Consider the following 459,389-nt stretch of genomic DNA (forward strand, 5'->3'; position numbering starts at 1 on the left):
AAAATAGTCCTAAAAACACGCTCAAAGCCGTCAAGCTCCCAAAGACAAACACAAAAATATCCACTTTGAAATTTCTAAAACGCTTCAAACTAGAAACGCTATAAAAAGCTATCATGGGCATCACAAACAGAATGAGCGCGATAATGGGGCCGCCTAAATTTTCAATAAAATCCAAGATATTGGGGTTAATATAAGCCACCAGCGTGATAGTCAGCCATAAAAAAATCGTTACGCTAACGCTCAAGGTTTTAGAAGCTTTTTTCAATTTTAAACTTTGAATGATAATGCCTTCTAAACCTTCCTTAGCCCCATAATAATGCCCAAAAAAAGATGAAAAAATCGCTAAAAAGGCCACCACAGGCCCCGCATAATTGATTAAGGGGTTGTTTAGAGTGTTAGCCAAATAGCTTAAAATGGGGATATTTTGTTCCCTTGCTTTCACAAAATCATCAGCATTCAAGCACATGACGCACGAAAACACAAAAAACATCACAAACCCTAAAAGCATCAGCGATGTCCCTAATTCAATTTGATTGAGTTTATACTCTTTGAAAGCGCCGTATTCTTTTTCCACGTTTTGAGTGAAGGTTGAAATAATGGGGCTATGGTCGAATGAAAACACAAGCACCGGTAAGGTTAGCCAAATCGCTAACACAAATTCTTTGAAACTCGGCACCACAAAAAGATTACCACCTTGCCAATAAGGGATAAGATACAAAGAAAAAAGCAATAAAATCAAGCATAAAGGATACACTAAAGCGTTACAAATGCGCGTAACAATCGTAGCGTTAAAAACCATCACCAACATCATTAAAGAAACTAACGCTACAGCCAGTAAGCCCCGATGAAAAGGCGCTAAATGCAACTGGTTGGTGAAAAAATGATCAAACACATTAGTGATACCCACCCCATAAACCAAGCAAATAGGATAAATCGCCAAGAAATAAAGCAAAGTGATAAGAAAACCCCATTGAGCGCCAAAATGAGAGCGAACGACCATGGTAATGTCTTCTTGATCTTTAGATCCTATGAAATAAGCTAAGGCTCTATGCCCTAGATAAGTTAAAGGGAAGATGATCGCGCTCATTACCACAATAGCCCATACCCCATGCCCACCGGCTCTAATAGGCAAAAATAAAATCCCAGCCCCCACCGCCGTGCCAAATAAGGACACCATCCAACGCAAATCAAACAAATTGAGTTTTTTAGGATCTCTTGGAACTGCTTTTTCTTGTGCCATGCTATTAAACCGCCCTTTTATCGTGTTAAAGAGTTCTCATTGTAGCATAAAGCTTTTTATGATTGGGGTTTTTTGAGATTAATGGGGTTGTTTTTAGCGCGCATTTATTCCCTAAAATCCACGATTTAACCCACACAAGCTATAATAACGCTTAAAAAAAGATTAATAAAGGATTATAGAAATGTCAAACACAACCTGGTCGCCCACTTCATGGCATTCTTTTAAGATAGAGCAACACCCCACTTATAAAGACAAGCAAGAATTAGAAAGGGTCAAAAAAGAATTGCGCTCTTACCCTCCCTTAGTGTTTGCTGGCGAAGCGAGGAACTTGCAAGAGCGCTTAGCCCAAGTCATTGACAATAAGGCGTTTTTGTTGCAAGGGGGCGATTGCGCGGAGTCGTTTTCTCAATTTAGCGCTAACAGGATTAAAGACATGTTTAAAGTGATGATGCAAATGGCGATTGTCTTAACTTTTGCTGGCTCTATACCGATCGTGAAAGTGGGGCGCATTGCCGGGCAATTTGCCAAGCCTCGCTCTAATGCGACTGAAATATTAGATAATGAAGAAGTGCTAAGCTATAGGGGGGATATTATCAATGGGATTTCCAAAAAAGAAAGAGAGCCAAAGCCTGAAAGAATGCTTAAAGCTTACCATCAAAGCGTAGCGACTTTAAACCTTATCAGAGCCTTTGCTCAAGGCGGGTTAGCGAATTTAGAGCAAGTGCATCGTTTCAATTTGGATTTTGTCAAAAACAACGATTTTGGGCAAAAATACCAGCAAATCGCTGACCGGATCACGCAGGCTTTAGGGTTTATGCGAGCATGCGGGGTGGAGATAGAAAAAACGCCTATTCTTAGGGAAGTGGAATTTTACACCAGCCACGAAGCGTTACTGCTCCATTATGAAGAGCCTTTGGTGCGTAAGGATAGTTTGACTAACCAGTTTTATGATTGCTCCGCGCACATGTTGTGGATTGGCGAAAGGACAAGAGATCCTAAGGGCGCGCATGTGGAGTTTTTAAGGGGGGTTTGTAACCCTATTGGTGTGAAAATCGGGCCTAATGCGAGCGTGAGCGAAGTGTTAGAATTGTGCGATGTTTTAAACCCGCACAACATTAAGGGGCGTTTGAATTTGATCGTGCGCATGGGTTCTAAGATGATTAAAGAGCGTTTGCCTAAACTTTTACAAGGGGTGTTGGAAGAAAAACGCCATATTTTATGGAGCATTGATCCTATGCATGGCAACACGGTTAAAACCAGTTTGGGGGTTAAAACAAGGGCTTTTGATAGCGTGTTGGATGAAGTGAAAAGCTTTTTTGAAATCCATAGGGCTGAAGGGAGTTTGGCTTCAGGGGTTCATTTGGAAATGACAGGTGAAAATGTTACAGAATGTATCGGTGGCTCGCAAGCGATCACCGAAGAGGGTTTGAGCTGCCATTACTATACGCAATGCGATCCAAGACTAAACGCCACTCAAGCCCTAGAGCTCGCTTTTTTAATCGCTGACATGCTCAAAAAACAGCGCGCTTAGTTAAAAAGAGATTAATCTTTTTTTAACTCTTTTACTTTATAATTATCGTTAGCATTTTAATATTATTCAAAGGATCTTGAAATGAGAATTTCTTTTTTAGCTGTAATTTTAGCGTTATTGTTTGTGGCTTGCCATGAAACTAAAAAACAAATTTTACAAAATGAGGCCGATAGCACCCCTTCAGAAAAAACCATTTGGCAACCTGAACAAAAATAAAAAATTGTAAAAATACTCAAAGGCATTTTTTAAAATAAACGCAATAAAAAAGCTAGCGGGTGATAGTTTTTTGTAAAGCGATCTTAGGCTATTAAAGGGGAATGATTCCAAAAACACTCCCTATCCCTTATGAAGTTTATTATTAAACGAAGTTTAAAAACAAGTTTTTAAAAGTGAGAGAATGGCTAAAAAGCTTAAAATGAAAACGGGCGTTGAGAGTTAAACTACAAACTCTCTAAAACCTTTTGAGCATGGCCTTTCGCTTTGACATTGTAGAAGCATTTTTCTAAAACGCCTTGCGTATTGATGATGAAAGTGGAGCGGATAATCCCCAAATGCTCCTTCCCATAAAGCATGCGTTTGCCATAAGCTTTGTAAAGATTGGCGGCTTTTTTATCTTCATCGCAAAGCAAAATCACATTCAAAGAGCATTGGCTGATAAATTTTTGATGCGATTGAGCGTTATCAGGGCTTACGCCTACGACAACAGCGTTTTTCTTTTCAAATTCATTAAACAGAGCACTAAAGTCTTTGGCTTCTAGAGTGCATCCGGGGGTGTTGTCTTTAGGGTAGAAATACAGAACCACTTTTTTATGGAGCAAATCTTTTAAAGAAATCTCTACGCCATCGCTGTTTTTCAACCTGAAATCAGGGGCTAATTGCCCTACTTCTAATTTTTCCATTCTTATCCTTTAGTAGAGAATGATAGCGACTTTTTGAGGCCCATGCACTCCAAAAACGGTTTTTAATTCAATATCGGCTGTCCGGCTAGGCCCGCCAATAAGGAGCATGTTTGTGGGTAATGTGCCGTTTTTACTCTGGTTTTTTAAAGCTTGCACGCCTTCACTCAAATTGCGCACAATGGATTCTTTTTTCAATAAGATGATGCAATTAAGGGTGATGAGCGAAAGCAACCTTGGGCTTGCATGCGAAGAAACCGCCCCAATCATGCCCAAGCTTGAAATCCCACAAACCCCATGCAATAAAGCCGTATCAATCTCAAACAACTCTTCACGCATCGCTTCAATTTCTTTATCATAAGGCTGCAAAGTAAAATCCTTAAACGCTCCAAAATTCAAATTCAAATCTGTGGAGTGTAAGACTTTTTTGCTTTTAAAATTTTCTAAAGCCTTTAAGATTGCTTGCTCTAAATTTTCCTTAGCGCTTTCAATGACTTCAGCTTTATTCAACACTTGGAAATGCTTGTATTCTTCCACCAAGTCTTCAAACTCCACTTTAATGATATTCCTATAAATAGGGTTTGCTCCCTGAATGGCATGCTTGGCTCTGGCTTCTTTAATGCGCTTTAAAATAAGCTCTTTACTCATAAATCACCCCTTCTAAGTGCTGGACTTTTGCATGCAAGCTCGGTCCATATTGGGTAAGGTCCTAACGCTTGCCCACTCTTTGACTAAAGGCAGTATGGGGGCTAAAAGCTTGCCTAAAGGCGAGAAAAATTGAGCCATTTTCAATTGGAAACGCCACTTAGCCCCATCGCTTGCCATTTTGGCAAACATTTTCATAGAGAATTTTTCCATCCCGCTGTGTTGGGTGCTTTTAACCCCCTTGACCACGCCTCTGCCCTCGCCCACTTTATCCGATCGTAAATCTCTAATGAGTTCGGCTAAAGGGATTTCTACGGGGCAAACTTCAGTGCAACGCCCGCAAAGACTGCACAAATTAGGGATATGCCCGTAATTATTCAGGCCAAAGAGTTGGGGGGATACCACCACGCCTATAGGGCCAGGATAAGTAGAAAGATAGGCATGCCCACCGATTTTATCATACACAGGGCAGTGGTTCAAACAAGTCCCGCAACGGATGCATGAAAGAGCGCGATAATACTTTTCATCAGCCAAAATATTAGAGCGGTTGTTGTCTAATAAAATGATGTGGGCTTCTTTAGGGCCGTCTAAATCGCCCTCTTTTCTGGGGCCTGTGATAATGTTTTGATAACATGTGATAGGCACGCCCACAGCGCTCGGGGCGAGCAAATTGTTTAAAATCGCCGCATCATCAAAGCTTTCTACTAATTTTTCAATCCCACAAATTGCGACATGCACATCGCATGCGGTGGTGCTCATTCTGCCATTACCTTCATTTTCCACTAACCAGATCGCTCCTTCGTTAGCGATAGCGAAATTAACCCCACTGATCCCCATTTTAAAGCTTTCAAATTCTTTGCGCATGTGTTTTCTAGCGATCGCATTGAGCTTTTCAGGTTCTTCTTCATAAGCGGCGTTGAGTTTTTCTTCAAAAATCTTACCGATTTGCTTGCGGTTTTTATGGATAGCCGGCACGACAATATGCACAGGGTGTTCATTGATGAGCTGGATAATCAATTCGCCCAAATCCGTTTCTTGCGCTTGAATGCCCTTTTCTTTGAGATAATGGTTCAAGCCAATTTCTTCGCTCGCCATGGATTTTTGCTTTAAAATGCGCTTGATATTCTTTTCTTTAGCGAGGTTGTAAATGATTTCATTAGCTTCATCGCCGTCTTTAGCGTAATGGATTTTAAAGCCGTTTTGAGTGGCGTTTTTTTCAAACAATTCCAAATATTCATCAAGCCTGGATAAGATTTTAAGCTTGACTTCTTTGCCTAATTCCCTTAAATTTTCCCACTCGCTGTAACGATTTTTAATCAGATTCTTACGATTAGCCCTTAAGGTATCCATTGCAGAACGCAAATTTTCCCTTAATTGCATATCGCCTAATTGGTCGGTGATGATTTCTTCGTATTCCTGGTCGCTATGGTATTTTTCCATGATCATTCCTTAAAATATTCTTTAATGTTAAAGCCCAAGCCTTGAGGCTAAAAAGTCATAAAAATGCATGGGTTTTGTGGAAGAGCCCATTTTTTGCATAGCGGTGCTGATATTCATCAAACACCCAGCATCCGCTGAAACAATCACATCCACCTGACGGCTTTCTATGTCTTTAATCTTTTCTTTGACCATAACCGCTGAAATTTCAGGCTCTTTGACCGAAAATGTCCCCCCAAACCCGCAACATTCTTCTTCTTTTTCCAATTCAATGAGTTCTACATTTTTAAGCTGTCTGATGAGGTTTTTCGCCGAGTCAATCACTTTAGCCACCCTTAAGGCATGGCAATTAGAATGCCATGTGATTTTAAGGGGTTCGCCCTTATCTTCATACTTGACTTGCAATTTTTTATCCAAAAATTCGCTCAATTCATACACCCTAGAGCAAAAATCTTTAACCATGTTAAATTCCGCATGCCCTTCAAACAATTCCAAATAATCATGCCGCATCATCCCTGTGCATGAACCGCTGGGCAAAATAATAGGGTAGTCGTTATTGGAATAAAGTTTGATATTGTATAAAACGACTTTTTTTGTCTCTTCATAGTATCCTGAGTTGTAGCTTGGCTGGCCGCAACATGTCTGGTCTTTTTTAAAAACCACTTCCAAATTTTCCTTACGGAGTAATTTGATAGCGTTAAGCGATGCGTTGCTGTATATGGCTGCTCCTAGACAAGTAGCAAAGAAATTGACTTTCAAAGAAGGCTCCTTAAATTCCAAAAATTAAGAGTTTCAAACACAATATAATACTCAAAATTGGTAAGAAATTGGTAAGATTGTAATCACAAGTTGATAAACCACTCGCTTAAACATTGTTACTAAAATAAACCATAAACCCATTAAATTTGACTTAATATTAAATGCTACTTAAAATTAGTTTTTTCTTTTAAGTAAGATAAAAAAATACTTTTAATTATTCAAGGAAAATTTATGGAATTTTATCAAGTCTATGACCCATTAGGCCATATTTGGCTGAGCGCTTTAGTCGCACTTTCGCCTATTGCGCTCTTTTTTATTTCTCTTATTGTCTTTAAACTTAAAGGGTATAGCGCTGGGTTTTTAAGCTTATTGCTTTCAATCCTTATTGCGTTATTTGTGTATAAAATGCCCGCTCAAATGGTGAGCGCGAGTTTTTTCTATGGCTTTCTTTATGGCTTGTGGCCGATCGCTTGGATTGTGATCGCTGCGATTTTTCTTTACAACCTTTCAGTGAAATCCGGGTATTTTGAGATTTTAAAAGAAAGCATTTTAACTCTAACGCCAGATCACCGCATTTTAGTGATTCTGATTGGCTTTTGTTTTGGCTCGTTTTTAGAAGGAGCGATCGGCTTTGGAGGCCCGGTAGCGATCACAGCAGCGATTTTAGTCGGCCTTGGGCTAAACCCCTTATACGCTGCCGGATTATGCCTGATCGCTAACACCGCTCCTGTAGCTTTTGGCGCAGTGGGCATTCCTATTACGGCAATGGCTAGCGTGGTGGGTATCCCTGAGTTAGAGATTTCTCAAATGGTGGGCAGGGTGTTACCCATTTTTTCCATTGGTATCCCTTTTTTCATCGTGTTTTTAATGGATGGTTTTAGAGGGATTAGAGAGACTTTTCCTGCAGTGGCCGTTACCGGGTTTAGTTTCGCTATCGCGCAATTTTTAAGCTCTAATTATCTAGGGCCACAGCTTCCGGATATTATTTCAGCTTTAGTGTCATTGATTTCTACCACTTTATTTTTAAAATTCTGGCAGCCCAAACGCATTTTCACCAGCAATGGCAAAGAGCCCACGATAAACACAGAAAAACACCATATTTGTAAGGTGGTTGTGGCGTGGATGCCTTTTGTGTTGCTCACGATTACGATTATCATATGGACGCAACCCTGGTTTAAAGCGCTCTTTAAAGAAGGCGGGGCTTTGGCGTTTTCTAGCTTTGCGTTTGAATTTGATTCTATCAGTCAAAAGATTTTTAAAACCGTTCCCATTGTTACTGAAGCGACCAATTTTCCTGTGGTGTTCAAACTCCCTTTGATTTTAACGACAGGCACTTCCATTTTTTTAGCCGCTCTTTTAAGCGTGTTTTTGTTGCGCGTGAAAATCAGCGATGCGATAGGGGTGTTTGGGGCCACTTTAAAAGAAATGCGTTTGCCGATTTTAACCATTGGCGTGGTTTTAGCGTTTGCGTATGTGGCTAATTATAGCGGCATGAGTGCTACGCTCGCTTTAGCGTTAGCGGATACTGGGCATGTTTTCACTTTCTTTTCGCCTGTTGTAGGCTGGCTTGGGGTGTTTTTAACCGGAAGCGATACGAGTTCTAATCTTTTATTTGGCTCTTTGCAAATGCTCATCGCTACACAGCTTGGCTTGCCTGAAGTGCTTTTCTTAGCGGCAAACACTTCAGGGGGTGTTGTGGGTAAAATGATAAGCCCTCAAAGTATCGCTATCGCTTGCGCGGCAGTGGGGTTAGTGGGGAAAGAGAGCGAATTGTTCAGATTTACTGTAAAATACTCCATCGCTTTGGCAATCATTATGGGGATTGTCTTCACTCTTATTGCTTATGTCTTCCCCTTTATTATCCCCATCATTCCTAAATAAGGGGGTTTTTAAAGAGATCTAGCGCTAAGAGAATATTTTTAAAAAGGGATTTTTTAGTGCTAGAATTTCATCAAATTTATGACCCTTTGGGTAATATTTGGCTGAGCGCTCTTGTAGCCTTATTGCCGATTTTATTATTTTTCTTATCTTTAATGGTTTTCAAACTCAAAGGTTATACAGCGGCCTTTTTGAGCGTGGCTTTGTCAGCCATTATTGCGGTTTTAGTGTATAAAATGCCTGTTAGCATGGTGGGTTCAAGCTTTCTTTATGGCTTCCTCTATGGCTTATGGCCGATCGCTTGGATCATCATTGCGGCGATTTTTTTATACAAACTCAGCGTTAAATCCGGCTATTTTGAAATTTTAAAAGAAAGCGTTCAGTCCATCACTTTGGATCACCGCATTTTAGTGATTTTGATTGGCTTTTGTTTTGGCTCGTTTTTAGAAGGAGCGATCGGGTTTGGAGGGCCTATTGCCATTACCGCAGCGATTTTAGTGGGCTTAGGGTTAAGCCCTTTATACGCTGCCGGGTTGTGCCTAATCGCTAACACCGCTCCTGTGGCTTTTGGCGCAGTGGGTATCCCTATAAGCGCGATGGCGAGCGCGGTAGGGGTGCCAGCGATTTTAATTTCAGCCATGACGGGTAAAATCCTCTTTTTTGTGAGCTTGTTAGTGCCGTTTTTCATTGTGTTTTTAATGGATGGCTTTAAAGGGATTAAAGAAACTTTTCCGGCCGTTTTTATCGCGGCTTTTTCTTTCGCTGGCGCGCAATTTTTAAGCTCTAATTATTTAGGGCCAGAATTGCCGGGTATTATTTCAGCCCTTGTTTCACTCGTTGCAACGGCGCTCTTTTTGAAATTTTGGCAGCCTAAAGTCATTTTTAGAAGCGACGGCAAAGCGGCCTCATTCACTAAGAGTAACCATCATATTTGTAAGGTTTATGTCGCTTGGTCTCCTTTTGTGATTTTGGTTTTAGTGATTGTGTTATGGATACAGCCTTTTTTTAAAGCTCTGTTTGAAAAAGACGGCTTGTTAGCTTTTTCTAATTTTTATTTTGAATTCAATAACATCAGTAACCACATCTTTAAAAGCCCGCCTTTTGTAGAAGCCAATCAAAGCGTGAGTTTTCCTGTGGTGTTTAAATTTTTCTTAATCAACACGGTTGGCACTTCCATTTTTTTAGCCGCTCTTATTAGCATGCTCGTTTTAAGGGTGCGAGTGAGCGATGCGCTGAGCGTTTTTGGCGAAACTCTAAAAGAAATGCGCTACCCCATTCTCACCATTGGTTTAGTCTTAAGCTTTGCTTATGTGTCTAATTACAGCGGGATTTCTTCCACTCTAGCCTTAGCGCTCACGCATACGGGTTTGGCTTTTACTTTTTTCTCGCCCTTGATCGGGTGGGTAGGCGTGTTTTTAACCGGGAGCGATACGAGTTCTAATCTTTTGTTTGGCTCTTTACAGCAACTCACCGCCCAACGATTACACCTCCCTGAGGTTTTAACCCTAACGGCTAATACCGTGGGTGGCACTTTAGGCAAGATGATAAGCCCTCAAAGCATCGCTATCGCTTGCGCAGCAGTGGGATTGGCTGGGAAAGAGAGCGATTTATTCAAATTCACGGTTAAATACTCCCTTATTTTTGTAGCGATCATGGGAGTCGTGATTAGCGCGATTGCGTATTTGATCCCTGAAGTGGTGCCTGCGATAAAGTAGAGCCATTTTGGATCTGGCAGGGTTTAACCCCCAAATAAATTTTTTTGTTTTAAAAAATGCAAGATTTTAAGCGTCATAGAGCTTATGGGTAAGGTTTCTAAGTCTTTAAGGCTATAAAAACGAATAGGGTTTTTTAAATCTTTTATCGTAGCGAGATAGAGGTTTAAATTGAGTTTGAATTTAGTGTGGCTGTGTTTGATTGCGCCTAAAAAGGGGAGTTTGCATTCTAAATTTTCTTTTAAATTAGGGAAATGGTGCATGCCAAAATAGAGTTTTTGCTCTATTTTTTCTAAAGCGATTTGGTCATTTTGGATCACAATGCCCAAGTAACGCTCTTCTTGAATGATCTCTTGTTTTTTCTTAAGCGTGTGTTTTTTTGGGTTATTTTTACCTAAACAATAAGGGTTTAAGGGGCAAATCGCGCATTTGGGTTTAGGGGAGCAGATTAAAGCCCCTAGATCAATTAGGGCTTGGTTATGATTAAAGCTTTCATTAAGATTGAGAAAGCCATTCGCTTTAATTTGTAAGTCTTTAGCCGTGATATTAGGATCCAAACCAAAAAGCCTTAAAAGCACTCGTTTGATATTAGCATCCACGCATGCGCTCTTTTCTCTAAAGCCAAAACATAAAATGGCATTAGCCGTGTATGCGCCAATTCCTGGGAGTTTCAATAGGCTTTGATAGTCATTAGGTAATTGTGAGTTATGTTCTTTAACGCAAATTTCAGCGCTTTTTTTTAAATTTTTAGCCCTTGAATAATAACCAAGCCCTCTCCAGAGCAATAAAACCTCCTCTAATGGAGCGTTCGCTAAGTCTTTTAAAGTGGGGAAAGCTTCTAAAAAGGGGGAATAAAAACGCTCAACCACCGTGCTGATTTGGGTTTGTTGGCTCATCACTTCGCTGATATAGACTTCATAGGGAGCGTTAATGCCCTTTAAATTCCTAAAAGGTAAATCCTTTCGCCCACATTCTTCATACCATTTTAAAAGGGCGTTGTGTAAAGTTTCCAACTACAACCACCTAAAAGCGATGAGTTTGACCCAAGGCACACACACGCTTAAAAACACGATTAAATACAAAAAGCCAAAAATAAACCCCCATTTCCAAAAATCCTTGCTTGGAATATACCCGCTCCCGTAATAAATGGTGGATGGGCCTGTGCCATAGGGGGTTAAAATCCCCATAATCCCTAAAGAAAACATTAAAAACAAGCTCAATTCTTGCAAATTAACCCCTTGAATGTGTGAACCAATCCCTACAAAAAGCGCGAATAACGCGCTCACATGAGCGGTGATGCTTGCGAAAAAATAATGCGACAGATAAAAGAGGGCTACAATAAACAATACCGCTATTAACGGATCCAAGTTGGCATGCTCTAAAAAAATTTTGAGCCGCATTGCCGATAAAATTTAAAAACCCTACATTTTTAAGCCCGCTAGCCATCGTGAGCAGCGATCCAAGCAATAAAAAAATATTGAACGCGCTCTTGTTTTTAATGATGTCTTCATAGCTTACAATCTTGCAAAACGCCATTAAAACCATGACAATCAAAGCCGTTGCGCTCGCATGCAAGCCTAAAGGTTTGCCAAAAATCCAACCTAGTAAAGCCAATAAAGTGAGGCTGAGCATTAAAATTTCTTTTAAAGAAAACCTCCCCATGCCCTCTAATTCCTTTTTAGCCCACAAACTCACTTCTTTTGAGCCTTTTAAGGTGGGTTTGCAGGTTTTATACGCCAATAAAGGCGCAAGCAGGATCAAAACCACCCCACAAGGCAAGAACGCTAAAAACCACGAAAACCATGAGATTTCATTCACCCCCATTTTGGCAGCGATTTCCATTGCTAGGGGGTTAGGAGCGAGTGCGGTTAAAAACATGGACGAAGTGATGCAAGTTGAAGCCAAAGCGACCCACATCAAATACGCGCCGATTTTGTCAGGGTGATTATTTGGAGCAGATCCCATTAAAGGCGGGATAGATGAAACGATTGGATAGAGTATGCCCCCGCTTCTAGCGGAGTTGCTAGGGATAAAGGGGGCTAGACACAATTCGCTCAAACCAATCGCATACCCTAAACCTAAAGGGGTTTGCCCTAAAAATCTAATGAGTAAAAGAGCGATCCGTTTCCCTAACAAGCTTTTTTCATACCCTAAACCCAAAATAAAAGCGACAAACACAAGCCACACCGTTTTATTCGCATACCCGCTCAAACCCCACGAAATGGCCTTATTAGCACTCTCTACTTTATCACTCGCTCCAATTTTTAACGCCACGCACAACACTAACGCGCTCAATGCCACTAAACCTGGCGGCACCGGCTCTAAAATTAGCCCTATAATCATGCCTATGAAAATACAAAAATAAAGCCATGCGTTAGGGTTTAACCCATCCGGTGCGCCTAAAAAATACAATAGCGTTGCGATAAAAAAAGGGGCAAGGATTGAGAGAGTTTGTTTAATCATGCTTAGCCTTTAGCCAAAGATAGTAATAATTTGACTTAAAAATATCATTCAAATGGGATTGAGTTATTACAATGTTACAGAAAAAGATTAAAAATTAAGCTTTTTGAAAAAGATAAAACTTTATAATTATGTTTATCTTTGTTGAATTTACTACAAATAGGAGTATTGCATGCAAGAAAATGTGCCTTTGAGTTATGATTATTCCATTAGCAAATTGTTTCTTTATGCGATGGTTGGCTTTGGGATAATAGGCATGTTAATAGGGATTGTGCTAGCCTTTGAATTGTCTTTCCCTAACTTGAATTACATTGCAGGGGAGTATGGCGTTTTTGGCCGCTTACGCCCTTTACACACGAATGCGGTGATTTATGGTTTCACTCTTGGGGGGATTTGGGCGAGTTGGTATTATATCGGTCAAAGGGTGCTTAAAATCACTTATTACCAACACCCCTTTTTGAAAATTGTAGGGTTATTGCATTTTTGGCTCTGGATTCTTCTTTTAATTCTAGGGGTCATTAGCCTGTTTGCTGGTCTTACTCAATCTAAAGAATACGCCGAATTGATGTGGCCTTTAGATATTATTGTGGTTGTGGCATGGGTGCTATGGGGGGTTAATATGTTTGGGAGCATGAGCGTTAGGAGAGAAAATACCATTTATGTGTCTTTATGGTATTACATCGCTACTTATGTGGGTATAGCGGTGATGTATATCTTCAATAACCTTTCTGTCCCCACCTATTTTGTCGCTGATATGGGGAGTGTTTGGCATTCTATTTCCATGTATTCAGGCAGTAATGATGCGCTCATTCAATGGTGGTGGGGGCATAATGCGGTCGCTTTTGTCTTTACGAGTGGGGTGATTGGCACGATTTATTATTTCTTGCCTAAAGAGAGCGGCCAGCCTATCTTTTCTTACAAACTCACTTTGTTTTCTTTCTGGAGCTTGATGTTTGTTTATATTTGGGCAGGCGGGCACCATTTGATTTATTCCACCGTGCCTGATTGGGTGCAAACCCTTTCTAGCGTGTTTTCAGTGGTGTTGATCTTGCCTTCGTGGGGGACAGCCATTAACATGCTTTTAACGATGAGGGGCCAATGGCACCAGCTCAAAGAAAGCCCTTTGATCAAATTCTTAGTTTTAGCTTCAACTTTCTACATGCTTTCCACTTTAGAAGGCTCTATTCAAGCCATTAAGAGCGTGAACGCTTTAGCGCACTTCACCGATTGGATTATAGGGCATGTGCATGACGGCGTGCTTGGGTGGGTAGGCTTCACTTTGATTGCGAGCATGTATCACATGACGCCTAGGCTTTTCAAAAGAGAGATTTATTCAGGAAGGCTTGTGGATTTCCAATTTTGGATTATGACTTTAGGGATTGTGCTTTACTTTTCGTCCATGTGGATTGCAGGGATCACGCAAGGGATGATGTGGAGGGATGTGGATCAGTATGGGAATCTCACTTACCAGTTCATTGACACGGTTAAGGTGCTAATCCCTTATTACAATATTAGAGGTGTTGGGGGTCTTATGTATTTTATTGGATTTATTATTTTTGCTTACAATATTTTTATGACCATCACAGCAGGCAAAAAATTAGAGCGTGAGCCCAATTACGCCACGCCTATGTCTCGATAGGGGAGGTTGGAAATGTTTAGTTTTTTAGAAAAAAACCCGTTCTTTTTCACTCTTGCGTTTATTTTTGTGTTTGCGATCGCGGGCTTGGTGGAGATTTTGCCCAACTTTTTTAAATCCGCTCGCCCGATTGAAGGCTTACGGCCTTATACGGTTTTAGAGACAGCGGGGAGGCAAATTTATATCCAAGAAGGTTGCTATCATTGCCATTCCCAGCTTATTCGCCCTTTCCAAGCTGAGGTGGATCGATATGGCGCGTATAGTTTGAGCGGGGAATACGCGTATGACAGGCCATTTTTGTGGGGTTCTAAAAGGATTGGCCCTGATTTGCACAGGGTTGGGGATTATCGCACAACCGATTGGCATGAAAAGCACATGCTGGATCCTAAAAGCGTTGTGCCGCACAGCATCATGCCAGCTTACAAGCATTTATTCATCAAAAAGAGCGATTTTGACACCGCCTATGCAGAAGCTTTGACGCAAAAAAAGGTTTTTGGCGTGCCTTATGACACCGAAAACGGCGTGAAATTAGGGAATGTAGAAGAAGCGAAAAAAGCCTATTTAGAAGAAGCGAAAAAAATCACAGCCGATATGAAAGACAAACGAGTGCTAGACGCCATTCAAAGAGGCGAAGTGTTAGAAATTGTGGCTTTGATCGCTTATTTGAATAGCTTGGGTAATTCCAGGATCAACGCTAATCAAAACGCTAAATAAGGGGTGAATGATGGATTTAGAAAGTTTGAGAGGTTTTGCGTATGCGTTTTTCACCATTCTTTTTACGCTCTTTTTGTACGCTTATATTTTTAGCATGTATAGAAAGCAAAAAAAGGGTGTCGTGGATTATGAGCGATACGGGTATTTAGCGTTAAATGATGCTTTAGAAGATGAGTTGATTGAACCACGCCATAAAGAAGTTCATGATAAGGGCATAAAGGAAAGTTGAAATGGATTTTTTAAACGACCATATAAATGTTTTTGGCTTGATTGCAGCGCTTGTGATTTTAGTTTTAACCATCTATGAATCCAGTTCGCTCATTAAAGAAATGCGCGACAGCAAATCTCAAGGTGAGCTTGTAGAAAATGGGCATTTGTTTGATGGGATAGGGGAGTTTGCCAATAATGTGCCAGTAGGCTGGATCGCAAGCTTTATGTGCACGATTGTGTGGGCTTTTTGGTATTTTTTCTTTGGGTATCCGCTGAATAGCTTTTCTCAAATCGGGCAATACAATGAAGAAGTTAAAGCGCACAACCAAAAATTTGAAGCCAAATGGAAGCATTTGGGTCAAAAGGAATTAGTGGATATGGGTCAAGGCATCTTTTTAGTCCATTGTTCGCAATGCCATGGCATCACCGCTGAGGGCTTGCATGGGAGCGCTCAAAATCTGGTGCGCTGGGGTAAAGAAGAGGGCATTATGGACACCATTAAGCATGGCTCTAAAGGCATGGATTATCTCGCTGGGGAAATGCCCGCTATGGACTTGGATGAAAAAGACGCTAAAGCGATTGCGAGCTATGTGATGGCAGAAATTTCTAGCGTTAAAAAAACCAAAAACCCTCAACTCATTGATAAGGGCAAGGAGCTGTTTGAAAGCATGGGCTGCACAGGCTGTCATGGCAATGATGGTAAGGGCTTGCAAGAAAATCAAGTGTTTGCAGCCGATTTGACCGCTTACGGCACAGAGAATTTTTTAAGAAATATCTTAACGCATGGCAAAAAGGGCAATATAGGGCATATGCCATCATTTAAATATAAAAACTTTAGCGATTTGCAAGTTAAAGCGTTAGCTGAATTTATCCGATCGCTAAAACCCTTAGAAGATTAAAGGAAAAGAGATGAAATTTTTAAACGGATTAGCAGGGAATTTACTGATTGTGGTTATTTTATTGTGTGTGGCCGTTTTTTTTACGCTCAAAGCGATCCATATCCAAAAAGAGCAAGCCACCAATTATTACCGCTATAAGGATATTAACGCCTTAGAGACAAAAAACACCCAAAACCGGGCCAATTATGAATTAGTCAATCAAGGGAGTAAAAAATGAAATTCACCACTTTAGAAAAAATCTTAGCCTTAATGGTAGTAGCGACCATTTTAATGACGATTGTTATTTCTTTTGTACCTAACTTTTTTTTGTTTAGCACATGAGGATCTTATGGCTTGTAATAGCCTTTGTTTGTTGTTTGGGGGCTGATGATTATGTTTTGAATAATTCTAAAGGGCGTTTGGTAGAAAAAAGCGTTGCGTTTGTAGAGAGCGTTTCTAAAGAGCTTTACCTTAAAACAGGCGTGCGTTTTGCGATTGATATGACGGATTTTGAAAAAAATCCTATCGCTTTGGCGGATAAAAATGAACGCCAAAAGTATCAAGAGGGCTTTTTAAAACAGCTCAAACCCCCTTTTGTGGTATTCTTTTTTTACCATGACGCTCAAAAAATAGAATTAGTGGCTAACCCTAAAGATTTGTTAGACACTGATAAAATCTTTTTTGAAAAAATCGCTCCCTTACTCCCTACAAACCCTAAAGAATACACGCCCCAAAGGATTTCAGCCATGCTCATTAACGGCTATTCGGTCGCAGTAGATGCTTTAGCCGAAAAATATCGTGTGAATATCACGCAAAATTTTAACGCTCCTAAGGGAGTAACTTTTGTAAAGGTGGTTATTTATATTTTGTTATTGACGCTTTTGGGCGCGTTTTTAGGGCTTTATTTTTTTAAAAAATCTTAAGAGAGAAACCAATGAAAGAAAAAAACTTTTGGCCTTTAGGGATCATGAGCGTGCTTATTCTTGGGCTTGGGATTGTGGTGTTTTTGGTGGTGTTTGCCCTAAAAAATTCGCCTAAAAACGATTTAGTGTATTTTAAGGGCCATAACGAAGTGGATTTAAATTTTAACGCTATGCTTAAAACCTATGAAAACTTTAAATCCAATTATCGTTTTTTGGTGGGTTTAAAATCTCTCACAGAAGGCTCTAAAACCCCCATTTTGCCCTATTTTTCTAAAGGCACGCATGGGGATAAAAAACTCCAAGAAAACCTTTTAAACAACGCTTTGATTTTGGAAAAATCCAACACGCTTTATGCGCAATTGCAACCGCTCAAACCCGCTTTAGATCCGCCAAACATTCAAGTGTATTTAGCGTTTTATCCCAGTAAATCACAGCCCAGATGGTTAGGAACGCTTGATTGTAGAAGCGCATGCGAGCCTTTAAAATTTGATTTGTTAGAGAGCGACAAAATGGGGCGTTATAAGATCCTTTTTAAATTTGTTTTTAAAAATAAAGAAGAATTGATTTTGGAGCAACTGGCTTTTTTAAAGTAGCGCATTTAAAAAATGCCTTTAGCGTTTTTATTAACACTCAATCATTAAAAAGCCTGAATTTTCTATCCAAACGGGTATAATAAGGCTATGGGTTTTTTAAAAATTTTTAAGCATGACGCCTTGGGGCAAGTAGGGAATGTTGTTGTGGGGAATTTTTTAATAACGCTCACTATTTTAGCGGTTTGTTTTTCCTCTCAAAGCGCTGAAGAAACGACCATGCTCACCCTAAGCTACACGCTCTTTTTTGTCTTGGGGGCGTTTTTACTAATTGCAATCAGTGTGGGAGCGATCAAAAATCTCAATGCGCTTTTTTCTAAAAGGGGGGTTTTAAGCTTTTCTTTACCCGTTAGTTTAGAGTCTTTATTGCTCCCTAAAATCTTGCTCCCTATGGTGTTTTTTATTTTCAGTTTGTTCTGGTTTGTGGTGAGCGTGCGTTTGGGCTATTATCTTTTTAACGCACAATCCAGCGTGCTGTTTATCTTACACACCGCTTTAAAAACCTTTGTGTTAAAACCCACTAAAACCCTAGGTATCGCGCTGTTTTTAGGGCTTGTTTTAATGAAATTTTTATTTGTTTTGAGCGTTTTAAACGCTGCTAGGATCAAAAAAGCGCGTTTTTTACTAGGAGGGCTGTTGTTCATTCTTGTGGGGGTTGTTTTGGAATTAGCGTTTAATGCGTTACTGCCCTTAATGAGCTCTGGTTTAAGCATCAATGAGGGGTTTTATTATTTCTTGCAACAACAAGAATTGCAAGAAAATAAATACTATCTTTTATGGGGAGTGGATCTTTTAAAAATCCTTTTATTGTATGGGGTGATCCGTTACTTGCTTATGCATAAATTGGAATTGGATTAAGAAAAGCGGTATTTTAAATATTCATCAGTGAGCAAGCAATCTTTAGTCTTTAACAAGTTAGCGTAAAACCCATGCTGATAGCCTAATTCAAAAAGCTTGTCTATGGCGAGAATTTGAATCTCGCTTAAGCGCGTTGAAGTTTCGTTCGCATACAAGCTTAAATAGGTTTGTAAGCGCTCTTTATTGACACGAATGAGCGAGCGCTCTAACAGCATGTCAGAGAGCAAATTTTGGTGTTTTAGCGCGACTTCAACTGCTTTAATCAAAGCCTTTTTAATCAAAATCGCGCGATACAAGGGGATAGAGCGCCTAATCGCCATGCCTCCTAAAGGCAAGGGTAAATCATCAGCTTTAATGAGTTCTTTCCAAACATCCCACAATTCTTTTTCCACTTCTAGCTCGTTATGGAAATCCAAGATGCTCTCATGGATTAGCACACCCGCATGCACTTTTTCTTCCAAAACTGCTTTTTCAATGTCTAAAAAATTCATGTAAGCGATGCGCGCATGTTTGTAATAGATCTTAAACAAGAGGGCGTTGGTGGTGTGCTCCCCACTTAATGCGACTCTAAAATCTTTTTTCAATTTCACACCCTTTTTTTTCACTAATTTAGGCCCATAGCCATTCCCAAAGCTCGTCGCTGTGGGGAGCAAAGCGTAATCGTTCGCAATTTTAGGGTATAGCCCAAAGCTGATTGCACTCACATCATAAGTGTTTTTTAGGGTTTCTTGGTTTAGGGTTTCAATATCAAGGGCAATGTTGTGGAATGCTTTATTCTTAATGGGGCAATCTATCCAGCCAAACTTAATCGCATAATACATGAAAATATCATCAGCATCAGGGCTATGAGCGACACTAATCAAAGTAAAATCCTTTTGTGATGGGGTAAGTCCTTTTATTATAATAGATTTTAGGCTAGGATTTGATAGAATAAACAAATCAAATTCAATAAGGTAATTTAATGGCAATAGATGAAGACAAACAAAAAGCGATTTCTTTAGCGATCAAACAAATTGATAAGGTTTTTGGTAAGGGGGCGTTGGTGCGCCTTGGGGATAAGCAAGTAGAAAAGATTGACGCTATTTCTACAGGCTCGTTAGGGTTGGATCTGGCTTTAGGGATTGGGGGCGTTCCAAAGGGCAGGATCATTGAAATTTATGGGCCAGAGTCAAGCGGGAAGACCACTTTAAGCTTGCATATTATTGCAGAATGCCAAAAAAATGGCGGCGTGTGCGCGTTCATTGACGCTGAGCATGCCCTAGATGTGCATTACGCTAAGAGACTAGGCGTGGATACGGAAAACTTACTCGTTTCCCAACCTGATACAGGCGAGCAAGCTTTAGAGATTTTAGAAACGATCACAAGAAGCGGAGGGATTGATTTAGTGGTGGTGGATTCGGTGGCGGCTCTTACGCCTAAAGCGGAGATTGATGGGGATATGGGCGATCAGCATGTGGGCTTGCAAGCAAGGCTTATGAGCCATGCGTTAAGAAAAATCACCGGTGTCTTGCACAAGATGAACACTACTCTTATTTTTATCAATCAAATCAGAATGAAGATTGGCATGATGGGTTATGGGAGTCCAGAGACCACAACCGGAGGTAACGCTTTAAAATTCTATGCGAGCGTTAGGATTGATATTAGAAGAATCGCGGCTTTAAAGCAAAACGAACAGCATATTGGCAACAGGGCTAAAGCCAAAGTGGTTAAAAATAAAGTCGCTCCACCCTTTAGAGAAGCGGAATTTGACATCATGTTTGGGGAGGGGATTTCTAAAGAGGGCGAAATCATTGATTATGGCGTGAAATTAGACATTGTGGATAAGAGTGGGGCATGGCTTAGCTACCAGGATAAAAAGCTAGGGCAAGGCCGAGAAAACGCTAAAGCCTTACTGAAAGAAGACAAAGCCCTAGCGGATGAAATCACTCTTAAGATTAAAGAGAGTATTGGCTCTAATGAAGAGATCATGCCCTTACCCGATGAGCCTTTAGAAGAAATGGAATAAAAAGGATTTTGATGCTAACCATTAAAGATATTCATGCTTTAGAAGTGATGGATAGTAGGGGCAATCCTACCATTCAAGCCAGCGTGATTTTGAGCGATAACACTAAGGCGAGCGCGATTGTGCCTAGTGGGGCGAGCACCGGTAAAAGAGAAGCGTTAGAATTAAGGGATAATGACAAAACCCGTTTTTTGGGTAAAGGGGTCTTAAGGGCATGCGAGAATGTCAATAGCGTGATCAAACACCATTTAATAGGGCTTGAAGCGATCAATCAGGCTTTTGTAGATGAGAGGTTAAGGGCTTTAGACGGCACGCCTAATTACGCTAATTTAGGGGCAAACGCTGTTTTGGGCGTTTCTATGGCGTTAGCAAGGGCTAGTGCGAAGGCTTTAAATCTGCCATTATACCGCTATTTAGGGGGGGCTAACGCTCTGACTTTGCCTGTGCCGATGCTCAATATCATCAACGGCGGAACGCATGCGAATAATTCCATAGACTTTCAAGAATACATGATCATGCCTTTAGGGTTTGAAAGTTTCAAAGAAGCCTTAAGAGCGAGCGCGGAAGTCTATCACACGCTTAAAAAACTTTTAGATGGAAAGAATCAGCTCACAAGCGTGGGCGATGAGGGGGGCTTTGCACCTAATTTTAACAACAATGTAGAACCCCTTGAAGTTATTTCTCAAGCCATTGAAAAAGCCGGCTATAAATTAGGCGAAGAAATAGCGCTCGCTTTAGATGTAGCGAGCAGCGAATTGGTAGATGAACATTTCAATTACCATTTAAAGGGTGAAAATAAGATTCTAGATTCGCATGAATTAGTGGCTTATTATAAAGAGTTGGTGGCAAAATACCCGATCGTGTCCATTGAAGATGGTTTGAGCGAAGACGATTGGGAGGGTTGGGCGTTTTTAAGCAAGGAATTAGGGCATCAAATCCAGTTAGTGGGCGATGATTTATTTGTAACGAACGCGAGCCTCTTGCAAAAAGGCATTGAAAAAAACATTGCGAACGCCATTTTGATCAAACCCAATCAAATCGGCACCATTAGTGAGACTTTAGAGACCATAAGATTAGCCAAACACCATGCCTATCAATGCGTGATGAGTCATAGAAGCGGGGAGAGTGAGGACAGCTTTATCGCTGATTTTGCAGTCGCATTGAATACGGGAGAGATTAAAACCGGATCCACCGCAAGGAGTGAAAGGATCGCCAAATACAACCGCCTTTTAGAGATTGAGCATGAATTAAAAGGGGGGATTTATATCGGTAAAGAGTTGTTTAAGCATGGCTAGTGGCCTTTTTGAAAACGATGGAATCAAAGACAACAAAGCGCGAGATTTTTTCTATAGCCATAGCTTCCTTATTGTCTTTTTCCTTTTACTGCTTGGGTTTGGGTATTATTTAGGGAAGTTGCTTTTTGGGGGCTCTTCTTTAGAAGTTTATTTGGATTTAAGGGACAAGCATGAACGCTTGCAACAAGAAATCACCGAATTGCAAAGCAAGAATGTGCGTTTGCAAAAGCGTTTGTTTGAGTTGAAGGAATTACGGCCTAGAGATTAGATTTAAGGAAAATGGTAGTGTTAAAAAAGATGATAGGTTTGGTGGTGGTTTTAAGCGTTTTATTGGCTAGAGACAACCCTTTTGAGCCTGAAATCAATTCCAAGAATTTGCAAGGGGGCTTTAATGGGATCTATGATAGTTATTTTAAAGAAATCCATGTGGATTTGCCCACGAGCGCTAGGATTTTAAAACAAATCACGCTCACTTACCAGGATATTGATGGCTCTATCCATTCTAAAGTCGTGGGCATTGATAAAAGCATTGATTGGCATTACCCCTTAAAGCTCTCCCAACACACCCTTGATCCAGCCGCTTTTGAAAAACGCTACCAGATCCAAGATTTTGATTTTTTAATGGCAAACAACACGATGATTTTGCGTTCCCCCTATAAAATTTTGCGTTCTTTTGTGCTAGTCAATCCTTATAGAATCGTGTTAGACACGCAAAAAGGCTCTTTGGATATTTATCAAAATAGGGATTTAAACCAGAAGTTTTTTTCTCAAATTAAAGTCGGCACGCACAAAGATTATTACCGCATCACGCTCATTTTAGACGGGAAATACCGCTATCTTTTGGAAGAAAAAAACGGGGCGTATGAATTGAAATTGAAATAAAAGCATGCAGCATTTAGTCTTAATCGGTTTTATGGGGAGCGGTAAAAGCTCTTTAGCGCAAGAATTGGGGCTGGCTTTGAAATTAGAAGTGTTGGATACGGATATGATCATTAGCGAGAGGGTGGGCTTGAGCGTGAGAGGGATTTTTGAAGAGCTTGGCGAAGACAATTTCAGGATGTTTGAAAAAAATTTGATTGATGAATTAAAAACGCTCAAAACCCCCCATGTTATTTCTACCGGTGGGGGCATTGTGATGCATGATAACTTTAAGGGTTTAGGCACAACTTTTTATCTCAAGATTGATTTTGAGACCTTGATTAAGCGCTTGAATCAAAAAGAAAGGGAAAAACGCCCCCTTTTGAATGATCTCATTCAAGCCAAAGAGCTTTTTGAAAAACGCCAAGCTCTCTATGAAAAAAACGCCTCCTTTATCATTGATGCAAGAGGTGGTTTAAATAATTCTTTAAAACAAGTGCTACAATTCATCGCATAAAATCTTTTTAAAGGCCTTTTGATGTTAAGTAGAGACATTGTCCAATATTCCAAGATCCGCACCGAGCTATACGCTTATCTTACCTATTTGTTTTCGCACAATATCCGCAACCACCTCCCTGAAATCACTTTGGATTATTTAAACAAACAGATCAGAAAAATGCATGCTGAAATCAAAATGGCAAAAAATTTTTTTGTGTTAGACGCTAAAGGCATGCTAATTCTTAAGCCAAGCCAGCTTAAAGAACAGGGGCATAAGGAGGGGATATTAGAGCATGATTTAACAGAAGGGATTGAATTAGAATCGCATGCCAGTTTTAGCGATAAATATTATTTTTATCAAGCCGTGAGTGAAAAGCGTTGTATTTTAACCGATCCTTACCCTTCTAAAAAAGGAAACCATTTGGTAGTGAGCGCGTCTTACCCGGTGTATGATCAAAATAACGATCTGGCGTTTGTGGTGTGCTTGCAAATCCCTTTGAGGGTGGCGATTGAAATCAGCTCACCTTCAAAGTATTTCAGAACCTTTAGCGAAGGGAGCATGGTCATGTATTTTATGATTTCTATCATGCTCACTTTAGTGTCGTTGCTTTTATTTGTGAAATGCATTTCTAGCTTTTGGACAGCGATTGTCAATTTTAGCAGTTTTGACATTAAAGAAGTGTTCCACCCCATTGTGCTTTTAACCCTAGCCTTAGCCACCTTTGATCTGGTCAAGGCGATTTTTGAAGAGGAAGTTTTGGGTAAAAATAGCGGGGACAACCACCATGCGATCCACCGCACGATGATTAGGTTTTTAGGCTCTATCATTATCGCATTAGCCATTGAAGCGTTAATGTTAGTGTTTAAATTCAGCGTGAGCGAACCGGATAAAATCACTTATGCGGTGTATTTGGCTGTCGGTGTGGCGGTGCTTTTGATCAGTTTAGCGATTTATGTCAAATTCGCCTATAGCGTGTTGCCCAAACGAGAACGCTAAGAGTTAAAAAATTTTTCTTTTAAGCGTTTGAAAATCCTATTCAATCTAAAAAAGATGTATTCTAAAAGGGTTTTTGGGTTGAGTAGGGGGGCAAGAAATTCAAAGGTTTTTTGTTTGTCTTTAAGGCTTAAAAATTCTGTCATTTGTTTAAGGAATTTCACGGAATATTCAGCATAAAAAAGGGTTTTTAAAAGAGTCTCATGCCATTCTTTAGAATATAAAGCAGTGGGTGAAATCCAAGGTTTTCCTACAAAATAAAAATGCAGCATGACGATTTCTTGTTGGCTAGGAATGAAGCGTTTTTTATTGACCATGAAAGGGTGGGCGTTGTAAATATAAGGTAAGATTAAAACTTTTTGATAGCATGCGAGCGTTAAAATATCCTGTTCAGGGCAAAACACGCACTGGCCTTTTTGATGGGTTAAATTGAGTAAGCGTTCTTCTAAATGATCAGCACGCCATAGCTTTAAATTCACGATTAAAAACCCAACATTATAGTGGTTTTCACAAATGATTTTCATGTCTTTTTCTTTAAGGTAATGCTCATAAAGGGAAAAGGCTTGACGAGGGTCTTTTTCTCGCGCTATTTGAAAATGTTTAGGGCTTTTATCGGAAGCAAAATCTTTAGCCGCTCCAAAATAATAGCCATCTAGCGGGATAAAAAAACTTCCGCTCACATCGTTTAAAAACAAAGTGTCTGCATCAAACATGATGATTTTGTCGTATTGTGGGAATAAAGAAGCCAAAAACAAGCGGCACATGACCATTTTAGAAAAGCGAGTCTTGGCGTAAATATTGAGTTGCAAAAAAGCTTCATGGATTTTATCAATTACAGAGGGTTCTATTGAAGTGGCGTGAAGATTGGGGTTTGAAATGTCTAAAAAATCCACGCTCATAAAAGCGTTAAAGGGGGCTAGAGTCTCTTTGAGTTTGTGCTGGTTTTCAAGGCTTAAGTTATCCACCAGGCAGTGGATTTTATAAAAAAGTTTTTCACTATCATTTTGTGATTGGGGGTGTTCTGTTTTAGCGCAAGCTAGCATGGAATACAAGCTCACGCCAGCTGGGATGGCATAATGATTGTCAAAAGCGATAACAATAGGAATAGTAATACTCATTTTAAGTGGTTTTCCTAAAATAGGTTTTTTAATTGAATTTAATCCAAAGTTGAATTTATTTTTTGACAATATTATACTATAATAACCAATTAGATTGGGGTTTTACTGATTTTTCTTTGTGTGAGCTTTGGCTTAGTTTTGTAAGGAATGAGATGATAAAGAGTTGGACTAAAAAGTGGTTTTTGATTTTATTTTTAATGGCAAGTTGTTCCAGTTATTTGGTGGCTACAACCGGTGAGAAATATTTTAAAATGGCTGCTCAAGCCTTTAAGAGAGGGGATTACCATAAGGCGGTGGCTTTTTATAAGAGGAGCTGTAATTTAAGGGTGGGGGCTGGTTGCACGAGTCTAGGCTCTATGTATGAAGATGGCGATGGCGTTCAAAAAAACCTTCCAAAGGCTCTCTATTATTATAGGAGAGGGTGCAATTTAAGGAATCATCTCGCTTGCGCGAGTTTAGGCTCTATGTATGAAGATGGCGATGGCGTTCAAAAAAACCTTCCAAAGGCTCTCTATTATTATAGGAGAGGGTGCCACTTAAAGGGTGGGGTGAGTTGCGGGAGTTTAGGTTTTATGTATTTTAATGGCACGGGCGTTAAGCAAAATTATGCCAAAGCCCTTTCTCTTTCTAAATACGCTTGCAGTTTGAATTACGGCATTAGTTGTAACTTTGTAGGGTATATGTATAGGAACGCCAAAGGCGTACAGAAGGATTTGAAAAAAGCCCTTGCGAATTTTAAAAGAGGGTGCCATTTGAAAGACGGAGCGAGCTGTGTGAGCTTGGGATACATGTATGAAGTCGGTATGGATGTCAAACAAAATGGAGAGCAAGCCTTGAATCTTTATAAAAAGGGTTGTTATTTAAAAAGGGGGAGCGGTTGTCATAATGTGGCGGTGATGTATTACACGGGTAAGGGCGCTCCAAAGGATTTAGATAAAGCCATTTCGTATTATAAGAAAGGTTGCACTCTAGGCTTTAGTGGTAGCTGTAAAGTGTTAGAAGAAGTGATTGGCAAGAAGTCTGATGATTTGCAAGATGATGTGCAAAACGACATGCAAGATGATACGCAATAAGCCAGAGTTTAGGGGCTAATGATTAAAACTCATCTTATAGAATCTTTCTGTATTCTCTCTTGCTATCAAATAGGGATTGAAGTGTCTCCATTGATGGGTATTGAGACTAAAAATCTGCAAATTTAGGGTTTGGATTTATTCTCATATTGGTAATAAAAATACTCAAAGGCATTTTAAAACCACCCAAGCAGAAATCCCAAATATCTTTGTAGTATAATACCCCCATACATTTGCATCTAGCGTAGGAAGCGTGCAAAGTTACGCCTTTATAAGATATGATGTGTGAGACCTGTAGGGAATGCGTTGAGGCTCAAACTCTGTAAAATCCCTATGATTAGGGACACAGAGTGAGAACCAAACTTTCCCCCAACATCAGCCTAGGAAGCCCAATCGCTTTAGCGTTTGGGCGCTTCACAATAAATATAAAAGAGCTTGCACAAGACACAAGCGATAATTTTTTAAAGCGCTTCTTTAGGGGATTATGGGGTTAAAGGGGGCGTTATTTTAAAATCCCCCTATGCGCTTTGAAAAATAACTTCACCACAAAACAAAAATTAACTATAAGAAAGCTTAAAAACAAGTTTTTTAAAAAAAAGAATATTAAATAAAGCTTTCATGTTTGAACAAAACAAAAACCTTTTATTTAATCAAAATAAAATTAAAAATCCAATAAAAAGGAGTTTTATAACTCTTTATAGGATTTTACAAATTTATAGCGACAAAACCTTTTGTTGGTTTTGTTAAAAATCCTTTGAGCCTTTTTGCATTTCACTCAATATTCGTATAAAGCGCGACCACATCATCATCGTCTTCAATCCTATCCAGTAATTTTTCGGTAAGCTCCATTTGTTCGTCATTCAATTCAATGGGCGTTGTGGCGATGCGTTGCAAACTCGCTTTTAAAATAGGCAATCTCAAGCTTTCAAACCCCTCATTTAAGAGCTTGAAGCTGTTATAATCCCCTCTAATAATAATCTTGTCTTCCACTTCTTCTAATTCTTCCAAACCATAATCAATGAGAGCGAATTCTAAATCTTCTAGGCTGAGTTTTAAATTTTCCACTTCATTTTTCAAGCATTCAAACACGCTTTTTCTATTAAACATAAACTCTAAAGAGCCATTAGGCACGATGCTTGCCCCTTGCGTTTTATTGAAATAGCTTTTAAGGTTGGCAATGGTTCTGGTGGGGTTATCAGTCATGCATTCCATAATGATTAGCACGCCAAAATTCGCCTTACCTTCATAAGTGATTTCACTCAAATTCCCTTCTTTACTGCTCGCTCTTTTAATCGCTGCGTCAATATTGTCTTTAGGCATGTTTTGCGCTTTAGCGTTTAAAATCGCTGTTCGTAGTTTGGCGTTCGTGTCCGGTTCGCTCCCGCCATCTTTTGCCGCTAGAGTGATCGCTTTGGCGAGCTTGGGGAAAACCTTACTCATCTTATCCCATCGTTTTTCTTTAGCCGCTCTTCTGTATTCAAACGCTCGTCCCATTCAATTCCTTTGTAATAAGTTAGCCACTTCTTTAGCATGATAGCTAATAATCATATCCGCTCCCGCTCTTTTAAAACAAGTCATCGTTTCTAATAAAACGCTTTCATAGTTGATCAGGTTGTACTTTTGAGCGAGTTTGAGCATGGCGTATTCCCCGCTCACGTTATAGAGCGCTAAAGGGAGCAAAGTGTGATCTCTGATTTCTTTAACAATATCCAAATACGCCAAAGCCGGTTTCACCATTAAAATATCCGCGCCCTGTTTTTCATCTTCTAAACTTTCTAAAAGCGCTTCTTTTTGATTAGCGTAATCCATTTGATAGCTTTTGCGATCGCCAAAACTCGGGGCAGAGTTTGCTACATCTCTAAAAGGCCCATAGTAACTGCTCGCAAATTTAGTGGAATAGCTCATGATGGGCGTGTGGGTATAGCCGGCGTTATCTAGCGTTTTTCTCAAGCTCAAAACATTCCCATCCATCATGTTGCTTGGGGCTAGAATATCCACACCGCTTTCAGCTAAAATAAGCCCTTGAAGATTTAAAATCTCTAGCGTTTTATCGTTAGACACAGAATCGTTTTCTAAAATCCCGCAATGCCCATGGTCGGTGTATTCACAAAAACACAAATCCGCTATAACGATTAAATCCTTGAATCGTTTTTTAACCTCTTTGGCGGCTTTTGCGACAATATGATCCTTATTTAACGCATGGCTTCCTGTAGCGTCCTTATGTTTAGGAATGCCAAACAATAAAACGGCTTTGACGCCTAAACCCACTAGTTCTTCGCATTCTTTTAAAAGAGGCTCCATGCTCATTTGATAAACGCCAGGCATGGAACTGATTTCATTTTTAATACAACTATCGCTTTCTATGACAAATAAGGGAGCGATGAAATCATCAATATTTAGGCGCGTTTCTCTTAGCATCGCCCTTAAGTTTTCGCTGCTTCGTAATCTTCTCAATCGTTTGAACATGTTCTCTCTTTATTGTTTTTCTTTAACCCCACAATTGGCTTTTTCTATCCCTTTCATTCCGCTCACCTCTTTCAAATTTTCGGGGGGGGGGGGGTAGCTCTTCGTTATCCTCTTCTAAATCGTAAAAACTATTAAAAACGCAATCATGGATAGTGAAACAAATTCTCCCATTGCTGTAATGATAGCTCAAATTCAACCCCATAGCCTCTAAAGCGTTTTTAATGATATACATGCCCAACCCAAAACCATGGGCTTGTCTGGGGTTAGAAGATTTAAAGTAGGGTTGCAAATACTTTTCAAAATCTTCTTTTAAAGGTTTGCTTTTATTAGACACCACCAAATCATTGCCGATGAAATCCAAAAACACCTGTTTGTCATCGCTGTATTTGATCGCATTATCCACCATGTTTTTTAACGCTATAGAAAACAATTCAAAATCCGCTTCAATGATGTAATTGGAAGAGGATACATGGATGGGGCTTTTTTTATCCTCATCAATTAAAAGCATTTTTTCAATCTTATCGATCAAATCGCTCATTAAAAATTTTTCTTTATTGCTCCCATAATTTTTGGAAGCGAGCTGCTCAATGCGGGCAAATTGCTCAATCAACATGTTCAAGTGATCAAATATAGATGAAAAGCGCTTGTAAGACAGCTCTTCTTTGAGCATAGAGCTTAGTATCTTACCCTTAGTGATAGGGGTGCGTAGTTCATGCATGATAGAGCGCAAAAATAAAACCCGAGATTCATTCATCGCATTGATTTTTTGGATGCAATTGTCAAATTCGTTAGCCAGATCCCCTATTTCATCTTTTTGTTTGCTTTTACAACTCACGCTTTTATCCCCTTGAGCGAAGCGCTTCACTTGGGATCTCAGCTCTCTTAAGGGCAATAAACTCTGTAAAACAAATAAAAAGAGGAATAAAATCAATAATAAACCCACCGTAATGGCTAAGAAATAATTCCTGTAAGAAACCGAATGCAAATCTTTATAAAGCACAAAATGCTCATCCTTTTTTAAAAGGATAAAAACCATATCGCTGAATTTAAACACTTCCGCATACCCAATATTTCTGTGGTGCAACTGGTGGCGTCTTTTGGCTAAAACCTTTTCCAAATTTTCTATTGTGGTTTCTCTAAAACCAATTTTATAGAGATAATCTTCTATGGCTCTATAATCAGAGTAGTTATTTAAAATTTCATTGATGGTGGTAACAAACTGATAATGGCGCATTTCGTTTTGATAGTTTTCGTGACTGATTTGAGAAGACACGAAATAGTAAGCGAACGCTCCAAAACTAAAGAGCGTTATCATAAACAAAGCGCCAACCTTAAAAAAGATAGAGAAACGCAAAATCCCTTAACTCCTTATTAGAATCAGTATTCTAATTTATAACCAATCCCTCTAACAGAGATGATGTATTGCGGTTGCTTGGGATTTTTTTCAATCTTAGATCGCAAACGGCCAATGATCACATCAATGCTTTTATTAGAGCTTTCAGGGTTGATGCTCTCGCTCTCAATCGCAATGCTTTCACGGCTAAACACATAACCTTTTTTGCTAATGAGAAGCGAAAGGATTTCATATTCAGCCCTAGTTAAGTCTAGCTTTTTTTCATGCATATACACTTCTCGGCTGTCCTTATCTACCCTAAAGATATTCGCATCGCCTGGCTCACTCACTTCTTCTTTTTTATGAGAACGCCTGAGTAAGGATTGGATGCGAGCCAGTAATTCCTTAGGATCATAGGGTTTAGGGAGGTAATCATCAGCCCCATAATCTAGCGCTTTAATCTTATCTTCCACATCGCTTCTTGCTGAAGAAATAATAATAGGGATATGTTTTTGTTTGGAGATGCGCCTACACACTTCAAGCCCGTCTAAATTAGGCAAAGTTAAATCCAACAACAACAAATCGTAATTTTGTGTGTTAGCCGCACTAATGCCGGTATATGGCTCATCGTAATTGGTTACATGAATGCCATGTTGGAGCAAAAACTCGCTCAAAAACTCGGCTAATTCTATATCATCTTCTATCATTAAAACTTCTATCATACTTCAATTAACTCCTTCAATGATTTCTGCAACTTTAAAAACGATTAACTTTGTTAATGTTTTAGGGAACTAATTCTAGCATTTTATTATTAAAGATACCTTGAAAATATCTTAAAAATAAAAATTCAAAACATTATCATAGTTATTAATGGAAATTAAGGCTTTGTTTTCATGGAATATTGAAAATTAAAGCCTTATTTTTTAATATTTTAATATTTTTAAAAAATTCCTTTGATCGTTTTTCACTCTGTGTTTTCTCGCTCCAAAGACTCCAATCGTTTTTCAAGCACGCTCAATTGGTATTGCAAGAAACGCGCCACTAAATCCAAACGCTTCAGCGCGTCTTTTTCTTCTAAAGCTTGCATGCCTTTCAATAACACTAATGTCCTCTCTAGTAAATTTTTTAAAAAAACCCGCTCGTTTGAAATTAACACTTGCGTGGGGTTTTCTTGCGCGATTTCTTCTATAATGATTTCTGGCACCTCTTCTTCTTTTTCTTCTGTATTTTCTTCTGTGATTTTTTCTTGGGTTTCTATTTTAGCAGCGTTTTTTGGCTCTAAAGGGGTGTTAGCATTTTTAGGGTTTGGGGTGTTTTGCAGATGAGGGGGCGTTTTGAAAAAAGAGGGCGTTTTTTGCGCCGTATTAAAACCATCATCAATGGTTTTAGCCATTTTTTCAATTTCATTAAGGGTTTCTGAAATAATGTTTTTCAATTCCATTCTACCAGCCATTGTTCTAAATTCTCAACGCTCAAACAATCCCCTTTGATAAAATTTAAATAGTGCCGCTCTAGTATTGCATCATGTTTGAAAGGAGCGAGATTTTTTTGGATTTTTTCCAAACGCTTCATTTGTTTTAACGCCTCTGCATGGTCAGGGGTTTTGTTTAAAATATTAGTATAAATTCGCAACGCTTCTTCAAAAAACCCTTGTTCTTCATAAATATGAGCGAGCGTGATAGTTTCTAATGGCATGCGTTTCTCTTAATCGTTTGTAATACCATATTTTAGCACTAATCAAACGCCATTTTTAGACTCTGACTTGGGTGCGTAAAAAACTAAAAGCCGGTAAGGGTGCGGGCAGTCGCACTAAATTCACATTCCCGCTATGGATAGTTTCTAACTCGGTGTTATTTTCTAAAAGGATTTTATACAGCACTAAATAAGAGCGTTTTTCAAAGGTGTAAATCTTGCCAATTTCATTGACTATGGGCGTGATAGCCGCATTTTTGGGAGCGATGATTTCATAAGCGGTGTTAGTGGTCGTGGTGAATTTGCATGCAAAAAAACGCCCGTCTTCTGTGATTTCGCCATTGACTTGAAAATCCCCTTCGCTAATGGCTGTTTGGTGGTTTTGAGTATCCAACCTTTCAAAAGGCCTTCGCATCAAATAGCCGTCCGTAAAACCCCTGTTTTTAAGCGTGTTCAATTCGCTAGCATAAAAACTCGGCTTTAAGGTGTTATGGTAAAAATCATCAACCGCTAAACGATAGATGCGCGTGGTTTGCGCGGCGTAATAACTGGACTTGGTGCGCCCTTCAATCTTAAGCGCGCTAATGGCGTTGGAGCTTAAAATTTCAGCGATATGGCCAGAGAGATTCAAATCTTTAGCGTTAAAAATGTGCGTGCCTACACCCTCTTCTTCAACCAATCTCATCATCACGCCGTTATCAGGGTTTTTCACGTAATATTCATAATCAAACCGGCAATCATTCGCGCAACTCCCCCTATTAGGCACGCGCCCCTTTTGTAAAGCCGAAATCAAGCAACGCCCTGAAAAGGCAAAGCACATGCTCCCATGCACAAAGATTTCTAATTCTAAATCGGGTAAGGCTTTTTTAATCTCAATCGCATCATTCAGGCTCAATTCCCTCGCGCACACAATGCGTTTAACCCCTAAATCATAAAACACTTGCGCATCTAGCAAATTTAAGACATTCGCTTGCGTGGATAAATGGATGGGAATATGCGGGGCGATTTTTGAAGCGAGTTTCACCACACCAGGCGCAGCGATAATGAAAGCGTCTGGTTTTAGCTCTGCCATTTTATCAATATGTTCTTCTAAAAGTTTGAGCTGTGAATTGAAGGGGAAACCATTGATCGTGGCATAGACTTTTCTATCCAGCGCATGGGCGTAGTCAATCCCTTCTTTAAAGGTCTCTAGAGTGAATTCCTTGCTCGCACGATTGCGTAAAGAAAAATGGCTCACTCCCCCATAAACCGCATCAGCCCCATAGTTGAGAGCGATTTTAAGTTTTTTTAAATTACCAGCTGGAGAGAGTAATTCAACTTGGTTCAAAACTACTTGGCTCCAAAAGAAGCGATCAAGGCTTCAATATCATCAGCGCTGGCTAAATCTTTATCGTCATCGCCGGTGATAAAAGTCGCTGAACTCACGCGCTTGGAATCATCAATTTTGCCTTCAAAAAGCGAATTCATGTATTGGCTGAGCGCTCGCATGACATTGACCACTCGTTCAATTTTTTGGCGGTGGATGTCTTGAAACTGCATAATATCCATCGCTTGCATGGAGCTATCAGAGCAATTAGCGGCTTCTTCTTCAATGCTTTTAAGGGCGTTTAGGATTTCTTGTTGCTCGTTGAGCGCGGTTTTAAAAGATTCCACATGGGGGAAATGCGCATGCAAATTGTCAAAAATTTCCTGGTGTTTTTGCAAAGGTTCTTGGATTTTTTTAACCATTTTAGCGATTTTTTCAGCGCTAGCTCCGATCAAATCCAATTGATCAAAAATTTGCGTGGCTTTCACTTCAGAATCTCTTGTAACATCATCTAATTGATGCACGACTTTATGCTCTTCAGTGGGGGGAGGGGGAGGCCATTCATTAGGGCTAATCTTGCCGTATTTTTCAGCGTCTTCTTTTTTGACGGTCATTTTTTGGCTAGAGCTTTCTTCTTTAGCCTCTTCTTTCTCTTTAGCTCCCTCTTTAGTTTCTAGGGCTTCCAAGTTTTCTAAATCGCCACCATTCATCAAAGCGTCTAATTCTTCTTGTGTCATTGTTGTTCCTTGCCAATTGGTTTTAAAAAGCGTTTTATAGTAACCATAATTGATTAGCTGTCATTTTAGCGCACTTAAGCTTTAGCAATCAAAACGCCCTCTAAAATCGCATCAATATCGCCGTCTAGTATCGCTTCCACATTGCTATAAGCGGTGTTGGAGCGCGCGTCTTTGACTTGCTGGTAGGGGGCTAGGACATAACTTCTGATTTGATGCCCCCAGCCAATCTCGCTTTTTTCTTCATTTTTGGCGTTGCTTTGCTGCTTTTCTAATTCCAATTCATAAAGCTTGGATTTAAGCATTTTTAACGCGCTCGCTTTGTTTTTATGCTGGCTCCTGTCGTTTTGGCATTGCACCACAATACCGGTAGGGAAATGCGTGATCCTAACCGCGCTTTCTGTTTTATTGACATGCTGACCGCCTGCCCCACTGGCTCTATAATAATCGTAACGGACATCTTTTTCATCAATTTCTATATCAATGTCATCGTCTAATTCAGGGCTAATTTGCACGCTCGCAAAACTCGTGTGCCGTTTAGCGTTCGTATCAAAGGGTGAAATCCTTACAAGCCTATGCACCCCGCTTTCGTTTTTCAAATAGCCATAAGCGTTTTCGCCCTTAATGATAAAGGCGACCCCTTTAATGCCCGCTTCTTCGCCATCTTGATAATCTAAAATCTCGCTTTTAAAGCCCCTTCTTTCCGCCCATCTCAAATACATGCGATACAAAATACTCGCCCAATCCTGGCTTTCCGTCCCCCCCGCTCCAGGCTGAATGGTGATAATAGCGTTTGAGGCATCGTTTTCACCGCTTAACATGATTTCAATTTCCACTTTTTGGACGCTGTGTTCTAAAGTAGGAGCCTCTTCATAGAGCAAGGATAAAGTAACCTCATCGTTATCGTTTTGAGCGAGTTCAAACAATTCTGTGCTTTCATCTAAAGAGTTTTTGGTTTTTTGATAGGTTTCTAGCAAGCGGTTTAAGCGCACTTTTTCTTTATTGGTGTCCCTGGCTTTTAAGACATCTTGCCAAAAATTAGGGTCTTCTTGTTCTTTTTCAATGCGTTCTAATTCTTGTTTGATCTTTTCAGGCTTGATGATTAAAGCGATATTATCGCATTTGTTTTGCAAGCTTTTTAACAATTCGCTATAGGTGTAGTTATCCACAAACAGAACCTTTATGAGTGGGGTTTTAAACTTGTCATTATAGCATTGTTGAAAGCCATTTTAATTTTCAAACCTTAAAATTTCAATTTCGCCCTGAACCAATCCCACTCCTTCATCAATTAAAGCGATAGAATCCACTTGTGCAAGGGCTTGAATCGCTCCTGATTCATAGCGGTTGTTGTTGTAAGGAATGAATTGGTGGTTTGAATAATTGCCTAAAATCAAATGCGTCCGTTTATTTTTAAGCTTTAAAGGGGCATTGATTTGAGCCTTAAAGGGTTTTAGTTTAAAATCTTTATTTAAGGATAGGCGCTCCAATAAGGGTAGAATCAAAACTCGTAAAACGACTAAGCAACTTAAAGGATTGCCCGGCAAGCCTATAATAATACTTTGATTGAGTTGGGCTAAAGTTACCGGTTTTCCAGGTTTGAGATTGACTTTTTCATAATAAAAAAGGGCGTTTTTTTCTTTCAAAGCGTCTTTAAAAAAGTCTTTATCCCCTACGCTCACCCCCGCGCTTGAAAGGATGACATCATAGTCTTGCAATTCAAGTATTTTAAGCTGTAAATTTTTGTCATCTTTTAAAACCCCTAGAAAATGCGTGTTGTAGTTTTTAAGCATGTTAAAAATACCCACTGAATTAACATCATAAACTTGGCATTCTAGGGCGTTCTGCCCTAAAGGCACTAATTCATCGCCGCTGCTAAATAAAGCGATTTTTAATTTTCTAAACGCTTTGATTTCTTTTAACCCTTGAGAGGCAATGAGCGCGATATGCCCGTAATTCAAACGGGTATTTTTAGGGACTAACACGCTGTTTAAAGAAGCGTTTTCGCCCTTTTGACGGATATTGGCGTTTATTTTAAAATCTTTGGGAGCTAGGGCAAAATTTTCATGGCTTTCTAGCATGCATTCTATAGGGACAATCGTTTCTATTCCTTTTGGCACCATCGCTCCAGTCATGATTTTAACGCATTCATTTTCTTTAACTTCTAAAGCGCTCACATCATCTCCGGCAAAAATGTGTTGGATGACTTGAGTTTTTTGGCCCAAGTCTCGCATTTTAAACCCATAGCCATCCATTGCGCTTTGATTGAATTTGGGCAAGGCGTGAATGCAAACAATATCCTCTGCTAAAATGCGCCCTGTGCTTTCAAACAAAGAGACAATCTCTATTTCTAAGGGTTTTAAGGGAATGCTAGAATGGATTTTTAGAGCTTCTTTAAAACTAATCATGTTTATCCTTTAAAAGATTTTACTAATGGCGCTAAAGGCTAGGCTGATTTCTTCTTTAAAACGCCCCATGATAGCCGAAGCGATTAAAATAATGCCCACAAACCCGATAGCAATTTTAACCGGAAACCCAATAGCGAGCAGGTTGAACTGAGGGTGGGTTTTCATGATCATGCCAAAAATAATATCGCTCAATAACACCAAGCATAAAATAGGGAACGCCATAGAAAACCCTATGACAAAGAGGTGCGAAAAGGCTTTGACAATGTTTTTAGCCAACGCTGGCTCAAAGACAAATTGCCCTAAAGGGACGGCTTTTAGGCTGTGATCCACAAACAAAATGATTTGATGGTGGAACGATAAATCCAATAAAATTAAAATCGCTAACAACAAAAGGGCTTGCCCTACAATGGGTTTTTGCGATCCTGAAATAGGATCATATGCGCTCGCCATCGTAAGCCCCATAGAAAAGCTGATGCTATCGGTTGCAAACACTAAGCTTGCAAAGACGATCTGTAAAAAGACAGACGCGCACACCCCCAAAAACAATTCGCACAAGCAAGCAATGATAAAACCCTCTGGCGTGTAAGCGGCGTTTGAAAATTCTAAAGTGGGGTAAAAAATCGCGCTCACATACAAGCTCAAAGCCCCACGCACCGACAAAGGCACTAAATGGTTTTCAAAAAAAGGGAAAAAAGACAGCACGCCGCTAACCCTTAAAAACAACAAGAAAAAATCCCTAACATGGGGGGTGCTAAGCTCTTGGAGAAAATCTAACATTCTTTTTCTTTAAGGATAAAAAAGTAGTGCGTTAGCATTAGGGTTTGCAACAAGGTGGCAAAAAAATTAAAAAAAGGGATTAAGGAAAAAAGATAGCAAAAAAACGAGAAACGATAATGCTTCAATCGGTGCTGTTTGAGTAGGTTTTGATAACTTTGATAATTAAAAATCATGCTGGCTATATCCAAACTCATGGTGTTTTTGAAAAAAAGGAAATGCGCGATTATGGAAAAAAAGACCCCAAAGACCCCTATAAAGGGAATGAAATAAAAGGGCGTTAAAAGCACTAACAATACAAGCATAAGAATGAGTGCTTTTAAAAAATATTTAATAGAAAAAAGAATAGAGCCAAATTCTTCTAAAACGACATGGGGATAATATTTTTGGTGCAAATAAGAGACCACTAAAGGGGTGTAAAAAATGGACGCAAAAATATTGATGACTAAACTCAAAAGAATCACGATCCAAAAAATAAGAAAATACACTAACGCTTTAAAAACCCATGCGAACACACCAGCAAAAAAGCCTTGAGAATGGGAATAGTCATTCAAAGATTGCGGTAATAAAGTTTGGCAATAACCCACAATACTCCCGCCATTATAGTAAAAAACAGCTCCAAAAAACGCCAAACTCAAAAGGATAGGACCAAGATTGATTAAAAGCATTCTAGCGCTTAAAAAATCATTAAAGCTTTTTTTAAGGATAAATAAAGACAAAACCATAACTTGAAATCCTTCTCGCTTTGATAGGGTAATTTAAGCGCAAAGTCCCTTAATCTTACATAGTAGGCTTATCAATATGAGATTGATTAATAGAGTATAGAAGTTATTTAAGATGGAATAACATGCAACAATAAATACATTATGGGGTAAAACAATACCATCAGTATCCAAGGACACAAAACGATTACAGCAACAATGGTAAATATAACATTCATCATTGTCTTATAAAATTTTGATTATTGTTTTATGAAATTTTGATTATTGTTTTATGAAATTTTGAATCTTCTTTAACATTCTTTTCCTTTCCAAAAAGAATAAAACTAACACCAAAAAAGATAATCAATATTATTACAACATCTGAGGCGAACATTTTTACCCACTTACCCACTTTGAACGGAATGAATAACTTTAAGCATTTCTTACCTCTCAATGTGAGTTTTCTGCAATCATGATAGCTGATTTTGTTTTAAATTTGCTATAATGTAAATTTAATGATGAAAATTAGTTTAGAGTGGAGAACACACAATGAAAAAAAATATCTTAAATTTAGCGTTAGTGGGCGCGTTGAGTGCGTCGTTTTTGATGGCTAAGCCGGCTCATAACGCAAATAACGCTACGCATAACACAAAAAAAACGACTGATTCTTCAGCAGGCGTGTTAGCGACAGTGGATGGCAGACCTATCACTAAAAGCGATTTTGATATGATTAAGCAACGAAATCCTAATTTTGATTTTGACAAGCTTAAAGAGAAAGAAAAAGAAGCCTTGATTGAGCAAGCTATCCGCACCGCACTTGTAGAAAATGAGGCTAAGGCAGAAAAGCTCGATCAGACTCCAGAATTTAAAGCGATGATGGAAGCGGTTAAAAAACAGGCTTTAGTGGAATTTTGGGCTAAAAAACAGGCTGAAGAAGTGAAAAAAGTCCAAATCCCAGAAAAAGAAATGCAAGATTTTTACAACGCTAATAAAGATCAGCTTTTTGTCAAGCAAGAAGCCCATGCTAGGCATATTTTAGTGAAAACCGAAGATGAGGCTAAACGGATTATTTCTGAGATTGACAAACAGCCAAAGGCTAAAAAAGAAGCCAAATTCATTGAGTTAGCCAATCGGGATACGATTGATCCTAACAGCAAGAACGCGCAAAATGGCGGTGATTTGGGGAAATTCCAAAAGAACCAAATGGCTCCGGATTTTTCTAAAGCCGCTTTCGCTTTAACTCCTGGGGATTACACTAAAACCCCTGTTAAAACAGAGTTTGGTTATCATATTATCTATTTGATTTCTAAAGATAGCCCTGTAACTTATACTTATGAGCAAGCTAAACCTACCATTAAGGGGATGTTACAAGAAAAGCTTTTCCAAGAACGCATGAATCAACGCATTGAGGAATTAAGGAAGCACGCTAAAATTGTTATCAACAAGTAGATGAGGTGTTATCATGTTAGTTAAAGGCAATGAAATCTTATTGAAAGCCCATAAAGAAGGTTATGGGGTAGGGGCGTTTAATTTCGTGAATTTTGAAATGCTAAACGCTATTTTTGAAGCAGGAAACGAAGAAAATTCCCCGCTTTTCATTCAAGCGAGCGAAGGAGCGATCAAATACATGGGGATTGATATGGCGGTGGGCATGGTGAAAATCATGTGCGAACGCTACCCGCACATTCCTGTAGCCTTACACCTAGATCATGGCACGACTTTTGAAAGCTGCGAAAAAGCCGTGAAAGCGGGTTTCACTTCTGTGATGATTGATGCGTCTCATCATGCTTTTGAAGAAAATTTGGAATTGACTTCTAAAGTGGTCAAAATGGCGCATAACGCTGGGGTGAGCGTGGAAGCGGAGCTGGGGCGTTTGATGGGGATTGAAGACAATATTTCAGTAGATGAAAAAGACGCGGTGTTAGTGAATCCTAAAGAAGCGGAGCAGTTTGTCAAAGAATCTCAAGTGGATTACTTAGCCCCAGCTATTGGGACAAGCCACGGAGCGTTTAAATTTAAGGGCGAGCCAAAATTGGATTTTGAACGCTTGCAAGAAGTCAAAAGGCTCACTAATATCCCTTTAGTTTTGCATGGAGCGAGCGCGATACCAGATAATGTGAGGAAATCTTATTTGGACGCTGGAGGCGATTTGAAAGGCTCTAAGGGCGTGCCTTTTGAATTTTTACAAGAATCCGTGAAAGGGGGGATCAATAAGGTCAATACTGACACGGATTTAAGGATCGCTTTCATCGCAGAAGTGCGCAAGGTGGCCAATGAAGATAAGAGCCAATTTGATTTGAGGAAGTTTTTTTCTCCGGCCCAATTAGCGCTTAAAAATGTGGTCAAAGAGCGCATGAAACTTTTGGGTAGCGCTAATAAAATTTAATCAACAAGGAAAGAGTGTAACATGGCAATTGGGATGAGCGAGCTCAAAAAGGGCTTGAAAATTGAATTGGGCGGTGTGCCTTATAGGATTGTAGAATACCAGCATGTCAAGCCCGGCAAGGGTGCGGCTTTTGTGCGTGCGAAAATCAAGTCGTTTTTAGATGGCAAGGTGATTGAGAAGACTTTCCATGCGGGGGATAAGTGCGAAGAGCCTAATCTGGTTGAAAAAACGATGCAATACCTTTATCACGATGGCGACACATACCAATTCATGGATATAGAGAGCTATGAGCAAATCGCTTTGAACGACTCTCAAGTGGGTGAGGCTTCTAAATGGATGCTAGACGGCATGCAAGTGCAGGTTTTATTGCATAATGACAAGGCGATTTCAGTGGATGTGCCGCAAGTTGTGGCTCTAAAGATTGTAGAAACAGCCCCTAATTTTAAGGGCGATACTTCAAGTGCAAGCAAAAAACCAGCGACTTTAGAAACCGGTGCGGTCGTGCAAGTGCCTTTCCATGTTTTAGAAGGTGAGGTAATTAAAGTCAATACGGAAACAGAAGAGTATCTTGAAAAGGTGAAGTGAGATTATCTTTTTATTGAGTTAGCGTTTTTAGACACAGCTTTTTTATCATAAGGGATGTTATCAGCCCCTTTTTTGGGCTTTGTTTAATGAGCTTTATTTAAAGCGTGTGTGGAATCTGTGATTAAAAATTATTTAGAATGGATTGACTTTTTTATTGAGCGTCAATAAAAATATTCAAAGGCATTTTTTAAGATTAAATAAGAGCTTGATTGAATCAGACGGATAGTCTCTCAAAAAGCAGTCTTTGGGGGTTAGGGGGATAAAAGAGAGAGAGAATTTTACCCCATTTGAAAGAGTGTGAGTTTGGGTATAAGAAGGACTTGCACCAAGTTTTATTGAAATGGATACGAAAAAATACGCTTGATTTATCTCGAGCTTTTTTATTTGGTTACAACCGCTTTTAAAGTAAAAGATGGTTGGTGGGCAAAATGAAACAAAAAATAAATTATCAAACAGGCTTTATAACACCATAATAGCGTTGAGAGCTTAAATGAGCAAATATAATTGTATAGATTTATTTAGTGGGGCTGGTGGTTTATCATTGGGTTTTGCGAATACAAATAGATTTAATATTTTAGCCCACATTGAGTGGGAAAAACCTATGGTTGCTACACTGAGAAATGCTTTAATCAAACGCTTTAAAATCAGTGAGTATGAGGCAAAAAAGAGAGTTATTAAATTTGATATTCAAAAAACGGATGAATTGATAAATGGCTCTTGGAGTGGTGAAACTCTTAAAATTTATGGATCTGATAATGATGAAAGCGTTAGCCAACTTGGGTTAAATGGCGTAATTAGTGGTAAAAAAATAGATGTTATCTTTGGCGGTCCTCCTTGTCAAGCTTATTCTCTTGTGGGTAGAGCGCAAGATAAACACTCTATGAAATATGATTATAGGAATTATCTTTTTGAAAGTTTTGTTAAGATAGTTGATTATTACCAACCACAATGCTTTGTGTTTGAAAATGTTCCTGGCATGCTTAGTGCAAAACCGGGCAATCAATTTGTAAAAGATAGGATTTATGAATCTTTTTCAAAAATAGGGTATGAAATTAAAAAACCAAATGAAATGAAAGAGATAATCTATTCTAGCGATGATTATGAAGTCCCACAAACTAGAAAACGAGTAATTATATTTGGCGTTCGTAAAGATAATAAAGAATGGTTATTCAAATTTTATCAAAATTTAGACAATCTCAAATCAAAAAAACCACCACTTACCGTTAGAGACGCTATTGGCCATTTACCCAAGTTTAGACCGCTCAAAACACCCCTAAAAACTAGCAATAAAAACATTTCTCACGAACTTATTGGTGCAAATAATTTGACACAAAATTTTCCACGATATAATAATTTACGAGATTTAAAAGCGATGGAATTTTGGATTGAAAACAACATGAATAACGCTTCTGCAAAAGAAAAGCTTGACTTTTACACTAAAATTACGGGAAAAGTCTCAAACCATAACAAATACAGAAATTTAGAATGGGATAAACCATCGCCAACCTTAGTGGCGCATTTGCAAAAAGATGGTTTTATGTTTATACACCCAGAAGCTAATCAAAGCCGCTCTATCACCATAAGAGAAGCAGCAATCTTGCAGACTTTCCCTAATGATTTTGAATTTATCGGATCGCAAGCGGCTTGTTTTAAAATGATAGGCAATGCAGTGCCAGTTAATTTTGCTAAAAATATAGCCCTAGCAGTGGCAAAGGTTTTAGATGAAAAAAACTAATATAAATATTTTAGTAGCTTGTGAAGAAAGCCAAAGGGTGTGCAATGAATTTAGAAAGCTTGGTTTCAACGCTTATAGTTGTGATCTATTAGAGTGTAGTGGCGGGCATCCTGAGTGGCATTTTAATTGCGATGTTTTTGAAGTGATTGGAAATAAAGGCGGTGTTTTGCAAAATGGCAAACATGTAAAAGTTTCGCAATGGGATATGATGATAGCGCACCCGCCTTGCACTTTTTTAGCTGTTAGTGGAGCGAAGTGGTATTACCACCCTAGAGATAAAGATTTGCCCATAGAACAAAAAAGACCCCATCCCAAATTCCCCAACCGCACAAAAGACAGAGAGGAAGCTTCAAAATTCTTTATGGATTTAGTGGAAGCAAAAATCCCTTATATTGCAATAGAAAACCCCATTGGCATAATGAATACAAGATACAAAAAGCCCGATCAAATAGTCCAACCTTACCACTTTGGCGATAGTGCATCAAAAAAGACTTGTTTGTGGCTTAAAAACTTACCACCCTTAAAATACACAAACATCGTTGATCCTGGCGAGTTTATAGAATTTAAAAGCGGTAAAAAAATAGCAAAATGGTATAGCGATGGACTGACTAAAACAAAATCAGCCAAAGAGCGTCAAATTTGGAGGAGTAAAACATTTCCAGGATTTGCAAAGGCGATGGCAGAGCAGTGGGGGGAGTTTGTAAAAAATGAGATGTTTAAAAAGGTGAAAAATGAAAGTTTATTTGAGGAAAATTGATAATCAATGCATTAACAAACAAATCAGTATTACAAGAGATATTTTAGAGCATTTTTTTGATAACGCCAACAACCAAGACGAAGTAGATATGAGGGGTATCTTATCTAACTATAACGATAAAGTTAGCATCCTCTTAGCAACAGATCCTAGACTTGGTGGAGGAATTAAGAGAATCATTAATGCAGAAACTGATAAAATAAAAGAAACCCGATTGGATTATGAGTTAAAAATTGATGATATTCTGCTTTTTACTTATATATCTTATAAAAAATACACATTAGAAATCATTTTACCCACTGATACAAGATACAATGTTTTAAATGGCTTAATCAGTAATAGCAAGCATTTATTGGTTTTTGGTGAGAATGAAACGAGTCTTTTAGATGATGGTAAAATAGATGAAAGCGTTAGAATAGATGGGGGAAAAAATATCATCCTTTATGGTGTTCCTGGTAGTGGCAAAAGTTATACTTTACAAAGAGATTATTGCAATGATAATAGTGTGGTAGAAAAGATAGTGTTCCATCCTGATTATTCTTATAGTGATTTTGTGGGACAGATTATGCCAAGCGTGAATGATGGCGGTATCGTTAGTTATAAATTTAATCCTGGACCTTTTACAAACATCCTAAAAAAAGCGTATCATAACCCACAAACTAAGCATGTCCTAGTGATTGATGAAATCAATCGTGGTAATGCGCCTGCCATATTTGGAGAAATTTTTCAACTTCTTGATAGGCTTAAACATGACAAAGGTGGCTTTAAAAAAGGCTCTAGTGAGTATGCTATCAATAATATGGATATTGCAAATATTGTCCATAACGATAAAAATGCAAGTATAAGAATCCCATCAAATTTATGGATAATCGCTACAATGAATACGAGCGATCAAAATGTATTCACACTAGATACTGCTTTTCAGCGTAGATTTGCTATGCAACTCATTGAGAATTCCTTTGAAAATGTTGATAATGGTTTTAAAAATATGAAAATTTTAGACACTGATATTACTTGGCAAAAATTTTGCACCACCATCAATGAAAAAATAGCTCAAAACAACGAGGGGCTGAGTTCTATGGAGGATAAGCGGTTTGGCGTTTATTTTGTGAATATTGATGATCTAAAGAGCAAAGAAAATTTTGCACATAAAGTCATCAAATACCTTTGGGACGATGTCTTTAAATTTGATAGAAATATCATATTTGATACTACAAAATTTAATACGCTTGAAGCTGTTGTGAAGAATTTTACCAAAGAAAAAGGCAGAACCCAATTTGATATTTTTAGCGATGGTGTGAAAGAACTTTTATTTGATGTTTGATTTAAAAAAGTGCTGTTTTACAGACAATAAATTGAACGACAATTTTGTAGGCATTAGAAGTATCAATAATGATTTACAAATTTGTTTCCCATTAGGATTTGATATAAGCGATGATAAAAACATTAGAGCAGATATAAAAAATCTTATTTCTATTCTTTTAGAATATAATAAAACAATTGTATGTGAAAATTTGTTAAATAATAAAAATGGGATTATAAGATCAAATTTTCCACTCACAGCGTATAAAAATGTCATAGAATATTTTTTATCGCATGGTTATTATACAGAAAATAAAAGTTATTATGAAAATAGTGCAAAAGGTAAAATAAATTTTTCCAAAACGATTAAGAAAAACAGACCTATTATTCAAACTTTTAACAATAAAAACTCTTGTGTCTATACTCGTTTTCAAGTTAAAAGGAAAATGGTAAATGAAAATGAATTGATAACAGCGATAAACAAATATTGTGTGCATGAAGCGTTTTCTAAATTTGGTTTTGTGTTTAGCTCGTTTATGCCACCAATATTCAAACTACCTGCTGATAAAAATTATTGCATTTATCTGCTTGAAAACAGGTTAAACAGCACATTTAATGATGACAGGAAAATCCTTTTTCAATCTATGAAAAATATTCTTTTACAAGATGATAATACTTTGGATAAGACTGATTTTAAATTTGGAACATATAATTTTTATGTTATTTGGGAAAGAATGATAGACAAGGCATTTGGTATAAAAAATAAAGAAGTTTATTTTCCTAAAACAAAATGGAATTTGCGGTGCTCCGATCAAAAACCTGATTATTTATTGCAACCAGATAGCATCATGCTGTTTGACGATAGAATTTACATATTAGATGCAAAATATTATAAATATGGTATAAGTGGGGTTGCAAGCGATTTACCCAGTAGTGCATCCATCATAAAACAGATTGTTTATGGTGAATATGTGGCAAAACTAGAAACAAAAAAAGAGATTCACAATATCTTTTTAATGCCATTCAACAGATTTAACAATCCGCTAAAATTGAGTAATATTTTTGAGAATATAGGTTTTGCAAATGGAGAGTGGAGAGGTAATCTGAAACAATATGAAAATATACAAGGAATTTTAATGGACACTAAATTTTTAATGCAAAATTATAACAAGAAATCCAATGATCTTTTAAAATTACTAGCAAAAAATGTGGAAGAAACTAAAATATAATTTTTAAAAATTTTAGTCTAAAATCAAATCTAAAACCATAAAACAAAATTTAAAACCCCCATTTTTTAATCAAAACAAACCTACAGTGAGCGTTCTATATCATCAACGCTTAAAGGGGTGTTGGCTTTTAAAAATTTTGATGCCTTTTGGCCTAAAATTTCTTTATAGAATTTAGGGTGTAAGCCAAGGTTGGGGCGTAAGGCTTTGATATTGTTTTCAGTCAATGCTTCGCCTTTTTGAATATCCTTAATAACAAATAAAGAGCGCATAAAGAATCTTCGCTCCTCTAAAGTCTTTGGATTGATTTTAGGCTCTTTTTCGCCTAAGGCTAAAACGCTTTGTTTGATCGCTTCAACCATGCTTTTAAATCCGTTAAAATCCATGCTAAAAGCGCTGTCTGGGGTTTGTAAGGATTTGTTTAAAATGAAATGCTTTTCTATCATGCTCGCTCCTAAAGTGGTGGCTAGAATGGGGCAAAGAGAGCCAATCGTGTGATCGCTCAAGCCAAATTTAACGCCAAAGGTTTCGCCTAATTTAACCATGCTTAATAGGTTAGCGTCTTCTATTTGGCTGGGATAAGCGCTCACGCATTTTAAAAGGGTGATGTCAAAATTATTCACTCCTCTGCACAAAGAAATAGCGTCTTGTAATTCGGTGTGTGTAGCGATACCGCTAGAAAGGATAATGGGCTTTTGTGTGCGAGCGGCCTTTTCAATCAAGTCTAAATCAACGATTTCAAAACTAGCGATTTTATACATGGGGCAATTTAGGCTCTCTAAAAGCTCTAAGGCTTTTGAACTAAAAGGCGAGCTAAAAATGCCCAAATCAAGCTTTCTAGCCAACTCAAACAATTCCGCATGCCACTCTAGGGGGGTAGAAGCCTTTTGATACAATTCATACAGATTTTCTTTATCCCATAAAGTGCCTTGAATGATGAAAGGATCTTCTTTGGAGTTTAAAGTCATGCAACTTGGCGTGTAGGTTTGGAGCTTGACAAAATCCGCGCCGCTTTCCTTAATGGCATGAAGGCTTTCTTTGGCTAGGTTTAAATCCTGGTTATGATTAGCACTCAATTCAGCGACAATTTTAGGGCGTTGTAACATTTTTTTATTTTTCCTTAATCAAAACTTCTTTTTCTAAGCGATAGACTTGAGAGCAAGTGAAGGCTAAATGCTCATCATGCGTGGCTAAAACTAACGCCCCTTCTTTTTCTGTAATGTAATTTTGCAGCATGCTGATGACTTGATTAGCGCTAGTGGTGTCTAAATTTCCGGTGGGTTCATCAGCGATAATGATTTTAGGTTTTTTAGAAAGCACTCTGGCGATGCTTAAACGTTGTTGTTGGCCACCGCTCAATTCACCCACGCCTTGTTTTAGGGTGTGGGCTATGCCTAATTGTTCTAAAAGGGAATGATTTATTTCTTGCTTGGCTAGGATGGAAGCGACTTGCAAGTTTTCTAAAGCGCTAAAACCCTTAAAAAGGTAATGCGATTGGAAGATTATGCCCACTTTTAAGCGCCGTAATTCCAAAAGTTTTTTGGAATTTAAGGCATAAATATCCTGGTGTTCTAACAAGCTAATCGTCCCACTATCCGGTTTTAGCATGGTGGCTAAATGGTTTAGAAGCGTGCTTTTACCGCTCCCGCTCACGCCTAAAATCGCCAAGCTTTCTTTGGGCTTGATGCGTAAATTCACGCCGTTATAAAGAGGCTTTTCAAAAGCATGAGAAATATTAATCGCTTTAATCATTATCGTTTCCTAAAAAGAATATCACCCAATAAACTAGGGTTTAGAATGTAAGAAGTTGAAAAGTTCGCGCTGTGCAAGATGATTTTATCATAACGCCTTGCATAGTATTTTAAAAGCGTTTTTTGTAAGGTGGGTTCAATGCTTGGGCTAAACCATGCGTTATTGCTCATCACTATAAAAATTTTTGAAGGGCTGTTTGAATAAGCGGGTTTGGAAGTGCCTTCATAGCAAATCAGGGGGCGAAAAGTAAAATCGTCTAATGTGAAATCGCTGAAATTGGAAGCGTTGCGGTATAAATAAGCGCTCTCGCCAAAAAAGAGCTTTTCAAGGGGTTTTTGAAGAAACTTGGGTAAAGGCATGGTTTCGCCAAAGGGGGCTAAAACCACTTTATCAGCGATCTGAACGCTTTCTTTAGAAAATAAAAACGAGCTGTTATAAAGGTTATAGCCTTGAGTGCGCAATGTCCCTATTAAAATAGCAATATTACCGCTTAAATCTTCTAGTTTAGCTTTAAAGGGGGAGTTTTCTAAAGCGATGGGGTAGGCGGTCTCTGGAAAAACAATCAAGGTTTTTTGCTTGCTTTGAGCGAGCTTGATTTCTTTAAGAATGTTGTTTTCAATATCGTTAAGGTAGTTTGAGTCAAATTTCACATCTTGGGGCGTTTTTGTAGAGACTAGTTCAATATTTCCAACCTTTTTTAAATCGCTTGTTTTAAAACCATTAAAATCCAACGCGCCAAGCAACAATAAAACCCCTATGATCCTATATTTTTTAAGATTTTGAGCACTCAAAAAAATGCAAGCTAAAAAAACAAGCCCTAGCGATAATTTATCCACTCTAAACACGCTATAAGAAAAAAAGCTATCCGGGACTAACCAATCAAATCCAAAAGGGTGGATAAAACTAGAGCCTAAAAAACTCAAAAGCCTGAAATAGGGGTTTTCAAAATAGAGCAACAAATAAAATAAAACCCCATAAACTAACGCTATTAAGATAATGATTAAGGGCAATAAATAAGTGAAATCCGAGTAGCGAAAGCTTAAAGCGCACCAATAAAACAATAACGCTCCCACAAAAAACCCCAAAGCAAAAGCGCTATTTCTAGGGGTTTTTAAAAACGCCAGCATGCTTAAAGGGGCTAATAGGCTTGTGAGTGTGATAGAAATATAGGGGTTTTCAATTGCATAAGCGTCCAAAACAGCGTTCACATACACGCTTGAAACAAACATGCACGCCAATAACAAAGCGTTTTGATTGAACAAAATAAGACGCATGGCTAAATTTTGAAACCTTGAGATTGTTTTAGTGTATTATAGCTATATTTTAATTTAAGAATTTTAGATTGATTTTTTTAAGGGTAGTTTTTTTTAAGTTGTGTTATTATTTTCAAATTTCAAGTGAGCGTGGATTGATAGCGTTAAAAATTATAGGCGTTTTTGGGGCGTTTTTGAGCGCTCACTATCTTTATGCGAGATATATGAGAGAAAGGTTTGGGTTTAGGGTGAATTATATTGATTTGGCGTTACTTGTGGTGGTGGTAGCCTTTGGGATTAGGGGATTTTATCATGGCTTTGTGAGTGAAGTGGCGGGGATTTTAGGGATTGTGCTTGGCGTGTATTTAGCGTCTCGCTACTCTGTGGCTGTTGGGCATTTATTTTCACAACATTTGTATGATCTAAAGAATGAGACCATGATGAATCTTGTTGGTTTCTTGCTAGTGTTAGCGTCTATTTGGGTGTTTTTTTTAGCTTTTGGAGTGTTGCTAGGCAAGGTGTTAGTCTTTAGTGGGTTAGGCATTATAGACAAAGCGTTGGGGTTTATTTTTTCATGTTTAAAGACTTTTTTAGTGCTTTCTTTTATCCTTTATGCGCTCTCTAAAATGGAAGTGATGAAAGACGCTAACGCCTATTTGCAAGAAAAAAGCGCTTTTTTTTCTACCATGAAAAGCGTTGCCAGTAAGATCATGCGCCTTGATGGCGTCAAACATGTGGAGCAAAACCTTAAAGACAACCTTGAAGAAATGAGCGATGAAGTCAAAAATAAAGAATCTTTTAATAAAAATAAAGAGTCTTTTAATAAAGCGATGGATAAGGGCGTGGAATCTTTAAAAGAAAAGGCTAAAGATTTGCCTAAAAACATGCTAGATCCAAAAGCTAACCAAACCCCACCAAACCCCACCCCATCTAATAAAGAACCCCTATAAAGGCATCACATGTTTTCTAACCAATACATCCAACAACGCATCCATAAAGCCAATAGCTTGAGAGAAGAAGGGAAAAACCCTTATCAAAATGGCTTGAAACGAAGCCTCACCAACGCCGCTTTTTTAGAAAAATACGCTTATGTTAAGGATTTAGAAGAGCCTAAAGACAAAGAAAAATGCGAGAGTATTGTAGGGAGGGTCAAGCTTTTGCGTTTAATGGGTAAGGCTTGTTTTATTAAAATTGAAGATGAAAGCGCGATTTTGCAAGCCTATGTTTCGCAAAATGAATTGAATGATGAATTTAAAAGCCTGAAAAAGCATTTAGAAGTGGGCGATATTGTGTTGGTGAAAGGTTTCCCTTTTGCTACCAAAACCGGTGAATTAAGCGTTCATGCCCTAGAATTTCATATTTTAAGCAAAACCATTGTGCCTTTGCCTGAAAAGTTTCATGGATTAAGCGATATAGAATTGCGTTACCGCCAGCGCTACTTGGATTTGATCGTCAATCCTAGCGTTAAAGATGTGTTTAAAAAGCGCAGTTTGATTGTTTCTAGCGTGCGGAAATTCTTTGAAATGGAAGGGTTTTTAGAAGTGGAAACCCCCATGATGCACCCCATTCCTGGCGGGGCGAACGCAAGGCCTTTTATCACTTACCATAACGCTTTGGAGGTGGAGAGGTATTTAAGAATCGCCCCAGAATTATACCTCAAACGCTTGATTGTGGGGGGGTTTGAAGCGGTGTTTGAAATCAATCGTAATTTCAGAAATGAGGGCATGGATCACAGCCATAACCCTGAATTCACGATGATTGAGTTTTATTGGGCGTATCACACTTATGAAGATTTGATTGAACTCAGTAAGAGGCTGTTTGACTACTTGCTAAAGACTTTAAATTTAGATTCAAAAATCATTTATAACGATATGGAAGTGGATTTCAATCAAACGAGCGTGATTTCCTATTTGGACGCATTAGAAACGATAGGGGGCATTAGTAGGGGTATTTTAGAAAAAGAAGACAGGCTTTTGGCTTATTTGCTAGAGCAAGGCGTCAAAGTAGAGCCAAATCTCACTTATGGTAAATTGCTCGCTGAAGCGTTTGATCATTTTGTAGAGCACCAACTCATTAACCCCACTTTTGTAACCCAATACCCTATTGAGATTAGCCCCTTAGCCAGACGCAACGATAGTAACCCTAATATTGCTGACAGGTTTGAATTGTTTATCGCAGGGAAAGAAATCGCTAACGGCTTTAGCGAGTTGAACGATCCTTTAGATCAATTAGAACGCTTTAAAAATCAAGTGGCTGAAAAAGAGAAAGGCGATGAAGAAGCCCAATACATGGATGAAGATTATGTGTGGGCCCTAGCCCATGGAATGCCCCCAACCGCAGGGCAAGGCATAGGCATTGATAGATTAGTGATGCTATTCACTGGATCTAAAAGCATTAAAGATGTGATTTTATTCCCAGCGATGCGTCCTGTTAAAAACGATTTTAATGTGGAGAGTGAAGAATAATGGCGTATTTTTTAGAACAAACGGATAGTGAAATTTTTGAACTTATCTTTGAAGAATACAAGCGGCAAAATGAGCATTTAGAAATGATAGCGAGCGAGAATTACACTTTTCCTAGTGTCATGGAGGCTATGGGGAGTGTTTTAACGAATAAATACGCTGAAGGCTATCCTAACAAGCGCTATTATGGAGGCTGTGAAGTGGTGGATAAAATAGAAAGCTTAGCCATAGAAAGGGCTAAAAAGCTTTTTAATTGCCAGTTCGCTAACGTGCAAGCGCATTCAGGCTCACAAGCCAATAACGCTGTCTATCACGCTCTTTTAAAGCCTTATGACAAGATTTTAGGCATGGATTTAAGCTGTGGAGGGCATTTAACGCATGGCGCTAAAGTGAGCTTAACCGGTAAGCATTATCAGAGCTTTTCTTATGGCGTGAATTTGGATGGTTATATTGATTATGAAGAAGCGCTAAAGATTGCTCAAAGCGTTAAGCCAGAAATCATTGTGTGCGGGTTTTCAGCCTATCCAAGGGAAATTGATTTTAAGAAATTTAGAGAAATCGCTGATGAAGTGGGGGCGTTACTATTGGGCGATATAGCCCATGTGGCGGGGCTTGTGGTAACTGGTGAGCATGCCCATCCTTTCCCGCATTGCCATGTGGTTTCAAGCACCACTCATAAGACCTTAAGAGGGCCTAGAGGAGGGCTTATTTTAACCAATGATGAAGAGATAGCGGCTAAGATTGATAAAGCGATTTTTCCAGGAACTCAAGGCGGGCCTTTGATGCATGTGATTGCTGCTAAAGCGGTGGGGTTTAAAGAGAATTTAAAACCAGAATTTAAAACTTACGCAAAATTAGTGAAATCTAACATGCAAGTTTTGGCTAAAGCGTTACAAGAAAAAAACCATAAGTTAGTGAGCGGTGGCACTTCTAACCATTTGCTTTTAATGGATTTTTTAGATAAGCCTTATAGCGGGAAAGATGCTGATATTGCATTAGGGAATGCTGGAATCACCGTGAATAAAAACACCATTCCTGGCGAAACGCGCAACCCTTTTGTAACGAGCGGGATAAGGATTGGCTCAGCGGCGTTGAGTGCAAGGGGCATGGGAGCTAAAGAATTTGAAATCATAGGGAATAAAATATCAGATATTTTGAATGATATTAATAATGTTAGTTTGCAATTGCATGTGAAAGAAGAATTGAAGGCCATGGCTAATCAATTCCCTGTGTACCAACAACCTATTTTTTAAGGGAGTCAAGATGACAGAAATGGAATTAAAGCTCATTAAGATAGACACAAGCCATTATTTTGAAAAAAAACCAGGCTTGGGGGAGAGGGTGGATTATGCGGGGCGTTGCTACTATAATAAATTCCAAAGAGTGAATGCCATGCTCACAAGCTCGCTCATTCAAAAGCATTTGAAAAGGGAAATAGAAATCGCGCACAATCTCATCTTGCGTAACGATAAGGTGGAAAACATTGTGTTTGATTATAACGGGAGGAACCCGGAGCGTTTTTATCATAAGGCGCAGTTATTGCTTCGTGAGGAAGGTTTTATGAATTTTACCGCTTATAACACGAAGACGCCAGGGCATTTGCATTTGTATGTGCATAAGGGGCATACGGAATTAGGCGAGGGTGAAAGGCTGGTTAAAACTTTGTCTATGAAATTAGCGCAAGGGTTGCCGAAAGAATGGAAGGTCTTCCCTAGCAATGAATGGCCTAAGGAATTTAATATTTTAGCTTTACCTTATGAAGTGTTTGCAAAAGAGCGAGGGAGCTCTTGGGCGAAGCATTTATAACCATTTTTGAAAGGATTTTTGATGTCAGAAAAAGAAAGACTGAATGAAGTGATTTTAGAAGAAGAAAATAATGGGGGCGGCACTAAAAAGGTGTTTTTGATCGTGGCTATAGCCATTATCATTTTAGCGGTGCTTTTAATGGTGTTTTGGAAAAGCACGAGAGTCGCTCCTAAAGAGACTTTTTTACAAACCGATAGTGGCATGCAAAAAATAGGCAACACTAAAGACGAGAAAAAAGACGATGAGTTTGAAAGCTTGAATTTGGATCCTTCCAAGCAAGAAGACAAGCTAGACAAAGTGGCGGATAATGTTAAAAAACAAGAAAATGATGCGTTTAACATGCCCACTCAAACCGATCAAACTCAAACGGAGATGAAAACAACAGAAGAAACCAAAGAAGCTAAAAAAGAATTAAAAGCTGTTGAGCACACTAGCACTCAACAAGAATCTCAAGCTGCGGCTAAAAAAGAAACCCCCCATAAAAAGCCTAAAGCAACCCCTAAAGATAAGCAAGCTCATAAAGATAAAGATAAGCATGCGGTTAAAGAGCTAAAAGTCAAAAAAGAAGCTCATAAAGAAGTTCCTAAAAAAGCCAATTCTAAAACCACTCTCACTAAAGGGCATTATTTGCAAGTGGGGGTTTTTGCACACACGCCCAATAAAGCCTTTTTGCAAGCGTTTAACCAATTCCCCCATAAGATTGAAGATAGGGGGGCTACTAAACGCTATCTCATAGGCCCTTATAAGAGCAAGCAAGAAGCCTTAATGCATGCTGATGAAGTCAGCAAAAAAATGACTAAACCGGTTGTCATAGAAGCGCGGTAGGGGTTTTGAGCTAAAAATTCTTATTTCTTTCTTGGGTGTTTTTAGTGGATCGCCCAAGCTCTAAAACGATGGGGTAGCTTACTCCATCGGCTCGGATAATTTTAACTAAAGAATCAAGATAAGCAGATTTTTTTGATCAATATACCTATTTGGTCTTTGAGGAATTCAGATAATTCTTGCGTTTGAATTCAGCCTTAAAGAGCATTCATTCGTTAAAGGCATTTGTTTGTTGTTTGAAAACTACGGAGCGTTTAAATTTTATAAAGTTATTGTTTGCTGTTTAATCCCCCTCTAACCCTCCAAAGAATAGAGCGGTTTGAAACTAGCTTTATGGGTGCGATGGTGGGGCTAGAAGCAAGAGAGCAAGCGCGCTCACGCTCTTTTAAGCTTCACTCTCTTTAGTGGGCGGCGAAATCCTTAAAAAAGGTGTTGATCAGCCATTCTCGCATTGCATCATTCCTTGTTATCAAGGCCTTTTTGTTGAAACCTTTTACATTAAAGCGCCTGTTGAAAGGGATCTCACTACTTTTGTAGATTTCATCTTTTCCATACAGATCCTTATCGCTTGCTTTAGAATTGAGCGGTTTTTCTAAGGAGATGAGGTTGCCGTATGTGTCAATGTAGTTTTCAAGATCTTTTTTGTCTTCAAAACCAAGTTTTTGGATCTCAATTTCATTATCCAATTCTAATAAATTGATGGGGATGATGTGCTCTTTTTCTTGGGAGAATTGCTTCCCAGGGATTAATTTTTTGAGATCGGCAAAACCCATCTCCTGGCAGTTCTTTTCAAAGAAGACATAGTGGAAGCCTGATGGGTTGGGTGTGTTGTTTACAAACTCCCGAGAAGCCCGCTCTATATCATTTCTGCATTGAGCGATCATCTCGCTCTTCAATCCCTCTTTGCCCTTTTTAAGATACGCATTAATCAGGTTGTAGGCCGCTGATTTCATACGTCTACCAGCTTTGAAAAGCACAATATCGGTTTTGGCAAAGAGTCTCAGCGTTTCATCGTCTAGTTGGTTGTTGATTTTCAGGCGGATGAGCGAATTGAAAAAAACGCGGGTTGATTCCGTTGATGAGCATGACTTTAAAGGTGGTTGGGTTGGCGTCAATCTCGCTCAATAGATCAAGGAAAGCCTGATAGAAGTTTTTCAAATCGCTGACATAGGATTGGATGAAATTTTCCAATTCGCTTTTTTTGATTTCTTTTAGTTCATCTTTGAGTTTCTCGTAGGTGTTGTCCGTGCTTGCTTTGTAGTGTCCTAAAAACTCGATCCCATCAAATCTTTGACTCCCTGCGTGGTAGCGGAAGATATCGCCTTCATCAGAGCCTCCAACGCTGGAGATGTGGTCGCTCTTTTTGATCTTGGCAAAGATCTTAAAGATCTCCCCAAAATGATCGTTGATGAACTGGTCTAGCCCCCTTTTCCCATCGCAAAAAGTGTTGGAGTAATAGATGAGAAGGGATTTTAGTTTGTCTAGCAAGAGGAGAGGCACGCCTCTGTCATTCACGCTTTGAAAGGTTCTGATGGCCCTTCCAGGATCGGGCTCTTCAAGCCGCATCAAAACCATTTCCAAAAGTGCTTCCAAACGCTCATTCGCTTCTTCTTCACTCAACTTGCTGACCTTATCCAAGATGGCCTTCAAAACTTCAAAAAGATTCTGCTTGCCCTCGGTGTCTGCATCTTTTTCACAATGGCTGATATTCCCCTTTTCTGCGGCTTCCAAGAGCGTTTTGAAGAAGCTTTGGTTTTGAGGGGCGACTTCTAATTTTAATTCCCCCTTTTGGTATAGATATTTTCTTGTCTCTCGCTTGTCTTCCTCATTTTGTTTGTTCGCCAAGACATGCAAGAGTATGAAGATAGTGGTCGTTCGTTGCTGGCCGTCAATGATGTCATACAATTTTTTATTGTCTTCATTCTTTAGAGAATGCAATTATTTTCTAATCTCTAAGAAATCAATATCTAGGAATTAGGACCATGCAAGAAAGAGTTTTTAAAAGAAAAGTTTTAGATGCGAATATCTTAAAAGAAATGCATGCGAACAATGTCTGTTATTCCAAGCATTCAAAAGATAGGTTTATTCCTTTCAAATTTGATAAATTTGGTTATGTTGGATGTAAACTCTTTAAAAAGATTTTAAACTTTCCTAGCAATACAACTTTCTTTGGTGGCACAGGTTGTAAGAAACTCATGGAACTTTTAAGTGAAATCGTTATAGATTCTAGAAGTTCTAAAATCGCATTAAACCGCCATTATGCCTTAACTCGCTTGCAATGGTGCGATAGAACCTTAAGACATAATCTCCAAATTTTAGAGAGAATAGGATTTCTAACTGCTTTTAAGAACAAAAAAGGTTATGTTTTTTTGTCTATGCATGACTTTACTAAAATAGAAAACTACGAACATTTAGGTTTGAATGGGGAGAGCAATTTACCTAATAGCTTCTTTTTAGGAATTTGTGGGTATTTGAAAAAACTCTTCAAGAAATTAAAAGATAGAGCATTCAAGCTTCCAAACAAGCACGGTGTATTCTTTTTAAATATCCCTAAGCATTTTCAAATGCAAAACTTTAACAATATTTTTTTGGAGTTTGTGTCGGTTAATAATCCTTGTCTTTCTTATAGATTGACTTATGATCAACTTGTTGGCAAAAAAATTCCAAATATCAAGTGCTCTTACCAACAAGCAATTGTAAAAAAGAATATCCATAGAGCATTAGATGAACTATCTATAGATAAGGAAATTTTAGCATCATAAAGAAAACAAAGGATAAAAAATGCAATTCCCACTCAAAAAAGATTTAAAAATTTCACAAAAATATGTGATCCCTAAAGGGTTTGATCCTACAAACAAAGAATACAAAAATTTTTTGGTGAAAGATCTACCTAAATTAGTGCATAGGGAAGTTCAAATCGCTATGAAATTATTATTTGAAATCAACGAAGTAGAGACTGCGGTTGAAGTCATGAAATTTCTCACTCAAGCAATGGATCGTGTTTTGTATGATGCGAGAGCCAAACATTATGAAATGAGATTAGCCAAAGAGATTAAAAAGAATAGATTTGGGTGAAAGACTATGGCTTATATCGCTAATTTACAATTCTTACCATTAGATGAGATTTTAATCTCTAATGGTTATAAACACAAAGTAGAGAAATCAAGCAAAAATAACCCAGCTCTTTACAATGAGGACGATACCATTAAAGGCACACTTATTGTTTCAAGAAAGCCTGATGGGAGTTATCATTATTTTAACGCTCATAATGATGAAGATAAAGGCACGATTATCGCCTTTTGTAAAAATCGTGGGCTAGATTTTAATGATTTGATCAAAAACAGAGATGATTTAGAAATTAGCGATAAGCCAAACCACAAATATAACAATTCCAAGCCTTATACAATCATTACCAAAGAACAGGAAGCAGAGCGTCAAAAAGTAGTGAAACAATTTGAAAAGCTCCCTACCTACGATATAGAAAGCTCAGATTTGTTTCACACCTTGCTGGATAGTCGCTCTTTGGATAAAACTTTACTAAAACCTTACAATCATTTACTCAAAGAAGATGAACATGCAAATTTATGCGTGCCTTGCTATTTGATCAATGATAATGGAAACTTAATACAGGGTGGGTATAACAAGCGATTATCCAAACCTTTCACTATGCAAGGCGCTACTAATCCCACTAAACACTTAATGCAGGCAGGTTCTATCAAGGGTTTTGAAGTTTTATCTCCACAAAACATTAAAAATATTCAAAATATCATTGTAGCTGAAAGCGTTTTTGATGGTTTAAGCGTGTTAGAAATGCAACGGTTTGATCCCAATCAAACAGCTATTATTTCTACTATTGGTAATTTCACAGAAGAAAGAATGCAAAAATTTGTAGATAAATTTCTTAATACCATCAACACTTATAAGTGTAAGGAATACAATGAATACCACAAAGAAATTGATCGCTACAACAAGCAATTAGAGGACTATGAAAATTACATAAATTTTCAAAAAAGATATGAAAAATGGCGTGCTAAAGAGTTAGCTAAACACGATAATGATCCTAAAAAAGTCCCTAATGATCCCATTTTCTCGCCCATAAGAGATAAAAACAATCTTATCCCTAGACCCGTTTTTAAGCCCACTCTAGCCTTACGCCTAAAAGAACCAAAAATTCCTAATTTAAGTCTTAATGTTATTTTAGCAATGGATAATGATGAACAGGGGCGAAAATTCAACGCTATTTTGGAAAAAATTTTTTACGCTCACACTAAAGAAATTCCAAACATCTATACGCCTATCAGCAAAGATGCGAACGATGATTTGAAGATCGCTAAAGCATTAGGATTGAAGCAAATTAGCAATAGGATTTTACAAGATTTTTTATTTGATGCCAAAGAAAAAATGCAAAACCCTACTACCACACCATCACAAAAAAGCATCTTGGCTAACCAATTACAAAAACTACAAGATCTAATGCCAAAACCTAAACTACTACAAGGAGTGTTTCATGGTTATCAACAAGATCATGGATTTGGATCTAAATATGTAGCTAATTCTGTCTATTACACCAACAATCAATCTCAAAACAAAGGACATGAAAGATGAAAACAAAACATAAAGGAATAAGAATGTTTAATCAAATTCGTAGAATGATGAGTTTGGCAATATTAATGCCTAGTTTTTTATTGGCGGCGCCAGATTACAAACAAAAATTCACTCAAATATTGGATTTCATAAGCAATGACTTTATCAAGGCTATTGGTGGTCTAATCATTGTTGGGACTTGCATTTACGCCTATAAAAATTGGGACAGGCTTGGAGAAATTGGTTGGAAATGCGTTGGGATTATCATTATAACCGCTGCTATTTCTAATGCTAAAACTTTAAGTCAATGGTTATTTTAGATGGCATTGCATATTGTTTGTGTTGAAAGTATCAACATTAGAGAAATCAGCAAAAGAGAAACTTTTTTGGGATTAAACTTGGATAGTTGGATTGTTAGTTTCTTAATGTCGGCATGGTTACTTTCATTCCAACCACTTTATGCTATGGGTTTAATGGCTAGTTGTGTGTTTATATTCTACATTTTAGAATTTTTTGATGAAGATATAACAGCCATTTTGCATGCGCTTTTCACATTAAGAACAGGAGCTAGAAATTATTATGCTTGAGAAAATTTTCACTTCTTTATGCTCGCTAGTTCCTAAGCGTTATAGCATGAAAGAAGAAACTAACATTGTTGGCATTTATAATGAGCATTATCTTTTAAGTGAAAAATCAAACCTTGTAGGCGCTCTTAAATTAGAGGGAATTTCTTATTTGTCTTTAGATGACAAAGAAATAGCGCAAAAATTTAATGAACGCATTTTAGCTCTTAATGAGATTGTAGATGGAGTGCATTTTAAAATTGTAGCTAGAAGGCGTAAGATTTTCATGCACCATGAATATACTCAAGAGGAGATAAGCAATCCTTTTGCATTAGAGGTTATCAATTTATGGGAGCAGGGGGTTGAGGATGTTTATCAAAATTTCTATTACTTAATTTTTGAAACTAAGAATGATAGCATTAAAGGTTATTTGGAACGATTTAAGAAAAAAATCACTACCAATGAATTAGAAAATATTCAAGAAAATAATAAACAAGATGAAGTTAAATATCAAGAAAACTATTTCATAGGCTTTGATAATTTTAATTTATTAGATAAATCTAAAATATTAGACAGCATTATCAATAATGTTAAAAACATGCTTTCTAGCTTATTTGTAGAAAAAATAGATGCTAATAGTTTGCTTAATTTTTATGCAGAATATATCAATGGTGTTCCTAGTGAATACACTTTCGCTAGAGGTCGTTTGCATGATGGCATGATCAATTCTGATGTGCATTTTAAAAAAGATTTTTTCACTCACATTCATAATGGTAAAGAGATTTTCAAGCGTTTCATCAGCATTAAGACTTATGATATAGACAAAATTGTCAGCACTGCTCTTTCTTCAGTGTTGCATTTATCTTTAGAATTTGATGTGATTTTAAACATTGACAACATTCCTAAAGCAAAGGCTGAAAAAAGGATTGAAACTAAAAGAAAAAGAGCGAATAAGATCATTAGAGTTGAAATTGATGAATTGAATGACCTTATTAAAACAGACAGAGTTTTGATGCAAGAGATTTCTTTAAACATTTTAGTTCATGCCAAAACTAAAACCGATTTAGATAGTGCTTGTATAGAAATTACCAACTTGCTTAAACAAAAAGGTATTGTAAGCACACAAGAGAGTATTGGCATGTTGCTTATGTTTTTTAGCTTTTTCCCCAATCGTAATCGCTTGAATTTTAGAAAGCGTTTGTTGTCTAGTCAAAACATTGCTTCTTTAATTATATTGGAAAAACAAAATTGTGGTTTTTCTAGAAATTCATGGGGTGATCGCCATTTAACTATTTTTAGAAACCAAGACAAATCGCCTTATTTATTCAATTTCCATGCTTATGAGGCAAAAAGAAAAAATGATATGGTATCAGGGCATACCATCATCTTTGGTGGCACAGGGGCGGGTAAAACCACTTTAATTGAATTTTTGATCACCAATTGTTTTAAGTATGAAGATTTAAGTATTTTGGCTTTAGACAGAAATAATGGCATGCGTGTGATGACTGAGTTTTTAGATGGTCAATACAACGATAGCAATGACTTCTACATTAATCCGTTTTCTTTAAAAGACACAAGCGCTAACTGCACCTTTTTAGTGAGTTGGTTGGCATTCATGCTCAATATTGATGAAGATACCAAAGATGAAAAAGAAAAAAAGACTTTAAGCGCTTTATCCAAAACAATCAGAGTTTGCTATAACAATATCACAAAACAAGGGGGTGCTATTTTTAAGTTAAGAGATTTTAAAGACACCCTAGAAATAGACTATTTAGATAGCAAGGACATTTTAGAAAAAGAGAGTTCAAAAGACTTATACAAGCATTCTAATGATTGTTTAGACTTTGCTAAAAAGCTTTCTGTTATTGATATGGATGCTCTTTCTAGTAGTAAAAAAGATTTCAACTTGGCAGTGCTATACCTATTCTACAAAGTCATGAATAGAGCTAAATTAGAAAACAAGCCTTTTTATATATTCATTGATGAAGCAAAATCTGTTATTGAAAATCCCATCATGTTAGCTAAAATCAAAGACACACTCGCTCAAGCTAGAAAACTCAATGGGGTTTTAACTTTAGCCTTTCAAGACATTAACCAACTTGATGGCGTAGAGGGAGCAAAGTCCATTATAGAAAACGCCGCTCAAGTCATACTCTATCCTACAAACAATTTTGAGAAATTAGAGAGCTATGGCATTTTATTAAGTCCTATTGAAAAATCCTTTTTAAACAAAACGCCGTTAAACGCTAGGCAAGTATTAGTGAAAAACCTTCTCACTCAATCTAGCGTATTTTTAGAAATCAATTTAGAAAAGCTAAACAGCACCAGTAAAAAATTTTTACGAGCGTATAACTCTAGCGCGTCTAGCGTTTTTGAACTAGAAACGCTTAAAAAGGATAATCCAAAGGATTATAAAGAAGTTTACTTGACAAAGGAGTAGGAATGAAAGATAGCGTGATTATCATTGAAAGCCCTAATAAGGTTGAAAAGATTAAACAACTAACAGGTGCGGAAGTTTATGCAACTATAGGGCATTTTACTAACCTTATAGGCGTAGATATTGAAAATAATTTTGCTTGTAAGTTTGAAATCAAAGAAGACAAGGCTAAGAAAATAAATTTTTTAATTAATGCTTGTAGGGACAAAAAAGTCTATATCGCTACTGACCCTGATAGAGAGGGCTATGGTATTGGCTATCAATTTTATGAAAAAATTAAAAATGTAGCTAGTGAAATTTATCGTGCAGAATTTCATGAGATCACACCAAGCGGTATTGAAAATGGATTAAAAAATGCGGTGTTATTTTCTCGTTCTAACACTAATTTATACCAATCATTCTTAGGTAGGATTGCAAGCGATCAGGTTGTTGGATTTGCTCTAACAAGTTATTTAAGAAAAAGTTTGAATCTTAGTGAATTGAGCGCTGGTAGAGTGCAAACTCCAGCTCTAGCTTTAATCTGCAAAAGAGATCAAGAAATAAGGGATTTTGATAAGTTGGATGCTGAAGAAAAAGTAGAATATCAAATCCAAGCTAATATTGTGTGCAATGAAAAAGAAGTGATTATTAAGCATGTAAGAGCGAATGAAAAAAACGAACTAGTGGATTTTAAATTTAAAGACAAAAACGAAGCATCTCAATTTTTAAAAGATCTAAAGGACGGATTAGGCTCTATGAGTGTTCTAGTTTCAGTAAAAGAAAGTCTATCCAATAAAGAACCCAAAAAACCTTTCACCACCTCTAAACTTTTATCCCAAGCGAGCAAATCCTTAAAAATACCCACTAAAGAAATCGCACAACTTGCTCAAAAACTCTTTGAAGCTGGTCTCATCACTTATCACAGAACTGATAGTGAGTTTTTGAGTCCTGAGTATCTCAAAGAACATGAAGTGTTTTTTAAACCTATTTATCCGAGTGTTTATCAATACAGGGAGTATAAGGCTGGCAAAAACTCACAAGCTGAAGCGCATGAAGCCATAAGAATTACACATCTGCATGCTTTAAAAGACTTAGAGAAAGTGTGCAGTGACGCTAAAATAAGCGAAGAATTAGCGCTGAAGTTGTATCAACTTATTTATGCCAATACAATTTGTTCTCAAAGTAGAAACGCCTTATACAATCAATACGATTGTATCTTTAAAATTAAAAGCGAGAGTTTTAAGCTCTCTTTCAAACTTTTACAAGAAAAGGGTTTTTTAGAGATTGAAGAACTCATTCAAGGCAAAGAAGAACTTAACAAGGAAGAACAAGAAAGTGAAATAGAAAACTTTTCATTAAAAGAAAATGATAGTGTCCCGTTAAAAGAAGTTTTTATTAAAAAAATAGAAAAACCCAGTCCTAAACCTTATAAAGAAAGCGCCTTTATTCCCTTATTAGAAAGCGAGGGGATTGGTCGTCCCAGCACTTATGCGAGCTTCTTAGATCTTCTTTTGAAGCGTAAATATATTAGCATTGATACAAAAACTAACGCCATCACCCCTACTAGTCAAGGATTAGAAGTGATTTCATTTTTCAAAAAAGATAAAGAAGTGGATTTCATCGCTCTTACAAGCAAGGATAAGAGCAAATTAGGAAACACTACCAAACAATTTGAAGAATGTTTGGATTTAATTATGAGAGGTGAAGCTAGTTATGAAAAGTTCATGCTTGAAGTCATAAGCAAATTAAAAAGTACCGCCAAGTTTTATCAAACACAATCTACTGACAACAACATGCCTACTGATAAGCAACTTGAACTCATAGACAAAATCTGTAAAGATAAAAAATTACAAAAACCCTGTCAAGAAATCCTGCAGAACAAGGAAAAATGTTCTGATTGGATTGCAGAGCATGTTAAAGAAAAACCTAGTCAAAAACAACTGAATCTGGTTAAAAAAATTTGTGAAGAGTGTAAATTAGCAATGCCCACCAATAAAATATTGAATGACAAATTCGCTATCTCTAAATGGATTGATAAACACAAAAAGCCAAAGAAATGAGAATATTTTTACTAGGAATAATTTTGTTAGCACTAAGTGGATGTTCTAACAAACAATATGAAATGCATAAAAGCCCTTGTGCCTTTTTTCACTTAAATCAATCCATAGGCTAGTTGATGTCAAAAAGAAGCGAAGTTTTAGGACAATTTTATGGCGGTTTAAAAAATTTAGAATTACAAACTAAAAGACGCATGGATTTGTGGGGCGATCTAAAAGAGAATGAAGAACAAACTTTGCTTTTAGGAGAAATTGAAAATGAATTAAAGCAATTAGAAAACAAAGAAAATCTTAAAGCAGACAACAACACAGAATTTAAAGAAGAAAATCAAGACACTAAAGAAAACCAGCCTAACGATTTGTTTTCTTTGCCATTGCCCACTCAAACCACCATCAATGGAAGTGAAGAATTTGTAGAAGAGCCTGTGATAGAAACAGAGGAAAAAGAAACACCCCAAAACGAGCCAATCCAAGAAAAAAAAGAAAGAATTTTTAAAAACTTTTTCTTCAGAATAGGCTTTGATAAAAGCATTGCCCCTACAATGCTCTTTGAAGAAGTGAGAGATGCAAGCGTTATCTATCATTTAGAGAAAAAATTAGGCGATTATATCTTTTATGTAGCGTGTTTCTTCTTTGGCACAACAGCGTTGCTTATTATCTTACTGATTGTTCTGTTGCCCTTAAAACAAAAAGAGCCGTATTTAGTGCAATTTTCCAACAATAAAGAAAATTTTGCTTTAGTTCAAAAGGCAGATAGCACCATTACAGCCAATAAAGCTCTTATTCGTTCATTAGTGGGAGCGTATGTGCTAAACAGGGAAAGCATTACTCATATTGAGCAACATGAAAAAATGCGTCAAAACACCATTAAAGAGCAAAGTTCCAATGAAGTATGGTATGAATTTGAAAAACTCATCGCTCATTATGACAGCATTTACACTAATCCTTTACTCACAAGAAAAGTAAAGATTGCAAATATTTACTTAGATAAAGATTTAGCCTATATTGACATTGAAGTGAGCTTGTATCATAGTGGAGAATTAGAGAGCCTAAAGCGTTATAAAGTGGTGATGAGTTTTGAATTCAAAAAACAAGAAATCAATTTTGACTCCATGTCTTTAAATCCTACAGGCTTTATGGTTACAGGTTATGATGTGACTGAAATTGCGATTTTAAAAGATTTAGATGAGAAAAATAAAGTCAAAGATGATGGTGTGAAATCTAGGATTATCCATACCGAGAAAAAAGACCCTCATATGAGCCAATATAAAGATGTTAAGGAACAATAATGAAAAAATTCACTCTATCGCTATTTTTGTATTGCGCTTTACTTAGCGCTGAAGAGGATATTTTTAGAAACAATACCAATGAAACTGATCCTACAAGTTCTTTTGAACATGGCAAAGAAAACAACAATCTTATCCCAGCAAAATCTGATAGTTTAGAAAGTTTCAAAGAACAAGAAAACAAAGAAAAAGCCAAACAACTTATGGATTTAAAAGCCTTACAGAGCGTGTATTTTTCTAAAAGTAGAAAATTGCAAGACAATAATTTCAATGTCTTGTATGTGGCAGGCAACACCAACAAAATCCGCTTACGCTATGCGATGACCACCACTTTTATTTTTGATAATGATCCCATTATCTATGTGAGTTTAGGCGATCCTAGCGGTTTTGAACTCACTTACCCTACTAATGATCATTACGATTTATCCAGCATGCTAGTGATCAAACCCTTGCTTATAGGGGTGGATACAAACCTAACCGTAGTCGGAGCGAGCGGAACAATTTATACTTTTTACTTGTTTAGCACCACTTACACTAGCAAATTTCAAAGCTATTTTTCAGTGTTTGTCTCTAATAAAAGGGCTATCGGTAAGCTCAATATTTTGTCTAAAAACGAGCTGGAAAAAAGAGAGCGAGAACAATGGGCTAAAACAGAAACAAATACAAATAGCTCTAATCAACAAGACAAACAAAAGCTTGACTATAGAAAAATCAATTATGAGAGCAAGGAAATTGATGATGGCAAGTTTATAAGAATTGGAGATGAAGTCAATCACATTTTCATTGAAAAAGCTAAAATCAATCGTGGTTATTTGCAAAAACCCAAACACAAACGCACCTGGTGGAGTTTGTGGCTCTATAAAAAACCCAGTGATGACGCGCTTGATATAAAGGCGCTAGATGTCTTTGATGATGGCAAATACACTTATTTTAGATATGACAGAGATCAAGCCTTTTCAAAATTTCCTTACACCTATAAGGTTGTAGATGGGTATGATAATCCTATCAATAGCCGTGTGGTAGGGAATTACATTATTGCTGAAGATGTTTCTAAAAAATGGACTTTAAGGAGCGGTAAGGAATATGTGTGCGTAAGAAGAGATAAACACAAATACCAAAAATCTAAGGACTTCATGCGTTTAAAAAGGCTTTTAGAGCAAGATGAAGCCATGAAAGCCAAACGAAACAACATTCACTTGGTTGAAGACACTACGCCTCAACCTAAAAATGCCATTAGCGTAACGGAGTTGTTAGCTCAAATCAAAAACCAAACTCCAAATGAAAAATGCCGAGCCTTAAATGAAGAAGAAGTTAAGACTTTAGAAGAAGTTAAAAACATCATAAAAGCTCCCAAGCCTTTGCAAAAAGATTTGAAAAACAAGCTCAAAAAACACACCATCAAAACCCATTATTGCGTGCCTATCCCCTATATAGAAAGACCAAAAACCACTGATAGTTTAGAGAAGAATAAAAAGGGTCTGAATAACACCCCAAAACAAAATCAAGCAAACCCTATTAAAGAGAGTGAAAAATAATGGGCTTTTTTAGAGTAATTAGAAACGCACCGATTGCAAGTATCTTTATTGTTTTGATGCTTATTTTTTGCGCATGGTTTTTCCTTTATGATGATAGCTCGCCTAAAGCAGTGAAAAAATATGTTAAAGGTAAGTTTCCAATCTCTGACTATCTCTACAAACAAGCGGGTGAAAAGAAAATCCTACCACAGAACAATGTCGTTAAACAAGAGACTAAAGAAGAAAGAATTAAAAAATCTTGTAAGGGTCAGATAACAGATAGTAAGGGTAATTTAATAGATGATGATTGCAATATTATAGCCACTCAAAAACAAGTTAATAATTTACCAACCTTACCAAAAGATATACGTGAATTACCCAACCGCTAAAGCGATTGGGCTTTTTCTTGCTTCATAGCTCCATAACTAGCTAGATCCAATATGTTTCCATATTTAGAACTAACCCCGTTAGAGGAAGCTCCACAAGCTTTGACACACTCATTAGTGTGATGAGTGTAATCGCTTCGGATAATCCCTACCCTAGCTTTATCTGTCTTTACTTTATGCCTATCATCTAGCATGCCTAAAGCGTAGTTTCTGATATTGACGCTCGCATTATAATCTCTGTGGTGTGTGGTTTTACAATGAGGACAAGTGAATTTAGTGATGCTTTCATGTTTTTTGCCTGTATTGACCCCACAATAAGAACATAATTGAGAGCTAGGGAAAAATCTGTCTATGCCTAATAGGGTTTTGCCTTTTCTTTGGGCTTTGTATTCCAACATAGTAAGGAATTTCCCCCAACTCGCATTAGCAAGGCTTTTAGAATGATAGGTTTTCATAAGAGCTTTAATATTCAAAGTTTCTACTCCTATCAAATCGTATTGATTGGTTATCTCATTACTGATTTTATGCAAGTAGTCATCTCTAGTGTTTGAACAAGCTAAATGCAATCTGGATACCTTTTTAGCTTGTTTTTTCCTGTTGTTGGAACCTTTTACTTTTTTACTCAACCTCCTTTGCGCTTTAGTGAGTTTCTTTTCTAATTTTTGATAAAAGCGAATGTGTGGGTATTCTATTTTATCGCTTGTAACAATGAGCGTTCTTAAGCCCATGTCTAAACCTACCGCTTTTTTGATAATGGTGGGGTTAGGGATAGGCTCTTTAGTTTCATAGGATAGAGAACAAAAATATTGATCCGCTATGCAAGAAATAAAAGCCTGTTTGATAACGCTATCTTTAGGCAAGTCTCTGTGTAATTTAGCCTTAATGCCCTCTTTGAATTTAGGGAGAGCGATGGTTTGAGTTTCTGTTTTGATTTCTATGTTTTGAGGGATTGCAAAAGATTGTTTAGCGTTTTTCTTGGATTTGAATTTAGGGTATCTCGCTCTTTTACTGAAGAAATTATCATAAGCGCTCACCAGCTGTCTTAACGCCATTTGCAAGCTTTGAGAATTGCATTCATTGAGGTAATGGTATTTTTCTTGCCGCTTGATTTGGGTTAAGACTTTTTGCATGGTGAAGTAAGTTTCTTTAATGCCTTTTGCGTATTGCTTTTGTCGGTAATCTAAAAAGTAGTTATACACCACCCTAGAACAGCCAAAATGTTTAGAAATAAGCTCTTTTTGTTGAGCGTTAGGATAAATTCTAAACTTGATAGCGTTAAGCAAAAATAACTCCTTATCTTTATCTTGTATTATTATACAATGTTTTTATAAATAATGAATAAGGATAGAGGAATGAGAAAAAACCATTATCCATTAAGAGGGTATATTCCAACCAACAGAAGTAAGCATAATCTAAAAGCCCATTTGATTTTAGTGTGTAAATACAGAAAAAAGTTATTGCAAGGGGATTTGAACAACTTTATTAAGTCTGTTATAGATGAGATAGCCACCCAAAGCAATCTCATTATCATTGCGATGGAAAGCGATATAGATCATTTGCACTTAATGGTTCAATATATCCCTAGAATGTCTATTAGTTCCATTATTGCTAAAATCAAACAAATCACTACTTATAGAGTTTGGCGCGATAAAAGATTTATCCCCTTATTGCAAAAACACTTTTGGAAAGAAAAAACTTTTTGGACTGATGGATTTTTTGCTTGCTCTATCGGTGAGGCTAACCCTGAAACGATCAAGGCGTATATAGAAAATCAAGGTTAGTTTTACTTAAGGTTTTTATAGTTCCTAGCGGAACTAAAGCATTCATCCCAAACACTAAAGATATTTGGGATTTCTGCTTGGGTGGTTTAAAATAATCCTTTTAGGTATTTCATAAATAGCGTTAGTTTTACACTTAAAAATCCCCTAAATATAAAGGTTAAGACACAAATCACTACCAAAAAAGATAAGATCGTAAAGAAAACCTTAGGTCTTTTCTTGGCAAATTGATAAACTTCATAAAATATACACCCTATAAAAACAGGCAATAGCGTAAAGCTAGAGACAACAAGCATTAGAGGTAAAAACAAAATTAAGAACAAGCCTTTAAAAATATTAAAAATCCTATATTCGTATTTAATAATATCTTTCATTTCAGCTCAAACTGCCTTGCCATGACTATCCATATTGCGCCCATTAAAAAATAAGTAGGCTGTCAAAAATAGCGGTAATAACGCGCAAAAGAATGAAAAATAAATCTCAAATTTAAAATGGGGAAAATTATGCAGATTAAGAATAATCTTTTTTAGATAGTTATAACTCGCTAAAAAACTAGGAAAATCTAAGAAATAATGCGATACGCCTAAAAAAATAAAAGGAATGGCTAAAATAGAAATGATATAGCAATAAGGCTTATAAATTTGCATTTATTCTACTTTGATTTTACTATCTAATAAACTCATAAAATGCATAAAATCATTCTCAAAACTCTCATCTTTCATAAACTCTTCAAACTCTTCTTCGCTTTTAACCCAAACTTCACTAACATATTCCATTAAAAGAGTGAAATTTTCTTTTAGATTTTCTTGCAATATTTTTGCTTGGTTTTCATCTTTTAGAAAATGGGGAGCATTGATAATGCTTTGAGAACTTTTAATAATAGATGCCATTTTTTCTAAATAATTTCTAATCAAATCAATATCAGTTTCTTTTGTCATAAATTCATCCCTTTTAAAATTTTCTTATCCCCTTTTAAACAATGCGCTACGATGAAAGCGCTTTTTTTGATAGCTAGGTTTAAAATTTTTGTTTTTTCGCTCCAAGCTTTCAGTTGTATTTCAATATCTTGCAATAAGCCAAAATGGATAACATCTTCTCCTAAAAGTGCCGCATTATTTAAATGGTAAGCAATCTGGTTAAAATTAGAACAAGTCGCATTCAATGAGCTATATAGCATCGCTAAACTGCCTAAAGCGCTTGTGATTTTTTGCTGTTTGTAGAAACTAATTTGGCTATTTAAAATAAGATTTTCTACAATTTTGGTGTAAGACTTGTTATGCCTAGTTTTTAAATCCTTTAAAATTTGGACACATCTAACATCCAATAAAAATTCCATCCTTTTAGCGCCCCCTTTTTGTTTGGATTTTCTGTAAAGTCTTGGATTTTTCATAACACCAACTCCTTTTTAAATTCGCTTTTAACATTTAAAACATCATCAATTATCCTATCGCTACCTTTTTTTTTGATTTGGATAACATAGTCCATACCAGTGCAAAAATAATCTAAAAGCGTTTCTTTGGGCGTAGGCTTACCGCCTTTATTCAAGTTTATATTCTGACAAATAGCTATAAAAGCATCTACTACACTATTAGCGTGCAAGGTGCTTATCATTCCGCTATGCCCAGTATTTGCTAAACGCAAAAATAACGCAGTGTTATGCGTGTCAATTTCGCCTAATAATAATCTATCAGGAGACATTCTCATAGCCGCATTTAAGCCATCTTCATAAGTAAAAAATCCGCTCCCACTTTTATCTACTAAAATATTGACTTGATCTTCGTTACTGATTTTTAACTCAGGACTATCTTCAATAGTAACCACCCTTTCGTTTTTAGGAATATTTTCAATCAAGGAATTAACAAAGCTAGTCTTACCACTAGCTGTGCCACCACTGATTAAAATATTTTTACCTGCACTTACTAAGTTAAGTAAAAAATCATAGGTAATGTTTTTAGCCAGACATTTCTCACTTAATTTAAAGGCGTTAATTTCAAACTTGAAATTGCTAGGCACTCTGATATTGATAGAAATATTAGAACTAGCAATAATGCTAGGGTGTAATGCGTTAATTCTAATTTGTGTGTAAGGCAAAGAAGTGTTTAACTTAGGCGTTTTTAGAGTGAATTTTTGGTTTCTAAAAATGGCTAATTGCTCACAAAAAACTAACAAATAATCATTAGTAAATTTTTCATTAAAACACCTCACTTTTTCCTTTGGGCGGTGCAAGAAATACTCTTTTTCTTTATTAAAAACCACTTCATTTAAATCAGGCTGGCTTAAAATAGGCATAAAGTCATCAAGGTAACTTTTTAAAAGATTAGAAATCATTATGGTTCTCCTTGATGGTTATCAAAATCCCTTAACATTTTTTTTTGAAGTTCAATGCGCTCTTTTTCTCTTTTATCTTCTATTCTTTTAGCTAAAGAATAGAGATGGTGTATTTTGGAAAGCCTTTTATTATTAGCTTTAATCTCCAAGTTTTTTTCACAAATTTCGTGTTTTTCTAGTAAGTATTCTTGATAAATTCTATGACTTGTGAGTTTTAGATTAGATAACTCTTTTTCTAAATCCAGTTTATCTAATTCGTTAAGCTCTAATTTTAATAATTTGTCTAGTTTCTCTTTCATAGTTGTTTCCTTAAGTTTTCTAGTTCTTTTAATAAGTTATTGAGTTCTTGCTGTTTTTGTTCACACAGCCTATAAGTCTCATCAAATTTTTTTTGGATTTCAACATTTTTGCTCACATAGGAGGCATAAAAATCTAAATCCTTAATTTTAGAATTTCTAGGCTTTTTAGGTTTTTTATCTTTTTTAGGCGCTTCTAAAATGGGCCGCTCTTCATTTAAATGAGCAAGCTTTTTATCGCAATTAAAATTTTCACCAATCATTGTTATAAATCCTTTCTATATCAAAAATAATTTCAAGCGGTTTCTCGTTTTGGATAATCTTTTTTGAAAAATGCTCTTCAGTATTTAAAATTTCTGAAACCAGCCTTTCAGTAATCCTTGCTTGCATTCTGGATCTTAACTCTTTGGTTTTATTTCCTAGGCGTTTATCCATAACTTTTCTTAATTCCATTTGCACCTCTACTACTTTTTTGCAAAGCTCCACATATTCTGCATCTTTGCTTTCTTCTAGAGTGTTCAATAATTCTTCTTCAGGGTTGAGTTTCATTGGTAATCCTTATGTTTAATATTGTATTTTAATTTTACACTATTTAGAATAAAATTATTATTAATAATGCTATTTTGTATCATTGTTTTGTTCCTTTTCTTCATTAAAAAATTTCGCTAAGACTTCATTGTTTTTAGGGATAGGAAACCAAATATCCGTATTAGGACTGATAAAAATATGGCTTCCCTCTCTAATAGTGATAATGGGCTTAATCCTGATTTGATCTCGCATGATTTGAGCGATAATATTATTTAGGCTGATACCAGTTTGCCTCGTCATTTGCATCATCATGTAATCTCCAAAATAGTTTTGGTTAAAACCACCCCTTTTGTTTTTCATCGCTTCGGTAAGACCGCTAGTAAGACCTATGAGTAGCCCGTTTGACAAGGTGCTTAAGGATAAAGGAATACCATAGCGTTCCCAATATTTGTTATGGAGTGTGCCTATCATGCCGTTATAGCCCTTGACATCAGCTCCCCTAGCATCGCTTAGTATGATATTGACTCCTTGTGGCGTGATTATCCTATTCCAAGCAATTTCTAAGCGGTATTCGCCTATTTTGTTATTAGAGTTGTAATAGCCTATGGCTCTACTCCCTTTAGGGATTAAAACCGCTCTACCCATCGTTGCGTATATATCACTCTCCACTTGAGCGACTATCTTACTCCCCCCTATTTCACTACTAATAGGAGTGATCAGAATGGCTGGGATCATTCTGTCAGCCGTAATCGTTCTCAAAAGTTTGTTTTCACTGCTCGCTATATTTTTTCTTTTAAAATTTTTAAAACCGCTAGAGCCGTATTCTTTTTCAAGTTCTTGTTTTTCTTTGGATCTTGTGTTAGAAACACTATTTTTTATAGAGGTTGGAGGCTGTGTTTCTTTTTGGCTGCTAATACGAGACGCTAAAATCACAAGACGGGTTTTTTCTTCTTCGTTAGCGGTATTGTAGTTGGAAGGATTGGAGGCAACAGTAGGTTTGGTTTTAAACCACCCAAGCAGAAATCCCAAATATCTTTAGTGTTTGGGATGAATGCTTTAGTTCCGCTAGGAACTATAAAAACCTTAAGTAAAACTAACCTTGATTTTCTATATACGCCTTGATCGTTTCAGGGTTAGCCTCACCGATAGAGCAAGCAAAAAATCCATCAGTCCAAAAAGTTTTTTCTTTCCAAAAGTGTTTTTGCAATAAGGGGATAAATCTTTTATCGCGCCAAACTCTATAAGTAGTGATTTGTTTGATTTTAGCAATAATGGAACTAATAGACATTCTAGGGATATATTGAACCATTAAGTGCAAATGATCTATATCGCTTTCCATCGCAATGATAATGAGATTGCTTTGGGTGGCTATCTCATCTATAACAGACTTAATAAAGTTATTCAAATCCCCTTGCAATAACTTTTTTCTGTATTTACACACTAAAATCAAATGGGCTTTTAGATTATGCTTACTTCTGTTGGTTGGAATATACCCCCTTAATGGATAATGGTTTTTCCTCATTCCTCTATCCTTATTCATTATTTATAAAAACATTGTATAATAATACAAGATAAAGATAAGGAGTTATTTTTGCTTAACGCTATCAAGTTTAGAATTTATCCTAACGCCCAACAAAAAGAATTGATTTCTAAACATTTTGGCTGTTCTAGAGTCGTGTATAACTACTTTTTAGATTACCGGCAAAAGCAATACGCAAAAGGCATTAAAGAAACTTACTTCACCATGCAAAAAGTCTTAACCCAAATCAAGCGGCAAGAAAAATACCATTATCTCAATGAATGCAATTCTCAAAGCTTGCAAATGGCGTTAAGACAGCTGGTGAGCGCTTATGATAATTTCTTCAGTAAAAGAGCGAGATACCCTAAATTCAAATCCAAGAAAAACGCTAAACAATCTTTTGCAATCCCTCAAAACATAGAAATCAAAACAGAAACTCAAACCATCGCTCTCCCTAAATTCAAAGAGGGCATTAAGGCTAAATTACACAGAGACTTGCCTAAAGATAGCGTTATCAAACAGGCTTTTATTTCTTGCATAGCGGATCAATATTTTTGTTCTCTATCCTATGAAACTAAAGAGCCTATCCCTAACCCCACCATTATCAAAAAAGCGGTAGGTTTAGACATGGGCTTAAGAACGCTCATTGTTACAAGCGATAAAATAGAATACCCACACATTCGCTTTTATCAAAAATTAGAAAAGAAACTCACTAAAGCGCAAAGGAGGTTGAGTAAAAAAGTAAAAGGTTCCAACAACAGGAAAAAACAAGCTAAAAAGGTATCCAGATTGCATTTAGCTTGTTCAAACACTAGAGATGACTACTTGCATAAAATCAGTAATGAGATAACCAATCAATACGATTTGATAGGAGTAGAAACTTTGAATATTAAAGCTCTTATGAAAACCTATCATTCTAAAAGCCTTGCTAATGCGAGTTGGGGGAAATTCCTTACTATGTTGGAATACAAAGCCCAAAGAAAAGGCAAAACCCTATTAGGCATAGACAGATTTTTCCCTAGCTCTCAATTATGTTCTTATTGTGGGGTCAATACAGGCAAAAAACATGAAAGAATCACTAAATTCACTTGTCCTCATTGTAAAACCACACACCACAGAGATTATAATGCGAGCGTCAATATCAGAAACTACGCTTTAGGCATGCTAGATGATAGGCATAAAGTAAAGACAGATAAAGCTAGGGTAGGGATTATCCGAAGCGATTACACTCATCACACTAATGAGTGTGTCAAAGCTTGTGGAGCTTCCTCTAACGGGGTTAGTTCTAAATATGGAAGCATATTGGATCTAGCTAGTTATGGAGCTATGAAGCAAGAAAAAGCCCAATCGCTTTAGCGGTTGGGTAATTCACTCCGTATTGAAATAAGGGTTATTGTGTTAAAATTAGTCAAATATTTTAAAAAGGATTTTGCATGTTTAAAAGCAGATTAAATTCATGGATTTTGTTAGGGATTTTAGGGGTTTTAGTGGTGGTTTTTTGGGATGTTATAAAATACAGAATAGAAGATTTGAAACATGCTCATTATCTATCACAAGTGAAAGAAAGGGAAGAATATTATAAAAACCATATAGAAGAAGCTTTGAAAAAGGATAGCGAATGCTTTGAAAAAGGAGGTGATAAAGTGGATTGCTCGGCTGCCATGAGAATAGCTGCTGGTGAAAGAAATAGAAGAATGTTGGAGATTAAATAACATGGCCGCTCCACTACTTGCCTTGCCGTTTCTTTCTAATCCTTTAGTGCTTGGTGCTTTAGCTGTCATAGGAACGGGTGCTTACTTACTTTACAATAAGCAAGATTCTTTAGTTGTGCAAGCAGATGGGCTTTACAGCGAGATTCTTGGGTTTTTTATTTCGTTTTCTAACAAGATCTTGAAGGGAATTGGCGAGCCTTTAGCCAATGTTGTCCAACCTTTTGGCATGGTCTTAGGAGTGCTTTTGATCCTTTTGTATTCCTTTAAACGCTATCAAAACAATGATTTATTTGAAATCAAAACCTTTTTAATGCTTTTTGTATTTGTGGGATACCTTTCTTTGTATCATTACGCTTTTAAATCTGATGGTTCTAGTAGCGGTAATGGTCGCTCCAGTTTTGCCTTTCAAAATCATGTAACAGAAATTTTTGACGCACCTGCCAATTTGCTAAATGCTGGGATTTCTAATGTGGTTAAGGAATATCAAACAAATAGTGCAGGAGAATATAAGAAGATAGACGCACGCCATAGCATCACTAACGCTAACATTTCATTCCATGTCAGACAAATTTTAAGTAGTTTGAATAAGCTATATGAAGACTTCACAATTAATAATGGGCTATCACCAAAAACTCTTATTGCAGCTGTTTTGTTATTGGTTATTTTAGGATTAGAATTGTTTTTGTTATTCAAAGTTTTCTGTTATGTTTTTATGACTTATTTAGAAAAAATTATTTACTTGTCTTTAGTTATTTTTATGTTACCGCTAGGTTTTTTTCAGCAGACTAGAGGTTTTTTAGTGTCTTATGTGAAAAAGATTATTTCATTGACTTTTTACATGCCTTTATTGTTGCTATTAGTGTTATTCAACTCTTTTGCATTACAATACGCAATCAAAGTGGGAGGGAGCAATGAAATAGTGGCTAAATTTGGCATTATTGTGGTAATAGGAATTTCACTGGCATTCATTCAAAAAGTCCCCGAAATGATTAACGCTATCTTTGGCACACAAGGTGGTCTAACGGATGCTAAAAGTTTTGTATATCAGGGCGTGCAAATAGCTAGTGCTGGAGCTGGAGCCATAGCTGGAAGTCTTAAGAGTGCGGGTCGTTCAGCGTTTGGCAGAACGCTAGAAGCTTATAAAGACGCAAAATCTACGATAAACAGCACCACGGCTAACATGAGAGACATGCCAGGACATCCTGGTGTTGGAGTGGGCGTGGAGACAATTGAACTTCCCAAGTCTCATAGAGCTAACAAATGATAAAGGTCATTTTAGGGCAATTTTTGAAAATTATTTTTAGTGATAGTTTTTCAAAAAAACATTAAGAAAAATCATGAAAGATTTACAATATTTTAAGAATAATATTACGCTCATTCTATCCAAAGACAGATTAGATACTTATAACAGCCTAGAGCAATACAAAGAAAATTTAAAACTCATTGCTTCTATCACGCCTAAAATCTCTAACTTAGAAATTTATTTACGCAACGCTTTAGATTATTGTTTAACCCAAATCAAAGGGAGTGATTGGGTATTTAGTGAAGATTCTTTAACAAATTTAATTAACGAGCAAAAAGAAAAGAAAAAAGAAATCACGCATTCTTTGATTTTATCTAAAATGTCTTTAGGGGCAGTGATTAAGCTTATTTTTTGTTATAAATTAGAGGGGGTAATATTAGATTTAAAGCGCATCAATTTCAAATCCTATTACCCCAATAATAAAAATACATTATTTATCAACAATAAAAAAAATCCATTATCTAGTGCCTCAAAGGTTCATATTGCTTTAAACTTGCTATGGACGATTAGAAATCGCGCGTATCATTGGGAAAACTTACTCAAAACCAAACCAAATAACCGCCCACGCATTACGACTTATTTCACTGGGTTAAAAGACAATGATAGGGCAAAAATGCCTATGAATATAAGTGTAGAACCAAGTAAAATCGTCTTGTTTTTAGATGATTTAATTAAAAGCATTGGGAATAAAGACTTGGAAAATTTAAGTAGTTTGTGAAAAGGTGGGCTTCGGTTAGCCCATTGAATGTAAGCACATTATAACTCAAAAATCAAAATAAATCAAATTTTTTAAAAACCTACTCGCTTTTTTCATTTCTTAATAACCCCCCTAACACAAGAGCCACTTTTTTATTGTGTTCTTGAGTGGTATGGATATAGATTTTAGTAGAAAGCAAAGAACTATGCCCTAACGCTCTTGAAGTTAAAACCAAATCCTGTGTTTCATCATAAATAAAAGTGGCAAAACTATGCCTAAAAAGATGCAAACCTAATCCATAAGATTTTACATCAATATTAGAGAGCTTAAAAATTTTAGCGATAAAGCCCTTTAAAGAGCAAGTTTTTTGTGTGGTGTTATTTTTTGCTTTCTTAAATACAAAACGCCCCTTAAAACTCTTTAATCGTTTAGTATCGCTTAGCCATGCATTCAAAGGAATTTGCAAAAACTCTTTTTCAATATAAGCGTATCTCTCTTTGTTGTTTTTTCCTTTGATTAAAAGGCGGTAGTGGTTATTTTCTAAAGCAATGTTTTTTAGCTCCAAATCTAAGGCTTCAAACTTCCTTAACCCCCCTAATGCAATAAGCAGTAAAATACACTGATTGCGTTTTTCAAAACTGGTTTTGGGATGGTATTTTAGAAGAGCTTGGACAAAAGCCTTAAAATCATTTTTATTCAAATGTTTAGGCAAATGCGTTTCTTTCTTGGCAAACGATAGATTTTTAAGTTCAAAATCAAAGCTATAGTTTCTTTTCTTGTCTAAATAATCAAAGAATTGTCTTAAATACATCACATATTTAGCCATAGAGCTTGGCTTCCTATTTTTGGCTAATTCAAATAAGAAGTCTATAACCTGTTCTTCTGCTAGATTGTGCAAGGATTTGAGCTTAATCCTATTATCAAAATATTCAAAGAACAAAAACAGGCCTTGCATCATAATCGTATGCCTAATACCCTGATTATAAAGCTTGCGATTGAGTTCTTTCAATGCGATAAGACTTTGGCACTCTAAAACTCTATCCTGCCATTTTAAGACCAATTGCAAATCATTCACGCTTTGAATGCGTATCATTGTTTTAAGCTTATGGTGTAAAAATGACTTAATATTATCAAACAATTCCCTACTAACCCTACTCATTTTGCAATCACTCATCTCTTTCTCCCTTAATTATTTTTAATCCATAAAAATCATCTTGTAGGGTTAAGAATGAGACTTTTTTCGCAACAATAACGAATTAAATAGCCTAAAAATTTAAGATTATTTTAAGCTTTTGAGCTCCCATGAATACGATAATTAAACAGAAAGCGGAAAAAATTTTCCGCATAATTATATTGTAATAAAGGGAAAGAAGTTTTTGTTTTTTAATAAGTAATATTAGATCATGTAGTTATTAGTGCTTTCAAAAAAAAAGAAAGGATAAAGGAAAAATAAAAAAAGAATGTGAGCTTTAATGGAAAATAAAGCATTCTTTAAGATTAGTTTTGTAGATTTTTGGTATAATAACACTACCAATTATCTTGTAGATTAGATTTGACTTAAAAATTACATTCTTAGCGACAACCATGGTGCCTATAAAATGCCCCTGACCCTTTTTGTTGCATTCTATCGCTTCTTCTAGATCTTCCCACAGATCCCTAAAATTCTTGTCCTTCCAAGCGTAATCCCTCTGATAGTTGGGGATGCTGTATCCTTCCTCTTGAAAGATCTCTTTTACAGTGGTTTTCATTCACTTCTCCTTATGTTGCATGCAGTAGTCAAATTTATACTATAAATATCATAAGAATGTCTTGAGGTTTCACTCCATCAAGGCGTTCTGTTAGCCACTCGGGGCGTTTTATTAGCTATAATCAAGGCTTCAAAAAGCCATAATTAAAAGAGTTGAGATGTTGGAAAAATTGATTGAAAGAGTGTTGTTTGCCACTCGTTGGTTGCTAGCCCCTTTATGCATTGCCATGTCGTTAGTGCTGGTGGTTTTAGGCTATGTGTTCATGAAAGAATTGTGGCACATGCTAAGCCATTTAAACACGATCAGCGAAACGGATTTGGTTTTATCAGCCTTAGGATTAGTGGATTTGTTGTTTATGGCCGGGCTTGTTTTAATGGTGTTGCTCGCCAGTTATGAAAGCTTTGTTTCTAAATTAGACAAGGTGGATGCTAGTGAAATCACTTGGCTAAAGCACACGGATTTTAACGCTTTAAAATTAAAGGTTTCGCTCTCCATTGTAGCCATTTCGGCGATTTTCTTGCTCAAACGCTACATGAGTTTAGAAGATGTTTTATCCAGCATTCCTAAGGACACACCCTTATCGCATAACCCCATTTTTTGGCAAGTGGTGATCCATTTGGTGTTTGTGTGTTCAGCGCTTTTAGCCGCCGTTACTAATAACATCGCTTTTTCGCAAAATAAAGGGCATTAAAAGTTTTAAAGCTCTCTTTCAGGAAGGACTTTAGACCATTCTTTAATCAAGCGTAAAAAGAAGGAAGTGTCAGGCGAAGTTTTTTCATGGATTAAAATCCCTTCTTCCACCGCTTCCCAAATGACCCTATGCCGATACACCACCAGATGCCATGATTGTTGGGCATGATCTTTAAGCGACAAACGCACCCTTTTAGCAAAAGACGGGTTGTCAAACAAAACCGCACTTTCAGTGTTGATGTATGCAGAGCGCGGATCAATATTAAAACTCCCTAGAAGCGTTAGGGCATCGTCAAAAACAATTGTCTTGCCGTGTAAGGAATGTTTGGTGCTAAAGCGCCCTTTAATCTGGCGGTTGAAAAAATCGTTTCGTATTTCATAAACATTCGCGCCCATTCGCACCAATTGGTTGCGATACCTTTCCCACGCCCCATAGACCACTATCGCATCGGTAGATGAAAGGGAATTGGTAAGAATATTCAATTCAATCCCCTTAGAAATTTGATTTTTAAAGATTTTCATCATCTTTTTGCCTGGAATAAAATATGATGAAGCGATAAAAACGGAGTCTTTAGCGTTTTTAAGGGCTTTCTCAAAAGCGATTTTGATAGGTGAATACAAGGGCGTGTCAATTTTTTTGGGTGAATCGGCTAAAAAAATGGCATTCCCATAATAAATGGGGTATTGGTATTTTTGGAAGCGTTCTATAAAATCATTGACTTTTTTTTCAAACTGGTTTTTGTCTTCAGCGCTGATAGGGATTTTTTCATGGAGCTTGGCGATTTCTTTAGCGTTGTTTTTGAGTCTTTTATGGGTTCTTAGTAATGAAACAGGGATAGAGCGGTGGAATCTCCAATAGTGTTCAAAGCTTTCTTTGGCTTTTGAAGCAACCCCCCCAAAAAACAAAGCGTCTAAATCTAAAAAATTCGTGTCTAAATCGTTATCAAAATAATTGTCCCCAATATTGCGCCCTCCTATAATGACAGCGAAATTATCCACGATGAAAAGCTTGTTGTGCATGCGTTTTTTAATGCGCTCATAATCCGCAAGCATTTCAAAATAGCGTAAGCCTTTATTGCGGATATAGTAGGGGTTAAAGATTTTCACTTCAATGTTTTTATGGAAATTTAAAAGCATAATATCTGAAAAATCTGAATCCAACCCGTTATCGTCTAAAAGAATGCGCACTTTCACCCCACGATTGGCCGCATTTAAAAGTTCTTTAGCGATCACTTGAGAGGAAAGATCGTTCTTATAGATATAAGTTTGCATGTCAATGCTTTTTTGGCTCATTCTAATAAGACCCACTCTGTGCAATAAAGCATCAAAGCCGTCTTCTAAAAGAATGGCCGCACTATGGTTAGGGTTTTCTTTCAAATTTTTAGCATACAAGCTCCCAATGGTGGTAGTGTAGGGATCATAAGAGATAGGTGGGCTTGAGATGGGAGTCTTATAGACTAACCCAAAGCACCCATTAAAAAAAAAGACGCTTAAAAGGACTAAAAAGATTTTCAAAAACGACCCACTAAAAAGAAATTAGCGGCTTTTACCCACTTTCAACATCCTATTACGCAAAGTAGCGATACTGCTTTGCAAGGGTAATTCTTTAGGGCAAGTATCATGGCAAGCAATCAAGCTCATGCACCCAAAAACGCCATCATCATCGCCCACTAACTCATAAAAATCGTCATCGCTTCTTTCATCGTGGCTGTCAATCATGAAACGCATGGCTCTGTTCATGCCAGCAGCTCCAATGAAATTAGGGCGCATGAGTTTAGTCCCGCAAGAAGCGATACAGCACCCGCATTCAATACACCTGTCTAGTTCAAAGACTTCTTGAGCTTCATCAGGCTCAACCCTTTTTTCCGGTCTAGTAATATCCACTTCTTCTTTAGAATGCGCCCAACTCTCCACCCTTTTAGTCATGTCCAAAAACCAATCGCCCGTATTCACGCTCAAATCTTTAATGAGCGTAAAACTGGGCATGGGCATCAGCGTAATCACCCCGCTTTCAAAGCTAGAAGTTAGGGTTTTACAAGCCAGTCTTGGTCTCCCATTAACCATCATCGCGCAAGAGCCGCAAATCCCAGCGCGGCACACAAAATCAAAGCTTAAATCCGGATCTTGATGCTCTCTAATGAGATTTAAAGCGATAAAGAGCGTCATGGATGGCGTTTCTTTCAGTTGATACTCTTTAAAATGCGGCTTACTCACCGCGCTTTGAGGGTCAAATTTTAGCACTCTGACTACAATCGTTCGTTCATTATCACTCATGGTGTTCTCCTTTTAGGTTAGCGTTGTGTTGGTCTAATAAATCATGGACATTGAAAGAATACAAATGTTCCCCCCTAGCCCTGACTTCCTCATCTTCTAAACGCATGTTCCTAGCCTTGTATTTTTCTTGCAATTCAAAAGGCATGAGCGCGTGTTGGACTTCTACCCTGTCTTTCCCGAGCTTTTCTAATTCTAAAATCGTTTTCAAAATCTCAGCGTCGCGTTCTTCTTTTTTAGGGTGGGGAATGAAATTGCCCTTTTTGCCATAGCCCCTAAAATCAGGGCTGATTTCCATTTTCATCACATCTAATTCTTCGTATTCAATCGTGGGCATGTCTTGCTCAACGCTAGGCCAGCTCGCTAGAGTCCGATTAAGCCATTTTTCATCGTCTCTTTTGGGGTAATCAATCCTTGTGTGAGCCCCTCTGCTTTCGGTGCGCAGTAACGCTCCTTGAGTGATACAAAGCGCGAGTTTGAGCATTTTTTTGGTGCGGTAAGCGTCTTCTAATTCAGGGTTATTGTGCAAAACCTTGTTTTTCACGCAAATGTTTTTGGAGCGCGCATAAAGCTCTTGCAATTCTTTAAGGGCCTCTTCTAATTTTTTGCCTTCTCTAAAAACGCCCACTTTTTCATCCATGACTTCTTTCATGCGTTCTCTAATCTCATACACGTCTTCTTTGCCTTCATTATGCAATAAAAAATGCATATAATCCTGGCTTTCTTTAATGAAGGCTTCAACTTTTTGCGTGTTGATTTCAATTTGCGCTTCCAAACAATGCGACGCGAAATAATCCCCTATGATCATGCCAGCGACCACCGCTTCACTCACAGAATTTCCCCCTAAGCGGTTAAACCCATGCAAATCCCAGCATGCCGCTTCGCCCGCGCAAAACAAGCCTTTTAAATGGGTTTCGCCTTTAGGGTTTGTCCTAACCCCCCCCATAGAATAGTGTTGCATGGGCTTTATGGGGATCCAACCTTTTTGCTTAGCCATCGCTTGCCCGTATTCAGGCTCATTTGCGGGCATTCCTTGCATGTTGTCTTTGGTTTGCTCTTCGCTATCGGCCGGATCAATGCCTGCAAAAGTCATGGCTATATCGCGCACATCTCTTAAATTTTTTTCCACATGGTTACGCCCTAAAATAGCAATATCCAGCCACACATGATCCCCATAGGGCGATTTGGCGCCATAGCCTTTTTGGATATGCTCTAAAATCCGCCTTGAGACCACATCCCTACTCGCAAGCTCTTTTTTCTCCGGCTCATAAGCGGGCATGAAGCGTCTGCCAAACTTGTCTCTTAAAACCCCGCCATCGCCCCTACAACCTTCGGTCATTAAAATCCCGCTTGGCACTAAAGCGGTAGGGTGGAATTGCACCGCTTCCATGTTGCCTAATTTAGCCACGCCGGTTTCTAAAGCGCTCGCCGCCCCGGCTCCATCGCAAATCACGGCGTTAGTGGTGTGTTTATACACGCGCCCGTAACCTCCAGTAGCTAAAAGCGTGCCTTTAGAAACATACGCTGAAATTTCGCCTGTGATCAAATCCCTTACCACCGCCCCGTAACATTTATTATTATGATGAATGAAAGCGAGCATGTCCTTTCTGTCTTGAATATCCACTTTGTGGTGTAAGGCTTCATTAGCGACCGCATAAAGCATGGTATGCCCTGTAGCATCAGCCGTAAAGCATGTGCGCCATTTTTTAGTGCCGCCAAAATCACGGCTTAAGATATAACCATGCCTGTCGTCTCTTTCAGTGATAGTTACATGCTCACCATTGACGACCGCAGGCCTATCGCCCTTTTTAATCCTAGTCCAAGGCACCCCCCAACTGGCCAATTCCCTAATGGCTTTAGGGGCAGTGGTTACAAACATCCTGGCTACTTGCTGATCGCACCCCCAATCGCTCCCCTTAACCGTGTCTAAAAAGTGCAAATCTTCATTATCGCCCTCGCTTTTTTTAGCGTTCGCAAGGCTCGCTTGCATGCCCCCTTGAGCGGCCGCAGAGTGCGAACGCCTGACAGGCACTAGGCTTAAAACGATGGTGTTTAAACCCTTTTGTTTGCATGCGATACTAGCCCTTAACCCGGCCAATCCGCCTCCAATAATTAGCGCATCACAATATGTTATTTTCATTTTCTACCCTTATTCTTTGTGGAATTTCCCATCAGCTTCTATGGCTTCTTGCATGGTTTTAATGCCATTGTCCTTATTTTCTAAACCTTTTTTAATGTAAGCCCCATAGGTGCAAAGCCCTAAAACAATAAAAAACACGCTCATCGCCCATTTGACTTTTCTCAAACCTTGAATGCTCACATTTTTAAACCACCCCCATTTGATCGCTAAGCGATACAACCCAATAGAGCCATGCAATTCTACGGCAAACAATAAGAAAATATACAAAAGCCAAAAGTTTTGCGTGACAAAACGATAGCTTGATCCATGAGGCCCGATACTTTCAGGTTCTGTGAGCATGACAAATAAGTGGATACTCGCTAAGAAAAACATCGCAAACCCGGTGAGGGCTTGAATAAACCACAAACTCGTATCGCCATGCTTCATCAAATGCTTATGGGTTTTAAAAACCTTGTATTGCCTGTAATTGATGGGGAATTTCCTTAACGCCAAAAAAGCATGCGCGACTACAATAAGAATAACCCCTGCTGCAACCACGCTCACAATAGCCGGCTCGCCTGCTTTTAAAAACAAGCTCCCTTCAAAAAATTTCGCCACTTTATACATGGCTTCATCGCTAATCAAGATACTTGAGACCAAAAACATGTGCGCTATCATAAAGAGTGCTAAAATCAAGCCCGTAGCGCTCTGTAAAAAATCCAGCTTGGCATAAATACCGCTCTTTTTAAGCCCTTTGCTAGCGCCATAATAACCCTCTATAATCTCTTCTTGCTGCATAAAAACTGCTCCTAAAAACTCTAAAATTAACCTAAAATCGCTTGACGCAAAAACACTGCCTTAATTTTACTACATTTGAAATAATTTTTCTTATAAACAAAACCTAAATTGAGAAAAAATTCAATTCAAGGGGGCTATTGTTTAAAATTTACATTTTTTAAACGCTATTAGATATAATAAGGGATAGTTACCACCTATAAAATAAGGATCGTTCAATGATAAAAATTGCCATGGCTAATTTTAAATCCGCTATGCCTATTTTTAAAAGCCATGCGTATTTAAAAGAATTAGAAAAGACTTTAAAACCGCAGCATTTTGACAGGGTGTTTGTATTCCCTGATTTTTTGGGGTTATTGCCTAATTCGTTTTTGCATTTCACTTTAGGGGTGCAAAACGCTTACCCTAGAGATTGTGGGGCTTTTACCGGTGAAATCACTTCAAAGCATTTAGAAGAACTCAAAATCCACACGCTTTTAATAGGGCATAGCGAGAGGCGAGCGCTTTTAAAGGAAAGCCCTAGCTTTTTGAAAGAAAAGTTTGATTTTTTTAAAGGTAAAAATTTTAAAATTATCTATTGCATTGGTGAAGAATTGATAACCAGAGAAAAGGGTTTTAAGGCTGTAAAGGAATTTTTAAGCGAGCAATTAGAAAATATTGATCTTAATTATCCTAATTTAGTGGTGGCGTATGAGCCTATTTGGGCGATTGGCACAAAAAAGAGCGCTTCTTTAGAAGACATTTACCTCACGCATGGTTTTTTAAAGCAAATTTTAAATCAAAAGACGCCCTTGTTGTATGGGGGGAGCGTGAACACACAAAACGCTAAAGAAATTTTAGGGATTGATAGCGTGGATGGCTTGTTGATCGGGAGCGCGTCTTTGGAATTAGAAAATTTTAAAACAATCATTTCATTTTTATAAAGGAAAATCATGGGATTTTTAAAAGGTAAAAAAGGGCTTATTGTAGGGGTGGCAAACAATAAATCCATCGCTTATGGGATCGCTCAATCTTGTTTCAATCAAGGGGCTACTTTAGCTTTCACTTATTTGAATGAGAGCTTAGAAAAGCGCGTGAGGCCTATCGCGCAGGAATTGAACAGCCCCTATGTGTATGAATTGGATGTGAGCAAAGAAGAGCATTTCAAGGTGCTATACAATAGCGTTAAAAAGGATTTAGGCTCATTGGATTTTATCGTTCATAGCGTGGCCTTTGCCCCTAAAGAGGCTTTAGAGGGAAGCTTGTTGGAAACTTCTAAAAGCGCGTTTAACACCGCTATGGAAATTTCTGTTTATTCTTTAATAGAGCTGACAAACACCCTAAAACCTTTATTGAATAACGGAGCGTCTGTTTTGACTTTAAGCTATTTGGGCAGCACCAAATACATGGCGCATTACAATGTGATGGGGTTAGCTAAAGCGGCCCTAGAGAGCGCGGTGCGTTATTTAGCGGTGGATTTAGGCAAACACCATATAAGGGTGAATGCCCTATCGGCTGGGCCTATAAGGACGCTCGCTTCTAGCGGGATCGCTGATTTTAGGATGATTTTAAAATGGAATGAAATCAACGCCCCTTTAAGAAAAAATGTGAGTTTAGAGGAAGTGGGCAATGCTGGGATGTATTTGCTCTCTAGCTTGTCTAGTGGGGTGAGTGGGGAAGTGCATTTTGTGGATTCTGGCTATCATGTTATGGGCATGGGGGCTGTGGAAGAAAAAGATAATAAAGCTACGCTATTGTGGGATTTGCATAAAGAACAATAAGGGGTATTGATGAAATTAAGCGAATTGTTAAGCGCCTATTCTATTGAAACGGAATTTTCAAACGATTTTGAAGTGCATGCTTTAGCGGAATTAAATAAGGCTACGCCTAATGATATTAGCTATATTGACCAAGCGCGTTACCTTAAACTTTTAAAAGATTCAAAAGCCGGGGCGGTGTTTATCCGTAAAAAAGAATCTTCTAAAGTGCCAAAACACATGCAAGCTTTAATCGTGGATAACCCGCATCTAGCCTTTGCTAAAGTTTCTCATGCCTTTAAGATCCCTTTTTTTAAAAACCCAGAAAGCGTGAATGAGCCTAAACATTTTGAAAAAGTAACGATCATGCCTAATGTTGTGATTGGAGAGGGCGTAGAAATTGGCGAAAACTCTTTGATTTATCCGGGCGTGGTGATCGCTGATGGGGTCAAAATCGGTAAAAATTGCGTTTTGTATCCTCGTGTCATTTTGTATCAAAACACGATTTTAGAAGACAATGTTACTATCCATGCAGGCAGTGTGATCGGAGGCGATGGCTTTGGTTATGCGCACACCGCTTTAGGAGAGCATGTCAAAATTGAGCATGTGGGGATTGTTAGGATTCAAAAAAATGTAGAAATTGGAGCTAACACGGCGATTGATCGGGCGGTGTTTGGTGAGACTTTGATTAAAGAGGGCGTTAAGATTGATAACCTGGTTCAAATCGGGCATAATTGCGTTTTGGGCGAACACAGCATCGTCGTCTCTCAAGTGGGTTTGAGCGGCTCTACAACCACTGGTCGTAATGTGGTTTTTGGCGGGCAAGTGGGCATTGGGGGGCATTTGCATGTGGGCGACTTCACTCAAATTGGGGGTAAAAGCGCGGTGGGTAAAGACTTGCCCCCTAACACTAATTTTGCTGGAGCGATCCCTGCTATGGAAATCCATGAATGGCACCATTTCCTGGCTCATTTACGAACGAATTTTAGAAAACAGCAAAAAACGAGTTTGTTGCAAAAAGCTAAAGGGTTTTTTAAGTCTTAAAGAATGAAATAAGCTATAATAAGCCCATTTTGAATACGAATGATTATTTTAATAAGGACAATCAATGAAAGATAGTTTTCTTTTCACTTCTGAATCAGTAACCGAGGGGCATCCTGACAAAATGGCCGATCAAATCAGCGATGCGGTTTTAGATTATATTATTGAGCGGGATCAAAAAGCCAAAGTCGCATGCGAGACTTTAGTTTCTAACGGGTTTTGCATGATCACTGGCGAGTTAAAAACTTCTGTTTATGCCCCTATGCAAGAGATTGCAAGAGAAGTGGTTAAAAAGATTGGTTATACGGACGCTCTTTATGGCTTTGATTATAGAAGCGCGGCGGTTTTAAATGGCATTGGCGAGCAAAGCCCTGATATTAATCAGGGCGTGGATAGAGAAGATGGCGAGATTGGAGCAGGGGATCAAGGGCTTATGTTTGGTTATGCGTGCAAGGAGACTGAAACGCTCATGCCCTTACCCATTCATTTAGCGCACCAGCTCACTTTCGCTCTGGCTCAAAAAAGAAAAGACAACACTCTGCCTTTTTTAAGGCCTGATGGCAAGTCTCAAGTGAGCGTGCGTTATGAAAACAACAAGCCTGTAAGCATTGATACGATTGTCATTTCCACCCAGCATTCCCCAGAAGTTTCGCAAAAACATTTAAAAGAAGCCGTGATTGAAGAGATCGTGTATAAGGTTTTACCCAAAGAATATTTGCATGACAATATCAAGTTTTTTGTCAATCCTACAGGAAAATTCGTTATTGGTGGGCCGCAAGGCGATGCGGGCTTAACGGGCAGAAAAATCATCGTGGATACTTATGGGGGGAGTTGCCCGCATGGTGGGGGAGCGTTTAGCGGGAAAGACCCCAGTAAAGTGGATAGGAGCGCAGCTTATGCGGCCCGCTATGTGGCTAAAAATTTGGTAGCGAGTGGGGTTTGCGATAAAGCGACCGTGCAGCTTGCTTATGCGATTGGGGTGATAGAGCCGGTGTCTGTTTATGTGAACACGCATAACACGAGCAAGTATTCAAGCGCAGAGTTAGAAAAATGCGTGAAATCGGTTTTCAAACTCACGCCAAAAGGCATTATTGAAAGCTTGGATTTGTTAAGACCCATTTATTCGCTCACTTCGGCTTATGGGCATTTTGGGCGCGAATTGGAGGAATTCACTTGGGAAAAAACCAACAAAGCTGAGGAGATTAAAGCGTTCTTTAAGCGTTGAAAAAATATTTTAAGGGTAATATTTTAAAAAATTTTTGTATAATCAACAATTCACAAGGAGTTTAAATTGAAACAAAGAACGCTGTCTATTATTAAGCCTGATGCACTTAAGAAAAAAGTGGTAGGCAAAATCATTGATCGCTTTGAGAGTAACGGCTTGGAAGTGGTTGCTATGAAACGCTTGCATTTGAGCGTTAAAGACGCTGAAAACTTTTATGCGATCCACAGAGAGAGACCCTTTTTTAAAGATCTAATAGAATTTATGGTCAGTGGTCCGGTAGTGGTTATGGTTTTAGAGGGCGAAGATGCGGTGGCTAAAAACAGAGATCTTATGGGAGCGACTGATCCCAAACTCGCCCAAAAAGGCACTATCAGAGCGGATTTTGCTGAAAGCATTGACGCTAATGCAGTGCATGGGAGCGATAGCTTGGAAAATGCGCACAATGAAATCGCTTTCTTTTTTGCCGCTAGGGATCTTTAAGATTTAAGGGCGTTTTAAGTAAGCATGCAATTTGAAATGCGTAAAATCGCTTTTAATGTGCCTAAAGCGTTTTCTTTAGAGCATGAGGGAGTGGTTTTAGAGGGCGAAGTTGTGCGGGTGGGGGCGAAATTGTTTCGTTTGGAAGCGTGCCTTAAGGGTGAATTGATGCTTATTTGCGATACAAGCGGTAAAGAGTTTAAAAAAAGCCTTGATGAGTCGTTGGTTTTGCATATTTCAGACGGGTTGTGGGATACGCAAAGCCAAAGTTTGGATTTTGATAATTTAGATGTTATTGAATCTTTCAATGGTTTTATTGATTTGAGCGAGATTTTACGCTCTGAAGTGGAGTCTATTAGATTAGACTACCATTATGCAGATTGAAATTAAGGAGAATTTATGGCAGTACCTGATAGAAGAGTGAGTAAGACAAGAGCGGCAAAAAGGCGCACACATTATAGCGTTAAGTTGGCTAAGCCCATAAAAGCTAAAGATGGCACTTGGAAGCTTCCCCACCATATTAATAAATTTACTAAAGAATACTAGTATAAAAGCTATCTTTAATGATAGAAAGTATTTTAAAGGATTGCAACAAGCCTTTTAAGGATGCATGATGAAAATTGTAATAGACCTAATGGGGGCTGACCATGGGGTTTTACCCGTTATTGAGGGAGTCTCAAGGGCTTTAGAAAATAAGAGTTTTAGTGCGGTTTTAGTGGGGGATAAAGACAAAGCGACCCCTTTTATTTCTAAAGAGTTAGCCAGCAAAGTGGAAATGATCCACACGCAAGATTACATTAAAATGGAAGAAGCCGCCACTGAGGCGATCAAGCGTAAAGAATCTTCTATTTACTTGGGTATAGATATTTTGAAAAATGGGGCTGACGCTTTGATTTCAGCGGGGCATAGTGGGGCGACTATGGGTTTAGCCACCTTGCGTTTAGGGCGTATCAAGGGGGTTGAAAGGCCTGCTATTTGCACTTTAATGCCTAGCGTTGGCAAACGCCCTAGCGTGCTGTTAGATGCGGGAGCGAACACGGATTGCAAGCCTGAATATTTGATTGATTTTGCTCTCATGGGGTATGAATACGCTAAAAGCGTGTTGCATTATGATAGCCCTAAGGTGGGTCTTTTGAGTAATGGCGAAGAAGATATTAAAGGGAACATGCTCGTTAAAGAAACGCATAAAATGCTGAAAGCTTATGACTTCTTTTATGGCAATGTGGAGGGGAGCGATATTTTCAAAGGGGTTGTGGATGTAGTGGTTTGCGATGGCTTTATGGGGAATGTGGTCTTAAAGACAACAGAAGGGGTCGCTAGCGCGATAGGCTCTATTTTTAAAGATGAAATTAAAAGCTCTTTTAAATCTAAAATGGGGGCTTTGATGCTTAAGAACGCGTTTGGCATTTTAAAACAAAAAACCGATTACGCTGAATATGGAGGAGCGCCGCTTTTGGGCGTGAATAAAAGCGTGATCATTAGCCATGGCAAGAGCAACGCTAGAGCGATTGAATGCGCGATTTATCAGGCTATTAGCGCTGTTGAAAGTCAGGTCTGTTTGAGGATTACCCAAGCGTTTGAGAGCTTAAAGCCTAGCGTTTCTGCGCATCAAAGTGATCAGCAAGACGCTTAAAGATGACTATGTTAAGGGGATTGAATGGAATTTTACGCCTCTCTTAAATCCATTGCGATGCATGTTCCAAGCGAGCGTGTGAAAAATGCAGAGTTCCAGCAATTTTTGGATACCAGCGATGAGTGGATAGAAAAAAGGACCGGTATCAAAGAACGCCGTTTCGCTAACGATGAAGAAAAAAGCAGCGATTTAGGGGTAATAGCGGCTAAACAAGCCATAGAGAGAGCGCATTTAACCCCAAAAGACATTGATTTGGTGGTTGTGGCGACTTTAAGCCCTGATTTTTTAGCCATGCCTTCAACCGCTTGCGTGTTGAGCGCGAAATTAGGCATTGAAAACAAGCCGGCGTTTGATATTTCAGCCGCTTGCACTGGTTTTATCTATTTATTATCGGTGGCTAAGGCTTATGTTGAGAGCGGGATGTGCGAAAATGTGCTGATTGTGGGGGCGGAAAAAACGAGCAGCGTGTTAGATTTTAAGGATAGGGGGACTTGTATTTTATTTGGCGATGGGGCTGGGGCGTGCGTGATAGGCAGAACCAAGCGTTTAAAAGAAAGCATTTTAGATGTGCAGATTTCAGCGAATGGGAATTTTTCTAATTATCTTTATACGCCAAGGACTTTAAAACCCACGCCTTTTAACGCTAAAGAAGAAGCTTCAGAGCCTTTCTTGTGCATGAAAGGCAATGAAGTGTTTAAGCTAGCGGTGAAAACGCTTTTAAAAGATGTGGAAATGATCTTAGAAAAAAACGCTCTCAAACCTGAAGATGTGCGTTTGTTTATCCCGCATCAAGCTAATTTTAGGATCATCCAAGCGGTGCGAGAGCATTTGGATTTTAAAGATGAGCAAGTGGTTTTAACCGTGCATAAATACGGCAACACTTCAGCAGCCAGTATCCCTATGGCTATGGGTGAAGCTTATGAAGAGGGGCGTTTGAAAAAGGGCGATTTAATGCTTTTAGACGCTTTTGGTGGGGGATTGACTTGGGGTTCAGCGTTGGTGTATTTTGGCGGATAAAAAGGATTGAAGGAGTATTGATGAAAAAGATGGTTTTTTTATTTTTAGTGGTGTTGGGGGGCTTAAAGTCGCAAAGCACTTATTGCAGCGATCATTGCGAAGGCACGCCAGATAGCCGTATCCCTCCTATGGGGTTTCATTTCAGTTTTGTGCATTCAGTGAAATATTACTTGCAAGATCCGCAAGAGCGCGATCACAAGCTTAAAAAATGCCACAAAGCCTTTGATTCGACGCTTAAAATCAATTACATCACGAAATCTTTTAAAAAGGATTGCAAGCATGCTCAAATGGCTTTAGAGCAGTCCCAACAAAAGACTCCATGAGAGGTTTTGGTCGCTTTGTGGCAAAACTCTTTTTTTAAATTTTATCCCACTAGTGCGAAAAACTCTGTCCTTTAGGGCACAAGATGTAAGCGCATAGCCGTTAGGCTAAAAGAGGTTAAAATACCACTAGTCTTTTTAGGGTAGGAAATATCCATGCAGACTTTAAAGAACAAAGCCTTTCGTGTTAGCATTCAATGGAATGCTTTAGTTAGGAAGCTCCTTTCTTTAGAAAGAGATGCTCTCACGAAGTGATCTAGCTAGAAAGCCTCTTGTTTGAGGAAGGGGCGGTTTTATTGAGAAAACTTGTGGTAATACTCGCCCTTGTCCGTGATGATTTTAACTTCTAACAATTGGTTAGGCTTGCAATTCAGGCGGTAAAATATCTGTTGCGAGTATTTTAACTCATGATCAAAGAGTTTTTCTTTTTTAAACTTATCGCCCAATTTGGGTTCCACTTTTTTAGTCGCTTCGCATGAATTTCCCCTATTGACAATAAGATTTTTAATCACCACCGGCTCATCGTTCATGGAAGTGATGCTTAAAAGACTAGAATCCGTCATCTTCCCCATGAGTTTCCCCCCAGTCGCGCGATAATCCAGCTTGAAATCCAAATCCTTTGCCCCCACACAAACACCGCTTATCATTAGCAAGCTCAAACACATCTTTTTAAACATCAAAATCCTTTCACTTTATAACATTTGTGGGGTATTATAATCAAATTTGATATATTCTTTTTTAATCGTTGGGTTATTGCACTCTTTTTTTATCCACTCAAACAATTTTAGAAAATTCTTTTTTGTTTCTTCGCTCACTACATCGTCTTTCCTGCTATACAAAAGCCTTGTTTTGAACGCCATGGCCAATTCCTTGCGCTTGTTTTTGGCGTATTTTTCTCTATCGTTTGCGCTGAAACAATCTTCAATTTGTTTGAAATGCCTATCGCAGTCTGAGAGTTGTAAGATGGTGATGGGATTACAAAAATCTTCATTAGCTTTTTTAAATCGTTCGCTCGTTGCGTTTTGGTCAAAATCGCATTTTCTGTCATCATCTGTCAAAACAATAGGGTGATTGTCTAACTCGCAGAGCTTTTGAATGGTTTCTTCCATCTCGTTTGGATTGTTTTTAAGCCCTGAAATGGGTAAGAAAGTGAAAGGAATGGGGTTTTCTTTGAATTCTCGCTCATTGAAATACAATTTAAAAGCGCTCAAATAGCAATAATCGGTGATGCCTTCTATAAAGATGATTCGGTGTTTTTGGGGGTTGTGAAAAACATGCTGACCCACCCCTAAAGAACGCTTGATTTGATACAGGGCGTCAGAGTCTTTGCTCGCATTATTTAGGGGGTAGTTAAAACTATTCTTAATCACAGAGCCTTCTGTTTCTTTTTCTACAATCCTTATTTCATCTAAATGATCCGTATCCACCAAAAAGGGGTCATGGGTGGCTACAACAAAAGTAACATGATTTTTATGAGCGTATTCTTTTAAAAATCTCCTGAATTCCTTTCTGGCTGGCACGCTCAAATGAGTGGCTGGCTCGTCCATGACATAGATAATATTCTTGTTAAGGCTAAAATGTGATCCCCAATTATAGAGAAAACCAAACATGAAATTAAACGCCCATTGGAAGCCAGTGCTTTGCTGGCTTAAGATGATTGGCTCATTGTGATCGTGGGATTTTCTGCAGTCATGAATTTCAAGTTTTATTTCATATGCCGTAGATTTCTTTGAATAATCATAAAATTTGTTGTTGTGTCGGACATGAATTTTTAATTGGTAACTATCTTTGGGGCTATCTTCAGCGATCGCTAAAAGCTTATTAAATTCTTTTGTAATTAAAGAATCTATTTTTAATTGCATGTTGTATTCTAAAATTTCTGCAAGATTTTCTAATATTTCTGTAAAATTTACCTTAAATAAAAGATGGCTTGTGCCTTTTTTAAAAAATTCAAATTGACATACATTATTATTGTATTTGCGTTTTACTTCAATTGGAAAAAGATGTTTTGATTGTCTGATCTCTTTTAGTAATTCTTGGTCTATTTCTTGCAAGTATTTTTCAGGGATATTGAACGATTTTTCAGAATCATAGATTACTAAATCATTATTTTTATCAAACATTATTATTTGTAACGCTTGACCATCTTTTAAAATGCTCCCAAAAAAATTCCAAATTGCATTAGGGTGAAAGCCCATTTTCCTAAACAATGAATTTCTAAAGAACCAATCTGATTGGTCAAATTCAGAAGGGGAAGAATAATCAATGCAAGTAAATAATACAGCCTTAAAGTCGTTATCTGTGATTTTTGGCTCTTTGTATTCTTTCATGGTTGGCACGAGTTTGTAAGACTTATAAGATAAACCACCGCTTAAAGGGAATTGAACTTTATTTCTTAAGTTTTGAAACGCTGTATAAGGGTTACACTCTCGGCAATGCTCTGCGAACTCAGAATAGTTTTTGCTTTGTTTGACTTTTTCCTTGTTTGCTTCAAATTTATCCTTGATTTCACCAATATTTTTAGGGAATAAAGGAGTGCCACTCTCATTGTCTAAAATTTTTATACTCTCCCACAGAGATTTTCTTGCTGATTCATAAAAAATACTGTATTTGTGTCGCACAATTTCTGAATTTGATAGTAAATCTATCTGTTTCAAATAAAACTGACATATCATGTATTTCATATCTTTAGACGCATCATTAACAACATGACTTACTATATATTTTTTGCATATTTGTTGGATATTATCCAGCAAGACATCATAATCAAACTCTAGCGTTTTTTGATTTTTGCAGTCATTTTCAATTTCTCGGATCAGCGACTCTTTTTTTCGCTCAAAATCCTCTCTTGTTTTTTCAAGGTATTTTAAAGAATTTTTAATTTTCTTTTTAAGGTTGCCTATATTTAACCGGAATGTTCTAAATTGCTGTTTAAATTTTTCATTGATAGGGTATTTTTCATCTATTTCTTTAATAGTATCCTTAATCAACTCTGATGGTATTTCTTGAGATTGTTTATTTTGTAAAACTTCAATTTTTGGTGTGAATTTTGTATTAGAGTCTTTAAAAATTTCATCTAAAGCTTCTATCCTTTTTGAGATATATTCCTCATCTTTTGGTTTGATTTCTTTTTCACTAAGTTTTTTAAAACAAGAATAAATTTTTTCTAATTGGTTTTGTTTGTGTTTCCCCATGATAAAAAATTCATCTGTGTTGTATTTTTTATCAGGCGTATTGCGCTTTATGATTTCTTTGATGCACTGACAAAAATTTTTAATCCCTTCGCTATTACCGCTTACATATTTGATTAATTCTTTGAAAAACAGATTGTTGGTTGCGTTGGCATATTCAGTTACAAACTCGCTCAATTCTAATTTTTCTTTATAAAAATCTAAAAATGATTCTAATGAATTGTAAGAAGTTATAAGATTTATAAAATTACTCACAAGAGTGCAAATCTTTGAATAGTCGTTATTGTTAGTGGGAATAGAAACGAAGTTACTGCATTGTTCCCCTAAAGCTTCTACATGTTTTTCAAAAGGATAGCTGATTAATATTTTTGATAATTCTTTTAATTCTTCGCTAACTCCTTTAGTTTGGATCTTCAAATCCACGCAAGAAAAACCTATGGTTTTATGATCAAGGATTGTTTCTTCTTCCAAGTTCAAAACGGCGTCTTCAGACTCATGGGCTTTGAAATAATCTTTCTCACTACAAAGTTTGACATCCGCATCATTAAAGATTTTCAAAGCTTCTAAAACATTGCTCTTGCCGACATTATTTTCCCCCACTAAAACCACCAATCCTCCATGTTTTTCAAAACTTGAATTTAAAAGCAACTCCATAGGCGAGTTTCTACCCAAATTCCTAAAATGGTGCAATTTCAAAACACGCTTATAAAATTTCATGCCATATCCTTTTTGAAAACTCAAATTTAATTTATAATGCAAAATTAAACAAAACATGCTATAAAGAAAATTCAAATACTATCATTTTAAGGATTAAAATGCTCACCCAAGAAGATGTCTTAAACGCGTTAAAAACGATCATTTACCCTAATTTTGAAAAGGATATTGTCAGCTTTGGTTTTGTTAAAAGCATCGCTTTGCATGACAATCAATTAGGGCTTTTAATAGAAATCCCCTCAAGCTCTGAAGAAACGAGCGCGATTTTAAGGGAAAATATCTCTGAAGCGGTGCAGAAAATAGGCGTGAAAGCTTTGAATTTGGATATTAAAACCCCGCCAAAGCCGCAAGCTCCAAAGCCCACTACTAAAAATTTGGCTAAAAACATCAAGCATGTAGTGATGATAAGCTCAGGTAAGGGCGGTGTGGGTAAAAGCACCACCAGCGTGAATTTAAGCATCGCTTTAGCGAATTTAAACCAAAAAGTGGGGTTACTAGACGCTGATGTGTATGGCCCTAATATCCCTAGAATGATGGGCTTACAAAACGCTGATGTGATCATGGATCCTAGCGGTAAAAAACTCATTCCTTTAAAAGCTTTTGGCGTTTCTGTGATGAGCATGGGGCTTTTGTATGATGAGGGGCAGAGTCTCATTTGGAGAGGGCCAATGCTTATGCGAGCGATTGAGCAGATGCTAAGCGATATTATTTGGGGGGATTTAGATGTGCTAGTGGTGGATATGCCCCCAGGGACAGGCGATGCGCAACTCACGCTAGCCCAAGCTGTGCCTTTGAGCGCAGGAATTACTGTTACGACGCCCCAAATAGTGAGTTTAGATGACGCTAAACGGAGTTTGGACATGTTTAAGAAATTACACATTCCTATTGCAGGCATTGTAGAAAATATGGGGAGTTTTGTGTGCGAGCATTGCAAGAAAGAGAGCGAGATTTTTGGCTCAAATTCCATGAGTGAGTTGCTAGAAGCTTACCACACGCAGATTTTAGCCAAGCTCCCTTTAGAGCCTAAAGTGCGTTTAGGGGGGGATAAGGGCGAACCGATTGTAATCTCTCACCCTAATAGCGTGAGCGCTAAGATTTTTGAAAAAATGGCGCAAGATTTGAGCGCCTTTTTAGAGAGAGTAAAAAAGGAAAAACTAGCCGATAACAAGGACATCCAGCCCACACAAACCCATGCCTGCTCGCATTAATTTTGAAAGGGTTTTTAAACCCTTTTAATCAATCGCTTCACTTTTTGTTTGGCTTTAAAAAGCAAAAATTCTATAAGGAGTTTAGAAGAAAGCCTAGGCAGAAGAGATTCAAAAGAATGTTGCTTGTCTGAAAAAGACAGGATTTTATTAAGAGCGTGGATTTCTTTGTCCCTTGCTTGAACCGCATCCTTGTTTTGAAGGGATTCAAAGAGGTGATCTAAAAAAGGAGCGTTGAAATAGGCGTCTTTAAACGGCGTTTGAATCAACGCTTCATGCCATTTTTTCGCGCCAATGACGCTTAAGAGCTTCCAGGGTTTATCGCCCCAAAAATGCAGCATGCGCGCTTCTTTGATGCTAGGGAATGATGGCGTATCAAGGAAACTAGGGTGGGCATTGTAGGAATAAGGCAATTCTAAAATCCTCCCACGGCACACAAAACACAAAGCGTCTTGATCATTAAATAAAAGTTTTTCATTTTTCAAAAGGAAAAATCCAATCAATTGGTTTTCCAGATTTTCTTTACGCCATGATTTTAAATTTAAGGCTAAAAACCCGGCGTTAAAGTAGTTGTCAAAAAGGATTTGAGCTTCTTCTAAATCAGGGAAAGCATCAGCGACGCCGATAGATTTTGCGCGCATTTGGCGCAATTCGTATAAATCCTTAGCCGAATTCTTATCCATAGCGATCAAATCTTTTTCCCTCACAGCCCCAAAATAATGCGTTTCAAGGGGGATAAAAAAGCTCTCGCTAATATCATTCACAAACAAAGTGTCCACATCAAACATGATAATTTTTTCGTATTGGGGGAAAAGGGAGGCAAAAAAGAAACGGCACATGATCATTTTAGAAAAGCGTTTTTGCGAAAAAGCATTGAGCTTTAAATACAATTTTTTAATTTCACCAGCTATTAAAGGATCAAGTTTGCGGTAATTATGGCGTGGTTCTAATTCTTTATCGGTAATATCCAAAAACTCTATACTGGAAAAAGCGCTAAAAGGAGCGATCGTTTCTTCTAATTTGGCTATATTTTCAGCGCTTAAATTCTCCACCAAACAATGGATTTGATAAAAGAGCTTTACTCTCTCTCTCTCTCTCGTTTGGCGTTTGCTAGCATGGAAAATAAGCTCACGCCAGCAGGGATGCAATAATGGTTATCAAAAGCCACCACAATAGGGATAATCTCTTGCATGCATAGTCCTTAAATCTTTAAATTGAACCGCTAAAAAAAGGGGTTTTTTATGATTTTATCGTTTTTTTTTTTTTCAAAACTATAATGAGCGAGCGGCTTTGAGAGTTTGTTTTATGGCATAATATCAGACTTCAATAAAAAGGTGTTTGATAAAAGGGTGCTTAATCAAAAAGTTTGGCTAGGGTTTTTAGCTTTGCATGGGGTTTTCCTCAACGCTTTTGAGTATCAAATCAGCGCGAGAGTGGGATCATTTTCGCGCATCGCTTTGAATCAATCAATCATCAATTCCAAAAAAGGGATTTACCCTACAGGGAGTTATGTAACCACTACCGGGGCCTTACAAGTTGATTTGAGTTTGCTCCCTAAAGGGATTGAAAACCACAAACTGGGTTTTGGGGTGGGGGGCGAAATAGGAGCGTTAGCGTATGATTCCACGAAGTTTTTGATGGATGAAGCCAACCCTAAGGCAGGGTTTCAGCCGGCGAACTGGTATTACATGGGGCGATGGGAGGGCTATTTGATGCAACACAGCCAAAATTGGACCAGAGAGCAAAAGGCTCAAAACGCCAGGCCTTATGTGTTATATAACCTGTATTTAGATTATCAATATAAGGATATTTTTGGGATTAAACTAGGGCGTTACCCCTCTAAGGCTTTGTTTTTGAGCGGGTTTAATCAAGGGTTTGAGCTTTTTTACCGGTGGAAAAAATTTAGGATAGAGTGGTTTAGCACCTTTGGAAGGGCTTTAGCTAATGAGCAATCCATTAGAGATTTTTACGCTCATGTCAATTACAAGCAAAAAACCAACTACGGCATGCACAATTTAAACCTCATTTACGAAAATAAATACATTAGGGTTGCGCCTTTTATTTGGTTTTACCCTAAGAATTTTAACGCTCCTGGATTTGAAATCACCCATGACACAAAGTCTTACTGGGAATCTCTTTGGCGCATCCAAACGACTTTTTACGCATGGTTTTCTCTTTATAGCGATTATTTGTCTAAAGATTATTACAGAGCTTCGTTAATAGGGAAAAAAAGCGCGAGTTTGTTTGTGTTTCAAAGAGTGAATTTCCGATCTTATCGTTTTGGCTGGAGCGTGTATAAGAATTTTGGGAACGGGAGCGCTCAATTAGGCTGGAACGGCTCACCAGTGGATCCTTTTTATGACACTAAAGACGACACCCCTTATGAAGACGCTTATTCCAATTTTTACAACGCTAATTCCATAACCATTAACGCTTTCATAGGAAAGAGCGTTAAGAATCTTTTGGTGCAATTGTATGGGAAATTGACCTATTCCCCAAGGGCTGATGCGCAAAGCTTAGGGGTTACTTTTAAATATGACCTTAAAAAACATATCTATTTCATGCTAATGGTTAATGGCTATCAAATCACGATGCATAAGGGTTATAAGGTAGGGTTTTTTACAAGCGGTTACAACCCTGATTTCGCTCAAACCATTCAAAACAGAAGCTATTTGATGAGCTCTATGAGTTATCGTTTTTAAGGAATTAAACATTCTTTCATGTTCTTTTTTTAAAATAAAGCTTCACGCCATAGCATACCCCTTTTAAGCGCGCTTTTATTGTATAATCTTAAAAATTTTATTAAAGGAAAAGTTCAATGTCTAATCAAGAATACACCTTTCAAACTGAAATCAACCAGCTTTTGGATTTGATGATCCACTCTTTGTATTCTAATAAAGAGATTTTTTTAAGGGAGTTGATTTCTAACGCGAGCGACGCTTTGGATAAGCTGAATTATTTGATGCTAACCGATGAGAAATTAAAAGGGCTCAATACCACGCCCAGCATTCATTTGAGTTTTGATAGCCAGAAAAAAACCTTAACGATTAAAGATAATGGTATAGGCATGGATAAAAACGATCTCATCGAGCATCTAGGCACGATCGCTAAATCAGGAACGAAGAGCTTTTTAAGCGCTTTGAGTGGGGATAAGAAAAAAGATAGCGCCTTGATTGGCCAGTTTGGCGTGGGCTTTTATTCAGCGTTTATGGTAGCGAGTAAAATTGTCGTTCAAACCAAAAAGGTAAATAGCAATCAAGCTTATGCATGGGTGAGCGATGGTAAGGGCAAGTTTGAAATCAGCGAGTGCGTCAAAGAGGAGCAAGGCACAGAAATTACCCTCTTTTTAAAAGATGAAGATTCTCATTTTGCGAGCCGTTGGGAGATTGATGGCGTTGTTAAAAAGTATTCTGAGCATATCCCTTTCCCTATTTTTTTAACTTACACCGATACAAAATTTGAGGGCGAAGGGGATAATCAAAAAGAAATTAAAGAAGAAAAGTGCGAGCAGATCAATCAAGCGAGCGCTCTATGGAAAATGAATAAGAGCGAGTTAAAAGACAAGGATTACAAAGACTTTTACCAATCGTTTGCGCATGATAACAGCGAGCCTTTGAGTTATATCCATAATAAAGTGGAAGGCTCTTTAGAATACACAACGCTTTTTTACATCCCTAGCAAAGTGCCCTTTGATTTGTTTAGGGTGGATTATAAAAGCGGGGTCAAACTTTATGTTAAAAGGGTGTTTATCACTGATGATGACAAAGAATTGTTGCCCTCTTATTTGAGGTTTGTTAAAGGCGTGATTGACAGCGAAGATTTACCCTTGAACGTGAGCCGTGAAATCTTACAGCAAAACAAGATTTTAGCCAATATCCGTTCGGCTTCAGTGAAAAAGATTTTAAGCGAGATTGAGCGCTTGAGCAAGGATAGCAAGAATTACCATAAATTCTATGAGCCTTTTGGGAAAGTGTTAAAAGAAGGCTTGTATGGGGATTTTGAAAACAAAGAAAAACTTTTAGAATTGTTAAGACTCTATTCTAAAGACAAAGAAAAATTGATTTCTTTAAAAGAATACAAAGAAAATTTAAAAGAAAATCAAAAAAGCATTTACTACCTTTTGGGCGAAAATTTAGACTTATTAAAAGCGTCCCCCATTTTGGAAAAATACGCTCAAAAAGGCTATGATGTTTTGTTATTGAGCGATGAAATTGATGCGTTTGTGATGCCAGGCGTGAATGAATACGATAAAACGCCCTTTAAAGACGCTAGCCATAGCGAGAGTTTGAAAGAGCTTGGTTTGGAAGAAATCCATGATGAGGTAAAAGATCAGTTTAAGGATTTAATGAAAGCGTTTGAAGAAAATCTTAAAGATGAGATTAAAGGCGTAGAGCTTTCTAGCCATCTCACTTCAGCGGTGGCTTTAATAGGCGATGAACAAAATGCGATGATGGCTAATTGGATGCGTCAAATGGGTCAAAGCGTGCCTGAAAGCAAGAAAACGCTAGAATTAAACCCTAACCATGCGATTTTGCAAAAACTCTTAAAATGCGAAGATAAAGAGCAGTTGAGCGCTTTTATCTGGTTGCTTTATGATGGGGCGAAGCTTTTAGAAAAAGGGGCTTTGAAAGACGCTAAAAGTTTTAACGAACGCCTAAATAGCGTGCTATTGAAAGCGTTGTAGGGGGTAAAACCCTTTTTAAGGGTTTGAACAAACTTGCTTTAAACCTTTCAAGCATTAATCTAAAAACGGCAATGAATGGGTGCGATATAAAAACCTTATTATGATTAAAAGATTAGTTCGTAGGGTCTATGCTTTCATTAAGATATTAAAAAACATAAAAGCCAGCTAAACATGGCGTTTAGCTTAACTTTATTGAAACTAAAGTTCTATTTTCAATTCCTTGAGAGCGTCGCATGCTTCTTTAACGCCTGATTTGCAACCTTTTTTAAAGTTTTCTACCGCTTGTTTTTCATCCTTTGTTGTGCCTTGAGCGTTGTATTGCATAACCCCTAAATTATAACACCCCCTACCATCGTTCAACTCGCATGCTTTAGAATAACGAACGATAGCCTCCTTAAAATTCTTTGTTACACTATATATGTATCCTGCATTAATACACCCTGGGCTGTCTTTTAAATCGCAAGCTTTTTCATACAAATCAAGAGCCTTTCTTAAATCCTTAGGCGTGCCTACGCCATAATGGTGTAAGCTTCCTAATACCATACACCCTTCAGCATGGTTTAAGTCGCAAGCTTTAGAGTAGTATTGTGAGGCTTTTTTGGCGTCTTTAGACACGCCTTGTCCGTTATAGTATAAATTTCCTAGCAGGTTGCACCCATAACCATCATTTAATTCACAACCTTTAGTGTAAAATTGGATGGCTTTTTTCAAGTCTTTTCCCACTCCTTTCCCTTCTTCATAGAACGCCCCTAAAAAAACACATCCAAAGCCATTTTTTAACTCACAAGCTTTTTCAAAATGCGTTTTAGCTTGAGCGAAATCTTGCTTCTTTGCGCTCTCTATGCCTAAATTCACAAGCTCTTTAGCGTCTGGCTCTGCCATTAACCATCTCAAACACAATGTGCCCAAACACAAGACCCCAAAAAGGGTTTTTTTAACGCTTCCTAGCATGGTATATCTCCTATTAAAAAAATGTAACCCTTTATAATTGTAATCAAATATTGATAAGCCTTACTTAATGTTTATTTATTTTATTTCTCACTCAAGTCCTCTAAAACCCCTAAAAACACTTTTTCTAAAAGCTCTAATTCTTTCAAGCTCACCCTTTCATCAATGGCATGAATCCTGTCATTAATAACGCCAAATTCCACCACTTCTATACCATGAGCGCTAAAAAATCGCGCATCGCTCGTGCCGCCTTTGGTGTTTAAAAGGGGGGTGGTGCGGCATGTCTTTAAAATATTTTCTTTTAAAACGCTGGTAAGCTTTGAATGAGAAGCCGTGATGAAAGGCGAACTGCTTGACTCTAATTCTAAAGTGTGAGGCAAATCTTTTAAAACTTTTTCTAAATATTCTTTCAAACTCTCTTTGGTGGTTTTTAAAGAATGGCGTGCATTAAAGATGATTTCTACGCTTGCTGGGGTAATATTATTCGCCCCTAACCCTGCATGCAAGTTGGTGATGACTAATTTTGAAGGGTCAAAATACTCATCGCCATTGTCTAAATTAACTCCTGAAATGAGAGGCAAAACCGAAGCGAGCGTATCAATAGGGTTTTGGCATTTTTGCGGGTAAGCCACATGCCCTTGAACGCCTTTTAAAATGAGTTTGCCATTAATGGAGCCTCTTCGGCCAATTTTGATGCTATCGCATAAGACTTTTTCGCAAGTGGGTTCAGCCACAATCGCCATATGAGGCAGCAAATCTTTTTCTTTGAGTTTTTCTAACATAAGCCTAGTGCCAAAAATCCCTGGCCCTTCCTCATCGCTTGTGAGTAAAATAGAAAGCAAAAAAGGGGTTTTAGGGTTAAAATTTAAACTCGCGCTCAAAAACGCCCCCACGCCTCCTTTCATGTCTTGCGCCCCACGGCCGTATAAAAACCCCTCTTTAATAACGGGTTTAAAAGGATCGCTTTGCCAATGATTTCCAGGAGGCACGACATCAATATGCCCTGCAAAGCAAAAATGCAAGGGCTTGGTATTCTCTTTTGCATGCTTTTCTTCTGCATGGTCTTTGGGGGGGTTAAAAATGCGGTATAAAAAAAGGTTTTTCACGCCATTTTCTCCACACTCTAGAGTTTTAAAATGAGGAAAAAGCGATTTAATGTATTCAAAAATACCGCATTCTTTGGGCGTAATGGTGGGGTAGCTGATGAGCTTTTGGGTGATTTCTAAAGCGTCCATGCCAATCCTTTAAGAGTTTTTCCGCAAATGAATATACAAATGCAAAACGTCTAAATTCGCTGGGGTGATCCCGCTGATTTCTGAGGCTTCAAAAAGGCTTTTGGGGCGGAATTTTTCTAATTTTTCTACCGCTTCTAAGCTAAGGCCTGGAATGCCTTTAAACACAAAATCTTTAGGGATAGACACTTTGAGCATGCTATCCATTTTAGCGATATTTTCGTGTTGCTTTTCAATATAAATATTATACTTGCATTCAATTTTAATCTGCTCTAAAACCCGCTCATTCAAGGGCGTTAAAAAGCTAAAAAAGGAGCGCATTTTTTCTGCATTAAAACTATCGCGCGCTAACAAACTAACGCCATCCATTTTGTCATTGATAGGGTTTTCATCTAATTCACTCAAGCGTTTTAACACTTCTTTACTAGGGGTAAGCACATATTCTTTAAGGCGTTTCAAGTTTTCTTGTATTGCTTGTTGGTCTTTTTTCAATTCCTTATAAAAATCCTGCTCCATAAGCCCTAAACGATAGGCATGTTCGCCCAACCTAAAAAGCGTGTTGTCTTCTCTTAAAAGCAAGCGGTATTCGGCTCGGCTGGTAAACATTCTGTAAGGCTCATTCGTGCCTTTAGTGACCAGATCATCAATCAAAACGCCGATATAGGCTTCATTGCGCTTTAAAATAAAGGGGGCTTGATTCTTTAGGGCTAATACCGCATTAATCCCAGCCATAAGCCCTTGAGCCGCCGCTTCTTCATAGCCGGTAGTCCCATTGATTTGCCCGGCCAAATAAAGCCCTTTGATTTTTTTGGTTTCTAAAGCGTGGGTCAATTCTGTGGGCTGGATGAAATCATACTCTATCGCATAGCCATAGCGCGTGATGAGCGCGTTTTCTAATCCTTTGATAGAATGGATGACCTTTTCTTGCACATCTAGGGGCAAAGAGGTGCTTAAGCCGTTGATATAATATTCGCTTTTGTGAATGGTTTGAGGCTCTAAAAACAGCTGGTGGCGTTCTTTTTCACTGAAGCGGTTGATTTTATCTTCAATGCTAGGGCAATACCTTGGGCCTATGCCTTCAATTTGACCGCTAAATAGGGGGGCTCGGTGGAAATTATCCCTAATGATTTGGTGGGTAATAAGGTTGGTGTAAGTGATAAAACATGAGAGTTGGGTGGGGTTAAAATCTTTGGTTTTATAGCTGAAATAGGGAGGGTTTGTGTCCCCAAAATGCTCTTCTAAGCCTTCAAAATCAATGCTATTGCCCGCCACTCTTGGGCAAGTGCCGGTTTTCAACCTTTCCACCTTAAAGCCAAGCTCCCTTAAATTTAAGGCTAAAGAGTTAGAGGCGTTTTCCCCAAAGCGCCCGTTTTGGTTTTGGTGCTCGCCAATATGCACCACCCCTTTTAAAAAAGTGCCTGTGGTGATGATCACTTTTTTAGCCTTATAAGTGTTATTGATGTTTGTGGTTACGCCCACTACCTCATTATTTTCAATGATTAAACTTTCGGTCATTTCTTGAGAGACGCTCAAATTAGGGGTGTTTAAAACAAGATTTCTTGCAAAAATGCGGTAAGTGTCCATATCAATTTGCGCTCTAGTCCCTCTAACTGCCGGCCCTTTAGAAGCGTTTAACACACGATATTGCAAACCGCTATTATCCGTAATAATCCCCATAGCCCCCCCTAAAACATCCACTTCTTTAGTCAAATGCCCTTTACCCAAGCCCCCAATGGCTGGGTTACAGCTCGCCAAACCGATTGTGTCTATGAGCATGGTGATTAAATGCGCTCTAGCCCCCATTTTAGCCGCAATCAAGCTCGCTTCAATGCCTGCATGCCCCCCACCAACCACTAAAATATCACTTTCTTTTACCACTCTTTTTCCTATTTTGATATGATTTTTCTAAAGTCTTAGTTTTGAAAAAGTTTTATTGTAGCATGGAGGTTAGTAATTTTAAAGGGTAAAATAAAATGGAAAATCATTCGCATGCCAATACGCATACCGATACGCGCGCCGATGACAAAAGCACTAAGATCGTGCGCTTGTTAGGATTGATAGGGGGAGCGTTAATCGCACTTATGATCTATTATGCGCTCAATTCTCAACTGCCTCATATTGTAGAAGAAATCCCCAAGCTTAATTCCTTAAATTATAAGGCGATGCCTGTTGTGGCTGGGGTGGCTGTTTTAATGGGGATATGGTGGATGACTGAAGCCATTGACCTGCCCGCAACCGCGCTTTTACCTTTGGTGCTTTTTAGCGTCTTTAGCGTGGATCAATTCGCTAGTGTTAGCTCTTCTTACGCATCGCCGATCATCTTTCTTTTTATGGGAGGTTTTATTTTAGCTTTAAGCATGCAAAAATGGAACTTGCACACACGCATCGCTTTAAGCATTATTTTATTAGTAGGCACAAGCCCTAGGAAGTTGATTTTAGGTTTTATGATAGCTACAGGCTTTCTGTCTATGTGGGTGAGTAATACCGCAACGGCGGTGATGATGCTCCCTGTTGGCATGAGCGTTTTGCAATTAGTCGCTAAACTGGTGGGCAAAGAAAACGCCTCTAATTCATGGTATCAAAAAGAAGAAATCACCAAAGCGCATGGGGGTATTATGAGTAATATCGTGCATAAGGGTAAAGATATTACTCAAGTCATTCAAGAAAAGACTACTATCTATCGCACGAATTTCAGTATTTGCTTGATGCTTGGCATCGCTTATGCGGCTTCTATTGGCTCTTTAGGCACTTTGATTGGCACGCCGCCTAACGCTTTATTAGCCGGCTATATGAAAACCGCTTTCAATACTGAAATTGGTTTCGCTCAGTGGATGGTGTTTGGGACGCCGTTAGCCTTTATCATGCTCATTTTAGCGTGGCTCTTGCTCACTTATGTCATTTTCCCTTTAAAGATTAAAGAAATCCCAGGGGGTAAGGAAGTCATTAGGGTGGAGTTAAACAAATTAGGCCGTTTGAGTCAGGCGGAAATCTCTGTGGGGATTATTTTTATTTTAGCGTCTTTAGGGTGGATTTTTTTAGGCGTAATGTTAAAATCTTGGGGCGTTAAGATAGATAAAATTGATTCAGTGATCGCTATGGGGGTTTCTGCGCTTTTATTCATTTTGCCCGCTAACAATCAAGGCGATAGGCTCATTGATTGGGGCGTTGCTAAAAAACTCCCTTGGGATGTGTTGCTTTTATTTGGTGGTGGGTTAGCCTTGAGCGCGCAATTTTCTAAAACCGGGTTGAGCTTGTGGATCGGGCATTTAGTCTCTGGCTTTTCGCATTTACCGATTTTATTCATTATTTTCATGGTAACTTTAATGGTCATTTTCTTAACCGAAATCACTTCTAACACCGCCACTGCTGCGGCGTTTTTACCGGTGATTGGGGGAGTGGCGATGGGCATGGGTTATGAAAACCATCAGAGCTTGTTATTGACCATTCCTGTAGCTTTGAGCGCGACTTGCGCGTTCATGCTCCCTGTGGCCACCCCACCCAATGCAATAGCTTATGGCTCTGGGTATGTTAAAATAACGGATATGATTAAAGCCGGTTTGTGGCTCAATCTGGTGGGAGTTGTTTTGATTAGCGCGTTCAGCTATTGTTTAGTTTCGCTGGTATTTAATTGATTAAGGAAAAAAGTGAAAGAAGAGTTATTTAAAGAAAAATCTCGTTACATTACAGGGTTTGTTTTAATCATTGCGGCAGGCTTGATTTTATATGCGGACAATTTGTTGTTGTTTTGGGCGGTTTTAGGGGGGATTTATGCGGTAGGGTTTTCTGAAGCGTTAAGATTATTCCAAGTTAAAGCGAGCTTTAGTCTGTACCTTATTTTAGTGTTGTCATGGGTAGCGGCGTATTTTAACGGGCGCCCTATAGAATGCGCTCTTATTAGTGCCATGGTCATGGCTAGTGTTATCGCTTATCAAAAAGCGCACCATAGCGAAGCCATTTTACCCTTTTTATACCCGGGCGTTGGGTTTTTTGCGCTTTTTGGGATTTATAAGGATTTTGGTGCGGTAGCGATCATTTGGCTTTTAGTCGTGGTGGTTGCAAGCGATGTGGGGGCGTTTTTTGGAGGCAAGCTTTTAGGCAAAACCCCTTTCACGCCCACTTCGCCGAATAAAACCTTAGAGGGCGCGTTCATTGGCGTTGTTTTAGCGAGCGTTTTAGGATCGTTTGTGGGCATGGGGAAATTGAGCGGGGGCTTTCTTATGGCGCTTTTATTCAGCTTTTTAATCGCTCTTATGGCGGTGTTTGGGGATTTGTATGAAAGCTATTTGAAAAGAAAGGCTGGGATCAAAGATAGCGGTAAGATTTTACCCGGGCATGGGGGCGTTTTAGACCGATTGGATTCCATGCTTTTTGGGGCTTTAGGCTTGCATGCGCTGTTGTATTTTTTAGAAGTTTGGAAAGAAACGGCGGTGTTTTTGGGGGATTGAATGGTTGTTTTAGGAAGCACTGGCTCTATTGGGAAAAACGCCCTAAAAATCGCAAAAAAATTCAAGGTAGAAATAGAAGCCTTGAGCTGTGGGAAAAATATCGCTTTAATCAATGAGCAAATCAAAGTTTTCAAACCCAAGAAAGTGGCGGTTTTAGATCCTAGCGATTTGAATAATTTAGAGCCTTTGGGCGCAGAAGTGTTTGTAGGGCTAGATGGCATTGATGCGATGATAGAAGAGTGCGTTTCCAATTTAGTCCTTAACGCTATTGTGGGTGTGGCAGGATTAAAGGCGAGCTTTAAAAGCTTGCAAACTAATAAAAAACTGGCCCTAGCGAATAAAGAAAGTTTGGTGAGTGCGGGGCATTTATTAGACATTTCACAAATCACGCCCGTTGATAGCGAGCATTTTGGTTTGTGGGCGTTGTTGCAAAACAAGGCTTTAAAACCTAAATCCTTAATCATTAGCGCGAGTGGGGGGGCTTTTAGGGACACGCCTTTAGAATTCATTCCTATTCAAAACGCGCAAAACGCGCTCAAGCACCCTAATTGGAGCATGGGATCTAAAATCACCATTGATTCAGCGAGCATGGTCAATAAGCTTTTTGAAATCCTAGAAACTTATTGGCTTTTTGGCGCGTCTTTAAAGATTGATGCGCTGATTGAAAGGAGTTCTATCGTGCATGCTTTGGTGGAGTTTGAAGATAACTCTGTCATCGCGCATTTAGCGAGCGCGGACATGCAATTACCCATAAGCTATGCGATCGATCCGAAGTTGGCCTCTTTGAACGCGTCTATCAAGCCACTAGATCTATACGCTTTAAGCGCGATTAAATTTGAACCCATTAGCATGGAGCGCTACACTTTGTGGCGTTATAAAGACTTGTTGTTGGAAAACCCAAAGCTTGGCGTGGTGCTGAACGCGAGCAATGAAGTGGCGATGAAAAAGTTTTTAAATCAAGAGATCGCTTTTGGTGGCCTTATCCAAACCATTTCTCAAGCCTTAGAATCATACGCTAAAATGCCTTTCAAGCTCTCTAATCTAGATGAAGTCCTGGAATTAGACAAAGAAGTTAGGGAGCGTTTTAAAAATGTAGCGGGAGTGTAGTATAATAAGATTTTGCTTTTAATAGCGTTTTATTCCAATTAGGAGTTTTTATGGGGTTAAAAAATAAAATCAAGGGTTTTATTAAAGAGAGAATGCCTTTTGTGGTTAGGTATGTTCGTAGTTTAAAAGGGGCCAAAAACATTGATGATGAAATCAATCATGAAATTAAGGAAATGTTAGAGGCTAAAAAACTTCATTCCCTTCAAGAAAAAGCTTTATTCAACCATGACCATCAAGAAAGCGTGTTTTTAGCTATCGCTTCTTTAAATAATGAAAGTTTCATTGAACGCAATAAGAGTATTTATAAAAATAGTTCTCTTAATTATAATTATGGGGGGGGGGGCATTTAGAAGATAGGGTTATCCATCCCACTTTAACTCTACCCAATCCCACGCATTCAGGTTATTTTGACTACGATAAAAAAAGTCAAAACCCTAAAAGCTCTCTAAACCCATGGGCTTTTATTAGAGTCAAAAATGAAATCGTTACTTTAGAAGAGAGTTTGTTTTCTATGCTTCCTGCCATTCAAAGGGGGGTCATTGGTTTTAATGATTGCGATGATGGCTCTAAAGAAGTGATTTTAGAGTTTTGCAAAAAGTTCCCCTCATTTATCCCTATCAGCTATCCTTATGAAGTCATGCTAAAGGATTGCCCGAGTTTGTGGCACCAACTTTATCATTACTCTAATTATACGCTTTCTTTTATCCCTAAAAATGAGTGGGTAGTAAAAATTGATTGCGATCATGTTTATGACGCTAAAAAACTTTATGAAAGTTTTTATATCCCTAAGAGCATTAAAGATGTTGTGATGTATTCGCGCATTAATTTTGTGGTGCAGGATTTTGAAGTGTTTGTGTGCAATAGTGGGGATTTTGGGTTTTTAGACGCATGGGGAGATCAATGGTTATTTTATAACGATTGTGAGCCTTTTGAAATTTGGCAACACAATGGTGAGGTTTTAGAAACTTGGCAACATAATGATGATATTTATGAAATTTTAAAGCTTAAAGATAAACACCATATTAAGGATAAAGAACTCATGCAATGGCACTTCCCTTTAGCTAAAAAGAGGCGAAACGCTATCATTCATAATGATTTAATCCCTTTAAAAGAATTTAAAAAACACCATGCCGATTTGATAGGCACAAAGATTGAAGAAAGCATGCTAGATGAAAAGAGGATTTTAGAGATGTATCAAAAATTCAATTTAGCGAAAGGATAGCTACAAACACGCAGTTTATTTCCTTATAAACTGCTTGTATAAAAATTCCTTTCTCCCTATGGCGATGATATGCCCACGCATTTTATCATGCAAATCGCCTAAGAAAAAAGGGGCTTTTAAGGCGAGTTTAGGAATGTCTAGGGCATACACTTGAATAAGATAATGGTGATCGCCATTAGGGGGCATGGGGCCGATATAGACGCTGTTATTGAGATTGGAGCGTTGTTTTTCGCTTTCGTTGAGCGGTGAACGGATAAAGCCTTGAGTGAGCGAATTGACCCCTTGAGTAATCCTTTTATCCATCATGGAGGCGTTTTCTTCTAAAACATTATAAGAAATATTGCCCACGACCCAATGGACAAACGGCATGCCGCACACTTTTTGAGCGTCATGATCGATGAGTTCTAACGCATAGCTTTGAGCGCCTTCTACTTTTTGCCATGAGATTTTAGGCGAATAAGTGGGTAAGCCGTTTGGATTGAGAAACCCTCTAGGAGCGTTACCGCCAAATTTAGCGTCCAAATACCCTTGCGAATCGGTTTGAATCATTACTTCAAAAGTTTTCATTTTAAGCCCTTTTTCTTTGGAATCGTTTTGCGTTTTTTTATTGTAGCATGATTATAAAAATACATCTTAATTTGGAGCATGGTATTAGAATAATCATTTTTAATGATTAAATAGCTATTTATTTTTGGTGGTTAGTATTGAACGCATGGAAAGTAAAATAAATCGTTTGAGTGATAAGATAGACGCACTATTGGAACAGCAAAAAAGAGTGATTTCTTTACTGGAAACTTATTTGAGCGTTTATCCTACTCAAGAGGCTTCAAATAAGTTTTTTAAAAGCGTTAGTCAAGGGATGGAGTTAGCCCCAGAAATCGCACAAGAAGATGAAGAAAAACGCCTTTACGTGTTGCAATATTTAAGCCATGTGGATATTACTAAAAACAAGCAAGACTCCCAACTCAAAAAAGATTGTTTGGAATTTATCCAAAGGTTTAATGTCCCAAAGCCCCTTATAATTACCGCTCTTTATAACCTTAAAGGCATTAAACCCACTAAAAAAGAAGTCGCGAAACAATTGCAAAAACTCTATGTGTGGGAGAAGCGTTACCAACAAGGGGGGATAGACGCTTTAAAAGACAGGCGTGGGAGACCCCTTAAAAAACCTTAAGCAGGTTTATGGGTGCTATTTTTAGTTTTTAATGGGGGTGTTCGCATTTCTCAAAATGTTTTCAAAAATTCATCTTATTTTAAGTTAAAATTAAGAAAATATCTTGTATTTAATCATAATTTAGACTCAGATAAGAAAATCTATGTAAAATTTTTGAGGAGAATATTAACCTTGTTACAACGAATTTATTTAGACAATAACGCTACAACTAGGATTGACCCTAAAGTCAAGGAGATCATGGATCCTTTTTTAAGGGATCATTACGGGAACCCTAGCTCGTTGCACCAGTTTGGCACAGAAACCCACCCAGCCATTGCAGAAGCGCTAGATAAGCTCTATAAAGGCATTAACGCTAGGGATATAGACGATGTGATCATCACTTCTTGCGCGACAGAAAGCAATAACTGGGTGTTAAAGGGCGTGTATTTTGATGAATGCTTGAAAAAAGGCAAAAACCATATTATAACCACGGTTGCAGAGCACCCGGCGGTGCGATCCACTTGCAATTTTTTAGAAAGCTTGGGGGTGGAGGTTACTTACTTGCCCATTAATGAGCATGGGAGTATCACCGCAGAGCAAGTCAAAGAAGCGATCACAGAAAAAACCGCTCTAGTGAGCGTGATGTGGGCGAATAATGAAACCGGTCTCATTTTCCCTATTGAAGAAATTGGGGCTATTTGTAAAGAAAAGGGCGTGTTGTTCCATACCGATGCCGTGCAAGCGATTGGTAAAATCCCTGTAGATGTGTTAAAGGCGAATGCGGATTTCCTTTCTTTTAGCGCGCACAAATTCCATGGGCCTAAAGGCATTGGGGGGTTGTATATTAGAAGTGGGGTGGGATTGACCCCTCTTTTTCATGGCGGGGAGCATATGAATGGCAGGCGCAGCGGGACTTTGAATGTGCCTTATATTGTGGGCATGGGCGAAGCGATGAAATTAGCCGTAGAGCATTTAGACTATGAAAAAGAAGTGGTAGGGAAATTGCGCGACAAATTAGAAGAAGCGCTTTTGAAAATCCCTGATGTGATGGTGGTGGGGGATCGAATCCATCGTGTGCCTAACACGACTTTAGTCAGCGTGAGAGGGATTGAAGGAGAAGCCATGCTGTGGGATTTGAATCGCTCCAATATCGCCGCTTCCACAGGGAGCGCGTGCGCGAGTGAGGATTTAGAGGCTAATCCTGTCATGGTAGCGATTGGAGCGAGCAAGGAATTAGCTCATACTGCTATCAGGCTTTCATTGAGTCGTTTTAACACGGAAGCTGAAATTGATAAAACGATTGAAGTTTTCTCTCAAGCGGCTATAAGATTGAGAAACATTTCAAGCTCTTATTAAAAAGAATATAAAGGAATCAAAATGGCAAAACATGATTTAGTGGGTTCGGTTCTCTGGGACGCGTATTCTAAAGAAGTTCAAAGGCGCATGGATAACCCCACGCATTTAGGGGTCATCACTGAAGAGCAGGCTAAGGCTAAAAACGCTAAGCTCATTGTGGCGGATTATGGTGCAGAGGCATGCGGTGATGCGGTGAGGTTGTATTGGCTTGTAGATGAAAGCACGGATAGAATTGTTGACGCGAAGTTTAAAAGCTTTGGTTGCGGAACAGCGATCGCAAGCTCAGACATGATGGTAGAGTTGTGTTTGAATAAAAGAGTCCAAGATGCGGTAAAAATCACAAATTTAGATGTGGAAAGAGGCTTGAGAGACGATCCGGACACGCCGGCTGTCCCTGGGCAAAAAATGCACTGCTCGGTGATGGCGTATGATGTGATTAAAAAAGCTGCCGGCATGTATTTGGGGAAAAACGCTGAAGATTTTGAAGAAGAAATCATCGTGTGCGAGTGCGCTAGGGTGAGTTTAGGCACGATTAAAGAAGTGATTAAGCTCAATGATTTAAAAAGCGTTGAAGAAATCACTAACTACACCAAAGCCGGTGCTTTTTGTAAAAGCTGTGTGAGGCCTGGAGGGCATGAAAAAAGGGATTATTACTTGGTGGATATTCTTAAAGAAGTGCGCGAAGAAATGGAAGCTGAAAAACTTAAAGCCGCTGCGAATAAATCCCAAAGCGGGGAATTGGCTTTCAGGGAAATGACTATGGTTCAAAAGATTAAAGCGGTGGATAAAGTCATTGATGAAAATATCCGCGCTATGCTTATGATGGATGGGGGGGATTTAGAGATTTTAGACATTAAAGAAAGCGATGATTACATTGATGTGTATATCCGCTACATGGGGGCATGCGATGGGTGCATGAGCGCGACTACCGGGACTTTATTTGCCATTGAAAACGCCTTACAGGAATTATTGGATCGCAGTATCAGGGTGTTACCGATTTGATTTGTTCTTTTTAAGGGGTGAAGCCTTTTTGAGCGAGTGCTAATAAACTTAAAATGAGGAATGATTAGCACTTGCGGCATTATTCATTATACGCTACTTTTATGCTAATATGCTATTTTGAAGCGATTTGCGATGATGATTGAAGGAACTTGATGGAAAAGACAGAAAACACAGATGAAACTCACTTAAGGGGAACTAAAAATAAACTAGGACGCAAACCAAAAGCAGACGCTAATAAAAAAACTCGCGCTGTAAGCTTGTATTTTTCTGATGAGCAATACCAAAAACTAGAGAAAATGGCTAACGAAGAAGAAGAAAGCGTGGGATCTTATATCAAACGCTATATTTTGAAAGCTTTAAGAAAAATAGAGCAAAATGGCGCTTGATAACTTTTTAACTTGGTTTGAGTTTAGCTTTATCAGTTTTGTTACAGAACAAAACCAAAACCTTGTTTTTATCCAGTTTTTAGCTGTGTGATTTTAAAAAAGAGTGGTATTTTGGCTAAAAAAACTTCTTTATTTGAGTGTCAGCATTGCGGTTTTACAAGCCCTAAGTGGCTAGGCAAGTGCGTTCAATGCAACGCATGGGAGAGTTTTATAGAATTGAACCAAACCCAAAAGGAAGTTTTAAACACGCTTAAAAATCCGATCCCAAAAGCGCAAAAAAGCGTTTCTATCGCCGCAATTGAACATGAAGAAGTGATTAAGTTTTCTTCCACTCAAAGCGAATTGGATATTGTTTTAGGTGGGGGGATCGCTAAAGGGGGGTTGTATTTAGTGGGGGGGAGTCCTGGGGTGGGGAAATCCACTCTGCTTTTAAAAGTGGCTTCTGGTCTAGCCAAAAACCAGCAAAAGGTTTTGTATGTGAGCGGGGAAGAGAGCTTGAGCCAGATTAAAATGCGCGCCATTAGATTGGATTGCATAGAAAAAGAATTGTATCTGCTCAATGAAATCAATTGGCCTGTGATTAAGGCGAATATTGAGAGCGAAAATTATTTTGCGTGCGTGATTGATTCCATTCAAACGCTTTATTCGCCAGAGATTTCTTCAGCGCCCGGCTCTATTTCGCAAGTGAGAGAGATCACTTTTGAGCTCATGCGTTTGGCCAAAACAAGAAATATTGCTATTTTTATCATCGGTCATATCACTAAAGAAGGGAGCATCGCAGGCCCTAGAGTGCTAGAGCATATGGTGGATAGCGTGCTGTATTTTGAGGGCGATCCCAGTAGGGAATTAAGGATTTTAAGGAGTTTTAAAAACCGCTTTGGCCCTACGAGTGAAATCGGCTTGTTTGAAATGAAAGAGCAGGGTTTGGTGAGCGCTAAAGAAGCTTCAAGCTTGTTTTTTTCTAAAGAAGAGCCTATGGAGGGGAGTGCCATTACCATCACTTTAGAAGGCTCAAGAGCGTTGATTTTAGAAATCCAGGCGTTGGTGAGCGAGTGCAGTTTCGGATCACCCAAACGATTAGCGAACGGGTTTGACACCAACCGCCTTAACATGCTCATCGCTTTATTAGAAAAAAAGCTAGAAATCCCCTTAAACCGCCATGATGTGTTTATTAATGTGAGCGGAGGTATTAAGATCAGCGAGCCGGCTTGCGATTTAGCGGTCATTGCCAGTATCCTTTCAAGCTTTAAAAACAGAAAAATTGACAATAAAACGGCGTTTTTGGGCGAAGTGAGTTTGAATGGCAGGATTTTAGAAGCCCCCAATTTGAACGCTAGATTGAAAGAAATGGAAAATTACGGCTTTTTAAAAGCCATTTTGCCCAAAAAACCCAGTCAAAAAACCTCTATCAAATGCTATGAAGCCAATGCGGTGGGTAAGATTGTTGAATGGATGTGATTTTAACTTTTGTTACCTAATAGAACAGAGCTTTATTAAAATTTAAACTCAATTTAAAGAACAACTACCATTTTTTTTAGTTATAATGGCAAACACCATTAAAATTAAAACAAAGGTTATTCAATGAAGGTATTATCTTATTTGAAAAATTTTTATCTTTTTTTAGCGATAGGAGCAATTATGCAAGCGAGTGAAAACATGGGGGCTAAACACCAAAAAACCGATGAAAGAGTGATTTACTTGGCTGGGGGGTGCTTTTGGGGGCTAGAGGCGTATATGGAGAGGATTTATGGCGTTATAGACGCAAGCTCTGGTTACGCTAACGGCAAGACTTCAAGCACGAATTATGAAAAATTGCATGAAAGCGATCATGCTGAAAGCGTGAAAGTGATCTATGATCCTAAAAAAATCAGTTTGGACAAGTTGCTGCGCTATTATTTTAAGGTGATTGATCCGGTGAGCGTGAACAAGCAGGGTAATGATGTGGGCAGGCAGTATCGCACAGGGATTTATTATACTAATAGTGCGGATAAAGAAGTGATAGACAACGCCTTAAAAGCGTTGCAAAAAGAAGTGAAAGGCAAAATCGCCATTGAAGTAGAGCCTTTAAAAAATTATGTGAGGGCTGAAGAGTATCATCAAGATTATTTGAAAAAACACCCTGGTGGTTATTGCCATATTGATTTGAAAAAGGCGGATGAAGTGATTGTAGATAGCGATAAATACACCAAACCCAGCGATGAAGTTTTAAAGAAAAAACTCACCAAACTCCAGTATGAAGTTACGCAAAACAAACACACTGAGAAACCCTTTGAAAACGAGTATTACAACAAAGAAGAAGAGGGCATTTATGTGGATATTACCACAGGCGAGCCGTTATTTTCTTCAGCGGATAAATACGACTCCGGTTGCGGATGGCCAAGCTTTTCTAAGCCCATCAATAAAGATGTGGTGAAATACGAAGACGATGAGAGCCTTAATAGGAAACGCATTGAAGTGTTGAGCCGTATTGGTAAGGCGCATTTAGGGCATGTGTTTAACGATGGGCCTAAGGAATTAGGAGGCTTAAGGTATTGTATTAATAGCGCGGCTTTAAGGTTTATCCCCTTAAAAGACATGGAAAAAGAGGGCTATGGCGAGTTTATCCCTTATATCAAAAAGGGTGAATTGAAAAAATACATCCAAGATAAAAAGTCGCATTAAGGGGTGATGACTAAGCCCCCTAATGGAGGTTAAAATGGGGGGGTTTAAGCGTTTGGGTTATTTTAAAAACATCTCAAACCGCCTTAAATAATTCATTTTTTTAATTACCCTTACTTTTTTTAAGTTTTGTGTTTGTGTTTTCATTAAATAGGGATAATTAAAACTTTTTTAAAAGCTATCCTTTGATTAAAATCAAGCTCCTTTGCTATTTCGTCTTTAAAAAAATGCTTTTGATTTATTTTTAAATTTTTACCCCATAATGAGCTTGTGTAAAGTCGCTAAAATGCTTAAGGCATAAATGAGGAGCAACAGGATTTTATGCACCTTTTCATTAGCCAAAGCGATAAGCTTGATGCCAATGCCCACGCCTAAAAACGCTCCAATACCGGTAATCACCCCCGCTTGAACGCTTATATTATCAAGAACCCTCCCATTATAAAGAGAGATGACCCCAGATAAAGAAGCGAACACCACAAAAAATAGCCCCAAAGGCACGATTTTTTTAGAATCGTATTTCAAAAAATAGCCCAAAAACGGCACCATTAAAATCCCCCCACCCATGCCTAGCGGGATAGAAAAGATGCCGGTAACAAAACCGGCGAGCATCAAAACCCCATGCGTTCTGTCCATAGACACAAAAGGGATTGCGCGCTTTTTTTCTGGCGTTTTGTTATTCGCATGCAAATCAAAATGCATTTCTTCAAAATGCTTTGGCTTCTTGTTGCTAGAAAAAGCGTATTTGATAAAGGTGTAGCACACCACCACCACAAACACGCCCATTAGAATTTTATCGTCAATGATTTTTAAGATAAAGCTCCCTAAAATCGCTCCCATTAGCCCTCCAAGCGCGGCAAATGAGCCTTCTCTCAAATCCAATAAGCCCTTTTTGTAATTGATGATAGAGCCGACCACTGAAGAAAAAAGCATTTGCATGAGCGAAATACCCACCGCATGGCTATAGCTAAAATGGGCAAAAATCGCGCTAGGGACGACAATTTCCCCCCCACCAATACCAAAAAATCCGGCGGTAATGCCGGTGAATAGCCCCACAAGAGCCAAAATGAACGCTGTTGATTCTTCCATAAAAAAACTCCCTAAATTTTAAATAATTACTTTATCAAAAAAGAGTGATAATCTTTAAAAAATCTTTCTTTAATAATTGCAAAAATAGGGTTTTGATCACTTTAATTTTACAGCTTGAGAGCGATTGTAAGAGACAAGCCCTCTTTTAAGCGCTTGATTTTAAAAAGGCTTTCAAGCGTTTTTAAACAATCCCCCTTTTTTTAAAGAGGGTTTTAATAAGCAAACACATAATTGAGGAAAAGGCTATACATCCTTCTGTATTCTAGTTTAGCACCCATGAAAGAATAATAGCTTGTGTTGATCGTGGGGATTTTAAAACCCAATTCAATGCCATGCTGAGCGACATGATCGCTGTTTTTTTTCTTAGGCCTAGCGAGGTTCATTCTCAAGCCTAAATCAAACAAAAATTGGAAATTAGAAGTGCTGACCTTAGCGTTATAAATGCCATTCATCATGGTCAAATTCACTTGTTGGGAATTAAGCCACGAAGTCCCGGCTAACGCAAAGCCACCAAAAAGCCCCACAGAGAGCTTGTTGTTCTTGCCTAAGAAATTGGTGTTTTTATCGTTGATGAAGTTATAAAGCGCATCCATTCCCACCCCATAAGTCCACACATCAGAAGCGGAGTTAAAAAAATTGGATTTGATGAACGCATGGTTGTAATCAAAAAAGCCGTAATACCTTAACCCCCAATTCCTTTTTTTGCCAAAGAATTGCTTATAGCCCACTTGCACGCCAATGCCGTTCATCGCGCCGTTATTGTTTTGATAGTCAATCACGCCGATGCGCCTAAAGGGGTTTTTGCCTAATTCTTTCGTGATATTTTGGAGCTGGTTGTATTTGTTGGTATCCAAAGAATAAGTGAGCAGACCTTCTGGGGAATTAGGGTTTTGAGTGGAATGCGTCATGTTTTGAAGAGACTTAGCGTTAGGCAAGTTAGAGATACCGCTATTGATCGCTGTTGAGTCTTTATTCAGGGTGTTAAGGGCTTCTTTAAAATTCAAAATGGTTTGAGACAAAGCCCTATCCTGATTGACCTGGTTGCCGTAATAAGCGGTGTGTTGCTCTAAAGAATTGAGAGTTTCTTTCACAAACGCACAACCTGAACCCCAAGTGTTATTGGTGATCACGCCAGCCGATCCTGCTTTACATTCTTCTAAATCCCCTTGAATAGGCCCTTGAATGCTGTGGAAATTGTCCGCAACTTGCTTAGCTAAATTTAAAATCTCTGCTTGAGCGTTAGCTCTGTTGAGCATTTCTTGAGCGAACCCTTTGTCTTTAGAAGTGTAGGGGTTGAAATTGTTTGGTTGCGTGATTTGAGTGTTTTCATTAGCGTTAAGCTGTTTGGTTTTTTCTAAAACGGCTTGAGCGTTTTTGATCATCTCATTAATTGCGTTAAAAGAAGGGCCAAAAATATCCACTACATTCCCAGGCGTAGAACTCAACCCCCACGCTTTACCGCCATTGCTCGTTTGCACATGCGGTTTTTGAGTAATAAGGACTTGCATGATAGTGGCGGCTTGTTGCAAAAGGTATTCAGCGTCATTGTGGTATGTCAATTTTATTGAGAGTGGGAGTGATGATCCGCCTGAATAAGAGGTTGGGATCTCTTTCCCATTCTCTGTATAATAATGCTCTATGATATTGTTTTGTGTGGTGGTCCTATAATTGGTTTGTTGTATGTTGACTACCCCTGTTTTGGTGGTGTCATTCAAGGCAGGCATCCCGCCTCCTTGATTTTGGTTTAAAGCGGTTTGGATAGTTTGATAAGCGGTATTGAGAACTTGGTATTCACTACTAGATAGGATACCATTTGGCCCTACATTACTGGCTCCATTGCAAGTGGTGGTGGTCGTTCCGCTATTGGTGCCATAGCTGTAGTTGGGCGTGTTGTCAAACGATCGAACGCCCCCATTTTCTAAATGTTCTGGACCAAGATTGGGGCCAGGGCCACAGCTGATGCCAAAGGCTATGACTTGCCACATGCCCACAGCCGCATTGAGCGCTAAAGCCACAGCTTGATAGGCTGGGGAAGTGGTGGTGGCGCTAGTGAGGTTGATCGCACTTGAGCTTAGATTGCCAATCGCACCGGTGATAGCACTTGGCGTGCTGGCTAAATTGACTAAGGAATTTAAGTAATTGTATTGGTTTAAAAGGTTGCTCAAGTTATCGTATCTGTCTGCAAGATTTTGCAATGCTCCTGTGTTTTTCACTTGTTGAACCGCTTCACCGATCTGATAGCCCACGCTCATGTAAAATCCGTCGTCTTCAGCCCTTGATAATGAAGCGATGAGAGAGAGAGAGAGAGTAAGAGGGATTTTTTCATGTTTTCTCCTTTTAATAGATTTTTCTTTGATACAAAGAAACTTCATATTATAAGCAATAAATGGAATTTTATGGCTAATTTTAGCTCTGAATTTTAGAGATTTTGCTATTTTGTAAATTGGAAAAATGGGGGTTTGATTCAACTTTTAAGGCTTAAAACCGCCCTTAAAAGAAAGACTAGTTAGTCTTCTTTCAAGCTATAAGCGATAGGGATTTTTAGATGCACGGTTTCTTCTGGTTTAGGGAACAAATGCGCCGCGCTCTTAATGGCTTCTAAAGCCGCATGGTTTAAAATATCTGTGGTGTTGCTTTTGACGACTTTAATGTCCGTAACGCTCCCATCAGCATTGATCGTAAAGCTCACCAACACTTCGCCCTCAATGCCCCTAATCTGCGCCATTTTAGGGTAGCGGTTTTTAGAAGAAATAGCGGTTTGGATCTTCATTAAAAATTCGTTACTCACCCCTGGGTTATAAGCTTGAGCTTCAGAAGTCGCACCCTCAGAGGTTTTGTTGGATTCTTCTTGCTTGTCTTTTTCTTTGACTATATCCTTAGTCGTTACTTGTTTAGGAGCGCTTTTTTCTTTAGCTTCCTCTTTAGCTTCTTCTTTTTTGGGTTCTTCTTTAGGCTCTTCTTTCTTAGGTTCTTCAACTTTTGGCTCTGGTTTTGGTTCAGGTTTGGGTTTTGGCTTAGGCTTGGGTTTGGGTTTGGGTTTGGGTTTAGGCTTTGTTACTTCTTTTTTTGGCTCTTCTTTCTTGGGTTTTTCTTTAGGCTCTTCTTTGGGTTTAGCCGACTCGGCATTGGTTTTTGTATTGGAATTAGTGTTAATGCTGGCTAAACTCATGGTAACCTTAGTGGTGCCAGCTTGGGCTAAAGGCTCTGGGGCCTCTTCGCGCAGTAAAAAATAACCAAACCCTATAGCGTATAGGGCAAAAGAGATTAAAAAGCTGACACTCGTTGAAACTTTACTGAGCTTCTGTGGAGATGGAGAAATTTTCATGATTATGCTCTTTTAAAATATCCATAATGCTGATAAAAGTTTCAAAACGAGAGCTTTTGTCGCTTTTTAAGTCTATAAGGGTTTTAGGGTCTGTTTGTTTGACTACAGCGCTCAAAGCTTCTAAATTCGTCGGTTTGTCATCTACGAAAATATTGTCATGCTCATCTACGGAGATGACCACCACTTTTTGATCGTTTGGCTGGGATTTTTCCGCGTTTTTAGCGTTAGGGAGACTGACTTTAATCTTACCTTGCGCGATAAAAGTAGAAACGCTTAACACAATCGCTAGCAAAACGAGCATAATATCAATGAAAGGGACAACATTCAGCCCATCGCCTCTTCTGATGCTTTTCATTTTTTCATGATCCTGAATTTTTCACTCAAAACATCGGATTTTCTCAACAAGCTATTATAAGCGATCAAAGTGGGAATCGCCACAGCAAGCCCTAGAGCGGTCGCTTTTAAAGCCAAAGACAAACCTACCATGATCGTTTTAGCGTCCATCCCGCCACTCACGCCCATGTCATAGAAAATCACCATGATCCCTAAAACCGTTCCCAATAAGCCCACATAAGGCGCGTTAGAAAAAATCACATAGAGAATGGTTAGATTCTTGGTTAAATCCAAATTCAGGGCGTCTATATCGTCATAAGCTTTCAAATCGACTTTAGAATAAAAAATAACCCTCTCAATCACAAACCACAAAGCTAAAAAACTGGCCACGCCAAGCACCGCAAAAACAAATATGTCCACATAATCTTTCAACATTCCCACTGAAAAACCGCCCATAAAAACTCCTTATCTATGATAAAACAATTCCCTTAAGATTAAAGCAACATGCAACACAGCCATACTAAGAGCATGCGCTCTCATAAGAAGCATTCGTTCGCATAAACGCTCCAAAATGATAAAAGAATGTTAGTTTGTTGATTATATTGTTTTAATAATAACAAGTCAATAATGATTAAGCTAATAATTACAATCAAATTCAAACGCTCTTATGGCCAACCATTTAAATCCAATCTGTATTATAATGGTTCATTTTAAATTAATTCAATCATACTAGCATGAGCGGCTTTTAACAAACTCATGCAAAAAAAAGGATTTTTCTCAATGGACACACACAACAAAGACGATTCAATCATCCGCTTTTCGGTTTCTTTACAACAAAATTTATTGGACGAATTAGACAACCGCATCATTAAAAACGGCTATTCTTCTCGCTCAGAATTAGTGCGCGACATGATCAGAGAAAAATTAGTAGAAGACAATTGGGCAGAAGACAACCCTAATGACGAGAGCAAAATCGCCGTGCTTGTGGTGATTTATGATCACCACCAAAGGGAATTAAACCAGTGCATAATAGACATTCAGCATGCCAGCGGGACGCATGTTTTATGCACCACGCACATTCATATGGATGAGCATAATTGTTTAGAAACGATTATTTTACAAGGCAATTCGTTTGAAATCCAACGCTTGCAATTAAAAATCGGGGGGCTTAGGGGGGTTAAATTCGCTAAATTGACTAAGGCTTCTAGCTTTGAATACAATGAATAGCGTCTTAAAATACAAAGAATTAGCGATCTATGGAGGGAGTTTTGATCCCTTGCACAAGGCTCATTTAGCCATTATTGATCAAACTTTAGAATTATTACCATTTGTTAAGCTCATTGTCTTACCCGCTTATCAAAACCCTTTCAAAAAGCCATGTTTTTTGGACGCAAAAACCCGTTTTAAAGAATTAGAAAGAGCTTTAAAGGGAATGCCTAGGGTGCTGTTGAGCGATTTTGAAATCAAGCAAGAAAGGGCCGTGCCTACGATAGAAAGTGCGCTTCATTTCCAAAAACTCTACCGCCCTAAAACGCTGTATTTAGTCATAGGGGCGGATTGCTTAAGGCACCTTTCTTCTTGGACTAACGCTAAAGAGCTTTTAAAAAGGGTGGAATTAGTGGTTTTTAAAAGGATTGGCTATGAAGAGATCCAATTTAAGGGGCGTTATTTCCCTTTAAAAGGCATTGATGCACCGATTTCTTCTAGCGCGATTAGGGCTAGTTTGGGGGTTTAAGCGTGTTTTTTAATGTGGCGGTAGGCTTCTTGAATGATAGCGAAGCGTTTGGCATAAAGAGCCTTTTTTTCTTTAAGATCGCACAAATCAGGGTGGTAGGTTTTAGCCAACTCTAAATAGCGCTTTTTGACTTCGCTGAAATTTTCATGCTTGATAAACCCTAACGCTTTATAGCATTCTTTTAATTTGCGCTCAGCCATAGTGGTGTAGCTGTCCTTGCCAAAGCCATTAGGATAGATGAAATCTAAGCATGCGTTATGGACGATTCTATTTTCATTGAGCGTTACAATGAGTTCCCAAAAACGCTCTGAATCGCCTCTTATATGCAATTCATCTTGGGTTTCTAAAAACACACAGCCGCTGAATTTTTGGCGTAAAAACCGCTTGGCGATAGGGTGCTTGGTGATAAAAAGCACGTATTCTGCCCCAAAGGTTAAAACTTTCACTTCTATTTTTTCTAAAAGCGTGTTTTGAGCCATGATTTTGATGCGTATGGGCAGGTGGCTTTTTTGTAAAATCTCTTCTAATGAATATTGGCTAATATCTTTTTCATGCGTGCATTCAAGGGCATGATAGACCCAATTAAGCAAGTAGTTTTTTTTAAAGCATTCCGTGTCGTTTAAGATGAGTAATGATGAAGAGAGCATGTGACACTGGCTGAAATGTTTTTTAGCGTAGTTTAAAACTTTTTTCAATAAAGGGTGGCTGTTAGGGAGCGCGATTTGCGTGAATTTGGCTAACAATTCAACTTTGGCCATTACCCTTTGTTTCTCCTTTTGATGTAATTTTAAAAAATCTTTAGGTATTTTAGCATGCCAATGGTTAAAAAAAGGTGGTTATGAATGGTTTTTGCGCTAGACTACAAGCCATAATATTTAATGAAAGATTAAAAATGAAAATAGCGGTATTACTCAGTGGGGGGGTGGATAGCTCTTATAGCGCTTATAGCTTAAAAGAGCAAGGGCATGAATTAGTGGGGATTTATTTAAAACTCCATGCGAGTGAAAAAAAGCATGATTTATACATTAAAAACGCTCAAAAAGCATGCGAGTTTTTAGGCATTCCTTTAGAGGTGTTGGATTTTCAAAAGGATTTTAAAAGCGCGGTTTATGATGAATTTATCAGCGCTTATGAAGAGGGGCAAACCCCTAACCCATGCGCGTTGTGCAACCCTTTAATGAAGTTTGGGCTAGCTTTAGATCACGCTTTACAATTAGGGTGTGAAAAGATCGCTACCGGGCATTATGCGAGAGTCAAAGAAATTGACAAGGTAAGTTATATTCAAGAGGCTTTGGATAAAACTAAAGATCAGAGCTATTTTTTATACGCTTTAGAGCATGAAGTCATCGCTAAATTGGTGTTCCCTTTAGGGGATTTGCTAAAAAAGGATATTAAGCCTTTAGCCTTGAGTGCGATGCCTTTTTTAGGCACTTTAGAGACTTATAAAGAATCTCAAGAAATTTGCTTTGTGGAAAAAAGCTACATTGACACTTTAAAAAAGCATGTTGAAGTGGAAAAAGAGGGCGTGGTGAAGAATTTAAAGGGCGAAATCATTGGCACGCATAAGGGCTATATGCAATACACGATTGGCAAACGCAAAGGCTTTAGTATTAAAGGCGCGTTAGAGCCGCATTTTGTGGTGGGGATTGACGCCAAAAAGAACGAGCTAGTCGTGGGCAAAAAAGAAGATCTCGCCACGCATTCCCTTAAGGCTAAAAACAAATCTTTAATGAAAGATTTTAAAAGTGGCGAATATTTTATCAAGGCTCGTTACAGGAGCGTGCCTGCTAAAGCGTTTGTCAGCTTAAAAGATGGAATGATTGAAGTTGAGTTTAAAGAGCCTTTTTACGGCGTGGCTAAAGGGCAAGCCTTGGTCGTTTATCAAGATGACATCTTGCTGGGTGGGGGCGTGATCGTTTAGGGCTTTTTGTGTTTATGGTCTAATTGGTTGCTTTTTTAAACTCACTCTTGCTTAAAATTTTTAAAGCTAGGGAATCCATGCGGATCTAAGCGGATATTTTTAATAAGAGCTTTCCCACCGCTCAAACCATCGCTCAAATCACCGCTCAAATTGAAGGGCTTTTTAGTCTGTTGTCGGGCTAAAAGGGCTAAAACTCGGGCGTTTAACGCCATGGTTTCATTCAAAAACGCCATTTGCTTATTTAATTCGCTTAAAAATTCTATGTTCAAGGTTTTTAGCGTATGCTCGTAATTGGCTAAGATTAGAGCATGCTTTTCTTTATTATTTTTAGCGTTTTTTAATTCTTTGTCTCGCTCTATAAGGGCGTTTTGGTAGCGTTGGCGCAATTCTTTAGCGCATGATTTTAGATTTTCTTTATCGCATAAAAAATGCGTTTTTAAAGTTTCTAGGCGCTTTTCTAAGGGTAAAAAGGTTTTTAGGGCGTCTTCTTTGGCTTGGATTTGGCTTTGAAGCTTGTTTTTAAATTTTTTCAAACGCATGGCTTTATAGGCTTGAAAGTCATGGTTTTTAAGAGCGTTATATTCTAGGGTTTTGTTATGGGATTGTTGGTTATTAGCTTGGTTTTCTAAAACCTGATCGCACAAGGCGTTTAAAGCGCTCATCAAATCCAATTGGGAGAGCAAACGGGCGAGTTTAGGCTCTTTGAGCAAGAAAAGGGCGTTGTTTTGCTCTTGGACTTCTAAAGCGTTTGAAGCCTCTTCTAAATTCTTAACACCGCTCAAATAAGGGCAATGCTCTTGTAAAAAAAGCGTTTGGGATTCTTTGATTAAGCGTTCGTGCTCCATGCCCTTTTTTATGTGTTTTTCTAAAGCTTGTAATTTTTCTAATTCTAAAGCGCTTTGTTTCAATAGCGCATCAGTGTCCATAAGGCGGATCTGGCTGGCGTTAAAAAAACGCCTCTGGCTATTTAGGGTGCTGTTAGCTTTTTTGATTTCTTTAAGCTGATCTTGGTTATTGGAAAGCACGCTTTGATAGATTCTTAAACTTTCATTGAGTTTATAGAGCATGTCTGAAAGCTGTTCGTTAGAGCGCGAGAGTTTGGCGTTAGTTTGAGAATCAAAAGTCATCATTATCTGTGCGTTTGAAAAGGTTAGAAAAAATAAGAAAAAGTAAAAAAATCTCATGGGGTTATCTTTATTATTATTATAGTTTCATCGTGTTATTTTATCTAAGTTTTGGCATGCATAAAAACACGCAAAATTATCGCTTTTAAGGTAAAATAAGCGTTTTGATGCCATTTTTGGAGCGATCGTGGAATTGAGTTATTATGAAATTTTAGAAGTGGAAAAACACAGCAACCAGGAGACCATTAAAAAGTCTTACAGAAAGCTGGCTTTAAAATACCACCCAGACAGAAACGCCGGCGATAAAGAAGCCGAAGAAAAGTTCAAGCTCATCAATGAAGCCTATGGGGTGTTAAGCGATGAAAAGAAACGAGCCTTATACGACAGGTATGGTAAAAAAGGCTTAAACCAAGCCGGCGCAAGCCAGAGCGATTTTTCTGATTTTTTTGAAGATTTAGGCTCGTTTTTTGAAGACGCTTTTGGGTTTGGCGCTAGGGGGAGTAAAAGGCAAAAAAGCTCTATCGCACCGGATTATTTGCAAACCCTTGAATTGAGTTTCAAAGAAGCGGTTTTTGGCTGTAAAAAAACCATTAAGGTCCAATACCAGAGTGTTTGTGAAAGTTGCGATGGCACGGGCGCTCAAGACAAAGCCCTAGAGACTTGCAAGCAATGCAACGGACAGGGGCAGGTGTTCATGCGTCAAGGTTTTATGAGTTTTGCGCAAACTTGCGGGGCGTGTCAAGGCAAGGGTAAGATCGTTAAAACCCCATGCCAAGCGTGTAAGGGTAAAACCTACATTCTTAAAGATGAAGAAATTGATGCGATAATCCCTGAGGGCATTGATGATCAAAACCGCATGGTGCTTAAAAATAAGGGCAATGAATACGAGAAGGGGAAAAGAGGGGATTTGTATTTAGAGGCGCGAGTCAAAGAAGATGAACATTTCAAGCGCGAAGGCTGTGATCTATTCATTGAAGCGCCGGTGTTTTTCACCACTATCGCTTTAGGGCATACGATTAAAGTGCCGTCTTTAAGAGGAGGCGAACTGGAATTAAAAATCCCTAGAAACGCCAAAGACAGGCAAACTTTTGCGTTTAGAAACGAGGGCGTGAAGCACCCCGAAAGCTCTTATAGGGGGAGTTTGATCGTGGTGTTGCAAGTGATTTATCCAAAAAGTTTGAATAAAGAGCAGCAAGGGTTATTGGAAAAATTGCATGCGAGTTTTGGCTATGAGGGCGAACCGCATAAAGGCGTTTTAGAAACTTGCGTTTCTAAAATTAAAGACTGGTTTAAGTAAAAGGTTATTGGTGCGCGAGTTTCTAAAAGCCTTTAAAGACGCTTTCCCTTATACCATTTCTATCTTTTTAGGGTATTTGCTTATGGGAATGACTTTTGGAATGCTTTTAGTCCAGCATGGCTATGATTATAAAGTCGCTTTGTTCATGTCGTTATTCATCTACGCTGGGGCGGTGCAGTTTGTAGCGATCACGCTTTTAAGCACGCAAGCGAGCTTGATGAATGTCGTTATTGTGAGCTTGTTAGTGAATGCGAGACAGACTTGTTATGCGCTTTCTATGTTAGACAGATTCAAAAACACCCAATGGCGTTTGCCCTATTTAGTGCATGCGCTCACGGATGAAACCTTTGCTTTATTGAATTTATACGCTCCTAAAGAGGGGGTGAGTGAAAAAGACTTCATTTTTAGCATTTCCTTACTCAACCACTCTTATTGGGTTATTGGCTCGTTAGTGGGTTCGTTAGTGGGTTCGCATTTTTCCTTTGACACTCAAGGCATGGAATTTGTGATGACAGCGATTTTTATCGTGCTGTTTATGGAACAATACAAACGAAACACAAACCACAAAAACGCATGGCTTGGGATTTTTATTGCGGTTGTTTGTTTAGCGCTTTTTGGGACTGAATACTTTTTGCTCATCGCTTTAGTTTTAATGGTGCTCGCCCTCATTTTGTTTAGAAAGCAGTTAGAATGTTAATGCATTCTATACTCATTATTTTAGTTATCATATTAACGACTTATTTCACGCGCATTTGGCCTTTTATGGTGTTTAACGCTAAAAACCCGCCCAACGACTTTGTGCGTTATTTGGGTAGGGCTTTGTCATGTTCAGTGATAGGCATGCTCGTGATCTATTGTTTTAAAGACATTCACGTTTTAAAACCCCCATACGGGATCAATGAAATCACCGCTTTTTTATCCGTTATCCTTTTGCACCGCATTTTTAAGGTGTTTGTTTTAAGCATCACGCTCCCTACCATTCTTTATATGGTTTTAGTCCAAAGCCATGTATTAGAAAAGGCTTTTTTTAATATTCATGTTTCCTAACCCTAGCGTTTTTAATCACAAAATACGCCGTAGGGATAATAAAAAGCGTTAAAACAACGCTGCTTATCATGCCCCCTAGCATGGGTGCAGCGATGGATTTCATGATTTCAGAACCTGTGCCATGGCTATACATGATTGGAATGAGTGAAGCTAAAATGCTAAAAAAGGTCATGAGCTTGGGCCTTACCCTAAGCACCGCCCCATGCATGATAGCTTCTTTTAAGGCGGTAGTCGTCTGCTCTTTTAAGGGGGTTTTGATGAATTTTTGAAACGCATCCTCTAAATAAATAATCATCACGATAGCCGTTTCGCTCGCTACCCCTAAAAGGGCCAAAAAGCCCACTAACGCTGCCACGCTCATGTTAAAGCCCATGAGATTCATAAAAATCAACCCCCCCAAAAACGCAAAAGGCAGAGTGAAAAAGCATAGTAAGGAATTAATGAGATTCTTTAAAGCAAAGACAATTAAAATAAAAATGATAAACACGCTTACCGGCACGATGTATTGTAAGGTTTTAAACGCTTCTTCTAAATACTGGCTTTCGCCGCTGAATTCGTAATAATACCCGTTAGGCAATTGGATTTTTTCTAGCGCTTTTTGAGCTAGTTGTCTGTAAGTATCAGAGCTGATACCATTTTGCGGCACAATATAAATAAAATTCACGTTCAAGCCCTTTTCGCTCTTTAACACCGCCGGCGAGTTGTCGTAATAGATGCGGGCTAACTCCCTTAAAGGCATGTAATTGTAAGCGGTTTTGATGTAGAGGTTTTTTAATTTTTCAATGGTGTTTCTTTCTGTGTCTTCTAATCGTAAAGAAATAGGGTAGCTTTCTACGCCCTTAATCATGGTAGTGAGCGTGGCTCCGCCCAAAGCGAATTTAATCGCATCTAACACGGCGTTTTTATTGATGCCATAGCGAGCCAGATTTTCATCGTTCAAATCCAGCGTGATGTAGTAGCCGTTATTGGATCGTTCGGCAAAGACGGATAAGCTCTCTTTTAGGGTTTTGAGCTGTTGCTCCATAAGGATCGCCAATTCTTGCAATTTGTCCGTATCGTTACCATAGAGCTTGATGCCTAGGGGCGTTCTAATGCCGGTTAAGAGCATGTCCGTTCTGCCACGAATGGGGTAAGTCCATGAATTGGTCAAGCCTTTTAATTGCAAGGTTTTTTCTAATTTGTCCCTAACTTCCTTATAGCTGAGCTTTTCTTTCCATTCGTTTTGCGGCTTTAATTCAATGTAGGTTTCTATCATTCCTAAACCGGCGGCATCGGTGCTGGTGTTAGCACGCCCCACTTTACCAAAAACCTGTTTGACAAAATCCAGTTGCTTGATAGCGGCATTACTTTTTTTCAAATATTCTAAAGCGGTGTCAATGCCCACGCCATTAATGGTTACAGGCATATACATGATTACCCCTTCATTGATTTGAGGGATAAATTCCCAATTGAGTTTTTTATACGCTACAACTAAGCCCCCTAGACCCAGGACGCTTGCTATTAAAAAAGCGTATCTGAACTTAAGCACAACCTTCAAACTCACGCCATAAATTTTCATGAAAAAAGCGTTAATCGGGTTTTTAGACTCTTCTAAAATCCGCCCTTTAATGAGCCATACCATTAAAATAGGGACCATGGTGATAGAGAGCAGGGCTCCTACTAGCATGGCAAAGGTTTTGGTGTAAGCTAAAGGGGCAAAAAGCTTTTCTTCTTGGCCGGTGAGCGCAAAAATTGGCAAGAAAGAAACCACGATGATCATTAAAGCAAAAAATATCGCGCCCCCCACATGCTTAACCCCTTCTATGATGCCATTAACCCTTTGAGCGTTGTCTTTCGTGTCAATGTGTTGCAAGTGCTTGTGAGCGTTCTCTACCATCACAATAGCCGCATCCACCATCGCCCCTATAGCGATCGCAATGCCCCCTAAACTCATGATACTCGCTTCAATATTGAAATAACGCATGAGCAAGAAACTGATGCACACGCTTAAAGGCAAAGTGATAATCACCACTAAAGCGCTCCTAAAATGCAGTAAAAAAATCGCAATAATGACTAGCACAATGACGCTTTCTTCTATGAGCGTGTGGATTAAATTGTCAATGCCTTTTTCAATCAATTCGCTCCTGTCATACACGCTGGTGATTTTCACATCAGGGTTACTCGCTTGTAGGGTGGCGATTTTTTCTTTAATGGCTTTAAGCACCTTATAAGTGTCAGCGTGATAGCGCACCATCACAATCCCGCCTACCACTTCCTTATCGCCATTGAGATTGGCTGCCCCTCTGCGTGGTTTTGGGACTAGTCTCACGCTGGCTATATCTTTGATTTTTAAAGGGATAGCCCCTTCTTTTTTAACCACAATTTCTTCTAAATCCTTCAAAGATTGGATATAGCCATGCGATCTTATAATTTTTTCAAACCCGTTTTCTAAAATAACCCCCCCACCGGTATCGTTATTGGAATTTTTAATCGCGTTAGCGACTTGTTCTAAACTCAAGTTATAGCGGATCAAAGAATCGTTTTGAAGCGTTACTTCATAATCTTTTACAAAGCCCCCCACACTCGCAACCTCACTCACCCCATCAACCCCTAAAAGCGCGTAGCGGTAATAAAAATCTTGTAAGACTTTCAAATCGCTTAAATTCTTGCTATCGCTAGATAGAGCGTATTGATACGCCCAGCCAATAGAAGTGGAATCGCTCCCTATTTCCACTTTAGCGTCCTTGGGTAGATTGCTTACTCGGTTTAATTGCTCTAAAACCCTGTCTCTAGCCCAATACAAATTGACGCCGTCTTTAAAAATGATGTAAATCAAGCCGCTTTCATAGCTAGAAATCCCCCTAACCGTGTCAATGTTAGCGATACTCATGAAAGTAGAAACTAACGGGTAAGTAACCTGCTCTTGCACGATTTTAGGGCTTTGATTGGGGTAAGTGATTTGCACGACCACTTGAGCGGGGCTTAAATCCGGCAAAGCGTCTAAACGGACGCTTTTTATCGCCCACAAAGAGGCTAAAAAAATGAGTAGAGTGACTAAAGTGGTAAGGAGTTTGTTTTTAACGCTTAAATCAATGATCTTTTCTATCATTCAATAATCCCCATTGTTTTGAGCGTCAGCGTCTAGCACGAATAAAGCGTTATTAGCCACTTCTTCGCCCGCTTTTAAACCCTCTAAAATTTCATAATTCCCATCGCTCAAGCGGACGGCTTTAATTTCTAACGGGCTTAAGCCAAAATCGTCTTTTTTAAACACGATAGCTTTCCCCCCTTTAATCAAAACCGCTTCTTTAGGCAAAATCTTCATTTTTTGTGGTTTTTGAAAGATTTCTACTTGAGCGAACATGTTAGGGTAATAAAGCTGTTTGACATTAGGCACATTGAAGCGCGCTTCTAGCATTTTATCTTGCGCATTTATGATGGGGTTGATGTTTTCAAGCGTGATTTCTTGCTTGCCTTTAATCCCTTCTACGAACAAGATCGCTTTATGCGTGTTTTTTAAAAATTCTAAATCCTCTTGATTGACTTTAACAAGCGCCCACAATTGGCTTAAATCTATGATTTGAAACAACTCTTGCCCTTTTTTAATGAAGCTCCCCTCATTGAGATCCGGGCTTTTTTTAAAAATAACGCCGTTGAAGTGAGAGTAAATAGTCATTTCATTTTGAACCTTGTGGCTGCTGATGATTTTTTCAATGCTGGAGTTTTCTAGCCCTAATAGTTTTAATTTTTCTTTAATCGCTCCCACTTGTTGGTTGAATTTCAATGATGATAACAGCTCGCTTTGAGCGCTCACTAATTCAGGGGAATACACGCTCAATAACCTATCGCCCTTTTTAATGGGGGTATAGGTTTTATTCGCATAAAGCTTTTCCACATAGCCATCAAAACGCAGGGTTTGAGAAAAAATCAGCGCTTCATTAGGCTCTAAAAGCGCGTAATAGCGCCGGCTTTGAGAAAATTCTTTTTCTATAACTTTAGTGGTGGAAATATTAAAACGGGTTTGGCTTTTAGCTTCTTTAGTTTCTTTAGTGTTAGCGAATAAGGGGCTAAAAAATAAAATCAAGGCGAACAATAAAAGCCGTTTCATTCTAATCCTTTAAGGTTTTGTAAGGACAAATAAGCGCTATTGAGAGCGCTCAAGGTTTCAAGTTGGGTGATTTGAATGGTGATTTTGTCATTAAAAGCGTTGTAATAAGCGTTGTAATCGCCATTAGATTTCAAGTCAAGCGCATAAATTTGCGCGATTTTTTCATTCTGTTTGATGATTTTATTGATCGATTCCAGGTTTTTTTGCAAGGTTTCTAATTTTTTAAGGAGTTTTAGAGCCAGGTGGCGCGTTTTGTTTTTGGTGTTTTCCACTTCGCTTTTAAACACCAAGCTTTCTTTTTTCTTCTGCTCCACCAATTTAGCCTGCTTGCCATAAAGAGGCAAAGGGATAGACAAAGCGACGCTAAACATGTCGTAGTTATAGTATTGTTTGGAGCGGAAATAATACACCCCGGTAACATTCACATCTTCTAAAAAGCTTTTTTTAGCCAAAGTGATGTCTTTTTGCGATTTTTCTTCATCAAGCCTAGCGATCGCAATATCGTAATTAGTGGCGCTAATGTTGTATAACTCTTGCTCCTTATTGAATTCAAAATTTTTAGGGGCAATGCTTAAAAGCTCGTTTTCTTTAAAAGTCAATTCACCCATGGAATAGTGGCTACTGGACAAGGCTTCTTCTAAATTGTTTTTTTTGATTTCTAATTGCGATTTTAAAATTTCTAGCTTGGCGATCGCTATTAAATCGGGCGAACTGGAATGGTTGGCTTGATAGAGGGTGTTTTCTAAATTTTTAATCGCTGTGTTTAAAAGCTCTATTTCTTGTTGGTTTTTATAATTTTCAATGCCATTTATCATTAAATTAATCGCTAATTGCTGCTTGGTTTTTTTAAGCTCTAATATCTTTTTTTGCTTTTCTAAATTGATCATTTGAGATTGCGTGAGTTTTTTGCCATTTAAATCCACTTTTTGAGACAAACCCAAGCTCATGTTTTGCATTAAGGTGCTATCCAGCCTGAAAAAATCGCTCACATTAGCGTTGTTATAGCCTAAATACAAAATGGGGTTATCCCACTTGCTAACGACTTTTTCTTGAGAACTTAAAGCGTCAATTTGCTCTTGTAAGGCTTGTATTTTTTGATTTTTAGAAAGGTATTTAGCCACAAAAGATTGGATCTCTAAATCTTTAGCCAAACCCAAACTAAAAAGCAGTAAAAAAGCACTTAGGAGGCGTATTGAAACGCCCCTTTTATAAAACGCGCTTATAAAAGATCGCATGCGCTTATAAATCCAGGCTTGTTTTAGCGCGATAAACCTCGCCCTCTTTAGATTTAATATCCACCCTCACCTGCCATGTCCCGTTCATAGAAAGGTTGGTTTTAGCTTCATAAAGGCCGTTTTTTTCACTCACTTGCGCCATTTCTTTCATCGCTGGCATGCCAGGCATTTCAGGCATCATAAACTGCACCCTAACGATAGCTTTTTCTAAAGCCTTACCTTTTAAAGTGGGGCTAAGCACGAAAGTGTTGTCGCCTTTAATGGGGTTACCCACGGATTTGATTTTCACTTCCAAGTCGTTGGCTTTTAGGGTTTGCTCCCATGCGTTTAAGCTCATAACCCCCAACACGCTTACTAAAAATAAAGCGGCTAACTTCTTCATCGTTTTGACCTTTACATTAAGATAACAAGAAAATTCTTGTTGCGAATGGATAGTAACCCTCTTTTGTGTAAAAATTGTGGAAATAGTGTTTAAAAAATTAGGGTTTTTAAGTAGAAGGTATAAGAGTTTATGCTATTTTTTTAAGGTTTTAAAATCAAATTTCAAAGGATTAGTATGCAATTTAGAATTGAACATGACACGATGGGCGAGATTCAAGTAGATGATAGCCAATACTGGGGGGCTCAAACGCAACGCAGTCTTGAAAACTTTAAGATCGGCACTGAAAAAATGCCTAAAGAACTCATTGGTGCGTTTGCCAAACTCAAAAGGAGTCTGGCGGTAGTCAATCACAAGTTAGGGAAATTAAGCCCAGAAAAATCCCAAGCCATTATCAAGGCGTGCGATTGCATTTTAAAAGGCGAGCTGTGCGGCGAGTTTCCCCTAGCAATATGGCAAACAGGGAGCGGGACTCAAACGAACATGAACCTCAATGAAGTCATTGCCAATAAGGCTACCGAAATTTTAGGGGGTAATTTTAGGGAGAAAAAACTCATCCACCCTAACGATGATGTGAACATGTCTCAAAGCTCCAACGACACTTTCCCTACCGCAATGCACATTGTGAGCGTGCTAGAAATCACGCATAAACTGCTCCCTAGTTTGGAGAATCTGTTAAAGACCTTTAAAGACAAAAGCCAACAATTTAAAGAGATTGTCAAAATCGGGCGCACGCATTTACAAGACGCTACGCCTTTAACTTTGGGGCAAGAATTTAGCGGGTATGCGAGCATGCTAGAGCATTCTAAACAACAAATTTTAGAGAGTTTGGAGCATTTGAGAGAATTAGCCATAGGCGGGACGGCCGTAGGCACAGGGCTAAACGCTCATAAAGAATTGAGCCAAAAAGTGGCTGAAGAATTGAGCCAGTTTAGCGGTGTGAAATTCATTTCTGCGCCCAATAAATTCCACGCGCTCACTAGCCATGACGCTATCGCTTATGCGCATGGGGCTTTTAAGGCTTTAGCGGCGAATTTAATGAAAATCGCTAACGATATTAGATGGCTTGCGAGCGGGCCGCGCTGTGGTTTGGGCGAGCTTAATATCCCTGAAAACGAGCCGGGCAGTTCTATTATGCCCGGTAAAGTCAATCCCACGCAATGCGAAGCGATGACCATGGTGGCCGTGCAAGTGATGGGGAATGATACCGCTATTGGTATTGCGGCCAGTCAGGGTAATTTTGAATTGAATGTGTTTAAACCGGTGATCATTTATAATTTCTTGCAAAGTTTAAGGCTATTGAGCGACAGCATGGAAAGTTTTAATACCCATTGCGCGAGCGGCATTGAGCCTAATAGAGAAAAAATTGATTATTACTTGCACCATTCTTTAATGCTAGTAACCGCCCTAAACCCGCATGTAGGCTATGAAAACGCCGCTAAAATCGCTAAAAACGCCCACAAAAAAGGCATTTCTCTAAAAGAAAGCGCGCTGGAATTGAAACTCTTGAGCACTGAAGATTTTGACAAATTCGTGGTGCCTGAAAAGATGATCGGGCCTAAGGCTTAAAAACCTTGGGTGGGCGTGCGAGATGAATCCTGAAAAAGCCACTCATAGCAAAGAGATTCGCAAGATTTTAAAAGAGGCATTGCATGGCAATAAAGATTTGAATCTTTATTTGGAACCTGGAAGCAAGCATGCCAAGCTAACTGATGGGGGCGTATTCTTTGACTATCCTCTCATCGCCAAGCGACAGAAAAAGCGTGAAAAACTTTGAAAAAGAATTAACAGAATTTATTAAGAAATTAAGAGAAAACAGGATAACGCATGGAGCGTGTGAGTAGGAATTTTGATACCGGTTTGGTTGCGTAAAAATGATTTTAGGCATTGATGAAGCGGGTAGGGGGTGTTTGGCCGGTTCGCTTTTTGTGGCTGGGGTGGTGTGTAATGAAAAAACGGCCTTAGAATTTCTAAAAATGGGTTTAAAAGACAGCAAGAAGCTCAGCCCCAAAAAGCGCTTTTTCTTAGAAGATAAAATCAAATCGCATGGTGAGGTGGGATTTTTTGTGGTTAAAAAAAGCGCGAATGAAATTGATAGCTTGGGCTTAGGGGCGTGTTTGAAGCTCGCTATTCAAGAGATTTTAGAAAATAGTTGCTCTTTAGCTAATGAAATAAAAATAGATGGCAACACGGCGTTTGGCTTGAACAAACGCTACCCCAACATACAAACCATCATCAGGGGCGATGAAAAGATTGCTCAAATCGCTATGGCGTCTGTTTTAGCGAAAGCCTTTAAGGACAGAGAAATGTTAGGATTGCACGCTTTATTTAAGGAATACGGCTGGGATAAGAATTGCGGGTATGGGACTAAACAACATATAGAAGCGATCATTAAGCTAGGAGCTACGCCTTTTCATCGGCATAGCTTCACGCTTAAAAACCGCACCTTAAATCCCAAACTCTTTAGAGGTGGAACAACGCCTTATTTAAAACGGTGCTGAGATGGGTAGCGCTCGTTAAAGAAAGGTCGATGCGTTTGGTTTTAAAGTAAGCGATTAAGTCTTCAGGCTGAATGAAAGGGAATTGCACCATGACATACACACGATGATTGGTGGTATCCACGAACCTTTTAGCCAAAATGGATTTAGACGTTAAAAAATCAACAAGCCCGAATAAATAGCTGATAACATTATTTTTAACTTGAAGCGCTTTAACAATGCGATTGTGCATTTTTGTAATGATTACGCTTTCTAAAGTGCTGTAAGCGTTCATTTTGGCCCTTAAAAGAGCGATTTTTTTCAGCGTTTGTTTCAGTGGGCAATTGGTCATCATAGGGGATGTAATTGGCGTAAAAATCGTTCCTTTTACCAGAAATTGAAGCCGATCCGACATATTGATTGGGCGGGTTCTTTTTGTCAAAAAGATTGATTTCAAGCCAATCAGGATAGTTGATCGTGCCCTTTAAATGCTTAGCATGCGCTGTTTGAGCGAAGAGGCCTAGGGATAACAAGGCGCAGAAACTTAATTTTTTCAATGCGTTCATTATAGCTTCCTTTCTATAAAAAAATATCCTACGCTTTTAGGGTAGGTAGCATTTCTCAAAAAAGCGAAATACTAGGATAGCTTATAGCGAGTTAGCTTAAGAAAAAATAAAAAATATTAAATAATCAATTAAAAATTTTAGTAATAATATTAAATACATAAATACATAAATACATAAATACATAAATACATAAATACATAAATACATAAATACATAAATACATAAATACATAAATACATAAATACATAAATACATAATAACTATTATACCAAAATAGATTGAATATCCAAAGAAAAATCAATGAAATTAAGGTGTTTGTAGGGGGTATTGGTTGCCAAAATAGGGGCGTTGATAGAAACGACTGCAATTTTTAAAAACCCATGTTTATGGCACCATAGAAGCTGTTTTTCTAAAAAATGGGGCGTGGGGAAAGCGTGGGCGATGAGGGCGAGCTTGTTGGTAGAATTTTTATGCAAGATAAAAATCCCGTTGTCATGGGAGTAAAGCTCGTAGTTTGGGAATTGCTTGTAAAGCTCTAAAAAAACCATGTTTTCAAAAACGTTTAAAAGCGAGGGGCTAGGGGTCAGGCTATAAGGCAAGGCAAAATCGCACAGATACAATTTGGTTTTATGGTTTTCAAAACTAGGGGCTAAAAAAAGGATGCGTTGTTTTTCTAGCGCGTGTAACAATTTATAAAGGGTGTCTTTAGAGATCTTAAGCTCTTTTTTGAGTTGCGTATAAAGATAAAAAGCGCTCACAAACTTAGATTGATACGAGCAGATTTTAGCCATTAAGGGGGCGTAAGCTTGAAAGATTAATTGAATATTTTCTTGTTTTTTTAGGATTTTTTCTTGCTCGTTTTCTATAAAAAGCGAATCTAAAGCGTTGCCGTCTCTTAAAAAGCGGTTAAACAGGGTGTTTTTAGGGGTGTTGGGTTTGAAAAAGCTAGTGTATTCTTTAAAATTCAACCCTAACGCATAGCACAAGCTAAAATTGGGCGTTGTTATGGGGCTTAAATAATTAGGGATAAGAACGATTTTAGAAAGCTTTGGCAGGCTGAAATCCAAGCGCTCAATACGATCTAAAATGAGCAAATCCATTTTCTTTTCCAAATGCCATTTTAAAAGCCATGAGCTTAGAATGTTTTGGTTCAAACGCATGTCATTGTAATTGATATACACAGGGTTTTTAAAAACCTTTGCTAGTTTGAGGGCGAAAGTGGTTTTACCGGATTTCATCGGCCCTAAAAGACAGATTTTATCGCTTGAAGGCGCCTTTAAAAGCGGGTTGTTTAAAGCCGGCTCTTTAGGGGTTTCAAAAGGCCCAAAAGGGTGCAAGCAAGAAAGGGGCATGAACTTCCTTTCAAATGAGATTGAATAAGATAATCGTAGCGCATTTTTTCTATTTCCTTATAAAAAGGAAGTAAAAATCTCTAAAAAGCCCTAAAAATAGCAAAAGTTATTGACTAAATGGCGCATTTTGAGTAGTATTTCAGTTTTTATTTTATTGTTTTATTTTAGTTTTTAGTAACGGATAAAACGAGTTCTTTTAGGAGAGTTTATGGAAAAAATCAGGTTGAAGCTCAAAGCTTATGACCATAGAGTGTTGGATCGCTCTGTTGTGGCTATCGTGGAAGCCGTAAAGCGCTCAGGTTCTGAAATTAGAGGGCCTATCCCTTTACCGACTAAGAATAAGCGTTACACCGTTTTGCGCTCCCCGCACGTCAATAAGGATTCAAGAGAGCAGTTTGAGATTAGGGTTTATAGCCGATTGATTGATATTATTTCGGCCACCCCAGAAACCGTGGATAGCTTGATGAAGTTGGATTTAGCTCCTGAAGTGGATGTAGAAGTAACCTCTATGGAAACGAAGTAGTCCTAACGCATTGAGATAATAAAATAAGGGTTAGATATGGAATTTTTAGTTCAAAAGATAGGCATGAGCCGCACCATTGACGCTAACAGCACGCCTGTAACCTTGCTTAAAGTCTTGCAAGCGAAAGTGTGCCAGCTAGAAAACGGGAAAGCTTTAGTGGCCTATGCGATGCATAAAAAACACAATAAGGCGATTGAAGGCCAGCAAAAGAAATACCAACTCAGCAAAGAGTTTAACCATTTCGCTACCTTAAAAGCTTCCCAACAAAAAGAGTTGGGCGATTTGGATTTGAGTGCTTTAGAAACGCTTAAAAGGGTTAAAGCGAGCTTTAAAACGAAGGGAAGAGGCTTTGCGGGGGTGATGAAGCGTTGGAATTTCCAAGGCGGGCCTGCAGCGCATGGGAGCCGTTTCCATCGTCGCCCTGGTTCTATTGGTAACCGAGAATGGCCAGGAAGAGTGCAAAAGGGTAGGAAAATGGCAGGGCATTATGGCAATGAGCTAGTTACTTGCCAAAACGAGGTGCTCTCTTTTGATAAAGAAAGTATGGTGTTAGTGCTAAAGGGTTCAGTGGCCGGCTTTTCTGGGGCTTATGGACGCATTAGAGCGGTATAAAACCATACATTGAATATAATATAAAGGGTTTGATATGAGTAAGGCCATCGTTTTAGACAGCCATTTGAAAGAAAAGGGTAGCGTGGAGTTACCTAAAAGATATGAGGGCATTAACAGCCATAACCTCTATCTTTATGTGAAACATTATTTATCTTCTGCGCGCGCTAATACCGCTAAAAGTAAAAACCGCGCTGAAGTGAGCGGAGGCGGTAGGAAGCCTTGGGCGCAAAAAGGGGGCGGAAGAGCCAGAGCAGGGAGCATCACTTCGCCTGTGTTTGTGGGTGGGGGTGTCTCTCATGGGGCTACGAATAAGCGCAACTACAACCTTAAAATCAACAAAAAACAAAAACGCTTGGCTTTAGAATACGCTTTAGAAGAAAAAGCGCAAGCGAACAAGCTTTTTGTGGTGGAAAAAATCGCTATAAAAGGCGTGGTTGAAGACAATAAAAGAAAGCATTTGACTAAAGAAGCCAACCAAATGTTCCAGGCTTTAGAGCAACGAGACACTTTGTTTGTGTGCTTAAACATGGACGAATACACCGAGTTAGCCTTTAGTAACCTTAAAAAATGCCTTATTGTTGATGTGAGCGAGTTAAACGCTTATCTTTTGGCGGCGTTTAGCTCTGTGGTGATGGAAGAAGCAGCGTTTCAGCATGTGGTGCAAGATAAGACAGAGGAGTAAAAAATGGCAGACATCATGGATATAAAGTCAATTCTTTACACTGAAAAGTCATTAGGATTGCAAGAAAAAGGCGTTTTAGTGGTCCAAACGGCTCAAAATGTAACCAAAAATCAGCTCAAAGAAGTGTTTAAAACTTACTTTGGCTTTGAGCCTTTGAAAATCAATTCTTTGAAACAAGAGGGTAAGGTGAAACGCTTTAGAGGGAAGCTTGGACAAAGAAAGTCGTTTAAGAAATTTTATGTGAAAGTTCCAGAGGGCGCTAGCATTGCCGCCCTTGGCGCTTAAGAAAGGAGAAAGCGTTATGGCGATTAAAACTTATAAGCCTTACACCCCAAGCAGACGCTTCATGTCGGTGTTGGACTCTAAAGACATTACCGCAAAAAGCAGTGTCAAAGGCTTACTCACTAAGCTTAAAGCAACAGCAGGGAGAAACAATAATGGGCGCATCACCAGCCGCCACAAAGAGAGAGGGGCTAAAAAACTCTATCGCATTATTGATTTCAAGCGCAACAAATACAATGTTGAAGGGAAAGTGGCTGCGATTGAGTATGATCCTTACAGAAACGCGCGCATCGCTCTTGTAGTCTATCCTGATGGGGACAAACGCTATATCTTACAGCCAAGCGGTTTGAAAGTAGGCGATAGCGTTATCGCTGCTGAAGGCGGTTTGGATATTAAAGTGGGCTTTGCGATGAAGTTAAAAAATATCCCTATAGGAACGGTGGTGCATAATATTGAAATGCATCCAGGGGCTGGCGGGCAATTAGCCAGAAGCGCGGGGATGAGCGCTCAAATCATGGGTAGAGAAAATAAATACACCATTATTAGAATGCCAAGCTCTGAAATGCGCTACATTCTAAGCGAATGCATGGCGAGTGTTGGCGTGGTAGGGAATGAGGATTTTATCAATGTCTCTATCGGTAAGGCAGGGCGTAACCGCCACAGAGGCATTCGCCCACAAACTCGTGGTAGCGCTATGAACCCAGTGGATCACCCGCATGGTGGGGGTGAGGGTAAAACAGGGACAAGCGGTCATCCTGTATCGCCTTGGGGCACTCCAGCTAAGGGCTATAAAACGAGAAAGAAAAAAGCTAGCGACAAGCTCATCATTTCCAGAAAGAAACATAAATAAAGGTTAAAGAATGTCTAGGTCAATTAAAAAGGGTCCTTTTATAGACGACCACTTGATGAAAAAAACGCTCAAGGCAAAAGAGGGTAAGGATAACCGCCCGATTAAAACATGGTCTAGAAGAAGCACCATTTTGCCTGAAATGATTGGTTTTACTTATAATGTGCATAACGGAAGGGTTTTTGTCCCTGTGTATATCACAGAAAACCATGTGGGTTATAAGTTAGGGGAATTCGCTCCTACAAGAACTTTTAAAGGGCACAAAGGCAGTGTCCAAAAAAAGATTGGCAAGTAAGGGGGTAGAATGAGTAAAGCGTTATTAAGATTTGTGCGGTTATCTCCTACTAAAGCCAGATTGATTGCAAGACAGATTCAAGGCATGAACGCTGAATTAGCGATCGCTAGTTTGGAATTTACGCCCAATAAAGCGGCCAGAGTGCTTTCAAAAGTGGTGGCTTCTGCGGTCGCTAACGGCTCATTAGACGCCAAGAGCGCTCTGATTGTTTCTTGCAGAGTGGATGCTGGCCCTGTGCTTAGGCGCTCCATTCCAAGGGCTAAAGGCAGAGCCACAGCCATTAGAAAGCCAACATCTCATGTATTCGTAGAAGTAGCAGAAGGGAAAGAAATGAAATCTTCTAAAAGCCATAAAAAAAATCAAGCAGAAGGTAAGTAGGGCATGGGACAAAAAGTTAATCCGGTAGGTTTAAGATTAGGTATTAATAGGAATTGGACTTCCAGATGGTTCCCTAGCGCTCGCACCGCTCCAAGCAATATTGATGAAGACAATAAGATTAGGAAATTCCTTAAAAAAGAGCTTTATTACGCTGGCGTGAGCGAGATTGTGATTGAAAGAGCGGCTAAAAAACTGCGCGTTACGGTCGTAGCGGCTCGCCCAGGGCTTATCATTGGTAAAAAAGGCGTGGATATTGAAAAAGTCAAAGAAGGCCTAAAAGTGCTCATCAAAAAAGAAGTCTCCATTAATATTAAAGAAGTCAAACGCCCCCAAGCTGACGCCCAATTAGCCGCAGAAAATGTAGCCACCCAGCTAGAAAAAAGGATCGCTTTCCGTCGCGCGATGAAAAAGGTCATGCAAGCGGCGTTAAAATCCGGCGCTAAAGGGATCAAGGTGCGCGTTTCTGGCCGTTTGGCGGGGGCTGAAATCGCTCGCACCGAATGGTATATGGAAGGGCGCGTGCCTTTACACACCTTAAGGGCTAAAATTGATTATGGCTTTGCTGAAGCGATGACGGTATATGGTATTATTGGCGTGAAAGTGTGGATTTTCAAAGGGGAAGTTTTGCAAAAAGGCATCCAATTTGAGAAAAAAGAAGAGGCTAAAGAAGAAAGAGAGCCTAGAAGAAGCAGAAGAGGGAGGCAATAATCATGTTAATGCCAAAAAGAACAAAATACAGAAAGCAAATGAAAGGGCGCAATCGTGGGAAAGCCCATCGTGGTAACTCCATTGCGTTTGGGGATATTGCGATTAAAGCCATAGAGCATGGGAGGATTGATTCACGCCAGATTGAATCCGCAAGGGTGGCTATGACAAGGCACATTAAAAGAGCGGGTAAGGTGTGGATTAGAGTGTTTCCCGATAAGCCTTTGACCGCTAAGCCTTTAGAAACCAGGATGGGTAAAGGTAAAGGCTCTGTGGAAAAATGGGTGATGAATATCAAGCCGGGCAGAATCGTTTATGAAATGCTAGGCATTGAAGAAGGATTAGCGAGAGAAGCTTTAGCGTTAGCTCAGAGCAAACTTCCTTTTAAAACCAAAATTGTAACTTGTGAGAGCGAAAATGAAATATACTGAATTGAAAGATAAGAGTATCAAGGAATTAGAAGAGTTGTTGCATGCTAAGAAAGCGGAGCTTTTTGAGTTGCGCGTTAAGTTAAAGGCTATGCAATTGAGTAATCCTAACGAGATTAAGAAAGCCAGAAGAAATATCGCTCGCATTAACACGGCCATTAATGCGCATTATTCTTCTAGCGTTGAGTAAAAAAGGGTAAGCAATGAATACGAAAGAGCCGCATAAAAGGCTGGTGCAAGGCAAGGTTATCAGCAAGTTTGCTGAAAAAAGCGCTGTGATTCTTGTGGAAAGAAAAGTGGTGCATGAAAAATACCGCAAGATTGTTAAAAAGTTCAAAAAATACACCATTCATGATGAAAACAATCAGGTGAAAGTAGGGGATTTTGTGAGCGCGATTGAGTGCAGACCGCTTTCTAAAACCAAGTCTTTCACGCTTAAAGAAATTTTAGTAGTGGGAGTATAAGCATGATACAGAGTTTTACGAGATTGAATGTCGCTGACAATAGCGGTGCTAAAGAAATCATGTGTATTAAGGTGTTAGGAGGCAGCCACAAACGCTATGCGAGCGTGGGTAGCGTGATCGTGGCTTCCGTGAAAAAAGCTATCCCTAATGGTAAGGTGAAGCGCGGTCAAGTCGTCAAAGCCGTTGTGGTGAGAACGAAAAAAGAAATCCAAAGGAAAAATGGTTCTTTGGTGCGTTTTGATGACAATGCAGCAGTGATCTTGGACGCTAAAAAAGATCCGGTTGGCACAAGGATTTTTGGGCCAGTGAGCCGAGAAGTGCGTTACGCTAATTTCATGAAAATTATTTCTCTAGCGCCGGAGGTTGTATAATGAAAAGCGAAATCAAAAAAAATGACATGGTGAAAGTCATTGCAGGAGACGATAAGGGTAAGGTTGCTAAGGTTTTAGCGGTGTTGCCTAAGACTTCTCAAGTGGTTGTTGAAGGGTGTAAAGTGGTGAAAAAAGCGATTAAACCTACTGATGATAACCCTAAAGGGGGCTTTATCCATAAAGAAAAGCCCATGCACATTTCCAATGTGAAGAAAGCCTAAGGAGTTGGATACATGTTTGGTTTGAAACAATTTTATCAAAATGAAGTGAGAACAAAACTCGCTCAAGAATTAGACATCAAAAACCCCATGCTTTTACCCAAGCTAGAAAAAATCGTTATCAGCGTGGGCGCTGGGGCTTATGCAAAAGACATGAAAATCATGCAAAATATCGCGCAAACGATTTCTTTGATTGCAGGGCAAAAAGCGGTTATCACTAAAGCGAAAAAATCCGTTGCAGGCTTTAAGATCAGAGAAGGCATGGCGGTAGGGGCGAAAGTTACCTTAAGGAATAAACGCATGTATAATTTCTTAGAAAAGCTGATTGTGATTTCTTTACCCAGAGTGAAAGACTTTAGAGGGATTTCACGAAATGGTTTTGATGGGCGTGGGAATTACACCTTTGGGATCAATGAGCAGTTGATTTTCCCGGAAGTGGTTTATGATGATATTATGGTCAGTCATGGCATGAACATCACTATGGTAACTTCTACGGACAACGATAAAGAAGCGTTCAAGTTGTTAGAATTGCTTGGATTGCCTTTTGCAAAAGTGAGATAAGGGGTTAATATGGCTAAAAAATCAATGATAGCAAAGGCTCAAAGGAAACCAAAATTTCAAGTAAGGGCTTATACCAGATGCCGCATTTGTGGGAGACCTCATTCGGTTTATAGGGATTTTGGACTTTGTAGGGTGTGCCTAAGAAAAATGGGCAGTGAGGGACTCATCCCAGGCTTGAGAAAAGCCAGTTGGTAAGGATAAGATATGGTAAATGATATAATTGCAGATTCATTAACTCGTTTGAGAAACGCTTCTATGCGCCGCTTAGAATTCACACAGCTTTATTACGCAAAGATCGTGGTTTCTATTTTAGAGATTTTTAAAGAAAAGGGTTTCATTAAAGATTTCAATGTCAAAGATAAAGACAAGAAACAATCGGTTTATGTGCAATTGGCTTATGATGAAAAAGGGCATTCAAAAATCAGCGAAGTGAAGCGCTTAAGCAAGCCCGGTCGTCGTGTGTATAAGCAAAAAAACGAGTTGAAGCGCTTTAAAAATGGCTATGGCGTGATTGTGGTAAGCACTTCTAAGGGCGTGATTACCAACGAAGAAGCTTACAGACAAAATGTCGGTGGCGAAGTGCTTTGCAGCATTTGGTAAAGGATTAGAAATGTCAAGAATTGGGAAAAGAATCATTGAAATTCCAAGCTCTGTGCAAGCGAGCGTTGAAGGGAGCAAGCTTCTTTTTAAAAACAGCAAAGAAAAGCATGAGTTAGAAACTCACAACCGAGTGAAAATCACGCTTGAAAACAACCAATTGAGCTTCCAGCCTGTGGGCGAAGACGCGCAGTCTAGGGCTTATTGGGGGACTTATGGGGCGTTAGCCAACAACATTGTAACAGGCTTAAGCACCGGTTTCAGCAAGACTTTAGAAGTCAATGGCGTGGGCTATAAGGTGGCTTTGGGCAATAAAACTTTGGATTTGAGTTTGGGTTTTAGCCACCCGGTGAAATACCCCATTCCAGCAGGGATTGAAATGGTGGTGGAAAAAAACACTATCACGATCAAAGGGAGCGATAAGCAAAAAGTAGGGCAAGTCGCCGCTGAAATCAGGAGCTTCAGACCCCCAGAGCCATACAAGGGCAAGGGCGTGAAATACAGCAATGAAGTCATTATTAGAAAAGCTGGTAAAACAGCTAAAAAATAAATAAGGTGGAGTGATGAACGCGAAAGCATTGTATAAAAAGAAAGCCTTAAGGGATCGCCGAAAATTAAGGATTAAAAGCAAACTCTTGGGCGATGCGTTAAGACCTAGGGTGAGCGTTTTTCGTTCGAATCGCTATTTCTATGCGCAAGCGATTGATGATGTTAAACAAAGCACCATAACGCATATTGACGGCAGGAAAATGGGCTTTAAAAACACTCAAGAAGACGCTAAAAAATTAGGCGCTCTCTTTGCTGAAGAATTGAAAAAAGCAGGGATTGAGCGAGCGGTTTATGATAGGAATGGTTATCTCTATCATGGCGTGGTGGCAGCGTTTGCTGAAAGCTTGAGAGAGAACGGGATCGCTCTATGACAGAAAGGAAAGGTATGGAAGAGATTAACAGAGAAGAGTTTCAAGAAGTCGTTGTGAATATTGGCCGTGTAACCAAAGTGGTTAAGGGCGGTAGGCGGTTTCGTTTTAACGCTTTAGTGGTTGTGGGCAATAAAAATGGGCTTGTAGGCTTTGGTTTGGGCAAGGCTAAGGAAGTCCCTGATGCGATTAAAAAAGCGGTAGATGATGCGTTTAAAAACCTAATTCATGTAACCATTAAAGGCACGACTATCGCTCATGATATTGAGCATAAATACAACGCAAGCCGTATTTTACTCAAACCGGCAAGTGAGGGAACGGGAGTGATTGCTGGGGGTTCAACGCGCCCTATCGTGGAATTAGCAGGCATTAAGGATATTCTCACCAAATCTTTAGGCTCCAACAACCCCTATAATGTGGTGCGCGCGACTTTTGACGCTTTAGCGAAAATCAAGGCGTAGTTAAAAAGGAGATATGATAATGGGATTAGAAAATTTAAAGCCGGCTAAAGGTAGCGTTAAGAAAATCAAACGAGTGGGCCGTGGTCAAGGAAGTGGGATGGGAAAGACTGCCACAAGGGGTGGTAAAGGCCAAACCGCAAGGACAGGCTATAAGGCTAAAAGAGGCTTTGAAGGAGGGCAACAACCCTTACAACGCCGTTTGCCTAAAATAGGTTTTAGGACTAAAGACTCTCATATCTATTCTATCAATGTGGAAAAGAATGAAGCGATTAAAAATTTAGAAGAAATCACTTTTTCAAGCTTGCGCGCTTTGCACCATTTCCCCCTTTATATTGAAGGCGTGAAATTGATCGGTAAAGACGCTAAAAACTTGGCTTCTAAAATTAAAGATGAGAGAATCAAAACAAGCGGGCAGAAATAATGCCCCTATCAGCTTGATTTAAGAGGAATAGGTTATGAATAAAGCCATTGCTAGTAAGATACTCATCACTTTGGGTTTTTTATTTCTCTACAGAGTCTTAGCTTATATCCCCATTCCTGGCGTAGATTTAGCAGCGATCAAGGCTTTTTTTGACAGCAACTCCAACAACGCTTTGGGGTTGTTTAACATGTTTAGCGGGAATGCGGTTTCTCGCTTGAGCATCATCTCTTTGGGTATCATGCCCTATATCACTTCTTCCATTATCATGGAGCTTTTGAGCGCGACTTTCCCCAACCTGGCTAAAATGAAAAAAGAGCGAGACGGCATGCAAAAATACATGCAAATCGTGCGCTATTTAACCATTTTAATCACCCTAATCCAAGCGGTGAGCGTATCAGTGGGCTTAAGGAGCATTAGCGGAGGAGCCAATGGAGCGATCATGATTGATATGCAAGTCTTTATGATCGTTTCAGCGTTTTCTATGCTTACAGGGACGATGCTGCTCATGTGGATAGGGGAGCAAATCACGCAAAGGGGCGTGGGGAATGGGATTAGCCTTATTATTTTTGCCGGGATTGTTTCAGGGATCCCATCAGCTATTTCAGGCACATTCAATTTGGTCAATACGGGCGTGATCAATATTTTAATGCTCATTGGTATTGTGCTGATTGTTTTAGCGACGATTTTTGCGATTATCTATGTGGAATTAGCTGAGCGCAGGATCCCTATTTCTTATGCGCGTAAAGTGGTGATGCAAAACCAAAACAAGCGCATCATGAATTACATTCCTATTAAGTTGAACTTAAGCGGGGTGATCCCCCCTATTTTCGCTTCAGCTTTACTCGTGTTCCCTTCTACGATTTTGCAGCAAGCCACAAGCAACAAAACCTTGCAAGCGATTGCAGATTTTTTAAGCCCGCAAGGGTATGCGTATAATATTTTGATGTTCTTACTCATCATCTTTTTTGCTTACTTTTATTCTTCTATCGTGTTCAATTCTAAGGATATTGCGGATAATTTGAGGCGTAATGGCGGGTATATTCCAGGGCTTAGGCCTGGAGAGGGGACTTCATCGTTTTTAAATTCTGTAGCGAGTAAGCTCACTTTGTGGGGTTCGTTGTATTTAGCGCTCATTTCTACCGTGCCTTGGATTTTGGTTAAGGCTATGGGCGTGCCTTTTTACTTTGGAGGCACAGCGGTGCTGATTGTGGTTCAAGTCGCTATTGACACCATGAAAAAGATTGAAGCGCAAATTTATATGAGCAAGTATAAAACTTTAAGCGCGGTAGGCTTTTAATGGCAATCTCTATTAAAAGCCCAAAAGAAATCAAAGCGTTAAGAAAAGCTGGGGAATTAACCGCTCAAGCGTTAGCCCTTTTAGAGCGAGAAGTAAGGCCTGGGGTTTCACTTTTAGAGCTGGATAAAATGGCTGAAGATTTTATCAAATTCTCTCATGCCAGGCCTGCTTTTAAGGGGCTTTATGGTTTCCCTAACTCGGTGTGCATGTCCTTAAATGAGGTGGTTATTCATGGCATTCCTACGGATTATGTTTTACAAGAAGGGGATATTATAGGCTTGGATTTGGGGGTGGAGGTGGATGGCTATTATGGCGATTCGGCCCTCACGCTTCCCATAGGCGCGATAAGCCCGCAAGATGAAAAATTGCTCGCTTGCTCTAAAGAGAGCTTGATGCATGCCATTAATTCCATTAGAGTGGGCATGCATTTTAAAGAGTTGAGTCAGATTTTAGAGAGCGCTATTACAGAAAGGGGCTTTGTGCCTTTGAAAGGATTTTGTGGGCATGGCATTGGTAAAAAACCCCATGAAGAGCCAGAAATCCCCAACTACCTAGAAAAAGGCGTCAAGGCTAATAGCGGCCCTAAAATCAAAGAGGGCATGGTATTTTGCTTAGAGCCTATGGTGTGTCAAAAACAAGGCGAGCCTAAAATACTAGCGGATAAGTGGAGCGTGGTTTCAGTGGATGGGCTTAACACAAGCCACCATGAGCATACTATCGCCATAGTTGGCAATAAAGCAGTGATTCTTACGGAGCGTTAATGGCAAGAGATGATGTTATAGAAGTGGATGGGAAAGTGATTGAGGCGTTGCCTAACGCCACTTTTAAGGTGGAATTAGACAATAAGCATGTGGTGTTGTGCCGTATTTCTGGAAAGATGCGCATGCACTATATTAGGATTGCTTTAGGCGATAGGGTCAAGCTAGAGCTTACGCCCTATAGTTTAGACAAGGGTCGGATAACTTTTAGATATAAATGAATTTAAGGGTTATTTCAATGAAAATATGTTAGTATAAAAGTTTTTAGTAGTGCCTAATTTTTTCAAAGGAGAAAAATCATGAAAGTCAGGCCATCAGTGAAAAAGATGTGCGATAAGTGCAAAATCATTAAAAGAAGGGGCGTTATTAGAGTGATCTGCGCTACCCCTAAACACAAACAAAGACAAGGATAAAGCATGGCAAGGATTGCTGGTGTAGATTTACCAAAAAAGAAGAGAGTAGAGTATGCCCTTACCTATATCTATGGGATTGGGCTTAAGAGTTCTAGAGAGATTTTAGAAGCGGTAGGCATTTCTTTTGACAAGCGCGTGCATGAATTGAGCGAAGATGAAGTGTCTAGCATCGCTAAAAAAATCCAACAAAGCTACTTAGTAGAGGGCGATTTGCGTAAAAAAGTTCAAATGGATATTAAATCTTTAATGGACTTGGGGAATTATCGTGGGATCAGGCACCGTAAGGGTCTTCCTGTGAGAGGCCAAACCACTAAAAATAACGCTAGGACTCGTAAGGGTAAGAAAAAAACCGTGGGTAGCAAGTAGCAAATAAGGAGATGATGATTTAATGGCTAAGAGAAATGTAGTGGCTAAAAAGAAAGTAGTCAAAAAGAATATTGCTAGAGGGGTTGTTTATATTTCAGCGACCTTTAATAATACCAACATCACTATCACTGATGAAATGGGCAATGTGATTTGCTGGAGCACGGCGGGCGGTTTAGGGTTTAAAGGCTCTAAAAAATCCACCCCTTATGCGGCCCAACAAGCTGTAGAAAGCGCTCTAAGCAAGGCTAAAGAACATGGCGTTAAAGAAGTGGGCATTAAGGTTCAAGGGCCAGGTAGTGGGCGTGAGACCGCCATTAAGAGCGTGGGCGCGACAGAGGGCGTTAAAGTGCTTTGGATTAAAGACATCACCCCACTCCCTCATAATGGTTGCAGACCCCCTAAAAGAAGAAGAGTGTAAGGAGGCTTTATGGCAAGATATAGAGGCGCAGTAGAAAGACTAGAAAGGCGTTTTGGGGTTTCTTTAGCCTTAAAAGGTGAAAGGCGATTGAGTGGGAAGAGCGCGCTAGATAAAAGGGCTTATGGGCCAGGCCAGCATGGGCAAAGACGCGCTAAGACTTCTGATTACGGGTTGCAGCTGAAAGAAAAGCAAAAAGCTAAAATGATGTATGGCATTTCTGAAAAGCAATTCAGGAGTATTTTTGTGGAAGCCAATCGCTTGGACGGCAATACGGGTGAAAACCTTATCCGCTTGATTGAAAGAAGATTGGACAATGTTGTCTATCGCATGGGGTTTGCGACCACTAGAAGCTCTGCTAGGCAATTGGTAACGCATGGGCATGTGCTTGTGGATGGTAAGCGTTTGGATATTCCCTCTTATTTCGTGCGTTCAGGGCAAAAAATTGAGATCAAAGAAAAAACCAAGAGCAACTCTCAAGTGGTGCGCGCGATGGAATTGACAGCTCAAACAGGGATTGTGCCATGGATTGATGTGGAAAAAGATAAAAAATACGGCATCTTCACCCGCTACCCTGAAAGAGAAGAAGTGGTTGTCCCTATTGAAGAAAGACTCATTGTAGAATTGTATTCTAAGTAAGGGGTTAGAGCATGAAAGTTATCAAAACAGCACCTTTGATCCCATCAGAAATTAAGGTGCTAGAGAAAGAGGGCAATCGGGTTAAGATTTCTCTGGCTCCATTTGAGTTTGGTTACGCTGTTACGCTCGCTCATCCTATTAGAAGGCTTTTGCTTTTAAGCTCTGTGGGGTATGCTCCTATAGGTTTAAAGATTGAAGGCGTCCATCATGAGTTTGACTCACTAAGGGGGGTTACTGAAGATGTGTCGCTTTTTATCATGAATTTAAAGAATATCCGTTTTATAGCTAAGGCGTTAGTGGGGCAGGATAGCTCTTTAGAAAACCAATCGGTTGTGGTGGATTATTCTTTTAAAGGGCCTATGGAGCTTAGGGCTAGGGATTTGAATTCTGAGCATATAGAAATCGTCAATCCTGAAATGCCTCTAGCCACAATCAACGAAGACGCTCAATTGAATTTTTCGCTCATTATCTATAAAGGAATGGGGTATGTCCCAAGCGAAAACACAAGGGAATTAATGCCTGAGGGCTACATGCCACTAGACGGCTCTTTCACGCCGATTAAAAAGGTCGTTTATGAGATTGAAAACGTTTTGGTTGAGGGCGATCCCAACTATGAAAAAATCATTTTTGATATTGAAACAGACGGGCAGATTGACCCTTATAAAGCGTTTTTGTCAGCGGTGAAAGTGATGAGCAAGCAACTGGGCGTTTTTGGCGAAAGACCCATTGCTAACACGGAGTATTCAGGCGATTACGCTCAAAGAGATGACGCTAAAGATTTGAGCGCTAAGATTGAAAGCATGAATTTGAGCGCTAGGTGTTTTAATTGCTTGGATAAAATCGGCATCAAGTATGTGGGCGAACTCGTGTTGATGAGCGAAGAAGAGCTTAAGGGCGTGAAAAACATGGGTAAAAAATCCTATGATGAAATCGCTGAAAAATTGAATGATTTGGGCTATCCGGTAGGCACAGAATTAAGCCCTGAACAAAGAGAAAGCTTAAAGAAAAGATTAGAAAAATTAGAAGATAAAGGAGGTAACGACTGATGAGACACAAACACGGATACCGCAAGCTTGGGAGAACCAGCTCGCACAGAAAGGCGTTATTAAAGAATTTAGCGATCGCTTTGATTGAGCATAACAAAATTGAAACAGGGATTTATAAAGCTAAGGAATTGCGCAGTTACATTGAGAAATTAACGACAGCGGCTCGTGTGGGCGATTTTAACGCACACCGCCATGTTTTTGCGTATTTGCAAAACAAAGAAGCCACCCACAAGCTTGTAACTGAAATCGCGCCCAAATACGCGCAAAGGAATGGCGGATACACCAGGATCCAACGCACCACTTTTAGAAGAGGGGACGCTTCCACTCTAGCCACCATTGAATTTGTATGAAATTTGACGGGCTGCTAGCCAAGATTTAGTCTTGGTTGGTAATATCGCTTTGATTTTATCTTTTTAAAAGAAGCGCTTAAAAGCTTTGATTTTGTTTTATTGAGCGTTAATTATAAAATTTAAAAAATGCTAAAAGCGTTTTCTGTAATCAAAATATAAAAGAGCTTAGTTAAGCGATAACCTCAAAACGGCAAAAATAAAGTAACTAAAACCCCAATTTTAATTTTTAAATTTGGAGAAAAAAATGGAATTTGGTAAAGAATTGTTCACAGAACTTGCTTCAAAAGTGGAAGCTTTTTGTGTGAAAAAATATGGTCAGAATTTGTGTAATTGTTTAAAAAATCAAAATAAACTCAAAACTCGCACTGGCTTTTATCCCACCTTTTAATTGAGCGGTATTTCTTGCATTTTTATTGAGATTTCCAATTGGTTTGATGATTTTAAGAAATTCAACTGCTGGAGATTGAGTTAGATGGATTGTTTTTTAGACATGCCAGATATTGGTTATTTTTTATGCTAAACTGCTTTGGATTTTAGCCGATGTGGGTAGTGGGTTGATTTGTTCGCTTTGTAGTGGTTTTGTTAAAAAATTATGAACTCCTATCATTGTGTCCGCCACACAATGCATAATGAAAACGCAAACTACGACCACCTTTGCCACGCAAAGTGAGACTAAATCGATCTCTCTATACCTAACTCTCTCAAATGCTCCTTAACCTGGTGCAATATACAGACAAAAATTTGCCTAATAAAATCCGCTCATAAAAACTTTTGATACACCAACACCACCGATTTAGGTGTAGAGCTAAGGCTAAAAAACTATCTGTAGCTTCATTGAGCGAGCCAGAAAAAAGGGTTTTTAAACGCAAGTTTTTTAAGGGGTATTTGAGGTTTTTGGAAGTGAATTGGGCTTTAAAATCCAGGCTAAAAAGCGAGATTTGCTCCCCTTTAAAACTAGGTAAAGTAAAAGGGGTTTCTAACACCCTAAAAAGACCATAGTCGCTTATGGCCTAGTATATGAAAATCAGCCTTTTTTATTATCAAAATACCTGCGATTTTAAGCCGCTATCAACCACACTACAAGGTTACTTTTATATTATTGTTAGGCTTATGGCGGTATTTTCTGCACTAACGCCATAATAAGGTGCATGCAACAAAGCCTAAAAGCCTTAAAAAATCATTTCTCCTATAAACCCTTTAATTCTTTCTAGCATGGCGTTTTCATTGTTCAAATTTTCTTCTATGATTTTAACTAACGCTGAGCCGCAAATCACGCCATCAGCGCCCATGCCTTTAGCGTTTTTGATGTGTTCTTTTTGAGAAATGCCAAAGCCCAGTAAGGCTGGGGTAGGGCTAAAGGCTTTTAAGGTTTTGATGATCGCGCTTGCATTGTTCTCTAGAGCATGGCTTATCCCTGTAACCCCACTCCTGGCTAAAGTGTAGATATAGCCTTGCGAATGCATAGCGGCTTGTTCTAAATCTTTATCACTCGCATTAGGGCTGGCGATAAAGATTTGTTTGATTTGGTGTTTTTGAGCGGATTTGATGACTAATTCTTTTTCTATCAGGGGCATATCCGCTATTAAAACGCTATCCACGCCGCATTCTTTGATTTGGGCGTAAAAATTGTCCACGCCATAAGAAAAAATGAGATTCGCATACGCTAAAAGCCCTATGGGAATGTGGGGATTGTAATCTCTGAGCGCCCTTAAAAGCTGGAAATTTTTAGCCATGCTAGCGTGTTTTAACGCCCTTAAATGGCTCGCTTGTATAATAACGCCATCCGCTACCGGATCTGAGAAAGCAAAGCCCAATTCTAAAGCGTTCACCCCGCTATCAATTAGGGTTTTAATGATTTCAAAACTCCATTCATAATTGGGATCGCCCAAGGTTACAAACGGGATAAACGCCATTTTGTCTTGTTTTTTTAAGGTTTCAAACATGTTTTGATACCTCATTTTAAACCTCCTTTTAAAGCGTTATAAACGGTGCTTAAATCCTTATCCCCCCGACCGCTTAAATTCACTATGATGATGCTTTCTTCTTCGCATTTTTGAGCGAGTTTTAAAGCATACGCTAAAGCGTGAGAGCTTTCTAGCGCTGGGATAATGCCTTCTTTTTGGCACAACAAACTAAAGGCTTCTAGCGCTTCAGCATCGCTTGCGCTTTCATAAAACGCACGCCCACTCTCTTTTAAATAGCTGTGTTCTGGCCCCACTCCTGGATAATCAAGCCCAGCACTAATGCTATGGCTTTCTATAATCTGGCCTTCATCATCTTGTAAAAGATAGGTTTTATTCCCATGCAAAATCCCCACACGCCCCTTATTCAAAGTCGCCCCATGCTTATTGGTTTCTAGCCCTAAACCCGCCGGCTCTACGCCTATGAGTTTAACCTCTTTGTCGTTTAAAAACGCGCTGAATATCCCTATAGCGTTAGACCCCCCTCCAACGCATGCGATAACATAATCAGGCAAGCGGTTTTCTTTTTCTAAAATCTGGCTTTTAACCTCATCGCCTATCATTTTTTGAAAGGTTTTAACCATTGTGGGGTAAGGGTGTGGCCCGGCGGCTGTGCCTAGCAAATAATGCGTGTCCTTGTAACTGCTCGCCCAATCCCTTAAGGCTTCATTCACAGCGTCTTTAAGCGTCGCGCTCCCTGAATTAACCTCTCTCACTTCAGCGCCTAATAAACGCATTCTAAAAACATTCATTTCCTGGCGCTTGATGTCTTTAGATCCCATAAAAATCACGCATTTTAAACCCAACAACGCGCAAGCGATAGCCGTCGCCACGCCATGCTGCCCAGCGCCTGTTTCAGCAATAATTCTTGTTTTACCCATTTTTTTCGCTAAAAGAGCCTGCCCTAAAGCTTGATTGGTCTTGTGCGCCCCGCCATGGATTAAATCCTCTCGTTTTAGATAAAGCTTGACTTTAGGGTTAGAAACGATATTTTGACACAAGGTTAAAGGGCTAGGACGGCCCACAAAATCTTTTAAAAGACGAAAATATTCTTTTTGGAATTTTTCATCTTTCAAACACGCATCAAACGCCTGTTCTAACTCTCTTAATGCAGGCACTAACAATTCTGAAACAAAACTCCCTCCAAACTCCCCAAAATACGCTTTTTGATTCATTTAATACTCTCTTAAAATTCGGGCTAATCGCTTGATTTTATCCTTATTTTTAATCCCGGGGCTTATTTCCAAACCGGAATTGAAATCCAAACCCAACGCTTTAACTTTCAAGGCTTTTTGAATATTATCCAAATTAAGCCCACCAGCTAACATGAAAGGCGTTTTGACATTTTCTAAAATACCCCAATCAAAACTCACGCCATTGCCTCCCATTTTATCCCCCTTAGTGTCGTATAAGATTAGAGAAGCTTCTTTAATTTTAGGCACTAAATCGTTAGCGTCCATCGCATTCACTACTTGCCAAATCACGCAAGTTTTAGGGAGCGCTTTTTTCAATTGAGCGATTTCTTTTTGCGAATAGCCATAAAGCTGCACCGCTTTTAAATCAAGCTTTCTAGCGATTTTTTGAATTTTTTTAATGCTATCTTTCACAAACACGCCCACAAAATCCAATTTTTTAACCGCTTTTGTAATCTTTAGGGCTTCTTTAGGCTTGATGTATCGGGGCGAAGATTTTTCAAAAATCAAACCCCCATAAATGAAATGGTTTTTATAAACGGCTTTAGCGTCTTTAATCCTTGTAAGCCCGCACACTTTATTTTCGCCTAAAATCAATTTAATGCATGCTTTTTTCAAATCCTTTTCTTTCATTAAAGAGCTGCCCACTAAAAAGCCATTCACATAAGGGGCTAGGGCTTTGATTTGTACATGCGAATGAATGCCGGACTCGCTCACCACGAGCGCGTCTTTAGGCAAGAGAGAGTGCAATTTGAGCGTGTTGTTAATGTCGGTTGTCAGGGTGTGCAAATCCCTGTTATTGATGCCTATAATGTCGTATTGGAGTTTGAGCAAGCGCTCAATTTCTTGCTGGTTGGAAACTTCAGTTAACACGCTCATGTTTAAGGATTTGGCGAGGTTGAAAAGCTCTAAATAATTTTTATCATCTAACGCACTTAACATTAAAAGCACCGCATTAGCTCCCATCATTCTAGCGAGTTTGATCTGAAAAGCGTCAATGATAAAATCTTTACACAAAATAGGCTTGGTGGAATGCTGCGAAACGATCTTAATGTTTTCATAAGAGCCTAAAAAATATTTAGAATCAGCTAAAACTGAAATGCAAGAGGCAAATTTTTCATAAGTCTTGGTTATTTTTAACAGATCAAAATCTTTTCTGATTAAACCTCTAGAGGGCGATGCTTTTTTACATTCTAAAATAAAGCTTGTCCTTTTTTCCAATAACGCTTTTTTAAAATCCCTATCGCTTGGGGTTATGTTTGCGGGCAAGGTGTGATTTTTTTTGAGTGCAGAAACTTCTAGGAGCTTGTCTTTAAGGATGTTTTCTAACACGCTAGGCATGGCTTAGCCTTATGATTTTTTGCAAATGCGCATAAGGCGCTTTGGTTTTTAAATGCTCTAAAGTCATGCCCACGCCCTCTTTTAAATCTTTAGCTTTATGGCTTAAATACAACAAACTCGCCACATTCGCCACAACCACCATCGTGTGCGAATCCTTTCCTTTATTTTCTAAAATATCTAAACACGCTTGAGCGCTTTCTTTGGCGTTTCCAATCTGTAATTCTTTCAAATCATAGGGGGGTAAATCAAAATCTTTAGCGCTCAAGTCATACTCTAAAATTTCATTATTTTTCAATTCACACGCATGCGTAATGTCATGCAACACGATTTCATCCGTCCCCCCTCCATTAACCACCATCGCCCTTTTAACGCCCAAAGCCTTTAACGCTAGTGCCATAGTCTTGCACAAAGATTTGTCATACACGCCTAAAAGCTGGATTTTTGGCCTTAAGGGGTTGATTAAAGGCCCTAAGCAATTAAAAATCGTTTTAGTGAAAAGCTCTTTTCTTAAAGGGGCGGATTTTTTAAAACTTTGATGGTATAAGGGTGCGAATAAAAACCCAAAATGCGTTTGTTTGAAACAATTTTCTAATTGCGTGGGGTTCATTTCAATATTCACGCCCAAATTTTCCAACAAATCCGCGCTCCCGCTATGGCTGGACACGCTCCTTGATCCGTGTTTGGCCATAGATAACCCCATAGAGCTGGCAATGAGCGCAGCAATCGTGCTGATGTTAATCGTTTTTAACCCATCGCCTCCTGTGCCGCAATTGTCTATTAAATCCAAGCCGCTGTTAAAAGGCTTAGGGGCATGCTCTAAAAGCATGGTTGCAGCAACGCTAATCTCCTTAAAGCTCTCGCCCTTGATTTTTAAAGCGCATAAAATGGCCCCAAATTGCGCTGGGCTTACTTTTTCGTGGATAATGAGGGTGAATAACTTTTTAACTTCTTCATCGTTCAAGTCTTTTTGATGATAAAGGGTGTTTAAAATATCTTTCATGATAACCCTCTTAAAAACCCCACGCTTTGCTCTAACAACGCCCTCCCTTGTAAAGTCATGATGCTTTCAGGGTGGAATTGATAGGCTAGGATTCTATCTTCTTCATTGACAATAGCCATAGGGATATTGTCATGCTCAGCGATCACTTCTAAATTTTTAGGCAACCCGCTTGCCATTAAAGAATGGTAACGCCCCACCACCATGCTTTCCCCTAAACCTTTAAAAACGGCATGCTTTTTGAGCACAATAGTCGTCGCTTTGCCATGCACGATTTCTTTACTCCTTATGATTTTAGCCCCATAGCTTTGCGCTAAAGCCTGTAAGCCTAAGCAAACCCCTAAAATGGGGAATTTCTTTTTAGCCATTTCAATGATTTTTAAAAGATTGCCTGAACTGCTAGGATTACCAGGTCCTGGTGAAATGAACAATAAAGGGGTTTTTGATTCTTCATTCATTAAACCCATAAGATAACTCGGATCAATATCGTTTTGATAAACAGCCACTTCATAACCCAAACACTCTAATTCATACACCAAGTTATAAGAGAAAGAATCAAAATTATCTATAAAAAAGATTTTCATAAGCTTGTTTTCCTGATCGCATCAATAAGGGCTTGCGCTTTGGCTCTTGTTTCATTCGCTTCGTTTTGCGGCACGCTGTCTAACACGATACCGGCTCCTGCTTGGATCACCGCTCTATTGTTTTTAACAAAACATGAACGGATGGTGATGCAAGAATCCATAGAACCCTCGCTATTTAAATACCCCACACTCCCCCCATAAGAGCCTCTCCTTTGGTTTTCTAATTGGTAAATGAGCCTGATCGCAGAGATTTTAGGCGCCCCGCTAAGCGTGCCGGCGTTCATAAAGCTCCTGTAAGCATGCAAACTATCGCACCCTTTTTTCAATTCCCCAACAACTCTTGAGACTAAATGCATGACATTGGAATACTTATCCACTTTTAAAAGCTTATCGCAATAGCGTTTTTTTGAAACTCTGGCCATGTCGTTTCTGGCTAAATCCACTAGCATGATGTGTTCAGCCCTTTCTTTATAGTCGTGTTGCAAATCAAATTCCATTTTACTATCTAAATCGTAATCAATATTCCCCTGTTTGTCCTTACCCCTTAAACGGGTGCCAGCAATGGGATAAATTTCAGCCGTGTTGGTTAAAGCGTTGTATTTTAAGGCGCTCTCAGGGCTTGCCCCAAAAAGAATAAAATCGCTGTCTTTGATATAGAACATATAGGGGCTAGGATTAGAGAGCTTTAAATGGTAATACGCACTCAAACCCTCCAAGCACTCCATATAAAAGCTGCGCGACAACACCGCTTGAAAAATCTCGCCTTTTTTGATTTCTTCTTGTAAGGATAGCGCTCTTTTTTCAAACTCGCTATCGCTGCAACTAACGCTAACTTCTCTACTTTGCTTGGATTTTTTAGGGACAAAGTCGCTTTTGATGCTTTTAGCCAACTCTTTTAAGTCTTGTAATTCTTTAGCTATCTCTGTTTTAAAGCGTTCATCAAAACACGCCCCCAAGATTTCAGCGCTTTTTTCTTTATGATCTATGATGATCAAATTTTGCGCGACATAAAAAATAAAGTCATTTGCGGTATTATCGTTTGCTTTTAAGTGGGGCAAGTCTTCAAAAAAATTGAGCATTTCAAAAGAAAAAACGCCCGCGCTTAAAAGCGTAAAGGGGTGTTTGGGTTTTGTTTTAACGCTTTTAAAAAGCCCCCTTAAAGCGTCAAAAGGGCTAGGCTCAAAGAGTTTTAAAAACTCATCTTGCGTTTTTTTATTTTTGGTGTAGGTTAAGATTAGGGCATTGTCTTGTATAGGCGTTTTAAAAAACGCACTCAATTTGTGCAAAAACGCCACGCCATTAGGTGTTAGGCTAGTGATAGTTACGATATTGTGGTTGCAAATGAGCTTCAAACAAGTCTTAGCCATTAAAAGGGATTTGGTGTGCGCTTTGCTCTCAATCTCAGCGCTTTCAAAAAGCAAGGTGTGTGGTTGCTCTAACTTTTCATAAAGAGCTAGGGGATAGGGAATGTAAGGGGCTTTTTCTATGAGACTGATCATCAATTTCTTCACGCTAAAAATAAACTCGTACTTTACAAGAAATAGATAAATGGGCAATAAATTAATAGCCTTATAGAGCTTGCAAGGGCTAATCTAACTTAAACTCAAATTGGATTTTTCAAGGTTCAATTTATGAAGAAATTAGAAATTTTAATTAGGAATGCGAAAAACCGCTTCAATCCGATTAAATTTTTGAGCGTTTTAAGATCGTTTGCGTAATGTTTGTTGCGGTTATCTTTCTTGCGCGTGATGAGAAAAATTTTTTGTGATAAATCCCATAATCTTTTCGCTTTCTTTTTTAATGTCAATCAAACCCATGTCGTTTGATCCATTAGGCGGGGTGATGCCTAAAAATTGTTCGTTGAAAGGCCGCCATCTGGCAATAGAGGCGCTGAGTTCGTTAGGATAAAACCCGACAGATTGGTTGTCAAATAAAGCGTTCATATGCAAAGGGCCTGAAGCGTTCCCGATATAGACGCTTAAATTCGCGCACAATTTGGCTAAATCCACTAAACTATGGCTCGTATCATAAAGGTGGGCGAAAGGGACTTTTTTAAGGAGTTCTTCTGTGGCTTTCCTCTCGCCTGGCCCGCAAATAAGAATGATCTCACAACTTAAATTGTTGTGTAAAAAATCAATCAATTTAATAAAGTGTGAAGCGGGCAATACGGGCGAACTGCCTCCGCTATGCATATGCACGCCAATCCACAACAAACCAACATCAGCGTTGAGTTTTGAAGCGATAATCAATCGCTCTTTGGATTTGTCTTTAAGCTTCCATGCGATTTTTTTAATTGAAGCGTTAGGGAGATTATGATCTTTACAAAACACATGAATGAGATCCAAATTGTATTCGTATTCGGTTTTTAAACACAGCGATCGGCTTTGGCGCACGCTCTTTTGATAAAGCCAAGAATAGATTTTAGTCTTAGGGGCTAGGATATAAGGAATGGATTTTCTCAAACTAAAAGCGAGTCTAGCGTTTTTAAAATTAGAAAATAAAAAGATAAGAGCGTCAATGGGTTTATTTTTGAGAGTGGCGCTCAAATGGTTATCTTCTATAATGACTTCATCAATGAAAGGGAATTCTAAAGCGATTGGGGTGGTATAGCTAGGCACAACCACGCCCAAATACACTTCCTTGCCTTTTTCTAAAAAAGCTTGCTTTAGAGCGATTAAAGCGGGTATGGCTAAAATAAAATCGCCTAACTTATCGTTACGGATCACAAAAACTTTTTGAGAGTTTTCTTTATCTTTGCATTTTAAATCTTCAAACCCTACAAAATCCATAGCTCCGCCTAAGAGATCAAATTTTTTGTCATGTTAGCAAAAATCGTTCTTATGCGATGGATAAATTTTATTTTTTATTCTGCCATGCTTTTATAGGCTCATCTTCCCATGTGCCATAGAGAGAATTAGGTAAAATGATCCACTCTGTGCCGAATTTTTGAGCGTTTTGCAAGACTTTAGCTCGTTGTTCTTGGCTGTTTTTAGCGTCTTTAGCAAAAAGTGCATCAAAATCATGCAAAGTGTCGCCCACTTGTAAAACAATCGCATAATCCTTAGCGACTAATTCTCGCCTAACGGCTTTAGGCTTGCCTTTTTCTTTTAATAAAACGGATTCTTCACTCACTTGGGGGAGTTTAAAACTTTTGAGCGTTTTTAAGGTGAATGCCTTATTTTTTTGCGTGCGGTTAGAAATGTAAAAAATCTTAACGCCCTTAGAATTAGCGTATTCTAAAAAGTCTAGCACTCCAGGAACGAGCGTGAGAGAGCCTTCTTTTTCAAATTTATCCCAAGTTTCTGGGGTGTATTTGATGCAATTTTTGATCAAATAGCCCGCATAATCAAAAGTGTTCAAAACGGTTTCATCTAAATCCAAGATGACGGCTGGCTTTTTGTCTTTAACGAGCTTGAGATTATTGTCTAGCGCCATTTTCGCCATTTTGTAACTTTGCAATTGCAAGGCTCTGATCTCAGCGCTTTGCTGATGATACTTAACGCTTCTTGTTATGGGCGAGACGCATTCTTTGGCATTTAAAACACTCACCAAACTCAATCCTAATAAAACTGATGCAAAGGTCTTTTTTATCATAACAACACCTACCTAATGGGGATTTTTTGTATTATACCTTAAAACAGATGGTTAGGAGTATTTTTACCATTAACCAATTTGTTGTATAGTTGGCGTTTTTAATTCAAAATGAAGCGAGGAAACAATGAAAAAAGCGTTAATGTTCACCCTTTTGGGCGTTAGTCTGGCGTTTGCAAAACCTTATACGATTGATAAGGCAAACTCTAGCGTGTGGTTTGAGGTCAAACACTTCAAATTCAATGAAACAAGAGGCGTGTTTGATAGTTTTGATGGCAAAATTGATGCCGATCCTAATACCAAAGCTCTCAATGTTTTTGAAGGCAAAATTGATATTAAAAGCATTAACACTAGGAACAAAAAAAGAGACGACCACCTAAAAACAGCAGAGTTTTTTGATGCCATGAAATACCCCAAAGGGAGCTTTAAAATGACCAAATACGAAGATGGTAAAATCCATGGGGATTTGACTCTTCATGGCGTAACCAAGCCTGTCGTATTGGAAGCCAAAATCCAAGCCCCCTTACAAAACCCCATGAATAAAAAAGAATTCATGGTGCTACAAGCTGAAGGCAAAATCAACCGCAAGGATTTTGGTATCGGTAAAACATTTAACGATGCTGTCGTCGGGGATGAGGTAAAGATTGAGCTCAAACTAGAAGCTTACGCTCAATAATCGTTTTGCAAGAGGTAGATATTTTCTTCTCTTGCGTTTTTCTAACGGCACAAAAACTTTTATTTTAACTTTGATACGCCATATCCCAAAATTGGTATTCGTATTCGCTTGTAGCGATAAAAATCTCCTTTAGTTTTTCAATTTCTTGTTTTGAAGAAGCGAGGGTGAGGGAATCAAGCAAATTAATATTCCAATTTACGCACGCTTGAAATTCTTTGGAACTATAGCCCTTAATCCAATGCCCATAAAAGGCATGTTCTAAAGCGTTGGGGATTTGGCTTAAATTTTGCGCGATCACTAAATAGCTCCAACCACAGGATAGAACAGCCGCCGTAACTTCTTTAATAGAGCCCTTAAACCCTTCAGCGAGCATGTAGCTTGTATAGGATTTATTCGCTAGAGTGGGGCGTGCGTTTTGCAATTCTTTTGGAGGGATTTGAAGTTCTCTAATGTAATGGTTATGGATACTCATCTCGTTATTCAAAATATCCTGTATAGCGTTAGAAAACTCCCTCATCACCGCTTCATCACAAGCCTTAACTACGCCCAAAGCAAACACCTTAGCGTATTCTAAAAGAAACAAATAATCCTGAATGATATAAAAACGGAATTTATCTCTTTCTAAAGTCCCACGCCCTATGCCTTGAACGAACGGATGGGAAATACAATCCCCCCAAATAGATTGCGCGTTTTGATACAGATATTGTGAAACTTGCATTTTTACACTCCTAAATCCATTCAACGCATTCTAACACGAAAGTTTGTGATATGGTATAAAAATTTGTTTTTAAAAAGGCTTGTGAGTAGGCTCTTGTTTTCAAAAATTGAACGCTGTATTAAAATATCTGTGATTTTGAATAGCGATTAATGATATTATAGGGCTTGTATTGCCTTTATGTTGTTTAAGATTGGCTATCATTTGTAATCATAAAAAAGTTAATTCCATCTCGCTCTGTAGGTTTTGATTTTTAGAAGTTTTTATTATGGGAACTTGTAGTATGGCACTTACAAGATAGGAGTCAATCTTAGATGCATGGTTTCAAACCTGTTACAGAGCGAGATGGAATCAACCTTACTATTCATGATTGGTTTAATCTCTGTATGAAGTCATATCGGCCAAAACGTGAAGCACCCAAACGCTAAAGCGATTGGGCTTCCTCGGCTGATGTTGCCCATAGGGAAAGTTTGGTTCTCACTTTGTGTCCCTAATCATAGGGATTTTACAGAGTTTGATCTCCAACGCATTCCCTACAGGTCTCACACATCATATCTCCAAAGGCGTAACTTTGCGTACTTCCTACGCTAGATACAAATGTATGGAGATATTATACTACAAATTAGCAGCATTCATCCCAAACACTAAAGATGTTTGGGATTTCTGCTTGGGTGGTTTAAAATAGTTTAGCATAAAAATAAAAAAGCGTCTAATATATTCAAAATGGGCGTTCGATTTTTAAGCGGTTGGTGTAAAAATGCAATTAAAGGCTTTAATGCTTGAAACTTAACGCTCTAAAACGCTTAAAAAATGCTAAAACCATAAAACTAATGATTTACTTTAATCCTGTAATTTGTGAATAAACAAAACATTTACTTATCTTTTTTGTGATCTTTTGCCGATATGTAACAATTCTCTTAATGCGATTGTGGTATAAATATTCTTATCAAGGTGTGCAAAACATGCCTTGAATCTCAATTTATGAAAGGATTTGTTATGAGTGGATTAAGAACATTCAGTTGTGTAGTGGTTTTATGCGGTGCAATGGCTAATGTGGCTATAGCTAGTCCTAAAATAGAGGCAAGGGGTGAATTAGGCAGATTTGTAGGGGGAATTTTTGGGGGTGCAATGGGTGGTGTAATGGGCGGAGCAATTGGGGCTCCTGGAGGTCCAGTGGGTAGTGCCATAGGTAGAAGTTTTGGTCATGAAATAGGGAGAGAATTTGGTCGTGAAATAGGCGATAGGGTGGAAGATTATATCCGTGGCGTTGATAGAGAGCCACAAACCCCAAGAGAACCCACCTATGATCGTCATTTCGTGTATGATAGGTAGTTTTGGGGGAGAAAGGAGTAAGCATGAATGTCAAAAAGCGTTTGAGCAACTGGGAATATCAATGGGCAGTGGCTATAGTCTATGCGGGATGCATATCCGCATTGCGTTATAGCCAAGGTGCTAGCGATCCACTTTTTAACCCTAAAGACAGCTATTACGCGTGGCTAACAATCTTAATAGCGGCTCTATTATCTAACCTTTTATTTGACCCTCGAGGTAGGGATTGTTATAAATCTTTCCAAGTAAGATACCCTAGGTTTCTCAAAGCCATTTTTAAGGCTAGGTTTTTTGGCGCGTTTTATAACGCTGTGTTAGGATCAAGGCTAAGGGATTTTTATGTGATGCTTTTAACGATGCCCTTTATTGCCGCTATCCATGAGATCTCGGCGTATTGTGGGCATCCTAGCAATCTCCTTATAGAGGGTTTGGTTATGCTTGGCTTTCTTGTGTGTTTTGGGCTTTGTTCTAGGCTTTGCACTAAATTAGGGTGGTGATTTAACCCAAATGCCATTAAATGGAGGGGGAGTAAAAAAATTAGAGAAACTTTAAAGCGCGTTCTCACTGATTTGTGTTACAATAAGGAGCATTTAAGGGGTGCTTTTTAAAACGCTCAAGTTTTTAAAAGGCTGAGATCAAACCCATAGAACTTGTCAAGGTAATTCTTGCGTAAGGAATAACATGTTAATAACCACCCAACTATCTAAACGATTTTACGCCACGCTCATTCTTTCTTGCGTGTTTTTAACCATCACTAATATCCTTGTCAAAGGCTCGTTTATCAATCTTTTAGCGGGGCTTAGTGGGGTTTTGTATGCGTTTTTTGCCGGAGAAAGGCAAACAATTTGCTTTATATTTGGTCTTGTTTATAATTTGAGTTACGCTTATGTCGCTTATCAGTGGAAATTAAACGCTGATGTGATTTTATGCCTTTTTTTGTATATGCCAGTAACGATTTATGGGCTGTTCGCATGGAAAAAGACAGAGCAGCATGAAGGCGTTATCAAGGCTCAAAAACTTCCCAAAAATTGGCGTTTTATACTCATTTTAGGCATAGGGGTTTTAACTTATGTGAGCGCTTTGTTTTTTAAAGAGATTAAAACGAATTTTTTATGGGCAGAGAGTTTTAATTTCGTCATCTTTATTATTGCTTTTATTTTACAGGTTTTGCGCTATGTGGAGAATTATGCGCTAGTAACTTTAGGGAATATCGTGTCCATTATCGTGTGGTTTTGTATTTTCCAAATTTCTACAGAGAGTTTGGTGCAACTCTTCACAACGATCCTATACCTTTTTATTGGCTTGTATTATTTTAACCGCTGGAATAAGTCATGCGAGCAGTGATTTTAGCGAATGGGGAGTTTCCTAAATCTCAAAAATGCTTAGACATTTTAAAAAACGCTCCCTTTTTAATCGCATGCGATGGGGCTGTCCAGTCCTTGCATACGCTTCAATTCAAACCCAGCGTTGTTATAGGCGATCTAGATAGCATTGATTCGCATTTGAAAGCCTTGTATAACCCTATATATGTGAGCGAACAAAACAGCAACGATTTGTCCAAAGCCTTTTTTTATGCTTTGAATAAAGGCTGTGATGATTTTATTTTTTTAGGGTTGAATGGCAAGCGAGAAGACCACGCTTTAGCGAACACTTTTTTATTGTTGGAGTATTTTAAATTTTGCAAAAAAATCCAAGCCGTAAGCGATTATGGTCTTTTTAGGGTGCTAGAAACCCCTTTTACTTTGCCCAGTTTTAAAGGGGAACAAATCTCGCTTTTTAGCTTGGATCTTAACGCCCAATTCACTTCCAAAAACCTCAAATACCCCTTAAAAAACTTGCGTTTAAAAACGCTCTTTTCTGGCTCGCTCAATGAAGCCACAGATAGTTTTTTTAGCCTTAGCTCTGAATCTAAATCGGTGGTGCTAGTGTATCAAAAATTCCTATGAGCGGGTTTAATTCTTATAAGTCTTTACACCCACAACCACTGCCACTGCAATAAAAATTACGATAAGCAAAACAATGGAGACCTTATATTCTTTTGAGTCAGTTTTATTGGGATTTTGATTGCTGTTTGCAATATCTTTTACAAAACGATAGAGAGAGTGTAACAAAATGAGAGTGAAAAACGATGCGAACATGAATAAGCATAAGGCAATTAAACCATCTAGCCCTTTTTTATCAAAAATAGCCAAATTAATTTTAAGCCCGCTATCAAACGCCATAAAGATAACAGCAAAGATCCCAAGAATAGCAACAAAATCTCTTTTTGTATTGTCAATTTGCCCCTTTATGGCACTGGTTTGGTTTGTTATGCTATTAATTTCTTCTTTAAGGCTTTTTATGGCTTCATCTTGGCTTTTCATTCTGTCGATTTGAAGCTCCATTTTCTTTCCAACATCTATTGCTTCTTTATCAAGATACTGGATTCTTATACTACATATCTTCGATTCTAGAAAGTCTAATGACTCTTCTTAAAATTCGTTTTTCATTCTCACTGATATATTCTCCTTGGGATTCTAAAAAAGCCTTAGAGTTTTTAATTAAAGCCACAACAAAAGGGACTTTTTTCGCATAACCTAGTGCACTCATTTCTGTGTCTATTTTAACCACTATATCTTCAAAATCTAGCTCTAATTCTGTAGAATTTTTGTAGTGTTCTGCGATCTGCCCTAATATTTCTTTTATGCTAGCATCATCTTCTATTAGCCCCCCAATAGCACGAAGAAATTTTTCTAAGCTATCTTTCATGGTTTATTCTTAGGAAGTAATGCTTCTTGTAATAATTCTTTAACTGCTTTAATATCATCCCTTTTTATAACTTTTCTCATACCTTTCACGTGATGCTTAGACCATGCACTTTCTTTTTGATGGGTTGCTTTAACCATATTCCAAGCATCTGCATCCTTATACTGATTGTAGATTTTAGCAAGTTCTTTTTCTTTTTCTCTGTCTATATTATTCGGTATTTTCTCTCTTTTAGTGATTGGGGTTGATCCATTGATACAAAAATTACGATAAACATCAGGAATAACAAGCCCATAATCCCAAGCTTGAAAATCTTCTTTAATGAGTTTAGAATCGCTTTCTGCCTGAGCAATTATATAGCATTTTTTGCAATTTTAGGTTAGTTATAGGTTTTTGATTATCTAAACTTAAATTGATCAAAATTTTTGCTGCGTCTAATGCTTTCATGGCTCTGCTCCCTTTATGTGGTTATCATGCAACTGCTGATTCCACAAATATAACTAATTTTAGTTAATGACTCTAACATCATGAATTTTTGTTGTTTTGTGCAATGGCTATGCAAAAAGAGAATTCTACTACTTCTCTAGCAAATTGAGTAACGCCCTTTTATACTCTAATGCCGTTGTTTCATCCTTGCCTTCAAAGCGGCTGACTAAATAGGGGGTGGTGTTGCTTGCGCGAATAAGCCCAAAACCATGTTCAAAAACCACTCTCACGCCATCAATACTGATGATTTCTTTGATTTTAGGGAAATGGCTTGGCGGGTTTTTAAGCGCTTTTTGCAAGTTGTGAATGATTTCAAATTTTTCTTCTTCGCTCACGGCAATTTTTTCTTCAGGCGTGGTGTAGGAATAGGGGAGTTTTTTAATGGTGTTTTCCAAATCGCTTGGACTTTGTTCAAGCAATAACTCCAAAGCCCTTAAACATGCGTAAAGGGCGTCATCATAGCCAAAATAGCGTTCTTTAAAAAAGATATGCCCGCTCATTTCAGCCGCAAAATGCGCGTTGGTTTCTTTGAGCTTGATTTTTAGATTGCTGTGCCCGGTTTTATACATGAGCGTCTTACCAAAGGTATTAATCGTGTTATACATCACTTGAGAGCATTTGACTTCGCCTATCACAAAGGGGGTGATGCCTTGAGCATGCAAGCGTTTAGCGAATAAAATCGCCAATTCATCGCCCGCATAAATATGATGAGAGCTTAGCATCGCAATCCTATCTGCATCGCCATCAAAAGCAAAGCCTATCAAAATAGCGTTTTCTTGCATGTGTTTTTCTAAATCTTTTAAGTTTTTCGCTTCGCTAGGGTCTGGGTGGTGGTTAGGGAAATTCCCATCAGGATCGCTATAAAGACTATCAAAATCAATGTTTAAAGCCTTTAAAATCGGCTCTAATCCTAACGCTCCCACGCCATTACCAAAATCCAGGGCGATTTTGTATTTAAGGTTTTTTAAATGCTGAAAATCCTTGATCAAATAGCGCTGATACGCTTCTAGGGCATTGACTTTCTCTGGTGTTTCTTTTAGGGGTTTTATTTCATGCTTGGCGTTTAAAAGCGTGTCTTTTAAAGCTTGAATGTCCTTGCCATAAAACGGGTTTTGATTGAGCGTGATTTTAAAGCCGTTGTATTCTTTGGGGTTGTGAGAGCCAGTGATCATGATAGAATTAGGGCATTTAATACCATTGATTTCATTAAAGGTCGCAAAATACGCTACCGGTGTGGGGATTAGCCCTAAATCATACACTTTCAAGCCGCTTGATTGTAGCCCTGCGCTCAAAGCTTCAAACAAAAAGCGCCCATGCACCCTAGCGTCATGCCCTACAAACACGCTTTTATCGTATTCTCGCATGATTTTCCCTAACTCCACACCGATACTAAAAGCCCCCTTCTCATCTAGCGTGGTGGGGTAAATGCCTCTAATATCGTATTCTCTAAAAATGCTAATGTCCATGTTATGACTCCTTGTTTTTGAATAAATTTAAACCCTGTTCGCATAAATTTTGCCATGCGTTTGTTTGATCTTTTTGTTTTAACTGAACGCATTTTTCTAAACTGGATTTAGATTTTGCTTTTTGATGGGTTAGATCCAGTAGGCTTGATTGTAAATACAAGGCTTTTTGGTGATCTTCTAAAGAAAGCCTGCGGTTTAAGAGTTTGTCTAGCGTTTCTAACGCTTTTGAATAATCTTTGGTGGTCCTGTAAGCGTCAATGAGAGCAAATTCGCTAAAAGGCGTGTAAGAATAGTCCTTGTAAGCGTCTTGGAGTTTGAGTAAGCTTGTGGCATAAATTTTGACGCTTTTAGGATCTTTTTCATTCTCTAGCAATTTAAAATAAACCAACGCCATGCGTTTATCGCCTTTGAAATGTTTTTCTAAAAACGCATACAAATGGAGAGCCAATTCTTTTTCATTGTTTTGCATGTAATCTGAAAATAAAACAAAAGCAATATCATAAAATTCTTTTTTGTTTAAGCCTTGAGCGAGAGTTAAAGCGTCTTTAGAGGCCAGAGTGGAATTTTTAAAATCCCCTAAGCGGTAGTAATTGCGCCCCAAACGATAAAGCCATATTAATTTCTCGCTAGGGGTTTTAGCCGCTTTTAAAGCGTTTAGGGCAATGATTTGCGCTTTTTCTTTGAGCGATGCGAAATACAAGCAATCAAAGGCTTGGATTTCTTCTTTGGGGCTGAATGCAAAGGCTGTGATCTGGGATAAATATTTTAAGGCTTCTTCGCAACGATTGTCCTCTAATGGGGTTTTAGCAAGGATATTGAGCGTTTTCTGGATCAAAGGGGAATCTTTGGGCAAATTTTTTTGCATGCTTAACACTTCAGCATAACGCTTATCTTCAAACAATAGTTGGGCTTTTAATTCTAAAGCCTTTAGGGCTTCATTAGAATTAGGGAAATTGTGGATGATTTTGTCATAGTGGGCGATTTTTTCTTGCGTGTTCCCCTCCATGGAAAAAAGGGCTTTTTCATCGCGCGCCCTAACGACAGAAGCTTTATCCAATTCCGCATGGTCTTGCAAATATTGCAGATTGTAAAGGTGGGCGTTTTTAAAGTCCTTGATCCTTGCATATAACGCCCCTAAATCATAAAGCGCTTGCTCTTTAGCTTTCAAGTCATCGTCTTGATTGAGGAGCAAGTGAGCGATCTCAATCGCACTTGCATTCATCTGGTTTTTTTTCAATAACTTGAGCAAGTCCAGGGCTGATTCGCTATGCGTAGAAATATAATCAGGGTTGGATTGGACCACCTTATCAATGAGGTATTTAGCGTTATTAAAATTTTGATAGTTTATCTCTGCTTCGGCCCAATTAAGCGCGATTTCACTCGCGCTCTCTTTGTCTTTGGCGTTAGAAAAAGCTTCTTTAAAAAGCATGTTAGCGTTGCTCAAATCAGAGCCTTCAGCCGCTTCAATGGCTAAACGCATTTGGGCTAAAGGAGCGTAGCGGGAATTTTTGTATTCTAAAAGAATGCGTTTGTAATAGTGCATGGCCTGTTTGTAATTGTTGTTTTCGTCTAAAGCTTTGGCGACATAGTATAGCGCTTCAGGGATATTGGGATCAGTCGGGTAATTTTTAATCCACTTGGTGCCAATGTCTATGAGTAAGGATTTTTTAATGCCTAATTGGCCTAATGCGATAATTTCTAATAAATACAGATCTTTTTTAAACATCGTTTGAGGGTAGTTTTTAAACGCGCGGCTGATCGTGCGTAAAGCGTCAAAATAGGCTTGCGAATCCATTTGTTTTTTAGCCTCTAAATAAGCGTTTAAATCATAGCCCTTTGTGGTGAGTAGGGGTTTGTTATTCACATCCAGTTCTTGAATGATAGGGGTTTGAGCGTCTTTAATGACAATGGGGAAATTCAAGCCTTTTTGAGCGTTGTCTTTTTTGCTCAAAAAAGGGATGTTTTGATCATAGCCTATGATTTGCCACATTTTGGCTTTAGGATCGTTTTCCACAAAAAGGGGGATCGCTTTTTTATAATCCCTATCAAAAGAAAAAAGGGTGAGCCTTCGCATCACTTTGGGTTTGATGTGTAAAATGAATTGTTGTTGGCGCATAGAATAGGTGATATTGAAAAAAGCGTTTTCTAAAGGGGTAAAGCCCTCTTTAGGAATGGAGTCTATCACGCATTCTATGGGGCGTTTAGCACGTATAATGGATAAAGACGCTTCAATCCCGCTTGGCGGTTTTTCATTAGCATAAAAACAAGAAAACGCCTTGTTGTGCCGTAAGGTTAAAACAGAAAAATCTTCCCCCCCTTCCTTGCCTTGCGTGAGCGTGAGACTTAAGGCGTTGAGAGAATGGGAGAATAAGCCCATTAAAAGAAAGATTTTTGACTTAAGCCACAAACTCTAAAAGCCCTCGCATCATAAAAACAGAGAACAAGCACGCTAACGCCATGGCAATAATGACCGCATAAATGGGCATGGTAGCGTTTTGGGTGTAAATATCGTTTTGAGCGTAGCTTTGTAAGGGCTTATTGAAAAACATCGCTACGAGCCAACGGAAATAATAAAACGCAGCCACCGCGCTATTAATTAACATCACCACCGCTAAAAGAATGTGATTGCTCTCTAAAGCGCTTTCAACGGCTAAAAATTTCCCCCAGAACACGCTAAAAGGCGGGATTCCTGCAAGCCCAAAAACAAAAATAGCGCCCAAGATCGCCACTAAAGGGTGGGTTTTGATAAGGCCGTTGAATTTAGAATAGGGGTGATCGTAGCGTTCATCCCATGTTTTTTCCCGGCTTTTTAAGAGCCATAAAAGGCCAAAAGCCCCAATGTAAGTGAATGCGAACATGAACCAATAAACAAACATCGCTTGTTGGCTATCTTCAGTGTGGATAAACACGCATGCTAAAGCGAACCCAGAATGCGAAATGGAACTATAAGCGAGCATTCTTTTGACATCTTCTTGCCATAAAGCAATGAAATTAGGGATGGTGATAGTCATAAGAATCAAAACATAAAAAATGTCTTCTACCCAAGCGATGCGAGTGTCTATAAACGCCCCAAAAAGGCGAGTCGCTACCACAAAGCCGGCGATTTTAGGCACAATGGAAATATAGCTCGCAAAGACCGGGTTATTGCCCTCATACACATCAGGCATCCAAGTATGGAAAGGTACTAAAGAAACCTTAAAGCCAATCGCTCCAATCAAAAAGATAGCGCCCATCGCAAAGAGCATGGGGTTTGTGATGCCTTCAGTGTGTAAGTATAGGGTAATGACTTCAAGATTCAAGCTCCCTGTGAGCAAGTAAAAAGCCATCGCCCCCATAGCAAAAAACGCGCTCGCCATCGCCCCCATAGTGAAATATTTGATCCCTGCTTCTAAGCCGTAGCGTTTATCGCTCAACGCCATTAACACACAAAGGGGTAAGGACGCTGTTTCTAACCCGATAAGGATTAGCAATAAATGGTTGCTTGAAACCATGAATTGAAAGCCAGCGACAATAAACAAGTATAGGGAATAAAATTCAGCGGTCTGAAATTCGTTGAAGCGCTCTTTTGAAAGGGCTAAGAAAATGAGCAAAAAGGCTGAAATCAAGACAATGCTTTGAGAGATGAGCGAGAGGGTATCCAAGCTCAAAAACCCAAAAAAGGCGTTTTCTTGCTCTTCTAACCCTAAAACCACCAAAAAATCCAAAACCAAAAAAAGCATGCATAAAAACACATTCAAATTGCGTGAAAACCTGGAAGTGAAAGCGTTGATTAAGAGCGTGAAAATCCCCCCACACACCAACACCAGCATGGGTAAAATGCTCTCAAAATTAAAGCTATCAAAAGAGATGTGGAGACTATCTATTAACATAAGAAACCTCTTTTATCTTAGTATCCAATGAACCTAAAAAAGGGAGCGAGCGGATTTCTATCACCTCTAAAAGCTGCTTAGAGCCTTGCTCAATCGGTTTTAAAAGGATTTTAGGATAAATCCCTAAAATTAAAATCAAAGCTAAAATCACGCTCAAAACCCCTACCTCACGAGCGTTCAAATCTTCAAACACGCTGATTTGATTGCTCCCGGCTTTCAAATTACCAAAGAAGACATCTTTATATGAAGTGAGCATGTAAATCGCTGAGAGAATGATGCTTGTTCCGGCAATGATAGCTAAAAGAGGGTAAGTGGCAAAAAACCCCAATAAGCTTAAAAACTCTCCCACAAAGCCAATGCTTAAAGGCATGCCCACATTCGCCATTAAAACGATCATAAAAAAGGCGGCAAAAACAGGAGCGCTTTTAGCGATGGATCCAAAGCGAGCGATTTCTAAACTGCTGGCGCGCTCTTCTAAGATACCAGCGAGCAAAAATAATCCCATGACAATAACGCCATGCGCAAACATCATAAACACCGCCCCAGAAATCCCTTCAACATTGAAAGAAAAAACCCCAAGCACCACGACTCCCATGTGCGAGAACGAGCTATAAGCGATGAGGGTTTTTAAATCTTTTTGAGCGTAGGCTAGAAAACCTCCATAAATGATCATGCAAAGTGCTGCAATGGCTATGGGGGTTAAATAGATTTCTGAAAGCTCAGGAAAAAGCGGGAGCAAGAAGCGTAATAAGGCGTAAGTCCCCATTTTAGAAAGCAAGGCTGAAAGCATGACAGAGCCTAAAGTAGGAGCGTTAGAATACGCATAAGGTAGCCATGTGTGTAAGGGAAAGAGCGGGATTTTAACCGCAATCCCTATTAAGAAAGCCACAAAGAGCCAGATTTTAACCCCGCTAGAAAAATTCAATTGATACCAGTCTAAAATATCAAAACTCATCATGCCGTAATTATTCGCGTAATCATACCCAATGTATAAAATGCCTAAGAGCATGCATAATGACGCTAAAAAGGTGTAGAGAAAAAACTTCATGCCAGAATAGATCTTATTATTACGGCCAAAACGACCGATGAGGTATAACACCGGCAAGAGCGAGATTTCCCAAAAAGCGTAGAAAAAGATCGCATTAAGAGAAGAAAACACGCCCATCAAAATCCCCTCTAGCAATAAAAGACAGATCGCAAAGTCTTTACGACGCTCTTTGACATAAATCACGGACAATAACACCACGATAGCGTTTAAGAGCAATAAAAAGAGCGCGATGCCATCAATGCCCACATGGTAATTCACGCCAATTTGATAGACTAATTCCTTCATTTCTTCAAACTGCATGCCGGCTGTTTGAATATCAAACCCATGCCACAACAACAAGATTAATAACAATTCAATCAAAGCGATGACGATCGCATACGCCCTGCTCGCTTGATCGCTCATAAAGAACGCTAATAGCGCGCTCAGCATGGGGAAAAAGATCACCACGCTTAAAAGATGCGCATGTAAAAACTGCATTTCTTATCTCCCAAAAAAAGCTACAAACGCTAATAAAATTAAAACCCCAGCCACCATGAAGCGCAGCATGGAGGTTAAATTCCCATCTTGGCTAGCCCTAAACACACGCCCTATAACAAAAACGCTTCTTCCTATGGTATCCACTATCGCATCAATGATTTTCAATTCCACGACTTGGTGCAAGAATGAAGCGATGGCGCTAAAAACTTTTGCAATCCCTTGATAGAGTTGCGGGATATAGTATTGGTTGAGCAAGAGCTTGTATAAAAAGCCCCCCTCTTTTTTGGAAGTGATACCATTTTTATATTTAAATATGGCATAGGCGATACTCAATAACACCACTATGGTGGTGATACTGATTAAAAGAGCGAGCGGGACTAGATACTCTCCAACGCTGGGGATCACTTGAGAAATAAAATGAAAAAACGGCTCTTCAAAAAACCCGGCAATGACCGCTAAAATCCCTAAGGGTAGCATGCTTAAAAGCATGAAATTTTTGGCTTCATGGGGGTGGTTGATTTCGTGCTGTTTGGGTGCAAAAAACACCAACATGATGAGCCTGAAGCTATAAAAAGCGGTAAAGATCGCTCCAATTAGAAGAACAAACCATAAAATGTGGTGGTGCATCCCAAAAGCCACTTCTAAAATCTTGTCTTTAGAAAAGTATCCTGCGAAAGGGTAGATCCCGCACAAAGCCACTGAACCTATAATCATAAAGATCGCTGTGATTTTCATAGGCTTGTATAAAGCGCCCATTTTAGTAATATCCAGATTGTCTTCCATCGCATGCATGACATTCCCTGATCCTAAGAAAAGGAGGGATTTGAAAAACGCATGCGTGAAGAGATGGAAAAGCGCGATCGCATAAGCCCCAAGACCGGCCGCTACAAACATATAGCCTAATTGAGAAAGCGTGGAATAAGCCACAATGCGCTTTAAATCTTTATTGACTAAAGCCATGCTCGCTCCAAAAAGAGCCACAAACGCCCCTAAACATGCGATGAAATAACCCACTTCAAACACCGCACTATACAAGGGATTGGCTCTGATGATTAGATACACCCCAGCGGTTACCATCGTCGCTGCATGGATGAGAGCGGATACAGGGGTTGGCCCCTCCATAGCGTTGGCTAGCCATGTGTGCATAGGGAATTGCGCGCTCTTCCCCATAGCGCCAATGAAAAGAAACACGCTAATGCAAAAGAGCATGGAATAATCGGCGTTATTGAGCATGCTAAAGACTTCTTTATACTGGAGGGTGCCAAAATTCCAAAAGATCAAAATAATCCCCATGAGCATGCCTAAATCCGTGATCCGATTCATCACAAAGGCTTCAATGGAAGCGTCATTCGCGCTTTTTTTATGATACCAAAAGCCAATGAGCAAGTAAGAGCATAGCCCCACCCCTTCCCAGCCAATGAAAAGCCCTAAAAAATTATCGCTCAACACCAACACCAGCATGGAAAACACAAAGCCGCTGAGGTAGGAAAAATAGCGGTTAAACCCTGTATCATGCTCCATATAGCCTATAGAATACACATGCACTAAGAAAGAAACTAAAGTTACCACGACAATCATGACCGCATTGATATTATCCAGTATGAGAGAAAAGCCCACTTTAAAATTCCCTACCACGATCCAGTCAAACAAATATTTTTCATAGCTTTGATGATGCCATGCTTGAATGAAAAGAACCACAGCGCCAATGAAAGAAACCAGCACGCACAAAGAATTGAAAACGCCCACATGCAACGCTTTAGCTTTAGCCCCAAACAGCCCCGCATAAACTGCGCCGATTAAAGGCAAAAACAACACCACTGACAGCAAAGAAGAATACTGCATGCTCAACCTTTCATAGCGTTTAAAGAATCAATATCTAAGCTCTTGAATTTCTTAAACCACAAAATCACCAAGCCCAAACCAATAGCCACCTCACTAGCGGCAATAGCGATAATAAAGAGCGCAAACATCTGTCCGTCTAAATTGTGCGTGTATTTAGAGATCGCTACAAAACCGATATTGATCGCATTGAGCATGATTTCTGTAGAAAAAAAGAGCAACAGAATGTTTTTGCGTTTCAGCATGCCCGCTAAACCAATGCAAAAGAGCAACCCTGAAACAATCAAATAGTGGTTTAACCCTATCATAGAGATTCCTTTATAAATTGCGTGTGATTTTTCCCATGGATTTTTTGAATCCCTGTAGCGATGCCTCCAACCATAGCGACTAAAAGCATTAAAGCCGCCGCTTCAAAAGGGATGAGGTAATTGGTAAAAAGCACATAACCAATGGCTTTAATGTTAGGGATTTGCGCATCAATAGCGTTGGAATTGACTTGATTAGAAAGGTTTTCGCCAATGCTAGGAGCGCTTAAAATCAAGGTGAGTAATATTGCCACGCCAAATGAAAGAACGCACAAGATTTTAGGGCTTTGCTTGCGTTCAACCACTTCCGCAGCGGAGTTGAAAAACATCATGCCAAACGCATACATCACAATGACAGCCCCCACATACACCGTGATTTGCACCACGCCCAAAAACTCAGCGTCTAGTAAAAAGAAAAAAGCGGAAATAAAAACCATGCTGCTAGCAAGAGCGGTAATGGCATAGAGGATATTCGTGGTGGTGATCACCACTAACGCCATGCTTAAAGTAAGGATCGCAAAGAAATAAAAGGCAATGGTTTCAAACATTTTCATCTCCCTTATGGCTTTCTGGGTTTGCTGGAGTCTCTTCTTTTGATTCTTCTTTTGAGGGCTCTTGGACATAATCTAAAGGGGTGGCTTGCATGCGTTCGTTGTAATTAGGGCTTACCGCACCAAAGCCTAAAAACTCGGCATGCGAGCAGTTTTTAGCGTCTTGTTCGTTCGTTAGAAACTCGCTTTTAGAGCCGTATTGAGAGCGTTGGGTGCTGGCGTTTTCAAACCGATTCCCCATAACAATTGCTAATTCTGGGCAAACTTCCGCGCACAACCCGCAATAAATGCAACGCCCCAAATTGATCGTGTAAGAATCGATCTTTTTGCGGTTGTCTTCACCCTTATGCGTGATGATCCTTATGCAATTGCTCGTGCAAATCTTTTCGCACAGTCCGCAACCTATACACCTTTCAGAGCCTGAGTCTAAAAGCCGTTGCAGATTATGCACCGCGCGATAACGAGGGCTTAAAGGGAGTTGCTCCATAGGGTAATGGATGGTTACGCTTGGGCTAAAAAATTCCTTGATCGTAAGCCCTAGCCCTTTGAATAGATCCAAACCCAAGCTCGTTTTAACGGTGTCTTTAAACTGCTCGGTCGCACTATGGACTTCGGCTCGTTTAGGAAGTTGCTTGTATTCTTGTTTGGCCATAAAACCTCCTTTAAATTAAAATGATAATGCCTGTTAGCACGATATTCAATAACGCTAAAGGCAGCATGATTTTCCAGCACATATCCATCAGTTGGTCTGGGCGCACATGCGGATAAGTCGCTCTAACCCACATGGATAAAAAGACAAAAAAGCCCGCTTTAATTAAAATCGCTATGCCTCCAGGGATAAAGCCCCATGCGTTAAACCCACCAAAAAACACAATAGAAATCACAAAAGAAAAAGCGAATAAATGCGCGTATTCCGCTAAAAAGAACATGCCCCATTTCAAGCCGCTGTATTCGGTGCAATACCCTGCTACAATCTCGGCTTCATGCTCTAACAAGTCAAAGGGGGTTCGATTCAATTCGGCATAACTTGCGATCAAAAACAAAACAAACGCTAGAGGTTGCTTAAACACAAGCCAGTCTAAAAACCCACCGCTTTGGTAATGATTGATTTCCACTAAAGAGAGCGATCCTACCACCATTAAGGGGGCTAGAATGGTTAAAGTGCTGACCACTTCAAAGCTGAGCAGTTGGATTGTCGCTCTTGCGGAGCCAATTAAAGAGTATTTGTTATTAGAAGCAAGCCCGGCTAAAATAGGCGCATAAATCCCTGCTGAACCCACAGCTAAGAAAAACAAAAAGCCAATGTTGATGTCAGAAATAAGGGGCTTGATTTCATAGCCAAACAGAGTGAAATTAGGGAAAAAGGGGATGGGTGCCATGGACACAAACGCGCTCACCATCGCAATAATGGGCGCTAGCGTGAAAATGAACTTATTCGCGCCTTGAGGGATAATGTCTTCTTTAGTGAAAAGCTTAATGCCGTCTGCTGCGACTTGCAAAAGCCCAAAAGGCCCCACATAACAAGGCCCTAAACGGCGTTGGAAATAGGCTAACACCTTCCTTTCAATATAAGTGGCAAAGCCTCCTAAAGCCGAAAAAACAGCGACTAAAATCAAAATTTTAATCAAGGTTTCAATGATATAAGCGCTCATGCTTGCTCCTTTAAATCCACGCTATCAAACACGCCCTCTCTAAAAAAGTTAGAATGGTTTGTCAAAAGAGAAGGCGAAATGACAAACACATCTTGATCCAAGCTTTCATCAAGATACAAAACGCCTGTTAATTCCTCTTCTTCTTTAGATAAAGTGATGTTTTGCCCCACTTCTTTATTCAATTTTTTTAAGAAAGCTTTAGACACATAGACACCGGCTTTTAATTGCAAATTCTCGCTTTTATGGGTAGCGTTATTGAATTGCGTTTCTGGGTATTTTAAATACGCGTTGAAAGCGATTTTTTCTTTTAAAGGCTTGATAGGCTCGCATTCTATGGTTTCGCATTCTTTAGCGCTCTTTTCAAAATGGCTTGCTCCTAATAGATAGCCTCTGTGATTGGCTCTATCGTTAGTGAAATAGTTGGTTAGATGATCAAATTCTATGGCTTTAAAGCCCGCTTCTGTAGGGAGTTTGTGGGTGCATTCTGTGAGATTTTCTTCCACAAAGCCAAAGCCTTGCACAATATCGCTCAAGTCATAGCCCTCAAACCTCAAAGCCGGTTTTAAGGGCAACACACGCCCTTCAACATTAGTGATCGTGCCTTCTATCTGGTTGAGACTTGGCAAAATAAAATCCACTTTACTCACAGCGTCTTTTCCAAAAACCCTATCGTCGCTATTGATAGTGAAATCCCCTTGAGCGCGAATGCCTACAATTTTTTCATGTTCAAAAATTTCTTCGCTCAATTGACAAATAGAAGCGATGCCTAAAGCGTTCGCGCTTGGAGGGATAAGAATGAGTTTAATAGCGCTTTTTTGGGCTAGCAAACGCAACATTTTAGCGATATTGTGGGCTTGTTTGTGGCTATAAATTTCTTCGCCAACTACTAGCAAGGTGTTATTTGATTTTTGCAAAAGAGCGAGAATTTTTTCATAAGTTTCTAAATTGATGCCCGCTTCTTCAAGCAACAAATAAGTGGTTTTGGTAGGGACTTCAATTTTTTCTTCTTTAACCTCTGTCTTGTTTTCTTCTTGATTTTCTTTTGGGGCAGCTGCTTCTGTTATATCCTCTTCTTGATTTTCTGCCTTATTTTCTCCAATACTGCACCCTTGCTCGGCTTGTTCTAAAGCTTTTTTTCGCTCTTCTTCTAAGGCTTTAAGAGCCGCTTCATCCACAATGCTTTGCTTGGAATCTTCTAAGCTTTTTAGAGCCGCGCTTTCAATGTTAAGCATTTTTAAAAGCATGCCTAAAAGGATTTCTTCAGCCCCCACTTCATGGGTGATGCAAAAAGAGCTTCGGCACAAATTCGCTAGCGCGTTATCCTTAATAGGGTGCATAGCGATTAAAGAAGCTTTATTGAGTTTGAGAGCGTTATTAATAGCATAGCGCACTAAAGGGTTTTCTGTTTTGATAGAAGATCCTATCGTAACGACCAAATTGGAAGTTTTAATCTCTTCAATATTGGGGCGTTTAACTTCGCCCAATACTTTTAAGAATTGCTGGAAATGATACACTTCTTGATTGTAGATTTTAAAATCAAGCTCTTTTCTTAAACGCTCTATTAAAAACGCCTCTTCATTCGTAATATCCCCACCTATTCGCACCGCTTCGCATTCTTTGAGGGCGTTTTGCGCTTCTTTAAGATTAACGCTGCCTTTAGGGCTAGAACTCACATCAAAAGCAAACCGGCCTGCCCCACAAATAGGGTTATGGTAAAAATCATTAAGCACCCTAAAAATCTTAGATTCTTCGCCTAGAGTATCAAAATGGCGCACATCATAAGAAATCAAACACCCAGCCGAGCAATGCGAACAAGTAGAATGGATCTTTTTTAACTCCCATGCGTTAGCCGTGTAAGCGAAATCTTTATAGCTCAAAGCGCCCACAGGGCATACCGCAATGCATTCCCCGCAATCATAGCAAGGCACGCTGCCCACAAAAGAAATAATGCCTTTTTGCTTGCGACTCCACACGCTAAAAGCGTCTTTGGACATGCTGTCTTTAAATTTATCCGGAGCATGCAAGTCGGCTTTAGTGGCTTTGAGGTTGTTTTCGCCCACATTGTCCTTGCAAGTGGTTACGCACCTTTCGCACATGATGCACAAATTAGGGTCATACAAGGCTTTTGCCCAAAAATCCAGCGCTTTAAAATCATCAGCCACCGCATAAGGTTGGTGCTCCACGCCGGTTAAATGCGTCATGTCTTGCAATTCGCACTCCCCGCTCTTATCGCACACGCCACACTCTAAGGGGTGGTTGACATCATAAGTTTGCATGATGCTTTTTCTTTCATCCATGAGCGTGGGGGTGTTAGTGAGAATGGTGGCGTTATTTTTGGCTTTCGTGTTGCAGCTATAAATGCGTTTGCCATCCATTTCAACCATGCACATTTTGCATGCGACTGTGGGCGAGCAACCGCTTAAATAGCAAATAGTAGGGATGTAGATCCCAGCACTCCTAGCAGCCTCTAAAACGCTTTGTCCCTCTTGGCATTCAATCATTTTGCCATTGATATTCATTGTGATCATGAAATTCCTTGAGAGTGGGATAAAATAGGGATATAAGGGTAAGCGTCAAAAAACGCCCCTTCTAAAATCGCAATCAAGCCCTTTAAATGGGGGCTTTCTTCTAACTCGCATTCTAGCGTTTTATTTAAGATTTGAAACCCCGCTTTAGAATGCTGGATCTTGTTAGCGATCTTAAATTGTTTGGAAAAAGACAATTTGGGGGTTTCAAGGCTCTTGTAAGAAACATAGACAAACGAGCCGTTAGCCTCACCCATTCGCTCTAAAAGCTCTAAATCTTTTGATTTAAGTTGCGATTTAAAAGGCAAAATGCCCTCTTTTAAGGCTGTTTCTAGCAACCATTCTTGATCTTTAGAATCATAAAAAGCGGTCGTTGCGTTTGAATCCTTGCAAGGGATATGCAAAATTTCTAAGTAATTTTGCAACTCGCTTAAAAGGGTGTATAAAAAAGCGTTGTCAGCATGCTTAGTGATTTCTCTATTTAAAACAAGTGCCCTTTTTTTCGCTTTAATGATAAGAGCGATAAGCTCTTGCAATTCTTCTTCGCTCATGTTCGCTTCAGAGCTTAAATACCCCACATCAACCTTTTCTAAAACATGCCCTTTTAATCGGGAAGTTTTTTCTAAAATACCCCTTAAAATCAAAGCCAAAATCGCCGCTTCCGTGTGGATTTCATACGACGCAAAAAGGCAATTTTCTTGCAAATCTCTTGTATCTTGTAAGGGTCTTAATAGGGCGTAGGGGCGTTTTAATTGGTTGATGTTTTCTAAAATCAATCGTTCGTTTTCATTCAAACAAGCGTTTGAAAAACCCCCAAACAAAACGCACAAATCGCTTTTTTCTAAAAGGTTTAAGCTATCTTTTGTCATCTTGTAATTGATTTTAAACCCTTTTTTAAGAGATAATTTTTCTAAATAATAGGCTTCTTTCAAGCTAAGAGAAGAGCTTGCGATTAAGGGAGAATTTAAGGGGTTAAAGCCGCTCAAAATCAAGCCTTTTTTCTCACGACAATCGTCCAATCCGCTTGATTGAAACGCAAAGAATTGAGGAGCTCATGCCCTTTAGATTGGATAAATTCAGCGCTCTTAGGGATATTAGAAAAATCCCCCACTTCAAACATGAAAATAGCGACTTCATTAGGTTGCATTTCTTTTTCAATCAATTCTTCTAAGCGTTCAAAAATACCCGCTTTTAAGGGGCGTAAATCAAAGCGTTTCATCTATCCACCTCGCCAAACACCGCATTGGTTGAGCCAATCACGGTTACCGCATCCGCTAAATATTGCCCCACTAAAATATCGCTTAAAGCCCCGATGTGATAAAAGCTAGGGGCTCTGATTTTTAGTCTATGAGGATACGGCTCGCCCTCTGAATGGATAAAAAACCCTAATTCCCCTTTAGGGCTTTCTGTGGGGGCATACACTTCCCCAATTGGCGGGCGCATGCCTTGAGCCACTAAAACAAAATGCTGCATCAAGGCGTAGTTTTGCGTCATTATATCTTCTTTAGGGGCAGAAATATAATGCGGATTTTGAGCCATGATAGGCGTATCGGTTTTAGCATACATGGGAATGAGTTGCTCAATGATGCGAATGCTTTCATCAATTTCTAACATATACAAACAATACCTATCATAACTATCGCCATAATTGCCCACCGGCACATCAAAATCAAGCTCTTTATAAAGCTCATAAGGCTCTTCTTTTCTGATGTCATAAGCGATCCCAGTCCCTCTTAACATGATACCGCTCATGCCCCAGCTTTGCGCCATTTTTGGCGTTACAACGCCCACATTTTCCAAGCGCATCCGCCAAATGCGATTCTTATCCAATAAGCCTTGAATGAGTTTTTTGCATTCCCTCATTTCGCCTAAAAATTTTCTTAAGCCTTCTAACCAATTAGGGGGTAAATCTAAAGGCACGCCTCCAATCCTTATAGCGTTATGCGTGAGCCTGGCCCCGCAATAATCCTCCATCAAATCCAAGCCGTATTCCCTCGTTTTAAACGCATACAAAAACACGCTCATCGCCCCCACATCTAAAGCATGCACGCTGATAAAAAAGATGTGTGAAATCATGCGGTTAAGCTCTAGTAAAATCGTGCGGATCACTTGCGCTCGGCGTGGGATTTCTAAATTGAGCAAGGTCTCTACCGCATAAGCGTAAGCGTAATTATTGCTGGTAGAAGAAGTGTAATCCAACCTGTCGGTAGTGGGCATGTATTCGTTATAGGTCATGTTTTCGCCTAACTTTTCACAGCCTCTATGCAAGTAGCCAATTTCAGGGGTAGCCTTAATGATTTTTTCGCCCTCTAATTCCAAAATCAAGCGCAATTGCCCATGAGTACTGGGGTGTTGGGGGCCAAAGTTTAAAATCATTTGGTTGTCGTCATGTTCAAAAATGATGTTTTCAAACTGGGGGTTGAGTTTTGTGAAATTTTGAGCCATTTTATAGCCTCTTTTTTAAGATAGTGGGGGCGATTTTGTGCAAATCTTTGACAAAAGGGATTTTCTTAAACGCATGCTTTTCTTCTGTTTCTTTTAATTCTTCGCCCTTGCCCTGCTCATAGCCAATTTTAGCGAAATTGAAAGTGTCTTTTTCATCCACTCTCGCGCTGTCTCGTTGCTCTTTACCCACCACTCCTCGGTATTCTTTACCAAAAATTTTATCCACTTCATACCATTGGGCGAATTCATCGCCTTTGAGCGGGTAAGAACGCAACAAAGGGTGGCCTACCCAATCATGTGGCATGATAAGGCGCTTCAAATAGGGGTGTTTGTCAAACACAATACCAAGCAAATCATACGCTTCTCTCTCGCTCCAATTAGCCGATCGGTATAAAAAACTCAAAGAATCCACGCTTTCATTAGGCAATAGAACGCATTTCACGCGCACCCTACGGCGGTTCTTACAGCTATCGCTAAAACCCACGAATTGATAAAACAATTCAAAATGCCCTTTTTTAGCGCACAAATCTATCGCGCTCATTTCGCTCAAACACTCATAACCCAAATGCCTTAAAATCGTAGCAGCAGAAAAAATATCGTCTTTTTTGATCCAAAACACCGCCGTGTTAGTCTCTATGTATTTGTCTAAAATCTCATGCTTGTAAGAAAGGTGGTTATAAATGACCTCATAAGCGCTACCCTCTAAATATTTTTTAGGGGTGGGTTCTATGATTTTATAGGGGTCATGCTGGCGCGATTGTCTTTGTACATCTTCATAGGGGGATTGTTTTCTTACCATCACACTAACCTTTTAGGAGCGTCTTGTTTGATCGCTTTAGAGCGTCTGATTTTATCTTGCAAAACCATAAGAGCGTATTGTAAAGTTTCTGGGCGCGGCGCGCAACCGGGCAAGTAAATATCCACAGGAACAACTCTGTCCGCTCCTTGAACGGTCGCATAAGTGTTGAACATCCCGCCCGTGTTAGCGCAACTCCCCATAGAAATCACCCATTTAGGCTCAGGCATTTGATCATAGAGCCTGCGCATAAACTCGGCATGTTTTTTAGTGAGCGTGCCAGCGATGATCATCACATCAGATTGCCTAGGACTCGCTCTAAAAATCGTGCCAAATCTGTCAAAATCAAACCTTGAACCCCCTGTCGCCATCATCTCAATCGCGCAACACGCCAAGCCGTAAGTTAAAGGCCAAAGCGAATTAGAACGCCCCCAATTCAATAATTTATCCAAAGTGCTTAGAACAACTGGTGCTTGTTGCATTATTTCACCTCTAATTTCTGCCAACTCAAAGCGTTTCGCTTTAAAGCGTAAATAAAACCAATGGTTAAAAAGAAGACAAAGCCTAGCATTTCAACGAGCCCAAACAAGCCTAATTTTTTAAAATCAATCGCCCAAGGAAACATGAAAACGATTTCTACATCAAATAAAATAAAAAGCATGGCCATGATATAGAAATGGTGCGACACCCTATTAGGCTGTTTGAGAGCCACAGGCCCGCATTCATAGGGAGCGAGCTTGAGCTTTTCGCCCTTTTTTTGAGCCATTTTACGGCTTAAAAACCTTTGAATCCTTAAGGTTAAGTTAAACACCCAAAAGGTGAATACTAGCAAAACAAAAACGCCAAAATAGGGGTGATTCAATGCTTCTGTGGCTTGTTGCATCAGACTCTCAAACTCCTTTAATTACTAGCAAAATGACAAAGCCAATTAAACCATGTTTTTGCTAATCGTTAGCTGAAAAAATAAAAATTATTTTAACATTTCTTAAGAAGCCATTTCTATGAGTTTGGGCATTAAATCTTGCATAGCATGCACCGCGCTTTCATTAATGCATTGGACATTCTGGGGTAAATGGGCGTTTTTAGCCTTAGGGTCAATGTAATAAATGAGGGCGTCTTTATGCGCATGCGTGTAGAGGCTAGCGGCCGGATAGACTTGCAAAGAAGTGCCAATGATGATTAAAAGATGCGCTTGTTTGACTAAAGAAATCGCTTCTTTAAGCAAAGGCACCGCTTCGCCAAACCACACAATATCAGGGCGTAATTGCGAATCATCTTGGGCGAGATCGCCTAAATTCAAGTCCTTTTCCCACCTATAAACTAAATTAGGATCTTTTTCGCTGCGAACGCTTAATAATTCCCCATGCAAGTGCAAAATGCGAGAAGAACCCGCCCTTTCATGCAAATCATCTACATTTTGGGTGATGATATTAACTTGATAGTGTTTTTCCAATTCCGCTAAAGCCTTATGGGCCTTGTTAGGATAGACTTCAAAAAGCTGTCGGCGCCTTTGGTTGTAAAAATCCAACACCTTTTGCGGGTTCTTTTTCCAACCATAAGGCGAGGCAACTTCCATGATGTCATGCCCTTCCCACAAGCCATCAGCGTCCCTAAAGGTTTTAATCCCGCTTTCTGCTGAAATGCCAGCCCCGCTTAAGATCACTAAATTTTTCATGTTGCCTCCTTGATGGTTTCAATATGAGTGCCGCTGAATTTGTCATGCAAAAAAAACTTAAAAACAAAAGGCGCAACAAACCCTATGAGTAACCCCATGCTCAACACCCACAAAACAAAGCGCCACAAAGCTAAAAAAAAGCCCACTTTTTCGCCATTATTTTTGACTAATTTAAACTGAGCGTAACGCATGCCAGGGCTTTGGGATTTAAAAGCGATAAAAAAGCTGTGCGTTAGGGCGTAAAAAAGCAGGCATAAAAAAATCGCGCTCTGGTTTTCCCTAAAATCCTTCGCGCTCCCTAAAATCGCATAAGTCATTATGTAAAGCATGGGGGTATAGATCATAAAAATATCGGTGATAAAGGCCTTCAAACGCAAAGAGAGATACAGCCCTTTTAAAGGGCTTTCTAAAGTGCGTTTTTTTTCTGGGGTTTTATTTTTTTTGGTTTTTTTAGTTGCCACGACTTCCTGGCTTTATAGCAACGCTAGTAGCGCATAAAGGGCAAGAATTAGGCTTGTGCATGTCAAAAACAAAATCTTCTAAAGCAAAAAGGGGCAAATGGCTAGGCAAACATGCGCCCTCTTGGGCTTTTAAATGAGAATGAGCGCGCTTGCAAATGCCCCGATTGGCTAGAGCGCCAAAAGCCACGATTTGAGCGCCCTTTTCTTCTAAAACTTTAGCGCATTCCATGGCGGATTTTCCCGTAGTGATAATGTCCTCACACACTAAAATTTTTTCGTTTTCTTTGACTTCAAAACCACGCCTTAATGTCATGATATTATCCACCCTTTCAGTGAAGATAAAACGCACGCCCAAAGCCCTTGCAAGCTCATACCCAGCCAAGATCCCCCCAATAGCCGGCGAGCACACGCATTCAATATTCAAATGAGCTTCTTGGATTTGTTTGGCTAATTCTAGCGCTAATTGTTCGGCTAGTTTGGGATCTTCTAAAACTTTAGCGGATTGCAAATAATAATTGGAATGAAACCCGCTGCTGAGCAAGAAATGCCCCTCTAACAACGCTTTAGCGTTTTGATAACATGCCTTAATATCCATGGTTTAGACCTTTAAGATCGCGTCTTCTTTGTTTTTCACGCTTTCATCAATTTTTTTAATGGCTTCATCGGTGATTTTTTGGATCTGTTCTTGGGCTTTTTTGCTTTCATCTTCGCTGATTTCTTTGTCTTTTTCTAATTTTTTTACCTTGTTGTTAGCGTCTTGGCGGATATTTCTTACAGCCACTTTAGCCTTTTCGCCCATCGCTTTGGCGTCTTTTGCGATGAGTTTTCTTTGCTCGGTTGTCATGGGCGGGAAAAAAAGCTTGATCGTTTCGCCGTCGTTATTAGGATTGACGCCAATATTGGCTTCTTGAATGGATCTTTCAATTTCTTTGAGCAGGTTTTTTTCCCACGGGCTGATTTGAAGAGTGGTCGCATCCAAGCTCATCACGGATCCGACTTGATTTAATGCGGTGGGCGTGCCGTAATAATCCACTTTGATGTGATCTAAAATATTGACTGAAACTTTCGCACTCCTTAGAGTGGAAAAATCCCTATTTAAAGCTTGAATGCTTTTTTGCATCAAATCTTTGGTTTCGTTATAAATGGCTTGTAACATTATTTTTCATCCTTTTTTTGGTTGGTATGGGCGTTGGTTTGCGTTGCATGCGTTTTAGGCTTTTGGTGGGTGGTTGGGGGCGTTTTTGCACTCTCTTTGGTTTTTTCAACACCCTTTATATTATTCTCTTTATTCTCTTTTTTGGCATCATTTTTTTCGTTCTGTTTGGGGCTTTCAACAGAAGGCGCTTTGGCTGGCTCTTTAGGAAGTTCGTCAGGCGTTTGTTTTGGCGTTAAAGGATTAGTTGGGGCTTGCTCTAAAGGGTTGAGCGTTGGGTTTAGTGTGGGATTGAGTGTAGGGTTAAGCGTGCCGGTGGCAGGGACTAAGGGTGAAAGATCTTTGTTGGTTTTAGTTTCATCTAAAATGCTTTTGCCGTATTCTTTGTTGTAAAAATAGCCCAAAGCGATGGTGTTAATGACAAATAACAGCCCTAAAAACATGGTCAATTTCGCCATAAAGCTCGCGGGCCCTTTAGCGCCAAATAAAGACTCATTACTCCCGCTATAAGCCCCTAAGCCGATGCTAGAACTTTTTTGCAACAAAACCACCACCACAATCAATACCGCTAAAACAATTTGTAAGCCTAACAGAGCGCTCGTCATAAACACTGATTCCTTAAATGCCTAAAATTTAGAAAAAACTACGCTTGATCTTATCTAAAATTTGCTAAGAATACACTAAAATTTAGTTTTAATTTCAATCGTGGCGTATTAAAGGCGGTGGTGTTGGACTCTTTTCATTCATTTAATCAGCTTGCATTCAATCAGCATTCATTCAATAAGCATGCCAAAACTTATCACCTCTTCGCTCATATCCAGCAACAAATCGCTATCTGTCTTGTTCAATTTTTAAAACAAAAACATTACGCTAAAGTTTTGGATTTAGGATCAGGGAGTGGGGCTGTTTTTAACGCTTTAGAACGGCAAAATATTTTGATTGAAGATTTTATCGCTTTGGATAATTCCATGAACATGCTCAAATTACACCCCACGCAATCTACTAATATTCAAAAAATCTCTTTAGAGCATGCGGATTTTGAAGAACATGTTTTTTGCACTTATGATCTGGTTGTGTCTTCTTCTTCTTTACAATGGGCAAGGGATTTAAAAAGCGTTTTAGAAAAAATCGCTCTTTCTAGTCAGGAGGTGGCTTTAGCTATCCATACGGATTTTAGCTTGCATGAAGTGCATGAGTTTTTAGGCACGCTTTCGCCTTTAAGGGATCTCAAAGCGCTCAAATCCTTAATCAAAAACGCTTTTAAAAATTTTCAAATAGAATTGGAAAACAAGCGCTTCGCTCTTTATTTTAACCGCAAACAAGATGGCTTGGATTACCTTAAAAAATGCGGTCTTTTGGGGGGTTCAACGCTGAGTTTCAAGCAAAAAAAACATTTTTTTCAAAACATGGCGTTTGAAAAATTGAGCTATGAAGTGTTACTCTTTTCTGGGATCAAGCGTTCTTAAAAACTAAGACAAATTAAAATATTAAAATTAGGTGGTTACAATAACACTAACTAAACCAACGAGAAATAACATGCATAAAAAACGAGTCTTTTCAGGCATCCAACCTACCGGGCAAATCCATTTGGGCAACTATTTAGGAGCGATCAAGCATTGGGTAGAGGCGCAAGATGAATATGAAAACCTTTTTTGTATCGTCAATTCGCATGCGATCACCCTACCCATAGATCCTGCATTCTTAAAATCCCAAAGCTATGAACTGGTCAAATTGCTTTTAGCTTGCGGGATTGATCCTAAGCAATCGGGATTATTCATTCAAAGTGAAGTGGATGAGCACGCAGCTTTAGCATGGCTATTAAATTGTCAGGTGTCTATGGGGGAAATGCAAAGAATGACGCAATTCAAAGACAAGTCTTTAAAAAACCCTAAAAGCGTGAATGTGGGGCTTTTCAATTACCCTATTTTAATGGCGTCAGATATTTTATTATACCAAAGCGATTTAGTGCCAGTGGGCGAAGATCAAAAACAGCATTTAGAACTCACGAGAAACATTGCAGAAAAATTTAACAGGGATTTTGGGAACTGCTTTAAAGTGCCAGAGCCTTTGATCGCTAAAGTGGGGGCAAGGGTTATGGGGCTAGATGATCCAAAAGTGAAGATGAGTAAATCGCATCAAGGGGCTAACCATGCGATTTTTCTTTTAGATGAGCCAGACATTATTGTAAGAAAAATCAAAAAAGCGGCCACTGATTCTATGGGCGTTATTGCATTTGATGAAAAAAGAGAGGGCATTTTTAACCTTTTAAATATTTACATGCTTTTAAGCGATGAAAGCCCAGAAAACATAGAAGAGCGTTTCAAAAATAAAGGCTATGGGGATTTTAAAAAGGAATTAGCTGAAGTAATGATCCAGGCTTTAAAACCCATCCAAGAAAGATACAGAGAAATCAGCGACGATGAAGTGAAAGCTATTTTAAATGGCGGTGTGAAAAAAGCCAGGCCTTTAGCGCAAGCGACTTACCAAAAGGCTAAAGAATTGATGGGGTTAATTTGAGTGGTCTTTAAAATTTTAGGCTTATGGTTAGGGGTGTTTTGTTTCCTTAAGGCCACGCCTTATTTATATTTGGGCGAAGAGCCTAAATATAAAGACAATTTCACGCATTTTGAATACGCTAACCCTAACGCTAAAAAGGGCGGTGTTTTAAAAAATGACGCCATAGGGACTTTTGATAGCCTTAACCCTTTTGCGCTCAAAGGCACTAAAGCCGAAGGCTTGGATCTGATTTATGACACTTTAATGGTGCAAAGTTTGGACGAACCTTTTGCAGAATACCCCTTAATCGCTAAAGACGCAGAAGTGGCTAAGGATAACAGCTATGTGATTTTTACGATAGATAAAAGAGCGAGGTTTAGCAATAACGCTCCCATTTTAGCGAGCGATGTGAAGTTTAGCTTTGATACGATCATGAAATTAGGATCGCCCATTTATAGGCAGTATTACCAAGATGTTAAAAAGGCGGTTGTCTTAGACAAACACCATGTTAAATTCATTTTCAAAACCACTGAAAATAAAGAATTGCCTCTCATTTTAGGGCAGTTGCAAATTTTTTCCAAAAAAGCGTTTCAAAAGGATTATTTTGAAAAAAACCCCTTACTCATTCCCGTTTCTAGCGGCCCTTATGTGATCGCTTCTTTTGATGTGGGCAAGAAAATCACCTACCAAAGAAACCCCAATTATTGGGCGAGGAATTTGCCTAGCAGAAAGGGGCAATTCAATTTTGATGAGATCAAATTTGAGTATTATAAAGACGAAACCATTGCTTTACAAGCTTTTTTAAGCGGGGCGTATGATTGGCGCCTTGAAAGCACGGCTAAGGTTTGGGCTAGGGGCTATGTGGGGAAAGCTATAGACAATAAAAAAATCACTAAATACCTAATAGCCCACAAAATGCCAAGCGGCATGCAAGGGTTTTTTTTCAACACGCGCCGGGAAATTTTTAAGGATAAAAGGGTGCGTGAAGCCTTATTTTATGCGTTTGATTTTGAATGGGCGAATAAAAATTTGTTTTTTTCGCAATACAAGCGCACCACCAGTTTTTTCAGTAACTCTATCTATGCGTCCCCTCCCCTCCCAAGCCCTGAAGAAAAAGCCCTGCTAGCCCCTTATGAAAAGAGTTTGGATGAAAGGGTTTTTAAAGAGCCTTATGTCGTGCCTAGAACCGATGGGGTTGATGTTTTAGGCTATAATTTGAGGGAAAATTTAAAATACGCTCAAAAGCTTTTAGAAAGCGCGGGCTTTTCTTACAAAAACATGCGTTTAGTGGATAAAAATAACAAGCCGTTTAGTTTCACTTTGCTTTTAAACAGCCCAGCCTTTGAAAGATTGGCCCTAGCTTTTGCTAAAAACTTAAGGGTGTTGGGGATTGAAATGAAAATCCAAAGAGTGGATTTAAGCCAGTATGTCAATCGGGTCAAAAGCTATGATTTTGACATGATTGTAGGAGTGATTGGCCAATCGTCTTTCCCGGGTAATGAGCAGCGCTTTTATTTTGGCTCTTTGAGCGCGAAAGAAAAAGGCGCAAGGAATTATGCGGGAATCTCTAGCAAAGCGGTAGATGATTTGATTGAAAAAATCATTAACGCTAAAGATTACAAGGAACAACTAGCCGCCATTCAAGCGATGGATAGGGTGCTGTTGTGGGGGTTTTATGTGATACCGCATTTTTATTTGCCTAATTACAGAATCGCAGCGTATAATTACATTGGCATGCCTGAAGTTAGCCCTAGCTATGGATTTTCGCCGTATTTGTGGTGGGTAAAAAAAGAAAAGGATCTTCAATGATCGCTTACATCCTTAAACGCTTGCTTTTGATTATCCCCACTTTATTAGCCATCATGACGATTAATTTCTTTCTGATCCAATCGGCTCCTGGAGGCCCTATAGAGCAGATGATGGCTAAAATCAATAACACGCAGTCCAAAGAAACCCAAGGTCTTGTTAAAGAGCGTTCATATAGGGCGTCTCAAGGGTTGGAGAGCGATTTGATAGAGAACTTAAAAAAACTCTATGGTTTTGACAAGCCTATAGGGGAGCGCTACCTTCTCATGCTCAAAAAATACGCGCAATTTGATTTTGGGGAGAGCTTTTATCGCCAGATTAAAGTGGTAGATTTGATTAAGGAAAAATTGCCCGTATCCATTTCTTTAGGGCTTTTTAGCACGCTTTTGATTTATCTTATTTCTATCCCTTTAGGGATTTTCAAGGCCAAACGCAATAACGAGCCTTTAGACGTGCTAAGCAGCGTGGTGATCATTGTCGCTAACGCTATCCCGACTTTTTTGTTTGCGGTGGTGTTGATCGTGTTTTTTGCTGGAGGGAATTATTGGCACTGGTTCCCTTTAAAGGGGCTAGTGAGCGATAATTTTGAAAGTTTGAGCGCGTTAGGCAAAATCAAGGATTATTTATGGCATATCACTTTGCCCGTTCTTTGCATTTCTTTAGGGGGTTTTGCAAGCCTTACGCTTTTAGTGAAAAACTCTTTTTTAGATGAAATGGGCAAACTTTATGTACTGAGCGCTAAGGCTAAGGGCTGTTCAGTGGGGCGTATTTTTTATGCGCATGTGTTCCGCAATGCGATTTTATTAGTGGTGGCGGGTTTTCCGCAGGCTTTTTTAGGCATGTTTTTTAGCTCAAGCTTATTGATAGAGATTGTTTTTAGCCTAGATGGGTTAGGGCTTTTAGGGTATGAAAGCATCGTGAGTAGGGATTATCCTGTCGTGTTTGGTTCGCTTTATATTTTCACGCTTTTAGGTTTGGTAGCGAGTTTGATAAGCGATTTGCTCTGCGTGGTGATTGACCCTAGGATTGATTTTGAAAAGCGTTGAGGGCAAAAATGAAAACTGAGATGAAATCTTCTTTAAAACTTTTTATGCGGCCTTTGTTGGTGGTTTTGGCGTTCATGTTGTTGTATGCTTTAGTGCATGCTGCGCTTGGTTTTTATGCGAAAAAAGACAGCGCTCCAATAAGCCCAAATGCAGAAAAAACCGAGACAGAGCGTCAAAACCGCGCGCTTTCGCCCAAACAAGAAGAAGCCAACACGACCACAACCATCGCCGAAGAAAACCCCACTAAAGACTCTCCTTTACCTTTAGAAACAGCCACGCAAGAAAAGGAGATTAAACAAGAGATTAAACAAGAGATTAAACAAGAGCAAGAAAAAGAAAACGAGCCTAAACAAAACAGCGTCTCGCCCATTCAAAACAACCAAAAAACCCCTACAACCCCCTTAATGGGAAAAAAACCTTTAGAGTATAAAGTCGCAGTCAGTGGCGTGAATGTGCGCGCTTTTCCTAGCATAAAAGGTAAAATCATTGGCTCGCTTGCAAGAGATAAAAGCGTGAAGGTTTTAGAGATTCAAAACGATTGGGCTGAAATTGAATTTTCTAATAAAACAAAGGGCTATGTGTTTTTAAAACTTTTAAAAAAGGCTGAATGAAAGAATAATGAAATTAAAATCGTTTGGGGTTTTTGGAAATCCCATTAAGCATTCCAAATCGCCCTTAATCCATAACGCTTGTTTTTTGACTTTTCAAAAAGAATTAGGGTTTTTGGGGCATTACCACCCCATATTACTCCCTTTAGAAAGCCACATCAAAAGCGAGTTCTTGCATTTGGGATTGAGTGGGGCTAATGTAACCTTACCCTTTAAAGAAAGGGCGTTTCAAATTTGCGATAAGATCAAAGGTATTGTGCTTGAATGCGGAGCGGTCAATACGCTTGTTTTAGAAAATGATGAGCTTGTGGGTTACAATACCGACGCTTTAGGGTTTTATCTCTCTTTAAAGCAAAAAAACTATCAAAACGCTCTGATTTTAGGATCTGGGGGGAGCGCTAAAGCCATAGCGTGCGAATTACAAAAACAAGGCTTACAAGTGAGCGTGTTGAACCGCTCTGCTAGGGGATTGGATTTTTTCCAAAACTTGGGCTGTGATTGTTTTATGGATCCTCCTAAAAGCGCTTTTGATTTGATCATTAACGCCACTTCAGCGAGTTTGAATAACGAATTGCCTTTGAATAAAGAGGTTTTGAAAGGGTATTTTAAAGAGGGCAAGCTCGCTTATGATTTGGCGTATGGGTTTTTAACGCCCTTTTTGTCTCTAGCCAAAGAGTTAAAAACCCCCTTTCAAGACGGGAAAGGCATGCTCATCTATCAAGCTGCTTTAAGTTTTGAAAAATTCAGCGCTTCTCAAATCCCTTATTCAAAGGCGTTTGAAGTCATGCGAAGTGTTTTTTGATGCAAGGGTTTTTAAGAAGCCTGTTTTTTGGGGTTAAAAAGATCCCTAAACCATTCGCTCCTCTAATAGAAAAGGGCGTTTTAAAAGAAGCGCTTGGATACAACAAGGAGCGCTATTTTTTAAAAGAAGGCTTTGATATAGGCAGGATTGAATGGGCAGAAAATAAGGCGTTTTTCATTTCTTTAGCGAAAAATTACCCTAAAGACCCTTTAATCAAAAACTTACCCTCTTCTTTTAAAACAGACGCTTTGATTTTATGCCAAATAGAATGTTCTAAAAAACGCCCTAAAGCCTTTTTTAAAGCCGCTCTTTTAAGCACAGATCAAACGATGATAGCTTACCTGGCTAAAAAAAATCACCAGATTGTGGCTATCCCTTTTAAAGAGCCTTTTAAAAAACCCATTCTTTTAAAGCACAGCCAAAGATCCTTACTAGAATTGCCTAGGCATTGCGTGGTAAAGATCGATCTTAAAAAGCGTGAAATCAGCGAAATTTTAGGGGCTTTAGAAGACCCTTTGATAGATGAAAACCTTTCTTTAAGCCTTTTTGACAGGGTTAAGGATTTTTCAAAAGATTGTTTGAATTTAGCCCAACATTATGCGCAACTCAAAGCGAGCGATTTTAAAGACAGGATCAATTATTCTCACATCCCTTTTATCACCATTGACCCCAAAGACGCTAAAGATTTTGACGATGCGATTTTTTATGACCAAGAAAAAAGGGTTTTGTTTGTGGCGGTTGCTGATGTGAGCGAATTTGTGCCGAAACATTCCAGTTTGGATAAGGAAGCTAGGGTTAGGGGCTTTAGCGTGTATTTCCCTAACAGCGTCTATCCCATGCTGCCTTTGAGTTTGTCTCAAGGGGCATGCTCACTAAAAGCGTTTGAAAAACGCCTGGCTTTAGTGTATGAAATCCCTTTAGATAATTTGAAAAACGCCCGATTATCTCAAGGCGTTATTGAAGTTAGGGCTAATTGCACTTATGAAGAAATCAACCATTTTTTAAGCGCTAATCAAAGCTCTTTAGATAAAGATTTGCAACAAAGCCTTTTAGGGTTTTTAGAAATGGCTTTAAAGTTAAAAAAGGAGCGTTTAAAAAAAGGGTTTAATTTCAATTCGTTTGAAAACAAGCTGTATTTGAATAAAGAAGGGCGTATAGAAAAAATTGAAACAGAAAAAGAAAGCGATGCGCACACCCTCATAGAAGAAGCCATGCTCTTAGCCAACCAATCTAGCGCGAGGTTATTGGATAAGCATTTTCAAAATAAGGGGATATACCGCACCCATAAAGAGCCGAGTTTGGAGCAGCAAAAACGCCTCTACGCTAAGCTTTTTGATTATGAGATTGTGCGCCCTAAAAACATTGGCTTTTTTGCTTTTTTAGAGCATGCCTTAAAAATAGCCAGAGAAAAGAAGTTAGAAAGAGAAGTTTCGCGCTTGATCATTAAATCTCAAAATTTAGCCCTTTATAGCCCCATGCAAGAAAGCCATTTTGGTTTGGGGTTTATTAGCTATACGCATTTCACTTCGCCCATTAGACGATACAGCGATTTAGCCTTACACAGGCTTTTAAAAGAATTGTTGTTCCATCAAGCTAAAGGCTGCTCGTATTTGTTAGAAGAAACGCCTGAATTATGCGCTGAATTGAACGCTTTGCAAAAAAAGGCCGCTTTGATTGAAAGGGATTTTGTCAAACGCAAATTCGCTCGCTTAGCTTTAGAGTGTTTAGAAAAAGAGTTTTTGGGCGTGGTTTTAGAGGTTAAAGATTGGGTGGTGGTGGGGCTAAAAGAATTTATAGGGCTTAAAGTTTTAGTCAAAACGAACAAGGTTTTTAAGCCTTTAGAAAAGGTGCGCGTTACAATCACGCATGCGGATTTGATTTTAGGGCGAGTTAGAGGCGAAATCACAGAAAGGATTAAAGAGCATGTATCGTAAAGATTTGGGCCATTATTTAAAACAACGCCTCCCTAAAGCGGTGTTTTTGTATGGGGAGTTTGATTTTTTTATCCATTATTATATTCAAACGATTAGCGCGCTTTTTAAGCTCAGTAACCCTGACACAGAAACTTCGCTTTTTTATGCGAGCGATTATGAAAAAAGCCAGATTGCGACCCTTTTAGAGCAGGATTCTTTATTTGGAGGGAGCAGTTTAGTCATTTTAAAATTAGATTTTGCGCTGCATAAGAAATTTAAAGAAAATGATACCAATCTTTTTTTAAAAGCTTTAGAGCGGCCTAGCCATAACAGGCTTATCATAGGGCTTTATAATGCTAAAAGCGACACCACCAAATACAAATACACTAGCGATGCTATCGTTAAATTTTTCCAAAAAAGCCCCTTGAAAGATGAAGCGATCTGTGCGCGCTTTTTTACCCCTAAAACTTGGGAGAGTTTGAAATTCTTACAAGAAAGGGCTAATTTTTTGCATTTAGACATCAGCAGCCATCTTTTAAACGCTCTTTTTGAGATCAATAACGAAGATTTAGGCATTTCGTTTAACGATTTAGACAAGCTAGCGGTTTTAAACGCACCCATCGCTTTAGAAGACATTCAAGAATTAAGCTCCAATGCGGGGGATATGGATTTGCAAAAGCTCATTTTAGGGCTTTTTTTGAAAAAAAGCGTCCTTGATATTTATGATTATTTGTTAAAAGAGGGCAAAAAAGATGCGGATATTTTAAGGGGGTTAGAGCGGTATTTTTACCAACTTTTTTTATTTTTCGCCCACATTAAAACGACCGGTTTAATGGACGCTAAAGAGGTTTTAGGCTACGCTCCTCCTAAAGAAATTGCCGAAAATTACGCTAAAAACGCCATGCGTTTGAAAGAAGCCGGCTATAAGAGGGTTTTTGAAATTTTTAGGTTATGGCACATTCAAAGCATGCAAGGGCAAAAGGAATTGGGCTTTTTGTATTTGACCCCCATTCAAAAAATCATTAACCCCTAAAAATGCCTAAGGCGTTTTTCGTTTTGAGCTTTAATATTACTAATAAAACTCAATTTAATCCAAAAACAAGCGAAAGCAAGGTATAATCAAAAGTTTTTTAGACCTTGCTCTTTTTTAGTAAAAAAAGGGCTATACAACCACAAGGAGAATGGATGAGGCATTATGAAACGATGTTTATTCTCAAACCTACTTTAGTAGAAGAAGAGATTAAATCCAAAATTGAGTTTTATAAAGAAGTGATCACTAAGCATCACGGCGTGATTGAAACGAGCCTGGATATGGGCATGCGTAATTTGGCTTATGAAATCAAAAAGCACAAAAGAGGCTATTATTATGTGGCGTATTTCAAAGCGGAGCCGTCAATGATTTTAGAGCTTGAACGGTTGTATCGCATCAATGAAGACGTGTTGCGTTTCATTGTGATCAAATACGAAAGCAAGAAAGAAGTAGAAGCGTGGCATGCGTTAGTGGATAGGGCTAATAAAAAGCCATCGCATGCCAAAGAAAAACACGAAAAAACCGAACACACGCATTCTCACCATGTAGAGGAAGCAGAAAGCGTAGGATCTCATAGCGAATAAGGGCTTATCATGTTTAATAAAGTGATTATGGTAGGGCGTTTGACCAGGAATGTGGAGTTGAAATATTTGCCTAGCGGTTCGGCTGCGGCTACAATAGGTTTAGCCACAAGCAGGCGTTTTAAGAAACAAGACGGCACGCTGGGCGAAGAGGTGTGCTTTATAGATGCGCGTTTGTTTGGACGAACGGCTGAAATCGCTAACCAGTATTTGAGCAAGGGTTCAAGCGTTTTGATAGAAGGGCGTTTGACTTATGAGAGTTGGATGGATCAAACGGGCAAAAAAAATTCCCGCCACACTATCACAGTGGACTCGTTGCAATTTATGGATAAAAAGTCAGACAATCCCCAAGCAAACGCTATGCAAGATAGTATAATGCATGAGAATTTCAACAACGCTTATCCCGCTAATCATAACGCTCCCAGCCAAGATCCTTTTAACCAAGCCCCAAGTTATGTGCAAAACGCTTACGCTAAAGAGAATTTACAAGCACAGCCGTCCAAGTATCAAAACAGCGTGCCTGAAATCAATATTGATGAAGAAGAAATCCCCTTTTAAGGGTTAAAATTAAGGAGACATTATGGAAAGAAAACGCTATTCAAAACGCTATTGCAAATACACTGAAGCTAAAATCAGCTTTATTGACTATAAAGATTTAGACATGCTCAAGCACACGCTATCAGAGCGCTATAAAATCATGCCAAGGAGGTTGACAGGCAATAGCAAAAAGTGGCAAGAAAGGGTGGAAGTAGCGATCAAAAGAGCCCGCCACATGGCTTTAATCCCCTACATTGTGGACAGGAAAAAAGTCGTGGATAGCCCTTTTAAACAGCACTAAATGTTTGATTAGGGCTAATAGGGGGCATTGTCCCCTTTAATCTTATTTAATTTAATCTTATTTAATTTAATCTTATTTAATCTTATTTAATCTTATTTAATCTTATTTAATCTTATTTAATCTTGGCTCGGCTTTTATGGAGCGCTAGCGGTAAAAACGATAAAAATCCCCCTTAAAACCACCCAAGCAGAAATCCCAAATATCTCTAGTGTTTGAACACTTCATTGACAAAATGAAAAATCTTGATTTTAGCGGTGGTTTCTTGAGCGTTATTAGAAATCTAGTGGGAGTGCTATTTTAAAACACCCCCTTAAGAGTTTTACAACCAAATCCAAAACGATCCCACCAAGCAACTAAACCCCCATTTTTATCGCTATCCCTATTAAAACAAAATCTAAAAACTCTTTTCAATACCACCCAAACAAAATCAAAAAAATGACAAAATTTTTAAGAAAATGACAAAAAAAAAAAAACGATTTCATGCTACAATTAACGAAATCTTGTGATAAGATCTTATAATTTTACAAGACTTACCTAAACCATTTTAATTTCAAGGAGAAAACATGAAAAAACACATCCTTTCATTAACTTTAGGTTCGCTTTTAGTTTCCACTTTGAGCGCTGAAGACGACGGCTTTTACACAAGCGTAGGCTATCAAATCGGTGAAGCCGCTCAAATGGTGAAAAACACCAAAGGCATCCAATAGCTTTCAGACAATTATGAAAAGCTGAACAGTCTTTTGAATAATTACAGCACCCTAAACACCCTTATCAAATTGTCCGCTGACCCGAGCGCGATCAATGCGGTGCGTGAAAATCTGGGCGCGAGCGCGAAGAATTTGATCGGCGATAAAGCCAACTCCCCGGCTTATCAAGCCGTGCTTTTAGCGATCAACGCGGCGGTAGGGTTTTGGAATGTCTTAGGCTATGTTACGCAATGCGGGGGTAACGCTAATGGTCAAAAAAGCACCTCTTCAACCACCATCTTCAACAACGAGCCAGGGTATCGATCCACTTCCATCACTTGCTCTTTGAACGGGTATACGCCTGGATACTACAGCCCTATGAGCATTGAAAATTTTAAAAAGATTAACGAAGCCTATCAGATCCTCCAAACGGCTTTAAGAAAAGGCTTACCCGCGCTCAAAGAAAACAACGGAACGGTGAATGTAAGCTATACTTACACATGCTCAGGGGAAGGGAATGATAACTGCTCGGAAAAAGCCACAGGTGTAAAAAACCAACATGGCGGAACCACGACTAAAATCCAAACCATAGACGGCAAAAGCGTAACCACCACGATCAGTTCAAAAGTCGTTGATTCAACCGCACTAGGTAACACCCAACGTGTCTCCTACACCGAAATCACTAACCAATTAGACGGTGTGCCTAATAGCGCTCAAGCGCTCTTAGCGCAAGCGAGCACGCTCATTAACACCATCAACACGGCATGCCCGTATTTTAGTGTAACTAATAAAAGTGGTGGTCCACAGATGGAACCGACTAAAGGGATGTTGTGCGGTTTTTCAGAAGAAATCAGCGCGATCCAAAAGATGATCACGGACGCACAAGAGCTGGTCAATCAAACGAGCGTCATTAACGAGCATGAACAATCAACCCCAGTAGGCGGTAATAATGGCAAGCCTTTCAACCCTTTCACAGACGCTAGCTTCGCTCAAGGCATGCTCGCTAACGCTAGCGCGCAAGCCAAAATGCTCAATTTAGCCCATCAGGTGGGGCAAGCCATTAACCCTGACAATCTTACCGGGAGTTTTAAAAATTTTGTTACAGGCTTTTTAGCCACATGCAACAACCCTTCAACAGCTGGCACTAGTGGCACACAAGGTTCAGCTCTTGGCACGGTTACCACTCAAACTTTCGCTTCCGGTTGCGCCTATGTGAAACAAACCCTGGATAATTTAGACAACAGCATCGCTCATTTTGGCACTCAAGAGCAGCAGATACAGCAAGCCGAAAACATCGCTGACACTTTGGTGAATTTCAGATCTAGATACAGCGAATTGGGCAACACCTATAACAGCATCACTACTGCGCTCTCCAAAGTCCCTAACGGCTCAAGCTTGCAAAACGTGGTGGGAAAAAAGAATAACCCCTATAGCCCGCAAGGCATAGAAACCAATTACTACTTGAATCAAAATTCTTACAACCAAATCCAAACCATCAACCAAGAATTAGGGCGTAATCCCTTTAGGAAAGTGGGCATCGTCGGTTCTCAAACCAACAATGGTGCCATGAATGGGATCGGTATTCAAGTGGGTTACAAGCAATTCTTTGGGCAAAAAAGAAAATGGGGCGCTAGGTATTACGGCTTTTTTGATTACAACCATGCGTTCATCAAATCCAGCTTCTTCAACTCGGCTTCTGACGTGTGGACTTATGGTTTTGGAGCGGACGCTCTCTATAATTTCATCAACGATAAAGCCACCAATTTCTTAGGCAAGAACAACAAGCTTTCCGTGGGGCTTTTTGGCGGGATTGCGTTAGCGGGCACTTCATGGCTTAATTCTGAATACGTGAATTTAGCCACCGTGAATAATGTCTATAACGCTAAAATGAACGTGGCGAACTTCCAATTCTTATTCAACATGGGAGTGAGGATGAATTTAGCCAGATCCAAGAAAAAAGGCAGCGATCATGCGGCTCAGCATGGGATTGAGTTAGGCGTGAAAATCCCCACCATCAACACCAATTACTATTCCTTTATGGGAGCTGAACTCAAATACAGAAGGCTTTATAGCGTGTATTTGAATTATGTGTTCGCTTACTAGAAGCTAAAAACCCTTTGTGAAACTCCCTTTTTTAAGGGATTTCTTTTAAACTCTTTTTTTGGGGGGTTTCTTTTTTAAACCCTCTTTTTTTTAAAGTCTTTCTTTTTTTTAAACTTTCTTTTTTTCTTTTTTTTTTTTTTGAACTCTCTTTTTTTTAAAGCCTTTCTCTTAAATTCCCTTTGTTTTAGGGGGGTTTCATTTGAACCCTTTGTTTTGAACTCTCTTTCTTTTTGGGGGATTTTAATGAAAAATCTTTTTTCTTTTGAACCCTTTTCTTTTAAACTTTCTTTTTTTAAACCCTTTTCTTTTAAACTTTCTTTTTTTAAACCCTTTCTTTTTTAAAGCTTTTTTTTTAAACTTTCTTTTTAAGGGGTTTCTTTTTTAAACCCTTTTTTTAAAGAGATTTCTTTTTTAAAGGGATTTCTTTTTTAAAGGGATTTCTTTTTTAAAGGGATTTCTTTTTTAAAGGGATTTCTTTTTTTTGGGGGGTTTGATCTTTTTTCTTTTTTTTGAATTATCTTTTTTTTAAAACTTTTCTTTTTTAAAGCCTCTCTTTTGGGGGTTTGATGAAAATCCTTTTTAGCGTTTTTAAGCTAGTGGAAAGCTTCAGCGGTAATTTTTAGAAAGTGCTTCTTTAGGGGGATTTAGTTGTGGGTTGTAGGAGAGAGAATGATTTCAAATACTCCCTATCATCCCTTTAAGAAAATAAAATAAAACTTTAATAAAATAAGTTTTACAATAAAATGAGAGCTAAAACAATAAAACAAAGTTTCAAAACCCCATTTTTAAAATGATGTAAAGAACATTAAAATTAATAAAGCTTATGGTGGGAATAAAGTTAAAAACAACCTAACGCTTTAATCCAAAATCAAAGCGTTAAATCCAACCAAGCGGTAAAGCTAGAACGCTCTTTTAAAAGCGTTTTAGCGTGTTTTCACTAAGATGGCTTAAGCGCGTTCAGATTTTTGCTTTTCTCTATACTCTATGATCATGCTGTGGATTTCATCTTTTAATTTTAATTTTTGTTTTTTCATGTGGCTGATTTCAGCGTCGCTAGCGTTTTGTTGCTCAGCGGTTTTGATGTCGTCATCAAGCTGGTTGTGTTTCTCAAAAATCTTATCAAAATGCGGATTATTCGCTTTTAACACGCTGATTTCGTCTCTAAATTCATGGAACATGGTTTTCTCCTTTAATTTTGGATGTTTAAAGTATAATAAACTATCTTTTTAAAAAAACAACTTAAAAGAGCTATAAAATAGCCTTAAAATGCGCGATAAAACAACAAAAAGGAATACCCATGGACATTCGCAACGAATTTTTACAATTTTTTCAAAATAAGGGGCATGAGATTTATCCCAGCATGCCTTTAGTGCCTAATGACGCTACCTTGCTTTTTACCAATGCCGGCATGGTGCAATTTAAAGATATTTTTACCGGTATAGTGCCACGCCCTAGCATTCCCAGAGCGACAAGTTCGCAATTGTGCATGCGAGCGGGTGGCAAGCATAACGATTTAGAAAATGTCGGTTACACCGCAAGGCACCACACGCTTTTTGAAATGCTAGGGAATTTCTCTTTTGGGGATTATTTCAAAGAAGAAGCGATTTTGTTTGCGTGGGAATTTGTAACCAAGAATTTAGGGTTTAAACCTAAAGATTTATACATCAGCGTGCATGAAAAAGACGATGAAGCCGTTAAACTATGGGAAAAGTTTGTGCCTGTTGACAGGATTAAAAAAATGGGCGATAAAGATAATTTCTGGCAAATGGGCGATAGCGGGCCTTGCGGGCCTTGCAGTGAAATTTATATTGATCAGGGCGAAAAACACTTTAAGGGGAGCGAGGATTATTTTGGGGGCGAGGGCGATAGGTTTTTAGAAATTTGGAATTTGGTGTTCATGCAATACGAACGCTCTAATGATGGCGTTTTATCCCCCTTGCCAAAGCCTAGCATTGATACGGGCATGGGATTAGAAAGGGTGCAAGCGCTATTAGAACGTAAGCTCAATAATTTTGATTCTTCATTATTTGCGCCCCTAATGGGAGAAATCAGCGAGCTTACAAGCCTGGATTATGCGAGCGAGTTCCAGCCAAGTTTTAGGGTAGTGGCCGATCACGCAAGAGCGGTAGCGTTCTTGCTCGCTCAAGGGGTGCATTTCAATAAGGAAGGCCGTGGCTATGTTTTAAGGCGCATTTTAAGGCGAGCCTTAAGGCATGGGTATTTAATGGGCTTGAAAGAAGCGTTTCTATACAAAGTCGTGGGCGTGGTGTGCGAGCAATTTTCTAACACGCATGCGTATTTGAAAGAGTCTAAAGAAATGGTGATGAAAGAATGCTTTGAAGAAGAAGAGCGCTTTTTAGAGACTTTGGAATCGGGCATGGAATTGTTTAACTTGTCTTTAAAGCATTTGAATGAAAATAAAATCTTTGATGGCAAGATCGCTTTCAAGCTTTATGACACTTTTGGTTTCCCTTTGGATTTAACGAACGACATGCTAAGAAGTCATGGGGCGTGCGTGGATATGCAAGGCTTTGAATTGTGCATGCAAGAGCAGGTGAAACGCTCTAAAGCTTCATGGAAAGGCAAACAACATAACGCTGATTTTAGCGCTATTTTAAACGCTTATGCACCCAATGAATTTGTGGGGTATGAAACGACAGAATGTTCTGCTAAAGCCTTAGGGTTTTTTGATAGCGATTTTAAAGAAATAACCGATGCAAATCCTAACCAAGAAGTTTGGGTGTTGTTAGAAAAAACCCCTTTTTATGCAGAAGGTGGGGGGGCTATAGGCGATAGGGGCGCGCTTTTTAAAGACAATGAAGAAGCGGCTCTAGTGTCAGACACAAAAAACTTTTTTGGGCTTAATTTTTCACTCCTTGAAATCAAAAAAGCGCTAAAAAAAGGCGATCAAGTGATCGCGCAAGTGAGCGATGAGCGCTTAGAAATCGCCAAACACCATAGCGCGACGCATTTATTGCAGAGCGCTTTAAGAGAAGTTTTAGGCTCGCATGTGAGTCAAGCAGGGAGTTTAGTGGAATCCAAACGATTGCGCTTTGATTTCTCGCACCCTAAAGCGCTCAACGATGAAGAGTTAGAAAAAGTAGAAGATTTAGTTAATGCTCAAATTTTCAAGCATTTGACAAGCCAGGTGGAGCATATGCCTTTAAACCAAGCCAAAGATAAGGGAGCGTTAGCGTTATTTAGTGAAAAATACGCTGAAAATGTGCGGGTGGTGAGCTTTAAAGAAGCGTCCATTGAATTGTGTGGGGGCATTCATGTGGAAAATACCGGGCTGATTGGGGGGTTTAGGATTCTTAAAGAAAGCGGGGTGAGTAGTGGGGTCAGACGCATTGAAGCGGTGTGCGGGAAAGCCTTTTACCAACTGGCTAAAGAAGAAAATAAAGAGCTTAAAAACGCTAAGACTTTATTGAAAAATAACGATGTGATCGCCGGCATCAACAAGCTTAAAGAGAGCGTGAAAAACAGCCAAAAAGCCCCCGTTTCTATGGATTTACCGGTTGAAAAAATCCATGGCGTGGATTTGGTGGTGGGCGTCGTGGAACAGGGCGACATTAAAGAAATGATTGACCGATTGAAAAGTAAGCATGAAAGATTGCTCGCTATGGTGTTTAAAAAAGAAAACGAGCGAATCACTCTCGCATGCGGGGTGAAAAACGCACCCATAAAGGCGAACGCATGGGCTAATGAAGTGGCGCAAATTTTAGGGGGCAAAGGGGGCGGGAGAGGTGATTTTGCGAGCGCTGGGGGCAAGGATATTGAAAATTTGCAAGCCGCGCTCAATTTAGCGAAAAATACCGCTCTTAAAGCTTTAGAGGGATAGCATGGAGCTTATTTTAGGCTCTCAATCCAGCGCTAGGGCGAATCTTTTAAAAGAGCATGGGATTAAGTTTGAACAAAAAGCGCTCTATTTTGATGAAGAAAGCCTAAAAACCACAGACTCTAGGGAGTTTGTCTATTTGGCGTGCAAGGGGAAATTAGAAAAAGCTAAAGAGTTACTTGCGAATAATTGCGTTATCGTGGTGGCTGATAGCGTGGTGAGCGTGGGTAATCGCATGCAACGAAAAGCTAAAAACAAGCAAGAAGCCCTTGAATTTTTAAAACGCCAAAATGGTAATGAAATAGAGGTTTTAACTTGCTCTGCATTGATTTCTCCTGTGTTGGAATGGCTGGATCTATCGGTTTTTAGAGCGCGTTTAAAGGCGTTTGATCCTAGCGAGATAGAAAAATACTTAGAGAGCGGATTGTGGCAAGAAAGCGCGGGCTGCGTGCGTTTAGAGGACTTTCATAGGTCCTATATTAAAAGCTCAAGCGAGAATTTGAGCGTGGGGTTGGGGCTGAATGTGGAAGGCTTGTTAGGGGCGCTAAAATTAGGGGCTGAAATTGCATCGTTATAAACGCTATTATTTTATAAACATTAAAACACTATCCACTGACTGATAAACCCCCTTGACAAACAAAAAAAACGATACACTCCAGCATTTGATGTTTAAAGGGTTTCTCGCATGGCGTATTTTATTTTTTCTGTTGTGGTGGTGCTTTTATGGTTGGTTGCGTGGGGTATATATCTCGTGTTTGGGAAGAACTTAAAAAGAGAGATGGAAGAGATAGAAAATTCTGATCCCAATCAAAACAATCCTTTCATTACTGCTGCTATGGGTATTGGAGGTGCGGCTATCAGTATTTTTTTCCCAGATACCAAACCAATCGTTGATGGCGTCAAGCCGTTGGCTGAGAAAGGTTTGCAAGAGGCGTTTAGAAAAGACAAGCTCACAGAGGGGCAAAAAATTTTAATCTCTAGCTTAAGATTCTTGTCGTTATTTTGCATCGTTGTTGCAGCCATGACAGGCTTGTGTCTCATTTGGAGTTTCAATGGGTGGTCTTTTTGGAAAGTAATGGGTTATTTTCTTCTTTATGTGTTTTTTTGCTCCGCTTCAACATTTCCAAGTACACCTATTAATGGTATATTAGATGACCGATAATTGGTTCATGATAAAAAGCAATGTTTCTAGGCTTATCCCTAAAAGATAAACATTAAAAACACTCCACCTAACTGATAAACCCCCTTGACAAACAAAAAAAACGATATAATACAACATTTGAAGTTTAAGGAGTTGTCATGGGGTCTTGGTCTCGTATTCTTGTGTCAATCTTGGTGGTGGTTTTGGGATTAGCGCTTACTGCCATGCTCATAAATTGGCATGTTTAGCGGGAATGATCTATTATGGCTATGGCATTATTACAGATTTTAGCGCTCTATCATCTACAATGTGGTGGTGGTCTTTATCAAAAATAACATGGTTTTGTGTGGGCTATATCGCTTTATGGGGGCTTACGCTTTTTATGGGTCGTCTTACATGCTCTGTGATAGAAGACTATTCGTAAAAATTGATTGGAAAAATTAAAATAGGGGGGACGCTAGAACCTTTAAAAACAGGTTCTAGCAAAAATACAAGGTTAGGGATTATTTCCCAAAACGCCCACCGGTGGTAGGATAGCCATAAATAGAGCCATCTTTGATTTTCATGTGATCTTCCCAAGGCAATTTGTATTTACCAGCGGCTAAGTCTTTGATGTAGGTTAAGCCTGCGTCATGTTCTCCGCCCGGTTTAGCCACATACCCTCTATGGCCTAGGTTGTAAATGTTGTTTTCTAAGCCCCAGCTTAAGCGAGCGTTGTCTGCCATTTTAGGATAGATTTCCCCGGTTACAATCTCCCAAGGGTTGCGGTGTCCTTGAACAAGAGTCGTGCCATCAAAGTTACAGATTTGCCCCTCACCAAAGTAGTAAAAGACATTATCATAGCCGGCTAAATTCACGCTCACGGTATACATCAAATTGTGCCATGCGTTGGAGCGGTTGGTCAAAATCCATTGATCATTGACTTGAGTGCTATAGCCTGAAATGCGGATATACACATTGCACCCTTTATAGGCCGCTTCTCTAGCGAGCTCTGGAATCATGCCGTCATGGCAAATGCACACGGCTAATTTTGATCCGCCCGGACCCTCGCACACAGGCATTCCTAAATCCCCAGGATACCATGGTTCAATAGGATTCCATGGGAATAGCTTGCGGTATTTTAAAATGATTTTACCTTGCGGATCAATGATAATGGCGGTGTTGTAGGGGTTTTTGTTAGAATCAGGATTGCGTTCCATGATTGAAAAAACACCATAAACTTTCGCCTCTTTACACGCTTGAGCGTATAGCTCTGTCTCTTTACCCGGGACATCTAATAAAAACTCTTCGCTAAGCCACTTAGCGGTATTCAAACCTTGCGTGCTATACTCAGGGAAAATGATAAGTTCCACTCCCGGATACCCCGCTTTAGTCGCATGCAAGGTCCTAATAATGCTTTCAATGTTGTGATCAATATCCTTACGGCTATTGACAATTGGCACAGGAAACTGAATGGCTGCCACTAAAAACCCTTCAATAGGTTTGCCCATACTGCCGATACTTCCCATAATAACTCCTTCTAAAAGTTTTGTCGCAATAACAATAACAATTATTGCGAGAGAATACTATTGCAAGAGAACTAATTTAGAGTAAATGCGAGATTTTTTGATAAAAAGATTTAAATCTATTTTTAAAGCGCTTTTTAGCCTCTATAGGCGCTGTTTTAAAAACCCCTAAAAACCCTTTAACAATTCCACAAATTCTTTAAAAATATAATGGCTCTCTTTGGGACCAGGGCTGCTTTCTGGGTGGTGCTGGACAGAAATAATGGGAGCGTTTTTATAACGCACGCCCTCAATGGTGTTGTCAAAAAGATTGCGGTGCGTGATAATGGCGATTTCTTCAATGTCTTCAGGGACGCAATAGTTGTGGTTTTGTGCGGTGATTTCAACGGCGTTTGTTTTTAGGTTTTTAACGGGGTGGTTGCTCCCATGATGGCCAAATTTGAGCTTGTAAGTAGGGTAGCCTTGCGCGATAGAGAGCAATTGATGCCCTAAGCAAATGCCAAACATGGGGATTTTAGCGTTAATGAGTTGCTTGATTTCTCTGATTTCTTGTTGCAAGCTTAAAGGATCGCCAGGCCCGTTAGAGAGGAAAATCCCGCTAATTTCTTTTTTTTCATAGGCCTTAATCAGCTCGTTAGCTTTAGTGTGGTGCGGGTAAATAAGGGCTTTTAACCCCACATTTTGAAGCTCGTTTAAGATATTGTCTTTAGCCCCAAAGTCTAGCACGGCGATAATTTTATGAGAGGTTTTTTCATCAAAAGGCTTGTAATCTAGGGTTTTGAAATCAAAAGTCGTGCGTTGGTGCGTGGTGATTTTTGGCGTAGAAACGCTAGACACTAGGGGGGAGTGAGAAATTTTAGGGGCATTTTTTAAAATTTCTTCAAGCTTGTTTTTGTCATGCTCTATCGTGGAAGCGACCATCATCAAGCACCCATGATGGCGTAAGGTTTTAATCAAACTCCTGGTATCAACGCCACAAATCCCTAAAACGCCACGCTCTTTCAAATAAGCGCTCAAGCTAAAATCCGCCCTTGAATTAGAAAAAAATTCATTGTAATGGCGTGCTAAAACCCCTGCGCATGAAAAAAAGGATTCATCATCTTTAGAATTAGCGCCCACAACCCCAATTTCAGGCATGCTAAAAACCACAAATTGCCCCTTATAGCTAGGGTCGCTAATGACTTCTTGATAGCCGCTCATAGAAGTGTTAAAAACAAGCTCGCCCGCTTGCGTGCCGCTAGCCCCAAAACTTTGCGCTTTTAAAAAAAGCCCGTTTTCTAAATAGAGAGAGACCATTATAAAAAGCCCTTGCGTCTTAATTCTTCTTCATAGAGCCTTTCAAACACCAGCTCGTATTCATCGCTCCCTACGGGCAGTTTGCGTTTGTAATGCTTGATTTTTTCATGCACTTCATTTTCAATGCTTTCATACGCTTTAGAATAGGTGTCAATGGATTTGTAAATCAAATTCCTTATCAAATTCTCTGACACGCTAAACATGATCAAATCCTCATCTAAGATTTTATTCAAAATCTGGTGCGACAAATCGTTGCACCTTTCTTCCCAAAACAAATGGAAGCCCTCTTTTTGAGCGATCTGTCTTTTAATCATCCAAAAAAGCTGCCTTTCATCCATCCGCATGAATTCTATCTCATCGGTGTTTTCTTCTAAAAGCTCTCTGGCTTGCTCATCAATGGCGTTTTCTTTTTTAACGCTTTTTTCCAAAATCCCTTCTATCAATTCACACAATAATTCTCTAGGGGCTTTTAATTCTAATAGTTTTGAATGGATAAAGTCATTGGCAATCTTATGGCTTATATGGTTTATATGGGTTAGTTTGAGTCTCATGATTTTTCTCGCATATTTTATTTATTTTTAGAGTGTATTTTATCGTTTTTTAGATAAAACGCTTTTTAAAGAATTAATTTAATGGCGCACCAAACTATAGGATTGTAGAATTTTATCAGCGTAGATGATTGTAATATCCGGGCGTTTTTTAGAAATCTTAGTGTTGATCAGTCTTAACCTCCCCCCTTCTTTAATGCCATAGAATTGGAGCCTTAAGGCGAGTTGTTTATCGTTAGTGCGGATTTGATGAATGCCTCTTAATTGCAAGGCTGTAGCGACTTCTTTGGCTAAGAAATGCCGGTTTAATAATTTTTCATTAGCGCCAGAAATTTTACTCCCCCATAAAAAGAGCGTTTCAGTGAGCATCAAAAGATACAAACTAAAAACGCGCAAATAATACTGCCCCCTAAATTCCTTTAAACGCACCCTAAGGCTATTTAAAACGCTTTTAACAAACAAAGGCAAACCAATTAACGCTAAGGGGGCGAAAGTTTTTAAATCTATCTCTTGGCGCATGCTCAAAAGCAAAGGGAAAAGCCAACCGCTCGCGCTCATAAAGGCCAGTAACGATGGCTTTTTATCCAAAAGGGCTTTATAGAGCGTATAAGGGTAGTAGAGGAAGAATAGGGGCGAATATAAAAGCATGAGTTCTAAGCATGTGTCTATAAAATACCCACTAGGCAAGCCCTTATTGAAACTCCCGCTAAAAAGAGCAATATTCACGCCTAAACCCACCAAAATAAAGATCGCGCTCTTAAAATAGCGTTTCCTTAAAGCGTAGGTAAAAACCCCTAGTAAAAGCGGGATAAACGCGCCGTCTAAAAACGCGCAAGCACTAAGGGTTAAATAAGGGATTTTTTGGGTTTTGATATATAAATAGCTAATCAAAAGCCCAAGGCTTAACACCAGCACGCTTTTAGCCAGTAAAATCGCAAAGAGATTCACTCCAGGCAATAAAGCGTAAGTCAATACCACATAAAGGGCGTCTTTAGGCTTTTTTAGAATCTTTCGCCCTATGAGGTAGAATAAAAACATGTTGATGAGATGAGCGATCAAAAAAGGCAACCTCAAAGCCAAATCGTTTTGGCCTAAAATTTCAGCGCTTTTTTGAGCGATTTTGACAAACCATGCATTGCTATAAAAAAAGTCTTTCGCTTCATTGTAGCTGATAGAAATTTCTTTACTCATCAACAGCCCCAAAGCTAGGACTAAAAAAACCATGATGGTAAAGACTAAATCGCTTAAATCAAAGCTTCTTGTTTTTTTCTCTGGATAAATAAAGTAGCTAAAGTATAACAGAGCGCTTTGTAAGGGGCTTAGTTGCATCGCTTAAATTTTTTTTAATTCTTTTAAAAGAGCGGGCAAGGCAATGAGTAAGCCTGAACATAAAATCAAAGCCACCCCCAAAGAGCTTTTAAGATCCAAAAATGTATCGCCTAAATACAGCCCAAACAATAGCCCCCAAACAATGCGGGTGTATTCAATGGGGGCAATGATCCCAGCGGGCGCGTTCATGTAAGCATAAGTTAAGAAATACTGCCCTAAAGTCCCGCTAATCCCTATTAAAGAAATCCATAAAATATCCTCTTTTCTAGGGATATGAATGCCTGTGGATAAAAAAGGAATATCAATGAACATGCCTATTAATCCAAGAAGGCTCATGCCAAAGGCGAACGCTAAAATCACGGCTTGCTTGTCGTAATATTCCCTCAAATCCCTTAAAGTGATATACGCTAAAGACACAAAGATCCCGCTCAATATGCCCATAAGGATTTCAACCGGCCCCACATTTTCCACGCTAGGATCGGAGATCAACACCACCCCCACTAGCCCGATGCATGCAGAAATTAACGCGCTTCTTTTGAGTTTTTCTTTCAAAAGCAAAGGGGAAAGAAGCACCGTATAAATCGGCGCGCATTGCGAAAAGGCCGTCGCTGTAGCGAGCGAAATTTTTTCAATATTATAAAAAAACGCTAGCATGGCCAAGCCCCCCACAACGACCCTAAAAGCGAGCTTTTTAAAACCGCCTTGTTTGTAACTTTTCAAGCGGTAGGGTTTGAAAGGATAAATAAGCAAGAGCAAAAGCGTCATGGTAATGGAGCGGTAAAACACATTTTCCATAGGGGAAAAATAATCCGCTGTGATTTTAACAAACGCGCTCATGATCCCAAAGCATAAATTCGCCAAAAGTATCATTGAAACGCCAAATAAAATGGTGTTACGCATGCCTTTTACCCATTAGATTAAAGATTTTTAGGGTAGTTTAACCTAAAATCTCTAATTAAGACTTAAAGTTTTTAAGCTTTAAAAATATAAAAGTTGCATTGATTGGTAAAATCATGCTATAACAATGCTCTAGGAGTTTTACCTTTTGTTTTGTCTAGAATGATTCTAGAAGCTTCAGCATTTCAAGCTCCTTATAGAAATATGAAAACATAAAAACACGAATCCTTTTTGAAAATAAACTCCTAGACCCTTTTTAAAGGGTTTGAACGCCACTATTAGAAAACTCTTTTAAGCTTTTTAAATTTTATGAGTCTCATTAGGGAATGGATTTTGCTTAATATCAGCGTAAAATTCAATTTTAGGAAATTCACATGGCTGTTTCTTCTATCAATCAGTTTGATTCTAACCTCTATGGGCTTTTAAACGCTAAAAGCGCTCCTAAAGAAGACCTGGCTCCTGTTGGAAACACAGAAAAAATAGAGCGAGAAAAAAAAGACGCTCCAACAGAAAATCTCCCCTTTAACCCTGACAAGAGGGAAACTTACGGCTTTTTAGTTTTAGAATTGATGAGCGATAGAGAGTATGAGGCTTTTTTAAGGGCTACGGCTGGAATGGATGAGAGCCAGAAACGCTTGGCCGCTCAGTCGCTCTATAGTTTGACGGATTTTTATAACGGGAAATTCTCTAAAGAAGTGGAAAACGCCCCCAAACAACCGATAAATGGCTTGCACAAAAAAGCCCTACAAACCTTTAACGCTACCAACCATAACGCTTTTTTGCAACGCTACCAAAACGCTTACAACAACCCTTCTTCTATGGATGTTACCCTTTAAATGGGGTTAGGGTTGAGGTGCTTTTTTTAATCCGTTTCTTCCAAACTCTTAAACACCTTGATGAGATCGATATGCTCATCAATGTCATGCGCTCTTAAAACACTCGCTCCATTTTGCAACGCCATTAAATGCAAACTCAAAGTGCCGGCGAGCCGGTCTTGAACTTCACGCCCGGTGATAAGCCCGATCGTGTTTTTACGACTCGCTCCCACCAATAAAGGTTTTTTGAATTTGAGAAAATGGCTTAAATGCTTGATTAAGGCTAAATTATGCTCTTTTAATTTAGCGAATCCAAACCCAATATCTAAAATAATATCTTGAAGCGCGTATTTTTCTAAAACCTCTAGTTTTTCCTTAAAGAAGCGATCCATTTCATCAAATAAATTATGGTAAAAAACATTTTCTTGCATGTCTTTGGGGGTTTTTTGAGTATGCATTAAAATGCAAGTGGGCTTGTAATCTTTTGCGACTTCTAGCATTGCAGCGCTATTAAAACCGCTCACATCATTAAGGACGGAAAAATAATGCTCCAAAGCCATTTGGGCGGTTGTGGCATGGTAGGTGTCTATGCTGAATTTAGCGCATTGGTAGAGTTTTTGGGATTTGATCTCTAATAAAATTTCTTTTAAGCGATCTTGCTCTATTTTTGGATCAATGATTTCACTCTGTGGCCTTGAACTGGCCGCACCTATATCAATGAGCGTGATACCTTTTTCTAGCAATTGATAGATTTCTTCAAGCGCTTTTTTACTATCAAACCGGCTCTTTTCATAGAAGCTATCCGGAGTCAGGTTTAAAACCGCCATGATCTGCGGAGCGTTAAGTTTTTTAGCTTTGAGGTGACTTTTTAATTCTTGCGCTAAATGTTTAAGCCCAAAGGGTTGGGAATGGCACTTGACAATAAGGCGTTCTAATTGGCTAGCGCTCACAATTAGCACCCCATCATAAAAAGGCTCTTTAGCTAAAATACAATCTCTTGGCGTGGCGAAATCGCCCCCAACGCTTATGGCCTCTTGCTTTAAAATGAGCGTTGCGCTTAAGGGCAGATGTTGGATCTCAAAAACAAAGCTAACGCCTTTTTGATGCATATGGTTTTGTGCGATCTTTTCTGGGCCTATTTTTTGCAGAGCGTTTTTGAGCGCATCAGGGTTAAGGCGTTTTACAATCATGGCGTTTTCTTTTTAGATAAAAGGCTTAAAAGTAGGGGTAAAAGATTGTAGCTGAGCTTGTAATAAGAGCTGTTAGCCTTAATCGCTAAATCAAAGGCTTGCAATTCTTGCTCGTTTAAGGGGATCTTATGCCTGTTAACGCTCTCTAACAGGCTTTCAATTTTTTCCCTCTGATTTTCTCTGGAATCAAAATTTTCTTTGTCTAAATTTTTTAAAAACGCGTAAATATCTTTCAAATCCAGCCTTGATAAATCCAAATCTAAAGGTTTTAGGGGGATTTTTTGGCGTTTGTCTTCTTTGATTAGGCGGGATTTAATGGTGGCTAACACATGGTTTGGGCTTTTAGCGAACATGATAAAACAAATGTTATTCGGGGGTTCTTCTAAGATTTTTAAAAGCGCGTTTTGGGCTTCTGTGCCATAGCTAGGAGCGGCGATTAAAAAAGCGTTTAATTCGCTGTGTTTGAGGTTGGCTTTGGATAGGACTTCTTTGGCATGCTCTATTTTAAAATCCTTATTAAAAGTTTTGATCACTTTTTTATCTTTTTCAATGATCTCGGTGTAGAATTTAATGTGGTGTTCAAAAAGGCTTGCAGTCTCTTCTAGGCTCTCTTCAAGATTGTCCGTATAAATAAGGCGGTTGGAGTTTTTCACAAAGTAATCTTATTGTATAGCACGCTAAAAAGCGCGTTTTCAAAGAGTTTGAAGAGCTGCAATAATTTATAATCTAGCAAGCTGTCATGCTCTTTTAAAAGCAAGCAATCTTCTTTAAGCTCTTCAAAAAGCCATAAAAAACTAGGGATTTTACCCAGTAGTATCGTTTTCAAACCTTCATTTTCAACCCTCCCAACATGCCAAAACATGGGGTTTTGATAAGTCATCTCTATGGCGGCTAGAGAGAGATTCGCATCGTTTTTAGGGTAGAAAGAAGAAGCGTTAAAATCAATGACTGACAATAAGGGGCGCTCTTTTAAATCTTTAGGGTTTAGGTTAGAAAGGATGTAGTTTAAAAACCAGAGCCTAGAAGAATCAGTGCTCACCAACAGCGATCCGCCATTAAGCACATGCGAGATGGTTTGCGCGATGAGTTTGGCATAGCTTGATCGCTCTAATTCCAGCCACCCGCTTTGTTGGGCGATAAACTCCCCTTGATCGCGCACAAATTCCTTGATCCAGTCGTAGAAATTTTTCATTGATCTAATTGATACACCGCATGCAAAGTTCTAACAGCTAATTCAGCGTATTTAATGTCAATCAAAACCGAAATTTTAATCTCGCTTGTAGAAATCATCATGATATTGATATTGTCTTTGGCTAGGGCTTTAAAAGCGATACTCGCTACCCCAGAATGCGACTTCATGCCCACGCCCACTATGGAAACTTTAGCGATATTTTCATCATAATCAATGGAATCCATTTGCGCTAAAAAAGGCTTTAAGGCTTGCTTGGTTTCTTCTATTTGGGTTTTAACGATCGTAAAATCCAAATCGGTTTTGCCGTCTCTGCCGATCGTTTGGACGATCATATCCACATTAATGCGATACTCCGCTAAAGCGCCAAAGATTTCAGCGGCAATGCCTGGCCGATCTTCCACGCCCTCCATGCTCACACGAGCCTGATTTTTATCCAATGCGATCCCACTCACTATAGGGGTTTCCATGCGTTCTCCTTTAAAGTCTTTTTCAGCCACAATGAGCGTGCCTTCACTATGGTTAAACGAATTGCGAGTCACTAACTTCACGCTGAGTTTTTTGGCTAATTCCACCGAGCGGTTTAACAAAACTTTAGCCCCCATAGAAGCCAGTTCAAGCATTTCATCATAGCTGATTTGTGCGATTTTTTGAGCCTTTTCTTCAATGCGCGGATCGGTGGTATAAACGCCATCCACATCCGTATAGATTTCGCACAAATGCGCTTTTAAAGCCCCGGCCAAAGCAACCGCGCTCAAATCGCTCCCCCCACGCCCTAAAGTCGTTGTTTCGCCTTGAATGTCAGCGCCTTGAAACCCAGCGATCACCACGATGTAGTTTTTTTCTAAAAGCTCTGTGATGCGTTTGGTGTCAATGGATTGGATCACGGCGTTTTGAAAATGCGAGCTGGTTAAAATGCCCGCTTCTTTCCCGCTCAAGGAAATGGCTCTATGCCCATACCTTTCTAACGCCATGCTCAAAGCCGCGCTTGAAATCCATTCCCCCGTGCTCACAATCCTATCCATTTCTCGCTTGTTAGGGTTATGGCTAAAATTCTTGCCAAATTCTAAAAGCCTGTCGGTTTCGCCGCTCATCGCTGAAACCACCACCACGACTTGATGCCCTAATTCAACGCTTTCTAAAACCCTTTGAGCGACATTGTGGATCCTTTCTATGCTGCCCATGCTCGTGCCGCCGTATTTTTGAACGATTAACACCCTATAAATACCCCTCTTTTTTGAAATAAGCGATGACTTGGCGGTACACTTGGCGTTTGAAGGGAACGATTTTTTTAAGCAAATCCTTAAGATGGATGAATTGATAGGCTCTAAATTCTGGCGTGTGTTTGTTCAAATCAATGTTGTTCGCATGCTTTAGGCGCACTAAAAAATAGCGTTGTTTTTGCCCGTCAAACGCATAGAATTTATGCTCCATATTGCTTGGGAAATCATAGGCGATCCATCTGGGGTATTGCGCCAAAATCTCTATTTCATTCGTGCCAATTTCTTCTAGTAATTCCCTATAAAGCGCTTCTAAAGGGGTTTCGCCCTCATCAATGCCCCCTTGGGGGAACTGCCACGCCCCTTCAATATCTATGCGCTCGGCGATAAAAACTTCGCATGCGTTAGGGTAGTCTGGCGACATGATAATGGCCGCAACATTAGGACGATATTTTTTATGTAGCATAGGTCTTTATTTTAGCTCTTTCTTGTTTGATTAAGATGGTATTATAGTGTATACTGGCTTTAAGTAGGGTTAAGAACGCCATTAAAATCAAAAATTAAGAAAAAAGGGCTTGAAACTCGTTTTAATAGCACCCAAATAGCGCTATTAAAACGGAGAGAGTTTATTTGAGAGTGGGGATGTATTTGGCTAAAGCTTTGATGTCTTCATCGCTTAATTTTTTAGCTTGCGCACTCATGACAGGATTCTTGTTGGCACCGCTTTTAAAATCCATAAGATCTTTTTCAATTTCCGCTTCACTCATCATGTTGACGATTTTGCTTTTGCCTAAAGCTTTCTTCTCAAACTTGACCCCATGGCAAGCGGCACAACCTTTTGCAAGGGCTTTAACATCTGTTGCCATCAAAGCGTTTGCGAACGCTAAAACGCCTAAAGCCATGATAACCTTTTTCATCGTTTGTCTCCTCTACTTATCAAAATGATCTTAAAATGATACAATTACAAGTTTAAGTTTTGCTTAAAAATGAAGTGAAAATGAGAGAAATAAATATGATTTTATACATTCATATCCCCTTTTGTGAAAATAAATGCGGTTATTGCGCTTTCAATTCCTATGAAAACAAGCATGGGTTAAAAGAAGAATACACTCAAGCGTTATGCCTGGATCTAAAGCATGCGTTAAGCCAAACTGATGAACCAATTGAAAGTATTTTTATTGGCGGCGGCACGCCTAACACTTTGAGCGTGAAGGCTTTTGAAAGGATTTTTGAAAGCATTCACCACAATGCGCGCTTGAGCTCAGATTGTGAGATCACCACTGAAGCTAACCCCGAATTGATTTCTAAAGCTTGGTGTCAAGGCTTAAAAGATTTAGGGATCAACCGCTTGAGTTTAGGGGTGCAAAGTTTTAGGGAGGATAAATTGTTGTTTTTAGAGCGCCAACATTCTAAAAATATCGCTCCCGTGATAGAAACTATTTTAAAAAGCGGGATTGAAAATGTCAGCATTGATTTGATTTATAACACCCCATTAGACAATGAAAACTCTTTAAAAGAAGAATTAAAACTCGCTAAAGAACTCCCTATCAACCACTTGAGCGCTTATGCTTTGAGTATTGAAAAAAACACGAATTTAGAAAAAAACGCCAAAAAACCCTCATGCGTGGATTTTGACAATGTGGTGAGAGAGGCTTTAGAGGGCTTTTCTTTCAAGCAATACGAAGTGTCTAATTACGCTAGAAATTATCAAGTCAAACACAACTTGGCTTACTGGGGGGCTAAAGATTATTTAGGGTGTGGGGCTGGGGCTGTAGGCTGCGTGGCGAATGAGCGTTTTTTTGCAAAAAAACTCATAGAAAACTACATTAAAGACCCCCTAAAACGCCAAGTTGAGACGCTCAGCGAACAAGACAAGCGCTTAGAAAAGCTGTTTTTGGGCTTGAGGTGCGTGCTGGGGGTTGAGCTTAGTTTCTTAGATAAAAATAAAGTAAAGTTTTTGATTGAAGAAAATAAGGCTTTCATTAAAAATAACCGCTTGATAGCGAGCGATTTTTTCATGGCCGATGAAATGGCTTTGTGGCTGTTATGATTGTAGGCTTTGCTTCAATCAAGCGTTAATAAAACGCTAGAAAGCGTTTTTTAATGAATGCCTACAAAATTTTTAGCCAAAAACCAACCGATAGCCACCCCAATAAGCCCTAAAAGGTTAGTGCCTAAGACATAAGAAATGGCTTCAAGGTATTGGGATTTTTGCAAGAGTTTTAAAGCGTCTAACCCATAAGAAGAAAAGGTCGTAAAACCCCCTAAAACCCCGGTTACAAAGAAAATCCCAAAATCATCACCAAAAACTTTTTTAGCGGCCAAATGCCCCATAAAGCCGATGACAAAACACCCTATGAGGTTCACGCTAAAAGTCCCTAAAGGGAAACTTTCAAACATTAAAAATTTACTGGGCATCACTTTGCCCACAAAATACCTTAACGAACTCCCTATAGCCCCCCCTAAAGCGGCCCATAAAAAGACAAGATTCATGCATCATCCTTTAAAAATCAATAGAGAGCATTATAATAAGATGTTTTTAATATTCCTTAACTCTCAAACTCAAAGCCAGTTCTAAACACGCTTCTAAGGAAGGCTTTTTGGCAATATAGCTTGGAATGCCTTGTTCTTGCAAATAAAGAGCGGTCGTGTTGCCAATGCTGATAGCGGTGTAATTTTCTAAAAATTCAAAATAGTGCAAGAAGGCTTTTGCATGGCTTATAGCGGTAAAAATAAGAACGCTCTTTTCTTTGGGTTTTAGGGCGTTTTGCTCGCTTAAAGTCAAATGTTTGAGCTTGTTTTCATAAACAACGGCTTGCTTGAAATCAATGCCATGCTCTAAAAGAATGGTGTCTAAAGAAGAGGCAATCTCTTTCGCCCTGAGATACAAAACGCTTTTTCCTTTCAATAAAGGAAGGATTTCTTGAGCAAACTCTTTACCATGGGCTTTTTTCCCTATAAAGGCGACTTTAAAATGGTGATCTTGTAGAGTTTTTGCGGTGGGTTCGCTCAAAGCGTAAGCAGGAATGTTTTGTAACGTTTTGAGTTTGGGGCTGTTGTTTAGGGTTTCTAGCAAGGAAAACACCGCATTTTTAGAAGTGAAAACAAGAGCGTTAAAAGGGGTTGGATCTAATTCTAAGGGATAGTAGCGCAATTCGTTTAAAATGAGAGTCTTATAAGGGGCGATTCTTTGAGAATGCACCCATACAATCTCCCCCATGCCTAGTTTTTTTTATCGCAAGTGTCATCATAGACCATTCTAAAGCCGTATTTTTCAAAATCATAGACATTGCCCTCTAAATAATAGGGCGTATAGCCTAATTCATGCATGCTTTTAGCCGCATCTAAAGCCCTGCGGCCAGCCCTGCAATGGAGCAACACTTTTTTATCTTTGTGCTTAGATAAAAAATCAGCGAGCTTTTCTTGGTCATTGACGCTAATGAGCGTAGCGTTAGGCAAATGCAATTCTTCATATTCGTCCAATTCGCGCACATCTACGACGATAAAATCATTGAAATTGACTTCTTCCAAACTGATTGCATAATCTTCAAGCATGTTTATCCTTAATTGTTAAAGTAAGGTTATGTTACAATGATTTGATAAATAGGAATGTTCAAGGAGTGTGTGTGGAAGAAAATTATCATGCTTTTTTTACCGAAGCGAGCGGGTTTTTAAACGATAGGATTTTTAAGGATTATTTACGCCGTTTGGCTTATGGCATTGATGCGTCATGTTATCGTTATATCCCTAAAATAGTCGCTTGGGTGAAGGATGAAGAAGAAGTTCAAAAGCTTTGTGTTTTAGCCAAAAAGCATGGCGTTTCATTGACTTTTAGAGCGGCTGGGAGTTCTTTATCAGGGCAAGCGATCTGTGATGGGGTGCTGGTTATGGTTACGCATTTTTTCAAAGACGCTAAAATTTTAAATAACGCTACAAGCATTCAGCTCTCATGCGGAGTCATAGGGAGTAATGCGAACGCTTTATTAAAACCTTACCATAAAAAAAATAGGCCCAGACCCCTCTACGATAAACACCGCTATGATAGGGGGGATTGTCGCCAATAACGCTAGCGGGATGTGTTGCGGGGTGGAGCAAAACAGCTACAAAACCCTAAAATCCTTAAGAGTCATTTTAGCTGATGGCACTCTTTTAGACACGGCCAATCAAAAGAGCGTTGAGAATTTCAAAAACGTGCGTAAAGATTTGATTGAAGGGGTTTTGAATTTAAGAAAAGAGATTTTAGAAGACCAAGAATTGCATGCTTTAATCAAGAAAAAATACGAGATCAAAAACACCACCGGCTACAGCTTAAACGCTCTCATTGATTTTGAAGACCCTATTGAGATTATCAGCCATTTATTCATAGGCTCTGAGGGGACTTTAGGCTTTATTTCAAGCGTGGAATTAGAATGCGTGAAAGACTACGCTTATAAAACTTGTGCGTTATTGTTTTATGAAAATTTAGAGCGATGCGCCAAAGCCGCTCAAATTCTAGCCGCCTTAAAAGCCAAACAACCTGAAATGATTTCTTCAGCAGAGCTTATGGATTATGCGTGCTTAAAAAGCGTGAAAAATTTAGAGGGCATGCCTAGCGTGATTTTAGAAATCAAAGAGCCTAACGCATGCTTACTCATTCAAAGCGAAAGCGATGATCCTTTAATTTTAGAAAACAACATGCAAGCGATTTTAAACGCTTTGAATGCGATACCGGTCGTTTTAGATTCTCAAATCAGCAGTGATCCTAATGTTTATCAATCGTGGTGGAAGATCAGAAAAGGCATTTTCCCTATCGCAGCGTCAAAAAGGAAAAGCCAAAGCTCTGTGATTATTGAAGACGTGTGCTTCAGTCAAGAAAATTTTGTAGAGGGGGCAAAAGCGATTGAGGGGCTTTTAAAAAAACATGGCTTTAAGGATAACAGCATTATTTTTGGGCATGCGTTAAGCGGGAATTTGCACTTTGTCGTTACGCCGATTTTAGAAAATGAAGCTGAAAGAAAGGCGTTTGAAAATTTGGTTTCTGACATGTTTTTAATGGTGAGCAAAAGCTTTGGCTCTATTAAAGCCGAGCATGGCACAGGCAGGATGGTAGCCCCTTTTGTGGAAATGGAGTGGGGAGAAAAAGCCTATAAAATCCACAAACAAATCAAAGAATTGTTTGATCCTAATGGCCTTTTAAACCCTGATGTGATCATCACAAACGATAAAGAAATCCACACTAAAAATTTAAAGAGCATTCACCCTATTGAAGAATATTTGGACATGTGCATGGAATGCGGGTTTTGTGAAAGGGTTTGCCCTAGCAAAGATTTATCTTTAACGCCACGACAACGAATCGTTATCCACAGAGAGGTAGAGCGCTTAAAAGAAAGGGTGAGTCATGGGCATAATGAAGATCAGGTTTTATTAGATGAACTTTTAAAAGAGTCTGAATATTTAGCGCACGCCACTTGCGCAGTGTGCCATATGTGCTCTATGCTATGCCCTTTAGAAATTGATACCGGAAAGATCGCCCTAAATTATTATCAAAAAAACCCTAGAGGCGAAAAGATCGCTTCAAAGATCTTAAATCACATGCAAACAACCACAAGCATGGCTCGTTTTTCTTTAAAAAGTGCTCGCTTAGTTCAAAATCTCATAGGCTCTCACAACTTAGTGAGCCTGACTAAAGGGATTAAAAAATTCATCAAACCCTTCCCTAAAGCCTTTCATTACATGCCCAAAAACAACGCCTATCCTTTAGAAAATAAAACGCATGAAAGCGAAGAAAAAGTCATTTATTTCAGCACCTGCATCAACCGCTCGTTCGCTCCATCAACCAAAATGGCGGATAAAAGATGCATTCAAGAAGTGTTTGAATCTTTATGCCAAAAAGCCAAAGTTTCGGTAATGTATCCTAATGGATTGGATGCGCTTTGTTGCGGGAAAGCCTTTATTAATTACACCGACTTAACCAAACAAAACAATGAAAAAAACCATGCGATTTTTTTACAATTAAGCGATGAGGGCAAAATCCCCATTGTTTTAGACCATAGCGCATGTTCGACGCATTTTTTCAAGCAAATGAAAGCTTATAAGGATTTGAAAGTCTATGATTTGAGCGTCTATATTGAAGAAGTTCTAAGCCCTAAATTAAAATTCAACCCCATTAACGAAGATATAGGGTTATACACGATGTGCGCTTTAAAGTTAGAAAATAAAGAAGAGTTGTTGTTTAATTTGGCTAAAAAATGCACTTTGGGCGAGATTGTTATCCACAAAGAGACGGGTTGTTGCGGCTTTGCGGGGAATAAGGGCTTTTTTACTCCTGAATTGAACGAGAGCGCTTTAAACGGCTTTCAAGCGTTTTACCAATCCTATGACCTTAAAAGGGGCTTTTCCACTTCTAGCACTTGCGAGATCGGTTTGAGTGAAAAAACCCGATTTTCTTGGCAGCATATCGCTTATTTAGTGGATGCTTGCACGCTTTAAATGGTGTATAATTAAAGAATTTCTTTAAAGGGCAAAGGCATTGGATAACACTCTCAAACATCTTGCCATTATTATGGATGGTAATGGCAGGTGGGCTAAATTAAAGAATAAAGCTAGGGCTTATGGGCATAAAAAGGGCGTAAAAACCCTTAAAGACATCACGATCTGGTGCGCTAACCATAAGCTAGAATGCTTGACTTTATACGCTTTTTCTACAGAAAATTGGAAACGCCCTAAAAGTGAAGTGGATTTTTTAATGAAGATGCTTAAAAAATACCTTAAAGATGAGCGATCCACTTACTTGGATAATAACATACGCTTTAGGGCGATAGGGGATTTAGAGGGCTTTTCTAAAGAATTGAGAGATACGATCTTGCAGCTTGAAAACGATACCAGGCATTTTAAGGATTTTACGCAAGTTTTAGCCCTTAATTACGGATCTAAAAACGAGCTTTCAAGGGCTTTTAAGAGCTTATTAGAAAGCCCGCCTAGCAATATAAGCCTTTTAGAAAGCTTAGAAAATGAAATTTCTAATCGTTTAGACACGCGCAATTTGCCGGAAGTGGATTTATTGTTACGAACAGGGGGGGAAATGCGCTTGTCTAATTTTTTATTGTGGCAGTCCAGCTATGCGGAATTGTTTTTCACGCCGATTTTATGGCCTGATTTCACCCCTAAAGATTTAGAAAATATCATTAGCGATTTTTACAAAAGAGTGCGCAAATTCGGGGAATTAAAATGCTAGTAGAAATAGAGAATTTGACTAAAACCTATGGGAGTTTAAAAGCGTTAGACAATATCAATTTGAAACTACCCAAACAGCAATTTATAGGGCTTTTAGGCCCTAATGGGGCGGGTAAAACCACTCTGTTAAAGATTTTAGCCGGATTGAATTTGAACTATCAAGGGGAAGTGAAAATTTTAAATCAAAAGATCGGCATAGAGACGAAAAAAAGCGTGGCGTTTTTAAGCGATGGCGATTTTTTAGATCCTAAATTAACGCCTTTAAAAGCGATCGCTTTTTATAAGGATTTTTTCAGCGATTTTGATTCATCAAAAGCCCTAGATTTACTCAAACGCTTCAGCGTGCCTTTAAAAAGAGAGTTCAAAGCCCTTTCAAAAGGCATGAGGGAAAAATTACAGCTGATCTTAACCCTATCACGAAACGCTTCTTTGTATCTTTTTGATGAGCCGGTGGCCGGGATTGATCCTATCGCAAGAGAAGAGATTTTTGAACTCATCGCTAAGGAATTTAGCCAAAACGCAAGCTTGTTAGTCTCTACGCATTTGGTGGTGGATGTGGAAAAGTATTTAGACAGCGCGATTTTTTTAAAAGAAGCTAAAGTAGTGGCTTTTGGGGGTGTGGGAGAATTGAAAAAAGGGTATAGCAGTTTGGAAGCGGCGTATAAAGAAAGGTTGAAATAGATCAGTAAAGGATTTCCTATTGAGTGATAATATTTTAAGAAATACTAAAAGCGTTTTTTATAATAATATAAAAGATTTTGACGCTAGTTAAATGATAACTTCTTAAAAAGCGCTCTTTAGGGTTAGGGGGTTTAGTTTGGGGTTGTAGGGGGAGTGAGTTTTACTATTAAAAATAAAATCTAAAGTCATGTCTAATCATAACAGATGGCTTGATTGCTAAAGATTGTATTGTTGCAGATGAAGCCTAAGATTGAATTGCGAGTTATCGCTTTGTTGGTGGTGAGATCTTTAGAAAAAATCTTTTTAGTAATATTTATGTTGGATTTTGGTTTCGTTGAGTTTAGGTTTCATTAAGTTTAATGGGGTATTAAAATTAGAAATAGCTAGAATTTTTGTCTTATTCTATTTTGATAGAATAATAACTTTTTATAAGGAATTACGCATGGATAATATTTGGTTTCAGTATAAAATTGGCAAGCAACTAGATGAATTAGAAATTGAAGATTCTTTATGTCTTTCTTTATTCAAATCTCTTGAAAATTGTATTAAGTTTAAAAAACTTAGCAATATTGGATTAAAAGAAGCAGAAGTTAAAAGAGATACTGAAATCTCAAGATGGCATACAGAGCTTTTAAGAGAAAAAAATCTTAAAGAACAGCGTAGGCAAAAAGAAGAGCAAGAAAAAAAATCTCAAGAGAATTTTCAAAAGTTTTTAGAATTTTGCAAACAACAAAATCGTGTTCTTAAAAAATTTGATAACACCAATTTTTCGTTTGAATGCGATGAGCCGGCTACAAAAAAGCCCTTAGAAAACCCTACAAACAACATTCTTAACTCCAATCATCAAAATACACGGCCACAAAACAATACTAAAATGTTTGATTATTTTGATAATCCTATGTTTAGGTATTGAAGTGAAAAGAGCATTAATCATAGCTAGCAAAATAACTCTTTGGTTATTGGCACTTTTAGGTGTTTATGCTTTAGTGATCTTTGTTAGGCTTAAAGCCTATCATCAAGATAAAGGCTATATGATTTTAACATTTGGAGTAACTATAATGACAGAAGAAACCTATGAAGCCTATCTTGATACGAATATTAAACAATTGGAAGAGATAAGAAATCAAAAGCTTAACAAAGCATTGGAATTATGCAAACAATCAGGTCTTGTTCTCAGAAAGTTTGACGGAAAAAATTTTTCATTTGAATGCGATGAACCAAATCGCTCTAATAACCTAACGAAAAGATAGATCCTTAGAATTTGAATTTTTTCTAAAAGATTGAGAGCAAAAAATTAGAAATTCGAACGCAATTGAAACCTTACCGCCCATACCTACGACTATAATTTCTCTCGTTTTCTATTTTTTGATTGTGTTTTTTATGCTGTATAGTTTTACATGGAATTTCTTTAAAATTTAAGTATAATTGTAAGCATCGCCTAGATGATTCGTGTTTCTTATTTGATGGCAAGTTCGTTGAAAAAATAAGTTAGGCTAAGGTAGTGGTTTTTGTGTGATGGCATTTTTTAAATCTGCCCCTAAGAAAATCCTCCTAGCCTTATTAGTGTAGGTTTGTTGAACTTATGCGCATGTAAAAGTAGCGGTCATCTGGGTTTAAAAACAACCACATTGCAGGAAAGACATGAAAGATAACAATAGCTATAATGTTTTAATTGTGGGGAATAAGGGGCGAGAGTATGCTTTGGCTCAAAGGCTTCAGCAAGATGAGCGAGTGAATGCTTTGTATTTTTGTTTGGGTAATGGTGGCACTCAAGATTTAGGCGAAAATCTGGAATGCGAACATTACGAGCATATCGTGGAATTAGCCCTGAAAAAACAGATCCATTTAGCCATCATTTCAGAAGAAGAGCTTTTGATTTTGGGGCTTACAGAAATGCTAGAAAAAGCGGGGATTTTAGTGTTTGGGGCTTCTAAAGAAGCGGCTAAGTTAGAGGCTTCTAAAAGCTATATGAAAGCTTTTGTTAAAGAGTGCGGTATCAAAAGCGCGTCTTACTTTGAAACAAACGATTTAAAAGAAGCTCTCAATTACATTCAAAACGCTTCCTTCCCCTTAGTGATTAAAGCGTTGAATAAAAACACAAGCATTGTCCATCAAGAAGAAGAAGCGATAAAAATCCTTGAAGACGCTTTCAAACAAAGCAATGAGCCTGTGATCATAGAGCCTTTTTTAGAGGGGTTTGAGCTTTCAGTTACAGCGCTCATAGCCAATGATGATTTTATCTTGTTGCCCTTTTGCCAAAACTACAAACGCTTATTAGAGGGGGATAATGGGGTCAATACGGGGGGTATGGGGGCCATCGCTCCTGCAAACTTTTTCTCTAATGAATTGGAAGAGAAAATAAAAAATCATATCTTTAAACCCACTTTAGAGAAACTTCAGGCTGATAACACGCCTTTTAAAGGGGTTTTACTCGCTGAAATTGTAATCATAGAAGAAAAGGGCGTTTTAGAGCCGTATTTATTGGATTTTAGCGTGCGTTTTAAAGATATTGAATGCCAGACGATTTTACCCCTTTTAGAAAGCTCGCTTTTAGATTTGTGTTTGGCCACAGCCAAAGGGGAATTAAATTCTCTTGAATTGGTGTTTTCTAAAGAATTTGTGATGAGTGTGGCGCTTGTTTCTAGGAATTACCCCACTAGCTCTTCGCCCAAACAAACCCTTTATATTGATCCGGTTGATGAAAAAAAGGGCCATTTGATTTTAGGGGAGGTGGAGCAGGATAATGGCGTGTTTGAAAGCAGTGGGGGGAGGGTGATCTTTGCCATTGGCAGAGGAAAATCCTTATTAGAAGCCAGAAACCATGCTTATGAAATCGCTCAAAAGGTGCATTTTGAAGGCATGTTTTATCGCAAGGATATTGGTTTTAAGGTGTTAGATTTGAAAGAATATTCTTGAAGTTTAAGACAAACCAAAGAGTTTGTCTTGTTTGTTTTTGAATGCGCTCTCCAAATTTAGAAAAAGAAGAAACTGAAATCATAGAAACACTCCTTATGCGTGAAAAAATGCGTTTATGCCCCTTGTATTGGCGCATCTTAGCGTTTTTAACCGATGGTTTGTTGGTAGCGTTTTTATTGAGCGATCTTTTAGACGCATGCGATTTCTTGCATTCTTTATACTGGCTGGCTAACCCCATTTATCACAGCGCGTTTGTTGCGATGGGTTTTATCATCTTGTATGGCGTTTATGAAATCTTTTTTGTGTGTTTGTGCAAGATGAGTTTGGCTAAATTGGTTTTTAGGATTAAAATTATTGATATTTATTTAGCGGATTGCCCCAGTAGGGCTATTTTATTGAAGCGTTTAGGGTTAAAGATCGTGGTTTTTCTATGCCCCTTTTTATGGTTTGTGGTGTTTAAAAACCCCTATCATAGGGCGTGGCATGAAGAAAAAAGCAAAAGTCTTTTGGTGTTGTTTTAATCATGATTTATTGGTTGTATTTGGCGGTCTTTTTTTTGTTGAGTGCATTAGACGCTAAAGAAATCGCTATGCAACGATTTGACAAACAAAACCATAAGATTTTTGAAATCCTTGCGGATAAAGTGAGCGCTAAAGACAATGTGATAACCGCATCAGGGAATGCGATCTTATTGAATTATGATGTGTATATTTTAGCGGACAAGGTGCGTTATGATACCAAGACTAAAGAAGCGTTATTAGAGGGGAATATCAAGGTTTATAGGGGCGAGGGTTTACTCGTTAAAACCGATTACGTGAAATTGAGTTTGAATGAAAAATATGAAATCATTTTCCCCTTTTATGTCCAAGACAGCGTGAGCGGGATTTGGGTGAGCGCGGATATTGCTAGCGGGAAGGATCAAAAATATAAGATTAAAAACATGAGCGCTTCAGGGTGCAGCATTGATAACCCCATTTGGCATGTCAATGCGACTTCAGGCTCATTCAACATGCAAAAATCGCATTTGTCTATGTGGAATCCTAAGATCTATGTCGGTGATATTCCTGTATTGTATTTGCCCTATATTTTCATGTCCACGAGCAACAAACGCACTACCGGGTTTTTATACCCTGAGTTTGGCACTTCCAATTTAGACGGCTTTATTTATTTGCAACCCTTTTATTTAGCCCCCAAAAACTCATGGGATATGACCTTTACCCCACAAATCCGCTATAAAAGGGGTTTTGGCTTGAATTTTGAAGCGCGCTACATCAACTCTAAAAACGACAGATTTTTATTCAACGCACGCTATTTTAGGAATTACACTCAATACGTCAAACGCTATGATTTGAGGAATCAAAATATCTACGGGTTTGAATTTTTAAGCTCTAGCAGGGACACTTTACAAAAATATTTTCATCTTAAGTCTAATATTGACAACGGGCATTACATTGACTTTTTATACATGAACGATTTGGACTATGTGCGTTTTGAAAAGGTCAATAAGCGTATCACAGACGCCACGCACATGTCTAGGGCGAATTACTACTTGCAAACAGAAAATCATTATTACGGCTTGAATATCAAGTATTTTTTAAACCTGAATAAAATCAACAATAACCGCACTTTCCAATCTGTCCCTAATTTGCAATACCATAAATATTTAAATTCTTTGTATTTTAAAAATTTGTTGTATTCGGTGGATTATCAGTTTAGAAACACCGCAAGAGAGATCGGCTATGGCTATGTGCAAAACGCTTTGAATGTGCCGGTGGGCTTGCAATTTTCTTTGTTTAAAAAGTATTTGTCTATAGGGCTTTGGAACGATCTCCAACTATCTAATGTGGCTTTAATGCAATCTAAAAATTCCTTCGTGCCTACGATCCCTAATGAATCAAGGGAATTTGGGAATTTTGTGTCTTCAAATTTTTCCATGTATGTCAATACGGATTTAGCCAGAGAATACAACAAGCTTTTCCACACGATCCAATTGGAAGCGATTTTCAACATCCCTTATTACACCTTTAAAAACGGCTTGTTTTCTCAAAACATGTATGCTTTAAGCGCGCAAGCCTTAAACAGCTACACTTCGCCTTTATTGAGAGATTATGATTATCAAGGGCGTTTGTATGACTCGGTGTGGAATCCTAGCAGCATTTTACCTAGCGATGCGAGCAATAAGACGGTGGATTTAACCCTAACGCAATACCTTTATGGCTTAGGGGGACAAGAATTGTTGTATTTTAAAATATCGCAACTCATCAATCTTGACGATAAAGTTTCGCCCTTTAGAATGCCACTAGAGAGCAAGATCGGGTTTTCGCCCTTAACAGGATTGAATATCTTTGGGAATGTCTTTTATTCGTTTTATCAAAACCGCTTAGAAGAAATCTCTGTGAACGCCAATTACCAACGCAAATTTTTAAGCTTTAACCTCTCTTATTTTTTAAGGAACAATTTTAGCAGTGGGATTAATAGCATTGTAGAAAATCCTGCGGATTATTTAAAGGCGGGTTTTAGCAACGACTTTGGCTATTTTTCCATGAGCACGGATGTGGGTTATGATATTAGAAACAATGTGGTTTTAAATTGGAATGTGGGGATTTATAAAAAAATCCGTTGTTTTGGGATTGGCTTTCAATTCGTCAACCAACGACGCCCTATCCTTACTGGCGATCCCAACCAGCCTATAAGAGTGTTTGAAAATAACTATGTTAAGCTAGAATTAGACTTTTCACCGATCACTAAAACCAATGTAACTTACCGCTCTTTACAGCGTAAGTGAGAAAAGGAATAGATTTGAATACGGATTTTAGCCATATCACCGATATAGAGGGCATGCGTTTTATCAATGAAGAAGACGCTTTAAACAAATTGATTAATGAAATCCACACGCGCCATATTGATTTAAAAGATTCCATCATGCTCGCTTTGAGTTTTAACGCTCTGTATTTAGCTCACGCTTTAGCGCAAAAATTTGGAGCGACTTATGATATACTTTTTTTAGAACCTATCCTAGCCCCTTTAAACTCAAAATGCGAAATCGCTTTAGTGAGTGAAAGCATGGATATAGTGATGAATGAAAGTTTGATCAATTCCTTTGACATCACTTTAGACTATGTTTATGGGGAAGCCAAGCGAGCTTATGAAGAAGACATTTTGTCTCACATCTATCAGTATCGCAAAGGCAATGCGATCAAAAGCTTGAAAGATAAAAATATTTTTATCGTAGATAGGGGGATTGAAACCGGGTTTAGAGCAGGGTTAGGCGTGCAAACTTGCTTGAAAAAAGAATGCCAAGACATTTATATTTTAACCCCCATTCTCGCGCAAAATGTCGCTCAAGGCTTAGAAAGTTTGTGCGATGGGGTGATTAGCGTGTACCGCCCTGAATGTTTTGTCTCTGTGGAGCATCATTATAAAGAACTCAAGCGATTAAGCAATGAAGAAATTGAAAAATACTTGGGCGCTAACAACGCGCCTAATTTAAAAAAGGAACATTAAATATGGATTTTATCACCATCAATTCTAGTAACAAAACCGAAGAGTTCGCTCTCAAACAAGTGGCCAAACAAGCCACCAGCTCTCTAATGTATCGCTTAGGAAAAACCATCATTTTAGCGAGCGTGTGTATAGAAAGAGAGCCTGTGAGTGAAGATTTTCTGCCTTTAGTGGTGCAGTTTTTAGAAAAATCTTATGCAGCCGGTAAAATCCCAGGCGGTTTTGTTAAAAGAGAAGGCAGGGCGCAAGATTTTGAAATCTTAACCTCTAGGCTCATAGACAGGACTTTACGCCCTTTATTCCCTAAAGACTACCGCTACCCTACACAGATCACTTTAATGGTTTTAAGCCATGATATTGAAAATGACTTGCAGGTTTCTGCTTTAAACGTCGCTTCAGCCGCTCTCTTTTTGGCCCATATCGCTCCCATTAAAAGCGTGAGCGCTTGCAGGATCGCTAGGATTGATAACAAATTTATCATTAACCCTAACACAAGCCTTTTGAATCAATCCAGTTTGGATTTGTTCGTGTCTGGAACGAAAGAGAGTTTGAACATGATAGAAATGCGCTCTTTGGGGCAAAAATTGAACGCTTTAGAAGAGCCTTTAATGCTAAAAGCTTTAGAATTGGCTCAAAAAAGTTTGAAAGAAACTTGCACGCTTTATGAAGAGGTTTTCACGCCCCACCAAAACGAGCTGCTTTTTAAAGAGAGCCAAGGAATAATTTTTAATGAAAGGCTGTTAGATTTATTGAAAAATCAGTATTTTGATGAAATCATCAAAGGCATTGAAAGTTCTGCTTTGAGCGAGCGAGAAAATGTTTTCAATGAAATTGCCAGAAAAATCAGTGAAGCCCATTCAGAATTCAGTTTAGAAGAAATTGAATTGTCTTTAGAAAAAGTGAAAAAAACTGAGATAAGGCGCATGATCATTCAAGATAAAATCCGTCCGGATAAGCGCGCGTTAGAAGAAGTGCGGCCCATTTTGATAGAGAGCGATTTGCTCCCTATGGCGCATAGCTCCATTTTATTCACTAGGGGGCAAACGCAAAGCTTAGTGGTAGGGGTTTTAGGCACGGATAATGACGCTCAAACCCATGAGAGTTTGGAGCATAAAACCCCTATCAAAGAGCGCTTCATGTTTCATTACAATTTCCCTCCTTTTTGCGTGGGCGAAGCGAGTTCTATTGGTGCGGCTTCAAGGCGCGAATTAGGGCATGGGAATTTGGCTAAAAGAGCCTTAGAAACGAGCATTAAAAATAAAGAGCAGGTGATACGATTGGTTTCTGAGATTTTAGAAAGCAATGGTTCAAGCTCAATGGCGAGCGTGTGCGCAGGCTCTTTAGCCCTTTATGCAAGCGGTGTGGAAATTTATGATCTAGTCGCTGGGGTGGCTATGGGCATGGTGAGCGAAGGGCAAGATCACGCTATTTTAAGCGATATTAGCGGCTTAGAAGACGCAGAAGGCGATATGGATTTTAAGATTGCTGGGAATTTAGAAGGCATTACGGCCATGCAAATGGATACCAAAATGAGCGGTATCAAGCTAGAAATTTTATACCAAGCCTTACTCCAAGCCAAAAAAGCACGAGAGCACATTTTAAAAATCATGCATGAAGCGAAAGAAAAGATTGTGATCAATTTTTCTAACTTGCCTGCAACGGAGATTTTTAATGTCGCGCCCGATAAAATTGTGGAAATTATCGGTCAAGGGGGGCGTGTGATCAGAGAGATAGTAGAAAAGTTTGAAGTTAAAATTGATTTGAATAAACCGAGCGGTGAAGTGAAAATCATGGGGAATAAAGAACGGGTTTTGAAAACTAAGGAGTTTATTTTAAACTATTTGCAGTCTTTAGATCAAGAATTGGAGCAATACGCTATTGATGAGGTGTTAGAAGCTCAAGTGAAGAGAATCGTGGATTTTGGGGCGTTTTTAAGCTTGCCTAAGGGGGGCGAAGGCTTGTTAAGAAAGCAAAACATGGACAGGTGTCAAGTGGTTTTAAAAGAAGGCGATAGCATCAGGTGTAGGGTGATTAGTTTCAATAAGGGTAAAATCGCTTTGGATTTGGCTTAAAATTTTAAAAAGCGTTTTTTAAAAGCGTTTTTTAAGCTAGTTTGTATTAAAATAAATTCTTGCTTGTATTTTTGAAAGTAGAGGAACGATTCGAAATGAAAATCAAGCCTAATTTTTGAAACGGAGTGCGAAAATGAAATTTTTAGCGTTATTTTTTCTGGCTTTAGCGGGCGTTGCTTTCGCTCATGATGGCGGAATGGGTGGGATGGATATGATTAAATCTTATTCTATCTTAGGAGCGATGATCGGTCTAGGGATTGCCGCTTTTGGTGGGGCGATCGGCATGGGGAATGCGGCCGCAGCGACCATTACGGGCACAGCGAGAAACCCAGGAGTGGGCGGTAAATTGCTCACTACCATGTTTGTGGCCATGGCGATGATTGAAGCGCAAGTGATTTATACTCTAGTGTTTGCTATTATCGCTATTTATAGTAACCCATTCTTAAGTTAAGGGTTTTGATGGGCTAAATCATTGCTTAAAAAGCGTGATTTAGCTATAATATTTGTTTATTTTAAATTTTTAGCACTGGTGGTGGAATTGGTAGACACGCCATCTTGAGGGGGTGGTGGGAGCAATCTCGTGCGAGTTCGAGTCTCGCCCAGTGCACCATTAAGTTTCTTTAAGGAATAAGTGGGTATAATCTCACTCTTTGTTCTATAACGCCGAAGTGGTGGAATTGGTAGACACGCTAGACTCAAAATCTGGTGGGAGCAATCCCGTGTCGGTTCGAGTCCGACCTTCGGCACCACTACTAGTAATTTTTTTCAATCTGCTTTTTATCTTTTTCGTTTAAAATTTTTTCGTTTAAAATAGTTTTATTCCAAATAAATGCCAAATCAATGATGGATTAGTGGGTTTTTAAGTCTTTTTTAAAGGGTTGTTTAATCCATTATAAAAGGGGTGTGAGTTTAGGTATAATGACAAGAAAAATTTGCATCAAATTTTATTAGAATGGATGAGAAAAAATCTGCTTAAGTCATGTTGATTCAAATATATTCCAACCGGAGACTCTGTCATGCTAGATCTGTCTTATAGCTTGGAGCGTGTCTTACAAGAAGACCCGGCAGCTAGGAATAAGTGGGAGGTGCTCTTGCTTTATCCGGGCATTCATGCACTGCTTTGTTACCGCCTAGCGCATGCGTTGCACAAGCGGAGGTTTTACTTCATTGCGCGCGCGCTTTCTCAGTTAGCGCGCTTTATCACTGGGATAGAAATCCACCCGGGCGCTAAGATTGGGAGAGGGCTTTTTATTGATCATGGCATGGGTGTGGTGATTGGCGAGACCACAGAGATTGGAGATGATGTTACCATTTATCATGGCGTAACTCTAGGAGGTACGGGCAAGTTTAAGGGCAAGCGCCACCCTACTTTAGGCAACCGAGTGGTAGTGGGGGCAGGGGCTAAGGTCTTGGGTGCGATTTGCGTGGGCGATGATGTGAAGATTGGGGCTAATGCGGTGGTGCTTTCAGATTTACCCACGGGTTCTACGGCTGTAGGTGCTAAAGCCAAAACCATCACAAAGGATCGTTAATTTTAAATAAGCGGTTGGAGTTTGCGCCATGCGGGTTATTTTGAGGTAAATTGATTAATGAGACTGATTTTACGAGAGTTAAGCGAGTTTGTTTTTAAGTTATTCTTTAGGGATTTTGTGATCAAATACTCAAATACTCAAATACTCAAATACTCAAATACTCAAATACTCAAATACTCAAATACTCAAATACTCAAATACTCAAATACTCAAATACTCAAATACTCAAATACTCAAATAAGGTTTATCTGTTAGTTAGGCTATAGACTAGACTGGTAGTTTGATGTTGGGTATATCACAATTTATATTTTAGGAGGTTTATAATGGCGATTGTAGTTAAAGTCGTTAATGGCAAAATACAGGAATTTGAGAATGGTATCCATAAGAGAACTTATGGTAGTAATATTGTAGCTGCAGATACTGATGGGCATATTGTTGCTGCTGTTACTGCAAAGGGTAAGGTAGAAGAATTTGAGAATGGTATCCATAAGAGAACTTATGGTAGTAACGCTATTAATGTGCAAGTTTCAGGTGGTGTAGTGGCTGTAACCACATCAAAGGGTAAAGTGGAAGAATATAAGAATGGTATTCATAAAAGGACCTACTAGAAAATAGGGCAATAGCGGCAAAAGCTTTGGCGCATTCAGCTAGTGGGGGTGTCGCTGTTTTTCTAGCGGTGTTTTAATGAGCAGTTGCGATAGAAAAAGTCTTTGTTTATAATAGGGGGTTGTCTCGTTGTTTTAATGAAGCGATTGTAGAGCGTGCGGTATTAAAAAAACGATCATCGTTTCACATAGGATTGATTAGTTGGTTTTAAGATTATTTTAATCGTGGGGGTTAGGACTTATTCATAATCAAGTTATGTTACAATACATAAAATTTAACTTTAATATAGCTATACCATTTAAAGAAGCATATACAAACACAGATCAATGAACTACATCGGCTCTAAATACAAGCTCATTCCCTTTATTAAGGAAAATATCCATGCGGTTGCGGGCAATGATCTCTCTGGTGCGATTTTTTGTGATTTATTCGCTGGGACGGGCATTGTGGGGCGTGCGTTTAAAAAAGCCGTTAATAAGGTTATTTCTAATGATTTGGAATATTATAGCTTTGTTTTGAATCAAAATTATATCGGCAACATTCAAGAAATCCCTAACCAAGAAGAGCTTATTGATAGGCTCAATAGCGTTGCTTTAAAAAAGGGCTTTATCTATTCGTATTATTCTTTAGGGGGGAGTTCAAGGCAGTATTTTAGCGAAACAAACGCTCAAAAAATTGATGCGGTGCGTCTAAAAATTGAAGAGCTTAAGCTTTCTCAAAACATTGATAATTGCGCGTATTATTTTTTGCTCGCATCGCTATTAGAAAGTGCGGACAAGGTGGCTAACACCGCTTCAGTGTATGGGGCTTTTTTAAAACGCCTTAAAAAAAGCGCTCAAAAAGAACTCATCTTAAAAGGCGCTCATTTTGATTTGAGTTTAAACGCTAATGAAGTGTATCAGCAAGACGCTAGCGAGTTGATCGGAAAGATTTCAGGGGATATTTTGTATTTAGACCCTCCTTACAATGCGAGGCAATACGGGGCGAATTACCATTTATTAAACACGATTGCTATTTATACGCCCTTTGCTCCAAAAGGCAAAACCGGCTTGTCCAGTTACCAGAAATCATCGTTTTGCTCTCGTTCTCAAATCTTAAACGCTTTTGAAAACTTGATCAAAAAAGCGCGATTCAAATACATCTTTTTAAGCTATAACAATGAAGGGCTTATGAGCGAGACAGAGATTAAAAATATCTTAAAAAAATACGGCGCTTACTCCTTAATGACCAAAACCTACATGCGTTTTAAAGCCGATAACAAACGCACCCACAAAGCCGCACACACCAAAGAGTGTTTGCATATTCTTATCAAATAAGAATCAAAATAGCCTAACCTTTAAATGGCAAAAATAATCGCTTAAATACCGCTTGAATAAGGTAAAATGAATCCAAAATAAGCCTATAAAAAAGGGGAAATCATGGCGCTTGAAGTGGTTTTATGGGATTTTGATGGCGTGATTTTTGACAGCATGCATTTAAAATATGAAGGGTTTAAGGCGTTGTTTCAAAAGCATGGCAACAAGAATCAAGAGAGTTTGAAGCAATTTGAAGTTTATCATTATCAAAGCGGAGGGATTTCAAGGAATGAAAAAATCCAATATTTTTATAATGAGATTTTAAAAACCCCTATCGCTCAAGAAGAAGTGGGTGCATTAGCCCTAGAGTTTGGCGCTATTATAGAACAAAAGCTTTTTGATAGGGAGCATTTGAATAGCGAAGTGATGGCATTTATTGATAAGCATTATAAAAATCATGTTTTCCATATCGCTTCAGCGGCCTTGCATAGCGAATTGCAAGTGTTGTGCGAGTTTTTAGGGATCATTAAGTATTTTAAGAGCGTTGAAGGGAGTCCGCCTAATAAGCCCAAGATCATCGCCAATATCATTCAAAAATATGCCTATAACCCAAGCCGCATGCTAATGATAGGCGATAGCGTCAATGACTATGAAAGCGCTCAAGCTAATGAAGTGGCGTTTTTGGGTTACAACAGCAAGGTTTTGAAAAATTTAGTGGGTCAAAACGGCTATCAAGGGAAGTATTTAGAGAGCTTTAAAGGGTTTGATTTGCAAAACTTTATAAAAGAGTAAGGCCAACTTTAGCCAAGATTGTCTTTGTGTTGGCTCATATCAATGATGACTTCACAGCGTTCAATCGTGCTTAAGCGGTGGGCGATAACGATTAGGGTTTTATTTTTAGCGATTTGATAGATTTCATCCATGATTTTACTCTCGGTTTCATTGTCTAGGGCTGAAGTGGCTTCATCTAAAACCAAAATTTCAGGGTTATCGTATAAGGCTCTTGCAATGCCTATGCGCTGTTTTTGACCGCCACTAAGCTTAGCGCCCCCTTCGCCCACTTGGGTTTTAAGGCCCTCATGCTCGCATAAAAAATCATAAATATGAGCCATTTTGCACACCTTAATCAAGCGTTTTTCATCTATGGCGCTCCCAAAAGCGATATTATCCCCCACAGTGCCATCAAAAAGGTAAATATTTTGGGGGATATAGCCTATTTTTTTACGCCATGAGCGCCTGTTTTCGTTGGTTAAAAGGGTGTTATCAATAAAAATTTCCCCGCTTTTAGGGTAAGTAAGCCCCATAATAATATCCGCTAGCGTGGATTTCCCGCACCCGCTATGGCCTATGAGAGCGACTTTTTGACCTCTTTGAATAGTGAGGTTAAAATTTTTCAAAACCGGGTGTTTTGACTTATAAGCGAATGAGATGTTTTGGAGAGTGATTTTTTTATTAAAGTCTAAAGGGACTAAATCCTCTTCAACGATGGTTTTAGTAAGGCTTTTAAACACAATGTTAGTCGCAAGCTGGTTGTAAGCGATTTCATTGTAGTAGTTGATCATTCCAGTCACAGAAGGGAGTATGCGATAAAGCGCTAGAGCATACATAGAAATGGTAGGGAGCACCATTTTAGCTTCGCCGTATTTGAATAGAATGTAAGCGACCGCTAAAATCAACAAGCTAAAGCCCACCGTTTCTATTGAATACCTGGGGACTACTTGCAAAGTAGCGTAAATGATCTCAGTGTCATGGGCTTTACGGCTATTTTCTCCAAAGAGCTTGTGGGCTTCTTCGTGGTTGTCTTTGAGTTTAGTGATTTTGAAATTGCTGAAAAATTTTGAAAAAACCTTAAGCGTTTGCGCTTTGGATTTGGCAGCCATCTCACCCTTTTTCTTAATGAGAACGGTGACTTTTTTGACAATAAGAAAAATTTGTAAGGCGAGGATCATAGTAAAAACGAGCGTTATTTTCCAGTTAGTTAATATGAGCGTGGAGTAGAAAAAAACGATCACAGTTATTTCAGTGAGTAAGCTTAAGAATGCGTTAAAGCTCATAAACATGCCCTCTGCTTTATTGTTGATAATGTCTCTTAAAGAATCCAAGTTGTGGTTAAGGTGGGAAAGGTAGTTGCTTTTAATGTGCTGCAAGAAAAGTTGTTGTTTGATTTGATAAGCTTTCTTATTGGAAAAACGCCCTTTCAAATAAGTGAAAGACACCCCATAAAACATCCTGAACAAATAAATCCCCACCAAGCAAAAACTAAAGAAATACATAAGGCGAACGGGAGATGAAAAATGGAAAAAATCATAGACCATTTTCCAGTCTTTATCGTCTAAAGCCCTGCTAGGATCGGAAGCGAGAGTGATAAAAGGCATTAGGAGAGTTAGAGACATCACTTCCACAAAAGAAGAAAAAACCGCCATCAGCACAAGCAGGAAAAAAACCATTTTTTCCTTGAAAGTGATGAGCATATAGATTTGCTTTAAAGAACGCAAAAAGTATTTTAAAGTAGAGATTTTATGTTTTTTTTTCGCCATAATTTAAGTGTCCATAAATTCTTTTATATGTAATAAGCTTGAGCTGTGTTAAGCCAAATTGAGCTAGATTATAGCTAAATTTTAACCATGCTCTGTGCCATACGAATAATTTAGCTTTCTGCCATCATTTCTTGACAAGTCAAGTATAAAACTGCTATAATCCCAAGTCTTTAATTTGTTTAATTTGTTGCTGGCTTAGCTCAGTTGGTAGAGCAGCTGCCTTGTAAGCAGCAGGTCGGGGGTTCAAGTCCCTTAGCCAGCTCCAGTTGAAATGTTATTGTGCAAAGTTTTTGGTGAGATACTCAAGTGGCCAACGAGGGCAGACTGTAAATCTGCTGACTATGTCTTCCGTGGTTCGAATCCACGTCTCACCACCATTTTGTTTTATAGATGCGGGAATAGCTCAGTTGGCTAGAGCATCAGCCTTCCAAGCTGAGGGTCGCGGGTTCGAGTCCCGTTTCCCGCTCCATTTTTAGGATAACATTTTAGTTTTTGAGGCGCCTATATAGCTCAGAGGCAGAGCACTTCCTTGGTAAGGAAGAGGTCGGCGGTTCAATTCCGCTTATAGGCTCCAGTTTATAATCTCTTGAATGGCGATAAGACAAAAATGTCTTAAATTTTGTGGTAGCATTTAGGAATACTTAGGATTTTGTTTAGTATAATTCTAAAATCCATTTCAAAAAATTAAGGAGAAATACAAATGGCAAAAGAAAAGTTTAACAGAACTAAGCCGCATGTTAATATTGGAACCATTGGGCATGTAGACCATGGTAAAACGACTTTGAGTGCAGCGATTTCAGCGGTGCTTTCTTTGAAAGGTCTTGCAGAAATGAAAGACTATGATAATATTGATAACGCCCCTGAAGAAAAAGAAAGAGGGATCACTATCGCTACTTCCCACATTGAATATGAGACTGAAAACAGACACTATGCGCATGTGGATTGCCCAGGACACGCTGACTATGTAAAAAACATGATCACCGGTGCGGCACAAATGGACGGAGCGATTTTGGTTGTTTCTGCAGCTGATGGCCCTATGCCTCAAACCAGAGAGCATATCTTATTGTCTCGTCAAGTAGGCGTGCCTCACATCGTTGTTTTCTTAAACAAACAAGACATGGTAGATGACCAAGAATTGTTAGAGTTGGTAGAAATGGAAGTGCGCGAATTGTTGAGCGCGTATGAATTCCCTGGTGATGACACTCCTATCGTAGCGGGTTCAGCTTTAAGAGCTTTAGAGGAAGCAAAGGCTGGTAATGTGGGTGAATGGGGTGAAAAAGTGCTTAAGCTCATGGCTGAAGTGGATGCCTATATCCCTACTCCAGAAAGAGACACTGAAAAAACTTTCTTGATGCCGGTTGAAGATGTGTTCTCTATTGCGGGTAGAGGGACTGTGGTTACAGGTAGGATTGAAAGAGGTGTGGTGAAAGTAGGCGATGAAGTGGAAATCGTTGGTATCAGAGCTACACAAAAAACGACTGTAACCGGTGTGGAAATGTTTAGAAAAGAGCTAGAAAAAGGTGAGGCCGGCGATAATGTGGGCGTGCTTTTGAGAGGAACTAAAAAAGAAGAAGTAGAACGCGGTATGGTTCTATGCAAACCAGGTTCTATCACTCCGCACAAGAAATTTGAGGGAGAAATTTATGTCCTTTCTAAAGAAGAAGGCGGGAGACACACTCCATTCTTCACCAATTACCGCCCGCAATTCTATGTGCGCACGACTGATGTGACTGGCTCTATCACCCTTCCTGAAGGCGTAGAAATGGTTATGCCTGGCGATAATGTGAAAATCACTGTAGAGTTGATTAGCCCTGTTGCGTTAGAGTTGGGAACTAAATTTGCGATTCGTGAAGGCGGTAGGACCGTTGGTGCTGGTGTTGTGAGCAATATTATTGAATAATATTAGCAAAAAGAGTTACCATAAAGGGTCATTATGAAAGTTAAAATAGGGTTGAAGTGTTCTGATTGTGAAGATATCAATTACAGCACAACCAAGAACGCTAAAACTAACACTGAAAAACTGGAGCTTAAGAAGTTCTGCCCAAGGGAAAACAAACACACTCTTCATAAAGAAATCAAATTGAAGAGCTAGTTCTTTCTTTTGTGTTGTGATTGAAAAGGAGGGGAGGTTAGGTCAGTAGCTCCAATGGTAGAGCGTCGGTCTCCAAAACCGGTTGTTGGGGGTTCGAGTCCCTCCTGGCCTGCCATCTACTAATTTATTCTATCAAATTTTTGTTTCAATTGGATTGTTTTTGAATTTTTTAATTTTAGTTTAAGCTATTTTGGATAAAATTGAAAATTCTTTTAATGTATAAATATTAAGTTTAAGTGAGGGCGAAAAGAAACTATGGATAAATGGCTCATGCAATATAAATTAGCTAGAGAAGAGCTTTCTAAAGTGATATTTCCTATTAAGGAGCAGATACGCAACGCGCTTGTTTCTGTTTTGGTGGTGGTGAGTGCTATCACGCTGTTTTTAGCTTTGTTGGATTTTTCTCTGGGGGCTTTTATCTCTAGTGTTCTATAGGTTGGTGGCTTTAAATAAGGAGAATAATGATGGATTGGTATGCCATACAAACTTATTCAGGGAGCGAGCAGTCCGTTAAGAAAGCGATTGAGAATCTAGCGAACGATCATAATATAAGAGATAGGATACAAGAGATCATTGTGCCTACTGAAGATATTATAGAGGTTTCTAAAAAAAGCAAGACGAAAGTAACGGAACAAAGCCTTTATCCTGGGTATGTTTTTATTAAGGTGGATTTAGATACGGTTTTGTGGCATAAGATACAATCTTTGCCAAGAGTGAGCCGTTTTATTGGAGAAAATAAAAAGCCAACCCCATTGAGTGAAGCGGATATTGGGCATATTTTAGAAAAAATGAATAACCGAGCGGCCCCCAAGCCCAAAATCTTTTTTGAGCAAGGCGAAGTGGTGCGCGTGGTGGAAGGTCCTTTTGCGAACTTTACTGCTACGGTGGAAGAGTATGATGTGGAACACCGCAAGCTCAAGCTCAATGTTTCTATTTTTGGCAGGAACACTCCAATAGAGATTTTGCATTCGCAAGTGGAAAAAATTATATAACTTTTTAAGGAGAAAACATGGCTAAAAAAGTAGTCGGAGAAATCAAACTTCAAATCCCTGCCGGTAAGGCAAACCCTTCACCTCCCGTAGGGCCAGCGTTGGGTCAAAGAGGGGTTAATATCATGGAATTTTGTAAGGCTTTTAATGAAAGAACTAAAGACATGGGGAGTTTTAATATCCCAGTCATTATCACGGTTTATCAAGATAAGAGTTTCACCTTTATCACTAAAAAGCCTCCGGTAACGGATTTGATCAAAAAAGCTTCTGGGGTTGAAAAAGGTTCTGACAACCCGCTCAAAAATAAGATCGCAAAGCTCACCCACAAGCAAGTGGAAGAGATTGCGCAATTGAAAATGGAAGATTTAAACACAAGCACCATGGAAGCGGCCAAAAAAATCGTTATGGGCAGCGCTAGGAGCATGGGCGTAGAAGTTGTGGATTGATTGGGTTTTGTTGGAATTGAAAGAAATTTTTAAGGATTAGAATCGTGGCAAAAAAAGTATTTAAAAGATTGGAAAAACTTTTTTCTAAAATTCAAAACGATAAAGCGTATGGCGTAGAGCAGGGCGTAGAGGTGGTTAAATCCCTCGCTTCAGCCAAATTTGATGAAACCGTGGAAGTAGCGTTAAGGCTAGGGGTTGATCCAAGGCATGCGGATCAAATGGTGCGCGGTGCGGTGGTGCTTCCTCATGGAACAGGGAAAAAAGTAAGAGTGGCCGTTTTTGCAAAAGACATCAAGCAAGATGAAGCCAAGAACGCTGGGGCTGATGTCGTTGGCGGAGATGATTTGGCTGAAGAAATCAAAAATGGTCGCATTGATTTTGACATGGTGATTGCAACGCCTGATATGATGGCGGTTGTCGGTAAAGTGGGTAGGATTTTAGGCCCTAAGGGTTTGATGCCAAACCCTAAAACCGGAACCGTTACGATGGATATTGCTAAAGCGGTTACTAACGCTAAAAGCGGTCAAGTGAATTTCAGGGTGGATAAAAAGGGCAATGTTCATGCCCCTATTGGTAAGGCGAGTTTTCCTGAAGAAAAAATCAAAGAAAACATGCTTGAGTTGGTTAAAACGATCAACCGCCTAAAACCCAGTAGTGCGAAAGGCAAGTATATTAGAAACGCCGCTCTTTCGCTCACCATGTCGCCTTCAGTGAGTTTGGACGCGCAAGAATTGATGGATGTTAAATAGCGTTAGGAGTTTTTAATCTTAGGCTGAAGATCGTAAGAGCTAAAAAGCTTAAAATTTCTTTTTTAAAAAGATAATCTTGCAGAGGTCTAGTCTAGAAAGGAGGAAAAGATGCAAAAACAACATCAAAGGCAGCATAAAGTAGAGCTAGTCGCTAACTTAAAATCGCAATTTGCAGATGCCAAAGCCCTTTTAATTTGCGATTATAAGGGTCTTAGCGTGAAAAAGTTGGAAGCTTTAAGGAATAAGGCTCGCAATCAAGGCATTAAAGTGCAAGTGATTAAGAACACTCTCGCTCATATTGCCATGAAAGAGGCTGGCTACTCTGATTTGGATTTGAAAGAAACCAATGTGTTTTTGTGGGGCGATGATCAAATCGCTCTCTCTAAACTCGTGTTTGATTTCCAAAAAGAGCATAAAGATCACTTTGTGTTGAAAGCGGGCTTGTTTGATAAAGAAAGCGTTAGCGTAGCTCATGTGGAAGCGGTTTCAAAACTCCCAAGCAAAGAAGAGCTTATGGGAATGTTGCTTTCTGTTTGGACGGCTCCGGTGCGTTATTTTGTGACCGGTTTAGACAATTTGCGTAAAGCGAAAGAAGAAAACTAAGAGCCTATGATGGCTTTAATTAAAAAAATTTGAAGGATTGGATTATGGCAATTTCAAAAGAAGAAGTGTTAGAGTATATTGGTTCATTGAGCGTTTTAGAGCTTGCTGAATTGGTTAAAATGTTTGAGGAAAAATTTGGCGTGAGCGCGACTCCAACGGTCGTAGCGGGTGCGGCTGTAGCTGGCGGTGCAGCGGCTGAGAGCGAAGAAAAAACCGAATTTAATGTGATTTTAGCCGATAGCGGTGCTGAAAAAATTAAGGTGATTAAAGTGGTTCGTGAAATCACTGGACTTGGCCTGAAAGAAGCTAAAGACGCTACCGAAAAAACCCCTCATGTGCTTAAAGAGGGCGTGAATAAAGAAGAAGCTGAAACCATCAAGAAGAAACTTGAAGAAGTAGGTGCTAAGGTTGAAGTCAAGTAAGACTTAAAAACAGAAAGGCCTTTTGCGCCTTTCTCTGATCTAGTGCGGCAGATGATTTTGCTCCATGATTTTGTTTGTGAGCGTGTGGCCTAAAGTGGTTAGTATTGCAGGTGGGTTTTTGGTATTTTTATCATGGATAGTTCTAAAGTTTAAAGATCCTTTTGCAATGCTTACTTGAATTAATGCATTAAATAACTCAAAATTTTTGATCAAAGGCTTGAAATATGTCAAAAAAAATTCCCCTAAAAAACCGCTTGAGAGCTGATTTTACAAAAACCCCAACAGATTTAGAAGTCCCTAATTTATTATTATTACAACGAGACAGCTATGATTCTTTCTTGTATTCTAAAGAGGGCAAAGAGAGCGGGATTGAAAAGGTTTTTAAATCCATTTTCCCTATCCAAGATGAGCATAACCGCATCACTTTAGAATACGCGGGTTGCGAATTTGGCAAGTCTAAATACACCGTTAGAGAAGCGATGGAGAGGGGCATTACCTACTCTATCCCTCTCAAAATTAAAGTGCGCTTGATCTTGTGGGAAAAAGATACCAAAAGTGGCGAAAAGAACGGCATTAAGGATATTAAAGAACAAAGCATTTTCATTCGTGAGATCCCTTTGATGACAGAACGCACTTCATTTATTATCAATGGGGTGGAGCGCGTGGTCGTCAATCAGCTCCACAGAAGCCCCGGTGTGATTTTTAAAGAAGAGGAGTCTAGCACTTCTTTAAACAAGCTCATTTACACAGGGCAAATCATCCCTGATAGGGGTTCGTGGTTGTATTTTGAATACGATTCTAAAGATGTTTTATACGCTCGTATCAATAAACGCCGTAAAGTGCCTGTTACTATTTTATTCAGGGCAATGGATTATCAAAAACAAGACATTATCAAAATGTTCTACCCGCTTGTTAAAGTGCGTTATGAAAACGATAAATATTTGATCCCGTTTGCTTCATTAGACGCCAATCAAAGAATGGAATTTGACTTGAAAGATTCTCAAGGCAAGATTATTCTTTTAGCAGGAAAAAAGCTCACTTCAAGAAAGATTAAAGAGCTTAAAGAAAACCATTTAGAATGGGTGGAATACCCTATGGATATTTTACTCAATCGCCATTTAGCTGAGCCTGTTATGGTAGGGAAAGAAGTCTTATTGGACATGCTCACTCAACTAGATAAAAACAAATTAGAAAAAATCCACGATTTAGGCGTGCAAGAATTTGCGATCATCAACGATCTAGCGTTAGGGCATGACGCTTCCATTATCCAATCTTTTTTGGCCGATTCTGAGTCTTTGAAATTGCTCAAGCAAACCGAAAAAATTGATGATGAAAACGCTCTAGCAGCGATTCGTATCCATAAGGTTATGAAGCCAGGCGATCCTGTTACGACTGAAGTGGCTAAGCAGTTTGTCAAAAAACTTTTCTTTGATCCAGAACGCTATGATTTGACCATGGTGGGCCGCATGAAAATGAATCACAAGTTAGGCTTGCATGTGCCTGATTACATTACGACTTTAACGCATGAAGATATTATCACCACCGTTAAATACCTCATGAAAATCAAAAACAATCAGGGCAAGATTGATGACAGGGACCACTTGGGCAATCGTAGGATCAGGGCGGTAGGGGAATTGTTGGCCAATGAATTGCATTCAGGCTTAGTGAAAATGCAAAAGACCATTAAAGACAAGCTCACTACCATGAGCGGGGCTTTTGATTCGCTCATGCCCCATGACTTGGTTAATTCTAAAATGATCACCAGCACCATCATGGAATTTTTCATGGGCGGTCAGCTCTCGCAATTTATGGATCAAACTAACCCTTTGAGTGAGGTTACGCACAAACGACGCCTTTCAGCACTCGGTGAAGGGGGATTGGTGAAAGACAGGGTAGGGTTTGAAGCTAGGGATGTGCACCCCACGCATTATGGCCGAATTTGTCCCATTGAGACCCCAGAAGGTCAAAATATCGGTCTGATCAACACCCTTTCCACTTTCACAAGAGTGAATGATTTAGGCTTTATTGAAGCCCCTTATAAAAAGGTTGTGGATGGCAAGGTAGTGGGCGAGACGATTTATTTGACCGCTATTCAAGAAGACAGCCACATCATCGCTCCCGCAAGCACCCCCATTGATGAAGAGGGTAATATTTTGGGCGATTTGATTGAAACGCGCGTGGAAGGCGAGATCGTTTTAAACGAAAAAAGCAAAGTAACCTTAATGGATTTAAGCTCTAGCATGCTAGTAGGGGTCGCCGCATCGCTCATTCCTTTCTTAGAGCATGATGACGCTAACCGCGCTTTAATGGGGACTAACATGCAGCGTCAAGCGGTGCCGTTATTAAGAAGCGACGCTCCCATTGTAGGCACAGGGATTGAAAAAATTATCGCTAGGGATTCTTGGGGAGCGATCAAAGCCAATCGTGCAGGCGTTGTAGAAAAAATTGATTCTAAAAATATTTATATTTTAGGCGAAGGCAAAGAAGAAGCCTATATTGATGCGTATTCTTTGCAAAAAAACTTGCACACCAACCAAAACACCAGTTTCAATCAAGTCCCTATCGTTAAAGTGGGCGATAAAGTGGGAGCCGGGCAAATCATCGCTGATGGCCCTAGCATGGATAGAGGCGAGTTAGCGTTAGGGAAAAATGTGCGCGTGGCATTCATGCCTTGGAATGGCTATAACTTTGAAGACGCGATCGTGGTGAGTGAGCGCATCACTAAAGATGATATTTTCACTTCCACCCACATTTATGAAAAAGAAGTGGATGCTAGGGAGCTTAAGCATGGCGCGGAAGAATTTACCGCTGATATTCCTGATGTGAAAGAAGAAGCGCTCGCTCATCTTGATGAAAGCGGGATCGTTAAAGTGGGCACTTATGTGAGCGCTGGCATGATTTTAGTGGGTAAGACTTCTCCTAAAGGCGAGATTAAAAGCACGCCTGAAGAGAGGCTTTTAAGGGCTATTTTTGGGGATAAAGCTGGGCATGTGGTCAATAAGAGTTTGTATTGCCCTCCCAGTTTGGAAGGCACGGTGATTGATGTAAAGGTCTTCACTAAAAAAGGCTATGAGAAAGACGCGCGAGTTTTGAGCGCGTATGAAGAAGAAAAAGCCAAGCTTGATATGGAGCATTTTGATCGCTTGACCATGCTCAATAGAGAAGAATTGTTGCGCGTTAGTTCGCTCCTTTCTCAAGCGATTTTAGAAGAGCCTTTCAGCCATAACGGCAAGGATTATAAAGAAGGCGATCAAATCCCCAAAGAAGAAATCGCTTCAATCAACCGCTTCACTTTGGCTAGTTTAGTCAAAAAGTATTCTAAAGAAGTGCAAAACCACTATGAAATCACTAAAAACAATTTCTTAGAGCAAAAGAAAGTTTTGGGTGAAGAGCATGAAGAAAAGCTTTCTATTTTAGAAAAAGATGATATTTTGCCTAATGGCGTGATCAAAAAAGTCAAGCTCTATATCGCTACAAAACGAAAGCTTAAAGTGGGCGATAAAATGGCAGGAAGGCATGGGAATAAAGGGATTGTGTCTAATATCGTGCCGGTTGCGGATATGCCTTATACCGCTGATGGCGAGCCTGTAGATATTGTCTTAAACCCTTTAGGCGTGCCAAGCCGCATGAATATCGGGCAGATTTTAGAAATGCATTTAGGCTTAGTGGGGAAAGAGTTTGGGAAACAAATCGCTAGCATGCTAGAGGATAAAACCAGAGATTTTGCCAAAGAATTGCGCGCTAAAATGCTAGAAATCGCTAACGCCATTAATGAAAAAGACCCCTTGACAATCCATGCACTTGAGAATTGCTCTGATGAAGAGCTTTTGGAATACGCCAAAGATTGGAGCAAGGGCGTTAAGATGGCTATCCCTGTGTTTGAAGGCATCTCGCAAGAAAAATTTTACAAGCTGTTTGAATTAGCCAAGATCGCTATGGATGGCAAAATGGATCTGTATGACGGGCGCACAGGCGAAAAAATGAGGGAACGCGTGAATGTGGGCTACATGTATATGATCAAACTCCACCATTTAGTGGATGAAAAAGTCCATGCCAGAAGCACGGGCCCTTATAGCCTAGTAACGCACCAACCCGTTGGGGGTAAAGCGCTCTTTGGGGGTCAAAGGTTTGGGGAAATGGAAGTGTGGGCCTTGGAAGCTTATGGTGCAGCGCACACTCTCAAAGAAATGCTTACCATTAAATCCGATGATATTAGAGGCAGAGAGAACGCTTATAGGGCTATCGCTAAAGGTGAGCAAGTGGGCGAGAGTGAAATCCCTGAGACTTTCTATGTTTTGACTAAAGAATTGCAATCGCTCGCTTTGGATATTAATATTTTTGGGGACGATGTGGATGAGGATGGAGCGCCTAAACCCATTGTCATTAAAGAAGATGACAGGCCTAAAGACTTTAGCTCTTTCCAGCTCACTCTAGCTAGCCCTGAAAAAATCCATTCTTGGAGTTATGGGGAAGTTAAAAAGCCAGAAACGATCAATTATCGCACCCTAAAACCTGAACGAGACGGCTTGTTTTGCATGAAAATCTTTGGCCCCACTAAAGATTATGAATGCTTGTGCGGTAAATACAAAAAGCCTCGCTTCAAAGACATTGGCACATGCGAAAAATGCGGCGTGGCGATCACGCACTCCAAAGTCAGGCGTTTTAGAATGGGGCATATTGAATTGGCCACTCCTGTAGCGCATATCTGGTATGTCAATTCCTTGCCTAGCCGTATCGGCACGCTTTTAGGCGTTAAGATGAAAGACTTAGAGCGCGTGTTGTATTATGAAGCTTATATCGTTAAAGAGCCAGGCGAAGCCGCTTATGACAATGAAGGCACTAAGCTTGTGATGAAATACGATATTTTGAATGAAGAGCAGTATCAAAATATCTCACGAAGATACGAAGACAGGGGCTTTGTAGCGCAAATGGGCGGTGAAGCGATCAAGGATTTGTTAGAAGAAATTGATTTGATCACCTTATTGCAGAGTTTGAAAGAAGAAGTGAAAGACACCAATTCCGATGCGAAAAAGAAAAAACTCATTAAGCGTTTGAAAGTGGTAGAAAGCTTTTTAAATTCTGGTAACAGGCCTGAGTGGATGATGCTCACGGTTTTACCGGTATTGCCACCGGATTTAAGGCCTTTAGTCGCACTAGATGGCGGGAAGTTTGCGGTCAGCGATGTGAATGAATTGTATCGTCGTGTTATTAATCGTAACCAACGCTTGAAACGCTTAATGGAGCTTGGAGCGCCAGAAATCATTGTGCGCAATGAAAAAAGGATGTTGCAAGAAGCCGTGGATGTGCTTTTTGATAACGGCCGCAGCACCAATGCGGTTAAAGGGGCTAACAAACGCCCTTTAAAATCGCTCAGCGAAATCATTAAAGGCAAGCAAGGGCGTTTCAGGCAAAACCTTTTAGGTAAGCGCGTGGATTTTTCAGGCAGAAGCGTGATTGTGGTTGGGCCTAATCTTAAAATGGATGAATGCGGGTTGCCTAAAAACATGGCGTTGGAACTCTTCAAACCGCATTTGTTATCCAAGCTTGAAGAGAGAGGCTATGCCACCACGCTCAAACAAGCTAAACGCATGATTGAACAAAAAAGCAATGAAGTGTGGGAGTGCTTGCAAGAAATCACAGAGGGGTATCCGGTGCTACTCAACCGCGCTCCTACCTTGCACAAGCAATCCATTCAAGCGTTCCATCCAAAGCTGATTGACGGCAAAGCGATCCAATTGCACCCGTTAGTGTGTTCAGCGTTCAACGCCGATTTTGACGGGGACCAAATGGCGGTGCATGTGCCTTTAAGCCAGGAAGCGATCGCTGAATGCAAGGTGCTGATGCTAAGCTCTATGAATATCCTTCTGCCCGCTAGCGGTAAAGCCGTAGCCATTCCTAGCCAGGATATGGTTTTAGGGCTTTATTATCTTTCTTTAGAAAAGAGCGGGGTCAAGGGCGAGCATAAGCTTTTTTCTAGCGTGAATGAAATCATCACCGCTATTGACACGAAAGAATTAGACATCCACGCAAAGATTAGGGTTTTAGATCAAGGGAATATTATCGCTACGAGTGCGGGACGCATGATCATTAAGTCCATTTTGCCTGACTTTATCCCTACGGATTTGTGGAACAGACCCATGAAGAAAAAAGATATTGGCGTGCTTGTGGATTATGTGCATAAAGTCGGCGGTATCGGCATTACCGCAACCTTTTTGGATCATTTAAAAACGCTTGGCTTTAGGTATGCGACTAAGGCTGGTATTTCTATCTCTATGGAAGATATTATCACGCCAAAAGACAAGCAAAAAATGGTGGAGAAAGCCAAAGTAGAGGTTAAAAAAATCCAGCAACAATACGATCAAGGGCTGCTCACTGACCAAGAACGCTACAATAAGATCATTGACACTTGGACTGAAGTCAATGACAAAATGAGTAAAGAAATGATGACCGCTATCGCGCAAGATAAAGAGGGCTTTAACTCTATTTATATGATGGCTGATAGCGGCGCAAGGGGGAGCGCGGCGCAAATCCGTCAGCTTTCAGCGATGAGGGGTCTTATGACAAAGCCGGACGGCAGTATCATTGAAACGCCCATTATTTCTAACTTTAAAGAGGGGTTGAATGTCTTAGAATACTTTAACTCCACGCATGGCGCTAGAAAGGGCTTAGCGGATACAGCGCTAAAAACAGCCAATGCGGGGTATTTGACAAGAAAGCTCATTGATGTTTCGCAAAATGTCAAGGTGGTGTCTGATGATTGCGGCACGCATGAAGGGATTGAAATCACGGATATTGCGGTGGGGAGTGAGCTGATTGAACCTTTAGAAGAGCGTATTTTTGGGCGCGTTTTATTAGAAGATGTGATTGATCCCATTACGAATGAAATCTTGCTTTATGCGGACACTTTGATTGATGAAGAGGGCGCTAAAAAGGTGGTTGAAGCCGGGATTAAATCCATTACGATCCGCACCCCAGTAACTTGTAAAGCGCCAAAGGGCGTGTGCGCGAAATGCTATGGCTTGAATTTGGGCGAAGGCAAGATGAGTTATCCGGGTGAAGCGGTGGGCGTGGTGGCTGCGCAATCTATTGGGGAGCCTGGAACGCAGCTCACTTTAAGGACTTTCCATGTGGGCGGGACAGCGAGCAGGAGTCAGGATGAGCGCGAAATTGTAGCGAGCAAAGAAGGTTTTGTGCGTTTCTACAACCTTAGGACTTACACGAATAAAGAGGGTAAAAACATTATCGCTAACCGCCGTAACGCTTCTATTTTAGTGGTAGAGCCTAAGATTAAAGCGCCTTTTGATGGGGAATTACGCATTGAAACGGTCTATGAAGAAGTCGTTGTGAGCGTGAAAAATGGCGATCAAGAAGCTAAATTTGTTTTAAGGAGAAGCGATATTGTCAAGCCAAGCGAATTAGCCGGCGTTGGCGGTAAGATTGAGGGGAAAGTGTATTTGCCTTATGCTAGTGGGCATAAGGTGCATAAGGGGGGAAGTATCGCTGATATTATTCAAGAGGGCTGGAACGTGCCTAATCGCATCCCTTATGCGAGCGAATTGCTAGTCAAGGATAATGACCCTATTGCGCAAGATGTGTATGCCAAAGAAAAAGGCGTGATCAAATACTATGTTTTAGAGGCTAACCATTTGGAGCGCACCCATGGGATCAAAAAGGGCGATATGGTGAGCGAAAAAGGCTTGTTTGCGGTGATAGCTGATGATAATGGTAGGGAAGCCGCTCGCCATTATATCGCTAGGGGTTCTGAGATCTTGATTGATGATAATAGCGAAGTGAGCGCTAATAGCGTGATCTCTAAACCCACGACTAACACTTTCAAAACGATTGCCACATGGGATCCTTACAACACCCCTATCATTGCGGACTTTAAAGGTAAGGTGAGTTTTGTGGATGTTATCGCAGGGGTTACGGTCGCTGAAAAAGAAGACGAAAATACCGGTATCACCAGCTTAGTGGTGAATGATTACATTCCAAGCGGATACAAACCAAGCTTATTTTTAGAGGGGGCTAATGGCGAAGAAGCGCGTTATTTCCTAGAGCCAAAAACTTCTATCGCCATTAGCGATGGCTCTAGCGTGGAGCAGGCTGAAGTGTTAGCGAAAATCCCTAAAGCGACCGTTAAATCCAGAGATATTACCGGAGGTCTCCCGAGGGTTTCTGAACTCTTTGAAGCGAGAAAGCCTAAACCTAAAGATGTGGCGATCCTTTCTGAAGTGGATGGGATAGTGAGTTTTGGCAAACCCATTCGCAATAAAGAACACATCATTGTAACTTCTAAAGATGGCCGTTCCATGGATTATTTTGTGGATAAAGGCAAGCAAATTCTAGTGCATGCTGATGAATTTGTGCATGCGGGAGAGGCGATGACGGATGGAGTAATTTCAAGCCATGATATTTTAAGGATCAGCGGCGAAAAAGAGCTTTATAAATACATTGTGAGCGAAGTCCAGCAAGTGTATCGCAGGCAGGGGGTGAGCATTGCGGACAAACACATTGAAATCATTGTCTCTCAAATGCTAAGGCAAGTGCGCATTTTAGACAGCGGGGATAGCAAGTTTATTGAAGGGGATTTAGTCAGTAAAAAACTCTTCAAAGAAGAAAACGCTCGTGTGATCGCTTTAAAAGGCGAGCCAGCGATCGCTGAACCGGTGCTTTTAGGGATCACTAGAGCGGCTATTGGGAGCGATAGTATCATTTCAGCGGCCTCTTTCCAAGAAACGACTAAAGTTTTAACAGAAGCCAGTATTGCGATGAAAAAAGACTTTTTAGAGGATTTGAAAGAGAATGTGGTGTTGGGGAGGATGATCCCTGTGGGAACAGGCATGTATAAGAATAAAAAAATCGTGTTAAGAGCGCTTGAGGATAACTCTAAATTTTGATATGAAAAATCGGTTAAGATTTTTAAAAGAAAAATTAGGGTAAAATGGGGGAACTTTTAGTTTTAAATTTTTAGAATAAGGAAAAATAGTGCCTACTATCAATCAGCTGATTAGAAAAGAAAGGAAAAAGGTGGTTAAAAAAACCAAATCACCTGCATTAGTGGAATGCCCTCAAAGGAGAGGGGTTTGTACTAGGGTTTATACGACTACCCCTAAAAAGCCTAACTCGGCTTTAAGAAAGGTTGCCAAAGTTCGTTTGACCAGTAAATTTGAAGTGATCAGTTATATCCCTGGTGAAGGGCATAACTTGCAAGAACACTCTATTGTGTTAGTGCGTGGGGGTAGGGTTAAGGATTTACCCGGTGTGAAATACCACATCGTTCGTGGCGCTTTAGACACTGCAGGGGTCAATAAAAGAACGGTTTCACGCTCTAAGTATGGGACTAAAAAAGCTAAAGCGACCGACAAGAAAGCAACCGACAACAAGAAAAAATAAGAGGAAAACAAAAACATGAGAAGAAGAAAAGCACCCGTTAGGGAGGTTTTGGGCGATCCTGTTTATGGGAACAAAGTGGTTACTAAGTTTATCAATAAAATGATGTTCGACGGCAAGAAAAGCGTAGCGGAAAAAATCATCTACAAAGCTTTTAATAAGATTGAAGAAAAAAGCGGTGAAAAAGGGATTGAAGTGTTTGAAAAAGCCCTAGAAAGAGTGCGTCCTTTAGTAGAAGTGCGTAGCAGAAGAGTGGGTGGGGCTACCTATCAAGTGCCCGTAGAAGTGAGAGCGAGCCGCCAGCAGTCGCTATCTATCCGTTGGATTTTAGAAGCGACCAGAAAACGCAATGAAAGAATGATGGTGGATAGATTGGCTAATGAGCTTATGGATGCGGCTAGCGATAAGGGTGCGGCTTTTAAGAAAAAAGAAGATGTGCATAAAATGGCAGAAGCGAATAAAGCGTTCGCGCATTATCGCTGGTAATTGGAGTTAGAATGGCTAGAAAAACCCCATTAAATAGGATCAGGAATATCGGTATCGCCGCTCACATTGATGCTGGGAAAACCACCACTTCTGAAAGGATTTTATTCTATACAGGCGTGAGTCATAAAATTGGCGAAGTGCATGACGGCGCGGCGACAATGGATTGGATGGAGCAAGAAAAAGAAAGAGGGATCACTATCACTTCTGCGGCAACGACTTGCTTTTGGAAGGATCACCAAATCAATTTGATTGACACTCCAGGGCATGTGGATTTCACTATTGAAGTGGAACGATCCATGCGCGTGCTAGATGGTGCGGTTTCGGTGTTTTGCTCGGTTGGGGGCGTGCAGCCTCAAAGCGAGACCGTGTGGCGTCAAGCGAATAAATACGGCGTGCCTAGGATTGTTTTTGTCAATAAAATGGATAGGATTGGGGCGAATTTCTATAATGTAGAAAACCAGATTAAGCTTCGCTTGAAAGCTAATCCTGTGCCTATTAATATCCCTATTGGGGCTGAAGACACTTTCATTGGCGTGATTGATTTAGTCCAAATGAAAGCGATTGTTTGGAATAATGAAACCATGGGAGCCAAATACGATGTGGAAGAAATCCCTAGCGATTTGTTAGAAAAGGCTAAACAATACCGAGAAAAGCTTGTAGAATCCGTAGCCGAGCAAGATGAAGCCTTGATGGAAAAGTATTTAGGCGGTGAAGAATTGAGTATTGAAGAAATCAAAAAAGGCATTAAAACAGGTTGTTTGAACATGAGCCTTGTCCCTATGCTTTGTGGTTCTTCTTTTAAAAATAAAGGCGTGCAGACTTTATTAGACGCAGTCATTGATTACTTGCCAGCGCCCACAGAGGTTGTGGATATTAAGGGGATTGATCCAAAAACTGAAGAAGAGGTTTTTGTGAAATCCAGCGATGATGGCGAGTTTGCCGGTTTGGCGTTTAAAATCATGACGGATCCTTTTGTGGGCCAACTCACTTTTGTGCGCGTGTATCGTGGCAAGCTAGAGTCCGGTAGCTATGTGTATAACTCCACCAAAGACAAAAAAGAGCGCGTGGGAAGACTCCTTAAAATGCACTCCAATAAGAGAGAAGACATTAAAGAAGTTTATGCGGGTGAGATTTGCGCGTTTGTGGGCTTAAAAGACACGCTAACTGGGGACACGCTTTGCGATGAAAAAAATGCGGTTGTTTTAGAGAGGATGGAATTTCCTGAGCCGGTCATTCACATCGCTGTGGAGCCTAAAACGAAAGCAGACCAAGAAAAAATGGGCGTAGCGTTAGGCAAGCTCGCTGAAGAAGATCCAAGCTTTAGGGTGATGACTCAAGAAGAAACCGGTCAAACCCTTATTGGTGGTATGGGTGAATTGCACCTAGAAATCATCGTGGATAGATTGAAGAGAGAATTTAAGGTGGAAGCTGAAATCGGTCAGCCGCAAGTCGCCTTTAGAGAGACTATCCGCTCAAGCGTGAGCAAAGAGCATAAATACGCTAAGCAAAGCGGTGGTCGTGGGCAATACGGGCATGTGTTTATCAAGCTTGAGCCTAAAGAGCCTGGCAGCGGGTATGAATTTGTGAATGAAATTTCTGGGGGCGTGATCCCTAAAGAATATATCCCTGCGGTGGATAAGGGTATCCAAGAAGCGATGCAAAATGGCGTTTTGGCAGGCTATCCGGTGGTGGATTTTAAAGTTACCCTTTATGATGGGAGCTACCATGATGTGGATTCTTCAGAAATGGCGTTTAAAATCGCTGGCTCTATGGCGTTTAAAGAAGCGAGTCGTGCGGCTAACCCGGTTTTACTAGAGCCTATGATGAAAGTGGAAGTGGAAGTCCCTGAAGAATACATGGGCGATGTGATTGGCGATTTGAATAGAAGAAGAGGGCAAATCAATTCTATGGACGACCGATTAGGTTTGAAAATCGTGAACGCTTTTGTGCCGTTGGTAGAAATGTTTGGTTATTCTACGGATTTACGATCAGCCACTCAAGGGCGTGGGACTTACTCTATGGAGTTTGATCATTATGGCGAAGTGCCTAGCAATATCGCTAAGGAAATTGTAGAAAAACGCAAAGGCTGATTTTGTCATAACGCTCTCTTGTGAGAGGGTGTTGTAGGTGGTATTTAAACTTTTTCTCTTTTGGGTTTAAAAAGACTTCTTGAGTGTTTTTATCCCTTTTTAATCTCTTTTAATGACCTTTTTTAGTTTGCTATAAATTGTTTTGTGGCTCTCTTGTCAAATAGGAGTAATTAAAACTTTTTAATTTTTTTAAAAATGGGGTTTTGGTTGCTTTGTTTTATAGTAAAATTTATTTTCTTTATTTAAGACTCATTTTTTTAGGAAATAGGGAGTATTTTGAAATAACTTTTCCTCTTAACACCCACAAGATCGCATTACAAGAAATTCCGCTTGACTAACGAAAAGCTCTTTTGTATTCAATCTTAAAAAACGCTTTTTGGTATTTTTCAAATTTTTATAATCAATTTTTTATTAAAACAAAGCCTTGTTAAAATGCCTTAAAAAGTTTGTCAGGGGGATAAAAACACACTGACAAACAGAAAATAACGCTCAATCTCTTTTAAGAGAGCCAATGCAATTATAAATACCCAATACTTTTATTGATTCACCATTTCATTGATTCTTTCAGGGTAGCGGGCCCCTTCTATTTTGATTGCAGTCAATTCTTTTTGGAAAATCTCCAATTCTTTTTGACTCCAAGAAACCTGCAAAGCCCCTATATTTTCTATGAGCCTAGATTCTTTGGTGGTGCCAAAGAGAGGGACAATGATTTTTTGCGTGTGCAAAATCCACGAGAGAGCCAGTTGGGCTGGTGTAACGCCTTTAGCGTGTGCATGATCTTGGATTAATTCCACCAAGACATAATTTTTGGCTAGATTTTCTTGATTAAACCTAGGAGAAACGCTTCTAAAATCCTCACTAGCGAAAGTGGCATTTTTTTCAAATTTCGCGCCTAAAAACCCCTTACCCAAAGGCGAAAAAGCGACAAAGCCAATTTTTTCTTTTTCTAAAAAACCTAAAATCTCTTTTTCAGGTTCGCGCCACCACAAGGAATATTCGCTCTGCAACGCGCTTAAAGGGCAAATTTGATGGGCTTTTTGGATGCTAGATAACCCTGCCTCACTCATCCCCCAAGCTTTAATTTTTCCTTCTTTAATAAGAGCTTGCATAACTTCTGCCACTTCTTCTATGGGCGTGTTAGTATCCATGCGGTGTTGGTAGTATAAATCAATGCATTCTACTTTTAAGCGTTTCAAACTCCCTTCAATGGCGCTCTTAATGCGGTTAGGACTGGAGTCTAAAAACATGGTTGCGTATTTGTCATTAGGATCTGCGTAGTAAATCCCAAACTTGCTCGCTACCACAACCTTGTCTTTAAAAGGCTTGATCGCTTCGCCTAAAAGCTTTTCATTATCTTCCCCATAAGCCTCTGCAGTGTCAAAAAAGTTAATACCCAATTCCAAAGCCTTATGGATAAGTTTAACCATCTGCTTTTTATCATGGACTTCCCCATACCCATAAGTCATGCCCATGCACCCTAGAGCTAATGCACCCACTTTTAAAGGGCCTAAATGACGCTGTTGCATACAAGCTCCTTGATTTCATATTGTTTTTTTCAGTATAACCGCAATCTTAATTTTTGTCAAACTTTCTAAAACCAAAGATAATTTATCAAGTTTTTTGTATTGTAGTTTTTTTAAGGTAGCAAAACCACCAAACCAATCAAAAATTTGATTGGTTTCTATTCATTTACTTTTGAGAAATATAATTCTCTCGCTTTTAAGATCATCACAAGGAGTTTCGTATGAAAAAGCAAATCTTGACAGGTGTTTTATTATCAGTTTTGGCAGTGAGTTCTGCATACGCTCACAAAGATAAAAAAGACGCTAAAAAACCTGAGTTAAGCTCTCAATTAGTGGCTCACAAAGATAAAAAAGACGCTAAAAAACCTGAGTTAAGCTCTCAATTAGTGGCTCACAAAGATAAAAAAGACGCTAAAAAACCTGAGTTAAGCTCTCAATTAGTGGCTCACAAAGATAAAAAAGACGCTAAAAAACCTAAAAACTCAGTGGCTTAATAGCTTTGTCTCCAAAGAAAGCGTTTTCAAAACGCTTTCTTTAAACTACTTTGTCAATTCTACTTTTTAAATTTTTTATATACAGAGTGTTATCAATACGGCTATGTTTTTCAAAAGTGCATAAAAGGCGTTAAGGCTTTTCTAAAAGAGTGCGAGCGGCTTCTAGGACTTCAAGGGGCGTGATAGATTTCATGCACAAGTGGTTTTTTTCATTCTTTAAAGGGCAAACTCGTTTCTTGCAGGGCGAACAGCTTAAATGGTGGTTCAATACGATCGCTTTTTGAGCTTTATAGGGGCGAGTCTCTTTTTCATCAGTGGGGCCAAAAAGAGCGATTAAGGGGGTTTGTGTGCTAGCAGCCGCATGCATAGGACCGCTATCGTTAGTGATGAATAAATCTAAAATAGCGATGCGCTCTATCAATTCTTCAATGCTTGTTTTCCCGCACAGATTGTAAGCGTTATGGAACAATAAGGGGTTTTTTAATGAGCCTTTGATGAGTTTTAAAATTTCTTCAGAAACGATAGTATCTTCTTTAGCCCCAAAAAAATAAATTTCATGCCCTTCTTCTAACAAAGCAGCAGAAACTTCAGCGTAATAAGAAGCTGGCCATCTTTTAGCGCTCCCATAGCTTGCGCTAGGGTTAAAGCCGATTTTTTTAGGGGTGTTTGGGGTGTGAGTGGGGAGGTTAAAGGCCAGTTTTAAGGGTAAAACGCTTTTTTTATCCAATTCTTTTTTTAAAAATTGCGAAAACAAAAAGCAATACTTTTCCACTTGGTGATACTCTTTAGGGGCAGGAGCGATCGCATGGCTGAGAAACAAAGAACGAAAAAATTGAGCAAAACCGATGCGAATAGGCGTTTTTGTCGCATAGAGCAAAAAAGCGGAATAAAAATGGTTGTTTAAGGTGATCGCTATATCGCAACGCCCTATTTTTTGAGCGAGTTTGTAAGTGGCTAACAGCCTGAAAAAGGATTTTTTGGTGTCGTCTGTAAAAACGGCTTCTATTTTTTCATCTTTTTTGAAAAGTTCGCAAGTAATGGTTGGGCCTACTAAGATAAAATGCGCGTTAGGGTAGTGGTGTTTAAGGGTGTAAAAAAGCGAGCTTGCCATCACCCCATCGCCTAGCCAATTAGGCAAACGCAATAAAATACGCATGCGTTTGGGCGCATTTACGCTCATCAATAGCCCTTTTTTAAAGATTTTAAGCTAAAATTTTAGCATACAAATACAAGGAAATGGAATGATTACCCCTAAAGTGTTGAGCGGGTTTAAAGACCGCTTGCCTAAAGATGCGATACAAAAAGCCCAGTTGCTCGCTAAAGTTTCAGTTGTGTTTCAAAGTTTTGGTTTTGTGCCGATTGAAACCCCTCATTTAGAATACGCTCAAATGTTATTGCCTGATGCGAGCAGTGATATTCAAAAAGAGATTTATCGTTTTAAAGACCATGGGGATAGGGATGTGGCTTTAAGGTTTGATTTGACCGTGCCGTTAGCCCGCTTTGTCTCTTTGCACCACCAAATATTAGGCATGCCCTTTAAACGCTACGCCATAGGCAATGTCTTTAGGGGCGAAAGGGCACAAAAAGGGCGTTATAGGGAATTTACGCAATGCGATTTTGATTTTATAGGGAGCGAGAGCTTAGTATGCGATGCTGAGATCATTCAAGTGATCATTGCTTCTTTAAAAGCTTTGGATTTAGAAGATTTTTGCGTCTCTATCAACCACAGGAAAATTTTGAATGGCATATGCGAATATTTTGGCATTGCTCAAGTGAATGAAGTGCTGCGCATTGTGGATAAATTGGAAAAAATTGGCTTGGATGGGGTTGAAGAAGAATTAAAAAAAGAGTGCGATTTAAATTCAAACACCATTAAAGAGCTTTTAGAAATGGTTCAAATCAAACAGAACGATTTAAGCCATGCGGAATTTTTTGAAAAAATTGCTTATTTGAAAGACTATAATGAAAATCTGAAAAAGGGCATACAGGATTTAGAAAGGCTATACCAGTTGCTAGGGGATTTGCAAATTTCTCAAAACCTGTATAAAATTGATTTTTCTATCGCTAGGGGGTTAGGGTATTATACAGGGATTGTGTATGAAACCACGCTTAATGAAATGAAGTCTTTAGGGAGCGTGTGTTCAGGGGGGCGTTACGATCATTTGACTAAAAATTTTTCTAAAGAGAATTTACAAGGGGTAGGGGCTTCTATTGGGATTGATAGATTGATTGTGGCTTTGAGTGAAATGCAATTATTAGATGAGCGCTCCACCCAAGCCAAAGTCTTAATCGCTTGCATGCATGAAGAGTATTTTTCTTATGCAAACCGCTTGGCGGAGTCTTTAAGGCAAAGCGGGATTTTTAGCGAAGTCTATCCAGAAGCTCAAAAAATCAAAAAACCCTTTTCTTATGCCAACCATAAAGGGCATGAGTTCGTGGCTGTCATTGGCGAAGAAGAATTTAAAAGCGAAACCTTAAGCTTGAAAAACATGCATTCAGGCATGCAGTTGAATTGCTTGAGTTTTTTAAAAGCCCTTGAAATCATTGGAGAAAACGATGAAGACTTATAATGTCGCTATTGTTGGGGCTAGTGGGGCGGTAGGGCAAGAACTGATTAAAGGTTTAGAAAATTCTTCTTTCCCGATTAAAAAATTTGTCCCGCTCGCTAGCGTTAGGAGCGCTGGTAAAAAGATTAAAGCTTTCAATAAAGACTATGAAATTTTAGAAACCACGCATGAGGTTTTTGAAAAAGAAGAAATAGACATCGCCTTTTTTAGCGCTGGGGGGAGCGTGAGCGAAGAATTTGCTATAAGCGCTTCAAAAACGGCCCTAGTGATTGATAACACGAGCTTTTTTAGATTGCATAAAGATGTGCCTTTAGTCGTGCCTGAAATCAACGCTAAAGAAATTTTTAACGCTCCTTTAAATATCATCGCTAACCCTAATTGCTCTACCATTCAAATGACGCAAATCTTAAACCCCTTACACCTTCATTTTAAGATAAAAAGCGTGATTGTTAGCACCTATCAAGCCGTGAGTGGGGCAGGGAATAAGGGGATAGAGAGTTTGAAAAATGAGCTAAAAACCGCATTAGAGTGTTTGGAAAAAGACCCCGCTATTGATTTAAACCAGGTTTTGCAAGCCGGGGCTTTCCCTTATGCGATCGCTTTCAATGCGATCGCTCATATTGATACTTTTAAGGAGAATGGCTACACGAAAGAAGAGCTAAAAATGGTGCATGAAACCCATAAGATCATGGGCGTGGATTTCCCTATCAGCGCGACTTGCGTGCGCGTGCCGGTATTAAGGAGCCATAGCGAGAGTTTGAGTATCGCTTTTGAGAAAGAATTCGATCTCAAAGAAGTCTATGAAGTCTTAAAAAACGCCCCTAGCGTGGTTGTTTGCGATGATCCCAGTCATAATCTTTACCCCACGCCCCTAAAAGCGAGCCACACGGATAGCGTCTTTATAGGGCGCTTGAGGAAGGATTTGTTTGATAAGAAAACCTTGCACGGCTTTTGCGTGGCGGATCAATTGAGAGTGGGAGCAGCCACCAACGCGCTCAAAATCGCCATGCATTACATTAAGAACGCTTGAGTTTATTCAAAGATAACAAAGATGAATGCGCATGCACTTGAATTAAGGATAAGGATCAATCTAGCCCAATCTCTAAAAAAGAGCTTTAAGTTACTAGGCTTGCGATGTTAAACAAGGGTGTAATTGAATTTCTCAAGGCTTGATTGAGAGAAATGCTAGTATTTGGTAGGTCAAAAGGAATGAAAGGCTTACACTCAAGCAGAGAGTGAATGTTTAGCTAGCGAGTTATTGCCTATTATTCCCTTTAAAAGGGTGTGAGTTTAAGGTATAAGGAAAACTTGTATCAAGTTTTGTTGGAATGGATTAGAAAAATCTGATTGGATTGACCCTTACAATTTTTCAAACCAATCGTTTAATAGCGATTAAATATGGCTATATATACTACAATAATAAGATTTTGAAAGGTTGGTAATGGAATCAGTAAAAACAGGAAAAACAAATAAAGTTGGCAAAAACACAGAGACAGCTAACACAGAGGCAAGTAAAGAGACTCATTTTAAACAAGCGAGTGCCATTACAAATACGCTCCGATCAATTGGTAGTTTTTTTACAAAGATCGCAAAGAGAGTTAGAGAACTTGTAAAAAAACATCCCAAGAAAAGCAATGCGGCATTAGTAGTATTGACCCATGTTGCGTGCAAGAAGGCAAAAGAATTGGACGATAAAGTCCAAGATAAATCCAAACAAGCTGAAAAAGAGAGTCAAATCAATTGGTGGAAATATTCAGGATTAACAATAGCGACAAGTTTATTATTAGCCGCTTGTAGCGCTGGTGATATTGATAAACAAATAGAGTTAGAACAAGAAAAAAAGGAAGCAAATAAGAGTGGGATAGAGTTAGAACAAGAAAGACAGAAAACAGAACAAGAAAAACAGAAAACAAATAAGAGTGAGATAGAGTTAGAACAAGAAAGACAGAAAACAAATAAGAGTGGGATAGAACTCGCTAATAGTCAAATAAAAGCAGAACAAGAAAGACAAAAGACAGAACAAGAAAAACAAAAAGCAAATAAGAGTGAGATAGAGTTAGAACAGCAAAAACAAAAGACAATTAATACACAAAGAGATTTGATTAAAGAACAGAAAGATTTCATTAAAGAAACAGAACAAAATTGCCAAGAAAAACATGGTCAATTGTTTATTAAAAAAGCAAGAATTAAGACCGGTATTACTACTGGCATTGCTATAGAAATAGAAGCTGAATGCAAAACCCCTAAACCTGCAAAAACCAATCAAACCCCTATCCAGCCAAAACACCTCCCAAACTCTAAACAACCCCACTCTCAAAGAGGATCAAAAGTGCAAGAGCTTATCGCTTATTTGCAAAAAGAGCTAGAATCTCTGCCCTATTCTCAAAAAGCTATCGCTAAACAAGTGGATTTTTATAAACCAAGTTCTATCGCTTATTTAGAACTAGATCCTAGAGATTTTAAGGTTACAGAAGAATGGCAAAAAGAAAATCTAAAAATACGCTCTAAAGCTCAAGCTAAAATGCTTGAAATGAGAAACCCACAAGCCCACCTTCCAACCTCTCAAAGCCTTTTGTTCGTTCAAAAAATATTTGCTGATGTTAATAAAGAAATAGAAGCGGTTGCTAATACTGAAAAGAAAGCAGAAAAAGCGGGTTATGGTTATAGTAAAAGGATGTAGGCATAAGAAAACACCATAAAATCGTTTTTATATTCTAGGAGACATCATTCGGTTTCTTGCCATAGAAAAATCGCTTATTAGCTTGCTCCCTTTAAAAGGGTGTGAGTTTAAGGTATAAGGAAAACTTGTATCAAGTTTTGTTGGAATGGATTAGAAAAATCTGATTGGATTGACCCTTACAATTTTTCAAACCAATCGTTTAATAGCGATTAAATATGACTATATATACTACAAAAATAAGATTTTGAAAGGTGAGATTGTTTTTTGAAAGGATTTAAATGCCTGTTATAAGAGTTTTAGTAATGCTTGCAACAATGATGATGAAATTAGTAAAAACGGCAAAAGAAAAGAAAGTTTTTAAAAATGTGGGAATGTCTATAATGGGGATTGCTTTTTGGGAAGCGATAAAAGACTCAATAAAAAAACAAGTTAAAAAAAGCGATTGGATATGCGGGAATGTTAAGACTGCGGATGATTATTTAAAAACGCATCCTAACTCATGGTTTAATTCAGCAATAGGTGTAGCAACGATAACAACCATGCTTATGAATGTGTGTTTTGCTGATGACCAATCCAAAAAAGAAGTGGCTGAAACTCAAAAGGAAGCTGAAAACGCTAGGGATAGAGCGAACAAGAGTGGGATAGAACTGGAACAAAAACAACAAAAGACAGAACAAGAAAAACAAAAGACAGAACAAGAAAAACAAAAGACAGAACAAGAAAAACAAAAGACAGAACAAGAAAAACAAAAGACAGAACAAGAAAAACAAAAAGCAAATAAGAGTGAGATAGAGTTAGAACAGCAAAAACAAAAGACAATTAATACACAAAGAGATTTGATTAAAGAACAGAAAGATTTCATTAAAGAAACAGAACAAAATTGCCAAGAAAAACATGGTCAATTGTTTATTAAAAAAGCAAGAATTAAGACCGGTATTACTACTGGCATTGCTATAGAAATAGAAGCTGAATGCAAAACCCCTAAACCTGCAAAAACCAATCAAACCCCTATCCAGCCAAAACACCTCCCAAACTCTAAACAACCCCACTCTCAAAGAGGATCAAAAGTGCAAGAGCTTATCGCTTATTTGCAAAAAGAGCTAGAATCTCTGCCCTATTCTCAAAAAGCTATCGCTAAACAAGTGGATTTTTATAAACCAAGTTCTATCGCTTATTTAGAACTAGATCCTAGAGATTTTAAGGTTACAGAAGAATGGCAAAAAGAAAATCTAAAAATACGCTCTAAAGCTCAAGCTAAAATGCTTGAAATGAGAAACCCACAAGCCCACCTTCCAACCTCTCAAAGCCTTTTGTTCGTTCAAAAAATATTTGCTGATGTTAATAAAGAAATAGAAGCGGTTGCTAATACTGAAAAGAAAGCAGAAAAAGCGGGTTATGGTTATAGTAAAAGGATGTAGGCATAAGAAAATAAGAATACCATAAAATCGTTTTTAGCTTATTTGTGGTATTTTAAAGACTCTATATTACCCAATTAGAACAGAGCCTTTTTTAAACTCCTTAGTATGAATCCCAATCGTCTTTAGCGTTTGAGCGTTTCACAAAATACAAGCGGTTGCAATTTTTAGCGGTGTTTTATGAAGAATGATTTTTACCTCCCTCTTTTAAAAGAGGGGGTTTTAATTTTAGCGGATCTTTAGCGGGTCTCAGCTGAGCTTTTAATGATCACGGTGTTGTAGTCAGGCTGAACGGGGCGTTGGTTAGGCGAATTTTTCATGCGTTTTTTGATTTCAGCCAATTGTTTGGCAGAGACTTCCAAAGGCTCTTCTATCACAAACCATGCCACCCCTTCTGTGCAAGGAGGAGCGGTGAGAGAGCCGTTAAAATGGTAGTAATTGATGCTTTTAGGCAAGAAAGCGTCTAAAGCCAACTCTTTAAAATTTTGTTTCTTTTGAATGCCTTCTAAAATAGGATCAAGGTTGGGGTTTTCTTTCCCTTCTTCAAAACCTACCGCTAACACTAACAAACGCCCTTTAGCGTCTTTATGCACGAAATGCGCGCTCAAAGGCCTGGTTTTATTATTGATTAAAAACTCCATAGGGGCGTGGAAATGCACATTATCCAGCACATAGTCATGCCCTCTATAATTGATGTGGTTAGTCGGCTCAAATGAAGCTTTTAAAGTATGATGGGTGAAAAAGACCGCTTTAGGTTTAGAAGTGGCGTATTTGAATTGCAAATCGGCTTTATCTTGCGTGTGGTAGTAATGCTCAATGTTGATGGGCGATTGGCTTTTACCGCTTTTGCACACTTCAAAATCTTTGTGCAATTTGTCCCAGCGGTGCGGGCCATTTTCTTTATTTTTATAATCCCATTTGGTATTTTCAGCGCCTATAAGAGAAGCCGTAAGCGCTAAAGCGATCAAAAAAGTTTTTTTCATTTTAATTATCCTTTATTTTAAAATTCTAAAATATTAAAAAGCAATTAATTCTAGCGCTTAATCAACAATGACCGCAGTTACAAAAAACAGATTGGTTAAAAGTTGGAAATGGTTTTAAATTCTGTTTTATATGGTAACAACTCTATTAAATTTTAATGCGCCTATGGAGCGGAAATATTTGTTTTAACCAGTTCCCAATTTACAAGCGGTTAAAATTTTTGTCTTATACTCCAAGCTTTCAAATGGAATAAAATTTAACCCCTTAAGATTTAAATGATGATAACCAAACAATCGTATCAAAGATTCGCCTTAATGCGGGTTTTTGTGTTTTCGCTTTCGGCGTTTATTTTTAACACCACGGAGTTTGTCCCTGTCGCGCTTCTGTCAGATATTGCGAAAAGCTTTGAAATGGAGAGCGCAACAGTGGGGCTTATGATCACTGCTTATGCATGGGTGGTGTCTCTTGGCTCATTGCCTTTGATGCTGCTTAGCGCTAAAATTGAAAGGAAACGCTTATTGCTTTTTCTTTTCGCCCTTTTTATTCTCAGCCATATCCTTTCAGCGTTAGCGTGGGATTTTTGGGTGCTACTCCTTTCTCGTATGGGTATCGCTTTTGCCCACTCTATTTTTTGGTCCATCACGGCTTCTTTAGTCATTCGTGTCGCGCCAAGAAACAAAAAACAACAGGCCTTAGGGCTGTTAGCGTTAGGGAGTTCGTTAGCGATGATTTTAGGGTTGCCGCTTGGGAGGATCATTGGGCAAATTCTAGATTGGCGATCCACTTTTGGCGTGATCGGGGGCGTTGCGACTCTTATAATGCTACTTATGTGGAAATTGCTCCCGCATTTACCCAGTAGAAACGCAGGCACGCTCGCAAGTGTCCCTATATTAATGAAACGCCCGCTGTTAATGGGGATTTATTTGCTTGTGATCATGGTCATCTCTGGGCATTTCACCACTTATAGCTATATTGAGCCTTTTATCATTCAAATCAGCCAATTTTCTCCTGACATTACGACGCTAATGTTGTTTGTTTTTGGGTTAGCGGGCGTGGCGGGGAGTTTTTTATTCGGCCGTTTGTATGCGAAAAATTCAAGAAAATTTATCGCTTTTGCGATGATTTTAGTCATTTGCCCGCAACTCTTGCTTTTTGTGTTTAAAAACTTGGAGTGGGTGGTTTTCTTGCAAATTTTCTTGTGGGGGATTGGGATCACTTCGCTTGGGATTTCCTTGCAAATGAGGGTGTTGCAGCTTGCGCCGGATGCCACGGATGTCGCGAGTGCGATTTACTCAGGGAGCTATAATGTGGGGATTGGATCAGGTGCGTTGTTTGGCAGTATTGTGATCCACCAATTAGGGCTAGGGTATATTGGCTTTGTGGGTGGGGCTTTAGGTTTGTTGGCGCTGTTTTGGCTTAGATTCATTACGATCAAGTTTAAAAAAACATAAAGAGCGTTAAAAGGATTAACCCAATAAAGGAAATCCCTTTCGCGCTAAAAACCATTTTTTAATGATACCGCTTAATAACCGCGCTAACGGGTAGATTGCCTCTCTTTTTATGTTAAAATAGAAAAATTTGTCATAAATTTTAGGTGGTGTGTGGTTTAAATGCTAAAAAAAAAGATTGATTTGCATAAAGATTCTATCAGGAAGCTCTTTTTTTATTATTTTATCCCTTTAGCTTTTTCTATGATTTCACTTTCCACTTACTCTATGATAGATGGCATGTTTGTGGGCAAGAAACTGGGTAAAGAAGCTATCGCTGCGGTCAATATCGCATGGCCTATTTTTCCAGGGCTCATTGCGTATGAATTGCTTTTTGGTTTTGGGGCAGCGAGTATTGTGGGGTATTTTTTGGGTCAAAATAAAACCCATAGGGCTAGGCTTGTGTTTAGCAGCGTGTTTTATTTTGTCGCTATAAGCGCCTTTATTTTGAGCATGGCGTTATTGCCGTTTAGCGAAACTATCGCACGCCTTTTTGGGAGCAATGACGCTTTATTGAGCATGTCCAAACGCTACATTGAAATCATTTTAATGGGTGCGGTTTTTATGGTTTTGCACCCTTTGGCGGATGTTTTTGTGGTGAATGACAAACGCCCCATTTTAGCGATGGTAGCGATGCTGGTTGGCTCGTTAGCGAATATCTTTTTCAACTACTTGTTTATTTTTGTTTTGGAAGTGGGGGTTCAAGGCAGCGCAATAGCCACCGTGATAGGGCATGCGATAGGGGTTTTAGTCTTAATGCAGCATTTTTGGCGCAAAAAAGGGCAATTGTATTTCATCAAACGATTTTCCTTGTCTTCAGTCATTTCTTCAGCTAAAAGCGGCGTGCCTCAAAGCACGGCAGAATTTAGCGCTTCTATTATGATTTTGTTGTTTAATACCGCTATCATGCACACTGCAGGGGAAAGGTTTGTGAGCGTGTATGGGATCGTTATGTATAATGCGGTGATCTTTTTTACGACTTTGTTTGCGATTTCTCAAGGCATCCAACCGATTGCGAGCTTTAGCTATGGGGCTAGAAATTTAGAGCGCGTGAAAGAGGTGTTTATTTTTGGTTTGAAAGCAGCGTTTTGTATAGGGGTTGTTTTCTATGGTGCTTATTATTTCTTAGATGAATTTTTAATCAAGCTCTATTTACAGCCAAGCGAACAAGACCCCCTTTTTATGCAAGAGACTAAAAGAGCGATGAATATTTATTATGTTGGCTATGTTTTTTTAGGCATGACTTTGTTGTGCGCGGTGTTTTTCCAATCCATCCAACGCGCTAAAAGTTCGTTTATCATCACCCTTTCGCACACGCTGGGGTTTATCGTTATTCTATTGCCGATCTTAAGTCATTTCTATGGGATTAATGGCGTTTGGGTAACTTACCCTATCGCGCAATTTTTAGCGTTTTTAGTAGCGTTAGGGGTAACTTATTACGAAATCAAAAAAGGGGTTTTTACCACTTATAAAGAGAAAAACCCTATCGCTGTGAAAACTTAACCAATAAATAAGGTAAAATTAAGACATGCATGCAGAATTTTTCACTTTCGCGCTCATCATGCTTTTAATTGTGATGGCCCCTTATATGTCTAGAATCTCTCGTTTGCCTATCACGGTTGTGGAGATTTTATTTGGATCTGTTGGGGCGTATGTGGGTTTTATTGAGTCTACTAAGGGCTTTGAAATCATGTCTGAGATTGGCTTTTTATTTTTAATGTTTTTATGCGGTTTGGAAGTGGAGATTTATTTGTTTAAAAAATTAGGGGTTTCTCTTTTAAAACGCATTTTTGCTTATCTGTTGATTTTATACACGCTTTCGTTCATCCTTACTTTTAGCCTTAATTTAGAGCCTATTTTCATGGTGATTTTCCCCATTATTAGTTTGGGCATGATCATGACTTTAGTCAAAGATTATCGTAAAGAGATTTTGTGGCTTGATTTGGTTTTAAAAGTGGGCGTTATTGGGGAGTTGTTAAGCATTTTTGGTTTGGTGGTCGTGGATGGGGTGTATTCGCATGGCTTGGGCATGGATTTGATTAAAGATTTAGGCATTCTCATTGTTTTTTTAATCTTAATTATCGTGGCGTTTCAAATCTTTAAGACTTTGTTTTGGTGGTTCCCGCATTTAAAGCTTTTTGTGATGCCTAAAAGCAGTCAGTTCAACCAAGACGTGCGTTTTTCGCTCATGCTCTTTTTTTCACTGGTTGCGATCGTGGTGTGGCTCAAAATAGAAATGGTTTTAGGGGCGTTTTTGGCGGGGTTAGTCGTTTCTACTTTTTTCCCTCATAAATCAGAGCTGATCCACAAGCTCAATGATGTGGGTTTTGGGTTTTTTGTGCCTTTGTTTTTCATCCATGTAGGCTCTACTTTAGACTTAAAATTAGTGTTTTTAAACCCGCATTTGATCCTTCAAGGGATATTGATTGTCATAGCGATGTTGAGTTTGCACTTGATCACTTCAACCTTATTGTGGCGCAAATACTTTAAAGAAGCCAAGCATTTATTTTCATTCGCTTTAGGGGCTTCTATGCCTTTAACTTTTTTAGTAACCACCGCAGCGGTAGGCTTAAAAGCGCAAGCGATCTCACAAAACACCTACTACGCATTGCTCATGGCGGCTATTTTTGAAGGGGTATTATTCACGATTGCGATTAAAATGCTCAACAAAAAAGCTTGAATGAAAGCTTTAAGCGTCTAAATATTTAGAGTCGCTAAAGCTGTTTGCTTGAACATTATTAAACGCGTTTTCTAAGCTGTCAAAGAAATGAGGGTGCAAGTTTTGCATTTCTTTTAAGAAATTTTTAGTGGCTAATCGCGCGATAGGGGGCTTATCAGAGGCGGGCTGTTTGGCCGGACAATTGCAATCAGGGGCGACTGGGATATTTTGAGAAGTGACAAAATGAATGCTGCTGGCTTCTCGAACCTTAATCAAAGGGCGGATCACCAACAAGCCGTTTTCAGCCCTATAAATGGGGGGCATGCTCCTCAAACTCCCGTTATAAGTGAAATTCATAAAAAAGCTCTCTACGGCGTCATCTAAATGGTGTGCGATAGCGACTTTATTATAGCCTTCTTCTAAAGCTTTAGAATACAAAGTTCCTCTCCTCAAACGAGAACAAAACGAACAAAACGAGCTTTTTTCACGGCGTTTTTCGTTGATCGTGGCAGCGATTTGGGTGTAAATGATCTCATGCTCAATGCCTTGATCTTGGCACAAATCGCTCAACCATTTCAAATCTTCGCCCAAACCATAATGCACGGTAACCGCTTTAAAATCAAATTTGAAAGGGGCATGTTTTTGCATCCTGGCTAAGATGCAAGCGAGCATGATAGAATCCTTGCCCCCACTCAATCCTAATAAGATTTTATCGCCTTCTTCTATGAGTTTGTAAGTAGCGTTAGTCTTGCCCACAATGTGTAAGACTTTTTTGGAAATTTCATAGGCCATTTTTGATCCTTGATTGTTTTATTTTCTAAAGTTTTGCGCTAAGCGAATGATTTCTTCTTCGCTAATGTGATCGGAATTATATTTCACAATAATGATTTCTTCGCTAATATTAACATACCATTCAATGATTTTGTCCCTTAAAGTTTCAAATTGTTCCTCATTGTAAGCGTCTAAGGGGAAATAGACATTTTTTTGCTTGGAAGGGTTATTGAGCAAAAAGAGCGATAGTCCCCAAATAAGCCCTAAAGCTACAATGATTAAGCTTGTGTTAGAAACGCCTAAATGATGGTAGCTTAACCCCCCGCTCACGCCCCCAACAAAGCTCCCTAAATAGCCAAAAGTAGTGAATTGCCCTAAAACCTTGCCTTTTTCATTTGCTCTGGCGAATTTGGACGCTAAAGATTGCATGATAGGCTCTAAGGTGGCAAAGCCAATAAAGAAAAACGCCACCCCAAGAATAAAGAGCCATAAATGTTTTCCTAAAAAGCTAGAGTCGGCTAAAAACAAGCACAAATAACTCACAATAAACAACAATACGCCAGAAAGCATCACCCCTTTAGGCTTGTTGTATTTTTCAGCCATAACGCTCGCTATTCCCATGCTTAAAACCCCTAATAAGGCTCCAGGCACATACACCAAGATCAAAAAGCTTTCATCTTTATAAAATTCATTCACTAAGGCTAAAGGGATCAGCACAAAAATAAGCGTCATGAACGCTTTTTCAAAAAAAGAGCTTAGATACAAAAGATATAAGGCTTTAGAGTTGGGTTGATAAGCTTTTATGTTTTTGATCTGGTAAGAAATTTTAGGGGCGTCTTTGACTTTTAAAAGCATCAATAAACTCAATAAAGTTAAGATCGCCGTGAGTAAAAAGAGCCATTTTGCCCCCCCAAAAAACGCCACAACCCCAGGGCCTATCGCCATGCTTATAGTGAAGCTAATGAAAATAAACGCTCCCATGATGGCCATCGCTTTGGTGCGCTCTTCTTCTTTCACTTCATCAGCTACCATCGCACTAACAACCCCCCCTAAAGCCCCCATGCCTTGAATGAAGCGCCCTATAACGAGCCAAACAATATCATTCGCTATAAAGCATACTAACGAGCCAGCTAAAAACAACAGCAAGCACACCATAACCACCACTTTACGGCCTATCTTATCGCTAAGAATGCCCATGGGGGTTTGAAAAACAATTTGCGTAAGATACGCTCCGCCCACAGCCAACCCCACGAGTAAGGGACTGCTTGAATGGAAACTATCCGCATACAAACTAATGACCGGCAAAACAATAAAAAGCCCCAAAAACCGCAACGACGACACTAACGCTAATGGAAAAATTTTCTTAAACATGCGGGTTATTCTACAAGAAAATATCTAATTTTTATCATTAATTTAGGGAAGTAGGATTGATAATAAAAGTTTAATGTAATTTTAATGGAATTTTAAGAAAATTTTTTGTATAATCTCATTCTTTATTTTTTATAAAATCGCTTGTGTCAAGGTAGCTCAGCTGGTTTAGAGCGCTGGTCTCATAAGCCGGAGGTCGGGGGTTCAAGTCCCCCTCTTGACACCATGATTTGATTTAACCTCCATTTAATATCCGTTTAATCTTTTTTTTAGCAAACCTAAACTACAATAGCCTTGCATCTTTTAATTTCTTACATTAGGGATTTGACGATGATTTTTAGCTCTCTTTTTAGTGTTGTAGGGATGGCGGTGCTTTTTCTTATTGCTTGGGTGTTTTCTGGCAATAAAAGGGCTATTAATTATCGCACGATTGTCAGCGCCTTTGTGATTCAAGTGGCTTTAGGGGCGTTGGCTTTATATGTGCCTTTGGGTAGGGAAATGTTGCAAGGCTTAGCCAGCGGCATACAAAGCGTGATTTCTTACGGCTATGAGGGGGTGCGTTTTTTATTTGGCAATCTCGCTCCAAACGCTAAAGGCGATCAAGGGATAGGGGGGTTTATTTTTGCGATCAATGTTTTAGCGATCATTATCTTTTTTGCTAGCTTGATTTCACTTCTATATTATTTAAAAATCATGCCTTTATTTATCAATCTCATCGGTGGGGCGTTGCAAAAATGCTTAGGCACTTCTAAAGCAGAAAGCATGAGCGCAGCGGCTAATATTTTTGTAGCGCACACAGAAGCGCCCTTAGTCATTAAACCTTATTTGAAAAGCATGAGCGATTCAGAGATTTTTGCGGTCATGTGCGTGGGCATGGCTAGCGTTGCGGGGCCTGTGTTAGCCGGGTATGCGAGCATGGGCATTCCTTTGCCTTATTTAATCGCCGCTTCGTTTATGTCCGCTCCTGGGGGTTTGTTGTTCGCTAAAATCATTTACCCGCAAAACGAAGCCATTTCTAGCCATGCAGATGTTTCTGCAGAAAAACATGTCAATGCCATAGAAGCTATCGCTAATGGGGCAAGCACAGGGCTAAATTTAGCCTTGCATGTGGGAGCGATGCTTTTAGCCTTTGTGGGAATGCTCGCGCTCATTAACGGGCTTTTAGGGGTTGTAGGGGGGGTTTTAGGCATGGAACATTTGTCTTTAGGGTTGATTTTAGGCACGCTCTTAAAACCCTTAGCCTTTATGCTAGGCATTCCGTGGAGCCAGGCCGGGATTGCCGGAGAAATCATAGGCATTAAAATCGCGCTCAATGAATTTGTGGGCTATATGCAATTTTTGCCTTATTTGGGCGATAACCCTCCTTTAGTTTTGAGCGAGAAAACTAAAGCGATCATCACTTTTGCGTTGTGCGGGTTTGCTAACTTAAGCTCAGTCGCTATGCTCATTGGAGGGCTTGGCAGTTTAGTGCCTAAAAAGAAGGATCTCATTATAAGGCTTGCTTTAAAAGCGGTGCTTGTAGGCACGCTTTCTAATTTCATGAGCGCGACTATCGCCGGGTTATTCATAGGGTTAAGCACCAATTAAAAGGACAAGGCATGCAAAAAAGAGTGGTAATCTTATTATTGGATTCTTTTGGTATAGGGGCTAGTGAAGACGCTAAGGATTTTGGCGATTTGGGGGCGAACACTTTAGGCAATATCGCTAAGGCTTGTTTCAACAACCTAGCTGATTCTAACGATCGCAATGGGGCTTTGAAACTGCCTTATTTAGAGAGTTTGGGTTTAGGGTTGAGCGCTTTAAAAGCTACAAATGAATTGCCCTTAGGCTTTGAATTGAAACCTAATTTAATAGGGGCTTACGCTTATGCCAAAGAACTTTCTAGTGCTAAGGATACGATTTCTGGGCATTGGGAGATGATGGGCGTGCCCGTTCTTTTTGAGTGGGGGTATTTTAAAGACAAAATCCATTCGTTTCCTAAAGAAATTTTAGATGAAATTGTGCGTAAAACTAAGATTAAGGGCTATTTAGGGAATTGCCACGCATCAGGGACAGAAATCATTAAAGATTTAGGCGAAAAGCATTTAGAAACTTTATACCCCATTTTTTACACTTCAGCGGATTCGGTGTTTCAAATCGCTACGCATGAAGAAAAGTTTGGGCTGGATAACTTATACGCTCTTTGTGAAGAAGTGTTTCAAATTCTAGAGCCGTTAAAGATCGCCAGAGTGATCGCGCGCCCCTTTATTGGCACCAATAGAGAGGATTTCAAACGCACCGCTAATCGCAAAGACTATGCGATAAAGCCCCATAAAAAATTGCTTTTTGAAACATTCATTGAAGAAAAACAAGGCGAAGTCATTAGCATTGGAAAAATCGCTGATATTTACGCTCATGTGGGGATCACTCAAAAGTTCAAAGCCGGTAGTTTGATGGAATTATGCGATGTTACTTTAGATCAAGTCAAAAACGCTAAAAACAACAGCTTGATTTTCACGAATTTTGTGCATTTTGATAGCGATTATGGGCATAGGCGCGATATTAGCGGGTATGCTAACGCTTTAGAGTATTTTGATACGCGTTTAAAAGAGATTTTAGAAAATTTAAGGGAAAACGATTTGCTCATTCTTTGCGCCGATCATGGGTGCGATCCCAGCTTTAAAGGCACGGATCACACACGAGAATACATTCCTGTTTTGTTCTATCATAAAGACTTGCAACCAGCCTTTTTAGGCAAGAGCGAGTCGTTTGCGGATATTGGGCAAAGTATCGCTCACTTTTTGGGATTAAGCCCTTTAGATTATGGCAAAAACTTATTAAACTTTAAAGGACAACCATGACTCCTCACATCAACGCCAAAATCGGCGATTTTTATCCTCAATGCCTTTTATGCGGCGATCCTTTAAGGGTGAGCTACATTGCGAAAAAATTCTTACAAGACGCCAAAGAGATCACGAATGTGCGTAACATGCTAGGCTTTAGCGGGAAGTATAAGGGTAAGGGGATTTCTTTAATGGGGCATGGCATGGGCATTGCATCATGCACGATTTATGTAACCGAACTCATTAAAACCTATCAGGTTAAAGAGCTTTTAAGGATTGGCACTTGCGGGGCGATTAGCCCAAAAGTTGGCCTGAAAGACATTATCATGGCGACTGGAGCTTCAACGGATTCTAAAACCAATCGGGTGCGTTTTTTAAACCACGATTTGAGCGCAACGCCTGATTTTGAATTGAGTTTAAGAGCGTATCAAACAGCAAAGCGTTTGGGTATTGATTTGAAAGTGGGTAATATCTTTTCAAGCGATTTTTTCTATTCGTTTGAAACGCATGCTTTTGATTTGATGGCCCAATACAACCACTTGGCTATTGAAATGGAAGCGGCAGGGTTATACGCCACGGCGATGGAATTGAACGCTAAGGCTTTATGCTTATGCTCGGTTTCGGATCACTTGATCACTAAAGAAGCCTTAAGCCCTAAAGAAAGGGTAGAAAGCTTTGATAACATGATAATTCTGGCTTTAGAGATGATGAGTTAGCCTTTTTTGTTGCCCCCATAAGTTAAGGATAAAATTTAAAGGAAACCCTTAAAGCTAAAAAGCCTTAAGGGAACTTTGGAAAAACAAAAGCTATCGTTTTACAGAAACTTCGTTTTACAAAACTACCGCTTCAATAAAACAACAACTTTACACCCCAAAAACGAAATTTCAAGGTATAATGTTCTCCAAGAGTTTTTGCCATGTTTTGGTAGCCATGACAAACTCCTTTTATGGATTTATCCCCATAATCCGACTTATGGGGGTGTTTATTTTACAACAATCTTTCTAAAACCAAATCCCAATTAAATAAAAACACTCTTACAAGCTTGATTGAGTGCGTCAAAACACCCTAAAACTTTTTTTTGAAATCCAATAAATTTATGATAAAATTAAACGCATTGTAAATAAATTCTCATTTTGATACATTTTTTACAATAAAACATTACTTAAAGGGACATTTTATGAAAAAAACGAAAAAAACAATTTTGCTTTCTCTAACTCTTGCGTCATCATTGCTCCATGCTGAAGACAACGGCGTTTTTTTAAGCGTGGGTTATCAAATCGGTGAAGCGGTTCAAAAAGTGAAAAACGCCGACAAGGTGCAAAAACTTTCAGACGCTTATGAACAATTAAGCCGGCTTTTAACCAACGATAATGGCACAAACTCAAAGACAAGCGCGCAAGCGATCAACCAAGCGGTTAATAATTTGAACGAACGCGCAAAAACTTTAGCCGGTGGGACAACCAATTCCCCTGCCTATCAAGCCACGCTTTTAGCGTTGAGATCGGTGTTAGGGCTATGGAATAGCATGGGTTATGCGGTCATATGCGGAGGCTATACCAAAAGTCCAGGCGAAAACAATCAAAAAAATTTCCACTACACCGATGAGAATGGCAACGGCACTACAATCAATTGCGGTGGGAGCACAAATAGTAATGGCACTCATAGTTCTAGCGGCACAAATACATTAAAAGCAGACAAAAATGTTTCTCTATCTATTGACCAATACGAAGCCATCCATGAAGCCTATCAAATCCTTTCAAAAGCTTTAAAACAAGCCGGGCTTGCTCCTTTAAATAGCAAAGGGGAAAAATTAGAAGCGCATGTAACCACATCAAAGTATCAACAAGATAATCAAACTAAAACGACAACTTCTGTTATTGATACGACTAATGATGCGCAAAATCTTTTGACTCAAGCGCAAACGATTGTCAATACCCTTAAAGATTATTGCCCCATGTTGATAGCGAAATCTAGTAGTGGAAGTAGTGGCACAGCTACTACAAACACCCCTTTATGGCAAACAGCCGGTGGCGGCAAAAATTCATGCGCGACTTTTGGTGCGGAGTTTAGTGCCGCTTCAGACATGATTAATAATGCGCAAAAAATCGTTCAAGAAACCCAACAACTCAGCGCCAACCAACCAAAAAATATCACACAACCCCATAATCTCAACCTTAACACCCCTAGCAGTCTTACGGCTTTAGCTCAAAAAATGCTCAAAAACGCGCAATCTCAAGCAGAAATTTTAAAACTAGCCAATCAAGTGGAGAGCGATTTTAACAAACTTTCTTCAGGCTATCTTAAAGACTACATAGGGAAATGCGATGCGAGCGCTATAAGCAGCGCGAATATGACAATGCAAAATCAAAAGAACAATTGGGGGAACGGGTGCGCAGGCGTGGAAGAAACTCTAACTTCATTAAAAACAAGCGCCGCTGATTTTAACAACCAAACGCCTCAAATCAATCAAGCGCAAAACCTAGCCAACACCCTTATTCAAGAACTTGGCAACAACCCTTTTAGGAATATGGGCATGATCGCTTCTTCAACCACGAATAACGGCGCCTTGAATGGTCTTGGGGTGCAAGTGGGTTATAAGCAATTTTTTGGAGAAAAGAAAAGATGGGGGTTAAGGTATTATGGTTTCTTTGATTACAACCACGCCTATATCAAATCCAATTTCTTTAACTCGGCTTCTGATGTTTGGACTTATGGGGTGGGCAGCGATTTATTGTTTAATTTCATCAACGATAAAAACACCAACTTCTTAGGCAAGAATAACCAGATTTCTTTTGGGCTTTTTGGAGGCATCGCCTTAGCAGGGACTTCATGGCTTAATTCTCAATTTGTGAATTTAAAAACCGTCAGCAATGTCTATAGCGCTAAAGTGAATACGGCTAACTTCCAATTTTTATTCAATTTAGGCTTGAGAACCAATCTCGCTAGACCTAAGAAAAAAGATAGTCATCATGCGGCTCAACATGGCATGGAATTGGGCGTGAAAATCCCTACCATTAACACGAATTACTATTCTTTTCTAGACACCAAACTAGAATATAGAAGGCTTTATAGCGTGTATCTCAATTATGTGTTTGCCTATTAAAAACTCTCTTTTTAAAAAAAAAAGGGGGGGGGTTAAACTTCTAAAAAACCCCTAAAGCTAAAAATTTTCAAAAAACAATCATTAAACCCTAAAAAAGAAATTTTAAGGTATAATGTTTCCGCCATTTTTAGTTTTCCATGGCAAACTCCTTTTTAGAATTTATCCCCATAATCGCTCTTATGGGGCGTTTGTTTTACAACAATCTTTTCAAATTTAAAAAACGCTCTCAAAAACCATTAAAGAGTGAAATTATCTTACAAGATGAGCTTTTTGCAATTTTCGTTAAAACGATTATTTTTTAGCGGAGTTTTTCTAAAAAAAGGGTTTTTTACTCACTTTTCTTGATTGAAACAACACAATCAAGCGTCTTAAGGCAATTTAAAATAAAATAGCGCTAGCATGACCTAAAAGCCCCTTATTAAATTAATCTATACCAAATAGTAAGGAGTTATCTAACATGGGGTTTTTCAAGCTTAAAGAACACAACACTAACATTGCCACCGAGTTTAGAGCGGGTTTAACGACTTTTATCACCATGATTTACATCGTGCCCTTAAACGCTCTTATCCTTTCTCACGCCAACATGCCTTATGAAGCCCTTTTGAGCGCAACGGCCATTATCACTATCTTATCGAGTGTGTTTAACGGATTGTGGGCAAACACCCCCATAGCCATGAGCGTGGGCTTAGGGTTATCGGCTTATTTTAGCTTCGGGTTAGTTCAAGGGCTAAAACTCCCTTGGCAAAGTGCTTTAGGCATCGTAGCGCTCTCGGGAGCGATTTTTGTGATTTTGTCTTTCACTAAATTTAGAAGTTGGGTCATGCGAAGCATTCCTAGCGATTTAAGGCGTGCGGTGAGCGCGGGGATAGGGGCTTTTATCGCATTTATTGGCCTTAAAGAAATGCATATTGTCGTTACCCATAAGGCTACGCTTGTAACCTTAGGCGATTTTGGCGATCCGCATGTGTTATTGGGGGTTGTGGGGATCATTCTAACTTTCGCACTCTACACGCTCAAAATCAGGGGTTCTTTCATTATAGCAGTCTTAATCACTTCCATTCTCGCATGGGTTTTAAAGCTAGCCCCTTACCCTAGCGAATTTTTTTCCATGCCCGCTAGCATTAGCCCTATCGCCTTTCAATTAGATTTTAAGGGCATTTTTTTTGATGCGAGTGGGGCTTTCACTTTAGCGTTAGTGCCAGTCATCATCACTTTTTTTGTAACCGATTTGTTTGATTCTTTAGGCACGCTTGCAGGGATTGGCCACAAGACTGATTTTTTCAATGATGAAGAAAAAAACAAGGAATTGGAAAAGACTTTGGAAGCGGATGCGGTGGCTTCTTTAGGGAGCGCGGTGGTGGGCGTTTCTACCACGACGGCTTTTATAGAGAGTGCGAGTGGGGTTGAAGAGGGGGGCCGCACAGGGCTTACAGCGGTTTTTACCGGATTATTTTTTGTTTTAACGCTCTTTTGCTTGCCTCTTTTAAAAGCTATTCCTAGCAATGCGATTTATCCGGTGCTAGTGGTAGTAGGGGTTTTGATGTTTAGCGTGTTAGAGGGGGTGAATTTTAAAGACATGGCCATTAGCGTTTCCACTTTTTTAACCGTGGTGATGATGCCCTTAACCTTCTCCATTGCCGATGGCTTAGCCTTTGGCTTTTTGTCTTATAGTATCATCAAACTAGTCCAAAAAGACTTCAAAGCCATCAATTCGGGCATTATCATTCTCTGCATCATTTCTGTTTCTGTATTTATCTTTCGTTAAGCTCTTTTTAAGGGGCTTTGCATTTTTTACTCATTTCATGCCTCTTTTTCTTTATTTAGACAGATTATTATCTTAAAATAATTGTAATATCATTATTATTATATCAACTCAATAAAAAAGGAGAAGGTATGCAAAAAACTTCTAACACTTTGGCGCTGGGGAGTTTGACAGCGCTATTCTTTCTAATGGGTTTTATCACGGTTTTAAACGATATTTTAATCCCACATTTAAAACCCATTTTTGACTTGACCTATTTTGAAGCTTCGCTCATTCAATTTTGCTTTTTTGGGGCGTATTTCATCATGGGAGGCGTTTTTGGGAATGTGATCAGTAAAATCGGCTACCCTTTTGGCGTGGTGCTTGGTTTTGTGATCACAGCGACGGGGTGCGCGTTGTTTTATCCGGCGGCGCATTTTGGCTCTTATGGGTTTTTTTTAGGAGCGTTGTTTATTTTAGCGAGTGGGATTGTGTGCTTGCAAACCGCTGGTAATCCCTTTGTAACCTTGCTTTCTAAAGGTAAAGAAGCCAGAAACTTGGTTTTAGTCCAGGCGTTCAATTCGCTTGGCACAACTTTAGGGCCTATTTTTGGGAGCTTGTTGATTTTTAGCACGACTAAAATGGGCGATAATGCAAGTTTGATAGACAAACTAGCGGACGCTAAAAGCGTTCAAATGCCTTATTTGGGCTTGGCGGTGTTTTCGCTCATTTTAGCCCTTGTGATGTATCTTTTGAAATTGCCTGATGTGGAAAAAGAAATGCCTAAAGAAACGACGCAAAAAAGCCTGTTTTCGCACAAACACTTTGTTTTTGGGGCTTTGGGGATCTTTTTCTATGTGGGGGGAGAAGTGGCGATTGGCTCATTCTTGGTGCTAAGCTTTGAAAAGCTTTTGAATTTAGACCCTCAATCAAGCGCGCATTACTTGGTGTATTATTGGGGAGGCGCGATGGTGGGCCGTTTCTTAGGCAGTGTGTTGATGAATAAAATTGCCCCTAATAAATACTTGGCTTTCAATGCCTTAAGCTCTATTGTTCTCATCGCTTTAGCCATTATCATTGGAGGCAAGATCGCTTTATTCGCTCTGACTTTTGTGGGTTTTTTCAACTCTATCATGTTCCCTACCATCTTTTCTTTGGCTACGCTCAATTTAGGGCATCTCACTTCTAAGGCTTCTGGGGTGATTAGCATGGCGATTGTAGGAGGGGCGTTAATCCCCCCCATTCAAGGTGCGGTTACAGACATGCTCACAGCGACCGAATCAAATTTGCTCTACGCTTATGGTGTGCCGTTGTTATGCTATTTTTATATCCTCTTCTTTGCGCTTAAAGGGTATAAGCAAGAAGAAAACTCCTAAAAAAAAGGGGGGGTTTCTTTCTTCTTTCCTTTCTTTTATCTTGTTTTAAAAATCAGTAATAAAGAACTTGACTTTAATCAAGCAAGCACTCTATAAAAGGTTTTATTTGTCAGTATTTGATGAGGACAGAGCTTTTTTAACAACTTGAGACAAAAACACAAACAGGGTTTTTAAAATTTTTAAGATGCGATCAAAAACACTGCCAATGAATAAAAAAATCCCCTAACTATAAAAGATTAAGAGATTTTAAGAATGAAGCTAAAAGAAGACTAGTAAATGGGTTTAGCGCCTTTGAATTTATATTCCGTAAGAAACCCGGTCCCATCAAAATTACCCACTAAAGAGATTTTTGCAATATCACCCACTTGGCAATCCGTCTCTAAAATAAGATAAGGCACTTCATTTTGACCGATTAAAGTGATCACACGACCCTTTTTTTCACGACTTTGCTTGGGGAACTCTTTAGAATCAAGGCCTGTGGTATTATCGCCGGTTTGGAGCATTCTAAAAGCATAGCACATACCATCATTGATTTGAGCGCTATAAATCTTGCCTTTTTTAACTTCTTTTTTAACCCCCGGTTTAAGCGCGATGCGTATTTCTGAGTGGATCTCAGCTTCTTGCATTTTGCCCTTATAATCTCGCACCTGCACTTTATGCACACCATTAGGATCTCCCTTTTTAAGCAGAGAATCTTCATAGCTGAATTTTTGAATGTCTAAATCCCCATCAATAAAACTCCTAGCATGAAGCTGAACGCTCAAAAGCCCTAGCAATCCAATTAATGAAAATTTCAAACAACGCTTATAAAAACAACTCATCAACAAATCCTTTCAATGTAAAATCAAACAAATATATCCCAAAATGAAAAACAAAAAGATCACAAAATTGCTAATTTAGCAACAAAAACGCACCCTGTCAAGAAATCAGGCCTAAAGAAATCATTCAAAAATAATTTCTTCCGGTTTGATTTCATCGCCATAAACAGGCTCTAAAGTTTCCTTGTAAGCTTCTTTTAAGAAGTCGCTAGAAATGAGGGAATCAATTTCGTTGTTCAACCATTCTAAAAGCTTAGGGTTGCCCTTTTTAATCGCTGGAGCGATCACATCCTTATCGCCAAGGCTTGTAATGCCTAATTTAAATTCAGGGTGCTGTTTTGTCCAAGCGAGCAATAAAGTGTTGTCATGGGCTAGAGCGGTAGCCTTATTGTTTAAAAGGGCTAAAAAAGTTTCTGTGTTTTGCTCAAATTTCAAAAGTTTGATATTGGGGTAATTTTTAGTGAAATAAAAATCCGCTGTCGTGCCTTTATTCACAATCAACTCTTTATCTTTTAACTCTTCTATATTTTTAATGACCCCATCTTTAGAAACCACCCCTAAAGCGACTTTCATATACGGCTTAGCGAAAGTAACGACTTTTTCTCTTTCTTTAGTGCGCGTGAAATTAGCCATGATAATATCCACTTTATTGGCTTTTAAAAATTCCACCCTAGCTGAAGCTTCTACAGGAATAAACTCAATCTTATTTTCATCGCCCAATAAATCAAGGGCCATGCGTTTAGCAATGACTACATCATAGCCTTGATATTTCCCTTTAGAATCCACAGAGCCAAAAGGAGGCTTATCGCTAAAAACCCCCACTTTTAAAACCCCTCTTTGCTTAATGACTTCTAAAGCGTCCTTTTTTTCTTTATGGCTATCAGAGCATGCATTAAAGACTAAAGCGATTAAAACTAAAAACAGCCCCCATACTTTAAAAAGCCCGTTTGTTTTCATAAAAACGCCTTTTTTTGAAATTAAAACCATCTTTTTAGCAAACTTTATTTAACAGCTCCCTAAAAAATGAAAAGTTTCTAAAAATTTTTGCGCTCTTTGAGATTTTGGGTGGTTAAAAAATTCTTTAGCGCTGTTTTCTTCAGCGATTTTACCGCTATCAAAAAACACGATTTTATGAGCGATTTTTTGGGCGAATTTCATTTCATGCGTTACAATCACCATGCTCATGCCCGTTGTGGCTAGTTCTAAAATCACTTCTAAAACTTCTTTAACCATTTCAGGGTCTAAAGAGGCGGTTACTTCATCAAAAAGCATGATTTTTGGCCGCATGCATAAAGAACGCACGATGGCTACTCGCTGTTTTTGCCCGCCGCTCAATTCTTTAGGGTAAGCTTGTTGTTTATGCTCCAAACCCACTCGTTTTAAAAGCTCTATGGCTTGAGAAATGACCTCATCTTTGGATCGTTTTTGCACTTTCATAGGAGCGAGTAAGATATTATCCAGCACATTTAAATGCGGGAACAATTCATAATTTTGAAACACCATGCCTATTTTTTGGCGCATTTGATTCCAGTTAGTGGCGTTGGTGTTAAGGTTAGCGTTTTCAAAAAGGATTTCACCTTCATCAATCTTTTCAAGCCCGTTTAGGCATTTTAAAAAAGTGCTTTTCCCGCACCCGCTAGGCCCTAAAATCACTGCCACTTCACCCTTATTTAAAGTGAAATTGATGCCGTCTAAAACCAAATGGTTTTGATAGGTTTTTTTTAACCCTTTGGTTTCTAAAATCACTCTCATTTTACCCTCTAATGTGTTGGAATTTTTTTTCTAAATGGGAACTATACAGGCTCAAACTATAGCATAAACTAAAATAAAACATTAAGATAACGCCATAAACCACAAAGCTCGCATTGGGCATGCGTAAGAGGTTAAGCTCTATGATTTGCTGGCCCACTTTTAACAAATCAATCGCTCCAATGAGAGAGACTAAAGCCGTGGTTTTAATCATGCGCGTGAATAAATTAAGGCTTGAGGGCAGTAAAGACAAAAAGCTTTGAGGGAAAATAATATTAAAAATCACCCTTTTTGAATCCATGCCTAAAGCCAAAGCGCTTTCTACTTGGTGTTTGCTCACGGAAGTTAAAACCCCTCTAGTTAAATCCATCATTTCAGCGCCACCCCACAAGCTAAAAACAATAACGCTCGCTAAAACCGCGCTAATATGCAAATCAAACCAGCTCGCTAACCCAAAATACACAATAAAAAGCCATGCTAAAAGCGGGATAATGCGAATGCTTTCTAAATACACACGACACGCCAAAACCATTATTTTAGAGCCAAACGCCATCAAGCTCCCCAAAAGTATCCCGACAATGATTGAAATAACCGCAGAGCTAAGAGCGATCAAAAGAGTGATTTCAAACCCTTCTAACAAACGCTTAAGGTTGTCTAATTCTAGTAAAACTCCCATTTTTAAGCCACTTTCTTTTTAAAGAAACGCTCTAAGATCACAAACAAAACGCTTAAAGGGAGCAAAGCGATCAAATAAGCAACACTTAACATCAAAAGGCTTTCAGTCGTTTTATAATAAATGCCAATCAAATCTTTCGCCACAAACATAATATCGGTTAGGGCTATCGCGCCCACCACAGAAGTTTCTTTGAGTAAAAAAATCACATTCGCCCCTATAGAAGGCATAGAAACGCTTAAGCTTTGAGGCAGAATGATGTAATACATCATTTTCAAAGGGCCAAACCCCAAACTCAAAGCGCTTTCTCTTTGAATGGAAGCTAAGCTTTTAAACCCAAGCAAAAAACTTTGACTCATATACCCCCCACCCAAAAACCCTAACGCTAAAATCGCGCACTCTAAAGCGCTCAAACCGATTTCATTCAACCCGTAATACAAAAAGAAAAGCTGGATGAGTAGGGGCGTGTTCCTGGCGATTTCGCCATAGATATAGACCATAGGGGAGATAAAGCGCGTTTTAAAATACAAAACGATCGCGCACAAAAACCCCACCAAAAGAGAGAGCAAAATCCCAAAGAAAGAAATATAAAGCGTGAGTTCTAACCCCTTAAAAAACGCAGGGATGGAGTGAAACATAAAATCCCAATCTAATGCCATAACGCTATACCTTAAAATGAATGACGCTTTAAAGCATCATGTTTAAAAACAGCTCTTATTCACCCTAATTGTTAGAAGTTTGGAAAACCCAAGCCTTTATTATGGAAAATTTATGAGCCATTCAGTCCCTATTCAAAGAAAATTTGGATTATAATAAAAAAACTGGCTGAAATTAACAACAATGATTAAACAATCATTAAATGGAGAGGACATGCAAAAAAGTTTAGTTTCTTTGGCTTGGGTCTTTGTAGCTATTTTAGGGGCGATCTGTTTAGGGGTGTTAGCCTTACACAAGGGCGAGAGCATCAACACGCTATGGCTTGTAGTAGCGAGCGCTTGCATTTATAGCATAGGCTATCGTTTTTATAGCCATTTTATCGCTTATAGGGTGTTAAAGCTAGACGATAGCAGAGCCACGCCTGCATGCGTAAGGAATGACGGCAAGGATTTTGTGCCAACCGATAAAGCGATCACTTTTGGGCATCATTTCGCCGCTATTGCTGGGGCTGGCCCTTTAGTAGGCCCGATACTGGCCGCTCAAATGGGTTACTTGCCCTCTATCTTATGGATTTTGATAGGCTCGGTTTTAGGGGGTTGCGTGCATGATTTTGTGGTGCTTTTTGCTTCCATTAGGCGCGATGGCAAGTCTTTAGGCGAAATGATCAAGCTTGAAATGGGTCAATTTGTAGGCATGATCGCTAGTTTAGGGATTTTAGGGATCATGCTCATTATCATTGCGATTTTAGCGATGGTGGTGGTGAAGGCTTTAGCGCATTCGCCTTGGGGCTTTTTTACGATCGCAATGACTGTTCCCATTGCGATTCTTATGGGGCTTTACATGCGGTTTTTTAGGCCGCATAAGATTTTGGAAGTTTCTGTTATTGGCTTTATCCTATTGATTATAGCGATTTATGCGGGTAAATACGTTTCTTTAGATCCTAAATTAGCGTCAATATTCACCTTTGATGCCAGTTCTTTAGCGTGGATGATCATGGGCTATGGTTTTGTGGCTTCTATTTTACCGGTATGGTTTTTACTCGCTCCACGAGATTATTTAAGCACTTTTTTAAAAATTGGCGTTATAGGGGTGTTGGTTGTGGCTATTGTTTTTGTCGCTCCGCCCTTACAAATCCCTAAAATCACACCCTTTGTAGATGGCAGTGGGCCTGTGTTTGCAGGAAGCGTGTTCCCTTTTTTGTTTATCACGGTGGCTTGCGGGACGATTAGCGGCTTTCATGCTTTAATTTCTTCAGGCACGACCCCTAAAATGCTCGCTAAAGAAAGCGACGCAAGGCTAGTGGGCTATGGCTCTATGGTGATGGAGAGCGTTGTGGCTCTTATGGCGTTGGTGTGCGCAGGGATCTTGCACCCAGGGCTTTATTTCGCTATCAATTCCCCAGAAGTGAGCATCGGTAAAGATATAGCTGATGCGGCTTCGGTGATTAGCTCATGGGGGTTTAGCATCAGCACTGAAGAAATCCGTGAGATGACCAAAAACATCGGCGAAAGCTCCATTTTGAGCCGCACCGGTGGGGCGCCCACTTTTGCGATCGGTTTAGCGATGATTGTGTATCACATTTTAGGGGATCCAAGCGTGATGGCGTTTTGGTATCATTTTGCGATCTTGTTTGAAGCTTTGTTCATTTTAACCGCTGTGGATGCTGGCACACGAACCGCTCGTTTCATGATCCAAGATTTGCTCGGTAATGTTTATAAGCCTTTGGGCGATCTTAGCTCTTATAAGGCTGGGATTTTTGCCACTCTTTTGTGCGTGGCAGGGTGGGGGTATTTCTTGTATCAAGGCACGATCGATCCTAAAGGGGGGATTTATACGCTATGGCCTTTATTTGGCGTGAGCAATCAGATGTTAGCGGGTATGGCGTTGTTGTTGGTTACGGTGGTGTTGTTTAAAATGGGGCGTTTTAAGGGGGCGATAATAAGCGCCTTGCCGGCAGTTTTGATTTTATCCATCACTTTTTATAGCGGTATTTTAAAAGTGGTGCCAAAAAGTAATGATGGCGTGCTGAATAATGTTTCGCATGTGGCGCAAATGCAAATCATCAAAGAAAAAATGGCTATTACTACCGATGAAAAAGCGCTCAAAACGCTCCAAAAATCCTTTTTTAACCACGCTATTGATGCGATTTTGTGCGTGTTTTTCATGCTCGTGGCGCTATTGGTTTTAATCGTGAGCGTTAGGATTTGCTCAAACGCTTATTTTAAAAATAAAATTTACCCGCCGCTGGCTGAAACGCCCTATATTAAAGCCGCTTGAATAAAAAAGGGGTTTTAACCCCCCTTTAAATCCATAAAAAAAGTTTGACCCTGTTCGTGAAGTGTGCAAACACTAAAGATGCTTGGGGTTTCTGCTTAGGTTCTTAAAAGGCTATCGCTTGCTTTAAATTAAAAATGAACTTGTATTTTACTTAACGGGTATGATTTAAAAAGGGCTTTTTCTTGAAAAGAAATTTTACATATAGAGATTAGAGAGAAACAGCGTTAAAAAACGCCTATCATATCGTAGGAGATAGCATCAAAATGAAGCCTACCATAATCATAGGGTAGCATCAAAATGACGCCTACCATAATCATAGGGTAGCATCAAAATGATGCTACTAGAGCCGTGTATAACGCGCTCCTGTCAGAATAAAGGGCGGGGAAGTCTTTAGGCACAGGCCCGTTTTCACCCGGTTTAAAGCCTTTGTTAGTATACACGCCATAATACGCAAGATCCACGCTGCCGCTCAAGTATTCAGTGAATTTATAACCTAAAGAGATCATCGCTCTCGCTTCCCAAGAGACTACTGAATTGGAGTATTGTGTGGCGAATTTCCATGTGAATTTTTTGGCAAAATGAGTGCCACCACAAGACAAGAGAATGGTAGCGGCGTCTCTTTTAAGGGCTGTGCCTGTAAAACCCGCATACACGCTGTTACTCCCCATGATCACACCGCTTGGATTCCCCATGTTGCCTATCCAACCATTAGCGTTTTGAAAGACTTTATAAAAAGCGATGGAAACATTGTAATTGTTGATGTCAAAGCGTTGGCGGATAATGAGGTTTTGCCCGTTTTGAGTGGCAGGCGTGTCGTATCTATAGACCGGACTCCCATTGGATTTAACGATCATCCAAGGGTAGTAAATGGGAAAAAACCCTATGATAGCTGTATCAGAGCGAAAGCCTGTGCCGCTAAAATTAGGGTTAGAATCCCAACCAATCTTAACGCCCGGAGCGTTAAAGATTTGAGGCGAAAGGTAATAAAAGCCTTCTATGAGAAAACGATGAGGTTTATAGGTGAGTTGCACCGCATGCGTGCCATAAAGCACCTTTCGCCCATGGCTATCATAACCTCCCTTATCGTTTTTGGTAAAGCCTCCGCTATAAGTGGTCCTAGCAGCAAACCAATCCATTAAAAACGAACCGTAAGCGAACGCCCTCCCAAAAGAGCTAAACCAAGTCAAGCGTGCATGCTTGTATTGCCCAGAAACTTGAAAGCCTTGCGTTTGCCCGCTTTTATAAGGCATAGTGGATAAATAGCGTCCGGCTTTTATTTCAAAATAATTCTTATAAGCGTATTCTAAATACGCGTCGCTAAAGACATAGTTGCGGACATTTTTATTGTGTTTCATGTTTTGTGTTTCAAGGCTATCGGTCTGTAAGATATTCGTATAGCCCCCCATGAACCCATCATAATAACCAAAGAGGTCGTAAGCCACAGAGCCGTCTTCAAACTTCTTCGTGCCATCATAGAAAATAGATCCCACCATGCCCCCTATTTTGCCTTTTAGAACATGGTCTGAAACCTTTTTGGGTAACAGGCTAAAACCAAGCCCTAAATAGCCCGCAATCGTTGCGAATTGCTGCATAGGGTAGATGCCTCTTTCTTTATTGATTTTATGCTGGTTAAAACCGATCGTGCTGGATTGATCCACAAAGCCGTTGAGCTTAGCTTCAAAACCTTGTAAAGAAGAGCTTAAAAATGCCCCAAAGAATAAAACCTGACTTGCCTTTTTCATGCATGTCTCCTAAAATGAGATTGATAAATGCAAATACTTTTAAAGATAAATCTATTCTTTAGTTTTTATTATTCTTAGCTTTGAAATAATTATAATATGTAAAATAATGCGTATGATGAGAAAGTCAAGCTTTTAAAAGCTAAAAACGATTAATTTGTGGAAAATTTACTCTCTTTAAATTCAAATGGCTAATATATGGTGATAAAATCCGTTATGATTGACGGATTATTTTGAATGGAGTGCTTGAGAATGGGGTTAAGCTTTGCTTTTTTGTTTTTAGGTTTTATCTTGTTGTAAGATAAAGCCTATTGGTTGTAATTTTTATACAATTCTATTAAATGCTTAGTGGAGCTGTCAAAATAAGCGTTGCTTTTATGCCCTTCTAACTCTTGTAAAATCGGCACGGCTAACTCTTTCCCAAGCTCCACGCCCCATTGATCAAAGCTATTAATATCCCAAATAACCCCTTGCACAAAGACTTTATGCTCATAAAGAGCCACTAACGCCCCAATATTGCTTGGTGAAATCTTTTCTAATAAAAGGATATTAGAGGGGCGGTTGCCAAAAAACACCCTATGGTGGGCTAAATCTTTGGCTTCATCTTTGTCTAATCCTTTAGAAAGCAATTCCCCAAGCGCTTCTTCATAACTTTTGCCTTTCATGAAGGCTTGCGCTTGCGCTAAAACATTGCTGAATAGAATCTCATGGTGGCCTTTAGCGTTAGGCTTTTTATCTAAGGAAGCGATAAAATCAATGGGGATTAAATGCGTGCCTTGGTGCAAGAGCTGGAAAAAGGCGTGCTGAGCGTTAATGCCCATATCGCCCCAAACAACAGGGCATGTGTCATAAGGGATGGTTTCGCCTTTTTTGCTGATGCGTTTGCCATTACTTTCCATATCCAATTGCTGGATGAATTTAGGGAAATGCCTTAAATACTGATCGTAAGGAGCGATCAAATGGCTTTTGGATTGGAAAAAATTGATATACCACACGCCGATTAATCCCATTAAAACGGGCAAATTGCTTTCAAAAGGGGCGTTTCTAAAATGCTCATCCATCAAATACGCCCCTTTCAAAAGAGCGTTAAAATTTTTCTTCCCCAAATAGATCATAATGGATAAGCCAATGGCCGACCACAAGCTATAACGCCCCCCTACAAAATCCCAAAATTCAAACATGTTATGCTCATCAATACCAAATTGTTGCACGGCTTCTTTATTGGTGGATACCGCTACAAAGTGCTTAGCGATATGCTTTTCATCGCCGCTTCTTTCTACAAACCATTTTCTAGCGGTTAGGGCGTTGGTTAAGGTTTCTTGAGTGGAAAAAGTCTTAGAAGCCACGATAAAAAGCGTGTTGGCTGGATTGAGTTTTTCTAAAACGTCTAAAATCTGTGTGCCATCCACGTTAGACACAAAATGCATTTTTAATCTCGGGTGGGCGTAGCGTTTTAAAGCGGTGCAAACCATTAAAGCGCCTAAATCTGACCCCCCAATGCCGATATTGACAATATCAGTGATCACTTGATTGGTATAGCCTAATCTTTTACCGCTCCTCACGCTATCGCTAAAGGCTCGCATGCGTTTTAAAACGCTCCGAACACTTTTTAACACTTCCATGTTATCTAGTAAAATTTCAGTGTCATTCAAGCTTCTTAAAGCGGTGTGTAAAACGGCCCTTTTTTCGGTGGTGTTGATTTTTTCGCCCTTAAACATCGCTTCAATCTTTTCTTTTAAAGAGCAGTCATTCGCTAATTCAAAAAGAAGCTTTAAAGTGGTATCGTTCAAGCGGTTTTTGGAATAATCCAAGCTCAAGCTTTCAAATTGCACGAAATAGCGGCTCGCTCGCTCTTTGTCTTTAGAAAACCAATCGCGCATATGCGCTTCTTTGATTTCTTCATAATGTTTGAGTAATTTTGGATAAGTTTTTAATTGAGTCAGCATCAATACCCCTTAATTAAAAGATATAACGCTCTATTATAAGCTAGTTTTAGTTACAATTTTCAAATGTTAAGAAAAAACATTTTAGCTTACTATGAGGCGAATTTTCTCTTAATCATCGCTCAAAGCTTGCCCCATGCGATTTTAACCCCCTTGTTGCTTTCTAAAGGGCTTAGTTTGAGTGAAATCTTGCTCGTGCAAACCTTTTTTAGCTTTTGCGTGCTGGTGGCTGAATACCCAAGCGGCGTTTTAGCGGATTTGATGAGCCGAAAAAATTTATTCCTTGTTTCTAATGTTTTTTTAATCGCTAGTTTTTCGTTTGTGCTGTTTTTTGATAGCTTTATTTTCATGCTTTTAGCATGGGGGCTGTATGGTTTGTATAGCGCATGCTCTAGCGGCACGATTGAAGCTTCACTCATCACAGACATTAAAGAAAACAAAAAGGATTTGTCCCGGTTTTTAGCCAAAAACAATCAAATTACTTATTTAGGCATGATTATAGGGAGTTCTTTGGGGTCGTTTTTGTATCTCAAAGTCCATGCGATGCTGTATATCGTGGGGATTTTTTTAATCATGCTCTGCGCGCTAACGATCATCATTTATTTTAAAGAGAAAGAAGGGGATTTTAAAAGCCAAAAAAGTTTGAAACTCCTTAAAGAGCAAGTCAAAGGCAGCTTTAAAGAGCTTAAAGATAACCCCAAGCTTAAAATTTTATTAGTGGGCATTTGATTACGCCCATCTTTTTTATGAGCCATTTTCAAATGTGGCAAGCGTATTTTTTAAAACAAGGCGTTAAAGAGCAATACCTTTTTATGTTCTATATCGCTTTTCAAGTGATTTCCATCCTCATTCATTTTTTAAAAGCCAAAAATTACAGCCAAAAAATCGCCCTGAGTTCGCTTTTGGTGTTGCTTGGTGTTAGCCCCTTGTTGCTTAGCAATATTCCTTATTGTTTCATAGGGGTGTATGCGCTCATGGTGGCGTTTTTCACTTACATGAGTTATTGCTTGGGGTATCAATTCTCCAAATTTGTTTCTAAAAACAACATTTCCTCGCTCTCATCGCTCTCATCAAGCTGTGTGCGCGTGGTCTCTGTGCTAATCTTGTCGCTCAGTAGCCTAGAACTGCGTTACTTTTCGCCCCTAACTATCATCACCATGCATTTTGCTCTAACGCTTCTCATCCTCTTTTTCTTTTTGTATAAGGCTAAGCCGTTTGATGAGTGAGCGGCTTTAAGAGCGCAACCTTTTAGCGATTTCTTGCGCAACATCATAGCCATGATTTAGTGCGGTAGCGATGCTCGCTCCTGATTTGAATAAAATATCGCCCACGATAAATAGATTAGGGATATTGTTGCTCTCTAAATTTTCTTTCACTACAGGGATATTGGTGCTAGGATCTAATTCTAAGGAACAGCGTTTAAAAAACTCTAAAGGGGTAGAGCCGCCGATCGCATACAGCAAGCGATCAAAACTCTCGCTCGTGTTATCGGTGAAATTCACCTTAATTTGAGTGTTATCTTCTTCTAGGCTTTCAATATCCACTCCAAGCTTGCTTTTAAGCGTGTTATTGTTTAGGACTTCTTGCAAGTTTTTAGCGTTGTCTTCATTGATGCGGCTGAATTCTTTTTTGCGGTAATTGAGGGTGGTAGGGGTGGTTTTGCACAAAGCAATGGCGTATTCCACCGCTGAGTTGCCTCCGCCGATCACAAGGGTTTTTTCATTTTCCTTACAATCATTGATGCTAAAAACCACTTGTTTGGAGAGCGCGACAGGGATTTTATAAGTAGGGCGGTTTGGCTGGCCCATTTTCCCGATCGCAACCACCACGAATTTAGCCTGATAGGTTGTATTAGAAGTGGTGGTAACTTTAAACAGCTCGCCCTCTTTTTTCACGCTTTCAATATCGGTTTTATAGCTTGGCGTGATGCGATGCTCTTTTAAAAGGTTAGTGAAATTCTCTAAAGTCTCTTCTTTAAAGCTGTCTTTAAAAGGGATATGCCCTTTAAGCTCTACGACTTGCTTTTTATAATCTTTATCAATCCTTTTACCGGCTTTATAAAACTTCTCTAACATGCCTGAATGGCTTTCGGTTTTTTCGCATAAAAGCACTTTTTTGACGCCGGCTATTTCGCATTCTACGGCCGTGGCAATGCCCCCAGGCCCTGCACCCACTATCAATACATCTAAAATTTCTTGATCCATTCCTATCCTTTTATTTCAATTCTTTTTAATTCTTTTGGCGTTTTTCTTGTAAAATCGCTTCGTTCAAATCGCTCGCGCTGTCATACAACACGCTTTCAAGCATGCGTTTTTCATCGTCAAACTGACCGCTTTTAACCCCCCATAAAAACGCTATTAAGCCTACCAATCCCATAAGCACTGAGACAACTAACATGATGGTTAAAATTTCTGTATTCATCTCTATATCTTTTAGGTTATTAGGATAATGCTGTCATTATACTAAAAGATAGCGTTTAAATCACCAACAGGTTGAATAAGTTTGGATAACATGAAAATAAAAACGAATCAAAAGAGGGTTTTTTATGCAAGAAGCGTTGTTGCGTTTTCAAGAGGGTTTTAAGGAGTGGGGTTATCTTATTTTGTTTTTATATTCTTTAGGGGGCGGGTATGTGGGGATTGTCATCGCTTCTATTTTGAGCGCTACCACGCACGCTTTAGATATGAAAATAACCATTCTTGTCGCTTTTTTAGGGAATATGGTAGGGAGTGGGGCTCTTGTAATCTTTGCCCGCTATCAAAAAAGAGAGTTTTTAAAGTATTTCCAAAAGCATAGAAGAAAGCTTGCTTTAGCGAGTTTGTGGGTGAAACGCTACGCCTTGCTCATGATTTTTGTCAATAAATATTTGTATGGGATTAAAAGCGTTGTGCCTTTGGCGGTTGGTTTTAGCAAATACCCTTTAAAAAGATTTTTATGGCTTAATGTTTTTTCCAGTTTTTTGTGGGCGTTAATCGTGGGGAGCGTTTCTTTTCAAGCGAGCGATTGGGTGAAAACGCTGTATGAAAGGCTTTCTCATTACACTTCGTTTTTTGTGATAAGTTTTGCTCTTATAGCGCTTTTAATATGGTTTTTATTGAAACGATATTCGCGCAAAATGGGTTTTTAAGCAAGATTTTTAATTAAATGCGCTAGACTACGCCCACAAGCATTCGCATGAAAGCGGGTGCGTTAATATCTTAAAAATAAGGATTGAGAACATGGGAAAAATTGGTATCTTTTTTGGGACAGACAGCGGGAACGCTGAAGCTATCGCTGAAAAAATCAGCAAGGCTATTGGTAATGCCGAAGTGGTTGATGTGGCTAAGGCTTCTAAAGATCAATTTAATAGCTTTACAAAGGTTATTCTAGTTGCTCCAACAGCCGGTGCGGGCGATTTGCAAACAGATTGGGAAGACTTTTTAGGCACGCTAGAAGCGAGCGACTTTGCGAATAAAACCATTGGGCTTGTAGGCTTAGGCGATCAAGACACTTACAGCGAAACTTTCGCCGAAGGCATTTTCCACATTTATGAAAAAGCTAAAGCCGGCAAAGTGGTAGGGCAAACTCCCACTGATGGTTATCATTTTGAAGCTTCTAAAGCGGTAGAAGGCGGTAAATTCGTGGGTCTTGTGATTGATGAAGACAATCAAGACGATCTCACTGATGAGAGGATTTCAAAATGGGTAGAACAAGTTAAAGGTTCTTTCGCTTGATCTTTTAAGCCCTAAGTTTTAGGGCTTTTTTTTTTAAACTTCTTTTTATATTTTTGATGCTAGAAATAGACAACCAAACCCCGCTAGAATCAGACTTTTCATTATTAGAAAAAATCGCAAAATTTTTAGCCCCCACTCAAATCATTGAGCTTGTTTTAGTGAGCGATGAAACCATGCGAGAAATCAACAGGGATTTAAGGGGTTGCGATTACGTTACCGATGTTTTGAGCTTCCCTTTAGAAGCGATCCCTCACACCCCTTTAGGGAGCGTGGTGATTAATGCGCCATTAGCTCAAGAAAACGCCCTGAAATTAGGGCATAGATTAGAAGAGGAGATCGCTCTTTTATTCATTCATGGGGTGTTGCACTTGTTAGGCTATGACCATGAAAAAGATAAGGGTGAACAACGCCAAAAAGAGAGCGAACTCATTAAAGCGTTTAACTTGCCTTTGAGTTTGATTGAACGCGCACAGGATTAGGTTTAGATGCTCTACTAATGCTGACAAATAAAGCTTTTAATTTTTAAGAATGGAATTTTTTAAAGCCCTTCATAATAATACGACTGCGTGATACCTTTAATGAGAGTTAAGGGATCGTTGGTATTAGAACTCAAATGCTTTTTTAAAAGCGTTTTGATTTCCAAATCATTCACAGGACTCCTTTCCATTGCGCTCAAATAAGCGGCTTTATCAATCCTATCCCAAAGCACGATTTTTTTCAATTCCTTTTTAAGCAACAAATCAAGCCATATCCTAGTCGCTCTGCCATTACCTTCCAAAAAAGGGTGGGCGATATTCATTTCCACATATTTTTCTATGATTTGATTGAAATTATTTTGCGGCATGCTCTCAATTCTGGGTAAAATCAAATCCAAATACAAGCAGTTAGCGAACCTGAAATTCCCTTTAGAAATATTTTTATCCCTAATTTTCCCGGCAAATTCATACAGCCCTTCAAACAAAAACCGATGGATTTCTTGCAAGCCCTTGATTGTGCCTACTTCTATGGTGTCAATCAGACCGCTTTGGATCAAATGCTTGGCTTTTTCTAAACTCTGCCTGTCTAAATGCATCGCGCTGATTTTTTAAGAGTTCTTTAGAGACGCATTTTTTTCACGCTCTTTTGGCAAGCTTTGATAAACGCTCCCCTAACTCCCTTTTTTTCTAAAACGCTCAAGCCTTCAATCGTTGCGCCTTTAGGGGTGCAAATTTGCTCTATAATCATCTCAGGGCGTTCTTTTTCTAACAGCTTGGCAAAGCCTTTAAAACTCATTTTTACCAATTCTAAAGAATCTTTAGCGTTCAAGCCCTCTCTAATACCGGCATCTTTCAAACTGCTCGCTACCAAGCTCAAAAACGCGAGTGCGCTCCCGTTTGTCGCCACGCTAGAATCAACCTGCTCTTCATTGCCCACTCGCACGCAATTCCCAAAACTCTCAATAATACTCAAAGCCTTTTGGCTTATTAAGGGCATGGGCGATTTTTCACACACCGCCGTAGAAGAGAGGGCGAACTTGCTCGCGATATTGGGCATGCATTTTAAGTAATGTAAAGAATTAATCGCATCACTTAAAGCTTCAAAATTTACCCCGGCTAAAGCGCTCAAAACGCTTTTAGCTTGCCCTTGATAATTAAAATCCTTAAGGTTATAAGGCTTAAACAATAAAAACACGAATTTTTGGTGTATATCAATAGCGTCTTTGTAAGGCACGATTTGAGCTTGAATGTTTTTTTCTTGTAAAAAAGGGGCGATTTTTTCAGGGTTTCGCCCGGTGATCTCTAAAATGAAACGCCTGGATAAAGTTTCATGAGCGCCTTCTAAAATCGCTTGAGCCATATTCCCATAGCCAATGAATTGTAAGATTTCCATGACACACCCTTTTTAAAACCCCATGATGTAATTGATATAGAAAGTATAAAGCCTCCTGTAGCTCACATCAGCCCCAGCACTTCTCAAATACGCTTGATTGATGAGAGGCACTTTGATCCCAAATTCCACGCTCTTTTGGCTTATAACCCCTTGATTGTGGAATTTCTTAGCAAAACGCTTAAATTCCGCAAAATTGGTGCGCACCCCAAAATTCAGCGCCACTTGAAAATTCGTTGAATGGATGTCATTAGCGTTCCCCCAGTTGTCAATGATTTGTTGCCTTAAAGAGCTAAGCCAGGTTGCGCCGCCTAGTTGGACCCCAGCAAATAGCCCAAAATTCAACGCTTTAGTGTTGTAAGTCCTCCTGAATAGATTCCATAAAAAATCCGTGCCTACCCCATAAGCAAAGATATTCGCTTTCACGCTTTGATTGGCTAGGCCTATTTCACTAAAGCCGTAATCAAAGAAAAAATAATGCCTAAGGCCCAATTTCCTAGCCTTACCAAAGAAGTATTTATAGCCCAAACTAACCCCTAAGCCATTGCTCATGCCGTGTTGGGTGCTTTTAGCGGCCGCATACTGGCTTAAAACGGGTTGAGAGCCGTAGTTATTGGCTTGATTTTGCGCGTTTTGAACCTGATTTCTAGCATTAATCATCGCATCAATGAGTTTTTGTTGCACCATAAAGAAGGTTTTATCCCCTAAAAGCTGCCGTAAGGTTTGCGAGAACGCTTGGATCGTGGTGGTGTTAGAAGTGATTTCTTGGAGCAAGGTTAAAATCGCATTAGGGCTAATATCGTTTTGCAAGGCTTGAAACCCTTGAGAAATAGCGCTCGTGATGGCTTGAAAAGCGCTTGTAAGACTAGCATTACTGCTACTATTATCATTATTTTGGATAAACCCGGCGGTTTTAATGAATTCAGTGAGCAGATTAATTAAATTATTCGTATCGCTCACCCCATTTGTAGGGATTGCCCCTAAAAGGTTGATAAGCCCACCGGAGCAAGTAGCGCCACTACTACCGCTACTACACAAATTACTGAGACTGCTGCTATTATTTTTTAGCGCTTCAAAGAATTGTTTTAAGCCGTTTTCAACGCCTTTATTGTTCCCAGAGCTGGCGATAATGTTGGCTATTTTTTGGGCGTCATTATAAACTTTTTGTAAATTGCTGTCGGTTGTGGTGGTGGCGGTAGTGGTGTTTTGTTGTTTGTTGGGTTCATAACAATTCGTTTTATTGCTCCCGCTATTGCATGTTTGATAGGCGTTATTAGTATAAGTCCCTAATTTCCCATCGCTGGCGTCTGTGAGCATTTGGTAGGCTGTGTTGATTTGACTAGTTCCATTTCCGCTTCCGCCACTCGCACCATTGCCCCCATTAACGCCCTTAAGATTTGTGATGATTTGATTGAGCAAACCACCGCTAGTGAGCGTGATTTGTTGGACATTGTAGGTGATGCTGTTCCCACCACTGCTCCCGCTTTGAGTTGTCGCTTGTGTTTGATACCCTAAAGCGTTTTGCAACCCGCTGTAATAAGCCTTAGAATCGGACCACTGCTGATAGCACCAGTTGGCATTACCGGTTCCATTACCATTACTGCATGGATTGTTGGTTGCCCCGCTTGTTTGTTGGGCTTGTTGGCTTTGATCGATCATGTTTTGCATTGAAGTAGGCACTTGCTGGTTAATGGTATTGATGAGCTGGTAAAAATTCGCCCTCAATTGGATGCGTAAATCTTGGTTATTATTAGTAGTTAAATTTTGCGATTGACTCCCATTAGGGTTATTAGTGTTATAAATCGCATTCGCCCAAGCTTGGATATTGCTTTCTTGGTTTTGGAAAGCGCTTTGAATGCTTTGTTGGAAATTGCTGACATTTTGCAATACGGTGTTTAAAGTGCCCATCACCGTGCTGTTAGAAGATTGTGTGGTTGGCCCACTGCTTTGAGCTAAATTGGTCGTTTTGGCTTCTTCTTCATTATTCACCACCACCATCGCTTTTTTGGGAGCGTTGCTTTTAGCTTGAGTATTAGTGGTAGTCCCACTAGTAGGGCTTAAAATATTTTGCAATTGGGCGTTCCCGCTGATGCTCAAACCCCCCGAAGAGTTATTGCATGAGCTTGTCCCAGATTGCGATCCATTAGCGCATAGTATATTGGCGTTTTTTTGCAAATTTTCTTCTGAAGTTTTCAAAGAGTTATAAACGCTCCACACTTGAGAGACAAGGTTAAAAGAATTCACGCCGATCTGCTCTTTGCCGTTGATGGTTTGGACTTTGGAGGTAGCGACTAAAGAATTATCAAAACCGCTTGTGGAACTTGTGGAGCTTGTGGCTGAGCATGAAATCCCGCTAGAAGCATCGCTAGAAAGGCTTCCGGTAGCGCTTGCGCAATCATAGGCGCTGATATTTTGCCCTTGAGCGTTGGTAACGGTGCCGATTTGGTAGTTATTAGAAGTGTTTTTGAGCAAGTTTTTAGGCTCAGTAAAACTGATCCACGAAATTTGTTTTAAGGCGTTATTGTATTGTTCTATCGTGCTTTCATAGGCTTGGAAATTCAAAGCGTTGTGCAAGTTGTTTAAATTATAGGTGGTGTTGTTGATCGCATTGTTGTCTAAAGTGTTGATAGCCACGCTTTGAAGCTTTTGAGCGATGGCTTGGACTTGCTGGTTGGCTTGGTTGTTTGAAGTGGGGGTTGCGGCTAAAGGGGCTAAATTTTGGATGAATTGCTCTAAACACTGGACTTGATTGGCGCAACCATTGGGGTTATTTTGATTATTAGCGCTTAATGTCCCTTGTAAGGTGTTCATTAAAAGGGTGTTGTTGTATTGTTGTTGGTTGTTGCTGTTTGAAGAAGTGGAGCCTAAAATGGAATTGGTTGGATAGAATACGACTTGTCCCGGTGGGTTTAACACCACATGCGTTGAGGTTGTGGTGGGGAAAACCCCTACCCCTAAAGTGTTTAAAGCGTTAACAAGAGCGCTCACGTAAGTGGTATTATTGCTAGAGGCATTCACCGCATCGGTTAGATTGGAGAGTAAGGATTGCGCGTAAGTGGTGCTAGTGGTTTTAGTGATGCTGTGTTCAATTTGTTGCAACAATTCTGTCATGGATTGTGCAGTGTTTTGGAGCTGGGCTTTGACTTCTTTAGTGTTGTTGCTAGGATTAAGGCTATTGATAGAGCTAATGATATTAGTGCTTAGCGCGATGCCCTGATCAAACGCGCTTTGGGTGTTAGAAAGGAGTTTGGCTGTGATTTGTGAAGAGTGGGCTTTTAAGGGATCAGAGCTTCCTTTAAGCCCTATGATTTGCTGGGAAATGCTAGAGATTTGACGGCTAGAATAAAAGTCTTTTCTTTTGCCAATTTGATTCAAGATGTTAGAAATGCCCTCTAGTTGGTTGCCCACCGTGTTACTCACGCCATAACCTAAAGCGTCAATGACGCTTTGAGAGCTTAAAGTGATTAAACCGGTAGTAGGCCCTGCAATATTGATCGCGCTTTGGGTTACGCTGTTGATGATGTTTTGATTTTCTAAGAGTTGTTTGTTATTGATGAATTGTTGCGTGCCGCCGATTTGATAGCCTACAGACATATACCAGCCATTGTCTTCAGCTAAGAGAGAGCCAATTAAAAAGAGTGGTATGAATTTTTTAGCTTTTTTTATCATAATTTTCCCTTATTTTGTTTAATCAAAAGCCTATGTTGTAGCCCACATAAAAACTAAAGGCTCTTCTATACTTCGCTGTAACGCCTTCTGATTGGTAATAGGTGTGATAAAGCACCGGTATTTTAAGGCCAAATTCTATCCCTTGAGAAAAACGAGATCTTTTTTGATGAGCGATTTTGGAAAAATTAGTCCTTATGCCTAAATCAAAAAGGAATTGGAAAGAAGTGTCCTTAGGCTTAAGATGGTTGCCATCCACTTGATCTAAAAAGTTCGTTTTCCAGGTTTGCCCTGCAAGTTGGATGCCGGCAAAAAAACCTATATCTATCGCTTCAGTCCCTCTTTTTCGGGTAAAAACATTATAAAGAAAGTCTGTGCCTGCACCATAGCTAGAGAGGGTGGCTTTCACTAAAGAAGATCCTGTGCCAAATTGAGCGTAACCAAAATCATAAAAGCCATAATACCTAAGCCCAAACATGCGCTTTTTGCCAAAGAATTGCTTATAGCCTATTTTCACGCCAAAGCCGTTCATGTTATTAGAATTAGAGTTATGCTCCAAAAAATTCCTAGCAAAGCCCATTTGATAGACTTGATTCACTTTAGTTTGCATTTCATCAATCACCCCACCAATCACTGCTTTAGAGCGATAAAGCCCATAAGCCATTAAAGTTTTTGCCGTGGGGGAATAGGGGTTGGCTAAGATCCTGTCTATTTGCGCGGGGGTGGGGGCGTTTGTGGCTTGCTCTAGTTGGTTCATGATCACTTTTTGTTCTTGCTGGGCTTGTTGTGGGGTTAATTGTGGGGTTTGATGATTAGCACCATTCAATTGCCCCCCATAATTAGGCAAGAAATTCAAACCTTTATTGTTTAAATCCAAATAGGGGGCGACCCAATTGGTGATGAAATCCCCATACGATACGGTGTTATTGAGCAAGCTTTTCCCATAGTTGATCGCATCTTGCATCTGGCTATAGCTTGAAGTGCCTGTCAGTTTAGCGGCTTTATTGGCGAAATTTTGCATGCCTGAAAAAATCATGGAAGCGGTGATGCCATTAGCGATGATGCTATCGGCTAAATAATAGACTGCCGAGCTGGGGTGGTAGGTGTATTGGCCATTGCCTGATCCAATTGTCGCTCCAGCGGGTAAGTTTTTTAAGGGCGCTTGCGTGGTGTTGCCGTTTTTGGTGTAATAACCTAGGCCGCTAAAGCTTTGGTAGCCTTGTTGGGAATCGCTACCATTAGGGGCTTTATTATAAGTGAAGCCAAATTGCTTTTCATTGGCTAAGCCCCCTAAAATCCCTGCTTGCATTAAAGCCTGGAAGATGTTTTGGGCGTTTTGAGCGATAGATTTAGCTTCATTGGTAGCGGTGCATTGGTTTTGAGTGTTGCAAATGGTTTGATTGTTGCTTGCTGTGGCTAAGCCGTCTTGTAAAAGGTGTTGCAAGACTTCAGGGCTAAAATTCACGGAATTACCGCTATTAAAAGATTTATTCGTTAAGGTTTGGTTATACCAGAGCGTGGTTAAAGCGGTGGTAATATCGTTATTGAGAGCGTCCATGACATTGGCTAGGCCTTCAGGTAAAGCAATAACGGTGCTTTGATTGCCAAATTTGACGTTAAAGACTTTGGCGTTAGAAAGATTTTCAGGGTTACGGATTAAAGTCTCGCCGATGAGTTGGGTGAGTTTGTTTAAATTATTGACTAGAGATTGCATATCAAAGGTGGCATTGACATTGCCTCTTGGGGGGTTGTTGCCTGTATCGCCGTTAGTATTACTTGATCCGTTTTTATAGCCACCCGCATAGAGCAAACATCTTTTAGAAGGATCAGGGCAGAGCATTTGCATTAAAACCCTCGTTTGTTGGCCCATCGCTTCTAAATAATAGGCTAAAGGCACCGCCGCAGATTCTAGAGCGATAGCGTTTTGGCGGATGTAGGTGGATGCGGCTTGACTGGCGTTAAGCCCTGAGTTATCCACCCTTTGAACGGCTAGAGAAGTTTGATAACTCACCCCCATAAAAAACCCGTCATCTTCTGCCGCTAAGGGATTGAGAAAAAATAAGGGGAGTAGGCTAGAATAGATAAGCCATTTTTTATTAAAAACAAAGTTTTGCAAGGGGTTATCCTTTTCTTTTTAAAAGATTTGAGCTATCCTAAATTTTATCTTATTTATCGCTTAAGTTTAATGGTTAGTCGCTTAATTGTTGATTAAAATGGGCTATTTTAGGTGCTCAAAATCGTTTCAATAATGGTTTTTGCGCCGTCTTTAGCGATTTTTTGCTGCAATTTGGTGCTGATGGTGGTTAGGTTTTTGTTGCCTTGATCGTCTTTTTGGTTGAGCTTTCTAATGACTTCAAAGAGTTTTTTAGGCAATAATTCATTTTGAGGCGCAACATAGCATAGGTTTTCTTTTTCAAATTCTAAGACATTGTAATACTGGTGGTTATTGCTCGCAAAAGGGTAGGGGATAAAAATCGTGGGTAAGCCATTGGCACACAATTCCCACACGCTACTCGCTCCGGCTCTGCTCACACACAAATCCGCTCTATGCATGACTTCTATGATGTTGTTGTGGAAAGCGAACAATTCTACCTTGTCCAACAGCCCCAATTCCTGGTAAAAAAAACGCACTTGTTCATAAGAATTGGGGCCGCAAATGTGCGTGATCTTAATCCCTTGTTTGGTGAGTTTAGGAGCGTTTAATAAAGCGAATTCATTGATCGCTTTTGCCCCTTGCGAACCGCCTAAAAATAAAATGTGCTTGATTTCAGTGCGAGTCCTAGCAAAATCAAAAAAAGCGTTTTGCACAGGATAGGAGGTTAAAACATGATTTCCTTTATCTTTAAAGGCATAGCTTGAAAACACCGCTTTAGTTTTGGGGGAAAGATAGCGATTAAGAGAGCCTTTAATCGCATTTTGCTCATGGATATAAAGGGGTATTTTATTGAGCAAGCTTGCAAAACTCGCCGGCCCTGCGCTAAACCCTCCCACGCTAATGGTGTGCGTGATCTGGTGTTTTTTTAAGATTTCTTTAGCCTTAAATGCGGCTTTAGCTTGCAAGAATAAAGAATTTATTTTTTTAAAAAAGCTCTTATTGACCACGCCTTGCGTGTTGAAAAAATAGCGTTCGCTAAATAGGGGGCTATTTTCAAACCATTCTTTATCCTGCCCATAAGTGGAGCCTAGATAAATGGCCTCTACGCCTTGCTTTTCTAATTCTATGGCTAAGGCTTTAGCGATAGAGAGATGCCCCCCTGTGCCTCCCCCTGTAAGAGCGAATTTCATGCTAAAAACCTTACGCTCGTTCTCTTTCTTGAATCACAAAGCTTTTTAAAGGGTCTCTAAAGCCAAAATCCGGATAATCCATCATAGAAAGCGCCACTTGAGCGCCAAAGCCATTTTTGGAATTAAACACTAAAGGGGCTAAGAAATTAACCATAGAATCTTCTAAATTTTTTTGCAACACGACCACGCAATACACCTCTACTTTGGAATGAGAATCTAATTCTAGCAGTAATTCTATGTATTTGGGTATCACAAAGCTGTATTCCCTCAAACAATAAGGATTCACTAAAACCATATCCAACGCCATGGGGGAATTGGTTTGACCAATTAATCGGCTGAATAAGGAATCAATTTTTTCCAAACGCACTTCACTAATATGCTCAAATCCTAAAATAGGGGCTTTTAAAAAGTAATTCACTGGACTATCCTTTTTAATTTAAATGCTTTGTTGTATAATTCTGAAAAAATACGCAACAATTAAAAGCGTAAAAGCAAAAGGCGTTCCAAAATCCAACCATTTTTTAAGGAACGCTCTATTTTAGGATAATAATAATAATGAAACAAGAACCCACCACCTACCAACCAGAAGAGATAGAAAAAAAGATTTATGAAATTTGCTCTCATAGGGGGTATTTTGAAATCAATGGCAATGAAAAAATTCAAGAAAAAAACAAACGATTTTGCTTGATGATGCCCCCTCCTAATGTGACCGGTATCTTACACATAGGGCATGCCCTAACTTTAAGCTTGCAAGATATTTTAGCGCGTTATAAGCGCATGGACGGGTATAAGACTTTGTATCAGCCTGGGTTGGATCACGCTGGCATTGCGACGCAAAATGTCGTGGAAAAGCAGCTTTTAAGTCAAGGGATTAAAAAAGAAGATTTAGGGCGTGAAGAGTTCGTTCAAAAAGTGTGGGAATGGAAAGAAAAGAGCGGAGGAGCGATTTTAGAGCAAATGAAGCGTTTAGGCGTGAGCGCGGCTTTTTCTAGGACTCGTTTCACGATGGATAAGGGCTTGCAAAGAGCGGTTAAATTGGCGTTTTTGAAATGGTATGAAAAAGGTCTCATTATTCAAGATAATTACATGGTGAATTGGTGCACTAAAGACGGGGCGTTGAGCGATATTGAAGTGGAGTATGAAGAGCGTAAGGGGGCGTTGTATTATATTAGATATTATTTAGAAAATCAAAAAGATTATTTAGTGGTGGCCACCACACGCCCTGAAACTTTGTTTGGCGATAGTGCGCTTATGGTCAATCCTAACGATGAGAGATACAGGCATTTAGTGGGGCAAAAAGTGATCCTGCCTTTAATCCATCGCGCAATCCCTATTATCGCTGATGCGCATGTAGAAATGGAGTTTGGCACAGGGTGTGTGAAGGTTACCCCTGGGCATGATTTTAACGATTATGAAGTGGGCAAACGCCACCATTTGGAGGCGATTAAAATCTTTGATGAAAAGGGGATTTTAAACGCGCATTGCGGGGAATTTGAGAACTTGGAGCGATTAGAAGCCAGAGATAAGGTCGTAGAAAAATTAAAAGAAAACGCCTTATTGGAAAAGATAGAAGAGCATGTGCATCAAGTGGGGCATTGTTATCGTTGTCATAATGTGGTAGAGCCTTATGTGTCTAAGCAATGGTTTGTCAAGCCTGAAATCGCTCAAAGTTCTATTGAAAAAATCCAACAAGGTTTGGCGCGATTCTACCCTTCTAATTGGATCAATAATTATAACGCTTGGATGAGGGAATTACGCCCTTGGTGTATCAGCAGGCAATTGTTTTGGGGGCATCAAATACCGGTATTCACTTGCGAGAATAACCACCAGTTCGTAAGCCTAGATGCTCCCTTAAATTGCCCTACTTGCAAGAGCGAAAAATTAGAGCAAGATAAAGATGTGCTAGACACATGGTTTAGTTCAGGGCTATGGGCGTTCTCTACTCTGGGGTGGGGGCAAGAAAAAAGCGGTTTGTTTAATGAAAACGATTTGAAAGATTTCTACCCTAACACCACGCTCATTACCGGGTTTGACATCCTCTTTTTTTGGGTGGCTAGGATGCTCTTTTGCAGCGAATCGCTTTTAGGCGAATTGCCTTTTAAAGACATTTACTTGCACGCCTTAGTGAGAGATGAAAAGGGCGAAAAAATGAGCAAATCTAAAGGTAATGTGATCGATCCTTTAGAGATGATAGAAAAATACGGCGCGGATAGCTTGCGTTTCACTTTAGCCAATTTGTGCGCTACGGGCAGAGACATCAAGCTTTCTACTACGCATTTAGAAAATAACAAGAATTTCGCCAACAAGATTTTCAATGCGGTGAGTTACTTGAAACTCAAACAAGAAGCTTTCAAAGACAGGGAGCGTTTGAACGAATACCAAACGGCTTTGGGGCGTTATGCGAAATCGCACTTGAATCTTGTTACTAAAGAGGTTCGTAACGCTTTAGACAATTATCGTTTTAATGACGCCACGACTTTGTTATACCGCTTTTTGTGGGGGGAATTTTGCGATTGGTTCATTGAATTTTCTAAAGTGGAAAATGAAGCGATAGACGAGTTAGGGAGCGTGTTAAAAGAGGCCTTAAAACTCCTGCACCCTTTCATGCCCTTTATCAGCGAGTCTTTATACCACAAGCTCAGTAACACGGAACTAGAAAACACTCATTCTATCATGGTCATGCCTTACCCTAAAGATTTAGCACAAGATGAAAAATTAGAGCATGAATTTGAAGTGATTAAAGATTGCATTGTGTCTTTAAGGCGTTTAAAAATCATGCTAGAAACCCCACCGATTGTTTTAAAAGAAGCGAGCGTGGGATTAAGGGAAGCCATAGAAAACACAGAGCGTTTGCAAACTTACGCCCAAAAATTAGCGAGGTTAGAAAAAGTCAGCGTGATTAGTTCTAAGCCTTTAAAGAGCGTGAGCGATGTGGGGGAATTTTGCCAGACTTATGCAAATTTAGAAAATCTTGATTTAAGCCCGCTTGTTGTGCGTTTGAAAAAGCAGTTGGAAAAATTGGAAAAAGAAAAATTAAAACTCAATTTGCACAATGAAAATTTTGTCAAAAACGCGCCTAAAAGCGTGCTAGAAAAAGCCAAAGAGAGTTTAAAAACGCTTTTAGAAAAAGAAAGTAAAATTAAACAAGAATTGGACTTGTTAGAACAACCATAATAAAAGGATAGAAAATGTTTCAAGCGTTAAGCGATGGGTTTAAAAACGCGCTCAATAAAATCCGCTTTCAAGATGATGAAAAAGCGCTAGACAGAGCGTTAGATGAATTGAAAAAAACGCTTTTAAAAAACGATGTGCATCATAAAGTGGCTAGAGAATTGCTCAAAAAAGTGGAAAGCCAGACTAAACTTAGTGGCATTGGTAAGCAGCAATTTTTAGACGCTTTAGAAAAGAGTTTGTTAGAAATTTTAAACGCTAAAGGGAGCAGTGGTTTTACTTTCGCTCAAACGCCCCCCACCGTGGTTTTAATGGCCGGTTTGCAAGGGAGCGGTAAGACAACCACAACCGCTAAACTCGCTCATTATTTAAAAACCAAAAATAAAAAAGTGCTTTTATGCGCATGCGATTTGCAACGCCTAGCGGCAGTGGAGCAATTAAAGGTTTTGGGCGAACAGGTGGGCGTGGAAGTTTTTTATGAAGAAAATAAAAGCGTGAAAGAAATCGCTAGCAACGCTTTAAAAAGGGCTAAAGAAGCGCAATTTGATGTTTTGCTCGTGGATAGCGCGGGGCGTTTAGCCATCGATAAAGAGCTTATGCAAGAATTAAAAGAAGTCAAAGAAGTCTTAAACCCCCATGAAGTGCTGTATGTTGCAGACGCCTTGAGCGGGCAAGATGGGGTCAAAAGCGCGAACACCTTTAATGAAGAAATAGGCGTGAGTGGGGTGGTGTTAAGCAAATTTGATAGCGATTCTAAAGGGGGTATCGCCTTAGGCATCGCTTACCAATTAGGCTTACCCTTGCGTTTTATTGGGAGCGGGGAAAAAATCCCTGATTTAGATGTGTTTGTGCCTGAAAGAATCGTGGGGCGTTTGATGGGGGCTGGAGATATTGTCTCGCTCGCTGAAAAAACCGCTAGCGTTTTAAACCCTAATGAAGCCAAAGATTTGAGCAAAAAACTCAAAAAAGGGCAATTCACTTTCAATGATTTTTTAAACCAGATTGAAAAAGTGAAAAAATTAGGCTCTATGAGTTCTCTAATCTCTATGATTCCAGGTTTAGGGAATATGGCAAACGCGCTAAAAGACACGGATTTAGAAAGCTCTTTAGAAGTGAAAAAAATCAAGGCCATGGTCAATTCCATGACCAAAAAAGAGCAAGAAAACCCCGAGATTTTAAACGGCAGCCGAAGAAAAAGGATCGCTTTAGGGAGTGGCTTAGAAGTGTCTGAAATCAACCGCATCATCAAACGCTTTGATCAAGCGAGCAAAATGGCGAAACGCTTAACGAATAAAAAGGGCATTAGCGATTTGATGAATCTAATGAGTCAGGCTAAAAATCAAACACCCCCTAAAATGCGCTAACTTTTAAGCATGTTTTAGGCGCTTTTGTTGTATAATCCCAAATTTAATACGAATATTTTAGGAGATTTTTGTAATGACAGTCATTAGACTCACGCGCATTGGGAGAAAGAAAAAGCCTTTTTACAGAGTGGTGGTAACCGATTCTAGGAAAAGAAGGGATGGAGGTTGGATTGAATCCATTGGGTATTACAACCCTTTAAGCGAGCCTAAAGATATTAAAATTGATAAGGAGCGCTTGAATTACTGGAAAGGCGTGGGGGCTAAAATGAGCGAGAGGGTAGAAAAACTTTCTCAAAAAGCCTAAGGTTTTGTGAGGTTAAATGTGCGAATTAGATCCTTTGAACACGCCTTTTTCTCAAGCTGAGTGTAAGGACCGTTCGTATTGCGTGGCAACTTTTTTAGAAAAATATTTAAAAAAGGTTGTGTCTTTTCCGCAAGCTTTGAGCGTAGAGCACACGCTTTTAGAAGATAAAGTCAAACAAATCACTATTTATACCCACCCATCAGACATGGGGCATGTGATCGGTAAAGAGGGCAAAATGGTGAGCGCGATTAAGGCGTTTGTTTCTGGTGTGAAAGCCAAAGACGGGTTTTCTTATAAAATCGTTGTTTTTGCTAGTAAAAACGGCGATAAAAGTCCCCATGTTTTAGGCGATCAGACGCCTTGAATGGTTTCTATGCTTTTAGTGGGTAGAATTGGTAAAAGCGTGGGGCTTAATGGGGGGTTAAAGCTTCATTTAGAGAGCGATTTTCCGGAGTGTTTAAAAAAAGGCGTTAAGGTGAGTGCCGCTCCCTTGAACGCTTTCTCTTTTGCTTCTTCTTTTAAAGAATATATAATCCATTCTTATGAACATGCCAAAAACCTGTTGTTTTTAGAAACGATCCAAACGCCTGAAAAGGCTAAAGAGCTGACTAATTTAGGGCTTTTTATGAGCGAAGCAGAGAGCAAAAAACTCTGTGTTTTAAAAGAGGGGGAGTTTTTTTATTGCGATTTAGTAGGGCTTAGCGTGGTGGAAGAAAACGAGATTCTAGGAAAAGTCATAGAAATCCAAAGGATTTCTCAAACAGATTATTTTCTGGTTGAAACCACGAGAAGTTTGGTTGAAAAAGGTTTGGCTAAGATTTTTTTAATCCCTTATAGGGATTTTTATGTCAAAGAAATCCTTTTGCAAGACAAAAAAATAACCACCCATAACGCTAAAACGCTTTTAGAGAATAGTTGAGTGAAATTCAGCGTTTTGACCCTTTTCCCGCAACTCGTATGGCCTTATTTTGAAGATTCTATTTTAAAAAGAGCGTTAGAAAAAAATCTTTTTGAATTAGAAGTGTTAAACCTTAGGGATTTTAGCGCTAATAAATATCAAAAAGCGGATCACGCGCTCATTGGTGGGGGTGCAGGGCAAATTTTAGACTCTGAAATGATAGAAAACGCGCTCCATTCTGTTAAAAACCCTAAACACACGATTTTTTTAAGCGCAGTGGGCAAGCCTTTCAAGCAAATAGACGCGATGCGTTTGGCTCAAAAAAAGCATGTCGTTTTGGTGTGCGGGCGTTATGAGGGCTTTGATGAACGCTCTATTGAACTTGACGCTGATGAGGTTTTTTGTATAGGCGATTTTATTTTAACAGGGGGCGAGCTTGGGGCGTTGTGCTTGATAGATAGTATCGCTCGCCACATTCAAGGGGTTTTGGGTAACGCTCAATCTTTAGAAAATGAGAGCTTTGAAAACCATTATTTGGAAGCCCCTAATTTCGCTAACGCTGTTTTTAAATCCAAAGAAATCAATAAAATCCCTGCACCTTTAGAATATTCTAAAGGAAATCATGCTAGAATAAAGCAACTAAAACTTGATTTGTCAAAATTAAGGACGAAATTTTACCGCCTTGATTTATTCAAACAGCACAAATCATGAAATTGACATTAAGGAAAACACATGAAAAACCGCTACATTCAGCAGTTTGAAGACGCTCAATTAAAAGACAAGACCATGCCAGCATTTAAAGCCGGCGATACTTTGAGATTGGGTATTACCATTAAAGAAGGCGAAAAAACGCGAACTCAGTATTTTGAAGGCGTGTGCATTGCGATTAGAGGCAATGGCGTGGATAAGACTTTTTGCGTGCGTAAAATAGGGGCTAACAATATCGGCGTGGAGAAAATTTTCCCTTTTTATAGCGAAAGTTTGGCGAGCGTTGAGGTGTTGCGTGTGGGTAGGGTGCGTCGCGCGAAGCTCTACTACTTGCGCGATAGGAGAGGTAAGGCAGCAAGGATTAAAGAGGTCCGCCATTAATTTCTGTTAAGATTCTTTTTTAAAAAGACCGATTAGGAAGACATTTCTGGTTTTTAAGGGTTAGAATGAGTTTTTAACCCTTGTTTTTTTTAGGAATAGTTTTTCTTTTTAGCTTTTGTTACCAACTTTTTTAAAACTTTGCGTTAGCGTTCGTTTTTTTCAAGGCAAAATTTCAATAATTTTTTTCTCTACTTGCTATCTGTTAAACTGAATTTTTGGCTCTAATGGGGCGTTGGTTGTCAAATTTAAAAAGGCTTTGAGTGTCTGTATTGGATGAGAACAGAACCTTTATTTTCTTTAAAAAACAAGGCATGTTTAGATCCCCATGCTATACTCAACCCTTATGGCAAAATTCATATTTTGGGAGAAAACATGGGAAAAACTGAAACCACGATTTTTGTGGATTGAGAAAATCTCCTCGCCGATTTGAAAGCAATCCAAGAAACGGATGAGCGTTTAAAAGAGCCTAATTTTAATTTCAACAATCCCGATCAACTCTTAGCGTTAATCCGTTCGTTTTTGGAGCCTGAAGAGGAATTGAAGCGGATCTACTTTTATGCGTCTGAGCCTTTCACAGAAGCCGAGCCAAGGATCACCGGCAAGGGCAAAGAAGACCTTGAAAAACTCAAAAAGGACTATCCTGAACATTATGAGAAAAAGGTAAAGACATCAGAGAATATCCAAAAATTCAACCACAATATCGCCCAACAAAATCAAGTGACATTACGAGTCGGTCGGGTAAAATACAAGTTCGAGAACATATCCGAAGTAAGAAAGACACTTTGGCATGGAAATTAGAACCAACCAAGAGCGATTAGACTTGCGTCAAAAACAAATTGATGTGCTGTTGGCACACGATATTACCAAGCTATATTGCACCAAACAAGGAGGGTGTATTTTGCTGTTCAGCAAGGATACCGATTTTGTGCCTGTGTTAGAAGCCGCTTGGGAGAAAGGCTTTGAAGTCTTCATCGCCAAAATTTAAAGAAAGCCCCATTTCTGTCCCTTCAGACTTGAAGAAGTCTTGCGATGTGAGAGAGCGCAGTGTCGCTGAAATTGTAGCCAAGTTGCCTAAAAGTCAGCACTCCCTCAAGAAAAAGAACTTTCCCCCCAAAGATCCTTTTAACAACCCATTTAAAGACCAATTATCTAAAAATAAGAAGTAACGCGCTTCCCCACACCAAGGGGAAGGGTCAAGATAGTTTAAGCGGATTTTTCTAATCCATGATTTCACTTTTTGCTCTTTATTATGGAGTGATTTTTGAAAATGGGAGCGAATTAGCGCTTAACAGCGTATTTATGGGGAATGCGTGCGTGTTTTTGGCGGTGGTTGGATTTTTCAAAATCCGATCGTTTTAAAATTTTAACTTACTTTGTCAAAAATTTTTTATAGTTTAAGCAAACCTTAAGCTTTCTATGACTATACTTTCATTTCCTTGTTTCAGCAAGGGCTTTTAAAAAGTCGCTTGATACCTTACAAGGATAGCTGATTAAAAGCAAACGATCTTTGAAAACTAAGCAAATTGATAGAAGTTCTTTTTAAAGGGATATTCTAAAACAATAAGCAATGACTTATCAAGTGGAGTGGGGGTTTTTATAACTCCCATTCTTGGATAAGGAATTCTTATCCAATCTGCCAATTGATTTCATTGATTATGATGATTATATCATTATGATTGATGACTGAATGGCATGAGAGTATTTTATTCAGGTTAGCGTTTAGCCAAACCTTTTTAAAAAGTTTCTTTCTGTTTTGTTGTTGTAATACTTAAGAACACAACCCGTTTTATTCAATCATCAAATAAAACGAGTTCTTGTGATACGCTAAAGCTGTTGTTAGGAATAACAACAGCCTATCAAAAAACAAAAAGAGCTTTAGGACAAACGCTTTTATGGAGAGTTTGATCCTGGCTCAGAGTGAACGCTGGCGGCGTGCCTAATACATGCAAGTCGAACGATGAAGCTTCTAGCTTGCTAGAGTGCTGATTAGTGGCGCACGGGTGAGTAACGCATAGGTCATGTGCCTCTTAGTTTGGGATAGCCATTGGAAACGATGATTAATACCAGATACTCCCTACGGGGGAAAGATTTATCGCTAAGAGATCAGCCTATGTCCTATCAGCTTGTTGGTAAGGTAATGGCTTACCAAGGCTATGACGGGTATCCGGCCTGAGAGGGTGAACGGACACACTGGAACTGAGACACGGTCCAGACTCCTACGGGAGGCAGCAGTAGGGAATATTGCTCAATGGGGGAAACCCTGAAGCAGCAACGCCGCGTGGAGGATGAAGGTTTTAGGATTGTAAACTCCTTTTGTTAGAGAAGATAATGACGGTATCTAACGAATAAGCACCGGCTAACTCCGTGCCAGCAGCCGCGGTAATACGGAGGGTGCAAGCGTTACTCGGAATCACTGGGCGTAAAGAGCGCGTAGGCGGGATAGTCAGTCAGGTGTGAAATCCTATGGCTTAACCATAGAACTGCATTTGAAACTACTATTCTAGAGTGTGGGAGAGGTAGGTGGAATTCTTGGTGTAGGGGTAAAATCCGTAGAGATCAAGAGGAATACTCATTGCGAAGGCGACCTGCTGGAACATTACTGACGCTGATTGCGCGAAAGCGTGGGGAGCAAACAGGATTAGATACCCTGGTAGTCCACGCCCTAAACGATGGATGCTAGTTGTTGGAGGGCTTAGTCTCTCCAGTAATGCAGCTAACGCATTAAGCATCCCGCCTGGGGAGTACGGTCGCAAGATTAAAACTCAAAGGAATAGACGGGGACCCGCACAAGCGGTGGAGCATGTGGTTTAATTCGAAGATACACGAAGAACCTTACCTAGGCTTGACATTGAGAGAATCCGCTAGAAATAGTGGAGTGTCTAGCTTGCTAGACCTTGAAAACAGGTGCTGCACGGCTGTCGTCAGCTCGTGTCGTGAGATGTTGGGTTAAGTCCCGCAACGAGCGCAACCCCCTTTCTTAGTTGCTAACAGGTTATGCTGAGAACTCTAAGGATACTGCCTCCGTAAGGAGGAGGAAGGTGGGGACGACGTCAAGTCATCATGGCCCTTACGCCTAGGGCTACACACGTGCTACAATGGGGTGCACAAAGAGAAGCAATACTGTGAAGTGGAGCCAATCTTCAAAACACCTCTCAGTTCGGATTGTAGGCTGCAACTCGCCTGCATGAAGCTGGAATCGCTAGTAATCGCAAATCAGCCATGTTGCGGTGAATACGTTCCCGGGTCTTGTACTCACCGCCCGTCACACCATGGGAGTTGTGTTTGCCTTAAGTCAGGATGCTAAATTGGCTACTGCCCACGGCACACACAGCGACTGGGGTGAAGTCGTAACAAGGTAACCGTAGGTGAACCTGCGGTTGGATCACCTCCTTTCTAGAGAAAAGCTTTTAACATTCGCTTGTTAAAAGCCAAAGAGTATTACCTAACAAAAGAACTTCTTGTTGCTTAGTTTTGAAAGATTGGGCTTATTCTTTCTTTTTTACTTCTTGATTTTTGTTTGATTTTTATCGGTTTTTGATTTTGCTTAATTCTTGTTTGTTTGGCTTTGATTTGACTTAATTTGACTGATTTTCATCGCTTGATTTGGATTTTTACTGCTTATGGCTTTTGTTGTTTCGCCTTGTTTTTCTTGTGTTTAATGTTGTTAGCGTTTTTGTCTTTGTTGGATTTTTAAATCTTATTTTTTCATTCTTATGTTTGAGTTTTTACTTCTTATTTTTTGTGTTTAATGTTTTGCTTAATGATTTTGCTTACTTGATTTTAATGTTTTGTTTTTTGTAGTTTTAAACGCTCAAGGATTTGGGTTTTAATTTCTTTCGGATCTAATTGAACAAGTTGTTGGCGTTCAAAATTGCGTGCCTGAAAATTAATGCAATAATTCAAAAATAATAGAATCGTTTTCATAGGGGCAACTAGGCGCATGCCCGAATAATGGAATTGAGCACAAGAAAGCGCAATAAATGCGTTGTAGGGTTTTAATAAGGGATTTCTATTGTGTGGGTTGAGTTTGATAACACCTCTAAAAGCAATTGTTTTTATATTTTTGTTTTCATCAGATGGGCTTTGTAAAATAACTTGTTCTAAAAAATGATTGATGAGCGGCACTCTATGCGCTGATGCGGATTTAGGGATAGACGCCTTTTGTAATGCTGATGCAAGACTTCTTCCCATCGTATGGTTCTCTAAAACTTGTGCTTTTGGGACAACTTGCAACTGATCGATCATTATCTCAATTTCTTCATTTTTTTTATTTATAATGTAGTTTTTATGCGAAGGGTATTTTTTGCCTTGTTTATTTTTTGTTGTTTGTGAGAATGCTAAGAAAAAGTCCTTGTTTTCATAAAAGCCCTATTTTACTGAACTTATTGGATAAAACCTACTTAAGTTAAATTGATCTCATTCTATTATAAAATATAAAAAATCAAATCTTAAAGGAAAATCATGCAAGAAAATCAAACCCGCCCTTTTATATGCCCCAAGTGTCAAGAGCCAATTGATGTGAATGAAGCGCTATACAAACAGATTGAGCAAGAAAATCAAAGCCGGTTTTTAGCCCAACAAAAAGCGTTTGAAAAAGAGGTGAATGAGAAAAGAGCGCAGTATCAGAGCCATTTCAAAGCTTTAGAGCAAAAAGAAGAGGCCCTAAAAGAGCGAGAGAGGGAACAAAAGGCTCAATTTGATGATGCAGTCAAACAAGCGAGTGCCTTAGCCTTGCAAGACGAAAGGGCTAAAATCATTGAAGAAGCCAGAAAAAACGCTTTTTTAGAGCAGCAAAAGGGTTTGGAATTGTTGCAAAAAGAATTAGATGAGAAGTCCAAACAGGTCCAAGAATTGCACCAAAAAGAAGCGGAAATTGAAAGGCTAAAAAGAGAAAATAATGAAGCAGAGAGCCGATTGAAAGCGGAAAATGAAAAAAAATTGAATGAAAAATTGGAAACGGAAAGGGAAAAAATAGAGAAAGCCTTGCATGAAAAAAATGAATTGAAATTCAAGCAGCAAGAAGAGCAGTTAGAAATGTTAAGAAACGAGTTGAAAAACGCTCAAAGAAAGGCTGAATTAAGTTCGCAGCAACTCCAAGGCGAGGTGCAAGAATTGGCGATTGAAGAGTTTTTGAAGCAAAAATTCCCCTTAGATTGCATTGGAGAAATCAAAAAAGGGCAAAGAGGGGGCGATTGCATTCAAGTGGTGCATACTAGGGAATTTCAAAATTGCGGGAAAATTTATTATGAGAGCAAACGCACCAAAGAATTTCAAAAAGCTTGGGTGGAAAAGCTTAAAAGCGACATGCGAGAGATTGGGGCTGATGTGGGGGTCATTGTGAGTGAGGCGTTGCCTAAAGAGATGGAGAGGATGGGGTTATTTGAAGGGGTGTGGGTGTGTTCGTTTGAAGAGTTTAAGGGGTTGAGTGCGGTATTAAGAGAGGGGGTTATTCAAGTGGGTTTGGCTAAAAAAAGTCAGGAAAATAAGGGCGATAAAGTGAATCTGCTCTATCATTATTTGACAAGCTCTGAATTTTCTATGCAAGTGAATGCGATTATAGAGGGGTTTGAGCAATTGAGAGCGGAATTAGAAAGCGAAAAACGCGCGATGAATAGGATTTGGAAAAGCAGGGAAAAACAAATGGAAAAAGTGTTTGAGGGCACGATTAACATGTATGGCTCTATCAAGGGCATTGTGGGTAATGCGATAGGGCAAGTGAAAGCGTTGGAGCTTGGGTATGATGGGGAAGATTTAGAGTGATATAATTTTGTATCCAATTGAGTTGCATAAGAAAAATTAAAGGAAAAAGCGAGAAAAAACATGGCGATTAATATCAAAAAGATAAAATCTTTTAAGGCGTTTTGTGGTTTAGACACGATTGAAATGGGTGAGTTTAAGCACTATAATGTCATTTTTGGAAATAATGGGTGCGGAAAAACAAGCTTGACAAGGGCTTTTGAGCTACTGATTCCAAAAAATAAGCACATTGAAAAGTATCGCACCATTTCTACTGCTGAATCCCCAAGCATTGAATTTGAATGCAAAGATGGAAGCTATACAATAGAGCCAAATAGCAATATTAAAGAGCCATCTTTTAAGGTTGAAATCTATAATAGCGATTTTTTGCACGATAACGCACCTTTCAATAGCGAGTTTGGGCTTAAAAAGCTAGATGATGGCACTATCATTTTAGAAGGCTCGGTTTTAGGCGAAGAAACCAAAGAGATCAACCAATTAAAAGATTTTAAGGAGAAAGTAGAAAAAAGACAAAAGAAAATTGAATATGAGAACAGCGCTGAAACTTTGAGTGCTAAACAAGAAAGTGCAATTAAAAAATATAATGAAGAAATAGAAAAAATACGAAAAGAAGTGACTTCAAAGACTATTCCAATAACACTAGACGAGATTAAAATAAATAATATCTGTGAAGTGTCAAAGGATAAATTTAAAGTTCAAGAAGATGCATTAACGAATCTGAAAAAAGATTTTGATGAATTGAATGAAGCCATGAAGAAATTTGATGATTTAAAAGAAATGGAATTGCCTAAAGATTATCAAACAATAAAAGATAAGTTAGAATCTTTATTTTCCTTTGATATAGATAAGGAGGCGGGGCAGGTTTCAGAGAAAATTAAAGAGCATATTAGCAAGGTTGGAAGAGAATTTATTGAGAAAGGAATAGAACTACAAAAAGAGATGCTTGATAATGCATGCCCTTTTTGCACTCAAGAAATAACCAATAATATTATTCAAGCTTATACAAGTTACTTTAACAAGCGTATTGAACAATTCAATCAAGATTCTTTAGAGGTTAGTGGGACTTTAAAAAAGATTTTAGAGCAATGGAATATAAAGGAAATATTGCAATCATTTGAAAGATTTGAACCTTTCATGAAGAAGGACTTTTCAAAAAATAAGGAAAGTTTAGAAAAAGCGTTAGAGCAAATAAAAGCTTTATTAGAAGAACTTCAAAAAGAAGTGGATAAAAAAGAGGGAGCTAAAAATGAGAAAAAATTTCAAAAGATAGATAAAGAATTGTTGGAAATTCAGGAAAATATCCAACAATGTGTTGGTGAGGCTAGAGAGATTTTAAACCAAAAGAAAGAGCAAAAAAAGAAATTAGAAAAATTAAAAACCAAGCTGAAAGAAGCGAGGATTAAAAAGGCTAAACATGATAGCTACGATTGGCAAAAGAGTAAAGAAGAGGCTGAGAGAAAACTATTAGTTTTAGATCGTGGGCATAAGAGATTAAAGTGCCTTTTAGAAAAAATTGACAATAAACTTAAAGAGCTATACGATCAAAAACGCCCTGATATTGAAATCATTAACAACTATCTTAAAGCTTTAAATTTGCCTAAATATTCTTTGAATAAAGACTATAGAATTGTTTTAAATTCTGATGCTTTAGAAAATAGTGAGGCTAAGATGATTTTAAGCGATGGTGAAAAAACCACGCTCGCATTTGCGTATTTTTTAGCGCGTTTAAAATTATTTTATAAAAAAGAGGATTTAAAAAATTTAGTTGTTGTCATAGATGATCCCATCTCTAGTTTAGACGAACAAAGGATTTATAACACAACTTGTTTGGTGGCAAAGATCAATCAAGAGCTGGCAAGGGAAAAATTGTCAAATGAAAAAGATAAGGCGCAAGTATTTGTTTTGACTCATAATCATACTTTTATGGCACGCTTAATCAATATGGTAGGCAAAAAACATGCTCGCTATTTCCAACTAGAACGCCATCAAGGGCAGTTAAAGATTGTTTGTAAAGATAAGTTCAATGGCTATTTTGATACTTTCTACTTGCTTTTATTTAGAGAAGTGTATGAATTTGCGAAAAAAGAAAAAGTGCAAGATAATTGTAATGAGGCGATAAATTATGGGAACAAAGTAAGGATTTTATTGGAAAGTTTTTTAAAGATTAATTTCATTGACTCGTTTCTTACAGAAAAACATGATGGTGTTTTTGATAAAGGCAAGATTAAAAACTTGATAGAAACAGCAAATAGGGAAGTTGAATTGAATTTTTCAAAGCTACCTTTTAATAAGGATAATAATTGTAATATAGAAAATAAAGATATGTTTTTAAAAAAAATTTTAAGGATCGTAAAAGGCTTGCATGTAGATAGTCATGGAAGTGCTATGGATTTTTTTAGCCCTTATAAAATTTCACTTGAAAATGTCCAAGAATTTGCAAAAATAGCTATTAATGTTATGAAAATTTTAAATCCTTATCAAACGCAATCTTATATGGGGAGTGTGGATAATAAAACTAAAAACAAGGAATAACATGCGCATCGTATTTATGGGAACACCGGGGTTTGCTGAAGTGATCTTAAGGGCGTTGGTTGAAAATAAGGATATAGAAGTGGTGGGGCTATTCACGCAGATGGATAAACCTTTTGGGCGTAAAAAGGAATTGAAAGCCCCAGAGACTAAAACATACATTTTAGAAAATCATTTAAATATCCCCATTTTCCAGCCGCAAAGTTTGAAAGAGCCTGAAGTTCAAATTTTAAAAGATCTAAAGCCTGATTTTATCGTGGTGGTGGCTTATGGTAAGATTTTGCCTAAAGAGGTTTTAGCTATCGCTCCTTGCATCAATGTGCATGCGTCGTTATTGCCCAAATACAGGGGGGCTTCGCCCATTCATGAGATGATACTCAATGACGATAGGATTTATGGCATAAGCACCATGCTTATGGATTTGGAATTGGATAGCGGGGATATTTTAGAAAGCGCTTCTTTTTTGAGAGAAGATTATTTGGATTTAGACGCTTTAAGTTTAAAATTAGCGCATATGGGAGCGGATTTACTTCTTTCAACGCTCAAAAATTTTCATTCCATCACAAGAAAGCCTCAAGATCATATGCAGGCTAGTTTTTGTAAAAAAATCACCAAAGCCGATGGTTTAGTGGGTTTTACAGACGCTAAAAATTTGTTTTTAAAATCGCTTGCGTTTAAATCTTGGCCAGAAATCTTTTTAGAAAATAGCCTTAAACTTTTAGAAGTGGAGTTGGTGGAGAATGAAAAGAGCCACAAGGAAGGCGAGATTTTAGCAATTGATGAAAGAGGCGTTCTTGTAGGCTGTTTGAAAGGCAGCGTGCGTATAGCAAGGTTGCAAGCGGTGGGTAAAAAGCCTTTGAAAGCGAAGGATTATTTGAATGGCAGGCGTTTGAAAGTGGGCGGTATTTTGGCATGAGAAAATGTGAAAAAAGGGTTTTTGATAGCCTGCCTTCCACGCAAATTTATCTTTTAGAAAAACTTAAAAGTAATGAACTCAAAGCTCCTGTTTTAGTCTTGGCTAAAAACCAAAGCGCTGGGATAGGCAGTAGGGGGAATATTTGGGAGGGTACAAAAAGCGCTTTGACTTTTTCGCTCGCTTTAAACGCAAGCGATTTGCCTAAAGATTTGCCCATGCAAGCGAACGCTTTGTATTTAGGGTTTTTATTCAAAGAAGTTTTAAAAGATTTAGGCTCTCAAACCTGGCTTAAATGGCCTAACGATTTGTATTTAGAGAATCAAAAAATAGGGGGCGTGCTGGTTAATGTTTATAAAGACATGCGGGTGTGCGGCATTGGCGTGAATAGGGTTTCAAAGAAGTGGGCATGTTTAGATATTGGCGCGAGCGATGATTGGATTATAGAGGGCTTTTTAAAAAAAATAGAAGAAAATCTTTTTTGGGGGGAAGTTTTAAGTAAGTATGCGTTAGAATTTCATAGAAACAACTCTTTTAGCTTCCATAATGATTGGGGCGAAGCGATGAGTTTGAGAGATGCGGAATTGTTAGAAGATGGCCGCATTTGTATCAAAGGTAAGATTTATGATAGGATGTGAGTATGATGAGTGAAATCATTGCAGTGGCTAATCAAAAAGGGGGTGTGGGCAAAACAACAACAGCGGTTAATTTATCGGCTTCTTTAGCGGTGCATGAAAAAAAAATCTTGTTGATTGATTTTGACCCTCAAGCCAACGCCACTTCAAGCTTGGGTTTTAGGCGCGATAAAATTGATTACGATATTTATCATGTGCTGATTGGCCGTAAGCAAATTTCTCAAGTGATCTTAAAAACCCAAATGCCTTTTTTGGATCTAGTGCCTTCTAATTTGGGTTTAGCCGGGTTTGAAAAAACCTTTTATGATAGCCAAGATGAGAACAAACGAGGCGAACTCATGCTTAAAAACGCCTTAGAGAGCGTGGTAGGGCTTTATGATTACATCATTATTGATTCCCCGCCAGCTCTAGGACCTCTCACGATCAATTCGCTTTCAGCAGCCCATTCGGTGATCATTCCTATCCAATGCGAATTTTTTGCCCTTGAAGGCACTAAATTATTGCTTAACACCATTAGAATGTTGCAAAAAAGCACGAACCCTAAGCTCAAAATCAGAGGTTTTTTACCCACAATGCATGTCCCTCAACTCAATTTGACAAAAGGGGTTTTAGCGGAATTGTTCAAGTATTTTGACTCAGAATTTTTTAGAGATTCGGCTACAGGAGAGTATATTATGATCCCTAAAAGCGTGAAACTAGCGGAATCGCCCAGTTTTGGTAAGCCCATCTTGCTCTATGATATTAAATCTAATGGCAGTATCGCTTATCAAAAATTAGCTCAAAGCATTCTTCAGGGGTAGTGATGGCAAAAAATAAAGTGTTGGGTAGGGGTTTAGCGGATATTTTCCCTGAAATCAATGAAGTGTATGAGCAGGGGCTGTATGAAAGAGCGAATCGGGTTGTGGAGCTTGGTATTGATGAGGTGATGCCTAATCCTTACCAGCCCAGAAAGGTTTTTAGCGAAGATTCTTTAGAAGAATTAGCGCAATCCATTAAAGAACATGGTTTGTTGCAACCGGTTTTAGTGGTGAGTGAGAACGGGCGTTACCATTTGATCGCTGGTGAAAGGCGCTTAAGAGCGAGCAAATTGGCTAAAATGCCCACGATTAAGGCGATTGTTGTGGATATTGAGCAAGAAAAAATGCGTGAAGTCGCTTTGATTGAAAATATCCAGCGAGAAGATTTAAACCCTTTAGAGTTGGCTAGATCTTATAAAGAATTGCTTGAAAGCTATCAAATGACCCAAGAAGAGCTGTCTAAAATCGTTAAAAAATCCAGAGCCCATGTGGCTAATATCATGCGTTTATTGACGCTCTCTTCTAAGGTTCAAAACGCTCTTTTAGAAGAAAAAATCACTTCAGGGCATGCAAAAGTTTTGGTGGGTTTAGATGGAGAAAAACAAGAATTGATCTTAAATTCCATTATAGGGCAGAAACTCAGCGTGCGCCAGACAGAAGATTTAGCGCGTGATTTTAAAATAAATGCAAATTTTGAAAATAAAAAACATGGTTTCAAGCAAACCCAAACGCTCATCGCTGAAGATGAATTAGAACGCTTGAATCAAAGTTTGTGGGATCATTACAAGCTTAAAGCGGCTTTGAAAGGGAATAAAATCATTTTACGATATTATGAAAATTCTCTTTTAGAGGCTTTTATGAAAAAAATGATGTCTTAACGCTTGAATGTTCTCAAATTTTAAGCGATTTTTTGTTAAGATAGAGTTAATGTTTTTATAACAAATGCGAGTTTCAAATATTTTGTAGGATTTTAGGAAAGAAATAGGTTATGAATATATCGGTTAACCCCTATTTAATGGCGGTCGTTTTTGTGGTGTTTGTGTTATTGTTGTGGGCGATGAATGTTTGGGTGTATAGGCCTTTGTTGGCTTTTATGGATAACAGACAGGCAGAGATAAAGGACAGCTTGGCTAAAATCAAAACGGATAACACCCAAAGCGTGGAGATTGGCCATCAAATTGAGACTCTTCTTAAAGAAGCGGCTGAAAAGCGTAGGGAAATGATAGCAGAAGCGATTCAAAAAGCTACAGAGTCCTATGACGCTGTGATCAAGCAAAAAGAGAACGAACTCAATCAAGAGTTTGAAGCGTTTGCGAAGCAATTACAAAATGAAAAGCAAGTGCTAAAAGAGCAGTTGCAAGCGCAAATGCCGGTATTTGAAGACGAGTTAAACAAGCGTGTGGCTATGGGTTTAGGGAGTTGATAGATGTTTTTAGTTAAAATGGTGTTAGGGTTTTTGATCCTTTTAAGCCCTTTGTGTGCTACTGGATTGGATATTTCACAAACAGATATTATAGAGCGTTCTTTAAATTTTCTTTTATTTGCGGGGATTTTGTGGTATTTTCTGGCTAAAAAACTGCGTTCATTTTTACGCTCCAAAAGCCTTGAAATCTCCAAACGCTTAGAAGAGATTCAAGCCCAACTCAAAGTGAGTAAAGAAAATAAGAAAAAACTCTTAAAAGAATTAGAGCAAGCCAAAGAAAAAGCGGAATTGATTATTTCTGATGCGAATAAAGAAGCCTATACGATCACGCAAAAATACGAATTGCAAACCAAAATAGATGTGGAAAATTTGATCAAAAATTCTAAGGCGTTGATGGATTTAGAAGTTAAAAAGATCAAAAGAGAGTTGGTTGAAAGCGTTTTTAAAGATCTAAGAGAGAGTAAAAAAGTGTCTTTCAATGTGCAAGATTGCGTGAATATTTTGAAACAAAGGCTTTAAATGCAAGATTTAAAAGTAATCTCTAAGCATTATACTAAGGCGTTGAAAAACCACACTAAAGGCGATTTAGCGTTATTAGAAGAAATTGTCGTGGGGCTTAAAAATGTAACAGAAGCCATAAAATTGCACAGACTCAACCAGGTGTTAGCTCATGTTTCTTTAAAAGTTAAAAAAGAGATTGTATTTGAAATCTTAGAAAAAATAACTTCTATAAAAGCATGTTCAGTTTTAAAGCCTGTAATGGAAGTGGTGTTAAAAAATAACAGGCTTGATGTGTTGGAATTGATCACTGAAGAGCTGTCTTTTGATTCTAAAAAGACTTTAGAAGCCACACTTTTAGTCCCACAAAAGCTTGAAGATAATGAACTAGAAGAAGTGCGACAAAAATTGCAAGCGCGTTTTAACGCTCCTGTAGAAATCACTCAAGACACTTGGTCTAAAAAAGGGATTTCTTTGAGCGTTTCAAGCCTGGATTTAGAAATAGGCTTTTCTAAAGAAGATATTTTAAAGAAAATAGAAAAACAGGTTATTCAATCTATTTAATCAATCTAAGGAGATAAAGATAATGTCCCAACTAAAATTGGAAGAAATCAGCTCGGTTATTGAAGAAAAAATCAAGAATTTTGAACTTGATTGCGATATGGCTGAAGTAGGAAAAGTCGTTTCATACGCTGATGGTGTGGCTAAGGTTTATGGCTTAAATGGTGTGATGTCGTATGAAGTGCTGGAGTTTGAAACAGGGGATAAAGGCGTTGCGGCTAACTTAGAAGAAGATAGCGTTGGCGTGATTGTGTTTGGTTTTGGCAACAATATTAAAGAGGGGACTAGCGTTAAACGCACGAAGAGTTTGATGAAAGTTCCTGTTGGCGATGCGGTTGTAGGGCGTGTGCTAAACGCTTTGGGTGAGCCTATTGATGGCAAGGGTGAGATAGAAACGAATGAGTTCAGTCTCATCGAGCAAAAAGCCCCAGGCATTATGGACAGAAAATCTGTGCATGAGCCTTTGCAAACTGGCATTAAAGCCATTGATGCGTTGGTGCCTATTGGACGCGGGCAAAGGGAATTGATTATTGGTGATAAACAAACCGGTAAAACCACCGTAGCGATCGATGCGATCATTAACCAAAAAGGGCAAAATGTGATCTGTATCTATGTGGCTATTGGGCAAAAAGAATCCACTGTCGCGCAAGTGGTCCGCAAATTAGAAGAATACGGGGCGATGGAATACAGCGTCGTGATCAACGCTTCGGCTTCAGATTCAGCTGCGATGCAATATTTAGCCCCTTATTCAGGTGTGGCTATGGGGGAATACTTTAGAGATCATGCCCGCCATGCCCTAATCATTTATGATGATTTGAGTAAGCATGCTGTCGCTTACAGAGAAATTTCTTTGATTTTGAGAAGACCCCCAGGTAGGGAGGCTTTTCCTGGAGATGTGTTTTATATCCACTCACGGCTTTTAGAAAGAGCGGCTAAACTTTGCGATGAAAAGGGTGCCGGCTCTTTGACCGCGCTCCCTATTGTGGAAACTCAAGCGGGCGATGTTTCAGCTTATATCCCTACGAATATCATTTCTATTACAGACGGGCAAATTTTCTTAGAAACGGATTTGTTTTATTCAGGGATCCGCCCGGCTATTAATGTGGGCTTGTCGGTTTCAAGGGTTGGAGGGGCCGCTCAAATCAAAGCGACCAAGCAGGTTTCAGGGACTTTACGCTTGGATCTAGCGCAATACAGAGAGTTGCAAGCTTTCACGCAATTCGCTTCTGATTTAGATGAAGCGAGTAAAAAGCAATTAGAAAGGGGGCAACGCATGGTAGAAGTGCTGAAACAAGCCCCTTATTCGCCCTTGCCTATTGAAAAGCAAGTGGTCATTATTTATGCTGGGGCTAAGGGCTTTTTAGATAGCGTGAGCGTGAAAAAAGTCGTGGATTTTGAAGAGCAACTGCACCCTTTCTTGGAAGCAAAATACCCCCAAGTTTTAGAAGAAATCCACACTAAAAAAGCGCTAGATAAGGATTTAGAAGCCATGCTAAGAAAAGTCTTAGAGGAATTTAAGCTCACTTATAGCGAGTAGGAGACGGCTAGAATATGGCGAATTTAAGAGACATTAGAAAGAAAATTGGAAGCGTTAAAAACACGCAAAAAATCACGCATGCGATGAAACTCGTTTCCACTTCCAAGCTAAGAAAAGCTGAAGAAGTTGCAAGAAATTCCAGAGCGTATGCACTAAAACTAGACGCTGTGTTTGATGATGTGCTATCCAAGATGAAAAATCAAGGGATTGAAGACATTCAAAGCAAGTATTTTAGGGAACTAGAAAGACTTGAAATCAAAAAAGTGGATATTATTTTTATCACAGCCGATAAGGGGCTTTGTGGGGGCTTTAACACCAATACCATTAAAAAAGTTTTAGCATGCACGAATGAATACAAAGAAAAAGACATTAAAGTGCGTTTGCGCGGTATTGGTAAAAAGGGTAATGAGTATTTTAGCTTTAACGGGATAGAGGTTTTAGACAAGATCAATAATTTGAGTTCTATGCCTAATTATGAACGCGCGCAGGAATTCATGAAAAAAGTGGTAGAGGATTATTTGAGTGGGAAAACCGATAAGGTGATCATCATTCATAATGGCTTTAAAAACATGATCAGTCAAGAAATAAGAGTCAAAACAATTTTGCCTATTGGGTATAAAATCATCCACCAAAACCCCCAGCCTAGTGAGACGCAAGAGACCATTACTAGCGAGCCAAGCGGGAGTGAAGATGAAATTTTAGACTCTTTAGCAGAAAAATATGTGGAGTATAGTTTATACTACGCTTTGATTGATTCTTTAGCCGCAGAGCATAGTGCTAGAATGCAGGCTATGGATACAGCGACGAATAACGCTAAAGATTTGGTTAAAACTTTAACCATTTCTTATAATAAAGCCAGACAAGAGGCGATTACGACCGAGCTAGTAGAAATCAATGCGGGCGTAGAAGCCCTAAAATAAAAATTACATTAAAATAAGGAGCGATGAAAGCGATGGAAGGTAAAATCATTCAGGTTTTAGGTCCTGTGGTAGATGTGGAATTTGAATCCTATCTACCGGCGATTTTTGAAGCGTTAGACATTAATTTTGAAGTTAATGGCGTTCAAAAATCTTTAGTTTTAGAGGTGGCAGCCCATTTGGGCGGTAATCGGGTGCGAGCGATTGCTATGGATATGACAGAAGGCTTAGTGCGTAACCAAGCCGTCAAAGCTCGTGGCAAAATGATTGAAGTGCCTGTGGGCGAAGAAGTGTTAGGGCGCATTTTTAATGTTGTGGGCGAGAGCATTGACAATTTAGAGCCTCTTAAGCCGTCCTTAACTTGGCCCATTCACAGAAAAGCCCCTAGTTTTGAGCAACAAAGCACTAAAACAGAAATGTTTGAAACCGGTATTAAAGTCATTGACTTGCTTGCACCTTATTCTAAGGGTGGTAAAGTAGGCTTATTTGGTGGGGCTGGCGTAGGCAAAACGGTGATCATTATGGAGCTTATCCATAATGTGGCTTATAAACATAACGGGTATTCGGTGTTTGCAGGTGTGGGGGAGCGCACCAGAGAAGGGAACGATCTGTATTTTGAGATGAAAGAAGGGGGCGTTTTAGACAAAGTCGCGCTGTGCTATGGGCAAATGAATGAGCCACCAGGTGCGAGAAACCGCATCGCATTCACCGGCTTGACGATGGCGGAGTATTTTCGTGATGAAAAGGGCTTAGATGTGTTGATGTTTATTGACAATATCTTTAGATACGCTCAAAGCGGTGCGGAAATGAGCGCGCTATTAGGCCGTATCCCTTCAGCGGTGGGGTATCAGCCCACGCTAGCCGGGGAAATGGGGAAACTTCAAGAGCGTATCGCTTCCACTAAAAATGGCTCTATCACTTCGGTTCAAGCGGTGTATGTGCCGGCCGATGACTTGACTGACCCAGCTCCTGCTTCGGTGTTTGCGCATTTGGATGCGACTACGGTGTTGAATAGAAAGATCGCTGAAAAAGGGATTTATCCGGCGGTGGATCCTTTGGATTCCACTTCAAGGATTTTAAGCCCTCAAATGATCGGTGAGAAGCACTATGAAATCGCTACCGGCATCCAGCAAGTTTTGCAAAAATACAAGGATTTGCAAGACATTATTGCGATTTTGGGCTTAGACGAATTGAGCGAAGAGGATAAAAAAACGGTTGAAAGGGCCAGAAAAATTGAGAAGTTTTTATCCCAGCCGTTTTTTGTGGCTGAAGTGTTTACGGGAAGTCCCGGTAAGTATGTGACTCTCCAAGAGACTTTAGAGGGCTTTGGAGGGATTTTAGAAGGTAAATACGATCATATTCCCGAGAACGCATTTTACATGGTGGGCAGCATTCAAGAGGTTTTAGAAAAAGCTAAAAACATGAAAAATTCCTAAGGGTTTTGTGATGGCTTTGTTGAAAATTAGTGTGGTAGTTCCTGAGGGGGAAGTCTATACAGGAGAGGTTAAAAGCGTTGTGTTGCCAGGAGTTGAAGGGGAATTTGGGGTGCTTTATGGGCATAGCAACATGATCACCTTGCTTCAAGCGGGAGTGATTGAGATTGAAACTGAAAACCAAAAAGAACACATTGCGATCAATTGGGGCTATGCAGAAGTGACTGGTGAGCATGTGGATATTTTAGCCGATGGGGCGGTCTTTATTAAAAGAGAATCAGATGACAGAGATGATGCTATCTCTAAGGCTAAAAAGCTTTTAGAGGACGCAAGCTCTGACAGGTTAGCGGTCTCTAGCGTGCTGGCTAAGATTGAGTCTCTTTAAGGGGATAATCATGTTAGATTCAATCGTTTATTTTTTCAATAAGAGCGGGTTTGTTACCACGCTTGTTTTAGTTTGGATTTCGCTTTATTTGGTGATGACTTTATGGGTCTTTTTGTATAAAAGCATTGTGTTAAAGATTGAACTCAAGCGCGAGATGCAATCTTTGTCTAACATTCTTAATGGGGCACAAGACGCTCCAGAGCATTTTATGTTTAATAAAAAAAGAAATGATGAGACCAAAAGGTATTCTAATGAATTGTTGCAGGCTTGGAAACATCAAGTTCTTAAGCAAAGCACGACGGGTCTAGTGGTGTTGAGCATCATCTCTTCTACAGCCCCCTTTATTGGTTTGTTTGGAACGGTGGTTGAAATTTTAGAAGCGTTTAACAATTTGGGCGCGTTAGGTCAGGCTTCTTTTGGGGTGATCGCGCCCATTATTTCTAAGGCTCTTATCGCCACCGCTGCAGGTATTTTAGCGGCCATTCCAGCCTATTCTTTTTACTTGATTTTAAAACGCAAGGTGTATGATTTATCGGTTTATGTGCAGATGCAAGTGGATATTTTGTCTTCTAAAAAATAAAGCTTTTAAGGGGATTTTATAAATATCTTAAATAGGGAGTTAGAAGGTTTTTATGAATTACGATAACTATTGGGATGAGGACAAACCAGAACTCAATATCACGCCTTTAGTGGATGTGATGCTTGTTTTGTTGGCTATTCTTATGGTAACGACGCCCACTCTCACTTATAAAGAAGAGATTGCTCTGCCTTCTGGTTCAAAAACTGCTAGAGCCACTCAAGATAAAATGATAGAGATCCGCATGGATAAAGACGCAAAAATCTATATAGATAGTCAAACCTATGAATACAACTCCTTCCCGGATACTTTCAACTTGCTTTCTAAGAAATACGATAAAGATACTAGGGTTAGTATCCGCGCGGACAAACGATTAACTTATGACAAAGTGATTTATTTGTTAAAAACGATTAAAGAAGCGGGTTTTTTAAAAGTTTCTTTAATCACAAGTCCTTAAAAAGTAGGGCTAATTTGCATGAGTAAGAGCGCGATCTTTGTTGTTTCTGGCTTTTTAGCGTTCTTGCTCTATGTTTTGTTGTTGTATGGTTTGTTGCTAGAAAGGCACAATAAAGAAGCGGAGAAAATCCTTTTGGATTTGGACAAAAAAAACGAACAAGTCATTGATTTGAATTTAGAAGATTTGCCAAGCGATGAAAAAAAAGATGAAAAAGTAGCTGAAAAAGTAGAAGAAAAAAAAGATGAAAAAGCAGTTGAAAAAAATGCAACTGATAAGGAGGGCGATTTTATTGATCCTAAAGAACAAGAAGAAAGCCTTGAAGATATTTTTTCTTCACTCAATGATTTTCAAGAAAAGACAGACGCAAACGCCCAAAAAGATGAGCAAAAAAATGAGCAAGAAGAAGAGCAAAGGCGTTTAAAAGAACAACAACGCTTAAAGCAAAACCAAAAAAATCAAGAGATGTTGAAAGGTTTGCAACAGAATTTGGATCAATTCGCGCAAAAACTAGAAAGCGTTAAAAACAAAACTTTAGATTTGCAAATTCCTAAACAAGATGGGGTTGATGAAAAGGCTTACCAAGAGTGGTACGCTCAAATCTATCAGATTTTATATAAAGGTTGGAAAGGGGTTTTTTACCACAAGGCTTCAGTGAGTGCGCTGATTATGATCACTAAAGATGGAGAGTTTGATTATACCATTCTTAGCTACTCCGATTTTAAGGATTATAACAAGAGCGTGATGACCCTTTTAAATGATTTAAAGAAAGTGGATTTCCCCCCATACCCGGGAGGAAACATGATTTCTATTCAAGTTAATTTCACCACTAAGGAAGAACAATGAGGTATTTATGGCTTTTTTTAATATGCGCTATAGGGCTTTTTGCAACAGATAAAACGCTAGATATTATTAAAACCATTCAAAAACTTCCTAAGATTGAAGTGCGCTACTCTATAGATAACGATGCCAATTACGCTTTAAAATTGCATGAAGTTTTGGCGAATGATTTAAAGACTAGCCAGCATTTTGATGTTTCTCAAAACAAGGATCAAGGCGCTATCAATTACGCAGAACTTAAAGATAAAAAATTCCAACTTGTAGCGCTGGTGAGCGTGGCGGTAGAAAATGGCAATAAAATTTCACGATTAAAACTTTATGATGTCAATACGAGCGCTCTTGTTAAAACTTTTGACTACCCCATTGTAAGTTTAGATCTATACCCTTTTGCAGCGCACAACATGGCCATTGTGGTGAATGATTATTTAAAAGCCCCTTCTATCGCTTGGATGAAGCGCCTTATTGTTTTTTCTAAATACATTGGACCAGGAATCACAAACATCGCACTAGCGGATTATACGATGCGTTATCAAAAAGAAATCATCAAAAATAACCGACTCAATATTTTCCCCAAATGGGCGAACGCTGAGCAAACGGAGTTTTATTACACGCAGTATGGCGAAAGAACGCCCATGATTTTAAAATACAACATTCAAAAAGCCACTCATGAGAATATCGCTAGTTCTCAAGGAATGGCTGTGGTCTCTAGCGTGAGTTCTGATGGCTCTAAAATTTTAATGTCTTTAGCCCCTGATGGCCAACCGGATGTGTATTTGTATGACACGCATAAAAAAACTAAAACTAAAATAACGCGCTATCCTGGGATAGATGTCTCAGGAGTGTTTTTAGAAGATGACAAGTCTATGGCTTTTGTTTCGGATAGATCCGGTTATCCTAACATCTACATGAAGAAATTGGGGTTAAAAGAAAGCGCGGAGCAACTCCTTTATGAAGGAAGAAGCAATGAATCCATTGACGCTTATAAAGATAGTATTGTGTATGTGAGCCGAGAAAACCTTAATGAATTTGGCAAAACGGTGTTTAATTTGAATCTGATCACTCTAAACAGCAAATATATCCGCAGACTTACCGTGAATGGCTCTAACCAGATGCCTCGTTTTTCTACGGATGGGAGAAATATCATGTATATCAAAAAGACACCACAAGAATACGCCATGGGGCTTATTTTGCTAGACTATAATCAGAGTTTTTTATTCCCTTTAAAGAATGTGAAAATACAAGCCTTTGATTGGTAAGGTTAAATTAAGCGAATGTGAGTTAATATTTACACTTATTAAAATTTTATTCTTGGAGAATTTATAATGAAGAGATCTTCTGCATTTAGTTTCTTGGTAGCTTTTTTATTGGTAGCTGGCTGTAGTCATAAAATGGATAATAAGACTGTGGCTGGCGATGTGAGCGCTAAAACGGTTCAGACTGCACCTGTTACTACAGAACCAGCTCCAGAGAAAGAAGAGCCTAAACAAGAGCCAGCTCCAGTGGTTGAAGAAAAGCCGGCTATTGAAAGCGGGACTATCATCGCTTCTATTTATTTTGATTTTGACAAGTATGAGATCAAAGAATCCGATCAAGAGACTTTAGATGAGATCGTGCAAAAAGCTAAAGAAAACCACATGCAAGTGCTTTTGGAAGGCAATACCGATGAATTTGGCTCTAGCGAATACAACCAAGCGCTTGGCGTTAAAAGGACTTTGAGCGTGAAAAACGCTTTAGTCATTAAAGGGGTAGAAAAAGATATGATCAAAACCATCAGTTTTGGTGAAACCAAACCCAAATGCGCCCAAAAAACTAGAGAATGTTACAAAGAAAACAGAAGAGTGGATGTCAAATTAGTGAAGTAATTCTAGGATGAAAAGGTTTTTTTTTATCCCTTTTATCGCTCCCTTTTTTCTCAATGGGGAGCCTTCAGCGTTTGATTTACAAAGCGGAGCCACCAAAAAAGAACTCAAGCAGTTGCAAGTCAATAGTAAGAATTTTTCCAATATTTTGACCAAAATCCATTCGCAAGTAGAGGCTAACACTCAAGCTCAAGAGGGTTTGAGAAGCGTTTATGAGGGGCAGGCTAATAAGATTAAAGATCTCAATAACGCTATCCTTTCCCAAGAAGAATCCTTGCGAGCCTTAAAAGCCTTGCAAGAAGTGCAAGCTAACACATTAAAGCAGCAATCGCAAACTTTAGAGGATTTAAGGAATGAGATTCACGCTAACCAACAGGCCATCCAACAGCTAGACAAGCAAAATAAAGAGATGAGTGAATTATTGACCAAGTTAAGCCAGGATTTGGTTTCACAAATCGCCTTAATCCAAAAAGCCCTCAAAGAACAAGAGGAAAAAGCTGAAAAGCCGCTCAAACCAAGCGTTCCGGCCAATAAAAACCCCCCTTTAAAAGCCGAAGCCCCAAAAAATCAAGAGAAAAAAACCCAAGAAAAGGCGAAAGTGGAGTTTGATAAAGATTTGTCCAAGCAAAAAGAGATCTTTCAAGAAGCCCTGTCTTTTTTTAGAAACAAATCCTATGCAGAAGCCAAAGAGCGTTTGTTGTGGTTAGAAGCCAATAGTTACAGACTTTATTATGTGCGTTATGTTCTTGGAGAAGTGGCTTATGGAGAAAAGAAATATAGAGAAGCGATCAAGTATTACAAAGAGAGCGCTCTTTTAAATAAAAAAGCGTCTTACATGCCTGCGCTTTTGTGGCATACGGCATGGTCGTTTAAAAAAATCAAAGACGATCAAAACTATTATAAATTTTTAAACACTTTGCAGCACTTGTATCCTTCAAGCGAACAAGCTAAAATGGCACAAAAAATCTTAGAAAACAAGGAGAAACACTATCATGCAAAACCATGATTTAGAGTCAATCAAACAAGCCGCTTTGATTGAATATGAAGTGAGAGAACAAGGCTCTAGCGAAGTGCTAGACAGCAATATTTCTAAAGAGCCTTTAGAGTTTATTATAGGCGCTAATCAAATCATAGCAGGGTTAGAAAAGGCGGTATTAAAGGCTCAAATTGGCGAGTGGGAAGAGGTTGTCATCGCCCCAGAAGAAGCTTATGGGGTTTATGAAAGCAGCTATTTGCAAGAAGTCCCTAGAGATCAATTTGAAGGCATTGAATTAGAAAAAGGCATGAGCGTTTTTGGGCAAACTGAAGACAATCAAACCATTCAAGCCATTATCAAAGACTTTAGCAACACGCATGTGATGGTGGATTATAACCACCCGTTAGCCGGGAAAACTTTAGCGTTTTGTTTCAAGGTTTTAGGTTTTAGGGAAGTGAGCGAAGAAGAAATTTTAGCTTCACACCATGGCGGTGGGACAGGTTGCTGTGGCGGTCATGGGGGTCATGGCGGAAAGAAAGGTGGGGGTTGTGGTTGCTCATGTTCGCATGGGTAGTAAGGTATAGGAGTCTTTAAAAGGCAAGATCATGAATAGTTCTAATCTCAAAAATTGGCTATTCCCTACCATTTGCTTTTTTTTATTTTGTTATATTTTAATTTTTTTAATGTTTTTTATGTTTAAAAGTTTGCAATCGCAATCGTTTGGCTCTGTGGCAGAAACCGGAAAAAAACCCATCACCACCACCAAGAAATTTGGTAAGGAATTGCAAAAACAGATTTCAAAAATCCATTAACTTTTTTTCTTTTTTGCCGATACTTGCTGTAATGAATTGAATATTAAATTAAAGGATTTTACAATGATCAATGCCATTTCTTCTCTTGCTCCGGTGCAATCTTTGGGGAATTACAAGCGTGTGGAAAAGAATGAAAAAGTTGAAAATAGCGAGGCCGCTCTTGATAGGGTAGCTGAAATCAAGAAAGCGATTGAAAATAACCAGTATAAAATCAACTTGCATGAGACTTCTCACAAAATGGCACAGGATTTATTAGGGATAAGCTAGGGACTTCATTTCTAGGGGGTTTGTTCTTGCTGTGATTTTGCTTTTCATTAAATTTTAGTTTCTCTGTGTTTTAAAATGAGTTTTTTGTTCTCTTAAATGGGGCATGTTTTTTTGTGTGTCAGGAATGATTGATTGGGGATTTTAACTTTTATGGATTTTTGCTCTGGTATTGGTGGAGGCCGTTTGGGCTTGGAGCAATGCCATTTAAAATGCGTAGGGCATGCCGAAATCAATCATGAAGCCCTTAGAACTTATGAATTATTTTTTAAAGACACCCATAATTTTGGGGATTTGATGCGAATCAATCCTAATGATTTACCCGATTTTGATGCGCTCATTAGTGGGTTTCCTTGTCAGGCTTTTTCTATCAATGGCAAAAGGAAGGGGCTTGAAGATGAAAGAGGGACGATTATTTATGGGCTTATTCGCATTTTAAAAGTCAAACAGCCTGAATGTTTCTTACTTGAAAACGTTAAGGGCTTAATCAACCATAAGCAGCAAGAAACTTTTAAAACCATTATCAAAGCCTTGCAAGAAGCGGGCTATACAACTTATTATCAAATTTTAAACAGCGCTGATTTCCAATTAGCCCAAAAGAGAGAACGCCTTTATATCGTAGGGTTTAGGAAGGATTTAAAACACCCATTTCATTTCCCTTTAGGTTTAGCCAATGATTATTGTTTTAAGGATTTTTTAGACGCTGATAATGAATGTTATTTGGATGTGAGTAACGCTGCATTTCAAAGATACTTGCATAACCGATACAACCATAACCGGGTTTCTTTAGAAAATATCTTAACTTTAGAAAACGCCGTTTTAGACACAAGACAATCTGATTTAAGGTTGTATTTTAATGTTTTTCCTACTTTAAGGACTTCTCGGCATGGTTTGTTTTATACCCAAAAAGGTAAAATCAAAAGATTAAATGCAACTGAAAGCCTGCTTTTACAAGGATTTCCTAGGGATTTGATTGCTAAGATTAAAAATAATCCTAATTTTAAAGAAAGCCATTTGTTATCCCAAGCGGGGAATGCGATGAGCGTGAATGTGATTGCTGCAATCGCTAAACAAATGTTAAAGGCGATTCAATAAGGGAGCTTTAAGGGGAGAATGATTTCAAAATACCCCCTATTCCCTTAAGAAATTGGGTTTTACAATAAATAAAATGGCATAGTATTTGCTTGAATACGGCTGAAACAAGAGCTAAAGGATTTGTTATGGTCGTTTTACATTCTCATTTAGAAAACGCGCTCAACCAATTGGAAGAATTGATTGATTTAACCGAGCGCGATATAAGAGACATCAAGCTCGCTAAACACACCGAAATTTTTGAAAGAAACCATCAAAAACAGCTAGCGATTCAAGCTTTTGAGAAAGAAAAAGCGAATATAGATGCGCAAATGTTGTCTTTAAAAAATCAATTCCCTAATAAAGAAATGAGTGAATTGCTAGACGAAAAAACGAGCGATTTTTTAAACCAAATGCGAGAGTCCTTGTTTGTTTTGAAAGAAAAAAACTTGATTTATTCGCGCATGGCGTTTGCGGTTTCTGAGTTTTATTCTTCGCTCATCCAACAAATCATCCCCCATGACACTTGCGACTATAAAGGCTCTAGGCATGTGGGGAGCCATTTTTTAAGAGTGCAGGCGTAAAATGGGCGGAATCTTATCTTCACTCAACACTTCTTACACCGGCCTACAAGCCCATCAGAGCATGGTGGATGTTACCGGGAATAATATTTCTAACGCTAGCGATGAATTTTATAGCCGTCAGCGCGTGATTGCAAAGCCTCAAGCGGCTTACATGTATGGCACTAAAAATGTGAATATGGGCGTGGATGTAGAAGCCATTGAAAGGGTGCATGATGAGTTTGTTTTTTCTCGTTACACGAAGGCTAATTACGAAAACACTTATTACGATACAGAGTTTTCGCATTTAAAAGAAGCGAGTGCGTATTTTCCGGACATTGATGAAGCGAGCCTTTTTACGGATTTGCAAGATTATTTTAATTCATGGAAAGAATTGTCTAAAAACGCCAAAGACTCCGCTCAAAAACAGGCTCTCGCTCAAAAAACAGAAGCTTTAACGCACAACATTAAAGACACCAGAGAAAGATTAACGACCTTACAGCACAAGGCGAGTGAAGAATTAAAAAGCGTGATTAAAGAAGTCAATAGCTTGGGTTCTCAAATCGCTCAAATCAATAAACGCATTAAAGAAGTGGAAAACAACAAGAGTTTAAAGCATGCGAATGAGTTAAGGGATAAGCGAGATGAGTTGGAATTCCATTTGCGAGAGCTTTTAGGGGGGAATGTTTTTAAAAGCAGCATTAAAACCCATTCGCTCACGGATAAAGACTCAGCGGATTTTGATGAGAGCTATAACCTTAATATCGGGCATGGATTCAACATCATTGATGGCTCTATTTTCCATCCTTTAGTGGTTAAAGAGTCTGAAAATAAAGGGGGTTTGAACCAGGTTTATTTTCAAAGCGATGATTTTAAGGTTACTAATATTACCGACAAGCTCAATCAGGGAAAAGTGGGGGCGTTATTGAATGTGTATAATGACGGCTCTAACGGGACTTCAAAGGGCAAATTACAAGATTATATTGATTTGTTGGATTCTTTTGCTAGGGGCTTGATAGAATCCACTAATGCGATTTACGCTCAAAGTGCGAGTCATCATATTGAAGGCGAGCCTGTAGAATTTAATAGCGATGAAGCCTTTAAAGACACTAATTATAATATCAAAAACGGCTCGTTTGATTTAATCGCTTACAACACCGATGGTAAAGAAATCGCCAGAAAAACCATTGCTATCACGCCCATTACAACCATGAACGACATTATCCAAGCCATTAACGCTAACACCGATGACAATCAAGACAACAACACCGAAAACGACTTTGATGATTATTTCACAGCGAGCTTTAACAATGAGACTAAAAAATTTGTTATCCAGCCTAAAAACGCTTCGCAAGGGTTGTTTGTCTCTATGAAAGATGATGGCACGAATTTTATGGGAGCGTTAAAACTCAACCCTTTTTTTCAAGGCGATGACGCTTCTAACATCAGCTTGAATAAAGAATACAAAAAAGAGCCTACCACTATCCGCCCATGGCTTGCCCCCATTAACGGGAATTTTGATGTGGCGAACATGATGCAGCAATTGCAATACGACAGCGTGGATTTTTATAACGACAAGTTTGACATTAAACCAATGAAAATCAGCGAGTTTTATCAATTTTTAACCGGTAAAATCAACACGGACGCTGAAAAATCAGGGCGTATTTTGGACACCAAAAAGAGCATGTTAGAGACCATTAAAAAAGAGCAACTCTCTATTTCGCAAGTGAGCGTGGATGAAGAAATGCTGAATTTGATCAAGTTTCAAAGCGGTTATGCCGCTAACGCTAAGGTCATTACCGCTATTGATCGGATGATAGACACTTTATTGGGGATTAAACAATAAGTTTTCTACCCATAGCGTTTTTATCAAACAAGCCTTAATTAAACTTATTTTTTAAACTCTATTTATTTTAAAACTCATTTTTGAGCCTTTTTTATAGCCAGCGCTCAAACAATTAATAGCATCATGTAAGCTATAAGCGAGAGGGTGTTTTGTAAAGCTTGTGTTATAATAACGATTATTGTTGATTGAAAGGAAAACAGATGAGACGGAGTTTTTTAAAGACGATTGGTTTGGGCGTGATAGCGCTCTCTTTGGGTTTGTTAAGCCCTTTGAGCGCGGCGAGTTACCCTCCCATTAAAAACACTAAAGTAGGCTTAGCTCTTTCTAGCCACCCGCTAGCCACTGAAATTGGGCAAAAGGTTTTAGAAGATGGGGGCAATGCGATTGATGCGGCTGTAGCGATAGGTTTTGCTCTAGCGGTTGTCCATCCTGCAGCAGGCAATATTGGTGGTGGAGGTTTTGCGGTTATCCATTTGGCTAATGGTGAAAATGTTGCCTTAGATTTTAGAGAAAAAGCCCCCTTGAAAGCCACTAAAAACATGTTTTTAGACAAGCAAGGCAATGTAGTCCCTAAACTCAGTGAAGATGGCTATTTGGCGGCTGGAGTTCCTGGAACGGTGGCGGGCATGGAAGCGATGTTGAAAAAATACGGCACTAAAAAACTATCGCAACTCATTGATCCTGCCATTAAATTGGCTGAAAATGGTTATGTGATTTCACAAAGACAAGCAGAAACCCTAAAAGAAGCAAGGGAGCGGTTTTTAAAATACACTTCTAGCAAAAAGTATTTTTTTAAAAAAGGACACCTTGATTATCAAGAAGGGGATTTGTTTGTCCAAAAAGATTTAGCCAAGACTTTGAATCAAATCAAAACGCTAGGCGCTAAAGGCTTTTATCAAGGGCAAGTCGCTGAGCTTATCGAGAAAGACATGAAAAAAAATGGAGGGATTATCACTAAAGAAGATTTAGCCAGTTACAATGTGAAATGGCGCAAACCCGTGGTAGGGAGTTATCGTGGGTATAAGATCATTTCTATGTCGCCACCAAGTTCAGGAGGCACGCATTTGATCCAGATTTTAAATGTCATGGAGAATGCGGATTTAAGCACCCTTGGGTATGGGGCTTCTAAGAATATCCATATCGCTGCCGAAGCGATGCGTCAAGCTTATGCGGACAGATCGGTTTATATGGGAGACGCTGATTTTGTTTCGGTGCCGGTGGATAAATTGATTAATAAAGCGTATGCCAAAAAGATTTTTGACACTATCCAGCCAGATACGGTTACGCCAAGCTCTCAAATCAAACCAGGAATGGGGCAGTTGCATGAGGGGAGCAACACCACGCATTATTCTGTAGCGGACAGGTGGGGGAATGCAGTCAGCGTTACTTACACCATTAACGCTTCTTATGGAAGCGCTGCTAGTATTGATGGGGCAGGATTTTTATTGAACAATGAAATGGATGATTTTTCCATAAAGCCTGGGAATCCTAATCTCTATGGTTTAGTAGGGGGCGATGCGAACGCGATTGAAGCCAATAAGCGCCCTTTAAGCTCCATGTCGCCTACGATTGTGTTGAAAAACAATAAGGTTTTTTTGGTGGTGGGAAGCCCTGGAGGGTCTAGGATTATCACGACGGTGTTGCAAGTGATTTCCAATGTCATTGATTATAATATGAATATTTCTGAAGCGGTCTCAGCCCCAAGATTTCACATGCAATGGCTTCCTGATGAATTAAGGATTGAAAAGTTTGGCATGCCCGCTGATGTGAAAGACAACCTCACTAAAATGGGCTATCAAATCGTTACTAAGCCGGTCATGGGCGATGTGAATGCGATCCAAGTTTTACCTAAAACTAAGGGGAGCGTTTTCTATGGATCAACGGATCCAAGGAAAGAATTTTAATTATTTGTCATATACGGGTTTTTAATCCTATTTAGCCTTATTTTTTGGGAGGGGGAGGGCTTTTTAGCGAGAAAATCTTAAATTTAGTTTTAAAATTCATAAAAATAGTGTAAAATTTCTCATTACAAGAGACGATATTAGATCTAAAATGGTGTATGCAGAATGGAGTTTGAGAATGTTTGTTGGTTTTAGAACGCATACAGTTTCTTTTTTAAGATTGGTAGCCATTGGCATTATGTTTGATCTTATTAAGGCAGAGGAGTAACAATGGGATACGCAAGCAAATTAGCCTTGAAGATTTGTTTGGCAAGTTTATGTTTATTTAGCGCTCTTGGTGCAGAACACCTTGAACAAAAAAGGAATTTTATTTATAAAGGGGAGGAAGCCTATAATAATAAGGAATATGAGCGGGCGGCTTCTTTTTATAAGAGCGCGATTAAAAATGGCGAGCCGCTTGCTTATGTTCTTTTAGGAATCATGTATGAAAATGGTAGGGGTGTGCCTAAAGATTACAAGAAAGCGGCTGAATATTTTCAAAAAGCGGTTGATAACGATATACCTAGAGGGTATAACAATTTAGGCGTGATGTATAAAGAGGGTAGGGGCGTTCCTAAAGATGAAAAGAAAGCCGTGGAGTATTTTAGAATAGCTACAGAGAAAGGCTATACTAACGCTTATATCAACTTAGGCATCATGTATATGGAGGGTAGGGGCGTTCCAAGCAACTATGTGAAAGCGACAGAGTGTTTTAGAAAAGCGATGCATAAGGGTAATGTAGAAGCTTATATCCTTTTAGGGGATATTTATTATAGTGGGAATGATCAATTGGGTATTGAGCCAGACAAAGATAAGGCGATTGTCTATTATAAAATGGCGGCTGATATGAGCTCTTCTAGAGCTTATGAAGGGTTAGCAGAGTCTTATCAGTATGGGTTAGGCGTGGAAAAAGATAAGAAAAAGGCTGAAGAATACATGCAAAAAGCATGCGATTTTGACATTGATAAAAATTGTAAGAAAAAGAACACTTCAAGCCGATAATTCTCAAACTTGGACTTGATTCAAGGATTTTTTGTTTTATGCTAGGTGGCATGTTTTTTGAACAATTGATTTGAAGCGATAAAAAGATATTGCATTTTTCATGGCTAAATAGCTTTATACTAAAAACTTTAGTCAAAATATTGTTTGCTATAATTTTGCTGTTTGCCTTGCCTAAATACTCCCCCTGCCTTAACAAACCCCCTAAATTTAACAACTCCAAACAATAGCGAGCGGTTTTCATAAGCTTTTTAAAAACGACGCTAAGATCGCTTTAAGCCTAAAGCCCGCCACAACGAAAAATTTAAGCCAAGGTTTAGCGACTACTCTAAGCGGAGCGTTAAAATACCAATGGACTAAATTCACGCTAGGAACGCTATACCGCAACGCGCCCGATCGCATTTTAGGCGTGAAATTACCTAAAGCCCTAAATGAAGCCACCGCAGGAGCGGCGTTAAAGTATCACATTAAAAGAGCGCTTGAAAGAAGCCACAGCATAAGCGATTTTAGTAAGAATTTAGAGCTAAGCGCTAATAATTCTAAATTCACTAACAACACGCTTAAAATCATTGAAGAGCTTAACAACGGCATCAAACAAGCCAGCGAAGAAATCAAAGAAAAAGCGCGCGATTTTTCTAATCAAAAACTCACTAACGAACAAATCAAAGAGCTATTGAATAACGCAGAAATCCCTACAAGCGGGAGAGACGCTATCACTTTTGGAGTGAATAACCTAAACCCTGAAATAGTTGAATTTCTACACAAAAACAACAAGAAAATGATTATAGAAAAAGCCTCTAACAAAGAAGTAGAACTTTTAAAAGACGCTAACTTTAAACACCCTGAAAACATAAGAGCGAGTTTAGATCATGATGCTATCGCTCACATACTCAAAAGGCATGGCGTTAATTCTGTTAATGTTAGAAATGGAGAGATCCCTGTTACGAACGAAGATATAGCGAATTATAGATATATCGTTAATAACGCTGATGCAATTCTTAGGACTTTAGACAAATACGATAAAGAAGCTATAACGGCGTTTAAACAAGTTAACGGCTATGCGGTAGTCGTGGAGCAAGCGATCAATAAGAAAAATGAATTAGCTTTAAAAACGATGTTCAAGAGTAAAGGAGATTATAAAAATAATGAAGTTTATAAAGAATTTTCAAGCACCTCACTCAATGCTAACGCAAAGGTGCGCCATGGGTTGAGTTCCCATAGTGGTGCTACAGAGAATACTACACCAAAACCGCTAACCGATCAAGAGGATTTATTAAAAAATACAGAATTAGACAACGAAACCACCAAAGAAGCTACAAATTTAAGCCCACTTGAACAAGCCAACGCTGAAAAGTTAGCGAAGTTAGAAAGCGAGAAGCTAGAAAGCGAACAAGAGTTTTTAAAAGCTAAAGAGCAAGAGAGCAAGCGTAAGGAAGCGTTAAAAAAGAAATTAGAACACGAGCGCGGCAATGCGGGCAACATTGAAAGCCAGACTAAAATAGAAGTAGGAGAAGATATACCCACACAAACCCAAGCGCAATTACCCAAAAGCCGAGTGAGATTGAACGAACGAGAGATTTACGATCTAGATTATGCGATCGTTAAAGCTAAAGACTTGAAACCAAGCTTTACCACAGGCGGGACGCAAAAACGCACCGACATGAACGAAGAGCAGATTAAAAGCATTGCTGAAAATTTTGATCCTAAAAAGATATTTGGGAGCGGAGGTTTTGAAGATTTACCGATCATTTTGCACGACGGGCAAGTGATCGCAGGAAACCACAGAATCCAAGGCATGCTGAATTTCACGCCTAAAAGCCGTTTTGCTTACGAGAAAGCGATCAAGGAATACTATCACATAGACTTAAAACCGGACGAGTTATTAGTGAGAGTGCCACACAACCGCCTAAACAACACCGAGATCAACAATTTAGCGGCTTCAAGCAATCAAGGACGCTTTAATAGCGAAAGCGATCATGCGATAGCGGTTTTAAGCCACTACGAAGCGAAATTGAAAGAATTAGACCAAAAATTAGACGCTGATAGCATTTATTCTTTAAAAAACATTGTGGCTAAAAATTTGAATTTTGATAAGGCGACTCATCCTAATGTAACTGATAGTAACTTAGCGCTTTTAATGTTTAACATGCCACGAACCAAAACGCAAGGGATAGAGTTGCTTAATCGTTGGCAAAAAGAATTTTCTAACGACATTAAAAGCTATGAAAAAGTAAAAAAAATGTTTGTAGATAACGCCGGCAGTTTTCACAATTTAATCCACGATATGAATTTCCCTAAAGTGAGTTTAAACGCTTATTTAAGCGACATTATGGATCGCAGTTTTGCCAATTTAAAGAATTACCAAACTACGAGCGAAAGCTTGAAAGATTTGAGCGAAAAATTCTATAAAACGAGTTCTTTAGAGATGTTTGAAAAGAGCGAACAAAACACGAGCGACATTAGCGAGATTTTAGGAGGAGCTATCGCGCGATTTGCACGATTTGATGATCCTTCTAAAGCGTTATTTGAAGCGTTAAAGAGCGATAACATTAAAAAAGGCTTGAAAGAATTCAAGATTGCAGATGTTACAAAAGACATGTTTAACCCTGATAGTAAAGAGTTTAAGGATATTGATATTTACGACTTCACGCATTACCTTTTAATGGTGGATAGAGAGCCAAATGAAAATAATCCCGTTTTAAAGCGCTTGATAGAAGCTATAAAGGATATGCAAAAAGAGAGCGAGAAAGGGAGTAAAAAACAAAAACTTGACACTCCTAGCGAATGGGGACACAATTATAGCGAGTTTAAGGGCGATGGCTTAGGAGCGATTAACAAGCTATTAGAAACTAAAAAAGGTTTTGTAGCGGGAGCGTTTTATAAGGAAGGTTTAGGGGATATTGATTTAGTTTGGGGTAATAAAGATTACGAGCTAGAACACATCTTAAAACGCCGAGAGAAGCAAGCCAAAAACAAAGGACTAAACGAACAACAAGCTAAAGAATACGCCTTAAATATAGCTAAAACGATACCAGAAGTTATTGATAAAGGCGTTAAGGTTGATAATAACGGCAGAATAGCTATTGAATATAAAAATATAAGAGTAGGAATTAATGACGATTGGTATAGCGAAAAGCTACCTAATAAGTGGGTGATAAGCAGTTATGAAATTCATAATAGCGAGAGTGAGCCACCGAGTCTCCTTATGGCTCAATTACAAGGGGTAGGTTTGGGAACCCCTAAACTCACCGAACCTAATCCTACCACAAAAAAATTAAATAAGGAATAAAATGATCAATTACCCTAATTTGCCTAACAGCGCGCTAGAAATCACCGAACAGCCCGAAGTGAAAGAAATCACTAACGAATTATTAAAGCAATTACAAAACGCTTTAAAAGGTAATCATCAATTCAGCGAGCAAGTGGAACTGAGCCTTAAAGGAATCGTTAGGATTTTAGAAGTGCTTTTGAGTTTGGATTTTTTCAAAAATGCGAATGAAATTGATAGCAGTTTAAGAAATTCCATTGAATGGCTGAGTAACGCCGGCGAGAGCTTAAAAAACAAAATGAAAGAATACGAGGGCTTTTTTAGCGATTTCAATACGAGCATGCGCTCTAACGAGCAAGAAGTAAGCGCTACTTTAAACGCTAACGCCGAGAACATCAAAAGCGAGATTAAAAAGCTAGAAAATCAATTGATAGAAACCACAACAAGGCTTTTAACGAGCTATCAAATCTTTTTAAACCAAGCCAGAGAAAGCGCTACAAATCAAATTAACACCAACAAAACCGCAAGCCTTGAAGCGATAACGCAAGCTAAAACGAACGCTAACAATGAAATAAGCACGAACAAGACCGCAAGCCTTGAAGCGATAACGCAAGCTAAAACAACCGCTAACAATGAAATAAGCGAGAATAAAACGCAAGCGATAACTAACATTAACGAAGCGAGAACCACCGCTAACAATGAAATCAACACCAACAAAACCCAAAGCCTTGAAGCAATCACACAAGCTAAAACGAACGCTAACAACGAAATAAGCGATAATAAAACGCAAGCGATAACTAACATTAACGAAGCCAAAGTTAGCGCTACAACGCAAATTAACACCAATAAGCAAGAAGTTTTAAACAACATCACGCAAGAAAAGCAACAAGCTACAAGCGAAATTAACGAAGCGAAAAAAACCGCATTTAACGAACTTTTAGAAACCTTGAAGCCGAAATTTAGCGGCTTGTTTGCGGGCGTGTATTATATTCATAATGCGATCTATATCCAAGGCGGATGGGAGCAAAAGATCAAGGATTTGAGCGATTACACGCTAGAGAAAGATAAGAAAGGAGAGTAAAATTTTAGGTTGTGAGATTGATGAAGATTTATTTTGCGCGGAATTTAGGGTAACGCTTCAAAGATGCAATGATTTAGGAAACCAACCACAGAACAAATTAAAACATGGTTTAAAATATTTTAAAAATCCTTTCAACAAAGAGGGATTTAAAAGGGTTGTAACATTAACTCTCATTGAGCGTATGGGTGTGAGAAAAATAAGCCCAAAATCCGTTTAAATCTTGAATCGGTTCTCATCAAACATGAATGGCTAAAACTTTTTGACTAACGCCAAGCTCTTTGCTATGGATTGTAAAAAATGTTTTTAGCATTTTAGATTTTATTATCCATATTTGATGAGAGCTAAGCCTTTTCTATTTAAAAAGGGCTGTATCAATCACAATGAAATGTAATCCACTTCTTTGGGTCTTTGATGGTTAGCGATGAGTTGCTTACAGGTCGCAACGCCTTCTGAAGTGCCAACCATTAATAGTTTAGATTCGCTTGCAATGATCGTTTCTCCATCGGGCATGGGGATGTATTTGCCATCTTTTTGAGTGATACCAATCACAAACGCTTTAGCGATCTCTCTAAAATGGGCTTCTTTTAATTTCCTTAACACAAGCCAGCTGGTTTTAGGGACAATCACTTCCTCTAAGTCTAAAAGCGTGTCTTTTTTATTGATAAAGCGCTCTAAGATATTTTCCATATCCGGACGCACCGCCATCGCGCTCACTCTCTGCGCCATGAGTTTTGTAGGGGAAACCACCATATCAGCCCCTAATTTTTTTAATTTTTCTAAGCCTTCATCGCTATGCGCGCTCGCAATGATGTAATAAGGTTTGCGCTTTAATTCCTTTTCAAACAAGCGCACGCTCACCATTAACGCCACATTCACCGGTAAAATCTTAGACAAAGCCACAACGCCCCTAGCGCTGCTTAAGTGGGTTTTTAGCATGGCTAAATTGGTGTGCGGATCGCCTATGATATAGTAGGGGTATTTGTGCTTAATGGCTTCTTCTTCAAAACTGGGGTCATTATCCACGACCACAAAGGGGATTTGAGCGGAGCGGAACTGCTTGCTCAATTCAATGGTGTATTCGTTGTGGTAACAAATCACATAATGATCCTTAAGGCGCGCGATTTTGTAAATCATACCTTTCTCCTTAATCAATCTGGTAAGCGTGCCTTTATTGACCACGCTAACTAAAATAGCCACGCTAAAGGCAATAATTCCTGCCCCAAAAAACATTAAAATGGAAGTTAAAAAAATACTTATAGGCCCAAACTGGCTTTCATTTAAAGCGCCAAACCCTGTAGCTGTCATGGTGTAAGTCGTTTGAAAGAAAGCTTGCATAAGGCTATAATTTTCTAGGGCGAAGTATCCCAGAGTGCCTAAAAGCACAAGCAATTGGATTAAAATAAGCGGGAGTCTAAAGACCTTAAATTGCTCATAGATTTCAGAATTTAAATTGACTTCTGGCTGAATTTCATCGTCTTTTTTGATTTTAAAAAATTTCAACTTTTCCAACAAAGCCAATTCCTAGATCAAAATAAATTTTTTTGAAAGCGTTTCATTTTTAAACTCCCTTAAAATATCAAGCCCAATCGCACCAAATTGATATTTAATAAAGAAGTTTAGTTTTAAGGGTTTTTAAAGATGTTATAAAAACCCTAAACGGCTAAGCCCCTTTACGCATGGTTCTTAAAGTGGAAGCAGCCACTTTAATGCGTTTAGTCGTGCCGTCGTCTAATTGGATCTTAATCGATCGCAAGTTAGGGAGTAAGCGGCGTTTGTTTTTGTTGTTCGCATGACTGACATGATTGCCTATCATAGGCCCTTTAAAAGTTAAAGCGCATCTTTTTGCCATTGTGTATCCTTAATTTAATTATTGAAATAAACTTTGCATTATACTTAAAATAGCCTTTAAAAAGGCTGATTTTAAGGCTAATTTTTAAATGGTTCGTTTAAGAACTACTTTTTTTGAGGCATAGAACTTTTAAAGCCTTTCATTCTATCAATAGCGTCTCGGTATTTGGCAATATTTTCTTCTGTAAGTTCCATTACAGCTTTTTTCATGACAACCGCATACATTCTGTTTAAGATCTTATGTATCGCATCTTCTTTATTCTTTTCCAAATCTTCATGGATAATGCTGTTTGAAGAATTAAGACCTCCAGAATTACTGTGTTTGTAAGTATAGGTCATTGCCTGAAAAGTCCCTACTTCCACAGCAAAATCATGGACTACACGATTGCTTTCTGGCTCATAAAAATTAAACCACACAGAGCCTGAGCTTTGATCCACTAGCGTGTCTAAATTAGGATTATTGGGATCTTTTAAATTCATTTTCAAATCTTCTAAGATTCCTACCCACCCTTTCAAATCCAAAACGGAAAAAATCTTTCTCTTATCTTGCGCATTTAAAGCCTTTTCATCTTGAAAACGCAACACTTGATAGCCTCTTTTTTCAAAAATAGTTTGGATTTGATTAATTAAAGCGTCTTGAAACTTATCAATATAGGGTTTTAGATTATCGCTCACTTGAATGCGCGGCGCTAAAATACCTACAATATGGTGGTTTTGTGGGGCTTGAACAATATGTATCGGATAATTAAAATCTAGCGGCGTAACATGTTCAGAGCTTGTTTGTATTCTTTCATGAGTTTGAACTTGATTTTTGGCATCATTTGGTGTTTTTGTTTCAGCGCTTGGATTCATCGCACAACCAATCAATACGCTTGAAAGCCATAAAGCCACTAGCATTTTAGAATAAACTCTAACTTTTTTAAAAATAAGCGAACGCTCCATAAAAGATTCCTAAAAATTAAAATAAACCCCTATCCTACCTTATTCATGCTATTTTTAAGTAAATCAATTTGCGCTACAATTTTCTTTTTTTCTAAATTTCAAGCATGGCGATTTTAGGGGATTTTATGCTCTATTCTTTACTATATGGCTATTTTAATATCAATCTTTTCCAGTATTTGACTTTTAGAGCAGGGTTAGGGTTTTTCATAGCCTTTTTCCTCACGCTTTTTTTAATGCCTAAATTCATTCTATGGGCCAAGGCTAAAAAGGCTAACCAGCCCATTTCAAGCTTTGTGCCAAGCCACCAGAATAAAAAGGATACCCCTACGATGGGGGGGATTGTGTTTGTTTTTGCAACCATTGTTGCGAGCGTGTTGTGCGCGTCTTTGGGCAATCTTTATGTGTTGTTAGGGATAATCGTGTTAGTGGGCTTTAGTTTTGTGGGTTTTAGAGACGATTACACTAAAATCAACCAGCAAAATAACGCCGGAATGAGCGCGAAAATGAAATTTGGCATGCTGTTTGTCCTTTCGCTTGTAGTGTCTGTTTTATTGAGCCTTAAGGGGTTGGATACTTTTTTATACGCGCCTTTTTTGAAAAACCCTTTGTTTGAAATGCCCACGATTTTAGCGGTTGGTTTTTGGGTGTTGGTTTTTTTATCCACGAGCAATGCAGTGAATTTAACCGACGGGTTAGACGGCTTAGCGAGCGTGCCTAGCATTTTCACCCTCTTAAGCCTTTCTATCTTTGTGTATGTGGCAGGGAATGCGGAATTTTCTAAATACTTGCTCTATCCTAAAGTCATAGATGTGGGGGAATTGTTTGTTGTCTCGCTGGCGTTAGTGGGATCGCTCTTTGGCTTTTTGTGGTATAACTGCAACCCGGCAAGCGTGTTTATGGGCGATAGTGGGAGTTTGGCTTTGGGGGGGTTTATCGCTTATAACGCTATTGTTTCGCATAATGAAATCTTACTCGTTTTAATGGGATCTATTTTTGTGGTAGAAACTTTGTCTGTGATCTTGCAAGTAGGGAGTTATAAAACCCGTAAAAAACGCCTTTTTTTAATGGCGCCTATCCATCATCATTTTGAGCAAAAGGGCTGGGCAGAAAACAAGGTGATCGTGCGTTTTTGGATCATTTCTATGCTGAGTAATTTAATCGCTCTTTTAAGCTTGAAGGTGCGTTAAAATGAAAATCTCTTTATTGGGGCATGGCAAAACCACTCTAGCCCTAGCGCGTTTTTTTAAAAAAAACCATAACGAAGTCAAATTTTTTGATGATCAGTTCACTTCATTTCATAAGGATGAAGAGGGTTTTCTTTGCTACCCTAGTAAGGATTTTAACCCTAATGATTCCCAATTAGAGGTAGTCAGCCCTGGCATTAGTTTCACGCACCCTTTAGTCATAAAAGCCAAGCATTTAGTGAGCGAATACGATTATATTGACAGCTTGTTTGATTTGGTTTTCACGCCTACTATAATCAGTATTAGCGGCACTAACGGGAAAACCACCACGACCGAAATGCTCACCATGCTTTTAGAAGATTTTAAGGCTGTGAGTGGGGGGAATATTGGCACGCCCTTGATTGAATTGTTTGAAAAACAATCGCCCTTGTGGGTGCTAGAAACAAGCTCCTTTTCTTTGCATTACACTAATAAGGCTCACCCTTTAATCTACTTGCTCATCAATGTAGAAGCCGATCACTTGACTTGGCATTGCAGTTTTGAAAATTATTTGAACGCTAAACTCAAGGTTTTAACATTGATGCCTAAAACTTCGCTCGCTATCCTCCCTTTAAAATTCAAAGAACACCCCATTATTCAAAACTCGCAAGCGCAAAAAATCTTTTTTGACAAAAGCGAAGAGATTTTAGAGCGTTTAAAAATCCCTTCTGACGCCCTTTTTTTTAAGGGAGCGTTTTTATTAGACGCGGCCTTAGCCCTTTTAATTTATGAGCAATTTTTAAAAATAAAGAATTTAAAATGGCAAGATTATAAAGAAAACGCCCTTAAAAGGTTGAACGCTTTCAAAATCGGATCGCATAAAATGGAAGAATTTAGGGATAAAGAAGGGCGTTTGTGGGTAGATGACAGCAAGGCCACGAATATTGATGCCACCTTGCAAGCTCTAAAAACCTTTAAAAACCAAAAAATCCATTTGATTTTAGGGGGCGATATTAAAGGGGTCAATTTAACCCCCCTTTTTGAAGAATTTAAAAATCATGAAGTAAGCCTTTATGCGATAGGATCAAGCGCTTTTATCATCCAAGCCTTAGCGTTAGAATTTAATGTTTCTTGTCAGGTTTGTTTGGAGTTAGAAAAAGCGGTTCAAGAAATTAAAAGCGTTTTATCGCAAAATGAAATCGCTTTGCTTTCACCCAGCGCAGCCAGTTTGGATCAATTTTCTTCGTATAAAGAAAGGGGTGAAAAATTTAAAGCGTTTGTTTTGAAGGATTAAAGCGTTTGAACCACTTTGTCTAATTGTGAAATTTTTTGAAAAATCTCGTTCCGTTCTGCTTCATTTAAAACTTCCATAGAAACATTGAAGCTATAAAATTTAGCGTTTTTAGAAGTGTTTTTAAATTCCAATTTAAAGGGGCGTTGGTAGGTTTCTAAAAGCTCTTTTAACGCACTCGTATCTTTAGTGGTCATAATCACCCTATAATCCCAAAGGCAAGGGTAAATAATAGTGGGTTTTTCTAAATCAGACGGCATTGAACAGCTCCTTAAACAATTTAGGAATGGCAATAGGGCTGTATGTGGAGCGATTGACAAAGCCAAACTTGATTTCTGAAGCAAAGACTTTAAAAGGCTTCATAGGCTCTAAAGAAGCGTTTTGGATGCAATAAATTTCTTGAAAAAGCACCACAAAAACCTTTCTTAATTCTTTAATTTGCGTTCTTATTTCTAAGACCTGCCCAAGGCTTGCGGGGGTGAAAAAATCCGCTTTGATAGAGCGGATAACAAACACGCCTTCTTCATTTTCTGGCAAGACATTCTGTTTAAAAAAAAACTCGCTCCTAGCCCTTTCGCAATATTTCAAATAATTCGCATGATAGACCACGCCTTCAGAGTCGGTATCTTCGTAATATACCCTACAGCGCATTAATTCCCCTTACTCAAATAATGAAATTTTCTTAAAATTATACAATATGTAACTTAACTATAGTATAATCTAAGGGCGTTGCTCTATATTTTTTAGGTATTTTTAAAGTGGGTTTTTTCTTAAATCTTAAGATCTTTAAGGATTTTAAAAAACTAATACAGCAATAGTTGGACGATTAAGGACATGGCTCTTTAATTTTAATCATTTACAAGGAGTTTGGTAGTTAAGATATGGGTAATCATTTTTCTAAATTAGGATTTGTTTTAGCGGCATTAGGGAGTGCGATAGGTTTAGGGCATATCTGGCGTTTCCCCTACATGACTGGGGTGAGTGGTGGGGGTGCTTTTGTTTTATTATTTTTATTTTTATCTTTAAGCGTTGGCGCGGCGATGTTTATCGCTGAAATGCTATTAGGACAAAGCACGCAAAAAAATGTAACAGAAGCTTTTAAAGAGCTTGACCTTAGCCCTAAAAAACGCTGGAAATACGCAGGGCTTTTGCTGATTTCTGGGCCTTTAATACTGACTTTTTATAGCACTATTTTAGGTTGGGTGCTTTATTATTTAGTGAGTATTAGTTTTAATTTGCCTAACAATATCCAAGAATCTGAACAAATCTTTAATGATACCTTACAATCCATTAGGTTACAATCCATAGGGCTTTTTAGCGTTTTATTGATAACCGGATGGATTGTTTCTAGGGGGATTAAAGAAGGCATTGAAAAGCTCAATTTGGTTTTAATGCCCTTACTCTTTGCTACTTTTTTTGGTTTGCTTTTTTATGCGATGAGCATGGATTCTTTTTCTAAAGCTTTTCATTTCATGTTTGATTTCAAACCAAAAGATTTGACCTCTCAAGTGTTCACTTATTCCTTGGGGCAGGTTTTCTTTTCTTTAAGCATAGGTTTAGGGATCAATATCACTTACGCTGCGGTTACGGATAAGACGCAGAATTTGCTTAAAAGCACGATTTGGGTAGTTTTATCAGGGATTTTGATTTCTCTTGTGGCAGGGCTTATGATTTTCACTTTTGTGTTTGAATATGGGGCGAATGTCTCACAAGGCACAGGGTTAATCTTCACTTCTTTACCGGTGGTTTTTGGCCAAATGGGAGCGATAGGCGTTCTTGTTTCAATTCTTTTCTTGCTCGCGCTCGCTTTTGCTGGCATCACTTCTACGGTGGCTTTATTAGAGCCAAGCGTGATGTATCTTACCGAAAAGTATCAATACTCTCGTTTTAAGGTTACTTGGGGTCTTGTAGCGCTAATTTTTATCGTAGGCGTGGTGTTGATTTTCTCGCTCCATAAGGATTATAAAGATTATCTCACTTTCTTTGAAAAAAGTCTTTTTGATTGGTTGGATTTTGCATCAAGCACCATTATCATGCCTTTAGGCGGGATGGCAACCTTTATTTTTATGGGCTGGGTTTTGAAAAAAGAAAAATTGCGTCTTTTAAGCACGCACTTTTTAGGCCCTAAATTGTTTGCAACTTGGTATTTCTTGCTTAAATACATCACCCCTTTAATTGTGTTTTCCATTTGGTTGAGCAAGATTTATTAAAATATTTGGCATGGGAAAATTTTCTAAATTAGGCTTTATTTTAGCCACTTTGGGTAGCTCTATCGGTTTAGGGCATATTTGGCGTTTTCCTTATATGGTAGGTCATAATGGGGGGAGCGCGTTTGTGCTTTTATATCTAGCGCTAACCTTGAGTTTAGGCATTGCTATGCTTTTAGTGGAAATGCTGATTGGGAATTTGGGTAAAAAAGATGTTGTTTCTAATTATCAAATACTAGATCCCAAAAGGAAAAAATATTACCCTTTCACTTCTTTTTTTATTTTAGGCGGTCCTCTCATTTTATCCTTTTATGCGGTGGTGTTAGGTTGGGTGCTTTACTATCTTTTTGTAGTAACTTTTGATTTGCCTAAAGATTTAGAGCAAGCTAAAATGCAATTTAGCATGCTCCAAAATGGCAGTTTAATCTGGCCTGTTATTGGCTTTAGCGCATGTTTATTACCGACAATATGGTTTGTTTCTAGGGGGATTGAAGAGGGGATTGAAAAATTAAATGTCGTGCTGATGCCCTTATTGTTTGTGATTTTCATAGGGCTTTTAATCTATGCGATGACTTTAGAAAGCATGCCTAAAGCTTTGCGCTTTTTATTTAATTTTGAGATTCAAAAAATTGATTTTAAGGTTGTTATGGACGCTTTAGGGCAGATGTTCTTTTCTTTGAGTTTGGGGGTAGGCACGATCATTACTTATTCAGCTTTCACGCCCAAAAAAGAAAATCTATTCAAAAGCTCTTTATTGATTGTCTTGCCCGGTATTTTAATCTCTTTGATTGCTGGGGTGATGATTTTTACCTTTGTGTTTGAATACCATGCAGATGTGTCTCAAGGGCCAGGGCTTGTTTTTATTTCCTTACCTTTGACTTTCGCTAAAATGGGCATGAGCGGGCAGATTGTCTCGCTTTTTTTCTTTATGGCGCTTGTTTTTGCGGGGATCACTTCCACGGTTTCTTTGATAGAGCCTTTAGCGCTTTATCTCATCAATCGTTTTAATTTCTCGCGCATTCAAGCGTCGCTATGGATAGGAGTTATTGTGTATGTTTTAGGCGTTTTAGTCATTCTTTCTATGAATGAACGATACGCTAAGTTTTTGAGTTTTGCTCATAAGAGCGTGTTTGGGTGGCTGGATTTCATCACTTCTTCATTTTTAATGCCTTTGGGAGGCTTGTTTTCAGTCTTGTTTATAGGATGGATTTTAAATAAAAAGCGTTCTTTTTTAGCCACGAAGCATTTCTTTAACGCAAACGCTTTTAAAGCGTGGCATTTTAGCGTTCGTTTTATCGCGCCTGTAGTGATTTTAGCGATTTTCATCTTGCAATTTAAGTGAAATAAGGATGCTTGATGAAAAGCATTTGGCTCTTTATGATTTTTGTAGTTTGTCAGTTAGAAGGCAAAAAATTTTCACAAGATAATTTTAAGGTGGATTATAACTACTATTTGCGCAAACAGGATTTGCACATCATTAAAACGCAAAACGATTTGTCCAATTCTTGGTATCTCCCTCCACAAAAAGCCCCCAAAGAACATTCTTGGGTGGATTTTGCTAAAAAATATTTAAACATGATGGATTATCTAGGCACTTATTTTCTGCCTTTTTATCATAGTTTCACCCCCATTTTTCAATGGTACCACCCCAATATCAACCCGTATCAACGCAATGAGTTTAAGTTCCAAATCAGTTTTAGAGTGCCTGTATTTAGGCATATTCTTTGGACTAAAGGCACGCTTTATTTGGCTTATACCCAAACTAACTGGTTTCAAATTTACAATGACCCCCAATCCGCTCCCATGCGAATGATCAATTTTATGCCTGAACTCATTTATGTTTATCCTATCAATTTTAAACCTTTTGGGGGTAAGATAGGGAATTTTTCTGAAATTTGGATAGGTTGGCAGCACATTTCTAATGGCGTGGGAGGCGCGCAATGTTACCAGCCTTTTAATAAAGAAGGTAATCCTGAAAACCAATTCCTAGGAGGGCCTGTGATCGTTAAAGATTATAACGGGCAAAAAGATGTGCGCTAGGGGGGGTGTCGTTCGGTGAGCGCGGGGCAACGCCCTGTGTTTCGTTTGGTGTGGGAAAAGGGAGGCCTAAAAATCATGGTCGCTTATTGGCCCTATGTCCCTTATGATCAATCCAACCCTAATTTGATTGATTACATGGGGTATGGGAACGCCAAGATAGATTACAGGAGAGGGCGCCACCATTTTGAATTGCAACTTTATGATATTTTCACGCAATACTGGCGTTATGATCGCTGGCATGGAGCTTTCCGATTAGGCTATACCTACCGCATTAACCCTTTTGTGGGGATTTATGCGCAGTGGTTTAACGGCTATGGCGATGGCTTGTATGAATACGATGTTTTTTCCAATCGTATAGGGGTAGGAATACGCTTAAACCCTTAAAAAAGCGTTCTTTTATGCTATAATTAAGACCAAAAATTCAAGGGGATTATTCAATTATGAAAATCAGTGTTAGTAAAAACGATTTAGAAAATGCTTTGCGCTACTTGCAAGCTTTTTTGGATAAAAAGGACGCTTCTTCTATCGCTTCACACATCCATTTAGAAGTCATTAAAGAAAAGCTTTTTTTAAAAGCCAGCGATTCAGATATTGGGCTAAAAAGCTATATTTTTACGCAATCTAGCGATAAAGAGGGCGTTGGCACGATCAACGGGAAAAAGTTTTTGGATATTATCTCATGTTTAAAAGACTCTAACATTGTTTTAGAGACTAAAGATGACAGCTTGGTGATCAAACAAAATAAAAGCTCTTTCAAACTCCCCATGTTTGACGCTGATGAGTTCCCTGAATTCCCTGTTATAGATCCCAAAGTGAGTTTGGAAGTCAATGCCCCCTTTTTAACAGATGCGTTTAAAAAGATCGCTCCTGTGATTGAGCAAACCAGCCATAAAAGGGAATTAGCCGGTATTTTAATGCAATTTGATCAAAAACATCAAACCCTTTCAGTAGTAGGCACGGATACCAAACGGCTCTCTTACACGCAGTTAGAAAAAGTCTCTATCCATTCCACTGAAGAAGACATCTCTTGTATTTTACCTAAAAGAGCTTTATTAGAAATCCTTAAGCTTTTTTATGAAAATTTCAGTTTTAAAAGCGATGGCATGTTAGCGGTAATTGAAAACGAAACGCACACTTTTTTCACCAAGCTTATTGATGGGAATTACCCTGATTATCAAAAAATCCTCCCTAAAGAATACACTTCTTCTTTCACTTTAGGCAAGGAAGAATTTAAAGAGAGCATTAAATTGTGCAGTTCTTTAAGCTCCACCATTAAACTCACTTTAGAAAAAAACAACGCTTTGTTTGAATCTTTGGATTCTGAGCATAGCGAAACGGCTAAAACCTCTGTTGAGATTGAAAAAGGTTTGGATATTGAAAAAGCCTTTCATTTGGGCGTGAACGCTAAATTTTTCCTTGAAGCCTTAAACGCTTTAGGGACAACGCAATTCGTTTTAAAATGCAATGAGCCTTCTTCGCCTTTTTTGATCCAAGAGCCTCTTGATGAAAAGCAAAGCCACTTGAACGCTAAAATTTCCACTTTGATGATGCCAATCACACTATAAAGGCTTGATTGAATGCAAAATTACCAGAGCCATAGTATTAAGGTTTTAAAAGGTTTAGAGGGGGTTAGGAAACGCCCTGGAATGTATATTGGCGATACCAATGTGGGTGGGTTGCACCACATGGTGTATGAAGTCGTGGATAACGCTGTAGATGAGAGCATGGCGGGTTTTTGCGATACGATTAATATCACTTTGACTGATGAGGGTTCATGCATTGTAGAAGATAACGGGCGAGGCATTCCTGTAGATATTCACCCCACGGAAAAAATCCCCGCTTGCACCGTGGTTCTAACGATTTTGCATGCGGGAGGCAAGTTTGATAATGATACTTATAAAGTTTCAGGCGGTTTGCATGGCGTGGGCGTTTCGGTTGTGAACGCTTTGAGCAAACGCTTGATCATGACGATTAAAAAAGAGGGTCAAATCTATCGCCAAGAGTTTGAAAAGGGTATTCCTACTAGCGAGCTTGAAATCATTGGCAAAACCAAAAGTGCTAAAGAAAGCGGCACGACTATTGAATTTTTCCCTGATGAAAGCGTGATGGAAGTCGTTGAATTTCAAGCGGGTATTTTGCAAAAACGCTTTAAAGAAATGGCGTATCTTAACGACGGCTTAAAAATTTCTTTCAAAGAAGAAAAAACCCAACTACAAGAGACTTATTTCTATGAAGACGGCTTGAAACAATTCGTTAAAGACAGCGCTAAAAAAGAATTGCTCACCCCCATTATTTCGTTTAAAAGCATGGATGAAGAAACGCGCACTTCTATAGAAGTCGCTCTAGCGTATGCTGATGATTACAATGAAAACACCTTAAGCTTTGTGAATAACATTAAAACTTCTGAGGGCGGCACGCATGAGGCGGGCTTTAAAATGGGCTTGTCTAAGGCGATTTTGCAATACATTGACAATAACATTAAAACCAAAGAGTCGCGCCCCATCTCTGAAGACATTAAAGAGGGCTTGATCGCTGTTGTGAGCTTGAAAATGAGCGAGCCTTTATTTGAAGGGCAGACTAAATCCAAACTCGGCAGTTCGTATGCGCGCGCGTTGGTTTCAAAATTAGTCTATGATAAAATCCATCAATTTTTAGAAGAAAACCCTAACGAAGCCAAAATCATTGCCAATAAAGCCCTACTAGCCGCAAAAGCCAGAGAAGCCAGCAAGAAAGCCAGAGAGCTTACAAGGAAAAAGGATAATTTGAGTGTCGGCACTTTGCCTGGAAAATTAGCCGATTGCCAGAGTAAAGACCCTTTAGAGAGTGAAATCTTTTTAGTGGAGGGCGATAGCGCGGGCGGGAGCGCTAAACAAGGGCGCGATAGGGTTTTCCAAGCGATCTTGCCCTTAAAGGGTAAGATTTTAAATGTGGAAAAAAGCCATTTGTCAAAAATCCTAAAATCAGAAGAAATTAAAAACATGATCACGGCTTTTGGGTGTGGCATTCAAGAGAGTTTTGAAATAGAAAAATTGCGCTATCACAAAATCATTATCATGACCGATGCTGATGTGGATGGGAGCCATATCCAAACCTTGCTGATGACTTTTTTCTATCGTTATTTACGCCCGCTGATTGAACAAGGGCATGTTTATATCGCTCAAGCCCCTCTTTACAAATACAAGAAAGGCAAGACAGAAATCTATCTTAAAGACAGCGTCGCTTTGGATCATTTTTTAATTGAGCATGGCATCAATTCGGTGGATATTGAAGGGATTGGCAAGAACGATTTGATGAATTTGTTAAAAGTGGCGCGTCATTACCGCTATACGCTTTTGGAATTAGAAAAACGCTACAATTTGCTAGAAATTTTACGCTTTTTGATTGAAACTAAGGACGCTTTAAGCTTTGATATGAAAATTTTAGAAAAAAGCATTTTGGAAAAATTAGAGGGCTTGAATTATCAGATCTTACGCTCTTTTGCTACTGAAGAAAGCTTGCATTTGCATGCGCAAACCCCTAAAGGCTTGGTGGAATTTAACCTAGATGACAACCTCTTTAAAGAAGTGTTGTTTGAAGAAGCGAATTACACTTACCAAAAACTTATGGAATATAATTTAGATTTCTTAGAAGATAAGGATATTTTGGCGTTTTTAGAAGAAGTGGAAAATCACGCTAAAAAGGGAGCGAATATCCAGCGCTATAAGGGGCTAGGCGAGATGAACCCTAATGATTTGTGGGAAACGACCATGCATAAAGAAAACCGCAGCTTGATCAAACTCAAAATTGAAGATTTAGAAAAAACCGATGCAGTCTTTTCGCTTTGCATGGGCGATGAAGTAGAGCCTAGAAGAGCCTTTATCCAAGCGCATGCTAAAGACGTGAAACAGCTAGATGTGTAAGGGATTTTAATCGCCACTCCCAAACATTTAAATCAGCGAGAGAGCGTGAATTTAGGGGCTTATTACACGCCCCCTTATTTAGTGGATTGCACTTACAAGCTTTTAAAAAAGCATGTTGGTATTGAAAACTATACGCTTTTAGACACCGCATGTGGTAATAAAGAGTTTTTAAAGCTCCACCACCCTAAAAAAATAGGAGCGGATATTGACCCCAAGTGTGATGCTTTAATAATAAACGCTCTAGTTAATCCTAAAAGAGAAAATTATGGCATTAGCCAAGATGAGCCTTTAATCATCGTGGGCAATCCCCCCTATAACGATAGAACTTCTTTTGCCAAACAAAAATTAAAAGATAAAAACTTTCATTTTGAGATAGACCATCATTTGAAATCCCGAGATTTGGGGATAAGTTTTTTAAGATCTTTTGCAATTTTAAAGCCGGCGTTTATTTGCGTGTTACACCCTTTATCTTATCTCATCAAAGAAGCTAATTTTAAGCAATTAAAGCTATTTAAGGATAATTACAGGCTTTTAGACGCTTTTGTTGTTTCTTCTAAATCTTTCACCAAAAGTAACGAATTTCCTATTGTGATAGCTTTATATGAGCGAGGGCGAATGGACTATGCAGAGATTAGGCGTTTTGTTTTTCCAACTGATTGCGATACGACGCTATGCTTAAACGATTTTGACTATATAGCTAACTATGTGGATAAATACCCTAACGCTAAAAAGGTTGGTGCATGCGTGGGCTATTTTTTCCCTATGCGAGACATTAACGCTCTCAAACGCAACAAAACTTTTTTAAACGCACCAAGCGAAAATGCGGTGCGAATCAGTCAAGATAAATTGATTTATTACCAGTATATCCATTATTTTAAGGAAATTGCTCCTAAAATCCCTTATTATTTTGGTAATTTGGATATTATCATTGATCATTTTGCTTTTTTAGAAATTAAAGACGCTTTTTTGAAAGATAAAAGAGCACGTTTAGAATATTTTAAAAAATTGTTTCAAGGACACCCTTGTGAGTTTGATTAAAGTTAGTGGTGATAAAAAAGCGATTGAGATTTCTATTCCTTTAACTTCAATTTCAGGCAAAGTGCGTGTGAAAATCAGACATGCCTTTAGCGATTATGGTATTTCAACAGCGACTAGAAAAATCCCTTTTAGTTTAAAGCATTATATAGAGTGGCAGATCGGTTATGATGTCCCCATTAAAGATAAAGAAAAATTTGAACTCACTACTTTAAAAGATGAAAAATATCATTTTTTAGGGGCTAATAATAAAGTAAAAACTCTCTATGAATTGAGTGAAATGATTTATTACGCTAAGCAATTAGGTTTAATCAGTTTAGAAAATTTAGAAAATACTTTAAAATATTTAGAAAAACAAAAACAATTTATAGAAGATAATTTTATGATCACAAGAGAAAGATTTAGATCGCATCAATTTGGGGGCATGGATTTTGAACTTTCACGCATCTCTTATCCCTTACTCATTCATTCTTTTAGTGATAATCAATTGAGCGAAATAGTTATTAGAGAGCAACAATACGGCTCTAAAACCCAAGCCATGCTGTATTTTTGCTTTTCTATTTTGGAATTAAAAACCGCTACCCCCTTATTAAACAGAACCGCTACACTCAAAGAACATGCTTTTTTAAACCACCCAAGCAGAAATCCCAAACATCTTTAGTGTTTGGGATGAATGCTGCTAATTTGTAGTATAATATCTCCATACATTTGTATCTAGCGTAGGAAGTACGCAAAGTTACGCCTTTGGAGATATGATGTGTGAGACCTGTAGGGAATGCGTTGGAGATCAAACTCTGTAAAATCCCTATGATTAGGGACACAAAGTGAGAACCAAACTTTCCCTATGGGCAACATCAGCCGAGGAAGCCCAATCGCTTTAGCGTTTGGGTGCTTCACCCATCCATAAAACCAACGCTCCCATGTTTTTAGAAATGCTTAAAATTTTTGGGCTTTTAAGCCAAGTGCACCATAACGATGTGTTAAAGATTTTAGAAAAAATACTTCAAAATTAACAATGATACGGATTGATTAAAAAGAAAATACCCAACGCTATAAGACGGGATAAAACCATTTATGAGAAACCACCATGCACCAATAAAACGCGCTTCATAAAGCTATAAAAACAAGGCTAGGCTTTAAACTTGTCGTTTTTCTTTAATGGCTTATGTTATACTAATAAAATACAGATTCAATTGAAGGCATTAAACAACTGCATGGTATTTTTTCGTAAGAAAATTATTTTAAATTTTATCTATTCTTTAATGGTTGCTTTTTTATCCCATGGGGTTCTTTTAAAAGCCGATGGAATGGCTAAAAAGCAAACTCTTTTAGTGGGTGAAAGGCTTGTGTGGGATAAGCTCACGCTGTTAGGGTTTTTAGAAAAAAACCATATCCCTCAAAAACTCTACTACAACCTGAGCTCTCAAGATAAAGAATTGAGCGCTGAAATTCAAAGCAATGTTACCTACTACACCTTAAGAGATGCCAACAACACGCTCATTCAAGCCCTTATCCCTATAAGCCAGGATTTACAAATCCATATTTACAAAAAAGGGGAGGATTATTTTTTAGACTTTATCCCCATTATCTTCACTCGTAAAGAAAAAACCCTCCTTCTTTCTTTACAAACCTCGCCCTATCAAGATATTGTCAAAGCCACCAATGACCCCCTTTTAGCCAACCAATTGATGAACGCGTATAAAAAAAGCGTGCCTTTTAAACGCCTGGCAAAAAACGATAAAATCGCTATCGTCTATACAAGAGATTATCGTGTGGGGCAAGCGTTTGGCCAACCAACCATTAAAATAGCCATGATTAGCTCTCGTTTGCACCAATACTATCTTTTTTCCCATTCAAACGGGCGCTATTATGACTCAAAAGCACAAGAAGTGGCAGGGTTTTTATTAGAAACCCCGGTGAAATACACCCGCATTTCTTCGCCTTTTTCGTATGGGAGGTTCCATCCTGTCTTAAAAGTCAGACGGCCTCATTACGGCGTGGATTATGCGGCTAAACATGGCAGCTTGATCCATTCTGCATCAGATGGTCGTGTGGGTTTTATAGGGGTTAAGGCGGGGTATGGGAATGTGGTTGAAATCCATTTGAATGAATTGCGCTTGGTGTATGCTCACATGAGCGCGTTTGCTAAGGGGTTGAAAAAAGGATCATTCGTTAAAAAAGGGCAAATCATAGGCAGAGTGGGAAGCACGGGTTTAAGCACCGGACCGCATTTGCATTTTGGCGTGTATAAAAACTCCCGCCCCATTAATCCTTTAGGCTATATCCGCACCGCTAAAAGCAAATTGCATGGCAAGCAAAGAGAGGTTTTTTTAGAAAAAGCTCAGCATTCTAAGCAAAAATTAGAAGAACTTTTTAAAACCCATTCTTTTGAAAAAAATTCATTTTATCTTTTAGAGGGTTTTTAATGTCTTATTTTAAGAATGCTTTCAATCAAAAATCTTTAATAGATGATTCCAGTGTGTATTTAGAGCCTTGTTCTAGCTCTAATTTCATAGAATTAAAACGCATGCATTATAATGAAGAGAATACTAAGAAAACATGGGATATTATTAAGTCTTTAGACAGCGTGGCGGTTTTACTCTATGAAAAAGAATCCGATTGTTTTGTGATTGTGAAACAATTCCGCCCAGCCATTTATGCGCGCCGTTTTCATTTTAAGCGCGATCAAGATCAAAATATTGACGGATACACTTATGAATTGTGCGCGGGGCTTGTGGATAAAGCTAATAAGAGTTTAGAAGAAATCGCTTGCGAAGAAGCGCTAGAAGAATGCGGTTATCAAATTAGCCCTAAAAATTTAGAAACCATAGGCCAATTTTATAGCGCGACCGGGTTGAGTGGGAGTTTGCAAACGCTCTATTACGCTGAAGTGCGTGCGGATTTGAAAGTTTCAAAGGGTGGGGGGATTGATGCAGAAAAGATTGAAGTGCTGTTTTTAGAGCGATCAAAAGCTTTTGATTTTATAATGGATTTTCAATACGCTAAAACCACCGGATTGTCTTTAGCCATTTTATGGCATTTAAAAAAGTTTAAAAATGTTTAAAAGGAATTGTATGTTAAGGCTTTTGATGGGACTTCTTTTAATGAGTTTTATAAGCTTGCAATCAGCCTCTTGGCAAGAACCCTTAAGAGTGAGTATAGAATTTGTGGATTTGCCTAAAAAAATCATTCGTTTTCCTGCTCATGATTTGCAAGTGGGGGAGTTTGGTTTTGTCGTTACTAAACTTTCAGATTATGAAATCGTTAATTCTGAAGTGGTCATTATCGCCGTTGAAAATGGTGTCGCAACGGCTAAATTCAGAGCGTTTGAGTCCATGAAACAAAGCCATTTACCCACTCCAAGAATGGTCGCTAGAAAGGGGGATTTAGTCTATTTTAGGCAATTCAACAACCAAGCGTTTTTAATCGCTCCTAATGATGAACTCTATGAGCAAATCAGAGCGACTAACACCGATATTAATTTTATTAGTTCTGATTTGTTGGTTACTTTTTTGAATGGGTTTGACCCAAAAATCGCTAATTTAAGGAAAGCGTGCAACGTTTATAGCGTGGGGGTAATTTATATTGTAACCACGAACACGCTCAATATTTTAAGCTGTGAGAGTTTTGAAATTTTAGAAAAAAGAGAGTTGGATACAAGCGGTGTTACTAAAACTTCTACGCCGTTTTTTTCTAGGGTTGAGGGCATTGATGCAGGCACGCTAGGGAAACTTTTTTCAGGAAGCCAATCTAAAAATTACTTCGCTTACTATGACGCTTTAGTGAAAAAAGAAAAACGCAAAGAAGTGAGGATTAAAAAGAGGGAAGAAAAGATTGATTCTAGAGAAATTAAACGAGAAATCAAGCAAGAGGCCATTAAAGAGCCTAAAAAAGCCAATCAAGGCACAGAAAACGCTCCCACTTTAGAAGAGAAAAACTACCAAAAAGCAGAGCGCAAACTTGATGCTAAAGAAGAAAGGCGCTATTTAAGAGATGAAAGGAAAAAAGCCAAAGCCACCAAAAAGGCTATGAAATTGGAAGAAAGAGAAAAAGAGCATGATGAAAGAGACGAGAGAGAGACTGAAGGAAGAAGAAAAGCTTTAGAAATGGATAAAGGCAATGAAAAAGTCAATGCCAAAGAAAATGAGCAAGAAATCAAGCAAGAAGCCATTAAAGAGCCAGATAATGGAAATAACGCCACCCAACAAGGCGAAAAACAAAACGCTCCTAAAGAGAACAACGCTCCAAAAGAAGAGCCAAAACTCAGTCCTAAAGAAGAAAAACGCCGCTTGAAAGAAGAAAAGAAAAAAGCCAAAGCCGAACAAAGAGCGAGAGAATTTGAACAAAGAGCGAGAGAGCATCAAGAAAGAGATGAAAAAGAGCTTGAAGAGCGAAGAAAGGCGCTAGAAGCGGGTAAAAAATAACATGTTAGACCAACAACACATTAAATATTTTAAAAACTTGGTAGGGGGAGAGGATTTTTTCACTGATTTAGCGCATTTGAACGCTTATTGCTATGACGCTACCAAAGAAAGGCATTTGCCTAGCGGCGTGATTTTCCCTAAAAACGAGCAAGAAATCAGCCAGATTTTAAAATATTGCAACGAGCATCGCATCATCGTTGTGCCTAGGGGGGCTGGGAGCGGTTTTACAGGGGGGGCGTTGAGCGTGAGCGGGGGGCTAGTTTTAAGCGTAGAAAAGCATTTGGATAAGATTTTAGAGATTGACACTAAAAATTTAATTGCTAGAGTTGAGCCGGGCGTGATTAACAAGCATTTCCAAAACGAAGTGGAAAAATTGGATTTATTCTACCCCCCAGATCCAGCGAGTGAAAATCAAAGCACTTTAGGGGGGAATGTCGCTGAAAATGCCGGTGGCATGCGCGCGGCTAAATACGGCATCACTAAAGACTATGTCATGGCTTTAAGGGTGGTTTTAGCGAATGGTGAAATCATAAGGGCAGGCAAAAAAACCATCAAAGATGTCGCCGGCTTTAATGTTGCAGGGCTGATGATCGCTAGTGAGGGGTGTTTGGGCGTGATCTCTGAAATCACTTTAAAGCTTTTAGCCAAACCGCCCCTAAAACAAAGTGCAATGGGGGTTTTTAACCATATTGAAGACGCCATGAATGCCGTTTATAAGACGATGAGCAGTGGCGTTACGCCTGTGGCGATGGAATTTTTGGATAATTTGAGTATCCAAGCGGTTGAAGAACGATTTTCTAAAGGCTTACCCAAAGACGCTGGAGCGATACTCATCACTCAAGTGGATGGCGTGGTGAAAGAGCAGATTACATGGCAACTCAATGAAATAGAAAAGCATTTTAAAGCCAATGGTTGCGTTGGTTTTAAGGTGGCTCAAAACGAACAAGAAGAGCAGGATTTATGGTTTTCAAGGCGTAACGCTTCTCAGAGTATTAGCGTTTATGGTAAAAAGAAATTGAATGAAGATGTGACCGTTCCTAGGGCGAGTTTGCCGAGTTTGTTGCAAGAAGTCGCCAAAATCAGCCAGAAATACGGCTTTAAAATCCCTTGTTTTGGGCATACGGGCGATGGCAATGTGCATGTGAATATCATGCTAGAAGATCCTAAAAGGGATTTAGAAAAAGGCCATAAGGCTATGGAAGAGATTTTTCAGGCCGCCATTAGTTTGGAGGGGACTTTAAGCGGGGAGCATGGCATAGGCTTGTCTAAAGCTAAATTCATGCCTTTAGCGTTCAATCATAGTGAAATGGAGCTTTTTAGGAATATTAAAAAAGCTCTTGATCCTAATAATATTTTAAACCCTTTTAAAATGGGGCTATAAAGTTTAAAAGCAAGGAAAGCGCATGAAAGTCGGTGTTTATGGGGCGAGCGGTCGTATAGGGAAATTACTTTTAGAAGAATTAAAGGGGGGGTATAAGGGATTAGCGCTATCTAGCGTGTTTGTCAGGCAAAAATGCGAAACGGATTTCAGCTCTTTTTCGCACGCCCCTTTAGTAACCAACGATTTAAAAGCGTTTGTGAGAGCTTGCGAATGCGTGATTGATTTTTCTTTACCTAAAGGCGTGGATCATTTGCTAGAGGCTCTTTTAGAATGCCCTAAAATTTTAGTTTCTGGCACGACCGGTTTAGAAAAAGAAACATTAGAAAAAATGCAACAATTAGCCTTAAAAGCGCCGCTTTTGCACGCGCACAACATGTCTCTTGGGATTATGATGCTCAATCAATTAGCCTTTTTAGCTTCTTTGAAATTAAAAGATGCGGATATTGAAATTGTAGAAACGCACCACAATCTCAAAAAAGACGCCCCGAGCGGCACTGCGTTGAGTTTGTATGAAACTTGCGCTAAGGCTAGGGGGTATGATGAAAAAAACGCTCTCACCACTCACAGAGAAGGTTTGCGCTCTAAAGAAAGCATTGGCATAGCCGCTTTAAGGGGGGGCGATGTCGCTGGGAAGCACACGATAGGGTTTTATTTAGAGGGCGAATACATAGAGCTTAGCCATACGGCGACTAACCGATCTATTTTTGCTAAAGGGGCTTTAGAAGTGGCTCTATGGCTTAAGGATAAAACCGCTAAAAAATATGAAATCAACGAGATGTTTGGTTGAACGCTTGAACCTTTTTTGTATAGATGATTCACGCTTCTATAATGGAAATGGAATACCGCTCTCTGTTAGCCTTATTAAAGGGCTTTTACTATATTATTATAAGGCTTGTATTAAAAGGGTTTGTTTTGTAAGGATTGATCTTGCCTTGGGTTAGTAACATATATAATATTTGGCATTTTTTCATCAATATTGAAAAAAGCCCGATCGTTGCAGGCGTCTAAAGGCTAGGGACGATTCACATTTTTACCCACAATTAACAAAAACTTGCTAAAATAAACGAATTTTAACAAGAACAAGAAATAAGAAATGAGCCTTCAAGAAGAAATCAAATGCAATGCTTAAAATATGGTCGGAAGCAAGGTGAGTGCATGAAGCGTTCTAAAAATAGTTTGGTTTGTGTGTGTCATACTTACCATTAAGTATTATTTGCAATTAAGCGTTTGTGATCCACATTGGGAAATAAAATGGAAAACAAATCAATAGGACAGATTTTCAAAGACAGCTTCAAAAAAAGTTTCTTTAGTGGTCTATGGAGTTGCTTAAAATGGAGTTTTATTCTCACTCTGATCAGCTTGGGTTTGTTTCTGCTTGTTTTTAGGTTTCAACCTGAGATTATTAAAAAATACATCAAAGATCCTAAAGATCTACAATTCTACAACGACTTGAGAAAGAAAAATGGTTGGGACAAGTAGGTTTATTATTCCTGAATGATGTCAGTTGTCAAACAAAAGCGTCGGTTTTGATTTAAATTATAAAGTAGTGCTTGTATGAATAGTATAAAAATACTTTTTTTTGATATACTTAAGCGATTGATTTCAATTTGAAAGGAAACGCATGAAATTTTTTACAAGAATCACTGACGGCTACAAGAAAGTTGTAGTAACTTTAGGGCTAGCGATGACAACCAATCCTTTAATGGCGGTCAACAGTCCTGCAGGAGGCGTTAATGAGACTAAAACTTTGGTTATTCAGATCATTTCTGTTCTAGCGATCGTAGGTGGTTGCGCTCTAGGGGTCAAAGGCATAGCGGATATTTGGAAAATCTCTGATGACATCAAAAGAGGTCAGGCGACTGTTTTTGCTTACGCGCAACCCATAGCTATGTTAGCGGTGGCAGGCGGTATTATCTATTTGAGCACTAAGTTTGGCTTCAATATTGGCGAGAGTGGAGGAGCTAGCTAAATTGATCAACAATAATAATAGCAATAAAAAACTGAGAGACTTTTTTTTGAAAGTTCTCTTAAGTCTCGTTGTTTTCAGTTCGTATGGGTTAGCAAATGACGATAAAGAAGCCAAAAAAGAAGCACTAGAAAAAGAAAAAAACACTCCCAATGGGCTTGTTTATACGAATTTAGATTTTGATAGTTTTAAAGCGACTATCAAAAATTTGAAAGACAAGAAAGTAACTTTCAAAGAAGTCAATCCCGATATTATCAAAGATGAAGTTTTTGACTTCGTGATTGTCAATAGAGTCCTTAAAAAAATAAAGGATTTGAAGCATTACGATCCAGTTATTGAAAAAATCTTTGATGAAAAGGGTAAAGAAATGGGATTGAATGTAGAATTACAGATCAATCCTGAAGTGAAAGACTTTTTTACTTTCAAAAGCATCAGCACGACCAACAAACAACGCTGCTTTCTGTCATTGCGCGGAGAAACAAGAGAAATTTTATGCGATGATAAGCTGTATAATGTTTTATTGGCCGTATTCAATTCTTATGATCCTAATGATCTTTTGAAACATATTAGCACCGTAGAGTCTCTCAAAAAAATCTTTTATACGATTACATGTGAAGCGGTATATCTATAAAGAGAGGGGTGTTTGTGGCAAGCAAACAAGCTGACGAACAAAAAAAGCTAATCATAGAGCAAGAGGTTCAAAAGCGGCAGTTTCAAAAAATAGAAGAACTTAAAGCAGACATGCAAAAAGGTGTCAATCCCTTTTTTAAAGTCTTGTTTGATGGGGGGAATAGGTTGTTTGGTTTCCCTGAAACTTTTATTTATTCTTCTATATTTATATTGTTTGTAACAATTGTATTATCTGTTATTCTTTTTCAAGCCTATGAACCTGTTTTGATTGTAGCGATTGTTATTGTGCTTGTAGCTCTTGGATTCAAGAAAGATTACAGGCTTTATCAAAGAATGGAGCGAGCGATGAAATTTAAAAAACCTTTTTTGTTTAAGGGTGTGAAAAACAAAGCGTTCATGAGCATTTTTTCCATGAAGCCTAGTAAAGAAATGGCTAATGACATCCACTTAAATCCAAACAGAGAAGACAGGCTTGTGAGCGCTGCAAACTCCTATCTAGCGAATAACTATGAATGTTTTTTAGATGATGGGGTGATCCTTACTAACAACTATTCTCTTTTAGGCACAATCAAATTGGGGGGCATTGATTTTTTAACCACTTCCAAAAAAGATCTCATAGAGTTACACGCTTCTATTTATAGCGTTTTTAGGAATTTTGTTACCCCTGAATTCAAATTCTATTTTCACACTGTTAAAAAGAAAATCGTTATTGATGAAACCAATAGGGACTATGGTCTTATTTTTTCTAATGATTTCATGCGAGCCTATAATGAGAAGCAAAAGAGAGAAAGTTTTTATGATATTAGTTTTTATCTCACCATAGAGCAAGATTTATTAGACACTCTCAATGAACCCGTTATGAATAAAAAGCATTTTGCAGACAATAATTTTGAAGAGTTTCAAAGGATTATTAGAGCCAAGCTTGAAAACTTCAAGGATAGGATAGAACTCATAGAAGAGCTATTGAGTAAATACCACCCCACTAGATTGAAAGAATACACCAAAGATGGCGTTATTTACTCCAAGCAATGCGAATTTTACAATTTTTTGGTGGGAATGAATGAAGCCCCTTTTATTTGCAACCGAAAAGACTTGTATCTCAAGGAAAAAATGCATGGTGGGGTGAAAGAAGTTTATTTTGCCAATAAGCATGGAAAAATCTTAAATGACGATTTGAGTGAAAAATATTTTAGCGCTATTGAGATTAGTGAATACGCCCCTAAATCACAGAGCGATTTGTTTGATAAAATCAACGCTCTAGACAGCGAATTTATTTTCATGCATGCTTATTCGCCTAAAAACTCACAGGTTTTAAAGGACAAACTGGCTTTCACCTCTAGAAGAATTATTATTAGTGGAGGCTCCAAAGAGCAAGGCATGACTTTGGGTTGTTTGAGCGAATTAGTGGGTAATGGTGATATTACACTAGGCAGTTATGGTAATTCTTTAGTGTTGTTTGCTGATAGCTTTGAAAAAATGAAACAAAGCGTTAAGGAATGCGTCTCTAGTCTTAACGCTAAAGGTTTTTTAGCCAACGCAGCGACTTTCTCTATGGAAAATTACTTTTTTGCCAAACATTGCTCTTTTATCACGCTTCCTTTTATTTTTGATGTAACTTCTAATAATTTTGCTGATTTCATAGCGATGAGAGCGATGAGTTTTGATGGCAATCAAGAGAATAACGCTTGGGGCAATAGCGTCATGACACTAAAAAGCGAGATCAATTCGCCTTTTTATCTGAACTTCCACATGCCTACTGATTTTGGTTCAGCTTCAGCAGGACACACTTTGATACTTGGCTCAACAGGTTCAGGTAAGACAGTGTTTATGTCAATGACCTTGAACGCTATGGGACAATTTGCTCACAATTTTCCTGCTAATGTCAGCAAAGACAAGCAAAAGCTCACTATGGTCTATATGGATAAAGATTATGGCGCTTATGGGAACATTGTCGCAATGGGTGGGGAGTATGTCAAGATTGAGCTAGGGACAGATACAGGATTAAATCCTTTTGCTTGGGCGGCTTGTGTGCAAAAAACAAATGCAACAATGGAACAAAAACAAACAGCTATTTCTGTTGTCAAAGAGCTTGTGAAAAACTTAGCAACCAAAAGCGATGAAAAAGATGAGAATGGCAACAGCATCTCTTTTAGCCTAGCAGATTCTAACACGCTTGCAGCGGCAGTAACCAACCTTATCACAGGAGATATGAACCTAGATTATCCCATCACTCAACTTATTAATGCTTTCGGAAAAGACCACAATGATCCTAATGGGCTTGTCGCGCGATTAGCGCCTTTTTGCAAATCAACCAATGGTGAATTTCAATGGCTTTTTGATAATAAAGCAACGGATCGCTTAGATTTTTCAAAAACGATTATTGGCGTTGATGGGTCAAGTTTCTTAGACAATAATGATGTTTCGCCCTTTATTTGTTTTTACCTTTTCGCTCGTATCCAAGAGGCAATGGATGGGCGTAGATTTGTCTTAGATATTGATGAAGCTTGGAAATATTTAGGCGATCCAAAGGTCGCTTATTTTGTAAGAGACATGCTAAAAACTGCAAGGAAAAGAAACGCTATTGTCAGGCTTGCGACTCAAAGCATCACTGATCTTTTGGCTTGCCCTATTGCTGATACGATTAGAGAACAATGCCCTACAAAGATTTTTTTGAGAAACGATGGAGGCAATCTTTCTGATTACCAAAGATTAGCTAATGTTACAGAAAAAGAATTTGAAATCATCACTAAGGGACTAGATAGGAAAATTCTCTATAAACAAGATGGAAGCCCTAGCGTTATCGCTAGTTTTAATTTGAGAGGCATTCCTAAAGAATATTTGAAAATTTTATCCACAGATACTGTATTTGTCAAAGAAATTGACAAGATTATCCAAAACCATAGTATCATAGATAAATATCAGGCCTTGAGGCAAATGTATCAACAAATAGAGGAGTATTAAAATGAAACAAAATTTGCGTGAACAAAAATTATTGAAAATTTTAGAAAATGATGTCTTGACGATTTTGGATAGTTTTTCTAATTATCTTTTTGAACTGAAAGAAGAATTGGACTTCATAGAAGAAGAAATGGAAGGCGAAATCACTGAACAAAACCTTACCACTCTTTATGATTTTTCTAATTTCTTAGAAGACCATGTCAATGTGTTTTATGAGAATGTTTTAAATATAGATGATGTCAAAACAGAACACCTTTATTCAGGTCTCATAGACAGTCTCAATGTTAATCTTCACTTTGTCAAGTCATTTCTCAATAATCAGGATTTAGATTTCCGCTTTTTTAAAGAAATAAACGATGGGCAAGATCCCCAAAAAACATTATCAAGATTAATTCCTCTTCAAAGTGGGAAAAATGATGCAAGCTCGTTTAAAGCCAATAATTCTTTTGTATCATTAGTTTATGTTTATACTTTCTTCATGCTAGAAACTATCATGCAGTCGTATAGGATTCTCAGGTTACTAGAAAAACCTATCAATAACAACATAAGCGAGGATATGCAGAGCGATATAGAGAATTTTTTTGTTCAAGCGAATTTTTTAGAATACTATGTTCAGAACAAAATATACCCAACCAATCATGCCTATGACTTCACGCATTTGATCATGGACTCCATTGTTCCTAATTGGATTCAGGTTGATATGAGCGTTGAAGCTAAAAAGAAAGAGCTTTTTGAAAAATATTTTCAAAACATTGATGAAGTAACAAACAAAATGCTCGATCAAAAAAATCAAAACAAAAGTAACGATTGAGTGGCGTTAATGCGCTAGAATAATGCTAAAAATAAGAATAAAGGAGTCAAAAGTATGAAAACGAATTTTTATAAAATTAAATTACTATTTGCTTGGTGTCTTATCATTGGCATGTTTAACGCTCCGCTTAACGCTGACCAAAACACTGATATAGAAGATATTAGTCCTGAAGATATGGCACTAAATAGCGTGGGGCTTGTTTCTAGAGATCAACTAAAAATAGAGATCCCTAAAGAAACCCTAGAACAAAAAGTGGCCATACTCAATGACTATAATGATAAGAATGTTAATATCAAGTTTGACAACATAAGTTTAGGGAGTTTTCAACCTAATGATAATCTAGGTATCAATGCGATGTGGGGCATTCAAAATCTTCTCATGAGCCAAATGATGGGCGATTACGGTCCAAACAATCCTTTCATGTATGGTTATGCACCAACATACTCAGATTCATCGTTTTTACCACCAAGCTTTGGAGGGTATTAACATGGCAGGCACACAAGCTATATATGAATCATCTTCTGCAGGCTTCTTATCGGAAATTTCCTCAATCATCTCAAGCACAAGTGGTGTTGCAGGGCCATTTGCAGGAATAGTAGCGGGTGCTATGTCAGCAGCGATTATTCCTATTGTTGTGGGATTTACTAATCCGCAAATGACCGCTATCATGACCCAATACAATCAGAGCATCGCTGAAGCCGTAAGCATGCCTATGAAAGCCGCTAACCAACAATACAACCAATTGTATCAAGGTTTTAACGATCAAAGCATGGCTGTGGGGAACAATATCTTAAATATCAGCAAATTAACAGGGGAATTTAACGCGCAAGGCAACACGCAAGGCGCACAAATTAGTGCTGTTAATAGTCAGATTGCAAGCATTTTAGCGAGTAACACCACCCCTAAAAATCCTAGCGCTATTGAAGCTTATGCGACGAATCAAATCGCTGTTCCTAGCGTGCCAACAACGGTTGAAATGATGAGCGGTATATTAGGCAATATTACAAGCGCAGCACCAAAATACGCCCTAGCTCTACAAGAACAACTGCGTTCTCAAGCAAGCAACAGCTCAATGAATGATACAGCCGATTCCCTTGATAGCTGTACCGCTTTAGGTGCGCTTGTTGGCTCATCAAAAGTGTTTTTTAGTTGCATGCAAATTTCTATGACGCCCATGAGTGTTTCTATGCCCACTGTTTATGCCAAATACCAAGCGTTAGCCACTAATGCCCTAACTTCAGGCGTTAATCCTATGACCACTCCTGCATGCCCTATTGGGGACAAAGTTCTTGCCGTTTATTGCTATGCTGAAAAAGTAGCAGAAATTTTGAGAGAATACTATATAGAATTTGTGAAAAACAATACCAATTTGTTGCAAAACGCTTCTCAAATGATACTTAATCAATCAGGATTAGCTACTAGCACCTATGACACTCAAGCGATTTCTAACATAAGCTCGCTATATAATTACAATATAGTAGCGAATAAATCTTTTTTGAAATCGCATTTGACTTACCTTGATTACATCAAAGACAAGCTTAAGGGGCAAAAAGATAGCTACTTAACAGAAAGGGTGCAGACTAAAATAATCGTGAAGTGAGGAAAGAGATATGAAATGTTTTTTAAGCATATTTTCTTTCTTAACTTTTTGTGGCTTGTCTTTGAATGGTGCAGGGGCAGTGATAACGCTTGAACCCGCCTTAAAAGCCATTCAGGCGGATGCACAGGCCAAACAAAAAACCGCTCAAGCCGAATTAAAAGCCATAGAGGCTCAATCTAATGCCAAAGAAAAAGCCATTCAAGCACAAATAGAGGGAGAATTGAGAACTCAGCTTGCAACTATGAGCGCTATGTTAAAAGGGGCTAATGGCGTTATTAATGGTGTCAATGGCATGACAGGGGGGTTTTTTGCAGGTTCAGACATCTTGCTTGGCGTCATGGAAGGGTATTCAAGCGCGCTTAGTGCATTGGGGGGGAATGTTAAAATGATCGTGGAAAAACAAAAAATTAATACCCAAACAGAAATCCAAAACATGCAAATCGCGCTCCAAAAAAATAACGAAATAATCAAGCTCAAAATGAACCAGCAAAATGCTCTCTTAGAAGCGTTAAGAAACAGCTTTGAACCGAGCGTTACCCTAAAAACACAAATGGAAATGCTTTCTCAAGCTCTAGGAAGTTCTTCTGACAACGCTCAATACATCGCTTACAATACGATTGGTATCAAGGCGTTTGAAGAAACCTTAAAAGGTTTTGAAACATGGTTGAAAACAGCTATGCAAAAAGCGACCCTTATTGACTATAATTCCCTAACAGGTCAGGCTTTGTTTCAAAGCGCCATCTACGCGCCTGCTCTTAGTTTTTTTTCAAGCATGGGTGCACCATTTGGAATCATTGAAACATTCACTCTAGCGCCCACAAAATGCCCCTATCTTGATGGGCTAAAAATTTCAGCATGCCTTATGGAACAGGTTATTCAGAATTACAGAATGATTGTAGCCCTTATTCAAAATAAACTGAGTGATGCAGATTTTCAAAATATCGCTTATTTGAATGGGATCAATGGAGAAATCAAAACCTTAAAAGGATCAGTAGATTTGAATGCGCTCATAGAAGTTGCGATCTTAAACGCAGAAAATCATTTAAACTATATAGAGAATCTTGAAAAAAAAGCCGATCTTTGGGAAGAACAACTGAAATTAGAAAGAGAAACGACAGCAAGAAACATTGCTAGCTCTAAAGTTATTGTCAAATGAAAACACTCGTGAAAAATACCATGTCTTCTTTTTTGCTATTGTCTGTTTTGATGGCAGAAGATATAACAAGCGGTTTAAAACAACTTGATAGCACCTACAAAGAGACTAACCAACAAGTGCTCAAAAACCTAGATGAGATTTTTTCAACCACTAGCCCTAGCGCTAATAATGAAATAGGTCAAGAAGATGCTCTAAACATCAAAAAAGCGGCCATTGCTTTGAGAGGAGATTTAGCGTTATTGAAAGCCAATTTTGAAGCGAATGAGTTATTTTTCATCTCAGAAGATGTGATTTTCAAGACTTATATGTCTAGCCCTGAACTTTTATTAACCTATATGAAAATCAATCCCTTAGACCAAAACACTGCTGAGCAGCAATGCGGAATATCCGATAAAGTTTTAGTTCTTTATTGTGAAGGGAAGCTGAAAATCGAGCAAGAAAAACAAAATATAAGAGAGCGTTTAGAAACTTCTCTAAAGACATATCAGAGCAACATTGGAGGTACAGCTTCCTTAATCACTGCTTCACAGACGCTTGTAGAAAGCCTAAAAAATAAAAATTTCATCAAAGGAATCAGAAAGCTTATGTTAGCTCACAACAAGGTCTTTTTAAATTATTTAGAGGAATTGGACGCATTAGAAAGATCCCTAGAACAAAGTAAGCGACAATACCTACAAGAAAGGCAATCAAGTAAGATCATTGTTAAATGATTTTTCTGAGACGATAGGCTATGATTTCTAACCTTTGGGATTTGCTTCTCTAGTTGTTTTTTGAGCTAATAATTTGGATCGCTATTTTTTTCCATGAGCAATGCTTTGTTCTATTTGATTAATGACGCTATTGGGCAGTTCAGATTTAGAGTGATTGTTTGAGAATGTTGCATCTTTTGCTTCATTTTCTTTTGTATCAGTAGTGCCAAACTCACTTGCATTTGTAGTATCTTGGTAGTTATTTTCTTGCTCCATTTCTTTTTTTCTCTTCTCACAAATAGCGCACGAAGCTATAAGAAAGGTTCTATTGTTGCTGTTATTAAGAGCGAGTTTTAAACCACTCAAGTGTTGTCTAGAAAATTTGTTATTTTCTGTCTCTATTTCTTGAATTTTTTCTAATAAGGGGGCAAGAATTTTTTGATCCTTGATGCCTTTGATCAAACACTTTCTTAACCCATCGTAATCGTTGCTTGAAATAATACACTCATTGATAATGATTTCAATTTCAGGTGTTCTCCACTCATCAGGCACAAGCGGAGCAGCAGGTTTTACAAAAGCTTCATTCACCTTATTGATCATCTCATCAAAGTTATCATCTTTATTAGATTTGGTTTCAGCGGAAGAATTGCTATTAGGGTTGTCATTCAAAGGGTTAGCGTTAATTTCGTTTAATTCTTGTAATCCTTTGTGCTTAGCCGCTTTTTTTTGAATAGAAGAGTTGTTCTTTTTTTCAAACGCTTCAATATTCTTTTGAATTTGCTCTGCTCTCGCCCTATCATTTCGTAATTTTTCTCTCAAAGCGTTAGTGGCGAATTCTTTTTCCTCTTTTGTAACTTCTTCGTCGTCATGTCTTTGATGGAGTGTTTTGATTTTTTTAAAGCCCAAAGCCACTAATTTTTTGTATTCACTCGGTAACAATGCTGTATTGATAGCGTTTAAGCCCCCATAAATAACTAAAGAATAAAGAGCGACAGAACCTAATTTTTTGAAGATACTTTTCAAGAGCGTCTCCTTTCTTATTCAAAGGGGTTATTCTTGGCAACATTGCTTCGGTATGCAGAAACCACTGTTTTGAAGAAATTAAATATCTTGTAGTGTTCTTTTTGCATAGTTGTTTTGTCGCTCATCATAGGATCGCTATCTACGAAAATATTGTATTCATTAGTCTTTTTTAATATAGATTTTTTGGATTGGGTATCAAAATTGAAGCTGTCTAAAACCAACAAACACAATTTTTGTTTTTGAGCGAAACTCAATTTTTGATTGGTAAAGTTTTTAGTCAAAGTATTCAATTCCACATCATCTTTGACATTTTTCAACAAGTTAGAAAAAGCCTCATAGCCCTTTAAGTATTTCTCATTAATCTTATCAATCGCCATGCTAAACGCCAAGCGTTCCGAGTTAAAAATAAGCGTGTTAGTAGCCTTTTGAGCAATATCTTTTGCTTTGGAGTCAAACTTGTTTCTTTCAAGCTGTAAGTAATAATCTATATTATCCAATTCTTTTCTGCTCAATAAATTAGAAATGTTATTGGAATATTCTTCAATCGCTTGCTTGTAAGATAAAGCTAATCGGCTCGCTTTTTTGTTTTGTTCTTCATCTAAAGAAAACACACCCATTTGAAGCAAAGCCTGAGCCTTATCTTTAGTGGTAGCGGTAGTTTTTTTAAAAATACTGCTCGTTTTCACTTGGGGGTAGTAATAACTCAAACGCTCCTTATCTTCTTTGGTGAATGTTTCTTGGTTTAAAACATAGGCATAAGGGTTAGGGAGGAGTTTCTTATAGAGAGGGTTATCTTTTAAGGCTTGCTCTAGATCCCCATAAGCCTTTGACTTAGCAGTAAGGATTTTACCTCTTGTCTCTTTCTCTAGAGCCTCTTTTTCTTTTTTGTATTTGTTTTCTAAATCTAAAAGGACTTTAGCTCTGTAATCCACAAGCTCTTTGATTTTTTGTTTTCTAAAAACCAAGTCTTCTAAGAAATCATGCGTATTGTTTAAGAGCTTCTTGCGAGCCTTAAGAGCGTCTTCTTTTGCAGCCACTTCTTCTTGTTCTTTTTTTATCTCGTTGAAAAATGAACCAAACTGCTCCACATTAGCCGACAAAACTCCAAACGCAACCAATGAGCTAAAAACGATTTTTGCAAGCATCTTATAGTTTTTGTAACCTTAAATTTTCAAAAAATGTCAACACATTTTACCACAATTTTTACAAAACTATGAATTAAAATTTTTCCATATCCAAAAGGTAAGTAAAATCTAGGTCTTATAGTGTTATGTTTTTCTTGCTTGTATGCGGCTTGTTGGTATTTTTAAGTTTCTCTTAAGATTATTTCTATATAATAGATTAGTATTTTTTAGATGGAAAACTCTTTTATTCTTTAACAGATGTTTTCTGTTCTTTTTTTGGCGTAAACAAACAAATCGTTGGTTTGTGCTATACCACATGCTAGTATCAGCAAGTGGGGTATTCTTTGAGATTTGGAGTTAGATTAGGGTGGTTTTGTAAAATATTTATTATTTTATGCTCCTTTGTAAGTTCACCGCTCTGAACTAAACTACTTCTTTAAAAACCAAAATGGAACAACCGAATTAGCAAATTAAAACAAAACTTCTTACAATTCAAACATTCTTTCAACAAACATTTAGATAAGTACAGCCTTTATTATAGGCTGTTCAATATCAGCTCTATCGTTATAGGTTTTTTAATAGCGCTTTTTTCTTATGCGGCAGGGGTGATTTTAGTTTATCCAATATTATTCCTATTTGCTCTTATAATAAAACCTAGCTTTTTTTATTACACTACTTATCTTTTGCTACTCGTTTCTCTCAGCATAATAAGCAAATACTATCTCTTAAGCCACGCAAATTTCACAATGAAGCTAATCATGTTTATGACTCAATGGCAAAATTGGTTCTTATGATTCGTTCAAAAATTTCTCAAGACTTGATTTAGAGAAATTTCTTTATTTCCACACATTAGCATAAAACCTTACTGGCTAAAAACTAAAATCTTTTTAAGCGCATACACAAAGCTAGCCTATTTGAAAAAACCAATCTATTTTTGGTATTCAAATCCTAAAACCCCATGATTTTAAATTTAAAGGAGTGTTTTTTAAAAATAATTCTGCATCTAGTGTGTTAGTAATTTGTTTTTGATATGGTGGTGGTTTTCCAAATTAATATTGAGAAAAATTTGCTATAATTAGGAGATAAAAACAAAAAGAATATGGCTTGTTTGGTGGCAAAATATTTGATTTGTTTGCGATTGGTTGTTACTTATCGCTTGATTTCATGAGTAATCTTACCAATAGATTCAAGAATCTTGTTAGTAGCTTTAGGTATGCTATTGTGAAATGCTTCCTACTAAAACACGCATTAGAGATCCGAACAAGCAAGAACTTACACAACCAAAAATAAAAGGATTGAGTATGGGAAAAATTTTAGCTTCTTTGTTGGGTGGCGGAACAAATCTTTTTACAGGTTTATCCAGTGATTTGTTTTCTATGATATTAAATTTTTTGTTCTTTCTGATGTTAATGATGGGACTTAATGAAGCATTAGGGAAAAAATTTAATTTGCCTATGGACAATATCAAGAATTTTATGGCAGAAGTGCTGAAGAATGGATTCGATAGCATCAAAAACATGGGATCTGCTTTGGTTGGTAATGGTTTTGGTAGCAGCAAATCAGACAAAACCGCTAATAAAATGAGTGTCTCTCAAGTAAGACTCTAGTAGTGTATTAACTATCTAAAGATGAAATTTTTTCATCTTTCACGCAAAGCTTTGTTTGATCAACAAGGCAATAGATTGCCAGCTGAACATTATGATTTTATTACTTAAGACTCCTTTTTGAAAGTTGAGTTATCTTGACCATTTAGTTGTAACGCATTTTTACAACCGATCTTGCTTTTTTAAAAATAATATATAATATTAAAACTTTTTTAAATCGGTTTTTAGGGCTATTTGTGAAAGCGTTTTTTGTAGGTTTTGAAAAATAGATATAAGAGTGGTTGAAACAATATTTTATGGTTAAAAAATGGTTTCTTGCTCTTTGAATTATGACCGCTCTGAAATTTTCACACAACAGATATTGTATAATTTTAATATAAACTTTACGATTTAAACAATCTAAAGAGAAACAAAATCCATTGAAGGGACCAAGAGCGATATGAGTAATAACATGCGAAAACTCTTCTCAATTATTGCTGACTCAAAAAATAAGAAAGAAAAACTTATTGAGAGTTTGCAGGAGAACGAACTTTTAAACACTGATGAAAAAAAGAAAATCATAGATCAAATAAAAACCATGCATGATTTTTTCAAACAGATGCATACAAACAAGGGAGCGTTAGATAAGGTTCTAAGAAATTACATGAAAGATTATCGTGCTGTTATCAAAAGCATTGGTGTTGATAAGTTTAAAAAGGTTTATCGATTGCTTGAGAGTGAGACTATGGAGCTGTTGCATGCGATTGCAAAGAATCCTAATTTCTTATTCTCTAAATTTGATCGATCAATTCTTGGAATATTTCTGCCTTTCTTCAGTAAGCCCGTCATGTTCAAGATGAGTATTAGAGAAATGGACTCGCAAATAGAATTGTATGGCACTAAGCTCCCACTATTGAAATTGTTTGTGATGACAGATGAAGAAGTGAATTTCTATGCTAATCTAAAAACCATTGAACAATATAACGACTATGTTAGGGATTTGCTGATGAAATTTGATCTTGAAAAATACATGAAAGAAAAAGGAGTGCAAAACGCTTGATGTGGAAAATGAACAAAAAATCTCGGTGCAACTAACAAAACTCAGTTTGAAAAATATTTGTCTCAAGCAGAGACAGAATTAAAAAATGATGAGTGCTTTAAAAAGATTACCTACTTGATCGCCTTACCTATCAAGTAAGGCTAACGCCTATTGGCGTTGCTCTCTACCCTTATACTCTCTCCCTTTTTTCTTCCAATCACTTACCACTGAGCAAACTTCTGATTTGATTGCGCAAGTATTCATTCTCTCTTTCTTCTTGTAGCTTCTCCCTAATTTCTTCTTCTTTGGCTTGCATGTTCAAGTTGCCATTCTTAAAAATCTCAGAACTAATCACATTCTGCCTCATTTGATAACCTGCACGATTACTCAATGTTTCTAAAATCTCTCGTTGGTTATTTTTCCTAGTGGTATATTCTTGTTCCTTGTCTTGTAAGAGAGTTTTGTAATACTGATTGATTTTTTCTAGCTGAGCTTTTTCTCTTGCCACTTCATTGATCACTTGCTTGTTGTTTGCTCCACTCACATCATAGCCATGCAAGTTTTTTGTGTTAGCTCCTAGCATTGGCTGACTTCCTTGCAACACATCAAAGGTCTGTGGTTTTTCTTTGTTGTTGGGATTATCATTGTAGTTACTCGCTATCATCACCACACCCTTTTGATTCAAAGTGGGTTGCAAGTAAAAATCAATGTCGGATCTTGCTCCATTAGCTTGGAAGTAATTCTTGTATTGAAGGATCTTATTGGCATCGCCTATGAGCGTAATCTTTTTAGAATGGTGAACAAGTTTGAAAGTTAGTACAACTTGTTTATTATCCAACAAATAGTCCTTGTAATTTGGCAACTTCACTTGCACCATGAATGGTGTGTCTTTGAGCTTGTCATTTAAGGGTATCTCACTATACTTCTCTATCAGTTCATTATACACAGGCGTATAAACATGGTTCTTTTGTTTCACCACTTTTTTCGCATAATTACTGCATGCACTTAAAATTAAGCACAGAATTGTCGCACCGATTAAAACACTTGCTCTCAGTTTCATTATTGTTTCTCCTTATTGCTCTTGTTTCTTTGAAGTGAAAAGACCATTGATAAAATTTTTTATACCAATAACCTTAATAACTTTATAAATCAAATAGCCCATGCCTATGAAGCAAATGTTTTTCAAAACAAAGAGCACCTTGTCGTTAGTGCTACCAATTCCTAAGATATACAGTTCATAAATAGATCTAATTGTTTCTAATCCAAAAAACAAAACCGCACCTACACCAAAGGCATAGTAAAAATACTGAAGTTTTAGTTTTGTTTTTAGACTTTCCACCAAATCCACATTTTTGCTAGTTCTTAAAAATACAAAATAGATTGCAAACAAAACAAATATCCCACCCATACATAATCCTAACAGATGCTCTAGTCCCCCTATATATCCTAAGAATGAATGAGCGTATGCTTCCATTATTCTTTGTTTGGCTTGTCCTATCTGCATCAGAAGTTCATACCTTTTTTCTTGCGGTAGCTTTTCTATTTCTATCAGGATATTTTTCAACTCTTCTTGATTCTTTAAAGCTTCGTGAAATCTTTGCTCCCCTAAACTCCCTTTGGGATATAACGAGTCTAGCAAATTTAAAAGATCATTGCTCTGTGAGTTGCTAGGTAATGGAGCGTTTAGCGAATTGGATCCATGATGCTCTGTTGTATCGTTCATGAAATTCCTTTCAAGAATTAAATTGAGAAATTGTTTTGTTATTATACCATTCTCTCTGAGTTGTGATTGTCTTATTTCTTTGAATTAGGCGCTTCTAAAATTTCATTACTGAGTTACGACTGCTTACTTATTGCTCTTACTTTTTGAGTTGCATCGTGTTTCATCTTGCTTCTTGTTTGAAGCAATCCGCTACTTACATTTATTATAAGGAATCTTTGTTCAACGCCTTATCCAAAAAGGTTTTTGTTAAAGGTTTTTTCAAATATATATTTTTACAGAAATTTTGCTATACTATAACTGAAATTGTTTTAAGGAGTTTTTGATGAAAAAATTTCTCAAGTATTTCTCAAATTTTACAACCAACGAACCAATAACTAAACAATAAAGCTGTCGCATGTTAGGGAAAAAAAACGAGGAAGTCTTGATTGATGAAAGTTTGGTTGGGGGTGTGATAGCCCTTGATAGATTGGCAAAACTCAATAAGGCCAATAGGACTTTCAAAAGGGCTTTTTATCTCTCTATGGCACTCAATGTCGTCGCTGTAACGAGTATTGTGATGATGATGCCTTTGAAGAAAACAGATATATTTGTTTATGGCATTGATCGATACACAGGAGAATTTAAAATTGTCAAACGCTCCGATGCTAGGCAAATTGTCAATTCTGAAGCTGTTGTGGATAGCGCAACTTCAAAATTTGTCTCATTGCTGTTTGGTTATAGCAAAAATTCTTTGAGGGATCGCAAGGATCAACTAATGCAGTATTGCGATGTGAGTTTCCAAACCCAAGCAATGAGAATGTTCAATGAAAATATCAGACAATTCGTAGATAAAGTCCGAGCAGAAGCTATCATTAGTTCTAACATACAAAGAGAAAAAGTCAAAAATAGTCCCTTAACGAGATTAACATTTTTCATTACCATCAAAATCACACCCGATACAATGGAAAATTATGAATATATTACTAAAAAACAAGTAACTATTTATTATGATTTTGCTAGAGGCAACTCTTCTCAAGAAAATCTTATCATCAATCCTTTTGGCTTCAAAGTGTTTGACATTCAAATCACAGATTTACAAAACGAACAGACGGTAAGCGAAATTTTGAGAAAGATTAAAGAAGTGGAATCAAAAAATAAGGCATTAAAACAATAAGAGCATGTTTAATATTAAAAGGAATTTTTTAATAACAATCATAAGTTTTTTTCTCATTGTTCCTAATTGGTTGAAAGCTATTGATTTGCCCATTGTTTCAAATCTCAAAATTTACCAAACGGTTTATTGCATGCTGATACCGAGTTATGTTTTAACCAACAAAAGTTTTGCAGATATTTTGACAGGCTATACATCTATTGGTGCATCAGGGAGTGGAAAGAGTTCAGGGCAGGGTGTGATTGAAGCGCTTAGCACACCATTAGCCACAAGTTTAGCCGCTAGCAATTTGGTGAAATATTTGAACACTTTAGGTCCTTTATGGGGATCGGCGTGGGCAAGTGTTGCTACAGCTATACAAGGTTTTGCTCTAACGCCATCAAGTGGCTGTAATTTTGGTTGGAACGCATTGATAAATAAAAACATAGATGTATCCATGGATAGCGTGCTAGACAATTTGAGCAACAAGATTCAGAATTTTACCAAAGGCGGTGTTGAGGACAATGTGAAAGGCAATATTCTTTTACAAATAATTGGCTCAATAACCGCTCAAGCTTCTACGAATATTACAGCTGATGGTTTAATTTGGCTGATTGGTAAAGAATTCACTGCAAATAAACTGCAAAACAACACTACAGCCATGCTTGCTTTTGCCGCATTAGAATCTGTTGTCAAAGGAGCGGATGCTGCTGTTCTTCCTGCATATGGTGTAGTCAATCTGCCTGATATTATCATAGGGCAAGGGTCATATCTTGATTTTGTTTCTTACCTGATTTATATTGTTTTTGGGATTTTTGTTTTTATTTCTTTTATGAAATTGAGAGATATTTCAAGTAACATTCAGATTAACATAGGTTTTGAATACATGCGATTTGTTGGGGGGACATTATTCAAAATGGCGATGGTCTCTTTTATCGCCTATGCAGGTTTTGGTTATCTTTATAAAATCTCTTATTCTATTTATTTTGGTTTAGCAGGCGCTTTTGGGCTGAATCAAGTTCTTTTTTGGGCTTTAGATTTAGTGCTGAATTACACTGTTAATTCAATTTTACCTGCGGTAAGAGCTGTTTTTTCTAATGTTGGCAACAACGCTCCTAGTTTGTTACAAGGCTTGCAAGTGGCAGGTATTTCTTTATTCGCTATTTTTATGCAAGTAACTATCATTATGAGAATAAGCACTGTTGTTGTGAAACCTTTGATAGCGGGGGCTTTTAGCGGTATTGTGTTCCCTATTGCAGTAAGTTTGATCGTGCTAGATTGGTTCAAAGATTCTATGAAAAACATATTGATATGGTTTATTAATAATTTGTTTATCTTGGTTCTAGCTATTCCTATTTTGCTCTTTGGTGTTTTGGCATTATTGGCATTCAATTTGACCATAACGCCCTCTGTTGCTATACAAAACATCAATCAAGGGGGACTAGGTATCGATTCGACTATTGCGAGTTTGATCACCCTATTTATTTTAAAAGGTTTCATAGAGACGATTATTGAGAGTGTCAATGCGATCGTTAACACCATTTTCAGCTCTGTTTCTATGGATGGTAGCAGAATGGATAGAGAAAGAGATGCCTTAATGGTGGGAAGAGTTGGTGGATCTATGTTTAAAGGATAAGCCACTTTATTCTTGTGTTACAATTACAAATATTTTTTAAGAGGAATTGTTGATGGAGCAGGCATTTTTTAAAAAAATTGTTGGCTGTTTCTGTCTTGGTTATTTATTTTTATCTAGCGCAATAGAAGCAGCAGCACTTGACATTAAGAATTTTAATCGTGGTAGGGTGAAAGTGGTGAATAAGAAGATTGCTTATTTGGGAGATGAAAAACCTATTACGATTTGGACTTCATTAGACAATGTTACTGTGATCCAACTTGAAAAAGATGAAACTATTTCTTACATCACAACAGGTTTCAATAAAGGTTGGAGTATTGTGCCTAATTCTAATCATATATTCATTCAACCTAAATCGGTAAAAAGTAATCTCATGTTTGAAAAAGAAGCAGTGAATTTTGCCCTAATGACAAGAGATTACCAAGAATTTTTAAAAACAAAAAAACTTATCGTAGATGCGCCCGACCCTAAAGAATTAGAAGAACAAAAAAAAGCTCTAGAAAAAGAAAAAGAAGCTAAAGAACAGGCGCAAAAAGCGCAAAAAGATAAAAGAGAAAAAAGAAAAGAAGAGCGTGCAAAAAATAGAGCCAATTTAGAAAATCTCACTAACGCTATGAGTAACCCACAAAATTTGAGCAATAACAAAAATCTTAGCGAATTTATCAAGCAACAACGAGAAAATGAATTAGACCAAATGGAACGACTAGAGGACATGCAAGAACAGGCTCAAGCTAATGCGCTCAAACAAATTGAAGAACTCAACAAGAAACAAGCTGAAGAGACAATCAAGCAAAGAGCCAAGGATAAAATTAGTATTAAGACAGATAAATCTCAAAAAAGTCCTGAGGATAACTCCATAGAATTATCTCCTAGCGATAGCGCTTGGAGAACCAATCTTGTTGTGCGGACCAATAAGGCCTTGTATCAATTCATTTTGAGAATAGCCCAAAAAGACAATTTTGCTTCGGCGTATCTAACAGTCAAATTAGAATACCCACAAAGACACGAAGTTTCTAGCGTTATTGAAGAGGAGCTAAAAAAGAGAGAAGAAGCAAAGAGGCAGAAAGAATTGATTAAGCAAGAAAATCTTAACACCACAGCCTACATCAATAGAGTAATGATGGCGAGCAATGAACAGATTATCAACAAAGAAAAAATAAGAGAAGAAAAACAAAAAATTATCTTAGATCAAGCAAAGGCGCTAGAGACTCAATATGTGCATAATGCCTTAAAAAGAAACCCCGTGCCTAGAAACTACAATTACTACCAAGCGCCTGAAAAACGCTCTAAACATATTATGCCCTCTGAAATTTTTGATGATGGCACATTCACTTATTTTGGTTTCAAAAACATCACTCTCCAACCTGCTATTTTTGTGGTTCAACCTGATGGGAAATTGAGCATGACTGATGCCGCCATTGATCCTAACATGACCAATTTAGGATTGAGATGGTATAGAGTTAATGAAATTGCAGAGAAGTTTAAGCTCATTAAAGACAAAGCCCTTGTAACAGTAATCAATAAAGGCTATGGGAAAAATCCATTGACAAAAAATTACAATATCAAAAACTATGGTGAATTGGAGCGCGTGATTAAAAAGCTCCCTCTTGTCAGAGATAAATAAAAAGGCGTTAAGACATGAATGAAGAAAACGATAAACTTGAAACTTCTAAAAAAACCCAACAAGATTCACCCCAAGATTTATCCAATGAAGAAGCAACGGAAGCCAATCATTTTGAAGATTCTTTAAAAGAAGAAAGCTCAGACAATCATCTTGACAACCCCACAGAAACTAAAACCCATTTTGATGGAGACAATCTAGAAGAAACCCAAACTCAAATGGATTCTGAAAGTAATGAAACTTCAGAATCTAGCAATGGCAGTCTAGCAGACAAGTTATTCAAAAAAGCCAGAAAATTAGTTGATAATAAAAGACCTTTCACTCAGCAAAAGAATTTAGATGAAGAAACCCAAGAACTGAACGAAGAAGACGATCAAGAAAATAATGGGTATCAAGAAGAAACTCAAACGGGCTTAATTGATGATGAAACTTCTAAAAAACCCCAACAAGATTCACCCCAAGATTTATCCAATGAAGAAGCAACAGAAATCAATCATTTTGAAGATTCTTCAAAAGAATCCAAAGAAAGCTCATATTATCATCTTGACAACCCCACAGAAACTAAAACCCATTTTGATGGAGACAATCTAGAAGAAATAACTAACGACTCTAACGATCAAGAGATTATCAAAGGAAGCAAAAAGAAATATATTATTGGTGGCATTGTAGTCGCTGTTCTTATCGTGATCATTTTATTTTCTAGAAGCATTTTTCACTACTTCATGCCTTTGGAAGATAAAAGCTCTCGTTTTAGCAAAGATAGGAATCTTTATGTCAATGATGAAATCCAAATAAGGCAAGAGTATAACCGATTGCTGAAAGAACGGAATGAAAAAGGCAATATGATCGATAAAAATCTTTTCTTCAATGACGATCCCAATAGAACCTTATACAACTATTTGAATATTGCAGAAATTGAGGACAAAAACCCATTGAGAGCCTTTTATGAGTGTATTAGTAATGGTGGCAACTATGAAGAATGTTTGAAGCTTATCAAAGACAAAAAACTTCAAGATCAAATGAAAAAGACTCTAGAGGCTTATAATGACTGCATCAAAAATGCCAAAACTGAAGAAGAAAGGATCAAGTGTTTAGATTTAATCAAAGATGAAAACTTGAAAAAAAGCTTACTGAACCAACAAAAAGTTCAGGTGGCGCTAGATTGTTTGAAAAACGCTAAAACCGATGAAGAACGAAACGAGTGCCTAAAACTCATAAATGACCCTGATATTAGAGAGAAATTCCGTAAGGAATTAGAGCTTCAAAAAGAGCTTCAAGAGTATAAGGATTGTATCAAAAACGCCAAAACAGAGGCTGAGAAAAATGAATGCTTGAAAGGCTTGTCTAAAGAAGCTATAGAAAGATTGAAACAGCAAGCGCTAGATTGTTTGAAAAACGCTAAAACCGATGAAGAACGAAACGAGTGCTTGAAAAATATTCCCCAAGACTTGCAAAAAGAACTACTAGCTGATATGAGCGTCAAGGCTTATAAGGACTGCGTTTCAAAAGCTAGGAATGAAAAAGAGAAAAAAGAATGCGAGAAATTGCTCACGCCTGAAGCGAGGAAAAAGTTAGAACAACAGGTTCTAGATTGTTTGAAAAACGCTAAAACCGATGAAGAACGAAAAAAGTGTTTGAAAGATCTCCCTAAAGACTTACAAAGCGATATTTTAGCTAAAGAGAGCGTTAAAGCTTATAAAGACTGCGTATCTCAAGCCAAAACTGAAGCTGAGAAACAAGAGTGTGAGAAATTACTCACGCCTGAAGCGAAAAAACTTTTAGAAGAAGAAGCCAAAGAAAGCGTTAAGGCTTACTTGGACTGTGTATCTCAAGCCAAAACTGAAGATGAGAAAAAAGAGTGTGAGAAATTACTCACGCCTGAAGCGAGAAAACTATTAGAAGAAGCTAAAAAAAGCGTTAAAGCTTATTTGGATTGCGTATCTCAAGCCAAAACTGAAGCTGAAAGAAAAGAGTGTGAGAAATTACTTACGCCTGAAGCGAAAAAACTATTAGAGCAACAAGCTCTAGATTGTTTGAAAAACGCTAAAACCGAAGCTGATAAAAAAAGGTGTGTCAAAGATCTCCCTAAAGACTTGCAGAAAAAGGTTTTAGCCAAAGAGAGCGTTAGGGTTTATTTGGATTGCGTATCAAGAGCCAAAAACGAAGCTGAAAGAAAAGAATGCGAGAAATTACTCACCCCTGAAGCGAGAAAACTATTAGAAGAAGCTAAAAAAAGCGTTAAAGCTTATAAAGACTGCGTATCAAGAGCCAGGAATGAAAAAGAGAAAAAAGAATGCGAGAAATTACTCACCCCTGAAGCGAGAAAACTATTAGAAGAAGCTAAAAAAAGCGTTAAAGCTTATTTGGATTGCGTATCTCAAGCCAAAACTGAAGCTGAAAGAAAAGAGTGTGAGAAATTACTTACGCCTGAAGCGAAAAAACTATTAGAAGAAGCTAAAGAGAGCGTCAAAGCTTATAAAGACTGCCTCTCCCAAGCTAGAAATGAAACTGAAAGGAGAGCTTGCGAGAAATTACTCACCCCTGAAGCGAGAAAACTTTTAGAGAAGCAAGCGCTAGATTGTTTGAAAAACGCTAAAACCGAATCTGAGAAAAAAAGGTGTGTCAAAGATCTCCCTAAAGACTTGCAGAAAAAGGTTTTAGCTAAAGAGAGCGTTAAGGCTTATTTGGATTGCGTATCTCAAGCCAAAACTGAAGCTGAAAGAAAAGAGTGTGAGAAATTACTTACGCCTGAAGCGAAAAAACTATTAGAAGAAGCTAAAGAGAGCGTCAAAGCTTATAAAGACTGCCTCTCCCAAGCTAGAAATGAAACTGAAAGGAGAGCTTGCGAGAAATTACTCACCCCTGAAGCAAGGAAACTACTAGAGCAAGAAGTTAAAAAGAGCGTTAAAGCTTATAAAGACTGCGTATCAAGAGCTAGGAATGAAAAAGAGAAAAAAGAATGCGAGAAATTACTCACCCCTGAAGCGAGGAAACTTTTAGAACAACAAGCGCTAGATTGTTTGAAAAACGCTAAAACCGAATCTGATAAAAAAAGGTGTGTCAAAGATCTCCCTAAAGACTTGCAGAAAAAGGTTTTAGCCAAAGAGAGCGTTAAGGCTTATTTGGACTGCGTATCAAGAGCTAGGAATGAAAAAGAGAAAAAAGAATGCGAGAAATTACTCACCCCTGAAGCGAGGAAACTTTTAGAAGAAGCTAAAGAGAGCCTTAAGGCTTATAAAGACTGCCTCTCTCAAGCTAGAAATGAAACTGAAAGGAGAGCTTGCGAAAAATTACTCACCCCTGAAGCGAGGAAACTCTTAGAGCAAGAAGTTAAGAAGAGCGTTAAGGCTTATTTGGACTGCGTATCAAGAGCTAGGAATGAAAAAGAGAAACAAGAATGCGAGAAATTACTCACCCCTGAAGCGAGGAAATTTTTAGCGAAGCAAGCATTAAGTTGTTTGGAAAAAGCTAGAAATGAAGAAGAAAGAAAAGCATGTCTTAAAAATCTCCCTAAAGACTTACAGAAAAATGTTTTAGCTAAAGAGAGCCTTAAAGCTTATAAGGACTGCCTCTCTCAAGCTAGAAATGAAACTGAAAGGAGAGCTTGCGAGAAATTACTCACCCCTGAAGCGAGAAAACTACTAGAACAAGAAGTTAAAAAGAGCGTCAAGGCTTATTTGGATTGCGTATCAAAAGCTAGGAATGAAAAAGAGAAACAAGAATGCGAGAAATTACTCACGCCTGAAGCGAGGAAATTTTTAGAGAAAGAACTCCAACAAAAAGATAAAGCGATAAAAGATTGCTTGAAAAACGCCGATCCTAACGACAGAGCGGCTATCATGAAGTGTTTGGATGGTTTGAGCGATGAAGAGAAGCTCAAATACCTGCAAGAAGCTAGAGAAAAGGCTGTTGCGGATTGTTTGGCTATGGCTAAAACCGATGAAGAAAAAAGGAAATGCCAAAACCTTTATAGCGATTTGATCCAAGAAATCCAAAATAAAAGGACACAAAGCAAACAAAATCAATTGAGTAAAACAGAAAGATTGCATCAAGCAAGCGAGTGTTTGGATAACTTAGATGACCCTACCGATCAACAAGCCATAGAGCAATGTTTAGAGGGCTTGAGCGATAGTGAAAGGGCGCTAATTCTAGGAATTAAACGACAAGCTGATGAAGTGGATCTGATTTATAGCGATCTAAGAAACCGCAAAACCTTTGATAACATGGCGGCTAAAGGTTATCCGTTGTTGCCAATGGATTTCAAAAATGGCGGCGATATTGCCACTATTAACGCCACTAATGTTGATGCGGACAAAATAGCTAGCGATAATCCTATTTATGCTTCCATAGAGCCTGATATTACCAAGCAATACGAAACAGAAAAAACCATTAAGGATAAGAATTTAGAAGCTAAATTAGCTAAGGCTTTAGGTGGCAATAAAAAAGATGACGATAAAGAAAAAAGTAAAAAACCCACAGCAGAAGCTAAAGTAGAAAGCAATAAGATAGACAAAGATGTCGCAGAAACTGCTAAGAATATCAGTGAAATCGCTCTTAAGAACAAAAAAGAAAAGAATGGGGAATTTGTAGATGAAAATGGTAATCCCATTGATGACAAAAAGAAAGCAGAAAAACAAGATGAAACAAGCCCTGTCAAACAGGCCTTTATAGGCAAGAGTGATCCCACATTTGTTTTAGCGCAATACACCCCTATTGAAATCACTCTGACTTCTAAAGTAGATGCCACTCTCACAGGTATAGTGAGTGGGGTTGTAGCCAAAGATGTATGGAACATGAACGGCACTATGATCTTACTAGACAAAGGCACTAAGGTGTATGGGAATTATCAAAGCGTGAAAGGTGGCACACCCATTATGACACGCTTAATGATAGTCTTTACTAAAGCCATTACGCCTGATGGTGTGATAATACCTCTAGCAAACGCTCAAGCAGCAGGCATGTTGGGTGAAGCAGGGGTAGATGGCTATGTGAATAATCACTTTATGAAGCGCATAGGCTTTGCTGTGATAGCAAGCGTGGTTAATAGCTTCTTGCAAACTGCGCCTATCATAGCTCTAGATAAGCTCATAGGCCTTGGCAAAGGCAGAAGTGAAAGGACACCTGAATTTAATTACGCTTTGGGTCAAGCTATCAATGGTAGTATGCAAAGTTCAGCCCAGATGTCTAATCAAATTCTAGGGCAACTGATGAATATCCCCCCAAGTTTTTACAAAAATGAGGGCGATAGTATTAAGATTCTCACAATGGACGATATTGATTTTAGTGGCGTGTATGATGTTAAAATTACCAACAAATCTGTGGTAGATGAAATTATCAAACAAAGCACCAAAACTTTGTCTAGAGAACATGAAGAGATCACCACAAGCCCCAAAGGTGGCAATTAATTCAAGAGAAAGGATAAAATATATTTATGTTACCAAACTCGGTTCTTTACAAAATAAAAGACAAAACCAACAATAGGCTCTTCTAAAGGATGTAGTGGCGGAAAAAACCAAGCAAAAACAATGAAAGGAAACAGCAATGGAACTCGGTTTTAATGAAACAGAAAGACAAAAGATCTTAGATAGCAACAAATCTCTTATGGGAAATGCAAATGAAGTAAGGGATAAGTTTATTCAAAATTACGCCTCTTCTTTAAAAGATAGCAACGATCCGCAAGATTTTTTGAGAAGAGTTCAAGAGTTAAGAATCAATATGCAAAAGAATTTTATTAGTTTTGATGTTTATTACAACTATTTGAACAACCTTGTGTTAGCCAGTTACAATCGTTGCAAACAAGAAAAGACTTTTGCAGAAAGCACGATCAAAAATGAACTAACGCTTGGGGAGTTTGTTGCAGAAATTTCTGACAACTTCAATAATTTTATGTGTGATGAAGTGGCAAGAATTTCAGACCTAGTGGCTTCTTATCTGCCAAGAGAGTATTTACCGCCATTCATAGATGGCAATATGATGGGCGTGGCGTTTCAGATTCTAGGGATAGATGATTTTGGAAGGAAGCTCAATGAGATTGTCCAAGATATAGGGACTAAATATATTATTTTGAGCAAAAATAAGACTTATCTCACTTCTTTAGAAAGAGCTAAATTGATAACCCAATTAAAATTAAATTTGGAATAAGAACATGACTGAAGACAGATTGAGTGCAGAAGATAAAAAATTTCTAGAAGTAGAAAGAGCTTTAAAAGAAGCGGCATTAAATCCTCTAAGGCATGCTACTGAAGAACTTTTTGGTGATTTTTTAAAAATGGAAAATATCACTGAGATTTGTTACAATGGGAACAAGGTTGTATGGGTTTTAAAAAATAATGGCGAATGGCAACCATTTGATGTGAGAGACAAGAAAGCTTTTAGCCTGTCTCGTTTAATGCATTTTGCTCGGTGTTGTGCAAGTTTTAAGAAAAAAAACAATAGACAACTATGAAAATCCTATTTTGAGCAGCAATTTAGCGAATGGTGAAAGGGTGCAGATTGTCCTTTCCCCTGTTACAGTTAATGATGAAACCATTTCCATATCCATAAGGATACCCAGCAAAACAACCTATCCTCATAGCTTCTTTGAGGAGCAGGGTTTTTATAATCTACTAGATAACAAAGAACAAGCGATCAGTGCGATTAAAGATGGTATTGCTATTGGTAAGAATGTGATTGTTTGTGGTGGCACAGGAAGCGGTAAAACGACTTATATTAAAAGCATCATGGAGTTTATCCCCAAAGAAGAAAGGATCATATCCATTGAAGACACCGAAGAGATTGTATTCAAACACCACAAGAACTACACGCAGCTTTTTTTTGGTGGGAATATCACCTCTGCTGATTGCTTAAAGTCATGTTTGAGAATGCGGCCTGATAGAATCATTTTAGGAGAACTCAGAAGCAGTGAGGCATACGATTTTTATAATGTGCTTTGTAGCGGTCATAAAGGCACGCTAACCACTCTGCATGCAGGGAGCAGTGAAGAAGCGTTTATCCGTTTAGCCAACATGAGTTCATCTAATAGTGCAGCAAGGAATATCAAGTTTGAAAGTCTTATTGAGGGCTTTAAAGATTTAATTGATATGATTGTCCATATCAACCACCACAAACAGTGTGATGAATTTTATATCAAACATAGGTAGTAGGCACAATGGAAGACTTTTTGTATAACACCTTATATTTCATAGAGGATTATAAGTTGGTTGTTATTTTTAGTTTCATAGGGTTAATAGCGTTATTTTTTCTTTACAAATTCATAAAAACTCAAAAAAAGGCTTTTAAAGATAAAGCTAACCAACCTCAAAAGAAAAAAAGCTTTAAAGAAATCATTATAGATGGGCTGAAAGAAAGGGTTAAAACCTTTGGCTTTTGGTTGCAAGCTATACTATTACTATCCTATTCTTTTATCACATCAGGGTTATTTTTCTTGATTCTCTTAGGTAATTTTTATGATGATAATCGATCGCCTGAGAGCGATGATGATCTTTTTGATATATGGATCTATGCGATACAAGATTTTCCTGCATACTATTTTAAGGCGCTTTGTTTTAGTTCACTCAAAATTTATGGGTTCAATATATCCTTAGTCGTATATAGTTCTATTTTATGCTCTTATATCTTCATTACCTTTTTTGTGTGGTTCTTAAAATACTTAACTCGGACTAGAGACATAGGAGCGAATAAAAAAGTTGATGATCTCTTTGGTAGCGCGAGTTGGGAAACTGAAGAGAAAATGATCAAAGCCAAGCTCATCACGCCCAACAATAAAAAACGCGCCTTTGACAAACGAGAGGTGATTGTAGGCAGGCGTGGCTTGGGGGATTTTATCGCTTACGCAGGGCAGGCGTTCATTGGCTTGATTGCTCCTACTAGAAGCGGTAAGGGGGTGGGTTTCATCATGCCCAATATGATCAATTATCCTCAAAATATCGTTGTGTTTGACCCTAAAGCTGACACTATGGAAACTTGCGGAAAAATCAGAGAAAAACGCTTCAACCAAAAAGTGTTCATCTATGAACCTTTCTCCTTAAAAACACACCGATTTAATCCTTTCGCTTATGTGGATTTTGGTAATGATGTGGTTTTGACTGAAGACATACTCTCTCAAATTGACACACGCCTAAAAGGGCATGGGATGGTGGCTAGTGGGGGGGATTTTTCCACTCAAATCTTTGGATTGGCTAAGCTCGTGTTCCCTGAAAGACCCAATGAAAAAGATCCTTTTTTTAGCAATCAAGCGCGAAATCTCTTTGTCATCAATTGCAATATTTATAGGGATCTCATGTGGACTAAAAAGGGGCTTGAGTTTGTCAAAAGAAAAAAAATCATCATGCCTGAAACCCCCACGATGTTTTTCATAGGTTCTATGGCAAGCGGTATCAATTTGATTGATGAAGACACAAACATGGAAAAAGTCGTGTCTCTGATGGAATTTTTTGGAGGTGAAGAAGATAAGAGTGGCGACAATCTAAGAGTGCTTAATCCTGCTACTAGAAACATGTGGAACAACTTTAAGACAATGGGTGGCGCTAAAGAAACTTACAGCTCTGTTCAAGGGGTCTATACATCAGCGTTTGCGCCTTACAATAACGCTATGATCAGGAATTTCACGAGCGCTAATGATTTTGATTTCAGGCGTTTAAGGATTGATGAAGTGAGTATTGGCGTGATCGCTAATCCTAAAGAAAGCACTATTGTTGGGCCGATACTAGAGCTGTTTTTCAATGTGATGATTTATAGCAATCTTATTCTGCCAATCCATGATCCACAATGCAAAAGAAGTTGCTTAATGCTTATGGATGAATTCACGCTCTGTGGCTATTTAGAGACCTTTGTTAAAGCGGTAGGGATTATGGCAGAATACAACATGCGCCCCGCTTTTGTGTTTCAAAGTAAGGCGCAACTAGAGAATGACCCCCCACTTGGTTATGGTAGGAATGGCGCTAAGACTATTTTAGACAACCTTTCTTTGAATATGTATTATGGGATTAACAACGATAACTACTATGAACATTTTGAAAAACTTTCTAAGGTGTTAGGGAAATACACAAGGCAAGACGTGAGCCGAAGCATTGATGATAATACAGGTAAGACCAACACTTCTATCAGCAACAAAGAGCGGTTTTTGATGACCCCTGATGAATTGATGACTATGGGCGATGAGCTTATCATTCTAGAAAACACGCTCAAACCCATCAAATGCCACAAGGCGCTTTACTATGATGATCCATTCTTCACCGATGAACTCATCAAGGTAAGTCCAAGTTTGAGCAAGAAATACAAATTGGGGAAAGTGCCTGATCAGACGACTTTTTATGATGATTTGCAAGCCGCTAAAACCAGAGGCGAATTGAGCTATGACAAGTCTTTAGTGCCTGTGGGTTCAAGCGAACTGTGATTTTAGTTTCTAATCATTAGTTTCGTTTTGGAAATCTTTCAAAATCAGATCAGGTGCTTCTTTGCTAAAAAATATGATCTTTGTCTTGCATGAAGTGTTTGAGTTTTCCTATATCTTTAATGGAATTTTCACTCACCAAAAGCTTGTGTGTTCTTTGTTTTGCCAACCATCGCTCTTAGTGGATTGTTGCATGCGCTAGGTTAAAATTCATCAAGTCATTCTTATAGCACCCATGCTCAGAGAAAATGGTGCGAATTGGAAGAATTCTTACGCTATATGTTCTTATAAGGAAGGCAAAAAGCCTATTCCAAAAAATAAAAAGACAGAATATCTTAACAAAAAGAATCAAAATATATTTTAAAAAGATTAAAAGATAATGATGCAAATAATATTATTTATTATTATAAATTTGTAAGATAGTAGGAGTATACCACCAAGATTGCTTATAAAAATTATAAAAATTCAAAATAAGTTAGTTCTAGCATGCTTTATTCGTTGTATCGCACTTGAGAATAAATGCAACGAAACTTCTTCACATAAGCGCCATTAGGGTTGTGTTTCATTCCCCCATTGTAAGCGCCTATTGCCATTTCTACCAATTGATACACGCTTTTGTTGGGATATTTTTGTTTGTAGTAGTCAAAATTTTCTTTTAAAATTTGTTTGGCTAATTGGATCGCAAACCCCACATCATTGAGCAATTTGAACTTGAGAAGCGTTTTAGAATAGGTGGGATAGAATTTTTTAGCGGTGTTTAAGGTGATGTGAAACATGGAATAGGAAGTGTCTTTTAGGGAAATTTCGCGCTTGTTGTTCAACCCTAGAGAGCTTTCTAATAAAGCGATAGAAATGAGCGTTCTGCACACCACTTCATTGTCGCAGCCTTTTTGACGGATTTGAGTGAGATTTTCGTATTGCTTGAAAGTGATGGTTACCTTTTGGCATGGATAGGCTAAAGAATTAAGAAATAAAGTCAGACCAATCCATTTCTCAAACAAAACTTTAACTTACTTTGAATCTTTCAGTAACGCTTTTTGTAACTTTTGCTTGTCGTATTTGAGCTTGTCCTTTAGAGGTGAGAGCAGATTTTGAACGCTCTCATAACCACACAGCATTCCCTCTTTATAGGGGTCGTTTTTGATTTTTGCATAGAGGCTGATGCCATTAGCGTAACACAAGCCGTTAGACTTGATGTAGTAGCTTTTGATTTCTTCTTCTAAGCTCCTCAAGTCATTAGGGTTGATAGGCGATTTTTTGCTGTAAGAATTTTCACTGATCAAAGTCCCCTCATAGCTTCTTTTGATCGTGGTCTCTTTATCCACTAATAACCCATTGTAGTTTTCTTTTTCTTTGACAACTCTCATTGTTTCATCAGAATTACTTATTTTAGGAGAAATAGGCACTTCCACTACTCTAGGTTTCTTAGCATTTTTCTTTTTCAACTCTGCTTCTAAAGCTTTTAGTTTCTTTTGATTTTCTAAGTCTTTGAGCTTGTATTTAGCCAATTCAGCCTCTTGTTTTTCTTTTTCTGATAAGAGTTTCTTTTCCCTCTCTTCTTCATTGGCTATGAGTTGGGAGTTAGCGATTAGCTCTTCTATGAGCTTCTCTTTGCTGTTTTCAGGAGCGGTTTGAGTGGCATAAGGTGATGGTTGGGCCTCATTGGCGTTATTTGTCTCTTTTAGTCTATACAAGCTATAGGGAGCAATGATATTGGGTTTTTGAGTAGTGCTATCGCTAGTGGGCATAGCGACCATCTCATCTCTTAGGGGCGAACACACTTCATCATTGGGTCTACAGATCACATCGTTGGCGTAGTTGAAATACGCACGTTTTTGTTGTTCAAAAAGCTTGTTCTCATCAATTGCCGCTCCCTTATCAAGCGTGTGGGCATTAGGATCGCTTCTTTTTGGCACTCGTAAAAAAGTCGCTTGGGCATAAGGCATGTTCTCATTGATTTTTAGGACAAACTTAGCGTTTCGTTTGTTGAGCGCTTTGAGAATGTTGTAATACCCATTGACTTGTTCTAGTGAGCCTGTGATGATAATGAGATCCGCATAAGTCCCCATCGCTCTTGTTTTGATAATGGGGTTTTCTATGGATAAATAGTTGTTGTAATCCAATAGATCCATAGCGTAGAGATAGGTTTTGTCTTTCAAAGCGCTATTACCAAACCAATCCCCAAAGCTTTTGTCATTCACATTCAAGGTGTCGTATATATCAAACAGCGCTTGAGTTTTTGTGTCATCAACAGAGGCATATTGAGGTTTCTTATTATCAGGGATCTGTTGGTGCTGTTTAGCTTCTTTTTTGAGTCGTTTAGCTTCTTTCTTGGTCTCTTTAGTTTCTTTAGTGGCCTTAATGACCTTATCGGCTTCACTTATTTCTTTAGCATAAAGAGTGTTAGAGGTTAGTAAGCCTATGAGCGATACAGCGGTTGCTAGTTTTCTAAACATTAGTTTCCTTTTTTTTCAGAATTGATATAGAGACAAAATTCCCTTGCATTTAAGGTAAGTAATGCAGCTGTAAAAAACTCATTGTTTTTGAAATTCTTTTTTCTTTTCATCAATCCATTGCATTTGGGATATTTAGGATCTTGTGAATCCACGCTAGCGGTCCATTTGCACTTAAGATAATTTTTACACCCTAAGAAAAAAGAATTTTCTTTAATATTAGCTTTTACACTAGCCAAGCAAACCATTTTCATTGAGCCATTTATTTCTCGTAAAACGCCCTTACAGCCGCCTTTATTTACATAATTAGAGCAACCATAATAAAATGAGACACTACTCAATCCTCTTTGTATCATTTTATAGGTCGCTTGTGTGGGTCATGCAGTGAGTGATAAACCACTACAACGCCTAAATTTTTGAAATTTTCTCTCATTCTTTCTTCAGTCAAAATCGTTGTTTTGTCTCAATCTTTAGTCTCTTTGGCTTCAGTTGGTTCGTTGGTAACGCTTGTTGCTTGAGATTTTTGGGTTTCGTTATTGACAGTTGTTGGCGCTTTAGATTGTTTTTTGGACAATTTTTCAATTAATTTCACTAAGTTGATATTAGAAAAAGACAAAAAGATTCCTATTGCGACAAAGATTATCCCAACAATCCCCATAGCACCGCTCAAGACACAACATAAAACCCCTGCTCCAATGAGACCTAATGCATCATAACGCTTGTCAGTCAAACTGTTTTTGAAAAAATTTACAAAAGCGTTTGGTTTTTTTGTTTCATGAGTTGCTTCAGTTGTATTGATTGTGTCAGCCATAGCATTACCTCCATAATGGTATATTTTCAATTTGTTACTATGAAACAAATTCATGTCATTATAGCAAAAAATATAAAACCATCTCCATTGTTGTCATTATGCTGTTGTTTGTAATTTAAAAAAGATGATAAAACAAGCTAAAGAATGGCTCAAGTTGTAAAAGGATCTGACATGTTTGAAGATTTTTATCGCACCACTTTCTCTTTTTTAAAGCCTTTCTTGCTTTTATTGGGTTTATTGTTGTCATTTTCGCTTTGTATGGCTGATGAATATATTAGCATAAGTGATGATTGGGATGAAAGGGCGCGAAATCAGTGGGATGAAATTGCGCGAAATCATAAGACATATTATTTTGAAAATGGTTTAGACCATTTTAATCAAGGCCAATACAAACAAGCCTTTAAAGATTTTAAATTGGCGCAAGAATACAGCATCGGGCTTGGCAGCGTTTATTTAGCCAAAATGTATTTGGAGGGAAAGGGCGTGAAATTGGATTACAAAAAAGCGCAATTCTATGCACAAAACGCTATCAAAGGGTATGGGAGCGGGTTGTTAGGGGGCGCTCTTATTTTAGGACGCATGCAAGCAGAAGGTTTAGGGATGAAAAAGGATTTGAAACAAGCGCTTAAGACTTACAGGCATGTGGTTCGCATGTTTTCTAATAAAAGCACAAATTATTTTGCTAACAATTTTAGATTACCAAACCTTGTGTTCACTAGTATGCTTATTGGATCGCGATTCATTGATCTTTCAGGTTTGAGCGCAAATCCTATAAAATTTGGAAAGAAGTTTGGAATACTTGTTAAGAAATCCACTCAAATCAAAGATAATACACTTCTTTGGGAAGATATTGCTGAAATTTCAAGCAATATTATTTTACTCAAACAACAAATGGGAGAGATCCTTTATAGGATTGGGATCGCTTATAAAGAAGGGCTTGGCGTTAGAAAACAAAAAAATAGGGCTAAAAAATTCTTGCAAAAATCCGCAGAATTTGGCTATGAAAAAGCCATGGAAGCTCTGTAGTTTTAGAAAATAACCTACCTAATCTTTACTATCACTTGGCTAAAATCAAGTTCTTTGCTTTAATCTTAAAAAATACCTTTGAGCATTTTTTAAATCTTATTATCGACACTCTATTAGAACAAAACTAAAAAGCAAAGAAAATCAATTTTTCCAACCACTCTTTTTAAAAATAAGGTATTTTTTCCTTATTCTAAATTGTTAAAATGGGATTATTGATTCGCTCATTGTTTTAGCATGAATAAGTGGTGATAAATTCAAAAGGATGGGGTTTGCTCTCCCATGGGAACACTTCAGCGTTGAATTTAAGGGACTGATAAGCTTGAATAAATTCTTCGCTAAAGACCTGACCCTCTTTTAAATACTGCTTATCGGCTAGCATTTCTTCTAACGATCGCCTTAAAGTGTGGGGCATTTGTTTGATACCCTTTTCTCTGATTTCATCTAAAGTCAATTTGAAAAGGTTAATATCCATCGCTTCGCCGGGATCGATCTTATTTTTAACGCCATCCATACCCGCCATTAAAATCGCTGCAAAAGCCAAGTAGGGGTTTGATGAGCTGTCCGGGAATCTGAATTCAAACCTCGCACTGTTTTTAGAAATCCCATAAGGGATACGCACGCTCGCACTCCTGTTGTTAGCTGAATAAGTTAAAATAGATGGGGCTTCATAGCCTGGAATTAGGCGTTTGTAAGAATTAGTGGAAGCGTTAGTGAAAGCGGCTAACCCTCTAGCGTGACGCAACACACCCCCTAAAAAATGCAACGCTAACCCACTCAAGCCCTTATAAGTTTCGCCGCTAAAAAGGTTTTCGTTGTTTTTCCAAACGCTCACATGGGTGTGCATCCCGCTCCCGTTATCCCCGTATAAAGGTTTTGGCATGAAAGTGGCGGTTTTGCCGTTTAAATGAGCGACCATTTTAACCACATATTTGAGTTTTTGGACATTGTCAGCGGCTTCCACTAAATCCCCAAATTTCACGCCCACTTCGCCTTGCGCTTGCGCGACTTCATGATGGACGACAAAAGTTTCTAACCCCACTTGGTTTAAGACTTTCACAATTTCAGTGCGAATATCCATCATCGTATCCGTTGGCGGCACAGGCATATAGCCCCCTTGCTTGCCCGGTCTATGCCCAAAATTCACGCCATTTTCAAAGCTCCTATCCCGATTCCATTCGCCTTCTTCGCTATCCACTTCGTAGTATTGGGAATTGGAAGCGTCTTTAATTTTAATGGAATCAAAGATGAAAAATTCGCTCTCCGCACCAAAATAAGCCACATCGCCCAAACCTGAATCTTTTAAATGCTGTAAGGCTTTTTTAGCGATACTTCTGGGGCATTTTTCATAAGGCTGGTTTTTATACACATCATACACATCGCAAAACACGACCACGCTCACATCTGCGCTAAAAGGATCAATGAAATAACGCACCAAATCGGGGGTTAAAATCATATCGGAGTGTTCAATGCCTTGCCAGCCCTTAAAACAACTCGCATCAAAAGGAATCCCCTCTTTAAACATGCCATGCGTTAAAGCCCCAAAAGAATAAGCGATGTGATTCCAAGTGCCTTTAATATCGCTGAATCTAAAATCCACAAATTCCACTTCATTTTCTTTGCAAAATTCAAAAAATTCTTTGATCTTGCTTTCACTATTTTGAGTTCTTACTATCATTAACCACCTTTAATTGTTATGAATTGAGTTTGATTGATAGGGGTGATTATAGCATTTTATGGGGTAAAAAAAGTAGAATTGATGCTCTAAATTTTATAGAGACTAAAAACCACCTTTTTTAATTTTGGCATTTTGTTTCTTTTTTGTGGTATTATTCGTTTGCTAGTTATAAGTATAATTGCCGTCCTATCTCTACCTAGAAATGGGGTGTTATTTTAAATTTAAGGAAAAATTATGAAACAAAACTTCTTACTTATAAATGGTGTTTTCTGCGATAGGTACGGAAAACCTTTAAAAGGTGCGGCTCTGTATAATGCTGAAGCCGCATATTTGAATGGCGGTCTTAAGCAGACCTTAGATCAGAATGAAAGACTTAAAGATGAAAACAAGGGACTTAATGAAGCACTTTATTATTCACTTTCTCTAAATCGCGAACAAGGTAAAAAGATACAGTATCTAGAGAATATTTTGGGAAGTGTTCTTCCTGCTTTAAATCTTAACTTTCCTAGCCTAGATTTCAATGAAAGGTAGGAAACCGCTCTTGCATCCACATGGGTGCAAGTTGATCAAGGCAACTAGCTTTTGTAGTTAAAAAATGTCTTTGAAGATTTTTTAGATCAATGTTTTGTTGGATATGGAGTTTTTATTTTGACTCCGTTCTAATCAAGCGTTGATAATAAAATTTAAATTTAAGTATATGGAGAGTTTGACTTTGATTGAACCAATCGATAACTTCTTAAAGCGTTCGTAGGGTTTTGGGGATTTTAAGGGGGAGATTCTTTTAGAATACCCACTACCCCTTAAATTTTTATAAAAACATCATTAAAAATCTTAAAAACAAACTTTTTTCAAAAATTAAAAAAATTTTAGCGATCAATATTTGATGAGAGTAGAGCTTTTTTTATTATAAAATAAAGAGTATAATTACAAATCACTTACAACTTAAAGGGGATATAATGAAGGTTCTATTACTAGAAGATGTGAAAAATTTAGGCAAAGCGGGTGAAGTGTGCGAGGTTAAAGATGGCTATGGGAATAACTTTTTAATCGCTAACAAAAAAGCCAAACTCGCTACTAACGAAGTGATTAACAAATACAAAGCCGAAGTTAAAAAGAAAGCGGAAAAAGAAGCCCTAGAAAAGGCGCAAAAATTGCAAATGGTAGAAACCTTACAAACCATCACGCTGACTATCCATAAAAAAGTCGGTGCGAACGGCTCTTTATTTGGAGCGATCACTAAGGAAGAGATCACAGAGCGTTTGAAAGAACAGCATGCGAGTTTGGATTTAGATAAAAAAGACATTGAACTCAAACACCCGATTAAAAGCACAGGGATTTATGAGATTGAAGTCAAGCTTGGATTTGGGGTTGTGGGTGCGTTTAAAATTGATGTTGTGGCTGAGTAGAAAATGTTTGAAGCGACGACGATTCTAGGCTATAGAGGGGAGATGGGGGGCAAGAAGTTTGCGTTCATTGGAGGCGATGGGCAGGTAACTTTAGGCAATTGTGTAGTCAAAGCCAATGCGACAAAAATCAGAAGCTTGTATCACAACCAGGTTTTAAGCGGGTTTGCCGGGAGCACGGCGGACGCTTTTAGCTTGTTTGATATGTTTGAACGCATTTTAGAGAGCAAAAAAGGGGATTTGTTTAAAAGCGTGGTGGATTTCAGCAAAGAATGGCGCAAGGACAAGTATTTACGCCGACTAGAAGCGATGATGATCGTTTTAAATTTGGATCACATTTTCATTTTGAGCGGCACGGGCGATGTTTTAGAAGCTGAAGACAATAAGATCGCTGCTATTGGGAGTGGGGGGAATTACGCCTTAAGCGCGGCTAGGGCTTTAGATCATTTCGCTCATTTAGAGCCTAGAAAACTTGTAGAAGAGTCCTTAAAAATCGCAGGGGATCTTTGCATTTACACCAACACGAATATTAAAATTTTGGAGCTTTAATGTCTAAATTGAATATGACCTCACGAGAAATTGTCGCTTATTTAGATGAATACATCATTGGGCAAAAGGAAGCTAAAAAGTCTATCGCTATCGCTTTTAGGAATCGTTACAGGCGTTTGCAACTGGAAAAATCCTTACAAGAAGAAATCACGCCTAAAAACATTTTAATGATTGGTTCTACTGGCGTGGGTAAGACTGAAATCGCAAGACGAATAGCAAAAATCATGGAACTCCCCTTTGTGAAAGTGGAAGCGAGCAAATACACAGAAGTGGGTTTTGTGGGGCGCGATGTGGAGTCTATGGTAAGGGATTTAGTCAATAACAGCGTGCTTTTAGTGGAAAATGAGCATAAAGAAAAATTAAAAGACAAGATTGAAGAAGCGGTTATAGAAAAAATCGCTAAAAAACTCCTACCCCCCTTGCCTAATGGCGTGAGCGAAGAAAAAAAACAAGAATACGCTAACAGCCTTTTAAAAATGCAACAAAGAATCGCGCAAGGCGAGTTGGATAGTAAAGAAATTGAAATTGAAGTGCGTAAAAAAAGCATAGAGATTGATTCTAATGTGCCGCCTGAAATTTTAAGGGTTCAAGAAAATGTGATTAAGTTTTTCCATAAAGAACAGGATAAAGTCAAAAAAACTTTAAGCGTTAAAGAGGCTAAAGAAGCCCTAAAAGCAGAAATCAGCGACACGCTTTTAGACAGCGAAGCCATTAAAATGGAAGGTTTGAAGCGCGCGGAAAGTTCAGGGGTGATTTTTATTGATGAAATTGATAAGATCGCTGTAAGCTCTAAAGAAGGAAGCCGTCAAGATCCCAGTAAAGAGGGGGTTCAAAGGGATTTGTTGCCGATTGTAGAGGGGAGCGTGGTGAATACGAAGTATGGTTCTATTAAAACAGAGCATATTTTATTCATTGCAGCAGGGGCGTTTCATCTTTCTAAACCAAGCGATTTGATCCCTGAATTGCAGGGGCGTTTCCCTTTAAGGGTGGAGTTAGAAAATTTAACCGAAGAAATCATGTATATGATTTTAACCCAAACTAAGACCTCTATCATCAAGCAATACCAAGCCCTTTTAAAAGTGGAGGGCGTAGAAATTGCGTTTGAAGACGATGCGATCAAAGAGTTAGCCAAACTTTCTTATAACGCCAATCAAAAAAGCGAAGATATAGGCGCTAGAAGGTTGCACACCACCATTGAAAAAGTGCTAGAAGACATTAGTTTTGAAGCGGAGGATTATTCGGGGCAAAATATTACTATCACTAAAGAATTGGTTCAATCCAAGCTAGAGGATTTAGTGGCTGATGAAAATTTGGTGAAGTATATTTTATGATGAAAACTAAGGCGGGCTTTGTAGCTCTCATGGGCAAACCAAACGCTGGAAAAAGCACTCTTTTAAACACTTTATTAAACGCTCATTTAGCCCTTGTTTCGCATAAGGCTAATGCGACCAGAAAATTGATGAAATGCATCGTGCCTTTCAAAGATAAAGAAGGGTATGAGAACCAAATCATTTTTTTAGACACACCAGGGCTCCATCATCAAGAAAAATTACTCAACCAGTGCATGCTCTCACAGGCTTTAAAAGCGATGGGCGATGCTGAATTGTGCGTTTTTTTAGCTTCTGTGCATGATGATTTAAAAGGCTATGAAGAGTTTTTGAGTTTGTGCCAAAAACCCCATATCTTGGCTTTGAGTAAGATTGACACAGCCACGCATAAGCAAGTTTTGCAAAAATTACAAGAGTATCAACAATACGATTCGCAATTTTTAGCCCTAGTGCCTTTGAGCGCGAAAAAATCTCAAAATTTAAACGCGTTTTTAGAATGCATCAGCAAGCATTTAAGCCCTAGTGCATGGCTTTTTGAAAAGGATTTGATGAGCGATGAAAAAATGCGCGATATTTATAAGGAAATCATTAGGGAGAGTTTGTTTGATTTTTTGAGCGATGAAATCCCTTATGAAAGCGATGTGATGATTGATAAATTTATAGAAGAAGAACGCATAGACAAGGTGTATGCGCATATTATCGTAGAAAAAGAAAGCCAAAAAAAGATCGTGATAGGCAAAAACGGGGTGAATATCAAACGCATCGGGACTAACGCGCGATTAAAAATGCAAGAAGTGGGCGAAAAAAAGGTTTTTTTAAACTTGCAAGTGATCGCTCAAAAATCATGGAGCAAGGAAGAAAAGAGCTTGCAAAAACTGGGCTATATCCATAAAAGGGGTATGGATTGAAAAAGGTATTACCGGCTTTATTAATGGGGTTTGTGGGCTTGAATGCTGATGAGCGTTTGTTAGAAATCATGCGTCTTTATCAAAAGCAAGGCTTGGAAGTGGTGGGTCAAAAGCTAGATTCTTATTTAGCGGATAAATCTTTCTGGACAGAAGAGCTTCAAAACAAGGACACGGATTTTGGCTATTATCAAAACAAGCAGTTTTTATTTGTGGCGGATAAATCCAAGCCTAGTTTAGAGTTTTATGAAATAGACAACAACATGCTTAAAAAAATCAACAGCTCTAAAGCCCTTGTAGGCTCTAAAAAGGGCGATAAAACTTTAGAGGGCGATTTGGCCACGCCTATTGGAGTGTATCGTATCACGCAGAAATTAGAGCGCTTGGATCAATATTATGGCGTCTTGGCTTTTGTAACGAATTACCCTAATTTGTATGACACCTTGAAAAAACGCACCGGGCATGGCATTTGGGTGCATGGAATGCCTTTAAATGGCGATCGGAATGAATTGAACACCAAGGGCTGTATTGCGATTGAAAACCCGCTTTTAAGCTCTTATGATAAAATATTAAAAGGCGAAAAAGCGTTCCTCATCACCTATGAAGACAAGTTTTTCCCCAGCACCAAAGAAGAATTGAGCATGGTTTTAAGCTCCCTTTTTCAATGGAAAGAAGCTTGGGCTAGGGGCGATTTTGAACGCTACATGCGTTTTTATAACCCCAATTTCACTCGCTATGATGGCATGAAATTCAACGCTTTTAAAGAGTATAAAAAAAGGGTGTTTGCAAAAAACGAAAAAAAGAATATCGCTTTTTCTTCTATCAATGTGATCCCTTACCCCAACTCCCAGAACAAACGCTTGTTTTATGTGGCGTTTGACCAAGATTACAAAGCCTACCAGCAAAACAAGCTCTCTTATAGCTCTAATTCCCAAAAAGAACTCTATGTAGAGATTGAAAACAATCAAGTGTCTATTATAATGGAAAAATAAGCTAGGGATAGGTGCTAAAAAGTCAAGCCACCATAAAGACAAAGTAATGGAAGCCAAAGTCATTGGCATTAGAAATAATCGTACAACTTTACAGAGTGAAAAAGGGAATGAAGCTTTAAAAATAACAAATGATTAAGAAATATTAATTAAGAATTATGAATAGAGGATTTTAGGAGTTATAAGGATGAAGCATGGCACTGGTTTTGTAGATGTGAGTATTCCATATTGGGGATATAAGCTAAGTTTTTTGTTTGGAAAGAATTGAAGATATAGGGGAATTCACTTTATTTTGCTTGCATGCTTTTGGAGATGGATTAAATCTTAATGAATTATCGCAAGTTACAGAGATTGACCCTATAACCATTCAAAAACACCTGGATTTTTTAGTAAAGCGGGGTTTTGTGGATGAAAAACACAAGATTAGCGCTTATGGGTGCAACATTTTAAAATTACACGATGAAATCAACAAATTTAATCGCACAAATCGGGTGGTGTTTTTAGAAAATGCAGTGAGAGAAAAAATAAAAAGATGGCGTGAATGCCAAGAACTAACAGATCGTTCTTATGGGTGGCTCATCGCAGGAGAAGATTTGAGCCTACAAGAATTTGAAGAGCTTTATAATGCACGCAAGGATATTAATCAGGTATTGCGCTTATTGGATAATGCGAAAGACTTCAAAGATGTTTCAGATGAGATCAAGGTGCGATTAGAACCAAAGAAAGTAGAGCGGTTTTTAGTTTTTAAAATCAATCCAAAGGTGCTAACACCTACAAAGATGGAAAGGAAAACATATGCCCGTGCAATCTATGGGGAGCAAGAGTGTTTTATAGAGATAGAAACACTCTGCAAGCAACTATGATAAGCATCGATCTCTTTAAAACCGATGGGCGTTTTGTGCGTGGTATGTGCAACACAAAAATCATCTATAGCGTCATACGCTATGGAGCAAAAGGAATTGCTAAAGTGAGTCCAGTCTTAGTTTGTGTGGATGTGGTGCTTAGTTTGGCTGATATGATCCATTCTTATGACCAATATCGTGCCGCTAAAGAGCAAACCAAACAATTAGAAATAATACGCAATACTTTAAGAAAACAATATGAAAATCTTTTGATAGAATTAAGATTAGACAAACAGAAGCTCAGATTACAGCTTGCCAAAGACTTAGAAAAGATAGATGCTAGAATACACAAGAATGCGGATAAAATGCATCAGCTTAAATTAGCTTATAAATGTAGCTTTATGGTTTTAAAATGCATCAAGGGACATTTAGATGAATATGAGAAAAAATTCCCTTATGACAATACCCAAAGAATTGTAGCCTTGTGCCAACAATACCATGAAGCGCTCACAGTGCATTGCCAAGCGTCTTTAAACTTTATAGGAGGTTAATATGAAAAGCGTTAATTTACCCACACCAAAAGGAAACTCTAAAGGGGGTTTTCTTGACAATCTCTCTTTATCAGATATGTTAAAGTTGGTAACTGCTTCTAAAGACTTGATTTCATCAGCGATCAATGCCCAGAAAGAAATTAGCAAAGAGCAAGAAAAGACTAAACAAGTAGAAATACAATCAAATCAAGAGATGATAGCTTCAAACAACAGATTGAGAGAAAAGATCGCTGAATTCCAAAGAGATATAACGGCACTCAATAATATGCATGAACAAGAAATGCTCAGACTCTCCAATGAGCATGAAAAAGACATGAAGCTTTTAGAAATAATGCAAGGCATCATCAATAAGATTGATTCGCTGAATCAATTTTTAATCTGCGAACATGGGGAACACCAAATGGTGGATGAATTGCATGCACAACTGATTCATTACCAACAAGCTTTGCTTGCATTAACATCTAAGGTGAATTAATGCTACCCTTTATTGTGGGTGGGGCTATCCTAGCAGTTGGTTTTGGAGCGTTAGCGTTTTTTTTGATGTTGAAACCGAAAAAGAAAAAGAACGCCAAAACACGCTAAAAAAAGATATTAAGGACTACACACACAAAGCGCAACAGGCTAAAAAACGCCATAAACACCAGCAAACCCTAAAGATCGCAGACCATTGTCTCAATATTATCCAACGCTATTTGCAAGAAATTGAAAGATTGCAACAAGAAAAGAAAGAGACACCCACGCAATTAGAGGCTGTTCTAGAGCAAATCCAACAAGAAATGAAATCTCTACCCATACAGCAAAAACATTCACTGCAAATATATTGCAACCGCTTTGAATACGCACAACGCCGTGCTTTAGCTTATTTGGATTATTTGTCTCGCTTAAAAACTCAATTACAAGAGAAAGAAAAGCGCCTTAAAAGTGATTTGGGTGAGATTAAAAAATTAAAGCAAAAGGTCAAAGAGAATGAAAAGGATATTAAGAAACATCAAGAGGCATTAGAGCAATTTGAAGAATGGCGTGATGAATCGCAATCTAATAACCCAAAGAATGCCGCTAAAATGCAAGAGTGGATGGATGAAAGACAAGAAAAAATTGACAGAACTCAGCACTTTATCACCAAGGCTCAAAGCAAAATAAAGGAGATAGAAAGCAATATAGATGAAATTTTAAAGCATATCCAAACTATGGAGCCAAACCATCTCTTGTCTCAAGACTTTCTTTATGTTGGAAAACTTGCTTGTGTCAATAAAAGTGAAATCTATGCACATGATGGAGATGAAGAAAGTGGCTGGAATATTTATGGGCAACGCCTAAGTTTGGAATCTGGAGAACATGAAAAAAGTTATGGGATTCTTATAACTCTTAAGAGGAATTTTATATTTTAATCACACGGCAAAATAAAGAAGACAACAGATTTTTCAAAGCTAGCTTGTGTAAAGGTTTGCTCTATAAACACATTTTAGAAGAGAGCGTTTTTGAAGTGTCGCCCATGTATGAGAATGCAATTGATTGGAAAATAACCAAGTGTTTGTTTCATGGGATACAACTTTTACTGCCCATTGCATACAAGGAATTTAAACATAAAAAGTACACACCAAGGGATACTCTCAAGGTGTGGGTAACAAATTATGACAGCTTGCTAAAAAGTGCATTCATTGCTGAAAAAGAGCCAGAACCCAAACACATGGATGTGATTATGCTCTTTAATGACCGACTGGGATCTCAAATTTTAAAATATGCTTATATTTTTAATGACTTCAATCTTAATTATTCCGTGTTAGATTATCAAAAGAATGTTTTAATCTTGGGAATCGCTCATCTGATGCTAAAATGCCGCACCACTCCTAATTATCTCGTATTGCAAGAGATTAGAAAACTGCCTGAAAATTTCACTGAAAAATTCAACGATAAAATTTTTCCCCTAGAGCGAGGCATCACTTTTGTGTATGAGAAAGAGAAAGGGCGTTACGATGAATTAGCGGTAGCAAGCGGTGTGGGTATGGAAGACATGCTAGTCTATATTCAAACTCAGATGCATTTAAGCCAATATCAAGCACCTGAGGATGATCCCTTTAAAAAATGGCAACAAATCATCAAGCACCAAATTCAAACCAATTCTTACACTCAAGTGGCTTATCAATCTTATACGCAGAAAAATCATCAATATACTTTTAAAACTACTGATCCTAAAATAGAGAAAATAGAGAGTGCGATCGAAGCGAAAGTGGATGGTTTCGTGGGTGAAAAAGCAGTCCAAAGAATAGGCAAAGTGATCGGCGGAATTGATAAAACTAATAAAGAGATCTGTATAGAATTTAAACTTCTGGGTGTTACATTCCCGCAAAAAGGTTTCTTGTTTCTTAGAACGGATTATATTGCCCCTTTGGAGCGGCAAAAAAAAGCTTTAGAACGGTTCAATAAAAACGAGATTGTCAATCAAGATCTCAAGCGTTTCTTGCTCGATCCAAAGATAATTTTTTATACCCCTCCTTGGCATACGCCTTGAGAAGTTTTATAATCAGCAACTAACAAAAAATCAGAAAGAAATTGTCTTAAAAGCTCTCAATGAAAAGAATATCTTTTTAATCCAAGGTCCACCGGGAGCGGGCAAAACAACCGTGATTAAAGAAATTGTGTTTCAAATTCTCAACGCTAGCCATTTTGCCAAAGTATGTATCATTTCTCAGCAAAATATAGCCGTGGACAATGTTTTGAACGGCTTGCAACAGCAGAGTATTAGATCAATAGTGCACATCGGTAAAGAAGATAAGGTGCAATATGAAAACATTAAGCCCTATGTTTTAGAAAACTGGTGGTCATCTTATAAAGAAAAGATAGAAAAAAAGATAAAACAGAATTCAATAAATGCAACCAAAAATGCTAGGTTGCACCACTATATGAACAAATGGCATGAGTGTATAAAAGACAAGGATTTTAGAGATATTGATAATGACATCAAACAACTTTTAATACTCCTTAGCAGAAATCCCAAATATCTTTAGTGTTTGGGATGAATGCTACCAATTCATGGTATCATATCCCCATACATTCGTATCTAGCGCAGGAAGTGCACAAAGTTACGCCTTTGGAGATATGATGTGTGAGACCTGTAGGGAATGCGTTGGAGCTCAAACTCTGTAAAATCCCTATGATTAGGGACACAGAGTGAGAACCAAATTCTCCCTACGGGCAACATCAGCCTAGGAAGCCCAATCGTCTTTAGCGGTTGGGCACTTCACTAAGTCAGCATCAAGTTTTAGGGGCTACTTGTGTTGGTCTTGCTGTTAAGCATCTTGGGATTGAATTGATGGAATTTGATGTTACCATCATAGATGAGACAGGCAGGGCCACAGCACCAGAAATCTTGATTCCTGCACTTCGCACTAAAAAACTGATCTTAATAGGCGATCACAACCAGCTCCCACCTAGCATTGATAGGTACCTCCTAGAACAATTAGAGAGCGATGATATTCAAAACTTGGATGCCATTGATCGCCAATTATTGGAAGAGAGTTTTTTTGAAAATCTCTATAAGTATATTCCAGAGAGTAATAAGGCCATGCTTAATGAGTAATTTAGAATGCCTGCTTCTATTGGATCGCTAGTTAGTCAGCTTTTTTATAAAGAGAAACTTAAGAATGGAGTGATCAAAAATACCTCGCAATTTTACGATCCTAAGAATATTATCCGTTGGATTAATGTTGAAGGGGAGCATAAACTAGAAAAAACAAGTAGCTATAACAAAAATCAAGTTCAAAAAATCATAGAGCTTTTAGAGCAAATCAATCGCATTCTTAATCAAAGAAAAATCAGAAAAACCATAGGAATTATCACACCTTATAATGCCCAAAAAAGATGCTTGCGATCAGAAGTGGAAAAATACGGCTTCAAGAATTTTGATGAGCTCAAAATAGACACTGTGGATGCCTTTCAAGGCGAGAAGGCAGATATTATTATTTATTCCACCGTGAAAACTTATGGTAATCTTTCTTTCTTGATAGATTCTAAACGCTTGAATGTGCTATTTCTAGGGCAAAAGAAAATCTCATTTTTGTGGGCAAAAAGTCTTTCTTTGAGAATTTGCGAAGCGATGAGAAGAATATCTTTAGCGCTATTTTGCAAGTCTGTAGATAGGTAATCTTTTCCAAAGATAATCATTAGGCATTATCCGCTTCAAAACGCTCCTAAATTGCAAACTTATTTTTTTTGAATGCTTTACTTTATGGTGAGCCATAACTTTATAATCTACCAATCCATCGCATGACTTTTAAAATACTCAAAGATCCTAGATGAGAGCTTGAGTTGGATTGACTTTAGTTTATTTTAATTTTTCTTTATTTTGAAATATCTTGAAATGCTTAGCTCAATCAACATTTAACAAAAAAGCCAAAACATTTTTTAAGAAGAAAAAACCCTAAAACCCAATATCAGTTTGATTGCTAAAATAAAAGCTACCAAAGTCTTTGGGCGTGTGGTGCGATTCTTTCTCTATAACGGCGTCTTTAACGCAAGCGACACGCAGAGCGTCAAAGCGAGTTTCAACGCTAGCACAACCGCCGAGTAAAGACGCTCCAATAAACATACTATTTCTAATGGTTTTCATTTTATATCCTTTTGTTTTAAAATTTTTAATAACTCAAATACTTTAATCATGTATTTATGGATAGTTAAGATTTATTATGAAAAAAAAGTAAATGGAACTCAAAACAATCAAAATAACGCTCTAAATCCCAACCAGAAACGCTACCCTTTGTAAATCCTTAATAATTTTTGCTATAATAAAGCCCTAACTGAAATTTATCATTTTATTTTAGTTAGGCTCCTTGAATTAGAATTATAGTAGACTTGTTATACCTTGTTCTAAATATTGTGGTATACTAACAATGTTCAAAGACATGAATTGATTACTCAAGTGTGTAGCGATTTTTATCAGTCTTTGATACCAATAAGATACCGATAGGTATGAAACTAGGTATAGTAAGGAGAAACAATGACTAACGAAACCATTAACCAACAACCACAAACCGAAGCGGCTTTTAACCCGCAGCAATTTATCAACAATCTTCAAGTGGCTTTTCTTAAAGTTGATAACGCTGTCGCTTCATACGATCCTGATCAAAAACCAATCGTTGATAAGAATGATAGGGATAACAGGCAAGCTTTTGATGGAATCTCGCAATTAAGGGAAGAATACTCCAATAAAGCGATCAAAAATCCTACCAAAAAGAATCAGTATTTTTCAGACTTTATCAATAAGAGCAATGATTTAATCAACAAAGACAATCTCATTGATATAGGTTCTTCCATAAAAAGCTTTCAGAAATTTGGGACTCAGCGTTACCGAATTTTCACAAGTTGGGTGTCCCATCAAAACGATCCGTCTAAAATCAACACCCGATCGATCCGAAATTTTATGGAAAATATCATACAACCCCCTATCCCTGATGACAAAGAAAAAGCAGAGTTTTTGAAATCTGCCAAACAATCTTTTGCAGGAATCATTATAGGGAATCAAATCCGAACGGATCAAAAGTTCATGGGCGTGTTTGATGAATTCTTGAAAGAAAGGCAAGAAGCAGAAAAAAATGGAGAGCCTACTGGTGGGGATTGGTTGGATATTTTTTTATCATTTGTATTTAACAAAGAACAATCTTCTGATGTCAAAGAAGCAATCAATCAAGAACCAGTTCCCCATGTCCAACCAGATATAGCCACTACCACCACCCACATACAAGGCTTACCGCCTGAATCTAGGGATTTGCTTGATGAAAGGGGTAATTTTTCTAAATTCACTCTTGGCGATATGGAAATGTTAGATGTTGAGGGCGTCGCCGACATTGATCCTAATTACAAGTTCAATCAATTATTGATTCACAATAACGCTCTGTCTTCTGTGTTAATGGGGAGTCATAATGGCATAGAACCTGAAAAAGTTTCATTATTGTATGCGGGCAATGGTGGTTTTGGAGCCAAGCACGATTGGAACGCCACCGTTGGTTATAAAAACCAACAAGGCGACAATGTGGCTACACTCATTAATGTGCATATGAAAAACGGCAGTGGCTTAGTCATAGCAGGTGGTGAGAAAGGGATTAACAACCCTAGTTTTTATCTCTACAAAGAAGACCAACTCACAGGCTCACAACGAGCATTGAGTCAAGAAGAGATCCGAAACAAAATAGATTTCATGGAATTTCTTGCACAAAACAATGCTAAATTAGACAACTTGAGCGAGAAAGAGAAAGAAAAATTCCAAAATGAGATTGAAGATTTTCAAAAAGACTCTAAGGCTTATTTAGACGCCCTAGGGAATGATCGTATTGCCTTTGTTTCTAAAAAAGACCCAAAACATTCAGCTTTAATTACTGAGTTTGGTAAGGGGGATTTGAGCTACACTCTCAAAGATTATGGGAAAAAAGCAGATAGAGCTTTAGATAGGGAGAAAAATGTTACTCTTCAAGGTAACCTAAAACATGATAGCGTGATGTTTGTTAATTATTCTAATTTCAAATACACCAACGCCTCCAAGAGTCCTGATAAGGGTGTAGGCGTTACAAATGGCGTTTCCCATTTAGACGCAGGCTTTAGCAAGGTAGCTGTCTTTAATTTGCCTGATTTAAATAATCTCGCTATCACTAGTTTCGTAAGGCGGAATTTAGAGAATAAACTAGTCACTGAAGGATTGTCCCTACAAGAAGCTAATAAGCTTATCAAAGATTTTTTGAGCAGCAACAAAGAATTGGTTGGAAAAGCTTTAAACTTCAATAAAGCTGTAGCTGACGCTAAAAACACAGGCAACTATGATGAAGTGAAAAAAGCTCAGAAAGATCTTGAAAAATCTCTAAGGAAACGAGAGCATTTAGAGAAAGAAGTAGAGAAAAAATTGGAGAGCAAAAGCGGCAACAAAAATAAAATGGAAGCGAAAGCTCAAGCTAACAGCCAAAAAGATAAGATTTTTGCGTTGATCAATAAAGAGGCTAATAGGGACGCAAGAGCAATCGCTTACTCTCAGAATCTTAAAGGCATCAAAAGGGAATTGTCTGATAAACTTGAAAAAATCAACAAGGATTTGAAAGACTTTAGTAAATCTTTTGATGAATTCAAAAATGGCAAAAATAAGGATTTTAGCAAGGCAGAAGAAACGCTAAAAGCCCTTAAAGGCTCGGTGAAAGATTTAGGTATCAATCCGGAATGGATTTCAAAAGTTGAAAACCTTAATGCAGCTTTGAATGAATTCAAAAATGGCAAAAATAAGGATTTCAGCAAGGTAACGCAAGCAAAAAGCGACCTTGAAAATTCCGTTAAAGATGTGATCATCAATCAAAAGATAACGGATAAAGTTGACAATCTCAATCAAGCGGTATCAATGGCTAAAGCAACGGGTGATTTCAGTAGGGTAGAGCAAGCGTTAGCCGATCTCAAAAACTTCTCAAAGGAGCAATTGGCTCAACAAACTCAAAAAAATGAAAGTTTCAATGTTGGAAAAAAATCTGAAATATATCAATCCGTTAAGAATGGTGTGAACGGAACCCTAGTCGGTAATGGGTTATCTGGAATAGAGGCCACAGCTCTCGCCAAAAATTTTTCGGATATCAAGAAAGAATTGAATGAGAAATTTAAAAATTTCAATAACAATAACAATAATGGACTCGAAAACGAACCCATTTATGCTAAAGTTAATAAAAAGAAAACAGGACAAGTAGCTAGCCCTGAAGAACCCATTTACGCTCAAGTTGCTAAAAAGGTGAATGCAAAAATTGACCGACTCAATCAAGCAGCAAGTGGTTTGGGTGGTGTAGGGCAAGCGGGCTTCCCTTTGAAAAGGCATGATAAAGTTGATGATCTCAGTAAGGTAGGGCGATCAGTTAGCCCTGAACCCATTTATGCTACGATTGATGATCTCGGCGGACCTTTCCCTTTGAAAAGGCATGATAAAGTTGATGATCTCAGTAAGGTAGGGCGATCAGTTAGCCCTGAACCCATTTATGCTACGATTGATGATCTCGGCGGACCTTTCCCTTTGAAAAGGCATGATAAAGTTGATGATCTCAGTAAGGTAGGGCGATCAGTTAGCCCTGAACCCATTTATGCTACGATTGATGATCTCGGCGGACCTTTCCCTTTGAAAAGGCATGATAAAGTTGATGATCTCAGTAAGGTAGGGCTTTCAAGGAATCAAGAATTGGCTCAGAAAATTGACAATCTCAGTCAAGCGGTATCAGAAGCTAAAGCAGGTTTTTTTAGCAATCTAGAGCAAACGATAGACAAGCTCAAAGATTCTACAAAATACAATTCTGTGAATCTATGGGTTGAAAGTGCAAAAAAAGTGCCTGCTAGTTTGTCAGCGAAACTAGACAATTACGCTACTAACAGCCACACACGCATTAATAGCAATATCCAAAATGGAGCAATCAATGAAAAAGCGACCGGTATGCTAACGCAAAAAAACCCTGAGTGGCTCAAGCTCGTGAATGATAAGATAGTTGCGCATAATGTGGGAAGCGTTCCTTTGTCAGAGTATGATAAAATTGGCTTCAACCAGAAGAATATGAAAGATTATTCTGATTCGTTCAAGTTTTCCACCAAGTTGAACAATGCTGTAAAAGACGTTAAGTCTAGCTTTACGCAATTTTTAGCCAATGCATTTTCTACAGGATATTACTCCTTGGCGAGGGAAAATGCGGAGCATGGAATCAAAAATGTTAATACAAAAGGTGGTTTCCAAAAATCTTAAAGGATTAAGGAATACCAAAAACGCAAAAACCACCCCTTGCTAAAAACAAGGGGTTTTTTAACTTAAAATATCCCAACAGACACTAACGAAAGGTTTTGTTCTTTAAGTCTGCATGGATATTTCCTACCCCAAAAAGACTTAACCCTTTGATAAAGAAACTTAATTAATAAGAGTGAAGCATGGCATTAGTTTTGTAGATGCGAGTATTCCATATTATGGATATAAGCTAAGTTTTTGTTTGGAAAGAATTGAAGATATAGGGGAATTCACTCTATTTTGCTTGCATGCTTTTGGGGATGGATTAAATCTTAATGAATTATCGCAAGTTACAGACATTGATCGCATGATTATTCAAAAACACCTAGATTTTTTAGTAAAGCGGGGGTTTGTGGATGGAAAGCATTTAGCGTTTTACAATTTGAGCCATTCTTTAGCCTGTTTTTCTAGCCAGATCACATCGCCGCTCGCATGAAATTCCACTTTAGGGAATGCGTGTGCATTTTTCTTAAGGGCGTATTTTTGTTGCAAATATTCCACAATAGCATCGCCCGAATGGATGAGTAGGGGGGGCGTTGAAAGGGCAAAATGCTCCATAAAATAGCCCTCAATTTTTTGAGCGATCAAGGGAAAATGCGTGCAACCTAAAATGATCACTTCAGGTAAGATCTCTAATGGAGTGAAATAATAACGCATGCAAGTTTCTAACAATTCGCCCTCTAAAATACTTTCTTCAATCAAAGGCACAAAAAGAGAAGTGGCTAAATGCGAAACATTCAAATAGCCTTGTTGTTTCAGGGCATTGTCATAAGCGTTGGATTGAATCGTCGCTTTTGTCCCTAGCACTAAAATAGAGGCGTTTTTATCTTTTACTTGTTGCTTGATCGCTAAAATGCTTGGCTCAATCACGCCCACAATAGGGATTTTGGAATGCTTTTGCATCTCTTCTAAAGCTAGAGCGCTCGCTGTGTTGCATGCCACAATCAATAATTTAATCTGGTGCGGTTTGAAAAAATCCAAAGCCTCTAAGCCAAATTGCTTGATCGTGGTGGGGTCTTTAGTGCCATAAGGCACTCTAGCGCTATCGCCATAATAGATGATTTCATCAAATAGTTGCGCTTTTAAGAGGCTTTTTAAAACGCTAAACCCCCCCACACCGCTATCAAAAACGCCTATTTTCATGACACTTTTTTTAATTTAATGGGATTAATTAGGGATTTTATTTTTCATTCATTAAATTTAAAAATTCTTCATTGTCCTTAGTTTGTTGCATTTTAGAATACACAAAGCTTAAGGCTTCTATGTCATCCATTTGTTGCATCACATTCCTTAAAACCCACACTTTAGTCAATCGGTCTTTGCCAAGCAAGATATTATCTTTTCGTGTGCCGGATTTTAAAATATCAAAGGCCGGGTAAATGCGCCTGTCTGCGATATTTCTCGCTAAAACGATTTCGCTATTCCCGGTGCCTTTAAATTCTTCAAAAATCACCTCATCCATTCTAGATCCCGTTTCAATCAACGCAGTAGCGATAATCGTCAAGCTCCCGCTCTCTTCAATATTCCTTGCGGCTCCAAAAAAGCGCTTGGGCCTGTGCAAGGCGTTTGCATCCACGCCCCCACTTAAAACCTTACCGCTTGAAGGCGTTACAGCGTTATACGCTCTGGCTAAACGGGTGATAGAATCCAATAAAACCACCACATCTTTGCCCATTTCCACGCGCCTTTTCGCCCTTTCTAGGACTAATTCAGCGATTCTTATGTGGTTGTTTGCGGGCAAATCAAAAGTGGAGCTAAAAACTTGACCTTTAACGCTTCGTTGCATATCCGTAACTTCTTCAGGGCGCTCATCCACTAAAAGGATAATCAGCTCCACTTCAGGGTGGTTAGAAGTGATGCCTTGGGCGAGTTCTTTCATCAGCTCCGTTTTCCCAGTCCTTGGTGGCGCGACGATCAAAGCCCTTTGACCTTTCCCCACAGGGCTGAATAAATCTAACATTCTGCCGGTAACTTTAGTGGGTTCGTATTCTAATTTGATTTGTTCATCCGGGAATAGGGGGGTTAGATTGTCAAACAAAGGGCGGTTTTTAATCTCATCTGAAGGCAAATAATTGATGGCTTCTATTTTTAAAAGGGCGTAGTATTTTTCCTGGTCTTTGGGGGATCGCACTTGACCGGTAACAATATCGCCATTCCTTAAAGCAAAACGCCTGATTTGAGAAGGGCTGACATAAGTGTCGTTATGCCCGTCTGAAAAACTCCCATCAAACCCTCTTAAAAAGCCATAGCCATCAGGCATGATTTCTAAAATCCCGGTAAAAAGAATGTATCCGCCTTGCGTAACTTGGGTTTTTAAAATTTCAAACATCAAGTCTTGTCGTTTGAATTCTTGGGGGTTTTCCACTTTGAGCTTGTTAGCGATTTCTAAAAGCTTTTCAGTAGGGTAGGTGCGTAAATCTTCAATGTGATAACCGCTCACTGGCGTGTGCGTTTTGACTTTGTGCGAACTTTTGTGCGTAGGCGCGTTTTCGTTCATTAAATTTCCTTTTAACAAAAAGAGATTTCTAGTTTGTTGCAATTAAGATAAAAATACAAAAAGCTAAAGCATTCTTAAAAAATTAGTGTAACCAAAAGATGCTAATAAGTGGTGCATGCCACAAGTGTTGAATTTCATAATGCTTTGCTATGCTATCATAATTTTTTTAACAAAGTCAAATTTTATTTTAACTTTAGAGTGGTTTTAATTTGTTGTTACTTATGCTATAATTTTAAGTTTAAATTTAAAAATAAAGGATACTTGATGAAAAAAGGCATTCACCCCGAATATATCCCATGCAAAGTTACTTGCGTAACGAGCGGGAAAGAAATTGAAGTTTTAAGCACTAAACCTGAAATGCGTATTGATATTTCTAGCTTTTGCCACCCTTTCTATACCGGTAGCGATAAGATCGCTGACACTACAGGGAGAGTAGAGAAATTCAAGCAACGCTACAACTTGAAGTAACTCTTTTAAAAAGCGTGGCTTTTTGTGCTGTATTTTTTGCCCACTCCTATAGGTAATCTCGCTGACATCACGCTACGCGCCTTAGAAGTTTTAGAGTGTTGCGAGGTTTTTTTATGCGAGGATACAAGGGTGAGTAAGAGGTTGTTGCACTTGCTTGCACAAAACCCTGTTATTAGCCATTCTTTCCCTAATATCGCTACTAAAAAAAGGGAGTTTATCGCCTTCCATTCACACAACGATCAGGAATTTTTAAACCAAATAGAGCTTTCTTTTTTTGACAAAGAAATCGCTGTGATGAGCGATGCAGGCATGCCAAGTTTGAGCGATCCAGGCATGAGTTTAGCCGCTTACGCTTTAAAACACAATATCCAATACGATGTTTTGCCCGGGGCTAACGCGCTCACTACGGCGTTTTGCGCGAGCGGGTTTTTAGAAGGGCGGTTTTTTTATGCCGGCTTTTTACCTCATAAGAGTAAGGAAAGGCGCTTAAAAATCGCTAAAATTTTAAACGCTTTAGCGTATTTAGAAGAAAAAACCCCGGTGGTTTTTTATGAAAGTCCGCACCGATTGTTGGAAACTTTAAAGGATTTAAACGATTTGGCTAAAGGCATGCATTTGTTTGCGGCTAAAGAGCTTACCAAACTCCACCAGCAATATTATTTAGGAGAGGTTTCTCAAATCATAGAGCGGTTGCAACAAAATAATATCCAAGGGGAGTGGGTTTTAGTGCTTTTGAATGAAAAAAAAATAGAGCCTTGCATGGGGCTATCGGCGTTATTGGAATTGGATTTACCTCCTAAAATTAAGGCTAAAATTGAAGCCGCTATGACACAAAAAAACGCTAAAGAGCTTTATTTCCAGCGTTTGTTAGAAGAAAAAAATCAATAAAAGGGGTTTAGCATGCAAGCAGTGATTTATGGCAAGCAAGTGGTTATGCGCATTCTAAACTCTCATCAAGAAAAATTGCAAGAAATCTATCTTTCTAAAGAAATAGACAAAAAGTTTTTTTTCGCGCTCAAAAAAGCATGCCCTAATATCATCAAAGTGGATAATAAAAAAGCGCAAAGCTTGGCTAAGGGGGGGAACCATCAAGGGGTTTTGGCTAAAGTAGAACTGCCTTTAGCGGTTTCTTTAAAAGAGATTAAAAAAGCTCAAAAACTTTTGGTGCTTTGCGGGATTACGGATGTGGGGAATATTGGGGGTATTTTTAGGAGCGCGTATTGCTTAGGAATGGATGGCGTTATTTTAGATTTTGCTAAAGAATTGGCTTATGAGGGGATCGTGCGATCCAGCTTGGGGCTTATGTATGATTTGCCTTTTAGCGTTATGCCTAACACGCTGGATTTAATCAATGAATTGAAAACGAGCGGGTTTTTATGTTTGGGCGCGAGCATGCAAGGATCTAGCCAAGCAGAAAATCTATCCTTAAAAAAATGCGCTCTTTTTTTGGGGAGCGAGCATGAGGGGTTGTCTAAAAAAATCCTTGCTAAAATGGACGCTATATTGAGCGTAAAAATGCGAAGAGATTTTGATTCGCTCAATGTGAGTGTGGCAGCAGGGATCTTAATGGATAAAATCAACTAGGTGGTCAATTGAATGGAACAGAATAAAAAAAGTTTAGAAAATTTAGATATTTCTGATGTTCAAAACATTTCTAAGGATATTTCTGGTGCGGCATTAGAAGAATTATCGCTTAAAAATTTAGATAAAAATTTGCAAATTTTAAAAGAAGTTGGAGTGGCAGAAATTTGCAAGGCGACTAAAATCGCTTCTAAAAATATCCATTCTATCTTGGAAAAGCGTTATGAGTCTTTATCAAGGGTGCATGCTAGGGGATTTATACAAATTTTAGAGCGCGAGTATAAAATTGATTTGAGTGCATGGATGAAAGAATTTGACAAAGTGTGTGTTTTTAAAGAGGGCGTGGGAGAAGAGCAAAATCAAGAAACAAACCCTGAAGAAACAGCAAAAAAACCCCTTAAGGTTGAATTGGATTACAGCATCAATCAGGCTAATACTTCATTATCCAAAAAGTCTTCCAAATGGAAACCCTTTGTTATCGTTTTAGGAGTGGTTGTCATTATTTTGGCGGTCGTTATCATTCAAAACAGCTCTTCTTTAAAAGAAGAAAGAGGGCAAGAAAGCGCTATTAAATCCGGCACTAAAAAGAATTCTTTCAATGAAGTTAATCCTACAGAAGAAAACAAGCCAGAGCCAACGCCTAAACTAGAAGCAAAACACAAAGAACAAGACAAGCAAGAAAAAGAAGCGATCAAAGAAGATCCTAACACCATTTATATCATCCCTAAAAAAGATATTTGGGTAGAAGTGATTGATTTGGATGAGAAAAAAAATTCCTTTCAAAAGGTTTTTAAAAAAAATTATTCTTTAGAAACCAAAAACCACCGCTTATTATTGCGTTTTGGGCATGGGCATCTTAACCTTAAAAACAACCATCAAGAACAAAATTATAACGACAGCAAAACTAAGCGGTTTTTATACGAGCCAAATAAAGGCTTAACGCTCATCAATGAGACCCAATACAAAGCGCTCCAGCAATGAACAAGCTTTTTTTAGCTTTTATTGTTGGGGGAATGCTATTAAGCGCTGATGCTTTAAACGATAAGATTGAGAATTTAATAGGGGAGCGCTCCTACCACATGAACAAGCTTTTTTTAGAGCGTTTGTTTAAAAATCGTAAGGATTTCTATGTAATGGGGCGTTTGGATTCCTTAAAATTGCTTAACACTCTCAAAGAGAACGGGCTTTTGTCTTTTAATTTTGACAAACCAAGCGTGTTAAAAATCACTTTCAAGGCTTCAAGCAATCCCCTAGCGTTTGCCAAAAGCATCAATAATTCTTTGAGCATGATGGGGTATTCGTATGTTTTGCCCATTAAAATGCAAAGTTCTTCAGGTGAGAATGTTTTTTCATACGAGCTTAAAACAGAATATGTTTTAGACCCTAACATTTTGATAGAGACGATGAAAAGGCATGGTTTTGATTTTGTGGATATTAGGCACATATCCTTGAAAGAGTGGGAATACGATTTTTCTTTACAAGAAGTCAAGCTCCCTAATGCGAGAGTCTTAGTCTTGAGTAGCGATCCTGTGGAGTTTAAGGAAGCGAGCGGGAAATACTGGCTGAGCGTGAATCAGAATGCGTATTTAAAAATAAGCTCTAATAACCCTTTGTGGCAACCCAAAATCATTTTTTATGATGAAAACTTAAAGATCATTCAAATCATTGCCAAAGAAAACAAACAACAAGAAATCGCTCTTAATTTGCTTGATGGCGTGCGTTTTATCCATATCACTGACGCAAAAAACCCTATCGTTTTAAAAAATGGGATTAGCGTGGTTTTTGATGCGATGCCTTAAGTAGGGGTAACCCTTATCCAATTTAATTGGAATATGAGAAAATGCACTTTTAGACTTGAAAAAAGAGAGCCTTAATAATAGCGATCCACCCAATATTTACCAAAAAAAATCTTTTGTATCACACAGCCCACCAATAGCCCAGCTCCCGCTTCTATAAAAAAGACAGCCCACCAATTAATAAAACCAAACCATACAAAAAATAAATGCGCTGGTAAAGCGCCAAGCAATAGTGAAACGCCGCTCACAATAGAAATTCCAAAGCGGGTTTTAAAGATCTTACTTTTTTTGCCAAACGCCATGTCTGCTACAAATTCCCCACTAAAAGAAATCAAAAACCACCCAATCAAATGTTCAGGCATCAATAACCAAGCAACTGCACTACTTCTATTAACCGCTGTAATGACAAGAAGTGAGAAAAAATACACGCTTGCAGATGCAAAATGCCTACCCCTATTCCTTAAAGACCAATTCCTAGAAAAGCGGCTTTTGATTTTTTCATGTGTAACCATAGGATTTCTTTCTTTTTTAAAATACCATTAGACCTAACTTTTGTATTGTAAAATAAGAATGCTTTCATTCAATACTCTGATCATGATGATTGTCTTTTTATATTCAAACAAAAGGATAGAATAGCAGATTGGTAACATAATGATATTTTTTATATTATTTTACAAACTATGTAAAATATCCGCTTTTTTCTAAAATGATAGCAAGTAGTGAAGAATTTGGTTTTGTTTTTATTGAGCGTTGGTTATGAAAAAATATTGCATTTTTTAAGATTGGATAGTAGAGAGTTTGATTTTATTCAAGCGGTATTTTTTAAAGCGTTCTTTAGGGGGGATTTTAGTTGTAGGGGGAGAATGATTTCAAAACACCCCTTATTTCTTTAAGAGAATGAGTTTAAAATAAAGTTTAAACACACAATTTTAAAAGTTAAAGAACCAGTTATCAAGATTTCATTAACGCAAAGTTTTTTATAGATTTAGTTCATGCTCTCCACAAACGAACCAAGCGACATTAATTTTTGATAGCGGTTTTCAAGGAAATGAGGGTCTTGTTGGATAGTCCTTAGAGCGTCTAAAAAATACTCTTTGATCGTGTTGGCGGCTGAAAATTTGTCTCTATGAGCCCCTTTGCTAGGCTCTAAGATAATATCATCAATAAGCCCCGCCTCCTTTAAGTCTCTAGGCGTGATTTTCATCGCTTTAATAGCCACTTCAGTTTTGCTAGGGTCATCCCAAAGAATCGCCGCACAACCTTCTGGGGATATAACGCTAAAAATGGAATATTCCATCATAGCCAATTTGTCAGCCACTGCAATTGCTAGCGCGCCACCACTGCCCCCTTCACCGATAATTACAGAAATAGTAGGGACTTTTAAGGAAGCGAACTCTTGGAGGTTTTTAGCGATCGCTTCACTCTGGCCTCTTTCTTCTGCACCAATCCCCGGATACGCCCCGGCTGTATCTATAAGCATTAAAATAGGCAAATTAAACTTTTCAGCAAATTTTGCCATTTTCAAAGCCTTACGATAGCCACAAGGGTTAGGCATGCCAAAATTTCTTAAGAGCTTGTTTTTAGTCCCTCTGCCCTTTTCTTCTCCGATCACCACAACCGGGACATTATCAATTTTCCCTATAAAACACACAATCGCTTTATCATCGTTATAGTGCCTATCCCCAAAGACTTCATACTTATCCTTTAAGATGAGATCAATGTAATCCATAGCGTAGGGTCTGTCAGGGTGTCTTGCTAATTGGAGTTTTTGAAAATCAGTGAGATTGGAATAAATGCTTTTAACTTCCTTATCCAATCTTTTTTCTAAGATTTCTTTAGCATCCTCATCGCCTCTAATAAGGGCTAATTCAATTTCATTTTGAATCTCTTTAATATGATTTTCAAAATCTAAATAAATGGCCATTCAAAATCCTAAATTAAAACTAGGCTTTTTTGAAAATCACAACACCATTAGTGCCACCAAAACCAAATGAGTTACTCATCACCGCATCCACTTGTTTTTCTCTGGCCGTATTAGGGATATAATCCAAATTGCATTCTGGGTCAGGCGTTTCTTGATTGATGGTAGGAGGCAAGATCCCTTGATTCATGGCCATGATAGAAATAACGGCTTCTAACGCGCCCGCAGCGCCCAAGCAATGCCCAATCTGCCCTTTAGTGGAGCTAACAGGAGGGACTTTTTCTTTAGAGCCAAACACATTTTTTAGAGCGATGCTTTCATACCAATCGTTATAATGCGTGCTAGTCCCGTGAGCGTTCACATAGCCTACTTCCACTTTCGCCATTTCTAAAGCCATTTTCATGGCTCTAAAAGCCCCTTCACCCTCAGGGGCCGGGGCTGTGATGTGGTTAGCATCGCCGCTCTCGCCATATCCGGCAAATTCTGCATAAATTTTTGCCCCTCTTTTTTTCGCACTCTCGTATTCTTCAAGCACCAAAGCCCCAGCACCTTCGCCCATCACAAAACCATTGCGATCCTTATCAAAAGGTCTTGAAGCTTTTTTGGGATCATCGTTCCTTGTAGAAAGGGCTTTAATGCTCGCAAACCCCCCAATCCCTACAGGACAAATGGTGGATTCCGCTCCCACGACTAACATGCGATCAGCCCCATTAAGCAGAATGGTTTTAACGGCCTCAATAATGGCATGAGTGCCTGCTGCACAAGCCGTTACGCTAGAGAGGTTAGGCCCTTTAATGCCAAACTCAATGGAAGTGAAACCACCAATCATATTCACTAACGCAGAAGTGATAAAAAAGGGGTTGACCTTTCTAGGGCCTTTTTCAAAACAAAAAATGGAATTCGCTTCAATATTGCCTAATCCGCCAATCCCAGAGCCAGAGCTTACGCCCATGCGATTTGCCAATTCTTCAGGGCATCTATTGTGAGCGTCTAAAATCCCACTATCTTTCATCGCCTCTCTTGTGGCTTTCAAGGCTAATTGAATGAAACGACCCGCCTTTTTAACATCTTTGGGATTCATCACCTCTGTAGGGTCAAAGTCAGTGATTTCTCCAGCAATACGCACAGGAAACGCGCTCGCATCAAAACTTTCTATGTGTTTGATACCGCATTCCCCTTTAGCGATCGCTAAAAAAGAATCTTCTTTATTTAAACCTAGCGAATTGATCATTCCCATTCCAGTTACTACAATCCGACGCACCAATAGCTCCTCATTTCAAAACTTTAATTCAATAAAACTAGATTTTAGCTAAAGCCAAATTTTTGACTAAAACCTGGAGACAAACGCTCCAAGTTCAAAAAAGATTAAGCTAGTTTATTATCCTCAATATACTTCACCACATCGCCCACATTGACGATTTTTTCCGCTTGCTCATCAGGAATCTCAACGCCAAACTTTTCTTCTAACGCCATGATTAATTCCACGACATCTAAAGAGTCCGCACCCAAATCCTTCACAAATTCCGCCTCTGGCGTAACTTGCGCCGCATCCACATTCAACTGCTCAGCAATAACTGACTGAATATCTTCAAATAAAGCCATAATTAAAACTCCCTTGTTTTGTAAAAATTAAATCAACCATTCGTTGGAGCGTTTATTTTTGCTCCAAAACATCTAAAATCCTATACAACAAATAAATTACAATGAGAAACAATATTAAGTAAATAATCCCCATTTGATAATAACCTCTTTGTTTTAGAATAACCTCATAATGTTAGCATGATTTTTGCTACTTACAAACTTTTATCGCTAAAAGAACCCTTTGTTTAGGACTACATATAAAGCCCGCCATTGACTTTGAGAGTCTCTCCAGTGATGTAACTAGAGTGATCACTCAAAAGAAACGCTACCGCTTCTGCCACTTCCTTAGCAGACCCTAGTCTGTTTAAAGGAATGTTTTTAACATAATCCGCTTTGAGTTCGTCTTTCAAATTGGCGTTCATGTCGGTTTCTATAAAGCCTGGTGTTACAGAGTTGAAACGAATATTCCTTAAAGCTCCCTCATAAGCAAAGGACTTGCTCATCGCAATCATTCCTCCCTTACTCGCTGAGTAGTTTGTCTGCCCCATATTGCCTCTTTCACCAATGATAGAAGCGACATTGACCACGCTCCCAAAACGACTCTTGCTCATCACCTTTAAAGCCTCTCTGCAACCTATAAAGGCTGAAGTGAGGTTATTGTCTATGACATGGTGAAAGTCTTCTGTTTTCATTTTGATCGCTAATTTATCGCGCACCACACCGGCGTTATTCACCAAGTAAGACAACCCCCCATCGCTTTGGACAATGGTTTGTATCGCTTCAATAAAATCGCTTTCAGAAGCCGCATCAAATTTAATGACAGCTGCCTTACAGCCTTTTTCTTCAAGCTCATTTTTCAAAGCGTCAGCCACTTCAGCATTACTGCGGTAATTGATCCAAACTTTCAGCCCCATAGAAGCGAGAGTTTTAGCGATTTCAGCCCCAATGCCTTTAGAAGCTCCGGTAATGAGAACATTTTTCCCTGTGAATTGCATTATTCAATAATCCTTAATTTTTAAATTTTTTCAAGTTCTTATAGTCTTGATTCATAACGCCTTAACATATAAAGACGCTTTAAGACTTTCTTTTTAGCACTGATTTTTTGCTTTTTGCGCTTTTCAGTTTTAGATTCAAAGAATCTCCTTGCACGGCATTCTGTTACCACCAAATTGCGATCGGTTTGCTTTTTGAATCTCCTGTAAGCTTCATCAAACGCATCGCCTTCTCTAACCTTAATCCCTGGCATACTGCTATCACCTCTTTTCCATAGCTTAAAATCATTGCTTAACAATGGCTACAAATGAAATAGCATTATATAAGACGAATTAACTGGTTGTCAAGAATTTTCACTTTTTTCTAGCAATTTTGTTAATAAGGTTATAAGGATCAAAGGCGACCGTCATATACACTTGGTAAGATTCTGACCAAGGCAAGCTCCTATCAAAGCCCCCACGCATCGCATTAAGAACGAAGTTGATGCGGACCGATGCGAAGTCGTTTTTCCAGTTGTAATAAAAATCAAAACGATTATACATGTTCGCTTGAAAGAATGGCACGCCACGATAAATAGGCGTGGGGCAATACGAAGGCGTGCAATACATTTCAACATACTGGTATTGGTTATAAAAAGGCATCTCTGGGGTCTTGGCGAAGAAAAATAAATTGTGGATGCCAAAGCCTTTGTATTGGATCTCCACATCAAATTGCCCGCCCACGCTGTTCATAAAAGGCACATTGTTGTGAATTTGCCTTAATCGGCTTGATTCAGAAACCATGCCAAAACTGGCGTTGAGTTTTTCCATAAAGGGGGCGATGTCTAAAAGGCTTGTCCCTATGTAAGCGTTAAAGTAGAGGCGATCCATAAGATAAATATTATTATTGTCAATCGCTTTTTTTTCATTAAACTGCATGCCATCAGCCCCATTCAAAAGGTATTTGTCTTCGTTATGGAACAAGACAAAATACCCTCCAATACCCAATAAATCCTTAAAGAAATTATAAGCCACAGAGCCGTTCATTTGAAACCTGTCCATCGCATTCCCATAAGGGTTTCTCCCAAACTTACAAGTGTTGTAACAATTGCCTCCAAACCAATCTAGCATGAATTCCGCATGCCCATAATAGGGTTTTGAAGGCGAATAATGGTTTTGAAATTGCAATAAAAACCCTCTAGCGTTTGGATCTATAAACCAATAATAAGGGGCAAAAATATTCAAACCATACCTTCCTAAGAGGTTTTTTCTAGGAAAGATGCCGCCATAAAAAGTAAAACGCTTCCCTCTAGCCTTATAATACATAGTAGGGCCCCAGCGGTAGGGAAAATTAGTGCTGTAGTTATGGAAGTTTTGAAAAAAATACGCCCCCACAGTCAAGCTTTGCTCCACACCTTTTGTATAAAATTGGATCCCAAAATTTGGAGTCAAACGGGTTTTAAGATTGGTGTTAGTATTGACCCAATAAGGCGTTGAGCCTTCATGGTCCATGATAAACATATTGAAACCCAGATTGTATTTAAAAATATTCCAATCAAAAGCGTAAGAATTAACCGCTAATAAACAGACTAGAAAAGAATGTTTTAAAAAGGTGTTTATTGCCACTTGTTACCCCTATGTCATCATTATTTTTGATAAAAAAGCTTATCTTGTAACGAATGGGTATTCTAGCACATCTAAAAATATTTTTCTTTAGATTTAATATAAAATGGCGCTTATTTCATGTTAGAATAACCGTTATGATTTTACATTACATACTAACTAAAAAAGGAAATTTTAATGGAATTAGGAAATAAAAATATAAAACCCGGTCGCAAGCGTGTCGCTGTAGATGAGCTGAAACGCAATTTTTCAGTTACCTTTTATCTCTCTAAAGATGAGCATGATGTTTTAAGACGATTAGCTGATGAAGAAGTAGAAAGCGTCAATTCCTTTGTCAAACGCCACATTTTAAAAACAATCATTTACAAAAAAGGCGCTAACCAAGATCTTTCTGTTAATGATTCTTCTAGTAGGCTTTAAGCCTACTTTAAGGTATCAGCTCTTAAGAGCAACACCCGCTAGAGCATTTAGTTTTAATCCCTACCGATGAGCGATCCATCAAGCAAAACCCTTTCCCCTCTAAATAGCGTTTCGCATCAAACCCGGCCACAAACAAGCCTCCAGCAAATAACGCCAAATCTTTAACCACTAACCTTCCAGCCCCAGAAAGCCATGGGAAATGCTGATTGACAAACACTTCTGGCGTTGTGAATAAAAAAGATAGAGTCGTGATCGTCATTCCAGCGACAAGCAAGCCACCAATCACGCCCATTAAAGGCATCCAAAGCCCTAAAAGCACCAAAACACCTAGGATCATAATCGTGATCCCTAAAGCTTCAGCCACTAAATAAGTGCGGTTTTCTTTATGCCATTCTTTGTTTTCAACGATTTTAGGGTCATCTTGCATTTCTTCTTGCATGGATTGGGATTCAGACATTTTGTGTTGTTTGTATGCGGGTTTTTCAAATTTATACATGAAAGAAAAGAAAGGGGAGTTAGCCACAAAAGGAGCGATCCCTTCGGCTTCATACGGCACAAACTTAAGCCCTCCAATCCAAATAAAAATGATAAAAATAGCTATATGCATCAAATAGCCGCCTAGATTCTGGAGTTTTGTAATCACTTCAAGCAATGATTTTAACGCTTGCATGGTTTTATTCCTTTAGGATATTTTTTGTATTGCTAAAAATAGCCTAGAAATGATAGCGCATTATGTTTAATTGCAACAAAATCATTACCATTACAAGAAATAATGATCAAAAACACCCATTTTCAAAAACCCTCATGCCCAAAACACTCATGCCAATATAACGCACCGCGCCTTTATAAAAAATTCCATCATTTTTTAAAGAAAGCTCTAAAGATTCGTTGCTTTTAGGGATGAGAGCGGCTTTTTTAGGCGTGTTATAAAAAATGCGCGCGGCGATAAAAACCGCCGCCATGCCTGTCCCGCAAGCTAGCGTGAAATCTTCAACCCCTCTTTCATAAGTTTGTAAAAAAATCGTCTCTTTATTTTCTATAAAAGCGATGTTAATATTAGCGTTAAATTCATGCCTTAAAGCCCTTAATTCCAGCGTGTTAAGGGAATTTAACCCCTCTTTATTTTCCACAAATCCCACTAAATGCGGCACTCCTGTATCTATGAGGTAGAAAGTAGGGATATTTTCTAAAACGCTGCCGCTTGAAAAAAATTTTTCGCATTTTAAAGCGGGTATTACATCTAGGATTTTGTAGTTACCAAGATTGCTCTCTATGATATTGGGTTCTTCTATGCAAATAGAAATCTCTCTTTTTCCGGCTAAAAAAACATGCTCTTTAGGGGCTATAGCATGCTGGTAGGCAAATAACCCCACGCAACGGCTCGCATTCCCGCACATGCCAGCTTTAGAGCCGTCTGAATTGTAAAAATCCCATTCGTAGTCATAATCCTTACTCGGTAAGACGACTACAAGCCCATCAGCCCCAAAACCCTCATGCCTATTACACACCTGTTTGGCTAAATTTGAAAAATCTTTTTTTTTGAAACTTTGAACGATTAAAAAATCATTCCCGCTCCCTGAATATTTGTAAAACACCATCTGTATAAGCCTTTTTGGTTTTAATTATAAGTTAAAAGAGGTTTTTTATCCTTAAAAGAGCGTTTTTTAGCTAACATTTGATAATTTTTGGTTCAGTTTAATGGGGATAATTTCATGAAAGCTCAGTATTTCTTTTGGATTCTTTTTTTGATTGGTTTTTATTGGATGATCTATCTGTATCAAGATTTTTTAATGGATGCACTGATTGCTGGGCTTTTGTGCGTGGGGTTTTTTCAAGTGAAAGTTTTTTTAGATAAGCACTTTTTCAATATTGTCAGTTCGTTTTTATGCGTTTTGGTTTTAGCGAGCGTCTTGATCGTGCCGTTGTATTTTATTGTTTATAAAAGTTCTAATATTATTTTTGAAATCAATTTTGAAAAATTTTCAGCCCTAATCAAATGGCTTAAAGGGGTAATCACTGAAAATTTATCGCATTTTCCTACCATTCATGATGGAGCGAGCAAGTTTTTAGAAAATTTTAGCGCCGCTTCCATCACGGGCTATTTGTTGAAAATAAGCAGCTATGTGGGAAGATACAGCTTGAAACTCATTACAGACGCCTTGTTTATCTTGGGGCTGTTGTTTTTCTTTTTTTATTACGGGGAGAGATTTTATCGTTATTTTTTAGGGGTTTTGCCTCTTGGAATCAATCAAAGCAAAAAGATTTTTGAAGAAGTGGCTGGGATTTTACGCATCGTGCTTTTAACTTCTCTCATTACGGTTATTTTAGAGGGTGTGGCGTTTGGGGTGATGATCGTATGGTTTGGGCATGACGGCTGGTCTTTAGGGATTTTATACGGCCTGGCGTCTTTGGTGCCGGCTGTTGGGGGGGCTTTGATTTGGATCCCTATAGCGATTTATGAGCTTTATCATGGGAATGTGAATGAGGCGATATTTATCGCTTTGTATTCCATTTTATTGATTAGCGTGCTGATTGATAGCGTGATCAAGCCAATTTTAATCGTCTTCATCAAAAAAAGAATCTTTAAAACCACCCTTAAAATCAATGAAATGCTGATTTTCTTTTCCATGATTGCTGGGATTTCACAATTTGGTTTTTGGGGGATCATTGTAGGGCCTACTATCACGGCGTTTTTTATTGCGTTACTGCGATTGTATGAAAATTACTTTATCCAAAACGATCAAAAAGCATGCGAATGATATAAGCCCTATGGCTCACAACGATAAAAATGATATATAAGAGTGAGAAACAACCATTCTTATGAAGAATTTTCAAACACCTCATTCAATGCGGACGCAAATTTAAATCCATATCTTAATAGATGCAAATTTTATTTTTTATAGCGAATGAGAGGGTAGGAGCAGTTTTTGCATAAGAGTTCTAACGCTTCGCCCTTTAAAAAATGGGTTTTGATAGCCATAGCTTTTTGACTCTTTAAAACATCTTTTAGGGGCGTATGGTTTAAATCGCCAAGGCTGATATGAGCTTGCGTGTCCATGCAGCACGGCACGACAACGCCATTAGATAAAATAGCGATTTGCTTAATAAGTCCGTAACAATAGGGGATTTTTGATTTTTGGTTTAAAGGATTTTGGGCGTTCAAATTCGGCCATTTAAAGGTCTTTTGGATATTCAAAAAACTTTTTTTAAACAAACGAGTGCGGCCTTGCGTTTTTAAACCCTCTAAAGAAACGCATTCAAAGCTTTCTAAAAAAGGCTTGATCAAATTCTGGTGTTTGTCAAGGGTGCTGTCTTGAATGCGTAAATTCAAAAACACTTCGCTATTTTTTTCACATTTGTAGCGGCAAAATTCTAAAATTTTTTGGATGTAGCGGTGCTGGTTGATTTTGTTGCGATGGTCTAGCCCTGCGTCTAAAGAAATAGAGATTTGATAGATCACATCTTGTAAAAGCGTCTCAAAATCGTGCCAATACGCCCCGCTGGTAACCAAATCCACTTTTAAAGAAAAGCGTCTAGCGGTGCTTAAATAGTGGTTTAAATTTTTGAGTTTGCAAGGATCGCCTAAAACATGCAAGGTGATCATTTGGGTTAAGGGGGCCGCTTCTTTACAAACTTTTTCAAATAATTCTAAAGGCATCACGCCTCTGATATTTTTAGGGTTAGGGCAAAAACTGCATTGCAACCCGCAAATATCGCTTAACTCTATATAGATTTTTTTAAAAAGTTTCTTGTTGGGTGTCAATTCTTATGAAAAAATAGTAACGCTTGTTTGAAAAGACACTAGACATTGAAGCGAAAATGCAACACATCGCCATCTTGAACGATATAATCCTTACCTTCAATGCGTAACGCTCCCTTTTCTTTCGCTCCGGCTTCGCCCTTATAAGCGATAAAATCATCATAACTGATGGTTTCAGCCCTGATAAAGCCTTTTTCAAAATCCTTATGGATCACCCCAGCAGCCACAGGCGCACTAGAGCCTTTTTTAATCGTCCATGATCGCACTTCCTTGACTCCAGCGGTAAAGTAATTGATCAAGCCTAATTCCTTAAAACTCAAACGAATGGTCTTTTCTAGCCCGCTTTCTTCCACGCCTAAACTTTGCAAAAATTCTTTGACTTCATCTTCGCTCATAGAAACCATTTCTTCTTCTAATTTAGCGCACAAGGCAACAAATTCGCTCTTTTGATCTTTGGCATAATTTTGGACTTTTTTGGCATGCTCATTGAGAGCGTTTAAATCTTCTTCGCCCACATTAGCGGCATAGATCATTTTTTTATGGGATAAAAAACGCAATTCCTTGTCTAATTCTAAAAAAGCCTCGCTTGCATTCAAGGGAAAAGTTTTCGCCGGCTTTAATTCTTCTAAATGCGTTTTTAAACTCAAAGCGCATTCTAAAAGATTTTTAGCGTCTTTTGAGCTTTTCAGGGCTTTTTGCAAGCGATCGATCCTTTTGTCTAAAGTGGCAATATCCGCTAAAATCAACTCCAATTCAATGATTTCTATATCATTTAGGGGGTCAATTTTATCGTTCACATGCGTGATATTGTCATCTTCAAAACAGCGCACCACTTGCAAGATCACTTCGCATTCCTTGATATTGGCTAAAAATTGATTGCCTAAACCCTCCCCCTTGCTCGCTCCCTTAATCAACCCAGCAATATCCACAAATTCCACCACAGAATGCAAAATGCGTTCAGGTTTTACGATTTGAGCCAACGCATCAAGCCGCCTATCAGGCACATTCACGATGGCTTTATTGGGTTCAATGGTGCAAAAGGGGTAGTTCGCGCTCTCTGCGTTTTGGGTTTTAGTGAGCGCGTTAAAGGTGCTGGATTTGCCCACATTGGGCAAACCCACAATGCCTACAGACAAGCCCATTTCAAGCCTTTTTCAAAAATTCTTCCACAAAAGCCGTGCATGCTCTCACCCCAGCCCCACTCGCTCCAAAGCTATTCACATCCCATTCTTTTTCCACATAAGCAGGGCCTGCAATGTCAATGTGTAGCCACTTATCCTTAAATTCATCTCTAATAAATTCATTTAAAAACAAGCCCGCCGTGATCGCACCGCCATAGCGTGAAGAAGAAATATTGCACACATCAGCGATTTTAGATTCAATCAATTTCTTTAAATGGCGGTTAAAGGGGAGTTTGGCTAACAATTCGCCGGATTCTAACCCTGAAGTTTCAAAGAGGCTTTTCAACTCTTCATTATGCCCCATGATCGCTGAAGTGAATTCGCCTAAGCCTACAACGCATGCCCCAGTAAGGGTCGCAAAATCCACGATCACATCAGGGCTTAAGTCTTGAGCGTAGCTCAAACAATCCGCTAAAACCAAACGCCCTTCAGCGTCGGTATTACGAACTTCTATGCTCTTGCCTTCTTTGGAGATCAAAATATCATCTGGTTTATAAGCAGCCGGACCTATCATGTTTTCTGTAGCCCCAATAATGCCATGCACTTCAGCCTCCACGCCCAGTTTGGCTAATGCGTTTAAAAGCCCAATCACCGCAGAGCCACCGCCTTTATCCGCTTTCATAGTAACCATGTAATCGGCCGGTTTCAAGCTCAAACCCCCGCAATCATAAGTCAAGCCCTTACCCACTAAAGCGATTTTTTTCTTCGCTTTTTTGGGTTTATAGACCAAATGGATCAAGCGGGGAGGATTGACGCCAAGAGAGGCTTTATTGACTGCTAAAAAGGCGTTCATTTTCTTTTCTTCTAAAAATTTTTCATCATGAACATGGATTTCTAAATGGTTTTCTTTAGCCACTTTTTGCGCCACTTCAGCCATATAAACCGGAGTAGCAATCATAGGGGGGGTATTGACCAGATCTCTAACGATATTCAAGCTTTCTGTCATGATTTCAGCGTATTTTAACGCTTCTTTAGCGCTCTTTTCTAAAGAATTCGCGCAAGTTTTTTCGCAAGGTTTGTGCAATTCTAAAGCGACAATTGCTTCTTTTAAAACGCTTTCTTTTTTGTTGGATTTAAAAGTGTCGTATTCATACAAGCCTAATTTCAAGCCCAAAAACAACGCTTTTAGGTTTTCTAAAAGCGCGTTGTCTTTAGCATGCGTTCCGCAAGTATAGACCCCCACTTTAACGCTTTTAAAAGCGAGTTTTTTAAGGGTGCGAACGGCTAAACACGCGCTCTCTCTCAATAAATGCACATCGTCTTCTTTAACGCCCGCATACAGGATTTTATTTTCTTGGTCTAAAAATACGCCTTCGCCTTCGTATTTAAAGGTTTCTAGCAATTCTTTATTTTTGACCCAAGCGTGGCTAAAATCCTTATTGATAATAAAAACTAAACCGCATTCAGCTTTTGTGTTTTCAAAAGTGGTTTTTTCTAATTTGATTTTTAACATAAAGTCTCCTTTTTTAATTTCATATCTTTCAAGAATTGTATTGCACTCTAGCGGTTTTTCTTACTATAGTATTGGAAATACCATAGAACCAACGCCAAGAAAGATACTAATAGTAATATTAGCGCATAAGGGTGTTTTTTAAGCCACCCTAACGCATGCAATAATTCTTCCCCTAAATACCACGCTAGAATAATGGTAATGCTTGCCCACACCATCGCGCTAATGAGGTTGATGATAGCGAATTTTAAAGCGCTATAACGCGTGAGGCCTATGCTAATGGGAATGATGGTGCGCATGCCATACATGTAGCGTTGGATAAAAATGATAAACCAGCCGTGTTTTTGCAACAATAAATGGGCTAGGGCTAGTTTTCGGCGTTGTTTTTCTAGCTTTTTTTGGATGTAAGCTTTATTGGTGCGCCCGATGTAAAAATAGATCTGATCCCCCACAAAACCCCCAATCCCTGCGACTAAAATGGCTAACCCTAAATGCATATGACCGGTATAGCTGGCAATCCCTGCTAAAATTAACCCAATTTCGCCCTCTAAAATGCTCCACCCGAATAAAATGAGATACCCCCAAGTCGCTGCATGCTGATTCCATAAGTCAATGATGTATTCTTCCAAAACTCACCCTTATTCTAGCACTCTAACAAACAAAAGGTTTTCACTCGTTCTTCTAAAAGTTGGATACCCGGTAATTCTTTTAACCCTATCAAAAAGCATGCTTCTATGCATTCGGCTTGTAGGGCTTTGATAAGCTCAAGGCTCGCTAAAGCTGTGCCACCAGTGGCTAATAAGTCATCAATTAACACCACTCTTACCCCCTTAACCCCCCTAAAAGCGTCGGAGTGGATTTCTATGCTGTCGCTCCCGTATTCTAGGCTGTAGCTTTGAGATAGGGTGTGCGCGGGGAGCTTGCCCTTTTTCCTCACAGGCACAAACCCCACCCCAAGCGCATAAGCGAGAGCAGAGCCTAAAATAAACCCCCTAGCTTCAATGCCCACGATAAAGTCTATATTGAGAGCGAGATAGCGTTTTTTGAGCGCGTCAATGAGTTTGTTAAAGAGTTTAGGGTAGTTGAGTAGCGTGGTAATGTCTTTGAACAAAATCCCTTTTTTAGGGTAATCTTTCACTTCTCTGATGCTTTGTAAAAGTTCTTCTTTGAGCGTTTCATTCATTTTAATATCCTTTAATATAACTGATTGGTTGTAGAATTTTGATTTATTATAGCGTTTTTAAAGGAGAGCTTCTATTTTTTGCTCCAATTCTTTAATACGATTTTTATATTTATCCGATTCGCCTTTGTATTCAGAGTTGCGCTGTTTAAGGGCTTTTAGTTCTGTTTTTAACGAACTCATTTCTTGGGTAAGAATGTCAATATTGCCTAAAGCCCTTTGGAGTTGCAACTGGTGTTTTTGGATCAAAATTTCAGCTTCTTGTAAGGTGAGCTTCATGGATGCGTTGGTGCGTTCTTGCCGTTTAGCCACGGTTTTAAAAAAGAAAGTGCGCACGCCCATATAAAGGATAAAAACAATAGCGATAGTGATGATAAACCATTGGGTAAACATTCTATTAAAATATCCTTTTTAGCGAAACGATGTAATTATACTACATTAGGTTTATGATTTCAGCGATTCATCTAGTTTTTGGATGCGCAACACATGACGGCCTTGTTCAAATTCTGTAGAGAAAAACGCTTCTAAAATGCTTTCCACCACGCCAATACCGCTAATCTTTTCGCCCAAGCACAAGACATTAGCGTTATTGTGCAAGCGAGTCATTTTGGCCATGTAAGCATCAAGGCACAAGGCGGCTCTAATACCCTTAAAACGATTAGCGCCCATGCTCATGCCTATCCCTGTAGCGCACACTAAAATACCATAGCTTTGTGCATTTTCTAAGACCTTTTGGCACACTAATTTGGCGTAATCAGGGTAATCCACTCTCATAGTGGGTAAAAAAGCTTGGATCTTAAAATCCTTGTCTTCTAAAAAATGTTGGACAAATTCTGCAAGATGCAACCCCGCATGATCGCTCCCTATAAAAACTTGAGAAAACTTTAAGGGCTTATTCATAAACTCTCCTTGATAAAAGATTAAGAAAGGAGTAAGGAAAATAAAAATCTTGTGGGCGCATGGATAAAAAACTCCGATAAAGGGGGGATAAACAAAAAGATAAACACTACCAACAAGCCGTAGCGTTCCATTTTAGAAAACCATTCCAATAAAAACGAACTTTTAAAATGCAACGCTAAAAATCCTAACGCTTTGGAGCCGTCTAAGGGCGGGATAGGGAGGCTGTTGAAAACGCCTAAGACAAGATTATAAAGAATGCCTTGAATGAGAAAGGTTACTAAAGCGAGCTGATAAAGATTCAATTCATTGATATTTAAAGCGTTGATCCCTAGTTTTTGGAAGCTCCAATGCGTGATGAAAGCGAGCAGAACGGCTAGAGTGAAATTATAAGCCACCCCGGCTAAACTCACCACTACGCATGCCAAAGAGCCTTTTTGAGAGACAATGTAACGCATATCCACCGGCACGGGTTTGGCCCACCCAAACAAAAAGGGGGCTTGAAAAATGAGTAATAAAGCCGGTAAAAGCACCGAACCCATCATGTCTAAATGCCTGATAGGGTTTAAACTCAAACGCTTGGCGTCTTTAGCGCTCCTATCCCCAAATAAAAACGCGCTCAAGCCATGCATGATCTCATGCCCTATGATAGCGATTAAAAGGGCTAGGATTTTCATTAAGGTGGTAATAAAACTTTCTAAAGAGAAATCAAAAAATTGCACAAAAAACCTTAACGCATTGCTTTTTCTTTTTTAATGATTTTTTCTAAGCCTCCAACGCTTTTAAACATGCGTTCCCAACGCACCAAATAGCGTTTTTTGGGGTTGTTTTCTGCATCCATTTCCAGGCTATTTTTTAAACTCAAACTAAAATAAACAAACCATGGCGAACCCACGATATTTTTATAAGCCACACTCCCCCAAAAGCGCGAGTCGCTAGAATTATCCCTGTTATCGCCGATCATGAAAAATTCATCGTCATTGATTTTTTTATAAAACACCTTTTCGCCCTCCATTTGAATGAGTTGCATGCTGATATTAGCTTCTGCACCTTGAGTGGCTAACTGCTCCATTAAATGGAAAGTTTCATTATCTTTTTGGTAATGGATACCCGGATGCTCATTTTTATAAGGGTTTAAAACAAAAATTTTACCCATAAATTCTTTTGTCATGGCGTTAGGGTAATGTTTAGCGATGTAATTTTTGTCCGTGTCGCTCTCAAAAGGGTGCAAATAAAACCCCTCATTAGTGAATAACACCTCATCGCCTCCAATGGCAAAATTCCTCTTAACATAGTAAGATTTTTTTTCATGGGGAGGAATAAACACCACCACTTCGCCGCGCTTAGGGCGATCCCCCTCTATCAAATGCCCGTTATTTTTAAAATCAGGCATGACAGGAAGCTCAATCCATGGGATTTTAGGAATGGGGATGCCGTAAGAAAACTTTTTGACAAAGAGCATGTCGCCCTCATAGAGCGTGCCTACCATAGAGCGAGAGGGAATGATGAAGGCTTGCGCGACAAAAAAGATAACCAACAGCACAATAATGATCGTCCCTACCCAACTGGAGCAAAACGCATAAACAGAGCGTAAAAATTTCATTAAAATCCCTTCCTTTGTTGTTTTTCAAAAGCGATTAAAGTGTTTTCTAAAAGCGAGACGATCGTCATAGGCCCTACGCCTTTAGGCACAGGGGTGATAAAACCGGCAACTTTTTGCGCATTTGTAAAATCCACATCGCCCACGATACGCCCATCGTTCAAATGATTGATCCCAATATCCACCACTACAGCCCCTTTTTTTAACATGCTCGCTTTAATCAAATCAGGCTTACCCACGCCCACGCAGACAATATCAGCGTTTTGGGTGTAAAAACTAATGTCTTTAGTCAAAATATGGCACACGCTCACGCTAGCCCCAGCGTTTAGCATGAGCATGCTTAAAGGTTTTCCAATGATATTGCTCGCCCCAATAATCGCCACATCCTTGCCCTTGATTCCAATATGATAATGCTCTAAAAGACGCATCACGCCCATAGGGGTGGCTGGCAGAAACGATTCTTTTTGAGTGCAGAGCTTGCCGATATTAAGGGGGTGGAAACCATCCACATCTTTGTTTGGATCAATGGCTTCTAAAACCATTTTAGTATCAATGTGTCTGGGCAAAGGGAGCTGGACTAAAACGCCTGAAATGTTTTGATCGGTATTGTAATCTTTAATCAAGGACAGCAATTCAGCTTCAGTAATATCCTCTTGGAGGGTTTTTAAGTCAAAATCCATGCCCACCCTTTGGCATGCTTTGATCTTCATATTGACATAAGTGATACTAGCGGGATCTTTCCCCACTAAAATCACGGCTAGTTTGGGGCGTTTATGCGTTTGCGTACTTATTATTTGGATTTTATTTTTCAAATCTTTTTCTATATTACAAGCTAGCGCTTGCCCGTCTAATAAAACAACGCCCCTATTTGGCATGCTTATTTGTCCTTTATCCATTAAAATCCTATTATTGTAGCAAAAATCATGCGTTTAATGGAATAAAAACCCAGTTTGTCAATCTTTAAGATTAGCCCCATGATAGAGCAAGTAAAAACTAAGGGCTTTTAAGGATTCTAATTGCTGGTAAAACTTAGAAGCTTCTGTTTTGTCGTTTTGTTTATCCTCTGGCTCTTTAGGGTTTTCATTCAAATACCTTAACCCTGAACTCGGGTTATAAAAATAATCTTTAGTAGCGATCGCTTCATAGCCTAGCGCGTAATTGGGGTGGCTTGGGGGGTTTGTTGTGTTGTTAGAAAGTAAAGGCTTTCCAAAACTCACGAATTGAAAGCCTTTAGGGGCGACTAATTCAATAATCGTAGGGACGATGTCTAAATGCGATCCGACTTGACTGATTTTTTTAGGCTTTAAGGTGGGGGCATATAAAATAAGCGGCACGGATTTAATGATATACAAATCGTTTTTAGCGTATTCATAGCTCCTGTCAAAGTGATCCCCTGTGATGATAAAAAGCGAGTTAGGGAATTTTTGGCTGGCTTTTTTGATGAAATTGACTATTACTTTGTCATACCAGTAAATATGCCCTAAAGAATTAGCGTCCGGTAGATTTTCTGATTTGGGGGTTTTTTCCACAAATTGTTGGATTTTTTCTAAAGGCACGCCAAAGGCTTTGAGATTCACGTTTTTGATCGCATGGTTGCTTAAAGTCATCACCATGCTGAAAGTTTTTTCATGGGGGTTGGTGTTTTCTAAAATATAGTCAAATAGAATATTATCATGCACTCCCCAGTTGCTCTCTATGGGCTTGGGGTAGGGCTTGTTTTTGGCAAATTCTAAGAGATGGTTATTGAAATAAAGGGCGTGAAAACCTTGTTTTTTGGTGAAACTGGTTAATTTGTTCCAAATCCCGCTACCCCCATAATAAAAGTTGTTTTTATAACCCAGAGTTTTTGTGATATTGCCAATCGCCATAGGAAAGCTAGGGAGGATCACCCCTGAATTGACTAAGTTATTATCATTGATATAAGGCAAGCCTGTGATCTGGACATCTAGGCTTTTAACGGTCCGTGGGGCGCTTTCAATAAAAGCAGAAAGCATGTGGGCATGCTCTTTTTTGACCAAATCTTGTAAAGCGCTCGTTAGCCCTATGGCGTCAAATTTTGGATCAAAATGCCATGAACTCAGGGACTCTGAAACGATATAGAAAACATGTTGAATGGTTTGAAGAGAATCGTTGTGGCTTGTTTGAGAAAGCAACTCATAGAGGTTGTTTGAAGGGTTTTCTTTAAGATGGAAATAATTTTTCGCCACTTCTAAAGGCGTTTCTTTAGCAAAATCGCTGAATTTAAGGTTATGGCTTTGTCTGTAATTGCGTGCTAAAAGATAAAGGTTGCGAAACGCACCGGGGGTGATTTTCATTAAAAAAGGATCTTTGGCTGGCTCTATGCTGAGATCTAAAGACGCGCCCACAAAACTCAATTGCGCGTTAATGTAAAACATTTGCGTGAGGGAAAAAAGCGCAAATAAAATAAAAGTTTTAAGGGGTTTGGTGTGGGCGGCTTGATACACATTTTTGGGCTTAAAAAGGGCGTTTTGGAGTTTGAAATAGGTAAAAGAGATTAAAACGCTAAGGATTAAAAAGAGTGAAAAACTAGAAAAAATAGGGTATTCCCCGCTCATTTTTAAAATCGTGAGCGTGTCTTCATGCAAAAATTCCAATAAATTTTCATCAAACACATTCCCATAAATGCCATAATAAACAATGTTTGAAATGTTTAAAAACAGGATAATAGCGATAGAAAAATACGCCACAACATTAAGCATTTTGGTTTGGTGTTTAGGGGCAAATAACCCCAATAACCCGATGATGATAAAAAGAATCGCTAGGCTTGAGACCACACGATTATCGTATCTGGATCCATTGAATAGGGTTTTGATGATTTCATCAAAAATAGGGTTTTTTAAAGCATGCTTATAATAGCCTGTATAAAGGATAAAGCCGATACGATTAAACACAAACAACAAGCTCATAAAAAAGGTGAAATAAAAACCTTTTAAAAAGAGCGAAAAAAGGGCATGGGATAGGGATTTCATAAGCGTTAATACAACCTTTTTTTAACAAGATATAAAGTCTTAAAAAAGACAAAAAGAAGCAAGGGGAAATCCAATAAAGAATCTAAGATTTGAAAATTAGAACGCATTAAAAGCGAACTGGATAACGCTACTAAAGCAATCACGCCCAATAAGGGGCTGCTCAAAAACAAACTGCTACAAAAAAGCGCGCTAACAATAAGAGAAGCCATGAAATGATGATAGATTGAAAAAGGCAAAAACCCTAAAATATCTGTCAAAAGCAACAGATTGAAAAACAGCATGACGCTATAAGATTGCAAGGTTTCTAAAGGGGGCTTTTGGAGGAGACGGCAAGAAAAGAGCGCATAAGCAAGGATCAAAAGACAGCTAAAGGGGCTTAAGGGGGCTGTAAAACTGCTTAAAAATTCATTGAGCGATAGAGAGTCTTTCAAAGCGATATTGCTTAAAATCACGCTTATTAAAGAGAGCGAAAACCTTAAACCCAATGGCTTCTTTTTGAAAAAAAAGAAAATTAAAAAAAGCCATACAAAACTCAGCGTGTAAGAAGAATGTATAAACATGACTAATCACTTGAGAAGGGATTTTAAATAAGCCATATTAAAACGGATGTGTTTGATATGAGATCGGTTGTAGGTATAGACAATATCTATAAAATGAGGATTAAGACTATAGCTTGGGTAACTCACTTCATTGGCTTTATCTAAAATTTTTAAGGTTTTAAAAGAGTTTGAGTTTTCTAATTTAGAAAGCAAGAGTTCTTTACGACGCAGTGATAAATCGCTAGGGTTGTGGATCAAATACAATTCTTTGTTTAAGTTGATCAAATTCAAAGCGTCATTCAAGTTTTTCAAATTCGTAAGCATGGGTTTTTGCCAAATAGTAGGGGTTTTACAGGTTTCTAGTATGAGGCTATCTTTAAAAGAATGGTTTCTAAACGCCATGATGGCGCAATCTTTAAAGGGGGTTAAGCTTGGCTGGAGCTGGTGGTTTAGGGCATTAGGCCTTAAAAGCTCTCTTGGGTTATTTTGTTTGTCAAATTTCAACAACAAGGGGTATTGGGTGGCTAATTCGTGATAAAGCGGTAGCATAAACCCGCCATCAGTGGTGTTTAAAGGCTTATTTTTTATCAAATGGCTTAAGTTTAAAAAAGGGCTTAAAGAGAGTTTTCGCGCAAACTTAAAACGAATCGGCTCTAAAGCGCTTTCAAGTTGATAGATTTTAGAAGTGGCCCACCCGCCCATGCTCACCCCTACGACAAACAACAAAATTTTATCGTCATGCAAAAAAAGCAAGGGGTTACCTAGTTTTTTTGATATATTCATGCGAATAATGAGAAAGCTCTTCTTTGGTTAAAAGAATGAAGGCTTCGCTCCAGCGATTAATCTTGCTGTCAAAAAGATTCGCGCTGATTTTCACATCCCTTGCCCCTTCTTTAGTGCCGCTAAAATAAGCGCTCAAGAGGTTATCGTTAGGCAAATTGATTAAAGCGCTCGCATGCACGCTTAAAGCGTCATCTGGTTTAGGGATAGTGAATTGTGTGAAATAGGGGGGGCTTTTGGTTGAAAGGGCTTGATTATGCATGAAAGCATAGGGGGGGGTTTGATGCGTCATTATAATTAAAAATAAAACGATAAAAAGCCCCACAAAAAAGGCGGCATGTTTTAGGCGATTTCTTGAAGGTTCCAAGATAGCGTTTCGCCCCCTCTTAAGATAGCGATTTTTTCATTCAAACAAAGCGTGTGTGTAGGGATCATAAAGGGTTTTTTAGACAAATGCGCTTTTTTACTGGGCAAATTGTCTAGCCCATAGATTGTTTTAGCGTTATCGCTGATAAAGGCTTGCAAGTTTTCTAAAGCGTTGTGTTTTTCAAAAAGTTCGCACAATGCAGGCAACAAAATAGGGGCAGAAAAGATGCCTGCCGGGATGTTAGCGCTATGCTTTTTAGAAATGAAATGCGGGGCGCTATCAGATCCAAAAGAGATTTTAGGGTGGGCTTTTAAAGCAAGGGATAAAAGCCTTTCTTGGTCTTTTTTGGTTTTGATTAAGGGTTTGCAAAAACAATGCGGGTCCAAACTCCCCCCTAATAAATCATCTAAAGTCATGCTGATATGGTGTAAGGTCAAAGTCGCATAGAGGTTGTCATGCTTTTCAATCAAAGCGATACTGCGCCAATCGCTCAAATGCTCTATAATGATTTTGAGTTTAGGGAATGAAAGGGCGAAAGTTTCTAAAACGCTATGGCATAAAAATTCTTTATCCAAACAAAACCCGGCTTGTTCTGCATGGATGCATAAAATAAAGCCTAATTTTTGGGCGTTTTCTAAAATTTCTAAGGTTTTTTCACCCAACAAATCCGAAGTGCCGTTTTGCGCGTTTGTGGTCATGCCTTTGGGGTAGAGCTTTAAAAACCTGATGCCTTTTTCTTGAGCGCGTTGCAATTCTTCTAAAGTCAAGCCATCATTGAAATACAAACTCATTAGAGGCTTGAAGTTTGAAGAATGGTTTAAAATTTCTTCTTCGTATTCAAGGGTGGTTGGAGTGTCAATCAAGGGCTTACTGAGATTAGGCATGATCACTGCGGCACTAAAAGGCTCGCTAGAATATCTTAACACCGCTTTTAAAAGCGCGTTTTCTCGCACATGCAAGTGGGCGTCTATGGGGTCAAAAAGCGTGATTTCCATTTTCTAATTGCCTCCTAAGTAATAGCGCACTCTGATGCGAATGAGGGTTTTAGTTTTGGGGCGTGGGTAATCCTTATAAGCGATTTGAATGGTCTTTAAGGTGTTGTCATCAAGCATTTTATATTCAGAGCCAATGATGATTTTAAGATCGGTAATATCGCCGTTAGGGTGCAAGTAAAACTCTACCGCATTCGTCCCGTCCTGCCCTAAATAAGCCGCTACTTGAGGGTATTCTAAATATTTTTGCGTGATGCGCCCAATATCCCTTAAATTATTCCTGATGAAATCTTTTTCGGCTGTGCCTAAATCCCCAAATTCTTCGCCATACAATTCATCAATATCCCTTCTGGTTTGGTTATCTAAGCCTTTATTATTTTCTTTTCTGGGTGGCGCAACTTCTTTAGGCAAGAAAGAAAGCTGGTTAGGGTCAAATTCTTTTTTGACAGGTTTTTTCTCTTCTATTTTTTTCTGCTCTACTTTTTGTTCTACTTTCTGCTCTACGATTTTTTTCTCTTCTTTTTTCTCCTCTACTATTTTTTTCTCTTCCACTTTTTCTACTTTTTTAAGAGCCTTATGTTTGTGGTTGGGCTTTTTGGGTTCAGGTTTTGGTTTAGGCTCAGGCTTAGGCTTTTCTATAGGCTTTGGTGGGGTTGGCGGGGTTGGGGGTGTGGGAGGCGTTGGGGGTTTTTGGGGTCCAGCCAGCGTGGGTTTAGGAGCGCCCTGGGTGTTTTTACTGGGATCTTGCGAATGGCCTCTTTTTAAAACCAATAAATTTTCAGGATTTAATTTAACAAGCTTGGGTTTTGAAGGAAAAAAATCTTCTCTGTGTTCAAATAAAAAATAAATCAACCAGTGCAACAATACAGACAGAATGAGAGAAAAGAAAAAATTCCTGTTAGAATGATCTACAGGGTCAAAATTTTTCCCTAACTTAGCAGGTTGTAGTTTAGAATTTTCCGGCATATAAATTTCCTAATTTTGAATTCTTTATATTATTTTCAGCTTCTTTAATCAGTTCTTCTTTAGATGTTTTTGGGCTTATTTTGTCTAAAAGCAGGCCGTATTTATCGCTTAGTAAGACCAAGTAACGCTCCTTATTGGTTTCTATTGAAATGATTTTATGGTTCGCACCAACACGACCCAAAACACTAATTTCTAACTTAAAATCTTTTGTAGAAAAAGACCCTTGTGTGGGAACAATTTTTTTTTTGATTATATACAATATTAAGAGTAAGGCAGCAATAACCGCTAGCGCCTTATAAGCATGGCTTAAATCTAGTGGGGGTTTTAATTCTAGAGGGCTTTTGGCTCGCTCTTTTTTATCTTGGCTTTCGAGATTGGCATGCTGAGATTGTTCTTCATGGCTTGGGGCTAAATGAAAACCTTTAGGTAAAAAAAGAAAGCGGATGCGTTTTTTATCCTTGCTGTTTGAAGCTTGGATTTCTAATTCTGTTGTGGCTTTTTTAGACAAGAGGTAGATGTCATTTTGGTAAGAAAACATTTCTAAAGCATTCAAAGAGGCTTCTTTAAAATCCATGGTTTTTTTAGAATCCAGTTTAGCGTTTTTTAAAACGATCACCTTTTGCCCTTCAACTTCCATGATTTTAGGCGTTTTGTTAAAGGGCGCTTCAAAAGTGAGCGTGGTTTGCACGGCTTTTATGGGTGGTGTTGTTTGAGCGTTTAAATCAGGTTGGACTTCTTTTAATGCATTTTGCCAATGCGCTAGTTTAATGGGAGCGTCATCATTTAAAGGTATTTTTTCTTCAGCCAGTAACATAAAAGCAGCACTCAATAACAAGAATAACAATCTCATGAATTTTTAGCGAGATAATACACAATGGCGTTAGAATCTAGGATTTCATTCAAACGAATGGCTAAATTCCTTTCAAAAACCATCACCTCACCCTTACCAATCACCCGCCCGTTCACGAAAGTATCCACGCTCTCTCCGGCGGGTTTTTGCAAATCAATCACAGAGCCTTTTTCAAAACGCAAAATTTGCAACAAAGGGATTTGCGTAGAGCCAAGTTCCGCGCTAAAAACAATCTCCATGTCTAAAAGGTTTTTATAATCGCAAATGAGTTCTTCTAAATAAGTGGAAAGCTCTAGTTCTCTTTCTTTATTCGCTTTCTCTTTTTCTTTTTCGGCTATTTTTAACTTATTGGCTTCTGTTTCTGACATAAAACCCTACTCTTTCAAGAATGATTTGACTTTGATTATAAAATCTTAATTTTACTATAAATTTTATAACAAATAAAGCCACTACGCTTTAAAGCTAGCTTTAGAAACGCAAAATTCCTTTAAAAAACACGCGCCGCATAAGGGGTTTTTAGCCTTGCAGGTGTAGCGGCCAAACAAGATTAAAGCATGGTGGAGTTTGGATAGGTTGTCTTTAAAAAGATCGCTGAGTTCTTCTTCGGTCTTAATGGGCGTGTTAGCGTTGCTTAAGCCTAAGCGGTGCGTCGTGCGGAACACATGGGTATCTACGGCTATATAGTTTGCATCAAAACACACTGAAAGCACCACATTAGCGGTTTTTTGCCCCACGCCCTCTAGGCTCATCAATTCTTTTTGCGTAGAGGGGATAACGCCCTTAAAATCCCTAACCACTTTTTGAGCCATACTGATTAAATGCTTGCTTTTATTGTTGAAATAAGAAACGGATTGGATGATCTCTTTAACTTCTTCTAAAGAAGCGAGGGCTAAATCATTCACGCTTGGGTATTTTTCAAATAACTTGGGCGTTATTTGATTCACTCTAGCGTCCGTGCATTGAGCGCTTAAAATGGTAGCCACCAATAATTCATAAGGGTTTTTATGGTGCAATTCGGTGGTTTGGTTGGGGTAATGTTTTAAAAGCAGTTCTTTGATTTGTTGGGCTTTTTGGTGAGTTTTAGCGCGTTTTAAACCCATTTTCACACGCTTTCTTTGATGAGAAGGTATTGCGCTTCATGGGATCTTAAAGCCACTTGAATGCGGTTGATTTTAACCGAAAGCGTGGCTTTTTTCATGGAATAATGCAAAAGAATGCATTGAACCCCTTCATGGATACCAAAAGACAGAAAGCGTTTTTTAAGAGCTTCATCGCAGTTAGCGATTTCTACGATTTCATAAACTTTGTCTTTAATGGCTTCATTGAGCGTCATTTTAATTTCCTTTTTGAATCAATGTTTTTTTTGACTTCATCCACGATGATGTCAATAGGTGTGAAAATACGGCGCAAGATTTTGAAAGGCGCTTGGATAATATCTGATGCTAAAGTGACTTGAGTTTTAGGTTTATCTAGCGTGCCTTTGACATTCACATTAGTGGTGATTTTACCTCCTTTTCCTAAGATAAGATAGCCCACAATAGGGATTTTATTTAAGACATTGCTCAAAGCCTTGATAGTGGAAACTTCTAAATTCAAATCCAATTTGTTTTTGTCTAATTCAATGATCCCATTGCCAGCAATATCAAGCGTTTTGCCGATAAGATCAATTTTTTCTAACCCTAAATATTCTTTAGTGATCCCAAAAACAACAGATCCCTTTTTGATTTGATAGCCATTAGCCCCTAAATGAGGGTTTCTAAAGACAATGAGGGAGGGAATGGTGTTGATGAGATTGACCATGTTTTGCATGAGAGCGAAATTCTTTAAGCTTGTGTTTTGGAATTTCAATTCGCCGTTGAAAACCTGATCTTCAAGAGCCCCAATAAGCGTGAATAAGCCCCCTTCTACGAAATCTTTTTGGAGGATGGTATTGATATAATCCCCGCTAAAATTATGGGCCTTAAGATACAAAGCCCCATGCACTAAATCCGCCATGATCATGCCGTTTTTATAATTGCCATCAATTTTCACTCTGTCATCTTGAGCGACAATATCAAGATTTTCTAAAGGAAAAGGCATTTTTTTATAGATTAACACGATATCTTTAGCATGGATGCGTGTAGAGATGGGGATAATTTTGTGGGCTTTTTCATAGCGTTGTTTGGCGCTAATGAAAATATCTTCATCTTGGATTTCTTTAGAGCTAGGCTTTTCTTTTCGTTCTTTTGAGAATAATCCTGCAATCGCTGGCATCTTGCTATCTAAAAAATCGTCAATACTCAAATCAATGTTATTAAGGGTAATATCCTTTTGATCCCCCTTAACTTTTATGGATATGCTTTTGCTTGGAGTATAGACAGAAATTTCATCTTTATTGATAGAGCCAAATAAAGAGAGGGAATTAAATTGACTGCCGTTGCTATGATAGATGGGTAAAGTGATTTTTAAATCCTTAGCAAAAAAATCAATATTGACAAAATCGCTCGTAGAAACTTCTAAAGAGCCATCTTCTAAGGCGAAATATTTCATAATAGGGGAATAGGGCTTGATTTTTTTCAAATCTTTGATTCTAAAAACATAGGCGTTATCTTTAAATTCGCCCTCTAATAAAAGTTGTGGCACATTCCATTGCATGTGGTTGGGGTTAGAAAAATCAAAATTCAAAGAAAGGTTTTTAAGAGTGTCTCCTGTAGCGTAGAAAACGTCTTTAGTGAATTTGTCTTCGCTCTGGGCTTTAATGGTGTCTATGATTTTTCGTCTAAAAACTTCTGAATTTTCACCCTCTTGAATAACAGAATGCAAGCTTTTTAAATCTAAAGAAAATTTAGCAGGCTGTGGGTTATCTGGGTCGTTGTTCAAGCCATAAGAACGCATGTTGATATTATTGTTAGTGTTGAATCGTATTTTATGGACTAAAGAATCTAAAGAAAGGGTTTTTTTATTCAAATCTAAAGCGATTTTAGCGTCTAAATCCAGCATGTTTTCATAGCGGGTGTGGGTAGTTTCTATGTAGATGTATTGGTATTCTTGGGTAATATCTAAGCTTATATTAGCGTTTTGCGTGTAAAGGGGGATATTATAGAGCGAGAGGGTGCCTTCTTGCAAATTAACATTGCCTTGAACGCTAAATAAAGGGGCGGTGTTTTTTAAGAATTGCAAGGTGAGTTTCAAATCCGCGCTAGATGGCATGCTGATTTTATCCAAAGGTAAAACGACTTTATAGGCGCTCAATAAATCCTTAATGCTATCGCCATAATAATTAGGGGTCGTTTTTAAAAAAATCTCCAACTTAGGGGCTTCTAACAAATTGGAAAAAGTGGCGTAAGAGCCGGTTAATTCCATGGTTTCATAAGTGATTTTTTGGGGCTGTATGAGGAGCTGTTTGTTTTTGAATATCAATTCGGTTTTATCCATTTTAATGGGCGATAAGCCATCATTAAAAACGACTGAAGGCTTCATCAAAGTGGCTTTAACTACAGAATTTTCCAAAAGTGATGGGACAAACTCGCTGGGAGTGAAATTAGCTTTGATTAAAGCGTTATCAATCTTAAAGCTAGCAAATTGGATTTTATCAAAAATCCATGTTTTTAAATTTTTTTGCGATTGGTGTTGGAAAAGAGGCTTTAAAAACGCCAGGCTTTTCATTACAGAAGTGTTAATTTTTAATTCTATGGTTTTTAAATCGGTTAGCCCTTGCAAATAAATTGCAGCGCTGGGTTCGATTAAGGGCTTGACAATCAAATTAAACGCCATTTTCCTAGCTTTGGGTGAATAGTGAGCGTTGCCATCCACTTGGACTTTAATATCTTTAAAAAGCAGATTGATGATTTTAAGCTTGATATTTTTATCATCTTCTAGGGAAAATTCCCCTTTGACTCCCGGGAATTCTAACTCGTATTTATTCCCATCAAAAAAGATATTGGCTTTGTTTTTATCATCTAAAATGATTTCTTTGACTTTAAGCTTTTCAAAATAAGACACCGCCCAGATGCCATAACGGATATTTTTAATCAGATCAGAAACTTCTAAACGCTTTTTAGTGGGTTTTTGATGGAAGAAAGAAGAGAGATCAAGGCGTTCAACTTCTAAAGAAAGCTTGTTATTAAGTTTTAAGTATAATTCAGAAATGCCAAGCTTCCCGATTTTTAAATTTTGTATGTGAATGCCGTTTGAAAGGGTTTTGTGAATGACAACTAAAAGAGTGAATACTGCCACAAACAAGATAATGACATTAAACACTTTCTTGGATACATGTTTTCTTTTATTCATCAGTATTCTTTTTTATTTAAGTATACCAATTTATCCTAACAAAGTGGTGGTTGTCCCGCAAGGTTCGCTCAAAAAAGTGTTTTTTTCTTTAAAAGAGCAAGGCGTGGATATTAACGCTTTAGATTTGCTTTTTTTACGCTTAATGGGCATGCCTAAAAAAGGTTATATTGATATGGGCGATGGGGCTTTAAGGAAGGGGGATTTTTTAGTCCGTTTGATTAAAGCAAAAGCGGCGCAAAAAAGCGCGACTTTAATCCCTGGAGAAAGCCGCTATTTTTTCACGCAAATTTTGAGCGAGACTTACCGACTAGAAACAAGCGATCTCAATCAGGCTTATGAAAGCATCGCTCCACGATTGAATGGATCTGTGATAGAAGATGGGGTGATATGGCCAGACACTTATCATTTGCCCTTAGGAGAGGACGCTTTTAAAATCATGCAAGCTTTAATCGGTCAATCCCTTAAAAAACACGAAGCTTTAAGCAAACAATGGCTTGGATACTACCATAAAGAAGAGTGGTTTGAAAAAATCATTCTCGCTTCTATTGTGCAAAAAGAAGCCGCTAATACTGAAGAAATGCCCTTGATTGCGAGCGTGATTTTTAACCGCCTAAAAAAAGGCATGCCTTTACAAATGGATGGGGCTTTGAATTATCAGGAATTTTCACACACTAAAGTAACAAAAGAACGCATTAAAACCGATAACACCCCCTACAATACCTATAAATTTAAGGGCTTGCCTAAAAATCCTGTAGGGAGCGTGAGCTTAGAAGCAATTAGAGCCGTGGTTTTCCCTAAAAAAACGGATTTCTTGTATTTTGTGAAAATGCCGGATAAAAAACATGCTTTCAGCGCGACTTATAAAGAGCATTTAAAAAACATTAATCTTTCTAATAATCATTTTTAAGATTAAGGTAAATGGGGCGTTTTTTCTTTTAAATTGAGTAAAAAGTGTTTAGTATTTTCTCATTTTAATTTTAAGTTCTTACTATTAAAGCATTTTAGATTTTATTAAAAAAGGCTTGCTACAATTTTAGGCAAATTTTGATTGCTAGGGCTTTAGAATACAGCTTTTAGCACAAAGGAGAATGAATGGCTAAAATGAGCGCTCCAGATGGGGTTGCCGTTTGGGTGAATGAAGACAGGTGTAAGGGTTGTGATATTTGCGTATCGGTATGCCCTGCTGGGGTTCTTGGCATGGGGATTGAAAAAGAAAGGGTGCTTGGAAAAGTGGCCAAAGTAGCCTACCCAGAGAGTTGTATCGGTTGCGTGCAATGCGAGTTGCACTGCCCGGATTTTGCGATTTATGTGGCTGACAGAAAGGATTTCAAATTCGCTAAAGTTTCTAAAGAAGCCCAAGAAAGAAGCGAAAAGGTTAAGGCCAATAAATACATGCTCTTAGAAGAGACTATTTTAGAAGGGAGAGGCAAATAATGCGTGAGATTATTTCTGATGGGAATGAATTAGTCGCTAAAGCGGCGATTGAAGTGGGGTGTCGGTTTTTTGGGGGCTATCCTATTACGCCAAGTTCGGATATTATGCATGCAATGAGCGTGGCTTTGCCCAAATGCGGCGGCCATTTTATCCAAATGGAAGATGAAATCAGTGGGATTAGCGTGTCTTTAGGGGCGAGCATGAGCGGGACGAAGTCTATGACAGCGAGCTCTGGGCCTGGTATTTCATTGAAAGTGGAGCAAATCGGTTATTCTTTCATGGCGGAAATCCCTTTAGTGATCGCTGATGTGATGCGTTCAGGCCCATCAACCGGAATGCCCACTCGTGTGGCTCAAGGCGATGTGAATTTTTTAAGACACCCCATACATGGGGATTTTAAAGCCGTCGCGCTCGCTCCTGCTAGTTTGGAAGAAGCTTACACAGAGACCGTTCGCGCGTTCAATTTGGCTGAAATGCTCATGACTCCTGTATTCTTGCTCATGGATGAAACCGTGGGGCATATGTATGGTAAGGTGCAAATCCCAGATTTAGAAGAAGTGCAAAAGACGACTATTAATCGTAAGGAATTTGTGGGCGATAAAAAAGACTACAAACCTTATGGGGTCGCACAAGATGAGCCGGCTGTTTTAAACCCTTTCTTTAAAGGTTATCGCTACCATGTTTCAGGCTTGCACCATGGGCCCATTGGCTTTCCTACTGAAGACGCTAAAATCGGTGGGGATTTGATTGACAGATTATTTAATAAGATTGAATCCAAGCAAGACATTATCAACGAAAATGAGGAAATGGATTTAGAGGGCGCTGAAATCGTTATCATCGCTTATGGTTCGGTTTCTCTAGCGGTTAAAGAAGCCTTGAAAGATTACCATAAAGAAAGCAAGCAAAAAGTCGGCTTTTTCAGGCCCAAAACCTTATGGCCAAGCCCGGCTAAACGCTTGAAAGAAATAGGGGATAAATACGAAAAAATCCTTGTGATTGAATTGAATAAAGGGCAGTATTTAGAAGAAATTGAAAGGGCTATGCAAAGAAAGGTGCATTTCTTGGGGCAAGCCAATGGGCGCACGATTTCGCCTAAACAAATCATCGCAAAATTGAAGGAGCTTTAAAATGGCGTTTAATTATGATGAATATTTGCGTGTGGATAAAATACCCACTTTGTGGTGTTGGGGCTGTGGCGATGGCGTGATTTTGAAATCCATTATCCGCACGATTGACGCTTTAGGCTGGAAAATGGATGATGTGTGCTTGGTGAGTGGGATTGGTTGCAGCGGGCGCATGAGCTCGTATGTGAATTGCAACACCGTTCACACCACGCATGGTAGGGCTGTAGCGTATGCGACAGGGATTAAAATGGCTAACCCTAGTAAGCATGTGATCGTGGTTTCTGGTGATGGCGATGGCTTTGCTATTGGAGGCAATCACACCATGCATGCATGCAGAAGAAACATTGATTTGAATTTTATTTTAGTGAATAATTTCATTTATGGTTTGACCAACTCCCAAACTTCGCCCACCACGCCTAATGGCATGTGGACGGTTACGGCTCAATGGGGGAATATTGATAACCAATTTGACCCATGCGCTTTAACCACCGCTGCAGGGGCGAGCTTTGTGGCTAGAGAGAGCGTTTTAGACCCTCAAAAATTAGAAAAAGTGCTTAAAGAAGGTTTCTCGCACAAGGGCTTTAGCTTCTTTGATGTCCATAGTAATTGCCATATCAATTTAGGGCGCAAGAATAAAATGGGCGAAGCGTCTCAAATGCTAAAATGGATGGAAAGCCGATTGGTGAGCAAACGCCAATTTGAAGCCATGAGCCCTGAAGAAAGGGTGGATAAATTCCCTACAGGCGTTTTAAAGCATGACACGGACAGGAAAGAATATTGCGAAGCGTATCAAGAAATCATTGAAAAAGCACAAGGAAAACAATAATGGAAGCGCAATTACGATTTACGGGCGTTGGAGGGCAAGGCGTGCTGTTAGCGGGGGAGATTTTAGCTGAGGCTAAGATCGTGAGTGGGGGCTATGGCACTAAGACTTCCACTTACACTTCGCAAGTGCGTGGAGGGCCCACTAAGGTGGATATTTTGCTAGACAGAAATGAAATTATTTTCCCTTATGCTAAAGAGGGCGAGATTGATTTCATGCTTTCAGTCGCTCAAATCAGCTACAACCAGTTTAAAAGCGATATTAAACAAGGCGGTATCGTTGTCATTGATCCCAATCTAGTAACCCCCACTAAAGAAGATGAAGAAAAGTATCAGCTTTATAAAATCCCTATCATTAGTATCGCTAAAGATGAAGTGGGTAACATCATCACGCAATCTGTGGTAGCGTTAGCCATTACCGTGGAGCTTACTAAATGTGTAGAAGAAAATATCGTGCTAGACACCATGCTTAAAAAAGTCCCTGCAAAAGTCGCTGACACCAACAAAAAAGCCTTTGAAATTGGCAAAAAACATGCTTTAGAAGCTTTGAAAAAATAAGGGGGTAACTCCTTATCTTATTTTTCTTTAGCTATAGCTTTTTCCCCTTTTTTTGTATTTTTGAAAAAAAAAAAAAATGATATAATGCTCAAATTTTACAAAGGATTCTTGTATGCGCAAATTTTTGGATGGGGCAAAAAGTGAGATTTTAAAATATGATGTGATTTCTTTTGATATTTTTGATACCCTTCTTCTAAGACCTTTCATTAAACCCACAGATTTATTTTGGTATATTGAGACTAAATATAATATTAAAGGTTTTCATCAAGCAAGGATCCTGGCAGAAATGCAATCTAGAGAAATCAGTAAAAGACAAGACATTACTCTAGATGAAATTTATCATCAAATCCCAAAAGAGTTTCATTCATATAAGGGAGTAGAAATCGCCACTGAAAAAGAGGTGCTTGTTCCAAACTTGGAGATGTTAGAACTCTATCGTTTCGCTAAAGAGAACAATAAAAGAGTGATTATTGTATCAGATATGTATTTACCTTTAGAAGTCCTTGAAGATATTTTAATTTCTAAGGGTTTTGATGGTTATACAAATTTCTATCTCAGTAACCATATAATGCTCACTAAACATTCAAAGGATTTGTTTAAGCATGTTTTAAAACAAGAAAATATTACTAATACGCAGATGTTGCATATCGGTGATAATTCTTGGGCAGATGATGCTATGCCTAAAAGTTTAGGTATAGCGACGCTATTTAGAAAAAGCGTGTTGAAACAATTAGAAGAAGTTTTTCCTAAATACAAAACATTTAATCCAACCAGTGTTGCGCAAAGTTTTATTTTAGGATCTTTATGCGTTTTTTATAAAAATTATATTCAAAAACATGAAAAATTTGATTATTGGTTTCTTTTGGGAGCGATGCAGGCAGGAATTGCAGCCGTTGCTTATTGCCAGTTTATCTATAAAGAGATTCATAAAAGAAATATTGATACTTTAGTGTTTGTTGCGCGAGATGGTTATTTATTGCAAAAAATTTTTAATATTTTATATCCAAATTCATATAAAACTACTTATGTCTATGCTCCCAGAATTTTAAAAAAAGCGGTATTTTTAGAAGTCGTAGAGGGCGAGAGTTTGGAAATTTTGCGTATTTTAGAAGGAGAAGAAGAAATTAAAAAGAAGCAAATCACCACTAACCAACAAGCATATATATACATATATAGTAATTTTGAATACTGCCGCCATTTAGCGTTAAAATGTTTAGATAATTACAGAAAATACTTGTCTTCATCAAATTTAGAGGGAAATATCGCTATTGTAGATACGATTACTTTAGGCTATTCTTCGCAAGGGTTAATCCAAAAAGCTTTAAACAAAGAAGTTTTTGGGTGCTATGTGGATCTCCTAAGAATTTTAAATTATGATTGCGTGAGTTTCTTACCTTTTTCACACCCTAAACCCATTTATTTTCATAATTGGGATTTTATGGAGTTTTTGCTAACAAGCCCTGAATACCCTATTTTAAATGTAGAAAATGGCGTTCCAATTTATCAAAAAGACGTTTCATCTTGTGAAAAACACCGCTCTAAAGCTTATGAAAAAATAGTAGAAGGGGCTGTTGGATATGCTTCATATTTTAAAGAAAGTCAAATTTCTTTAGGCATTTATGATGTGATAGAATGGGTAAATTTCTTTATTGACAATCCTAGTATTCAAGATCAAGAGCAATTTAAACAAATTTATTTTCTTCCAGATGCGACGCATAAAAACGCTCTGCCCTTGTTTTGCAACGATGTTTCTTTGTTGTCTTGTATTTTAAAACCTTCACAAAGTTATGGTATATTAAAAAGAAGCCTTAGGACAAACAAGCAAGAGAGATTGTTTAAAATATTATCTCTAATTAAAAAAATCTATGGGAAGTTAAAAAAGAAATGATAAAATTGACTCTGTTTCAATCAAATATGGATAACTAGGGCTTTCTCCCTTAATATAATTCTCTCAAAAGTTATCCACTAGATAATTTTTTTATTTATCAAATAATCCGTTTTTGAGTATAATCCTACGAAAATTTTAAGGAACGGCATGGAGTTTTTAGGACTGCTTTTGAGTCTAGCTACTATTTTGATAGCGTTTAAAAAGCCTGAAAAAGAAAATTGGGCGTTTGGGATTTTGATGGTGGTGTGGTTGGTGGAGCTTATTATTTTTATAGCCCACAGCTCTAGCGTGTTGCCTAATATGAATTTATAGGGGGATGCATGGATAAAGAAACCCGATTTTATAATCTTTTTTCTTTGGCAATTTTAGGGATTTTGATCTTTCCTGTGGGTTTGGCGAATTTTTATTTTGGCTATGTTTTGAAAGATTCGCCTTGTATTTTTTGCTGGGCGCAACGCATCAACATGATTTTAATAGGGGCTGTGGCACTTTTGGTGGTGCGTTTTGGGTTTAAGCCTAAATACATTGCCTTACTATTACTCATGGCTAGTAGCGGGTTATATGAGAGCTTTTATCATACCGGTAGCCATGCATTAGAAGATGTGGGGCAGGGATTCGCGCTCGCTATTTTGGGCTTGCACACGCAGTTTTGGGCGCTTTTTGTCTTTTTTAGCGTGGTGGTGTTTTTAGCGGTTTTGCTCTTTTTTGCCCCTAATACCCAACTTTTTAAAGATTATCCGTTAAACGCGCTCCAAAAAAGCGCTTTTTATGTTTTCTTTATGGTGGTGGGTTCTAACGCTGTGCAAGCGTTTTTCTCTACCGGGCCTTTCCCTTACATAGGCCAAAGCGATCCGGTGCGTTTTTCGTGGAATTTGAAAGAATCGGTCTGGTCTATGGAGAATTGGAATCATTTGAAATTCCCAAGAAGCGTTTTAGGCAGAAGAGATGTGGGCGAGCCTTTGAAATTGAGCGCTTTGCCTAAAGATAATGATTATGAGCGTTCGCCTTTAGAAATTACAAAAACTCTAAAGATTGAGAAAAAAGAAGAGCTTTTTTTAAAATTGAATGGAGCGATCACAGATTTGAATTTCAATGAAGACAGGGTGATCCTTACCACAGAAAACCAAGGCCTTTATCTTGTAAGTAACGATTTGAAAACCATTCATAGCCATATGGTGTTGGATAGCTATTATAGCGCGACGGTGGGGGCGTTTGTGGGGGCGGATTTTAACGAAGATGAAAACATTGTGATCATGGGTAATAATAAAACGAGCGTAGAAATCACTCCTAACAAAAACGCTAATGCGCTTAAAAACTTCCCTTATTTTTTAGAAGGGGCCAACTCTTTTGATGAAGTGGAACGCAGCCGCTTGAAAACTTCTAGGGCGAAAAATTATTATGTTAGCGCTGCAAGAAGAGGGGCTAAATTCACTTATTTAATCAGCGCTCCTAACAAGCGTTATAAGGATTTGATTATCATCTCTATGCGTAATAGCGACAAACAAGCGCATGGGGAGTTTTTACTAGAATTAGGCAATGCCAAACTTAAAGAAAAAAGGGGATTGGGCGAGTTAGTCATTAGCGCTTTGGCTTTAAAGGATAATAAGCTTTATGCGTTCAGTAAGGAATTTAACACGCTTTTAGTCATAGACCCTATAAAAGAAGAGATCCTTGAAGTTTATGGCTTGCCTAAAGAGATTAAAAATATCAGCGCTGGG

The 459,389-nt window shown here is 38.7% G+C and carries 446 protein-coding genes, 8 tRNA genes, 1 rRNA gene and 23 pseudogenes (2 of these 478 cut by a window edge); 293 read left to right on the forward strand and 185 right to left on the reverse strand.

Annotated elements, in window-relative coordinates; genetic code table 11:
- Window positions 1–1,240: the 5' portion of a serine/threonine transporter gene (locus tag DQL14_RS01715; protein WP_108169628.1), read on the reverse strand. It extends 2 nt beyond the left edge of the window; 1,240 of the gene's 1,242 nt are visible here — the first part of the coding sequence; the start codon lies at window positions 1,238–1,240; the stop codon is cut by the window's left edge — 1 of its three bases falls inside, at window position 1.
- A gap of 181 nt (window positions 1,241–1,421) precedes the next feature.
- On the opposite strand from DQL14_RS01715, the gene DQL14_RS01720 reads away from it, so the two are divergent.
- Together DQL14_RS01720 and DQL14_RS08765 are read left to right on the forward strand one after the other, a co-directional pair.
- Window positions 1,422–2,771 (forward strand): class II 3-deoxy-7-phosphoheptulonate synthase, encoded by a 1,350-nt coding sequence (locus DQL14_RS01720; protein WP_108169629.1) that lies wholly within the window; start codon window positions 1,422–1,424, stop codon window positions 2,769–2,771.
- A gap of 81 nt (window positions 2,772–2,852) precedes the next feature.
- Window positions 2,853–2,987, forward strand: a complete 135-nt coding sequence (locus DQL14_RS08765; protein ID WP_001222814.1) for an HP0135 family lipoprotein — start codon at window positions 2,853–2,855, stop codon at window positions 2,985–2,987.
- Window positions 2,988–3,211: 224 nt separating this feature from the next.
- Here DQL14_RS08765 and DQL14_RS01730 read toward each other — a convergent pair whose 3' ends face one another.
- The 4 genes and pseudogenes from DQL14_RS01730 to DQL14_RS01745 all read right to left on the reverse strand — a co-directional run bounded on the left by DQL14_RS01730 (window position 3,212) and on the right by DQL14_RS01745 (window position 6,508).
- The gene (locus DQL14_RS01730) at window positions 3,212–3,670 is read right to left on the reverse strand and encodes a peroxiredoxin (RefSeq protein ID WP_040155726.1); all 459 of its coding nucleotides are present in this window, start codon (window positions 3,668–3,670) and stop codon (window positions 3,212–3,214) included.
- Between the two features lie 9 nt (window positions 3,671–3,679).
- Entirely contained in the window at window positions 3,680–4,315 is a 636-nt protein-coding gene (locus DQL14_RS01735) for a LutC/YkgG family protein (protein ID WP_108169630.1), read from the reverse strand.
- Window positions 4,308–5,752: pseudogene (locus DQL14_RS01740) on the reverse strand (LutB/LldF family L-lactate oxidation iron-sulfur protein). The gene DQL14_RS01735 and the pseudogene DQL14_RS01740 overlap by 8 nt, the downstream one beginning before the upstream one ends.
- 27 nt (window positions 5,753–5,779) lie before the next feature.
- The gene (locus DQL14_RS01745; RefSeq protein ID WP_023591810.1) at window positions 5,780–6,508 is read right to left on the reverse strand and encodes a (Fe-S)-binding protein; all 729 of its coding nucleotides are present in this window, start codon (window positions 6,506–6,508) and stop codon (window positions 5,780–5,782) included.
- A gap of 231 nt (window positions 6,509–6,739) precedes the next feature.
- On the opposite strand from DQL14_RS01745, the gene DQL14_RS01750 reads away from it, so the two are divergent.
- Window positions 6,740–8,389, forward strand: coding sequence for an L-lactate permease (locus tag DQL14_RS01750; protein ID WP_108169631.1), 1,650 nt, complete (start codon window positions 6,740–6,742; stop codon window positions 8,387–8,389).
- 56 nt (window positions 8,390–8,445) lie between these two features.
- A complete protein-coding gene (locus tag DQL14_RS01755; protein ID WP_108169632.1) occupies window positions 8,446–10,101 on the forward strand; it encodes an L-lactate permease in 1,656 nt (551 codons plus the stop codon).
- A 23-nt stretch (window positions 10,102–10,124) separates the two neighbouring features.
- Here DQL14_RS01755 and DQL14_RS01760 read toward each other — a convergent pair whose 3' ends face one another.
- Together DQL14_RS01760 and DQL14_RS01765 are read right to left on the reverse strand one after the other, a co-directional pair.
- Window positions 10,125–11,111 (reverse strand): adenine-specific DNA glycosylase, encoded by a 987-nt coding sequence (locus DQL14_RS01760; protein WP_108169633.1) that lies wholly within the window; start codon window positions 11,109–11,111, stop codon window positions 10,125–10,127.
- A pseudogene (locus DQL14_RS01765) lies at window positions 11,112–12,561 on the reverse strand (DASS family sodium-coupled anion symporter). It abuts the gene before it with no gap.
- 169 nt (window positions 12,562–12,730) lie between these two features.
- On the opposite strand from DQL14_RS01765, the gene ccoN reads away from it, so the two are divergent.
- The 8 genes from ccoN to DQL14_RS01805 all read left to right on the forward strand — a co-directional run bounded on the left by ccoN (window position 12,731) and on the right by DQL14_RS01805 (window position 18,367).
- The gene (ccoN, locus tag DQL14_RS01770; RefSeq protein ID WP_001157675.1) at window positions 12,731–14,197 is read left to right on the forward strand and encodes a cytochrome-c oxidase, cbb3-type subunit I; all 1,467 of its coding nucleotides are present in this window, start codon (window positions 12,731–12,733) and stop codon (window positions 14,195–14,197) included.
- Window positions 14,198–14,209: 12 nt separating this feature from the next.
- A complete protein-coding gene (ccoO, locus tag DQL14_RS01775; protein WP_000490791.1) occupies window positions 14,210–14,908 on the forward strand; it encodes a cytochrome-c oxidase, cbb3-type subunit II in 699 nt (232 codons plus the stop codon).
- Between the two features lie 10 nt (window positions 14,909–14,918).
- Window positions 14,919–15,137, forward strand: coding sequence for a cytochrome c oxidase, cbb3-type, CcoQ subunit (locus DQL14_RS01780; RefSeq protein WP_001847091.1), 219 nt, complete (start codon window positions 14,919–14,921; stop codon window positions 15,135–15,137).
- Between the two features lies 1 nt (window position 15,138).
- Window positions 15,139–16,017, forward strand: coding sequence for a cytochrome-c oxidase, cbb3-type subunit III (gene ccoP / locus DQL14_RS01785; protein ID WP_108169634.1), 879 nt, complete (start codon window positions 15,139–15,141; stop codon window positions 16,015–16,017).
- A gap of 10 nt (window positions 16,018–16,027) precedes the next feature.
- Entirely contained in the window at window positions 16,028–16,234 is a 207-nt protein-coding gene (locus DQL14_RS01790; RefSeq protein ID WP_000670506.1) for a DUF4006 family protein, read from the forward strand.
- Between the two features lie 100 nt (window positions 16,235–16,334).
- A complete protein-coding gene (locus tag DQL14_RS01795; RefSeq protein WP_108169635.1) occupies window positions 16,335–16,919 on the forward strand; it encodes a hypothetical protein in 585 nt (194 codons plus the stop codon).
- An 11-nt stretch (window positions 16,920–16,930) separates the two neighbouring features.
- Window positions 16,931–17,512 (forward strand): hypothetical protein, encoded by a 582-nt coding sequence (locus DQL14_RS01800; RefSeq protein WP_108169636.1) that lies wholly within the window; start codon window positions 16,931–16,933, stop codon window positions 17,510–17,512.
- An 87-nt stretch (window positions 17,513–17,599) separates the two neighbouring features.
- Window positions 17,600–18,367 carry a hypothetical protein gene (locus DQL14_RS01805; protein ID WP_108169637.1) on the forward strand — a complete coding sequence of 256 codons (768 nt, stop codon included), beginning with the start codon at window positions 17,600–17,602 and terminating at the stop codon, window positions 18,365–18,367.
- Here DQL14_RS01805 and DQL14_RS01810 read toward each other — a convergent pair.
- Window positions 18,364–19,230: a menaquinone biosynthesis family protein gene (locus DQL14_RS01810; protein ID WP_108169638.1), complete on the reverse strand. Its 867-nt coding sequence runs from the start codon at window positions 19,228–19,230 to the stop codon at window positions 18,364–18,366. The genes DQL14_RS01805 and DQL14_RS01810 overlap by 4 nt on opposite strands.
- Before the next feature lie 98 nt (window positions 19,231–19,328).
- Here DQL14_RS01810 and recA point away from each other — a divergent pair, with 98 nt between their 5' ends.
- The 6 genes from recA to DQL14_RS01840 are packed head-to-tail and all read left to right on the forward strand — an operon-like array spanning window position 19,329 to window position 24,017.
- Window positions 19,329–20,372 carry a recombinase RecA gene (gene recA / locus DQL14_RS01815; RefSeq protein WP_000952097.1) on the forward strand — a complete coding sequence of 348 codons (1,044 nt, stop codon included), beginning with the start codon at window positions 19,329–19,331 and terminating at the stop codon, window positions 20,370–20,372.
- An 11-nt stretch (window positions 20,373–20,383) separates the two neighbouring features.
- The gene (eno, locus tag DQL14_RS01820; RefSeq protein WP_108169639.1) at window positions 20,384–21,664 is read left to right on the forward strand and encodes a phosphopyruvate hydratase; all 1,281 of its coding nucleotides are present in this window, start codon (window positions 20,384–20,386) and stop codon (window positions 21,662–21,664) included.
- The gene (locus DQL14_RS01825; protein ID WP_108169640.1) at window positions 21,657–21,932 is read left to right on the forward strand and encodes a hypothetical protein; all 276 of its coding nucleotides are present in this window, start codon (window positions 21,657–21,659) and stop codon (window positions 21,930–21,932) included. The genes eno and DQL14_RS01825 overlap by 8 nt, the downstream gene beginning before the upstream one ends.
- Before the next feature lie 17 nt (window positions 21,933–21,949).
- A complete protein-coding gene (locus DQL14_RS01830; protein WP_162296906.1) occupies window positions 21,950–22,546 on the forward strand; it encodes an AMIN domain-containing protein in 597 nt (198 codons plus the stop codon).
- A 4-nt stretch (window positions 22,547–22,550) separates the two neighbouring features.
- Window positions 22,551–23,039 (forward strand): shikimate kinase, encoded by a 489-nt coding sequence (locus DQL14_RS01835; protein ID WP_108169642.1) that lies wholly within the window; start codon window positions 22,551–22,553, stop codon window positions 23,037–23,039.
- A 21-nt stretch (window positions 23,040–23,060) separates the two neighbouring features.
- Entirely contained in the window at window positions 23,061–24,017 is a 957-nt protein-coding gene (locus DQL14_RS01840; RefSeq protein ID WP_000952264.1) for a PDC sensor domain-containing protein, read from the forward strand.
- On the opposite strand, the gene rfaJ is transcribed toward DQL14_RS01840, so the two are convergent.
- Entirely contained in the window at window positions 24,014–25,132 is a 1,119-nt protein-coding gene (gene rfaJ, locus DQL14_RS01845; RefSeq protein ID WP_108169643.1) for an HP0159 family lipopolysaccharide 1,6-glucosyltransferase, read from the reverse strand. The genes DQL14_RS01840 and rfaJ overlap by 4 nt on opposite strands.
- A gap of 152 nt (window positions 25,133–25,284) precedes the next feature.
- Between rfaJ and hcpD the strand changes: the two genes are divergently transcribed.
- Window positions 25,285–26,205 carry a Sel1-like repeat protein HcpD gene (hcpD, locus tag DQL14_RS01850; RefSeq protein ID WP_108169644.1) on the forward strand — a complete coding sequence of 307 codons (921 nt, stop codon included), beginning with the start codon at window positions 25,285–25,287 and terminating at the stop codon, window positions 26,203–26,205.
- Window positions 26,206–26,552: 347 nt separating this feature from the next.
- Window positions 26,553–26,733 (forward strand): annotated as a pseudogene (locus tag DQL14_RS08815) (hypothetical protein).
- A 240-nt stretch (window positions 26,734–26,973) separates the two neighbouring features.
- Here DQL14_RS08815 and DQL14_RS01865 read toward each other — a convergent pair.
- The 13 genes and pseudogenes from DQL14_RS01865 to DQL14_RS08820 all read right to left on the reverse strand — a co-directional run bounded on the left by DQL14_RS01865 (window position 26,974) and on the right by DQL14_RS08820 (window position 38,007).
- On the reverse strand, window positions 26,974–27,696 hold the full coding sequence (locus DQL14_RS01865; protein WP_000532086.1) for a YebC/PmpR family DNA-binding transcriptional regulator: 723 nt from the start codon (window positions 27,694–27,696) through the stop codon (window positions 26,974–26,976).
- Window positions 27,697–28,668, reverse strand: coding sequence for a porphobilinogen synthase (gene hemB, locus DQL14_RS01870; protein WP_108169645.1), 972 nt, complete (start codon window positions 28,666–28,668; stop codon window positions 27,697–27,699).
- A 22-nt stretch (window positions 28,669–28,690) separates the two neighbouring features.
- Window positions 28,691–30,022, reverse strand: a complete 1,332-nt coding sequence (arsS, locus tag DQL14_RS01875) for an acid-sensing histidine kinase ArsS (RefSeq protein ID WP_108169646.1) — start codon at window positions 30,020–30,022, stop codon at window positions 28,691–28,693.
- 23 nt (window positions 30,023–30,045) lie between these two features.
- On the reverse strand, window positions 30,046–30,723 hold the full coding sequence (gene arsR / locus DQL14_RS01880) for an acid response regulator transcription factor ArsR (RefSeq protein WP_000573710.1): 678 nt from the start codon (window positions 30,721–30,723) through the stop codon (window positions 30,046–30,048).
- A 242-nt stretch (window positions 30,724–30,965) separates the two neighbouring features.
- On the reverse strand, window positions 30,966–31,442 hold the full coding sequence (locus DQL14_RS01885; protein ID WP_162296907.1) for a CiaD-like domain-containing protein: 477 nt from the start codon (window positions 31,440–31,442) through the stop codon (window positions 30,966–30,968).
- Complete coding sequence (locus DQL14_RS01890; RefSeq protein ID WP_108169648.1) at window positions 31,433–31,696, reverse strand: tetratricopeptide repeat protein; 264 nt, start codon at window positions 31,694–31,696, stop codon at window positions 31,433–31,435. Before DQL14_RS01890 ends, DQL14_RS01885 begins: the two co-directional genes overlap by 10 nt.
- 55 nt (window positions 31,697–31,751) lie before the next feature.
- Window positions 31,752–33,020, reverse strand: coding sequence for a peptidase U32 family protein (locus DQL14_RS01895; protein ID WP_108169649.1), 1,269 nt, complete (start codon window positions 33,018–33,020; stop codon window positions 31,752–31,754).
- Between the two features lie 2 nt (window positions 33,021–33,022).
- The gene (gene cheZ, locus DQL14_RS01900; RefSeq protein ID WP_108169650.1) at window positions 33,023–33,736 is read right to left on the reverse strand and encodes a protein phosphatase CheZ; all 714 of its coding nucleotides are present in this window, start codon (window positions 33,734–33,736) and stop codon (window positions 33,023–33,025) included.
- A 74-nt stretch (window positions 33,737–33,810) separates the two neighbouring features.
- Window positions 33,811–34,902: a peptide chain release factor 2 gene (prfB, locus tag DQL14_RS01905; RefSeq protein ID WP_108169651.1), complete on the reverse strand. Its 1,092-nt coding sequence runs from the start codon at window positions 34,900–34,902 to the stop codon at window positions 33,811–33,813.
- 60 nt (window positions 34,903–34,962) lie between these two features.
- The gene (locus DQL14_RS01910) at window positions 34,963–36,138 is read right to left on the reverse strand and encodes a molybdopterin molybdotransferase MoeA (protein ID WP_108169652.1); all 1,176 of its coding nucleotides are present in this window, start codon (window positions 36,136–36,138) and stop codon (window positions 34,963–34,965) included.
- A 9-nt stretch (window positions 36,139–36,147) separates the two neighbouring features.
- Window positions 36,148–36,915: a flagellar biosynthetic protein FliR gene (gene fliR / locus DQL14_RS01915; RefSeq protein ID WP_000883868.1), complete on the reverse strand. Its 768-nt coding sequence runs from the start codon at window positions 36,913–36,915 to the stop codon at window positions 36,148–36,150.
- On the reverse strand, window positions 36,909–37,637 hold the full coding sequence (locus DQL14_RS01920; RefSeq protein WP_108169653.1) for an EI24 domain-containing protein: 729 nt from the start codon (window positions 37,635–37,637) through the stop codon (window positions 36,909–36,911). The genes fliR and DQL14_RS01920 overlap by 7 nt, the downstream gene beginning before the upstream one ends.
- A 107-nt stretch (window positions 37,638–37,744) precedes the next feature.
- Window positions 37,745–38,007, reverse strand: a pseudogene (locus DQL14_RS08820) (hypothetical protein).
- 155 nt (window positions 38,008–38,162) lie between these two features.
- Here DQL14_RS08820 and cbf2 point away from each other — a divergent pair.
- The 7 genes from cbf2 to DQL14_RS01960 all read left to right on the forward strand — a co-directional run bounded on the left by cbf2 (window position 38,163) and on the right by DQL14_RS01960 (window position 45,604).
- Window positions 38,163–39,062 carry a peptidylprolyl isomerase CBF2 gene (gene cbf2, locus DQL14_RS01930; protein ID WP_108169654.1) on the forward strand — a complete coding sequence of 300 codons (900 nt, stop codon included), beginning with the start codon at window positions 38,163–38,165 and terminating at the stop codon, window positions 39,060–39,062.
- Between the two features lie 13 nt (window positions 39,063–39,075).
- Complete coding sequence (locus tag DQL14_RS01935; RefSeq protein WP_000960451.1) at window positions 39,076–39,999, forward strand: class II fructose-bisphosphate aldolase; 924 nt, start codon at window positions 39,076–39,078, stop codon at window positions 39,997–39,999.
- Between the two features lie 21 nt (window positions 40,000–40,020).
- Entirely contained in the window at window positions 40,021–40,584 is a 564-nt protein-coding gene (efp, locus tag DQL14_RS01940) for an elongation factor P (protein WP_000974267.1), read from the forward strand.
- 490 nt (window positions 40,585–41,074) lie between these two features.
- A complete protein-coding gene (locus DQL14_RS01945; RefSeq protein WP_108169655.1) occupies window positions 41,075–42,319 on the forward strand; it encodes a DNA cytosine methyltransferase in 1,245 nt (414 codons plus the stop codon).
- Window positions 42,306–43,076: a hypothetical protein gene (locus DQL14_RS01950; protein ID WP_108169656.1), complete on the forward strand. Its 771-nt coding sequence runs from the start codon at window positions 42,306–42,308 to the stop codon at window positions 43,074–43,076. Before DQL14_RS01945 ends, DQL14_RS01950 begins: the two co-directional genes overlap by 14 nt.
- Window positions 43,051–44,397, forward strand: a complete 1,347-nt coding sequence (locus DQL14_RS01955; RefSeq protein ID WP_108169657.1) for an McrB family protein — start codon at window positions 43,051–43,053, stop codon at window positions 44,395–44,397. Before DQL14_RS01950 ends, DQL14_RS01955 begins: the two co-directional genes overlap by 26 nt.
- Window positions 44,390–45,604: an LlaJI family restriction endonuclease gene (locus DQL14_RS01960; RefSeq protein ID WP_108169658.1), complete on the forward strand. Its 1,215-nt coding sequence runs from the start codon at window positions 44,390–44,392 to the stop codon at window positions 45,602–45,604. The genes DQL14_RS01955 and DQL14_RS01960 overlap by 8 nt, the downstream gene beginning before the upstream one ends.
- 80 nt (window positions 45,605–45,684) lie before the next feature.
- Here the strand turns inward: DQL14_RS01960 and pseI are convergent, their stop codons facing one another.
- Genes pseI through DQL14_RS01975 form a run of 3 tightly spaced genes read right to left on the reverse strand, consistent with a single transcriptional unit; the run spans window position 45,685 to window position 48,627 of the window.
- Window positions 45,685–46,707 (reverse strand): pseudaminic acid synthase, encoded by a 1,023-nt coding sequence (gene pseI / locus DQL14_RS01965; RefSeq protein WP_108169659.1) that lies wholly within the window; start codon window positions 46,705–46,707, stop codon window positions 45,685–45,687.
- Window positions 46,708–46,711: 4 nt separating this feature from the next.
- Window positions 46,712–47,353, reverse strand: coding sequence for an ABC transporter ATP-binding protein (locus DQL14_RS01970; RefSeq protein ID WP_108169660.1), 642 nt, complete (start codon window positions 47,351–47,353; stop codon window positions 46,712–46,714).
- Entirely contained in the window at window positions 47,353–48,627 is a 1,275-nt protein-coding gene (locus DQL14_RS01975) for an apolipoprotein N-acyltransferase (RefSeq protein ID WP_108169661.1), read from the reverse strand. Before DQL14_RS01975 ends, DQL14_RS01970 begins: the two co-directional genes overlap by 1 nt.
- Window positions 48,628–48,854: 227 nt before the next feature.
- On the opposite strand from DQL14_RS01975, the gene DQL14_RS01980 reads away from it, so the two are divergent.
- From DQL14_RS01980 to DQL14_RS02000, 5 genes are read left to right on the forward strand one after another with little or no spacing between them, the layout of a single operon-like run.
- Window positions 48,855–49,556, forward strand: a complete 702-nt coding sequence (locus DQL14_RS01980) for a CvpA family protein (protein ID WP_001106292.1) — start codon at window positions 48,855–48,857, stop codon at window positions 49,554–49,556.
- 9 nt (window positions 49,557–49,565) lie between these two features.
- Entirely contained in the window at window positions 49,566–51,071 is a 1,506-nt protein-coding gene (gene lysS, locus DQL14_RS01985) for a lysine--tRNA ligase (RefSeq protein ID WP_108169663.1), read from the forward strand.
- Window positions 51,071–52,321, forward strand: coding sequence for a serine hydroxymethyltransferase (locus DQL14_RS01990; RefSeq protein WP_108169664.1), 1,251 nt, complete (start codon window positions 51,071–51,073; stop codon window positions 52,319–52,321). Before lysS ends, DQL14_RS01990 begins: the two co-directional genes overlap by 1 nt.
- A 10-nt stretch (window positions 52,322–52,331) precedes the next feature.
- Window positions 52,332–52,874 carry a DUF1882 domain-containing protein gene (locus tag DQL14_RS01995; protein ID WP_000138102.1) on the forward strand — a complete coding sequence of 181 codons (543 nt, stop codon included), beginning with the start codon at window positions 52,332–52,334 and terminating at the stop codon, window positions 52,872–52,874.
- A gap of 21 nt (window positions 52,875–52,895) precedes the next feature.
- Window positions 52,896–53,699: a hypothetical protein gene (locus tag DQL14_RS02000; RefSeq protein ID WP_108169665.1), complete on the forward strand. Its 804-nt coding sequence runs from the start codon at window positions 52,896–52,898 to the stop codon at window positions 53,697–53,699.
- 398 nt (window positions 53,700–54,097) lie between these two features.
- Here the strand turns inward: DQL14_RS02000 and DQL14_RS02010 are convergent.
- Window positions 54,098–55,634, reverse strand: a pseudogene (locus tag DQL14_RS02010) (DUF262 domain-containing protein).
- 44 nt (window positions 55,635–55,678) lie between these two features.
- Here DQL14_RS02010 and DQL14_RS02015 point away from each other — a divergent pair.
- From DQL14_RS02015 to DQL14_RS02060, 10 genes are all read left to right on the forward strand, one after another.
- Window positions 55,679–56,458, forward strand: a complete 780-nt coding sequence (locus DQL14_RS02015; protein ID WP_108169666.1) for a hypothetical protein — start codon at window positions 55,679–55,681, stop codon at window positions 56,456–56,458.
- A gap of 19 nt (window positions 56,459–56,477) precedes the next feature.
- Entirely contained in the window at window positions 56,478–56,771 is a 294-nt protein-coding gene (locus DQL14_RS02020; protein ID WP_108169667.1) for a hypothetical protein, read from the forward strand.
- Window positions 56,772–56,777: 6 nt separating this feature from the next.
- Window positions 56,778–58,301 (forward strand): toprim domain-containing protein, encoded by a 1,524-nt coding sequence (locus DQL14_RS02025; protein WP_108169668.1) that lies wholly within the window; start codon window positions 56,778–56,780, stop codon window positions 58,299–58,301.
- Complete coding sequence (locus tag DQL14_RS02030) at window positions 58,298–58,600, forward strand: virB2 type IV secretion protein (RefSeq protein ID WP_108169669.1); 303 nt, start codon at window positions 58,298–58,300, stop codon at window positions 58,598–58,600. Before DQL14_RS02025 ends, DQL14_RS02030 begins: the two co-directional genes overlap by 4 nt.
- Window positions 58,601–58,867: a hypothetical protein gene (locus DQL14_RS02035; protein ID WP_001173702.1), complete on the forward strand. Its 267-nt coding sequence runs from the start codon at window positions 58,601–58,603 to the stop codon at window positions 58,865–58,867. It begins immediately after the preceding gene.
- Entirely contained in the window at window positions 58,860–61,283 is a 2,424-nt protein-coding gene (locus DQL14_RS02040) for a VirB4 family type IV secretion/conjugal transfer ATPase (protein ID WP_108169670.1), read from the forward strand. The genes DQL14_RS02035 and DQL14_RS02040 overlap by 8 nt, the downstream gene beginning before the upstream one ends.
- A gap of 2 nt (window positions 61,284–61,285) precedes the next feature.
- Window positions 61,286–63,319, forward strand: a complete 2,034-nt coding sequence (locus DQL14_RS02045; RefSeq protein ID WP_108169671.1) for a type IA DNA topoisomerase — start codon at window positions 61,286–61,288, stop codon at window positions 63,317–63,319.
- A gap of 116 nt (window positions 63,320–63,435) precedes the next feature.
- Window positions 63,436–64,605 (forward strand): VirB8 family type IV secretion system protein, encoded by a 1,170-nt coding sequence (locus DQL14_RS02050; protein ID WP_108169672.1) that lies wholly within the window; start codon window positions 63,436–63,438, stop codon window positions 64,603–64,605.
- Window positions 64,605–66,137 (forward strand): TrbG/VirB9 family P-type conjugative transfer protein, encoded by a 1,533-nt coding sequence (locus tag DQL14_RS02055; protein ID WP_108169673.1) that lies wholly within the window; start codon window positions 64,605–64,607, stop codon window positions 66,135–66,137. The genes DQL14_RS02050 and DQL14_RS02055 overlap by 1 nt, the downstream gene beginning before the upstream one ends.
- Window positions 66,137–66,505, forward strand: coding sequence for a DNA transformation compentancy (locus DQL14_RS02060; RefSeq protein ID WP_108169674.1), 369 nt, complete (start codon window positions 66,137–66,139; stop codon window positions 66,503–66,505). Before DQL14_RS02055 ends, DQL14_RS02060 begins: the two co-directional genes overlap by 1 nt.
- On the opposite strand, the gene DQL14_RS02065 is transcribed toward DQL14_RS02060, so the two are convergent.
- Window positions 66,502–67,785: an RNA-guided endonuclease InsQ/TnpB family protein gene (locus DQL14_RS02065; protein ID WP_108169144.1), complete on the reverse strand. Its 1,284-nt coding sequence runs from the start codon at window positions 67,783–67,785 to the stop codon at window positions 66,502–66,504. The two genes, DQL14_RS02060 and DQL14_RS02065, sit on opposite strands and share 4 nt — an antisense overlap.
- A gap of 51 nt (window positions 67,786–67,836) precedes the next feature.
- Between DQL14_RS02065 and tnpA (DQL14_RS02070) the strand changes: the two genes are divergently transcribed.
- Window positions 67,837–68,283: an IS200/IS605 family transposase gene (gene tnpA, locus DQL14_RS02070; protein ID WP_162296838.1), complete on the forward strand. Its 447-nt coding sequence runs from the start codon at window positions 67,837–67,839 to the stop codon at window positions 68,281–68,283.
- A gap of 86 nt (window positions 68,284–68,369) precedes the next feature.
- On the opposite strand, the pseudogene DQL14_RS08585 reads toward tnpA (DQL14_RS02070), so the two are convergent.
- From DQL14_RS08585 to tnpA (DQL14_RS02125), 9 genes and pseudogenes are all read right to left on the reverse strand, one after another.
- Window positions 68,370–68,927, reverse strand: a pseudogene (locus tag DQL14_RS08585) (hypothetical protein).
- The gene (locus DQL14_RS02085) at window positions 68,928–69,218 is read right to left on the reverse strand and encodes a hypothetical protein (RefSeq protein WP_000159825.1); all 291 of its coding nucleotides are present in this window, start codon (window positions 69,216–69,218) and stop codon (window positions 68,928–68,930) included.
- Window positions 69,215–69,670: a hypothetical protein gene (locus DQL14_RS02090; protein ID WP_000795431.1), complete on the reverse strand. Its 456-nt coding sequence runs from the start codon at window positions 69,668–69,670 to the stop codon at window positions 69,215–69,217. Before DQL14_RS02090 ends, DQL14_RS02085 begins: the two co-directional genes overlap by 4 nt.
- Window positions 69,667–70,608 carry a CpaF/VirB11 family protein gene (locus DQL14_RS02095; RefSeq protein WP_108169675.1) on the reverse strand — a complete coding sequence of 314 codons (942 nt, stop codon included), beginning with the start codon at window positions 70,606–70,608 and terminating at the stop codon, window positions 69,667–69,669. Before DQL14_RS02095 ends, DQL14_RS02090 begins: the two co-directional genes overlap by 4 nt.
- Window positions 70,608–70,907: a hypothetical protein gene (locus DQL14_RS02100; RefSeq protein WP_108169676.1), complete on the reverse strand. Its 300-nt coding sequence runs from the start codon at window positions 70,905–70,907 to the stop codon at window positions 70,608–70,610. Before DQL14_RS02100 ends, DQL14_RS02095 begins: the two co-directional genes overlap by 1 nt.
- Entirely contained in the window at window positions 70,904–71,167 is a 264-nt protein-coding gene (locus DQL14_RS02105) for a hypothetical protein (protein WP_108169677.1), read from the reverse strand. Before DQL14_RS02105 ends, DQL14_RS02100 begins: the two co-directional genes overlap by 4 nt.
- On the reverse strand, window positions 71,157–71,453 hold the full coding sequence (locus DQL14_RS02110; RefSeq protein WP_108169678.1) for a hypothetical protein: 297 nt from the start codon (window positions 71,451–71,453) through the stop codon (window positions 71,157–71,159). Before DQL14_RS02110 ends, DQL14_RS02105 begins: the two co-directional genes overlap by 11 nt.
- A 69-nt stretch (window positions 71,454–71,522) precedes the next feature.
- A pseudogene (locus tag DQL14_RS02115) lies at window positions 71,523–72,404 on the reverse strand (DNA type IV secretion system protein ComB10); the annotation flags it as partial.
- 121 nt (window positions 72,405–72,525) lie between these two features.
- On the reverse strand, window positions 72,526–72,972 hold the full coding sequence (gene tnpA, locus DQL14_RS02125; protein WP_162296838.1) for an IS200/IS605 family transposase: 447 nt from the start codon (window positions 72,970–72,972) through the stop codon (window positions 72,526–72,528).
- 51 nt (window positions 72,973–73,023) lie between these two features.
- On the opposite strand from tnpA (DQL14_RS02125), the gene DQL14_RS02130 reads away from it, so the two are divergent.
- The 4 genes from DQL14_RS02130 to DQL14_RS02145 all read left to right on the forward strand — a co-directional run bounded on the left by DQL14_RS02130 (window position 73,024) and on the right by DQL14_RS02145 (window position 76,684).
- Window positions 73,024–74,307: an RNA-guided endonuclease InsQ/TnpB family protein gene (locus tag DQL14_RS02130; protein ID WP_108169679.1), complete on the forward strand. Its 1,284-nt coding sequence runs from the start codon at window positions 73,024–73,026 to the stop codon at window positions 74,305–74,307.
- Between the two features lie 77 nt (window positions 74,308–74,384).
- Window positions 74,385–74,663 (forward strand): hypothetical protein, encoded by a 279-nt coding sequence (locus tag DQL14_RS02135; protein ID WP_053577294.1) that lies wholly within the window; start codon window positions 74,385–74,387, stop codon window positions 74,661–74,663.
- Window position 74,664: 1 nt separating this feature from the next.
- Entirely contained in the window at window positions 74,665–75,927 is a 1,263-nt protein-coding gene (locus DQL14_RS02140) for a type IV secretion system protein (protein ID WP_108169680.1), read from the forward strand.
- A 73-nt stretch (window positions 75,928–76,000) separates the two neighbouring features.
- Window positions 76,001–76,684 carry a CAAX protease gene (locus DQL14_RS02145; protein ID WP_108169681.1) on the forward strand — a complete coding sequence of 228 codons (684 nt, stop codon included), beginning with the start codon at window positions 76,001–76,003 and terminating at the stop codon, window positions 76,682–76,684.
- 79 nt (window positions 76,685–76,763) lie between these two features.
- Here the strand turns inward: DQL14_RS02145 and DQL14_RS02150 are convergent, their stop codons facing one another.
- Both DQL14_RS02150 and DQL14_RS08590 read right to left on the reverse strand, forming a co-directional pair.
- Window positions 76,764–77,837: a tyrosine-type recombinase/integrase gene (locus tag DQL14_RS02150; RefSeq protein WP_108169682.1), complete on the reverse strand. Its 1,074-nt coding sequence runs from the start codon at window positions 77,835–77,837 to the stop codon at window positions 76,764–76,766.
- 295 nt (window positions 77,838–78,132) lie between these two features.
- The gene (locus tag DQL14_RS08590) at window positions 78,133–78,411 is read right to left on the reverse strand and encodes a GmrSD restriction endonuclease domain-containing protein (protein WP_231952879.1); all 279 of its coding nucleotides are present in this window, start codon (window positions 78,409–78,411) and stop codon (window positions 78,133–78,135) included.
- Between the two features lie 157 nt (window positions 78,412–78,568).
- On the opposite strand from DQL14_RS08590, the gene DQL14_RS02160 reads away from it, so the two are divergent.
- A complete protein-coding gene (locus DQL14_RS02160) occupies window positions 78,569–79,102 on the forward strand; it encodes a TIGR00645 family protein (protein ID WP_000890459.1) in 534 nt (177 codons plus the stop codon).
- A gap of 5 nt (window positions 79,103–79,107) precedes the next feature.
- Here DQL14_RS02160 and clsC read toward each other — a convergent pair whose 3' ends face one another.
- The 4 genes from clsC to DQL14_RS02180 are packed head-to-tail and all read right to left on the reverse strand — an operon-like array spanning window position 79,108 to window position 84,289.
- The gene (clsC, locus tag DQL14_RS02165; protein ID WP_108169683.1) at window positions 79,108–80,616 is read right to left on the reverse strand and encodes a cardiolipin synthase ClsC; all 1,509 of its coding nucleotides are present in this window, start codon (window positions 80,614–80,616) and stop codon (window positions 79,108–79,110) included.
- A 21-nt stretch (window positions 80,617–80,637) separates the two neighbouring features.
- Window positions 80,638–81,375: a fumarate reductase iron-sulfur subunit gene (locus tag DQL14_RS02170; RefSeq protein WP_001282440.1), complete on the reverse strand. Its 738-nt coding sequence runs from the start codon at window positions 81,373–81,375 to the stop codon at window positions 80,638–80,640.
- The gene (locus DQL14_RS02175; RefSeq protein ID WP_108169684.1) at window positions 81,368–83,512 is read right to left on the reverse strand and encodes a fumarate reductase flavoprotein subunit; all 2,145 of its coding nucleotides are present in this window, start codon (window positions 83,510–83,512) and stop codon (window positions 81,368–81,370) included. Before DQL14_RS02175 ends, DQL14_RS02170 begins: the two co-directional genes overlap by 8 nt.
- A gap of 9 nt (window positions 83,513–83,521) precedes the next feature.
- Window positions 83,522–84,289, reverse strand: a complete 768-nt coding sequence (locus tag DQL14_RS02180; RefSeq protein ID WP_001183652.1) for a fumarate reductase cytochrome b subunit — start codon at window positions 84,287–84,289, stop codon at window positions 83,522–83,524.
- 215 nt (window positions 84,290–84,504) lie between these two features.
- Here DQL14_RS02180 and DQL14_RS02185 point away from each other — a divergent pair, with 215 nt between their 5' ends.
- The 10 genes from DQL14_RS02185 to DQL14_RS02230 all read left to right on the forward strand — a co-directional run bounded on the left by DQL14_RS02185 (window position 84,505) and on the right by DQL14_RS02230 (window position 91,738).
- On the forward strand, window positions 84,505–85,209 hold the full coding sequence (locus tag DQL14_RS02185) for a triose-phosphate isomerase (RefSeq protein WP_108169685.1): 705 nt from the start codon (window positions 84,505–84,507) through the stop codon (window positions 85,207–85,209).
- 9 nt (window positions 85,210–85,218) lie between these two features.
- Window positions 85,219–86,046: an enoyl-ACP reductase FabI gene (gene fabI, locus DQL14_RS02190; RefSeq protein WP_108169686.1), complete on the forward strand. Its 828-nt coding sequence runs from the start codon at window positions 85,219–85,221 to the stop codon at window positions 86,044–86,046.
- A gap of 9 nt (window positions 86,047–86,055) precedes the next feature.
- The gene (lpxD, locus tag DQL14_RS02195) at window positions 86,056–87,066 is read left to right on the forward strand and encodes a UDP-3-O-(3-hydroxymyristoyl)glucosamine N-acyltransferase (protein ID WP_108169687.1); all 1,011 of its coding nucleotides are present in this window, start codon (window positions 86,056–86,058) and stop codon (window positions 87,064–87,066) included.
- 64 nt (window positions 87,067–87,130) lie between these two features.
- Window positions 87,131–88,288, forward strand: coding sequence for a methionine adenosyltransferase (metK, locus tag DQL14_RS02200; protein ID WP_000655139.1), 1,158 nt, complete (start codon window positions 87,131–87,133; stop codon window positions 88,286–88,288).
- Between the two features lie 66 nt (window positions 88,289–88,354).
- Window positions 88,355–88,768 (forward strand): nucleoside-diphosphate kinase, encoded by a 414-nt coding sequence (gene ndk, locus DQL14_RS02205; RefSeq protein WP_000813742.1) that lies wholly within the window; start codon window positions 88,355–88,357, stop codon window positions 88,766–88,768.
- A gap of 24 nt (window positions 88,769–88,792) precedes the next feature.
- Window positions 88,793–89,149: a hypothetical protein gene (locus tag DQL14_RS02210; RefSeq protein ID WP_108169688.1), complete on the forward strand. Its 357-nt coding sequence runs from the start codon at window positions 88,793–88,795 to the stop codon at window positions 89,147–89,149.
- Window positions 89,150–89,164: 15 nt separating this feature from the next.
- Window positions 89,165–89,311, forward strand: a complete 147-nt coding sequence (gene rpmF / locus DQL14_RS02215; RefSeq protein WP_000290428.1) for a 50S ribosomal protein L32 — start codon at window positions 89,165–89,167, stop codon at window positions 89,309–89,311.
- A gap of 67 nt (window positions 89,312–89,378) precedes the next feature.
- Window positions 89,379–90,398, forward strand: a complete 1,020-nt coding sequence (gene plsX, locus DQL14_RS02220; protein WP_162296909.1) for a phosphate acyltransferase PlsX — start codon at window positions 89,379–89,381, stop codon at window positions 90,396–90,398.
- 24 nt (window positions 90,399–90,422) lie between these two features.
- Window positions 90,423–91,415, forward strand: a complete 993-nt coding sequence (fabH, locus tag DQL14_RS02225) for a ketoacyl-ACP synthase III (protein WP_108169690.1) — start codon at window positions 90,423–90,425, stop codon at window positions 91,413–91,415.
- Window positions 91,416–91,435: 20 nt separating this feature from the next.
- Complete coding sequence (locus DQL14_RS02230) at window positions 91,436–91,738, forward strand: hypothetical protein (RefSeq protein WP_108169691.1); 303 nt, start codon at window positions 91,436–91,438, stop codon at window positions 91,736–91,738.
- Between the two features lie 290 nt (window positions 91,739–92,028).
- On the opposite strand, the gene DQL14_RS02235 is transcribed toward DQL14_RS02230, so the two are convergent.
- The gene (locus DQL14_RS02235) at window positions 92,029–92,412 is read right to left on the reverse strand and encodes a hypothetical protein (RefSeq protein ID WP_000473916.1); all 384 of its coding nucleotides are present in this window, start codon (window positions 92,410–92,412) and stop codon (window positions 92,029–92,031) included.
- A gap of 15 nt (window positions 92,413–92,427) precedes the next feature.
- The gene (locus DQL14_RS02240) at window positions 92,428–95,643 is read right to left on the reverse strand and encodes an AAA family ATPase (protein WP_108169969.1); all 3,216 of its coding nucleotides are present in this window, start codon (window positions 95,641–95,643) and stop codon (window positions 92,428–92,430) included.
- Here DQL14_RS02240 and DQL14_RS02245 point away from each other — a divergent pair.
- Window positions 95,608–96,848 (forward strand): annotated as a pseudogene (locus DQL14_RS02245) (Mrp/NBP35 family ATP-binding protein). The gene DQL14_RS02240 and the pseudogene DQL14_RS02245 overlap by 36 nt on opposite strands.
- Before the next feature lie 14 nt (window positions 96,849–96,862).
- Here DQL14_RS02245 and DQL14_RS02250 read toward each other — a convergent pair.
- Both DQL14_RS02250 and DQL14_RS08595 read right to left on the reverse strand, forming a co-directional pair.
- A complete protein-coding gene (locus tag DQL14_RS02250; RefSeq protein ID WP_231952885.1) occupies window positions 96,863–97,897 on the reverse strand; it encodes a glycosyltransferase family 8 protein in 1,035 nt (344 codons plus the stop codon).
- A gap of 26 nt (window positions 97,898–97,923) precedes the next feature.
- The gene (locus tag DQL14_RS08595) at window positions 97,924–98,037 is read right to left on the reverse strand and encodes a glycosyltransferase family 8 protein (RefSeq protein WP_079368756.1); all 114 of its coding nucleotides are present in this window, start codon (window positions 98,035–98,037) and stop codon (window positions 97,924–97,926) included.
- 157 nt (window positions 98,038–98,194) lie between these two features.
- Here DQL14_RS08595 and hofA point away from each other — a divergent pair, with 157 nt between their 5' ends.
- Window positions 98,195–99,547 carry an outer membrane beta-barrel protein HofA gene (gene hofA, locus DQL14_RS02255; RefSeq protein WP_108169970.1) on the forward strand — a complete coding sequence of 451 codons (1,353 nt, stop codon included), beginning with the start codon at window positions 98,195–98,197 and terminating at the stop codon, window positions 99,545–99,547.
- Between the two features lie 116 nt (window positions 99,548–99,663).
- On the forward strand, window positions 99,664–101,529 hold the full coding sequence (gene htpG / locus DQL14_RS02260) for a molecular chaperone HtpG (protein WP_108169694.1): 1,866 nt from the start codon (window positions 99,664–99,666) through the stop codon (window positions 101,527–101,529).
- 198 nt (window positions 101,530–101,727) lie between these two features.
- Here the strand turns inward: htpG and hcpA are convergent, their stop codons facing one another.
- From hcpA to mnmG, 3 genes are all read right to left on the reverse strand, one after another.
- A complete protein-coding gene (gene hcpA, locus DQL14_RS02265) occupies window positions 101,728–102,480 on the reverse strand; it encodes a Sel1-like repeat protein HcpA (RefSeq protein WP_108169695.1) in 753 nt (250 codons plus the stop codon).
- A gap of 80 nt (window positions 102,481–102,560) precedes the next feature.
- On the reverse strand, window positions 102,561–103,712 hold the full coding sequence (dapE, locus tag DQL14_RS02270; protein ID WP_108169696.1) for a succinyl-diaminopimelate desuccinylase: 1,152 nt from the start codon (window positions 103,710–103,712) through the stop codon (window positions 102,561–102,563).
- Window positions 103,713–103,721: 9 nt separating this feature from the next.
- Window positions 103,722–105,587, reverse strand: a complete 1,866-nt coding sequence (mnmG, locus tag DQL14_RS02275) for a tRNA uridine-5-carboxymethylaminomethyl(34) synthesis enzyme MnmG (RefSeq protein WP_108169697.1) — start codon at window positions 105,585–105,587, stop codon at window positions 103,722–103,724.
- Window positions 105,588–105,682: 95 nt separating this feature from the next.
- Between mnmG and DQL14_RS02280 the strand changes: the two genes are divergently transcribed.
- Genes DQL14_RS02280 through DQL14_RS02300 form a run of 5 tightly spaced genes read left to right on the forward strand, consistent with a single transcriptional unit; the run spans window position 105,683 to window position 110,483 of the window.
- Entirely contained in the window at window positions 105,683–107,341 is a 1,659-nt protein-coding gene (locus DQL14_RS02280; protein ID WP_108169698.1) for an SLC13 family permease, read from the forward strand.
- A gap of 12 nt (window positions 107,342–107,353) precedes the next feature.
- A complete protein-coding gene (locus DQL14_RS02285; protein ID WP_108169699.1) occupies window positions 107,354–108,154 on the forward strand; it encodes a phosphatidate cytidylyltransferase in 801 nt (266 codons plus the stop codon).
- Complete coding sequence (gene dxr, locus DQL14_RS02290; protein ID WP_108169700.1) at window positions 108,155–109,261, forward strand: 1-deoxy-D-xylulose-5-phosphate reductoisomerase; 1,107 nt, start codon at window positions 108,155–108,157, stop codon at window positions 109,259–109,261.
- Between the two features lie 50 nt (window positions 109,262–109,311).
- Window positions 109,312–109,611, forward strand: a complete 300-nt coding sequence (locus DQL14_RS02295) for a beta-1,4-N-acetylgalactosaminyltransferase (protein WP_108169701.1) — start codon at window positions 109,312–109,314, stop codon at window positions 109,609–109,611.
- Window positions 109,612–109,622: 11 nt separating this feature from the next.
- Window positions 109,623–110,483: a beta-1,4-N-acetylgalactosamyltransferase gene (locus DQL14_RS02300; protein ID WP_108169702.1), complete on the forward strand. Its 861-nt coding sequence runs from the start codon at window positions 109,623–109,625 to the stop codon at window positions 110,481–110,483.
- A 15-nt stretch (window positions 110,484–110,498) separates the two neighbouring features.
- Here DQL14_RS02300 and DQL14_RS02305 read toward each other — a convergent pair whose 3' ends face one another.
- The gene (locus DQL14_RS02305) at window positions 110,499–111,050 is read right to left on the reverse strand and encodes a YbhB/YbcL family Raf kinase inhibitor-like protein (protein ID WP_108169703.1); all 552 of its coding nucleotides are present in this window, start codon (window positions 111,048–111,050) and stop codon (window positions 110,499–110,501) included.
- 145 nt (window positions 111,051–111,195) lie between these two features.
- Here DQL14_RS02305 and DQL14_RS02310 point away from each other — a divergent pair, with 145 nt between their 5' ends.
- The 6 genes from DQL14_RS02310 (at window position 111,196) to msrB (ending at window position 117,041) form a co-directional block, all read left to right on the forward strand.
- A complete protein-coding gene (locus tag DQL14_RS02310) occupies window positions 111,196–111,657 on the forward strand; it encodes a helix-turn-helix domain-containing protein (protein WP_162296845.1) in 462 nt (153 codons plus the stop codon).
- Between the two features lie 171 nt (window positions 111,658–111,828).
- Window positions 111,829–112,992, forward strand: a complete 1,164-nt coding sequence (locus tag DQL14_RS02315) for a NifS family cysteine desulfurase (RefSeq protein ID WP_033585129.1) — start codon at window positions 111,829–111,831, stop codon at window positions 112,990–112,992.
- A gap of 21 nt (window positions 112,993–113,013) precedes the next feature.
- A complete protein-coding gene (locus DQL14_RS02320) occupies window positions 113,014–113,994 on the forward strand; it encodes an iron-sulfur cluster assembly scaffold protein NifU (protein ID WP_001051992.1) in 981 nt (326 codons plus the stop codon).
- Between the two features lie 152 nt (window positions 113,995–114,146).
- The gene (locus tag DQL14_RS02325) at window positions 114,147–114,380 is read left to right on the forward strand and encodes a ribbon-helix-helix domain-containing protein (RefSeq protein WP_000415824.1); all 234 of its coding nucleotides are present in this window, start codon (window positions 114,147–114,149) and stop codon (window positions 114,378–114,380) included.
- Between the two features lie 111 nt (window positions 114,381–114,491).
- On the forward strand, window positions 114,492–115,838 hold the full coding sequence (radA, locus tag DQL14_RS02330) for a DNA repair protein RadA (protein WP_162296846.1): 1,347 nt from the start codon (window positions 114,492–114,494) through the stop codon (window positions 115,836–115,838).
- 123 nt (window positions 115,839–115,961) lie between these two features.
- Complete coding sequence (gene msrB, locus DQL14_RS02335; RefSeq protein WP_108169705.1) at window positions 115,962–117,041, forward strand: peptide-methionine (R)-S-oxide reductase MsrB; 1,080 nt, start codon at window positions 115,962–115,964, stop codon at window positions 117,039–117,041.
- A 249-nt stretch (window positions 117,042–117,290) separates the two neighbouring features.
- Here the strand turns inward: msrB and DQL14_RS02340 are convergent, their stop codons facing one another.
- The 5 genes from DQL14_RS02340 to exbB form a co-directional block, all read right to left on the reverse strand.
- A complete protein-coding gene (locus tag DQL14_RS02340) occupies window positions 117,291–118,124 on the reverse strand; it encodes a sulfite exporter TauE/SafE family protein (RefSeq protein WP_108169706.1) in 834 nt (277 codons plus the stop codon).
- Window positions 118,125–118,336: 212 nt separating this feature from the next.
- Window positions 118,337–120,496: a Hop family outer membrane protein HopM/HopN gene (gene hopM / locus DQL14_RS02345; RefSeq protein ID WP_231952896.1), complete on the reverse strand. Its 2,160-nt coding sequence runs from the start codon at window positions 120,494–120,496 to the stop codon at window positions 118,337–118,339.
- A 134-nt stretch (window positions 120,497–120,630) separates the two neighbouring features.
- Entirely contained in the window at window positions 120,631–121,449 is an 819-nt protein-coding gene (locus DQL14_RS02350; RefSeq protein WP_108169707.1) for an energy transducer TonB family protein, read from the reverse strand.
- Window positions 121,415–121,804: a TonB system transport protein ExbD gene (gene exbD, locus DQL14_RS02355; protein ID WP_000836375.1), complete on the reverse strand. Its 390-nt coding sequence runs from the start codon at window positions 121,802–121,804 to the stop codon at window positions 121,415–121,417. The genes DQL14_RS02350 and exbD overlap by 35 nt, the downstream gene beginning before the upstream one ends.
- Entirely contained in the window at window positions 121,801–122,238 is a 438-nt protein-coding gene (exbB, locus tag DQL14_RS02360) for a TonB-system energizer ExbB (RefSeq protein WP_000508569.1), read from the reverse strand. The genes exbD and exbB overlap by 4 nt, the downstream gene beginning before the upstream one ends.
- Before the next feature lie 324 nt (window positions 122,239–122,562).
- Here exbB and nikR point away from each other — a divergent pair, with 324 nt between their 5' ends.
- Window positions 122,563–123,009, forward strand: a complete 447-nt coding sequence (gene nikR, locus DQL14_RS02365) for a nickel-responsive transcriptional regulator NikR (protein ID WP_108169708.1) — start codon at window positions 122,563–122,565, stop codon at window positions 123,007–123,009.
- A complete protein-coding gene (nadD, locus tag DQL14_RS02370) occupies window positions 123,002–123,517 on the forward strand; it encodes a nicotinate (nicotinamide) nucleotide adenylyltransferase (protein ID WP_162296910.1) in 516 nt (171 codons plus the stop codon). Before nikR ends, nadD begins: the two co-directional genes overlap by 8 nt.
- Here the strand turns inward: nadD and DQL14_RS02375 are convergent.
- Window positions 123,514–124,275, reverse strand: a complete 762-nt coding sequence (locus DQL14_RS02375; RefSeq protein ID WP_108169710.1) for a J domain-containing protein — start codon at window positions 124,273–124,275, stop codon at window positions 123,514–123,516. The genes nadD and DQL14_RS02375 overlap by 4 nt on opposite strands.
- A 134-nt stretch (window positions 124,276–124,409) precedes the next feature.
- On the opposite strand from DQL14_RS02375, the gene mnmA reads away from it, so the two are divergent.
- Window positions 124,410–125,438 carry a tRNA 2-thiouridine(34) synthase MnmA gene (mnmA, locus tag DQL14_RS02380; protein WP_108169711.1) on the forward strand — a complete coding sequence of 343 codons (1,029 nt, stop codon included), beginning with the start codon at window positions 124,410–124,412 and terminating at the stop codon, window positions 125,436–125,438.
- Between the two features lie 41 nt (window positions 125,439–125,479).
- On the opposite strand, the gene DQL14_RS02385 is transcribed toward mnmA, so the two are convergent.
- Complete coding sequence (locus DQL14_RS02385; RefSeq protein ID WP_108169712.1) at window positions 125,480–126,622, reverse strand: hypothetical protein; 1,143 nt, start codon at window positions 126,620–126,622, stop codon at window positions 125,480–125,482.
- Between the two features lie 127 nt (window positions 126,623–126,749).
- Here DQL14_RS02385 and dnaJ point away from each other — a divergent pair, with 127 nt between their 5' ends.
- Genes dnaJ through DQL14_RS02400 form a run of 3 tightly spaced genes read left to right on the forward strand, consistent with a single transcriptional unit; the run spans window position 126,750 to window position 128,906 of the window.
- The gene (dnaJ, locus tag DQL14_RS02390; protein ID WP_108169713.1) at window positions 126,750–127,859 is read left to right on the forward strand and encodes a molecular chaperone DnaJ; all 1,110 of its coding nucleotides are present in this window, start codon (window positions 126,750–126,752) and stop codon (window positions 127,857–127,859) included.
- A gap of 10 nt (window positions 127,860–127,869) precedes the next feature.
- On the forward strand, window positions 127,870–128,556 hold the full coding sequence (gene azlC / locus DQL14_RS02395) for an azaleucine resistance protein AzlC (protein ID WP_108169714.1): 687 nt from the start codon (window positions 127,870–127,872) through the stop codon (window positions 128,554–128,556).
- Window positions 128,550–128,906 (forward strand): branched-chain amino acid transporter permease, encoded by a 357-nt coding sequence (locus DQL14_RS02400; protein ID WP_108169715.1) that lies wholly within the window; start codon window positions 128,550–128,552, stop codon window positions 128,904–128,906. The genes azlC and DQL14_RS02400 overlap by 7 nt, the downstream gene beginning before the upstream one ends.
- Here the strand turns inward: DQL14_RS02400 and DQL14_RS02405 are convergent.
- Genes DQL14_RS02405 through crdA form a run of 4 tightly spaced genes read right to left on the reverse strand, consistent with a single transcriptional unit; the run spans window position 128,887 to window position 134,610 of the window.
- Entirely contained in the window at window positions 128,887–131,994 is a 3,108-nt protein-coding gene (locus DQL14_RS02405; protein WP_108169716.1) for an efflux RND transporter permease subunit, read from the reverse strand. The genes DQL14_RS02400 and DQL14_RS02405 overlap by 20 nt on opposite strands.
- A complete protein-coding gene (locus tag DQL14_RS02410) occupies window positions 131,995–132,993 on the reverse strand; it encodes an efflux RND transporter periplasmic adaptor subunit (RefSeq protein ID WP_108169717.1) in 999 nt (332 codons plus the stop codon).
- The gene (gene crdB / locus DQL14_RS02415) at window positions 132,990–134,228 is read right to left on the reverse strand and encodes a copper resistance outer membrane protein CrdB (RefSeq protein ID WP_108169718.1); all 1,239 of its coding nucleotides are present in this window, start codon (window positions 134,226–134,228) and stop codon (window positions 132,990–132,992) included. Before crdB ends, DQL14_RS02410 begins: the two co-directional genes overlap by 4 nt.
- Window positions 134,229–134,232: 4 nt before the next feature.
- Window positions 134,233–134,610, reverse strand: coding sequence for a copper resistance determinant CrdA (crdA, locus tag DQL14_RS02420; RefSeq protein WP_108169719.1), 378 nt, complete (start codon window positions 134,608–134,610; stop codon window positions 134,233–134,235).
- A 174-nt stretch (window positions 134,611–134,784) separates the two neighbouring features.
- Here crdA and fumC point away from each other — a divergent pair, with 174 nt between their 5' ends.
- The 3 genes and pseudogenes from fumC (at window position 134,785) to DQL14_RS02435 (ending at window position 137,097) form a co-directional block, all read left to right on the forward strand.
- Window positions 134,785–136,176, forward strand: a complete 1,392-nt coding sequence (gene fumC, locus DQL14_RS02425; RefSeq protein WP_108169720.1) for a class II fumarate hydratase — start codon at window positions 134,785–134,787, stop codon at window positions 136,174–136,176.
- 22 nt (window positions 136,177–136,198) lie between these two features.
- Window positions 136,199–136,451 (forward strand): annotated as a pseudogene (locus tag DQL14_RS02430) (hypothetical protein).
- Window positions 136,452–136,481: 30 nt separating this feature from the next.
- Window positions 136,482–137,097: pseudogene (locus DQL14_RS02435) on the forward strand (ribonuclease HII).
- Here DQL14_RS02435 and DQL14_RS02440 read toward each other — a convergent pair.
- A pseudogene (locus DQL14_RS02440) lies at window positions 137,071–137,650 on the reverse strand (hypothetical protein). The pseudogenes DQL14_RS02435 and DQL14_RS02440 sit on opposite strands and share 27 nt — an antisense overlap.
- A 263-nt stretch (window positions 137,651–137,913) precedes the next feature.
- Window positions 137,914–139,002: an ATP-binding protein gene (locus DQL14_RS02445; protein WP_108169721.1), complete on the reverse strand. Its 1,089-nt coding sequence runs from the start codon at window positions 139,000–139,002 to the stop codon at window positions 137,914–137,916.
- Between the two features lie 208 nt (window positions 139,003–139,210).
- Here DQL14_RS02445 and rpsJ point away from each other — a divergent pair, with 208 nt between their 5' ends.
- The 29 genes from rpsJ (at window position 139,211) to rplQ (ending at window position 153,048) form a co-directional block, all read left to right on the forward strand.
- On the forward strand, window positions 139,211–139,525 hold the full coding sequence (gene rpsJ / locus DQL14_RS02450; RefSeq protein ID WP_000411561.1) for a 30S ribosomal protein S10: 315 nt from the start codon (window positions 139,211–139,213) through the stop codon (window positions 139,523–139,525).
- A 36-nt stretch (window positions 139,526–139,561) separates the two neighbouring features.
- Window positions 139,562–140,137: a 50S ribosomal protein L3 gene (gene rplC, locus DQL14_RS02455; RefSeq protein WP_000395313.1), complete on the forward strand. Its 576-nt coding sequence runs from the start codon at window positions 139,562–139,564 to the stop codon at window positions 140,135–140,137.
- A 34-nt stretch (window positions 140,138–140,171) separates the two neighbouring features.
- Window positions 140,172–140,819 carry a 50S ribosomal protein L4 gene (gene rplD, locus DQL14_RS02460; RefSeq protein ID WP_000030135.1) on the forward strand — a complete coding sequence of 216 codons (648 nt, stop codon included), beginning with the start codon at window positions 140,172–140,174 and terminating at the stop codon, window positions 140,817–140,819.
- 3 nt (window positions 140,820–140,822) lie between these two features.
- Window positions 140,823–141,104 carry a 50S ribosomal protein L23 gene (locus tag DQL14_RS02465; RefSeq protein WP_000763613.1) on the forward strand — a complete coding sequence of 94 codons (282 nt, stop codon included), beginning with the start codon at window positions 140,823–140,825 and terminating at the stop codon, window positions 141,102–141,104.
- Between the two features lie 16 nt (window positions 141,105–141,120).
- A complete protein-coding gene (rplB, locus tag DQL14_RS02470; protein WP_108169722.1) occupies window positions 141,121–141,951 on the forward strand; it encodes a 50S ribosomal protein L2 in 831 nt (276 codons plus the stop codon).
- Between the two features lie 10 nt (window positions 141,952–141,961).
- A complete protein-coding gene (gene rpsS, locus DQL14_RS02475; RefSeq protein WP_000091385.1) occupies window positions 141,962–142,243 on the forward strand; it encodes a 30S ribosomal protein S19 in 282 nt (93 codons plus the stop codon).
- 9 nt (window positions 142,244–142,252) lie between these two features.
- Window positions 142,253–142,621, forward strand: coding sequence for a 50S ribosomal protein L22 (gene rplV / locus DQL14_RS02480; protein WP_000030375.1), 369 nt, complete (start codon window positions 142,253–142,255; stop codon window positions 142,619–142,621).
- Between the two features lie 3 nt (window positions 142,622–142,624).
- Window positions 142,625–143,329, forward strand: a complete 705-nt coding sequence (rpsC, locus tag DQL14_RS02485; RefSeq protein ID WP_108169723.1) for a 30S ribosomal protein S3 — start codon at window positions 142,625–142,627, stop codon at window positions 143,327–143,329.
- 2 nt (window positions 143,330–143,331) lie between these two features.
- On the forward strand, window positions 143,332–143,757 hold the full coding sequence (gene rplP, locus DQL14_RS02490) for a 50S ribosomal protein L16 (protein WP_000928961.1): 426 nt from the start codon (window positions 143,332–143,334) through the stop codon (window positions 143,755–143,757).
- A complete protein-coding gene (gene rpmC / locus DQL14_RS02495) occupies window positions 143,744–143,944 on the forward strand; it encodes a 50S ribosomal protein L29 (RefSeq protein WP_000877884.1) in 201 nt (66 codons plus the stop codon). Before rplP ends, rpmC begins: the two co-directional genes overlap by 14 nt.
- Window positions 143,945–143,957: 13 nt before the next feature.
- Window positions 143,958–144,218, forward strand: coding sequence for a 30S ribosomal protein S17 (rpsQ, locus tag DQL14_RS02500; RefSeq protein WP_001092746.1), 261 nt, complete (start codon window positions 143,958–143,960; stop codon window positions 144,216–144,218).
- 2 nt (window positions 144,219–144,220) lie between these two features.
- Window positions 144,221–144,589, forward strand: coding sequence for a 50S ribosomal protein L14 (gene rplN / locus DQL14_RS02505; protein WP_000616110.1), 369 nt, complete (start codon window positions 144,221–144,223; stop codon window positions 144,587–144,589).
- Entirely contained in the window at window positions 144,589–144,810 is a 222-nt protein-coding gene (rplX, locus tag DQL14_RS02510; protein WP_000834238.1) for a 50S ribosomal protein L24, read from the forward strand. Before rplN ends, rplX begins: the two co-directional genes overlap by 1 nt.
- Before the next feature lie 12 nt (window positions 144,811–144,822).
- A complete protein-coding gene (gene rplE / locus DQL14_RS02515; RefSeq protein WP_000467392.1) occupies window positions 144,823–145,368 on the forward strand; it encodes a 50S ribosomal protein L5 in 546 nt (181 codons plus the stop codon).
- A 9-nt stretch (window positions 145,369–145,377) separates the two neighbouring features.
- Window positions 145,378–145,563 (forward strand): type Z 30S ribosomal protein S14, encoded by a 186-nt coding sequence (locus DQL14_RS02520; protein ID WP_001085694.1) that lies wholly within the window; start codon window positions 145,378–145,380, stop codon window positions 145,561–145,563.
- A gap of 9 nt (window positions 145,564–145,572) precedes the next feature.
- Window positions 145,573–145,968, forward strand: coding sequence for a 30S ribosomal protein S8 (gene rpsH, locus DQL14_RS02525; protein ID WP_000245805.1), 396 nt, complete (start codon window positions 145,573–145,575; stop codon window positions 145,966–145,968).
- Between the two features lie 10 nt (window positions 145,969–145,978).
- Complete coding sequence (gene rplF, locus DQL14_RS02530; RefSeq protein ID WP_000086604.1) at window positions 145,979–146,515, forward strand: 50S ribosomal protein L6; 537 nt, start codon at window positions 145,979–145,981, stop codon at window positions 146,513–146,515.
- A gap of 13 nt (window positions 146,516–146,528) precedes the next feature.
- Window positions 146,529–146,885: a 50S ribosomal protein L18 gene (rplR, locus tag DQL14_RS02535; protein ID WP_000991853.1), complete on the forward strand. Its 357-nt coding sequence runs from the start codon at window positions 146,529–146,531 to the stop codon at window positions 146,883–146,885.
- Between the two features lie 14 nt (window positions 146,886–146,899).
- Window positions 146,900–147,343, forward strand: coding sequence for a 30S ribosomal protein S5 (gene rpsE, locus DQL14_RS02540; protein ID WP_001860543.1), 444 nt, complete (start codon window positions 146,900–146,902; stop codon window positions 147,341–147,343).
- Window positions 147,344–147,362: 19 nt separating this feature from the next.
- Window positions 147,363–147,764 (forward strand): 50S ribosomal protein L15, encoded by a 402-nt coding sequence (gene rplO / locus DQL14_RS02545; protein WP_000522167.1) that lies wholly within the window; start codon window positions 147,363–147,365, stop codon window positions 147,762–147,764.
- Between the two features lie 34 nt (window positions 147,765–147,798).
- Window positions 147,799–149,061, forward strand: coding sequence for a preprotein translocase subunit SecY (secY, locus tag DQL14_RS02550; RefSeq protein WP_001030183.1), 1,263 nt, complete (start codon window positions 147,799–147,801; stop codon window positions 149,059–149,061).
- On the forward strand, window positions 149,061–149,822 hold the full coding sequence (gene map / locus DQL14_RS02555) for a type I methionyl aminopeptidase (protein ID WP_108169724.1): 762 nt from the start codon (window positions 149,061–149,063) through the stop codon (window positions 149,820–149,822). Before secY ends, map begins: the two co-directional genes overlap by 1 nt.
- The gene (infA, locus tag DQL14_RS02560) at window positions 149,822–150,040 is read left to right on the forward strand and encodes a translation initiation factor IF-1 (protein WP_000090248.1); all 219 of its coding nucleotides are present in this window, start codon (window positions 149,822–149,824) and stop codon (window positions 150,038–150,040) included. Before map ends, infA begins: the two co-directional genes overlap by 1 nt.
- A 78-nt stretch (window positions 150,041–150,118) precedes the next feature.
- Window positions 150,119–150,232, forward strand: coding sequence for a 50S ribosomal protein L36 (rpmJ, locus tag DQL14_RS02565; protein WP_000868339.1), 114 nt, complete (start codon window positions 150,119–150,121; stop codon window positions 150,230–150,232).
- A 3-nt stretch (window positions 150,233–150,235) separates the two neighbouring features.
- Window positions 150,236–150,598, forward strand: a complete 363-nt coding sequence (rpsM, locus tag DQL14_RS02570) for a 30S ribosomal protein S13 (protein WP_000090809.1) — start codon at window positions 150,236–150,238, stop codon at window positions 150,596–150,598.
- 22 nt (window positions 150,599–150,620) lie between these two features.
- Window positions 150,621–151,016 (forward strand): 30S ribosomal protein S11, encoded by a 396-nt coding sequence (rpsK, locus tag DQL14_RS02575; protein ID WP_001129297.1) that lies wholly within the window; start codon window positions 150,621–150,623, stop codon window positions 151,014–151,016.
- A gap of 9 nt (window positions 151,017–151,025) precedes the next feature.
- The gene (rpsD, locus tag DQL14_RS02580) at window positions 151,026–151,652 is read left to right on the forward strand and encodes a 30S ribosomal protein S4 (RefSeq protein WP_000135250.1); all 627 of its coding nucleotides are present in this window, start codon (window positions 151,026–151,028) and stop codon (window positions 151,650–151,652) included.
- Window positions 151,653–151,663: 11 nt separating this feature from the next.
- On the forward strand, window positions 151,664–152,698 hold the full coding sequence (locus tag DQL14_RS02585) for a DNA-directed RNA polymerase subunit alpha (RefSeq protein ID WP_000864484.1): 1,035 nt from the start codon (window positions 151,664–151,666) through the stop codon (window positions 152,696–152,698).
- A complete protein-coding gene (gene rplQ / locus DQL14_RS02590) occupies window positions 152,698–153,048 on the forward strand; it encodes a 50S ribosomal protein L17 (RefSeq protein WP_001216119.1) in 351 nt (116 codons plus the stop codon). Before DQL14_RS02585 ends, rplQ begins: the two co-directional genes overlap by 1 nt.
- Window positions 153,049–153,807: 759 nt before the next feature.
- Here the strand turns inward: rplQ and DQL14_RS02595 are convergent.
- From DQL14_RS02595 to DQL14_RS02640, 9 genes and pseudogenes are all read right to left on the reverse strand, one after another.
- Window positions 153,808–154,058: pseudogene (locus tag DQL14_RS02595) on the reverse strand (thiamine diphosphokinase); the annotation flags it as partial.
- A gap of 159 nt (window positions 154,059–154,217) precedes the next feature.
- Window positions 154,218–155,006, reverse strand: a complete 789-nt coding sequence (gene trpA, locus DQL14_RS02600) for a tryptophan synthase subunit alpha (protein WP_108169725.1) — start codon at window positions 155,004–155,006, stop codon at window positions 154,218–154,220.
- Window positions 155,003–156,184, reverse strand: coding sequence for a tryptophan synthase subunit beta (trpB, locus tag DQL14_RS02605; RefSeq protein WP_108169726.1), 1,182 nt, complete (start codon window positions 156,182–156,184; stop codon window positions 155,003–155,005). The genes trpA and trpB overlap by 4 nt, the downstream gene beginning before the upstream one ends.
- Window positions 156,185–157,543 carry a bifunctional indole-3-glycerol-phosphate synthase TrpC/phosphoribosylanthranilate isomerase TrpF gene (gene trpCF, locus DQL14_RS02610; protein ID WP_108169727.1) on the reverse strand — a complete coding sequence of 453 codons (1,359 nt, stop codon included), beginning with the start codon at window positions 157,541–157,543 and terminating at the stop codon, window positions 156,185–156,187.
- Window positions 157,536–158,543: an anthranilate phosphoribosyltransferase gene (gene trpD, locus DQL14_RS02615; RefSeq protein ID WP_108169728.1), complete on the reverse strand. Its 1,008-nt coding sequence runs from the start codon at window positions 158,541–158,543 to the stop codon at window positions 157,536–157,538. The genes trpCF and trpD overlap by 8 nt, the downstream gene beginning before the upstream one ends.
- Window positions 158,540–159,124 (reverse strand): aminodeoxychorismate/anthranilate synthase component II, encoded by a 585-nt coding sequence (locus DQL14_RS02620; protein WP_108169729.1) that lies wholly within the window; start codon window positions 159,122–159,124, stop codon window positions 158,540–158,542. The genes trpD and DQL14_RS02620 overlap by 4 nt, the downstream gene beginning before the upstream one ends.
- Entirely contained in the window at window positions 159,121–160,623 is a 1,503-nt protein-coding gene (gene trpE / locus DQL14_RS02625; protein WP_108169973.1) for an anthranilate synthase component I, read from the reverse strand. The genes DQL14_RS02620 and trpE overlap by 4 nt, the downstream gene beginning before the upstream one ends.
- A gap of 231 nt (window positions 160,624–160,854) precedes the next feature.
- Window positions 160,855–161,913 (reverse strand): glycosyltransferase family 9 protein, encoded by a 1,059-nt coding sequence (locus DQL14_RS02635; protein WP_108169731.1) that lies wholly within the window; start codon window positions 161,911–161,913, stop codon window positions 160,855–160,857.
- Between the two features lie 67 nt (window positions 161,914–161,980).
- The gene (locus DQL14_RS02640) at window positions 161,981–162,718 is read right to left on the reverse strand and encodes a 5'-nucleotidase, lipoprotein e(P4) family (protein WP_108169732.1); all 738 of its coding nucleotides are present in this window, start codon (window positions 162,716–162,718) and stop codon (window positions 161,981–161,983) included.
- A 124-nt stretch (window positions 162,719–162,842) separates the two neighbouring features.
- Here DQL14_RS02640 and DQL14_RS02645 point away from each other — a divergent pair, with 124 nt between their 5' ends.
- Window positions 162,843–163,391 carry a YceI family protein gene (locus DQL14_RS02645; protein WP_000709815.1) on the forward strand — a complete coding sequence of 183 codons (549 nt, stop codon included), beginning with the start codon at window positions 162,843–162,845 and terminating at the stop codon, window positions 163,389–163,391.
- A gap of 64 nt (window positions 163,392–163,455) precedes the next feature.
- On the opposite strand, the gene tenA is transcribed toward DQL14_RS02645, so the two are convergent.
- Window positions 163,456–164,109 carry a thiaminase II gene (gene tenA, locus DQL14_RS02650; protein ID WP_108169733.1) on the reverse strand — a complete coding sequence of 218 codons (654 nt, stop codon included), beginning with the start codon at window positions 164,107–164,109 and terminating at the stop codon, window positions 163,456–163,458.
- Between the two features lie 993 nt (window positions 164,110–165,102).
- Between tenA and DQL14_RS02655 the strand changes: the two genes are divergently transcribed.
- The 4 genes from DQL14_RS02655 to DQL14_RS02670 all read left to right on the forward strand — a co-directional run bounded on the left by DQL14_RS02655 (window position 165,103) and on the right by DQL14_RS02670 (window position 167,381).
- The gene (locus DQL14_RS02655; protein WP_000016171.1) at window positions 165,103–165,438 is read left to right on the forward strand and encodes a hypothetical protein; all 336 of its coding nucleotides are present in this window, start codon (window positions 165,103–165,105) and stop codon (window positions 165,436–165,438) included.
- A 23-nt stretch (window positions 165,439–165,461) separates the two neighbouring features.
- Window positions 165,462–165,932 carry a hypothetical protein gene (locus DQL14_RS02660; RefSeq protein ID WP_108169735.1) on the forward strand — a complete coding sequence of 157 codons (471 nt, stop codon included), beginning with the start codon at window positions 165,462–165,464 and terminating at the stop codon, window positions 165,930–165,932.
- A gap of 184 nt (window positions 165,933–166,116) precedes the next feature.
- Window positions 166,117–166,779 carry a nicotinamide riboside transporter PnuC gene (gene pnuC / locus DQL14_RS02665; protein WP_108169736.1) on the forward strand — a complete coding sequence of 221 codons (663 nt, stop codon included), beginning with the start codon at window positions 166,117–166,119 and terminating at the stop codon, window positions 166,777–166,779.
- A complete protein-coding gene (locus DQL14_RS02670) occupies window positions 166,767–167,381 on the forward strand; it encodes a thiamine diphosphokinase (RefSeq protein ID WP_108169737.1) in 615 nt (204 codons plus the stop codon). Before pnuC ends, DQL14_RS02670 begins: the two co-directional genes overlap by 13 nt.
- Window positions 167,382–167,387: 6 nt before the next feature.
- On the opposite strand, the gene DQL14_RS08600 is transcribed toward DQL14_RS02670, so the two are convergent.
- The 24 genes from DQL14_RS08600 to secG all read right to left on the reverse strand — a co-directional run bounded on the left by DQL14_RS08600 (window position 167,388) and on the right by secG (window position 189,533).
- Window positions 167,388–167,819, reverse strand: coding sequence for a hypothetical protein (locus DQL14_RS08600; protein WP_231952899.1), 432 nt, complete (start codon window positions 167,817–167,819; stop codon window positions 167,388–167,390).
- Between the two features lie 49 nt (window positions 167,820–167,868).
- Window positions 167,869–168,183 (reverse strand): hypothetical protein, encoded by a 315-nt coding sequence (locus DQL14_RS02680; RefSeq protein WP_231952901.1) that lies wholly within the window; start codon window positions 168,181–168,183, stop codon window positions 167,869–167,871.
- A complete protein-coding gene (locus tag DQL14_RS08605) occupies window positions 168,180–168,536 on the reverse strand; it encodes a Panacea domain-containing protein (protein ID WP_306417654.1) in 357 nt (118 codons plus the stop codon). The genes DQL14_RS02680 and DQL14_RS08605 overlap by 4 nt, the downstream gene beginning before the upstream one ends.
- A gap of 219 nt (window positions 168,537–168,755) precedes the next feature.
- A complete protein-coding gene (locus DQL14_RS02690; protein WP_108169738.1) occupies window positions 168,756–170,132 on the reverse strand; it encodes a phosphomannomutase/phosphoglucomutase in 1,377 nt (458 codons plus the stop codon).
- Between the two features lies 1 nt (window position 170,133).
- Window positions 170,134–172,539, reverse strand: coding sequence for a tetratricopeptide repeat protein (locus DQL14_RS02695; RefSeq protein WP_108169739.1), 2,406 nt, complete (start codon window positions 172,537–172,539; stop codon window positions 170,134–170,136).
- On the reverse strand, window positions 172,529–174,001 hold the full coding sequence (gene nuoN, locus DQL14_RS02700) for an NADH-quinone oxidoreductase subunit NuoN (RefSeq protein WP_108169740.1): 1,473 nt from the start codon (window positions 173,999–174,001) through the stop codon (window positions 172,529–172,531). The genes DQL14_RS02695 and nuoN overlap by 11 nt, the downstream gene beginning before the upstream one ends.
- Complete coding sequence (locus tag DQL14_RS02705) at window positions 173,988–175,526, reverse strand: NADH-quinone oxidoreductase subunit M (protein WP_108169741.1); 1,539 nt, start codon at window positions 175,524–175,526, stop codon at window positions 173,988–173,990. Before DQL14_RS02705 ends, nuoN begins: the two co-directional genes overlap by 14 nt.
- A gap of 3 nt (window positions 175,527–175,529) precedes the next feature.
- Window positions 175,530–177,368, reverse strand: a complete 1,839-nt coding sequence (gene nuoL / locus DQL14_RS02710) for an NADH-quinone oxidoreductase subunit L (RefSeq protein ID WP_108169742.1) — start codon at window positions 177,366–177,368, stop codon at window positions 175,530–175,532.
- Between the two features lie 2 nt (window positions 177,369–177,370).
- Window positions 177,371–177,673, reverse strand: a complete 303-nt coding sequence (nuoK, locus tag DQL14_RS02715; protein ID WP_000579758.1) for an NADH-quinone oxidoreductase subunit NuoK — start codon at window positions 177,671–177,673, stop codon at window positions 177,371–177,373.
- Window positions 177,670–178,218, reverse strand: coding sequence for an NADH-quinone oxidoreductase subunit J (locus tag DQL14_RS02720; protein ID WP_000464222.1), 549 nt, complete (start codon window positions 178,216–178,218; stop codon window positions 177,670–177,672). The genes nuoK and DQL14_RS02720 overlap by 4 nt, the downstream gene beginning before the upstream one ends.
- Entirely contained in the window at window positions 178,211–178,873 is a 663-nt protein-coding gene (nuoI, locus tag DQL14_RS02725; protein WP_108169743.1) for an NADH-quinone oxidoreductase subunit NuoI, read from the reverse strand. The genes DQL14_RS02720 and nuoI overlap by 8 nt, the downstream gene beginning before the upstream one ends.
- A 10-nt stretch (window positions 178,874–178,883) precedes the next feature.
- Entirely contained in the window at window positions 178,884–179,873 is a 990-nt protein-coding gene (gene nuoH / locus DQL14_RS02730) for an NADH-quinone oxidoreductase subunit NuoH (protein ID WP_001277308.1), read from the reverse strand.
- Window positions 179,870–182,401: an NADH-quinone oxidoreductase subunit G gene (locus DQL14_RS02735; protein ID WP_108169744.1), complete on the reverse strand. Its 2,532-nt coding sequence runs from the start codon at window positions 182,399–182,401 to the stop codon at window positions 179,870–179,872. The genes nuoH and DQL14_RS02735 overlap by 4 nt, the downstream gene beginning before the upstream one ends.
- On the reverse strand, window positions 182,398–183,384 hold the full coding sequence (locus DQL14_RS02740; protein ID WP_108169745.1) for a hypothetical protein: 987 nt from the start codon (window positions 183,382–183,384) through the stop codon (window positions 182,398–182,400). Before DQL14_RS02740 ends, DQL14_RS02735 begins: the two co-directional genes overlap by 4 nt.
- A 2-nt stretch (window positions 183,385–183,386) precedes the next feature.
- Complete coding sequence (locus DQL14_RS02745) at window positions 183,387–183,617, reverse strand: NADH-ubiquinone oxidoreductase subunit E family protein (protein ID WP_000819168.1); 231 nt, start codon at window positions 183,615–183,617, stop codon at window positions 183,387–183,389.
- A complete protein-coding gene (gene nuoD, locus DQL14_RS02750) occupies window positions 183,614–184,843 on the reverse strand; it encodes an NADH dehydrogenase (quinone) subunit D (RefSeq protein WP_108169746.1) in 1,230 nt (409 codons plus the stop codon). The genes DQL14_RS02745 and nuoD overlap by 4 nt, the downstream gene beginning before the upstream one ends.
- A 1-nt stretch (window position 184,844) precedes the next feature.
- Window positions 184,845–185,642, reverse strand: a complete 798-nt coding sequence (locus tag DQL14_RS02755; protein WP_162296848.1) for an NADH-quinone oxidoreductase subunit C — start codon at window positions 185,640–185,642, stop codon at window positions 184,845–184,847.
- Window positions 185,642–186,121 (reverse strand): NuoB/complex I 20 kDa subunit family protein, encoded by a 480-nt coding sequence (locus DQL14_RS02760; protein ID WP_001183511.1) that lies wholly within the window; start codon window positions 186,119–186,121, stop codon window positions 185,642–185,644. The genes DQL14_RS02755 and DQL14_RS02760 overlap by 1 nt, the downstream gene beginning before the upstream one ends.
- A complete protein-coding gene (locus tag DQL14_RS02765; protein WP_001183540.1) occupies window positions 186,121–186,522 on the reverse strand; it encodes an NAD(P)H-quinone oxidoreductase subunit 3 in 402 nt (133 codons plus the stop codon). The genes DQL14_RS02760 and DQL14_RS02765 overlap by 1 nt, the downstream gene beginning before the upstream one ends.
- 102 nt (window positions 186,523–186,624) lie before the next feature.
- The gene (locus tag DQL14_RS02770) at window positions 186,625–187,314 is read right to left on the reverse strand and encodes an SIR2 family NAD-dependent protein deacylase (RefSeq protein ID WP_108169748.1); all 690 of its coding nucleotides are present in this window, start codon (window positions 187,312–187,314) and stop codon (window positions 186,625–186,627) included.
- Window positions 187,311–187,775: an RDD family protein gene (locus DQL14_RS02775; protein WP_108169749.1), complete on the reverse strand. Its 465-nt coding sequence runs from the start codon at window positions 187,773–187,775 to the stop codon at window positions 187,311–187,313. Before DQL14_RS02775 ends, DQL14_RS02770 begins: the two co-directional genes overlap by 4 nt.
- The gene (pyrE, locus tag DQL14_RS08515; protein WP_108169750.1) at window positions 187,765–188,370 is read right to left on the reverse strand and encodes an orotate phosphoribosyltransferase; all 606 of its coding nucleotides are present in this window, start codon (window positions 188,368–188,370) and stop codon (window positions 187,765–187,767) included. Before pyrE ends, DQL14_RS02775 begins: the two co-directional genes overlap by 11 nt.
- Window positions 188,371–188,373: 3 nt before the next feature.
- Window positions 188,374–188,931 carry a ribosome recycling factor gene (frr, locus tag DQL14_RS08520; protein ID WP_000938350.1) on the reverse strand — a complete coding sequence of 186 codons (558 nt, stop codon included), beginning with the start codon at window positions 188,929–188,931 and terminating at the stop codon, window positions 188,374–188,376.
- On the reverse strand, window positions 188,931–189,533 hold the full coding sequence (secG, locus tag DQL14_RS02790) for a preprotein translocase subunit SecG (RefSeq protein ID WP_162296849.1): 603 nt from the start codon (window positions 189,531–189,533) through the stop codon (window positions 188,931–188,933). The genes frr and secG overlap by 1 nt, the downstream gene beginning before the upstream one ends.
- Window positions 189,534–189,656: 123 nt before the next feature.
- On the opposite strand from secG, the gene DQL14_RS02795 reads away from it, so the two are divergent.
- The 12 genes and pseudogenes from DQL14_RS02795 (at window position 189,657) to babA (ending at window position 202,837) form a co-directional block, all read left to right on the forward strand.
- Complete coding sequence (locus DQL14_RS02795; protein ID WP_108169752.1) at window positions 189,657–190,394, forward strand: methyltransferase domain-containing protein; 738 nt, start codon at window positions 189,657–189,659, stop codon at window positions 190,392–190,394.
- A 70-nt stretch (window positions 190,395–190,464) separates the two neighbouring features.
- Window positions 190,465–191,445, forward strand: a complete 981-nt coding sequence (gene trpS / locus DQL14_RS02800; RefSeq protein WP_162296850.1) for a tryptophan--tRNA ligase — start codon at window positions 190,465–190,467, stop codon at window positions 191,443–191,445.
- Window positions 191,446–193,233, forward strand: a complete 1,788-nt coding sequence (locus DQL14_RS02805) for an extracellular solute-binding protein (protein WP_108169754.1) — start codon at window positions 191,446–191,448, stop codon at window positions 193,231–193,233.
- The gene (locus DQL14_RS02810; RefSeq protein WP_108169755.1) at window positions 193,230–194,276 is read left to right on the forward strand and encodes a microcin C ABC transporter permease YejB; all 1,047 of its coding nucleotides are present in this window, start codon (window positions 193,230–193,232) and stop codon (window positions 194,274–194,276) included. Before DQL14_RS02805 ends, DQL14_RS02810 begins: the two co-directional genes overlap by 4 nt.
- Window positions 194,277–194,284: 8 nt before the next feature.
- The gene (locus tag DQL14_RS02815; RefSeq protein ID WP_108169756.1) at window positions 194,285–194,887 is read left to right on the forward strand and encodes an SH3 domain-containing protein; all 603 of its coding nucleotides are present in this window, start codon (window positions 194,285–194,287) and stop codon (window positions 194,885–194,887) included.
- Between the two features lie 7 nt (window positions 194,888–194,894).
- Window positions 194,895–195,686 carry a shikimate dehydrogenase gene (locus DQL14_RS02820; protein WP_108169757.1) on the forward strand — a complete coding sequence of 264 codons (792 nt, stop codon included), beginning with the start codon at window positions 194,895–194,897 and terminating at the stop codon, window positions 195,684–195,686.
- Window positions 195,686–197,620, forward strand: coding sequence for an RNB domain-containing ribonuclease (locus DQL14_RS02825; RefSeq protein WP_108169758.1), 1,935 nt, complete (start codon window positions 195,686–195,688; stop codon window positions 197,618–197,620). Before DQL14_RS02820 ends, DQL14_RS02825 begins: the two co-directional genes overlap by 1 nt.
- Complete coding sequence (holA, locus tag DQL14_RS02830) at window positions 197,610–198,632, forward strand: DNA polymerase III subunit delta (protein WP_108169759.1); 1,023 nt, start codon at window positions 197,610–197,612, stop codon at window positions 198,630–198,632. The genes DQL14_RS02825 and holA overlap by 11 nt, the downstream gene beginning before the upstream one ends.
- Window positions 198,633–198,784: 152 nt before the next feature.
- Window positions 198,785–199,213, forward strand: a complete 429-nt coding sequence (gene rpsF / locus DQL14_RS02835; RefSeq protein ID WP_001216701.1) for a 30S ribosomal protein S6 — start codon at window positions 198,785–198,787, stop codon at window positions 199,211–199,213.
- A 9-nt stretch (window positions 199,214–199,222) separates the two neighbouring features.
- A complete protein-coding gene (locus DQL14_RS02840; RefSeq protein ID WP_108169760.1) occupies window positions 199,223–199,768 on the forward strand; it encodes a single-stranded DNA-binding protein in 546 nt (181 codons plus the stop codon).
- A gap of 22 nt (window positions 199,769–199,790) precedes the next feature.
- Complete coding sequence (gene rpsR / locus DQL14_RS02845) at window positions 199,791–200,048, forward strand: 30S ribosomal protein S18 (protein WP_000440196.1); 258 nt, start codon at window positions 199,791–199,793, stop codon at window positions 200,046–200,048.
- Window positions 200,049–200,611: 563 nt separating this feature from the next.
- Window positions 200,612–202,837, forward strand: a pseudogene (gene babA, locus DQL14_RS02850) (Hop family adhesin BabA).
- 947 nt (window positions 202,838–203,784) lie between these two features.
- Here babA and DQL14_RS02855 read toward each other — a convergent pair.
- A complete protein-coding gene (locus DQL14_RS02855) occupies window positions 203,785–204,015 on the reverse strand; it encodes a YdcH family protein (RefSeq protein ID WP_000468326.1) in 231 nt (76 codons plus the stop codon).
- Window positions 204,016–204,134: 119 nt separating this feature from the next.
- On the opposite strand from DQL14_RS02855, the gene alaS reads away from it, so the two are divergent.
- The 4 genes from alaS (at window position 204,135) to DQL14_RS02875 (ending at window position 208,240) form a co-directional block, all read left to right on the forward strand.
- A complete protein-coding gene (alaS, locus tag DQL14_RS02860; protein ID WP_108169762.1) occupies window positions 204,135–206,678 on the forward strand; it encodes an alanine--tRNA ligase in 2,544 nt (847 codons plus the stop codon).
- A 1-nt stretch (window position 206,679) separates the two neighbouring features.
- Window positions 206,680–207,252, forward strand: a complete 573-nt coding sequence (gene maf / locus DQL14_RS02865; RefSeq protein ID WP_108169763.1) for a septum formation inhibitor Maf — start codon at window positions 206,680–206,682, stop codon at window positions 207,250–207,252.
- A gap of 108 nt (window positions 207,253–207,360) precedes the next feature.
- Window positions 207,361–207,837 carry a hypothetical protein gene (locus DQL14_RS02870; RefSeq protein ID WP_108169764.1) on the forward strand — a complete coding sequence of 159 codons (477 nt, stop codon included), beginning with the start codon at window positions 207,361–207,363 and terminating at the stop codon, window positions 207,835–207,837.
- 145 nt (window positions 207,838–207,982) lie between these two features.
- Entirely contained in the window at window positions 207,983–208,240 is a 258-nt protein-coding gene (locus DQL14_RS02875) for a hypothetical protein (protein ID WP_108169765.1), read from the forward strand.
- Between the two features lie 79 nt (window positions 208,241–208,319).
- On the opposite strand, the gene DQL14_RS02880 is transcribed toward DQL14_RS02875, so the two are convergent.
- The 6 genes and pseudogenes from DQL14_RS02880 to DQL14_RS08825 form a co-directional block, all read right to left on the reverse strand.
- Window positions 208,320–209,324, reverse strand: a complete 1,005-nt coding sequence (locus tag DQL14_RS02880; protein ID WP_000534792.1) for a formamidase — start codon at window positions 209,322–209,324, stop codon at window positions 208,320–208,322.
- Between the two features lie 165 nt (window positions 209,325–209,489).
- Window positions 209,490–210,617 (reverse strand): glutamine-hydrolyzing carbamoyl-phosphate synthase small subunit, encoded by a 1,128-nt coding sequence (carA, locus tag DQL14_RS02885; RefSeq protein ID WP_108169766.1) that lies wholly within the window; start codon window positions 210,615–210,617, stop codon window positions 209,490–209,492.
- Window positions 210,617–211,168: a DUF507 family protein gene (locus DQL14_RS02890; RefSeq protein ID WP_001237418.1), complete on the reverse strand. Its 552-nt coding sequence runs from the start codon at window positions 211,166–211,168 to the stop codon at window positions 210,617–210,619. Before DQL14_RS02890 ends, carA begins: the two co-directional genes overlap by 1 nt.
- A 78-nt stretch (window positions 211,169–211,246) precedes the next feature.
- The gene (locus DQL14_RS02895) at window positions 211,247–212,494 is read right to left on the reverse strand and encodes a glycosyltransferase family 39 protein (protein ID WP_108169767.1); all 1,248 of its coding nucleotides are present in this window, start codon (window positions 212,492–212,494) and stop codon (window positions 211,247–211,249) included.
- A 3-nt stretch (window positions 212,495–212,497) separates the two neighbouring features.
- Complete coding sequence (locus DQL14_RS02900; RefSeq protein WP_024118326.1) at window positions 212,498–213,394, reverse strand: DMT family transporter; 897 nt, start codon at window positions 213,392–213,394, stop codon at window positions 212,498–212,500.
- Between the two features lie 55 nt (window positions 213,395–213,449).
- Window positions 213,450–213,670 (reverse strand): annotated as a pseudogene (locus tag DQL14_RS08825) (hypothetical protein).
- Between the two features lie 95 nt (window positions 213,671–213,765).
- Here DQL14_RS08825 and DQL14_RS02905 point away from each other — a divergent pair.
- Window positions 213,766–214,227, forward strand: a complete 462-nt coding sequence (locus DQL14_RS02905; RefSeq protein WP_108169768.1) for a hypothetical protein — start codon at window positions 213,766–213,768, stop codon at window positions 214,225–214,227.
- 26 nt (window positions 214,228–214,253) lie between these two features.
- On the opposite strand, the gene folP is transcribed toward DQL14_RS02905, so the two are convergent.
- The 6 genes from folP to DQL14_RS02935 form a co-directional block, all read right to left on the reverse strand.
- Window positions 214,254–215,396, reverse strand: coding sequence for a dihydropteroate synthase (folP, locus tag DQL14_RS02910; RefSeq protein WP_108169769.1), 1,143 nt, complete (start codon window positions 215,394–215,396; stop codon window positions 214,254–214,256).
- A complete protein-coding gene (locus tag DQL14_RS02915) occupies window positions 215,393–216,049 on the reverse strand; it encodes a DNA polymerase III subunit delta' (protein WP_108169770.1) in 657 nt (218 codons plus the stop codon). The genes folP and DQL14_RS02915 overlap by 4 nt, the downstream gene beginning before the upstream one ends.
- Window positions 216,046–216,588, reverse strand: coding sequence for a HobA family DNA replication regulator (locus DQL14_RS02920; protein WP_108169771.1), 543 nt, complete (start codon window positions 216,586–216,588; stop codon window positions 216,046–216,048). The genes DQL14_RS02915 and DQL14_RS02920 overlap by 4 nt, the downstream gene beginning before the upstream one ends.
- Window positions 216,585–217,802 (reverse strand): aspartate kinase, encoded by a 1,218-nt coding sequence (locus DQL14_RS02925; protein WP_108169772.1) that lies wholly within the window; start codon window positions 217,800–217,802, stop codon window positions 216,585–216,587. Before DQL14_RS02925 ends, DQL14_RS02920 begins: the two co-directional genes overlap by 4 nt.
- 1 nt (window position 217,803) lies before the next feature.
- Complete coding sequence (locus DQL14_RS02930) at window positions 217,804–218,271, reverse strand: RNA pyrophosphohydrolase (protein WP_078284039.1); 468 nt, start codon at window positions 218,269–218,271, stop codon at window positions 217,804–217,806.
- A gap of 160 nt (window positions 218,272–218,431) precedes the next feature.
- On the reverse strand, window positions 218,432–218,722 hold the full coding sequence (locus DQL14_RS02935) for a c-type cytochrome (protein ID WP_001847579.1): 291 nt from the start codon (window positions 218,720–218,722) through the stop codon (window positions 218,432–218,434).
- A gap of 95 nt (window positions 218,723–218,817) precedes the next feature.
- Here DQL14_RS02935 and hemW point away from each other — a divergent pair, with 95 nt between their 5' ends.
- Complete coding sequence (gene hemW, locus DQL14_RS02940) at window positions 218,818–219,855, forward strand: radical SAM family heme chaperone HemW (protein WP_165695283.1); 1,038 nt, start codon at window positions 218,818–218,820, stop codon at window positions 219,853–219,855.
- 50 nt (window positions 219,856–219,905) lie between these two features.
- Here the strand turns inward: hemW and crcB are convergent, their stop codons facing one another.
- The 3 genes from crcB to DQL14_RS02955 are packed head-to-tail and all read right to left on the reverse strand — an operon-like array spanning window position 219,906 to window position 221,360.
- Complete coding sequence (gene crcB / locus DQL14_RS02945; protein WP_108169773.1) at window positions 219,906–220,298, reverse strand: fluoride efflux transporter CrcB; 393 nt, start codon at window positions 220,296–220,298, stop codon at window positions 219,906–219,908.
- 46 nt (window positions 220,299–220,344) lie between these two features.
- Window positions 220,345–221,025 carry a uroporphyrinogen-III synthase gene (locus tag DQL14_RS02950; RefSeq protein ID WP_108169774.1) on the reverse strand — a complete coding sequence of 227 codons (681 nt, stop codon included), beginning with the start codon at window positions 221,023–221,025 and terminating at the stop codon, window positions 220,345–220,347.
- 2 nt (window positions 221,026–221,027) lie between these two features.
- Complete coding sequence (locus DQL14_RS02955) at window positions 221,028–221,360, reverse strand: rhodanese-like domain-containing protein (protein WP_000888810.1); 333 nt, start codon at window positions 221,358–221,360, stop codon at window positions 221,028–221,030.
- Between the two features lie 71 nt (window positions 221,361–221,431).
- Here DQL14_RS02955 and DQL14_RS02960 point away from each other — a divergent pair.
- The 5 genes and pseudogenes from DQL14_RS02960 (at window position 221,432) to DQL14_RS08450 (ending at window position 226,948) form a co-directional block, all read left to right on the forward strand.
- Window positions 221,432–224,273 (forward strand): annotated as a pseudogene (locus tag DQL14_RS02960) (FAD-binding and (Fe-S)-binding domain-containing protein).
- Between the two features lie 40 nt (window positions 224,274–224,313).
- Window positions 224,314–225,018, forward strand: a complete 705-nt coding sequence (locus tag DQL14_RS02965; RefSeq protein WP_108169776.1) for a di-trans,poly-cis-decaprenylcistransferase — start codon at window positions 224,314–224,316, stop codon at window positions 225,016–225,018.
- On the forward strand, window positions 225,012–225,698 hold the full coding sequence (locus tag DQL14_RS02970; RefSeq protein ID WP_000959606.1) for an ABC transporter ATP-binding protein: 687 nt from the start codon (window positions 225,012–225,014) through the stop codon (window positions 225,696–225,698). The genes DQL14_RS02965 and DQL14_RS02970 overlap by 7 nt, the downstream gene beginning before the upstream one ends.
- Window positions 225,699–226,140: 442 nt before the next feature.
- Window positions 226,141–226,611, forward strand: coding sequence for a hypothetical protein (locus DQL14_RS02975; protein ID WP_108169777.1), 471 nt, complete (start codon window positions 226,141–226,143; stop codon window positions 226,609–226,611).
- A 1-nt stretch (window position 226,612) separates the two neighbouring features.
- Complete coding sequence (locus tag DQL14_RS08450; RefSeq protein WP_162296852.1) at window positions 226,613–226,948, forward strand: hypothetical protein; 336 nt, start codon at window positions 226,613–226,615, stop codon at window positions 226,946–226,948.
- On the opposite strand, the pseudogene DQL14_RS08610 reads toward DQL14_RS08450, so the two are convergent.
- Window positions 226,934–227,038: pseudogene (locus tag DQL14_RS08610) on the reverse strand (prohead core protein); the annotation flags it as partial. The gene DQL14_RS08450 and the pseudogene DQL14_RS08610 sit on opposite strands and share 15 nt — an antisense overlap.
- Before the next feature lie 301 nt (window positions 227,039–227,339).
- Between DQL14_RS08610 and purD the strand changes: the two are divergent.
- The 12 genes from purD (at window position 227,340) to DQL14_RS03050 (ending at window position 238,412) form a co-directional block, all read left to right on the forward strand.
- The gene (gene purD, locus DQL14_RS02995; RefSeq protein WP_108169778.1) at window positions 227,340–228,614 is read left to right on the forward strand and encodes a phosphoribosylamine--glycine ligase; all 1,275 of its coding nucleotides are present in this window, start codon (window positions 227,340–227,342) and stop codon (window positions 228,612–228,614) included.
- Window positions 228,615–228,655: 41 nt separating this feature from the next.
- Window positions 228,656–229,135 carry an RDD family protein gene (locus DQL14_RS03000; protein ID WP_001257391.1) on the forward strand — a complete coding sequence of 160 codons (480 nt, stop codon included), beginning with the start codon at window positions 228,656–228,658 and terminating at the stop codon, window positions 229,133–229,135.
- Window positions 229,136–229,137: 2 nt separating this feature from the next.
- Window positions 229,138–231,399, forward strand: coding sequence for an LPS-assembly protein LptD (locus DQL14_RS03005; protein WP_108169779.1), 2,262 nt, complete (start codon window positions 229,138–229,140; stop codon window positions 231,397–231,399).
- Window positions 231,400–231,413: 14 nt separating this feature from the next.
- On the forward strand, window positions 231,414–232,118 hold the full coding sequence (locus DQL14_RS03010) for a phosphoribosyltransferase (protein ID WP_001090660.1): 705 nt from the start codon (window positions 231,414–231,416) through the stop codon (window positions 232,116–232,118).
- Between the two features lie 2 nt (window positions 232,119–232,120).
- The gene (locus DQL14_RS03015; protein ID WP_108169780.1) at window positions 232,121–234,187 is read left to right on the forward strand and encodes a polyribonucleotide nucleotidyltransferase; all 2,067 of its coding nucleotides are present in this window, start codon (window positions 232,121–232,123) and stop codon (window positions 234,185–234,187) included.
- Window positions 234,188–234,320: 133 nt separating this feature from the next.
- Entirely contained in the window at window positions 234,321–234,638 is a 318-nt protein-coding gene (locus DQL14_RS03020) for a F0F1 ATP synthase subunit C (RefSeq protein ID WP_000669961.1), read from the forward strand.
- 72 nt (window positions 234,639–234,710) lie between these two features.
- Window positions 234,711–234,797: transfer RNA gene (locus DQL14_RS03025), tRNA-Leu, on the forward strand.
- 52 nt (window positions 234,798–234,849) lie between these two features.
- Window positions 234,850–234,936 (forward strand) — tRNA-Leu (locus DQL14_RS03030).
- 267 nt (window positions 234,937–235,203) lie between these two features.
- Window positions 235,204–235,719, forward strand: coding sequence for a serine O-acetyltransferase (cysE, locus tag DQL14_RS03035; protein WP_000886344.1), 516 nt, complete (start codon window positions 235,204–235,206; stop codon window positions 235,717–235,719).
- Window positions 235,720–236,042: 323 nt separating this feature from the next.
- Window positions 236,043–236,327: an IceA2 protein gene (locus DQL14_RS03040; RefSeq protein ID WP_042631808.1), complete on the forward strand. Its 285-nt coding sequence runs from the start codon at window positions 236,043–236,045 to the stop codon at window positions 236,325–236,327.
- Between the two features lie 324 nt (window positions 236,328–236,651).
- On the forward strand, window positions 236,652–237,641 hold the full coding sequence (locus DQL14_RS03045; RefSeq protein ID WP_108169781.1) for a DNA adenine methylase: 990 nt from the start codon (window positions 236,652–236,654) through the stop codon (window positions 237,639–237,641).
- Window positions 237,642–237,743: 102 nt separating this feature from the next.
- Entirely contained in the window at window positions 237,744–238,412 is a 669-nt protein-coding gene (locus DQL14_RS03050; protein ID WP_108169782.1) for an HAD family hydrolase, read from the forward strand.
- A gap of 8 nt (window positions 238,413–238,420) precedes the next feature.
- Here DQL14_RS03050 and DQL14_RS03055 read toward each other — a convergent pair whose 3' ends face one another.
- Entirely contained in the window at window positions 238,421–240,157 is a 1,737-nt protein-coding gene (locus DQL14_RS03055; protein WP_108169783.1) for an ABC transporter ATP-binding protein/permease, read from the reverse strand.
- A 189-nt stretch (window positions 240,158–240,346) separates the two neighbouring features.
- Between DQL14_RS03055 and DQL14_RS03060 the strand changes: the two genes are divergently transcribed.
- From DQL14_RS03060 to fusA, 17 genes are all read left to right on the forward strand, one after another.
- A tRNA-Thr gene (locus DQL14_RS03060) sits at window positions 240,347–240,422 on the forward strand.
- Between the two features lie 27 nt (window positions 240,423–240,449).
- Window positions 240,450–240,534 (forward strand) — tRNA-Tyr (locus DQL14_RS03065).
- A gap of 15 nt (window positions 240,535–240,549) precedes the next feature.
- A tRNA-Gly gene (locus DQL14_RS03070) sits at window positions 240,550–240,626 on the forward strand.
- 30 nt (window positions 240,627–240,656) lie between these two features.
- Window positions 240,657–240,731, forward strand: a tRNA-Thr gene (locus DQL14_RS03075).
- A gap of 126 nt (window positions 240,732–240,857) precedes the next feature.
- Window positions 240,858–242,057 (forward strand): elongation factor Tu, encoded by a 1,200-nt coding sequence (gene tuf / locus DQL14_RS03080; protein ID WP_001040578.1) that lies wholly within the window; start codon window positions 240,858–240,860, stop codon window positions 242,055–242,057.
- Between the two features lie 33 nt (window positions 242,058–242,090).
- The gene (gene rpmG, locus DQL14_RS03085) at window positions 242,091–242,249 is read left to right on the forward strand and encodes a 50S ribosomal protein L33 (protein ID WP_000865159.1); all 159 of its coding nucleotides are present in this window, start codon (window positions 242,091–242,093) and stop codon (window positions 242,247–242,249) included.
- 39 nt (window positions 242,250–242,288) lie between these two features.
- Window positions 242,289–242,364, forward strand: a tRNA-Trp gene (locus DQL14_RS03090).
- A gap of 140 nt (window positions 242,365–242,504) precedes the next feature.
- Window positions 242,505–242,684, forward strand: coding sequence for a preprotein translocase subunit SecE (secE, locus tag DQL14_RS03095; RefSeq protein ID WP_000362123.1), 180 nt, complete (start codon window positions 242,505–242,507; stop codon window positions 242,682–242,684).
- Between the two features lie 29 nt (window positions 242,685–242,713).
- The gene (nusG, locus tag DQL14_RS03100; RefSeq protein ID WP_162296912.1) at window positions 242,714–243,241 is read left to right on the forward strand and encodes a transcription termination/antitermination protein NusG; all 528 of its coding nucleotides are present in this window, start codon (window positions 242,714–242,716) and stop codon (window positions 243,239–243,241) included.
- Between the two features lie 17 nt (window positions 243,242–243,258).
- Window positions 243,259–243,684 carry a 50S ribosomal protein L11 gene (gene rplK / locus DQL14_RS03105; RefSeq protein ID WP_001085997.1) on the forward strand — a complete coding sequence of 142 codons (426 nt, stop codon included), beginning with the start codon at window positions 243,259–243,261 and terminating at the stop codon, window positions 243,682–243,684.
- Window positions 243,685–243,728: 44 nt separating this feature from the next.
- Window positions 243,729–244,433 (forward strand): 50S ribosomal protein L1, encoded by a 705-nt coding sequence (gene rplA, locus DQL14_RS03110; RefSeq protein WP_108169785.1) that lies wholly within the window; start codon window positions 243,729–243,731, stop codon window positions 244,431–244,433.
- Window positions 244,434–244,541: 108 nt separating this feature from the next.
- The gene (gene rplJ / locus DQL14_RS03115; protein WP_108169786.1) at window positions 244,542–245,036 is read left to right on the forward strand and encodes a 50S ribosomal protein L10; all 495 of its coding nucleotides are present in this window, start codon (window positions 244,542–244,544) and stop codon (window positions 245,034–245,036) included.
- 44 nt (window positions 245,037–245,080) lie between these two features.
- Window positions 245,081–245,458, forward strand: a complete 378-nt coding sequence (gene rplL / locus DQL14_RS03120; RefSeq protein WP_001018219.1) for a 50S ribosomal protein L7/L12 — start codon at window positions 245,081–245,083, stop codon at window positions 245,456–245,458.
- A gap of 224 nt (window positions 245,459–245,682) precedes the next feature.
- Window positions 245,683–254,355, forward strand: a complete 8,673-nt coding sequence (locus DQL14_RS03130; RefSeq protein WP_108169787.1) for a DNA-directed RNA polymerase subunit beta/beta' — start codon at window positions 245,683–245,685, stop codon at window positions 254,353–254,355.
- Between the two features lie 88 nt (window positions 254,356–254,443).
- On the forward strand, window positions 254,444–254,851 hold the full coding sequence (rpsL, locus tag DQL14_RS03135; protein ID WP_001142321.1) for a 30S ribosomal protein S12: 408 nt from the start codon (window positions 254,444–254,446) through the stop codon (window positions 254,849–254,851).
- Between the two features lie 15 nt (window positions 254,852–254,866).
- Entirely contained in the window at window positions 254,867–255,334 is a 468-nt protein-coding gene (gene rpsG / locus DQL14_RS03140) for a 30S ribosomal protein S7 (protein WP_001254357.1), read from the forward strand.
- Window positions 255,335–255,345: 11 nt separating this feature from the next.
- Entirely contained in the window at window positions 255,346–257,424 is a 2,079-nt protein-coding gene (gene fusA / locus DQL14_RS03145; RefSeq protein WP_108169788.1) for an elongation factor G, read from the forward strand.
- A 536-nt stretch (window positions 257,425–257,960) separates the two neighbouring features.
- Here the strand turns inward: fusA and DQL14_RS03150 are convergent.
- Entirely contained in the window at window positions 257,961–258,950 is a 990-nt protein-coding gene (locus DQL14_RS03150) for an aldo/keto reductase (protein ID WP_078248051.1), read from the reverse strand.
- Window positions 258,951–259,168: 218 nt separating this feature from the next.
- Between DQL14_RS03150 and DQL14_RS03160 the strand changes: the two genes are divergently transcribed.
- Entirely contained in the window at window positions 259,169–259,441 is a 273-nt protein-coding gene (locus DQL14_RS03160) for a hypothetical protein (RefSeq protein ID WP_000744165.1), read from the forward strand.
- Window positions 259,442–259,571: 130 nt separating this feature from the next.
- Here the strand turns inward: DQL14_RS03160 and waaF are convergent, their stop codons facing one another.
- Complete coding sequence (waaF, locus tag DQL14_RS03165) at window positions 259,572–260,621, reverse strand: lipopolysaccharide heptosyltransferase II (protein ID WP_108169789.1); 1,050 nt, start codon at window positions 260,619–260,621, stop codon at window positions 259,572–259,574.
- Window positions 260,622–260,682: 61 nt separating this feature from the next.
- On the opposite strand from waaF, the gene hisS reads away from it, so the two are divergent.
- The 4 genes from hisS (at window position 260,683) to DQL14_RS03185 (ending at window position 266,106) form a co-directional block, all read left to right on the forward strand.
- Window positions 260,683–262,011 (forward strand): histidine--tRNA ligase, encoded by a 1,329-nt coding sequence (gene hisS / locus DQL14_RS03170; protein ID WP_108169790.1) that lies wholly within the window; start codon window positions 260,683–260,685, stop codon window positions 262,009–262,011.
- The gene (gene asd, locus DQL14_RS03175; protein ID WP_108169791.1) at window positions 261,998–263,038 is read left to right on the forward strand and encodes an aspartate-semialdehyde dehydrogenase; all 1,041 of its coding nucleotides are present in this window, start codon (window positions 261,998–262,000) and stop codon (window positions 263,036–263,038) included. Before hisS ends, asd begins: the two co-directional genes overlap by 14 nt.
- 411 nt (window positions 263,039–263,449) lie before the next feature.
- Window positions 263,450–264,688, forward strand: a complete 1,239-nt coding sequence (locus tag DQL14_RS03180; RefSeq protein ID WP_108169792.1) for a DUF874 family protein — start codon at window positions 263,450–263,452, stop codon at window positions 264,686–264,688.
- A gap of 278 nt (window positions 264,689–264,966) precedes the next feature.
- The gene (locus DQL14_RS03185; RefSeq protein ID WP_108169793.1) at window positions 264,967–266,106 is read left to right on the forward strand and encodes a DUF874 family protein; all 1,140 of its coding nucleotides are present in this window, start codon (window positions 264,967–264,969) and stop codon (window positions 266,104–266,106) included.
- Between the two features lie 236 nt (window positions 266,107–266,342).
- On the opposite strand, the gene DQL14_RS03190 is transcribed toward DQL14_RS03185, so the two are convergent.
- Complete coding sequence (locus tag DQL14_RS03190) at window positions 266,343–267,086, reverse strand: carbonic anhydrase (protein ID WP_108169794.1); 744 nt, start codon at window positions 267,084–267,086, stop codon at window positions 266,343–266,345.
- 273 nt (window positions 267,087–267,359) lie between these two features.
- Between DQL14_RS03190 and DQL14_RS03195 the strand changes: the two genes are divergently transcribed.
- The 3 genes from DQL14_RS03195 (at window position 267,360) to DQL14_RS03205 (ending at window position 271,251) form a co-directional block, all read left to right on the forward strand.
- Window positions 267,360–268,535: a sugar transporter gene (locus DQL14_RS03195; RefSeq protein WP_108169795.1), complete on the forward strand. Its 1,176-nt coding sequence runs from the start codon at window positions 267,360–267,362 to the stop codon at window positions 268,533–268,535.
- A gap of 180 nt (window positions 268,536–268,715) precedes the next feature.
- Window positions 268,716–270,074, forward strand: a complete 1,359-nt coding sequence (locus DQL14_RS03200) for an HP1184 family multidrug efflux MATE transporter (protein WP_231952907.1) — start codon at window positions 268,716–268,718, stop codon at window positions 270,072–270,074.
- A 25-nt stretch (window positions 270,075–270,099) separates the two neighbouring features.
- Window positions 270,100–271,251, forward strand: coding sequence for a cation:proton antiporter (locus DQL14_RS03205; protein WP_108169797.1), 1,152 nt, complete (start codon window positions 270,100–270,102; stop codon window positions 271,249–271,251).
- Window positions 271,252–271,260: 9 nt separating this feature from the next.
- Here DQL14_RS03205 and DQL14_RS03210 read toward each other — a convergent pair whose 3' ends face one another.
- A complete protein-coding gene (locus tag DQL14_RS03210) occupies window positions 271,261–272,022 on the reverse strand; it encodes a tRNA 2-thiocytidine biosynthesis TtcA family protein (RefSeq protein WP_108169798.1) in 762 nt (253 codons plus the stop codon).
- Window positions 272,023–272,040: 18 nt separating this feature from the next.
- A complete protein-coding gene (locus DQL14_RS03215; RefSeq protein ID WP_331837377.1) occupies window positions 272,041–273,333 on the reverse strand; it encodes an MFS transporter in 1,293 nt (430 codons plus the stop codon).
- 184 nt (window positions 273,334–273,517) lie between these two features.
- Here DQL14_RS03215 and DQL14_RS03220 point away from each other — a divergent pair.
- The 7 genes from DQL14_RS03220 (at window position 273,518) to DQL14_RS03255 (ending at window position 282,411) form a co-directional block, all read left to right on the forward strand.
- Window positions 273,518–273,595 (forward strand) — tRNA-Met (locus DQL14_RS03220).
- 104 nt (window positions 273,596–273,699) lie between these two features.
- Window positions 273,700–274,956: a NupC/NupG family nucleoside CNT transporter gene (locus DQL14_RS03225; protein WP_108169800.1), complete on the forward strand. Its 1,257-nt coding sequence runs from the start codon at window positions 273,700–273,702 to the stop codon at window positions 274,954–274,956.
- 11 nt (window positions 274,957–274,967) lie between these two features.
- The gene (locus tag DQL14_RS03230; RefSeq protein ID WP_108169801.1) at window positions 274,968–276,209 is read left to right on the forward strand and encodes a phosphopentomutase; all 1,242 of its coding nucleotides are present in this window, start codon (window positions 274,968–274,970) and stop codon (window positions 276,207–276,209) included.
- Complete coding sequence (gene deoD / locus DQL14_RS03235; protein ID WP_078215706.1) at window positions 276,206–276,907, forward strand: purine-nucleoside phosphorylase; 702 nt, start codon at window positions 276,206–276,208, stop codon at window positions 276,905–276,907. The genes DQL14_RS03230 and deoD overlap by 4 nt, the downstream gene beginning before the upstream one ends.
- 461 nt (window positions 276,908–277,368) lie before the next feature.
- Window positions 277,369–279,294 (forward strand): Hop family adhesin HopQ, encoded by a 1,926-nt coding sequence (hopQ, locus tag DQL14_RS03245; protein WP_108169803.1) that lies wholly within the window; start codon window positions 277,369–277,371, stop codon window positions 279,292–279,294.
- Window positions 279,295–279,751: 457 nt separating this feature from the next.
- Window positions 279,752–281,059 carry an NCS2 family permease gene (locus DQL14_RS03250; RefSeq protein ID WP_050841764.1) on the forward strand — a complete coding sequence of 436 codons (1,308 nt, stop codon included), beginning with the start codon at window positions 279,752–279,754 and terminating at the stop codon, window positions 281,057–281,059.
- Window positions 281,060–281,187: 128 nt separating this feature from the next.
- Window positions 281,188–282,411 (forward strand): sugar MFS transporter, encoded by a 1,224-nt coding sequence (locus DQL14_RS03255; protein WP_078262788.1) that lies wholly within the window; start codon window positions 281,188–281,190, stop codon window positions 282,409–282,411.
- 269 nt (window positions 282,412–282,680) lie between these two features.
- Here the strand turns inward: DQL14_RS03255 and DQL14_RS03260 are convergent, their stop codons facing one another.
- The 5 genes from DQL14_RS03260 to DQL14_RS03280 form a co-directional block, all read right to left on the reverse strand.
- Window positions 282,681–283,232, reverse strand: a complete 552-nt coding sequence (locus DQL14_RS03260) for a hypothetical protein (protein ID WP_108169804.1) — start codon at window positions 283,230–283,232, stop codon at window positions 282,681–282,683.
- A gap of 120 nt (window positions 283,233–283,352) precedes the next feature.
- On the reverse strand, window positions 283,353–284,186 hold the full coding sequence (locus DQL14_RS03265; RefSeq protein ID WP_108169976.1) for a transporter substrate-binding domain-containing protein: 834 nt from the start codon (window positions 284,184–284,186) through the stop codon (window positions 283,353–283,355).
- Window positions 284,187–284,234: 48 nt separating this feature from the next.
- Entirely contained in the window at window positions 284,235–284,981 is a 747-nt protein-coding gene (locus DQL14_RS03270) for an amino acid ABC transporter ATP-binding protein (RefSeq protein WP_108169805.1), read from the reverse strand.
- Window position 284,982: 1 nt separating this feature from the next.
- Window positions 284,983–285,654, reverse strand: a complete 672-nt coding sequence (locus DQL14_RS03275) for an amino acid ABC transporter permease (protein WP_108169806.1) — start codon at window positions 285,652–285,654, stop codon at window positions 284,983–284,985.
- Window positions 285,655–285,656: 2 nt separating this feature from the next.
- A complete protein-coding gene (locus DQL14_RS03280; protein WP_108169807.1) occupies window positions 285,657–286,310 on the reverse strand; it encodes an amino acid ABC transporter permease in 654 nt (217 codons plus the stop codon).
- Between the two features lie 181 nt (window positions 286,311–286,491).
- On the opposite strand from DQL14_RS03280, the gene DQL14_RS03285 reads away from it, so the two are divergent.
- Window positions 286,492–288,585 (forward strand): carbon starvation CstA family protein, encoded by a 2,094-nt coding sequence (locus DQL14_RS03285; protein WP_162296853.1) that lies wholly within the window; start codon window positions 286,492–286,494, stop codon window positions 288,583–288,585.
- 326 nt (window positions 288,586–288,911) lie between these two features.
- Here DQL14_RS03285 and hofH read toward each other — a convergent pair whose 3' ends face one another.
- Both hofH and pgi read right to left on the reverse strand, forming a co-directional pair.
- Complete coding sequence (gene hofH, locus DQL14_RS03290; RefSeq protein WP_108169809.1) at window positions 288,912–290,327, reverse strand: outer membrane beta-barrel protein HofH; 1,416 nt, start codon at window positions 290,325–290,327, stop codon at window positions 288,912–288,914.
- Between the two features lie 305 nt (window positions 290,328–290,632).
- Entirely contained in the window at window positions 290,633–292,270 is a 1,638-nt protein-coding gene (gene pgi, locus DQL14_RS03295; protein ID WP_108169810.1) for a glucose-6-phosphate isomerase, read from the reverse strand.
- Between the two features lie 63 nt (window positions 292,271–292,333).
- On the opposite strand from pgi, the pseudogene DQL14_RS03300 reads away from it, so the two are divergent.
- A pseudogene (locus tag DQL14_RS03300) lies at window positions 292,334–293,493 on the forward strand (HP1165 family MFS efflux transporter).
- Between the two features lie 6 nt (window positions 293,494–293,499).
- On the opposite strand, the gene DQL14_RS03305 reads toward DQL14_RS03300, so the two are convergent.
- Both DQL14_RS03305 and ccoS read right to left on the reverse strand, forming a co-directional pair.
- Complete coding sequence (locus tag DQL14_RS03305) at window positions 293,500–294,471, reverse strand: NAD(P)-binding domain-containing protein (protein WP_108169811.1); 972 nt, start codon at window positions 294,469–294,471, stop codon at window positions 293,500–293,502.
- Window positions 294,472–294,496: 25 nt separating this feature from the next.
- A complete protein-coding gene (ccoS, locus tag DQL14_RS03310; protein ID WP_001090949.1) occupies window positions 294,497–294,688 on the reverse strand; it encodes a cbb3-type cytochrome oxidase assembly protein CcoS in 192 nt (63 codons plus the stop codon).
- A gap of 124 nt (window positions 294,689–294,812) precedes the next feature.
- On the opposite strand from ccoS, the gene DQL14_RS03315 reads away from it, so the two are divergent.
- The 3 genes from DQL14_RS03315 to ybeY all read left to right on the forward strand — a co-directional run bounded on the left by DQL14_RS03315 (window position 294,813) and on the right by ybeY (window position 296,459).
- The gene (locus DQL14_RS03315; protein WP_108169812.1) at window positions 294,813–295,394 is read left to right on the forward strand and encodes a DedA family protein; all 582 of its coding nucleotides are present in this window, start codon (window positions 294,813–294,815) and stop codon (window positions 295,392–295,394) included.
- Window positions 295,395–295,485: 91 nt separating this feature from the next.
- A complete protein-coding gene (locus tag DQL14_RS03320) occupies window positions 295,486–295,980 on the forward strand; it encodes a flavodoxin (RefSeq protein WP_079359301.1) in 495 nt (164 codons plus the stop codon).
- Window positions 295,981–296,036: 56 nt separating this feature from the next.
- Window positions 296,037–296,459, forward strand: coding sequence for an rRNA maturation RNase YbeY (gene ybeY / locus DQL14_RS03325; protein WP_108169813.1), 423 nt, complete (start codon window positions 296,037–296,039; stop codon window positions 296,457–296,459).
- A 59-nt stretch (window positions 296,460–296,518) separates the two neighbouring features.
- Here ybeY and fic read toward each other — a convergent pair whose 3' ends face one another.
- The 6 genes from fic to fliW all read right to left on the reverse strand — a co-directional run bounded on the left by fic (window position 296,519) and on the right by fliW (window position 305,215).
- On the reverse strand, window positions 296,519–297,052 hold the full coding sequence (gene fic, locus DQL14_RS03330) for a protein adenylyltransferase Fic (RefSeq protein WP_000549892.1): 534 nt from the start codon (window positions 297,050–297,052) through the stop codon (window positions 296,519–296,521).
- A gap of 23 nt (window positions 297,053–297,075) precedes the next feature.
- Entirely contained in the window at window positions 297,076–297,849 is a 774-nt protein-coding gene (gene proC / locus DQL14_RS03335; protein ID WP_108169814.1) for a pyrroline-5-carboxylate reductase, read from the reverse strand.
- Between the two features lie 12 nt (window positions 297,850–297,861).
- The gene (hopL, locus tag DQL14_RS03340) at window positions 297,862–301,515 is read right to left on the reverse strand and encodes a Hop family outer membrane protein HopL (RefSeq protein WP_108169815.1); all 3,654 of its coding nucleotides are present in this window, start codon (window positions 301,513–301,515) and stop codon (window positions 297,862–297,864) included.
- Between the two features lie 22 nt (window positions 301,516–301,537).
- Window positions 301,538–303,628, reverse strand: coding sequence for a Hop family outer membrane protein HopI (gene hopI / locus DQL14_RS03345; protein WP_108169816.1), 2,091 nt, complete (start codon window positions 303,626–303,628; stop codon window positions 301,538–301,540).
- Window positions 303,629–303,735: 107 nt separating this feature from the next.
- Window positions 303,736–304,797, reverse strand: coding sequence for an undecaprenyldiphospho-muramoylpentapeptide beta-N-acetylglucosaminyltransferase (murG, locus tag DQL14_RS03350; protein ID WP_108169817.1), 1,062 nt, complete (start codon window positions 304,795–304,797; stop codon window positions 303,736–303,738).
- A gap of 10 nt (window positions 304,798–304,807) precedes the next feature.
- Entirely contained in the window at window positions 304,808–305,215 is a 408-nt protein-coding gene (gene fliW / locus DQL14_RS03355; protein WP_108169818.1) for a flagellar assembly protein FliW, read from the reverse strand.
- A gap of 137 nt (window positions 305,216–305,352) precedes the next feature.
- Here fliW and valS point away from each other — a divergent pair, with 137 nt between their 5' ends.
- The 10 genes and pseudogenes from valS to DQL14_RS03405 all read left to right on the forward strand — a co-directional run bounded on the left by valS (window position 305,353) and on the right by DQL14_RS03405 (window position 315,016).
- Entirely contained in the window at window positions 305,353–307,971 is a 2,619-nt protein-coding gene (gene valS, locus DQL14_RS03360) for a valine--tRNA ligase (RefSeq protein ID WP_162296854.1), read from the forward strand.
- A gap of 14 nt (window positions 307,972–307,985) precedes the next feature.
- Window positions 307,986–309,332 carry a signal recognition particle protein gene (gene ffh / locus DQL14_RS03365; protein WP_108169820.1) on the forward strand — a complete coding sequence of 449 codons (1,347 nt, stop codon included), beginning with the start codon at window positions 307,986–307,988 and terminating at the stop codon, window positions 309,330–309,332.
- 73 nt (window positions 309,333–309,405) lie between these two features.
- Window positions 309,406–309,636 carry a 30S ribosomal protein S16 gene (rpsP, locus tag DQL14_RS03370; protein ID WP_000216125.1) on the forward strand — a complete coding sequence of 77 codons (231 nt, stop codon included), beginning with the start codon at window positions 309,406–309,408 and terminating at the stop codon, window positions 309,634–309,636.
- A gap of 16 nt (window positions 309,637–309,652) precedes the next feature.
- Window positions 309,653–310,000: a KH domain-containing protein gene (locus tag DQL14_RS03375; RefSeq protein WP_108169821.1), complete on the forward strand. Its 348-nt coding sequence runs from the start codon at window positions 309,653–309,655 to the stop codon at window positions 309,998–310,000.
- The gene (gene rimM, locus DQL14_RS03380) at window positions 310,001–310,555 is read left to right on the forward strand and encodes a ribosome maturation factor RimM (protein ID WP_108169822.1); all 555 of its coding nucleotides are present in this window, start codon (window positions 310,001–310,003) and stop codon (window positions 310,553–310,555) included.
- On the forward strand, window positions 310,556–311,245 hold the full coding sequence (trmD, locus tag DQL14_RS03385; protein WP_108169823.1) for a tRNA (guanosine(37)-N1)-methyltransferase TrmD: 690 nt from the start codon (window positions 310,556–310,558) through the stop codon (window positions 311,243–311,245).
- A gap of 21 nt (window positions 311,246–311,266) precedes the next feature.
- The gene (gene rplS, locus DQL14_RS03390) at window positions 311,267–311,623 is read left to right on the forward strand and encodes a 50S ribosomal protein L19 (RefSeq protein WP_000797699.1); all 357 of its coding nucleotides are present in this window, start codon (window positions 311,267–311,269) and stop codon (window positions 311,621–311,623) included.
- A 426-nt stretch (window positions 311,624–312,049) separates the two neighbouring features.
- A pseudogene (locus DQL14_RS08830) lies at window positions 312,050–312,789 on the forward strand (NYN domain-containing protein).
- Window positions 312,790–312,847: 58 nt separating this feature from the next.
- Complete coding sequence (locus DQL14_RS08770; RefSeq protein WP_269459360.1) at window positions 312,848–312,982, forward strand: hypothetical protein; 135 nt, start codon at window positions 312,848–312,850, stop codon at window positions 312,980–312,982.
- 530 nt (window positions 312,983–313,512) lie between these two features.
- Window positions 313,513–315,016, forward strand: a 16S ribosomal RNA gene (locus tag DQL14_RS03405).
- 387 nt (window positions 315,017–315,403) lie between these two features.
- Here DQL14_RS03405 and DQL14_RS03415 read toward each other — a convergent pair.
- Window positions 315,404–315,868 (reverse strand): annotated as a pseudogene (locus tag DQL14_RS03415) (hypothetical protein).
- Between the two features lie 216 nt (window positions 315,869–316,084).
- On the opposite strand from DQL14_RS03415, the gene DQL14_RS03420 reads away from it, so the two are divergent.
- The 27 genes from DQL14_RS03420 to DQL14_RS03550 all read left to right on the forward strand — a co-directional run bounded on the left by DQL14_RS03420 (window position 316,085) and on the right by DQL14_RS03550 (window position 341,209).
- Window positions 316,085–317,383, forward strand: a complete 1,299-nt coding sequence (locus DQL14_RS03420) for a DUF2130 domain-containing protein (protein ID WP_108169827.1) — start codon at window positions 316,085–316,087, stop codon at window positions 317,381–317,383.
- Window positions 317,384–317,443: 60 nt separating this feature from the next.
- The gene (locus DQL14_RS03425) at window positions 317,444–319,912 is read left to right on the forward strand and encodes an AAA family ATPase (protein WP_108169828.1); all 2,469 of its coding nucleotides are present in this window, start codon (window positions 317,444–317,446) and stop codon (window positions 319,910–319,912) included.
- A 1-nt stretch (window position 319,913) separates the two neighbouring features.
- Window positions 319,914–320,825 (forward strand): methionyl-tRNA formyltransferase, encoded by a 912-nt coding sequence (fmt, locus tag DQL14_RS03430; RefSeq protein ID WP_108169829.1) that lies wholly within the window; start codon window positions 319,914–319,916, stop codon window positions 320,823–320,825.
- Complete coding sequence (locus DQL14_RS03435) at window positions 320,822–321,460, forward strand: biotin--[acetyl-CoA-carboxylase] ligase (protein ID WP_108169830.1); 639 nt, start codon at window positions 320,822–320,824, stop codon at window positions 321,458–321,460. Before fmt ends, DQL14_RS03435 begins: the two co-directional genes overlap by 4 nt.
- Before the next feature lie 5 nt (window positions 321,461–321,465).
- Window positions 321,466–322,257 carry a chromosome partitioning ATPase Soj gene (gene soj / locus DQL14_RS03440; RefSeq protein WP_001890591.1) on the forward strand — a complete coding sequence of 264 codons (792 nt, stop codon included), beginning with the start codon at window positions 321,466–321,468 and terminating at the stop codon, window positions 322,255–322,257.
- 2 nt (window positions 322,258–322,259) lie between these two features.
- Complete coding sequence (locus DQL14_RS03445; protein ID WP_108169831.1) at window positions 322,260–323,132, forward strand: ParB/RepB/Spo0J family partition protein; 873 nt, start codon at window positions 322,260–322,262, stop codon at window positions 323,130–323,132.
- A gap of 110 nt (window positions 323,133–323,242) precedes the next feature.
- Window positions 323,243–323,677 carry a FoF1 ATP synthase subunit B' gene (locus tag DQL14_RS03450; RefSeq protein WP_001027624.1) on the forward strand — a complete coding sequence of 145 codons (435 nt, stop codon included), beginning with the start codon at window positions 323,243–323,245 and terminating at the stop codon, window positions 323,675–323,677.
- A 3-nt stretch (window positions 323,678–323,680) separates the two neighbouring features.
- Window positions 323,681–324,196, forward strand: a complete 516-nt coding sequence (locus tag DQL14_RS03455; protein ID WP_078247803.1) for a F0F1 ATP synthase subunit B — start codon at window positions 323,681–323,683, stop codon at window positions 324,194–324,196.
- Window positions 324,197–324,739, forward strand: a complete 543-nt coding sequence (locus tag DQL14_RS03460) for a F0F1 ATP synthase subunit delta (protein ID WP_108169832.1) — start codon at window positions 324,197–324,199, stop codon at window positions 324,737–324,739.
- Between the two features lie 22 nt (window positions 324,740–324,761).
- On the forward strand, window positions 324,762–326,273 hold the full coding sequence (atpA, locus tag DQL14_RS03465) for a F0F1 ATP synthase subunit alpha (RefSeq protein ID WP_000080506.1): 1,512 nt from the start codon (window positions 324,762–324,764) through the stop codon (window positions 326,271–326,273).
- A 14-nt stretch (window positions 326,274–326,287) separates the two neighbouring features.
- Window positions 326,288–327,193 (forward strand): ATP synthase F1 subunit gamma, encoded by a 906-nt coding sequence (gene atpG / locus DQL14_RS03470; RefSeq protein WP_000002173.1) that lies wholly within the window; start codon window positions 326,288–326,290, stop codon window positions 327,191–327,193.
- Between the two features lie 32 nt (window positions 327,194–327,225).
- Entirely contained in the window at window positions 327,226–328,626 is a 1,401-nt protein-coding gene (gene atpD / locus DQL14_RS03475; RefSeq protein WP_001861912.1) for a F0F1 ATP synthase subunit beta, read from the forward strand.
- A gap of 10 nt (window positions 328,627–328,636) precedes the next feature.
- Window positions 328,637–329,008: an ATP synthase F1 subunit epsilon gene (atpC, locus tag DQL14_RS03480; protein ID WP_162296855.1), complete on the forward strand. Its 372-nt coding sequence runs from the start codon at window positions 328,637–328,639 to the stop codon at window positions 329,006–329,008.
- A gap of 10 nt (window positions 329,009–329,018) precedes the next feature.
- Window positions 329,019–329,588, forward strand: a complete 570-nt coding sequence (locus DQL14_RS03485; RefSeq protein WP_000887313.1) for a MotA/TolQ/ExbB proton channel family protein — start codon at window positions 329,019–329,021, stop codon at window positions 329,586–329,588.
- A 52-nt stretch (window positions 329,589–329,640) separates the two neighbouring features.
- Complete coding sequence (locus DQL14_RS03490; RefSeq protein WP_001105106.1) at window positions 329,641–330,042, forward strand: ExbD/TolR family protein; 402 nt, start codon at window positions 329,641–329,643, stop codon at window positions 330,040–330,042.
- Window positions 330,043–330,060: 18 nt separating this feature from the next.
- Window positions 330,061–330,885 carry an energy transducer TonB gene (locus tag DQL14_RS03495; RefSeq protein WP_108169834.1) on the forward strand — a complete coding sequence of 275 codons (825 nt, stop codon included), beginning with the start codon at window positions 330,061–330,063 and terminating at the stop codon, window positions 330,883–330,885.
- Window positions 330,882–332,135, forward strand: a complete 1,254-nt coding sequence (tolB, locus tag DQL14_RS03500) for a Tol-Pal system protein TolB (protein ID WP_108169835.1) — start codon at window positions 330,882–330,884, stop codon at window positions 332,133–332,135. The genes DQL14_RS03495 and tolB overlap by 4 nt, the downstream gene beginning before the upstream one ends.
- 66 nt (window positions 332,136–332,201) lie before the next feature.
- The gene (locus tag DQL14_RS03505) at window positions 332,202–332,741 is read left to right on the forward strand and encodes an outer membrane protein Omp18 (protein WP_033765600.1); all 540 of its coding nucleotides are present in this window, start codon (window positions 332,202–332,204) and stop codon (window positions 332,739–332,741) included.
- A gap of 7 nt (window positions 332,742–332,748) precedes the next feature.
- Window positions 332,749–333,744: a hypothetical protein gene (locus DQL14_RS03510; protein WP_108169836.1), complete on the forward strand. Its 996-nt coding sequence runs from the start codon at window positions 332,749–332,751 to the stop codon at window positions 333,742–333,744.
- Window positions 333,731–334,288 (forward strand): FKBP-type peptidyl-prolyl cis-trans isomerase, encoded by a 558-nt coding sequence (locus DQL14_RS03515; RefSeq protein ID WP_108169837.1) that lies wholly within the window; start codon window positions 333,731–333,733, stop codon window positions 334,286–334,288. Before DQL14_RS03510 ends, DQL14_RS03515 begins: the two co-directional genes overlap by 14 nt.
- A gap of 31 nt (window positions 334,289–334,319) precedes the next feature.
- On the forward strand, window positions 334,320–334,526 hold the full coding sequence (locus DQL14_RS03520; protein ID WP_001088955.1) for a hypothetical protein: 207 nt from the start codon (window positions 334,320–334,322) through the stop codon (window positions 334,524–334,526).
- Window positions 334,527–334,589: 63 nt separating this feature from the next.
- Window positions 334,590–334,793 carry a flagellar biosynthesis anti-sigma factor FlgM gene (locus tag DQL14_RS03525; RefSeq protein WP_001901022.1) on the forward strand — a complete coding sequence of 68 codons (204 nt, stop codon included), beginning with the start codon at window positions 334,590–334,592 and terminating at the stop codon, window positions 334,791–334,793.
- A 132-nt stretch (window positions 334,794–334,925) separates the two neighbouring features.
- Entirely contained in the window at window positions 334,926–335,885 is a 960-nt protein-coding gene (gene dcm, locus DQL14_RS03530; RefSeq protein ID WP_162296856.1) for a DNA cytosine methyltransferase, read from the forward strand.
- A 125-nt stretch (window positions 335,886–336,010) separates the two neighbouring features.
- Complete coding sequence (locus DQL14_RS03535) at window positions 336,011–336,445, forward strand: hypothetical protein (RefSeq protein WP_108169838.1); 435 nt, start codon at window positions 336,011–336,013, stop codon at window positions 336,443–336,445.
- A 1-nt stretch (window position 336,446) separates the two neighbouring features.
- On the forward strand, window positions 336,447–338,267 hold the full coding sequence (flgK, locus tag DQL14_RS03540) for a flagellar hook-associated protein FlgK (RefSeq protein ID WP_108169839.1): 1,821 nt from the start codon (window positions 336,447–336,449) through the stop codon (window positions 338,265–338,267).
- Window positions 338,268–338,467: 200 nt separating this feature from the next.
- On the forward strand, window positions 338,468–340,171 hold the full coding sequence (ggt, locus tag DQL14_RS03545) for a gamma-glutamyltransferase (RefSeq protein WP_108169840.1): 1,704 nt from the start codon (window positions 338,468–338,470) through the stop codon (window positions 340,169–340,171).
- Between the two features lie 267 nt (window positions 340,172–340,438).
- The gene (locus DQL14_RS03550; protein WP_000540106.1) at window positions 340,439–341,209 is read left to right on the forward strand and encodes an HP1117 family Sel1-like repeat protein; all 771 of its coding nucleotides are present in this window, start codon (window positions 340,439–340,441) and stop codon (window positions 341,207–341,209) included.
- A 3-nt stretch (window positions 341,210–341,212) separates the two neighbouring features.
- Here DQL14_RS03550 and DQL14_RS08835 read toward each other — a convergent pair.
- Window positions 341,213–341,450 (reverse strand): annotated as a pseudogene (locus DQL14_RS08835) (hypothetical protein).
- Window positions 341,447–341,647 carry a hypothetical protein gene (locus DQL14_RS03555; protein ID WP_108169841.1) on the reverse strand — a complete coding sequence of 67 codons (201 nt, stop codon included), beginning with the start codon at window positions 341,645–341,647 and terminating at the stop codon, window positions 341,447–341,449. Before DQL14_RS03555 ends, DQL14_RS08835 begins: the two are co-directional and overlap by 4 nt.
- Here DQL14_RS03555 and DQL14_RS03560 point away from each other — a divergent pair.
- Both DQL14_RS03560 and DQL14_RS03565 read left to right on the forward strand, forming a co-directional pair.
- Window positions 341,616–344,495 carry a DUF3519 domain-containing protein gene (locus DQL14_RS03560; protein WP_108169842.1) on the forward strand — a complete coding sequence of 960 codons (2,880 nt, stop codon included), beginning with the start codon at window positions 341,616–341,618 and terminating at the stop codon, window positions 344,493–344,495. The two genes, DQL14_RS03555 and DQL14_RS03560, sit on opposite strands and share 32 nt — an antisense overlap.
- A 1-nt stretch (window position 344,496) precedes the next feature.
- Entirely contained in the window at window positions 344,497–345,555 is a 1,059-nt protein-coding gene (locus DQL14_RS03565; protein WP_108169843.1) for a hypothetical protein, read from the forward strand.
- A 375-nt stretch (window positions 345,556–345,930) separates the two neighbouring features.
- On the opposite strand, the gene DQL14_RS03575 is transcribed toward DQL14_RS03565, so the two are convergent.
- The 3 genes from DQL14_RS03575 to DQL14_RS03585 form a co-directional block, all read right to left on the reverse strand.
- Window positions 345,931–347,067 (reverse strand): potassium channel family protein, encoded by a 1,137-nt coding sequence (locus DQL14_RS03575; RefSeq protein WP_000890463.1) that lies wholly within the window; start codon window positions 347,065–347,067, stop codon window positions 345,931–345,933.
- Window positions 347,068–347,215: 148 nt separating this feature from the next.
- Window positions 347,216–347,404 (reverse strand): 50S ribosomal protein L28, encoded by a 189-nt coding sequence (rpmB, locus tag DQL14_RS03580; protein WP_001118998.1) that lies wholly within the window; start codon window positions 347,402–347,404, stop codon window positions 347,216–347,218.
- A gap of 104 nt (window positions 347,405–347,508) precedes the next feature.
- Window positions 347,509–348,345, reverse strand: a complete 837-nt coding sequence (locus DQL14_RS03585) for an HpaA family protein (RefSeq protein ID WP_108169844.1) — start codon at window positions 348,343–348,345, stop codon at window positions 347,509–347,511.
- 125 nt (window positions 348,346–348,470) lie between these two features.
- Between DQL14_RS03585 and mraY the strand changes: the two genes are divergently transcribed.
- Complete coding sequence (mraY, locus tag DQL14_RS03590; RefSeq protein WP_108169845.1) at window positions 348,471–349,532, forward strand: phospho-N-acetylmuramoyl-pentapeptide-transferase; 1,062 nt, start codon at window positions 348,471–348,473, stop codon at window positions 349,530–349,532.
- A 1-nt stretch (window position 349,533) separates the two neighbouring features.
- Complete coding sequence (gene murD, locus DQL14_RS03595; protein WP_108169846.1) at window positions 349,534–350,802, forward strand: UDP-N-acetylmuramoyl-L-alanine--D-glutamate ligase; 1,269 nt, start codon at window positions 349,534–349,536, stop codon at window positions 350,800–350,802.
- Here murD and DQL14_RS03600 read toward each other — a convergent pair.
- Both DQL14_RS03600 and ybgC read right to left on the reverse strand, forming a co-directional pair.
- A complete protein-coding gene (locus tag DQL14_RS03600) occupies window positions 350,799–351,059 on the reverse strand; it encodes an HP0495 family protein (RefSeq protein ID WP_108169847.1) in 261 nt (86 codons plus the stop codon). The two genes, murD and DQL14_RS03600, sit on opposite strands and share 4 nt — an antisense overlap.
- Window positions 351,049–351,450, reverse strand: coding sequence for an acyl-CoA thioesterase YbgC (ybgC, locus tag DQL14_RS03605; protein ID WP_001203796.1), 402 nt, complete (start codon window positions 351,448–351,450; stop codon window positions 351,049–351,051). Before ybgC ends, DQL14_RS03600 begins: the two co-directional genes overlap by 11 nt.
- Before the next feature lie 230 nt (window positions 351,451–351,680).
- Here ybgC and DQL14_RS03610 point away from each other — a divergent pair, with 230 nt between their 5' ends.
- The 20 genes and pseudogenes from DQL14_RS03610 to cagG all read left to right on the forward strand — a co-directional run bounded on the left by DQL14_RS03610 (window position 351,681) and on the right by cagG (window position 372,636).
- Window positions 351,681–353,009, forward strand: a complete 1,329-nt coding sequence (locus DQL14_RS03610) for a sodium-dependent transporter (RefSeq protein ID WP_108169848.1) — start codon at window positions 351,681–351,683, stop codon at window positions 353,007–353,009.
- 10 nt (window positions 353,010–353,019) lie between these two features.
- Window positions 353,020–354,348 carry a sodium-dependent transporter gene (locus tag DQL14_RS03615; protein WP_108169849.1) on the forward strand — a complete coding sequence of 443 codons (1,329 nt, stop codon included), beginning with the start codon at window positions 353,020–353,022 and terminating at the stop codon, window positions 354,346–354,348.
- Window positions 354,349–354,362: 14 nt separating this feature from the next.
- Window positions 354,363–355,430, forward strand: a pseudogene (locus tag DQL14_RS08625) (phospholipase A).
- A 56-nt stretch (window positions 355,431–355,486) separates the two neighbouring features.
- Entirely contained in the window at window positions 355,487–356,611 is a 1,125-nt protein-coding gene (dnaN, locus tag DQL14_RS03630; protein ID WP_108169851.1) for a DNA polymerase III subunit beta, read from the forward strand.
- A 12-nt stretch (window positions 356,612–356,623) separates the two neighbouring features.
- Window positions 356,624–358,945: a DNA topoisomerase (ATP-hydrolyzing) subunit B gene (gene gyrB, locus DQL14_RS03635; RefSeq protein WP_108169852.1), complete on the forward strand. Its 2,322-nt coding sequence runs from the start codon at window positions 356,624–356,626 to the stop codon at window positions 358,943–358,945.
- 45 nt (window positions 358,946–358,990) lie between these two features.
- Window positions 358,991–359,983, forward strand: coding sequence for an adenine methyltransferase (locus DQL14_RS03640; RefSeq protein ID WP_108169853.1), 993 nt, complete (start codon window positions 358,991–358,993; stop codon window positions 359,981–359,983).
- Window positions 359,970–360,641 carry a R.Pab1 family restriction endonuclease gene (locus DQL14_RS03645; protein ID WP_108169854.1) on the forward strand — a complete coding sequence of 224 codons (672 nt, stop codon included), beginning with the start codon at window positions 359,970–359,972 and terminating at the stop codon, window positions 360,639–360,641. Before DQL14_RS03640 ends, DQL14_RS03645 begins: the two co-directional genes overlap by 14 nt.
- A 271-nt stretch (window positions 360,642–360,912) precedes the next feature.
- Complete coding sequence (locus tag DQL14_RS03655) at window positions 360,913–360,993, forward strand: R.Pab1 family restriction endonuclease (RefSeq protein WP_231952929.1); 81 nt, start codon at window positions 360,913–360,915, stop codon at window positions 360,991–360,993.
- 201 nt (window positions 360,994–361,194) lie between these two features.
- Window positions 361,195–362,406, forward strand: a complete 1,212-nt coding sequence (gene csd3, locus DQL14_RS03660; protein ID WP_108169856.1) for a peptidoglycan DD-metalloendopeptidase Csd3 — start codon at window positions 361,195–361,197, stop codon at window positions 362,404–362,406.
- Complete coding sequence (locus DQL14_RS03665) at window positions 362,406–363,044, forward strand: NUDIX hydrolase (protein ID WP_108169857.1); 639 nt, start codon at window positions 362,406–362,408, stop codon at window positions 363,042–363,044. Before csd3 ends, DQL14_RS03665 begins: the two co-directional genes overlap by 1 nt.
- A gap of 10 nt (window positions 363,045–363,054) precedes the next feature.
- Window positions 363,055–364,404, forward strand: a complete 1,350-nt coding sequence (gene pgbA / locus DQL14_RS03670; RefSeq protein WP_108169858.1) for a plasminogen-binding protein PgbA — start codon at window positions 363,055–363,057, stop codon at window positions 364,402–364,404.
- Between the two features lies 1 nt (window position 364,405).
- Complete coding sequence (glcD, locus tag DQL14_RS03675; RefSeq protein WP_108169859.1) at window positions 364,406–365,785, forward strand: glycolate oxidase subunit GlcD; 1,380 nt, start codon at window positions 364,406–364,408, stop codon at window positions 365,783–365,785.
- A 22-nt stretch (window positions 365,786–365,807) separates the two neighbouring features.
- Window positions 365,808–366,572 (forward strand): 4-hydroxy-tetrahydrodipicolinate reductase, encoded by a 765-nt coding sequence (gene dapB, locus DQL14_RS03680; RefSeq protein WP_108169860.1) that lies wholly within the window; start codon window positions 365,808–365,810, stop codon window positions 366,570–366,572.
- Entirely contained in the window at window positions 366,547–366,726 is a 180-nt protein-coding gene (locus tag DQL14_RS08530; protein ID WP_108169861.1) for a hypothetical protein, read from the forward strand. Before dapB ends, DQL14_RS08530 begins: the two co-directional genes overlap by 26 nt.
- A 310-nt stretch (window positions 366,727–367,036) precedes the next feature.
- Window positions 367,037–367,264, forward strand: a complete 228-nt coding sequence (gene cagB / locus DQL14_RS03690) for a cag pathogenicity island protein B (RefSeq protein WP_000428884.1) — start codon at window positions 367,037–367,039, stop codon at window positions 367,262–367,264.
- A 142-nt stretch (window positions 367,265–367,406) separates the two neighbouring features.
- Entirely contained in the window at window positions 367,407–367,754 is a 348-nt protein-coding gene (gene cagC, locus DQL14_RS03695) for a cag pathogenicity island type IV secretion system protein CagC (RefSeq protein WP_108169862.1), read from the forward strand.
- 4 nt (window positions 367,755–367,758) lie between these two features.
- Window positions 367,759–368,382, forward strand: coding sequence for a cag pathogenicity island type IV secretion system protein CagD (gene cagD, locus DQL14_RS03700; protein WP_108169978.1), 624 nt, complete (start codon window positions 367,759–367,761; stop codon window positions 368,380–368,382).
- A gap of 8 nt (window positions 368,383–368,390) precedes the next feature.
- Complete coding sequence (gene cagE / locus DQL14_RS03705; RefSeq protein ID WP_108169863.1) at window positions 368,391–371,342, forward strand: cag pathogenicity island type IV secretion system ATPase CagE; 2,952 nt, start codon at window positions 368,391–368,393, stop codon at window positions 371,340–371,342.
- A gap of 1 nt (window position 371,343) precedes the next feature.
- Entirely contained in the window at window positions 371,344–372,150 is an 807-nt protein-coding gene (gene cagF / locus DQL14_RS03710) for a type IV secretion system chaperone CagF (protein ID WP_108169864.1), read from the forward strand.
- Window positions 372,151–372,204: 54 nt separating this feature from the next.
- Window positions 372,205–372,636, forward strand: coding sequence for a cag pathogenicity island type IV secretion system translocation protein CagG (gene cagG, locus DQL14_RS03715; protein ID WP_108169865.1), 432 nt, complete (start codon window positions 372,205–372,207; stop codon window positions 372,634–372,636).
- On the opposite strand, the gene DQL14_RS08630 is transcribed toward cagG, so the two are convergent.
- Complete coding sequence (locus DQL14_RS08630; protein WP_231952912.1) at window positions 372,610–372,819, reverse strand: hypothetical protein; 210 nt, start codon at window positions 372,817–372,819, stop codon at window positions 372,610–372,612. The genes cagG and DQL14_RS08630 overlap by 27 nt on opposite strands.
- On the opposite strand from DQL14_RS08630, the gene DQL14_RS03720 reads away from it, so the two are divergent.
- Genes DQL14_RS03720 through cagL form a run of 3 tightly spaced genes read left to right on the forward strand, consistent with a single transcriptional unit; the run spans window position 372,806 to window position 375,616 of the window.
- Complete coding sequence (locus DQL14_RS03720; RefSeq protein WP_033601444.1) at window positions 372,806–373,750, forward strand: hypothetical protein; 945 nt, start codon at window positions 372,806–372,808, stop codon at window positions 373,748–373,750. The genes DQL14_RS08630 and DQL14_RS03720 overlap by 14 nt on opposite strands.
- A gap of 10 nt (window positions 373,751–373,760) precedes the next feature.
- Entirely contained in the window at window positions 373,761–374,906 is a 1,146-nt protein-coding gene (gene cagI / locus DQL14_RS03725) for a cag pathogenicity island type IV secretion system translocation protein CagI (RefSeq protein WP_108169866.1), read from the forward strand.
- The gene (gene cagL / locus DQL14_RS03730; protein ID WP_108169867.1) at window positions 374,903–375,616 is read left to right on the forward strand and encodes a cag pathogenicity island VirB5 family T4SS-associated adhesin CagL; all 714 of its coding nucleotides are present in this window, start codon (window positions 374,903–374,905) and stop codon (window positions 375,614–375,616) included. The genes cagI and cagL overlap by 4 nt, the downstream gene beginning before the upstream one ends.
- Before the next feature lie 81 nt (window positions 375,617–375,697).
- Here cagL and cagN read toward each other — a convergent pair whose 3' ends face one another.
- Together cagN and cagM are read right to left on the reverse strand one after the other, a co-directional pair.
- Entirely contained in the window at window positions 375,698–376,618 is a 921-nt protein-coding gene (gene cagN, locus DQL14_RS03735) for a cag pathogenicity island type IV secretion system protein CagN (RefSeq protein WP_108169868.1), read from the reverse strand.
- Window positions 376,619–376,632: 14 nt separating this feature from the next.
- Complete coding sequence (cagM, locus tag DQL14_RS03740) at window positions 376,633–377,763, reverse strand: type IV secretion system apparatus protein CagM (RefSeq protein ID WP_108169869.1); 1,131 nt, start codon at window positions 377,761–377,763, stop codon at window positions 376,633–376,635.
- 440 nt (window positions 377,764–378,203) lie between these two features.
- Between cagM and cagP the strand changes: the two genes are divergently transcribed.
- The 4 genes from cagP to cagS all read left to right on the forward strand — a co-directional run bounded on the left by cagP (window position 378,204) and on the right by cagS (window position 380,385).
- A complete protein-coding gene (gene cagP, locus DQL14_RS03750) occupies window positions 378,204–378,536 on the forward strand; it encodes a cag pathogenicity island protein CagP (RefSeq protein ID WP_108169870.1) in 333 nt (110 codons plus the stop codon).
- A 310-nt stretch (window positions 378,537–378,846) separates the two neighbouring features.
- Window positions 378,847–379,032, forward strand: coding sequence for a hypothetical protein (locus DQL14_RS08635; RefSeq protein ID WP_108169871.1), 186 nt, complete (start codon window positions 378,847–378,849; stop codon window positions 379,030–379,032).
- Complete coding sequence (gene cagQ, locus DQL14_RS03760) at window positions 378,969–379,349, forward strand: cag pathogenicity island type IV secretion system protein CagQ (protein WP_000938082.1); 381 nt, start codon at window positions 378,969–378,971, stop codon at window positions 379,347–379,349. The genes DQL14_RS08635 and cagQ overlap by 64 nt, the downstream gene beginning before the upstream one ends.
- Window positions 379,350–379,785: 436 nt before the next feature.
- Window positions 379,786–380,385 carry a cag pathogenicity island protein CagS gene (gene cagS, locus DQL14_RS03770; protein ID WP_108169873.1) on the forward strand — a complete coding sequence of 200 codons (600 nt, stop codon included), beginning with the start codon at window positions 379,786–379,788 and terminating at the stop codon, window positions 380,383–380,385.
- A 196-nt stretch (window positions 380,386–380,581) separates the two neighbouring features.
- Here cagS and cagT read toward each other — a convergent pair whose 3' ends face one another.
- Window positions 380,582–381,424, reverse strand: a complete 843-nt coding sequence (gene cagT, locus DQL14_RS03775) for a type IV secretion system apparatus protein CagT (RefSeq protein WP_108169874.1) — start codon at window positions 381,422–381,424, stop codon at window positions 380,582–380,584.
- A 12-nt stretch (window positions 381,425–381,436) separates the two neighbouring features.
- Entirely contained in the window at window positions 381,437–382,087 is a 651-nt protein-coding gene (gene cagU, locus DQL14_RS03780; RefSeq protein WP_108169875.1) for a cag pathogenicity island translocation protein CagU, read from the reverse strand.
- Between the two features lie 394 nt (window positions 382,088–382,481).
- On the opposite strand from cagU, the gene cagV reads away from it, so the two are divergent.
- From cagV to cag5, 7 genes and pseudogenes are all read left to right on the forward strand, one after another.
- On the forward strand, window positions 382,482–383,240 hold the full coding sequence (cagV, locus tag DQL14_RS03790) for a cag pathogenicity island type IV secretion system protein CagV (protein WP_108169876.1): 759 nt from the start codon (window positions 382,482–382,484) through the stop codon (window positions 383,238–383,240).
- 4 nt (window positions 383,241–383,244) lie between these two features.
- A complete protein-coding gene (cagW, locus tag DQL14_RS03795; protein WP_000481884.1) occupies window positions 383,245–384,852 on the forward strand; it encodes a cag pathogenicity island VirB6 family T4SS protein CagW in 1,608 nt (535 codons plus the stop codon).
- A 52-nt stretch (window positions 384,853–384,904) separates the two neighbouring features.
- Window positions 384,905–386,473: a type IV secretion system apparatus protein CagX gene (gene cagX, locus DQL14_RS03800; protein ID WP_108169877.1), complete on the forward strand. Its 1,569-nt coding sequence runs from the start codon at window positions 384,905–384,907 to the stop codon at window positions 386,471–386,473.
- A gap of 14 nt (window positions 386,474–386,487) precedes the next feature.
- Complete coding sequence (locus tag DQL14_RS03805) at window positions 386,488–391,875, forward strand: CagY family CD-EC repeat-containing protein (RefSeq protein ID WP_108169878.1); 5,388 nt, start codon at window positions 386,488–386,490, stop codon at window positions 391,873–391,875.
- 136 nt (window positions 391,876–392,011) lie between these two features.
- Entirely contained in the window at window positions 392,012–392,611 is a 600-nt protein-coding gene (gene cagZ, locus DQL14_RS03810) for a cag pathogenicity island translocation protein CagZ (RefSeq protein WP_000418822.1), read from the forward strand.
- A gap of 4 nt (window positions 392,612–392,615) precedes the next feature.
- Window positions 392,616–393,609, forward strand: a pseudogene (virB11, locus tag DQL14_RS03815) (cag pathogenicity island type IV secretion system ATPase VirB11).
- A gap of 8 nt (window positions 393,610–393,617) precedes the next feature.
- Window positions 393,618–395,864 carry a VirD4 family type IV secretion system ATPase Cag5 gene (gene cag5 / locus DQL14_RS03820; protein ID WP_108169879.1) on the forward strand — a complete coding sequence of 749 codons (2,247 nt, stop codon included), beginning with the start codon at window positions 393,618–393,620 and terminating at the stop codon, window positions 395,862–395,864.
- 488 nt (window positions 395,865–396,352) lie between these two features.
- On the opposite strand, the gene cag4 is transcribed toward cag5, so the two are convergent.
- The 4 genes from cag4 to cag1 form a co-directional block, all read right to left on the reverse strand.
- Window positions 396,353–396,862 carry a VirB1 family T4SS lytic transglycosylase Cag4 gene (cag4, locus tag DQL14_RS03825; RefSeq protein WP_108169880.1) on the reverse strand — a complete coding sequence of 170 codons (510 nt, stop codon included), beginning with the start codon at window positions 396,860–396,862 and terminating at the stop codon, window positions 396,353–396,355.
- Between the two features lie 9 nt (window positions 396,863–396,871).
- The gene (gene cag3, locus DQL14_RS03830; protein ID WP_108169881.1) at window positions 396,872–398,317 is read right to left on the reverse strand and encodes a type IV secretion system outer membrane cap subunit Cag3; all 1,446 of its coding nucleotides are present in this window, start codon (window positions 398,315–398,317) and stop codon (window positions 396,872–396,874) included.
- Window positions 398,317–398,670, reverse strand: a complete 354-nt coding sequence (locus tag DQL14_RS03835) for a cag pathogenicity island protein (protein ID WP_108169882.1) — start codon at window positions 398,668–398,670, stop codon at window positions 398,317–398,319. The genes cag3 and DQL14_RS03835 overlap by 1 nt, the downstream gene beginning before the upstream one ends.
- A 107-nt stretch (window positions 398,671–398,777) precedes the next feature.
- On the reverse strand, window positions 398,778–399,125 hold the full coding sequence (cag1, locus tag DQL14_RS03840) for a cag pathogenicity island protein Cag1 (protein ID WP_108169883.1): 348 nt from the start codon (window positions 399,123–399,125) through the stop codon (window positions 398,778–398,780).
- Window positions 399,126–399,296: 171 nt separating this feature from the next.
- Between cag1 and DQL14_RS03845 the strand changes: the two genes are divergently transcribed.
- The gene (locus tag DQL14_RS03845; protein ID WP_108169884.1) at window positions 399,297–400,151 is read left to right on the forward strand and encodes an SEL1-like repeat protein; all 855 of its coding nucleotides are present in this window, start codon (window positions 399,297–399,299) and stop codon (window positions 400,149–400,151) included.
- A gap of 229 nt (window positions 400,152–400,380) precedes the next feature.
- Here the strand turns inward: DQL14_RS03845 and glnA are convergent, their stop codons facing one another.
- Complete coding sequence (glnA, locus tag DQL14_RS03850; RefSeq protein WP_108169885.1) at window positions 400,381–401,826, reverse strand: type I glutamate--ammonia ligase; 1,446 nt, start codon at window positions 401,824–401,826, stop codon at window positions 400,381–400,383.
- 234 nt (window positions 401,827–402,060) lie between these two features.
- On the opposite strand from glnA, the gene DQL14_RS03855 reads away from it, so the two are divergent.
- From DQL14_RS03855 to DQL14_RS08650, 14 genes are all read left to right on the forward strand, one after another.
- On the forward strand, window positions 402,061–402,357 hold the full coding sequence (locus DQL14_RS03855) for a hypothetical protein (protein ID WP_108169886.1): 297 nt from the start codon (window positions 402,061–402,063) through the stop codon (window positions 402,355–402,357).
- Window positions 402,358–402,782: 425 nt separating this feature from the next.
- Entirely contained in the window at window positions 402,783–403,232 is a 450-nt protein-coding gene (gene rplI, locus DQL14_RS03860; RefSeq protein ID WP_000866266.1) for a 50S ribosomal protein L9, read from the forward strand.
- Window positions 403,233–403,235: 3 nt separating this feature from the next.
- Window positions 403,236–403,778 carry an ATP-dependent protease subunit HslV gene (hslV, locus tag DQL14_RS03865; RefSeq protein ID WP_000461037.1) on the forward strand — a complete coding sequence of 181 codons (543 nt, stop codon included), beginning with the start codon at window positions 403,236–403,238 and terminating at the stop codon, window positions 403,776–403,778.
- Window positions 403,778–405,109, forward strand: coding sequence for an HslU--HslV peptidase ATPase subunit (gene hslU / locus DQL14_RS03870; protein ID WP_108169887.1), 1,332 nt, complete (start codon window positions 403,778–403,780; stop codon window positions 405,107–405,109). Before hslV ends, hslU begins: the two co-directional genes overlap by 1 nt.
- Window positions 405,109–406,014, forward strand: a complete 906-nt coding sequence (gene era, locus DQL14_RS03875; RefSeq protein ID WP_162296914.1) for a GTPase Era — start codon at window positions 405,109–405,111, stop codon at window positions 406,012–406,014. The genes hslU and era overlap by 1 nt, the downstream gene beginning before the upstream one ends.
- On the forward strand, window positions 406,011–407,003 hold the full coding sequence (gene csd6 / locus DQL14_RS03880; RefSeq protein WP_108169889.1) for a cell shape-determining L,D-carboxypeptidase Csd6: 993 nt from the start codon (window positions 406,011–406,013) through the stop codon (window positions 407,001–407,003). The genes era and csd6 overlap by 4 nt, the downstream gene beginning before the upstream one ends.
- A 251-nt stretch (window positions 407,004–407,254) precedes the next feature.
- Window positions 407,255–407,863: a MarR family transcriptional regulator gene (locus DQL14_RS03885; protein WP_108169890.1), complete on the forward strand. Its 609-nt coding sequence runs from the start codon at window positions 407,255–407,257 to the stop codon at window positions 407,861–407,863.
- Window positions 407,860–408,393, forward strand: coding sequence for a hypothetical protein (locus tag DQL14_RS03890; protein WP_108169891.1), 534 nt, complete (start codon window positions 407,860–407,862; stop codon window positions 408,391–408,393). Before DQL14_RS03885 ends, DQL14_RS03890 begins: the two co-directional genes overlap by 4 nt.
- Before the next feature lies 1 nt (window position 408,394).
- Window positions 408,395–408,868, forward strand: a complete 474-nt coding sequence (locus tag DQL14_RS08535; protein WP_172953005.1) for a hypothetical protein — start codon at window positions 408,395–408,397, stop codon at window positions 408,866–408,868.
- A 217-nt stretch (window positions 408,869–409,085) separates the two neighbouring features.
- On the forward strand, window positions 409,086–409,781 hold the full coding sequence (locus tag DQL14_RS03900; RefSeq protein ID WP_231952913.1) for a hypothetical protein: 696 nt from the start codon (window positions 409,086–409,088) through the stop codon (window positions 409,779–409,781).
- A gap of 56 nt (window positions 409,782–409,837) precedes the next feature.
- Window positions 409,838–410,902: a hypothetical protein gene (locus DQL14_RS03905; protein ID WP_231952915.1), complete on the forward strand. Its 1,065-nt coding sequence runs from the start codon at window positions 409,838–409,840 to the stop codon at window positions 410,900–410,902.
- A 70-nt stretch (window positions 410,903–410,972) separates the two neighbouring features.
- Window positions 410,973–411,398 carry an AAA domain-containing protein gene (locus DQL14_RS08640; RefSeq protein ID WP_305877658.1) on the forward strand — a complete coding sequence of 142 codons (426 nt, stop codon included), beginning with the start codon at window positions 410,973–410,975 and terminating at the stop codon, window positions 411,396–411,398.
- Window positions 411,399–411,622: 224 nt separating this feature from the next.
- Window positions 411,623–411,970 (forward strand): AAA domain-containing protein, encoded by a 348-nt coding sequence (locus tag DQL14_RS08645; protein WP_227998476.1) that lies wholly within the window; start codon window positions 411,623–411,625, stop codon window positions 411,968–411,970.
- A 6-nt stretch (window positions 411,971–411,976) separates the two neighbouring features.
- Window positions 411,977–412,534: an AAA domain-containing protein gene (locus DQL14_RS08650; protein WP_231952917.1), complete on the forward strand. Its 558-nt coding sequence runs from the start codon at window positions 411,977–411,979 to the stop codon at window positions 412,532–412,534.
- Window positions 412,535–412,810: 276 nt separating this feature from the next.
- Here the strand turns inward: DQL14_RS08650 and DQL14_RS03920 are convergent, their stop codons facing one another.
- Window positions 412,811–412,999, reverse strand: a complete 189-nt coding sequence (locus DQL14_RS03920) for an urease-enhancing factor (protein WP_108169892.1) — start codon at window positions 412,997–412,999, stop codon at window positions 412,811–412,813.
- Window positions 413,000–413,386: 387 nt separating this feature from the next.
- Here DQL14_RS03920 and cagA point away from each other — a divergent pair, with 387 nt between their 5' ends.
- Window positions 413,387–417,130, forward strand: coding sequence for a type IV secretion system oncogenic effector CagA (gene cagA / locus DQL14_RS03930; protein ID WP_108169893.1), 3,744 nt, complete (start codon window positions 413,387–413,389; stop codon window positions 417,128–417,130).
- Window positions 417,131–417,541: 411 nt separating this feature from the next.
- Here the strand turns inward: cagA and murI are convergent, their stop codons facing one another.
- A complete protein-coding gene (gene murI, locus DQL14_RS03940; protein ID WP_108169895.1) occupies window positions 417,542–418,309 on the reverse strand; it encodes a glutamate racemase in 768 nt (255 codons plus the stop codon).
- Between the two features lie 37 nt (window positions 418,310–418,346).
- Window positions 418,347–419,663, reverse strand: a complete 1,317-nt coding sequence (rho, locus tag DQL14_RS03945) for a transcription termination factor Rho (protein WP_108169896.1) — start codon at window positions 419,661–419,663, stop codon at window positions 418,347–418,349.
- A gap of 264 nt (window positions 419,664–419,927) precedes the next feature.
- On the opposite strand from rho, the gene rpmE reads away from it, so the two are divergent.
- The 5 genes from rpmE to DQL14_RS03970 are packed head-to-tail and all read left to right on the forward strand — an operon-like array spanning window position 419,928 to window position 423,511.
- On the forward strand, window positions 419,928–420,131 hold the full coding sequence (rpmE, locus tag DQL14_RS03950) for a 50S ribosomal protein L31 (RefSeq protein ID WP_108169979.1): 204 nt from the start codon (window positions 419,928–419,930) through the stop codon (window positions 420,129–420,131).
- 24 nt (window positions 420,132–420,155) lie between these two features.
- Window positions 420,156–421,019 (forward strand): 16S rRNA (cytidine(1402)-2'-O)-methyltransferase, encoded by an 864-nt coding sequence (gene rsmI, locus DQL14_RS03955; protein WP_108169897.1) that lies wholly within the window; start codon window positions 420,156–420,158, stop codon window positions 421,017–421,019.
- Between the two features lie 12 nt (window positions 421,020–421,031).
- Complete coding sequence (gene rlmB, locus DQL14_RS03960; protein ID WP_033588173.1) at window positions 421,032–421,715, forward strand: 23S rRNA (guanosine(2251)-2'-O)-methyltransferase RlmB; 684 nt, start codon at window positions 421,032–421,034, stop codon at window positions 421,713–421,715.
- 12 nt (window positions 421,716–421,727) lie between these two features.
- Complete coding sequence (locus DQL14_RS03965; protein ID WP_108169898.1) at window positions 421,728–422,693, forward strand: sialidase; 966 nt, start codon at window positions 421,728–421,730, stop codon at window positions 422,691–422,693.
- Window positions 422,690–423,511 (forward strand): hypothetical protein, encoded by an 822-nt coding sequence (locus DQL14_RS03970; RefSeq protein WP_108169899.1) that lies wholly within the window; start codon window positions 422,690–422,692, stop codon window positions 423,509–423,511. The genes DQL14_RS03965 and DQL14_RS03970 overlap by 4 nt, the downstream gene beginning before the upstream one ends.
- A gap of 71 nt (window positions 423,512–423,582) precedes the next feature.
- Here the strand turns inward: DQL14_RS03970 and DQL14_RS03975 are convergent, their stop codons facing one another.
- The 7 genes from DQL14_RS03975 to DQL14_RS04005 form a co-directional block, all read right to left on the reverse strand.
- Window positions 423,583–424,020, reverse strand: a complete 438-nt coding sequence (locus DQL14_RS03975; RefSeq protein WP_000256111.1) for a hypothetical protein — start codon at window positions 424,018–424,020, stop codon at window positions 423,583–423,585.
- A 473-nt stretch (window positions 424,021–424,493) separates the two neighbouring features.
- Window positions 424,494–425,432: an acetyl-CoA carboxylase carboxyl transferase subunit alpha gene (gene accA / locus DQL14_RS03980; protein WP_108169900.1), complete on the reverse strand. Its 939-nt coding sequence runs from the start codon at window positions 425,430–425,432 to the stop codon at window positions 424,494–424,496.
- Window positions 425,433–425,451: 19 nt separating this feature from the next.
- Window positions 425,452–426,690 (reverse strand): beta-ketoacyl-ACP synthase II, encoded by a 1,239-nt coding sequence (locus DQL14_RS03985; RefSeq protein ID WP_108169980.1) that lies wholly within the window; start codon window positions 426,688–426,690, stop codon window positions 425,452–425,454.
- Window positions 426,691–426,794: 104 nt separating this feature from the next.
- Window positions 426,795–427,031 carry an acyl carrier protein gene (gene acpP, locus DQL14_RS03990; RefSeq protein ID WP_050840487.1) on the reverse strand — a complete coding sequence of 79 codons (237 nt, stop codon included), beginning with the start codon at window positions 427,029–427,031 and terminating at the stop codon, window positions 426,795–426,797.
- Between the two features lie 230 nt (window positions 427,032–427,261).
- On the reverse strand, window positions 427,262–428,005 hold the full coding sequence (fabG, locus tag DQL14_RS03995; RefSeq protein ID WP_108169901.1) for a 3-oxoacyl-ACP reductase FabG: 744 nt from the start codon (window positions 428,003–428,005) through the stop codon (window positions 427,262–427,264).
- 38 nt (window positions 428,006–428,043) lie between these two features.
- A complete protein-coding gene (rpsU, locus tag DQL14_RS04000) occupies window positions 428,044–428,256 on the reverse strand; it encodes a 30S ribosomal protein S21 (RefSeq protein ID WP_001117778.1) in 213 nt (70 codons plus the stop codon).
- A gap of 100 nt (window positions 428,257–428,356) precedes the next feature.
- Window positions 428,357–429,607, reverse strand: coding sequence for a hypothetical protein (locus tag DQL14_RS04005; RefSeq protein WP_023526055.1), 1,251 nt, complete (start codon window positions 429,605–429,607; stop codon window positions 428,357–428,359).
- 174 nt (window positions 429,608–429,781) lie between these two features.
- Here DQL14_RS04005 and DQL14_RS04010 point away from each other — a divergent pair, with 174 nt between their 5' ends.
- The gene (locus DQL14_RS04010) at window positions 429,782–430,024 is read left to right on the forward strand and encodes a ribbon-helix-helix domain-containing protein (RefSeq protein WP_000418858.1); all 243 of its coding nucleotides are present in this window, start codon (window positions 429,782–429,784) and stop codon (window positions 430,022–430,024) included.
- A 22-nt stretch (window positions 430,025–430,046) separates the two neighbouring features.
- Here DQL14_RS04010 and DQL14_RS04015 read toward each other — a convergent pair whose 3' ends face one another.
- Together DQL14_RS04015 and dapF are read right to left on the reverse strand one after the other, a co-directional pair.
- Complete coding sequence (locus DQL14_RS04015) at window positions 430,047–430,694, reverse strand: YkgB family protein (RefSeq protein ID WP_108169902.1); 648 nt, start codon at window positions 430,692–430,694, stop codon at window positions 430,047–430,049.
- A gap of 106 nt (window positions 430,695–430,800) precedes the next feature.
- Complete coding sequence (gene dapF, locus DQL14_RS04020; RefSeq protein WP_108169903.1) at window positions 430,801–431,622, reverse strand: diaminopimelate epimerase; 822 nt, start codon at window positions 431,620–431,622, stop codon at window positions 430,801–430,803.
- Window positions 431,623–431,736: 114 nt separating this feature from the next.
- Between dapF and DQL14_RS04025 the strand changes: the two genes are divergently transcribed.
- Window positions 431,737–432,783: an AI-2E family transporter gene (locus DQL14_RS04025; RefSeq protein ID WP_108169904.1), complete on the forward strand. Its 1,047-nt coding sequence runs from the start codon at window positions 431,737–431,739 to the stop codon at window positions 432,781–432,783.
- A 131-nt stretch (window positions 432,784–432,914) separates the two neighbouring features.
- Here DQL14_RS04025 and DQL14_RS04030 read toward each other — a convergent pair whose 3' ends face one another.
- The 20 genes and pseudogenes from DQL14_RS04030 to DQL14_RS04125 form a co-directional block, all read right to left on the reverse strand.
- A complete protein-coding gene (locus DQL14_RS04030; RefSeq protein ID WP_162296857.1) occupies window positions 432,915–433,787 on the reverse strand; it encodes a radical SAM/SPASM domain-containing protein in 873 nt (290 codons plus the stop codon).
- 38 nt (window positions 433,788–433,825) lie between these two features.
- Window positions 433,826–434,926 carry a redox-regulated ATPase YchF gene (gene ychF, locus DQL14_RS04035; RefSeq protein ID WP_033762354.1) on the reverse strand — a complete coding sequence of 367 codons (1,101 nt, stop codon included), beginning with the start codon at window positions 434,924–434,926 and terminating at the stop codon, window positions 433,826–433,828.
- Window position 434,927: 1 nt separating this feature from the next.
- Window positions 434,928–436,418 carry a leucyl aminopeptidase gene (locus tag DQL14_RS04040; protein WP_108169905.1) on the reverse strand — a complete coding sequence of 497 codons (1,491 nt, stop codon included), beginning with the start codon at window positions 436,416–436,418 and terminating at the stop codon, window positions 434,928–434,930.
- 47 nt (window positions 436,419–436,465) lie between these two features.
- Entirely contained in the window at window positions 436,466–437,044 is a 579-nt protein-coding gene (locus DQL14_RS04045; RefSeq protein WP_000393406.1) for a DedA family protein, read from the reverse strand.
- 14 nt (window positions 437,045–437,058) lie between these two features.
- Window positions 437,059–437,598, reverse strand: a complete 540-nt coding sequence (gene apt, locus DQL14_RS04050) for an adenine phosphoribosyltransferase (RefSeq protein ID WP_001006117.1) — start codon at window positions 437,596–437,598, stop codon at window positions 437,059–437,061.
- A gap of 57 nt (window positions 437,599–437,655) precedes the next feature.
- Window positions 437,656–437,988, reverse strand: a complete 333-nt coding sequence (locus tag DQL14_RS04055) for a hypothetical protein (protein WP_000495089.1) — start codon at window positions 437,986–437,988, stop codon at window positions 437,656–437,658.
- A 51-nt stretch (window positions 437,989–438,039) separates the two neighbouring features.
- A complete protein-coding gene (gene rpiB, locus DQL14_RS04060; RefSeq protein WP_001039764.1) occupies window positions 438,040–438,495 on the reverse strand; it encodes a ribose 5-phosphate isomerase B in 456 nt (151 codons plus the stop codon).
- A gap of 20 nt (window positions 438,496–438,515) precedes the next feature.
- Window positions 438,516–439,214 carry a site-2 protease family protein gene (locus DQL14_RS04065; protein ID WP_108169906.1) on the reverse strand — a complete coding sequence of 233 codons (699 nt, stop codon included), beginning with the start codon at window positions 439,212–439,214 and terminating at the stop codon, window positions 438,516–438,518.
- Between the two features lie 8 nt (window positions 439,215–439,222).
- Window positions 439,223–440,095, reverse strand: a complete 873-nt coding sequence (gene lepB, locus DQL14_RS04070; RefSeq protein ID WP_108169907.1) for a signal peptidase I — start codon at window positions 440,093–440,095, stop codon at window positions 439,223–439,225.
- Entirely contained in the window at window positions 440,095–440,967 is an 873-nt protein-coding gene (folD, locus tag DQL14_RS04075; RefSeq protein ID WP_165695284.1) for a bifunctional methylenetetrahydrofolate dehydrogenase/methenyltetrahydrofolate cyclohydrolase FolD, read from the reverse strand. Before folD ends, lepB begins: the two co-directional genes overlap by 1 nt.
- Before the next feature lie 78 nt (window positions 440,968–441,045).
- Window positions 441,046–443,082: an LTA synthase family protein gene (locus tag DQL14_RS04080; protein ID WP_108169908.1), complete on the reverse strand. Its 2,037-nt coding sequence runs from the start codon at window positions 443,080–443,082 to the stop codon at window positions 441,046–441,048.
- A gap of 5 nt (window positions 443,083–443,087) precedes the next feature.
- Window positions 443,088–443,642, reverse strand: a complete 555-nt coding sequence (locus tag DQL14_RS04085; protein WP_108169909.1) for a 3-deoxy-d-manno-octulosonic acid hydrolase subunit 1 — start codon at window positions 443,640–443,642, stop codon at window positions 443,088–443,090.
- A gap of 6 nt (window positions 443,643–443,648) precedes the next feature.
- A pseudogene (locus DQL14_RS04090) lies at window positions 443,649–444,768 on the reverse strand (3-deoxy-d-manno-octulosonic acid hydrolase subunit 2).
- On the reverse strand, window positions 444,744–445,763 hold the full coding sequence (gene pyrC / locus DQL14_RS04095; RefSeq protein WP_108169911.1) for a dihydroorotase: 1,020 nt from the start codon (window positions 445,761–445,763) through the stop codon (window positions 444,744–444,746). The pseudogene DQL14_RS04090 and the gene pyrC overlap by 25 nt, the downstream one beginning before the upstream one ends.
- 3 nt (window positions 445,764–445,766) lie before the next feature.
- Window positions 445,767–446,726, reverse strand: coding sequence for an energy transducer TonB (locus DQL14_RS04100; protein ID WP_108169912.1), 960 nt, complete (start codon window positions 446,724–446,726; stop codon window positions 445,767–445,769).
- Window positions 446,710–447,576, reverse strand: a complete 867-nt coding sequence (locus tag DQL14_RS04105; protein WP_108169913.1) for a hypothetical protein — start codon at window positions 447,574–447,576, stop codon at window positions 446,710–446,712. The genes DQL14_RS04100 and DQL14_RS04105 overlap by 17 nt, the downstream gene beginning before the upstream one ends.
- Window positions 447,573–447,944, reverse strand: a complete 372-nt coding sequence (gene fliN, locus DQL14_RS04110; RefSeq protein ID WP_000004825.1) for a flagellar motor switch protein FliN — start codon at window positions 447,942–447,944, stop codon at window positions 447,573–447,575. The genes DQL14_RS04105 and fliN overlap by 4 nt, the downstream gene beginning before the upstream one ends.
- Before the next feature lie 81 nt (window positions 447,945–448,025).
- A complete protein-coding gene (nth, locus tag DQL14_RS04115) occupies window positions 448,026–448,676 on the reverse strand; it encodes an endonuclease III (RefSeq protein ID WP_162296858.1) in 651 nt (216 codons plus the stop codon).
- Between the two features lie 2 nt (window positions 448,677–448,678).
- Window positions 448,679–448,909 (reverse strand): FeoA family protein, encoded by a 231-nt coding sequence (locus DQL14_RS04120; protein WP_021307080.1) that lies wholly within the window; start codon window positions 448,907–448,909, stop codon window positions 448,679–448,681.
- Window positions 448,906–451,845, reverse strand: a complete 2,940-nt coding sequence (locus DQL14_RS04125) for a DUF3971 domain-containing protein (protein WP_108169915.1) — start codon at window positions 451,843–451,845, stop codon at window positions 448,906–448,908. Before DQL14_RS04125 ends, DQL14_RS04120 begins: the two co-directional genes overlap by 4 nt.
- Between DQL14_RS04125 and mltG the strand changes: the two genes are divergently transcribed.
- The 8 genes from mltG to DQL14_RS04165 form a co-directional block, all read left to right on the forward strand.
- Window positions 451,763–452,752 (forward strand): endolytic transglycosylase MltG, encoded by a 990-nt coding sequence (gene mltG, locus DQL14_RS04130; RefSeq protein WP_108169916.1) that lies wholly within the window; start codon window positions 451,763–451,765, stop codon window positions 452,750–452,752. The two genes, DQL14_RS04125 and mltG, sit on opposite strands and share 83 nt — an antisense overlap.
- 185 nt (window positions 452,753–452,937) lie before the next feature.
- On the forward strand, window positions 452,938–453,279 hold the full coding sequence (locus DQL14_RS04135; RefSeq protein ID WP_001096895.1) for a 4Fe-4S dicluster domain-containing protein: 342 nt from the start codon (window positions 452,938–452,940) through the stop codon (window positions 453,277–453,279).
- Window positions 453,279–454,406: a 2-oxoglutarate synthase subunit alpha gene (locus DQL14_RS04140; protein ID WP_108169917.1), complete on the forward strand. Its 1,128-nt coding sequence runs from the start codon at window positions 453,279–453,281 to the stop codon at window positions 454,404–454,406. Before DQL14_RS04135 ends, DQL14_RS04140 begins: the two co-directional genes overlap by 1 nt.
- A gap of 1 nt (window position 454,407) precedes the next feature.
- A complete protein-coding gene (locus DQL14_RS04145) occupies window positions 454,408–455,229 on the forward strand; it encodes a 2-oxoglutarate ferredoxin oxidoreductase subunit beta (RefSeq protein WP_000885323.1) in 822 nt (273 codons plus the stop codon).
- Complete coding sequence (locus tag DQL14_RS04150; RefSeq protein ID WP_108169918.1) at window positions 455,229–455,783, forward strand: 2-oxoacid:acceptor oxidoreductase family protein; 555 nt, start codon at window positions 455,229–455,231, stop codon at window positions 455,781–455,783. The genes DQL14_RS04145 and DQL14_RS04150 overlap by 1 nt, the downstream gene beginning before the upstream one ends.
- Before the next feature lie 112 nt (window positions 455,784–455,895).
- The gene (locus tag DQL14_RS04155) at window positions 455,896–457,671 is read left to right on the forward strand and encodes an HAD-IA family hydrolase (protein WP_108169919.1); all 1,776 of its coding nucleotides are present in this window, start codon (window positions 455,896–455,898) and stop codon (window positions 457,669–457,671) included.
- Between the two features lie 147 nt (window positions 457,672–457,818).
- Window positions 457,819–457,983, forward strand: coding sequence for a hypothetical protein (locus DQL14_RS08495; protein WP_108169920.1), 165 nt, complete (start codon window positions 457,819–457,821; stop codon window positions 457,981–457,983).
- Window positions 457,984–457,991: 8 nt separating this feature from the next.
- Window positions 457,992–459,389, forward strand: the 5' portion of a protein-coding gene (locus DQL14_RS04165) for a disulfide bond formation protein B (RefSeq protein ID WP_108169921.1). 75 nt of this gene lie beyond the right edge of the window; 1,398 of the gene's 1,473 nt are visible here — the first part of the coding sequence; it begins with the start codon at window positions 457,992–457,994; its stop codon lies beyond the right edge, outside the window.

This window comes from Helicobacter pylori NCTC 11637 = CCUG 17874 = ATCC 43504 = JCM 12093, from assembly GCF_900478295.1.
GTDB classification, from domain to species: domain Bacteria; phylum Campylobacterota; class Campylobacteria; order Campylobacterales; family Helicobacteraceae; genus Helicobacter; species Helicobacter pylori.

Excerpts from the sequence above, each read along its gene's own strand:
- DQL14_RS01720 (WP_108169629.1), top strand. The coding sequence starts at position 1,422 with ATGTCAAACACAACCTGGTCGCCCACTTCATGGCATTCTTTTAAGATA.
- DQL14_RS08765 (WP_001222814.1), top strand. The coding sequence starts at position 2,853 with ATGAGAATTTCTTTTTTAGCTGTAATTTTAGCGTTATTGTTTGTGGCT.
- DQL14_RS01730 (WP_040155726.1), bottom strand. The coding sequence starts at position 3,670 with ATGGAAAAATTAGAAGTAGGGCAATTAGCCCCTGATTTCAGGTTGAAA.
- DQL14_RS01735 (WP_108169630.1), bottom strand. The coding sequence starts at position 4,315 with ATGAGTAAAGAGCTTATTTTAAAGCGCATTAAAGAAGCCAGAGCCAAG.
- DQL14_RS01750 (WP_108169631.1), top strand. The coding sequence starts at position 6,740 with ATGGAATTTTATCAAGTCTATGACCCATTAGGCCATATTTGGCTGAGC.
- ccoN (WP_001157675.1), top strand. The coding sequence starts at position 12,731 with ATGCAAGAAAATGTGCCTTTGAGTTATGATTATTCCATTAGCAAATTG.
- ccoO (WP_000490791.1), top strand. The coding sequence starts at position 14,210 with ATGTTTAGTTTTTTAGAAAAAAACCCGTTCTTTTTCACTCTTGCGTTT.
- DQL14_RS01780 (WP_001847091.1), top strand. The coding sequence starts at position 14,919 with ATGGATTTAGAAAGTTTGAGAGGTTTTGCGTATGCGTTTTTCACCATT.
- ccoP (WP_108169634.1), top strand. The coding sequence starts at position 15,139 with ATGGATTTTTTAAACGACCATATAAATGTTTTTGGCTTGATTGCAGCG.
- DQL14_RS01790 (WP_000670506.1), top strand. The coding sequence starts at position 16,028 with ATGAAATTTTTAAACGGATTAGCAGGGAATTTACTGATTGTGGTTATT.
- DQL14_RS01795 (WP_108169635.1), top strand. The coding sequence starts at position 16,335 with ATGAGGATCTTATGGCTTGTAATAGCCTTTGTTTGTTGTTTGGGGGCT.
- DQL14_RS01800 (WP_108169636.1), top strand. The coding sequence starts at position 16,931 with ATGAAAGAAAAAAACTTTTGGCCTTTAGGGATCATGAGCGTGCTTATT.
- DQL14_RS01805 (WP_108169637.1), top strand. The coding sequence starts at position 17,600 with ATGGGTTTTTTAAAAATTTTTAAGCATGACGCCTTGGGGCAAGTAGGG.
- recA (WP_000952097.1), top strand. The coding sequence starts at position 19,329 with ATGGCAATAGATGAAGACAAACAAAAAGCGATTTCTTTAGCGATCAAA.
- eno (WP_108169639.1), top strand. The coding sequence starts at position 20,384 with ATGCTAACCATTAAAGATATTCATGCTTTAGAAGTGATGGATAGTAGG.
- DQL14_RS01825 (WP_108169640.1), top strand. The coding sequence starts at position 21,657 with ATGGCTAGTGGCCTTTTTGAAAACGATGGAATCAAAGACAACAAAGCG.
- DQL14_RS01835 (WP_108169642.1), top strand. The coding sequence starts at position 22,551 with ATGCAGCATTTAGTCTTAATCGGTTTTATGGGGAGCGGTAAAAGCTCT.
- DQL14_RS01840 (WP_000952264.1), top strand. The coding sequence starts at position 23,061 with ATGTTAAGTAGAGACATTGTCCAATATTCCAAGATCCGCACCGAGCTA.
- rfaJ (WP_108169643.1), bottom strand. The coding sequence starts at position 25,132 with ATGAGTATTACTATTCCTATTGTTATCGCTTTTGACAATCATTATGCC.
- hcpD (WP_108169644.1), top strand. The coding sequence starts at position 25,285 with ATGATAAAGAGTTGGACTAAAAAGTGGTTTTTGATTTTATTTTTAATG.
- DQL14_RS01865 (WP_000532086.1), bottom strand. The coding sequence starts at position 27,696 with ATGGGACGAGCGTTTGAATACAGAAGAGCGGCTAAAGAAAAACGATGG.
- hemB (WP_108169645.1), bottom strand. The coding sequence starts at position 28,668 with ATGTTCAAACGATTGAGAAGATTACGAAGCAGCGAAAACTTAAGGGCG.
- arsR (WP_000573710.1), bottom strand. The coding sequence starts at position 30,723 with ATGATAGAAGTTTTAATGATAGAAGATGATATAGAATTAGCCGAGTTT.
- DQL14_RS01885 (WP_162296907.1), bottom strand. The coding sequence starts at position 31,442 with ATGGAATTGAAAAACATTATTTCAGAAACCCTTAATGAAATTGAAAAA.
- DQL14_RS01890 (WP_108169648.1), bottom strand. The coding sequence starts at position 31,696 with ATGCCATTAGAAACTATCACGCTCGCTCATATTTATGAAGAACAAGGG.
- cheZ (WP_108169650.1), bottom strand. The coding sequence starts at position 33,736 with ATGACACAAGAAGAATTAGACGCTTTGATGAATGGTGGCGATTTAGAA.
- DQL14_RS01910 (WP_108169652.1), bottom strand. The coding sequence starts at position 36,138 with ATGATTAGTTTTAAAGAAGCTCTAAAAATCCATTCTAGCATTCCCTTA.
- fliR (WP_000883868.1), bottom strand. The coding sequence starts at position 36,915 with ATGTTAGATTTTCTCCAAGAGCTTAGCACCCCCCATGTTAGGGATTTT.
- DQL14_RS01920 (WP_108169653.1), bottom strand. The coding sequence starts at position 37,637 with ATGGTTTTGTCTTTATTTATCCTTAAAAAAAGCTTTAATGATTTTTTA.
- cbf2 (WP_108169654.1), top strand. The coding sequence starts at position 38,163 with ATGAAAAAAAATATCTTAAATTTAGCGTTAGTGGGCGCGTTGAGTGCG.
- DQL14_RS01935 (WP_000960451.1), top strand. The coding sequence starts at position 39,076 with ATGTTAGTTAAAGGCAATGAAATCTTATTGAAAGCCCATAAAGAAGGT.
- efp (WP_000974267.1), top strand. The coding sequence starts at position 40,021 with ATGGCAATTGGGATGAGCGAGCTCAAAAAGGGCTTGAAAATTGAATTG.
- DQL14_RS01945 (WP_108169655.1), top strand. The coding sequence starts at position 41,075 with ATGAGCAAATATAATTGTATAGATTTATTTAGTGGGGCTGGTGGTTTA.
- DQL14_RS01950 (WP_108169656.1), top strand. The coding sequence starts at position 42,306 with ATGAAAAAAACTAATATAAATATTTTAGTAGCTTGTGAAGAAAGCCAA.
- DQL14_RS01955 (WP_108169657.1), top strand. The coding sequence starts at position 43,051 with ATGAAAGTTTATTTGAGGAAAATTGATAATCAATGCATTAACAAACAA.
- DQL14_RS01960 (WP_108169658.1), top strand. The coding sequence starts at position 44,390 with ATGTTTGATTTAAAAAAGTGCTGTTTTACAGACAATAAATTGAACGAC.
- pseI (WP_108169659.1), bottom strand. The coding sequence starts at position 46,707 with ATGTTACAACGCCCTAAAATTGTCGCTGAATTGAGTGCTAATCATAAC.
- DQL14_RS01970 (WP_108169660.1), bottom strand. The coding sequence starts at position 47,353 with ATGATTAAAGCGATTAATATTTCTCATGCTTTTGAAAAGCCTCTTTAT.
- DQL14_RS01975 (WP_108169661.1), bottom strand. The coding sequence starts at position 48,627 with ATGCGTCTTATTTTGTTCAATCAAAACGCTTTGTTATTGGCGTGCATG.
- lysS (WP_108169663.1), top strand. The coding sequence starts at position 49,566 with ATGTTTTCTAACCAATACATCCAACAACGCATCCATAAAGCCAATAGC.
- DQL14_RS01990 (WP_108169664.1), top strand. The coding sequence starts at position 51,071 with ATGGCGTATTTTTTAGAACAAACGGATAGTGAAATTTTTGAACTTATC.
- DQL14_RS01995 (WP_000138102.1), top strand. The coding sequence starts at position 52,332 with ATGACAGAAATGGAATTAAAGCTCATTAAGATAGACACAAGCCATTAT.
- DQL14_RS02000 (WP_108169665.1), top strand. The coding sequence starts at position 52,896 with ATGTCAGAAAAAGAAAGACTGAATGAAGTGATTTTAGAAGAAGAAAAT.
- DQL14_RS02015 (WP_108169666.1), top strand. The coding sequence starts at position 55,679 with ATGCAAGAAAGAGTTTTTAAAAGAAAAGTTTTAGATGCGAATATCTTA.
- DQL14_RS02020 (WP_108169667.1), top strand. The coding sequence starts at position 56,478 with ATGCAATTCCCACTCAAAAAAGATTTAAAAATTTCACAAAAATATGTG.
- DQL14_RS02025 (WP_108169668.1), top strand. The coding sequence starts at position 56,778 with ATGGCTTATATCGCTAATTTACAATTCTTACCATTAGATGAGATTTTA.
- DQL14_RS02030 (WP_108169669.1), top strand. The coding sequence starts at position 58,298 with ATGAAAACAAAACATAAAGGAATAAGAATGTTTAATCAAATTCGTAGA.
- DQL14_RS02035 (WP_001173702.1), top strand. The coding sequence starts at position 58,601 with ATGGCATTGCATATTGTTTGTGTTGAAAGTATCAACATTAGAGAAATC.
- DQL14_RS02040 (WP_108169670.1), top strand. The coding sequence starts at position 58,860 with ATGCTTGAGAAAATTTTCACTTCTTTATGCTCGCTAGTTCCTAAGCGT.
- DQL14_RS02045 (WP_108169671.1), top strand. The coding sequence starts at position 61,286 with ATGAAAGATAGCGTGATTATCATTGAAAGCCCTAATAAGGTTGAAAAG.
- DQL14_RS02050 (WP_108169672.1), top strand. The coding sequence starts at position 63,436 with ATGTCAAAAAGAAGCGAAGTTTTAGGACAATTTTATGGCGGTTTAAAA.
- DQL14_RS02055 (WP_108169673.1), top strand. The coding sequence starts at position 64,605 with ATGAAAAAATTCACTCTATCGCTATTTTTGTATTGCGCTTTACTTAGC.
- DQL14_RS02060 (WP_108169674.1), top strand. The coding sequence starts at position 66,137 with ATGGGCTTTTTTAGAGTAATTAGAAACGCACCGATTGCAAGTATCTTT.
- tnpA (WP_162296838.1), top strand. The coding sequence starts at position 67,837 with ATGAATAAGGATAGAGGAATGAGAAAAAACCATTATCCATTAAGAGGG.
- DQL14_RS02085 (WP_000159825.1), bottom strand. The coding sequence starts at position 69,218 with ATGACAAAAGAAACTGATATTGATTTGATTAGAAATTATTTAGAAAAA.
- DQL14_RS02090 (WP_000795431.1), bottom strand. The coding sequence starts at position 69,670 with ATGAAAAATCCAAGACTTTACAGAAAATCCAAACAAAAAGGGGGCGCT.
- DQL14_RS02095 (WP_108169675.1), bottom strand. The coding sequence starts at position 70,608 with ATGATTTCTAATCTTTTAAAAAGTTACCTTGATGACTTTATGCCTATT.
- DQL14_RS02100 (WP_108169676.1), bottom strand. The coding sequence starts at position 70,907 with ATGAAAGAGAAACTAGACAAATTATTAAAATTAGAGCTTAACGAATTA.
- DQL14_RS02105 (WP_108169677.1), bottom strand. The coding sequence starts at position 71,167 with ATGATTGGTGAAAATTTTAATTGCGATAAAAAGCTTGCTCATTTAAAT.
- DQL14_RS02110 (WP_108169678.1), bottom strand. The coding sequence starts at position 71,453 with ATGAAACTCAACCCTGAAGAAGAATTATTGAACACTCTAGAAGAAAGC.
- tnpA (WP_162296838.1), bottom strand. The coding sequence starts at position 72,972 with ATGAATAAGGATAGAGGAATGAGGAAAAACCATTATCCATTAAGGGGG.
- DQL14_RS02135 (WP_053577294.1), top strand. The coding sequence starts at position 74,385 with ATGTTTAAAAGCAGATTAAATTCATGGATTTTGTTAGGGATTTTAGGG.
- DQL14_RS02140 (WP_108169680.1), top strand. The coding sequence starts at position 74,665 with ATGGCCGCTCCACTACTTGCCTTGCCGTTTCTTTCTAATCCTTTAGTG.
- DQL14_RS02145 (WP_108169681.1), top strand. The coding sequence starts at position 76,001 with ATGAAAGATTTACAATATTTTAAGAATAATATTACGCTCATTCTATCC.
- DQL14_RS02150 (WP_108169682.1), bottom strand. The coding sequence starts at position 77,837 with ATGAGTGATTGCAAAATGAGTAGGGTTAGTAGGGAATTGTTTGATAAT.
- DQL14_RS08590 (WP_231952879.1), bottom strand. The coding sequence starts at position 78,411 with ATGAAAACCACTGTAAAAGAGATCTTTCAAGAGGAAGGATACAGCATC.
- DQL14_RS02160 (WP_000890459.1), top strand. The coding sequence starts at position 78,569 with ATGTTGGAAAAATTGATTGAAAGAGTGTTGTTTGCCACTCGTTGGTTG.
- DQL14_RS02170 (WP_001282440.1), bottom strand. The coding sequence starts at position 81,375 with ATGAGTGATAATGAACGAACGATTGTAGTCAGAGTGCTAAAATTTGAC.
- DQL14_RS02175 (WP_108169684.1), bottom strand. The coding sequence starts at position 83,512 with ATGAAAATAACATATTGTGATGCGCTAATTATTGGAGGCGGATTGGCC.
- DQL14_RS02180 (WP_001183652.1), bottom strand. The coding sequence starts at position 84,289 with ATGCAGCAAGAAGAGATTATAGAGGGTTATTATGGCGCTAGCAAAGGG.
- DQL14_RS02185 (WP_108169685.1), top strand. The coding sequence starts at position 84,505 with ATGATAAAAATTGCCATGGCTAATTTTAAATCCGCTATGCCTATTTTT.
- fabI (WP_108169686.1), top strand. The coding sequence starts at position 85,219 with ATGGGATTTTTAAAAGGTAAAAAAGGGCTTATTGTAGGGGTGGCAAAC.
- lpxD (WP_108169687.1), top strand. The coding sequence starts at position 86,056 with ATGAAATTAAGCGAATTGTTAAGCGCCTATTCTATTGAAACGGAATTT.
- metK (WP_000655139.1), top strand. The coding sequence starts at position 87,131 with ATGAAAGATAGTTTTCTTTTCACTTCTGAATCAGTAACCGAGGGGCAT.
- DQL14_RS02210 (WP_108169688.1), top strand. The coding sequence starts at position 88,793 with ATGCAATTTGAAATGCGTAAAATCGCTTTTAATGTGCCTAAAGCGTTT.
- rpmF (WP_000290428.1), top strand. The coding sequence starts at position 89,165 with ATGGCAGTACCTGATAGAAGAGTGAGTAAGACAAGAGCGGCAAAAAGG.
- plsX (WP_162296909.1), top strand. The coding sequence starts at position 89,379 with ATGAAAATTGTAATAGACCTAATGGGGGCTGACCATGGGGTTTTACCC.
- fabH (WP_108169690.1), top strand. The coding sequence starts at position 90,423 with ATGGAATTTTACGCCTCTCTTAAATCCATTGCGATGCATGTTCCAAGC.
- DQL14_RS02230 (WP_108169691.1), top strand. The coding sequence starts at position 91,436 with ATGAAAAAGATGGTTTTTTTATTTTTAGTGGTGTTGGGGGGCTTAAAG.
- DQL14_RS02235 (WP_000473916.1), bottom strand. The coding sequence starts at position 92,412 with ATGTTTAAAAAGATGTGTTTGAGCTTGCTAATGATAAGCGGTGTTTGT.
- DQL14_RS02240 (WP_108169969.1), bottom strand. The coding sequence starts at position 95,643 with ATGAAATTTTATAAGCGTGTTTTGAAATTGCACCATTTTAGGAATTTG.
- DQL14_RS08595 (WP_079368756.1), bottom strand. The coding sequence starts at position 98,037 with ATGCAAGAGATTATCCCTATTGTGGTGGCTTTTGATAACCATTATTGC.
- htpG (WP_108169694.1), top strand. The coding sequence starts at position 99,664 with ATGTCTAATCAAGAATACACCTTTCAAACTGAAATCAACCAGCTTTTG.
- hcpA (WP_108169695.1), bottom strand. The coding sequence starts at position 102,480 with ATGCTAGGAAGCGTTAAAAAAACCCTTTTTGGGGTCTTGTGTTTGGGC.
- dapE (WP_108169696.1), bottom strand. The coding sequence starts at position 103,712 with ATGGACGCTTTAGAAATCACCCAAAAGCTCATCAGCTACCCCACCATT.
- DQL14_RS02280 (WP_108169698.1), top strand. The coding sequence starts at position 105,683 with ATGGAAAATCATTCGCATGCCAATACGCATACCGATACGCGCGCCGAT.
- dxr (WP_108169700.1), top strand. The coding sequence starts at position 108,155 with ATGGTTGTTTTAGGAAGCACTGGCTCTATTGGGAAAAACGCCCTAAAA.
- DQL14_RS02295 (WP_108169701.1), top strand. The coding sequence starts at position 109,312 with ATGGGGTTAAAAAATAAAATCAAGGGTTTTATTAAAGAGAGAATGCCT.
- DQL14_RS02305 (WP_108169703.1), bottom strand. The coding sequence starts at position 111,050 with ATGAAAACTTTTGAAGTAATGATTCAAACCGATTCGCAAGGGTATTTG.
- DQL14_RS02310 (WP_162296845.1), top strand. The coding sequence starts at position 111,196 with ATGGAAAGTAAAATAAATCGTTTGAGTGATAAGATAGACGCACTATTG.
- DQL14_RS02320 (WP_001051992.1), top strand. The coding sequence starts at position 113,014 with ATGGCAAAACATGATTTAGTGGGTTCGGTTCTCTGGGACGCGTATTCT.
- DQL14_RS02325 (WP_000415824.1), top strand. The coding sequence starts at position 114,147 with ATGGAAAAGACAGAAAACACAGATGAAACTCACTTAAGGGGAACTAAA.
- msrB (WP_108169705.1), top strand. The coding sequence starts at position 115,962 with ATGAAGGTATTATCTTATTTGAAAAATTTTTATCTTTTTTTAGCGATA.
- DQL14_RS02340 (WP_108169706.1), bottom strand. The coding sequence starts at position 118,124 with ATGGAAGAATCAACAGCGTTCATTTTGGCTCTTGTGGGGCTATTCACC.
- hopM (WP_231952896.1), bottom strand. The coding sequence starts at position 120,496 with ATGAAGTTTCTTTGTATCAAAGAAAAATCTATTAAAAGGAGAAAACAT.
- DQL14_RS02350 (WP_108169707.1), bottom strand. The coding sequence starts at position 121,449 with ATGAAAATTTCTCCATCTCCACAGAAGCTCAGTAAAGTTTCAACGAGT.
- exbD (WP_000836375.1), bottom strand. The coding sequence starts at position 121,804 with ATGAAAAGCATCAGAAGAGGCGATGGGCTGAATGTTGTCCCTTTCATT.
- exbB (WP_000508569.1), bottom strand. The coding sequence starts at position 122,238 with ATGGGCGGTTTTTCAGTGGGAATGTTGAAAGATTATGTGGACATATTT.
- nikR (WP_108169708.1), top strand. The coding sequence starts at position 122,563 with ATGGACACACACAACAAAGACGATTCAATCATCCGCTTTTCGGTTTCT.
- nadD (WP_162296910.1), top strand. The coding sequence starts at position 123,002 with ATGAATAGCGTCTTAAAATACAAAGAATTAGCGATCTATGGAGGGAGT.
- DQL14_RS02375 (WP_108169710.1), bottom strand. The coding sequence starts at position 124,275 with ATGGCCAAAGTTGAATTGTTAGCCAAATTCACGCAAATCGCGCTCCCT.
- mnmA (WP_108169711.1), top strand. The coding sequence starts at position 124,410 with ATGAAAATAGCGGTATTACTCAGTGGGGGGGTGGATAGCTCTTATAGC.
- DQL14_RS02385 (WP_108169712.1), bottom strand. The coding sequence starts at position 126,622 with ATGAGATTTTTTTACTTTTTCTTATTTTTTCTAACCTTTTCAAACGCA.
- DQL14_RS02400 (WP_108169715.1), top strand. The coding sequence starts at position 128,550 with ATGTTAATGCATTCTATACTCATTATTTTAGTTATCATATTAACGACT.
- DQL14_RS02405 (WP_108169716.1), bottom strand. The coding sequence starts at position 131,994 with ATGATAGAAAAGATCATTGATTTAAGCGTTAAAAACAAACTCCTTACC.
- DQL14_RS02410 (WP_108169717.1), bottom strand. The coding sequence starts at position 132,993 with ATGAAACGGCTTTTATTGTTCGCCTTGATTTTATTTTTTAGCCCCTTA.
- crdB (WP_108169718.1), bottom strand. The coding sequence starts at position 134,228 with ATGCGATCTTTTATAAGCGCGTTTTATAAAAGGGGCGTTTCAATACGC.
- crdA (WP_108169719.1), bottom strand. The coding sequence starts at position 134,610 with ATGAAGAAGTTAGCCGCTTTATTTTTAGTAAGCGTGTTGGGGGTTATG.
- fumC (WP_108169720.1), top strand. The coding sequence starts at position 134,785 with ATGCAATTTAGAATTGAACATGACACGATGGGCGAGATTCAAGTAGAT.
- DQL14_RS02445 (WP_108169721.1), bottom strand. The coding sequence starts at position 139,002 with ATGCCCCTTTCTTGCTTGCACCCTTTTGGGCCTTTTGAAACCCCTAAA.
- rpsJ (WP_000411561.1), top strand. The coding sequence starts at position 139,211 with ATGGAAAAAATCAGGTTGAAGCTCAAAGCTTATGACCATAGAGTGTTG.
- rplC (WP_000395313.1), top strand. The coding sequence starts at position 139,562 with ATGGAATTTTTAGTTCAAAAGATAGGCATGAGCCGCACCATTGACGCT.
- rplD (WP_000030135.1), top strand. The coding sequence starts at position 140,172 with ATGAGTAAGGCCATCGTTTTAGACAGCCATTTGAAAGAAAAGGGTAGC.
- DQL14_RS02465 (WP_000763613.1), top strand. The coding sequence starts at position 140,823 with ATGGCAGACATCATGGATATAAAGTCAATTCTTTACACTGAAAAGTCA.
- rplB (WP_108169722.1), top strand. The coding sequence starts at position 141,121 with ATGGCGATTAAAACTTATAAGCCTTACACCCCAAGCAGACGCTTCATG.
- rpsS (WP_000091385.1), top strand. The coding sequence starts at position 141,962 with ATGTCTAGGTCAATTAAAAAGGGTCCTTTTATAGACGACCACTTGATG.
- rplV (WP_000030375.1), top strand. The coding sequence starts at position 142,253 with ATGAGTAAAGCGTTATTAAGATTTGTGCGGTTATCTCCTACTAAAGCC.
- rpsC (WP_108169723.1), top strand. The coding sequence starts at position 142,625 with ATGGGACAAAAAGTTAATCCGGTAGGTTTAAGATTAGGTATTAATAGG.
- rplP (WP_000928961.1), top strand. The coding sequence starts at position 143,332 with ATGTTAATGCCAAAAAGAACAAAATACAGAAAGCAAATGAAAGGGCGC.
- rpmC (WP_000877884.1), top strand. The coding sequence starts at position 143,744 with ATGAAATATACTGAATTGAAAGATAAGAGTATCAAGGAATTAGAAGAG.
- rpsQ (WP_001092746.1), top strand. The coding sequence starts at position 143,958 with ATGAATACGAAAGAGCCGCATAAAAGGCTGGTGCAAGGCAAGGTTATC.
- rplN (WP_000616110.1), top strand. The coding sequence starts at position 144,221 with ATGATACAGAGTTTTACGAGATTGAATGTCGCTGACAATAGCGGTGCT.
- rplX (WP_000834238.1), top strand. The coding sequence starts at position 144,589 with ATGAAAAGCGAAATCAAAAAAAATGACATGGTGAAAGTCATTGCAGGA.
- rplE (WP_000467392.1), top strand. The coding sequence starts at position 144,823 with ATGTTTGGTTTGAAACAATTTTATCAAAATGAAGTGAGAACAAAACTC.
- DQL14_RS02520 (WP_001085694.1), top strand. The coding sequence starts at position 145,378 with ATGGCTAAAAAATCAATGATAGCAAAGGCTCAAAGGAAACCAAAATTT.
- rpsH (WP_000245805.1), top strand. The coding sequence starts at position 145,573 with ATGGTAAATGATATAATTGCAGATTCATTAACTCGTTTGAGAAACGCT.
- rplF (WP_000086604.1), top strand. The coding sequence starts at position 145,979 with ATGTCAAGAATTGGGAAAAGAATCATTGAAATTCCAAGCTCTGTGCAA.
- rplR (WP_000991853.1), top strand. The coding sequence starts at position 146,529 with ATGAACGCGAAAGCATTGTATAAAAAGAAAGCCTTAAGGGATCGCCGA.
- rpsE (WP_001860543.1), top strand. The coding sequence starts at position 146,900 with ATGGAAGAGATTAACAGAGAAGAGTTTCAAGAAGTCGTTGTGAATATT.
- rplO (WP_000522167.1), top strand. The coding sequence starts at position 147,363 with ATGGGATTAGAAAATTTAAAGCCGGCTAAAGGTAGCGTTAAGAAAATC.
- secY (WP_001030183.1), top strand. The coding sequence starts at position 147,799 with ATGAATAAAGCCATTGCTAGTAAGATACTCATCACTTTGGGTTTTTTA.
- map (WP_108169724.1), top strand. The coding sequence starts at position 149,061 with ATGGCAATCTCTATTAAAAGCCCAAAAGAAATCAAAGCGTTAAGAAAA.
- infA (WP_000090248.1), top strand. The coding sequence starts at position 149,822 with ATGGCAAGAGATGATGTTATAGAAGTGGATGGGAAAGTGATTGAGGCG.
- rpmJ (WP_000868339.1), top strand. The coding sequence starts at position 150,119 with ATGAAAGTCAGGCCATCAGTGAAAAAGATGTGCGATAAGTGCAAAATC.
- rpsM (WP_000090809.1), top strand. The coding sequence starts at position 150,236 with ATGGCAAGGATTGCTGGTGTAGATTTACCAAAAAAGAAGAGAGTAGAG.
- rpsK (WP_001129297.1), top strand. The coding sequence starts at position 150,621 with ATGGCTAAGAGAAATGTAGTGGCTAAAAAGAAAGTAGTCAAAAAGAAT.
- rpsD (WP_000135250.1), top strand. The coding sequence starts at position 151,026 with ATGGCAAGATATAGAGGCGCAGTAGAAAGACTAGAAAGGCGTTTTGGG.
- DQL14_RS02585 (WP_000864484.1), top strand. The coding sequence starts at position 151,664 with ATGAAAGTTATCAAAACAGCACCTTTGATCCCATCAGAAATTAAGGTG.
- rplQ (WP_001216119.1), top strand. The coding sequence starts at position 152,698 with ATGAGACACAAACACGGATACCGCAAGCTTGGGAGAACCAGCTCGCAC.
- trpA (WP_108169725.1), bottom strand. The coding sequence starts at position 155,006 with ATGAGGTATCAAAACATGTTTGAAACCTTAAAAAAACAAGACAAAATG.
- trpB (WP_108169726.1), bottom strand. The coding sequence starts at position 156,184 with ATGAATCAAAAAGCGTATTTTGGGGAGTTTGGAGGGAGTTTTGTTTCA.
- trpCF (WP_108169727.1), bottom strand. The coding sequence starts at position 157,543 with ATGCCTAGCGTGTTAGAAAACATCCTTAAAGACAAGCTCCTAGAAGTT.
- trpD (WP_108169728.1), bottom strand. The coding sequence starts at position 158,543 with ATGAAAGATATTTTAAACACCCTTTATCATCAAAAAGACTTGAACGAT.
- DQL14_RS02620 (WP_108169729.1), bottom strand. The coding sequence starts at position 159,124 with ATGAAAATCTTTTTTATAGATAATTTTGATTCTTTCTCTTATAACTTG.
- trpE (WP_108169973.1), bottom strand. The coding sequence starts at position 160,623 with ATGATCAGTCTCATAGAAAAAGCCCCTTACATTCCCTATCCCCTAGCT.
- DQL14_RS02635 (WP_108169731.1), bottom strand. The coding sequence starts at position 161,913 with ATGGATTTTGTAGGGTTTGAAGATTTAAAATGCAAAGATAAAGAAAAC.
- DQL14_RS02640 (WP_108169732.1), bottom strand. The coding sequence starts at position 162,718 with ATGATAAAAAAGACCTTTGCATCAGTTTTATTAGGATTGAGTTTGGTG.
- DQL14_RS02645 (WP_000709815.1), top strand. The coding sequence starts at position 162,843 with ATGAAAAAAGCGTTAATGTTCACCCTTTTGGGCGTTAGTCTGGCGTTT.
- tenA (WP_108169733.1), bottom strand. The coding sequence starts at position 164,109 with ATGCAAGTTTCACAATATCTGTATCAAAACGCGCAATCTATTTGGGGG.
- DQL14_RS02655 (WP_000016171.1), top strand. The coding sequence starts at position 165,103 with ATGAGTGGATTAAGAACATTCAGTTGTGTAGTGGTTTTATGCGGTGCA.
- DQL14_RS02660 (WP_108169735.1), top strand. The coding sequence starts at position 165,462 with ATGAATGTCAAAAAGCGTTTGAGCAACTGGGAATATCAATGGGCAGTG.
- pnuC (WP_108169736.1), top strand. The coding sequence starts at position 166,117 with ATGTTAATAACCACCCAACTATCTAAACGATTTTACGCCACGCTCATT.
- DQL14_RS02670 (WP_108169737.1), top strand. The coding sequence starts at position 166,767 with ATGCGAGCAGTGATTTTAGCGAATGGGGAGTTTCCTAAATCTCAAAAA.
- DQL14_RS08600 (WP_231952899.1), bottom strand. The coding sequence starts at position 167,819 with ATGGAGCTTCAAATCGACAGAATGAAAAGCCAAGATGAAGCCATAAAA.
- DQL14_RS02680 (WP_231952901.1), bottom strand. The coding sequence starts at position 168,183 with ATGAAAGATAGCTTAGAAAAATTTCTTCGTGCTATTGGGGGGCTAATA.
- DQL14_RS02690 (WP_108169738.1), bottom strand. The coding sequence starts at position 170,132 with ATGGACATTAGCATTTTTAGAGAATACGATATTAGAGGCATTTACCCC.
- nuoN (WP_108169740.1), bottom strand. The coding sequence starts at position 174,001 with ATGTTAATAGATAGTCTCCACATCTCTTTTGATAGCTTTAATTTTGAG.
- DQL14_RS02705 (WP_108169741.1), bottom strand. The coding sequence starts at position 175,526 with ATGCAGTTTTTACATGCGCATCTTTTAAGCGTGGTGATCTTTTTCCCC.
- nuoL (WP_108169742.1), bottom strand. The coding sequence starts at position 177,368 with ATGCAGTATTCTTCTTTGCTGTCAGTGGTGTTGTTTTTGCCTTTAATC.
- nuoK (WP_000579758.1), bottom strand. The coding sequence starts at position 177,673 with ATGATAGGGTTAAACCACTATTTGATTGTTTCAGGGTTGCTCTTTTGC.
- DQL14_RS02720 (WP_000464222.1), bottom strand. The coding sequence starts at position 178,218 with ATGTTTGAAACCATTGCCTTTTATTTCTTTGCGATCCTTACTTTAAGC.
- nuoI (WP_108169743.1), bottom strand. The coding sequence starts at position 178,873 with ATGGCCAAACAAGAATACAAGCAACTTCCTAAACGAGCCGAAGTCCAT.
- nuoH (WP_001277308.1), bottom strand. The coding sequence starts at position 179,873 with ATGAGCGCTTATATCATTGAAACCTTGATTAAAATTTTGATTTTAGTC.
- DQL14_RS02735 (WP_108169744.1), bottom strand. The coding sequence starts at position 182,401 with ATGATCACAATGAATATCAATGGCAAAATGATTGAATGCCAAGAGGGA.
- DQL14_RS02745 (WP_000819168.1), bottom strand. The coding sequence starts at position 183,617 with ATGAAACGCTTTGATTTACGCCCCTTAAAAGCGGGTATTTTTGAACGC.
- nuoD (WP_108169746.1), bottom strand. The coding sequence starts at position 184,843 with ATGGCTCAAAATTTCACAAAACTCAACCCCCAGTTTGAAAACATCATT.
- DQL14_RS02755 (WP_162296848.1), bottom strand. The coding sequence starts at position 185,642 with ATGGTAAGAAAACAATCCCCCTATGAAGATGTACAAAGACAATCGCGC.
- DQL14_RS02760 (WP_001183511.1), bottom strand. The coding sequence starts at position 186,121 with ATGCAACAAGCACCAGTTGTTCTAAGCACTTTGGATAAATTATTGAAT.
- DQL14_RS02765 (WP_001183540.1), bottom strand. The coding sequence starts at position 186,522 with ATGCAACAAGCCACAGAAGCATTGAATCACCCCTATTTTGGCGTTTTT.
- DQL14_RS02770 (WP_108169748.1), bottom strand. The coding sequence starts at position 187,314 with ATGAAAAATTTAGTGATCTTAAGCGGGGCTGGCATTTCAGCAGAAAGC.
- pyrE (WP_108169750.1), bottom strand. The coding sequence starts at position 188,370 with ATGGATATTAAGGCATGTTATCAAAACGCTAAAGCGTTGTTAGAGGGG.
- frr (WP_000938350.1), bottom strand. The coding sequence starts at position 188,931 with ATGTTACAAGCCATTTATAACGAAACCAAAGATTTGATGCAAAAAAGC.
- secG (WP_162296849.1), bottom strand. The coding sequence starts at position 189,533 with ATGACGAGCGCTCTGTTAGGCTTACAAATTGTTTTAGCGGTATTGATT.
- trpS (WP_162296850.1), top strand. The coding sequence starts at position 190,465 with ATGCATAAAAAACGAGTCTTTTCAGGCATCCAACCTACCGGGCAAATC.
- DQL14_RS02810 (WP_108169755.1), top strand. The coding sequence starts at position 193,230 with ATGATCGCTTACATCCTTAAACGCTTGCTTTTGATTATCCCCACTTTA.
- DQL14_RS02815 (WP_108169756.1), top strand. The coding sequence starts at position 194,285 with ATGAAAACTGAGATGAAATCTTCTTTAAAACTTTTTATGCGGCCTTTG.
- DQL14_RS02820 (WP_108169757.1), top strand. The coding sequence starts at position 194,895 with ATGAAATTAAAATCGTTTGGGGTTTTTGGAAATCCCATTAAGCATTCC.
- DQL14_RS02825 (WP_108169758.1), top strand. The coding sequence starts at position 195,686 with ATGCAAGGGTTTTTAAGAAGCCTGTTTTTTGGGGTTAAAAAGATCCCT.
- holA (WP_108169759.1), top strand. The coding sequence starts at position 197,610 with ATGTATCGTAAAGATTTGGGCCATTATTTAAAACAACGCCTCCCTAAA.
- rpsF (WP_001216701.1), top strand. The coding sequence starts at position 198,785 with ATGAGGCATTATGAAACGATGTTTATTCTCAAACCTACTTTAGTAGAA.
- DQL14_RS02840 (WP_108169760.1), top strand. The coding sequence starts at position 199,223 with ATGTTTAATAAAGTGATTATGGTAGGGCGTTTGACCAGGAATGTGGAG.
- rpsR (WP_000440196.1), top strand. The coding sequence starts at position 199,791 with ATGGAAAGAAAACGCTATTCAAAACGCTATTGCAAATACACTGAAGCT.
- DQL14_RS02855 (WP_000468326.1), bottom strand. The coding sequence starts at position 204,015 with ATGTTCCATGAATTTAGAGACGAAATCAGCGTGTTAAAAGCGAATAAT.
- alaS (WP_108169762.1), top strand. The coding sequence starts at position 204,135 with ATGGACATTCGCAACGAATTTTTACAATTTTTTCAAAATAAGGGGCAT.
- maf (WP_108169763.1), top strand. The coding sequence starts at position 206,680 with ATGGAGCTTATTTTAGGCTCTCAATCCAGCGCTAGGGCGAATCTTTTA.
- DQL14_RS02870 (WP_108169764.1), top strand. The coding sequence starts at position 207,361 with ATGGCGTATTTTATTTTTTCTGTTGTGGTGGTGCTTTTATGGTTGGTT.
- DQL14_RS02880 (WP_000534792.1), bottom strand. The coding sequence starts at position 209,324 with ATGGGAAGTATCGGCAGTATGGGCAAACCTATTGAAGGGTTTTTAGTG.
- carA (WP_108169766.1), bottom strand. The coding sequence starts at position 210,617 with ATGGTCTCTCTCTATTTAGAAAACGGGCTTTTTTTAAAAGCGCAAAGT.
- DQL14_RS02890 (WP_001237418.1), bottom strand. The coding sequence starts at position 211,168 with ATGAGACTCAAACTAACCCATATAAACCATATAAGCCATAAGATTGCC.
- DQL14_RS02895 (WP_108169767.1), bottom strand. The coding sequence starts at position 212,494 with ATGCAACTAAGCCCCTTACAAAGCGCTCTGTTATACTTTAGCTACTTT.
- DQL14_RS02900 (WP_024118326.1), bottom strand. The coding sequence starts at position 213,394 with ATGCGTAACACCATTTTATTTGGCGTTTCAATGATACTTTTGGCGAAT.
- DQL14_RS02905 (WP_108169768.1), top strand. The coding sequence starts at position 213,766 with ATGGCTGTTTCTTCTATCAATCAGTTTGATTCTAACCTCTATGGGCTT.
- folP (WP_108169769.1), bottom strand. The coding sequence starts at position 215,396 with ATGATTGTAAAACGCCTTAACCCTGATGCGCTCAAAAACGCTCTGCAA.
- DQL14_RS02920 (WP_108169771.1), bottom strand. The coding sequence starts at position 216,588 with ATGAAAAATTTCTACGACTGGATCAAGGAATTTGTGCGCGATCAAGGG.
- DQL14_RS02930 (WP_078284039.1), bottom strand. The coding sequence starts at position 218,271 with ATGCTACATAAAAAATATCGTCCTAATGTTGCGGCCATTATCATGTCG.
- DQL14_RS02935 (WP_001847579.1), bottom strand. The coding sequence starts at position 218,722 with ATGAAAAAGGTTATCATGGCTTTAGGCGTTTTAGCGTTCGCAAACGCT.
- hemW (WP_165695283.1), top strand. The coding sequence starts at position 218,818 with ATGATTTTATACATTCATATCCCCTTTTGTGAAAATAAATGCGGTTAT.
- crcB (WP_108169773.1), bottom strand. The coding sequence starts at position 220,298 with ATGAATCTTGTCTTTTTATGGGCCGCTTTAGGGGGGGCTATAGGGAGT.
- DQL14_RS02950 (WP_108169774.1), bottom strand. The coding sequence starts at position 221,025 with ATGGGGGAGATTGTATGGGTGCATTCTCAAAGAATCGCCCCTTATAAG.
- DQL14_RS02955 (WP_000888810.1), bottom strand. The coding sequence starts at position 221,360 with ATGCTTGAAGATTATGCAATCAGTTTGGAAGAAGTCAATTTCAATGAT.
- DQL14_RS02970 (WP_000959606.1), top strand. The coding sequence starts at position 225,012 with ATGCTAGTAGAAATAGAGAATTTGACTAAAACCTATGGGAGTTTAAAA.
- DQL14_RS02975 (WP_108169777.1), top strand. The coding sequence starts at position 226,141 with ATGGATAATATTTGGTTTCAGTATAAAATTGGCAAGCAACTAGATGAA.
- purD (WP_108169778.1), top strand. The coding sequence starts at position 227,340 with ATGAAAGATAACAATAGCTATAATGTTTTAATTGTGGGGAATAAGGGG.
- DQL14_RS03000 (WP_001257391.1), top strand. The coding sequence starts at position 228,656 with ATGCGCTCTCCAAATTTAGAAAAAGAAGAAACTGAAATCATAGAAACA.
- DQL14_RS03005 (WP_108169779.1), top strand. The coding sequence starts at position 229,138 with ATGATTTATTGGTTGTATTTGGCGGTCTTTTTTTTGTTGAGTGCATTA.
- DQL14_RS03015 (WP_108169780.1), top strand. The coding sequence starts at position 232,121 with ATGGATTTTATCACCATCAATTCTAGTAACAAAACCGAAGAGTTCGCT.
- DQL14_RS03020 (WP_000669961.1), top strand. The coding sequence starts at position 234,321 with ATGAAATTTTTAGCGTTATTTTTTCTGGCTTTAGCGGGCGTTGCTTTC.
- cysE (WP_000886344.1), top strand. The coding sequence starts at position 235,204 with ATGCTAGATCTGTCTTATAGCTTGGAGCGTGTCTTACAAGAAGACCCG.
- DQL14_RS03040 (WP_042631808.1), top strand. The coding sequence starts at position 236,043 with ATGGCGATTGTAGTTAAAGTCGTTAATGGCAAAATACAGGAATTTGAG.
- DQL14_RS03045 (WP_108169781.1), top strand. The coding sequence starts at position 236,652 with ATGAACTACATCGGCTCTAAATACAAGCTCATTCCCTTTATTAAGGAA.
- DQL14_RS03050 (WP_108169782.1), top strand. The coding sequence starts at position 237,744 with ATGGCGCTTGAAGTGGTTTTATGGGATTTTGATGGCGTGATTTTTGAC.
- DQL14_RS03055 (WP_108169783.1), bottom strand. The coding sequence starts at position 240,157 with ATGGCGAAAAAAAAACATAAAATCTCTACTTTAAAATACTTTTTGCGT.
- tuf (WP_001040578.1), top strand. The coding sequence starts at position 240,858 with ATGGCAAAAGAAAAGTTTAACAGAACTAAGCCGCATGTTAATATTGGA.
- rpmG (WP_000865159.1), top strand. The coding sequence starts at position 242,091 with ATGAAAGTTAAAATAGGGTTGAAGTGTTCTGATTGTGAAGATATCAAT.
- secE (WP_000362123.1), top strand. The coding sequence starts at position 242,505 with ATGGATAAATGGCTCATGCAATATAAATTAGCTAGAGAAGAGCTTTCT.
- nusG (WP_162296912.1), top strand. The coding sequence starts at position 242,714 with ATGGATTGGTATGCCATACAAACTTATTCAGGGAGCGAGCAGTCCGTT.
- rplK (WP_001085997.1), top strand. The coding sequence starts at position 243,259 with ATGGCTAAAAAAGTAGTCGGAGAAATCAAACTTCAAATCCCTGCCGGT.
- rplJ (WP_108169786.1), top strand. The coding sequence starts at position 244,542 with ATGCAAAAACAACATCAAAGGCAGCATAAAGTAGAGCTAGTCGCTAAC.
- rplL (WP_001018219.1), top strand. The coding sequence starts at position 245,081 with ATGGCAATTTCAAAAGAAGAAGTGTTAGAGTATATTGGTTCATTGAGC.
- DQL14_RS03130 (WP_108169787.1), top strand. The coding sequence starts at position 245,683 with ATGTCAAAAAAAATTCCCCTAAAAAACCGCTTGAGAGCTGATTTTACA.
- rpsG (WP_001254357.1), top strand. The coding sequence starts at position 254,867 with ATGAGAAGAAGAAAAGCACCCGTTAGGGAGGTTTTGGGCGATCCTGTT.
- fusA (WP_108169788.1), top strand. The coding sequence starts at position 255,346 with ATGGCTAGAAAAACCCCATTAAATAGGATCAGGAATATCGGTATCGCC.
- DQL14_RS03150 (WP_078248051.1), bottom strand. The coding sequence starts at position 258,950 with ATGCAACAGCGTCATTTAGGCCCTTTAAAAGTGGGTGCATTAGCTCTA.
- DQL14_RS03160 (WP_000744165.1), top strand. The coding sequence starts at position 259,169 with ATGAAAAAGCAAATCTTGACAGGTGTTTTATTATCAGTTTTGGCAGTG.
- waaF (WP_108169789.1), bottom strand. The coding sequence starts at position 260,621 with ATGAGCGTAAATGCGCCCAAACGCATGCGTATTTTATTGCGTTTGCCT.
- hisS (WP_108169790.1), top strand. The coding sequence starts at position 260,683 with ATGATTACCCCTAAAGTGTTGAGCGGGTTTAAAGACCGCTTGCCTAAA.
- asd (WP_108169791.1), top strand. The coding sequence starts at position 261,998 with ATGAAGACTTATAATGTCGCTATTGTTGGGGCTAGTGGGGCGGTAGGG.
- DQL14_RS03180 (WP_108169792.1), top strand. The coding sequence starts at position 263,450 with ATGGAATCAGTAAAAACAGGAAAAACAAATAAAGTTGGCAAAAACACA.
- DQL14_RS03185 (WP_108169793.1), top strand. The coding sequence starts at position 264,967 with ATGCCTGTTATAAGAGTTTTAGTAATGCTTGCAACAATGATGATGAAA.
- DQL14_RS03190 (WP_108169794.1), bottom strand. The coding sequence starts at position 267,086 with ATGAAAAAAACTTTTTTGATCGCTTTAGCGCTTACGGCTTCTCTTATA.
- DQL14_RS03195 (WP_108169795.1), top strand. The coding sequence starts at position 267,360 with ATGATGATAACCAAACAATCGTATCAAAGATTCGCCTTAATGCGGGTT.
- DQL14_RS03205 (WP_108169797.1), top strand. The coding sequence starts at position 270,100 with ATGCATGCAGAATTTTTCACTTTCGCGCTCATCATGCTTTTAATTGTG.
- DQL14_RS03210 (WP_108169798.1), bottom strand. The coding sequence starts at position 272,022 with ATGGCCTATGAAATTTCCAAAAAAGTCTTACACATTGTGGGCAAGACT.
- DQL14_RS03225 (WP_108169800.1), top strand. The coding sequence starts at position 273,700 with ATGATTTTTAGCTCTCTTTTTAGTGTTGTAGGGATGGCGGTGCTTTTT.
- DQL14_RS03230 (WP_108169801.1), top strand. The coding sequence starts at position 274,968 with ATGCAAAAAAGAGTGGTAATCTTATTATTGGATTCTTTTGGTATAGGG.
- deoD (WP_078215706.1), top strand. The coding sequence starts at position 276,206 with ATGACTCCTCACATCAACGCCAAAATCGGCGATTTTTATCCTCAATGC.
- hopQ (WP_108169803.1), top strand. The coding sequence starts at position 277,369 with ATGAAAAAAACGAAAAAAACAATTTTGCTTTCTCTAACTCTTGCGTCA.
- DQL14_RS03250 (WP_050841764.1), top strand. The coding sequence starts at position 279,752 with ATGGGGTTTTTCAAGCTTAAAGAACACAACACTAACATTGCCACCGAG.
- DQL14_RS03255 (WP_078262788.1), top strand. The coding sequence starts at position 281,188 with ATGCAAAAAACTTCTAACACTTTGGCGCTGGGGAGTTTGACAGCGCTA.
- DQL14_RS03260 (WP_108169804.1), bottom strand. The coding sequence starts at position 283,232 with ATGAGTTGTTTTTATAAGCGTTGTTTGAAATTTTCATTAATTGGATTG.
- DQL14_RS03265 (WP_108169976.1), bottom strand. The coding sequence starts at position 284,186 with ATGAAAACAAACGGGCTTTTTAAAGTATGGGGGCTGTTTTTAGTTTTA.
- DQL14_RS03270 (WP_108169805.1), bottom strand. The coding sequence starts at position 284,981 with ATGAGAGTGATTTTAGAAACCAAAGGGTTAAAAAAAACCTATCAAAAC.
- DQL14_RS03275 (WP_108169806.1), bottom strand. The coding sequence starts at position 285,654 with ATGGGAGTTTTACTAGAATTAGACAACCTTAAGCGTTTGTTAGAAGGG.
- DQL14_RS03280 (WP_108169807.1), bottom strand. The coding sequence starts at position 286,310 with ATGGCATTAGATTGGGATTTTATGTTTCACTCCATCCCTGCGTTTTTT.
- DQL14_RS03285 (WP_162296853.1), top strand. The coding sequence starts at position 286,492 with ATGATTAAACAATCATTAAATGGAGAGGACATGCAAAAAAGTTTAGTT.
- hofH (WP_108169809.1), bottom strand. The coding sequence starts at position 290,327 with ATGAAAAAGGCAAGTCAGGTTTTATTCTTTGGGGCATTTTTAAGCTCT.
- pgi (WP_108169810.1), bottom strand. The coding sequence starts at position 292,270 with ATGCTGACTCAATTAAAAACTTATCCAAAATTACTCAAACATTATGAA.
- DQL14_RS03305 (WP_108169811.1), bottom strand. The coding sequence starts at position 294,471 with ATGGATCAAGAAATTTTAGATGTATTGATAGTGGGTGCAGGGCCTGGG.
- ccoS (WP_001090949.1), bottom strand. The coding sequence starts at position 294,688 with ATGAATACAGAAATTTTAACCATCATGTTAGTTGTCTCAGTGCTTATG.
- DQL14_RS03315 (WP_108169812.1), top strand. The coding sequence starts at position 294,813 with ATGCAAGAAGCGTTGTTGCGTTTTCAAGAGGGTTTTAAGGAGTGGGGT.
- DQL14_RS03320 (WP_079359301.1), top strand. The coding sequence starts at position 295,486 with ATGGGAAAAATTGGTATCTTTTTTGGGACAGACAGCGGGAACGCTGAA.
- ybeY (WP_108169813.1), top strand. The coding sequence starts at position 296,037 with ATGCTAGAAATAGACAACCAAACCCCGCTAGAATCAGACTTTTCATTA.
- fic (WP_000549892.1), bottom strand. The coding sequence starts at position 297,052 with ATGCATTTAGACAGGCAGAGTTTAGAAAAAGCCAAGCATTTGATCCAA.
- proC (WP_108169814.1), bottom strand. The coding sequence starts at position 297,849 with ATGGAAATCTTACAATTCATTGGCTATGGGAATATGGCTCAAGCGATT.
- hopL (WP_108169815.1), bottom strand. The coding sequence starts at position 301,515 with ATGATAAAAAAAGCTAAAAAATTCATACCACTCTTTTTAATTGGCTCT.
- murG (WP_108169817.1), bottom strand. The coding sequence starts at position 304,797 with ATGAAATTCGCTCTTACAGGGGGAGGCACAGGGGGGCATCTCTCTATC.
- valS (WP_162296854.1), top strand. The coding sequence starts at position 305,353 with ATGAAACAAGAACCCACCACCTACCAACCAGAAGAGATAGAAAAAAAG.
- ffh (WP_108169820.1), top strand. The coding sequence starts at position 307,986 with ATGTTTCAAGCGTTAAGCGATGGGTTTAAAAACGCGCTCAATAAAATC.
- rpsP (WP_000216125.1), top strand. The coding sequence starts at position 309,406 with ATGACAGTCATTAGACTCACGCGCATTGGGAGAAAGAAAAAGCCTTTT.
- DQL14_RS03375 (WP_108169821.1), top strand. The coding sequence starts at position 309,653 with ATGTGCGAATTAGATCCTTTGAACACGCCTTTTTCTCAAGCTGAGTGT.
- rimM (WP_108169822.1), top strand. The coding sequence starts at position 310,001 with ATGGTTTCTATGCTTTTAGTGGGTAGAATTGGTAAAAGCGTGGGGCTT.
- rplS (WP_000797699.1), top strand. The coding sequence starts at position 311,267 with ATGAAAAACCGCTACATTCAGCAGTTTGAAGACGCTCAATTAAAAGAC.
- DQL14_RS08770 (WP_269459360.1), top strand. The coding sequence starts at position 312,848 with ATGATTTCACTTTTTGCTCTTTATTATGGAGTGATTTTTGAAAATGGG.
- DQL14_RS03420 (WP_108169827.1), top strand. The coding sequence starts at position 316,085 with ATGCAAGAAAATCAAACCCGCCCTTTTATATGCCCCAAGTGTCAAGAG.
- DQL14_RS03425 (WP_108169828.1), top strand. The coding sequence starts at position 317,444 with ATGGCGATTAATATCAAAAAGATAAAATCTTTTAAGGCGTTTTGTGGT.
- fmt (WP_108169829.1), top strand. The coding sequence starts at position 319,914 with ATGCGCATCGTATTTATGGGAACACCGGGGTTTGCTGAAGTGATCTTA.
- DQL14_RS03435 (WP_108169830.1), top strand. The coding sequence starts at position 320,822 with ATGAGAAAATGTGAAAAAAGGGTTTTTGATAGCCTGCCTTCCACGCAA.
- soj (WP_001890591.1), top strand. The coding sequence starts at position 321,466 with ATGAGTGAAATCATTGCAGTGGCTAATCAAAAAGGGGGTGTGGGCAAA.
- DQL14_RS03445 (WP_108169831.1), top strand. The coding sequence starts at position 322,260 with ATGGCAAAAAATAAAGTGTTGGGTAGGGGTTTAGCGGATATTTTCCCT.
- DQL14_RS03450 (WP_001027624.1), top strand. The coding sequence starts at position 323,243 with ATGAATATATCGGTTAACCCCTATTTAATGGCGGTCGTTTTTGTGGTG.
- DQL14_RS03455 (WP_078247803.1), top strand. The coding sequence starts at position 323,681 with ATGTTTTTAGTTAAAATGGTGTTAGGGTTTTTGATCCTTTTAAGCCCT.
- DQL14_RS03460 (WP_108169832.1), top strand. The coding sequence starts at position 324,197 with ATGCAAGATTTAAAAGTAATCTCTAAGCATTATACTAAGGCGTTGAAA.
- atpA (WP_000080506.1), top strand. The coding sequence starts at position 324,762 with ATGTCCCAACTAAAATTGGAAGAAATCAGCTCGGTTATTGAAGAAAAA.
- atpG (WP_000002173.1), top strand. The coding sequence starts at position 326,288 with ATGGCGAATTTAAGAGACATTAGAAAGAAAATTGGAAGCGTTAAAAAC.
- atpD (WP_001861912.1), top strand. The coding sequence starts at position 327,226 with ATGGAAGGTAAAATCATTCAGGTTTTAGGTCCTGTGGTAGATGTGGAA.
- atpC (WP_162296855.1), top strand. The coding sequence starts at position 328,637 with ATGGCTTTGTTGAAAATTAGTGTGGTAGTTCCTGAGGGGGAAGTCTAT.
- DQL14_RS03485 (WP_000887313.1), top strand. The coding sequence starts at position 329,019 with ATGTTAGATTCAATCGTTTATTTTTTCAATAAGAGCGGGTTTGTTACC.
- DQL14_RS03490 (WP_001105106.1), top strand. The coding sequence starts at position 329,641 with ATGAATTACGATAACTATTGGGATGAGGACAAACCAGAACTCAATATC.
- DQL14_RS03495 (WP_108169834.1), top strand. The coding sequence starts at position 330,061 with ATGAGTAAGAGCGCGATCTTTGTTGTTTCTGGCTTTTTAGCGTTCTTG.
- tolB (WP_108169835.1), top strand. The coding sequence starts at position 330,882 with ATGAGGTATTTATGGCTTTTTTTAATATGCGCTATAGGGCTTTTTGCA.
- DQL14_RS03505 (WP_033765600.1), top strand. The coding sequence starts at position 332,202 with ATGAAGAGATCTTCTGCATTTAGTTTCTTGGTAGCTTTTTTATTGGTA.
- DQL14_RS03510 (WP_108169836.1), top strand. The coding sequence starts at position 332,749 with ATGAAAAGGTTTTTTTTTATCCCTTTTATCGCTCCCTTTTTTCTCAAT.
- DQL14_RS03515 (WP_108169837.1), top strand. The coding sequence starts at position 333,731 with ATGCAAAACCATGATTTAGAGTCAATCAAACAAGCCGCTTTGATTGAA.
- DQL14_RS03520 (WP_001088955.1), top strand. The coding sequence starts at position 334,320 with ATGAATAGTTCTAATCTCAAAAATTGGCTATTCCCTACCATTTGCTTT.
- DQL14_RS03525 (WP_001901022.1), top strand. The coding sequence starts at position 334,590 with ATGATCAATGCCATTTCTTCTCTTGCTCCGGTGCAATCTTTGGGGAAT.
- DQL14_RS03535 (WP_108169838.1), top strand. The coding sequence starts at position 336,011 with ATGGTCGTTTTACATTCTCATTTAGAAAACGCGCTCAACCAATTGGAA.
- flgK (WP_108169839.1), top strand. The coding sequence starts at position 336,447 with ATGGGCGGAATCTTATCTTCACTCAACACTTCTTACACCGGCCTACAA.
- ggt (WP_108169840.1), top strand. The coding sequence starts at position 338,468 with ATGAGACGGAGTTTTTTAAAGACGATTGGTTTGGGCGTGATAGCGCTC.
- DQL14_RS03550 (WP_000540106.1), top strand. The coding sequence starts at position 340,439 with ATGGGATACGCAAGCAAATTAGCCTTGAAGATTTGTTTGGCAAGTTTA.
- DQL14_RS03565 (WP_108169843.1), top strand. The coding sequence starts at position 344,497 with ATGATCAATTACCCTAATTTGCCTAACAGCGCGCTAGAAATCACCGAA.
- rpmB (WP_001118998.1), bottom strand. The coding sequence starts at position 347,404 with ATGGCAAAAAGATGCGCTTTAACTTTTAAAGGGCCTATGATAGGCAAT.
- DQL14_RS03585 (WP_108169844.1), bottom strand. The coding sequence starts at position 348,345 with ATGGAGCGTTCGCTTATTTTTAAAAAAGTTAGAGTTTATTCTAAAATG.
- mraY (WP_108169845.1), top strand. The coding sequence starts at position 348,471 with ATGCTCTATTCTTTACTATATGGCTATTTTAATATCAATCTTTTCCAG.
- murD (WP_108169846.1), top strand. The coding sequence starts at position 349,534 with ATGAAAATCTCTTTATTGGGGCATGGCAAAACCACTCTAGCCCTAGCG.
- DQL14_RS03600 (WP_108169847.1), bottom strand. The coding sequence starts at position 351,059 with ATGCCGTCTGATTTAGAAAAACCCACTATTATTTACCCTTGCCTTTGG.
- ybgC (WP_001203796.1), bottom strand. The coding sequence starts at position 351,450 with ATGCGCTGTAGGGTATATTACGAAGATACCGACTCTGAAGGCGTGGTC.
- DQL14_RS03610 (WP_108169848.1), top strand. The coding sequence starts at position 351,681 with ATGGGTAATCATTTTTCTAAATTAGGATTTGTTTTAGCGGCATTAGGG.
- DQL14_RS03615 (WP_108169849.1), top strand. The coding sequence starts at position 353,020 with ATGGGAAAATTTTCTAAATTAGGCTTTATTTTAGCCACTTTGGGTAGC.
- dnaN (WP_108169851.1), top strand. The coding sequence starts at position 355,487 with ATGAAAATCAGTGTTAGTAAAAACGATTTAGAAAATGCTTTGCGCTAC.
- gyrB (WP_108169852.1), top strand. The coding sequence starts at position 356,624 with ATGCAAAATTACCAGAGCCATAGTATTAAGGTTTTAAAAGGTTTAGAG.
- DQL14_RS03655 (WP_231952929.1), top strand. The coding sequence starts at position 360,913 with ATGCTTAAAATTTTTGGGCTTTTAAGCCAAGTGCACCATAACGATGTG.
- csd3 (WP_108169856.1), top strand. The coding sequence starts at position 361,195 with ATGGTATTTTTTCGTAAGAAAATTATTTTAAATTTTATCTATTCTTTA.
- DQL14_RS03665 (WP_108169857.1), top strand. The coding sequence starts at position 362,406 with ATGTCTTATTTTAAGAATGCTTTCAATCAAAAATCTTTAATAGATGAT.
- pgbA (WP_108169858.1), top strand. The coding sequence starts at position 363,055 with ATGTTAAGGCTTTTGATGGGACTTCTTTTAATGAGTTTTATAAGCTTG.
- glcD (WP_108169859.1), top strand. The coding sequence starts at position 364,406 with ATGTTAGACCAACAACACATTAAATATTTTAAAAACTTGGTAGGGGGA.
- dapB (WP_108169860.1), top strand. The coding sequence starts at position 365,808 with ATGAAAGTCGGTGTTTATGGGGCGAGCGGTCGTATAGGGAAATTACTT.
- DQL14_RS08530 (WP_108169861.1), top strand. The coding sequence starts at position 366,547 with ATGAAATCAACGAGATGTTTGGTTGAACGCTTGAACCTTTTTTGTATA.
- cagB (WP_000428884.1), top strand. The coding sequence starts at position 367,037 with ATGGAAAACAAATCAATAGGACAGATTTTCAAAGACAGCTTCAAAAAA.
- cagC (WP_108169862.1), top strand. The coding sequence starts at position 367,407 with ATGAAATTTTTTACAAGAATCACTGACGGCTACAAGAAAGTTGTAGTA.
- cagF (WP_108169864.1), top strand. The coding sequence starts at position 371,344 with ATGAAACAAAATTTGCGTGAACAAAAATTATTGAAAATTTTAGAAAAT.
- cagG (WP_108169865.1), top strand. The coding sequence starts at position 372,205 with ATGAAAACGAATTTTTATAAAATTAAATTACTATTTGCTTGGTGTCTT.
- DQL14_RS03720 (WP_033601444.1), top strand. The coding sequence starts at position 372,806 with ATGACCGCTATCATGACCCAATACAATCAGAGCATCGCTGAAGCCGTA.
- DQL14_RS08630 (WP_231952912.1), bottom strand. The coding sequence starts at position 372,819 with ATGATAGCGGTCATTTGCGGATTAGTAAATCCCACAACAATAGGAATA.
- cagI (WP_108169866.1), top strand. The coding sequence starts at position 373,761 with ATGAAATGTTTTTTAAGCATATTTTCTTTCTTAACTTTTTGTGGCTTG.
- cagL (WP_108169867.1), top strand. The coding sequence starts at position 374,903 with ATGAAAACACTCGTGAAAAATACCATGTCTTCTTTTTTGCTATTGTCT.
- cagM (WP_108169869.1), bottom strand. The coding sequence starts at position 377,763 with ATGCTTGCAAAAATCGTTTTTAGCTCATTGGTTGCGTTTGGAGTTTTG.
- cagQ (WP_000938082.1), top strand. The coding sequence starts at position 378,969 with ATGCTTCCTACTAAAACACGCATTAGAGATCCGAACAAGCAAGAACTT.
- cagS (WP_108169873.1), top strand. The coding sequence starts at position 379,786 with ATGAGTAATAACATGCGAAAACTCTTCTCAATTATTGCTGACTCAAAA.
- cagT (WP_108169874.1), bottom strand. The coding sequence starts at position 381,424 with ATGAAACTGAGAGCAAGTGTTTTAATCGGTGCGACAATTCTGTGCTTA.
- cagU (WP_108169875.1), bottom strand. The coding sequence starts at position 382,087 with ATGAACGATACAACAGAGCATCATGGATCCAATTCGCTAAACGCTCCA.
- cagV (WP_108169876.1), top strand. The coding sequence starts at position 382,482 with ATGTTAGGGAAAAAAAACGAGGAAGTCTTGATTGATGAAAGTTTGGTT.
- cagW (WP_000481884.1), top strand. The coding sequence starts at position 383,245 with ATGTTTAATATTAAAAGGAATTTTTTAATAACAATCATAAGTTTTTTT.
- cagX (WP_108169877.1), top strand. The coding sequence starts at position 384,905 with ATGGAGCAGGCATTTTTTAAAAAAATTGTTGGCTGTTTCTGTCTTGGT.
- DQL14_RS03805 (WP_108169878.1), top strand. The coding sequence starts at position 386,488 with ATGAATGAAGAAAACGATAAACTTGAAACTTCTAAAAAAACCCAACAA.
- cagZ (WP_000418822.1), top strand. The coding sequence starts at position 392,012 with ATGGAACTCGGTTTTAATGAAACAGAAAGACAAAAGATCTTAGATAGC.
- cag5 (WP_108169879.1), top strand. The coding sequence starts at position 393,618 with ATGGAAGACTTTTTGTATAACACCTTATATTTCATAGAGGATTATAAG.
- cag3 (WP_108169881.1), bottom strand. The coding sequence starts at position 398,317 with ATGTTTAGAAAACTAGCAACCGCTGTATCGCTCATAGGCTTACTAACC.
- DQL14_RS03835 (WP_108169882.1), bottom strand. The coding sequence starts at position 398,670 with ATGATACAAAGAGGATTGAGTAGTGTCTCATTTTATTATGGTTGCTCT.
- cag1 (WP_108169883.1), bottom strand. The coding sequence starts at position 399,125 with ATGGCTGACACAATCAATACAACTGAAGCAACTCATGAAACAAAAAAA.
- DQL14_RS03845 (WP_108169884.1), top strand. The coding sequence starts at position 399,297 with ATGTTTGAAGATTTTTATCGCACCACTTTCTCTTTTTTAAAGCCTTTC.
- glnA (WP_108169885.1), bottom strand. The coding sequence starts at position 401,826 with ATGATAGTAAGAACTCAAAATAGTGAAAGCAAGATCAAAGAATTTTTT.
- DQL14_RS03855 (WP_108169886.1), top strand. The coding sequence starts at position 402,061 with ATGAAACAAAACTTCTTACTTATAAATGGTGTTTTCTGCGATAGGTAC.
- rplI (WP_000866266.1), top strand. The coding sequence starts at position 402,783 with ATGAAGGTTCTATTACTAGAAGATGTGAAAAATTTAGGCAAAGCGGGT.
- hslV (WP_000461037.1), top strand. The coding sequence starts at position 403,236 with ATGTTTGAAGCGACGACGATTCTAGGCTATAGAGGGGAGATGGGGGGC.
- hslU (WP_108169887.1), top strand. The coding sequence starts at position 403,778 with ATGTCTAAATTGAATATGACCTCACGAGAAATTGTCGCTTATTTAGAT.
- era (WP_162296914.1), top strand. The coding sequence starts at position 405,109 with ATGAAAACTAAGGCGGGCTTTGTAGCTCTCATGGGCAAACCAAACGCT.
- DQL14_RS03890 (WP_108169891.1), top strand. The coding sequence starts at position 407,860 with ATGATAAGCATCGATCTCTTTAAAACCGATGGGCGTTTTGTGCGTGGT.
- DQL14_RS08535 (WP_172953005.1), top strand. The coding sequence starts at position 408,395 with ATGAAAAGCGTTAATTTACCCACACCAAAAGGAAACTCTAAAGGGGGT.
- DQL14_RS08650 (WP_231952917.1), top strand. The coding sequence starts at position 411,977 with ATGCCTGCTTCTATTGGATCGCTAGTTAGTCAGCTTTTTTATAAAGAG.
- DQL14_RS03920 (WP_108169892.1), bottom strand. The coding sequence starts at position 412,999 with ATGAAAACCATTAGAAATAGTATGTTTATTGGAGCGTCTTTACTCGGC.
- cagA (WP_108169893.1), top strand. The coding sequence starts at position 413,387 with ATGACTAACGAAACCATTAACCAACAACCACAAACCGAAGCGGCTTTT.
- murI (WP_108169895.1), bottom strand. The coding sequence starts at position 418,309 with ATGAAAATAGGCGTTTTTGATAGCGGTGTGGGGGGGTTTAGCGTTTTA.
- rho (WP_108169896.1), bottom strand. The coding sequence starts at position 419,663 with ATGAACGAAAACGCGCCTACGCACAAAAGTTCGCACAAAGTCAAAACG.
- rpmE (WP_108169979.1), top strand. The coding sequence starts at position 419,928 with ATGAAAAAAGGCATTCACCCCGAATATATCCCATGCAAAGTTACTTGC.
- rlmB (WP_033588173.1), top strand. The coding sequence starts at position 421,032 with ATGCAAGCAGTGATTTATGGCAAGCAAGTGGTTATGCGCATTCTAAAC.
- DQL14_RS03965 (WP_108169898.1), top strand. The coding sequence starts at position 421,728 with ATGGAACAGAATAAAAAAAGTTTAGAAAATTTAGATATTTCTGATGTT.
- DQL14_RS03970 (WP_108169899.1), top strand. The coding sequence starts at position 422,690 with ATGAACAAGCTTTTTTTAGCTTTTATTGTTGGGGGAATGCTATTAAGC.
- DQL14_RS03975 (WP_000256111.1), bottom strand. The coding sequence starts at position 424,020 with ATGGTTACACATGAAAAAATCAAAAGCCGCTTTTCTAGGAATTGGTCT.
- accA (WP_108169900.1), bottom strand. The coding sequence starts at position 425,432 with ATGGCCATTTATTTAGATTTTGAAAATCATATTAAAGAGATTCAAAAT.
- acpP (WP_050840487.1), bottom strand. The coding sequence starts at position 427,031 with ATGGCTTTATTTGAAGATATTCAGTCAGTTATTGCTGAGCAGTTGAAT.
- fabG (WP_108169901.1), bottom strand. The coding sequence starts at position 428,005 with ATGCAATTCACAGGGAAAAATGTTCTCATTACCGGAGCTTCTAAAGGC.
- rpsU (WP_001117778.1), bottom strand. The coding sequence starts at position 428,256 with ATGCCAGGGATTAAGGTTAGAGAAGGCGATGCGTTTGATGAAGCTTAC.
- DQL14_RS04010 (WP_000418858.1), top strand. The coding sequence starts at position 429,782 with ATGGAATTAGGAAATAAAAATATAAAACCCGGTCGCAAGCGTGTCGCT.
- DQL14_RS04015 (WP_108169902.1), bottom strand. The coding sequence starts at position 430,694 with ATGCAAGCGTTAAAATCATTGCTTGAAGTGATTACAAAACTCCAGAAT.
- dapF (WP_108169903.1), bottom strand. The coding sequence starts at position 431,622 with ATGGTGTTTTACAAATATTCAGGGAGCGGGAATGATTTTTTAATCGTT.
- DQL14_RS04025 (WP_108169904.1), top strand. The coding sequence starts at position 431,737 with ATGAAAGCTCAGTATTTCTTTTGGATTCTTTTTTTGATTGGTTTTTAT.
- ychF (WP_033762354.1), bottom strand. The coding sequence starts at position 434,926 with ATGGGCTTGTCTGTAGGCATTGTGGGTTTGCCCAATGTGGGCAAATCC.
- DQL14_RS04040 (WP_108169905.1), bottom strand. The coding sequence starts at position 436,418 with ATGTTAAAAATCAAATTAGAAAAAACCACTTTTGAAAACACAAAAGCT.
- apt (WP_001006117.1), bottom strand. The coding sequence starts at position 437,598 with ATGAATGAAACGCTCAAAGAAGAACTTTTACAAAGCATCAGAGAAGTG.
- DQL14_RS04055 (WP_000495089.1), bottom strand. The coding sequence starts at position 437,988 with ATGTTTACCCAATGGTTTATCATCACTATCGCTATTGTTTTTATCCTT.
- rpiB (WP_001039764.1), bottom strand. The coding sequence starts at position 438,495 with ATGAATAAGCCCTTAAAGTTTTCTCAAGTTTTTATAGGGAGCGATCAT.
- lepB (WP_108169907.1), bottom strand. The coding sequence starts at position 440,095 with ATGAAATTTTTACGCTCTGTTTATGCGTTTTGCTCCAGTTGGGTAGGG.
- folD (WP_165695284.1), bottom strand. The coding sequence starts at position 440,967 with ATGCCAAATAGGGGCGTTGTTTTATTAGACGGGCAAGCGCTAGCTTGT.
- DQL14_RS04080 (WP_108169908.1), bottom strand. The coding sequence starts at position 443,082 with ATGAAATCCCTATCCCATGCCCTTTTTTCGCTCTTTTTAAAAGGTTTT.
- DQL14_RS04085 (WP_108169909.1), bottom strand. The coding sequence starts at position 443,642 with ATGTTTATACATTCTTCTTACACGCTGAGTTTTGTATGGCTTTTTTTA.
- pyrC (WP_108169911.1), bottom strand. The coding sequence starts at position 445,763 with ATGGAAATCACGCTTTTTGACCCCATAGACGCCCACTTGCATGTGCGA.
- DQL14_RS04100 (WP_108169912.1), bottom strand. The coding sequence starts at position 446,726 with ATGCCGGAAAATTCTAAACTACAACCTGCTAAGTTAGGGAAAAATTTT.
- DQL14_RS04105 (WP_108169913.1), bottom strand. The coding sequence starts at position 447,576 with ATGAGATTGTTATTCTTGTTATTGAGTGCTGCTTTTATGTTACTGGCT.
- fliN (WP_000004825.1), bottom strand. The coding sequence starts at position 447,944 with ATGTCAGAAACAGAAGCCAATAAGTTAAAAATAGCCGAAAAAGAAAAA.
- nth (WP_162296858.1), bottom strand. The coding sequence starts at position 448,676 with ATGGGTTTAAAACGCGCTAAAACTCACCAAAAAGCCCAACAAATCAAA.
- DQL14_RS04120 (WP_021307080.1), bottom strand. The coding sequence starts at position 448,909 with ATGACGCTCAATGAAGCCATTAAAGACAAAGTTTATGAAATCGTAGAA.
- mltG (WP_108169916.1), top strand. The coding sequence starts at position 451,763 with ATGACAACTAAAAGAGTGAATACTGCCACAAACAAGATAATGACATTA.
- DQL14_RS04125 (WP_108169915.1), bottom strand. The coding sequence starts at position 451,845 with ATGAATAAAAGAAAACATGTATCCAAGAAAGTGTTTAATGTCATTATC.
- DQL14_RS04135 (WP_001096895.1), top strand. The coding sequence starts at position 452,938 with ATGGCTAAAATGAGCGCTCCAGATGGGGTTGCCGTTTGGGTGAATGAA.
- DQL14_RS04140 (WP_108169917.1), top strand. The coding sequence starts at position 453,279 with ATGCGTGAGATTATTTCTGATGGGAATGAATTAGTCGCTAAAGCGGCG.
- DQL14_RS04145 (WP_000885323.1), top strand. The coding sequence starts at position 454,408 with ATGGCGTTTAATTATGATGAATATTTGCGTGTGGATAAAATACCCACT.
- DQL14_RS04150 (WP_108169918.1), top strand. The coding sequence starts at position 455,229 with ATGGAAGCGCAATTACGATTTACGGGCGTTGGAGGGCAAGGCGTGCTG.
- DQL14_RS04155 (WP_108169919.1), top strand. The coding sequence starts at position 455,896 with ATGCGCAAATTTTTGGATGGGGCAAAAAGTGAGATTTTAAAATATGAT.
- DQL14_RS08495 (WP_108169920.1), top strand. The coding sequence starts at position 457,819 with ATGGAGTTTTTAGGACTGCTTTTGAGTCTAGCTACTATTTTGATAGCG.